Origin of the sequence: Sphingopyxis sp. Geo25, from assembly GCF_949769135.1 — a bacterium.
Taxonomy (GTDB): Bacteria; Pseudomonadota; Alphaproteobacteria; order Sphingomonadales; family Sphingomonadaceae; genus Sphingopyxis.
Window position 1 is genome coordinate 609703 of the sequence record NZ_CATKOZ010000001.1, and the last position, 453374, is coordinate 1063076.

Annotated in this window: 431 protein-coding genes, 6 tRNA genes, 2 other RNA genes and 2 pseudogenes (2 of these 441 only partly in view); 236 read left to right on the forward strand and 205 right to left on the reverse strand. The window is 65.0% G+C overall.

Annotated elements, in window-relative coordinates; genetic code table 11:
* The 3 genes from QOL68_RS03100 to QOL68_RS03110 form a co-directional block, all read right to left on the reverse strand.
* Window positions 1–103: the beginning of a glycine zipper domain-containing protein gene (locus QOL68_RS03100; protein ID WP_058454494.1), read on the reverse strand. It extends 722 nt beyond the left edge of the window; only the first 103 of its 825 coding nucleotides appear in the window; the start codon lies at window positions 101–103; the stop codon falls past the left edge of the window.
* A 161-nt stretch (window positions 104–264) separates the two neighbouring features.
* On the reverse strand, window positions 265–753 hold the full coding sequence (gene msrC, locus QOL68_RS03105) for a free L-methionine (R)-S-oxide reductase MsrC (RefSeq protein ID WP_282946847.1): 489 nt from the start codon (window positions 751–753) through the stop codon (window positions 265–267).
* Window positions 754–762: 9 nt separating this feature from the next.
* Window positions 763–2922, reverse strand: coding sequence for a prolyl oligopeptidase family serine peptidase (locus tag QOL68_RS03110; RefSeq protein ID WP_282946848.1), 2160 nt, complete (start codon window positions 2920–2922; stop codon window positions 763–765).
* A gap of 314 nt (window positions 2923–3236) precedes the next feature.
* On the opposite strand from QOL68_RS03110, the gene QOL68_RS03115 reads away from it, so the two are divergent.
* Window positions 3237–3893 carry a PEPxxWA-CTERM sorting domain-containing protein gene (locus QOL68_RS03115; RefSeq protein ID WP_282946849.1) on the forward strand — a complete coding sequence of 219 codons (657 nt, stop codon included), beginning with the start codon at window positions 3237–3239 and terminating at the stop codon, window positions 3891–3893.
* A 109-nt stretch (window positions 3894–4002) separates the two neighbouring features.
* On the opposite strand, the gene rplQ is transcribed toward QOL68_RS03115, so the two are convergent.
* The 4 genes from rplQ to rpsM all read right to left on the reverse strand — a co-directional run bounded on the left by rplQ (window position 4003) and on the right by rpsM (window position 6527).
* Window positions 4003–4422: a 50S ribosomal protein L17 gene (gene rplQ, locus QOL68_RS03120; protein ID WP_058454490.1), complete on the reverse strand. Its 420-nt coding sequence runs from the start codon at window positions 4420–4422 to the stop codon at window positions 4003–4005.
* A 108-nt stretch (window positions 4423–4530) separates the two neighbouring features.
* Window positions 4531–5589 carry a DNA-directed RNA polymerase subunit alpha gene (locus QOL68_RS03125; RefSeq protein WP_058454489.1) on the reverse strand — a complete coding sequence of 353 codons (1059 nt, stop codon included), beginning with the start codon at window positions 5587–5589 and terminating at the stop codon, window positions 4531–4533.
* Window positions 5590–5690: 101 nt separating this feature from the next.
* Window positions 5691–6080 carry a 30S ribosomal protein S11 gene (gene rpsK / locus QOL68_RS03130; RefSeq protein ID WP_003040416.1) on the reverse strand — a complete coding sequence of 130 codons (390 nt, stop codon included), beginning with the start codon at window positions 6078–6080 and terminating at the stop codon, window positions 5691–5693.
* A gap of 78 nt (window positions 6081–6158) precedes the next feature.
* Window positions 6159–6527 carry a 30S ribosomal protein S13 gene (gene rpsM / locus QOL68_RS03135; RefSeq protein ID WP_058454488.1) on the reverse strand — a complete coding sequence of 123 codons (369 nt, stop codon included), beginning with the start codon at window positions 6525–6527 and terminating at the stop codon, window positions 6159–6161.
* A gap of 212 nt (window positions 6528–6739) precedes the next feature.
* Between rpsM and QOL68_RS03140 the strand changes: the two genes are divergently transcribed.
* Entirely contained in the window at window positions 6740–7258 is a 519-nt protein-coding gene (locus QOL68_RS03140) for a TetR/AcrR family transcriptional regulator (RefSeq protein ID WP_282946872.1), read from the forward strand.
* Here the strand turns inward: QOL68_RS03140 and QOL68_RS03145 are convergent.
* The 4 genes from QOL68_RS03145 to QOL68_RS03160 all read right to left on the reverse strand — a co-directional run bounded on the left by QOL68_RS03145 (window position 7243) and on the right by QOL68_RS03160 (window position 10343).
* Window positions 7243–7656: a hypothetical protein gene (locus QOL68_RS03145; protein ID WP_282946874.1), complete on the reverse strand. Its 414-nt coding sequence runs from the start codon at window positions 7654–7656 to the stop codon at window positions 7243–7245. The two genes, QOL68_RS03140 and QOL68_RS03145, sit on opposite strands and share 16 nt — an antisense overlap.
* A 90-nt stretch (window positions 7657–7746) precedes the next feature.
* Complete coding sequence (locus tag QOL68_RS03150) at window positions 7747–8538, reverse strand: inositol monophosphatase family protein (RefSeq protein WP_058454485.1); 792 nt, start codon at window positions 8536–8538, stop codon at window positions 7747–7749.
* Between the two features lie 10 nt (window positions 8539–8548).
* On the reverse strand, window positions 8549–9892 hold the full coding sequence (locus QOL68_RS03155; protein WP_282946877.1) for a TldD/PmbA family protein: 1344 nt from the start codon (window positions 9890–9892) through the stop codon (window positions 8549–8551).
* Window positions 9893–9944: 52 nt separating this feature from the next.
* Window positions 9945–10343, reverse strand: coding sequence for a hypothetical protein (locus QOL68_RS03160; RefSeq protein ID WP_058454483.1), 399 nt, complete (start codon window positions 10341–10343; stop codon window positions 9945–9947).
* Window positions 10344–10645: 302 nt separating this feature from the next.
* On the opposite strand from QOL68_RS03160, the gene QOL68_RS03165 reads away from it, so the two are divergent.
* Together QOL68_RS03165 and QOL68_RS03170 are read left to right on the forward strand one after the other, a co-directional pair.
* On the forward strand, window positions 10646–12580 hold the full coding sequence (locus QOL68_RS03165) for a S9 family peptidase (RefSeq protein ID WP_282946879.1): 1935 nt from the start codon (window positions 10646–10648) through the stop codon (window positions 12578–12580).
* Window positions 12581–12650: 70 nt separating this feature from the next.
* Entirely contained in the window at window positions 12651–13913 is a 1263-nt protein-coding gene (locus tag QOL68_RS03170) for a SulP family inorganic anion transporter (protein ID WP_282946881.1), read from the forward strand.
* Window positions 13914–13917: 4 nt separating this feature from the next.
* On the opposite strand, the gene QOL68_RS03175 is transcribed toward QOL68_RS03170, so the two are convergent.
* The 10 genes from QOL68_RS03175 to QOL68_RS03220 form a co-directional block, all read right to left on the reverse strand.
* Entirely contained in the window at window positions 13918–14526 is a 609-nt protein-coding gene (locus QOL68_RS03175; RefSeq protein ID WP_282946883.1) for a hypothetical protein, read from the reverse strand.
* Between the two features lie 83 nt (window positions 14527–14609).
* On the reverse strand, window positions 14610–15128 hold the full coding sequence (locus QOL68_RS03180) for a demethoxyubiquinone hydroxylase family protein (RefSeq protein WP_282946885.1): 519 nt from the start codon (window positions 15126–15128) through the stop codon (window positions 14610–14612).
* Window positions 15125–15607: a disulfide bond formation protein B gene (locus tag QOL68_RS03185; protein ID WP_282946887.1), complete on the reverse strand. Its 483-nt coding sequence runs from the start codon at window positions 15605–15607 to the stop codon at window positions 15125–15127. Before QOL68_RS03185 ends, QOL68_RS03180 begins: the two co-directional genes overlap by 4 nt.
* Window positions 15608–15626: 19 nt before the next feature.
* Entirely contained in the window at window positions 15627–17027 is a 1401-nt protein-coding gene (locus tag QOL68_RS03190; protein WP_058454478.1) for a S41 family peptidase, read from the reverse strand.
* A gap of 132 nt (window positions 17028–17159) precedes the next feature.
* Window positions 17160–18374, reverse strand: a complete 1215-nt coding sequence (locus QOL68_RS03195; RefSeq protein ID WP_282946890.1) for a murein hydrolase activator EnvC family protein — start codon at window positions 18372–18374, stop codon at window positions 17160–17162.
* Complete coding sequence (locus QOL68_RS03200) at window positions 18371–18799, reverse strand: 23S rRNA (pseudouridine(1915)-N(3))-methyltransferase RlmH (protein WP_282948251.1); 429 nt, start codon at window positions 18797–18799, stop codon at window positions 18371–18373. The genes QOL68_RS03195 and QOL68_RS03200 overlap by 4 nt, the downstream gene beginning before the upstream one ends.
* Before the next feature lie 145 nt (window positions 18800–18944).
* Window positions 18945–19355: a ribosome silencing factor gene (rsfS, locus tag QOL68_RS03205; protein ID WP_082657548.1), complete on the reverse strand. Its 411-nt coding sequence runs from the start codon at window positions 19353–19355 to the stop codon at window positions 18945–18947.
* Window positions 19352–20005 (reverse strand): nicotinate-nucleotide adenylyltransferase, encoded by a 654-nt coding sequence (locus QOL68_RS03210; protein ID WP_282948252.1) that lies wholly within the window; start codon window positions 20003–20005, stop codon window positions 19352–19354. Before QOL68_RS03210 ends, rsfS begins: the two co-directional genes overlap by 4 nt.
* Window positions 20005–20610 carry a hypothetical protein gene (locus QOL68_RS03215; RefSeq protein ID WP_282946893.1) on the reverse strand — a complete coding sequence of 202 codons (606 nt, stop codon included), beginning with the start codon at window positions 20608–20610 and terminating at the stop codon, window positions 20005–20007. Before QOL68_RS03215 ends, QOL68_RS03210 begins: the two co-directional genes overlap by 1 nt.
* Window positions 20611–20631: 21 nt before the next feature.
* Window positions 20632–21915 (reverse strand): glutamate-5-semialdehyde dehydrogenase, encoded by a 1284-nt coding sequence (locus QOL68_RS03220; protein WP_282946895.1) that lies wholly within the window; start codon window positions 21913–21915, stop codon window positions 20632–20634.
* A gap of 78 nt (window positions 21916–21993) precedes the next feature.
* Between QOL68_RS03220 and QOL68_RS03225 the strand changes: the two genes are divergently transcribed.
* Window positions 21994–23124, forward strand: a complete 1131-nt coding sequence (locus QOL68_RS03225; RefSeq protein ID WP_282946897.1) for a DUF3667 domain-containing protein — start codon at window positions 21994–21996, stop codon at window positions 23122–23124.
* 68 nt (window positions 23125–23192) lie between these two features.
* A complete protein-coding gene (locus QOL68_RS03230) occupies window positions 23193–24824 on the forward strand; it encodes an alkaline phosphatase D family protein (protein WP_282946899.1) in 1632 nt (543 codons plus the stop codon).
* Here QOL68_RS03230 and QOL68_RS03235 read toward each other — a convergent pair.
* Entirely contained in the window at window positions 24821–25744 is a 924-nt protein-coding gene (locus QOL68_RS03235) for a crotonase/enoyl-CoA hydratase family protein (RefSeq protein ID WP_282946902.1), read from the reverse strand. The genes QOL68_RS03230 and QOL68_RS03235 overlap by 4 nt on opposite strands.
* A gap of 202 nt (window positions 25745–25946) precedes the next feature.
* On the opposite strand from QOL68_RS03235, the gene purC reads away from it, so the two are divergent.
* The 3 genes from purC to QOL68_RS03250 all read left to right on the forward strand — a co-directional run bounded on the left by purC (window position 25947) and on the right by QOL68_RS03250 (window position 30404).
* Window positions 25947–26723, forward strand: coding sequence for a phosphoribosylaminoimidazolesuccinocarboxamide synthase (gene purC / locus QOL68_RS03240; RefSeq protein ID WP_058454471.1), 777 nt, complete (start codon window positions 25947–25949; stop codon window positions 26721–26723).
* Window positions 26724–26842: 119 nt separating this feature from the next.
* Window positions 26843–29734, forward strand: coding sequence for a M16 family metallopeptidase (locus QOL68_RS03245; RefSeq protein ID WP_282946905.1), 2892 nt, complete (start codon window positions 26843–26845; stop codon window positions 29732–29734).
* A 139-nt stretch (window positions 29735–29873) separates the two neighbouring features.
* Window positions 29874–30404, forward strand: coding sequence for an FKBP-type peptidyl-prolyl cis-trans isomerase (locus QOL68_RS03250; protein WP_204993171.1), 531 nt, complete (start codon window positions 29874–29876; stop codon window positions 30402–30404).
* Window positions 30405–30441: 37 nt separating this feature from the next.
* Here the strand turns inward: QOL68_RS03250 and QOL68_RS03255 are convergent, their stop codons facing one another.
* From QOL68_RS03255 to pyrE, 5 genes are all read right to left on the reverse strand, one after another.
* Window positions 30442–31542 carry an AI-2E family transporter gene (locus QOL68_RS03255; protein WP_282946908.1) on the reverse strand — a complete coding sequence of 367 codons (1101 nt, stop codon included), beginning with the start codon at window positions 31540–31542 and terminating at the stop codon, window positions 30442–30444.
* Between the two features lie 18 nt (window positions 31543–31560).
* Window positions 31561–32400, reverse strand: a complete 840-nt coding sequence (gene lepB, locus QOL68_RS03260; RefSeq protein WP_282946910.1) for a signal peptidase I — start codon at window positions 32398–32400, stop codon at window positions 31561–31563.
* A gap of 2 nt (window positions 32401–32402) precedes the next feature.
* A complete protein-coding gene (gene acpS, locus QOL68_RS03265; RefSeq protein WP_058454466.1) occupies window positions 32403–32804 on the reverse strand; it encodes a holo-ACP synthase in 402 nt (133 codons plus the stop codon).
* Window positions 32805–32961: 157 nt separating this feature from the next.
* Window positions 32962–33693, reverse strand: coding sequence for a pyridoxine 5'-phosphate synthase (locus tag QOL68_RS03270; protein ID WP_282946913.1), 732 nt, complete (start codon window positions 33691–33693; stop codon window positions 32962–32964).
* A gap of 5 nt (window positions 33694–33698) precedes the next feature.
* Complete coding sequence (gene pyrE, locus QOL68_RS03275) at window positions 33699–34286, reverse strand: orotate phosphoribosyltransferase (protein WP_282946914.1); 588 nt, start codon at window positions 34284–34286, stop codon at window positions 33699–33701.
* Window positions 34287–34519: 233 nt separating this feature from the next.
* On the opposite strand from pyrE, the gene coxB reads away from it, so the two are divergent.
* From coxB to QOL68_RS03325, 10 genes are all read left to right on the forward strand, one after another.
* Entirely contained in the window at window positions 34520–35614 is a 1095-nt protein-coding gene (coxB, locus tag QOL68_RS03280; protein ID WP_282946916.1) for a cytochrome c oxidase subunit II, read from the forward strand.
* A 17-nt stretch (window positions 35615–35631) separates the two neighbouring features.
* Window positions 35632–37311: a cytochrome c oxidase subunit I gene (ctaD, locus tag QOL68_RS03285; RefSeq protein WP_058454462.1), complete on the forward strand. Its 1680-nt coding sequence runs from the start codon at window positions 35632–35634 to the stop codon at window positions 37309–37311.
* A 73-nt stretch (window positions 37312–37384) separates the two neighbouring features.
* Window positions 37385–38296 carry a heme o synthase gene (locus QOL68_RS03290; RefSeq protein ID WP_282946920.1) on the forward strand — a complete coding sequence of 304 codons (912 nt, stop codon included), beginning with the start codon at window positions 37385–37387 and terminating at the stop codon, window positions 38294–38296.
* Window positions 38293–38460 (forward strand): cytochrome c oxidase system small membrane protein, encoded by a 168-nt coding sequence (locus QOL68_RS03295; RefSeq protein ID WP_282946922.1) that lies wholly within the window; start codon window positions 38293–38295, stop codon window positions 38458–38460. The genes QOL68_RS03290 and QOL68_RS03295 overlap by 4 nt, the downstream gene beginning before the upstream one ends.
* A gap of 38 nt (window positions 38461–38498) precedes the next feature.
* Window positions 38499–38996: a cytochrome c oxidase assembly protein gene (locus QOL68_RS03300; RefSeq protein ID WP_282948253.1), complete on the forward strand. Its 498-nt coding sequence runs from the start codon at window positions 38499–38501 to the stop codon at window positions 38994–38996.
* 81 nt (window positions 38997–39077) lie between these two features.
* Window positions 39078–39953: a cytochrome c oxidase subunit 3 gene (locus QOL68_RS03305; protein WP_058454459.1), complete on the forward strand. Its 876-nt coding sequence runs from the start codon at window positions 39078–39080 to the stop codon at window positions 39951–39953.
* Window position 39954: 1 nt separating this feature from the next.
* Window positions 39955–40341 (forward strand): DUF983 domain-containing protein, encoded by a 387-nt coding sequence (locus tag QOL68_RS03310; RefSeq protein WP_231728989.1) that lies wholly within the window; start codon window positions 39955–39957, stop codon window positions 40339–40341.
* The gene (locus tag QOL68_RS03315; protein WP_282946925.1) at window positions 40334–40993 is read left to right on the forward strand and encodes an SURF1 family cytochrome oxidase biogenesis protein; all 660 of its coding nucleotides are present in this window, start codon (window positions 40334–40336) and stop codon (window positions 40991–40993) included. Before QOL68_RS03310 ends, QOL68_RS03315 begins: the two co-directional genes overlap by 8 nt.
* 28 nt (window positions 40994–41021) lie before the next feature.
* Window positions 41022–42419 carry a threonine synthase gene (gene thrC, locus QOL68_RS03320; RefSeq protein ID WP_282946927.1) on the forward strand — a complete coding sequence of 466 codons (1398 nt, stop codon included), beginning with the start codon at window positions 41022–41024 and terminating at the stop codon, window positions 42417–42419.
* Window positions 42412–43302, forward strand: coding sequence for a class I SAM-dependent methyltransferase (locus QOL68_RS03325; RefSeq protein WP_282946929.1), 891 nt, complete (start codon window positions 42412–42414; stop codon window positions 43300–43302). The genes thrC and QOL68_RS03325 overlap by 8 nt, the downstream gene beginning before the upstream one ends.
* On the opposite strand, the gene QOL68_RS03330 is transcribed toward QOL68_RS03325, so the two are convergent.
* From QOL68_RS03330 to QOL68_RS03340, 3 genes are all read right to left on the reverse strand, one after another.
* The gene (locus tag QOL68_RS03330) at window positions 43299–44435 is read right to left on the reverse strand and encodes a GGDEF domain-containing protein (RefSeq protein WP_282946931.1); all 1137 of its coding nucleotides are present in this window, start codon (window positions 44433–44435) and stop codon (window positions 43299–43301) included. The two genes, QOL68_RS03325 and QOL68_RS03330, sit on opposite strands and share 4 nt — an antisense overlap.
* A gap of 52 nt (window positions 44436–44487) precedes the next feature.
* Window positions 44488–45729, reverse strand: a complete 1242-nt coding sequence (locus tag QOL68_RS03335; protein ID WP_282946933.1) for an MFS transporter — start codon at window positions 45727–45729, stop codon at window positions 44488–44490.
* A 353-nt stretch (window positions 45730–46082) separates the two neighbouring features.
* A complete protein-coding gene (locus QOL68_RS03340; RefSeq protein ID WP_058454451.1) occupies window positions 46083–48386 on the reverse strand; it encodes an LPS-assembly protein LptD in 2304 nt (767 codons plus the stop codon).
* Window positions 48387–48519: 133 nt separating this feature from the next.
* On the opposite strand from QOL68_RS03340, the gene QOL68_RS03345 reads away from it, so the two are divergent.
* Window positions 48520–49965: a leucyl aminopeptidase gene (locus QOL68_RS03345; protein ID WP_282946936.1), complete on the forward strand. Its 1446-nt coding sequence runs from the start codon at window positions 48520–48522 to the stop codon at window positions 49963–49965.
* Window positions 49966–50098: 133 nt separating this feature from the next.
* Window positions 50099–50548 (forward strand): DNA polymerase III subunit chi, encoded by a 450-nt coding sequence (locus QOL68_RS03350; protein WP_058454449.1) that lies wholly within the window; start codon window positions 50099–50101, stop codon window positions 50546–50548.
* Here the strand turns inward: QOL68_RS03350 and QOL68_RS03355 are convergent.
* Entirely contained in the window at window positions 50545–51186 is a 642-nt protein-coding gene (locus tag QOL68_RS03355) for a dioxygenase family protein (protein WP_282946940.1), read from the reverse strand. The genes QOL68_RS03350 and QOL68_RS03355 overlap by 4 nt on opposite strands.
* 141 nt (window positions 51187–51327) lie before the next feature.
* On the opposite strand from QOL68_RS03355, the gene ndk reads away from it, so the two are divergent.
* Window positions 51328–51750: a nucleoside-diphosphate kinase gene (gene ndk / locus QOL68_RS03360; RefSeq protein ID WP_282946942.1), complete on the forward strand. Its 423-nt coding sequence runs from the start codon at window positions 51328–51330 to the stop codon at window positions 51748–51750.
* Window positions 51751–51807: 57 nt separating this feature from the next.
* Here ndk and purN read toward each other — a convergent pair whose 3' ends face one another.
* Window positions 51808–52758 carry a phosphoribosylglycinamide formyltransferase gene (gene purN, locus QOL68_RS03365; RefSeq protein ID WP_282946944.1) on the reverse strand — a complete coding sequence of 317 codons (951 nt, stop codon included), beginning with the start codon at window positions 52756–52758 and terminating at the stop codon, window positions 51808–51810.
* A complete protein-coding gene (gene purM / locus QOL68_RS03370; RefSeq protein ID WP_282946946.1) occupies window positions 52751–53857 on the reverse strand; it encodes a phosphoribosylformylglycinamidine cyclo-ligase in 1107 nt (368 codons plus the stop codon). Before purM ends, purN begins: the two co-directional genes overlap by 8 nt.
* 85 nt (window positions 53858–53942) lie before the next feature.
* On the opposite strand from purM, the gene QOL68_RS03375 reads away from it, so the two are divergent.
* The 4 genes from QOL68_RS03375 to QOL68_RS03390 are packed head-to-tail and all read left to right on the forward strand — an operon-like array spanning window position 53943 to window position 59523.
* Window positions 53943–55214, forward strand: a complete 1272-nt coding sequence (locus tag QOL68_RS03375) for a hypothetical protein (protein ID WP_058454444.1) — start codon at window positions 53943–53945, stop codon at window positions 55212–55214.
* Window positions 55214–55870: an HdaA/DnaA family protein gene (locus QOL68_RS03380; protein ID WP_282946949.1), complete on the forward strand. Its 657-nt coding sequence runs from the start codon at window positions 55214–55216 to the stop codon at window positions 55868–55870. The genes QOL68_RS03375 and QOL68_RS03380 overlap by 1 nt, the downstream gene beginning before the upstream one ends.
* A complete protein-coding gene (locus tag QOL68_RS03385; RefSeq protein WP_204993150.1) occupies window positions 55861–58029 on the forward strand; it encodes an RNA degradosome polyphosphate kinase in 2169 nt (722 codons plus the stop codon). The genes QOL68_RS03380 and QOL68_RS03385 overlap by 10 nt, the downstream gene beginning before the upstream one ends.
* A gap of 51 nt (window positions 58030–58080) precedes the next feature.
* Window positions 58081–59523: a Ppx/GppA family phosphatase gene (locus tag QOL68_RS03390; RefSeq protein ID WP_231728988.1), complete on the forward strand. Its 1443-nt coding sequence runs from the start codon at window positions 58081–58083 to the stop codon at window positions 59521–59523.
* On the opposite strand, the gene rnd is transcribed toward QOL68_RS03390, so the two are convergent.
* On the reverse strand, window positions 59520–60710 hold the full coding sequence (rnd, locus tag QOL68_RS03395) for a ribonuclease D (RefSeq protein WP_058454440.1): 1191 nt from the start codon (window positions 60708–60710) through the stop codon (window positions 59520–59522). The genes QOL68_RS03390 and rnd overlap by 4 nt on opposite strands.
* A gap of 181 nt (window positions 60711–60891) precedes the next feature.
* Here rnd and aspS point away from each other — a divergent pair, with 181 nt between their 5' ends.
* From aspS to QOL68_RS03425, 6 genes are all read left to right on the forward strand, one after another.
* Entirely contained in the window at window positions 60892–62682 is a 1791-nt protein-coding gene (aspS, locus tag QOL68_RS03400) for an aspartate--tRNA ligase (protein ID WP_282946953.1), read from the forward strand.
* A gap of 114 nt (window positions 62683–62796) precedes the next feature.
* Window positions 62797–63669: an alpha/beta fold hydrolase gene (locus tag QOL68_RS03405; protein WP_282946955.1), complete on the forward strand. Its 873-nt coding sequence runs from the start codon at window positions 62797–62799 to the stop codon at window positions 63667–63669.
* A 55-nt stretch (window positions 63670–63724) separates the two neighbouring features.
* Window positions 63725–64657: a hypothetical protein gene (locus QOL68_RS03410; RefSeq protein ID WP_282946957.1), complete on the forward strand. Its 933-nt coding sequence runs from the start codon at window positions 63725–63727 to the stop codon at window positions 64655–64657.
* Window positions 64658–64727: 70 nt separating this feature from the next.
* Window positions 64728–65513, forward strand: a complete 786-nt coding sequence (locus QOL68_RS03415; RefSeq protein WP_204993144.1) for a polyphosphate kinase 2 family protein — start codon at window positions 64728–64730, stop codon at window positions 65511–65513.
* 55 nt (window positions 65514–65568) lie between these two features.
* Window positions 65569–66105 (forward strand): J domain-containing protein, encoded by a 537-nt coding sequence (locus tag QOL68_RS03420; protein WP_204993143.1) that lies wholly within the window; start codon window positions 65569–65571, stop codon window positions 66103–66105.
* 7 nt (window positions 66106–66112) lie between these two features.
* A complete protein-coding gene (locus QOL68_RS03425; protein ID WP_204993142.1) occupies window positions 66113–66469 on the forward strand; it encodes a hypothetical protein in 357 nt (118 codons plus the stop codon).
* A 12-nt stretch (window positions 66470–66481) separates the two neighbouring features.
* Here QOL68_RS03425 and mtgA read toward each other — a convergent pair whose 3' ends face one another.
* The 3 genes from mtgA to QOL68_RS03440 all read right to left on the reverse strand — a co-directional run bounded on the left by mtgA (window position 66482) and on the right by QOL68_RS03440 (window position 69266).
* Window positions 66482–67189: a monofunctional biosynthetic peptidoglycan transglycosylase gene (mtgA, locus tag QOL68_RS03430; RefSeq protein ID WP_282946962.1), complete on the reverse strand. Its 708-nt coding sequence runs from the start codon at window positions 67187–67189 to the stop codon at window positions 66482–66484.
* Between the two features lie 142 nt (window positions 67190–67331).
* A complete protein-coding gene (gene rpoH, locus QOL68_RS03435) occupies window positions 67332–68234 on the reverse strand; it encodes an RNA polymerase sigma factor RpoH (protein WP_282946964.1) in 903 nt (300 codons plus the stop codon).
* Window positions 68235–68312: 78 nt separating this feature from the next.
* The gene (locus tag QOL68_RS03440; RefSeq protein WP_058454432.1) at window positions 68313–69266 is read right to left on the reverse strand and encodes an RluA family pseudouridine synthase; all 954 of its coding nucleotides are present in this window, start codon (window positions 69264–69266) and stop codon (window positions 68313–68315) included.
* A 124-nt stretch (window positions 69267–69390) separates the two neighbouring features.
* On the opposite strand from QOL68_RS03440, the gene QOL68_RS03445 reads away from it, so the two are divergent.
* The 9 genes from QOL68_RS03445 (at window position 69391) to QOL68_RS03485 (ending at window position 76990) form a co-directional block, all read left to right on the forward strand.
* Window positions 69391–70032 (forward strand): histidine phosphotransferase family protein, encoded by a 642-nt coding sequence (locus tag QOL68_RS03445; RefSeq protein ID WP_058454431.1) that lies wholly within the window; start codon window positions 69391–69393, stop codon window positions 70030–70032.
* Between the two features lie 112 nt (window positions 70033–70144).
* Window positions 70145–72529 (forward strand): chemotaxis protein CheA, encoded by a 2385-nt coding sequence (locus QOL68_RS03450; protein WP_282946969.1) that lies wholly within the window; start codon window positions 70145–70147, stop codon window positions 72527–72529.
* Window positions 72526–72963, forward strand: coding sequence for a chemotaxis protein CheW (locus QOL68_RS03455; RefSeq protein ID WP_282946971.1), 438 nt, complete (start codon window positions 72526–72528; stop codon window positions 72961–72963). Before QOL68_RS03450 ends, QOL68_RS03455 begins: the two co-directional genes overlap by 4 nt.
* A 61-nt stretch (window positions 72964–73024) precedes the next feature.
* Window positions 73025–73399 carry a response regulator gene (locus QOL68_RS03460; RefSeq protein WP_058454428.1) on the forward strand — a complete coding sequence of 125 codons (375 nt, stop codon included), beginning with the start codon at window positions 73025–73027 and terminating at the stop codon, window positions 73397–73399.
* Window positions 73400–73409: 10 nt separating this feature from the next.
* Window positions 73410–74522 (forward strand): chemotaxis-specific protein-glutamate methyltransferase CheB, encoded by a 1113-nt coding sequence (gene cheB / locus QOL68_RS03465; protein ID WP_282946975.1) that lies wholly within the window; start codon window positions 73410–73412, stop codon window positions 74520–74522.
* Complete coding sequence (locus QOL68_RS03470; RefSeq protein WP_058454426.1) at window positions 74519–75391, forward strand: CheR family methyltransferase; 873 nt, start codon at window positions 74519–74521, stop codon at window positions 75389–75391. The genes cheB and QOL68_RS03470 overlap by 4 nt, the downstream gene beginning before the upstream one ends.
* A 67-nt stretch (window positions 75392–75458) precedes the next feature.
* On the forward strand, window positions 75459–76148 hold the full coding sequence (locus QOL68_RS03475; protein WP_282946977.1) for an N-acetylmuramoyl-L-alanine amidase: 690 nt from the start codon (window positions 75459–75461) through the stop codon (window positions 76146–76148).
* 227 nt (window positions 76149–76375) lie between these two features.
* An RNA gene (gene rnpB / locus QOL68_RS03480) (RNase P RNA component class A) lies at window positions 76376–76760 on the forward strand.
* Window positions 76761–76834: 74 nt separating this feature from the next.
* Window positions 76835–76990, forward strand: a complete 156-nt coding sequence (locus tag QOL68_RS03485; protein WP_167541754.1) for a hypothetical protein — start codon at window positions 76835–76837, stop codon at window positions 76988–76990.
* Window positions 76991–76996: 6 nt separating this feature from the next.
* Here QOL68_RS03485 and QOL68_RS03490 read toward each other — a convergent pair whose 3' ends face one another.
* Complete coding sequence (locus tag QOL68_RS03490) at window positions 76997–77659, reverse strand: hypothetical protein (RefSeq protein WP_282946982.1); 663 nt, start codon at window positions 77657–77659, stop codon at window positions 76997–76999.
* Between the two features lie 257 nt (window positions 77660–77916).
* Between QOL68_RS03490 and QOL68_RS03495 the strand changes: the two genes are divergently transcribed.
* A complete protein-coding gene (locus tag QOL68_RS03495; RefSeq protein WP_283404273.1) occupies window positions 77917–79629 on the forward strand; it encodes a caspase family protein in 1713 nt (570 codons plus the stop codon).
* Between the two features lie 3 nt (window positions 79630–79632).
* On the opposite strand, the gene greB is transcribed toward QOL68_RS03495, so the two are convergent.
* Window positions 79633–80115 (reverse strand): transcription elongation factor GreB, encoded by a 483-nt coding sequence (gene greB, locus QOL68_RS03500; RefSeq protein WP_282946986.1) that lies wholly within the window; start codon window positions 80113–80115, stop codon window positions 79633–79635.
* Window positions 80116–80120: 5 nt separating this feature from the next.
* Window positions 80121–82148 (reverse strand): lytic transglycosylase domain-containing protein, encoded by a 2028-nt coding sequence (locus QOL68_RS03505; protein ID WP_502957369.1) that lies wholly within the window; start codon window positions 82146–82148, stop codon window positions 80121–80123.
* 99 nt (window positions 82149–82247) lie between these two features.
* On the opposite strand from QOL68_RS03505, the gene dapA reads away from it, so the two are divergent.
* The 13 genes from dapA (at window position 82248) to QOL68_RS03570 (ending at window position 96726) form a co-directional block, all read left to right on the forward strand.
* Window positions 82248–83123 carry a 4-hydroxy-tetrahydrodipicolinate synthase gene (dapA, locus tag QOL68_RS03510; protein ID WP_282946990.1) on the forward strand — a complete coding sequence of 292 codons (876 nt, stop codon included), beginning with the start codon at window positions 82248–82250 and terminating at the stop codon, window positions 83121–83123.
* A 9-nt stretch (window positions 83124–83132) separates the two neighbouring features.
* Window positions 83133–83618, forward strand: coding sequence for an SsrA-binding protein SmpB (gene smpB, locus QOL68_RS03515; RefSeq protein WP_204993129.1), 486 nt, complete (start codon window positions 83133–83135; stop codon window positions 83616–83618).
* Window positions 83619–83650: 32 nt separating this feature from the next.
* Window positions 83651–84238 carry a DUF2062 domain-containing protein gene (locus QOL68_RS03520; RefSeq protein ID WP_058457457.1) on the forward strand — a complete coding sequence of 196 codons (588 nt, stop codon included), beginning with the start codon at window positions 83651–83653 and terminating at the stop codon, window positions 84236–84238.
* Between the two features lie 96 nt (window positions 84239–84334).
* Complete coding sequence (locus tag QOL68_RS03525) at window positions 84335–86389, forward strand: M13 family metallopeptidase (RefSeq protein WP_502957370.1); 2055 nt, start codon at window positions 84335–84337, stop codon at window positions 86387–86389.
* Window positions 86390–86490: 101 nt separating this feature from the next.
* The gene (locus QOL68_RS03530; RefSeq protein ID WP_282948256.1) at window positions 86491–88857 is read left to right on the forward strand and encodes a hybrid sensor histidine kinase/response regulator; all 2367 of its coding nucleotides are present in this window, start codon (window positions 86491–86493) and stop codon (window positions 88855–88857) included.
* Window positions 88850–89206 (forward strand): response regulator, encoded by a 357-nt coding sequence (locus QOL68_RS03535; protein WP_282946996.1) that lies wholly within the window; start codon window positions 88850–88852, stop codon window positions 89204–89206. Before QOL68_RS03530 ends, QOL68_RS03535 begins: the two co-directional genes overlap by 8 nt.
* Before the next feature lie 117 nt (window positions 89207–89323).
* On the forward strand, window positions 89324–90406 hold the full coding sequence (gene recA / locus QOL68_RS03540; RefSeq protein ID WP_282946998.1) for a recombinase RecA: 1083 nt from the start codon (window positions 89324–89326) through the stop codon (window positions 90404–90406).
* 236 nt (window positions 90407–90642) lie between these two features.
* Window positions 90643–91458, forward strand: a complete 816-nt coding sequence (gene speB / locus QOL68_RS03545) for an agmatinase (RefSeq protein ID WP_282947000.1) — start codon at window positions 90643–90645, stop codon at window positions 91456–91458.
* An 18-nt stretch (window positions 91459–91476) separates the two neighbouring features.
* Window positions 91477–92103 (forward strand): glutathione S-transferase family protein, encoded by a 627-nt coding sequence (locus QOL68_RS03550; protein WP_204993125.1) that lies wholly within the window; start codon window positions 91477–91479, stop codon window positions 92101–92103.
* A gap of 28 nt (window positions 92104–92131) precedes the next feature.
* On the forward strand, window positions 92132–92692 hold the full coding sequence (locus QOL68_RS03555) for a hypothetical protein (RefSeq protein ID WP_283404274.1): 561 nt from the start codon (window positions 92132–92134) through the stop codon (window positions 92690–92692).
* 102 nt (window positions 92693–92794) lie between these two features.
* Complete coding sequence (locus tag QOL68_RS03560) at window positions 92795–93529, forward strand: hypothetical protein (protein WP_204993123.1); 735 nt, start codon at window positions 92795–92797, stop codon at window positions 93527–93529.
* 63 nt (window positions 93530–93592) lie between these two features.
* Window positions 93593–96238, forward strand: coding sequence for an alanine--tRNA ligase (gene alaS / locus QOL68_RS03565; protein WP_282947004.1), 2646 nt, complete (start codon window positions 93593–93595; stop codon window positions 96236–96238).
* 11 nt (window positions 96239–96249) lie between these two features.
* Window positions 96250–96726, forward strand: a complete 477-nt coding sequence (locus QOL68_RS03570; RefSeq protein WP_282947006.1) for an SRPBCC family protein — start codon at window positions 96250–96252, stop codon at window positions 96724–96726.
* 78 nt (window positions 96727–96804) lie between these two features.
* On the opposite strand, the gene QOL68_RS03575 is transcribed toward QOL68_RS03570, so the two are convergent.
* The gene (locus tag QOL68_RS03575) at window positions 96805–97218 is read right to left on the reverse strand and encodes a holin family protein (RefSeq protein WP_215351542.1); all 414 of its coding nucleotides are present in this window, start codon (window positions 97216–97218) and stop codon (window positions 96805–96807) included.
* A gap of 62 nt (window positions 97219–97280) precedes the next feature.
* Window positions 97281–97850 carry a glycoside hydrolase family 108 protein gene (locus QOL68_RS03580; RefSeq protein WP_058457436.1) on the reverse strand — a complete coding sequence of 190 codons (570 nt, stop codon included), beginning with the start codon at window positions 97848–97850 and terminating at the stop codon, window positions 97281–97283.
* A 72-nt stretch (window positions 97851–97922) separates the two neighbouring features.
* Here QOL68_RS03580 and QOL68_RS03585 point away from each other — a divergent pair, with 72 nt between their 5' ends.
* Window positions 97923–98900 carry an NADPH:quinone oxidoreductase family protein gene (locus tag QOL68_RS03585; protein WP_282947015.1) on the forward strand — a complete coding sequence of 326 codons (978 nt, stop codon included), beginning with the start codon at window positions 97923–97925 and terminating at the stop codon, window positions 98898–98900.
* 140 nt (window positions 98901–99040) lie between these two features.
* Complete coding sequence (locus tag QOL68_RS03590) at window positions 99041–99385, forward strand: EF-hand domain-containing protein (protein ID WP_058457434.1); 345 nt, start codon at window positions 99041–99043, stop codon at window positions 99383–99385.
* Window positions 99386–99424: 39 nt separating this feature from the next.
* Here QOL68_RS03590 and QOL68_RS03595 read toward each other — a convergent pair whose 3' ends face one another.
* Together QOL68_RS03595 and QOL68_RS03600 are read right to left on the reverse strand one after the other, a co-directional pair.
* Complete coding sequence (locus QOL68_RS03595; protein ID WP_282947018.1) at window positions 99425–100168, reverse strand: TSUP family transporter; 744 nt, start codon at window positions 100166–100168, stop codon at window positions 99425–99427.
* A 44-nt stretch (window positions 100169–100212) separates the two neighbouring features.
* Window positions 100213–100289 (reverse strand) — tRNA-Pro (locus tag QOL68_RS03600).
* Window positions 100290–100560: 271 nt separating this feature from the next.
* Here QOL68_RS03600 and yajC point away from each other — a divergent pair.
* Genes yajC through secF form a run of 3 tightly spaced genes read left to right on the forward strand, consistent with a single transcriptional unit; the run spans window position 100561 to window position 103558 of the window.
* Window positions 100561–100890 (forward strand): preprotein translocase subunit YajC, encoded by a 330-nt coding sequence (gene yajC / locus QOL68_RS03605; protein ID WP_058457429.1) that lies wholly within the window; start codon window positions 100561–100563, stop codon window positions 100888–100890.
* A gap of 49 nt (window positions 100891–100939) precedes the next feature.
* Window positions 100940–102559, forward strand: coding sequence for a protein translocase subunit SecD (secD, locus tag QOL68_RS03610; RefSeq protein WP_282947020.1), 1620 nt, complete (start codon window positions 100940–100942; stop codon window positions 102557–102559).
* Between the two features lie 15 nt (window positions 102560–102574).
* On the forward strand, window positions 102575–103558 hold the full coding sequence (gene secF / locus QOL68_RS03615) for a protein translocase subunit SecF (protein WP_282947022.1): 984 nt from the start codon (window positions 102575–102577) through the stop codon (window positions 103556–103558).
* A 3-nt stretch (window positions 103559–103561) separates the two neighbouring features.
* Here the strand turns inward: secF and QOL68_RS03620 are convergent, their stop codons facing one another.
* Window positions 103562–104731, reverse strand: a complete 1170-nt coding sequence (locus QOL68_RS03620) for a glycosyltransferase (RefSeq protein WP_282947024.1) — start codon at window positions 104729–104731, stop codon at window positions 103562–103564.
* Between the two features lie 106 nt (window positions 104732–104837).
* A complete protein-coding gene (locus QOL68_RS03625) occupies window positions 104838–105398 on the reverse strand; it encodes a helix-turn-helix domain-containing protein (protein ID WP_058457425.1) in 561 nt (186 codons plus the stop codon).
* 86 nt (window positions 105399–105484) lie between these two features.
* On the opposite strand from QOL68_RS03625, the gene QOL68_RS03630 reads away from it, so the two are divergent.
* The gene (locus tag QOL68_RS03630; RefSeq protein WP_282947028.1) at window positions 105485–105967 is read left to right on the forward strand and encodes a DUF6456 domain-containing protein; all 483 of its coding nucleotides are present in this window, start codon (window positions 105485–105487) and stop codon (window positions 105965–105967) included.
* A gap of 2 nt (window positions 105968–105969) precedes the next feature.
* Here the strand turns inward: QOL68_RS03630 and QOL68_RS03635 are convergent, their stop codons facing one another.
* The gene (locus tag QOL68_RS03635) at window positions 105970–106467 is read right to left on the reverse strand and encodes a DUF2569 family protein (protein WP_282947030.1); all 498 of its coding nucleotides are present in this window, start codon (window positions 106465–106467) and stop codon (window positions 105970–105972) included.
* Window positions 106468–106523: 56 nt separating this feature from the next.
* Window positions 106524–108305, reverse strand: coding sequence for an ABC-F family ATP-binding cassette domain-containing protein (locus tag QOL68_RS03640; protein ID WP_282947032.1), 1782 nt, complete (start codon window positions 108303–108305; stop codon window positions 106524–106526).
* Between the two features lie 134 nt (window positions 108306–108439).
* Here QOL68_RS03640 and QOL68_RS03645 point away from each other — a divergent pair, with 134 nt between their 5' ends.
* Window positions 108440–109186, forward strand: coding sequence for an SIMPL domain-containing protein (locus QOL68_RS03645; protein ID WP_282947034.1), 747 nt, complete (start codon window positions 108440–108442; stop codon window positions 109184–109186).
* Window positions 109187–109260: 74 nt separating this feature from the next.
* Here the strand turns inward: QOL68_RS03645 and QOL68_RS03650 are convergent, their stop codons facing one another.
* On the reverse strand, window positions 109261–109941 hold the full coding sequence (locus tag QOL68_RS03650; protein WP_231729109.1) for a prolyl hydroxylase family protein: 681 nt from the start codon (window positions 109939–109941) through the stop codon (window positions 109261–109263).
* Window positions 109942–110043: 102 nt separating this feature from the next.
* On the opposite strand from QOL68_RS03650, the gene QOL68_RS03655 reads away from it, so the two are divergent.
* The 13 genes from QOL68_RS03655 (at window position 110044) to QOL68_RS03715 (ending at window position 120446) form a co-directional block, all read left to right on the forward strand.
* A tRNA-His gene (locus QOL68_RS03655) sits at window positions 110044–110120 on the forward strand.
* A gap of 98 nt (window positions 110121–110218) precedes the next feature.
* Window positions 110219–111268 (forward strand): Glu/Leu/Phe/Val family dehydrogenase, encoded by a 1050-nt coding sequence (locus QOL68_RS03660; protein ID WP_058457568.1) that lies wholly within the window; start codon window positions 110219–110221, stop codon window positions 111266–111268.
* 145 nt (window positions 111269–111413) lie between these two features.
* Complete coding sequence (locus QOL68_RS03665) at window positions 111414–111767, forward strand: YbaN family protein (RefSeq protein ID WP_204993108.1); 354 nt, start codon at window positions 111414–111416, stop codon at window positions 111765–111767.
* A gap of 98 nt (window positions 111768–111865) precedes the next feature.
* Window positions 111866–112612 carry a heme ABC transporter permease CcmC gene (ccmC, locus tag QOL68_RS03670; protein ID WP_058457566.1) on the forward strand — a complete coding sequence of 249 codons (747 nt, stop codon included), beginning with the start codon at window positions 111866–111868 and terminating at the stop codon, window positions 112610–112612.
* Between the two features lie 3 nt (window positions 112613–112615).
* A complete protein-coding gene (locus tag QOL68_RS03675) occupies window positions 112616–112771 on the forward strand; it encodes a hypothetical protein (protein ID WP_167541752.1) in 156 nt (51 codons plus the stop codon).
* The gene (ccmE, locus tag QOL68_RS03680; protein WP_058457565.1) at window positions 112768–113205 is read left to right on the forward strand and encodes a cytochrome c maturation protein CcmE; all 438 of its coding nucleotides are present in this window, start codon (window positions 112768–112770) and stop codon (window positions 113203–113205) included. Before QOL68_RS03675 ends, ccmE begins: the two co-directional genes overlap by 4 nt.
* Before the next feature lie 112 nt (window positions 113206–113317).
* A complete protein-coding gene (locus QOL68_RS03685) occupies window positions 113318–115285 on the forward strand; it encodes a heme lyase CcmF/NrfE family subunit (RefSeq protein WP_282947042.1) in 1968 nt (655 codons plus the stop codon).
* Complete coding sequence (locus QOL68_RS03690) at window positions 115282–115812, forward strand: DsbE family thiol:disulfide interchange protein (protein ID WP_058457563.1); 531 nt, start codon at window positions 115282–115284, stop codon at window positions 115810–115812. Before QOL68_RS03685 ends, QOL68_RS03690 begins: the two co-directional genes overlap by 4 nt.
* A 128-nt stretch (window positions 115813–115940) precedes the next feature.
* Window positions 115941–116366 carry a cytochrome c-type biogenesis protein gene (locus tag QOL68_RS03695; RefSeq protein ID WP_197410114.1) on the forward strand — a complete coding sequence of 142 codons (426 nt, stop codon included), beginning with the start codon at window positions 115941–115943 and terminating at the stop codon, window positions 116364–116366.
* Entirely contained in the window at window positions 116363–117025 is a 663-nt protein-coding gene (locus QOL68_RS03700; RefSeq protein WP_282947046.1) for a tetratricopeptide repeat protein, read from the forward strand. The genes QOL68_RS03695 and QOL68_RS03700 overlap by 4 nt, the downstream gene beginning before the upstream one ends.
* A gap of 56 nt (window positions 117026–117081) precedes the next feature.
* A complete protein-coding gene (locus QOL68_RS03705) occupies window positions 117082–119043 on the forward strand; it encodes a potassium transporter Kup (RefSeq protein WP_282947048.1) in 1962 nt (653 codons plus the stop codon).
* A 90-nt stretch (window positions 119044–119133) separates the two neighbouring features.
* A complete protein-coding gene (locus QOL68_RS03710) occupies window positions 119134–119970 on the forward strand; it encodes a hypothetical protein (protein ID WP_282947050.1) in 837 nt (278 codons plus the stop codon).
* On the forward strand, window positions 119967–120446 hold the full coding sequence (locus tag QOL68_RS03715) for an AHH domain-containing protein (RefSeq protein WP_282947052.1): 480 nt from the start codon (window positions 119967–119969) through the stop codon (window positions 120444–120446). Before QOL68_RS03710 ends, QOL68_RS03715 begins: the two co-directional genes overlap by 4 nt.
* A 206-nt stretch (window positions 120447–120652) precedes the next feature.
* Here QOL68_RS03715 and QOL68_RS03720 read toward each other — a convergent pair whose 3' ends face one another.
* The 4 genes from QOL68_RS03720 to QOL68_RS03735 form a co-directional block, all read right to left on the reverse strand.
* Window positions 120653–121624 carry an NAD(P)H-dependent flavin oxidoreductase gene (locus QOL68_RS03720; RefSeq protein ID WP_204993101.1) on the reverse strand — a complete coding sequence of 324 codons (972 nt, stop codon included), beginning with the start codon at window positions 121622–121624 and terminating at the stop codon, window positions 120653–120655.
* Window positions 121625–121706: 82 nt separating this feature from the next.
* Entirely contained in the window at window positions 121707–122597 is an 891-nt protein-coding gene (locus QOL68_RS03725) for a nitrilase-related carbon-nitrogen hydrolase (RefSeq protein ID WP_282947057.1), read from the reverse strand.
* 126 nt (window positions 122598–122723) lie between these two features.
* Window positions 122724–123218, reverse strand: coding sequence for a hypothetical protein (locus tag QOL68_RS03730; RefSeq protein ID WP_282947059.1), 495 nt, complete (start codon window positions 123216–123218; stop codon window positions 122724–122726).
* A gap of 59 nt (window positions 123219–123277) precedes the next feature.
* Entirely contained in the window at window positions 123278–124105 is an 828-nt protein-coding gene (locus QOL68_RS03735; RefSeq protein ID WP_282947061.1) for an alpha/beta fold hydrolase, read from the reverse strand.
* A 139-nt stretch (window positions 124106–124244) separates the two neighbouring features.
* Between QOL68_RS03735 and QOL68_RS03740 the strand changes: the two genes are divergently transcribed.
* Entirely contained in the window at window positions 124245–125255 is a 1011-nt protein-coding gene (locus QOL68_RS03740) for a GlxA family transcriptional regulator (protein ID WP_282947062.1), read from the forward strand.
* Window positions 125252–125845, forward strand: a complete 594-nt coding sequence (locus QOL68_RS03745; RefSeq protein ID WP_282947063.1) for an SRPBCC family protein — start codon at window positions 125252–125254, stop codon at window positions 125843–125845. Before QOL68_RS03740 ends, QOL68_RS03745 begins: the two co-directional genes overlap by 4 nt.
* A 1-nt stretch (window position 125846) precedes the next feature.
* Here the strand turns inward: QOL68_RS03745 and QOL68_RS03750 are convergent, their stop codons facing one another.
* The 3 genes from QOL68_RS03750 to QOL68_RS03760 form a co-directional block, all read right to left on the reverse strand.
* Window positions 125847–126641, reverse strand: coding sequence for an arylamine N-acetyltransferase family protein (locus tag QOL68_RS03750; protein WP_282947064.1), 795 nt, complete (start codon window positions 126639–126641; stop codon window positions 125847–125849).
* On the reverse strand, window positions 126638–127093 hold the full coding sequence (locus QOL68_RS03755; protein ID WP_282947067.1) for a nuclear transport factor 2 family protein: 456 nt from the start codon (window positions 127091–127093) through the stop codon (window positions 126638–126640). Before QOL68_RS03755 ends, QOL68_RS03750 begins: the two co-directional genes overlap by 4 nt.
* A gap of 67 nt (window positions 127094–127160) precedes the next feature.
* Window positions 127161–127784, reverse strand: coding sequence for a TetR/AcrR family transcriptional regulator (locus QOL68_RS03760; RefSeq protein ID WP_282947069.1), 624 nt, complete (start codon window positions 127782–127784; stop codon window positions 127161–127163).
* 80 nt (window positions 127785–127864) lie between these two features.
* Here QOL68_RS03760 and QOL68_RS03765 point away from each other — a divergent pair, with 80 nt between their 5' ends.
* A complete protein-coding gene (locus tag QOL68_RS03765; protein ID WP_282947071.1) occupies window positions 127865–128542 on the forward strand; it encodes a DUF6445 family protein in 678 nt (225 codons plus the stop codon).
* A gap of 9 nt (window positions 128543–128551) precedes the next feature.
* On the opposite strand, the gene QOL68_RS03770 is transcribed toward QOL68_RS03765, so the two are convergent.
* From QOL68_RS03770 to QOL68_RS03830, 13 genes and pseudogenes are all read right to left on the reverse strand, one after another.
* On the reverse strand, window positions 128552–128746 hold the full coding sequence (locus tag QOL68_RS03770) for a hypothetical protein (RefSeq protein ID WP_058457548.1): 195 nt from the start codon (window positions 128744–128746) through the stop codon (window positions 128552–128554).
* Window positions 128747–128773: 27 nt separating this feature from the next.
* Complete coding sequence (locus tag QOL68_RS03775) at window positions 128774–128917, reverse strand: hypothetical protein (RefSeq protein WP_204993090.1); 144 nt, start codon at window positions 128915–128917, stop codon at window positions 128774–128776.
* A gap of 105 nt (window positions 128918–129022) precedes the next feature.
* Window positions 129023–129286, reverse strand: a complete 264-nt coding sequence (gene infA, locus QOL68_RS03780; RefSeq protein WP_058457547.1) for a translation initiation factor IF-1 — start codon at window positions 129284–129286, stop codon at window positions 129023–129025.
* A 2-nt stretch (window positions 129287–129288) separates the two neighbouring features.
* The gene (locus tag QOL68_RS03785; protein WP_058457546.1) at window positions 129289–129495 is read right to left on the reverse strand and encodes a cold-shock protein; all 207 of its coding nucleotides are present in this window, start codon (window positions 129493–129495) and stop codon (window positions 129289–129291) included.
* 304 nt (window positions 129496–129799) lie between these two features.
* Window positions 129800–130732, reverse strand: coding sequence for a hypothetical protein (locus QOL68_RS03790; RefSeq protein ID WP_282947077.1), 933 nt, complete (start codon window positions 130730–130732; stop codon window positions 129800–129802).
* Between the two features lie 75 nt (window positions 130733–130807).
* A complete protein-coding gene (locus tag QOL68_RS03795) occupies window positions 130808–131068 on the reverse strand; it encodes a hypothetical protein (protein ID WP_283404275.1) in 261 nt (86 codons plus the stop codon).
* Window positions 131069–131368: 300 nt separating this feature from the next.
* Window positions 131369–131641 (reverse strand): annotated as a pseudogene (locus tag QOL68_RS03800) (alpha-isopropylmalate synthase regulatory domain-containing protein); the annotation flags it as partial.
* Window positions 131642–131655: 14 nt separating this feature from the next.
* Window positions 131656–131865, reverse strand: coding sequence for a hypothetical protein (locus tag QOL68_RS03805; RefSeq protein WP_349252316.1), 210 nt, complete (start codon window positions 131863–131865; stop codon window positions 131656–131658).
* Window positions 131866–131873: 8 nt separating this feature from the next.
* Entirely contained in the window at window positions 131874–132182 is a 309-nt protein-coding gene (locus QOL68_RS03810) for an antitoxin Xre/MbcA/ParS toxin-binding domain-containing protein (RefSeq protein ID WP_282947082.1), read from the reverse strand.
* A 127-nt stretch (window positions 132183–132309) separates the two neighbouring features.
* Entirely contained in the window at window positions 132310–133974 is a 1665-nt protein-coding gene (gene leuA, locus QOL68_RS03815) for a 2-isopropylmalate synthase (RefSeq protein WP_282947083.1), read from the reverse strand.
* A 278-nt stretch (window positions 133975–134252) separates the two neighbouring features.
* Window positions 134253–134627 carry a hypothetical protein gene (locus QOL68_RS03820; protein WP_058454136.1) on the reverse strand — a complete coding sequence of 125 codons (375 nt, stop codon included), beginning with the start codon at window positions 134625–134627 and terminating at the stop codon, window positions 134253–134255.
* Between the two features lie 67 nt (window positions 134628–134694).
* Window positions 134695–135183, reverse strand: coding sequence for a rhodanese-like domain-containing protein (locus QOL68_RS03825; protein ID WP_282947087.1), 489 nt, complete (start codon window positions 135181–135183; stop codon window positions 134695–134697).
* 116 nt (window positions 135184–135299) lie between these two features.
* Complete coding sequence (locus QOL68_RS03830) at window positions 135300–135704, reverse strand: hypothetical protein (RefSeq protein ID WP_058454169.1); 405 nt, start codon at window positions 135702–135704, stop codon at window positions 135300–135302.
* A 140-nt stretch (window positions 135705–135844) separates the two neighbouring features.
* Between QOL68_RS03830 and QOL68_RS03835 the strand changes: the two genes are divergently transcribed.
* Complete coding sequence (locus QOL68_RS03835) at window positions 135845–136330, forward strand: YHS domain-containing (seleno)protein (RefSeq protein WP_282947090.1); 486 nt, start codon at window positions 135845–135847, stop codon at window positions 136328–136330.
* A 27-nt stretch (window positions 136331–136357) separates the two neighbouring features.
* Here the strand turns inward: QOL68_RS03835 and QOL68_RS03840 are convergent, their stop codons facing one another.
* Window positions 136358–136780, reverse strand: a complete 423-nt coding sequence (locus QOL68_RS03840) for a hypothetical protein (RefSeq protein ID WP_282947092.1) — start codon at window positions 136778–136780, stop codon at window positions 136358–136360.
* Window positions 136781–136874: 94 nt separating this feature from the next.
* Window positions 136875–137354, reverse strand: coding sequence for a hypothetical protein (locus QOL68_RS03845; protein WP_282947093.1), 480 nt, complete (start codon window positions 137352–137354; stop codon window positions 136875–136877).
* 896 nt (window positions 137355–138250) lie between these two features.
* Here QOL68_RS03845 and QOL68_RS03850 point away from each other — a divergent pair.
* From QOL68_RS03850 to QOL68_RS03915, 14 genes are all read left to right on the forward strand, one after another.
* Window positions 138251–138865 (forward strand): hypothetical protein, encoded by a 615-nt coding sequence (locus QOL68_RS03850; protein ID WP_282947095.1) that lies wholly within the window; start codon window positions 138251–138253, stop codon window positions 138863–138865.
* Window positions 138866–139160: 295 nt separating this feature from the next.
* Window positions 139161–140051: an OmpA family protein gene (locus tag QOL68_RS03855; RefSeq protein WP_058454131.1), complete on the forward strand. Its 891-nt coding sequence runs from the start codon at window positions 139161–139163 to the stop codon at window positions 140049–140051.
* Between the two features lie 390 nt (window positions 140052–140441).
* The gene (locus QOL68_RS03860) at window positions 140442–141716 is read left to right on the forward strand and encodes a glycosyltransferase family 4 protein (RefSeq protein WP_282947100.1); all 1275 of its coding nucleotides are present in this window, start codon (window positions 140442–140444) and stop codon (window positions 141714–141716) included.
* Between the two features lie 264 nt (window positions 141717–141980).
* Entirely contained in the window at window positions 141981–142349 is a 369-nt protein-coding gene (locus tag QOL68_RS03865; RefSeq protein ID WP_282947102.1) for a BlaI/MecI/CopY family transcriptional regulator, read from the forward strand.
* Window positions 142346–144040, forward strand: a complete 1695-nt coding sequence (locus QOL68_RS03870) for a M56 family metallopeptidase (protein WP_282947104.1) — start codon at window positions 142346–142348, stop codon at window positions 144038–144040. The genes QOL68_RS03865 and QOL68_RS03870 overlap by 4 nt, the downstream gene beginning before the upstream one ends.
* Before the next feature lie 155 nt (window positions 144041–144195).
* Window positions 144196–145113 (forward strand): MBL fold metallo-hydrolase, encoded by a 918-nt coding sequence (locus tag QOL68_RS03875; RefSeq protein ID WP_282947106.1) that lies wholly within the window; start codon window positions 144196–144198, stop codon window positions 145111–145113.
* Window positions 145098–145877, forward strand: coding sequence for a hypothetical protein (locus QOL68_RS03880; protein ID WP_282947108.1), 780 nt, complete (start codon window positions 145098–145100; stop codon window positions 145875–145877). The genes QOL68_RS03875 and QOL68_RS03880 overlap by 16 nt, the downstream gene beginning before the upstream one ends.
* Complete coding sequence (locus QOL68_RS03885) at window positions 145874–146521, forward strand: DUF4230 domain-containing protein (protein ID WP_282947110.1); 648 nt, start codon at window positions 145874–145876, stop codon at window positions 146519–146521. Before QOL68_RS03880 ends, QOL68_RS03885 begins: the two co-directional genes overlap by 4 nt.
* 63 nt (window positions 146522–146584) lie before the next feature.
* Window positions 146585–147298 (forward strand): adenylate cyclase, encoded by a 714-nt coding sequence (locus tag QOL68_RS03890; RefSeq protein WP_282947111.1) that lies wholly within the window; start codon window positions 146585–146587, stop codon window positions 147296–147298.
* 71 nt (window positions 147299–147369) lie between these two features.
* Window positions 147370–148359 carry a quinolinate synthase NadA gene (gene nadA, locus QOL68_RS03895; protein ID WP_282947113.1) on the forward strand — a complete coding sequence of 330 codons (990 nt, stop codon included), beginning with the start codon at window positions 147370–147372 and terminating at the stop codon, window positions 148357–148359.
* Between the two features lie 1079 nt (window positions 148360–149438).
* Window positions 149439–149711, forward strand: a complete 273-nt coding sequence (locus QOL68_RS03900) for a GlsB/YeaQ/YmgE family stress response membrane protein (RefSeq protein ID WP_197410113.1) — start codon at window positions 149439–149441, stop codon at window positions 149709–149711.
* A gap of 272 nt (window positions 149712–149983) precedes the next feature.
* Window positions 149984–151186 (forward strand): efflux RND transporter periplasmic adaptor subunit, encoded by a 1203-nt coding sequence (locus QOL68_RS03905; protein ID WP_502957371.1) that lies wholly within the window; start codon window positions 149984–149986, stop codon window positions 151184–151186.
* A 46-nt stretch (window positions 151187–151232) separates the two neighbouring features.
* On the forward strand, window positions 151233–154649 hold the full coding sequence (locus tag QOL68_RS03910; RefSeq protein ID WP_282947117.1) for an efflux RND transporter permease subunit: 3417 nt from the start codon (window positions 151233–151235) through the stop codon (window positions 154647–154649).
* 70 nt (window positions 154650–154719) lie between these two features.
* On the forward strand, window positions 154720–155985 hold the full coding sequence (locus QOL68_RS03915; RefSeq protein ID WP_282947119.1) for a DUF445 domain-containing protein: 1266 nt from the start codon (window positions 154720–154722) through the stop codon (window positions 155983–155985).
* A gap of 29 nt (window positions 155986–156014) precedes the next feature.
* Here the strand turns inward: QOL68_RS03915 and QOL68_RS03920 are convergent, their stop codons facing one another.
* A complete protein-coding gene (locus tag QOL68_RS03920; protein ID WP_282947121.1) occupies window positions 156015–156806 on the reverse strand; it encodes a Rossmann-fold NAD(P)-binding domain-containing protein in 792 nt (263 codons plus the stop codon).
* A gap of 47 nt (window positions 156807–156853) precedes the next feature.
* On the opposite strand from QOL68_RS03920, the gene pepN reads away from it, so the two are divergent.
* Complete coding sequence (pepN, locus tag QOL68_RS03925) at window positions 156854–159454, forward strand: aminopeptidase N (RefSeq protein ID WP_282947123.1); 2601 nt, start codon at window positions 156854–156856, stop codon at window positions 159452–159454.
* Window positions 159455–159578: 124 nt separating this feature from the next.
* A complete protein-coding gene (locus QOL68_RS03930) occupies window positions 159579–160103 on the forward strand; it encodes a hypothetical protein (protein WP_282947124.1) in 525 nt (174 codons plus the stop codon).
* An 81-nt stretch (window positions 160104–160184) separates the two neighbouring features.
* Here QOL68_RS03930 and QOL68_RS03935 read toward each other — a convergent pair whose 3' ends face one another.
* The gene (locus tag QOL68_RS03935) at window positions 160185–161051 is read right to left on the reverse strand and encodes a TetR/AcrR family transcriptional regulator (protein WP_282947126.1); all 867 of its coding nucleotides are present in this window, start codon (window positions 161049–161051) and stop codon (window positions 160185–160187) included.
* A gap of 4 nt (window positions 161052–161055) precedes the next feature.
* On the opposite strand from QOL68_RS03935, the gene QOL68_RS03940 reads away from it, so the two are divergent.
* Genes QOL68_RS03940 through QOL68_RS03950 form a run of 3 tightly spaced genes read left to right on the forward strand, consistent with a single transcriptional unit; the run spans window position 161056 to window position 166682 of the window.
* Window positions 161056–162111 (forward strand): efflux RND transporter periplasmic adaptor subunit, encoded by a 1056-nt coding sequence (locus tag QOL68_RS03940; protein WP_282947128.1) that lies wholly within the window; start codon window positions 161056–161058, stop codon window positions 162109–162111.
* 10 nt (window positions 162112–162121) lie between these two features.
* Window positions 162122–165289 carry a multidrug efflux RND transporter permease subunit gene (locus QOL68_RS03945; RefSeq protein WP_204993958.1) on the forward strand — a complete coding sequence of 1056 codons (3168 nt, stop codon included), beginning with the start codon at window positions 162122–162124 and terminating at the stop codon, window positions 165287–165289.
* Window positions 165282–166682 carry an efflux transporter outer membrane subunit gene (locus QOL68_RS03950; RefSeq protein ID WP_282947130.1) on the forward strand — a complete coding sequence of 467 codons (1401 nt, stop codon included), beginning with the start codon at window positions 165282–165284 and terminating at the stop codon, window positions 166680–166682. The genes QOL68_RS03945 and QOL68_RS03950 overlap by 8 nt, the downstream gene beginning before the upstream one ends.
* A gap of 15 nt (window positions 166683–166697) precedes the next feature.
* On the opposite strand, the gene QOL68_RS03955 is transcribed toward QOL68_RS03950, so the two are convergent.
* Entirely contained in the window at window positions 166698–167669 is a 972-nt protein-coding gene (locus tag QOL68_RS03955) for an XdhC family protein (protein WP_282947132.1), read from the reverse strand.
* 33 nt (window positions 167670–167702) lie between these two features.
* Between QOL68_RS03955 and QOL68_RS03960 the strand changes: the two genes are divergently transcribed.
* The gene (locus QOL68_RS03960; protein WP_282947134.1) at window positions 167703–168281 is read left to right on the forward strand and encodes a nucleotidyltransferase family protein; all 579 of its coding nucleotides are present in this window, start codon (window positions 167703–167705) and stop codon (window positions 168279–168281) included.
* A 16-nt stretch (window positions 168282–168297) separates the two neighbouring features.
* Here QOL68_RS03960 and paoC read toward each other — a convergent pair whose 3' ends face one another.
* From paoC to paoA, 3 genes are read right to left on the reverse strand one after another with little or no spacing between them, the layout of a single operon-like run.
* Window positions 168298–170505: an aldehyde oxidoreductase molybdenum-binding subunit PaoC gene (gene paoC / locus QOL68_RS03965; RefSeq protein ID WP_282947136.1), complete on the reverse strand. Its 2208-nt coding sequence runs from the start codon at window positions 170503–170505 to the stop codon at window positions 168298–168300.
* 4 nt (window positions 170506–170509) lie between these two features.
* A complete protein-coding gene (locus QOL68_RS03970) occupies window positions 170510–171460 on the reverse strand; it encodes an FAD binding domain-containing protein (RefSeq protein ID WP_282947138.1) in 951 nt (316 codons plus the stop codon).
* On the reverse strand, window positions 171457–172101 hold the full coding sequence (paoA, locus tag QOL68_RS03975) for an aldehyde dehydrogenase iron-sulfur subunit PaoA (protein WP_282947140.1): 645 nt from the start codon (window positions 172099–172101) through the stop codon (window positions 171457–171459). The genes QOL68_RS03970 and paoA overlap by 4 nt, the downstream gene beginning before the upstream one ends.
* 264 nt (window positions 172102–172365) lie before the next feature.
* Between paoA and kduI the strand changes: the two genes are divergently transcribed.
* The 3 genes from kduI to QOL68_RS03990 all read left to right on the forward strand — a co-directional run bounded on the left by kduI (window position 172366) and on the right by QOL68_RS03990 (window position 175135).
* Window positions 172366–173208, forward strand: a complete 843-nt coding sequence (kduI, locus tag QOL68_RS03980; RefSeq protein ID WP_282947143.1) for a 5-dehydro-4-deoxy-D-glucuronate isomerase — start codon at window positions 172366–172368, stop codon at window positions 173206–173208.
* 139 nt (window positions 173209–173347) lie between these two features.
* Window positions 173348–174115 carry a 2-dehydro-3-deoxy-D-gluconate 5-dehydrogenase KduD gene (gene kduD / locus QOL68_RS03985; RefSeq protein WP_156416548.1) on the forward strand — a complete coding sequence of 256 codons (768 nt, stop codon included), beginning with the start codon at window positions 173348–173350 and terminating at the stop codon, window positions 174113–174115.
* A 9-nt stretch (window positions 174116–174124) separates the two neighbouring features.
* Window positions 174125–175135 carry a sugar kinase gene (locus QOL68_RS03990; protein ID WP_282947146.1) on the forward strand — a complete coding sequence of 337 codons (1011 nt, stop codon included), beginning with the start codon at window positions 174125–174127 and terminating at the stop codon, window positions 175133–175135.
* 6 nt (window positions 175136–175141) lie between these two features.
* On the opposite strand, the gene QOL68_RS03995 is transcribed toward QOL68_RS03990, so the two are convergent.
* Window positions 175142–176194, reverse strand: coding sequence for a LacI family DNA-binding transcriptional regulator (locus QOL68_RS03995; protein ID WP_204993948.1), 1053 nt, complete (start codon window positions 176192–176194; stop codon window positions 175142–175144).
* A 173-nt stretch (window positions 176195–176367) separates the two neighbouring features.
* Between QOL68_RS03995 and QOL68_RS04000 the strand changes: the two genes are divergently transcribed.
* From QOL68_RS04000 to QOL68_RS04015, 4 genes are read left to right on the forward strand one after another with little or no spacing between them, the layout of a single operon-like run.
* Window positions 176368–177153 (forward strand): 2-keto-4-pentenoate hydratase, encoded by a 786-nt coding sequence (locus QOL68_RS04000; protein WP_282947148.1) that lies wholly within the window; start codon window positions 176368–176370, stop codon window positions 177151–177153.
* Window positions 177154–177177: 24 nt separating this feature from the next.
* Complete coding sequence (locus QOL68_RS04005) at window positions 177178–178485, forward strand: MFS transporter (protein WP_282947150.1); 1308 nt, start codon at window positions 177178–177180, stop codon at window positions 178483–178485.
* The gene (uxaC, locus tag QOL68_RS04010; RefSeq protein WP_282947152.1) at window positions 178482–179894 is read left to right on the forward strand and encodes a glucuronate isomerase; all 1413 of its coding nucleotides are present in this window, start codon (window positions 178482–178484) and stop codon (window positions 179892–179894) included. Before QOL68_RS04005 ends, uxaC begins: the two co-directional genes overlap by 4 nt.
* The gene (locus tag QOL68_RS04015; protein WP_282947154.1) at window positions 179891–181207 is read left to right on the forward strand and encodes a mannitol dehydrogenase family protein; all 1317 of its coding nucleotides are present in this window, start codon (window positions 179891–179893) and stop codon (window positions 181205–181207) included. The genes uxaC and QOL68_RS04015 overlap by 4 nt, the downstream gene beginning before the upstream one ends.
* Before the next feature lie 262 nt (window positions 181208–181469).
* On the opposite strand, the gene QOL68_RS04020 is transcribed toward QOL68_RS04015, so the two are convergent.
* The 6 genes from QOL68_RS04020 to QOL68_RS04045 all read right to left on the reverse strand — a co-directional run bounded on the left by QOL68_RS04020 (window position 181470) and on the right by QOL68_RS04045 (window position 188942).
* Window positions 181470–182810, reverse strand: a complete 1341-nt coding sequence (locus QOL68_RS04020) for a dicarboxylate/amino acid:cation symporter (RefSeq protein ID WP_502957372.1) — start codon at window positions 182808–182810, stop codon at window positions 181470–181472.
* Window positions 182811–182957: 147 nt separating this feature from the next.
* A complete protein-coding gene (pgmG, locus tag QOL68_RS04025; RefSeq protein ID WP_282947157.1) occupies window positions 182958–184352 on the reverse strand; it encodes a phosphoglucomutase/phosphomannomutase PgmG in 1395 nt (464 codons plus the stop codon).
* Window positions 184353–184549: 197 nt separating this feature from the next.
* On the reverse strand, window positions 184550–186661 hold the full coding sequence (locus QOL68_RS04030) for a prolyl oligopeptidase family serine peptidase (protein ID WP_282947160.1): 2112 nt from the start codon (window positions 186659–186661) through the stop codon (window positions 184550–184552).
* 90 nt (window positions 186662–186751) lie between these two features.
* Window positions 186752–187174 carry a DUF4112 domain-containing protein gene (locus QOL68_RS04035; protein ID WP_282947162.1) on the reverse strand — a complete coding sequence of 141 codons (423 nt, stop codon included), beginning with the start codon at window positions 187172–187174 and terminating at the stop codon, window positions 186752–186754.
* A gap of 42 nt (window positions 187175–187216) precedes the next feature.
* Window positions 187217–188710 carry an ABC transporter substrate-binding protein gene (locus QOL68_RS04040; RefSeq protein ID WP_282947164.1) on the reverse strand — a complete coding sequence of 498 codons (1494 nt, stop codon included), beginning with the start codon at window positions 188708–188710 and terminating at the stop codon, window positions 187217–187219.
* A 146-nt stretch (window positions 188711–188856) separates the two neighbouring features.
* Window positions 188857–188942 (reverse strand) — tRNA-Leu (locus QOL68_RS04045).
* 89 nt (window positions 188943–189031) lie between these two features.
* On the opposite strand from QOL68_RS04045, the gene QOL68_RS04050 reads away from it, so the two are divergent.
* Together QOL68_RS04050 and QOL68_RS04055 are read left to right on the forward strand one after the other, a co-directional pair.
* Window positions 189032–189976 carry an ABC transporter ATP-binding protein gene (locus QOL68_RS04050; RefSeq protein WP_282947166.1) on the forward strand — a complete coding sequence of 315 codons (945 nt, stop codon included), beginning with the start codon at window positions 189032–189034 and terminating at the stop codon, window positions 189974–189976.
* Entirely contained in the window at window positions 189973–190740 is a 768-nt protein-coding gene (locus tag QOL68_RS04055; RefSeq protein WP_058454099.1) for an ABC transporter permease, read from the forward strand. The genes QOL68_RS04050 and QOL68_RS04055 overlap by 4 nt, the downstream gene beginning before the upstream one ends.
* A 134-nt stretch (window positions 190741–190874) precedes the next feature.
* Here QOL68_RS04055 and QOL68_RS04060 read toward each other — a convergent pair whose 3' ends face one another.
* Window positions 190875–191153, reverse strand: coding sequence for an integration host factor subunit beta (locus QOL68_RS04060; protein WP_054587431.1), 279 nt, complete (start codon window positions 191151–191153; stop codon window positions 190875–190877).
* Between the two features lie 208 nt (window positions 191154–191361).
* Complete coding sequence (rpsA, locus tag QOL68_RS04065) at window positions 191362–193077, reverse strand: 30S ribosomal protein S1 (RefSeq protein WP_058454098.1); 1716 nt, start codon at window positions 193075–193077, stop codon at window positions 191362–191364.
* Between the two features lie 433 nt (window positions 193078–193510).
* Between rpsA and QOL68_RS04070 the strand changes: the two genes are divergently transcribed.
* The gene (locus tag QOL68_RS04070; RefSeq protein WP_282947174.1) at window positions 193511–194797 is read left to right on the forward strand and encodes an adenylate/guanylate cyclase domain-containing protein; all 1287 of its coding nucleotides are present in this window, start codon (window positions 193511–193513) and stop codon (window positions 194795–194797) included.
* On the opposite strand, the gene QOL68_RS04075 is transcribed toward QOL68_RS04070, so the two are convergent.
* Complete coding sequence (locus QOL68_RS04075; RefSeq protein WP_282947176.1) at window positions 194781–195410, reverse strand: (d)CMP kinase; 630 nt, start codon at window positions 195408–195410, stop codon at window positions 194781–194783. The genes QOL68_RS04070 and QOL68_RS04075 overlap by 17 nt on opposite strands.
* Window positions 195407–196735 (reverse strand): 3-phosphoshikimate 1-carboxyvinyltransferase, encoded by a 1329-nt coding sequence (gene aroA / locus QOL68_RS04080; protein WP_282947178.1) that lies wholly within the window; start codon window positions 196733–196735, stop codon window positions 195407–195409. Before aroA ends, QOL68_RS04075 begins: the two co-directional genes overlap by 4 nt.
* Before the next feature lie 125 nt (window positions 196736–196860).
* On the opposite strand from aroA, the gene QOL68_RS04085 reads away from it, so the two are divergent.
* Both QOL68_RS04085 and QOL68_RS04090 read left to right on the forward strand, forming a co-directional pair.
* Window positions 196861–197184: an FYDLN acid domain-containing protein gene (locus QOL68_RS04085; RefSeq protein ID WP_282947180.1), complete on the forward strand. Its 324-nt coding sequence runs from the start codon at window positions 196861–196863 to the stop codon at window positions 197182–197184.
* Window positions 197185–197327: 143 nt separating this feature from the next.
* Window positions 197328–197403: transfer RNA gene (locus tag QOL68_RS04090), tRNA-Ala, on the forward strand.
* A gap of 51 nt (window positions 197404–197454) precedes the next feature.
* Here the strand turns inward: QOL68_RS04090 and QOL68_RS04095 are convergent.
* Window positions 197455–197901, reverse strand: a complete 447-nt coding sequence (locus tag QOL68_RS04095; protein WP_058454093.1) for an RrF2 family transcriptional regulator — start codon at window positions 197899–197901, stop codon at window positions 197455–197457.
* 146 nt (window positions 197902–198047) lie between these two features.
* Here QOL68_RS04095 and QOL68_RS04100 point away from each other — a divergent pair, with 146 nt between their 5' ends.
* The 3 genes from QOL68_RS04100 to QOL68_RS04110 are packed head-to-tail and all read left to right on the forward strand — an operon-like array spanning window position 198048 to window position 199950.
* Entirely contained in the window at window positions 198048–198614 is a 567-nt protein-coding gene (locus tag QOL68_RS04100) for a hypothetical protein (RefSeq protein WP_058454092.1), read from the forward strand.
* The gene (locus QOL68_RS04105; protein ID WP_282947184.1) at window positions 198598–199314 is read left to right on the forward strand and encodes a COG3904 family protein; all 717 of its coding nucleotides are present in this window, start codon (window positions 198598–198600) and stop codon (window positions 199312–199314) included. The genes QOL68_RS04100 and QOL68_RS04105 overlap by 17 nt, the downstream gene beginning before the upstream one ends.
* A gap of 33 nt (window positions 199315–199347) precedes the next feature.
* Complete coding sequence (locus QOL68_RS04110; RefSeq protein ID WP_282947186.1) at window positions 199348–199950, forward strand: HD domain-containing protein; 603 nt, start codon at window positions 199348–199350, stop codon at window positions 199948–199950.
* A 59-nt stretch (window positions 199951–200009) separates the two neighbouring features.
* Here the strand turns inward: QOL68_RS04110 and QOL68_RS04115 are convergent, their stop codons facing one another.
* Complete coding sequence (locus QOL68_RS04115) at window positions 200010–200816, reverse strand: enoyl-CoA hydratase-related protein (RefSeq protein ID WP_282947188.1); 807 nt, start codon at window positions 200814–200816, stop codon at window positions 200010–200012.
* 271 nt (window positions 200817–201087) lie between these two features.
* Here QOL68_RS04115 and QOL68_RS04120 point away from each other — a divergent pair, with 271 nt between their 5' ends.
* From QOL68_RS04120 to QOL68_RS04130, 3 genes are all read left to right on the forward strand, one after another.
* Entirely contained in the window at window positions 201088–202443 is a 1356-nt protein-coding gene (locus tag QOL68_RS04120) for a phosphotransferase (RefSeq protein ID WP_282947190.1), read from the forward strand.
* Between the two features lie 19 nt (window positions 202444–202462).
* The gene (locus QOL68_RS04125) at window positions 202463–203752 is read left to right on the forward strand and encodes an acyl-CoA dehydrogenase family protein (RefSeq protein ID WP_204993930.1); all 1290 of its coding nucleotides are present in this window, start codon (window positions 202463–202465) and stop codon (window positions 203750–203752) included.
* 203 nt (window positions 203753–203955) lie between these two features.
* Window positions 203956–204216, forward strand: a complete 261-nt coding sequence (locus QOL68_RS04130) for a hypothetical protein (protein ID WP_282947192.1) — start codon at window positions 203956–203958, stop codon at window positions 204214–204216.
* A 27-nt stretch (window positions 204217–204243) separates the two neighbouring features.
* Here the strand turns inward: QOL68_RS04130 and QOL68_RS04135 are convergent, their stop codons facing one another.
* Window positions 204244–204915 (reverse strand): OmpW/AlkL family protein, encoded by a 672-nt coding sequence (locus QOL68_RS04135; RefSeq protein WP_058454086.1) that lies wholly within the window; start codon window positions 204913–204915, stop codon window positions 204244–204246.
* A 166-nt stretch (window positions 204916–205081) separates the two neighbouring features.
* Here QOL68_RS04135 and ccoN point away from each other — a divergent pair, with 166 nt between their 5' ends.
* From ccoN to hemN, 10 genes are read left to right on the forward strand one after another with little or no spacing between them, the layout of a single operon-like run.
* The gene (gene ccoN, locus QOL68_RS04140; protein WP_282947196.1) at window positions 205082–206740 is read left to right on the forward strand and encodes a cytochrome-c oxidase, cbb3-type subunit I; all 1659 of its coding nucleotides are present in this window, start codon (window positions 205082–205084) and stop codon (window positions 206738–206740) included.
* Between the two features lie 12 nt (window positions 206741–206752).
* Entirely contained in the window at window positions 206753–207514 is a 762-nt protein-coding gene (gene ccoO / locus QOL68_RS04145) for a cytochrome-c oxidase, cbb3-type subunit II (RefSeq protein WP_282947198.1), read from the forward strand.
* On the forward strand, window positions 207511–207669 hold the full coding sequence (locus tag QOL68_RS04150) for a cbb3-type cytochrome c oxidase subunit 3 (RefSeq protein ID WP_058454084.1): 159 nt from the start codon (window positions 207511–207513) through the stop codon (window positions 207667–207669). Before ccoO ends, QOL68_RS04150 begins: the two co-directional genes overlap by 4 nt.
* Window positions 207662–208585, forward strand: a complete 924-nt coding sequence (gene ccoP / locus QOL68_RS04155; RefSeq protein ID WP_204993926.1) for a cytochrome-c oxidase, cbb3-type subunit III — start codon at window positions 207662–207664, stop codon at window positions 208583–208585. Before QOL68_RS04150 ends, ccoP begins: the two co-directional genes overlap by 8 nt.
* Window positions 208572–210029, forward strand: coding sequence for a cytochrome c oxidase accessory protein CcoG (gene ccoG, locus QOL68_RS04160; protein ID WP_282947201.1), 1458 nt, complete (start codon window positions 208572–208574; stop codon window positions 210027–210029). Before ccoP ends, ccoG begins: the two co-directional genes overlap by 14 nt.
* A complete protein-coding gene (locus QOL68_RS04165; protein WP_282947203.1) occupies window positions 210026–210496 on the forward strand; it encodes a FixH family protein in 471 nt (156 codons plus the stop codon). Before ccoG ends, QOL68_RS04165 begins: the two co-directional genes overlap by 4 nt.
* Entirely contained in the window at window positions 210493–212607 is a 2115-nt protein-coding gene (locus QOL68_RS04170; RefSeq protein WP_282947205.1) for a heavy metal translocating P-type ATPase, read from the forward strand. The genes QOL68_RS04165 and QOL68_RS04170 overlap by 4 nt, the downstream gene beginning before the upstream one ends.
* Window positions 212604–212756 (forward strand): cbb3-type cytochrome oxidase assembly protein CcoS, encoded by a 153-nt coding sequence (ccoS, locus tag QOL68_RS04175; protein ID WP_058454079.1) that lies wholly within the window; start codon window positions 212604–212606, stop codon window positions 212754–212756. The genes QOL68_RS04170 and ccoS overlap by 4 nt, the downstream gene beginning before the upstream one ends.
* Window positions 212753–212983: a hypothetical protein gene (locus QOL68_RS04180; RefSeq protein WP_282947208.1), complete on the forward strand. Its 231-nt coding sequence runs from the start codon at window positions 212753–212755 to the stop codon at window positions 212981–212983. Before ccoS ends, QOL68_RS04180 begins: the two co-directional genes overlap by 4 nt.
* A 58-nt stretch (window positions 212984–213041) precedes the next feature.
* Window positions 213042–214334: an oxygen-independent coproporphyrinogen III oxidase gene (gene hemN / locus QOL68_RS04185; protein ID WP_282947210.1), complete on the forward strand. Its 1293-nt coding sequence runs from the start codon at window positions 213042–213044 to the stop codon at window positions 214332–214334.
* A 152-nt stretch (window positions 214335–214486) separates the two neighbouring features.
* Here the strand turns inward: hemN and lysA are convergent, their stop codons facing one another.
* From lysA to QOL68_RS04205, 4 genes are read right to left on the reverse strand one after another with little or no spacing between them, the layout of a single operon-like run.
* Window positions 214487–215770, reverse strand: coding sequence for a diaminopimelate decarboxylase (gene lysA / locus QOL68_RS04190; protein WP_282947212.1), 1284 nt, complete (start codon window positions 215768–215770; stop codon window positions 214487–214489).
* A 27-nt stretch (window positions 215771–215797) separates the two neighbouring features.
* Window positions 215798–216058, reverse strand: a complete 261-nt coding sequence (locus QOL68_RS04195; RefSeq protein ID WP_282947214.1) for a hypothetical protein — start codon at window positions 216056–216058, stop codon at window positions 215798–215800.
* Window positions 216055–216567, reverse strand: coding sequence for an SAM-dependent methyltransferase (locus tag QOL68_RS04200; protein WP_282947216.1), 513 nt, complete (start codon window positions 216565–216567; stop codon window positions 216055–216057). The genes QOL68_RS04195 and QOL68_RS04200 overlap by 4 nt, the downstream gene beginning before the upstream one ends.
* Before the next feature lie 11 nt (window positions 216568–216578).
* A complete protein-coding gene (locus tag QOL68_RS04205) occupies window positions 216579–216845 on the reverse strand; it encodes a hypothetical protein (RefSeq protein ID WP_282947218.1) in 267 nt (88 codons plus the stop codon).
* Window positions 216846–217405: 560 nt separating this feature from the next.
* On the opposite strand from QOL68_RS04205, the gene QOL68_RS04210 reads away from it, so the two are divergent.
* The 7 genes from QOL68_RS04210 to QOL68_RS04240 all read left to right on the forward strand — a co-directional run bounded on the left by QOL68_RS04210 (window position 217406) and on the right by QOL68_RS04240 (window position 225504).
* Complete coding sequence (locus QOL68_RS04210) at window positions 217406–217495, forward strand: potassium-transporting ATPase subunit F (RefSeq protein WP_282947219.1); 90 nt, start codon at window positions 217406–217408, stop codon at window positions 217493–217495.
* A gap of 12 nt (window positions 217496–217507) precedes the next feature.
* Window positions 217508–219211 (forward strand): potassium-transporting ATPase subunit KdpA, encoded by a 1704-nt coding sequence (kdpA, locus tag QOL68_RS04215; RefSeq protein WP_282947221.1) that lies wholly within the window; start codon window positions 217508–217510, stop codon window positions 219209–219211.
* A gap of 12 nt (window positions 219212–219223) precedes the next feature.
* Window positions 219224–221260, forward strand: a complete 2037-nt coding sequence (gene kdpB / locus QOL68_RS04220; protein ID WP_282947223.1) for a potassium-transporting ATPase subunit KdpB — start codon at window positions 219224–219226, stop codon at window positions 221258–221260.
* A 10-nt stretch (window positions 221261–221270) separates the two neighbouring features.
* Window positions 221271–221861, forward strand: a complete 591-nt coding sequence (gene kdpC, locus QOL68_RS04225) for a potassium-transporting ATPase subunit KdpC (RefSeq protein WP_282947225.1) — start codon at window positions 221271–221273, stop codon at window positions 221859–221861.
* Window positions 221858–224527: a DUF4118 domain-containing protein gene (locus QOL68_RS04230; RefSeq protein WP_282947227.1), complete on the forward strand. Its 2670-nt coding sequence runs from the start codon at window positions 221858–221860 to the stop codon at window positions 224525–224527. Before kdpC ends, QOL68_RS04230 begins: the two co-directional genes overlap by 4 nt.
* Window positions 224524–225261, forward strand: coding sequence for a response regulator (locus tag QOL68_RS04235; protein WP_058454070.1), 738 nt, complete (start codon window positions 224524–224526; stop codon window positions 225259–225261). The genes QOL68_RS04230 and QOL68_RS04235 overlap by 4 nt, the downstream gene beginning before the upstream one ends.
* 99 nt (window positions 225262–225360) lie before the next feature.
* Window positions 225361–225504, forward strand: a complete 144-nt coding sequence (locus tag QOL68_RS04240; protein WP_282947229.1) for a hypothetical protein — start codon at window positions 225361–225363, stop codon at window positions 225502–225504.
* A gap of 3 nt (window positions 225505–225507) precedes the next feature.
* On the opposite strand, the gene QOL68_RS04245 is transcribed toward QOL68_RS04240, so the two are convergent.
* Window positions 225508–227409, reverse strand: coding sequence for a potassium transporter Kup (locus QOL68_RS04245; RefSeq protein WP_282947231.1), 1902 nt, complete (start codon window positions 227407–227409; stop codon window positions 225508–225510).
* A 220-nt stretch (window positions 227410–227629) separates the two neighbouring features.
* Between QOL68_RS04245 and QOL68_RS04250 the strand changes: the two genes are divergently transcribed.
* Both QOL68_RS04250 and QOL68_RS04255 read left to right on the forward strand, forming a co-directional pair.
* A complete protein-coding gene (locus QOL68_RS04250; RefSeq protein ID WP_282947233.1) occupies window positions 227630–227932 on the forward strand; it encodes a hypothetical protein in 303 nt (100 codons plus the stop codon).
* 153 nt (window positions 227933–228085) lie between these two features.
* Window positions 228086–228904, forward strand: coding sequence for a TorF family putative porin (locus tag QOL68_RS04255; RefSeq protein ID WP_282947235.1), 819 nt, complete (start codon window positions 228086–228088; stop codon window positions 228902–228904).
* A 137-nt stretch (window positions 228905–229041) separates the two neighbouring features.
* On the opposite strand, the gene QOL68_RS04260 is transcribed toward QOL68_RS04255, so the two are convergent.
* Genes QOL68_RS04260 through QOL68_RS04275 form a run of 4 tightly spaced genes read right to left on the reverse strand, consistent with a single transcriptional unit; the run spans window position 229042 to window position 233466 of the window.
* Window positions 229042–230292: an acetyl-CoA C-acetyltransferase gene (locus tag QOL68_RS04260; protein WP_282947237.1), complete on the reverse strand. Its 1251-nt coding sequence runs from the start codon at window positions 230290–230292 to the stop codon at window positions 229042–229044.
* 17 nt (window positions 230293–230309) lie between these two features.
* Window positions 230310–231515: an acyl-CoA dehydrogenase family protein gene (locus QOL68_RS04265; protein ID WP_282947239.1), complete on the reverse strand. Its 1206-nt coding sequence runs from the start codon at window positions 231513–231515 to the stop codon at window positions 230310–230312.
* Window positions 231512–232606 (reverse strand): acyl-CoA dehydrogenase family protein, encoded by a 1095-nt coding sequence (locus QOL68_RS04270; RefSeq protein WP_282947241.1) that lies wholly within the window; start codon window positions 232604–232606, stop codon window positions 231512–231514. Before QOL68_RS04270 ends, QOL68_RS04265 begins: the two co-directional genes overlap by 4 nt.
* Before the next feature lie 59 nt (window positions 232607–232665).
* Window positions 232666–233466: an enoyl-CoA hydratase/isomerase family protein gene (locus QOL68_RS04275; RefSeq protein ID WP_282947243.1), complete on the reverse strand. Its 801-nt coding sequence runs from the start codon at window positions 233464–233466 to the stop codon at window positions 232666–232668.
* A gap of 103 nt (window positions 233467–233569) precedes the next feature.
* On the opposite strand from QOL68_RS04275, the gene QOL68_RS04280 reads away from it, so the two are divergent.
* Window positions 233570–234661 carry an acyl-CoA dehydrogenase family protein gene (locus QOL68_RS04280; RefSeq protein ID WP_282947245.1) on the forward strand — a complete coding sequence of 364 codons (1092 nt, stop codon included), beginning with the start codon at window positions 233570–233572 and terminating at the stop codon, window positions 234659–234661.
* Window position 234662: 1 nt separating this feature from the next.
* Window positions 234663–235886, forward strand: a complete 1224-nt coding sequence (locus QOL68_RS04285; protein WP_282947247.1) for an acyl-CoA dehydrogenase family protein — start codon at window positions 234663–234665, stop codon at window positions 235884–235886.
* Between the two features lie 32 nt (window positions 235887–235918).
* On the opposite strand, the gene QOL68_RS04290 is transcribed toward QOL68_RS04285, so the two are convergent.
* Complete coding sequence (locus tag QOL68_RS04290; RefSeq protein ID WP_204993909.1) at window positions 235919–237406, reverse strand: class I adenylate-forming enzyme family protein; 1488 nt, start codon at window positions 237404–237406, stop codon at window positions 235919–235921.
* Between the two features lie 75 nt (window positions 237407–237481).
* Here QOL68_RS04290 and QOL68_RS04295 point away from each other — a divergent pair, with 75 nt between their 5' ends.
* Genes QOL68_RS04295 through QOL68_RS04305 form a run of 3 tightly spaced genes read left to right on the forward strand, consistent with a single transcriptional unit; the run spans window position 237482 to window position 240399 of the window.
* Window positions 237482–238768, forward strand: a complete 1287-nt coding sequence (locus QOL68_RS04295) for an FAS1-like dehydratase domain-containing protein (protein WP_282947251.1) — start codon at window positions 237482–237484, stop codon at window positions 238766–238768.
* A gap of 46 nt (window positions 238769–238814) precedes the next feature.
* Window positions 238815–239609: an enoyl-CoA hydratase-related protein gene (locus QOL68_RS04300; RefSeq protein WP_282947253.1), complete on the forward strand. Its 795-nt coding sequence runs from the start codon at window positions 238815–238817 to the stop codon at window positions 239607–239609.
* Window positions 239602–240399, forward strand: a complete 798-nt coding sequence (locus QOL68_RS04305) for an enoyl-CoA hydratase/isomerase family protein (protein ID WP_282947255.1) — start codon at window positions 239602–239604, stop codon at window positions 240397–240399. The genes QOL68_RS04300 and QOL68_RS04305 overlap by 8 nt, the downstream gene beginning before the upstream one ends.
* Before the next feature lie 2 nt (window positions 240400–240401).
* Here the strand turns inward: QOL68_RS04305 and QOL68_RS04310 are convergent, their stop codons facing one another.
* Window positions 240402–241193 (reverse strand): acyl-CoA thioesterase domain-containing protein, encoded by a 792-nt coding sequence (locus QOL68_RS04310; protein WP_282947257.1) that lies wholly within the window; start codon window positions 241191–241193, stop codon window positions 240402–240404.
* A 97-nt stretch (window positions 241194–241290) separates the two neighbouring features.
* Between QOL68_RS04310 and QOL68_RS04315 the strand changes: the two genes are divergently transcribed.
* Genes QOL68_RS04315 through QOL68_RS04335 form a run of 5 tightly spaced genes read left to right on the forward strand, consistent with a single transcriptional unit; the run spans window position 241291 to window position 246856 of the window.
* Window positions 241291–242502 (forward strand): acyl-CoA dehydrogenase family protein, encoded by a 1212-nt coding sequence (locus QOL68_RS04315; RefSeq protein ID WP_282947259.1) that lies wholly within the window; start codon window positions 241291–241293, stop codon window positions 242500–242502.
* Between the two features lie 3 nt (window positions 242503–242505).
* A complete protein-coding gene (locus tag QOL68_RS04320) occupies window positions 242506–243492 on the forward strand; it encodes an acyl-CoA dehydrogenase family protein (RefSeq protein ID WP_282947261.1) in 987 nt (328 codons plus the stop codon).
* Between the two features lie 3 nt (window positions 243493–243495).
* Window positions 243496–244866 (forward strand): wax ester/triacylglycerol synthase domain-containing protein, encoded by a 1371-nt coding sequence (locus QOL68_RS04325; protein WP_282947263.1) that lies wholly within the window; start codon window positions 243496–243498, stop codon window positions 244864–244866.
* On the forward strand, window positions 244863–245921 hold the full coding sequence (locus QOL68_RS04330; protein WP_282947265.1) for a DUF7064 domain-containing protein: 1059 nt from the start codon (window positions 244863–244865) through the stop codon (window positions 245919–245921). Before QOL68_RS04325 ends, QOL68_RS04330 begins: the two co-directional genes overlap by 4 nt.
* 5 nt (window positions 245922–245926) lie before the next feature.
* Window positions 245927–246856: an NAD(P)H-dependent flavin oxidoreductase gene (locus QOL68_RS04335; protein ID WP_204993900.1), complete on the forward strand. Its 930-nt coding sequence runs from the start codon at window positions 245927–245929 to the stop codon at window positions 246854–246856.
* Here the strand turns inward: QOL68_RS04335 and QOL68_RS04340 are convergent.
* Window positions 246853–247851 (reverse strand): NADPH:quinone oxidoreductase family protein, encoded by a 999-nt coding sequence (locus QOL68_RS04340; RefSeq protein ID WP_282947269.1) that lies wholly within the window; start codon window positions 247849–247851, stop codon window positions 246853–246855. The two genes, QOL68_RS04335 and QOL68_RS04340, sit on opposite strands and share 4 nt — an antisense overlap.
* Window positions 247852–247920: 69 nt before the next feature.
* Between QOL68_RS04340 and QOL68_RS04345 the strand changes: the two genes are divergently transcribed.
* Window positions 247921–248901, forward strand: coding sequence for an NAD(P)H-dependent flavin oxidoreductase (locus tag QOL68_RS04345; protein WP_204993899.1), 981 nt, complete (start codon window positions 247921–247923; stop codon window positions 248899–248901).
* A 4-nt stretch (window positions 248902–248905) separates the two neighbouring features.
* Window positions 248906–249757 (forward strand): NAD-dependent epimerase/dehydratase family protein, encoded by an 852-nt coding sequence (locus tag QOL68_RS04350; protein WP_204993898.1) that lies wholly within the window; start codon window positions 248906–248908, stop codon window positions 249755–249757.
* Here QOL68_RS04350 and QOL68_RS04355 read toward each other — a convergent pair.
* Genes QOL68_RS04355 through QOL68_RS04380 form a run of 6 tightly spaced genes read right to left on the reverse strand, consistent with a single transcriptional unit; the run spans window position 249754 to window position 254634 of the window.
* A complete protein-coding gene (locus tag QOL68_RS04355; protein WP_204993897.1) occupies window positions 249754–250500 on the reverse strand; it encodes an SDR family NAD(P)-dependent oxidoreductase in 747 nt (248 codons plus the stop codon). The genes QOL68_RS04350 and QOL68_RS04355 overlap by 4 nt on opposite strands.
* Window positions 250497–251777 carry an acyl-CoA dehydrogenase family protein gene (locus tag QOL68_RS04360; protein WP_282947275.1) on the reverse strand — a complete coding sequence of 427 codons (1281 nt, stop codon included), beginning with the start codon at window positions 251775–251777 and terminating at the stop codon, window positions 250497–250499. The genes QOL68_RS04355 and QOL68_RS04360 overlap by 4 nt, the downstream gene beginning before the upstream one ends.
* 13 nt (window positions 251778–251790) lie before the next feature.
* Window positions 251791–252858 carry a phosphotransferase family protein gene (locus tag QOL68_RS04365; RefSeq protein ID WP_282947277.1) on the reverse strand — a complete coding sequence of 356 codons (1068 nt, stop codon included), beginning with the start codon at window positions 252856–252858 and terminating at the stop codon, window positions 251791–251793.
* Window positions 252855–253316, reverse strand: coding sequence for a MarR family winged helix-turn-helix transcriptional regulator (locus tag QOL68_RS04370; RefSeq protein ID WP_282947279.1), 462 nt, complete (start codon window positions 253314–253316; stop codon window positions 252855–252857). Before QOL68_RS04370 ends, QOL68_RS04365 begins: the two co-directional genes overlap by 4 nt.
* 42 nt (window positions 253317–253358) lie before the next feature.
* Complete coding sequence (locus tag QOL68_RS04375; RefSeq protein ID WP_282947281.1) at window positions 253359–253781, reverse strand: nuclear transport factor 2 family protein; 423 nt, start codon at window positions 253779–253781, stop codon at window positions 253359–253361.
* On the reverse strand, window positions 253774–254634 hold the full coding sequence (locus QOL68_RS04380; protein WP_282947283.1) for an SMP-30/gluconolactonase/LRE family protein: 861 nt from the start codon (window positions 254632–254634) through the stop codon (window positions 253774–253776). Before QOL68_RS04380 ends, QOL68_RS04375 begins: the two co-directional genes overlap by 8 nt.
* Before the next feature lie 84 nt (window positions 254635–254718).
* On the opposite strand from QOL68_RS04380, the gene QOL68_RS04385 reads away from it, so the two are divergent.
* From QOL68_RS04385 to QOL68_RS04405, 5 genes are all read left to right on the forward strand, one after another.
* Window positions 254719–255600, forward strand: coding sequence for an SDR family oxidoreductase (locus QOL68_RS04385; RefSeq protein ID WP_282947285.1), 882 nt, complete (start codon window positions 254719–254721; stop codon window positions 255598–255600).
* Complete coding sequence (locus QOL68_RS04390) at window positions 255597–256100, forward strand: Rossmann-fold NAD(P)-binding domain-containing protein (protein ID WP_282947287.1); 504 nt, start codon at window positions 255597–255599, stop codon at window positions 256098–256100. The genes QOL68_RS04385 and QOL68_RS04390 overlap by 4 nt, the downstream gene beginning before the upstream one ends.
* On the forward strand, window positions 256093–256953 hold the full coding sequence (locus tag QOL68_RS04395; protein WP_282947289.1) for an SDR family NAD(P)-dependent oxidoreductase: 861 nt from the start codon (window positions 256093–256095) through the stop codon (window positions 256951–256953). The genes QOL68_RS04390 and QOL68_RS04395 overlap by 8 nt, the downstream gene beginning before the upstream one ends.
* A gap of 123 nt (window positions 256954–257076) precedes the next feature.
* Window positions 257077–257832: a FadR/GntR family transcriptional regulator gene (locus tag QOL68_RS04400; protein WP_167541751.1), complete on the forward strand. Its 756-nt coding sequence runs from the start codon at window positions 257077–257079 to the stop codon at window positions 257830–257832.
* Entirely contained in the window at window positions 257829–259334 is a 1506-nt protein-coding gene (locus tag QOL68_RS04405; protein ID WP_282947291.1) for an AMP-binding protein, read from the forward strand. The genes QOL68_RS04400 and QOL68_RS04405 overlap by 4 nt, the downstream gene beginning before the upstream one ends.
* Here QOL68_RS04405 and QOL68_RS04410 read toward each other — a convergent pair.
* Genes QOL68_RS04410 through QOL68_RS04425 form a run of 4 tightly spaced genes read right to left on the reverse strand, consistent with a single transcriptional unit; the run spans window position 259331 to window position 263256 of the window.
* Window positions 259331–260119 (reverse strand): SDR family oxidoreductase, encoded by a 789-nt coding sequence (locus QOL68_RS04410; RefSeq protein ID WP_283404276.1) that lies wholly within the window; start codon window positions 260117–260119, stop codon window positions 259331–259333. The genes QOL68_RS04405 and QOL68_RS04410 overlap by 4 nt on opposite strands.
* Before the next feature lie 2 nt (window positions 260120–260121).
* Window positions 260122–261606: an aldehyde dehydrogenase family protein gene (locus tag QOL68_RS04415; protein WP_282947293.1), complete on the reverse strand. Its 1485-nt coding sequence runs from the start codon at window positions 261604–261606 to the stop codon at window positions 260122–260124.
* Window positions 261607–261629: 23 nt separating this feature from the next.
* A complete protein-coding gene (locus QOL68_RS04420; protein ID WP_282947295.1) occupies window positions 261630–262064 on the reverse strand; it encodes a VOC family protein in 435 nt (144 codons plus the stop codon).
* Between the two features lie 4 nt (window positions 262065–262068).
* Window positions 262069–263256 (reverse strand): cytochrome P450, encoded by a 1188-nt coding sequence (locus tag QOL68_RS04425; protein WP_282947297.1) that lies wholly within the window; start codon window positions 263254–263256, stop codon window positions 262069–262071.
* Window positions 263257–263318: 62 nt separating this feature from the next.
* Here QOL68_RS04425 and QOL68_RS04430 point away from each other — a divergent pair, with 62 nt between their 5' ends.
* Window positions 263319–263882 (forward strand): TetR/AcrR family transcriptional regulator, encoded by a 564-nt coding sequence (locus QOL68_RS04430; protein WP_058454034.1) that lies wholly within the window; start codon window positions 263319–263321, stop codon window positions 263880–263882.
* Between the two features lie 24 nt (window positions 263883–263906).
* Here the strand turns inward: QOL68_RS04430 and QOL68_RS04435 are convergent, their stop codons facing one another.
* Genes QOL68_RS04435 through QOL68_RS04460 form a run of 6 tightly spaced genes read right to left on the reverse strand, consistent with a single transcriptional unit; the run spans window position 263907 to window position 269448 of the window.
* Window positions 263907–264950: an NAD(P)-dependent alcohol dehydrogenase gene (locus tag QOL68_RS04435; RefSeq protein WP_282947300.1), complete on the reverse strand. Its 1044-nt coding sequence runs from the start codon at window positions 264948–264950 to the stop codon at window positions 263907–263909.
* Entirely contained in the window at window positions 264947–265849 is a 903-nt protein-coding gene (locus tag QOL68_RS04440) for an acyl-CoA dehydrogenase family protein (protein ID WP_282947302.1), read from the reverse strand. The genes QOL68_RS04435 and QOL68_RS04440 overlap by 4 nt, the downstream gene beginning before the upstream one ends.
* A gap of 4 nt (window positions 265850–265853) precedes the next feature.
* A complete protein-coding gene (locus QOL68_RS04445; RefSeq protein ID WP_282947304.1) occupies window positions 265854–267005 on the reverse strand; it encodes an acyl-CoA dehydrogenase family protein in 1152 nt (383 codons plus the stop codon).
* A complete protein-coding gene (locus QOL68_RS04450) occupies window positions 267005–267760 on the reverse strand; it encodes an enoyl-CoA hydratase/isomerase family protein (protein WP_282947306.1) in 756 nt (251 codons plus the stop codon). Before QOL68_RS04450 ends, QOL68_RS04445 begins: the two co-directional genes overlap by 1 nt.
* The gene (locus QOL68_RS04455) at window positions 267757–268668 is read right to left on the reverse strand and encodes an SDR family oxidoreductase (protein ID WP_282947309.1); all 912 of its coding nucleotides are present in this window, start codon (window positions 268666–268668) and stop codon (window positions 267757–267759) included. The genes QOL68_RS04450 and QOL68_RS04455 overlap by 4 nt, the downstream gene beginning before the upstream one ends.
* A complete protein-coding gene (locus tag QOL68_RS04460; RefSeq protein WP_282947310.1) occupies window positions 268669–269448 on the reverse strand; it encodes an enoyl-CoA hydratase/isomerase family protein in 780 nt (259 codons plus the stop codon).
* A gap of 95 nt (window positions 269449–269543) precedes the next feature.
* On the opposite strand from QOL68_RS04460, the gene QOL68_RS04465 reads away from it, so the two are divergent.
* The 8 genes from QOL68_RS04465 (at window position 269544) to QOL68_RS04500 (ending at window position 279181) form a co-directional block, all read left to right on the forward strand.
* A complete protein-coding gene (locus tag QOL68_RS04465; protein ID WP_282947312.1) occupies window positions 269544–270302 on the forward strand; it encodes an SDR family NAD(P)-dependent oxidoreductase in 759 nt (252 codons plus the stop codon).
* Complete coding sequence (locus QOL68_RS04470; RefSeq protein ID WP_282947314.1) at window positions 270302–271801, forward strand: class I adenylate-forming enzyme family protein; 1500 nt, start codon at window positions 270302–270304, stop codon at window positions 271799–271801. The genes QOL68_RS04465 and QOL68_RS04470 overlap by 1 nt, the downstream gene beginning before the upstream one ends.
* Window positions 271801–272619 (forward strand): SDR family NAD(P)-dependent oxidoreductase, encoded by an 819-nt coding sequence (locus QOL68_RS04475; RefSeq protein WP_282947316.1) that lies wholly within the window; start codon window positions 271801–271803, stop codon window positions 272617–272619. The genes QOL68_RS04470 and QOL68_RS04475 overlap by 1 nt, the downstream gene beginning before the upstream one ends.
* Window positions 272619–273413 (forward strand): SDR family oxidoreductase, encoded by a 795-nt coding sequence (locus QOL68_RS04480; protein ID WP_282947317.1) that lies wholly within the window; start codon window positions 272619–272621, stop codon window positions 273411–273413. Before QOL68_RS04475 ends, QOL68_RS04480 begins: the two co-directional genes overlap by 1 nt.
* 23 nt (window positions 273414–273436) lie before the next feature.
* On the forward strand, window positions 273437–274231 hold the full coding sequence (locus tag QOL68_RS04485) for an SDR family oxidoreductase (RefSeq protein WP_282947319.1): 795 nt from the start codon (window positions 273437–273439) through the stop codon (window positions 274229–274231).
* A gap of 142 nt (window positions 274232–274373) precedes the next feature.
* The gene (locus tag QOL68_RS04490) at window positions 274374–275261 is read left to right on the forward strand and encodes a DUF2889 domain-containing protein (RefSeq protein WP_282947321.1); all 888 of its coding nucleotides are present in this window, start codon (window positions 274374–274376) and stop codon (window positions 275259–275261) included.
* 119 nt (window positions 275262–275380) lie between these two features.
* Window positions 275381–277849, forward strand: a complete 2469-nt coding sequence (locus tag QOL68_RS04495) for a TonB-dependent receptor (protein WP_282947323.1) — start codon at window positions 275381–275383, stop codon at window positions 277847–277849.
* Between the two features lie 81 nt (window positions 277850–277930).
* Complete coding sequence (locus tag QOL68_RS04500) at window positions 277931–279181, forward strand: MFS transporter (RefSeq protein WP_282947325.1); 1251 nt, start codon at window positions 277931–277933, stop codon at window positions 279179–279181.
* Window positions 279182–279324: 143 nt separating this feature from the next.
* Here QOL68_RS04500 and QOL68_RS04505 read toward each other — a convergent pair whose 3' ends face one another.
* A complete protein-coding gene (locus QOL68_RS04505; RefSeq protein WP_282947327.1) occupies window positions 279325–280440 on the reverse strand; it encodes an amidohydrolase family protein in 1116 nt (371 codons plus the stop codon).
* 130 nt (window positions 280441–280570) lie between these two features.
* Between QOL68_RS04505 and QOL68_RS04510 the strand changes: the two genes are divergently transcribed.
* The 7 genes from QOL68_RS04510 (at window position 280571) to QOL68_RS04540 (ending at window position 288673) form a co-directional block, all read left to right on the forward strand.
* Window positions 280571–281281, forward strand: a complete 711-nt coding sequence (locus QOL68_RS04510; RefSeq protein ID WP_282947329.1) for a FadR/GntR family transcriptional regulator — start codon at window positions 280571–280573, stop codon at window positions 281279–281281.
* The gene (locus QOL68_RS04515; protein ID WP_282947331.1) at window positions 281278–282504 is read left to right on the forward strand and encodes an alpha/beta fold hydrolase; all 1227 of its coding nucleotides are present in this window, start codon (window positions 281278–281280) and stop codon (window positions 282502–282504) included. The genes QOL68_RS04510 and QOL68_RS04515 overlap by 4 nt, the downstream gene beginning before the upstream one ends.
* A gap of 67 nt (window positions 282505–282571) precedes the next feature.
* Complete coding sequence (locus QOL68_RS04520) at window positions 282572–283789, forward strand: thiolase C-terminal domain-containing protein (RefSeq protein WP_282947333.1); 1218 nt, start codon at window positions 282572–282574, stop codon at window positions 283787–283789.
* Window positions 283790–283794: 5 nt separating this feature from the next.
* Window positions 283795–284223, forward strand: coding sequence for a Zn-ribbon domain-containing OB-fold protein (locus QOL68_RS04525; RefSeq protein WP_282947335.1), 429 nt, complete (start codon window positions 283795–283797; stop codon window positions 284221–284223).
* 3 nt (window positions 284224–284226) lie between these two features.
* On the forward strand, window positions 284227–286434 hold the full coding sequence (locus QOL68_RS04530; protein ID WP_204993864.1) for a CoA transferase: 2208 nt from the start codon (window positions 284227–284229) through the stop codon (window positions 286432–286434).
* Window positions 286435–286436: 2 nt separating this feature from the next.
* Window positions 286437–287810: a phosphotransferase family protein gene (locus tag QOL68_RS04535; RefSeq protein WP_204993863.1), complete on the forward strand. Its 1374-nt coding sequence runs from the start codon at window positions 286437–286439 to the stop codon at window positions 287808–287810.
* A gap of 35 nt (window positions 287811–287845) precedes the next feature.
* Complete coding sequence (locus tag QOL68_RS04540) at window positions 287846–288673, forward strand: coniferyl-alcohol dehydrogenase (protein WP_282947340.1); 828 nt, start codon at window positions 287846–287848, stop codon at window positions 288671–288673.
* Between the two features lie 145 nt (window positions 288674–288818).
* Here the strand turns inward: QOL68_RS04540 and QOL68_RS04545 are convergent, their stop codons facing one another.
* Entirely contained in the window at window positions 288819–289475 is a 657-nt protein-coding gene (locus tag QOL68_RS04545; protein WP_204993861.1) for a TetR family transcriptional regulator, read from the reverse strand.
* 118 nt (window positions 289476–289593) lie between these two features.
* Between QOL68_RS04545 and QOL68_RS04550 the strand changes: the two genes are divergently transcribed.
* The 4 genes from QOL68_RS04550 to QOL68_RS04565 are packed head-to-tail and all read left to right on the forward strand — an operon-like array spanning window position 289594 to window position 293336.
* A complete protein-coding gene (locus tag QOL68_RS04550; RefSeq protein ID WP_204993860.1) occupies window positions 289594–290376 on the forward strand; it encodes an SDR family oxidoreductase in 783 nt (260 codons plus the stop codon).
* A 1-nt stretch (window position 290377) separates the two neighbouring features.
* On the forward strand, window positions 290378–291778 hold the full coding sequence (locus QOL68_RS04555) for an MFS transporter (protein WP_282947343.1): 1401 nt from the start codon (window positions 290378–290380) through the stop codon (window positions 291776–291778).
* Complete coding sequence (locus QOL68_RS04560) at window positions 291775–292170, forward strand: Zn-ribbon domain-containing OB-fold protein (protein WP_282947344.1); 396 nt, start codon at window positions 291775–291777, stop codon at window positions 292168–292170. Before QOL68_RS04555 ends, QOL68_RS04560 begins: the two co-directional genes overlap by 4 nt.
* Complete coding sequence (locus tag QOL68_RS04565; protein ID WP_282947346.1) at window positions 292167–293336, forward strand: thiolase family protein; 1170 nt, start codon at window positions 292167–292169, stop codon at window positions 293334–293336. The genes QOL68_RS04560 and QOL68_RS04565 overlap by 4 nt, the downstream gene beginning before the upstream one ends.
* Here QOL68_RS04565 and QOL68_RS04570 read toward each other — a convergent pair.
* Genes QOL68_RS04570 through QOL68_RS04590 form a run of 5 tightly spaced genes read right to left on the reverse strand, consistent with a single transcriptional unit; the run spans window position 293333 to window position 299793 of the window.
* Entirely contained in the window at window positions 293333–294451 is a 1119-nt protein-coding gene (locus QOL68_RS04570) for a Gfo/Idh/MocA family protein (protein ID WP_282947348.1), read from the reverse strand. The genes QOL68_RS04565 and QOL68_RS04570 overlap by 4 nt on opposite strands.
* 14 nt (window positions 294452–294465) lie before the next feature.
* Complete coding sequence (locus QOL68_RS04575) at window positions 294466–295698, reverse strand: CaiB/BaiF CoA transferase family protein (RefSeq protein ID WP_282947351.1); 1233 nt, start codon at window positions 295696–295698, stop codon at window positions 294466–294468.
* 11 nt (window positions 295699–295709) lie between these two features.
* Window positions 295710–297185 (reverse strand): aldehyde dehydrogenase family protein, encoded by a 1476-nt coding sequence (locus tag QOL68_RS04580; RefSeq protein ID WP_282947353.1) that lies wholly within the window; start codon window positions 297183–297185, stop codon window positions 295710–295712.
* A gap of 22 nt (window positions 297186–297207) precedes the next feature.
* Window positions 297208–298476 (reverse strand): cytochrome P450, encoded by a 1269-nt coding sequence (locus QOL68_RS04585; protein WP_282947355.1) that lies wholly within the window; start codon window positions 298474–298476, stop codon window positions 297208–297210.
* A 3-nt stretch (window positions 298477–298479) separates the two neighbouring features.
* Window positions 298480–299793 (reverse strand): amidohydrolase family protein, encoded by a 1314-nt coding sequence (locus QOL68_RS04590; RefSeq protein WP_058454004.1) that lies wholly within the window; start codon window positions 299791–299793, stop codon window positions 298480–298482.
* Window positions 299794–299900: 107 nt separating this feature from the next.
* Here QOL68_RS04590 and QOL68_RS04595 point away from each other — a divergent pair, with 107 nt between their 5' ends.
* Both QOL68_RS04595 and QOL68_RS04605 read left to right on the forward strand, forming a co-directional pair.
* On the forward strand, window positions 299901–300314 hold the full coding sequence (locus QOL68_RS04595; protein ID WP_282947359.1) for a Zn-ribbon domain-containing OB-fold protein: 414 nt from the start codon (window positions 299901–299903) through the stop codon (window positions 300312–300314).
* 827 nt (window positions 300315–301141) lie between these two features.
* Window positions 301142–301488, forward strand: a pseudogene (locus QOL68_RS04605) (thiolase C-terminal domain-containing protein).
* Here the strand turns inward: QOL68_RS04605 and QOL68_RS04610 are convergent.
* Genes QOL68_RS04610 through QOL68_RS04630 form a run of 5 tightly spaced genes read right to left on the reverse strand, consistent with a single transcriptional unit; the run spans window position 301485 to window position 306599 of the window.
* The gene (locus QOL68_RS04610; protein ID WP_282947364.1) at window positions 301485–302819 is read right to left on the reverse strand and encodes an amidohydrolase family protein; all 1335 of its coding nucleotides are present in this window, start codon (window positions 302817–302819) and stop codon (window positions 301485–301487) included. The pseudogene QOL68_RS04605 and the gene QOL68_RS04610 sit on opposite strands and share 4 nt — an antisense overlap.
* Window positions 302816–303781: a CoA transferase gene (locus tag QOL68_RS04615; protein WP_282947366.1), complete on the reverse strand. Its 966-nt coding sequence runs from the start codon at window positions 303779–303781 to the stop codon at window positions 302816–302818. Before QOL68_RS04615 ends, QOL68_RS04610 begins: the two co-directional genes overlap by 4 nt.
* A complete protein-coding gene (locus QOL68_RS04620) occupies window positions 303778–304770 on the reverse strand; it encodes an enoyl-CoA hydratase/isomerase family protein (protein WP_282947368.1) in 993 nt (330 codons plus the stop codon). Before QOL68_RS04620 ends, QOL68_RS04615 begins: the two co-directional genes overlap by 4 nt.
* 9 nt (window positions 304771–304779) lie before the next feature.
* Entirely contained in the window at window positions 304780–306285 is a 1506-nt protein-coding gene (locus tag QOL68_RS04625) for a class I adenylate-forming enzyme family protein (RefSeq protein WP_282947370.1), read from the reverse strand.
* Window positions 306286–306290: 5 nt separating this feature from the next.
* On the reverse strand, window positions 306291–306599 hold the full coding sequence (locus QOL68_RS04630) for a hypothetical protein (RefSeq protein WP_058453997.1): 309 nt from the start codon (window positions 306597–306599) through the stop codon (window positions 306291–306293).
* Between the two features lie 133 nt (window positions 306600–306732).
* On the opposite strand from QOL68_RS04630, the gene QOL68_RS04635 reads away from it, so the two are divergent.
* Window positions 306733–308283 (forward strand): acyl-CoA synthetase, encoded by a 1551-nt coding sequence (locus QOL68_RS04635; protein WP_282947373.1) that lies wholly within the window; start codon window positions 306733–306735, stop codon window positions 308281–308283.
* A gap of 66 nt (window positions 308284–308349) precedes the next feature.
* Window positions 308350–309111: a crotonase/enoyl-CoA hydratase family protein gene (locus QOL68_RS04640; protein WP_282947374.1), complete on the forward strand. Its 762-nt coding sequence runs from the start codon at window positions 308350–308352 to the stop codon at window positions 309109–309111.
* Window positions 309112–309204: 93 nt separating this feature from the next.
* Here the strand turns inward: QOL68_RS04640 and QOL68_RS04645 are convergent, their stop codons facing one another.
* Entirely contained in the window at window positions 309205–309531 is a 327-nt protein-coding gene (locus tag QOL68_RS04645; RefSeq protein ID WP_282947377.1) for a hypothetical protein, read from the reverse strand.
* 339 nt (window positions 309532–309870) lie between these two features.
* Between QOL68_RS04645 and QOL68_RS18940 the strand changes: the two genes are divergently transcribed.
* Window positions 309871–310263 carry a type IV toxin-antitoxin system AbiEi family antitoxin domain-containing protein gene (locus QOL68_RS18940; RefSeq protein ID WP_282947379.1) on the forward strand — a complete coding sequence of 131 codons (393 nt, stop codon included), beginning with the start codon at window positions 309871–309873 and terminating at the stop codon, window positions 310261–310263.
* 111 nt (window positions 310264–310374) lie between these two features.
* Window positions 310375–310638 (forward strand): hypothetical protein, encoded by a 264-nt coding sequence (locus QOL68_RS04655; RefSeq protein WP_204994454.1) that lies wholly within the window; start codon window positions 310375–310377, stop codon window positions 310636–310638.
* A gap of 408 nt (window positions 310639–311046) precedes the next feature.
* Here the strand turns inward: QOL68_RS04655 and QOL68_RS04665 are convergent, their stop codons facing one another.
* Both QOL68_RS04665 and QOL68_RS04670 read right to left on the reverse strand, forming a co-directional pair.
* Complete coding sequence (locus tag QOL68_RS04665; RefSeq protein WP_282947381.1) at window positions 311047–312084, reverse strand: alpha/beta fold hydrolase; 1038 nt, start codon at window positions 312082–312084, stop codon at window positions 311047–311049.
* 47 nt (window positions 312085–312131) lie between these two features.
* On the reverse strand, window positions 312132–312965 hold the full coding sequence (locus QOL68_RS04670) for an oxidoreductase (protein ID WP_282947383.1): 834 nt from the start codon (window positions 312963–312965) through the stop codon (window positions 312132–312134).
* 79 nt (window positions 312966–313044) lie between these two features.
* On the opposite strand from QOL68_RS04670, the gene QOL68_RS04675 reads away from it, so the two are divergent.
* On the forward strand, window positions 313045–313950 hold the full coding sequence (locus tag QOL68_RS04675) for a LysR family transcriptional regulator (RefSeq protein ID WP_282947385.1): 906 nt from the start codon (window positions 313045–313047) through the stop codon (window positions 313948–313950).
* 335 nt (window positions 313951–314285) lie between these two features.
* Here the strand turns inward: QOL68_RS04675 and QOL68_RS04680 are convergent, their stop codons facing one another.
* The 8 genes from QOL68_RS04680 to QOL68_RS04715 all read right to left on the reverse strand — a co-directional run bounded on the left by QOL68_RS04680 (window position 314286) and on the right by QOL68_RS04715 (window position 321602).
* Window positions 314286–314654, reverse strand: a complete 369-nt coding sequence (locus QOL68_RS04680; protein WP_204994361.1) for a nuclear transport factor 2 family protein — start codon at window positions 314652–314654, stop codon at window positions 314286–314288.
* Between the two features lie 83 nt (window positions 314655–314737).
* Entirely contained in the window at window positions 314738–315148 is a 411-nt protein-coding gene (locus QOL68_RS04685; RefSeq protein ID WP_204994362.1) for a hypothetical protein, read from the reverse strand.
* Window positions 315149–315238: 90 nt separating this feature from the next.
* Window positions 315239–316561, reverse strand: a complete 1323-nt coding sequence (locus QOL68_RS04690; protein WP_204994363.1) for an MFS transporter — start codon at window positions 316559–316561, stop codon at window positions 315239–315241.
* A gap of 162 nt (window positions 316562–316723) precedes the next feature.
* Window positions 316724–318802, reverse strand: coding sequence for a hypothetical protein (locus QOL68_RS04695; RefSeq protein WP_283404277.1), 2079 nt, complete (start codon window positions 318800–318802; stop codon window positions 316724–316726).
* 266 nt (window positions 318803–319068) lie between these two features.
* Window positions 319069–319650 (reverse strand): LysE family translocator, encoded by a 582-nt coding sequence (locus QOL68_RS04700; RefSeq protein ID WP_282947392.1) that lies wholly within the window; start codon window positions 319648–319650, stop codon window positions 319069–319071.
* A 45-nt stretch (window positions 319651–319695) separates the two neighbouring features.
* Window positions 319696–320388, reverse strand: coding sequence for a VIT1/CCC1 transporter family protein (locus QOL68_RS04705; protein WP_058454216.1), 693 nt, complete (start codon window positions 320386–320388; stop codon window positions 319696–319698).
* A complete protein-coding gene (locus QOL68_RS04710) occupies window positions 320385–320864 on the reverse strand; it encodes a helix-turn-helix transcriptional regulator (protein WP_197410213.1) in 480 nt (159 codons plus the stop codon). The genes QOL68_RS04705 and QOL68_RS04710 overlap by 4 nt, the downstream gene beginning before the upstream one ends.
* A gap of 63 nt (window positions 320865–320927) precedes the next feature.
* The gene (locus QOL68_RS04715) at window positions 320928–321602 is read right to left on the reverse strand and encodes a cytochrome b/b6 domain-containing protein (protein WP_283404278.1); all 675 of its coding nucleotides are present in this window, start codon (window positions 321600–321602) and stop codon (window positions 320928–320930) included.
* 220 nt (window positions 321603–321822) lie between these two features.
* Here QOL68_RS04715 and gntA point away from each other — a divergent pair, with 220 nt between their 5' ends.
* From gntA to QOL68_RS04730, 3 genes are read left to right on the forward strand one after another with little or no spacing between them, the layout of a single operon-like run.
* The gene (gntA, locus tag QOL68_RS04720; RefSeq protein WP_282948265.1) at window positions 321823–322482 is read left to right on the forward strand and encodes a guanitoxin biosynthesis heme-dependent pre-guanitoxin N-hydroxylase GntA; all 660 of its coding nucleotides are present in this window, start codon (window positions 321823–321825) and stop codon (window positions 322480–322482) included.
* Window positions 322479–323069, forward strand: a complete 591-nt coding sequence (locus tag QOL68_RS04725) for a DUF1989 domain-containing protein (protein WP_282947400.1) — start codon at window positions 322479–322481, stop codon at window positions 323067–323069. The genes gntA and QOL68_RS04725 overlap by 4 nt, the downstream gene beginning before the upstream one ends.
* Window positions 323020–323925, forward strand: coding sequence for an ATP-grasp fold amidoligase family protein (locus QOL68_RS04730; protein ID WP_282947402.1), 906 nt, complete (start codon window positions 323020–323022; stop codon window positions 323923–323925). The genes QOL68_RS04725 and QOL68_RS04730 overlap by 50 nt, the downstream gene beginning before the upstream one ends.
* Window positions 323926–324034: 109 nt before the next feature.
* Here the strand turns inward: QOL68_RS04730 and QOL68_RS04735 are convergent, their stop codons facing one another.
* The 8 genes from QOL68_RS04735 to QOL68_RS04770 all read right to left on the reverse strand — a co-directional run bounded on the left by QOL68_RS04735 (window position 324035) and on the right by QOL68_RS04770 (window position 332513).
* Window positions 324035–326248: a TonB-dependent receptor gene (locus tag QOL68_RS04735; RefSeq protein WP_282947404.1), complete on the reverse strand. Its 2214-nt coding sequence runs from the start codon at window positions 326246–326248 to the stop codon at window positions 324035–324037.
* 46 nt (window positions 326249–326294) lie between these two features.
* Entirely contained in the window at window positions 326295–327233 is a 939-nt protein-coding gene (locus QOL68_RS04740) for a FecR family protein (RefSeq protein ID WP_282947406.1), read from the reverse strand.
* An 8-nt stretch (window positions 327234–327241) separates the two neighbouring features.
* A complete protein-coding gene (locus QOL68_RS04745; RefSeq protein ID WP_282947408.1) occupies window positions 327242–327892 on the reverse strand; it encodes an RNA polymerase sigma factor in 651 nt (216 codons plus the stop codon).
* Window positions 327879–328493, reverse strand: a complete 615-nt coding sequence (locus QOL68_RS04750) for a class I SAM-dependent methyltransferase (RefSeq protein WP_058454210.1) — start codon at window positions 328491–328493, stop codon at window positions 327879–327881. The genes QOL68_RS04745 and QOL68_RS04750 overlap by 14 nt, the downstream gene beginning before the upstream one ends.
* Before the next feature lie 4 nt (window positions 328494–328497).
* Window positions 328498–329142, reverse strand: coding sequence for a tetratricopeptide repeat protein (locus QOL68_RS04755; RefSeq protein WP_282947411.1), 645 nt, complete (start codon window positions 329140–329142; stop codon window positions 328498–328500).
* A 21-nt stretch (window positions 329143–329163) separates the two neighbouring features.
* Window positions 329164–329919, reverse strand: coding sequence for an SDR family NAD(P)-dependent oxidoreductase (locus QOL68_RS04760; protein ID WP_282947413.1), 756 nt, complete (start codon window positions 329917–329919; stop codon window positions 329164–329166).
* Window positions 329906–331828 (reverse strand): AMP-binding protein, encoded by a 1923-nt coding sequence (locus tag QOL68_RS04765; protein ID WP_282947415.1) that lies wholly within the window; start codon window positions 331826–331828, stop codon window positions 329906–329908. The genes QOL68_RS04760 and QOL68_RS04765 overlap by 14 nt, the downstream gene beginning before the upstream one ends.
* Window positions 331829–331961: 133 nt before the next feature.
* Complete coding sequence (locus QOL68_RS04770) at window positions 331962–332513, reverse strand: thermostable hemolysin (protein WP_058454206.1); 552 nt, start codon at window positions 332511–332513, stop codon at window positions 331962–331964.
* A gap of 220 nt (window positions 332514–332733) precedes the next feature.
* Here QOL68_RS04770 and QOL68_RS04775 point away from each other — a divergent pair, with 220 nt between their 5' ends.
* The 8 genes from QOL68_RS04775 (at window position 332734) to QOL68_RS04810 (ending at window position 343262) form a co-directional block, all read left to right on the forward strand.
* The gene (locus tag QOL68_RS04775; RefSeq protein WP_282947418.1) at window positions 332734–333273 is read left to right on the forward strand and encodes a phosphatase PAP2 family protein; all 540 of its coding nucleotides are present in this window, start codon (window positions 332734–332736) and stop codon (window positions 333271–333273) included.
* Window positions 333274–333703: 430 nt separating this feature from the next.
* The gene (locus QOL68_RS04780) at window positions 333704–334315 is read left to right on the forward strand and encodes a hypothetical protein (RefSeq protein ID WP_282947421.1); all 612 of its coding nucleotides are present in this window, start codon (window positions 333704–333706) and stop codon (window positions 334313–334315) included.
* Window positions 334312–335058, forward strand: coding sequence for an HAD-IIB family hydrolase (locus QOL68_RS04785; protein WP_282947423.1), 747 nt, complete (start codon window positions 334312–334314; stop codon window positions 335056–335058). Before QOL68_RS04780 ends, QOL68_RS04785 begins: the two co-directional genes overlap by 4 nt.
* Before the next feature lie 377 nt (window positions 335059–335435).
* Window positions 335436–337523, forward strand: a complete 2088-nt coding sequence (locus QOL68_RS04790) for a glycosyltransferase family 4 protein (RefSeq protein WP_282947425.1) — start codon at window positions 335436–335438, stop codon at window positions 337521–337523.
* A gap of 7 nt (window positions 337524–337530) precedes the next feature.
* A complete protein-coding gene (locus tag QOL68_RS04795; RefSeq protein WP_204994379.1) occupies window positions 337531–338835 on the forward strand; it encodes a glycoside hydrolase family 130 protein in 1305 nt (434 codons plus the stop codon).
* Window positions 338832–339791, forward strand: a complete 960-nt coding sequence (locus QOL68_RS04800) for an NAD(P)/FAD-dependent oxidoreductase (RefSeq protein ID WP_282947428.1) — start codon at window positions 338832–338834, stop codon at window positions 339789–339791. The genes QOL68_RS04795 and QOL68_RS04800 overlap by 4 nt, the downstream gene beginning before the upstream one ends.
* Before the next feature lie 81 nt (window positions 339792–339872).
* A complete protein-coding gene (locus QOL68_RS04805; protein WP_282947430.1) occupies window positions 339873–342017 on the forward strand; it encodes a catalase in 2145 nt (714 codons plus the stop codon).
* 12 nt (window positions 342018–342029) lie between these two features.
* Window positions 342030–343262 carry an NAD(P)/FAD-dependent oxidoreductase gene (locus tag QOL68_RS04810; RefSeq protein WP_282947432.1) on the forward strand — a complete coding sequence of 411 codons (1233 nt, stop codon included), beginning with the start codon at window positions 342030–342032 and terminating at the stop codon, window positions 343260–343262.
* A gap of 133 nt (window positions 343263–343395) precedes the next feature.
* On the opposite strand, the gene QOL68_RS04815 is transcribed toward QOL68_RS04810, so the two are convergent.
* Window positions 343396–344565 carry an alpha-hydroxy-acid oxidizing protein gene (locus tag QOL68_RS04815; RefSeq protein ID WP_282947434.1) on the reverse strand — a complete coding sequence of 390 codons (1170 nt, stop codon included), beginning with the start codon at window positions 344563–344565 and terminating at the stop codon, window positions 343396–343398.
* A 289-nt stretch (window positions 344566–344854) separates the two neighbouring features.
* Here QOL68_RS04815 and QOL68_RS04820 point away from each other — a divergent pair, with 289 nt between their 5' ends.
* From QOL68_RS04820 to QOL68_RS04835, 4 genes are all read left to right on the forward strand, one after another.
* Entirely contained in the window at window positions 344855–345487 is a 633-nt protein-coding gene (locus QOL68_RS04820; RefSeq protein WP_282947437.1) for a TetR/AcrR family transcriptional regulator, read from the forward strand.
* Window positions 345488–345608: 121 nt separating this feature from the next.
* Window positions 345609–347891, forward strand: a complete 2283-nt coding sequence (locus QOL68_RS04825) for a TonB-dependent receptor (protein ID WP_282947439.1) — start codon at window positions 345609–345611, stop codon at window positions 347889–347891.
* A gap of 13 nt (window positions 347892–347904) precedes the next feature.
* On the forward strand, window positions 347905–348792 hold the full coding sequence (locus QOL68_RS04830; RefSeq protein WP_282947441.1) for an MBL fold metallo-hydrolase: 888 nt from the start codon (window positions 347905–347907) through the stop codon (window positions 348790–348792).
* A gap of 18 nt (window positions 348793–348810) precedes the next feature.
* On the forward strand, window positions 348811–350043 hold the full coding sequence (locus QOL68_RS04835) for a cytochrome P450 (RefSeq protein WP_058454202.1): 1233 nt from the start codon (window positions 348811–348813) through the stop codon (window positions 350041–350043).
* 4 nt (window positions 350044–350047) lie between these two features.
* Here the strand turns inward: QOL68_RS04835 and QOL68_RS04840 are convergent, their stop codons facing one another.
* The 4 genes from QOL68_RS04840 to QOL68_RS04855 all read right to left on the reverse strand — a co-directional run bounded on the left by QOL68_RS04840 (window position 350048) and on the right by QOL68_RS04855 (window position 355933).
* Window positions 350048–351022, reverse strand: a complete 975-nt coding sequence (locus QOL68_RS04840) for an NADPH:quinone oxidoreductase family protein (RefSeq protein ID WP_282947444.1) — start codon at window positions 351020–351022, stop codon at window positions 350048–350050.
* Between the two features lie 18 nt (window positions 351023–351040).
* Window positions 351041–352999, reverse strand: a complete 1959-nt coding sequence (locus QOL68_RS04845) for a flavin-containing monooxygenase (protein WP_282947446.1) — start codon at window positions 352997–352999, stop codon at window positions 351041–351043.
* 73 nt (window positions 353000–353072) lie between these two features.
* On the reverse strand, window positions 353073–354707 hold the full coding sequence (locus QOL68_RS04850) for an AMP-binding protein (protein ID WP_282947448.1): 1635 nt from the start codon (window positions 354705–354707) through the stop codon (window positions 353073–353075).
* A 47-nt stretch (window positions 354708–354754) separates the two neighbouring features.
* Complete coding sequence (locus QOL68_RS04855) at window positions 354755–355933, reverse strand: iron-containing alcohol dehydrogenase (protein WP_282947450.1); 1179 nt, start codon at window positions 355931–355933, stop codon at window positions 354755–354757.
* Window positions 355934–356076: 143 nt separating this feature from the next.
* On the opposite strand from QOL68_RS04855, the gene QOL68_RS04860 reads away from it, so the two are divergent.
* Entirely contained in the window at window positions 356077–357237 is a 1161-nt protein-coding gene (locus tag QOL68_RS04860; protein WP_282947452.1) for a CaiB/BaiF CoA transferase family protein, read from the forward strand.
* Window positions 357238–357505: 268 nt separating this feature from the next.
* Here QOL68_RS04860 and QOL68_RS04865 read toward each other — a convergent pair whose 3' ends face one another.
* The 4 genes from QOL68_RS04865 to QOL68_RS04880 form a co-directional block, all read right to left on the reverse strand.
* Entirely contained in the window at window positions 357506–358798 is a 1293-nt protein-coding gene (locus tag QOL68_RS04865; RefSeq protein ID WP_282947454.1) for a DUF3422 family protein, read from the reverse strand.
* A gap of 29 nt (window positions 358799–358827) precedes the next feature.
* Complete coding sequence (locus QOL68_RS04870) at window positions 358828–359142, reverse strand: cupin domain-containing protein (RefSeq protein ID WP_282947456.1); 315 nt, start codon at window positions 359140–359142, stop codon at window positions 358828–358830.
* 40 nt (window positions 359143–359182) lie between these two features.
* Window positions 359183–359764, reverse strand: a complete 582-nt coding sequence (locus QOL68_RS04875; RefSeq protein ID WP_204994167.1) for a helix-turn-helix domain-containing protein — start codon at window positions 359762–359764, stop codon at window positions 359183–359185.
* Between the two features lie 75 nt (window positions 359765–359839).
* The gene (locus QOL68_RS04880; protein WP_282947459.1) at window positions 359840–362179 is read right to left on the reverse strand and encodes a TonB-dependent receptor; all 2340 of its coding nucleotides are present in this window, start codon (window positions 362177–362179) and stop codon (window positions 359840–359842) included.
* Between the two features lie 212 nt (window positions 362180–362391).
* Here QOL68_RS04880 and QOL68_RS04885 point away from each other — a divergent pair, with 212 nt between their 5' ends.
* Genes QOL68_RS04885 through QOL68_RS04895 form a run of 3 tightly spaced genes read left to right on the forward strand, consistent with a single transcriptional unit; the run spans window position 362392 to window position 367219 of the window.
* Window positions 362392–364434: a hydantoinase/oxoprolinase family protein gene (locus tag QOL68_RS04885; protein WP_282947461.1), complete on the forward strand. Its 2043-nt coding sequence runs from the start codon at window positions 362392–362394 to the stop codon at window positions 364432–364434.
* A 1-nt stretch (window position 364435) separates the two neighbouring features.
* Window positions 364436–366115 (forward strand): hydantoinase B/oxoprolinase family protein, encoded by a 1680-nt coding sequence (locus tag QOL68_RS04890; protein WP_204994164.1) that lies wholly within the window; start codon window positions 364436–364438, stop codon window positions 366113–366115.
* A gap of 21 nt (window positions 366116–366136) precedes the next feature.
* A complete protein-coding gene (locus tag QOL68_RS04895) occupies window positions 366137–367219 on the forward strand; it encodes a metal-dependent hydrolase family protein (RefSeq protein WP_282947464.1) in 1083 nt (360 codons plus the stop codon).
* An 874-nt stretch (window positions 367220–368093) separates the two neighbouring features.
* Here QOL68_RS04895 and QOL68_RS04900 read toward each other — a convergent pair.
* The 3 genes from QOL68_RS04900 to moaA all read right to left on the reverse strand — a co-directional run bounded on the left by QOL68_RS04900 (window position 368094) and on the right by moaA (window position 370050).
* A tRNA-Asn gene (locus QOL68_RS04900) sits at window positions 368094–368168 on the reverse strand.
* A gap of 61 nt (window positions 368169–368229) precedes the next feature.
* Entirely contained in the window at window positions 368230–369000 is a 771-nt protein-coding gene (locus tag QOL68_RS04905; RefSeq protein ID WP_058453961.1) for an NAD kinase, read from the reverse strand.
* 42 nt (window positions 369001–369042) lie between these two features.
* Window positions 369043–370050 carry a GTP 3',8-cyclase MoaA gene (moaA, locus tag QOL68_RS04910; protein ID WP_282947467.1) on the reverse strand — a complete coding sequence of 336 codons (1008 nt, stop codon included), beginning with the start codon at window positions 370048–370050 and terminating at the stop codon, window positions 369043–369045.
* 60 nt (window positions 370051–370110) lie between these two features.
* Here moaA and QOL68_RS04915 point away from each other — a divergent pair, with 60 nt between their 5' ends.
* Window positions 370111–371310 carry a GGDEF domain-containing phosphodiesterase gene (locus QOL68_RS04915; RefSeq protein ID WP_282947469.1) on the forward strand — a complete coding sequence of 400 codons (1200 nt, stop codon included), beginning with the start codon at window positions 370111–370113 and terminating at the stop codon, window positions 371308–371310.
* Here QOL68_RS04915 and mfd read toward each other — a convergent pair.
* Together mfd and QOL68_RS04925 are read right to left on the reverse strand one after the other, a co-directional pair.
* On the reverse strand, window positions 371307–374801 hold the full coding sequence (gene mfd / locus QOL68_RS04920) for a transcription-repair coupling factor (protein WP_282947471.1): 3495 nt from the start codon (window positions 374799–374801) through the stop codon (window positions 371307–371309). The genes QOL68_RS04915 and mfd overlap by 4 nt on opposite strands.
* The gene (locus QOL68_RS04925) at window positions 374798–375058 is read right to left on the reverse strand and encodes a succinate dehydrogenase assembly factor 2 (RefSeq protein ID WP_282947473.1); all 261 of its coding nucleotides are present in this window, start codon (window positions 375056–375058) and stop codon (window positions 374798–374800) included. Before QOL68_RS04925 ends, mfd begins: the two co-directional genes overlap by 4 nt.
* 173 nt (window positions 375059–375231) lie before the next feature.
* Between QOL68_RS04925 and recG the strand changes: the two genes are divergently transcribed.
* Window positions 375232–377298 carry an ATP-dependent DNA helicase RecG gene (gene recG, locus QOL68_RS04930; RefSeq protein ID WP_282947475.1) on the forward strand — a complete coding sequence of 689 codons (2067 nt, stop codon included), beginning with the start codon at window positions 375232–375234 and terminating at the stop codon, window positions 377296–377298.
* Here the strand turns inward: recG and QOL68_RS04935 are convergent.
* Both QOL68_RS04935 and tyrS read right to left on the reverse strand, forming a co-directional pair.
* Complete coding sequence (locus QOL68_RS04935) at window positions 377295–377636, reverse strand: PilZ domain-containing protein (RefSeq protein WP_058453957.1); 342 nt, start codon at window positions 377634–377636, stop codon at window positions 377295–377297. The two genes, recG and QOL68_RS04935, sit on opposite strands and share 4 nt — an antisense overlap.
* Window positions 377637–377711: 75 nt before the next feature.
* Window positions 377712–378938: a tyrosine--tRNA ligase gene (gene tyrS / locus QOL68_RS04940; protein WP_282947477.1), complete on the reverse strand. Its 1227-nt coding sequence runs from the start codon at window positions 378936–378938 to the stop codon at window positions 377712–377714.
* 182 nt (window positions 378939–379120) lie between these two features.
* Between tyrS and QOL68_RS04945 the strand changes: the two genes are divergently transcribed.
* The 3 genes from QOL68_RS04945 to QOL68_RS04955 are packed head-to-tail and all read left to right on the forward strand — an operon-like array spanning window position 379121 to window position 382148.
* Window positions 379121–379687 (forward strand): DOMON-like domain-containing protein, encoded by a 567-nt coding sequence (locus QOL68_RS04945; RefSeq protein ID WP_282947479.1) that lies wholly within the window; start codon window positions 379121–379123, stop codon window positions 379685–379687.
* Window positions 379684–380889: an exo-beta-N-acetylmuramidase NamZ family protein gene (locus tag QOL68_RS04950; RefSeq protein ID WP_282947481.1), complete on the forward strand. Its 1206-nt coding sequence runs from the start codon at window positions 379684–379686 to the stop codon at window positions 380887–380889. Before QOL68_RS04945 ends, QOL68_RS04950 begins: the two co-directional genes overlap by 4 nt.
* Before the next feature lie 14 nt (window positions 380890–380903).
* On the forward strand, window positions 380904–382148 hold the full coding sequence (locus QOL68_RS04955) for a M24 family metallopeptidase (protein ID WP_282947483.1): 1245 nt from the start codon (window positions 380904–380906) through the stop codon (window positions 382146–382148).
* Here the strand turns inward: QOL68_RS04955 and QOL68_RS04960 are convergent.
* Together QOL68_RS04960 and QOL68_RS04965 are read right to left on the reverse strand one after the other, a co-directional pair.
* The gene (locus QOL68_RS04960; protein ID WP_082657615.1) at window positions 382145–382951 is read right to left on the reverse strand and encodes a lipid II flippase Amj family protein; all 807 of its coding nucleotides are present in this window, start codon (window positions 382949–382951) and stop codon (window positions 382145–382147) included. The genes QOL68_RS04955 and QOL68_RS04960 overlap by 4 nt on opposite strands.
* Before the next feature lie 133 nt (window positions 382952–383084).
* Complete coding sequence (locus QOL68_RS04965) at window positions 383085–384263, reverse strand: vWA domain-containing protein (protein ID WP_058454148.1); 1179 nt, start codon at window positions 384261–384263, stop codon at window positions 383085–383087.
* A 613-nt stretch (window positions 384264–384876) separates the two neighbouring features.
* On the opposite strand from QOL68_RS04965, the gene QOL68_RS04970 reads away from it, so the two are divergent.
* Window positions 384877–386274, forward strand: coding sequence for a methyl-accepting chemotaxis protein (locus tag QOL68_RS04970; protein ID WP_058453953.1), 1398 nt, complete (start codon window positions 384877–384879; stop codon window positions 386272–386274).
* Here the strand turns inward: QOL68_RS04970 and QOL68_RS04975 are convergent.
* The 5 genes from QOL68_RS04975 to QOL68_RS04995 all read right to left on the reverse strand — a co-directional run bounded on the left by QOL68_RS04975 (window position 386265) and on the right by QOL68_RS04995 (window position 390248).
* On the reverse strand, window positions 386265–386690 hold the full coding sequence (locus QOL68_RS04975) for a GFA family protein (RefSeq protein ID WP_058453952.1): 426 nt from the start codon (window positions 386688–386690) through the stop codon (window positions 386265–386267). The two genes, QOL68_RS04970 and QOL68_RS04975, sit on opposite strands and share 10 nt — an antisense overlap.
* Window positions 386690–387535 carry an AAA family ATPase gene (locus QOL68_RS04980; RefSeq protein ID WP_058453951.1) on the reverse strand — a complete coding sequence of 282 codons (846 nt, stop codon included), beginning with the start codon at window positions 387533–387535 and terminating at the stop codon, window positions 386690–386692. Before QOL68_RS04980 ends, QOL68_RS04975 begins: the two co-directional genes overlap by 1 nt.
* A 95-nt stretch (window positions 387536–387630) precedes the next feature.
* On the reverse strand, window positions 387631–388302 hold the full coding sequence (locus tag QOL68_RS04985; RefSeq protein ID WP_204994148.1) for a DUF6975 family protein: 672 nt from the start codon (window positions 388300–388302) through the stop codon (window positions 387631–387633).
* Between the two features lie 266 nt (window positions 388303–388568).
* Window positions 388569–388865: a PspC domain-containing protein gene (locus QOL68_RS04990; protein WP_204994147.1), complete on the reverse strand. Its 297-nt coding sequence runs from the start codon at window positions 388863–388865 to the stop codon at window positions 388569–388571.
* Between the two features lie 315 nt (window positions 388866–389180).
* Window positions 389181–390248 (reverse strand): winged helix-turn-helix domain-containing protein, encoded by a 1068-nt coding sequence (locus QOL68_RS04995; protein WP_282947491.1) that lies wholly within the window; start codon window positions 390246–390248, stop codon window positions 389181–389183.
* Window positions 390249–390341: 93 nt separating this feature from the next.
* Between QOL68_RS04995 and QOL68_RS05000 the strand changes: the two genes are divergently transcribed.
* Window positions 390342–390908, forward strand: coding sequence for a hypothetical protein (locus QOL68_RS05000; protein ID WP_283404279.1), 567 nt, complete (start codon window positions 390342–390344; stop codon window positions 390906–390908).
* Window positions 390909–390958: 50 nt separating this feature from the next.
* Here QOL68_RS05000 and rpoD read toward each other — a convergent pair whose 3' ends face one another.
* From rpoD to QOL68_RS05015, 3 genes are read right to left on the reverse strand one after another with little or no spacing between them, the layout of a single operon-like run.
* Complete coding sequence (rpoD, locus tag QOL68_RS05005) at window positions 390959–392986, reverse strand: RNA polymerase sigma factor RpoD (RefSeq protein ID WP_282947495.1); 2028 nt, start codon at window positions 392984–392986, stop codon at window positions 390959–390961.
* A gap of 37 nt (window positions 392987–393023) precedes the next feature.
* The gene (dnaG, locus tag QOL68_RS05010; protein ID WP_282947497.1) at window positions 393024–394901 is read right to left on the reverse strand and encodes a DNA primase; all 1878 of its coding nucleotides are present in this window, start codon (window positions 394899–394901) and stop codon (window positions 393024–393026) included.
* Between the two features lie 55 nt (window positions 394902–394956).
* Window positions 394957–395409 carry a GatB/YqeY domain-containing protein gene (locus tag QOL68_RS05015; RefSeq protein WP_282947499.1) on the reverse strand — a complete coding sequence of 151 codons (453 nt, stop codon included), beginning with the start codon at window positions 395407–395409 and terminating at the stop codon, window positions 394957–394959.
* Between the two features lie 131 nt (window positions 395410–395540).
* Between QOL68_RS05015 and carA the strand changes: the two genes are divergently transcribed.
* The 5 genes from carA (at window position 395541) to QOL68_RS05040 (ending at window position 402134) form a co-directional block, all read left to right on the forward strand.
* Complete coding sequence (gene carA, locus QOL68_RS05020; RefSeq protein ID WP_282947500.1) at window positions 395541–396746, forward strand: glutamine-hydrolyzing carbamoyl-phosphate synthase small subunit; 1206 nt, start codon at window positions 395541–395543, stop codon at window positions 396744–396746.
* A gap of 5 nt (window positions 396747–396751) precedes the next feature.
* A complete protein-coding gene (locus QOL68_RS05025; protein ID WP_204994140.1) occupies window positions 396752–397576 on the forward strand; it encodes a ribonuclease E inhibitor RraB in 825 nt (274 codons plus the stop codon).
* Between the two features lie 2 nt (window positions 397577–397578).
* Window positions 397579–400899, forward strand: coding sequence for a carbamoyl-phosphate synthase large subunit (gene carB, locus QOL68_RS05030; protein ID WP_058453941.1), 3321 nt, complete (start codon window positions 397579–397581; stop codon window positions 400897–400899).
* A 97-nt stretch (window positions 400900–400996) separates the two neighbouring features.
* Window positions 400997–401473, forward strand: a complete 477-nt coding sequence (gene greA, locus QOL68_RS05035) for a transcription elongation factor GreA (RefSeq protein WP_058453940.1) — start codon at window positions 400997–400999, stop codon at window positions 401471–401473.
* A 25-nt stretch (window positions 401474–401498) separates the two neighbouring features.
* A complete protein-coding gene (locus QOL68_RS05040; RefSeq protein ID WP_282947504.1) occupies window positions 401499–402134 on the forward strand; it encodes a rhomboid family intramembrane serine protease in 636 nt (211 codons plus the stop codon).
* Here the strand turns inward: QOL68_RS05040 and QOL68_RS05045 are convergent.
* The 4 genes from QOL68_RS05045 to QOL68_RS05060 all read right to left on the reverse strand — a co-directional run bounded on the left by QOL68_RS05045 (window position 402131) and on the right by QOL68_RS05060 (window position 404945).
* Window positions 402131–402673 (reverse strand): NUDIX hydrolase, encoded by a 543-nt coding sequence (locus QOL68_RS05045; protein ID WP_282947506.1) that lies wholly within the window; start codon window positions 402671–402673, stop codon window positions 402131–402133. The genes QOL68_RS05040 and QOL68_RS05045 overlap by 4 nt on opposite strands.
* A 122-nt stretch (window positions 402674–402795) precedes the next feature.
* Window positions 402796–403476, reverse strand: a complete 681-nt coding sequence (locus QOL68_RS05050; protein WP_282947508.1) for a TPM domain-containing protein — start codon at window positions 403474–403476, stop codon at window positions 402796–402798.
* Between the two features lie 12 nt (window positions 403477–403488).
* On the reverse strand, window positions 403489–404307 hold the full coding sequence (locus QOL68_RS05055; protein ID WP_282948266.1) for a TPM domain-containing protein: 819 nt from the start codon (window positions 404305–404307) through the stop codon (window positions 403489–403491).
* Between the two features lie 35 nt (window positions 404308–404342).
* The gene (locus QOL68_RS05060) at window positions 404343–404945 is read right to left on the reverse strand and encodes a LemA family protein (RefSeq protein WP_282947510.1); all 603 of its coding nucleotides are present in this window, start codon (window positions 404943–404945) and stop codon (window positions 404343–404345) included.
* Window positions 404946–405063: 118 nt separating this feature from the next.
* Between QOL68_RS05060 and mscL the strand changes: the two genes are divergently transcribed.
* Both mscL and ssrA read left to right on the forward strand, forming a co-directional pair.
* Window positions 405064–405480, forward strand: coding sequence for a large conductance mechanosensitive channel protein MscL (gene mscL, locus QOL68_RS05065; protein ID WP_058453933.1), 417 nt, complete (start codon window positions 405064–405066; stop codon window positions 405478–405480).
* A 37-nt stretch (window positions 405481–405517) separates the two neighbouring features.
* Window positions 405518–405874: a transfer-messenger RNA gene (gene ssrA / locus QOL68_RS05070) on the forward strand.
* Window positions 405875–405924: 50 nt separating this feature from the next.
* Here the strand turns inward: ssrA and QOL68_RS05075 are convergent.
* A complete protein-coding gene (locus QOL68_RS05075; protein ID WP_282947513.1) occupies window positions 405925–406347 on the reverse strand; it encodes a winged helix-turn-helix transcriptional regulator in 423 nt (140 codons plus the stop codon).
* A gap of 112 nt (window positions 406348–406459) precedes the next feature.
* Between QOL68_RS05075 and QOL68_RS05080 the strand changes: the two genes are divergently transcribed.
* The gene (locus QOL68_RS05080) at window positions 406460–407464 is read left to right on the forward strand and encodes an NADPH:quinone reductase (protein WP_282947516.1); all 1005 of its coding nucleotides are present in this window, start codon (window positions 406460–406462) and stop codon (window positions 407462–407464) included.
* A gap of 5 nt (window positions 407465–407469) precedes the next feature.
* Here the strand turns inward: QOL68_RS05080 and QOL68_RS05085 are convergent, their stop codons facing one another.
* The gene (locus QOL68_RS05085) at window positions 407470–407880 is read right to left on the reverse strand and encodes a MerR family transcriptional regulator (protein ID WP_282947518.1); all 411 of its coding nucleotides are present in this window, start codon (window positions 407878–407880) and stop codon (window positions 407470–407472) included.
* A gap of 66 nt (window positions 407881–407946) precedes the next feature.
* Here QOL68_RS05085 and QOL68_RS05090 point away from each other — a divergent pair, with 66 nt between their 5' ends.
* The 4 genes from QOL68_RS05090 to QOL68_RS05105 all read left to right on the forward strand — a co-directional run bounded on the left by QOL68_RS05090 (window position 407947) and on the right by QOL68_RS05105 (window position 412897).
* A complete protein-coding gene (locus QOL68_RS05090) occupies window positions 407947–408579 on the forward strand; it encodes a cation efflux transmembrane domain-containing protein (RefSeq protein ID WP_282947519.1) in 633 nt (210 codons plus the stop codon).
* A 132-nt stretch (window positions 408580–408711) separates the two neighbouring features.
* A complete protein-coding gene (locus QOL68_RS05095) occupies window positions 408712–410394 on the forward strand; it encodes an efflux MFS transporter permease (protein ID WP_282947521.1) in 1683 nt (560 codons plus the stop codon).
* A complete protein-coding gene (locus tag QOL68_RS05100; RefSeq protein WP_282947522.1) occupies window positions 410391–411539 on the forward strand; it encodes an HlyD family secretion protein in 1149 nt (382 codons plus the stop codon). Before QOL68_RS05095 ends, QOL68_RS05100 begins: the two co-directional genes overlap by 4 nt.
* The gene (locus QOL68_RS05105; protein ID WP_282947523.1) at window positions 411536–412897 is read left to right on the forward strand and encodes an efflux transporter outer membrane subunit; all 1362 of its coding nucleotides are present in this window, start codon (window positions 411536–411538) and stop codon (window positions 412895–412897) included. The genes QOL68_RS05100 and QOL68_RS05105 overlap by 4 nt, the downstream gene beginning before the upstream one ends.
* Before the next feature lie 30 nt (window positions 412898–412927).
* On the opposite strand, the gene QOL68_RS05110 is transcribed toward QOL68_RS05105, so the two are convergent.
* From QOL68_RS05110 to QOL68_RS05140, 7 genes are all read right to left on the reverse strand, one after another.
* The gene (locus QOL68_RS05110; protein WP_282947525.1) at window positions 412928–413944 is read right to left on the reverse strand and encodes a cell wall hydrolase; all 1017 of its coding nucleotides are present in this window, start codon (window positions 413942–413944) and stop codon (window positions 412928–412930) included.
* A 99-nt stretch (window positions 413945–414043) separates the two neighbouring features.
* Window positions 414044–414721, reverse strand: a complete 678-nt coding sequence (locus tag QOL68_RS05115) for a PEPxxWA-CTERM sorting domain-containing protein (protein ID WP_282947527.1) — start codon at window positions 414719–414721, stop codon at window positions 414044–414046.
* A gap of 21 nt (window positions 414722–414742) precedes the next feature.
* Complete coding sequence (locus QOL68_RS05120; RefSeq protein WP_282947529.1) at window positions 414743–415381, reverse strand: PEPxxWA-CTERM sorting domain-containing protein; 639 nt, start codon at window positions 415379–415381, stop codon at window positions 414743–414745.
* A 715-nt stretch (window positions 415382–416096) separates the two neighbouring features.
* Entirely contained in the window at window positions 416097–416834 is a 738-nt protein-coding gene (locus QOL68_RS05125) for a CpsD/CapB family tyrosine-protein kinase (RefSeq protein ID WP_282947531.1), read from the reverse strand.
* A 56-nt stretch (window positions 416835–416890) separates the two neighbouring features.
* Window positions 416891–418357: a GumC family protein gene (locus tag QOL68_RS05130; RefSeq protein ID WP_282947533.1), complete on the reverse strand. Its 1467-nt coding sequence runs from the start codon at window positions 418355–418357 to the stop codon at window positions 416891–416893.
* Window positions 418354–419496, reverse strand: a complete 1143-nt coding sequence (locus QOL68_RS05135; RefSeq protein WP_282947535.1) for a hypothetical protein — start codon at window positions 419494–419496, stop codon at window positions 418354–418356. The genes QOL68_RS05130 and QOL68_RS05135 overlap by 4 nt, the downstream gene beginning before the upstream one ends.
* Window positions 419497–419576: 80 nt before the next feature.
* The gene (locus QOL68_RS05140) at window positions 419577–420218 is read right to left on the reverse strand and encodes a polysaccharide biosynthesis/export family protein (protein WP_282947537.1); all 642 of its coding nucleotides are present in this window, start codon (window positions 420216–420218) and stop codon (window positions 419577–419579) included.
* 196 nt (window positions 420219–420414) lie between these two features.
* On the opposite strand from QOL68_RS05140, the gene QOL68_RS05145 reads away from it, so the two are divergent.
* From QOL68_RS05145 to QOL68_RS05160, 4 genes are read left to right on the forward strand one after another with little or no spacing between them, the layout of a single operon-like run.
* Window positions 420415–421995 carry a tetratricopeptide repeat protein gene (locus QOL68_RS05145; protein WP_283404280.1) on the forward strand — a complete coding sequence of 527 codons (1581 nt, stop codon included), beginning with the start codon at window positions 420415–420417 and terminating at the stop codon, window positions 421993–421995.
* Complete coding sequence (locus tag QOL68_RS05150; protein WP_058454145.1) at window positions 421980–423431, forward strand: undecaprenyl-phosphate glucose phosphotransferase; 1452 nt, start codon at window positions 421980–421982, stop codon at window positions 423429–423431. Before QOL68_RS05145 ends, QOL68_RS05150 begins: the two co-directional genes overlap by 16 nt.
* Window positions 423421–424179 carry a WecB/TagA/CpsF family glycosyltransferase gene (locus QOL68_RS05155; RefSeq protein ID WP_282947543.1) on the forward strand — a complete coding sequence of 253 codons (759 nt, stop codon included), beginning with the start codon at window positions 423421–423423 and terminating at the stop codon, window positions 424177–424179. The genes QOL68_RS05150 and QOL68_RS05155 overlap by 11 nt, the downstream gene beginning before the upstream one ends.
* Window positions 424180–424185: 6 nt before the next feature.
* Complete coding sequence (locus tag QOL68_RS05160) at window positions 424186–424743, forward strand: serine O-acetyltransferase (RefSeq protein WP_231729330.1); 558 nt, start codon at window positions 424186–424188, stop codon at window positions 424741–424743.
* Window positions 424744–424782: 39 nt separating this feature from the next.
* Here QOL68_RS05160 and QOL68_RS05165 read toward each other — a convergent pair whose 3' ends face one another.
* From QOL68_RS05165 to QOL68_RS05180, 4 genes are all read right to left on the reverse strand, one after another.
* Window positions 424783–425781 (reverse strand): glycosyltransferase family 2 protein, encoded by a 999-nt coding sequence (locus tag QOL68_RS05165; protein ID WP_282947546.1) that lies wholly within the window; start codon window positions 425779–425781, stop codon window positions 424783–424785.
* 119 nt (window positions 425782–425900) lie between these two features.
* Complete coding sequence (locus QOL68_RS05170; protein ID WP_282947548.1) at window positions 425901–426923, reverse strand: glycosyltransferase family 2 protein; 1023 nt, start codon at window positions 426921–426923, stop codon at window positions 425901–425903.
* Window positions 426920–428176: a glycosyltransferase family 2 protein gene (locus QOL68_RS05175; RefSeq protein ID WP_282947550.1), complete on the reverse strand. Its 1257-nt coding sequence runs from the start codon at window positions 428174–428176 to the stop codon at window positions 426920–426922. Before QOL68_RS05175 ends, QOL68_RS05170 begins: the two co-directional genes overlap by 4 nt.
* Window positions 428124–429341 carry a glycosyltransferase gene (locus tag QOL68_RS05180; protein WP_282947552.1) on the reverse strand — a complete coding sequence of 406 codons (1218 nt, stop codon included), beginning with the start codon at window positions 429339–429341 and terminating at the stop codon, window positions 428124–428126. Before QOL68_RS05180 ends, QOL68_RS05175 begins: the two co-directional genes overlap by 53 nt.
* A gap of 146 nt (window positions 429342–429487) precedes the next feature.
* On the opposite strand from QOL68_RS05180, the gene QOL68_RS05185 reads away from it, so the two are divergent.
* The 4 genes from QOL68_RS05185 (at window position 429488) to QOL68_RS05200 (ending at window position 434470) form a co-directional block, all read left to right on the forward strand.
* Entirely contained in the window at window positions 429488–430195 is a 708-nt protein-coding gene (locus QOL68_RS05185) for an exosortase C-terminal domain/associated protein EpsI (RefSeq protein WP_282947554.1), read from the forward strand.
* Window positions 430196–430260: 65 nt separating this feature from the next.
* Window positions 430261–431973, forward strand: a complete 1713-nt coding sequence (locus QOL68_RS05190) for a hypothetical protein (RefSeq protein WP_282947556.1) — start codon at window positions 430261–430263, stop codon at window positions 431971–431973.
* A gap of 63 nt (window positions 431974–432036) precedes the next feature.
* A complete protein-coding gene (locus QOL68_RS05195; RefSeq protein WP_282947558.1) occupies window positions 432037–433377 on the forward strand; it encodes a hypothetical protein in 1341 nt (446 codons plus the stop codon).
* Between the two features lie 4 nt (window positions 433378–433381).
* Window positions 433382–434470: a glycosyltransferase family 4 protein gene (locus QOL68_RS05200; RefSeq protein ID WP_282947560.1), complete on the forward strand. Its 1089-nt coding sequence runs from the start codon at window positions 433382–433384 to the stop codon at window positions 434468–434470.
* 39 nt (window positions 434471–434509) lie between these two features.
* Here QOL68_RS05200 and QOL68_RS05205 read toward each other — a convergent pair whose 3' ends face one another.
* Both QOL68_RS05205 and QOL68_RS05210 read right to left on the reverse strand, forming a co-directional pair.
* The gene (locus QOL68_RS05205; protein WP_282947562.1) at window positions 434510–435523 is read right to left on the reverse strand and encodes a glycosyltransferase 61 family protein; all 1014 of its coding nucleotides are present in this window, start codon (window positions 435521–435523) and stop codon (window positions 434510–434512) included.
* Window positions 435524–435606: 83 nt separating this feature from the next.
* Window positions 435607–436983, reverse strand: coding sequence for an oligosaccharide flippase family protein (locus tag QOL68_RS05210; protein WP_282947564.1), 1377 nt, complete (start codon window positions 436981–436983; stop codon window positions 435607–435609).
* Between the two features lie 265 nt (window positions 436984–437248).
* Here QOL68_RS05210 and xrtV point away from each other — a divergent pair, with 265 nt between their 5' ends.
* Complete coding sequence (gene xrtV / locus QOL68_RS05215; protein WP_282947566.1) at window positions 437249–438157, forward strand: exosortase V; 909 nt, start codon at window positions 437249–437251, stop codon at window positions 438155–438157.
* On the opposite strand, the gene QOL68_RS05220 is transcribed toward xrtV, so the two are convergent.
* Window positions 438154–438408: an XrtV sorting system accessory protein gene (locus QOL68_RS05220; protein WP_058453909.1), complete on the reverse strand. Its 255-nt coding sequence runs from the start codon at window positions 438406–438408 to the stop codon at window positions 438154–438156. The genes xrtV and QOL68_RS05220 overlap by 4 nt on opposite strands.
* A 98-nt stretch (window positions 438409–438506) precedes the next feature.
* On the opposite strand from QOL68_RS05220, the gene QOL68_RS05225 reads away from it, so the two are divergent.
* The 6 genes from QOL68_RS05225 to QOL68_RS05250 all read left to right on the forward strand — a co-directional run bounded on the left by QOL68_RS05225 (window position 438507) and on the right by QOL68_RS05250 (window position 442716).
* The gene (locus tag QOL68_RS05225) at window positions 438507–439379 is read left to right on the forward strand and encodes an EpsD family peptidyl-prolyl cis-trans isomerase (RefSeq protein WP_204994107.1); all 873 of its coding nucleotides are present in this window, start codon (window positions 438507–438509) and stop codon (window positions 439377–439379) included.
* A 126-nt stretch (window positions 439380–439505) separates the two neighbouring features.
* Window positions 439506–440228: a PEP-CTERM sorting domain-containing protein gene (locus QOL68_RS05230; protein WP_204994106.1), complete on the forward strand. Its 723-nt coding sequence runs from the start codon at window positions 439506–439508 to the stop codon at window positions 440226–440228.
* Between the two features lie 17 nt (window positions 440229–440245).
* The gene (locus tag QOL68_RS05235; protein ID WP_204994105.1) at window positions 440246–441115 is read left to right on the forward strand and encodes a hypothetical protein; all 870 of its coding nucleotides are present in this window, start codon (window positions 440246–440248) and stop codon (window positions 441113–441115) included.
* 135 nt (window positions 441116–441250) lie between these two features.
* The gene (locus QOL68_RS05240) at window positions 441251–441709 is read left to right on the forward strand and encodes a retropepsin-like aspartic protease family protein (RefSeq protein WP_058453906.1); all 459 of its coding nucleotides are present in this window, start codon (window positions 441251–441253) and stop codon (window positions 441707–441709) included.
* Window positions 441710–441803: 94 nt separating this feature from the next.
* Window positions 441804–442358, forward strand: a complete 555-nt coding sequence (locus QOL68_RS05245) for a methylated-DNA--[protein]-cysteine S-methyltransferase (protein ID WP_282947571.1) — start codon at window positions 441804–441806, stop codon at window positions 442356–442358.
* 13 nt (window positions 442359–442371) lie between these two features.
* Window positions 442372–442716 (forward strand): UBP-type zinc finger domain-containing protein, encoded by a 345-nt coding sequence (locus QOL68_RS05250; protein WP_282947573.1) that lies wholly within the window; start codon window positions 442372–442374, stop codon window positions 442714–442716.
* A 36-nt stretch (window positions 442717–442752) separates the two neighbouring features.
* On the opposite strand, the gene QOL68_RS05255 is transcribed toward QOL68_RS05250, so the two are convergent.
* Window positions 442753–443451: a pirin family protein gene (locus QOL68_RS05255; RefSeq protein WP_282947575.1), complete on the reverse strand. Its 699-nt coding sequence runs from the start codon at window positions 443449–443451 to the stop codon at window positions 442753–442755.
* 113 nt (window positions 443452–443564) lie between these two features.
* Here QOL68_RS05255 and QOL68_RS05260 point away from each other — a divergent pair, with 113 nt between their 5' ends.
* Window positions 443565–444494 carry a LysR family transcriptional regulator gene (locus tag QOL68_RS05260; protein ID WP_204994103.1) on the forward strand — a complete coding sequence of 310 codons (930 nt, stop codon included), beginning with the start codon at window positions 443565–443567 and terminating at the stop codon, window positions 444492–444494.
* On the opposite strand, the gene QOL68_RS05265 is transcribed toward QOL68_RS05260, so the two are convergent.
* The 7 genes from QOL68_RS05265 to QOL68_RS05295 all read right to left on the reverse strand — a co-directional run bounded on the left by QOL68_RS05265 (window position 444491) and on the right by QOL68_RS05295 (window position 451605).
* Window positions 444491–445849, reverse strand: a complete 1359-nt coding sequence (locus tag QOL68_RS05265; protein ID WP_282947578.1) for an alginate export family protein — start codon at window positions 445847–445849, stop codon at window positions 444491–444493. The genes QOL68_RS05260 and QOL68_RS05265 overlap by 4 nt on opposite strands.
* Window positions 445849–447429, reverse strand: a complete 1581-nt coding sequence (locus QOL68_RS05270; protein ID WP_282947580.1) for an MFS transporter — start codon at window positions 447427–447429, stop codon at window positions 445849–445851. Before QOL68_RS05270 ends, QOL68_RS05265 begins: the two co-directional genes overlap by 1 nt.
* A complete protein-coding gene (locus QOL68_RS05275; RefSeq protein ID WP_282947582.1) occupies window positions 447426–447836 on the reverse strand; it encodes a DoxX family protein in 411 nt (136 codons plus the stop codon). Before QOL68_RS05275 ends, QOL68_RS05270 begins: the two co-directional genes overlap by 4 nt.
* Window positions 447837–447839: 3 nt before the next feature.
* Window positions 447840–449771 (reverse strand): amidohydrolase, encoded by a 1932-nt coding sequence (locus QOL68_RS05280; protein WP_282947584.1) that lies wholly within the window; start codon window positions 449769–449771, stop codon window positions 447840–447842.
* Entirely contained in the window at window positions 449768–450016 is a 249-nt protein-coding gene (locus tag QOL68_RS05285; RefSeq protein WP_204994098.1) for a DUF1427 family protein, read from the reverse strand. The genes QOL68_RS05280 and QOL68_RS05285 overlap by 4 nt, the downstream gene beginning before the upstream one ends.
* A 23-nt stretch (window positions 450017–450039) precedes the next feature.
* The gene (locus tag QOL68_RS05290) at window positions 450040–450876 is read right to left on the reverse strand and encodes an alpha/beta fold hydrolase (RefSeq protein WP_215352991.1); all 837 of its coding nucleotides are present in this window, start codon (window positions 450874–450876) and stop codon (window positions 450040–450042) included.
* Between the two features lie 69 nt (window positions 450877–450945).
* Complete coding sequence (locus tag QOL68_RS05295) at window positions 450946–451605, reverse strand: hydrolase (RefSeq protein WP_058453896.1); 660 nt, start codon at window positions 451603–451605, stop codon at window positions 450946–450948.
* Window positions 451606–452023: 418 nt separating this feature from the next.
* Between QOL68_RS05295 and QOL68_RS05300 the strand changes: the two genes are divergently transcribed.
* Complete coding sequence (locus QOL68_RS05300) at window positions 452024–452713, forward strand: Crp/Fnr family transcriptional regulator (RefSeq protein WP_282947590.1); 690 nt, start codon at window positions 452024–452026, stop codon at window positions 452711–452713.
* A 277-nt stretch (window positions 452714–452990) separates the two neighbouring features.
* Here QOL68_RS05300 and QOL68_RS05305 read toward each other — a convergent pair.
* Window positions 452991–453081, reverse strand: a tRNA-Ser gene (locus tag QOL68_RS05305).
* Between the two features lie 127 nt (window positions 453082–453208).
* On the opposite strand from QOL68_RS05305, the gene QOL68_RS05310 reads away from it, so the two are divergent.
* On the forward strand, window positions 453209–453374 hold the 5' end (the start) of the coding sequence (locus tag QOL68_RS05310) for a peptidylprolyl isomerase (protein ID WP_282947592.1). Its footprint extends 860 nt past the window's final position; the window shows 166 of its 1026 coding nt (coding positions 1–166); its start codon is at window positions 453209–453211; its stop codon lies off the right edge, out of view.

Below are 453374 nucleotides of genomic sequence, written 5' to 3' on the forward strand. Positions count from 1 at the left end.
GGGTGCCATAGTCGAGCTTCGGCGCGGGATCCGCGGCACGCGCCACGCCACTCGTCAGCAACACCGTTCCGACGGCCGCCCCCAGAAGCAAGATCGTGCGCATTCTAAACTCCCTGTTACCCTGGCCGCGCCGTCCGCATCGCTGCGTCGGCGAGCGACTGGTTAACAGTTTGTTATCAAATCAGGGTGATTCTCGCGAATCTGTTAACCCTGAGTTTTGCGTCCCGATTTGGGTCAGGCCGATTTGGGTCAGGCCGATTTGGGTCAGGGCGTCAGCGCTGCGGCGATGCGCGCGACGAGAATTTCGGCGCCCGACTGATCCTCTGCGGTGAAGCGCGCCGGCGACGGACTGTCGAGGTCGAGGACGCCGATCAGTCGCCCGTCGGCGACGATCGGGACGACCAGCTCGCTACGGCTATCGGCGTCGCAGGCGATGTGGCCCGGAAAAGCGTGGACATCCTCGACGCGCTGCGTCTCGCGAAGGCGCGCCGCGGCACCGCACACGCCCTTGTCGAGCGGAATGCGGATGCACGCAGCCTTGCCCTGGAACGGGCCGAGGACGAGTTCGGTCCCGTCGAAGCGGTAGAAGCCCGCCCAGTTGAGGTCGGGAATCGCCTGCCAGACGAGCGCCGCGACATTCGCCATATTGGCGATGCCGTCGGGCTCGCCCGCGACGAGCGCCTCGGCCGCGTCGGCGGCCTCTGCCCAGAGCGTCGCGGGGTCGGTTGCCGAAAAGGAGAGAGCGTAGGACATGTGGGCTCCCTATTCGACCTTCAGTCCGGTCCATTTGGCGGCAAAGGCGTATTTGTCCGCCGCCTCGGCGATGATCTTGTCGACCGGCTTGCCCGACCCGTGACCCGCGCGCGTTTCGACGCGGATCAGGTGCGGCTTGGGGCCGATATCCTCATGCTGCAGTTCGGCGGTATATTTGAAGCTGTGCCCCGGAACGACGCGGTCGTCAGTGTCGGCCGTGGTGACGAGAATCGCCGGATAGGCCGCGCCGCCCTTGATATTGTGATAGGGCGAATAGCCAAGGAGGTTCCGGAAATCGGCTTCCTTCGACGGATAGCCATAGTCGTCGGTCCAATAGCGGCCGGCGGTGAAACGGTCGAAGCGCAGCATGTCCATCACGCCGACCGCGGGCAGCGCCGCAGCGAACAGATCGGGGCGCTGGTTCGTCACTGCGCCGACAAGCAGGCCGCCGTTCGACCCGCCCTCGATGACGAGCTGACCCTTGCCTGCGATCCCCTCTGCGATCAGATATTCGCCCGCGGCAATGAAGTCGTCGAACACATTCTGTTTCTTGTCGAGCCGGCCGGCATCGTGCCACGCCTTCCCATATTCGCCGCCGCCGCGCAGGTTAGCGACCGCGAACACGCCGCCCTTGTCCATCCACGCCAGCTTGGTGGGCGAGAAGCCCGGCACCTGCGACACGTTGAACCCGCCATAGCCGTAGAGGAGGGTGGGCGATCCCTTGCTGCGGTCGAGCCCCTTTTTCATCACGACGAACATCGGGATCTGCGTGCCGTCCTTCGACTTGTAGAAGCGCTGTTCGACCGAAAATTGCTTGGGGTCGAAGGTCAGCTTGGGCGCGGCGAACACCTCGCTCTTGCCGGTCACCGTATCGAGGCGGAAGATCGTCGTCGGCGTCGCGTAGCTCGAAAATTCGTAAAAGGTTTCCGCGTCCCTCGGATTGCCGCCAAAGCCCTTCGCCGACCCGATATCGGCCAGACGGATTGCTGAAATCGGCTTGCCGTCGAGCCCGATCATCACCGCCTGCGACTTGGCGTCGCCGAGATAGGACAGGATGATGCGGTTGCCGACGCGCGAGGCGCCGACGAGTGTCGACTGGCTCTCCGGGACCAGTTCGGTGATTTCGCCGGGCTTGCGGATGTCGAGCGACACGAGGCGCGCGCGGGGCGCCCCCTTGTTGGTCAGGAAGGTGAAGCGCGTGCCCGCGTTGGTGACATATTCCCAATTGTTTGCATAGTCGTCGACGAGCGGAATCGCCGCGCCGCCCTTCGCAGGATGCAGTGTCAGGCCATAGCGTTCGTCGGTCCCCTTGGACGAGACAACAAGGACATATTTCCCGTCGTCGGTGACGACCGCGCTGTGGTTGAGCTTCGGCTCGTCGGGGGTGGCGTGGATCAGCACGTCCTCGCTCTGCGGCGTGCCGAGCTTGTGGAAATAGACCGCGTGATTTTCGTTGAGCGACTGGAAGGCCTGGCCTTCCTTCGGCTCGGGGAAACGCGAATAGTAAAAGCCGCTGCCGTCCTTCGCCCAGTCGAGCGCCGAGAATTTGACCCAGCGGATCTCGTCGCTGGTGTCTTGTCCCGTCGCGACGTCCTTGACGCGGACGATGCGCCAGTCGGTGCCGCCGTCCTGCACCGAATAGAGCAGATATTTGCCGTCTTCCGAGGGGTTCCATTCGCCGAGCGCGGTCGCGCCGTCCTTTGCCCAAGCGTTGGGGTCGATCAACACGCGGCCCTCGCCCTTCAGTCCGTCGCGGACGTAGAGCACCGACTGTGGCTGCAGCCCGTCGTTGCGCGTGTAGAAATAGTGCGTCCCCGCCTTCGTCGGCAGGCCAAAGCGTTCGTAATTATAGAGTTCGGTCATCCGCTTGCGGAAAGCTTCGCGGCCGGGAAGGGTCGCAAGATAGGCGTCGGTGACCTTGTTTTGCTCGGCAACCCACGCCGCGACCTTCGGATTGACGCGAACATCGTCCTCCAGCCAGCGATAGGGGTCGGCGACGTCGATGCCGAATTGCCGATCGACCGTCGAGCCGCGTTCGGTCGCCGGATAGGCGAGCGCCGGGGCAGGGGCCGCGGCGGAATCGGTAGCGTTTGCAGCGGTCGGCGCAGCGGCGGGCGTCATCATCAGCGCGACCAGCGCAAGCGGCGCGCGCATGTCTTTACGGGGCATGGCAAGGCGATCCTCATCGTCGGAGCAACAATCGTGCGCCATTATGTAAGGATAGAAAGAGGCCGGGCAAGCGGATTTGGGCGTCGGCTTGGAGTGCCGGCCATATTTTGAGCGGCCAGTCGGCGGGGCCGCTGCAGGGCCCGACGACCGGGCGCGGGCGGCGATCATCTGCAAAAAGATCGCCGCAAATCAGCATGTACCACTTCGGCACATCTTCCCCGGTGCCCTACTTTCATGGTTTCCGAAATGCTAAACATCCGAGTCGCCGGGCGTGACGAACCGAATGAAGAGCGCGCCGGGCGTGGGGAAAAGACATGAAAAAACAGCTTGCTGCTATGGCCCTGCTCCTTGCATCCGCGCTTCCGGTCGCGGCGCAGGCCGCCGTGACGATCACCTTCGACGATAAGGAGACGATTTCGAGCAGCAATGATTTCAAGTCGCAGCTGAACGCGCTGGGCCTCACGAAATATTCGTCGGACGACGTTTCGCTGGTCCTCACCGAAAATTCGATCATCACCTTCTATCTGCTTGGTTCGGAAAGCGGCTTCAACGACAGTTTCGCGACGATTTCGACCCCTAATCTGATCAAGAGCGAGAACACGCCCTTCCAGAATAACTTCGGCGCGCCGGTTTCGATCGGCAGTGGCGCGTTCAATGCCGGCAGTCTCGCCGGCCGCCTGAATTTCTCGAGCGTCGGCGGGAAGCCCGCGACGGTCGGGGACGACGGCTTCGGCATCTTCCTGACCAAAATGCAGAAGAGCGGCAGTTCCGTTTCGACCTTCTATTTCGGTTATGACGACCAGATTCAGGGCGCCGACAACGATTATGACGATCTGATCATCAAGGCCGTCGTCACCTCGGCGGTGCCCGAGCCCGCGACCTGGGCGATGTTCCTGTTCGGCTTTGCCGCTGTCGGCGGCGCGATGCGCGCGCAGCGCCGCAAGGGGAAGCTTTCCGTTTCCTATGGCTGAGACTTCGGTTCGGCGACCGGCCGGGCGAGCCTCCGCATTATCGAACATGAAAAAGGGCGGCAGTCCCTGCGGACGCCGCCCTTGATCTTTTGTCGCTGGAAGCCGCGGCTTACGCGTCTTCGAATTCGTCCTCGGTCAGCACCGGACCCGAATCCTGACCCTTGGCATCGACGTCGCGGTCGACGAATTCGATGATCGCGATCGGTGCGGCGTCCGAGGCGCGGATGCCGGCCTTGATGATGCGGGTATAGCCGCCGTTGCGGTCCTTGTAGCGCTCGGCGAGGACATCGAACAGCTTCGCGAGCTGCGTGTCGTCCATCAGGCGGCTCTTGGCGAGACGGCGGTTGGCAAGGCCGCCGCGCTTCGCGAGCGTGACCAGCTTTTCGACATAGGGACGCAGTTCCTTCGCCTTGGCGACGGTCGTCGTGATCTGCTCGTGCTTGATGAGCGAGGCCGACATGTTGCGGAACATCGCGATGCGATGCGCGCCGGTGCGCTGAAGCTTCCGGCCACCCGATTTATGACGCATGATTTCTTCCTTCGTTCGTTAAGGGCCCGTGTGAGGTAGCCCAGACCAGGTCGATTATCGGGCCGACCCATTCCCGTTGTGGGACCCGGCTTTCGCCGGGCCGCAAGATCAGCCGAGAAGCTCCTGTTCGAGCTTCTTCGCCATTTCCTCGATATTCTCCGGCGGCCAGCCGGGGATGTCCATGCCGAGGCGCAGACCCATCGACGACAGCACTTCCTTGATTTCGTTCAAGGACTTCCGGCCGAAGTTCGGCGTGCGGAGCATTTCGGCTTCGGTCTTCTGAACGAGATCACCGATGTAGATGATGTTGTCGTTCTTGAGGCAGTTCGCCGAACGGACCGACAGCTCGAGCTCGTCGACCTTCTTGAGAAGGAAGCGGTTGAGCTGGTTGACGTCCGATTCCTCGGTCGCGGCCGAGGGGGCCGCCATGCCGATCAGGCCGCTGTCGTTCATCGCTTCTTCGAAGTGGACGAAGACCTGCAGCTGGTCCTGGAGGATGCGCGCCGCATAAGCGACGGCGTCTTCCGGGGTGACCGTGCCGTCGGTTTCGACGGTCAGGCTCAGCTTGTCGAAGTCCAGCTCCTGGCCGATACGCGCATTGTCGACCTTGTAGGCGACCTGGCGGACGGGCGAGTAGAGCGAGTCGACCGGGATCAGGCCGATCGGCGCGTCGGCCGGGCGGTTCGCGGTCGCCGGGACGTAACCCTTGCCGGTGTCGGCGACGAGTTCCATGTTCAGCGTCGCGCCGTCGTCGAGGTGGCAGATGACATGGTTCGGGTTCATCACCTTGATGTCACCCGACACCATGATGTCGCCCGCCTTGACGGTCGCGGGACCGGTCGCCGAAAGCTGCAGCCGCTTCGGGCCTTCGCCTTCCATCTTGAGGGCGATCTGCTTCACATTGAGGACGATGTCGGTGACATCCTCACGCACGCCGGCAAGGCTCGAGAATTCGTGCAGAACATTCTCGATCTTGATCGACGTAATGGCCGCACCCTGGAGCGACGACAGCAGCACGCGGCGCAGCGCGTTGCCCAGCGTCAGGCCGAAACCGCGCTCAAGCGGCTCGGCGACGAAGGTCGCCTTGCGCTTGCCGTCGCCGCCGGCCTTGATTTCCAGGTTGCTGGGCTTCTTCAATTCCTGCCAGTTCCGGATATTGACAGTCATGGACTTCCCTTCGCTATGGGCGGGACGGCTGGGGTCGGCAGCGGTCCCGCGGAGATATTGCGGCGGCACGGCGGCCGAAGCCGCCGTTCCGGAAAAAGGTGTCAGACGCGGCGGCGCTTGGCCGGGCGGACGCCATTGTGCGGGATCGGCGTCACGTCGCGGATCGACGTGATGTGGAACCCGACGGCCTGCAGGGCGCGGAGAGCCGATTCGCGGCCCGCGCCGGGGCCCTTGACCTCGACCTCGAGGGTACGGACGCCATGTTCGGCGGCCTTCTTGCCCGCGTCTTCGGCGCACACCTGCGCGGCGTACGGGGTCGACTTGCGGCTGCCCTTGAAGCCCATCATGCCGGCGCTCGACCAGGCAATCGCATTGCCCTGCGCGTCGGTGATGGTGATCATCGTATTGTTGAAGGTCGCGTTGACGTGGGCCACACCCGACGAGATATTCTTGCGTTCGCGCCGACGAAGGCGCTGCGGTTCACGAGCCATGATGAAATCCTAACCTAAATCCGTAAAGCGGGCCGGGGCACAAGCCGGTGAAGGCGGCCGCCGGCGCGAAAAACCGGCTTACTTCTTCTTGCCGGCGATCGGCTTCGCCTTGCCCTTGCGGGTGCGCGCATTGGTGTGCGTGCGCTGGCCGCGGACGGGAAGGCCCTTGCGATGACGCAGGCCGCGATAGCAGGCGAGGTCCATCAGGCGCTTGATGTTCATCGCCGTGTTGCGGCGAAGGTCACCCTCGACCGTGTGGTCGGCGTCGAGCGTTTCGCGGATCTGCAGGATCTCGGCGTCGCTGAGGTCCTGGACGCGGCGGCTGTGGTCGATGCCCAGCTTGTCGGCGATGTCGACGGCGGTCTTGCGACCGATGCCGTGGATGTAGGTGAGCGCGATGATGACGCGCTTGTTGGTGGGCAGGTTGACGCCCGCGATACGTGCCATTGGTAACTTTCTCCTGCTCCACAGGGTCGCTGGCAACGACCCCATCTCAAAGCGTCTGATTTCCAACGCAAAAAACGGACCACGAACACGCTTGGAGCGTTTCGCCGTCCGGTCAGGCTGTCGGAATGGTGCGCAGGTAAGGCGAGTCGGGCAGAAAGTCAAGGGAAGTGCGGCCATTTGCACCGCTCCGCCATTCGTGCCACAGCGCAGGCGTGACCGAGGCCGCAGACCGCCCTGCCATCTGGCTCGACCCGCTCGCCGATCATGTGCTGGCGCATGGCATTGCGGGGTCGAGCCTGCGCGCGCTGGCCCGCGCGGCCGGAACCAGCGATCGGATGCTCCTTTATTACTATCCCGACAAGGGCGCGCTGCTTGCTGCCGTGCTCGATCGCGCGGCGGGGCGGATGACGGCGCTGCTCGACGCGGCCGCCCCGGCCCAGCCTCTGGGAGCGGAGGACCTGCGCGCGCGGATCGTCCCGATGCTTCGCGAGCCGGTTGCGGCCCCTTTCATGCGTCTGTGGCTGGAACTTGCCGCCCGGGGCGCTGCGGGCGACGCGCTGGCGCGGTGCGTCGGCGCAGCGATCGGCGGCGGCCTTATCGCGTGGATCGAGGCCCATCTGCTTCCCGATGCTGGCCCGGCCGCCGCCGCGCGATTGCTGGCGGAAATCGAAGGCCTGGTCCTTCTCGACAGTCTGGGAATGGCGAGCGTGGTCGATCAGGCGCTCGGCTGAACGCGGTTCAGCCAGCAGCCGAGGAAGATTGCGACCGCCCCGCCCCACAGGATCGACGCGCCCGCCGACGCCAGATTGTTGCTATTCGCCGCGTAAAGCTCCGGCACCAGGACCATCGCGACACTGTCGAGCGTGATGGCCGCAGCCGTGGCGATCGCGCTTGCCAGAGCCATCTGGTCGCTGCGCAGTCCCGCTAGCGCCCTTAACAGCAGCAGCACGGGCAAGGTTCCCGGTATCAACGCCGCATAGACGATCCAGCGCGCCGTGCCGGCGTACCAGCCGGAATCGCCGATCCAGCGGCAGACCAATGCCCCGACGAACCAGACGACGACCCCCATCCCGACGATGATCGCCAGTTGGCGCGTGGTGAAGGGAAGGTGCCGCTCCTGTGCTGCCATGGTAGAGCTCCTTTGTGTAGCATGTGCTACAGAGGCGAATAGCACGATGTAGCACATGCTACAACAGGCCGCCTTATCGGCGCCGTTGCGTCAGGCGTTGTAGGCGATCATGGCGGCGCGGTCGTGTAGCCGGCTGACGACCGCCCGGTGGATCCCGGGGGAGCAGGCGATGACACCGAAGGCTTGCGCGCGCGGCGTATTGAAGACCAGCGGTTCGCCGAAGGCGTCGGTGACGACGGCCCCGGCTTCGGTCGCAATCAGCGCCGCAGCGGCGACGTCCCACTCGAACCCCCAGCGCAGCGTCGCGACCAGGTCGGCGCGGTCGTCGGCGACGAGCGCCATGCGCAGCGCGATGCTGTTCGGCTTCGTCACCATGATCAGGTCGCGGTCGATCTTCGGCAGGCTGTCGGCGGGGACGCGCGATCCATCGAAGATCATCCGGCGGCTGGCGCGCAACGTTTCGCCGTTCAAGGTCGCACCCTTGCCCTTTTGCGCGACCCACAGCTCGTCGAGCGCGGGGGCATAGAGCACGCCGAGCTCGGGTTGGCCGTCGATCACCAGCGCGACCGACACGCACCAGCCGGGGCGGCCGCGGATGAAATCGCGCGTGCCGTCGATCGGGTCGACGCACCACATGGCGCGGCACGAGAGGCGGTCCTCATTGTCGGCGGTCTCTTCGGAGAGCCAGCCAGCCTCGGGGACCATCGCGCCGAGCACGGCCTTCAGCCGCGCATCGACGGCCAGGTCGACGTCGCTGACCGGATTGTCGTGCGACTTGTTCCAGACGTTGACCGCCTTGCCCTCGCCGCGCCAGCGCGCCATCGCCATATCGCCGACCTCGCGCGTCGCGGCGATCACGGCTTCGAGGTTGCGACCCGGCATCGGCGGCGGCTCAGCTGCTGGCGACGGTCATGCCGTCGATGCGCAGCGTCGGCACATTGGTGGCATGCCGGAATTCGAGGTCGTTCGCAGGGACCAGCGCGGCGAACATGTCGACCAGATTGCCCGCGATGGTGAATTCGGCGATCGGACCGGCGATTGCGCCGTCGCGGATCACGAAGCCCGAAGCGCCGCGGCTGTAATCGCCGGTGACGGGATTGACGCCCTGGCCGATGAGTTCGGTGACGTAGATGCCTTCCTTGATGTCGGCCATCAGCGCCTCGGGGCTCGGGCTGCCCGCGGCGAGGTGGAGGTTGCTCGCGCTCACCCCCGATGCACCGCCGCCGCGGCTGGCGTGGCCGGTGGGCGAAAGGCCGAGCTGCTTCGCCGAAGCGGTATCGAGCAGCCAGCCGGTGATCCTGCCGCCGGACACGATGTCCCGCGCTGCGGTCGGCAGACCTTCGCCGTCGAACGCCCGACTGCGCAGGCCGCGTGGACGGTGCGGCTCGTCGCGGATCAGGATGTTGCTGTCGAAGAGCGCCTGCTCCTCCTTGCCGAGCAGGAAGCTGGTGCCGCGCGCGATCGACGGACCCGCGATCGCGCCGAGCAGATGGCCGACGATGCTGCCGCCGACGCGCGGATCGATGATGACGGGGAGTTTGCCGACCGGCGCCTTGCCGGGATTGAGGCGGGCGACCGCGCGCGTCCCGGCGCGCGCGCCGATCTCGGCGGTGCTTTCAAGGTCGGCAAGGTGGTGCGCGCTGTGCCAGCCATAGTCGCGCTGCATCGAAGCGCCCTCGCCGGCGATCACGCTCGCCGACACGCTATGGCCGCTTGACCCATAGCCGCCGGCAAAGCCGTGGCTCGTGGCGAGCGCGAAGCGCGTGCGGCTGTGGCTCGCACTGCCGCCCTCGCTGTTGGTCACGCCGGTGATCGCGCGCGCGGCTTCCTCGACCGCGAGCGCGGCTTCGCGCAGCGCCTGCGGGTCGGGTTCGCTGCCGTCGTCGAGATCGAGATCGGGGACGGGCCCCTTGAACAGCAAGTCCTGCGGGGCGAGACCGGCATAGGGATCTTCGGGTGCCTCGCGCGCCATCGCGACACAGCGCTCGACGAGCTTGGCGAGTTCGCCCGCGTCCATGTCGGCGGTCGAGACGCTGGCGCTCCGCTGCCCGACGAAGACCCGCAGGCTGATATCCTGTCCTTCGGAGCGTTCGACATCCTCCAATGCGCCGAGGCGCATCGAGACCGAGGTCGCGGCATTGCAATAATAGAGCGCGTCGGCGGCGTCGGCGCCGGCTTTGGTCGCGGCGTCGCACAGCATCTGCGCGCGGTCTAGGGCTTCGGCAACGGTCAGCATCCGCGCGCCCTATACGGCGCGCGGGTCAGCGTCAAAAATTAAAGTCGATGATTTAGCGCGCGATCGCAGCGATAGCGTCGGTCGCCGCCATCGCTCCGCTGACCCAGAGAAAGGGCAGGATGAGTGCAGCCGCCCAAAGCCGACGCGTATCGCGGCGAAAGCGCTGATGAAGTCCGCGGCTCGCGAGGGCCTGGCGGCTGAGATGATACCAGCGCCGTTCGGTCATCCGCGCGATCGGCAGCGCGAGCGCGACGAGCATGATCAGCGCAACGATGATGAGCGCCGAAGGGGCGCCGGCCGAAACGGCGCTGGCGACGAGCCAGACCTGAAGCGCGGCGAAGGCGATGAGGGCGGCGGCGGCGTGAACGGTCATGCGGCGGCCAAGGCTGCGTGCCGGCGGTACGCTTGCAGTCGATCGGCGCCAGAGGCGCGGTCCGAACGTCGATGCCATGTTTTTCAGCCTCCCCGGCCGGCGATTCCCAGAAACCGCACGATTTGCCCCAAAAATTCCCAAGTCAAGACACTCTGCGCGCGATTCGTTAAAAAATGCATTCGATTCGTCCCGGATTCGCAACGAAATCGCGCCGGGGCGCCCAAATCGCTGCAAAAACGGTGATAATTGGCCCGATTTTTGCCCTCGGCGGGTTGCAGACGGTCGAGCGTGGAGCGCCGTTGGTCGAAGCCCTGCATCCAGAGGCCGGGGTCGTGCCGTCTAAGTTTCATCCACTCGCACGAAGCAATTGGGGAAATAGCATGCGTCATCTCGCCATTCTGGCCGCCCTCGCTCTTCCGCTCGCACCGGCCCTCGCCGCGGAGGGCGACCGGCCGGGAATCGAACCCAAGCCCGCGGCGCTGATCGCCGACGGGATCCCGGAGGTTCCGGCCGATATCACCGCGGCGACGCAGCCCTATATGGAAAATCGCAGCGCCAGCTTCGTCGGCTGGAACGAGGTCGATCGGTCGATGCTGATCGCGACGCGTTTCGGCAACACTGCGCAGATCCACCGCGTGGCGGCGCCGATGGGCGCGCGCCAGCAACTGACGTTCGAGGCCGAGCCGGTCGGCGTCGGCGCCTGGTCGCCGAAAAGCGCCCACATCATGCTGGTCCAGAAGGATGTCGGCGGGAACGAATTTTTCCAGATTTATGCGCTGAAGGACGGTCGGCTCGAACTGCTGACCGACGGCAAGAGCCGCAACGGATATAATGCCTGGAGCAGGGATGGCACGACACTCGCCTACACGTCGACGCGTCGCAACGGTCGCGACAGCGACATCTACCTCATCGATCCGCGCGATCGCGCGTCGAACAGGATGATTGCGCAGGTCGAGGGCGGCGGCTGGGCGGTCAATGACTTTTCTCCCGACATGCGCTGGGCGATCGTGTCGCAATATGTGTCTGTCGAGCAGGCCGACCTGTTCCGTCTTGATCTTGCCAGCGGTGCGCTTACGCCGATCGGCGATCACAAGAAGGCGATAGCGCAGCGCGGTGCCGAATTTGCACCCGACGGCACGATCTGGCTGACGAGCGATGAAGGGTCGGATTTCCAGCGGCTCGGTACGCTGGACCCGGCAAGCGGCAAGTTCACCGCGAAGGGCCCCGCCGAAAAATGGGACGTCACCAGCTTCAACATCGCCGACGACGGCAGTTTCATCGCCTATGTCGTCAACGAAGCGGGCATGTCGAAGCTGCGGCTGCTCGATCCGAAGAGCGGAGCGGTGCGCACGGTGGACCTGCCGGCGGGTGTCATCGGCGGGGTGAGCATCGCGCCATGGGGCGAGGTTGGTTTCAGCTTCACCTCGGCGCGCAGCGCGACCGATGCGTATAGCGTCGACCCGAAGACGCTGAAGGTCACGCGCTGGACGCAGAGCGAGACCGGCGGGCTCGACGTCACGCGGAATGTCGAACCCGAGCTGGTCAAGGTAAAGAGCTTCGACGGGCTGGAAGTGTCGGGTTTCCTCTACCGTCCCGACCCCGCGAAATTCCCCGGCAAGCGTCCGCTGATCATGAGCGTCCACGGCGGCCCTGAAAGCCAGTCGCGTCCGGGCTTCATAGGCCGCAACAATTATCTGCTCAACGAAATGGGGGTGGCGCTCTTCTATCCCAATGTTCGCGGTTCGACCGGCTACGGCAAGACCTTCGTCGGGCTCGACAACGGTCCGTTCAAACGCGAGGACAGCGTCAAGGACATGGGCGCCTTTCTCGACAGCCTCGCGAAGGACAGGGGGCTCGATGCGAGCCGTTTCGGCCTGACCGGCGGCAGCTATGGGGGGTATATGTGCTATGCCGCCGCGACCCATTTTGCCGACAAGCTGCGCGCGAACCTGTGCGTCGTCGCGATCTCCAGTTTCGTGACCTTCCTCGAGAATACGCAGGAATATCGCCGCGACCTGCGCCGCGTCGAATATGGCGACGAGCGCGTGCCTGCGCAGCGCAAGAAACTGATGGAAATCTCGCCGCTGACCCGCGTTTCGGAGATCAGCAAGCCGATGTTCGTCGTCACGGGCGCGAACGACCCGCGCGTGCCGGCGTCGGAGGCCGATCAGATCGTCGCGGCAGTGCGCGCCAAGGGCGGCACGGCGTGGCACCTCGTCGGCACCAACGAGGGGCATGGCTTCGCGAAGAAGGAAAATGCCGATTATCAATTCTGGACGTCGCTGATCTTCTGGCAGAAATATCTGCTCGATTGACGGTGATGCCTTGACCCGGCGCGGGGCCGGCGATTAGCGCTTTCGGCGGATTTCAGCCGAAGGAGATGCGATGCGCCGGCCCAAGCTGCTGGATACGATGCGCGACTACAGCTGGCCGCTGTTTCGCGCCGACGCTCTGGCCGGGATCAGCGTCGCGCTCGTCGCCCTGCCGCTGTGCATCGCGATCGCCATCGCGTCGGGCAGCACGCCCTTCGTCGGACTCGTCACCGCGATTATCGGTGGCTTCATCATCTCCGCGACCAGCGGCAGCAGGGTCCAGATCGGCGGGCCGACCGGCGCCTTCATCGTCGTCGTCTATGGCGTGATCCAAAGTCACGGCATGGACGGGCTGATCGTCGCGACGATCATGGCCGGGATCATCCTGGTGATCGCGGGCTTCTTTCGCGCCGGCCGGCTGATCGCGCTGGTCCCCGAGCCGGTGATCGACGGCTTTACCATCGGGATTGCGGCGATCATCGCGGTCAGCCAGTTTCAGGATGCGCTTGGCCTGTCGGCGGGCAAGGTTCCGGCCGACATGATCCCGAAGCTGGAGGCGCTGTGGGCGGCGCGTGCGACCCTGAGTCCCGCGGCGCTCGGCATCACCGCCGCGACGATCGCCGCTATCCTGCTGCTGCGCCGCTGGCGCCCACGCTGGCCGGTGCTGGTGATCGCGGTCGGGTTCGCGTCGCTCGCGGTGTTATGGTTGCATCTTCCCGTCGATACCGTCGGATCGCGCTTCGGCAGTTTGCCGACCGGCCTGCCGGCGCCGCACTGGCCGCAGGTGACGACAGATCGCATCGTCGTGCTGCTGCCCTCGGCCTTCACCATCGCCTTTCTCGCCGGCGTTGAGTCCCTGCTCTCGGCGATCGTCGCCGACCGTATGTTCGGCGGCCATCACCGGCCGAGTGCCGAGCTGCTGGCGCAGGGCTATGCCAATATCGTCACGCCGCTGTTCGGCGGGCTGCCGGTGACCGGCGCGATCGCGCGCACCGCGACCAACGTCCGGGCAGGCGGGCGGACGCCGGTCGCGGGTATGGTCCATGCGCTGGTGATCCTGGCTGTGGTGCTCGTTGCCGGGAAGCTGGCGGGCGCGCTGGCGCTGCCCGCGCTTGCGGCTGTGTTGCTCGTCACCGCGCTCAACATGGCCGAGCCCGAGAAATGGCGCGAGCATCTGGCGCTCCCGAAAGAAGACCTGCTGCTGCTCGTGTTGACCCTGCTGCTGACCGTCTTCGCGGACCTCACGATCGCGATCGGCGTCGGGGTCGCGCTCGGGTTGTTGCTGCGCTGGGGGAAAGGGCGCGCGTCGGCGCCCTGGACGCCGCGCGGCCGCTGACCGGTCAATTCTTCGGCGGAACCGGCAGCTCGCCCGCGTCGACATCGGGCGTAGCCGGGGCAGGGGCCTGACCGCTCGCCTGACGCTCGAGTTCTGCCGCCGCCTTCTGCCGTTCGGCGAGCGCCTTCTCCTCGGCGGTTACCGCCGCCTCGACCTCGGCCGCCGCCGCGTCGATGCCTGCGAGGCGCTTGGCGCGCTCGTCGGCGATCATCGTCTGCCAGTCGGTCTTGTCCGCCGCCCTCTGCTCGGCCTTGGCGCCCGCGACGAGTTGCTGGGTGCAGCCGGTAAAGCCGCCGAGCCCGACGGGCGAGCAGCTGTCGGTGCCGAACCGGCCGACGCGTTCCATCGAGGTCACGCGATTGAGCCACGCCTGGTTGCGCGGGTCGAGCGGGTCGCCGCCGCGGAAGATCTGCGGCACACGATAACGGTCCTGTTCGGGCAGGCGGTTGCAGACGACGATCTCGTCGGGGCTCGATGACTCGCACTTGTCCTGACCGTACACGATGACCTGGTTGATCTTTTCGGCATTGGTCGTGTCGGCGTCCTGCGCGGCGGCAGGAAGCGCGGCGAAGCTGCTGGCAAGAAAGAGCGCGGCGAGCGGCAGGCGGGTCATCAGTTTATCCTTCATCCTGTTTTGGCGGGCTTGGCACCATAAGCCTGCATCCGTGCTGAACGGGCAGGATTGTTCGAATTCTATCAGATACGCTTCGACAGCGCGATGGCTGCGCGGCAACCGGCGCGGATTGCGAGGCTGAGCAGCGGATAGCCGGGCGCGCTTTCGGCACCGGCCGCGAGCGCCGTTTCCTTATGCTCCAGTTCCTCGGCGCGGAAATCCTCGACCGCGGCACTGAGTTCGGGGTCGCTATCGCCGAGCTCGTCCAGCTGGTGCCGATAATGGCGGTCGATCTCGGTCTCGACCGCGGCAGTACACGCCATCGCAGCGCGCGGACCCATCGCGGCAGTGACCGCGCCGAGCGCGAAGCCCGCGACGTTCCACACCGGCTGCAGGGCGGTCGGGCGCACGCCACGCCGCGCGACCATCGCGTCGAAGAATTTGCGATGCCGCTCTTCCTGTTCGGCCATATGCGCGATTTCGCGCGCCATCGGGTGACGGTCTCCCATCACCGCGAGCTGGCCGGCGTAGATGCGCGTCGCGCCATATTCGCCCGCCTGATCGACGCGGATCATCGATGCGTTTTTCGTCGGCTTGCTCATGCTGCCGATGTGCGCCCGCGGCGGAGCAAGGTCAAGACGAGCGCGGCGGCGGCAGCCGAGAATATCGCGTTGAAACCCGCGAGCGAAATGCCGGCGAGGGTCCATTGCGGGACGTCGCAGCGCGTGATCGGGGCGGCCATGATATCGTCGAGCGTGATCGGGCCGGTGACGCCGGTGCTGCACGTCGTCAGTCCCTGCCAAAGGCCATATTCGACCCCGGCATGGAAGACGCCGATCGCGCCGCTGATCGCAATCGCGATCGCGGCGAGCAGAGTCAGCGTGCGCATCGCACCGTCATTCCTGCGCAGCAGCAGCGCGAGCAGCGCGAGTATGATGGCCGCCTGGTGCGGCCAGCGCTGCCAATAGCACATCTCGCACGGATGAAGGCCGAAGCCGAACTGCGAGACGAGCGCACCGCCATACAGGAGCAACGGCGCGGCGAGCGCGACGAACGGCGCGGCGAGACGCGATTTCAACATTGCGACCCCTCGAAAACTGTCAGTTGCGCGCGGTCGGCTTGGCGGCCGGCTTTACCGGCGGCTTGCCGCCCTGCGCCATACGCGGCGCGTTCGGGCCGATCCGCCCGATTGTCTGCAGCGCATAGTAAAGCTGATAATCGTCGATACCCTTCGCCTTCAGGTCGGTGGCGCTCGCGGTGAAGCGCGGGTCGTCCTTCTCGTCCTTTTCGAGCAGGCTGTTGTCGACCTTCTTCTCGTTGATCAGGTGGCGGCGAAGGTCGCTCTCGCGGAAGCGTGGACGGTTCTTGTAATCGGGGTCCGAAAGCTGCGGCACACGGATGTCGGGCTCGATCCCGCCTTCCTGTACGCTGCGGCCCGACGGGGTGTAATAGCGTGCGGTGGTGAGACGAAGCGCGGTCGTGTCGGTCAGCGGCAGCACCGTCTGCACCGATCCCTTGCCGAAGCTGCGTTCGCCCATGATGACCGCGCGATGCTGGTCCTGGAGCGCGCCTGCCACGATTTCGGAGGCCGAGGCCGAGCCGGCGTCGATCAGCACGATCACCGGCGCGCCGCCGGTCATGTCGCCCGTTTCGGCGAAATAGCGTTCGATGTCGCCCTTCTTGCGCCCGCGCTGCGACACGATCTCGCCGCGGTCGAGGAACAGGTCGCTGACGCCGACTGCTTCGTCGAGCAGCCCGCCAGGGTTCGACCGGAGATCGAGCACCCAGCCGCGCGGTTTGCGGCCCAGCGATTTTTCGACCGAGACCATGGCCGATTTGAGGTCGCGGGTCGCGTCGGCGGAGAAGCTGGTGATCGTCAGCACGCCGACGTCATCCTTCACTTCCCACTTCACCGGCTTCACGTCGATGATTTCGCGCGTCAGCGACATTTCGATCGGCTTGTCCTGGCCTTCGCGCACGACGGTAATGTCGATCTTCGTGCCCGGACGCCCGCGCATCTGCTCGACCGCCTCGTCGAGCGTGAGCCCGAAAATCAGTTCCTTGTTGATGTGGGTGATATAATCGCCGGCCTTGATGCCCGCGCGTTCGGCGGGCGTGTCGGCGGTCGGGGCGATCACCTTGACGACGCCGTCCTCCATGGTGACCGACAGGCCGAGCCCGCCATATTCGCCGTCGGTCTGCGTGCGCAGGTTCGAATAGTCGCGCGCGTCGAGATATCCCGAATGCGGGTCGAGGCTGGCGAGCATCCCGTTGATCGCGCCCTCGATCAGCTTGTCGTCGCTGACGGGTTCGACATAGTTGGATTTGACCTCGAGAAAGACGTCCATGAAGCGCGAGATTTCTTCCTGCGTCGACGCATCCACCGTCGCCATCGCCCCGGTCGCGAGCGGGACGAGCGCGAGGGTCGAGAAGGCAGCGGCGCCCTGCCACAGCGCGAAGCGGCGCTTGGGGGAGGCTTGGGTCTTGGTCGATTCGGTCATGGTCGTCTTTCAATCCGCGAGGAAGCACCTCGCCTTATAAATCCCGGCCGTCCATCGTCCTATGGATTTATGAGGCCGTCAAGCGCTCATCCCGATACGGGGCAGGCCCCGAACGGGCGATTAACGCGCGTCTCAGCCGAGCATCGCCACGATATCGACCGGGCGGCCGGCCCGGCGCAATTCGACGGTGATCCGGCTGTCCTGCGATCCCGCGCGGCCGACCGGCGTCCCGGCGTCGAGCGTATCGCCGACCCCGACCGACAGCGCGATCATTCCGGTGACGAGCGAGGTCCAGCCCCCGCCATGGTCGATGATCACGATCTTGCCATAACCGCGATAATCGCCAGCAAAGCTCACCCGGCCGGGAGCGGGCGCGACCACCTGCCCGCCGGGGCGCGCGGCGATGGTGATACCGCGCGATCGGACGCCGCTTTCATTGACCTCGCCAAGCCCGGCGACGATGCGCCCCACGACGGGCAGGCGGTAAGCGCCGCGCGCAAGCTCGGCTTCGGCCGGAGCGGGCGGCGCGGCGATCATCGCCGCGCTCGTCGGATCGCGCGGACGGGGCAGGGGGCCGGCGAGTTCGGCAAGTTCGCCGCGCGTCGCGCTGTCGATCTCCAGCGTGTCCATCAGGTCGACGATGTCGCGCGCCTTTTCGCCGAGTCCGAGCGCGCGGTCGGCCTCGAGCTGCGCGCTGCTCATCAGCTCGCGCGAGCGGAGGCGGCCTTCATTCTCGAGCCGCGTCAGCGCGTCGCGGCGCTGCGCGAGCTGGGTCTTGCTGGCGGCGAGGGCCTTCAGGGCGATCGCCTGCTGGGTCTTCGTCGCGCGCAATTGCACGAGTTCGCGGCGGACCCCTGCGGTGCGCTGCGCGATCACGGGCATCGCGGCGTCGAGCACCGCGCGCGCATGGACCATGTCGGCGAGCGAGCCCGGCTGCGCGAGGACGCTGACGGGCGGCTGGCGCGACAGTTGCTGGAGCGCCGCGGTGAGTTCGAGCAGAGGCTGGCGCTGTTCGGCAAGACGCGCTTCCTGCGCCGCGACACGCCGGCTCACCAGCGCGACGCGCGCTTCGCCCGCGTTGATATCGGCCTCCGCGGACTGGATGCGCGCGGCGAGCGCGGCGCTGCGTTTCTTCAGCCGGTCGGCTTCGCTCCGCGCGGCAGTCGCCTGCGCTTCGAGCGCGGCGCTGCGTTCCATCGCCTCGGCGGATTGCTGCTTGGCGGTCAGGAGTTGCTGGCGCTCGTTCGCGGCGATCGCGTCGGGATCGAAAACGTCGCTTTGTGCGATGGCGAGTGCCCCGCCCGCGACCGTCACGGCCAGCGCCAGCGTCGCCAGTGCCCGCCTCATTGCCGTCCCTCGCGATGATAGGGGTGACCGGCGACGATGCTGGTCGCGCGCCACAATTGTTCGGCGAGCATCGCGCGCGCCATCAGGTGCGGCCAGGTTGCGCGGCCAAAGGCAATCACCTTGTCGGCGCCCTCGCGCTCGTCGGGCGTGAAGCCGTCCGCCGCGCCGAGGCAGAAGCGCACTTCGCGGACGCCGCCATCGCGCCACTTTTCGAGGAGTTTGGCAAATTCGAGGGAAGAGAGCTGCTCGCCGCCCTCGTCGAGCAATATGGTGCGGCTGTTCTCTGCCGCGGCGGGCGCACGACCGCCGGTGTCGGGAAGCTCCGAAATCTTCTGCGCCCAGGTCACGCGCTTCATGTAGCGCTCGACGAGCTCGGCCTCGGGCCCCCGCCCGATACGCCCGCGCGCGATGATGTGCAGCAACATGACGTCTTCGTTCACCTTCGGTGAAAGCGGCACCAGCCCGCTCCCCCACCCGGCCTCCCCAACGATAGTAGCCTATGGGAGGCCGGGTGGGGGAGCGGGCTGGTGCCGCTTCTGTTCGGGCTTTAGGCCGAACAGAACAAGGACGTCAATTTACCGCGGCAACCGGCGGCGCGTCGCCGAACGACCACATGCGCTCGAGGTTGTAGAAGCTGCGCACTTCGGGGCGGAACAGATGGACGATCACGTCGCCCGAATCGATCAGCACCCAGTCGGCGTTCGGCAGGCCCTCGACGCGGACGTGGCGGCCCGTTTCCTGCTTGATGCGCTGCGCCAGCTTGTCGGCGATCGCCGACACATGACGCGTCGACCGGCCGCTGGCGATCACCATATGATCGGCGATGCTGCTCTTGCCGGCAAGCGGGATGGAGATGGTTTCCTGGGCCTGATCCTCGTCGAGCTGGTGGAGGATCAGCGCGTGGAGTGCTTCCACGCTGTCGTCCGAAGACGTAGGGGCGGTTGCGGCGCCGGGCGCGGCATCCTTACTGGCGGCTATCAAGCTTTTTCATTCCTTTCATCCATGGCCAGCCGCGAATGCGTGACGGGGTCGCGCATTGCGCGGCCTGCATAGCTCTCGAACCAGCGGGGGTTGGCCTGCCGTATTGCAGTTGCGGATCGCACATCGGGCGAAAAACGCAGGAACACGAGGGCAGGCGGTCTCCAGTCTGTCCATCGACATCTCTGGTCCGCGGGCCGGACAAAGCGCCGCAGCCATCCCATCGCCTTCGCAGCGTGGGTCCGACCGTTATAGCCCGGACGCGCGACAACCGCAATCGGGATCAAGCGTGCGATCTCCCGCCAGTCGCGCCATTCGGGCAATTGGGCGAGGTTGTCGGCACCCATGATCCAGATGAACTGCCGGTTCGGGTAACGGCGGACGAGCTTCTTCAGGGTGTCGACGGTGTAGCGTGTGCCGAGTTCGGCCTCGATCGCGGTCGCGCGAATCGGCGATCGGCGGGCCATGCGCTGCGCCGAGCCGAGGCGGGCAGGAAGCGGGGCCATGCCTTTCGCCGGCTTCAGCGGATTGCCCGGCGAGACGAGCCACCACAGTTCGTCGAGTCCCAGCGCATCGATCGCGTTGAGGCTGATCGAGCGATGGCCCCCGTGCGCGGGGTTGAAACTGCCGCCGAGGAGGCCGGTGGTGATCATCACGGCGTCTCGCCGCCTTCAATTACGGGAATGGTCGTGCAGAGAATTTCGTTGCCATCCTCGCTCATTGCATGACGCATGAGCCCCCGCGCAACGAGATCCTTTTCGATCAAACGGAAGTCGAATTTCATGTGCGTCTCGACCTGCGCATCGCACCATTTGGCAAAGGGGGTCGCCGCCATGCATCCATTAAGCGCGGCGAGTTCGATCGGCGAAAACTTCTTCTGCAATGCCTCGACACCGCGCGCTTCGGCAAAATTGGCGTAGGCTATACCATAGGAGTTCATGTTGACGATCGACGGTAGGGAGCGTGATTGCTCGTCCACCCCATCGATCTGTTTGTTCAACAACCGGAAATTGGTCCGCACCGCATCTGGCGGGACGGAGAAGCAATTGTGCGGCAGGTCGATGGTCGACAGCGGCGGGTGCTCGCCAACATGCAGGCGGTGATGAGCGGCTTCGATCTGGATTGCAATACGAGCCTCGACTTGCGCGGCATCACTGCGGGAAGACAGAAGGGGAAGTAGGTCACGACCTATCGACCAACAAAAGGGCGCGGCGGCGATGACGACGGCAAGGAGCAGCAATTTAATCAGGCGTCGCATAGCAGCCCGGCAGTTTGTCGCTCAAGGCCGGGCCTGCCCCGTGCCGCGCACCAGCCACTTGTACGTCGTGAGCCCCTCGAGCGCGACCGGGCCGCGCGCATGGAGGCGGCCGGTTGCGATGCCGATTTCGGCGCCGAGGCCGAATTCGCCGCCATCGGCGAATTGCGTCGAGGCGTTGTGCATGACGATCGCGCTGTCCACTTCAGCGAGGAAGCGCTCGGCCGTCTCGCTGTTCTCGGTGACGATCGCGTCGGTATGGCGGCTCGAATGCGCGTCGATATGCGCGAGCGCGCCATCGAGGCCGTCGACGAGCGCAATCGAGACGATCGCATCGAGATATTCGGTGTCCCAGTCGCCCGCCGCTGCGGTCTCGACATGCGCGCTCAGCGCCGCGACACCCTTGTCGCCGCGCACTTCGCAGCCCGCCGCGATCAGCGCGTCGACGATCGCGAGCGGGGCGGGGTAGGCGCGATCGATCAGGATCGTTTCGGTCGCGCCGCAGACGCCGGTGCGACGCATCTTTGCGTTGACCGCAAGTTCGACCGCCTTCGCCGGATCGGCGGCCGCGTCGATATAGAGATGGTTGATCCCGTCGAGGTGCGCGAGCACGGGCACGCGCGCCTCGTCCTGCACCCGCGCGACAAGACCCTTGCCGCCGCGCGGAATGATGATGTCGATCAGTCCCTGCGCGCGGAGCAGTGCGCCGACCGCCGCGCGGTCCTGCACGGGCACGAGTTGCACCGCGTCGGCGGGCAGGCCGCTTGCCTCCAGACCCGCCGCCATCGCGGCATGGATTGCGCGGTTGCTGTGCACCGCCTCGCTGCCGCCGCGCAGGATCACGGCGTTGCCCGACATCAGGCCGAGCGCCGCGGCATCGGCGGTCACATTGGGGCGGCTTTCATAGATGATGCCGACGACGCCGAGCGGGACGCGCACGCGGCTGAGTTCCATGCCGTTGGGCCGGGTGGCGCGGTCAATCTCGCGCCCGACCGGGTCGGCAAGACCCGCGACATCCTCGACCGCGTCGGCGATTGCCGCGAGGCGCCCCTCGTCGAGCCGCAGCCGGTCGAGCATCGCCGACGACAGGCCGGCGGTCTTGCCCGCGTCCATATCCCGCGCATTGGCCGCGAGAATCGCCGGTGCCTGAGCGCGCAATTCGGCTGCGGCGGCGCGCAGTGCGGCCGCTTTTGCGCCGGTCGGTGCGACGGCCAGGATCTTTGCGACGACGCGCGCGCGCGCGCCCATTTCGGCGATCAGCGCATCGGCATCGATAAGGCGCGGCGTGGCAAGGGCTTCGGCGGTCATGACGCCGCCCCTACCATGTTTTGCTTGGACCCCGAAAGCCCCGTTGCACGCCGCCGCGCGCGCCACTAGTCAGGGCGCATGAGCGGGGATATCGAGAGCATCGGGGGGGCGATCACGGCCGGGCTGGCGGGCGCGGCGGTCGAGCCGAAACATGGCGGCCCGGCGGGGCATGAGGGTCTCCGGTGCCTCAACTGCGGGACCAGTCTCGTCGGCTCGCACTGTCATCGCTGCGGGCAGAGGGCCGATGTCCATCGCAGCTTCGGGGCGATCGGGCACGACCTTGTCCATGCGATCTTCCATTTCGAGGGCAAGCTCTGGAACACGCTGCCGCTGCTGACATGGCGCCCGGGCGACCTGACGCGCCGCTATATCCACGGTGAACGCGCGCGTTTCATCTCGCCGCTGGCGCTGTTCCTCTTTGCGGTGTTCCTGACCTATGCGGTGCTGGCGATGGTCGGCAGCGGCGGGGTCAGCGAAGGGCTCAGCAAGGCGGCCGCGGAACAGACCCGCACCACCGCGATCAAGGACAGTATGCAGGAGGAAGTCGACCGGATCGACGCCGAGCTTGCAAAAGCCGACCTGCCGCGGGCGGATCGCCGGAAGCTGGAGCAGGAACGCGAAATCCTTCAGAAAAGTGCCGATTATCTGGGCATCTCGCGGAGCCGCAGCGAAGCCGAACGGGACGCCGAGAGCGCCGCGGGGCCGCCGGTGCTGAACGATCCGAAGCAGCAGGTCGCGAGTGGCGCCGACTTCATCACGCGCAACAAGGTCAACACCGGTGTGCCCTTCATCGATCACGGTCTGGAGAAGGCTTTCGCCAACCCCGCCCTGATCCTCTACAAGCTTCAGGCGAACGCCTATAAATTCGCTTGGGCGCTGATCCCGCTGTCGCTGCCTTTCATGTGGCTGCTTTATCCCTTCAGCCGCCGCTTCCACACCTATGACCATTTCGTCTTTGTCACTTACTCGATCAGCTTCATGCTGCTCCTGTTCGTCGCGGTGCGGCTCCTGAACCTCACGATCTTCGGCGATGTCGCGACCTTCGTCGCGATGTTCTATGTCCCGTTCCATATGTACCGGCAGCTTCGCGGCGCCTATCGTTCGTCGCGGTTGGGGGCGCTGACGCGCGCGACCCTTCTGCTCTTTTTCAGCCTGTTTTCGGTGATCATGTTCATGCTGCTGCTGCTCGCGCTCGGGTTCAGCGGCTAGTCGGCAGTCCGGGCGCCAAGCTGTAACAAAAGCCGGGCAAAGACCCGGCGAATCCGGGAGACTATGTCATGCACCAGCTTTGGGGCGAAATGGATCGCCGCCTGCTCATCAAACTCGGCACCGCGGGGCTCGCTGCGCTTGCGCTGCCCGGCGCCGCGCGTGCCGCGATGGCGCAGGGCTTCACGCATAATGTCGCGAGCGGCGAACCCGGTCCGACGAGCGTTCTGCTCTGGACGCGCTATGCCGCGCCGTCGAGCGCGCGACTGACCGCCGAAGTCGCCGAGACGGCCGATTTTGCGCGCGTCGTCGGGGGCGGCAGCGCCGACGCCGAGGGTGGGAACGATCATACGGTCAAACTTCGCGTCCACGGGCTCGAGCCGGGACGCTGGTATTTCTATCGCTTCGTCGCCCCCGACGGCACCACGTCGCCGGTCGGCCGCACGCGCACCTTGCCGCAGGGGCCGACAAGCGCTTTCAATATAGCGCTCTTTTCCTGCTCGAACCTGCCCTTCGGCTGGTTCAACGCTTATGCCCACGCGGCGGCGCGCGGCGACATCGATCTTGTCGCGCATGTCGGCGACTATCTTTATGAGTATCGCGTCGGCGAATATCCCTCGATCGAGGAAGCGCTTCCCGGCCGATCGATCCAGCCGACGCACGAAATCGTGGCGCTCGCCGACTATCGCCTGCGCTACGCCGCCTATCGCAGCGACCCCGACCTCCAGCGGCTGCACCAGCTATTCCCGATGATCGCACAGTGGGACGACCATGAATTAACGAACGATGCGTGGCGGGACGGCGCCGAGAACCACAATGAAGGCGAGGGGCCGTGGCCCGAACGCAGGCGCGCGGCCGAGCGCGCCTATCGCGAATGGATGCCTGTCGACGACAGCCGCTGGCGCCAGTACGAAATCGGCGACCTTGCGACCATCTTCCTCCCCGAAACGCGCATCACCGGCCGCGACCGCCAGTTCGAGGTCGACGAGATCATTGCGGGCGGGGGCGATGCTGCGGCGAAACTGCGGCAGTTCGCCGAAACGACCTATCGCGATCCCCCGCGTCAGATGCTCGGGGTCGAGCAGGAGAAATGGCTGACCGGCGCCATCGCCAAATCCGCCAAATCCGGTACCCGCTGGCAGATTTGCGCGCAGCAGGTGCTGATGGGCAGCCTCTTCACACCGCCCGACGTCGTGAACTGGTTCGGGCCCGATATGTCCCCCACGGTGCGCCGCCGCGTCGAGACGGGGCAACTTGTCGCAAAGGCCGGCCTGCCGCTCAACTTCGACAGCTGGGATGGCTATCCCGCCGCGCGCTCGCGCCTGCTCGCGGCGGCGCAAGCGGCCGATGCCGACTTCGTCAGTCTTGCGGGCGATACGCACAACGCATGGGCCTTTGACCTGGCCGAAGGCGGGCGTCCCGCCGGGATCGAGATCGGTGGTCACAGCGTCACTTCGCCGGGCTATGAACATTATACGCCGGGCATTTCGGACGCGCAGCGCGTCGGCGGCCTGCTGGGGTCGTCGCCCGAACTCAAATGGGCGAATACCGAGGATCGCGGTTATGTCACCGTCCAGCTGACGCGCGACGCGGTGACCGCGAACTGGCACAGCGTCGAGACGATCCGCAGCCATACGCCCGCGCTCAAATCGACGCACAGCATGACGGCGCGGCGCGGGCGGCGGATGTTCGAGGCGGCTTAGCTGTAGGGCGGCGATTCCTCGAACTCGTCGAACCAGGGATAGTCGTTCGCCACGCTCGCGGTGAAGTTGGGCGGGCGTTTTTCGAGGAAGCTCGTCACGCCCTCGGCCGCGTCGGGGCTGCGTCCGCGCGAGAAGATTGCGCGGCTGTCCCAGCGATGGGCCTGGATCGGGTGCGGCGCGCCCATCATCCGCCAGAGCATATGGCGGGTCAGCGCGACCGAGACGGGCGCGCTGTCGGCGGTCATCTCGCGCGCCTTCGCTATTGCCGCATCAATCAGCGCGCCGGGCGCATGGACCGACTGGACGAGGCCTTTGTCCCGCGCCTCCTCTGCCGAGATGAGGCGGCCCGAATAACAGAGGTCGACGGCGTTCGCGATGCCGACGAGGCGCGGCAGGAACCAGCTCGACGCGGCTTCGGGAACGATGCCGCGCCGCGCGAAGACGAAGCCGTAACGCGCGGTCTCGCTCGCAAGGCGCGCGTCCATCGGCAGCGTCATCGTCGCGCCGATGCCGACCGCCGCGCCGTTGATTGCGCCCAGCACCGGCTTTTTCGCCTCGAAAATGCGGAGCGACAGCCGCCCGCCCGAGTCGCGTATCAGCGGGTGCGACCAATCGATGCTGCCATCCGAGCGGATCGGGCTCGCCGAAGCGCCGTCGGGCAGTATCGCTTGTTTGTCGGTGCGCTTGTCATAATCGAAGGTCGAGGCACCCGAACCGAGGTCGGCTCCGGCGCAAAAGGCACGATCGCCCGATCCGGTGAAAATGACCGCGCGCACGGCGTCGTCGGCGTCGCAGTCGTCGAGCGCGGCGACCGCTTCGATCATCATCTCGGTAGTGAAGGCGTTCATCCGGTCGGGACGGTGGAGGGTCAGCAGCGCGATGCCCTCATGCTTGTCGAGGCGAATCTGGTCGAAACTCATTTCACTCTCCTTTGATTTTCGGACATGGTTGCAAGCGGCGTGCACCAAGGCAAGCTCTAGTTTACGTAAGCGTAAAGATCGCTGGGGATGACGGGCGGTTTCTTTGCCGCTATAGCGCGCCCGACCGCCCCGGCGCCGCGCCTCTTTCCTGAGTCGCCATCGCCGGGGCCATTCATTTGGTTCCGACAGAAAGTACCCGCCCATGGCCCGCCGCCGCCAGATTTACGAAGGCAAAGCCAAAATCCTCTATGAGGGGCCCGAGCCCGGCACGCTGATCCAGTATTTCAAGGACGACGCGACGGCGTTCAACGCGCAGAAGCGCGGGACGATCAATGGCAAGGGCGTGCTGAACAACCGGATTTCGGAGCATGTCTTCACATTGCTCGGCCAGATCGGTGTGCCCACGCACTTCATCCGCCGCCTCAACATGCGCGAGCAGTTGATCCGCCAGGTCGAGATCGTGCCGATCGAGGTCGTCGTGCGCAACGTTGCTGCGGGCTCGCTGTCGAAGCGCCTCGGGATCGAGGAGGGGACGCAGCTTCCCCGCACATTGATCGAATATTGCTACAAGGACGACGCGCTCGGCGATCCGCTCGTCGCCGAAGAGCATATCGCTTGCTTCAACTGGTGCAGCCAGGAAGAATTGCACGACATTCAGGATATGGCGATCCGTATCAACGACTTCATGTCGGGCATGTTCGCAGCGGTCGGCATTCGCCTGATCGACTTCAAGCTCGAATTCGGTCGCCTGTGGGACGGCGAGTATAGCCGTATCATCTTGGCCGACGAGATCAGCCCCGATGGTTGCCGCCTGTGGGACATGGTTTCGGGCGAGAAGCTCGACAAGGACCGTTTCCGCCGTGACCTTGGCGGCGAGGTCGAAGCCTATCAGGAAGTCGCGCGTCGGCTCGGCCTGCTGCCCGAAGGCGGCGAGAACGCGGTGCTCGACCTGGAAAGCCACCGCAAAAAGAAGGGCTGAGCGGCCGGGCTTTCCCGGTCGCTTCCGTTGGTCGGCGGCAGACGTCGTTCATCGAAAAGCCGCTCGACCGGGTTTCCGACGTGGCTTGACGGGGCGGAAATCGGGGCCATCACGGGGGGATGACCCTCCGCCTTGCCCGCCGCGCCACGATCGCGCTCTTGCCGCTCGTCCTCCTCGCACTCCATCAGGCGCCGCTGTCCGCAAAGGAGGCGGCCAAACCGGCGGCTGCCGCCACGATCAATCCGCAGACCCCCGCGGCGAAAGTGTGGAACTTTGCTGCAAGCGACATTCCGTTCGATTCCAACATCATCTTCGGCGTCCTGCCCAACGGGATGAAATATGCGCTGCTGAAGAATACGACGCCAAAGGACAGCGTCGTGCTGCGGATGCGCTTCGACGTCGGCAGCTTTGCCGAGGCCGACGACCAGCGCGGACTCGCCCATTTCCTCGAGCATATGGCGTTCAACGGCTCGACCCATGTGCCCGAGGGCGAGATGGTGAAGCTGCTCGAACGCAAGGGGCTGGCCTTCGGCGCCGATACCAATGCGTCGACCGGCTTCGACCAGACGGTGTACCAGCTCGACCTGCCCAATGCGTCCGACGACCTTGTCGACACCGGGCTGATGCTGATGCGCGAAACCGCGAGCGAGCTGACCATCGATCCCGGCGCAGTCGACCGCGAACGCGGCATCATCCTGTCGGAGCGGCGCGCGCGCGACACCTATCAGCTGCGCGGCCTGATCGACCAGCTCGATTTCCAGATGCAGGGGATGACGGTCGCAAGCCGCATTCCCATCGGCACCGAAGAAGTGATCAGGACTGCCCCCGCGGCGCGCATCCGCGACCTTTACGACCGCTATTACCGCCCCGAGCGCGCGACGCTGGTCATGGTCGGCGATTTCGATCCGGCGGCGATGGAGGCGAAGATCAAGGCGCGCTTCGCCGACTGGCAGGGCCGCGGCCCGGCGGGAGCGACCCCCGACATCGGAAAGCCCGATTATGCCCGCGCCGCCGCGAGCGATGATTTTGTCGATCCCGCGATCCAGGATTCGGTGACGATCACGGCGTTCCGGCCGTGGGTTCAGGAAGCCGACACCAAGGCGAAGCGCGCGCGCAAGCTCGCCGAAGACATCGGCGAGTCGATCGTCGGCCGCCGCCTCGCCAAGATCGCGCTCGAAGAGAATTCGCCGATCCTCGCCGGCTATTTCAGCGATGCCGAGGGTTGGAAGGTTTTCGATCAGGTCACGATCGGCGCGGTCGCGAAGGAAGGCGCGTGGAAGGATGCGCTGTCGCTGGTCGAACAGGAATGGCGCCGCGCTGCCGCGTTCGGCTTCACCGACGCCGAGGTCGCCGAACAGGTCGCGAACCGCCGCACCGCGCTCAAGAATGCGGTCGCGGGGGTGACGACGCGGCGCAGCGACACGATGGCCGATGTCCTCGTCGATGCCGCCGACGGCGATTTCGTCGTCGTGCGGCCCGAAACCTCGCAGGCGATGTTCGAGGCGGTGGCGCCGTCGCTCACCGCCGATGCCATCACCGCCGCCTTCCGCAAACGGATGGAAGGGTTCAGCCCGCCCCTCGCGCGCGTGACCTCGAAAAAGCCGCTCGACGGCGGCACCGGCGCGATCCTTGCGGCACTCAAGGCGTCGGAGCAAGTTGCCGTCGCCGCTCCCGCGCAGACCGAGAGCGCGGCCTTCGCCTATGACGATTTCGGGACGCCCGGAAAGGTCGTCAGCGACAGCCGCATCGACGACCTCGGCATCCGCCGCATTCGCTTCGCCAATAATGTGATGCTCAACATCAAGAAAACCGATTTTCAGAAGGAGACGGTCTATCTGTCGCTGCGCGTCGACGGCGGCAACCTGCTCGCGACGCGCGACGACCCGACCAAGGTCGCGCTCGCTGGTTCGATGGTGCTCGGCGGGCTGGAGGCGCACAGCGTCGACGACCTGCGCTCGATCCTCGCGGGACGGACGGTCAATCCCAGCTTCGGCAGCGGCACCGACTATTTTGGCGGCACCGCGACCAGTTCGCCGGGGGATTTTGCGCTCCAGGCAAAACTGATGGCGGCGTTCCTGACCCATCCGGGCTATCGCCCCGACGGGTTGGCACTGATCCGCCGCGTCCTGCCACAGCAATATGCCGCGAACGATGCGACCCCGGCGGCGGTGCTCGGCCGCGATGCGGGCGGCATATTGGCCAATGACGATCCGCGCTCGCAAACCCCGCCGCTCGAAAAACTCATGTCGCTCGACTGGGCGCAGCTGAAACCGGTGGTCGCCGACAGCTTTGCCAATGGCGCGATCGAGATCGGCGTCGTCGGCGACATCGATGAACAGGCGGCGATCGATGCGATCGCGGCGACCTTCGGCGCGCTGCCCGCTCGCCGCGCCGCGTTCGATCCGCGCGCCGATGCGCGGGTTCGTCAATATGCGACCGACCGCAGCGAGCGGACCTTGATCCACAAGGGGCCCGCCGAGCAGGCCGAGCTTCGCGTCTATTGGCCCGCCCGCGACGACAGCGACCTCGTCGAGGCGATGCGGCTCAACCTGCTCGCGCGCGTGATGCAGTTGATGCTGACCGAGGAATTGCGCGAGAAGCTGGGTGAAAGCTACAGCCCCGGCGCGGCGGCGAGCCTGTCGGACGAATATCCGGGCTATGGCCATCTGTTCGCCGCGAGCAACGTGGATTTCAAGGATCTGGCGACGACGCGCGCGGCCATTTTCGCTATCGCAAAAGAACTGCGCGACAAGCCCGTCGATGCCGACCTGCTCGACCGCGCGCGCAAACCGCTGCTAGAGGCGATGACCAAGGCGCGGCGCGATAACAGCTATTGGCTGCCCTATGTGTCCGAGGCGACAAGCCAGGAGGCGCGGCTCGACCGTAGCCGCAAGAGCATCGCGATCGTCGAGGCGGCGACCCCCGCCGACCTCGAAACGCTCGCGCAGCGCTACCTGACGGACGACAAGGCGCTGGTAATCAAGGCGATCAGCGACAAGGCAGGGAAATAGGGGCCGGGAAATAAGGGCCGGGAAATAGGGTCGGGCGGCGGACAGGCACGGACGATTGCCTCTGGACCCTCCGGCGCTCGTCCGCCTATAGGCGTCGCCGATGGTTTCGCGCCCGAAAGGGCAGGGGAAGGACAAGATTATGAGCGTGACGACGGTTCCACTGCGCCCGGTGAGCAAGGGCGGGCTGTGGCTGATGTGGATCGGCCTGATCGCGCTGCTCGTCGCGGGTGCGGCGTTCGCGTTCACCGGCACGCCGAAGATCGGTTTCGAAACGGTGAAAGCCGGAACCGGCCCCAGTCCGACCACCGCCGACGTCGTCCTCATCAAATATGAGGGCAAGCTCGATAATGGCACCGTGTTCGACGCCAATGAACAGGCGCCGATGCAGGTGTCGCAGGTCGTTCCCGGCTTTTCGCAAGCGCTGACCCGGATGCAGAAGGGCGGCAAGTACAAGATCACGATTCCGCCGGCGCTGGGTTATGGCGACCGCGCGGTTGGGCCGATCCCGGCGGGTAGCACGCTGCATTTCGACATCGAGCTGATCGACTTCCGCACCGAAGCCGAAGTCCGTGCGATGCAGCAGATGATGCAGCAGCAACAGATGATGCAGGGTGCCCCTGGCGGCGCTCCGGGCGCACCCGGCGCCCCGGTTCCCGCGCCGCAGCCGTAAGCGGCTCGCTCGGTCAAGAAACAAAGCGGCGGCGGGGTTAGGTGCCCGCCGCCGCTTTCGTTTGCCCGGCGCCCGCGTTGCGCTCGGCTTCGCGTTCCAGTGCGACCTTGATCATCGCGACGATCGGGTCGGCGAGGAACAGCCCCATGATGCCGAGCAAGGCGCCGAAAAGAATCTGCGCGCCGAGGACGAGCGCAGGGGCCAGGTCGACCGTTTGCTTCGCGACCATCGGGACGATCAGATAGCCGTCGACCGTCTGCACGATGAAATAGATGGCGATCGCCCACAGACCGGTGTCGGTACCCGCAGAAAAGCCGACGAGGACGAGCAGCACCCCCGAAACGATCGCGCCGATGTTGGGGATGAAGGCGAGCAGGCCGGTCAGCAGCCCCATCAGCGCGGCCATCGGGATGCCGACCGCCATGCAGGCGAGCCAGGTTCCGACCCCTTCCACCGCCATGCCAAGCAATCGTCCCGCCATCAGCCGGCGCAAGGTGAAGCCCATGCGCGCGGTGGTGATGTAGAAATTCTCCCGGGCTTTGATCGGCAGCATCCACGCGACACCGCGTTCGTATAGCCGCGGCTCGATCGCGATGAAGACGCCGAGGACGAGCACCATGACGAGGCTGGTCAGCCCGCCCAGCACCGTGCCGACCGCGGCGGTGACGCGGCCGAAGGTGCCCGCCATATTGTCGGTGATCGTCTTGGTATCGAGCTGGAACTCGCCCATGCCATGCTCGCTGGCCCACGCGGCGATGCGCTCGACCTGACCCATGACCACCGTCTGCAGTGCCGCGGCCTGGTCGGCGATCTGCGAACCCGCGAACATCACCGTCCAGATCAGGAAAGCGACAAGCGACAGGCAGACGATCAGCAGCCGCCAGCCGCGCGCGATCGGCAATATCCGGCCAAGCAGGCGCGTGCCGCCGTCGAGCATCGACGCCATCACGATCCCGGCAAAGATCAGCAGGATCGGCTGGATCAGGACGATGCAGACGCCGATCAGCAGCGCGACGCCGAGCCAGACCCCCGCCTTCAACAGTTCGGTGCGGACAAGCTGGCTGCGGATTTCGGTCGGGCCGGGGGCGGCGTCCTGCGCCTTGGCTTGCGCGACGGCTTCCTCGCTGGTCGCAGCCATGGTCTTGCTCCCTCGAACCTAATCTACGTTTTTATCATGCTCGGGGCGCAGATTGGTTCCCGCGCGGCCGGGGCGCAGCGCCTCGAACCAGCTGACCGGATTGTACCATTCCGCGGTGCCGTCGGTCGAAAAGCTGATGATCTCGGCGCGGCCTGCGATCGCGTCGAAGGGAACCGGTCCGCCGAGGCCCTTCTGCTGCACCGACACGCGGCTGTCGGCGCTGCCGTCGCGGTTGTCGCCCATCAGGAACAGATGGTCGGCGGGTATCTTGATCGGGCCATAGTCGTCGGTCTGGTATCCGGGGCCCATGTCGATCGTGTCGAAGGTCGCGCCCCCGGGCAGCGTCTCGCGTACGATCGGCAGTTCGAGCCGTTCCTTGTCCGCCGCGTCCTTGACGATGAAGCGGCCGAGGCTGCTGTCGGGGCCGGGCAGGTTGGCGTCGACCGGGATCGACAGCATCGGCTGCACCTCGCGCTTCACCGGCTTGCCGTTGATGAACAGCGCGCCGCCCTTCAGCTCGATGGTGTCGCCGGGCAGGCCGATCACGCGCTTGATATAATCGACGCGCGTCACCGGATGTTCGAGCACGACGATATCGCCGCGCGCGGGCAGCTTGCCGAACCAGCGGCCGGCCGTTTTCGGCGCGAGGTGAAAGCTGACCGAGGCATAGGACCAGCCATAGGGGTATTTGCTTACCACCAGCCGGTCGCCGTTGCGCAGCCCCGGCATCATGGAATCGGAGGGGATATAGAAGGGCTTGGCCACGCAGCTATGGATGCCGAGCACCAGCAGTACGATCACCACCACGTCGCGGATCAGCTTGCCCCAGCCGCCTTCATCCTTGTCCGCTTTCGCCATGCTCAGTCCTTGATCGCCTCGATGATGACGAATGCCTGCGCCCACGGATGGTCGTCGGTCAGCGTCAGGTGGATATGCGCGCTGTGTCCCGCCGGGATCATCTCGGCGAGCCGCGCCGCCGCGCCGCCGGTCAGCGCCAGCGTCGGGGCACCCGACGGCGCGTTGACGACGCCGATGTCCTTCATGAACACGCCGCGCTTGAAACCGGTTCCGACGGCTTTCGAAAAGGCTTCCTTCGCGGCGAACCGCTTGGCGTAGGTTCCGGCACGGGTGAACGGCCGCCGCGCCGCCTTGGCGCGTTCGACGTCGGTGAAGACGCGCTGCTCGAAACGCTCGCCGAAGCGGTCGAGCGAATTCTGGATGCGCTCGATATTGCAGAGGTCGGAACCGAGACCGATGATCAAAGGATATCCTCCCTGTCGCGCAGCGATGGGGAGGGGGACCGCGCCCGCAGGGCGTGGTGGAGGGGCCGCGACGTGGCGCCATGAGCCCCTCCGTCAGCGCTCCGCGCTGCCACCTCCCCATGGCTCCGCCACAGGGAGGATATTGTGATTGGCAAGGTCATCCCCGCGCCTCGTCCATCAGGCCGCGCATCCGCTGGATCGCATGCTCGAGGCCGGTAAAGATCGCCTCGCCGATCAGATAATGGCCGATGTTGAGCTCGGCGAGTTGGGGAATTGCGGCGATCGGCACCACATTGTCATAGGTCAGGCCATGCCCTGCGTGCGGCTCGATCCCGTTCTTCCACGCGAGCGCCGCGGCGTCGGCGATGCGGCGGAGTTCGGTGGCGCGTTCCTCGCCCTCGACATGTGCGTAGCGGCCGGTGTGGAATTCGACGACGGGGGCCTTCAGGCGCATAGCGGCCTCGATCTGGCGCGGGTCGGGTTCGATGAACAGGCTGACGCGAATGCCGGCGTCGTTCAGCCGGGACACGATCGGCGCGAGATGGTTGTGCTGGCCTGCAGCGTCGAGCCCGCCCTCGGTCGTCCGCTCCTCCCGCTTTTCGGGGACGATGCAGGCGGCGTGCGGCCTATGGCGCAGCGCGATTGCGAGCATCTCGTCGGTCGCCGCCATCTCGAGATTCAGGGGCAGGGTGGTCGCGGCCTGGATGCGCGCGAGATCGTCGTCGCGGATGTGGCGCCGGTCCTCGCGCAGGTGCGCGGTGATGCCGTCGCCGCCGAACGCCGCGACGATCTCCGCCGCGCGCACCGGATCGGGATGATCGCCGCCGCGCGCATTGCGGATCGTCGCCACATGGTCGATGTTGACACCGAGCCGCAGCTTTGAGGGCATGGCGCTCAAGCTGCCGCGCTCCGGCTCCCCGGCTTCACCGCCTGCGTGCCCGCCAGTTCGGGCGGCAGTTCGTTGGGGGCATAGGTGGGGAAATTGATCGCGACCAGCGGAAAGAAAGGGACGCCGAGGTCGACGCTGCCCGCCGAGCGATCGACGAGCGCCGCTTCGGCGACGACCTCGCCGCCCGCCGCGCGGACCGCCTCCATCGCCTCGCGCGACGACAGGCCGGTGGTGACGACATCCTCGACCATCAGCACTTTCGCGCCCTTGTCGATCGCGAAGCCGCGGCGCAGCTCGAAGGTGCCGGTCGGACGCTCGACGAAAATCGCCGGCTTTCCAAGCGCGCGGCCCATTTCATGTCCGATGATCACTCCGCCCATCGCGGGCGAGACGACGACGTCGATCGCCTGCCGCAGGTCGCGCGGCAGCTTGGCGGCGAGCGCGGTCGCAAGCCGGCCGGCGCGCGCCGTGTCCATCAGCACGCGCGCGCACTGAAGATAATATTCGCTGTGGCGGCCAGAAGAGAGCAGGAAATGTCCCTGCAGCAGCGCGTCGGCAGCGCGGAACTCGGCCAGGATTTCATCATCGGTCATGGGAGAATGGGTCTTTTGTTCCTGTCATCGCCCCGATCGGGGCGACTGGGTTTCGGCAGCGAAAATTTGTCTGCCGTAAAATAGTGTTAGAGATGCTTGAGGCAAGCGGCAAGCGGGGTTATAGCGCCCGCGAGATTCAGCCTTGGGGACGGCTGCCGCGACGCGTGTCCGGCGACCCGGACAAGGGGTTGGGGCATCGAAAAGAACAACAGGCAACGGGCGGCACAATTCTTATGAAGAGCTTGAAAACCCTTGTAATCAAAGGCGCAATCGCAGCGGCTTTGTCGCTCGGCGCGGTGGGCGCCGCGCATGCGACGGCTCCTGCGGCGGTACCTGTCGCCGCGCCTGCGGCGACTCCGGCATCGGCGGCGCCCGATACGGCCGCGCCGACCGCCGCCCCGGCTGCGACCGACGCCGCGAAAGCGGCCGTGCCGGCGGGCGATGCGACCTATGTTCCGATGAAACCGACCCCCGGGATCGGCCAGCCGGTCGACGGGGGCGTCAATTTCCAGCCGCAGGTCACCCCGATTGGTGAGCAGGCCTACTGGTTCAACCATGTGATCCTGCTGCCCGTGATCACGGTGATCTCGCTCTTCGTTCTCGGCTTGTTGCTCTGGGTTGTCGCGCGCTACCGCGCCAAGGCGAACCCGGTGCCGTCGAAAACCACCCACAATACGTTCATCGAAGTGATCTGGACCGCGATCCCGGTGCTGATCCTCGCGGTGATCGCCGTCCCGTCGATCCGCCTGCTCGCGGCCCAGTACGAACCGCCGAAGAAGGACGCGCTGACGATCAAGGTCACCGGTTATCAATGGTATTGGGGCTATGCCTATCCCGACCAGGGCATCGGCGAATATGTCTCGAAGATCCTGCCCGAAGACAAGGCGAAGGCTGCAGGCGAGCCCTATCACCTCGCCGTCGACAACCGCATGGTCGTTCCCGTCGGTCGTCAGGTTAAGCTGATCATCACCGGCGCCGACGTGATCCACAGCTTCGCGGTGCCGGCTTTCTGGACCAAGATGGACGCGGTCCCCGGCCGCGCCAACGAAACGACCTTCACCCCGACCAAGGTCGGTGTCTATTACGGCCAGTGCTCGGAGCTTTGCGGCGTCGACCACGGCTACATGCCGATCGCGGTCGAAGTGCTGCCGGTCGACAAGTGGGAAGCCTGGGTCCGCTCGAAGGGCGGCAACCCCAATCCGGCGCCCGCGGCTCCGGCCGCTGCGGCGCCCGCCGCACCCGCAACGTCGGCAGCAGCTCCCGCTGCAACCGCACCCGAAGCAGCGCCGGCTGCGGCTCCCGCCGCTGCTCCGGCCGCAAAGAAATAAGTTAAGGGGTCCGACAGATGACCGATATCGCAGCGACTGCACCCGCGCACGGCGCCGAACACGCTCATGCCCACGCGCACGATCACGACCATGACACGCCGGGCTTTTTCGTCCGCTGGTTCATGTCGACGAACCATAAGGACATCGGCACCCTCTACCTGATCTTCGCGATCGTTGCGGGGATCGTCGGCGGTGTGATTTCGGGCATGATGCGCCTTGAACTGGCCGAACCCGGCATCCAGTATCTGCCCGGCTGGGCGTCGATGCTGGGCAGCGGCGCCGACGAGGTCGCGGGCAAGCATCTGTGGAACGTGCTGATCACCGCGCACGGCCTGATCATGGTCTTCTTCATGGTCATGCCCGCGATGATCGGCGGCTTCGGCAACTGGTTCGTGCCGCTGATGATCGGCGCGCCCGACATGGCGTTCCCGCGCATGAACAATGTCAGCTTCTGGCTCACCGCGGTCGCGTTCGTGATGCTGGTGGGGTCGAGCTTCGTACCCGGCGGCAGCGGCCACGGCGCCGGCACCGGCTGGACGGTCTATGCGCCGCTCTCGACCAGCGGGTCGGCAGGGCCGGCGGTCGATATGGCGATTTTCTCGCTGCACCTCGCCGGCGCGGCGTCGATCTTGGGGGCGATCAACTTCATCACCACCATCTTCAACATGCGCGCGCCCGGCATGACGCTGCACAAGATGCCGCTGTTCGTGTGGTCGGTGCTGGTCACCGCCTTCCTGCTGCTGCTCGCGCTGCCGGTTCTGGCGGCGGCGATCACCATGCTGCTGACCGACCGCAACTTCGGCACGACCTTCTATGATGCGACGGGCGGCGGCGATCCGGTGCTCTACCAGCATCTCTTCTGGTTCTTCGGCCATCCCGAAGTGTACATCATGATCCTGCCGGGATTCGGCATCGTCAGCCAGATCATCTCGACCTTCAGCAAGAAGCCCGTCTTCGGCTATCTCGGCATGGCCTACGCGATGGTCGCGATCGGCGTCGTCGGCTTCATCGTGTGGGCGCACCACATGTTCACCGTGGGCATGAGCGTGAACCTCAAGATGTATTTCACCGCGGCGACGATGGTCATCGCGGTCCCGACCGGCATCAAGATCTTCAGCTGGATCGCCACCATGTGGGGCGGCTCGCTGAGCTTCAAGACCCCGATGGTCTGGGCCCTGGGCTTCATCTTCATGTTCACCGTGGGCGGCGTGACCGGCGTCGTGCTCGCCAACGGCGGCGTCGACACCAACCTGCACGACACCTACTATGTCGTCGCGCACTTCCACTATGTGCTGTCGCTGGGCGCGGTCTTCTCGCTCTTCGCGGGCTTCTACTACTGGTTCCCGAAAATGTCGGGCCGGATGTACAACGAGTTCCTCGGCCAGCTGCACTTCTGGGTGTTCTTCATCGGCGTCAACGTCATGTTCTTCCCCCAGCACTTCCTGGGCCAGCAGGGCATGCCGCGCCGCTACCCCGACTATGCGGAAGCCTATGCCTATTGGCACCACATCTCGTCGCTCGGCTATGTGATCATGGCGGTGGGCATGCTCTTCTTCTTCGTGAACATCCTCTGGTCGCTGTTCGCGGGCAAGCAGGCGGCCGACAATCCGTGGGGCGAAGGCGCGACGACGCTCGAATGGACGCTGTCGAGCCCGCCGCCGTTCCACCAGTTCAACGAACTGCCCCGGATCGCGTGACGTTTATCGCCTGACCAGCTTCGCCCTCTGCTGACATTCGGCAGGGGGCGTCGCCCGACAGGCCGGAGTATGCATGGCGCAGAGCCTGACCCACGGCGCAACGGCGCTACCCGCCGACTGGCGCGACCTGTTCGCGCTGACCAAACCGCGCGTGATGTCGCTTGTCGTCTTCACCGCGCTGTGCGGCTTGCTCGCGGCGCCGGGCAGCGTGCACCCGGTGCTCGCCTTCTCGTCGATCCTCGCGATCGCGCTGGGGGCAGGGGCGTCGGGCGCACTCAACCAATGGTATGAGGCGGGTCTCGACGCCAAGATGAAGCGCACCGCCGGACGGCCGCTTCCCGCAGGGCGGCTCGATCCGCAGACGGCATTGCAGTTCGGGGTCGGGCTGGCGGCTTTCTCGGTCTTCCTGATGCTCTTCGCCGCCAACTGGCAGGCGGCTGTGCTGCTGACCGTCTCGATCCTCTTCTACGTCTTTGTCTATACGATGTGGCTGAAGCCGCGGACGCCGCAGAATATTGTTATCGGCGGCGCGGCGGGCGCCTTTCCGCCGCTGATCGGCTGGGTCGCCGCAACGGGCAGCGTCGCGCCGCTGCCGGTGCTGCTGTTCCTGCTCATCTTCCTCTGGACCCCGCCGCATTTCTGGGCGCTCGCGCTGTTCGTGCGCTCGGATTATGCCGCCGCGGGCATTCCGATGATGCCGGTGGTTGCAGGTGAAACGTCGACGCGGCGCCAGATCCTGTTCTACGCGGTGATCATGGCGATCGGCGCGATCGCGCCCTGGCCGCTCGGTTACACCGGAGCGCTTTACGGTTGGACCGCCGTGATCCTGTCGGCGGTCTTCGTCGCGCTCTCGGTGCAAGTCGGGACCCGCACGACTGGCGAGGGCGATTTGATGCAGCCCGAAAAGCGCCTCTTTGCTTTCTCGATCGCCTATCTCTTCATCCTGTTCGGCGCGGTCGTCGCCGACCATTGGTTCCCGCTATGACCCCCGACGTACCCGGCGAAACGCCCCCCGAACCACAGCCCTTCGACGAGGCCGAATATCGCCGCCGCCAGCGCAGCCGCGCGAACCTGATGGGCTGGCTGCTCGGCGGGCTCGCCTTCCTCTTCTTCTTCATCACCATCGCGCGCATGGTGGTGCCCAAGTGAGGAAGACGGCGTTCCTCTGCGTCGCGCTGGTAATCGCGATGACCGGCCTCGGTTTCGCCGCGGTGCCGCTCTACAATCTCTTCTGCCGGGTGACCGGCTTCGGCGGCACGACGCAGCGTTACGATCCGGTCGCCGCGGCTGCCGAGCCGAAAATCCTCAGCGATACCATCTCGGTGCGCTTCGACGCGAATGTCTCGCCGAAGCTGCCGTGGAAATTCTATCCCGAGCATCCGACCGACACGGTCAGCATCGGCGCGCGCGACATGGCGATCTTCATCGCCGAGAACCAGTCGCCGCACGAGGTGGTCGGAACAGCCAGCTTCAACGTCACCCCCGACGCGGCGGGCAAATATTTCACCAAGATCCAGTGCTTCTGCTTCACCCAGCAGACCCTGAAAGCGGGTGAACAGATCCGTATGCCGGTGCTGTTCTTTGTCGATCCCAAGATCAAGGACGATCCCGACGCGCGCGACATTCAGGAAATCACGCTCAGCTATACCTTTCACCCTGTAGACGGGGGCAAAAAGGCGAGCTAAGGCCGCGTTCAAAGAGTCTTACCAAGGACCGGCGGGCGGTTGGGGAATCGCCACGCTGGGGCAAAAAACGGGAACTGTGACATGGCCGGTGCCAAACATCATGACTATCACCTCGTAAATCCCAGCGTCTGGCCGCTCATCGGGTCGGTCGCCGCGCTGGTGATGTTCTTCGGCCTCGTGATGTTCATGCATGCCGACTATTTCGGCGGCGCGGGCAAATGGGTTCTCGGCCTCGGTATCATGGGCGTGATCGCCACCTTCTTCAGCTGGTGGTCGGACGTCATCAACGAAGCGCACGCCGGCGACCATACGCCCGTGGTTCAGCTCCACCTGCGCTATGGCATGATCCTGTTCATCGCGTCGGAAGTGATGTTCTTCGTCGGCTGGTTCTGGGCCTGGTTCGATTTCTCGCTCTTCCCGGTGCCGGTCGAGATCGTCGACGGGGCGGTCAGCAACCTGTTCGGGCAGGATGGCGCCGTGGCAGCCACGATCTGGCCGCCGAAGGGCATCCATGTCATCGACGCCTTCTCGCTGCCGCTGCTCAACACGCTGATCCTGCTCTGCTCGGGCACGACGATTACCTGGGCGCACCACGCACTGATCCACGGCGACCGCGAAGGCCTGAAGAAGGGCCTGTGGGCGACGATCATCCTCGGCCTGACCTTCAGCTGCATCCAGGCCTATGAATATGCCGAGGCGCCGTTCCCCTTCGGCACGATCAACTATACCTCGGCCTTCTTCATGGCGACCGGCTTCCACGGTTTCCACGTGCTGGTCGGGACGATCTTCCTGATCGTCTGCCTCGTCCGCGCCTACAAGGGCCACTTTACGCCGCAGCAGCATTTCGGGTTCGAAGCTGCCGCCTGGTACTGGCACTTCGTCGACGTGGTGTGGCTGTTCCTCTTCATCATTGTCTATGTCTGGGGCGGCTGGGGCGCGCCGGTCGCTGCACACTAACTTGCCGCAGAACAATCAGACACCAAAGGGGCAGCCGCCGATCGCGCGCGCTGCCCTTTTTGGCCTCTGCCCGCAGTGCGGGGCGCAGACGCTGTTCGACGGGCCGGCGAAATTCGCGCCGCATTGCCGCGTCTGTTCGCTCGACTTCCAGAGCTACAACGTCGGTGACGGCCCCGCAGCCTTCCTGACGCTGATCGTCGGCGCGTTAATCGTTGTCGCGGCGCTTGTCGTCGATTTCGCGTTCGCGCCGCCGCTCTGGCTGCACATCATCCTCTGGGTCCCGCTAACAGTCGGTGCGGTGGTCTATGGCCTTCGCGTCGGCAAAGCCGCGCTGCTCGCCAGCGAGCATCAGCGCAAGGCGGCCGAAGGAAGGCTCAGCGATGACTGAGCCTGTGCCGTCGGCCGCGCCCCGGTCGTCCGCGCGCCGCTGGCCGCTGATTCCGACGATCTTCGTCCTGTGCGCGGTCGCGGTGATGATTGCGCTCGGCGTCTGGCAACTCCAGCGCAAGGCCGAGAAGGAGACCCTGATCGCGCTCTACGAGCGCAACCGGGCGATGTCGGCGCACGTGACCTACCCTGAGCTGCCGCCGGTTCCCGATGCGATGCTGTTCCGCAAATCGAGCGTCGTGTGCCTTGAAGTGGTGCGCTGGGACCAGCGCGGCGGCACCGATCGCATGGGAAAGTCCGGCATCCGTATGGTCGCCGATTGCCGTACCGGTGCCGAGGGGCCGGGCGTGCTTGTCGATGTCGGCATCGCGGACGACTTCACTCCGCCCAAATGGACGGGTGGCACGGTGCAGGGGACGATCGTTCCGGGCCCCGAACAGCCGACGGTGGTCGAGCGGCTGATCGGCCGTGCGGTTCCGGCGCGCGCCATGCTCGTGGCCGACGCGCCGGTTGCCGGGCTCCGCGCCAGCGAGGTGCCGTCGGGTGCCGACGTACCCAACAATCATCTCGCCTATGCCGTGCAATGGTTCATTTTTGCGGCTGCGGCGCTGATAATCTACGCGCTTGCGGTGCGCCGCCGCTTGCAGCGGTGACGGTGCGCCGTTAGGGCGCATGTCCGTCATGGAATATATCAGCACTCGCGGCTCCGCGCCGACCCTCGACTTTCGCGCCGCCACGCTTGCCGGCCTCGCCAGCGACGGCGGGCTCTATGTGCCGGCGAAATGGCCCGAGATGTCGGCCGCCGATATCCGCGCGCTTGCAGGGCTCGATTATGTCGAAACCGCGGTGCGGGTGATGACGCCCTTCGTTGCGGGTGTCCTGTCGGAAGACGAGCTGCGCGAGCTCTGCAAGGCTGCCTATGGCCGCTTCAGCCACGATGCGGTGACCCCGCTCGTCCAGCTCGACCACCGCCACTGGCTGCTCGAACTCTTTCACGGTCCGACGCTCGCGTTCAAGGACGTCGCGCTGCAATTGCTTGGTCAGCTCTTCGAAAAGTTCCTCGGCGGCGGCGAGACCGACCTGACGATCGTCGGCGCGACCTCTGGCGACACCGGTTCGGCGGCGATCGAGGCGGTCGCGGGGCGCGAACATATCCGCATCTTCATGCTCCACCCCGAAGGCCGGGTCAGCGACGTCCAGCGCCGCCAGATGACCACCGTGCTGGCGCCCAACGTCTATAATATCGCGATCGACGGCAGCTTCGACGATGCGCAGGCGATGGTGAAGCGGCTGTTCGGCGATGCCGAGGCGCGCAGCGCCCTGACTATCTCGGCGGTGAACAGCATCAACTGGGCGCGGCTGATGGCGCAGGTCGTCTATTATTTCTATGCCGCCGTGCGCCTCGGCGCGCCCGAGCGACCCATCGCTTTCAGCGTTCCGACGGGCAATTTCGGCGATGTCTTTGCGGGCTATGTCGCCGCGCGCATGGGGCTTCCCGTCGCGCGGCTCGTCGTTGCGACCAACGTCAACGACATCCTCCACCGCGCGCTGTCGTCGGGCGACTATAGCGCTGGCAGCGTCACGCCGACCGCGACCCCCAGCATGGATATCCAGGTCAGCAGCAATTTCGAACGGCTGCTTTTCGATCTCGCAGGCCGCGATGGCGCGGCGATTGCCGGCATGATGGACGCGTTCGATCGGGATCGGTCGATGAGCATCCCTGCCGACATGCTCACCGAGGCCCGCAGGCTTTTTTCGAGCGCGCGGATCGACGGCGATGCGATGTCGCTGGCGCTGCGCTGGGCGCAGGAGAAGGGCGGCCAGATCATCGACCCGCACAGCGCCGTCGGCCTTGCCGCCGCACGCACGCTCGAAATCGATGCCGATATTCCGGTCGTCACGCTCGCGACTGCGCACCCTGCAAAATTCCGCGACGCGGTCGAGCGCGCGACGGGTGTCCGCCCGGCGCTCCCCGCGCGCCTCGGCAACCTGTTCGACCGCGAGGAGCGCTATGAAAAGCTTCCCGGCGATTATGACGTGGTGAAGGCCTATATCCTGTCGGAAGTGGCGCGTGGCTGAGCTTGCGCCGCTGGTCACGCTTGTCGGTGAGGCCTGGGAGGATTATGGGCTGGTCGACAGCGGCGGCGGGCGCAAGCTCGAACGCTATGGCCCTTACCGCTTCATCCGCCCCGAACCGCAAGCCATGTGGCACCCCGCGCTTCCGCAGGACGAATGGGACAAGGCCGACGGCGAGTTCATTCCCGCATCGGATGATGATGGCGGCGGGCGCTGGTATTACAACAAACCCGTTCCCGCCGAGGGCTGGCCGCTCGGCTGGCGCGAGACGCGTTTCACGGCAAGCTGCACGCCCTTCCGCCATCTCGGCTTCTTTCCGGACATGGCGCCCGTCTGGGACTGGTTGCGCGCGCAGGTGGCGGGGAAGCCGGACCCGACCTTCCTGAACATCTTCGGCTACACCGGCGTAGGCAGCCAGGCGCTCGCCGCCGCGGGTGCGTCGGTGACGCATGTCGACGCCTCGAAAAAGTCGGTCGCGCAGGCGCGCGAAAATGCCGCTCTCGCCGGTATGGCCGAAAAGCCGGTCCGCTGGATCGTCGATGATGCGGGCAAATTCACCGCCCGCGAGGTGCGGCGCGAAAGGCGCTACGATGCCATCCTGCTCGACCCGCCCAAATTCGGACGCGGGCCGGGAGGCGAGCGCTGGCAGCTGGAAGAAGGGCTCGCTCCCTTGCTCGCCGATTGCCGGCAATTGCTCGACGCCGACAGCAAGGCGCTGTTTCTCACCGTCTATGCCGTGCGCATGTCGGCGCTCGCGATCGGCGAACTGCTCGCACAGCTTTTTGCCGATCTGCCCGGCACGGTCGAATGCGGCGAGCTGGCGGTGCGCGAAGAGGCGCGGGGGCTCTTGCTCCCAACCGCGATCTTCGCGCGCTGGAGCAATTAGGCGGCTGGCGTCGCCAGCTCGATCCGGTTCCGTCCGCTTTCCTTGGCGCGATAGAGCGCCTCGTCGGCGGCTTTCAGCGCCGCGCGGGCATCGCCGAAGCCGAACACGTCGGCCACCCCGCCCGAGAAGGTGATCTTGCCGAACGGCTGGTCGGTCTTGCGGTTGATGAGCCGCCGCTCGGCCAAGCCTTCGCGCGCCTCGTCGAGCCGCGCCGCCGCCTCGCTCGGCGGCAGACCGCGGAACAGCATCACGAATTCCTCGCCGCCGTGCCGCGCAACGTGGCAATGGTCGTTCGAAATCTTCGCGAGCGTGTCGGCGATCAGCTTGATGACGCGGTCGCCGGCCTCATGGCCGTGGATGTCGTTCACCTTCTTGAACTCGTCGATGTCGCAGAAGGCGACCGACAGCGGTTCGCACGCGGCGCGCGCTTCCTCATAATGACGTTCGAGCAGCACCTCGAAGGCGCGGCGGTTGGGGAGGCCGGTCAGATAGTCGACCTCTGCGTCGCGCTTGGCGCGGGCAAGGCTTTTGCGCAGCGCCTTCGCCTCGTCCTCGCTCTTGCGCATTTCCTCTTCGGCGTGGCGCGTTCGCTCCAGCATCACCTTCGCAATGTCGGCGAGGTGCGAGACAAGCTCGCCCGTCTTTTGTACCTGTTCGAGGTCGCTGACATGCTCTTCCAGTTTCGAGCCATATTCGCTCGTCGCGCTGCGTGCGGCCTTGGTGCTGCTCTGGAAGGTCTCGAGGTTCGTTTCGAGCCGCGCGACCATCCGGTCGAGGTCGGCGCGATCGGCCAGCGTGGGGTCATTCTCCATCAGCTCGTCGAGCCATTGCTGCGTCACGCCGTCGCTCGTCATCGAGCGCGCCGCGATCTGTCGCGCGAGCCGTGGGTTGATTCCCGAAAAGGCGCTGTGCGCGATCAGCAGGTTCGCCGCCGAAATATCCAGATCATGGTCGATCAGGAATGCCCCGATGGCACCGACCAGCTGCTGCCGCGCCTCCCGCACCAGGCTGCGCGAACCGCGCGCTCCCGAGGATGCCTGTTCCTCTTCATGGGCCCCGTTCTTCGCGCGGAGCCCCAGCCAGCCCAGGAGCCGCCCGACCGGCTCGTTCGATGGAGTTGCATGTGTGGTCATGCGCAAATTAACGGGCGCCCCGAAACAAGGTTAAGGCGCCGGAGGAAAAATTTCAGGGATCGATCCGTCCCTCGTCCCGTGCGGGCATCGGGGCGAGGAATGGCAGCAACAACGCCGTCAGAACGAGCCATCCGCCCGAGAGCAATATGGCAGTCGGAAGCGACCAGATATCGGCCGCGAGACCCAGCATATAGGCGCCGAGTGCCATCGCGCCAAAGGTCACCGCTTGATAGATCGACAGGCAGCGGCCGAGGATCGCCTCGGGGGACCGGAGCTGCATCGCGACGTTGAGCGTGGTCAGCGTCGAGACCCACGCCATGCCGGCGACGAAGGTCGCCGCCATGACGACCGCGATTGACCCCGTCAGCGCCACCGGGACGGTCGCCGCCGCGAAGACGATCGCCGAACCGCTGACGATGCGGTCGCTCCCCCAGAGGCGGCGCAGATTGCCGACCCATAGCGCCGCGAAGATCGACCCGGCGCCGAACGCGGCGAGGCAAAGACCATAGACGGTCTCGGTGCCGTGCAGCCGGTCGCGAACGAGCGCGGGCATCAGCGCCTGGATACCGATCGCTGCGGCGCCGAAAGCGAAGCCGCGGACCAGGATGCGCCGAACCGGGTCCGACTGGACGCAGAAGCGGATGCCCGTCGTGATTGCAGCGAGCATCGGCGCGCGCTGCGGCTGCGACACCTCGGGATGCCAGCGCAGCAGCACGATGATCAGCGCCAGATAGCTGATCGCGTTGAGCCCGAAGCCGAGCGCGGGGCCAGTCAGCGAGATCAGCAGGCCGCCGAGCGCGGGGCCCGCGCTCCGCGCAAGGTTGAAGGCGATGCTGTTGAGCGCGATCGCCTGCGGCAGATCCTTCGGGCCGACTTGCAGCCGCACCGACGCTTGCCACGCGGGGCCGTTGAGCGCGGTTCCGCAGCCAACCGACAGGGTGAAGAACAGCAGCAACAGCGGGGTAATCGCGCCCATCCAGGTCGTGAGGGCCAGCGCCGCGGAGATCAGCAGCATTCCCGTCTGCGCTGCCAGCATCACGCGCCGCCGGTCGAAATTGTCGGCGATCGCGCCGGCGATGACGCCGAGCAGCAGGATCGGGATCGTCGCGCTCGCCTGCACCAGCGCGATCAGCTGATGCGAATTGGTGATCTCGGTCATCAGCCACGCGGCGCCGACCGACTGGATCATCGATCCCATATTCGACGCGAGATTGGCGATCCAGATGGCGCGGAAGGCGGGATAGCGGAAGGGAGCGATGGAAGAAGGCGGGGAAGAGGTCTGCGTCGCGCTCACGGATCAAGCGCGTAGCCATTGAAGGATTGAATCGCAATCGGCGCGGCAAGCTTTTTCGAAATCCCGATGGCGGCTTTGGGGTGGTGAGCGGACGTCGCCGATCCTCCCCGGCACGGGGAGGGGGACCATGCGAAGCATGGGGGAGGGGTACGTGCAGTTTGGCGCGGCCTATGATCTCCTGTGCCCCTCCACCACCCTGCGGCCTCGCGGGAAGCAACGCGCCCCGCGCGTTCCTTTGACCCGCTCGCTCCCCCTCCCCCGGTGGGGGAGGATCGTCTAGGTCCGCAATCGGTCGATTCCCGCCCTTCGACCCAGATCGGCGCGAATCATAGCCGGCGCCGGCTGCCCGACGCTCAGAACCCCAGATTCCGGAATGCGATCCGGAACGAGAAGCTGTTGCCGCGTTTCGCGTCGCCGGTGTCGATGTAATCGCGGCGCCAGGTGAGGGCGATCGACAGGCAGTCGTCGTCATAGGCGATGCCGAGGCGGTGGCGGATCGGTTCGAAGCCGTCGGCCTGCGCCAGCGGGTCGTCGCTGCGGCTGGTGAGGTCGATGATCGCCGATCCGAAGACTGACCAGTTTTTCGCAAAACCGACGCGGCCGCCGACGCGCGCCTCCTCGCGGTCCTGCAGATCCTCGCCGAGCAGCAGGATGTCGCGGTTGAGGCGCGAATAGCCGAGCACGGCGTAGGTCGACCGGCCGCCGATCGTCGCGTCGAACTCGTTGCGCCGGATCGCGAGATTGTCCTTGTCGAGGCGGAAGCGATGCGTCAGCCGCAGGAAGCTCTTGTAAGCGATCGTCGTGCGTCCGACGATGTCCGAGGTGCGGTCGGTGAGTCCGGTGCCGTCGGGGAACAGGCTGGGCTTGTCGGACAGGCGATAGCTTTGCCCGATCATGCTGTTGATCGTGAAGCTCGGCCGGCTGTAATTCCATTCCACGCCATAGGTGATGCGCGCGCCGTCCTCGAACCGGTCATAGCCGTTGAAGCGGTTGATCGCGAACAGGTTGCTGTCCTCGAGGTCGAAGGCGCGGGCATCCTCGTTCGGAATGTCCAGATTCTTGATCGGCGGCGTCGCGACGATCTGGACGCGCGGGGTCAGCGTCTGCGTCCCGCCCGCGAACTCGCCGACGAAGGGCCAGCGCATGTCGGCCGCGACCGCCGCGATGCCGCGGCCCTGCCACCCCGACTTGCCGCGATAACCGGGGATCGCGGTCAGCAGATTCTCGTCGCTGTGATAGACGTCGCCGCGCACCAGCGCCGTGACCGTGACTTCCTGCCCGAGGCCGGTGAGCCCGCGCAGATCCCAGCGCGCCCCTGCAAAGGCGCGCTGCGTGTCCTGCCCCGACGTGCGCCCGATCGCCAATGTGTTGAGCTGCAGCTCGACTTGACCGCCGAGCAGCGGGTCGGCGAAGCGCTGGCGATAGTCGATGATCGGCAGCGCGACCGGCTGCTGCCCCTGGCTGTCGTTGCGGCGCAGCGTCTGTGTCGCCCAGCCGGCGATCGAGAGATAGCTCTGCCCGCCGATCCGTTCGAGCTCGAAGGTCGAGCGCAATCGGTCGTCGCGACTGATGTCGTAGCGGCGCATGAACGTGCGGTCGGTCGTGACGCGACCCGAAAAGGACAGGCTCCACCGCGGGTCGAACTGGAATTTGCCCGCGCTTTCGAAATAGCCGCGGAACCGACGGTTGCGATCGGTCGTCGGCCCCGAGACCGGAACCGCCGCACTGTGGGTTGCAAAGCCGTTGAGGCGGAACGAGCCGACGTCGGTCAGCGCGCGGAACTCGCCCTCCAGCATCGGCGCGGCGCTCGTATAGATATGCGGCGTGATCGTGATGTCGCGATCGGGCGCGAGGCGGAGATAGTAAGGAACCGCGATCTCGAACCCGTTCGTACGGTCGAGCCGGATTTCAGGCACCAGCAGCCCGCTGCCCGCCTCCTGGTTCGCCGGATGGCTGAGGCCGGGGAGCGGGATCAGCGGCAGGCCGAAAATCTCGACCCGCGCGCCCTTGTATTTCACCTTGTTTTTTGCGCGGTCATAGGTGACGCGCACGGCGCGGATCTGCCAGCTCGGATTCTTCGGGCATCCCGAGTCATCCTCGACGGGGCAGGGGGTGTAGGCGGCGTTCTCCAGCTCGATATTGCCGTTGTCGAAACGTGTGCCCTTCATCGCCGCGAGGCGCGAGCCATTGTCGAGCACGACGAGCATATTTTCGACGACGCCATCGCGCAGCGTGTCGGTCAGGACGATGCGGTCGCCATAGGCGGTATCGCCCTCGGGATTCTTGACCGCGACATTGCCCTCGGCAACCACCTCGCCGGTCTGGCGGTTCCACGTCACCTTGTCCGCGCGCATCTCGATCGCGTCGCGGTTCATCTGGACATTGCCTTCGGCAACGACGATGTCGGCGTCATTGTCGTAGTTCAGCGCGTCAGCGGCAAAGCCGATCTGTTCCTCGCTCGTCGGCGCGGGGGCATCGGGTGCGGCCGGGACGACGTCGCGATCCTGCAGGTCGGGCTGCCCTTCGGGTACGGCGACGGGGGGCGGTTCGACCGTCTGCTGGGCGGCCACCGGGCATGCCATCAGCGCGGCAGTGCTCGCCGTGACGAACCACAGCGATTGCGCGCGCGACCCCCGATGGAACAAAGTCCAGCCCATTTAATCCCTTTGTCCCAGACCCTATATGGTCGCTGCCCGGCCTTGGACCGGCAGCTTTGTTTTTGCAACTCGCAAGCGAAACCCCTATCGGTCCGGCACGTTCCAATCAATCACCGCATAAGAAAGTTACCGCATGGACATCCAGTTTGTCGCGCAAATCGATGCGTCCGCCGACGTCGTCGCTTTCCCCGTCCGCAAGGGCGAGGCCGCAAAGCTCGGTGCGCTGCTCGGCGCCGCCGCGGCGCAGGCGCGCTTCGAGGGCGCGGCCGGCGCGATCGCCGAAACCGCCGCGATCGACGGCGACCAGGCGCGGCGCCTGCTGCTCGTCGGGATCGGCGACGGCACCACGCACGACCTCGAACGCGGCGGCGCCGCGCTGACCGCGCGGCTGCAGACCAGCGGCGTCACGGCCGTGCATGTCGATTTCGCGAGCGCGGGGCAGAGCGACGAGGATGACGTGCTTGCCTTCGCGATGGGCGCACGGCTGCGCGACTGGCGGCTCGATACCTATCGCACCCGGCTTTCGGACACCGCGAAGCCCAGCCTCAAGACGATCGTGATCGCCTCGCCCGCCGGCGACCTGTCGGCGCGCTGGGGCAGCTATTCGGCGGTTGCCGACGGTGTGGCGCTGACCCAGACGCTCGTCGCCGAGCCGCCGAACATCCTCTATCCCGAAAGCTTCGTCGAACGGTGCCAGCATCTCGCCGAACTCGGTGTCGAACTCGAAGTGCTCGACGAGCGCCAGATGAAGGCGCTGGGCATGGGCGCGCTGCTGGGCGTCGCGCAGGGCTCGACGCGCCCGCCGCGGCTGCTCGCGATGCGCTGGAACGGCGGCACGCCGGGTGAGGCTCCGGTCGTCTTTATCGGCAAGGGCGTCACCTTCGACACCGGGGGCATCAGCCTGAAGCCCGGGCCGGGCATGGATATGATGAAGTGGGACATGGGCGGCGCGGGCGCCGTCGCGGGCGCGATGAAGGCGATTGCGGGCCGCAAGGCAAAGGCGAATGTCGTCGGCGTCGTCGGCCTCGTCGAAAATATGCCCGACGGCAATGCGATGCGCCCTGGCGACGTCGTTACCACCATGTCGGGCCAGACGGTCGAAGTGCTCAACACCGACGCCGAGGGGCGCCTGGTTCTCTGCGACGCGATCACCTGGGCGCAGAAAGCCTATAATCCGAAGGTCATCGTCGATCTTGCCACGCTGACAGGCGCGATGGTGATCTCGCTCGGACACGAATATGCGGGGATGTTCGCCAACGACGACGAACTGGCGGCGAAACTGCTCGAAGCGGGCGATGCCAGCGGCAACAAGCTGTGGCGCTTCCCGCTCTCGCCCGCCTATGACAAGCTGATCGACAGCCCGATCGCCGACATGAAGAATATCGGCCCGCGCGAAGGCGGATCGATCACTGCCGCGCAGTTCCTGAAGCGCTATGTGAACGAGGGCGTCGCCTGGGCGCATCTCGACATCGCGGGCATGGCGTGGGGTGACAAGGACGGTCCGGTATGGGCCAAGGGCGCGACGGGTTATGGCGTCCGCCTGCTCGACCGTTACATCGCCGACAACCACGAGTCTTGATGCTCTTCAACCCGCCATTGCGAGCGGAGCGGGCCGAAGGCGGCCGTAGGCCAACCAATCCAGAGCGGTTACCGCACACTCTGGATTGCCGCGTCGCTTCGCTCCTCGCAATGACGGTGGAGAGATATTCCTGATGCCCCGCGTCGATTTCTACCGGCTGATCCGCGACCCCGTCGAACGGGTGCTGCCGGCAATCGCGACGCGAATCTTGGGGAATGGCGACCGCCTGCTGGTGGTCGCCGCCTCGGCGATGCAGCGGCAGGCCATCGACGAGGCGTTGTGGACGCTCCAGCCCGCGAGTTTTCTGCCGCATGGCAATGCGGGCTCGCCCGATGAGGCGATCGAGCCGATCCTGCTGGCCGGAACGCTCGAGGCGTCGCCCCCCAACCAGGCGACGCATGTCGCGCTCGCCGACGGCGAATGGCGCGAAGAAGCGCTGGCGTTCGAGCGCGCCTTCCTGCTCTTCGACAACAGCCGCATCGACGATGCGCGCGCAACCTGGCGCGCGCTCGCGGCGCGCGACGATGTCGACAATCGATTCTGGAAACAGGATGAGCGCGGGCGCTGGTCCGAAGGGCCCTAACCGTCCATGAGCACGACGTCCCAGCGATATTTCGCCGGCGTATCGAGTTTCGCCAACGCGGTGTCCGCCCCGTCGCCGAGCCCTTTGTAGAGCATGTCGGAGGCGTTGGTCGCCGCATCGTCCGAAAAATACATTTGGGTGACGAGCCGCTGGCTCTTGCCATGGACGTCGAAATGAATGTGCGGCGTCCGCCGGCCGATCGGCGAGTCATAGGCGGCGGGTTTGACCGTGACGATCCGCCATTCGCCGCTCGCGCCCGTCCTGATCTGGGCGTAGCCCTGGAAATTCGGATCGAGCGGTGCCGTCGCAATATCGTTAGGATGGGCATAGCGGCCGACCGAATTGGCCTGCCATATCTCCAGTGTCGCGCCCCGCACCGGATTGCCATGCCGGTCGAGCACGCGTCCGCTGACTTCGATGACCTCGCCGAGCGCACGCGAACGACGTCCTTTGACCCACGTCAGGTCGGCATCGTCCTCGGCGAGTCGTTCGACAGGATAGAAGGGGCCGAGGTCCCCGAACGCGGTGGGCCGCAGCGCGGCTTCCGCCGCTTTTGCTCCGCCCGTCAGTGCGATAGATGCTGCCAATGCCGAGCCCGCAAAGGTACGGCGCGTCATTCCGTCAAGCCGGTCCGTCATGCAATGGTCCCCTCTCTTGGCAATATTAGCATGAGCTCCTGCCATTTCGCAGCGCATTTGGATGCCGGCGACCTTGCGGTGCAGCAAAAGCGCGGCTAGAGGCGCGCGCATCGCAGAGAATACCAACGCAGGAGCTTTCCCATGGCGGTCACCCGCACCTTTTCGATCATCAAGCCCGACGCGACGCGCCGCAACATCACCGGCGCCGTCACCAAGATGCTGGAAGACGCCGGCCTCCGCGTCGTCGCGTCGAAGCGCATCCACATGACCCGCGAACAGGCCGAGGGCTTTTACGCGGTCCACAAGGATCGCCCCTTCTTCGGCGAACTCGTCGAATTCATGACTTCGGGCCCTGTCGTCGTGCAGGTTCTCGAAGGCGAAAACGCGATGCAGCGCAACCGCGACATCATGGGCGCGACCAACCCCGCCAACGCCGAGCCCGGCACGATCCGCAAGGAACTCGCCGAGAGCATCGAGGCGAACACCGTGCACGGTTCGGACAGCGAAGAAAATGCCGCGATCGAGATCGCCTATTTCTTCAAGCCCGAAGAAATTGTCGGCTAAGCCATTCGGTAGAGTCGAACCGAAGAAGCCGCCGGAGCGATCCGGCGGCCTTTTTCGTCAGAATTCGTCGGCCACGCCCATCAGCCCCGCGAGCTTCTTCGGCGCGATCGCCAGCCAGCTCTTGCGCAGCCATTCGCCGATCGCATCCCAGTCGGTGTCGCCGAGGTCGAGGCGGATGCCGACCCACCCGTCACCGAAATAGGCGGGGCGGTAGTAGCGGTCGGCGTCCATCTCGATGAGCTGCGCCTGTTCGTCGGCGCCGCTGATCTTGACCAGCAGCGCGGTCTTGCCGTCGCCATGATGGTCCTGCGTGAAATAGGCAAACTTCTTGCCCTTCACGATCCCGAAACAGGGCATGCCGTGCGATGTCACCTCGTCGACCTCGGGCAGCGCCATCGCAAGCTCGCGCACGCGGCCGAGGAGCCAGTCGGGCGCGCGTTCGCGCGCCACGAACGCGGCGAGAGTGGCGGGATATAGCTGATGCTCGGCAAAGCGCACGCGCTCCGCCAGCGTTTCCGCCGTGTCGCCCGCAACGATCGCGACGGGCGTTTGCGCCAGCACGGGGCCTTCGTCGACACCCGGCGTCACGATATGGACGCTGCATCCGCCGAATTTGTCGCCCGCGTCGATCGCCTGGCTGTGGGTGTTCAGCCCCCTATATTTGGGAAGCAGGCTCGGGTGGATATTGATCATCCTGCCCGCCCAGCGCGCGACGAAATCGTCGCTCAAGATCCGCATATAGCCCGCGAGCGCGACGAACTCTGAACCCGCTTCGCGTAATTGCTCGTCGACCAGCGCGTCGAACGCATCGCGATTGATGCCCTTGTGCGAAAGGCTCCACGTCGGAACACCCTCGGCCGCGGCGATCGCAAGGCCTGGCGCATCGGGATTGTTGCTCGCGACGAGCACCAGCTCATAGGGGCAGTCGGCGGCCTTCGCGGCGTAGAGCAGCGCCGCCATATTGGTGCCGGCACCGGAGATCAGGACGGCGACGCGCGCCTTAGCCATTATGCGTGGCGCTCCATGCGGCGCGCGCGCTCCATGTCTCGGGTGAGCCGCTCACGGTGCAGCCCTTCTCGCCAGCCGCGATATGACCGATGCGGAACACCGTCTCGCCCGCGGCTTCAAGTGCCGCTGACACGTCGGCGACATCGCCCTCGGCGACGACGACCGCCATGCCGATCCCGCAGTTGAAGGTGCGCGCCATTTCCTCGGGCTCGATATTCCCCTGCGCCTGCAGGAACGCCATCAGCCGCGGCTGCTCCCACGCGTCGGCATCGACATGCGCTTGCAGCGCTTTCGGCAGCACGCGCGGGATATTTTCGAGCAAACCGCCGCCGGTGATGTGCGCGAGGGCGTGGATCTGGCCGGTCTTCACGAGCGGCAACAGGCTCTTCACGTAAATGCGCGTCGGCGCCATCAGCGCGTCGATCAGACGGATATTCTGGTCGAACAGGGCGGGGCGGTCGAGCTTCCAGCCCTTGTCGGCCGCGAGGCGGCGCACCAGCGAAAAGCCGTTCGAATGGACGCCCGACGAGGCAAGGCCGAGGATGACGTCGCCCGATGCGACCTTGTCGGCGGTCAGCACCTGGTCGCGCTCGACCGCGCCGACGCAGAAACCGGCGAGGTCATAGTCGCCGTCCGAATACATGCCCGGCATTTCGGCGGTCTCGCCGCCGATGAGTGCGCAGCCCGCCTGTTTGCACCCTTCGGCGATGCTTGCGACGACGTCGGTCGCGACCGCGTTGTCGAGCTTGCCCGTCGCATAATAGTCGAGGAAAAACAGCGGCTCGGCGCCCTGCACGATCAGGTCGTTGGCGCACATGGCGACAAGGTCGATGCCGACGCCGTCGTGCTTGCCCGATTCGATCGCGAGCTTGAGCTTGGTGCCGACCCCGTCGTTCGCCGCGACGAGCAGCGGATCGTTGAACCCCGCCGCCTTCAAGTCGAAGAAACCGCCGAACCCGCCCAGATCGGCGTCGGCGCCGGGACGGCGCGTCGCCCGGGCGAGCGGGGCGATGGCACGGACCAGCGCATTGCCGGTCTCGATCGAGACGCCGGCCTCCGCATAAGTGTAGCTGGCGGGTTTGTTCTGCTTGGAATCCATGGCCAGCGCGCCTAACGCTTCCGGCCGACAATTGCCATGATTTCCTTGTCGGGCATCGCACTTCGGGGCAAAGACCAGAGAAGATATGACTGCCGCCGCTTTCCCCCGTACCGCATCCGGCTTCACGCTCCGCTCGCTCGCACCGCGTGACTGGCGCTGGCCGGCGCTTTTCGGTCTGCTCTGCGCGATTCTGCTCGCGGGCATCGTCGAGGGGCAGATCAGCCGCGGCGACCGCGGCATCACCCCTATCAACAGCAGCGGCGACTTTCTGGCGAGCGGGATCGCGGTCGACGTCATCGGCGACAATGCCGACGACGCCCGGGAAAAAGGCTGGCGCGAGGCGCAGCGCAAGGGCTGGGCGCAACTCTACAGGCGGATCAACGGTTCGGACGGACCGGCGCTCGGCGATTCGGTTCTCGACGGCATCGTGACCGCGATCGTCGTCGAGGAGGAACAGATCGGCCCGCGCCGCTATGTCGCGAAACTCGGCGTCCAGTTCGACCGCGTCCGCGCAGGGCAGATCCTGGGCGTGAGCGGCCGCACGCTTCGCTCGCCGCCGCTGCTCGTCATCCCCGTCTATTCGATCGACGGCATCCAGCAGGTGTTCGAACAGCGCAGTGCCTGGCAGCGCGCCTGGGCCGAGTATAACACCGGGCAGAGCGCGATCGACTATGTACGCACCGCGGGCACCGGCGCAGATACCCTGCTACTAAACGCGGGGCAAACCGGCCGCCGCAGCCGCGTCTGGTGGCGCGTGATCCTCGACCAATATGGCGCCGCCGACGTGCTGATCCCGATCGCGCGGGTCGAGTACAGTTATCCCGGCGGCCCGATCAAAGGCTATTTCGCGGCGCGTTTCGGCCCCGACAACAAGCTGATCGGTACGTTCACCATGACGGGCCCGAGCCCCGCGGCGCTTCCCGACATGATGCAGAAGGCGGTGGCGCGGATGGATTCGATCTACACCGCCGCGCTTGCGGAGGGTGTGCTGCGCACCGACACCTATCTCGTGCTCGAAAAACCTGTCGAAAAGGAAGACCTGCCCGAGGAGACGGCGGCCGACGAAGCCTTGCCGGTCGAAACCGACGGCAGCGCGACGACGGCGACCCCGGCGGCGGGCCTCCAGAGCTTCACGGTCCAGTACAACTCGCCCGATGTTGACTCGGTATCGGCGACCGAGCGCGCGGTTGCGGGCGTCGCGGGCGTGCAGTCGGCCTCGACCACCAGCCTCGCGCTCGGCGGCATGTCGGTGATGCGCGTGACCTTCCGCGGCGACCTCGCGGCGCTGAAGGCGGCGCTCGCGGCGCGCGGTTTCAATGTCCAGGAAGGCGGCGGCCAGCTCAGGATCAGTCGCTGATGTCGGCGCGTCCGGGACAATTCGCGCTGCCGCTCGACTGGAGCTCCGGCGGTTCGAACGACGGTCCGCTGATCGTCGGCGCGAGCAATGCCGATGCGGTGCGATACCTCCGCCATGTCGCGACCTGGCCGGTGCGCTCCGCCGTGCTCACCGGCCCGCGCGGTTCGGGGCGCAGCCTGATGGGTCGGATCTTCGCGCGCGAAACCGGCGGGCGCGTGATCGACGGGCATGATAGCGTGTCCGAGGAAGAGATTTTCCACGCATGGAATGCCGCGCAATCGTCGGGCACCCCGCTGCTCATCATCGCCGATGCGCCGCCGTCCGAATGGGGGATCGGGCTGCCCGACCTGGCGTCGCGGCTCCGCGCGGTCCCGGTGCTCGCGATCGGCGAGCCCGATGACTGCTTGGCGCGCGACCTGATCGAGGCGCTGTTCGCGCAGCGCGGGATGGCGTTGGCGCCCGGGGTCGCTTCCTATATCGTGCCGCGGATGGAACGCAGCTATGCCATGATCCATCGCGTCGTCGCTGCGCTTGATGCGGCGTCGCTCGAAAAGGGACGCGGCGTTAGCGTTCGTCTTACGCGTGAAACATTACTGTCACAGGGGCTGATCGATCCCGATCTCCTCGAAAGGCAGGACGCACCGAAATGTCGATAGGCGGCAATCCCCTTCGCGCCGACAATGACGCCGATACGGCGCAACCCTCGCTCGGCCCCGCGCGCTTCTTCAATCGCGAACTGTCGTGGCTCGCCTTCAACCGGCGGGTGATGGAGGAGGCGCGCAACCCGGCGCATCCGTTGCTCGAACGGCTTCGCTTCCTGTCGATTTCGGGCAGCAACCTCGACGAATTCTTCATGGTCCGCGTCGCAGGCCTGAAGGGCCAGCAGCTCCAGGGGATCGACGATCCCTCGGCCGACGGCCGCTCGCCGGGACAGCAGCTCGCCGAGATCGAGGCCGAGGTGAACCGCCTCGTCGACCAGCAGCAGAGCGAGTGGCAGCAGTTGCACCGGCTGCTCGCCGAACAGGGAATCGTCGTCCACGGCGCCGGCTCCGACGTCGAAAAGCTGCGCCGCGCGCTCCGCCAATATTTCCTCGACCAGATATTCCCGATCCTCACCCCGCAGGTGCTCGACCCTGCGCATCCGTTTCCCTTCATCCCGAACCGCGGCGTCGGCGTGATCTTCGATCTTCAGCGCAAGGCCACCGGCGACACGGTGCGCGAGCTGGTGATGATCCCCGCCTCATTGGCGCGCTTTGTCCCGGTACCGGGCGAGCCGGGCGGTTTCGTTCCGATCGAATATCTGATCGAGATTTTCGGCGACCTCGTCTTTCCGGGCTTCTCGATCCGCGCGATCGGCGTCTTCCGCATCATCCGCGACAGCGACATCGAAATCGAGGAGGAGGCCGAGGATCTGGTGCGCCTGTTCCGCACGGCGATCCGCCGCCGTCGCCGCGGCCGCGTGATCCTGCTCGAGCTCGAGGCCGACATGCCGGCCGATCTCGCCGCCGTTCTCAACGCCGACATCCAGGGGCATGAGGCGATCGTCGCCAAGATCGGCGGCTTCGTCGGGCTCGCCGCGCTGTCGGCACTGGTCGACGTCGATCGCCCCGACCTGAAATTCCCCGCCTATTCGGCGCGTTTCCCCGAACGCATCCGCGAACATGGCGGCGATTGCTTCGCCGCGATCCGAAGCAAGGACATTCTCGTCCACCATCCCTATGAGAGCTTCGACGTCGTGCTCTCCTTCCTGCGCCAGGCCGCTGCCGATCCCGACGTCGTCGCGATCAAGCAGACGCTCTATCGCGCTGGCAACCAGTCGCCGGTCATCCGCGCGCTGATCGAGGCGGCCGAGGCGGGCAAGTCGGTGACGGCGGTCGTCGAACTCAAGGCGCGCTTCGACGAGGAGCAGAATCTTCTCTGGGCGAACCAGCTCGAACGCGCGGGGGTGCAGGTCGTGTACGGCTTCATCGAGTGGAAGACGCACGCGAAAATCTCGATGGTCGTGCGCCGCGAAGGGCCGGGGTATCGCACCTACTGCCACTTCGGCACCGGCAATTACCACCCGGTCACCGCGCGCATCTATACCGATTTGAGCTTCTTCACCGCCGATCCGCGCGCGGGGCGCGACGCGGCGCAGCTGTTCAATTACATCACCGGCTATGTCGAACCCGAGCGGCTCGAGATGGTCACGATGTCGCCGCTCAACATGCGGGCGCACCTGAGCGACCTGATCGATGCAGAGATCGCGGCGGCGAAAGACGGGCGCCCGTCGGGCCTGTGGGCGAAGATGAACAGCCTCGTCGACCCCGATATCATCGACAAGCTCTATGAGGCGAGCGCGGCCGGAGTGCCGATCGAACTGATCGTGCGCGGCATCTGTTGCCTGCGTCCCGGTGTCCGTGGGCTATCCGAAACGATCCGGGTCAAGTCGATCGTCGGCCGCTTCCTCGAACACAGCCGCATCTGGGCTTTCGCGAACGGCGAGCGCCTGCCGCATAGCGGCGCGAAGCTCTATATCTCGAGCGCCGACTGGATGCCGAGAAACTTCGACCGCCGCGTCGAATATATGATCCCGATCGAGAATCCGACCGTTCACGACCAGATACTGGATCAGGTGCTCGTCGCGAACCTGATCGACAATGAACAGAGCTGGGTGCTGCAACCCGATGGCACGTACCGGCGCTTGGTTTCCGGAGATAAGCCCTTCAACCTGCATCATTATTTCATGAACAACCCGTCGCTCTCGGGCCGGGGCACGGCGCTTCACAAGCGTCATGACGTCCCGACGCTCGACTTTCCCATGCGCGAGGCGTGATCGGTTTTGGGGCAGGTACGCACTTCCAGACAGGCCGTCCACCGCTCCGCGGTGATCGACATCGGATCCAACTCGGTCCGTATCGTCGTTTATGAAGGCCCCGCACGCGCGCCCGCGGTGATCTTCAACGAGAAGGTCGCGGCAGGCCTTGGCCGCGGACTGTCGACCGACGGCCGCATCGCCGCCGAGGATGCCGAGCGCGGCCTTGTCGCGCTGCGCCGCTATGCGCTGCTTGCCAGGCATATGGAGGTCAAAGACCTGCAATGCGTAGCAACAGCGGCGGTCCGCGATGCCGCGAACGGTCCGGCGTTCATTGCGGCTGCCGCCGAAGCGGGACTGAATATCCGCCTGCTGTCAGGCGAAGAGGAGGCCGAGGCGGCGGGCTATGGCGTGCTTTCGGCGATCCCGGACGCGCGCGGGATCGCGGTCGACCTTGGCGGCGGCAGCCTTGAGCTCGCCGAAGTTGCCGACGGCAAGGTGGGGCGGCGTGCCTCCTTCCCGCTCGGGGTGTTGCGCTTGCCCGCGCTCCGCAAGGATGGCGAAGCGGGGTTCGAGCGCGCGATCCGCAAGATGCTGAAGGCGGCCGACTGGCCGCGCGAGGGGCTCACTGGCTTGCCGCTCTACCTCGTCGGGGGGTCGTGGCGTGCGCTTTCGCGTCTCGACCTTGAACTGACCAAGGATCCGCTTGCCGTGCTCGACCAGCACACCTTCCCGCGCACCGCGATCCGGCGACTGATTCGCGCGACCCGGCGGCTGACGTTCGAGCAATTGCGCGCGATCCCCGGCATGGCCTCGAACCGCGCCGCCGCGCTGCCTGACGCCGCGGCGTTGCTCGCGGCGCTCGTCAACATTCTCGACGTCCCCGAGATGACCGTGTCGTCGTCAGGGCTTCGCGAGGGCTTGCTCTATCAGGCTCTCGACGCGGAGACGCGCGCGCAGGATCCGTTGATCGTCGCGGCGGAATTCGAAGGACGCCGTCTCGCCCGCTTCGCGCCGCACGGCCGCGCGATCGCCGACTGGATCGCGCCGCTGTTCGCCGGGGAGGCGCCGCAGGACAGCCGCGTCCGCCTTGCCGCGAGCCTGCTCAGCGACGTTGCCTGGTCGGCGAACCCCGATTTCCGCGCGGAGCGCGGGGCCGAGATCGGGCTCCACGGCAATTGGCGCAGCATCGACATTCCGGGCCGTGTCCTGCTGGCGCGCGCGCTGTATGCGGGCTTCGGCGGCGCCGACGCCGAATTTCCCGCGATGGGGGCGCTCGTCAGCCCCGACCGGCTCGCGCGCGCGCGGCAATGGGGGCTTGCGATCCGTCTCGCGCAGCGGCTCACCGGCGGGGTCGAGGCGCCATTGAAGGCGAGCGGGATTGCGCTTGTCGACGGCAAGCTCAGGCTGTGTCTCGATGCCGGATGGCACCATCTTGCAGGTGAGTCGGTCGAGCGTCGGCTGCGCCTTCTCGCGCAGGCGCTGGACGCGAAACCGGAACTGGTTCTGCTTTAGACCTCGCTCGCGGTGGCAGTGTCGATTTCGCTCATCACCAGCTTGCCGTTCTTGACGGCGAACCCCATCCGCCCCTCGACCAGGTCGAGCGCGGCGTGGCCGAAGACGTCGTAGCGCCAGCCCTGCATCATCGGGATGTCGTCGCTGCGTCCGTTCGCGGCGAGCGCTTCCAGTTCGTCGCTGCGCGCGATCAGCCGCGCGGCGACGTTGAGTTCGCGCGCGCGAATCTTGAGGAGGAGCTTCAGCAGGTCGGCAACGAGCGCGCCTTCCTTGCCGAGCCCCGGCCCGCGCGGCGCGCGGTCGGGCATGTCCTCTTTCGCCAGCGGTTTCGCGGCGGCGATCGCGTCCATCAGCCGGCCGCCGATGTCGTTCGACTTCCACGTTGCCGACAGCCCACGCACGCCGCCAAGGCCCTCCTGCGCCTTGGGCGGATGCGCGGCAAGGTCGGCGAGCGTCTCGTCCTTGACGATGCGGCCGCGTGGCAGGTTCTTGTTGCGCGCCTCGCGCTCGCGCCACGCCGCGAGCGACTTCAGTCGCCCCAGCACCTCGGGCTTGCGCGTCGGCACCTTGATCCGCTGCCATGCCTTTTCGGGATCGAGGGTGTAGTTGGCGGGGTCGGCGAGCTTTTCCATCTCCTCGTCGAGCCAGTGGCCGCGGCCGGTCTTGACCAGCTTCTTGAGCATCATCGGAAAGATTTTCGCGAGGTGCGTGACATCGCCGATCGCATAGTCGATCTGGCGCTTGTCGAGCGGGCGGCGGCTCCAGTCGGTGAAGCGCGCGCCCTTGTCGAGTTGCAGGCCGATCCACGCCTCGACCAGGTTCGAATAACCGACCTGTTCGGCCTGGCCCAGCGCCATCTGGCCGATCTGCGTATCGAAGATCGGGTGCGGGGTCTTGCCGGTCAGGTTGAAGATGATTTCGACATCCTGCCCGCCTGCGTGGAAGACCTTCAATATGTCCTCATTGTCGACCATCAGGTCGAGTAGGGGCTGCAGGTCCATTCCCGGCGCCATCGGATCGATCGCGGCGGCATGGTCGCTGTCGGCGACCTGGATCAGGCAGAGTTCGGGCCAGAAGGTGTTTTCGCGCATGAATTCGGTGTCGACGGCGATGAAATCGCTGCCCTTGATGAGGTCGACAAATTCGGCGAGTGCTGCACTGGTTTCGATAAGCGGATGGATTTGCATGTCCGGCCTATACCGCGACTTTGACGAAGCGGGCAGGAAAATTTACTGCGGATGAACTGGAGACGCGGAGAGGGCGAATCCGCCCTCGACCCTTGACAAATCGTGCGCCGCATTGCCTTAGGCGCGGCCATATCGGGGCGTTTTCCGGCGCGCCTCTCCTGACATTTGAAAGACGATCACAATGCACGCCTATCGTACCCACACTTGCGCCGATCTTCGCGCCGCCAACGTTGGCGAGGACGTCCGCCTTTCGGGCTGGGTGCACCGGACGCGCGAGCATGCGAACGTGCTCTTCGTCGACCTTCGCGACCATTATGGCATTACCCAGATCGTGGTGGAGACCGGCTCGGACCTTTATCCCACGGTCAATGGCGTCGGCCCCGAGTCCGTCCTGACCTTTACCGGCAAGGTCGCGGCGCGCTCGCCCGAGACGCTCAACCCGAAGCTCGCGACCGGCGAGATCGAGATCTATCCGACCGCGGTGACTGTCCAGTCGGCCGCCGAGCGCCTGCCGCTGCCGGTGTTCGGCGAGGCCGAATATCCCGAGGAAATCCGTCTCACCAACCGCTTCCTCGACCTCCGCCGCGAACGGCTGCACAAGAATATCGTGCTGCGCTCGAACGTGATTTCGTCGCTGCGCCGCCGGATGATCGACCAGGGCTTCACCGAGTTCCAGACCCCGATCCTGACCGCGAGCAGCCCCGAGGGCGCGCGCGACTATCTGGTGCCCAGCCGCGTCCATCCCGGCAAATTCTATGCGCTGCCGCAGGCGCCGCAGATGTTCAAGCAACTGCTGATGGTCGCGGGCTTCGACCGCTATTTCCAGATCGCGCCCTGCTTCCGCGACGAGGACGCGCGCGCCGACCGCTCGCCCGGCGAATTCTACCAGCTCGATTTCGAAATGAGCTTCGTCACGCAGGACGACGTCTTCGCCGCGATCGAGCCCGTCCTGCACGGTGTGTTCGAGGAATTCGCCGATTTCGACGGCAAGGGCCGCACCGTGTCGCCGCTGCCGTTCAAGCGCATCCCCTACCGCGAGTCGATGCTGAAGTACGGCAGCGACAAGCCCGATCTGCGCAACCCGCTGCTCGTCCATGACGTGGGCGATTTCTTCAAGGGTTCGGGCTTCGGCCGCTTCGCATCGATGGTCGAGGAAGGGCAGGTCGTCCGCGCCGTCGCCGCCCCCGAAACGCACGAGAAGAGCCGCAAATTCTTCGACGAGATGAACAGCTGGGCGCAGTCGGAAGGCTTCCCCGGCCTCGGCTATGCGACGCAGAAGGACGGCGTGTTCGGCGGCCCGATCGCCAACAACCACGGCCAGGAGGGCATGAAGGCGATCGCCGACGCGATGGGCCTCGGCCCCAACGACGGCATCTTCTTCGCCGCGGGCGTCGAGGCGAAGGCCGCGAAGCTCGCCGGCCTCGCCCGCACGCGCGTCGCCGAACAGCTGGACCTCATCGACAAGAGCCGCTTCGAATTCTGCTGGATCGTCGATTTCCCGATGTTCGAGGCCGACGAAGAGACCGGCAAGATCGATTTCAGTCACAACCCCTTCTCGATGCCGCAGGGCGAGATGGAGGCGCTCACGACCAAGGATCCGCTCGATATCCTCGCCTATCAGTATGACATCGTCTGCAACGGCGTCGAACTGTCGTCGGGCGCGATCCGGAATCATCGCCCCGACATCATGTACAAGGCTTTTGAAATTGCCGGTTACAGCCAGCAGGACGTCGACACGAACTTTGCAGGCATGATCAACGCCTTCAAGTTCGGCGCCCCGCCGCACGGCGGTTCGGCGCCGGGTGTCGACCGCATCGTGATGCTGCTCGCCGACGAGCCGAACATCCGCGAAGTGATCGTCTTCCCGATGACGCAGAAGGCCGAGGATCTGATGATGGGTGCCCCCGCGCCGGTCAGCGAAAAGCAGCTCAAGGAACTGCATATCCGCTTGGTGGATGGTCCGAAGAACTGATCCTTGGATAACGGCCGGTCTCGCTTTTCTCATCATCCCGGCGCAGGCCGGGATCTCGCCGCTGCGGCGGAACGAGATGGCGAGATCCCGGCCCGCGCCGGGATGACAATCTGAATGGAGCAGCCACGCGAGCACCGGCAGGCGACGCCGGAAGGCGAAATCTGCTGGTTCGAATGGGGTCGGCGGGGCGAGGGCCCTTCGTTCCTCCTGCTCCACGCAACGGGCTTTCACGCGCGGCTATGGGATCAGGTGGTCGCCGCGCTTCCCGATAGCACACATGTTATCGCCCCCGATCACCGCGGCCATGGGCGCAGCTACAAACCCGCCTCGCTGTCCGACTGGGCGGCGACATCGGACGCGTTGCTGCCACTGGTCGATCGCTTCGCCGGTACGCCGCTCGTCGGCTGCGGGCACAGCATGGGCAGCTATGTGCTGAGCCGCCTCGCGGCAGAGCGCCCCGACGCGTTCCGGCACATCTTCCTGATCGACCCGGTGATAATGGATCCGGTCTTCTACGCGCACGCCGCGGGCGAGCCGGTCCCCGACCCGTCCGAACACCCCGTCGCCCGTCGCCGCAACCGCTGGGACGGCTGGGAGGCGATGCTCGCAAGCTTTGCAGAGCGGCCGCCCTATGCCTACTGGCAGCCTGAAGTCCTCGCCGACTATTGCCGATACGGCCTGCTCCCCGCCGCCGACGGAGAGGGATGGGAGCTCGCCTGCCCGCCGCGGCTCGAAGCATCGGTCTACCTCGGCGCCGCGCACACCGATCCCTATGCCTGGCTCGGCCGCATCGCCGCGCCGTCGACCGTCATCCGCGCGAAAAGCGGCGAGCGCGCGAACAATCTCGATTTCTCGGTGAGCCCGTCGTGGCCGGGGCTCGGTGCGCAGCTGGGTTCGGTGCGTGACGAGCAATGGGCTGAGCTCAGCCATTTCATCCCGATGGAAGCGCCGCGGCGCATCGCAGACCTGATTGCAACCGCGCTTTGACAGTCCCGCGGGGCTGCGATAGCCCACGCCGGGGTCGAACATCGGGGGGTGATTCATGCTGCGTGCGTTGTTGGCTGCGACTGCCCTGTCTCTCGCGATCCCGGCGGCCGCCGAGACGCTGCCCATCGCTGGCAGCGACCCTGCGACGGCAAATGTCAACGACCTGCTCCGCGTCGCCGTCGAACGCTTCGAGGGCGCGGACGGCGCAGCGGTTGCGCAGCATCTGGAAGCCGCGCTCGGCGAGGCCCGCTTCGACGGCCGCTCCTATTATCGCATCGTCGCGCCGGAATCGGGGGCGCCGATCGACGGCCTCGTCACCGGTACGACGCGCGCCAGCGTCGACGAGGTGCCCGTGACCGAGAAGCGCAAGAAATGCACCGAATATGATCCGGCCGACAAGAAGAAGTGCGTAACGGAGGTCGATGTCGACATCCGGTGCCGGCGCCGCACGATCACCGTCGCGACGACCGCGCGGCTCGTCGCGATCAAGGATGGCTCGATCCGCTATACGCGCCCGCTCAGCGCGCGTGACCAGCAGACCTGGTGCCCCGACCGTGCCGCGTCGCGTACCGCCGACGATTATATCGAATGGGCCGAGCGCGACCAGGTGCAGGCGATCCGCCGCGATCTGGCGCCGACGGGCTATGCGATCGACGTCCGCGTCGACGAAAATCGCAAGGGGCTCGGCAAGCCCGCGGCCGATGCCTTCAAGGAGGCGATCCGCCTGACCAAGAGCGATCCCGCCGCGGCCTGCGAAACATGGGCCCGCCTGACGCGCGACGCCGAGCCGACCGCCGCGCTCGCCTTCAACCTCGGCCTCTGCGCCGAGATGGGCGGCGATTTCGCCGCCGCGGTGGACTGGTACGGCGAGGCGCAGCGGCTGGGGTCGAAGAACCGCGATATCGGCGAAGGCATCGCGCGGATCGACCGGCACCGCCGCGCGCTCGCCGACTGGGATGCACGCAAGCGGCTGATGGGCGTCGACTAACCGGGGTTTGTGCCGGAAACGGACACATCGCGCGCTTGGTCGATCGCCGCCGCTTGGCTAGGATAAGGCCATGACCATCCAGCTCTCCGACTATGAAACCGGCGCCAAATATGCGGGCGACTATGCCAAGGACGTCGCGCTGCTCGAGGCGCGGCTCGAACGGGTGCAGGCAGCGCACATCACCCACGGCCAGCGCAGCGTCATCATGCTCGAGGGCTGGGATGCGGCGGGGAAGGGCGGGATCATCCAGCGCCTGACAGCGTCGCTCGACCCCCGCTATTTCGAGGTGTGGCCGATTGCGGCGCCGAACGAAGAGGAAAAGGCGCGGCATTTTCTGTGGCGTTTCTGGAAGCGCCTGCCGGGCAACCGCGAAATATCGATCTTCGACCGCAGTTGGTACGGCCGCGTCCTTGTCGAGCGCGTCGAGGGCTATGCGAGCGAGGCCGAGTGGCGCAAGGGTTATGACGAGATCAACGAGTTCGAGGCGCAACTGACCGGCAGCCATACCAATCTGGTCAAGCTGTTCGTCCACGTCACGCAGGAGGAACAGGACAAACGCTTCGCCGACCGGCTCAACGATCCGTGGAAGCGGTGGAAGACCGGCGCCGACGACTATCGCAACCGCTCGAAACGCAAGCAATATCTGGCGGCGATGGAGGATATGTTCCAGCAGACCGACACGCGCTGGGCGCCGTGGACGGTCATCGACGGGAACAACAAGAAGGCGGCGCGCATCGCAGCGATGAGGCATGTCATCGAGACGCTGGAGGCGGCGGTGCCGATGACCCCGCCCGATCTCGACCCCGCGGTGGTCAAGCTCGCGCACAAGGCGTTCGGCTATTCGCCGAAAAACTAGGTTTACCGGCCGCCGCGCCTAGCCAATCGGCGCCCCCGTTGCTACATGGGGTGGAATGAGCCGCGCCAAGAGATCCGACGACTGGGGTTTTCCCCGCTGGCGCCCCTATGGCTCGTCGCGCGAGACGCAGAAGGTCCGCCTGTGCGACCGTCACGGTTGCACCAATCCCGGCAACTGCCCCGCGCCCAAGTCGCCGAACAGCCCCGAACGCTGGTATTTCTGCGAGGCGCACGCCGCCGAATATAATCGCGGCTGGGACTATTTCGCCGGCCTTTCCGCCGAAGACGCCGCGGCGCGCGCCGCCGAAGAGGCGCAGGGCGCCCGCAGCTACGCCCGCGCACAGCATTATGCCTGGGGCGGATCGGGCGACGGTAGCCGCAGCGCCGACGAGATGCGCGCGCTCGAACTCCTCGGCCTCGACCCCGACGCCGATTTCGACGCGACGAAGAAGGCGTGGCGCGCCTATGCCAAGGAATGCCATCCTGACGTGAACCCGGGCGATGCCGAAGCCGCGAAGCGCTTCGCGGCAGGGCAGGCTGCGTTCGAGGTGCTCAAACAGGCCGAAGAGCGGAAGAGCTGGAAGCCGGCGTAACCGAGCGATGGTTTCGACGCCCGAATGGTGGCCAACGCAAGGCTTGGTGGGCGGCCTGTGCATCCAAGTCGTCGACGGCCGCTGGGATACGGCAGTGGGCGCTGGCTTGGCATTCAATGAGGCGGCATTCGATCTGATCGAACCTCATATCTCGGCATCTTGCGCCGGATGGTCGCCCGAGCGTCGATATGGCGTGTTCGAACTTTCGTCGAAATGTCGAACAGAGATGTCGGTCGCGCTCCGCCACTCGGGGCATCCGGTCTTCGACAAATTATCCGTCCAGGGCCGACTATTCTCTGAATTTGCTGACTGGCTTGAACGGAGGCCAGATGCGCGTCAAATCGTTTCGATTCTCGGCATTTGAGCCCTGTCGGCTCTAATTGTAGATACACCCATCCAGCCCATCGCGCCGTACGATTCCGATCCGCGCGCGGATCGAATTGCCATAGCGTCGCGTGAAGCCCGACGGGCTCACCGCCTCGCGCTTCTTCGGCAGCGGCAGGATCGCGGCGATCCGTGCGGCCTCCGGCGGGGTCAGCTTGCTGGCGCCATGCTTGAAATAACGCTGCGCACCGGCCTCGACCCCATAGGTGCCCAGCCCCGTCTCGGCGACGTTGAGGTACACCTCCATGATCCGCCGCTTGCCCCATATCTTCTCGATCAGGAAGGTGAACCACACCTCGGGCACCTTGCGGATATAGCGCGTCCAGCCGCTGCCCTGCCACAGGAAGACATTTTTCGCGGTCTGCTGGCTGATCGTCGACCCGCCGCGTATCCGCTTGCCCTTGGCGTTGCGCTCGATCGCCTGTTCGATCGCCGCGCGGTCGAAGCCGTCGTGGCTGCAGAACTTGCCGTCCTCGGCGGCGATCGCGGCGCGCACCATGTTGCGGTCGATGTTCGACAGGCTGGTCCAGTCCTTGGTGATGCCGTTGCCGTCGGTCAGCATCGTGATCGTCACCGGCGGCGGCACGACAGCATAGATCAGCACCCAGACGACCGAGATCGCGATGAACCAGAGCAGCCATTTGATGGGCCGCAGATACCAGGGGAGCTTGCGCGTCTTCGCGCGGGACTTCGTTGCCATGCGGGCAAATTAGCCGCTAGCGAGGTGGTGGCAAGCGGGCACGGCATATAATAATCGTCACCCCGGACTTGATCCGGGGTCCATTTTGCGGCGTCGCAGTGGACCCCGGATCAAGTCCGGGGTGACGAAGAAAATACAGCGGCTATGCGTTGACCAGTCGCCGGTCGCCCGCCAGCTTGAGCATCGCCTTCTGCAGCTTCTCGAAGGCGCGCACTTCGATCTGGCGCACGCGTTCGCGGCTGACGTCATAGACCTGGCTCAGATCCTCGAGCGTCTTCGGATCGTCGGTCAGGCGGCGTTCGGTCAGGATATGGCGTTCGCGCTCGTTGAGCGTCGCCAGCGCTTCGGTCAGCAGCTCGTGCCGCACGTCGCGTTCCTCGGCCTCGGCCACGCGTTCGTCCTGCAGCGGACCATCGTCGCCAAGCAGATCCTGCCACTGGCTGTCGCCGTCCTCGCCCATCGGGACGTTGAGCGAGGTGTCGCCGCCCATCGCCATGCGGCGGTTCATGCTGACGACCTCGTCCTCGGTGACGCCCAGATCCTTGGCGATCTTCGCCACATGCTCGGGGCTGAGGTCGCCGTCCTCGAACGCGTCGAGGCTGTTCTTCATCCGGCGCAGATTGAAGAACAGCTTCTTCTGCGCCGCGGTGGTGCCCATCTTCACGAGGCTCCACGACCGCAGGATGAATTCCTGGATCGAGGCGCGGATCCACCACATTGCATAGGTGGCGAGGCGGAAGCCGCGTTCGGGATCGAACTTCTTCACACCCTGCATCAGGCCGATATTGCCCTCGCTGATCAGCTCGCTGACCGGCAGGCCATAGCCGCGATAGCCCATCGCGATCTTCGCGACGAGGCGGAGGTGCGAAGTGACGAGCTGCGCCGCAGCTTCATTGTCGCCATGCTCCTGAAAGCGCTTCGCGAGCATATACTCCTGCTCGGGCGTCAGCAGCGGAAATTTGCGGATTTCGGCCAGATAGCGGTTCAGGCTCGCCTCACCGCCGAGCGCGGGCACCACTGCCGGAACATTGCTTTTGTTAGCCATGGAGAGTGTCTTCCCTAAAACCTGAAATCATTCTGCCCCGGTTGGGTCCAGCGGTCAAAATAGATTTTCATTCGAAACTTAAACGCGCAGTTCATCGATCAGTTCCCGCATGTCCGCTGGGAGTTCGCTGTCGAGCGCGATGCTGTTACCGGTCACCGGATGAATAAAGCCCAAATGCGCCGCGTGCAACGCCTGACGCGTAAAATTACGGGCTTTTAATGTGTCCGACAGCGGCTTTTTGGCGCGGCCATAGACCGGGTCGCCGACCAGCGGATGGCCGATATGCGCCATATGGACGCGCACCTGATGCGTGCGGCCGGTTTCCAGTCGGCATTCGACCAATGTCGCATTCTTCAGCGGTTCGATCGTCCGGTAATGGGTGATCGCATGTTTGCCGCGCCCTTCGGCCACCACCGCCATCTTCTTGCGGTTGGTGCTCGACCGCCCGAGCGCCGCGTTGACGGTGCCGTTCGGCGGGATCGGGCGGCCGGTCGCGAGAGCCAGGTAGCGGCGGTCGATGCTGTGCGCCGCGAACTGCTTCGCCAGGCCTTCGTGCGCCTTGTCGTGCTTCGCGGCGACGATCAGCCCGCTGGTATCCTTGTCGATGCGGTGGACGATGCCGGGACGCGCGACGCCGCCGACCCCCGACAATTGTCCCGCGCAATGGTGGAGCAGCGCATTGACCATCGTCCCGTCGAGATTGCCCGCGGCGGGGTGGACGACCATCCCCGCAGGCTTGTCGACGACGATCAGATGCTCGTCCTCAAATGCGATGACGAGGTCCATATCCTGCGCGACATTATGCGCCGGGGCGGGGGCGGGCAGACGGACCGCGAGCGTCGCAGCCGCGGCCTTCGCCGACGGATCCCACAGCACTGCGCCCGACGCGTCCGAAACGCGGCCACCCTTGATCAGCGTCTTCAATCGCTCGCGTGAAAGATCGGGGAGCGCCTCGGCCAGCGCCCGGTCGAGCCGCAGCCCGGCCGCGCTGTCTGCAAGCGTCACGGTCAGTATTTCGTCGTCCCCCAACATTGCTCGCGATATGGGAGCGGGGCGCCGAATTTCAAGGTGAAGGGGATGCCCCTTGCCCTTAACCATGTCCCTGCCTTAGGGAGCAGGCGCGAGCCGGAAAGGTCCGGTCTGCGGGGAGTGATCCATGTCCGACGACCGCGTCGATTTCGCGTCCATGCTGGCCTCGCGGCTATGCCATGATCTCTTGAGCCCCGTCGGCGCCTTCGCCAACGGACTCGAACTGCTGGCCGACGAAAAAGACCCGGAGATGCGGGCGCGCTGCATCGAGCTGCTCGAACAGAGCGCGCGGACCTCGGCGAACAAGCTCAAATTCTTTCGCCTCGCCTTCGGGTCGGCGGGCGGTTTCGGCGAACTGGTTCCCGCCGACGAGGCGAAGTCTGCGATCCAGGGCATCATCGGCGACCGCGCGATCGACCTCAACTGGATGATCGGGACCGATCCGCTGCCCAAGCCCGCGGTGAAGATCATCCTCAACCTGTCGCTCCTTCTCGTCGATGCGCTGGTGCGCGGCGGCCGGCTCGATATCGGCTGCGAAAATCAGGGAGAGGGCATCGAGATTGCGCTGCACGTCGAGGCCGAGCGCATCTTCCTCGACGCCGATGTCGAACGCATCCTTGCCGAAGGGGAGGGCGCCAGCGCGATGACCTCGCGCACCGCGCCCGCGGTGCTCGTGCAGGCGGTGGCGAGGCAGAATGGCGGCACGGTGATGCTGGCGCGCGAGACACCGACCACGCTGCTTGTCGGCGCGGTGCTCAAGGGTCGCTGATCGCGCTCGCGTAGCGGCGCAATTTCCTTGCACATTCTCCCCTAAACAAACCCTCCATTAACCATTGTCCGGCAATGGTGAGCCCGGGATTTTGGGGCGCACCGACACCGCAATGGACGACCTGCTGAACGATTTTCTGGCCGAAACGGCCGAAATCCTTGCCGAAGCCGGCGGGGCGCTGGTCGCGTGGGAAGCCGATCCGGCCGACCGCGCGCAGCTCGACGCGATTTTCCGTCTCGTCCACACGATCAAGGGCAGCTCGGGATTCCTCGCGCTGCCGCGCGTCACCGCGCTGGCGCACGCCGCCGAGGATGCGCTCGATCAGGTCCGGCGCGGCAACCGCCCGGCCAACGCCGCGCTCGTCACCGGCGTGCTCGGCATCGTTGACCGGCTGTCGCAGCTTTGCGCTACGCTCGGCAGCAAGGGCGCCGAACCGGCGGGCGACGACAGCGATGTGATCGGTGCGCTTGCTGCGGCGGAGGACATGTCCGAAGCGCCGGCCGAACCGGCAGAAATCCAGCTTCGCCGCGACGACGACATCGTCACCGACCTGCAGGGCTGGCGCTCGATCCGCGTCCCGCTGCCGCTGCTCGACAGCGTGATGACCGGGGTCACCGATATCGTCCTCGCGCGCAACGAATTCGCGCGGATGCTCCGCGAATCGGGCGCCGATCCCGCGCTGATCGCGGCGTTCGACCGCTTGTCCGACTCGATCGCCGGGATGCGCCAGTCGGTCAGCCAGATGCGGATGCAGCGGATCGACAAATTGTTCGCGCCGCTGCCGCGCATCGTTCGCGATCTCGCGCAGGATCTCGGCAAGAAGGTCCGCTTTGCAACCAGCGGCGGCGAGGTCGAGCTCGACCGCGAAATGATGGAGAATATCCGCGACCCGCTGATCCACATCGTGCGCAACGCGATCGACCACGGGGTCGAGGCGCTCGACGGGCGCGTCGCGGCGGGCAAGGACGTGACCGCGACCATCGCGGTCTCGGCGCGCCAGTCGGGCAACCAGATCGAAATCGAGGTGCGCGACGACGGCCGCGGCCTGTCGCCCGACGCGCTGGTGCAAAAGGCGATCTCGGCGCGCATCCTGTCGGCGGCCGACGCGCGCGCGCTGACGCCCCGCGAAAAGCTCGAGCTCATCTTTCGCCCCGGCTTTTCGACTGCCGCCAAGATCACCTCGATCTCGGGGCGCGGCGTCGGCATGGATATCGTCAAGGCGAATGTCGAAAAGATCGGCGGTCTCGTCGAACTGCGCAACGACGAGGGCAGGGGCCTTGCCGTCGTGCTGCGCGTGCCGATGACGCTGACGATCATCTCGGGGCTCATGGTCCGCGCGGCGGGGCAATATTTCGCGATCCCGCGCGGCGCGGTGCGCGAAATCCTGCTCGAAACGAGCGACACGGTCCGCATCGAACGCGTTGGCGGCGGCGAGATCGTGACCGTGCGCGGCGAGCAATTCCCGTTGCTCCGCCTCGAAACGATTCTCGGCCGCACGCGCGATCACCGCGACGATGTCGAGGACCGCGCGCTCGTGCTCGTCCGGCCGGGACAGGGGCAGAGCTATGCCCTCAGCGTCGCGGCGATCCACGATCACGAGGAACTCGTGATCAAGCCCGCCGCGCCGATGATCATGGCGACCGGCCTCTATGCCGGCACCACCTTGCCCGACAACGGGCGCCCGGTGCTGTTGCTCGACGTACAGGGAATCCTCGCCGCTGCCGCGATCGACGCGTCGGAGGCGGGCCGCAGCCTCGATCATGCCGTCGAGGCCGAAGCGGCCGCGGCGGCCGCGCGCAACGCCGCGCAGCTACTCTTGTTCCGCGATATCGGCGGCCGCACGCGCGGCATCCGCCTGTCGGTGATCGAGCGCGTCGAGGAAGTGCCGGCGCTCGCGCTGTTCGAAAGCGCGGGGCAGATCCAGGCGCAGATCGGCGACGACATCTTCCCCGTTCACGCGGCGAAACTCCCCGAGGGGCATGGCACGCTCAAGCTGCTGCGCCTCAACGACGGGCAGATGGTGCTTTGCTATCCGATCGAGGAGGTGGTCGATATCGTCCGCCTGCCCGACACGGTCCAGCCCGCTGCGGCGCCGGGGCTGGTCGCGGGCATTGCGCTCGTCGCGGGCGATCCGGTCGAGCTGGTCGATCCCTTCTGGCTGATGGAGCAATATGCGCGCGGTGCGGTCGCGCCCGCCGCGCGCCAGCCCATTTGCCGCATTGCCGACGATCACGACGGCTGGGGCGACAATTTCCTCGCCCCGATCCTGCAGAGTGCGGGTTATCGCGTCGTTGCCGAGACCTCCGGCGAAACCGCCGACGTCATGCTGTGTCTGACCGACGAAGGCGCGGCGCGGGCCGGCGATGGCGATGTGCCGGTGATCCGTCTCCGCGCCTCGGCCGCGGCGGCCGGGCCCGATGACGAGACCGTCTATCGCTATGACCGCGGTGCGCTGCTCGATGCGCTGCGTCGCCGGACCGGGGGAGCGGGCGCATGATGGACAAGCTCTACCTCGTCGCGCGGATCGCCGACACGCGCGTCGCGCTGCGCAGCCGCGCGATCAATTCGGTCGTCACCGTCGGCACCCCGGTCGAGGTGCCCGCCGCGCCGCCGCATGTCGCGGGGCTGTTCGCGCTGCGCAGCCGGGTCTTCACGCTGATCGACCCGCATGTCGTCGTCGGCCTGCCGTCGGTGCCGGTTGCACCCGGTCAGCGCGTCGTCGTCGTCGATGTCGCCGAACATGGCTATGCGCTCCTTGCCGACGAGATCGAGGATGTCTGTTTCATCGACGCGCCCGAAACGCGGATCACCGGGAAACTGATGCCCGGCTGGGCGCGCGTCGCCGATGCGATGATCGAGCATGAGGGGCATTCGCTCCTCGTCGTCGATCCGTCGCATTTCATCACCTTGCCCGCCCAGCGCGCGGCATAAGTTAACTAGCTGAATACTCCTTCAGGTTAGCATGGCGCGAAACCGGGGTGCGGAGGTCCTAATGTCGAAGTCTTGTCTGGTCGTCGATGACAGCAAAGTCATCCGTAAGGTCGCCCGGCATATTCTTGAATCGATGGAATTTTCTGTCGATGAGGCGGCCGACGGGCAGGAGGCGCTGACCTTTTGCCGCGCGAACCGTCCCGACGTGATTCTGCTCGACTGGAACATGCCGGTGATGAGCGGGATGGAATTCCTCACCGCGTTCAACGACCTCGACTATGGCTTCGACGAGCGTCCGCGCGTCGTCTTCTGCACGACCGAGAACAGCATCGACCATATCCGCGCCGCGATCGAGGCGGGCGCGGACGAATATGTGATGAAGCCGTTCGACCGCGAAACGCTCGAGGGAAAGCTGCAGCTCGTCGGCGTGGCGTGAGGCGGCGGCGATGGGACGGCCTGCCCCCCTGATGTCAAACCCGGCGGGAGACGACCTTCCCGTCGGTCGCCGCGTCCGCGTGATGCTGGTCGACGACAGCCTTGTCGTCCGGTCCATTCTCGAGCGCATCGTCGAGAGCACGCCGGGGCTTCAGGTCTGCGCATCGGTCGCCTCGGCGCATGATGCGCTGGCGTTCCTTGCGTCGGAGCCCGTAGATGTCGTTGTGCTCGACATCGAAATGCCCGGCATGAACGGCATCGACGCGCTGCCGCACATATTGGAGCGCGCCGCCAATGCGCGCGTGCTGATCCTTTCGTCGAACTGCGTCGAAGGCGGCCCCGCCGCGATCGAGGCGCTCGCGCTCGGCGCCAGCGACACGCTCGCCAAGCCTGGACGCGGCAGCTTTTCGGGGCGCTTCGCCGAGGTGCTCACCGAACGCATCCTCTCGCTCGGCCAGCGTCAGGCGATTCCCGCCGCGACGCGTGTCGGCTATCGCCCGCCCGCACCCCCCGCACCGGTCGTGGTCGATGCCGACCAGTCGCTCGAATGCATCGCGGTCGCGGCGTCGACCGGTGGAATTCCGGCGTTTGCCAATTTTATCACCCACCTCGACCCGCGCGTCACCGCGCCGATCCTGCTGACCCAGCACCTGCCCGACGCGTTCATGGAATTCTACGCCAAGCAGATCGCGACGATGACGGGACGCAAGGTGTGCGTGGCCGCGGCGGGCATGGCGGTCGAGGCGAACCGCATCTATCTCGCGCCCGGCGACGCGCATCTGATGGTTGTCGCGAACGGCGCGCGCCGTGAAATCGCGCTCGACCGCCGGCCGGTCGAGAACGGCTGCTGCCCCTCCGCCGATCCTATGCTCGCGTCGGTCGCCGACGTTTACGGCAAGGGCGGGGTGGCGGTGGTGCTCAGCGGCATGGGCCGCGACGGCGCGAACGGCGCCGAGCGTCTGAAATCGGCAGGCGGCACGATCTTCGCGCAGGCGCCCGAAAGCTGCGTGATCTGGGGGATGCCCGGCGCGGTTGCCAAGGCGGGGCTCGCGACCGCTACGCTAAACCCCGACGCGATCGCGTTGATGCTCGGCAGCTTCCTTGCCGGACGCCGCGCGTCATGATGGGCGGCTCGGCAAGCGAGTCCGCGTATCGCGTGCTGATGGGCGTGCTCGAATCGCGGACCGGGCAGACGCTGTCGCCGAACCGCATCTGGCGGATCGAAATGTCGCTGAAGCCGGTGATGCAGCGTCACGGTATCGCCGACCTCGACGCGCTCGTCGCGGCGCTCGTCACCTCGAACAGCCGCCAGTTGCTCGACGATACCGTCGATGCCATGCTCAATAACGAAACATATTTTTATCGTGAACACAGTGTGTTCGACGATATAGCTTCCAATGCGCTCGAACATCTTCGGCAGATCAATGCACGCCAGCGCCGGCTCACTATCTGGCATTGCGGCGTTTCGACCGGGCAGGAAGCCTATTCGATGGCGATGCTGCTCGCCGAGCATGACATGAAATGGGCGGGCTGGCAGATCGATATCGTCGGTACCGACGTCAGCTATCATGCGATCGGCCGCGCGCGCGTTGGCCTGTATAGCCAGTTCGAGATCCAGCGCGGGCTGCCGGTCCAGCGCATGGTGCGCTGGTTCGACCAGACCGAGGGGGGGTGGCTCGCCAAGGCCGACCTGCGTCGCCGGATCGATTTCTCGGTGCAGAATATGCTTACCGACCGTCCGCCGCTCGCGGGCACCGCCGACCTGATCTTCTGCCGCAATCTCCTGCTCTATTTTTCGGCCGACATGCGGAAAAAGGCGTTCGCGAAACTGCGCGCGATGGCGGCGCCGCAAAGCTTCCTTGTCCTCGGTGCGGGTGAGACGGTGCTCGGCCAGACCGACCAGTTCGTCGCGAGTCCCCGGCTTCGCGGCTTGTACGAGCCCGCCGACCAGCAGGTGCGCCGCCCCGGCATCTCGCCCTCGATCGCTGCCTGACCTTGCTTTTTGCGCCTTGGTGGCGCAAGCGAAGCGCTGGGCTGGGCAAGGACGGACCGCGACACGCATGAGCGATTTTATCGAACGCTGGTCTCCCAATTTCGACGAGCGTTCGCTGCCCATTTCGATGATCGTGCTTCACTATACCGGCATGAGGACCGGCGCCGAAGCCCTTGATCGGCTTGCGGATCCCGAGGCCAAGGTGTCGGCGCACTATGTCGTCAGCGAGGACGGGCAGATCACCCACATGGTGCCCGAGGAGAAGCGCGCCTGGCACGCCGGAAAATCGCACTGGCGCGGGGTCAGCGACATCAATTCGGCGAGCGTCGGGATCGAGATCGTCAATCCGGGGCATGAATTCGGCTATGTGCCCTTTCCCGACCCGCAGGTCGCGTCGGTCGTCCGCCTCGTGCATATGATCAAGGATCGCCATTCGATCACCCGCGGCAATGTCGTCGGCCATTCGGACATCGCGCCGACGCGCAAGCAGGATCCGGGCGAGCTCTTTCCGTGGGAGGAACTCGCGCGCCGCCGTCTTGCGCTGCCGCGCCCGACCAAGAAACTGACCGATCCGCTGTGGACCGACGCGGGCTTCCTGCTCGCGCTCGAACGCTTCGGTTATGACGTGACCGACGGCTTCGCGGCGACCGTCGCCTTCCAGCGCCGCTTCCGGCCCGAGCTGATCGACGGGACGATCGACGGCGAATGCCGTGCAATCCTGCTCGCGCTGCTGCTGCCGCAGCCCGAGGGCGGTTGATCGGCCGTTAGCGACCGGAAGGTGACATTTCCAGCATCGTCATCCTGAACTTGTTTCAGGATCCATGGTCCGTCGCCTCCTTCACCGCAGCGGCCGATGAAAGGTCAGCCCATGGATGCTGAAACAAGTTCAGCATGACGAGAATTGAAAGGCTGGAAACCACCCCAAAACAGCCCTTCCGTACAATCCCTCGCAATGCCCCTTCATTCGCGCTATAACGCTCCCAGCCAGAGGGTCGGGCGATCGCCGCCGCGCGAGCGGGGGAGGAAAGTCCGGGCTCCACGGAAACCACGGTGCCGGATAACGTCCGGCGGCCCCGGGCAACCGGGGTCAGGGAAAGTGCCACAGAGAGCAGACCGCCAAAGGCTTCGGCCCGGCGAAAGGTGAAAGGGTGCGGTAAGAGCGCACCGCGCGGACGGTAACGGACGCGGCATGGCAAACCCCACCGGGAGCAAGGTCGAATAGGGATGGCACGAGGTAACTCAGGGCTGGTTCCGGCCCCGCCGTCCGGGTTGACTGCTTGAGCGTCCGGGCAACCGGCCGCCTAGAGGAATGATCGCCCATCCCCGGCAACGGGGTGGACAGAACCCGGCTTACAGACCCTCTGGCCTATCTCTCCCCATTCGATGCGCGGGAACCGCGCGCAGAGGGGCCGCGTTTGATGCGGACCAGAAGGGAGACGAACCATGCAAGTCGTCGATGACCATGTCGAGGTGACCGAGACCGAAGCGAGCGGCGGCGTGAAGGAACATGGCGTGCGCTACGTCCTTGCGATTTCGCTGTTGCTTGCGGTGGTGGTGCTGTCCGCAGTCTGGATCGTGCCGGCACTGCTCCAGCAATAACGCCGCCTATTTCGCCCGGGTCGCGCGGATCAGTTCCTCCTCGGGATCGGGCGTATCTTCCATATAGACGGTCGTGACGGGCCGTTTCGACTTGCGCGTGAACTGCTTGTCGTAGCTCGCGTCCTCACCCTTTCCGACGAGCTTCAGCTGCGACGCGACGACGTCGCCGGTTAGCAGGTTCCAGCTCATCTCGCTGCCGTCATGCGCCCAGGTCCGGCTGTAGAGCGTGGTATCGAGCCCGATCAGCCGCATCCTTGGAGGAGCCTTCGCCTTGTCGGCGCGGAAGCGATAGGTCGAGGCCAGCGCTGTCGTGCCTCCCGTGAGGTCTTTCACCACGAGTACGCCCTTGCTGATCGACAGCTCGGCGGGCCCGAGCGGGTCGGTCGCCAGCTTGGCGCTGCCCGCGGGATCATGTCCGAAATCGACCTCGGTGCGGTAGCTCAGGACGACATAAAGTGTCCGCGCGTCGGGGCTTGCGACCACGAACGCGGTATCGGGGTCGCCGTCGCCGTTGAGGTCGCCATCGACACGCGCCTCGATCTCTTCGCCGAGTTCGAGCCCGTCCCGCAATGTCTCGTCGGCAACCGCTGGTCTCGGCTCGGGCGCCGGCGCCGCGTGCGCGGTTCCGCCGAGCAGCAACGCAGCGATCAGGCCCAGGCTTCGCGTCATCTTCGTCTCCCTCGCGATCAGATTAGGGTCCTGACCCTAACATCGCGTAGCGGGCCGTCCAGCGACGCGGGGTGACGCGGCGCACAGTTCGACATGATTTGGGCTTTCCTACACTATTCCGCTGACCTACCCTTGCCTCCGGGGCCGCGTCGGCCGGTTGCGGGCTGGGGCCCGGGCGGGGCGCAAGAGGTGTGAATTGCGAGTGAAGTTGCGCGGTTTTCTGCGGTTTCGCTATTTACCGGGGTGGAAAGATCGAAATGATGCGTTGGCAATATGGGGCGGCATTGGCGGCGGCGCTCGTCTTGATGGGAGGGCTCGCTTCCGCGGCGTCGGCGCAGCCGTCGGCAACCTGCGGCACCGCGCCGCTCAAGGGCGACCGCGTCGCGCTGCTGATCGGCAACAGCGCCTATAACGACTGGGAATGGCCGTCGCTCAGAAATGCCGTCAACGACATCGGCTATGTGTGCGACGCCATGGCGAAGGCCGGGATCTCGCCGCGCGTCGTCAACAACGCCGACAAGGCCGGGCTCGACGCCGCGCTGGCGAAATTCGCCGAGGAAGCGAAGGGCGCGAAGTCGGTCGTCCTCTACTACGCCGGGCACGGCTTCGAATATGGCGGCCGCAACTGGCTGGTGCCGGTCGAGGCGCCGCCCGCGACGCGCCGCGCCGATGTCGAGAAGCGCTATCTGTCGATCGAGGCGCTGGTGAAACGCGTCGTGCCGCCGGGCGCCTTCACGCTGCTGTTCGTCGACGCCTGCCGCACGCCCGACCCGGTGGTGCGAATCGAGGACACCGACATCGCGAAGGGCGAGGCGGGATCGGCGCCGCTCGGCCTGCTCGATATCGGGCAGGGCGCGGTCTTCTATTCGACCGCAAAGGGCCGTCCCGCGCTCGACTTTGCGCCGGTGGGTTCGCCGGTCAGCCCGTTCGCGGCGGCGGTGGTCGCGGAACTCGGCATTCCGGGGCTCGAAATCTCCGATTATTTCAAGGTCGTGTCGCGCGATGTTTACAAGCGCACCTATGGCATGGAGCTGGGGCCGCAGCAGCCCTTCCATTATGGGAGCTGGTTCGACGATTATTATCTCGTCGCGCCGCCCGAGGTTCCCGAAAGCGTGAAGTCCGGCCCGACGCTCGGCGCGTTTGCCGCGCCGCCGGGGCCGCCACCGGTCGCGCGCGGCGCGCTGAAGCCGGGGGCGCTTGCCGACATTTCGCTCGACCGGCTCGCGATCGAGGACGAGCCGATCATCATTGCCGACGTGCTGTCGCACCATCCCGCCGCCGAACTGATCGGGCTCGCCGATGGCGGTGATCCGCTCGCGCAGCATCTCGCGGGCTATATGTTCTCGCTCGGCGTCGGGGTGAAAAAAGACGTGCCGCGCGCGCGCGCCTACCTCGAGCAATCGGCGGCGCAGGGTTTCCCGGCGGGGCAGCAGGAGCTTGCCTATCTGCTGCTCGAGAATGACCCGACGCCCGCCGACGTGAAACGCGCCTATGACCTTTATATCGCGTCATCGAACGCCGGTTTTTCGAAGGCCAAGACGCATCTCGCCTATCGCCTGGCCTCGGGCACCTTCGGCCCGCCCGATTTCGTGCGCTCGCAGGCGCTCTATGCCGAGGCGGCCGAAAAGTGGCATCCCGCCGCGATCTTCGCGCTCACATATTTTGCGACGACGCGCGAGGCGAACCTGAAGCGCCTGCGCGCGATCGCCGATGCGGGCAATCCCGAGGGAAGTCATTGGCTCTGCGAGGCGCATTTCGCCGACAAGACGCTGAAAGACGCGATCGAGGATTGCGGCGTCGGGGCGCGCGCGGGTTTCGCGGGATCGCGCGCGATCCTCGCCTGGGCCTATGCGAAGGGCGATGGCGTCGCGGCCGACCCGAAGGAGGCGGTCTTCTGGGCGAAGCTCGCGCGCGACCTGCCCGAACTCCGGAAAGACCAGCGCGACCTGATCGCTGGTATCGGCGAGTGATCGTCAGGGGTAGGTGACCGCCATAACCTCCCATTCCTTCGGCCCGGCGGGAAGCTGTACGGTGCGAAGATCGCCCACCGCTGCGCCGCGTAGTGCGCGGGCGAGCGGACTGTTCCAGCCGATCCGGCCGTCGCCGGCCTCCGCCTCGTCGTCGCCGACCAATGTGACGATGCGCCGCGCATCATCGTCGTCGGCCAGCTCGACCGTCGCGCCGAACCAGATGCGGCTCTTGTCGGGCTGCGCCGCGGGATCGACGACGCGCGCAGCCTTCATCCGCCGCGCGAGGAAGGACAGCCGCCGGTCGATCTCGCGCAGCCGCTTGCGGCCATAGATATAGTCGCCATTTTCGCTGCGGTCGCCATTGCTCGCCGCCCAGCTGATCGTCTCGACCAGCTTCGGCCGTTCCTTAGCAAACAGCGTGTCATATTCGGCGCGCAGCGCGGCGAAGCCCGCCGGGCTGATGATGTTGGTCTTCTCCCCCGCCATCGGGATCAGCCGGGGTCGCGCTTGCCGAGGTAAAAGCTCAGCGGCGCCTTGGGCACGCTGCGCCCGTCGCGGAGCGTGTCGTAAACGACGGCATTTTCGAGCACGCGCTGGGCATAGTTGCGTGTCTCGAAGATGGGGATCGCCTCGATCCAGTCGACCATGTCGATCCCGCCGCCGCGCGGATCGCCATTGGCGCGCAGCCATTTGTTCACATTGCCGGGCCCCGCATTGTACGCCGCGACCGCGAGCGGGTAGCTGCCGCCGAAATAGCTCAGCATCTGCTGGAAATAGGTCGATCCGAGCGTCAAATTGTAGTTTGTGTCGGCCGTGAGCGATCCGGCATCATAGCTCATGCCAAGCTTGCCCGCGACCTCGCGTGCCGTCCCGGGCATCAGCTGCATCATGCCGCGCGCCCCGGCGTGACTGATCGCCTGCCGGTCGAACTGGCTTTCCTGCCGGGTGATCGCATGGATGAAGGTCCAGTTGCTCTCATGGCCGGAGGGGACGCGCACCGTCGGGAAGCCCGACACTTCGACCGCGTCGAGGCTGTTCGCCTGCGCGCTGCGGCCGATCATCACACCCAGGTCGGGGCGCCCGATCGAAGAGGCGAGCTGGCCCGCGAGCACATGGTCGGCGGGTGAGGACGCGCGCTGGGCGAGCGCGCGCAGGAACTGCGACTGCTCGCGCCACGCGCCGATCTCGCCGAGGGCGCGCGCTGCGCGTACCAGCCGGTCGTCCTCGAACGCGCGCTTCTCGTCGCTGCTGACATGGATCGTCGGTTCGGGCTTTGGCCTGGGCTGTGGCCGGTTGAGGCGTTCGAGCGAGAGCTGGCCGTAGAATTGGTCATAATGTTCGGCGGCATCGGCGAAATAGCGGTTCGCGGTGTCGCGGTCGCCCGCGGCCAGCGCGGCGCGGCCGGCCCAGTAGAAGCCCTTGGTGCGCGTCTGCGCCGAACGCGCCGCCTCGCCATAGGCGCGGTACAGGCGCACCGCCTCGGCCGGACGGCGCAGATCCTTGTAGGCGAGCTGCCCCGCGAGCCACGCAAGCGACGTAAAATCGTCGCGCACGCTGAGCGGCGCTTCGCGGATCACCACGCCGGGCGCGAAGCTGTCGTCGATCTGTTTGGCGATATTGAAGGCGGTCTGCTTGTCGCCCGCGGCATCGGCTGCCCGCGCGTTGGTGAGCAATGTTTCGAGCCATTCCTCGGTATCGGTCGGCGCCTTGGCGAGCGCGCGCGGAGCGGCGAGCAGCGCGCGCGCCTCGCCGACGCGGCCACTCTTGCGCAGCCACGTCGCCTTGTCGGTGATATAGCCCGCGTCGGTGCGGAGCAGCGAGGGGTTGGCGCTCTCGACGGCCGCCGACTGGAGCGCCGCATCGACTGCGCCGCCGCGCATCGCCAGCCGGGCGGCAAAGATCGCGCGCTTCTCGGGCGAGGTATAGGTAAGTTGGCGACCCGCCGCGATCGTCGAGCCGGTCCACAGCAGCCGGTCCATCCGCGCGTCATGGTCGGCCGGGCTGAAGGCGCCGGAGAAGAAGCCCAACGCGCGGCTGACCTCCATGTCGTCGATGATCCCGCCGGTCCACGCGCGCCGCGCGGCGGCATTGGCCTCGTCGCGGCGGCCGGTCGCGTTGAGCGCGAGTGCGAGACGAAGCTCGCCGCTCGCCGTGCGCGGCGGATAGGCCTGGAAGAAGGCGAGGGTGCGCTGCGGATCATAGCTGTCGAGCGCGATCGCCTTTTCGGCGCGCACGCGCAGCTTCTCGGCATCGGGCCAGTCGCGGTTCGCCATCAGGAACCGCGAGAGCTGGTCGAAGGAGGCGATGTTGTTCGCGGTCAGCCGCCGCCATTCGAGCACCGCGTCGCCGACCGAACTGGTCGAGGGCGGTGTGGCCGACTGCGCGGCAAGGCCCATCTGGGCACGATACCATGCCATCTGTTCGGGGGTGAGTTCGCTTGCATGCGCTGTGGCCGGGACGACCAGGGCCAGCGCGAGCGCCAGACGGGAAATACGGGGCAGCGAAATCATGCGGGGCATTTTAGTGCCAAACTCCTTGCGGGGCGCTGAATAGACGTCCAATAGCGGCGCCCCGGCCAATTCTATCGGTCGCATGGAGTCTTTGTAAAGGAGCGGAGCATGTTTTCGGGGTCGATTCCCGCCTTGGTGACGCCATTTCGCGACGGTGCGTTCGATGCGCCGGCGTTCAAACGGCTGGTCGAATGGCAGATCGACGAAGGAACCAGCGCGCTCGTCCCGTGCGGCACGACGGGCGAGAGCCCGACGCTCGGCTTTGAAGAACATTATCGGGTGATCGACGCCTGCCTCGATGCGGCGGCGGGCCGCGTCCCCGTCATCGCCGGATGCGGGTCGAACGACACTGCGACGGCGATTCGCCACATGCGCTATGCCCAGCAAGCCGGCGCCGCGGCGGCGCTAGTCGTCGCGCCCTATTACAACAAGCCGTCGCAGGAAGGTATGATCGCCCATTACCGGGCGCTCGCCGATGCGTGCGACCTGCCGATCGTCGTCTACAACGTCCCCGGCCGCACCGTCGCCGACATCAGCGCCGAGACGATGTGCCAGCTCGCCGAAATTCCCACTGTCGTGGCGATCAAGGATGCGAGCGGCGATCTGGCGCGTGTCACTGTGCATCGCGCGGGGGCTGGCGCGGACTTCTGCCAGCTCAGCGGCAACGACGATCTGTGGCTGCCGCACGCCGTGCTCGGCGGCGCCGGTTGCATCTCGGTCACCGCCAATGTCGCGCCGCGCCTCTGCGCCGATTTTGCCGCTGCTTGCGCCGCAGGCGACTGGGCAGGAGCGGTGGTGCTCCACGACCGCTTGTTCGGCCTGCACAAGGCGATGTTTTCCGACGCTTCGCCCGCCCCGGCCAAATATGCGCTGTCGCGGATCCACGACTGGTTTTCGCCCGAAGTGCGCCTACCTATCATTCCGGCGTCCGCAGCATCGCGCGCGGCCGTCGATGCCGCACTGGTCGCGGCTGGAGTTCTCTAGGTTCGTTCAATGGCCCGTCCGCAGTCCGCCGCCGAATTCGACAAGAAAAAGGTCGTCGCCGAGAACCGGCGCGCGCGGTTCGACTATGCCGTGGAACAGGTGTTCGAGGCAGGGATCGCGCTGCAGGGTACCGAGGTGAAGTCGCTGCGCTTCGGCGAGGGCACGATCGCCGAAAGCTATGCCGAGGTGAGCGGCGGCGAAGTGTGGCTGATCAACGCCAACATCCCCGAATTCAGCCACGGCAACCGCTTCAATCACGAACCGCGGCGCCCGCGCAAATTGCTGCTGAACGGGCGCGAGATCAACAAGCTGCATGCCGGGGTGATGCGGCAGGGGATGACGATCGTTCCGCTGTCGGTGTATTTCAACAGCCGCGGCCGCGCGAAGGTCGAACTCGCGCTCGCCAAGGGCAAGAAGGCGCACGACAAGCGCGAATCGATCAAGGAGCGCGACTGGAAGCGCGACAAGCAGCGCCTGCTGAAGGACCGCGGATGAGCGGCGGTGAGCCTCGCGACAAGGCCGCGGTCATGAACTGGATCCGCCGCAACTCGCCGACCCGCGAGGACCTGCTCGAAAGCCGGTTCGTGAAGCCGTTCGCACACCGCGTCGCGCATAGCCATTTGTGGCGGTTCACGCGAACGTCGGTACGGCGCGGCACCGCACTGGGGCTGTTCGTCGGTATCTTCTTTCTGATCCCCGGCGTCCAGATTGCGGGCGTGGCGCTGCTTGCCTTGCCGTTCCGTGCCAATATCCCGATCGGCGCGGCAATGACCTTTCTGTCCAACCCGCTGACGACGCCGTTCATCCTTGCCGCTTCGGTGTGGCTGGGCAATGTGCTGTTCGGGCTGCGAACCAATGTCGCCGACCTCTATGTCCTGTACGATGAAGGGGCGTCGCTGATCGAATGGTGGCACTGGTTCACCGCGAACGCCGGGCCGGCGCTACTGGGCGGCGTCGCCGGCCTGTTCGTCATTTCGGTGGTTTCGGCTGTTGTCGGCTATGTTCTGGCTTCGGTCGGTTGGGATGCCTGGATACGCCTGCGCTGGCGGCGCAAAATTCGCCGGGCGCGCGACAAACGACTTGAGGCGTCGACGAGCGACACTGTCGCCGGTTGAACCCGGCCCCCGCGAGCCTATAGCTGTTCCATCGCAAGATCGCGCTGGCGGAGGGAACCGCGGGCGCGCTATCCATTTGTTCATCTGGGGAACATCATGAACCGTCCGAACATTTCTTCGCGCCTGATGGCGACCGCGGCGCTGGGCGCCATGCTGCTGGGCGCCGTGCCCGCGCTTGCCAAGGATGAGGCCGCACCGGCGACGTCCGCGTCGGCCAAGCCGCAAATCGGCGACTTCGGCTTCGACCTCACCGGCATGGACAAGACCGTCCAGCCGGGCGACGATTTCTATGCCTATGCCAACGGCACCTGGGCGAAGAACACGGCGATTCCGGCCGACAAGTCGAACTACGGCATGTTTACCGCGCTGGCCGACCTGTCGCAGAAGCGCACGCAGGAAATCCTCGAGGCGGCGAAGGCCGATCCGAACAGCATGATCGGCCGCGCCTATGCATCGTACCTCGATTCGGCGGCGGTCGAGGCGAAGGGCCTCGCGCCGATCCAACCGTGGCTGGCGAAGATCCGGAGCGTTGACAAGGCAGGCCTTGCGGCTCTGCTCGCCGAGGCCGACCGCAGCGGTGTGGCGCACTTCTTCGGCGGTTATGTCGGGCAGGACGACAAGAATCCCGACGTCTATATCTACACGATCGGGCAGGGCGGCATCGGCATGCCCGACCGCGATTTCTATCTGAAGGACAGCGAGCGCAACACCAAGCTGCAGGCCGCTTACCTCAAGCATCTCGAAAACGTCCTGACGCTGGCAGGCGAGGCGGACGCCGGCACGCGCGCCAAGGCGATCTACGATTTCGAAAAGCAGATCGCGACGGTCCACTGGGACAAGAACGACAGCAGCGACGCGACCAAGGTCTATAACAAGATGACCGTCGGCGAACTGGCCAAGATCGCGCCGGGCTTTGACTGGACGACCTTCGTTCGCGGCGTCGGCGTCAAGGAGGACTCGCTCCTCGTGTCGCAGCCGAGCGCCTTTACCGGCGAGGCGAAGCTGATCGCCGACGCGCCGATCGGCGTGATCCGCGATATCCTGACCGTCCGCAGCCTCGACAGCTTCTCGGGCGTGCTGCCCGACGCGGTCGCGAAGGAAGCCTTCTCCTTCTATGGCACCGCGCTGTCGGGCACCCCGCAGATGCAGGAACGCTGGAAGCGCGCCGTCGACTTCACCACCAACAATATGGGTGAAGCCGTCGGGCAGGATTATGTCGCGAAATATTTCCCGCCCGAAACCAAGGCGGCGATGAACGTGCTGGTCAAGAATGTCCTCGCCGCGCTCGACACGCGCATCGGCAACCTGACCTGGATGCAGCCCGCGACCAAGGTGCGCGCGAAAAAGAAGCTCGCCAATTTCACGACCAAGATCGGCTATCCCGACCGCTGGAAGGATTACAGCAAGCTCGAGATCAAGCGCGACGACCTGTTCGGGAACGCGCTGCGCGCCAACCAGTTCGCGCACGACGACAATATCGGTCGCCTCGGCGGTCCGATCCGCCGCTGGGAGTGGGGGATGACCCCGATGGAGGTCAACGCCTATGCCAATTTCGGGATGAACGAGATCGTTTTCCCCGCCGCGATCCTGCAGCCGCCCTTCTTCGATCCGAAGGCGGATGCCGCGATCAACTACGGCGGCATCGGCGCGGTCATCGGTCACGAGATCAGCCATCATTTCGACGACCAGGGCGCAAAATATGATGAGACCGGCAAACTGGCCGACTGGTGGACGCCCGAGGACGTGAAGGCGTTCGAGGCGGCCGGCAAGGCGCTCGTTGCACAGTATGATGCCTATGAAGTGCTCCCCGGCGAGCATCTCGATGGCACCTTCACGCTCGGCGAGAATATCGGCGATCTCGCCGGCCTGACCATCGCCTATGACGCCTACAAGAAGTCGCTCGGCGGCAAGCCGGCGCCGGTGATCGACGGGCTGACCGGCGACCAGCGCTTCTTCCTCGGCTGGGCGCAGGTGTGGCGCCGCAACTATCGCGAGCAGAATCTGGCGCAGCGCATCACGACCGATCCGCATTCGCCCTCGATCCAGCGGACTTGGGTCTCGCGCAACCTTGACCCTTGGTATAAGGCCTATAACGTCAAGGAAGGCCAGAAGCTGTATCTGGCACCAAAGGATCGTGTCCGCATCTGGTGATGCGGCTATAGAAAGAGCGTCATTTGACCGCGCAAAGCCTGCCCTCCGCTGAGACCGATTTCAGCAGGGGGGCGGGCCCCGCGGGACCGCTAGGCGCGCGGATCAATCTGTCGCGCGTCGATCTGGCCGTGCTCGGCGGTCTTGCGCTCCTGTCGGTCGGCCTGCTGTTCTGGGCGACCGGAAACGTCGTACTGGCGGCGGGCTTTCTGGCCGGGCTGGCGATCGCGGCGGGCGGTACCTTGCTGGCCCGCCGTCTCTTCCCCAAGGCGGCCGCAGGCGAAGCGGCGCTCCCCGACTGGACGATGCTGCGCGTCGCGGTGAACCACGACGATGTCGCGGTGGCGGTGACCGATCGCGGCGGACGGCTGGTATGCGCCAACGATCTGTTCGCGACATGGTTCGGCGGGTTCGTCACCCCGCCGGGTCTGCCGGTCGATGCACGCGGCGCCGAGGCATTGAAGAACGCCGGCCGCACCGCATGGCGCGACGGCGAGGGGGTCGCCGACGATATCGCCGTCGGGCCGTTGCAGCTTCGCGCGCATATTTTCCGTACCGGGCAGGCCGAGGATTATCTTGTCTGGCGCTTTTCGGCAAACGAGCGGATCGATCTTGCGACCGAGATCGTCCGCCATCTCGACGGGCCGGCGGGCCTGACGCTCGCGCAGGCGGGCGTGATGGCGGCGCTCGTCAGCGCCGAGGGGCGGCTCCGCTCCGCAAACCGCGCCTTTCTGCTCCGCGCGCTCGATGAGGCTGATCAGGCGCATTATGTCGGGCGCGACGTGTCGGCGATGCTGCGGCTCGACGAAGCGGGTTCACTCTATTTCGCGCGCGAGGGCGACCGCGCGACGCCGGTGCGGATGATCCAGATCCCGCTCGCCCCCGCCGATACCCACGGACCGGTGCTGCTGACGATGCTCGACGAGGAGATCGGGCCGGCCGATCGCGGCACTGCGCAGGCTTATGTCGAAACCTTGCTTTCGCTGCTGCCGTTCGGGCTCGCGCTGGTCGATCGCGACGGCCGGTTTCTCTACATGAACCGCGCGTTCAAGCGCGCTGGCAATGTCGGCGACGGCCGCATGCCGCGCTATCCCGGCGACCTTGTCGTCGGCGAGGACAAGGGGCCGCTCGCCGACATGATCCGGCGCCACAGCAGTGGGCAACAGGTCGGCGGCGACTTGTCGATCCGGCTGGTCGGGCAGGGTGACGATCCGGTGTCGATGCGCGTCGTCGGCGTGCGCGGGCTCGGCGAGGCGGCGGTGCTGCTCAGCCTCAAGGATTCGAGCGAGGAATCGCGGCTCAAGCGGCAGGTCGCGCAGGCGTCGAAGATGCAGGCGGTCGGCCAGCTTGCGGGCGGCGTCGCGCACGACTTCAACAATATCCTGACCGCGGTGCTCGGAAGCTGCGACCTGATGCTGATGCGTCACACGCCCGGCGACAGCGACTATGACGACATCCAGCAGATTCGCAGCAACGCGAACCGCGCCGCCAGCCTGACCCGGCAATTGCTTGCTTTCTCGCGCCAGCAGACGCTGCGCCCGCAGATCCTGCAACTGCCCGACGTCATTTCGGAGGTGTCGCATCTTCTGAAACGTCTGATCGGCGATACCGTCCAGTTGTCGGTCCATCACGGCCGCGGGCTCGGCGCGGTGCGTGCCGATCCTGGGCAGCTCGAACAGGTGATCATCAACCTTGCGGTCAATGCGCGCGACGCGATGCCCGGCGGCGGGACGCTGACGATCGAGACCTATCCGGTATCGGCGGCCGACGTGCGCCAGATGGGCAGCGAGTTCATGCCGCCCGCCGACTATAGCGCGCTGAAGGTCAGCGACACCGGCACCGGCATCCCCGCCGACGTGCTGCCGAAGATCTTCGAGCCCTTCTTCACGACGAAGGACGTCGGCAAGGGCACCGGGCTCGGGCTGTCGACCGTCTATGGCATCATCAAGCAGTCGGCAGGCTTCATCTTTGCCGACAGCAAGCCCGGCAAAACCAGCTTCACCATCTACCTCCCCGTCCACCGCGCCGAGCACGGCGCACCGGCGACGCCCACGCCGGTGCCGAAGCCGAAAAAGAGCCAGTGGGGCACGGGTACCATTCTCCTCGTCGAGGATGAGGATATGGTGCGTGCTGTCGCGGAACGAGCCCTGGCCCGTGCGGGTTATACGGTCTTCACTGCATCGCAGGGAGAAGAGGGCTTGGAACGTTTCGCCGGGATGGAAAAGGTCGATCTCGTCGTCAGCGACGTCGTGATGCCGACGATGGACGGGCCCGCGATGGTGCGCGAGATGCGCAAGAAGCGGCCGGCGCTGCCGGTCCTGTTCATGTCGGGCTATGCCGAGGAGCAGCTTCGTCAGTCGATCAACATCGACGACGTCGCCTTCCTGCCCAAGCCCTTCTCGGTCGCGCAGCTTGCCGAGGCGGTGTCGGCGGCGCTCGACAATGCGGCGCATCGGGCGTCCGATGGCTGACGCGAATCGCATTCTGCTCGTCGAGGACGATGTGCTGATCGGCATGATGCTCGTCGACATGTTCGACGCGCTCGGCCTGCCTGAACCCGCGCAGGCGACGACGAATGAAGAGGCGCTGGCGATCATCGCCGCCGAAGCGATCGGCGGTGCGCTCGTCGACATCAACCTTGGCGACGAAAAGGGCTGGCCGATCGCCGATGCACTGGCCGCGCGCGGGATTCCTTTTGCCTTCACCTCGGGCGGCGGCGACATCATTCCGGCGGAACATGCGCACCGGCGGTTGGTCGCCAAGCCGTTCCGGATCAGCGATATCGAAGCGGTTCTGGACGAATTTTCGGCCGAAAACTGAGCATTTCTTCCCCTTCGATTTTTCTTTGTTCCCCACTTGTTCCATGAGAACAAATATGGCACATAGTCTGCCATTGCGATGCTTCTGCCGTCGCTCTAGAGCTGGAAAGGGACGGTCATGGCCGGACAATTGTCACTCGTCGAATCGGGGAAATCAGTGAACGGAACGGACAGGCAGAAGGCGCTCGACGCCGCGCTCGCGCAGATCGATCGCGCGTTCGGCAAGGGCTCGGTAATGAAGCTGGGCTCGAAGGAAGCGATGCAGGTGGAGGCGATCTCGACCGGCTCGCTCGGCCTCGACATCGCGCTCGGCGTCGGCGGCTTGCCGCGCGGACGCGTCATCGAAATCTACGGCCCCGAAAGCTCGGGCAAGACCACGCTGGCGCTGCACTGCATCGCCGAGGCGCAGAAGATGGGCGGCACCGCGGCCTTCGTCGACGCCGAACACGCGCTCGACCCCGTCTATGCGCGGAAGCTGGGCGTCGACATCGACGAGCTGATCGTGTCGCAGCCCGATACCGGCGAGCAGGCGCTCGAAATCGTCGACACGCTCGTGCGCTCGAATGCGATCGACGTGCTCGTCGTCGACTCGGTCGCCGCACTCGTTCCGCGGGCGGAGATCGAGGGCGAGATGGGCGACAGCCACGTCGGGCTTCAGGCGCGCCTGATGTCGCAGTCGCTGCGCAAGCTCACCGGTTCGATCAGCCGTTCGCGCTGCATGGTGATCTTCATCAACCAGCTGCGCATGAAGATCGGCGTGATGTACGGCAATCCCGAAACCACGACCGGCGGCAACGCGCTCAAATTCTATGCATCGGTGCGTCTCGACATCCGCCGTACCGGCCAGATCAAAGATCGCGACGAGATCGTCGGCAACACCACCAAGGTGAAGGTCGTGAAGAACAAGGTCGCACCGCCGTTCAAGCAGGTCGAGTTCGACATCATGTACGGACAGGGCATTTCGAAGATCGGCGAGATCCTCGACCTCGGTGTCAAGGCGGGGCTCGTCGAAAAGTCGGGCGCCTGGTTCAGCTATGATTCGATCCGCATCGGACAGGGCCGCGAGAATGCGAAGAATTTCCTGACCGAAAATCCCGAGCTGATGCAGCGCCTCGAAAGCGCGATCCGTAGCCGTACCGACGCGGTGGCCGAAGAGATGATGGCCGGCCCCGATGACGAAGGCGACGATGGCGAGCTTTGATCGCCGCTACTGACGCCATCCGGCCGGTTTCCCCGATCTCGGGAGAAACCGGCCAGCCGACGGCGGCGGGCCCCGCGGTCTCCTTGCGACCGCACCGTACCTGCGCAGCCCCTCTCCTGCAGGTCGGCCCGCCCGCCGTCCATTGCTCGCCGGTGATCAGGGAATGGCGATTTGCCTGAGCCAATTCTCAACCAGCAGCGCCTTGCGCGACCTTCGCCAGCGGCTACAAGCAGCCCATGCCCGCGATCCGTCTTTTCGGCCTGCCCACCGACGTCAACAGCAGCTTCGAGCGCGGTGCGGCGGCGGGACCGGCGGCGATCCGCGCCGCCTTGCGCAGCGAGCGCGGCAATCTGGCGAGCGAGCTTGGGCCCGAGATCGGCGTCGATATCGCCTTTGCCGACGATGGCGACCTGCCGCTCAGCGAAGACACGGCGCGCGACGACGCGGCGATCCGGCGCCACGTCACCATGCTGCAAGAAGATGGTGAGGTGCCATTGGCGCTCGGCGGCGATCATGCGGTGACCTTTCCGCTCGTCGAGGCGGCGGCAACCTGTTTTGGCCCGGTCAACATCCTTCACTTCGACGCGCATCCCGATCTCTACGACGATTTCGGCGGCAATCCGCGCAGCCACGCCTCACCCTTTGCGCGCATTTGCGAGGCCGGCCATGCCAGGCGGCTGGTGCAGGTCGGCATCCGGACGCTGAACGGACATTGCCGCGGGCAGGCCGAGCGCTTCGGGGTCGAGATCGTCCCGATGGCCGGGTTCACGCCGGGCGCGGTGCCCGTACTCGAAGGTCCGCTCTACATCTCGATCGACCTCGACGGGATCGATCCGGCCCAAGCGCCCGGCGTCGCGCATCCCGAGCCGGGAGGTCTGACCGTCCGCGAGGTGTTGGCGGTCCTCCACAAGCAAACCGCACCGATCGTAGGCGCCGACATCGTCGAGCATCACCCCGGCCGCGACGTTGGGGGCGTCACGGCGATCCTCGGCGCGAAGTTGGTGCGCGAACTCGCGGCGCTGATCGACCGCAACGGACCCTATCCATACTGACCCACGAAGGAGAGAGCGATGAGCCTGATCGTCCACCATCTCAACAACAGCCGCTCGCAGCGCATCCTCTGGCTACTCGAAGAGATTGGCGCGCCCTACGAAATCAAATTCTACGATCGCGACCCGGTCACGAATCTCGCGCCGCCCGAACTCATCGCGGTTCACCCGCTCGGCAAGTCGCCGGTGCTGGAGGATGCCGGGCGCATCATCATCGAGTCGGCGGCGATCGCCGAATATATCTGCGACTATCATGGCGGTGAGAAACTGGTGCCGCAGCGAGGCACCGACGACCATGTCCGCCACCTGCAATGGATGCATTTTGCCGAAGGCTCAGCGATGACCCCGATCCTGCTGCGCATTTATACGGCGCGTCTCGGCGAAGCGGCCGCGCCGCTCGAAGCGCGGATCACGCAGCAACTCGATTCGCATTTTGCCTATATGGAAAGCGCGGTCAGCGAGGATGGCCATTTCGTCGGCGATAATCTGACCGCCGCCGACATCATGCTGAGCTTTCCGGCCGAGATCGCAATCATGCAGGGACTGGCGCAGCGCTTCCCGAAACTCGCCAATTTTGTGAATGCTTGCCACGACCGGCCGGCGTGGCGCCGCGCGCGGGAGAAGGGCGGCGCCTATTATGGCTATTGATCGCCGGCCCGGCGGTCGGTTGTGGTTGGTGTCGGCTTTCCTCCTTTCCGGTATCCCGGCGGCTTTCGGCGCGCCGCCGCTGATCGCGCCCGAGGTCGAGCGCGACGTGGTCGTGCCCGGGGGTGTGATCTTCAAGCCGACGGCGGCGGATGAGGAGGGAGCGGTTGATCGTTTCGCGGAATATACGCTGGCGCTGGCGCGGCGCGACTATGCTGCGGCCTATGCGATGCTGCGCCTGTCCTTCCAGGCGGCGAACCCGCGGCTCGAATGGGAAATGAACCTGCGCAAGCGCGCTGCGATCTGGGCCGATGGCCGGATCCGTGTCTTGCGGTTGAGCTGGTATCCCGACCCTGCCGGACAGCCCCCGGGGCTTTACGCCGCCTTCGATTTTCGCGGCGACCGGGCGGACGGGACGATGGACTGCGGCTATGTCGTCGTTCACCGCGCGAAACCGGGCGACGGCTTCACCGTGGTGCGGATCGACACGTCCGAAGTTCCATCCCCGTTGATGGAGGATGGCGTGCCGAAGGCCGACGTGCTGCAGCAACTGCCCTGCTATCTCGGCAAGGGAATCGCCACCTCCTTTTGAGGCGGTCGCGCAACCTGAAGAAATTAGACTTGTGGCGCCTTGCCGCCCGATCCCATATGATGTCCGCCGTTGATTGCGGCGCGCCAACAGGGGGTGGGCGGGATGAGTTTTCTGGCGATGGCATTGATGCTGGCGGCGACCGAACCGGGAATCCGGATCGAGGCGGTCCCCGGCCGCGGCTATACGGCGACGGTCGACAGCTTTGAATCGGCGACCTTCGGCAAGGTCATGGAACGGGTGCAGGCCGAGGCGGTGCGTCGCTGCGGCAAGCTCGGAACCCGCTTTGGCCGGCATTATTTCGACAGCCGCATCGACGCGGCGCGCAACGTGATGATGATCGAGAATCTGCGCCAGAATTTCTTCTGCTTCGATCCGGTGACCGATCCTTACAAGCCGGTGCCCGCCGACTGGACCGCAAGCGCGGCAGAGACGGCGAATGTCACGGTTTTCGTGACGCGCTTCCTCGAGCGGCTGAACCGCGGCGATGCTGCGGGGATGGCGATGATGGATCCGATTATCGAAATCAGCAAGGCCGACTGGGACGGGCTGGTCAAGGGCGCGACGCAGGGGCGCACAGGAAACGCGGGGACGCTCACACCCAAGTTCGTGACATGGAGCAACAATCCGGCGGGGGCCGCCTATCCGGGCGCCTATGCCTTCTTTTCGGTGATCGACGATCATCCGGGGATCGAGGGGACGTGCGGCGGGATCATGGTACAGCGGGTGCGCGAGAATGAGTATCGCATCTCGCAATATGACGTGCAGTTCATTCCGACCGCGCTGGTCGAGCAGCGGGGTTTGACCGACGACGAACTCGACGGACTGTGCGCGCGCTGACGGCGCGGTACCTTCTCGTTCGTAATGCTTGAGAAACGCGGCGTGTCGCACTAGATCGCGCGCATGACCTCGACCAACGACATTCGCCGCTCTTTCCTCGACTATTTCGGGGAGGCGGGCCACCATATCGAGCCGTCGGCGCCGCTGGTGCCGTACAACGACCCGACGCTGATGTTCGTCAACGCGGGCATGGTACCGTTCAAGAATGTCTTCACGGGGCTGGAAAAGCGTCCGTACAGCACCGCGACCTCGTCGCAGAAGTGTGTGCGCGCGGGCGGCAAGCACAACGACCTCGACAATGTCGGCTATACGGCGCGGCATCACACCTTCTTTGAAATGCTGGGGAATTTCTCTTTCGGCGACTATTTCAAGGAACAGGCGATCGACCACGCATGGACCCTGATCACCAAGACCTGGGGCCTGCCGCCGGAAAAGCTGACCGCGACCGTCTATCACACCGATGACGAGGCCTATGACCTGTGGCGCAAGATCGCGGGTCTGCCCGAGGATCGCATCATCCGCATCCCGACCAGCGACAATTTCTGGTCGATGGGCGACACCGGGCCGTGCGGTCCGTGCAGCGAAATCTTCTATGACCATGGCGACCATATCTGGGGCGGCCCGCCGGGATCGCCCGAGGAGGATGGCGACCGCTTCGTCGAGATCTGGAACCTGGTGTTCATGCAATATGAACAGTTGCCCGGCGGCGAACGCGTCGACCTGCCGCGGCCGAGCATCGACACCGGCATGGGGCTCGAACGCATCGCGGCGGTGCTGCAGGGCGTTCACGACAATTATGACACCGACACGTTCAAGGCGCTGATTTCGGCGTCGGTCGACTTGACCGGCGTACCGGCCGAAGGCGCGACGCAGGCCAGCCATCGCGTAATCGCCGACCACCTCCGCGCATCGAGCTTCCTCGTCGCCGACGGCGTGCTGCCGTCGAACGAGGGCCGCGGTTATGTGCTGCGCCGGATCATGCGGCGCGCGATGCGTCATGCGCATCTGCTGGGCGCCAAAGATCCGTTGATGCATCGGCTGCTGCCGTCGCTGACCGCCGAGATGGGCGCGGCCTATCCCGAGCTGATCCGCGCGCAGCCGCTGATCGCCGAGACGCTGGAGCGCGAGGAGGTCAAGTTCCGCCAGACGCTCGAGAAGGGATTGCGGCTGCTCGACGAAGCGACAGCCCAGATGGGCAAAGGCGATACGCTGCCCGGCGAGGTCGCGTTCAAGCTCTATGATACCTATGGTTTTCCTTACGATCTGACCGAGGATGCGCTGCGGTCGCACGACATCAACGTCGACCGTGAAGGCTTCGACGCGGCGATGGCGCAGCAGAAAGCGGCGGCGCGCGCGGCCTGGAAGGGCAGCGGCGACAAGGCGTCGGACGAAATCTGGTTCGACCTCGCCGAAGCCAACGGCAGCACCGAGTTCACCGGTTATACCTCGACCGCGGGCGAGGCGACGGTCATCGGGCTGGTGAAGGACGGCAAGCCGGTCGGCGAGGCGAAGGCGGGCGACGAGGTGGTCGTGCTGACCAACCAGACCCCCTTCTATGGCGAGAGCGGCGGGCAGATGGGCGACGCGGGGACGATCGCGACGCTGGAAGGCGCGAAGGCGTCGGTGAGCGACACCGGCAAGCCGCTCGGCCGCCTGCACACGCATCAGGCCAAGCTGGAGGCGGGAACGCTGAAGGTCGGCGATACGGTCCAGCTCACCGTCGACGCCGCGCGGCGCGATCGCATCCGCGCCAACCACAGCGCGACACACCTGCTGCACGCGGCGTTGCGCAACCGGCTGGGCGACCATGTGACGCAGAAAGGCAGCCTGGTCGCCGAGGATCGCTTCCGCTTCGACTTCTCGCACCCCAAGGCGCTGTCCGCCGAGGAGATTGCGCAGATCGAAGCCGACGTGAACGCACAGATCCGCGGCAACGAGCCGGTGACGACGCGGCTGATGACCCCCGACGATGCGATCGCCGCGGGCGCGATGGCGCTGTTCGGGGAGAAATACGGCGACGAGGTTCGCGTTCTCAGCATGGGCGCGGCGGACGATCATCACTATTCGGTCGAGCTGTGCGGTGGGACGCACGTCCGCGCGCTGGGCGACATCGCGCTGTTCAAGATCGTCAGCGAAAGCGCGGTCTCTTCGGGGGTGCGGCGGATCGAGGCGCTGACGGGCGAAGCTGCGCGCCAGTGGCTGAACGGCCGCGACGAGGCGCTGAAGGCGGCGGCGGCGGCGCTCAAAACGTCGCCCGACGAGGTGCCGGCGCGAGTCGCGGCGCTTGCCGAGCAGCTCAAGAAGGCCGAGCGCGAGCTGGCCGACGCGAAGAAGGCACTTGCGATGGGCGGCGGCGGCGGTGCGGCGGCGGGCCCTGCGGTCGAGCAGGTGGGCGATGTGGCGTTCCTCGCGCAGGTCGTAGACGGGCTCGATCCCAAGGAGCTGCGCGGCACGGTGGACGGCCTGAAGAAGCAGGTCGGCAGCGGCGTCGCGATGCTGGTCGCGGTCAACGACGGGCGGGCTTCGGTCGCCGTGGGCGTGACCGACGACAGGACCGGCAGCCATAGCGCGGTCGATCTGGTCAAGGCCGCGGTCGCGGCGCTCGGCGGACAGGGCGGCGGCGGCCGACCCGACATGGCGCAGGGCGGCGGTCCGAACGGCGGCGCGGCGAACGATGCCGTCGCCGCGGTCAAAGCCGCGCTCGCCTGAAATCGAACAAGTTGAAACCGACCAAGAAGACGCGGCGCACCGATCATGCCGAACGGTTGATCGCGGCGCCGCTGGTCGATGTGTTCGCCGCCTTCACCGGCGCCGACAAGCTCGCGCGCTGGTTGCCGCCCGAGGGGGCGACGGGTGAATTTGAACATTGCGATCTGACCGAAGGCGGCGGTTTCCGCCTGCGGCTGACCTTCGACGACCCCGACGTCGACACCAAGAGCGACGACGACAGCGATATCGTTGAGGTCCATATTCCGGTGCTCGACGACGGACGGCTAATCGTCTGGGAGGTCGAGTTTGAATCCGACGATCCGCGTTTTTCAGGGACGATGGCGATGCACTGGTATCTCTCGCGCAAAGGCGGCGGCACGCTGGTGACGATCGATGCGCATCACGTGCCGCCGGGGATCTCGGCGAAGGATCATGTGGCGGGGCTGACGAGTTCGCTGGCGAATCTGGCGGCGGTGGTGGAGGGGTGAATGTTCCCCGGCGTAAGCCGGGGTCCAGCAACGCTGCGCTGCCCATGTGGACCCCGGCTTTCGCCGGGGCGCAGGAAATCAGCTCTCCACCCCCTTTGCCTTCCCCCACGCGCGTGCGGCGGTGTAGCCGAGGTAGCCGGTCCCGAAGAGCGCGTAGAGCGGCTCGGGGATGCCGGCAAGATAGGCGTTCATGCCCTCGGCAATGCCCTTAGCCATGTCAGGCCGCGCGGCGGCGATGAGGCCCATCGGGATCGCCCATAGCAGCAGCGCATACATCACATAGAGGAAGCTCGGCCGGGCGCGGCTGGTCCAGGGGTCGGCGCTATTCGCCTCGGCGACGATTGCGGTCATGCGGGTGCGGATCGCCTCCATCTCCTGACTCCCCTCAAGCTTCAAGAGCTCGAGCTTGGCGCGGTCGCGTGCTTCCGGGTCGGGGATGATCTTGTCGATCAGCTTGGCGATCGGGCCGATCAGGCCTTCGATGATGCTCATGGCAATGCTCCTCAAGGTTTCAAAGTTCAGTAAAGTTCAGCCCAATGACGCGCGATGGGGCATCAGCCGCCCGCGATGCGGTTCGCGAGCCAGCCGTAGAGAAAGGCCTCCTGGCTGGGACGGCGTTCGGCGAGCGCGATGTAGCGTTCGCCCTGCAGCGCCTCCATCGCACGCAGCAGGACGGTCTCGCCGCCCTTGCCGCGCGCCTTCAGGAAGCCGTCGAGCGCCGACAGGGTGCGCGGGCCGATGTCGCGATCCACCACGATGTCGGGATAATCGCGCGCGGAGCGGTTGAGCGCGTTGAGCGCGCGCTGAAGGAAGCCCGTCGCGACCGCGGTGCCCATGTTGACGCCGGTGTCGAAGAGTTCGGCGGCGATCCGGGGGGCGCGCAGCGCCACCTTGTCGAAGCCGGGGCGCAGCCAATAGAGGCGGCGGTAGATGATCGCGGCCTCGGCGCGCGGCAGATCGCGCATCGAGCCGTCATAGCCCTGCGCCCGCGCGACGGCTTCGGTGATTCCCCAACAGGTCGGGCCGCCGCGGTCGGCGGGGTGGTTTACATATCGGCCCTCGCGGTCGATGACGGCGTCGATCAACGCGTCGGCGTCGCAGGTCGATGGATCGGGTCGTGGCATGATTCGTTCCTTTCGGTTTGTCGTGCGCCGTAAACGAACCATATGGGTACATTGTAGGAAAGGCCTTTCTCGATGCGGGCTTTGCAGGTGCGTGAATTGCTGCCCGATCATGCCGGTGCGGGGCTGGTCGACCTTCCGGTGCCGGGGCCGGGGGCGGGCGAGGTGCGGGTTCGCGTGCGAGCCGCGGCGGTGAATTTCCCCGACCTGCTGATGACGCGCGGCGGTTATCAACTGAAGCCCGAGCTGCCCTTCGTGTCGGGTCTGGAATTTTCGGGTGAAGTCGATGCTGTCGGCGCGGGCGTCACCGATTGGAGAGTCGGCGACGCGGTGGTCGGCGGCAATCGGTTCGGGGCAATGGCCGAATATACCGTTGTTCCTGCTGGGGCGCTCCGTTCAAAGCCTGAGGCGATGAGCTGGGAAGCGGCGGCGGCCTATCCGGTCGCCTATCTCACCGCCTATGTCGCGCTGGTCCGCTGCGCGCGGGTCGAACCCGGCGAATGGGTGCTGGTGCATGGCGCCGCGGGCGGCGTCGGGCTCGCGACGGTCGACCTGGCCAAGGCGCTCGGCGCGCGCGTGATCGCGGCGGCGAGCAGCGCGGAGAAGCGCGAGGCGATCACGCGGCTCTATGCGCCCGAAGCGGTAATCGCCGCCGAGCCGGGCTTTCGCGAGGCAGTGAAGGCGCTGACCGGCGGCAAGGGCGCCGATGCGATCTTCGATCCGGTGGGCGGCGATGTGTTCGACGAATCGACGCGCTGCATCGCGTTCGGCGGGCGGCTGCTCGTGATCGGCTTTGCGTCGGGCCGCATTCCCGAGGTGTCGGTCAATATGCCGCTGATCAAGGGATTCTCGGTCGTCGGAGTGCGCGCGGGCGAATATGGGCGGCGCTTTCCCGAGCGCGGCGCGGAGAATGTCGCTGCGATCGATGCGCTGGCGACAGCGGGCAGGATCCGGCCGCATGTCCACGCCGTGCTCGATCTGGCCGACTGGCGGGAGGCTTTTGCGATGCTCGAGAAGCGCGAGGCGGTGGGGAAGGTCGTGTTGCGCCCCTGATGCGCGATCACCGGACGGGCGCGGGGAACGCCCCGCCGCATCCGGCATAGTTTTGCGACAATCGCCGCGCCATGGAGCGTCCGGGGTGCACCTGTTCAGGGTATCTGGCGGCAGCGCCGCCCATCGACAAAGGACGATTTGTGAAGAAACGGATTCTCATTGCCGCGCCGCTGGCGCTTATCGCTCCCGCGGCCCATGCCCAGCCGCCGCACGACGGCGGGCGTATTTTCGCAATGATCGACGCCAATGGCGACGGCAAGCTCGACAAGGCCGAGATCACCAAGATGGCGCAGATGCGGGCGGAAAAACAGGGCGATCCCTCGCTCGCGGCGCCCGAAAAGATCGACATTTTCTTCAAGCATCTCGACGCCAATGGCGACGGCTTCGTCGACAAGAGCGAGATCGAGGCGATGCGCAGCGCCCGTGCCTCGGCGCCGCCGCCCGAAGCGCCGCAGGGCGACGCGCCGGCGCAGGACGCCAACTGACCGGAGCCGAGGGCGGCGTCCCGAAGAGGGGCGCCGCCCTCAGGCGACCGCGATCCGGATCGCCTGAACGAGAAAGGCGAGCCCGACGAGCGTCACCAGCCAGCGGCGGATGAGGCGGAACTGCGCGTCGCTGATCCGGTCGAGGATGATGCCTCCGACACTGATCCCGGCCATCGACGCGGCGACGGCGACGAGCGTGGCGGGAAGTGCGAGCGCTTCGCGCCCTTCGGCGCTGACCAAGAGGCCGCCGTAAACGAGAATCTTCGAGGCATGGCCCATCGCCTGCATCACCGCCTTGGTCGCGACGACCTGATGCCGGTTCAGCATAGTGTTGACGAACAGCAGGTCGCTTACCGGCCCGGAGACACCCGAGATCAGCGAGATGGCGTTCGCGACGAAGCCGCCTGTGACCGCGTGCGAGCGTTTGCTGGCGTCGAGCCGGATCCAGCGTTCGGGAAGCCAGACGAGGATCGGGGTCAGGCCGAGTCCGAGGAAAACGAGGAATTTGGTCGGCGCGAACAGGATGACAGAGAAGAGCGCGAGCGACGCGGCTGATCCGAGCCCGAACCAGACCAGCACCGGCCACGCGATGTGCCGCCGGTGGAGCAGAAAGCGCCAGGTGTTCGACGCGAACTGAATGACACCGTGCAGCGCGAGCGCGAGTGCGGCAGGCAAGAGCCAGGTGAGCACGCCCATGAAGACGATGCCCCCGGCCATGCCGAAAACGCCCGAAAGGATGGAGGTAAGGAAAGCTGCGACGACGATCAGCGCGCTTGCCTGCATCGTCGTTCACGCTTTCCGTGCAAACCGCAGTCTTGCGGTGAAATTGGTCGGGACGAGAGGATTCGAACCTCCGACCCCCACACCCCCAGTGTGATGCGCTACCAGGCTGCGCTACGTCCCGACCGGCCCCATTGGGCAGGCGTGGCCCCTAGCGCGGGTTGGCAGACGATGCAAGGCTCTCCTGAGCAAAGTCGACCGGCGGCGGGTGCGGCGTGCCATGGCCGCTACCGTCTTGATCTGTCGGCGGCGGCCCCCATGTGGGACGGGTCTGGCGGGGGAGGCTGCGCAGCGAGCGGTTGCGTCCATATTCCCCGCGTGATAGGCGCCGCGCCATTATTGTGCCCGCCCGTTCCGCTGGACGGGTGCCGCTGCAAAGAGAAAGTCTTTCGTTCATGTCGACCAATTTGCTTCTGACCCAGGCGGCTGGCTCCGGGGGCGGGGCCGCCGGTTTCATCATGCTGGTGCCCTATCTGCTGATCTTCGTCGTTTTCTGGTTCTTCCTCATTCGCCCGCAGCAGGTGCGGATGAAGGAGCATCGCAACAAGATCGCGGCGGTGAAGCCGCGCGATCAGGTCGTGACCGGCGGCGGGATCGTCGGCAAGGTGACGCGCGTCGACGATGAATTCGCCGATGTCGAAATCGCGCAGGGCGTGAAGATCAAGGTCGTGAAATCGACCCTGTCCGACGTGCTGGCGCCCGGCGGCAAGCCCGCGAACGACTGACGTTCCGGCGGCGCGCCGTGCGCCGCCCAGACCAACCGGAATCCCCCCTATGCTCGATTTCCCGCGCTGGAAAACCATCGGCATCAGCATCATCCTGCTGCTCGGTATCCTTTTTTCCATTCCCAGTTTCCTGCCGTCCAAGACGTTCGAGAGCCTGCCGAGCATTGCGCAGATCAAGGTCAATCTGGGCCTCGACCTTGCCGGCGGCAGCCACTTGCTGCTCGAGGCCGACGTCGCCGACCTGCAGAAGACGCAGCTCGCGAACATGGAAAAGACGGTGCGTACCGCGATGCGCGGCGAGCGCGGACCCGACGACGATATCGCGATCGGCGAACTGTCGACCGCGGGCGGCAAGATCAGCTTCCTCGTTCGCGACCAGCGACAGCTCGACGCGGCGCGCGACCGGCTATTCAACGAGACCGGCGGGGCCGGAATCTCGACCGGGCAGCGCGACTGGCAGATCGACGTCATCGACACGACGCGGATCGTCATGACGCCGACGGCCGCCGGTCAGACGGAGGCGATCAAGAATGCGATGGATACGGCGCGCGAGATAATCGACAAGCGCGTCAACGCGCTCGGCACGCGCGAACCGACGATCATCCGGCAGGGCGACGACCGCATCGTCGTGCAGGTGCCGGGCCTGCAGGATCCGCAGCAGCTGAAAGACCTGATCGGCAAGACCGCGCGCCTCGAATTCCGGATGGTCGACGCCAACGCTGACCCTGCCGAGGTTGCCGCGGGTCGCGTTCCGGTGGGCAGCGAGATCGTTCCCTATGCCGAAGGCGCCAATGCCGGCGGAGCTCCTTACGAAGTGCTGCGCCGCCAGGTGATGATCAGCGGCGAGCAGCTGCTCGACGCCAAGCAGGGCTATGACGGGCAGTCGGGGCAGCCGGTCGTAAACATCCGTTTCGATTCGGGCGGTTCGGCGACCTTCGCCAAGGTCACCGCGCAGAATGTCGGCAAGCGCTTTGCGATGGTCCTCGACGGCCGCGTGCTGTCGGCCCCGTCGATCAACGAACCGATCCTCGGCGGCAGCGCTCAGATTTCGGGCAGCTTTACCGTCGCGACCGCGAACAACCTCGCGATCTCGCTGCGTTCGGGTGCGTTGCCGGTGAAGATGACGGTGGTCGAGGAACGGACGGTCACGCCCGAGCTCGGCGCCGATTCGATCCGCAAGGGCATCATCGCGGGGATCGTCGCGACCGTTTCGGTGCTGACGCTGATGGTGCTCGTCTATGGCCGCTTCGGCGTCTATGCCAATGTCGCGCTGTTCTTCAACATCTTCCTGATCATCGCGATCATGGCGGCGTTCAACGCGACGCTGACCCTGCCGGGTATCGCGGGCTTCGTGCTGACGATCGGCGCAGCGGTCGACGCGAACGTGCTGATCAACGAGCGTATCCGCGAGGAATTGCACCGCGGGCGGCGCGTCTTCCAGGCGGTCGAACTCGGCTATTCGGAAGCAAGCCGCGCGATCTTTGACGCCAACGTCACCAATGTCATCGCCGCGTCGCTGATGTTCTGGTTCGGCTCGGGCCCGATCAAGGGCTTTGCCGTGGTGCTGACCATCGGCATCGTCACCAGCGTCTTCACCGCGGTCACCGTCACGCGCCTGTTCGCGTCGCGCTGGCTGCACAAGACGCGTCCGGCGTCGATCAACATTTAAGGAAAGGGCGACATCATGCGTTTGCTGAAACTCGTCCCCGACGACACGAACATCGATTTCCTGAAATGGCGGAAGCTTGCTTCGGCCATGAGCTTCATCCTCGTCGCCATCTCGATCGCGCTCGTTGCGGTCAAGGGGCTGAACCTCGGCGTCGATTTCGTCGGCGGCCAGTCGGTCCGCGTCGAATTCAACGGGACGATGCCGCCGATCGACCAGATTCGCGAAAAGGTCAGCGCGATCGGCCTTGGCGAGCCGACGATCCAGCAGTTCGGGTCGGACAAGGCGGTGTCGATCCGCACCGCGCTGCCCGAGGGCGACAAGACCGTCGCCGACCGCGCGGGCCGGCAGCTGGTGGCGGGCATCCAGAAAGCGTTTCCGACCGCGCATACTGGGTCGGTCGAAACCGTGTCGGGCAAGGTGTCGGGCGAGCTGATCAGCACCGGCGCGCTCAGCCTCGCGCTCGCGATGCTCGGCATCTCGATCTATATCTGGATCCGCTTCGAATGGCAGTTCGGCGTCGGCGCATTGGGCCGCCTGTTTCACGAAGTCGCGCTGACCTTCGGCTTTTTCGCGGTCACGCAGTTGCAGTTCGACCTGAACAGCATCGCGGCGCTGCTGACCATCGTCGGCTATTCGCTGAACGATACGATCGTGGTGTATGACCGCGTACGCGAAAATCTGAAGAAATATCGCAAGATGGACATCGTGCCGCTTCTGAACCTCAGCATTAACGAGACGCTGTCGCGCACGGTGATGACGAGCGTTTCGGTTTTGCTGGCGCTCGCGATGCTGCTGATCTTCGGTCCCGACGTGATTTTCGGTTTCACCGCGGCGATGCTGTTCGGCGTTTTCGTCGGCACCTATTCGTCGATCCTGATGTCGACGCCGGTGCTGGTGTGGCTGAAGGTCGGCTCCGACAGCTTCATTCCCCGCACGACCGCCGCGAACGAGGGCGCCGAGCGTGTGACGCGCAAGGAAGACGACGGCGCGGTGGTCTGATTGCTAGCGGCCGGCGCAGCGGCGGAGATGCTCCGCCAGCTCGCGGCCGTTTCGGTCCCAGTCGAAGCGGCCGCCCAGCGTGGCGGCGACGTCCGCCGGCGATGGCGGTGCGGCGAGCAGCGCGCGGACCGCGTCGGCAATCGCTTGTGGGGTGCGGTCGACGATGCGCCCGGCGACGGGTGCGGTGACGAGTTCGGCGCCGCCGCCCGCGTTGCTGATGACGATGGGTGTGCCGCAGGCGAGCGCCTCTACCCACGCATTGGCCAGCCCTTCGCTCGCCGATGGCATGACGACGATGTCGGCGGCGCTATAGAGCATCGGCAGGTCGGCGTTGGCGACCGGACCCATCAGATGGACGCGGTCTGCGACGCCCAGCCGCTGTGCGAGTGCGCGGTAGCGGGCTTCCTCTTCGCCCGCACCCGCCAGCCAGTAATGGACGCCTGGAAGTGACTTCAGGGCTTCAATGACGAGCGCCTGCCCCTTGCGCGGAATGAGGGCACCGATAGTTGCGATCGCGGGTTCCTCACCCATCCCGAGCGCGGCGCGCGCGGCGGCGCGGTCCGCCGGATGGAACCGGGCCGTATCGATCCCTGTATAGTGAACGGCGATCTTGTCCGGATCGATGCCGATCGCGGCCATGTCGCGCCGCATCGCGTCGGAGACGGCGAGCAGGCCTGCGGCGCGATTTCCCGCTTCGAGCACCTGGGCCTTCGTCGCCGGGTCATGGCCGAAATGGCTGATGTCGGCGCCGCGCGCCTTCGCGGAGAAGGGGAGGCCCAGCGCGTCGGCGATACGCATCGCTGCTGGGCCGTCGGGGTAAAAGAATTGCGCGTCGACGACGTCGAACGACTGGCCTCGGACGGCCGACAGGACGGCGCGTGCGACCTTCGCAGGGTTGAGACGCGCGCTGTAGCGCGGGATCAGCGTAAAGCGCGGACGATGGACGGTGAGACCGTTCCATTGCTCGGCGTACGGCAATGCGCGGAGAGCACGGTAGCGCTCGTGCAGCGAAAGCGGGAAGGGCGGGAGTCCGACGGGTGCGATGACGGTCAGGTCGATGCAGGGCTGCACGGCGAGCGCGCGCAGACTCCTCTCGACGAACAGGCCGAAGTTCGGCCGCGCAGCGTCGGGGAAGAGGGTGGCGATCGACAGGACGCGAAGAGGCGAAGTCATACTCGCCCATCCACCTTTTCGTCATTGCGAGCGAAGCGAAGCAATCCAGACTGTGCGTAGACCGCTCTGGATTCCTTCGCTTCGCTCGCAATGACGGGCTTCAGGATCACAACGTCCGAATCAATCTAACCGCGATCGCCGCCCATGGCGGGTTGCTCACGACCTGTTGTCGTTGACCGGTGCCGAGCGGGAGCAGGTGGAGCTTTTCGCCGTCGACGTTGAGCAGGCGCGCGAAGAAGAAGCGGCCGGCCGGGCGGGGAACGAGGATGTCGCGGTTGAGGGCAGTCGTCCAATCTCCCTCGATCCGGCGGCACCAGATTTCATCGCCCGCCCGATAATCGCCGATCGACGAGGTCACGCGCACGGCGACCATATCCTCGCCCGGACGCGCGGTGAGCGCCTGTTCGACCCGCGTCGGCGCCTGGGCACCGTCGGCGCCGAGGTGCGCGGTAATGGTGAGCTGCGTATCCTGCGGCAATTGGACGAGCTCGGCGGCTTCGACCCCCAGCGCCTTGGCGATGCGGTTCATCCAGCCCAATGACAGCGTTCGCGTGCCGGTTTCGAGGCGGCCGATCGTCTGCGCGGTCGTCGGCGGATCACAGCGCTGCCCGACTTCTTCAAGCGTCAGCCCCTTGGCACGACGCACGGCGCGGATGCTGTTGATCATTGCCTATCCCCGAATAACCAAATCGGTTTCTTCTTTCCTACAAAATAATCCAATGTCAAGCCGGTCGTGCAAGACAGGAGAATCGCATGACTGCACGCCGCCTCGAAACGCGCATCCATCCCGACGACCGGATCGATCCGGACAAGGCGGGGCCGCAGGTGATGCGGCATGTCACGGTCAATGTGGCGGAAAGTCCGATCGCCTGGCTGGCGTCGCGCGGGATGCTGACGCCGGAGCAATTGCACGCGGGCGAGCGGCTACGCGCCGATTACGAGCGCGCGGGGCTGGCGGCGCGGGTGACGATGCGGTGGGACGCGGCGCCGCCGGCAAAGGGGCGTGGCGGAGCGCGGGCTTCGGATGCGTCGCTGGCACGGATCGACGCGCACCGGCGCTTTCATGCTGCGATCGACCATGTCGGGCCGGGGCTTGCCGATATCTGCTGGCGCGTTGTGTGTGCGGGAGAGGGGATCGGAGAGGCGGAGAAGGCGCTGGGCTGGCCCACGCGGTCGGGGAAGCTGGTACTGGGGCTGGCGCTCGACCGGGTGGCGCGGTTTTACGGGATGGGATGATTCTAGCCGAATATGCGCTGGGCCTCGCTCTCGTCATCGACATAGGTGTTGGCCACGCGCTGCGATTTGGTGAGATAGAGCGACCAGATCGTGGCGAAGATCAGCGACTGGAAAACGCCTTTTACATATTCGGCGTCGATCTGGTTGATATTCTCCGGCCACAGCACGCTGGCGACGATGAAGTCGAGTGCAAGCGCGCCGATGGAGACAACCCACAAGCCCCGGACGACGAGGCGAACCGTCGAGCGGTTCTGGACCCAGATGAGGCGATAGGCGAAATAAAGCGTTGCGGCGATCGTCGCCGCCGTCAGGCTCCAAGTGAAGCCCTCGTAAATCGTCCATTTGCTTCCCAGCTGGTCTTCGACTATCGGGTCGATCTGAAGCAGCGCGGCCGTCTGGACGACGGCGCGTATCGGCGAAATCACCGCGAGGATGATCACGAAAAGGCGCAGCCAGCCGGCGACGCCCTTCAATTCCGGTGTTTCTGTCGTATCTGCCATGCCCCGTTCCCCCTTCGTGCTTGTGACGGGAGAAGGGTCGGCGCGCAACTCCGGAATTATCCCAGCGCTTCAGCCTCTTCGGCTAGTGAAAGCCAGCGGTCTTCGGCGGCCGCCTTTTCGTTCCGGAGCGCGTCGAGTTTTGTCGTCAGCGCGTTGAAACGGGCGTTGTCGCGCGTGAACAGGCTGCCGTCGGAGAGCTCGGTTTCGATGGCCGCCATTTCCTTCTCGATCTCCTCGATCCGGGTGGGGAGCAGGTCGTAGTCGCGCTGGTCCTTGTAGCTGAGTTTCTTGCGCGCCTGCGGCGGTGGAGGCGGGGCAGCTTCGGACGGGGTGGCCCTGGTCTTCGTCACGGCGGGTTTGCTGCGCTTCGCTTCCCAGTCGGCATAGCCGCCGGCGACGATGTCGACCTTGCCCGATCCGTCGAGGCCGAGCGTCACGGTCACGGTGCGGTCGAGGAAGTCGCGGTCGTGGCTGACGAGGAGGACGGTGCCTTCGTAATCCGCGATAACCTCCTGCAACAGGTCGAGCGTTTCGAGGTCGAGGTCGTTCGTCGGCTCGTCGAGGACGAGCAGGTTCGATTCGCGGGCGAATTCGCGCGCCAGCAAGAGCCGCGAGCGTTCGCCGCCCGAAAGCGCGCCGACGCTGGCATTGGCGACCCCGGGGTCGAAGAGGAAGTCCTTGAGATAGCCCTGCACATGCTTCTTGACCCCGCGCACCTCGATCCAGTCGCCGCCGTCGGCGAGGACGTCGCGTACCGTCTTTTCCGGCGCGAGCAGGCTGCGCTGCTGGTCGATGACGATGCCGTCGAGCGTCGGCGCGAGGGTGACGCTACCCTCGTCGGGCTTGATTTCGCCGGTGAGCAGTTTGAGCAAGGTCGACTTGCCCGCACCGTTCGCGCCGACGATGCCGATGCGGTCGCCGCGCTGAACGCGGAAGGTGAAGTCCCTGATGATCGTGCGGTCGCCGAAGCGCTTGGTGATATGGTCGGCGGTGATCACCGATTTCGAGCGGACGTCGTCGTTGGCTAGGCCGAGCTTGGCGACGCCGGGGCCGCCGATCATCGCAGCGCGGGTCGCGCGCATTTCGTGCAGCTTTTCGAGGCGGCCCTGGTTGCGCTTGCGGCGCGCGGTGACGCCGCGTTCGAGCCAATGCGCCTCGAGCCGGAGCTTTGCGTCGAGCTTTTCGGCGGCGCGCGCTTCCTCGGCGAACACCGCCTCCATCCATGCGTCGAAGCCGCCGAAGCCGATTTCCTTACGGCGGATGCTGCCGCGGTCGAGCCACAAGGTCTGGCGTGTCAGGCGGGTCAGAAAGGTCCGGTCGTGGCTGATCGCGACGAAGGCACCGCTATAGCGCGCGAGCCAGCTTTCGAGCCAGTCGATCGCCGCGAGGTCGAGGTGGTTCGTCGGCTCGTCGAGCAGCAGCACGTCGGGATTTTGCGCGAGCGCGCGGGCAATCGCGGCGCGGCGGCGTTCACCGCCCGAGGCACTCGCGGCCTCGCGTCCCATGTCGATGCCGAGCTGGTCGGCAATGGCCGCGACCTCATGCTCGGGCGGGGCGTCCGGGCCGGCGATGGCATAGTCCATCAGCGTCGCGAAACCGCGGAAGTCGGGCTCTTGCTCGAGCAGCACGACATGCGTGCCGGGGACGATCGTGCGCTTGCCCTTGTCGGGTTCGATGCGCCCGGCAAGCAGTTTGAGCAAGGTCGTCTTGCCCGCGCCGTTGCGGCCGATGAGCGCGAGCCGGTCGCGTTCGCCGATATAGATGTCGAGATCCTGGAACAGCCAGCCAGAGCCCTGAACCAGACCGACGCCTTCGTAAGAGAGAATGGGGGCAGCCATGATGAACGGCTCGCTACTGGCGCGTTCAGCATCATGCAAGCGCCGACAGAGCAAAGGCCGGAACGCACCCGCTCTGTCAGCGTTGGAGGGGCGGGATCACACAAGGCCGGAACTCCGGTTCACAGGAGAATGAAATGACGAAGCAAATGCTCACCGCTATGGCTGCGGGCCTGGTGCTGGCGGCCGCGACGCCGGCCATCGCGCAGCAAGGAGGTTCGACGGTGACGACAGCTACGACGCAGGGTCCGATTCTGTCCTTCAGCGTGAGCGAGGAAGTGCGCTCGCGCCCCGATCAGGCGACCGTCGGCGCTGGGGTCACCACGACCGCGCCGACCGCGGTCGAGGCGATGCGTCTCAACGCCGCCGCTATGGACAAGCTGATCGCCGCCGCGAAGGCGAAGGGGATCAAGGCCGAGAATATCCAGACGAGCGGCATCAACCTGTCGCCGCAGTACGACTATAACAACAATGGCAACGGCCAGCCGCCGCGCTTCATCGGCTATCAGGTGTCGAACAGCGTGCGCGCGACGACGTCGAAGATCGACGACATCGGGCCGCTAGTCGATGCGCTCGTCGCGGCAGGCGGCACCAATGTCGACGGGCCGTGGTTCGGGATGAAGGATCCCGACGCGCAGCTCGTCGGTGCGCGCGGGTCTGCGATCAAGGCGGCCGAAGCGAAGGCGGCCGACTATGCCAAGCTAGCCGGCTTTCGGGGCGCTGAACTGGTCTCGATCAGCGAAGGCAGCTTCGGCGGGCCGCAGCCGCCGATGCCGATGGTGCGCCTGCAGGCGATGGACGCGGCGGGCAAGGCGACGCCGGTCGAGCCGGGGCAGGTCGCCAATACGCTGACGCTCAGCTTTCAGTATCGGTTGGTTCGGTAATCTGGTGCCCCGGCGAAAGCTGGAGCAAAGATAAAGGCCGCTGCCAATGGGCCCCGGCTTTCGCCGGGGTTCACTCAGCCCAGTTCCCCCTCCGCCCACGGCCAGGGGCGCTCGCGGAACCATTTGGTGATGATATATTTGCGGCCTTTGCGCACCTTCATCCCATGGTGGAGTGTGTCGGGGTTGGGGGTGCCGTCGGGGCGGACATTGTTCCAGGCGAGCAGCTTGCCGGTTTCGGGCTGGTGCATCTTTCCGGTCGCAAGGAAGCGCGTTGCGCCGCCTGCGGGCGGCTCGTTGAGGTAGATCATCAATGTCCAGCTCCGCTGGCCGGGTATCGCGCAATAGGTTTCCCAGTCGGCGCCGCCGGGATCGAAATAGTCGGTGTGCGCCTTGAACTCCTCGCCGACGTCGTAACGTTGTCCCTGCAGCGGCTCGCCATATTCGAGCGGGATGCCGGTGAGATCGTGGAGTCGGTTGTTCACCGCGACGACAATCGGATTGCGGTGGTCGAGATCGCAGGTCGAGCTGGTGCGGAAGGCTTCGTCGCCGTTCGGATCGGCGATCGTCGAGGGGCGCGCGTCGCCGTCGATCAGGGCCATCAGCGCGGCGCATGTGTCGGCATCGAGAAAGCGCGTCAGCATGAACTGCTGCAGTTTCGGCGAAGGCGCGCGGCGGATGCCGGGGACGGCGGAGAGCCGGTCCGCGGTGCGGTCGGCGCCCGAGGTCGCCATGTCGACATGATCGTTGCCAGCCATGGCGCGCTTTTAGTGGGGCGGGGCCATGCGAACAATGCTTGACGAACAAGGGGTGCGCGCCTATCGCCGCGCGCTGTCGCAGGCGGTTTCGCCGGGCGTGTGGCGACCATAGCTCAGTTGGTTAGAGCGCCGGTTTGTGGTACCGGAGGTCGCGGGTTCGAGCCCCGTTGGTCGCCCCATTTTCACCATCATTGCGCATATGCGGGATTTGGGGTGACACTTGCCCCATGACGGATTATTACGCCCTAACGTAATTTTCTAACGCGAGGAGTCGCGCATGTCTGCTGTCTGGGATTTCGCCGATTTCGACGATCATGAGCATGTCCACATGTTCCGCGATCGGGCGAGCGGGCTGACGGCGGTTATCGCGGTCCATTCGACGCACCTCGGCCCCGGCGCGGGCGGGGTGCGCTACTGGCATTATCCGCAGCGCGCGGCGGCGATCACCGATGCGCTGCGCCTGTCGCGCGGCATGAGCTACAAGAATGCGATGGCGGGCCTGCCGATGGGCGGCGGCAAGGGCGTGATCCTGGCCGACGAAAATGGCGCCAAGACGCCCGAACTGCTCGCCGCATTCGGCCGCGCGGTCGATTCGCTCGGCGGCGCCTATGTGACCGCCGAGGATGTCGGGATCACCGACGCCGACATGGTCGAGATCGCTAAGCAGACGAAGCATGTCAGCGGGCTGCCCGTCGCGAGCGGCGAGGCCGGCGGCGATCCGGGGCCGTTCACCGCGCTCGGCGTCTATCTGGGGATCAAGGCGGCGATTCGCGAAGGCCTCGGCACCGACAGCGCGGCGGGCGTGCGCGTCGCGATACAGGGCGTCGGCAGCGTCGGCGGCGGGGTCGCGCGGCGGCTGGCGGCCGAGGGCGCGAAGCTGACCCTCGCCGACGTCAATCTGGCGCGCGCCAAGGCGCTGGCCGAAGAGCTGGGCGCCGAGCTCGCCGATTCGGCGGCGATCATGGAGGTCGAGGCCGACGTGCTGAGCCCCAATGCGCTTGGCGCGATCCTGACCGAGCGCAGCATCGAGAAGCTGCGCGTGCCGATCATCGCGGGCGGCGCGAACAACCAGCTGGCGACTGCGGCCGACGGCCAGCGCGTTCACGATCGCGGCATCGTCTATGCCCCCGACTATGTGATCAACGCGGGCGGCATCATCAACGTCGCGCTGGAATATCTGGGGCAGGGCAGCCGCGAGGAAGTCGAGAGCCGCATCCACCTGATCCCCGGCCGGCTCGCCGAGATATGGGCCGAGAGCAAGGCGAGCGGCACGCCTGCGTCGGTGGTTGCCGACCGGATGGCGCAGAAGCTGATCGGGCGGGGGTGATAGGCATAACCTATGCAGACTGTCATCCCGGCGAAGGCCGGGATCTCGCCGGTGCTTTGGGGCGAGATGGTGAGATCCCGGCCTTCGCCGGGATGACGATATTGGTGGCTGGTCTGGGCGTCGATTTCCGCTAAGCCTCCCCGCGATGAAACGGCACTTCTATCTGGTCGCAGGCTGGGCTTCGCTGGGACTCGGCGCGATCGGTGCGTTCCTGCCGCTGCTGCCGACGGTGCCGTTCGTCATCCTTGCGGCCTTCTGCTTCGCCAATTCGTCGCCGCGGCTCGAGGCGTGGCTGCTGAACCATCCGCATTTCGGACATCATATCGTCGCCTGGCGCGAGAAGGGCGCGATCAGCCGCAAAGGCAAGGTTGCGGCGACTGTCGCGTTCGCCGCGAGTATCGTGCTGGCGGCAATCCTGTCGCCCTGGCCGTGGGTCATGCTGCCGGTGATTGCGGCGGCGGTAACGGGGAGCTGGATCTGGACGCGGCCAGAGGCTTGACGTCACGCACCGCACGGGCAACAGAAGCGCCGCCGGGTCGCGCCGGGGCAATTCACTGGACCGACAAATCGGCCTCACCTAAAGACGACGCGAGACCGATGCACGCTTACGCCAACCCCACCCGCTTCCTCGCGATCGCCAAGCCGCTGACCCCGTGGCTGCTCGGCGTCGGGCTGCTGTTCGTGCTGGGCGGAGCGTTCGCGGGCCTGACGATGGTGCCGGGCGAGGCGAAGCAGGGCGAGACCGCGCGCATTCTCTATGTTCATGTGCCCTCCGCGTGGCTCGGCATGGGCGGCTGGACGAGCCTTGCGGTGGCGGGGCTGGTGCAGCTCGTCTGGCGCCATCCGTTGTCGGGAATCGCGGCGCGCGCGATCGCGGTGCCGGGGATGCTGTTCACCGCGCTGTGCCTGGCCACCGGATCGATCTGGGGCAAGCCGACGTGGGGCACCTGGTGGGAATGGGACGGCCGGATGACCTCGATGCTCGTCCTCCTCTTTCTCTATGCGGGATTTATCGCGCTGACGAACGGCGACGCCAACGGAGCGGGGGGCCAACGGCAAGGCGGCTCGCTGTCGCGCGGCGCGGCGGTCTATGCGCTGGTCGGCGCGGTCAACATTCCGATCATCAACCGCAGCGTCGTGTGGTGGAACAGCCTGCATCAGGGGCCGAGCATCACGCTGGGTGGATCGAGCATCGACCGGACGCTGCTCTGGCCTTTAGGCTTGACCCTGGTCGGCTTTTCGCTGCTATTCGGCGCCATCGTGCTGATGCGGATGCGGCGGATCATCGCCGACAACCGCGTTGCGGCGCGGCTGCGGCGGCTCGCCGACGACGAGGGACATTGAGGCATGACGGGGGTGATCAGCGGGGGCGGGCAGTGGGCCTATGTGGCGGCCGCCTATATCCTGACCGCGCTGCTGACGGGCGGCGTGCTGTGGACGAGCTGGCGCGCGATGGCGAAAGCCGAGAAGCGCAGCGACGCGCTTCGCAAGGACCGCAAATGAAGGCGAAGCATCAGCGATTGATTCTGGCCGCGGTCGCGCTGTGCGGTGTCGCGGGTGCGGGTGTGCTCGCGGCGAGTGCGCTACGCGACGAAGCCGCCTATTTCCGGACTCCCGCCGAAGTCGTCGCCGGCAAGACGACCGTCGGCGAGCCGATGCGGCTGGGCGGCATGGTCGCCGCGGGGAGCATCAAGCGGCAGGCCGACGGGCTGACGATCGATTTCGTCGCGACCGACGGCAAGGCCTCGATCCCCGTGCAGTTCAAGGGCATCGTCCCCGACCTTTTTGCCGAAAATTCGGGGATGGTCGCCGACGGCCGGATGCGCGCCGACGGGGTCTTCGTCGCCGACCGTATCCTCGCCAAGCATGACGAGCGCTACATGCCGCCGCAGATGGGCGACATGCCGAAGAATATGAAGGTGGCGCCCAAGGTATGATTAGCTTTTTCCGTCGCCCCCGCGAAGGCGGGGGCCGCTATCAGCATTGCGCAAGGCTGCCAGCGGCCCCCGCCTTCGCGGGGGCGACGGCCTGTCATTCGGCGACAAATAGATGATCGCCGAACTCGGCCTCGCTCTGCTCTGGATCGCGGCGGCGCTTGCTTGCCTGTCGCTGGTCGCGGGGATCGCCTTCGTCCGGACGGGCAAGGACGACCTCGCCGCACTCGTGCGGCCGGCGAGCGTCGCGCAGGGGCTGCTCACCGCGGCCGCCTTTGCCTTGCTGATCGCCCTTTTTGTGCGATCGGACATGTCGGTCGAGCTCGTCGCGCGCAACAGCCACAGCCTGAAGCCGATGCTGTTCAAGGTCGCGGGGGCGTGGGGCAATCACGAAGGGTCGATGCTGTTGTGGCTGACGATCCTCGGCGTCTCGGGCGCGCTGGTTGCGATTTTCGAGAAGCGGCTGCGCAACGACACGCTGATCGCGACGCTCGCGGCGCAGGCGGCGTTGAGCCTCGGTTTCTTCGCTTTCCTCCTGTTCTCGTCGAACCCGTTCAAGCGGTTGCCGGTGGCGCCGCCCGACGGGCAGGGGCTCAATCCGCTGTTGCAGGACCCCGGTCTCGCCTTCCACCCGCCGACGCTCTACGTCGGTTATGTCGGGATTTCGGTCGCGTTCAGCTTTGCCGTCGGCGCGCTGATCACGCGCGAAATCGGACCGGCGTTCGCGCGCGCGATGCGGCCGTGGGTTCTGGGCAGCTGGATATTCCTGACGCTCGGGATCACCGCGGGCAGCTATTGGGCCTATTACGAGCTCGGCTGGGGCGGCTGGTGGTTCTGGGACCCGGTCGAGAATGTCTCGCTGATTCCGTGGCTCGCGGGTGCGGCGCTGCTCCATTCGGTGAGCGTGACCGCGACGCGCAACGCGCTGCGCGCGTGGACGGTGATGCTGGCGGTGATCGCCTTCTCGATGTCGATGGTCGGGACGTTCATCGTGCGGTCGGGCCTGCTGACGAGCGTTCACAGCTTCGCGGTCGATCCCGAGCGCGGCACCTTCCTGCTCGTCCTCATGGCGCTCTATATCGGCGGCGCGCTGACGCTGTTCGCGCTGCGCGCGGGGGCAGTCGCCGAGGGCAAGAAATTCGCGTTGATGAGCCGCGAAGGCTCGCTGGTGATCAACAATCTGCTGCTGACGACGATTCTCGCGCTCGTCCTGCTCGGCACGCTCTATCCGATCGTTGCCGAGGCGATGGGGGAAAAGATCTCGGTCGGACCCCCTTATTATAACAAGGTCGCGGGGCCGCTCGCGCTGATCCTCTGCCTCGTGATGGTCGCCGGGCCGCTGCTGAGCTGGCGCAAGGACGATGGCAGGAAATTGTGGACCCGGCTTCCGGTCGCGATCTTCGCGGGCGCGGTCGTGCTGTTCGGCCTCGTGTTGTTCGGCGGCCACGTCGGCGTGCTGCCGCTGCTCGGCATGACGGTCGCGGGTGTTGTCGCGGTGGCGAGCCTCGCGCCGCTGTGGAAGCGCAACCTGCGTCGCACCCCGCTGCCGACCTGGGGCATGGTGATTGCGCATTTCGGGGTGGCGGTCGCGCTGGCGGGCATGGCGGCCGAGAGCGCCTTCATCAAGGAACGGCTGGTCGCCGCGGCACCGGGCGAGACGGTGAAGGTCGACGATTTCAGCGTGAAGTTCGCGGGCGTATCGCCGATCGCCGGGCCGAATTATACCGCCATCCGCGGGACGCTGATCGCAACAACCCCGTCGGGCGCGTCGTTCACCCTGCATCCCGAGGCGCGCATGTTCCCGGGGCTGATGGGCACTCCGCCGACCGAAACCAACGAGGCCGCGCTGCTGACGCGGCCGGGCGGGCAGCTCTATGTCGTGCTCGGCCAGGCGGTGACGAGCGCGGACGGGACGGCCGACCGCTACCAGCTTCGCCTGTGGTGGAAGCCGCTGGTATGGTGGATCTGGCTCGGCGGCGCGCTGATCGCGGTGGGCGCCACGCTGTCGCTGCTCGGCCGCGCGCAATTGCTCGAAATCTGGCGTGCGCGGCGGGCGCGCAAAGCACAGGAGCGCTTCGCATGAGGAGCCGCTGGGTCCTGTTCGTGCCGCTGGCGATCATGGGGCTGCTGTTCGGCGCCTTCGTCTATCGCCTGACGGTGCCCGCCGAGACGCTGATCCAGTCGCAGTGGATCAACAAACCGATGCCGCTGTTCGACCTGCCGCCCGCGACCGCGGGGGTCGAGGGGCTGAAGAGCAGCCAGCTCGCCGACGGCAAGCCGCGGCTGGTCAATGTGTTCGCGAGCTGGTGCATCCCGTGCCGTGCCGAGGCGCCGCAGCTCGAGGCGCTGAAAGCGGCGGGCGTGCCGATCGACGGCATCGCGATCCGCGACCGGCCCGACGATGTCGCGGCCTTCCTGCGCGAAAACGGCAATCCGTTCGACCGGATCGGGTCGGACCAGCAGAGCAGCGTCCAGATCGCGCTCGGCTCGTCGGGCGTGCCCGAAACCTTCCTGATCGACGGCAAGGGGATCATCCGCGAGCAGATCCAGGGCGTGATCCTGCAGGAGCAGGTGCCCGAGATCATCGCCAAGCTGGAGGCGATGAAGTGAGGGGGGCGGCGCAAGACCTCCGCGCCCCTGTGCAGGCAGGGGCCCATCTCCTGCTCTCGCGGTTTGGCGCAGCCGGTGGCCTGATGACGCGCCTCCCGGTGATGGGCCCCTGCCTTCGCAGGGGCGCGATGGCTTTTTTCCTCGCGGTGCTTGCGTGTTTTGCCGGGGCGTCTGCTACCGCCCAGGACCGGCTGCCACCGGCACCCTATGCGTATCAGCAGCTCCGCGATCCGGCGCAGGAGGCGAAAGCGAAGGCGTTGATGGAGACGCTGCGCTGCCTCGTCTGTCAAGGCCAGTCGATTGCCGACAGCGATGCGCCGCTCGCGGGCGACATGCGGCACGAGGTGCGCACGAAGATCGCGGCGGGCGAGAGCCCCGATGCGATCCGCAAGTGGCTTGTCGCGCGCTATGGCAATTGGGTGACCTATGACCCGCCGCTCGATGCGGCGACTGCGCTGCTCTGGTTCGGGCCTCTATTGTTTCTTGCGCTCGGCGGCTGGCTCGCCTTCGGGCGGTTCCGGCGGAGCGATGGCGACGGGGAGAGCGAGATATGATCTGGCTCTGGATTCTGCTCGCCGCGCTGGCGACGGTCGGCGGCATCTTCTGGCTCGGCAAGCTGCCCGCCGCATCGCGGCCGCTCGCGGGGGCGGCGGTGATGCTGGGGCTCGCGGGCTATGCCTTGCAGGGGATCCCTTCGCTGCCCGGCCATCCGGTCGCGAAGGCGGCCGAGCCCGATGGTTTCGGCGAGGCGATCACCGACCGTCAGCAGGGGATGGCCGACCGCTTCGGCCCCGCGGCGCAGTGGATCGGCATGTCCGACGGCTTCATGCGGACCGGCAAGACCGCGCTCGCGGCGCAGGCGCTCGAAAAGGGGCTGCAGAAATATCCCGACAATGTCGACCTGTGGGTCGGGCTCGGCAATGCGCTCGTCGCGCACGGCGGCGGGGTGATGTCGCCCGCGGCGGCGCTGGCGTTCGACGAGGCGGCGAAGCGTGATCCGAGCCATCCGGCGCCGCCCTTCTTCGCAGGGCTTGCGATGGCGCAGAGCGGCGACCTGAAAGGCGCCGAGGCGGTGTGGAGCGGCCTCCTCGCGCGCTCGCCCGAAGGGGCGCCGTGGCGGCCGGATCTCGAGATGCGACTGGCGCAGCTGCGCGAGGCGATGGGGCCGGCGCTGCCGCCCGAAACGCCCGCTGCGGCATCGGCCGCCCGCTGAAGTGCGTTCCGATTTGGAACCTATTATCATCGGGCAAGCTCGTCTAAAGGCGCGCAATGACTGCTGAGTCGCAACAGGCAACAACCGGGGCGGTATCCGCCTCGACTGCTGCCGCCGAAACGGTCCATTACGGCCACGGACATCATAGCGATAGCAAGCTGAAGCTTGCCGTCGGCGCGGTCGGCGTGGTGTTCGGCGACATCGGGACGAGCCCGCTGTACGCGTTTCGCGAGACCTTTGCCGGCCACCATTCTATCGAGGCCGACCAGCTCCATATCTATGGCGTGCTGAGCCTCGTCTTCTGGTCGATGATGCTGGTCGTGACGTTCAAATATGTGCTGACGATCATGCGCGCCGACAACAAGGGCGAAGGGGGCAGCCTGGCGCTGCTCGCGCTGATCAGCCGCCAATCGGAAGGCAAGCGCTGGACCTGGCCGATCGTGCTGCTGGGCGTGTTCGCGACCGCGCTCTTCTATGGCGACAGCATGATCACCCCGGCGATGTCGGTGCTGTCGGCGACCGAGGGTCTGCAATATGTGAGCCGCGGGTTCGAGCCCTATATCGTGCCGATCGCGCTGGCGATCCTGATCGGGCTGTTCGCGATCCAGTCGCGCGGGACGGCGAAGGTCGGGGCGCTGTTCGGGCCGATCATGCTGCTCTATTTCACGATGCTGGCGGTGCTGGGGATCATGCATATCCTCGACCACCCGTCGATCATCATGCACACGCTCAATCCGATCAACGCGCTGCGCTTTTTCTATTACGACGGCTTCACGGCATTCATCGCGCTGGGCGCGGTGGTGCTCGCGGTGACGGGGGCGGAAGCGCTGTACGCCGACATGGGGCATTTCGGACGCGCGCCGATCGGGCTCAGCTGGCTGTGCTTCGTGCTGCCGGCGCTGATGCTCAACTATATGGGGCAGGGCGCGATGGTGCTGGCGGCCGAGGTCGCGCCGACCGCGCAGCTGATCCAGGACCCCTTCTTCCTGATGATGCCCGAGGCGTGGCGCGTGCCGGTGGTCGTCCTGGCGCTGCTCGCGACGATCATCGCGAGCCAGGCGGTGATTTCGGGCGCCTTCTCGCTGACCCAGCAGGCGATCCAGCTGGGCTTCATGCCGCGCCTCCGCGTCGACCACACCAGCGCGTCGGCGCAGGGGCAGATCTATATCCCGATCGTCAACTGGGGGCTGATGGTGATGGTCATCCTGCTCGTGCTGTTCTTCGGATCGTCGAGCAACCTCGCCGCCGCCTATGGCATCGCGGTGACCGGCGCGATGTTCATCGACACCTGCCTGATGAGCGTCGTGCTGTTCGTGCTGTGGCGCTGGCCGGCGTGGAAGGCGCTGCCGGTGCTGGCGGTCTTCTTCATCGTCGATATCGCCTATTTCGGCGCGAACCTGATCAAGGTGCCCGATGGCGGCTGGGTGCCGCTGGCGATCGGGCTGACGATCTTCACCTTGCTGACGACCTGGTCGCGCGGACGCAAGCTGATGCAGCAGGAAATGGCCGAGGGGGCGATGCCGATTCCGGTCTTCGTCAAATCCGCCGCGAACAGCGCGACGCGCGTCCCCGGGACGGCGGTGTTCATGACCTCCTCCTCGGACGGGGTGCCTCATGCGCTGCTCCACAACCTCAAGCACAACAAGGTTTTGCACGAGCGGATCATCCTGCTGACGATCAAGATCGCCGATGTGCCTTTCGTCCCCGAATCGAAGCTGTGCCAGCTCGAGGCGCTGGGGCAGGGGTTCCATAGGCTGGTGCTGAATTACGGCTTCATGCAGCCGGTCGACGTGCCCGAGGCGCTGAAGCGCACGACGGGCTGCGGCGGCGAGTTCAAGATGCTGGAGACGAGCTTTTTCCTGTCGCGCCAGACGCTGATCGCGGCGAGCAAGCCGGGAATGCCGATCTGGCGCGAAAAACTGTTCGCATGGATGCTGCGCAATTCGGAAAGCGCGATGGAATATTTCCGCCTGCCGACCAACCGGGTGGTCGAACTGGGAAGCCAGGTCGCGATCTGACCGGATCGGCGAGGTTAACTTGCTGCAATGTTCGAATAAGCATTTGAACATTTTGGCAAGCCTTGCGATGCAAGGGTGAACCCGTAGGGGGTGACCAGCATCATGCAGTCGGGGCTCAGCGATCAATCGACCCGTCCGGCCTGTCCGGAACCCTTTGCGCTGGTTGTCGGAAAGGCGCTTGCCGGCGCCGCCCCGGACGAAGTCGAAGCAGCTTTCCGGCGGATGGGGCTCCGGCCCGAGCGGGTCGAGCGGGCGGGTAACGCCGGCGCGCTGATTGACGGGCCGCTGTTACGGCTGCGCTTTGGCGAGGTCGCGCTGCTCGCCGGGCAAGCGTCTGCAGCCGCTATCGAATGCGCCGATCCCGATCATCCCGCGACGAGCCGACTCGCTGCGTCCTTGCCGCCGGATTGGAATGATGCCGGGCAGGCGTGGGTGTTTTTCGAAGAGCCGCGCGCTGCCGACGATCGCACCCAGTCGACACGGCTGCGCGAAATCTTCAAGATGCAGGTGCTGTTGATCGACCTTCTCGACGCGAGCCATTATTTCTGGTCGCCGGCGCGCCTGTGGTCGGAGGCAGAGCAATTTCGTGCAGCCGTGACCGAAATGCTGGCGAGCGGTATGCCGCCGGTGCTGCACCTGATCGCCTTTCGCCTCGCCGATAGCGGCGTGGGGGCGGCCGTGCGGACGCGCGGGCTGGCCCTGTTCGGGGGCCAGGAACTGGAAGGCCGGATGCCGGCCGGGTGGACGGTCGCCGAAATGGTCAAGCGGCTTTCGCGGCTGGCGCTCGACATCATGCTTCATGGCCCGGTCGGCGATGCGCGGCGGATGCGTGGGCTCAATCCCGGCGAATGGGTGTCGTTGTCGCCGGGGCGCGGCCGCAAAGACGGCGGCGCGACGGTTATGGTGGAATTCGGCAGCAGCTTTTGACGGCATCACGGCGCTGGCAGGGCGCTCCGCCGCCGCTTCCCGGCTTTCAGCGCCATCACCTGATCCCCCTCGCGTTGCAGGGCCGGGAGCAGATGGCGGCGATGTTCGACGCGCTCCATTCGCAGGGCTTCGCTCTCAACCGGTTCGAACGAAACGGGCTGATGCTGCCCGCTTGCGAGCGCACAGCCTTATGGTCGGGTCATGCGCTGCACCGCGGGCCGCATCATGGCTATAGCGACGTGCTGGCGGCGCGCGTCGAACAGATAAGGGTGCATTTCACGGGGCAGGCTGGGGCCGATCTCGCCCTGGCGCGGCGCACGGCGATCATGCGTCTCGGCCTGTTGCAGGACACGATAAGGCGCGCGCTGACCGACCGGCACGGCGGCGGCTTCTGGCTCAACCGCCGCGATCCGATGCGGCTGTTCGCCGATCGGCCCTATCTGGACGAGGCGATCGACAAGCTGTTTGGCGCGTAGGGTGGAATGGCGGGTTTCGACAGGAAGCTGACCTATCTTTCATCGTCACCCTGAACTTGTTTCAGGGTCCATGGTCTGTCGTTTCCTTGGGCGCGGCGCCGGATGCAAGGCCCGGCCATGGATGCTGAAACAAGTTCAGCATGACGAGAATTGAAAGGCTGGAATCCACCCCTAGGCCGTCATCGCCGACAGATCGGCGTCGGGGCTCAAAGGCGCACCTTCGCTTCGAGTTCGCGGCGGGCGGCGAGGTATTGCGCCTCGAGTTCGGCGACGAATTCAGCGACCGGGCGCACCGCGGAGACCGAACCGATACCCTGTCCCGAACCCCAGATGTCCTTCCATGCCTTCGCCTTGGTGTTGCCACCCGAACCGAAGTTCATCGTCTTGAGGTCGCCCTCGGGCAGGTTGTCGGGGTCCATGCCTGCAGCGACGATCGACTGGCGAAGATAATTGCCGTGGACGCCGGTAAAGAGGTTCGAATAGACGATGTCGGCCGCGCGGCCCTCGACGATGCCGTTTTTGTAGCCCGGATCGGCATTGGCTTCGGCGGTGGCGATGAAGGCGCTGCCGATATAGGCTAGGTCGGCACCGCACGCCTGCGCGGCAAGGATCGAGCGGCCGTGGCCGATCGCCCCCGACAGCGCAATCGGACCGTCGAACCATTCGCGGATTTCCTGCACCAGCGCGAAGGGCGACTGGCGGCCGGCGTGGCCGCCCGCGCCCGCGGCGACGGGGATCAGGCCGTCGGCACCCTTTTCGACGGCCTTGCGCGCGAAGCGGTCGTCGATGACGTCATGCAGCGTGATGCCGCCCCAGCTGTGGACTGCCTGATTGAGTTCCTCGCGCGCGCCGAGCGAGGTGATCGTGATCGGCACCTTCCACTTGGCGCAGGTCGCAATATCCTGTTCGAGCCGGTCGTTCGATTTGTGGACGATCTGGTTGACCGCATAGGGCGCCGAGAGGCGATCGGGGTTGTCGCGGTCCCATGCGCCAAGTTCCTCGGTGATCTGGTGGAGCCATTCGTCGAGCAGCGTCTGCGGTCGCGCGTTGAGCGCGGGGAAACTGCCGACGACGCCCGCCTTGCACTGGGCGATGACGAGTTCGGGTCCCGACACGATGAACAGCGGCGAGCCGATGACGGGCAGGCGCAGGCGGTCGAAGATCGGGGGAAGGCTCATGAATCACACTCTCCGGTTGCTGTTTGAAACTTACCTTAACGTAAAGGGAAAGTCGCGCAAGAGGGATGCGCTGGCGTCGTCTTCAGTTCCAGTCAACGCGATAGAGGTCGAGGCGGCGGTCGGCGAGGTTGCGGACGGCGCCGTTGGTGCGTGCTTGCCTGAGGTCGGCGAGCGAGAGGTCGGCGATCGCCATGCCTTCGGCGTTCGGCGTGACCTCGGCGGCGATGCCGTCGCGGGCGAAGGGCATGTCCGACGGGGTCAGGATCGCGCTTTCGGCGTGGTGGATGTCCATGTTGTGGACGTTGGGCAGATTGCCGGTGACGCCCGCGGTGACGACATAGCATTGGTTCTCGACCGCCCGCGCGGCACAGCAATAGCGGACGCGGAGGTGCCCGCGGCGGTCGTCGGTGCAATAGGGGACGAAGAGGATTTCGGCGCCCTGGTCGATCAGGCGGCGGGGGAGTTCGGGAAACTCGCTGTCGTAGCAGATCATGACGCCGACGGGTCCGCAGTCGGTTTCGATCACATCGGCGTCGCGCGCGGTGCCGCCTTCGATGCCCCATGCCTCGCGCTCGGACGGCGTGGGGTGGAGCTTGTCCCGGTAGTGGGTGCTGCCGTCGCGGAGGAAGATATGGCAGCGATTGCGCGTCGCGCCGGTGTCGATGCGAACGGGGTGCGAGCCGCCGACGATGTTGATGCGATATTGCTGCGCGAGCCCGGACATGAAGGCGGTGAAGCGCGGGGTGAGCGCGTCGATCGTGGCGATCGCTTCGGCGGCGGGAAGGCGCGCGCCCGACGAGAGCAATTGCATCGCGAAGAGTTCGGGGAAGGTGATGAAGTCAGAGCCGTAATCGGCGGCCGAAATGACGAAATATTCGACCTGGCGCTCGAAATCTTCGGGGCCGGAAATTCCGCGGAGGCCATATTGGACGGCGGCGACGCGAACTTTGTCGGGGTGGGTGGTTGCGGTCATGGCGGGGCTTCTAGGCTGTCTGCTCGCCGGCTGTAAATATACGTCACCCCCGCGAAGGCGGGGGCCGCCGAAGATGTGGCGCGAGGCCGATAGCGGCCCCCGCCTTCGCGGGGGCGACGATTTTGTTCAGGCCGCAGCGCGTTTGCGGCTCGCCCTGAAGGCGAAATAACCGAGGCCAATCATCAGGACCAGCAGCGCGCCCTGTGCCGCCGCGAACGGCGGTTCATTGCCGTTGGGAGCGAGCGCGTTGAGCGCGGGCACCTTCAGGAACGACTGGACGACGAGCACGAAGAGGTTGAGCCAAAGGCCGATCGTCGCGGTGACGGCATAGACCGATGCGGCGCCACCGGCGAGCTTGCGGCCGTACCAGGCCCACAGAGCGACCGCGAGGATCAGCGTCGAGAAGATGCCAACCCCTAGCGCCGGGGTGAAGGCGACGATGGGAAAGAGGAAACCCGTCAGGCTGGTGAGCAGCGTGAACCAGAGAAAGATGACGTTCGTGCGCGGCAGGATGCGGCCGCGGGCGAAGGCGGGGAGGGCGATCAGCCCGGCGATGATGCCGACGAAACTGATCAGCACGTGCAGCGTGGTGAACTGCGGGATGGTCAAACCGAGGATCATGGCACGTCTCCTTTGGAAAGAGAGGAGGCGCGGTTGGGGGAACCCGCGCCTCCGGTGTATCAGCCGTTGATGAAGTCGAGAAGGTCGGCGTTGAACCGGTCCTGATGGGTGACGGTCAGGCCGTGGTCGGCGCCTTCGTAGATTTTCAGCACCGCATGCTTGACGATCTTGACGGTCGAGCGGGCCGAGGCGTCGACGGGGACGATCTGGTCGTCGTCGCCGTGAAGGACAAGCGTCGGCTTGTCGAACTTCTTCAGATCCTCGTTGAAGTCGCTTTCCGAGAAGGCGCGGATGCTGTCGAGCAGACCTTTGAGGCCGCCGTTCATTCCCTGACGGACGAAGTCGTCGCGCACCGCTTCGCTGATCACGGCGCCTTCGCGGTTGTAGCCGTAGAAGGGGAGCGTCAGGTTCTTGAAGAACTGCGGGCGGTTGTCGAAGGTGCCCTTGCGGATGCCGTCGAAGACTTCGAGCGGCAGGCCGATCGGATTGGCTTCGGTCTTGAGCATCAGCGGGGGGACGGCGCCGATCAGCGCGATCTTGGCGACACGGGGCGTGCCATGGCGGCCGACATAGCGGGTGACTTCGCCGCCGCCGGTCGAATGGCCGACGAGGATGACGTCTTTCAGATCGAGCTGTTCGATCAGTTCGGCAAGGTCGTCGGCGTACTGGTCCATGTTATTGTTGTCCCAGACCTGGTCCGAGCGTCCATGGCTGCGGCGGTCGTGGGCGATCGTGCGGAAGCCCTGGTTGGCGAAGAAGACCATCTGGGCGTCCCAGGCGTCGGCGCTGAGCGGCCAGCCGTGCGAGAAGATGATCGGCTGTCCATCCTTCGGACCCCAGTCCTTGTAGAAGATGTGCGTGCCGTCGGTGGTGGTGATCGTGGTCATGTCGTGGTTCCTTTCGCTTCGTGAGGGGCGGGTCGTCCGCCGGTGAAAGGAGAGATAGACGCCGCTTCGCTTGCGCAGGATTGGCGGACGCGACAATATGCGGGCCGATTCCGACAAACGATCGATTGGGGGAGCCGCCATGCCCAGATTGAAGGTACCCGACGCGCCGCTGGCGCTCGTCGAGGTCGGGATCGTCCTTTATCCCGAATGCCAGACCGGCATGGTCCTCGGGATCACCGACCTGTTCCATATCGCCGGGCGTTTCGCGGTCGATCATGGCCGCGCGCCTGTCCGGGTCAGCCACTGGCGGTTGCAGGACGGCGGCGGCTTTGTGCGCCGCTTCGACAGCCACCCCGACGAACCGGGCGGCAATTCGCCCGCGGTGCTGATCACGCCGGGGAGCCTGCACAAGCTGCTCGAGGCCGAGGAGGTCGCGCCCTACGCGCGCTGGCTGCTCGACCGGCATGCGCAGGGCACGGTCCTCGCATCGAATTGCGGCGGGGCCTTTGCGTTGGCGGCGACGGGGCTGCTCGCCGGTCGGCCGGCGACGACCCACTGGTTCTTTGCCGAGGCGTTTCGCGAGCGCTTCCCCGATGTGCGGATGGAGGCGGACCGGATGGTGGTCGACGACGGGGACATCATCACCGCGGGCGGGCTGATGGCGTGGACCGACCTCGGCCTGCGCATCGTCGAGCGGTTGCTGGGACCGTCGGTGATGATGGAGACCGCGCGCTTCCTGCTGATCGACCCGTCGGGGCGCGAGCAGAAGAATTATGCCAGCTTCGCGCCGAAGCTGACCCATGGCGACGAGGCGATTTTGAAAGTGCAGCACTGGCTTCAGGCGAAAGGCGCGGGGCCGGTCGCGGTCGCCGAGATGGCCGGCGAAGCGGGGATGGAGGAGCGGACTTTCCAGCGCCGCTTCAAGGCGGCCACCGGCATGACCCCGGTCGAATATGTCCAGCATATCCGAGTCGGCAAGGCGCGCGAGCTGCTGGAGTTCACGCGGCGGACGGTCGACCAGATCGCGTGGAGCGTCGGCTATGAGGATGCCGCCGCCTTTCGCAAGCTGTTCCACCGCATCACCGGCCTGTCGCCGCAGGATTATCGCCAGCGATTCTCGGCGCCGACGCCGCTGGCGGAAGTCGCATGATGCGCCCGCTGGCTCTGGCCGGGCTGCTGCTCGCCGCCGCTCCGATTGCGGGGCAGGAGCCGCCGGTCACGGTGGCCGCCGCTCCCGAACCGGTCGAGACCGCGACGAAGACCGAGGCCGATGGCACGGCGACGATGACGCATTCGCTGGTCGTCGCCGCGCCGCCCGACGCGGCCTGGACCGCCGTTTCGACCCCCGAGGGCTGGAAGCGCTGGGCGGCGCCGCTCGCGCGCTGGGCGGAGGGCGAGAGCGACATATTGGAGACGAGCTATAACCCCGACGAGCTTCCCGGCGGGCCGGGGGCGATCTGGCAGCGGTTCGTCGCGGCGATCCCGGGGCGATTGCTGGTGTTCCGCACGATCAAGGCGCCCGACGAATTCCCGCACTGGGAGGATTACAAGCAGGTGACTTCCTTCCTGGAACTCGAGCCGGTTGGCGATGCAACGCGCGTACGGCTGACGTCGACCGGCTATCCGGACAATGAGGGCGGCCGGGCGCTGCTGTCTTTCTTTGCCAAGGGGAATGCGGCGACGCTCGACGCGCTGCGCCAGTCGTTGGCCCGGCCGGCGGCGGAAACGCCGGCACCCTGATCTATCCGAGCCGCGCCCAGATCGCGGCGGCGTCGGCCGGATCGAGCCCGAAGCGGTCGCGGAGTGCGGCGGCATAGTCGGCCTGCTCGGCGAGCTCGCGCCGTTCGGTGCCGTCGGCATTTGTGCGCATCAGCGCGGGGCCGACGAGCGAGTCGAGACCGTGGGGGCCGTAGCGCTGAATCACGACATTCTGGCGGAAGGGCGAGCCCGGGTCCGACTGGAGCCAATTGCACGCCCCCTCCAGCAGCGCCTCGTCGCGGACATCGGGGGAGAAGTCGAAGCTGGGCGGCAGCACATCGGGCTGGTTGTGGAAGCGCCACCAGCCGTCCGCCAAAGGTCGCAGCCCGAAGGTCGCATGGCGCTGGACATAATCGCCCTCGGCAAAGGGGATCGGTTCGACCAGCCCCGAACCGAGCCCGACGTCGGCGAGATAATCGCGATCGAGATGGACGATGAGCAGGAGGTGGTTGCCGATGGCATTGTCGCCGAGCTGTTCGCGCATCACCGCCGCCGCGAGGCGCGTCACCGAAAAGCCGATCGCCTCGAGCATCCAGCCGAACAGCCCGTTCATCTCGTAACACCAGCCGCCGCGGCCGCCGGCGACGATCTTGTCGAACGCGGCGCGCGGATCGCGGGTCGTCGGGCGGCCGAGGAAACAGTCGATGCACTCCCACGCGATGCTCTCGACATGCGCGCGGTGGAGCGCGGTCAGCGTTTCGAGATCGGGTCGCACGTCGCCCACGAAGCCGATGCGCGCCAGATAGGCGGCGAGGTGGTCGGGCGTCGCGCCGGTCATGCCGCGACCTTGTCGCGCGTCCCGACGCCGAGCTGCGCCTGGATCGCGGCGAGGTCGCACCAGACCTGTTCGCTGCGGATCAGGTCGCCCTCGAATTCGAAGACGTGGAGCATGCGGAAGGTCACGCGGCCGGTGCGGCCGTCGCAGAGGAAGATCGAACCGTCGATCACGCGCCCCTGCCACAGCACCTCGTCAACGACGAAATCGGGGCCATAGAGGCGGCGCACCGGCGTGACCTGCTCACCAGCGAGTGCGTCGAACAGACGGCGGTAGAAGGCGCGCGCAGCGTCGCGGCCGCGGATCGGGCCGACGGGCGAGGGAACGACGTGGTGCGCGGCGTCGGGGGTCAGGCTGGCGACGACGGCGTCGACATCGTCGGTCGCCTCATAGCGGAAATGATCGTCGATGAGCTGGTCCATACGCTCTTGGGTGAGGGCGGGGGTGGGACTCATGGCACAATTCTCCTGGGGCGATGGCACGGATATATTGAGACTATAGTCTCATGTAAAGATAAATATCTCACTCTCTCGCATTGAGCGCCGCGGCGAGCAGCGCTTCCGCCGCCCAAGCCAGCGTCGCGCGCGCCTCGTCATCGTCGGCACGGCAGACATCCTTCATCACGACGAGCGGCTCGATCCCCATCGTCAGCGCGAGCGCGGCGTGCAGCCGCTTCGCCTGCGCGGCCGGCAGCGACGCGAGTTCGGGGGCAAGTGCGGTCGCGATCCAACGCATCCGCCGGCCCTCGCGGATGTCGCGCGCCGTCTCGCCCTTTTCGCGCGCGGTGAACCAGGCGTCGAGATAGGCACGCAGCGCGGCGCGCATCGCGGCTTCCTCGGCGATCGCCATGTCGAGGAATCCCGCCTGTAGCTTCAGCAGGTGCGCGCGGGCGTCGTCGCCGGGCGCGCGGTCGAGCAGCGCCTCGACCGCGTCGGCGGGGCCGTGCGCCGCCGCCTCGACGAGCAGCGCGTCCTGCGTCGGGAAATAGCGGTAGGCGGTCGCGCGCGACACTTTCGCCGCCGCCGCCGCCTCGGGGACGGTCGGGCGGACGCCGGTGCCGAGCAGCTTGATCGCCGCCTCGACAATCGCGCTGCGGGTGCGCTGTTTCTGGTTGGCGCGCGGGTCATGTCCGGGTGAGATCGTCATTTCGCCATGATACACCAGTCTCTCGATTCGCCAAACCGCACCGACTGGCTCTTGTCCCGTCCCGTCTCTATGGTCCGCCCATGACAGCGACGACGGTCCGGATCGGGAGTATCGGCGCGGAGGCGCAGCCGATCGCGATCCTCGACGATTTCGCGCCCGATCCCGGCGCCTTGCGCGGCTTTGCCGCCGGGGCGGCGTTCGAGCCCGCACATAATCATTATCCCGGCGTCCGCGCCGCCTTGCCCGCCACCTATCTTGCCGCCGCGCTTCCGGTCATCGCCGCCGCGGTGGGTGACGCCTTCGCCCGGCGCGGCGCGGTCGAGGTGATCGACGCGAGCTTTTCGATCGTCTCGACGCCGCCCGGGGCGCTGACGGTGCCGCAGCGGCTGCCGCACGTCGACGCCTTCGGGGCCGACCGCATCGCGCTGGTCCATTATCTCGACCCGGCGGGCGGCGATGGTACCGCCTTTTTCCGCCATCGTGCCACCGGGTTCGAGACGGTGACCGAGGCGCGGCGCGAGCTGTTCTTTCGTCACCTCGACACCGAGCTGCGCTATGGCGGACCGCCGTCTGCCGCCTATGTCGCCGGCGACACGCCGCTGTTCGAATGCATCCGGACCGAGCCCGGTACCTATAATCGGGCGCTGCTCTATCCGAGCTGGAACCTGCATAGCGGGGCGATTTCGCCCGGTGCGGCGCTGTCGGCGGACCCGCGGCGCGGGCGGCTGACGGTCACCGCATTTCTGTCGATCGGCTGAGGCGCCGGGTCAGATCTTCGCGGCCGCGACGGCCGCTTCCCTTTCGGCGCGCAGTTTCTCGGAATGGAGCAGCTTGTCGGCCATCGCCTGCCACGCCGCGGCGGCGCGCAGGTTGCGGTCGCGGACCTGGGTCAGCGGCGAGGCCTTGGCCTCTTCCGAACATTTGCCCGCCTGCGTCAGGTAGAAATCGATGGTGGCCGACATGGCTGCTTCCTCAAGGTTGAAGGTCGATCAATCGACCATATCGGCGATCAGACGCCTGAGCTCGCGGCGCGACAGCGTCGGGCGGCGGCGGCGCGACGGGATGGCCGTCTGTGCCTTGCCGGCCAGCGACAGCGCGGGCAGAGCGGGGAAAATCGAATTTGCATTAAACATAGTCATCATCTTTATCTTTGATTTTACGTATTTTATTGTGGGAAGCCCGCGCCGTATGCGCCGACCCCCGGTCCGAGCCCGCGCCGCTTGCGCTGGCGCTCTGGTTCAGAGCCCGCGCCGTTTGCGCTGGCTGGGGGGAACCGGCCCGCCGCCGCGTTCGCGGTAGACGAGGCGGCCCTTGCTGAGGTCATAGGGCGTCATCTCGACGCGCACGGCGTCGCCGACGACCGACCGGATGCGGAAACGCCGCATCCGGCCCGCCGTATAGACGATCACCCGATGACCATTTTCGAGCACGACGCCGAAGCGTCCGTCGGGCAGGATCTCGTCGATCTGCCCCTCGAAAGTCATCAGTTCCTCTTTGGCCAAAATCAGGCCGACTGGAGGTTGATCGCCGAGACCTTGCCGTTGCGGCCGGTTTCGAGGTCGTAGGAGACGCGCTGCTCCTTCTGGAGCGTGTCCATGCCCGCGGCCTGGACCGCGGTGATGTGGACGAAGCTGTCGCCCGAGCCGTCTTCATTTTCGATGAAGCCGTAGCCCTTGTCGGAGTTGAAGAATTTTACGGTGCCGATGGCCATGGGGTGTTTCCTTTCACGAGAAACGGGAATCCACCGGCAAAAGCACCGGCGGAGCTGGTAGCGTGTGAAGGGAAGAGTCTGCCCCAAGGGGCCGTCAAATTCCGTCGCATGCGACGTTAGCCTTGCCGATATGGGCGGTTTTTCCTGAAAAGTCAAGGTTGGGGGATTTCGCGCCATTCCGAACCCCGGTCATCCCCGCGCAAGCGGGGGCCCGGTGGCGACATCCCGATACAGCGCTGCCGCGCCGTTCCACCCGCTTCGCTGCGTCCCCGCCTTCGCGGCGATGACGAAGTGGCGGGGACACTCAACCGCTCGCGCTGTTGCGGACCTTGCCGCCTTCGGGCGCCGGGTCGTTGGCGGGGGCGGGGAGGGCGAAGAAGGCGCGGCGCGCGGCTTCGCCGGCCTGGCGCAGCGGGGTGACCTCGGCCATGCGCCGCACCTCATAGAGTTCGAGCTCGTCGTCGTCGAGTTCGCGGGCATAGGCGGGGTCGCCGAACTGCCCATCCTCATAGCCGTAGAAGCCCTCGGGCGGCGGGAAGTCGGTGCGCCACTCGCCGGCGCGGTCGTCGAACCAGACGGTCATCGCCGCGGCGGCCTCTTCGGGCGTTTCGGGGGTTTGCCCATCCTCGCCGAAATCGCCGTAATTCTGCGCAACTTCACTCGCGATTGCATCGTCGGGGCAGAGGGCGGCGAGCGGGTTGGCGCGGTTGTCGCGGCCGGCGAGCCAGAGCGCGAGCGCGGCGTTATGCCCCTCGGCATCCTTGTTGTCGGCGTCGATATCGAAGAGCGACAGGAAGCCCGGCCAGTCGCCGGCGATGATCTGCGCGAGCATTTCCTCGCCCGCCTGCGCGCGGGTTTCGACCATGCGGTCGAGCCGCGCGAGCATCGCGAGGCCGAGGCGCGATTCGATGCGGCGCCGTTTGGTGAAGCTGCGGTCGTCCTCGCGGGTGACGATGGTGATCTCGTCATGCCCCCAGATCGCGCGGTCGAGCAGCTCGTCGGCGAGCCGCGAGCGCGCGATCAGCACCGCCGCCGCCCAGCCGAGCCGGAACGCCGCGCCCTGCGGCTTGTGCCGAAGGTCGTAGGTCGCGCGCGGCGACATGCCGACCGCGGTGCTGGCGATCTTCACCGACCCGGTGGTCGCCAGGCTCTCCAGAAACGCGCGCTGGAGTGCGGGCGTCCAGTGATAGCTGCCGGGGGCGGGGATGTCGGCGGGATTGGGGGCGGCGTCGTCCATCGATTCGTCCTTTCGGTTGGGTGAAACCGACAGAATGAACCATATGGGTGAAATGTAGGAAAGGGGTTTTACGTTCTAAATATCTTTGATCTTGATGATGTCTGATTTCGGAAGGCCATTGCTTTTTGCGATGCTTTGGCAATCACTTAAGCCCTTTTTTGCCGACACGAGCTTGCACTTTTGACTGCGAGCCAGCGCCACTGCTTCAAAGTGAGCAAACGATGGAACTCCGCCTAGAATATCCGCCACCGGAATAGCGGGCCTCGCTCGTCGGGTGGCAACATTGCGGAGTGGTGTGGCAGGCTCTCGTTTAGGAGCCATCGAGGCTGGAAACATTCGTCGGCTGAGTGGCGAGCTAAGTGGATTGGAAATAGGATTTCACAATCTAAATCGGAGCGCGCTCAAGCTTGTCATTTCTCTATTTTTCATAAGTATCTCTTATTTTTCTTATTGCGTAATTTGGCAAGATTTTGATGCTGGTGTTATCGGGGTGTGGTTCATATTTTTATTCTATATCGGTTTGCCGGTGACGATATTTCTAATTTTGTCACTTATAATTGACAGGCAATGCGCGAAAGTCGAGCAAAAGATATCCGAAGCCGAGAAACGAATTAGAAATTTGCTTCTCGGGCTCAATTAGGATTGTTCAATTTGGTTTAGTTTCTGCGCCCCATTCGCCGCCGACAAAATCGCCCGCACACTCGCCGTCGCCACATCGGTATCGAGCCCGCACCCAAACAGGCTCTTCCCGTCCGCCGTGCGGCATTCGACGTAAGCCGCGGCCTGCACATTGCTGCCCTGGCCGATCGCGTGCTCGCTGTAATCGACGATGTCCATCACCGGGCCGCCGCTTTCGCGGAGCGCGGCGATGACGCTCGACATCAGGCCGTTGCCGCGGCCGCTGACGCTGTGCGGGGCGCGGCCTATTTGCCCGGCGGACGATAGAAGCGATAGCGGGTGACCGCCCCTTCGATCAGGTGGCCGGCGAGGCGCAGGCGGATTTCGTCGGCGCCCGCGCCGGTGGTGCAGACGAGGTGCGTGCCGCCCGACGGCAGCGGTTCGATCGCGCTGACGCTGATCCCCGCGGCGGTGCAGAGCGCGTTCACCTCGCTTTCGGGCAAAGCGAGGTTCATCGCGCGGCTCATCCGGCGGCCGGGTCCGGCGACCAGGCGTGAATGGCGGCAGCGACGCGCGCATAACCCTCGGCACTGGCGGTCGCGAGCGCGAGCGGGCGGCCGCCGAGTGCGGGATTTTCGGCGTTGAGGAATGCCATTGCCGGGTCGCGGCCGCCCATCGTCAGATAGGCAAGGCTGCTGATGTCGCCCTGACGTCGCGCATCGTCGCGCGGAAGCGGGGTGCGTTTGGGGCGAAACAGGCGGCTGGAGTACGACTTTGTCGGGGCGAGAGCGGGGGCGGGGGTGGCGGAATCGGGGTCGGGTTTGCTGCTCATCGGCGCGGCTCCTCTTGCGTAAGCGGGAGCGCCAAGCGTCTCTCAGTCGCGGTGGCCTACGAAAAAACGTCTGCCGCGATAATGACATATGGGGTCGCGGGGGGCGGATTGTAAGGCCGCCCCCGAATTACGCCCCATTCGCGGCGCTGAGGATCGCCCGCACGCTCGCCGTCGCGACGTCGGTGTCGAGCCCGCAGCCGAACAGGCTCTTGCCGTCCGCCGTGCGGCATTCGACATAGGCGGCGGCCTGCACATTGCTGCCCTGGCCGATCGCGTGCTCGCTGTAATCGACGATGTCCATCACGGGGCCGCCGCTTTCGCTGAGCGCGGCGATGACGCTCGACATCAGGCCGTTGCCGCGGCCGCTGACGCTGCGCGGGGTGCCGTCGATGGTGAGCTTGCCGGCGAAGATGCGGTCGGCGCCCGAGTGGGTTTCGGACCAGTCGACGAGTTGGAAGCGTTTGGCTTCGGTGGTCAGATATTGGCGCTCGAAGGCGTGCCAGATGTCCTCGGCGCCGAGTTCGCGGCTCGTCTCGTCTGCCAGCGCCTGGACGACATGGCTGAAGCTCGCCTGCATCTTCTTGGGCAGTTTCAGGCCCTTGTCCTGTTCGAGCACCCAGGCGACGCCGCCCTTGCCCGACTGGCTGTTGACGCGGATCACCGCTTCGTAGCTGCGGCCGAGGTCGGCGGGGTCGATGGGCAGATAGGGGACTTCCCAGCGCTCGTCATTCTGGCGCTCGCGCGCGGCGAAGCCCTTCTTGATCGCGTCCTGATGGCTGCCCGAGAAGGCGGTGTAAACGAGCTCGCCGCCATAGGGGTGGCGCGGGTGGACGGGCAGGTTGTTGCAATATTCGACCGTCTGGATGACCTCGTCGATGTTCGAGAAGTCGAGCCGCGGGTCGACCCCCTGCGTGTACATGTTGAGCGCGATGGTGACGAGGCAGGTGTTGCCGGTGCGCTCGCCATTGCCGAACAGGCAGCCCTCGACGCGGTCGGCGCCCGCGAGCAGGCCGAGCTCGGCCGCCGCGACGCCGGTGCCGCGGTCGTTGTGGGTGTGCAAGGATATGATCGCGGCGTCGCGGTTCGGCAGGTTCTTGCAGAAATATTCGATCTGGTCGGCGTAGATGTTCGCCGTCGAGGCCTCGACCGTCGCGGGGAGGTTGAGGATGATCGGGTTTTCCGCCGTCGGCTGCAGGATCTGCATCACCGCCTCGCAGCATTCGATGCTGAAATCGAGCTCGGCGGTCGAGAAGGTTTCGGGGCTGTACTGGAAGCGCCAGTTCGTTTGCGGCAGGCGCGCGGCGTTGTCGCGGAGCTGTTTGGCGCCCTCGACCGCGATGCCCTTGATCTCGGGCATTTCCATGCCGAAGACGATGCGGCGCCACGCGGGGCTGACCGCGTTATAGACGTGGACGATCGCGGTTTTCGCGCCCTCGAGGCTGTCGAAGCTGGTGCGGATGAGGTCGGCGCGGCTTTGCGTCAGCACCTGCGGGGTGACGCCCTCCGGGATGCGGCCGCCGCGGACGAGGCCCTGGATATAGTCGAAGTCGGTCGCGCCGCTGGCGGGAAAGCCGACCTCGATCTCCTTGAACCCGCATTTGACGAGCAGGTCGAAGAAGCGGGTCTTTTTCTCGGCATCCATCGGGTCGATCAGCGACTGGTTGCCGTCGCGAAGGTCGGTCGAGAGCCAGATCGGGGCTTTGGTGGTGACGCGGCCGGGCCATTCGCGGTGGCTCAAGGGAACCTGCGGGAAGGCGCTGTACTTGACCGAGGGGTCGGTGAGCATGGTCATGGGGTGTAAACTTCTTCTGCCGGGTTGGTGTCGCTTGTCGATCGGACCCTTGAGCGGGTGGCCGCGACTAGCGCGCAGCCAGTGTCACGCCCAAGGGCGTGTAAGTCGCAGAAGAAGAAGGGCGTTGCCGCGCATGGCCGTCGCAATGATGCAAAATGTCGCGCTTGGCAAGAGGCAGGTGCCTAAAATTTCGCGGCAGGCCGCCGCGGGTCAGAAAATGTCGCCGGGCCGCGAAGGGGCCTTCGCGGCCCGGCGAAGTGCAGGGGGAGGGTAATTCTTCAGGCGGCTTCGCTCTCGTCCTCGCCGTCTTCGTCCCACGGTTCGAAGACCTCATCCTCGAGCATATTGTCGACCGCGTGGACGCGGACACCGATGCACCAGTCCTCGAGCGGGCCTTCCCAGGCGGCCTCGACCTCGGTCAGCGCGTCGGCCGCCGCGTCGCCCGAAGCATCATGGGGCGGGCGGTCGCCGACCAGGTCGAAATCCTGAAAGCCGTCCTCGGGCGGGGTGATATAGACATGGGGTTCGAGGCGGACGCTGGTCCAGCCCGCGGTGGGGGCGAGGCCTTCGACCTCTACGACCAGCAGCGGGCTGTCCTCGTCGCCGTCGATGCCGGCGTTGAGTTCGACGATCTCGCGTACCAATTCGCTCATGGGGAGACTCCTTGCGAACAGGGAAAGGCAAGGCCCTGTTAGCGGAGTCGTGTGACAGATTGGGGGCTTAGCCCTTTACCCAGCCGACGGCCGGATCGCCCATGTCGACGACGTCGGCGAGCTCGAAGACATTGCCATAGCCATAGCCGACGAGGTTGATGAAGGTCTGGATATTGAGCGCGAGCGGCGCGGCCTTCATGCGGACGGGGGCGGCGTCGTTGCGGAAATTATTGTTGCAATAGATCAGGATCGGGCGGTCGGGGTTGGCGCCGATCACCGCCGCGAGGCTCTCCGCGGTGAAATCGGTGAGCGGCAGGTTGACCGCGCCCGCGATATGCCCCGCGGCAAAAGCGTCCTTCGAGCGCGCGTCGAGGAGGAGGGTGCCGGGCTTTGCCGCCTCGGCCTTGAAGGCGTCGAATTTCAAAAGGCGCGTCGCGCGCTGCGGCGCGACGCTGGCGGTGAGCGTCTGGAACGCCGGATAGTCGATCTGGGGGTTGGCCTGCGCCAGCGCAGGGGTGGCGACGAGCGCCGCGGCAACCAGCAAGGCTTTGCGCATGATATCCTCCCTTGAACGGGGGCGTTATGCGCGCGCCTTGCTGGCTCTGCGATGAATAGGGATGCCCATCGGGATGCCGACGAGCGCACTGGAAACGCGGGCCTCGGGGGCGCGCATCAGGGCGTTCCGGCGCGCCGTGCCTCGAACCATTGGCGCAGCGCGGCGGCGGCGCAGCCGGTGAAGCCGTAACTGCCGACGGGCGAGCAGCTGTCGGGGCGCGTCTGGCGCGCGATAGCGTCATAGCCCTCGACCTTCGACGCCCACGAGCCTCCGCCGGCGGGCGCCTCTTCGTCCTGGTGGCGGAGATCCTTGGGGACGCGGTAGCGGTCCGATTCGGGCTGCTGCGCGCAGACGACGATCTCGTCGCCCGTCGTCTCGGGACAGGGATCGTCGCCATAGGTGTAGAGGATCGAGGTTTTCTGCGGCGGCGAGCCGGTCTGCGCGAGATCGTCGTCCTGCGCATGCGCGGGGACGGCGAGCGCCGCGAAAGCGACAAGCAGATAGAGGGCAGGTGTCTTCATCGCGCGCATTCCCTGATCCCCTTGAGATAGGGATTACCACGCAAAGATGAACCCCCGCCGAACCGGGCGGCATCAAAGCCGGTGTAACCGGGCGCGATTTCGGGGCGAACCGGGGACGAAACCAGATCGGAGTCCGTCCCATGAAAAAACATGTCCTGTTCGCGCTGCTCGCGGCGGCGGCGCTGCCGCTGTCGGTGGCGGTGTTCACCCCCTATGCCTCGGCCAAGCCCGTCTATGTCGGGGTCGAGGGCGGCCATATCGCCGTCAGCGGCTACGACGCCGTCAGCTATTTCGAAGGCGACGGCGTGCCGGTGAAGGGCGACGCCGCCTTTGCCGTCGAGCATGACGGCGCCGTCTATCATTTCGCGAGCGCGGCGCATGCCGCGACGTTCAAGGCCGATCCCGCCGCCTTCGCGCCGCAATATGGCGGCCATTGTTCGTGGGCGATGTCGCGCGGCTATCTCGCGCCGGGCGATCCGCTGGCCTATGCCGTGGTCGACGGCAAGCTGTACCTGAATTTCAACCAGGAGGTGAAGGCGAAGTGGGACGAGGACCGCGCCGGCTTCATCGCCGCGGCGGAAAAGAATTGGGCGGTGATCCCCGACGACGCGAAATTCGGGGGGTAGGGGCAGGTTCGGGGTGGGGAGCCGACATTATTCGGCGGCGGGCAGTTCCGACCCGCAAAGGCTGTCGATAGAGCTTTTTAGTGCACGCGCTGTATCGCCGCTGGAAACACGATCGGCGTGTTCGCGCAGCCGTTCAAGGTCCGATAAGCCGCAAGGTCGATCGAACGCATAGAGCACCGGCAAAGCTTGGGACAGTTCTGCGGAGCCGCCTCGTAGTGCACGTCCAACAACGTATTGCCACGCAGGATCCCCAAGCGCGGCAACATCTTCGGCCAGGATGGGGCGGCGCGGCGTTCGGGATTCAAGCACCCTTACGTAAAGGTCATACCTCTCCGGCAGTGCCAAGGATTTTGCGTTGGCGTGAAGTGCCTCATCGGAGACCGTCGCATATGGGTTCGTTTCGCACGCGGCGACCGTCAACAATATAACGAACAAGGGATTCCGACGCATGCCGAAACCCTACGCGAAGTTGGGCCCGACGGCTATCGGTCGATACCCGACGGTTCGGCAACCAGCGATGTAAATAGGGAGAAACGCTTAAGGCTCAACCCGGCGGGACGTTACTGCGCTCCTCGCAGCGGTGCACAGTGCCGTCCTTCTCGTTCACCGAAACAATCCGAAATATGACGGCCATGTGATCGGTGGGGATATGGTCGGGCGGGAAATCCAATATGCCCGCGTAACAGATTTGCCTCTTCGTTAAATCCGCAAGAGCAGATCGTACACTCTCTGAGGTGGCGTTCTTCTCGAGAGCGAACACCAAATATGGCCTCCCAATATGGTTGCCCGTGTCTTGCGCCAGAAATTTGGAGAGATCGTTGATCCGACCTCCGGCGGCAAACCACTCTGCAGAATCCGATTGATACTTTGGAACATCGTCAACTTCGTCGGCATAATGTGTCAGCAGCGTCATTTCCAAGGCATAGGTCGGACGCTCTTTGAAAACTCGCAACTGCGAGTAGGCTGCAAATGCCAATCCGATAGCGAATGCGATCGCGATTTTGCCTCTGTTAGCCTGCAACATGCATGCAGATTGACGACAAATTGGAATGTCCGCAATCGGTCGTTTTCTGCCATTCTGTCCAGATTGGCGATGAAGGGCGACTCTGGGGTGGGAAGCGGACTGAGGTGCGGCTAGTGTCGCCGGATGGTCGATGCGACATTTTGTTCAAGCGAGCCTTATAGGCGTCGGACATGGCTTCGACAGCACTTACCCTTTTGGGCGTTAGGGTTGGCGCCTAAGGGCGCAGATTGCGAACAGGCTGGCGGTATTCACGAATGGTATAACCATAATGACACGCAGTCAGCATGTTATCATTGCCGGACAAAGATTGACGGACGGCGTTGGTAGATCACGGCTGCAATCGGCCGTAGGCTGTCATTCGTCATCCAGGACTTGATCCGGGATCCACCGCAGCGCTGAAGTCGTGGACCCCGGATCAAGTCCGGGGTGACGAAGATGTAGCGATCCTCCCTGTCGGGAAGCGATGGGGGGGGCGTCGCCGTAGGCGGTGGTGGTGGGGCGGCAACGTCGCGCCATTTGCCCCTCCGTCAGCGCTTCGCGCTGCCACCTCCCCATGGCTGCGCCACAGGGAGGAGCGAACGCCGGCTTCCGGTCGTTTCAGTCCTTCGTCATGCCGGACTTGATCCGGCATCCATGACCGCGGCAGTTGCCGAATGCGCCGGGCTGTCCTGGCTGAATTCCGGCGAGTTGGTTGCTGCCCGAGAACTGGTCCGTTTGGCGTGCGGCGCCGATCTTGCCGGGTGCGCCCGCGATCGGGGGACCGGCTTTCGGCCCGTACCATTCCATCGGCCCGTCCCGCCACGACAACGGTTCGGCGGATGCGGGGGTGTTTTCGGGCTCGCCCGCGCGTTGGTTGGACGATCCCAACTCAAAGCTTCCCAAGGAGAATGCTCGAAATGCGTAAATATGCAGGCCTGATTACCTCGCTCTCCCTTGCCCTCGCCGCGACGACCGGAACGGCCGCGCTGGCACAGGCGCAGGCGCAGGCTGGCGCTTCGGCCGTGAAACTCGATGTCGGCGCCAAAGTCTATGACTCGGCAGGCGTCGAGCTTGGCCCGATCGCGAGCAACGACGGCAGCGTCGTCGTGGTGGACTTCGGCGGCCGGAAGGCCGCGTTGCCGACCAACGCCTTTGCGCAGACCGACAAGGGCCTTGCCATCACCATCACCGCCGCGCAGTTGACCGCCGCGCTCGACAAGCAGGCCGCCGATGCCGCCGCCGCGCTTGCAACCGCGCTGGTTCCCGGCGCCGAAATCCGCGGCGTGACCGGCGCCTCGGTCGTCGGCAAGGTCAAGGCGACCGATGCCGAGGGCGTGATCGTCACGACCGACAAGGGCGAGGTGCGCCTGCCGCGCAAGGCCTTCTTCCTGACCGGCAAGGGTCTGGCGATGAGCTTTACCGCGGACCAGTTTGCCGCGGCCCTCGCCGAAACGGCAACCACGCCGGCCGCGTCGGATACCACCGCCGATGCCGCCCCCGCGAGCGAACCGGCGCCGACCCCGGCCGACTGATCGCGTCGCGGCGAACAGGAAAAAGTGCGGGAGCCATCCGGTTCCCGCGCTTTTTTTTTGAGCGGACCGTTGCCGGCGCGCGTCGCGGTGCCGGGAAAGTTAGGGCATTGCTCTTATTGCAAAAAGCCGAATTCGAGGCGGAATTCCGCGCTTGGGACGGCACCGGCGGTTGTCGGCTAGCCGTGCACAGCGCCGGACGACCCGCGCAACCTTCGGCCATCCGGCGAGTATTCCTGTGCCAGAAGGGGTCATGCTGAACGCGCTTGCCCCTGCCACCCCGTTGAAGGAGTAGCTTATGGGTGCCGTTTCGAAGAGTTCAGGATTTGTTTTGACGCTGGCCATGCTGGCCGGCCCCGCCTCGGCGAGCCTCGCGGCGCAGGAGGCTCAGGACGCGCAGCCCGCGGGCAGCGGCGAAGCCGTTGCGACCGTCTATGCCCAGATCCCCCCGCTGTCGGAACTGACCGAAGGGCCGAAGCTCGAAGGCATGATCTCGGCGCGCAGCGGCAACCGGATGCAGGTGACGGCGGCCGACGGCACCAACACCGTCGTCTTCCTGAGCGAGAGCACCAAGGTCAAGGCGAATGGCGGCTTCCTGGGCCTCGGCAGCAGCAAGATGGCGGCGAACGCGCTGCTCAACGGGCTGCCCGTCACGGTGGAGACGCTGCAGTGGGACGGCGGGCTGGTCGCGAACCAGGTCGTGCTGAAGAGCAAGGATCTGCGCACCGCGAACATGATCCGTACCGGTACCGACCAGCGCTTTGCCGAGCAGACCGCGGCCACCGAAGCGCTGCGCGGCCGCATGGGCGACATCGATAAATACAACATCAAGAGCACGATGAATGTGAACTTCGACACCGGCAAGGCCGTGCTGTCGGAGCAGGCGAAGGCCGATCTGTGCGCTACCGCGAGCCAGGCCGAGGGCATGGACAATGCCCTGCTCCTCGTCGTCGGCTACACCGATTCGGTGGGCAGCGAGGAGTATAACCAGGTTCTCAGCGAAAAGCGCGCCGGCCGCGTCGTAAACTATCTGCAGCAGGCGTGCGGCTGGAAGCCGTATCGCATGCTGACCCCGACCGGGATGGCCGAGGCCGACCCGACGGCGGACAACAGCACCCCCGAGGGCAAGGCGCAGAACCGCCGCGTCGCGGTGAACGTGCTGGTCAGCAAGGGGCTCGACGGCCTGTAAGGCGCGCATCGCCGCGATACGAAAGGCGCGGGAGGCATCGCTTCCCGCGCCTTTTTCGTGCGCGGGCGCGGGGGCGTGGTTGGCGATGGCATGAAAAGCATCCGGGGGGCGGGGCCTTTCGGCCGCTCCGCCCCCCGTTTGCGTCGGGGGCAAGTGGGGATTTCCGGAGTGGGGGCAGGGGACATCAGGGACCAGACCGATGTCCCCCACCGCTCCATTGAGCGGAACACTCGGGAACGTCTGATACCATACAAGGCGCGTGCCAATTTCCCGCTGCCCCGGATTTCTGCGGGAGACGCTGGTTAGCAATTCCTTACCGGGGGGCGGGGGTGTCAAAAATCCCGACATCTGGGCGCCATCCCATATTGGCTCAATTGCCCGAGGCGGGTGTTGGCACGGCTGCGCGACGAAGATAGACACTCCGCAATGAAAATTTTCTGCGCTCTTGGACCGGGCAACATCGTTGCAGACGCCATGCGCGATGGCGGCATTGTGGCCGGCGTCACCGGCTATTCCTTTTCGCAGCAACTCCGCCGCCTGCTTGTCGCCCATGGTATCACCGGCGTACTGGTCACCAGCAACCCCGACGCGGGGCGCGTCGAACAGGGCGACCTGACCTTCCAAAACCTGCCGCGCCGGGGCGAGGGGGCGACCGGCCTCGGCTTCCATCTTTCGCGTATATGGTATGGCGTCCGGCTTGCAGTCTATGCGCGGCGCATCGGGGCCGATTTGGCGATCATCGATTCCGGATCGACGCATTATTTCATGCTTACCCTGTTCAAGTTGCTCGGCATCCCGGTCGCGGTGAATTTTCACAACGTGCGCTGGCCGAACGGCTTCGAACCGCGGGGAACGCTTAAGACGCTTATCCGGAAGCTGGATTCGTGGTTCTTTCGCCATATTGCGGCCGGGGCGATGGGCTGCTCGCCCGAATGCGGCGTACAAGCCCGCTCCGACGGCGCCGCGCACCTGCGGTATTTCGGATGGACGTCGCAGTTCGCCGGGAGCGATCCCCATCCCGTCGATCCGTTCGCGGATCCCGCCTCGCCATTCAGGCTCCTGTTTTCGGGTCGTGTGGAACGGAGCAAAGGGGTATTTGATCTTCTCGCGATGGCGCAGGCGCTTCGCAATGCGCCGGGGCGCGCCGTATCGATCGAAGTTTGCGGGGACGGCGGGGCGCTATCCGAGCTTCGCGCCGAGGTCGATCGGCTCGGTCTGGGAGACTGCGTTACGCTGCGCGGACGTCTCGAACGTCACGAACTCGATGCTGCCTACCATAATTGCCACGCGCTCATCGTGCCGACCCGCGGTGACTTTTGCGAGGGTATGCCGCTGGTCTGCGCCGAGGCTGTGCTTACCGCCAAGCCCATCATCACCAGCAGGTTGTCCAATGCGCTCCCCGTGATCGGCGAATGTATCCTGGAAGCTGTGCCCGAGAATATCGACAGTTATCTTGCTGCGATCCGAACGCTGGCCGACGATTCCGCCACCTATGCTCGCCTCCAATCGGCGTGCGCCTCCGCTTCGGTCCAATTTACCGAACGATCGCTTGGATATGCCGCGGCGGTCGACCGATTGATCGCGAGCATCTTTTCGGCGCACGTTCCGCTGCACACCTATGACGCGCTCTACGACGTGAAGTCCGTCTCGAATGTCGCCGCCTAGAGTTCAGTACCCTAGCGAGGGCATCTAATATCGTGCGAAGCGCCGGGTTTTCGCCGGGTGGTTCCGCGGGATAGCACCGACGCGGGCCATCTTCGCCACTCGAGACGCCTTCTTCCCCGGCCGGCATGGCGCTCCGCGCCGCTCCATCCCGATAGCGTTGTGGCAGCCATATCGACTGCCGTTCATTTTGTTCATGCAGCATTCAGCCGATTGACTACATTTGTAGTCGCATTGCAGATCAACGCCAAGAGGAGGGGTTCCACCATGGCGGAAAGAGCAAGCGATTCCGAAATGCAGGTGCTGTCGGCGTTGTGGGACAAGGCCCCGCAGACCGCCGCCGACCTGACAGGACGCATCGGAAAGATCAACGGCTGGACGCAGGCGACGGTGAAGACGCTGCTTTCGCGGCTGGTCCAGAAGGGCGCGGTCACGGCGGAAGCCGACGGGCGCCGCTATCTCTACAGCCCCGCGGTCGAGCGCGCCGACGCGGTCGGCGAGGAATCGCAGCGCTTCGTCGACCGGCTGTTCGGCGGGCGGGTGAGCCCGCTGATCGCGCATCTCGCCGAACGCGAGGCGCTTTCGGACACCGACATCGCCGAGATCGAAGCCTTGCTGCGGAAGCTCAAGTCGTGAGCGCCGCGATGATCATGCAGGTGTGGGGTGACACGATGATCACCACCGCCGCGCTCGTCCTTGCGGTGCTTGTCATCCGCAAGCCTTTTGCCCGTCATTTCGGCCCGCAGCTTGCCTATACGCTGTGGCTCGTCCCGGCGCTGCGGCTGGTGCTGCCGCCGCTGCCCTTCGCCGATCCGGCGCCGGTCGCGGCGAGCGGCGTGCCCGCCGACGTCGTGCTGATGGAGGTCGTCGACGCCGCCGAGGCGATCGGGACGCCCGTCGCGATTCCGGAGGCGAGCTGGACCTTTGCCGATGCGCTGCCCTTGTTGTTCGCGCTGTGGGCGCTCGGTTTCGTTGCGGTCCTCGTCAGCGCGGCGCTGTCGCACCAGCGCTTCCGCGCCGAGGTGCTGGAGGGCGCGGCCGAGCTGGAGCCGCTGGGACGCATCCGCCTGATCATGACCGACGCGGTCGACGGGCCGGTCGCATTCGGTCTGTGGCGGCGCTTCGTCGCGGTGCCGCACGATTTCTTCGCGCGCTACGCGACCGAAGAGCGCGCGCTGGCGATCGATCACGAGCTGTCGCACCATCGCCACGGCGACCTGTGGGCGAATGCCGCCGCGCTGCTGCTGCTCGCGACGCAATGGTTCAACCCCTTGGCCTGGCGCGCGATCCGCGCCTTCCGTTTCGACCAGGAAGCGGCGTGCGACGCGCGCGTCCTGACGATGACCGACACCGCCCCGCGCAATGTGCGGACCGCGCGCTATGCCACCGCCATCGCGAAGGCGGCGGTCGGATCGCGGCTGTCGCTCGCGGCGCCGATGGCGGTCCACGACAATCTGCAGGAGAGACTGACGATGCTGATGCAGGAGGATATTTCGAAGAAGCGCGGGCTGGTCGGCCGGCTGCTCGTGGGGGCTGCCGCGGTGGCGGTGCTGGCGACGACCGCGACCCTGGTGCCCGCCGCGACCGCGAGCGCGCAGGCCGAGCTCGCCGAGCCGCCGGCGCCTCCGGCACCGCCTGCCGCTCCCGACGCGCCGCTGCCGCCCGAAGCTCCGGCCGCGCCCGATGCGCCCCATGTGATGATCTTCACCGAGCAGCATGACGGCGACGCCGCCGAAAAGGACGGGAAGAAGCGCGAGGTCCACCGCATCGTGATCCGCCAGGACGGCGACGGTGAGGGCAAGCCCGCGGTGATGCTCGCGCCCGCCGACGGCAAGTACAAGCGCGTCGAGATTCGCACCCCCGGCAGCCTGTCGCGCGACGATGTGCTTGCGACGCTGAAGGAGCAGGGGATCAGCGGTGCGCAGGCCGAGGCGATCGCCGACAAGCTGGAGGCGAAGCGCAAGGAGCGTATCCGCACCGTGATGGCGCCGATGCCCCCGATGCCGCCCCTGCCGCCGATGGTCGCGCATGGCGCGTGGCAGAGCTTCGATGGCAAGGCGATCGCGATCGGCAAGTGCGGCGACGGGTCGAAGACCGCGCCGATCGTCAACCGCGAGGAAGTCGACGGCAACAAGCGCCAGCACATCTACATGATCCGCTGCGGCGACACCGCCGAGAGCAAGGCGGCCCGCCTGTCGGCGCTGAAGAAGGCGCGCGACGGCTTCAAGAAGGGCGAGGCGGCGCGCGGCCTGTCCGAGGAAATGCGCGCGAAGGTCGCCGCCGACATCGACAGGGCGAGCGCCGATCTCGAGAAATCGGACGACTGACGGCAACAACTTCCTGGCCGGCGCCCATTCCCCGGTGGCGCTGGCGATAGGGGCGGGGAAAGGGGGCGGCCATGTTCGCTCCCTTTCTCTATTGGTGCCGGCTTTTTCTCCCTCGGGCCTTTTCCTTCGCGCGGCGCGGTGCCACATGGGCGGGCATGAGCGACGAAAAGCCCTGGCCCGACACGATCCGCGCCGGCGACTGCGAGCAGCATGAGCCGCTGGTGCGCCGCGTGCTCGCGCCCAATCCCTCGCCCTATACCTTCACCGGCACCCAGACGTGGATCGTCGGGGCGGGGAGCGACGTCGCGGTGATCGATCCCGGCCCGACCGGATCGGGGCTCAGCATCGGCGACCCCGCCGACATTAACGGCGTCGGGCATGTCGACGCGATCCTGCGCGCGACCGAGGGCCAGCGCATCGCCGCGATCCTCTGCACGCACACGCACCGCGACCATAGTCCCGCGTCGCGTCCGTTGCAGGAGGCGACGGGCGCGCCGATCATCGGCTGCGCGCCGCTGGCGCTGGCCGACGACGGGCCGCGCGCGGATTCGGCCTTCGACAGCGACTATGCGCCCGACCGCGTGCTCACCGACGGCGAGCGGATTGCGGGCGACGGCTGGACGATCGAGGCGGTCGCGACGCCGGGTCATACCTCGAACCACCTCTGCTTCGCGCTCGTCGAAAGCGGGGCGCTGTTCACCGGCGACCATGTGATGGCGTGGTCGACGAGCGTGGTGAGCCCGCCCGACGGCGACATGGCGGCCTATATGGCGAGCCTGTCGAAGCTGTATGAGCGCGGTGACCGCATCTATTATCCGGCGCACGGCCCCGCGGTGACGAAGCCGAGGCAGCTCGTGCGCGGGATGCTGGGCCATCGCAAGCAGCGCGAGCGGCAGATATTGCGCGAACTCGACAAGGGGACGCGCGCGATCCCCGAGATGGTGAAGCATATGTACAAGGGTCTCGACCCGCGGCTGACCGGCGCCGCCGGGCGGTCGGTGCTCGCGCACCTGCTCGACCTCGAGATGCGCGGCGTCGTGCGGTCGCACGATGACGAATGGGTGCTGGCCTGATGCTGATGGCGCTGGTGCTGGCGGCCGCCGTGCCCGCCCCCGCCAATGGCGACGGCGCGGTGGTCGCGCTCGTCAAGGATGGCGATCGGCACTGCCTGCCCGACAGGAGCCTGTGCCTCGAAGTTCCCGCGATCGAAGACGGCAGCGGAAATGCGGCCGCGCTGATCGTGAAGTCGCCGGTTGACGGTACATCGACCAACGTCCCGCTGCCCGCCTATGACGAGACCGAGAAGCAGGAGCTTTGGCCGAACCTCATCGCGGCAAAGGGCGGCGATGGTTCGCCGCGCTACCTTGTCGGCATCCTCGGCCGCGTTAGTGCCATGTACTCGGGCGGCGGCGGATCGGGATCGCGGCTTCATCTATATGAATTCGGCGCCGCGCCGGGATCGACCGGGCTCGGCGCCGAAGTGCTCGATATCGTCTGGGACGGCTCGCTGATGATCCGCGCCTGCTTTTCGGAGCAGGACATGAAGGACCGGCTGGAGGCGTGCCACGACGAATATGATTTTGCCGCGACCTTGTCGGCGGCCCCCGACGATGGCGGCTGGTGGCCCGCGCTGACCTATCGCGCTGCCGCGACGACCTTCCCGCGCACCTCGCGCCGGTCGGAGGACAATAGCGCGGTGAGGCTGACGCGCGCCGACCTGGAGCGTGCGCCCGATCCCCGCTGCAGCTATGACCGCGTGCTGCATTACAACCCCGCGACGTCGCGCTATGAAATGGACCGGCCGGCGCCCGATTGTTCGGATTACACCACGCCATGACCACACCCGCGTCCTCGCCCGCACCGCGCCTGTTGCCGCGCCTGATCCTGCTCGCGGCTGCGGCTTTGCTCGCGCTCGCCGCCTGGTGGGCGGTCAGCGCGTGGCGCGACTGGCAGAAGGGCTTCGACCCCGAGACCGTCGTCGCGGCGAGCCTGCAGGGGTTGCAGGAGCAGAATGTCCTCGTGCCCTTCACCGCGCGCTATGTTGCGGTCGTGACCTCGACGCAGTCGCGGCTGGGGCTGGAGGCGAAGAAGACGCTAATCATGCCGGGGACGGTCCGCTACGAGCTTGACCTTGGCAAGCTCAGGCAATCCGACCTCGACTGGGATGCTGCGACGAATGCGCTGACGGTGACGCTGCCGCCGCTCCGCCTCGCCGGGCCCGAGATTGATCTGGATTCGATCAGCGAGTTTCGCGACGGGGTGATCCTGCTGACGCTGACCGACGCCGAGAAGACGCTCGACGCCGCGAACCGCAAGGCGGCGCAGGAAGAGCTGATCAGGCAGGCGAAGGGGACGGTGCCGATGCGGCTGGCGCAGGGCGCCGCACGCACCGCGGTCGAGCAGAGCTTCGCGATGCCGCTGAAGGCCGCGGGGATCGAAGCAAAGGTGACCGCGCGCTTTGCGGATGACCCTGCGAACTGACCCTTTCGCAAGGTTCGGGGATGCGATATTCTCCGCGCGGGCAGGCTGCGAGGGGAATGGGGCATGGCGACGATGGTCGAGGGCGCAGTGCGCGCCGAACGGTTCTGGCAACGGATGGCGATCGGGCTCGCCGTCTTCATCATATTCGGTTTCGTGCAATTTGCGCTGCGCGGTTTCGTCGATCCGGTGAAGGCGCCCTTCTGGGTGCATCTGCACGGGGTCGCGATGCTGGCGTGGCTCGGGTTGCTGATCGTCCAGCCGACGCTGGAGGCGCGGGGCAATCTGGCGCTGCACCGGCGGCTCGGCTGGATGGGAGCGGGGCTGGCGGCGTTGATCGTCTGCCTCGGCATTTTCGTCGGGCTGGCCTCGCTGGCGCTGAACCGCTTCCCGCCCTTTTTCACCGCGCCCTATTTCCTTGCGCTTACGACGATCGAGGCGCTCGCCTTCGGGCTGGCGGTGATGATGGCGATCCGCCGGCGCAGCGATACCGAATGGCACCGGCGGCTGATGATCGGCGCGACGATCATGATCCTCGAACCCGCGCTCGGCCGGCTGCTGCCGATGCCGCTGATGATCGGCTGGTCGGACATTCCTGTCGCGCTGATCCAGCTTGCGGTCGTCGGGATCATCGCGGCGCACGACCGGCGCACGCTGGGGCACGTCCATCCGGCGACGAAAGCGGTCGCGCTGCTTGTCATCGCGGTGCGCGTGATCGTCTATCTGTTGTCGCTGACGCCGCCGGTGGCCGCGCTGGCGGCGAAGCTAACCGGAAGCTGATACGGCGAATTGCCCTTGGGGCGGACGCGGTGTAGAGCGCCGCGCAAGGCAAAGCCATAAAAGGAAAAGCCATGACTGCTCCCGTTCGCGAAAATCTGTCGGGTCTCGACCTGCGCGCCGAAATCGAGCGCCTGCGCAAGGAGCGCAACGCCGTCATCCTCGCGCATTATTACCAGAAGCCCGAGATTCAGGATCTGGCCGATTTCGTCGGCGATTCGCTCGAGCTCTCGCGCAAGGCGGCGGACACCGACGCCGACGTGATCGCCTTTTGCGGGGTCAAGTTCATGGCCGAGACCGCGAAGATCCTGAGCCCGCAGAAGACGGTGATCCTGCCCGACATGGACGCCGGGTGCAGCCTCGAGGACAGCTGCCCGCCCGAACAGTTCAAGCGTTTCCGCGAAAAGCATCCCGACCATATCGCGCTGACCTACATCAACTGCTCGGCGGCGGTGAAGGCATTGAGCGACATCATCGTCACCTCGTCGAGCGCCGAGACGATCATCAGCCAGATCCCCGAAAGCCAGAAGATCATCTTCGGCCCCGACCGGCACCTTGGCGGCTATCTCAACCGCAAGTTCGGACGCGACATGCTGCTGTGGCCGGGCGTGTGCATTGTCCACGAGGCGTTCAGCGAGACCGAGCTGCTCAAGCTGAAGGCGCAGCATCCGGGCGCGCCGGTTGCGGCGCATCCCGAATGTCCGCCGCACATCGTCGACCATGCCGACTATGTCGGATCGACGAGCGGCATATTGCAGTTCGCGAAGAGCTTCCCCGGCGACACGCTGATCGTCGCGACCGAGCCGCACATCATCCACCAGATGGAACTCGCGCTGCCCGAAAAGACCTTCATCGGCGCGCCGGGCGCGGACGGAAACTGCAACTGCAATATCTGCCCGTACATGGCGCTCAACACTATGGAGAAGCTGTACATCGCGCTCCGCGACCTCAAGCCGCAGATCGAGATGGAGGAAGGGCTCCGCCTCGCTGCGCGCAAGAGTCTCGACCGGATGCTCGAAATGGCATCGGGGACCGTCGGCAAGGGCGACCTCGGACGCGCGTGAGTCGCGGCTGCGAGTCGCTTTCTGCGGTTTCGCGAATCGAGTCGCGGCGGCGAGTCGCGCATTTCGGTCCGGCCGATGAATTCAAAAATGCTGCATTGCTATTACAAAAATGCTGCAGCGAATCCGCTTGTTGCTAATGCCGGACTTATCCACAAGCGAACGGGTATGATTGCTGCTTTGCGTGCATTTTCTGTTGGCGACACCCGGCGTTCGTGACAGCTTCAAATCATCGGACGACGGAGACGACGGACCGCCGGGACGAGAAGGGCAGTTGCAAGACTGGCCGGACGAGAACGGAGAGGGACGACGAGGAAGGCAACCGATAGCCGGATCACGGAACGCAGCGATTCCCACGAGTTGAAGCGGACCCGATCAGGTACGGAAATGCAGTCCATCGCTTTGAAAGCGCAGCTGTTTCGGCAGAGGCACGGACGAGATGATGAAGGGCTTTCCAGGTGAGGCCGGCCCCCGAAAGGGGGCCGACCGAACCATCGCCGGATCGTTCCGGCGCACGCGGCGGCGAGGCGTTTTGCGGGTCACTGACCGAAAGGACAGGGAACCGGGATGCAGCGGCGAAGCGCGGCGAGGGGCGTAACCGGATAGTGGGGGTTGGCAGCGATGTCGGCCCCCATTTCGTATGCGCGAACGGGGGACATTCGCTCCCGTGCCGGACGCCGCGGCGACGCCGCAGCCTTTTCCCAAAAAAATTCCACCGAGTGATTGGCGTCACATCGCGGTCAAACAAGGCTGCTTATGCCGGTGTTGCGACCCGGAGCAGTTCCCCGATCGGAACTGATCCTCCTCTTCCCGGCCGTGGCCTTTGGGTCGCGGCCGGGAACCTTTTCCACCCCTCTCGCATTATTCGCGTATCGGCGGCTGCCCGATCGCCTGTTGACGGGCTCGCCGACCGGAAAGGGAAGATCATAGGGATGATCGATTTCGTACCTTGCGCCTGTCCTCGGTGAACGGCGCCCCGGCAACCGCGCGCGCTCCGCCATTTCGCTAGGCGATTGCAGTGATTTAGGGTAGCACAGGCTGTCCACAACGTCGGGCAGACCATTGATCGTAGGGGGTCAATCATGATTAGTTTCATTATCGCTATTGTGATGGGCGGCATTATCGGCTGGCTCGCCAGCATCGTGATGCGCACCGATGCCCAGCAGGGCATTTTCCTGAATATCATCGTCGGTTGCGTCGGGTCTATCCTCGGCCGGCTGCTCTTGGGCGGCGTCTTTGGCGGCGGACACCTGCGCGGCGATGCGTTCGACTGGCGGACGCTGGTCACAGCGTTCATCGGCGCGATCATCCTGCTGGCGATCGTCAACCTGATCCGGCGCGGCAGGGTACGCTGACGGCGCGAACGGCCGGGTCCTATCCGGACCTGACAGCGAAGAAACGGGGGCGGTCGGCGCATGTCGGCCGCCCCTTTTTGATGACCAACTACTGGAATTTTCTGCCCGACCTGCCTAAGACGCGGTGCCCGGAGGGTGGGGCGAGGGAGCCTGTTTCACCCCTTGCGCGTGGTGATTTAATAGGGTAATACACCGACCGGAAATTGGGCTGCGCCCGTGCGGTGCGGCTTGCACCGCCGTCGGCAGCACGCCGGCGGCCGAGGGGATGTGGCGTGAATTACGAGCGGAAAGTGGATTCGATGGACAGCCTGGCGGGGACCGAAAGCTTTTACGAAGCCGATGACAACCGCCGCAAGCGGATGCTGACGATCGCGGCGGTCGCGCTGATCGCGGTCATCCTGCTCGGCGTCTGGTATGCGTTCGCGCACAGCAAGGGCGCCGATACGGCGGCGAGCGGCGCCGGCGGCGCGGGCGCGCAGAATGTGCCGAACGTCACCGTCGTCATTCCCGGCCGCGTCTCGGTGCAGGCGGCGATCGCCGCGAACGGCACAATCGCGGCGCGCCGCGAAATGCCGGTCGGCATCGCGGGCGAGGGCGGACAGGTCGTCCGCGTGCTCGTCGAGCCCGGCCAGTGGGTCGGCGCGGGCCAGACGCTCGCGGTGATCGACCGCGCCGTCCAGTCGCAGCAGGCGGCGAGCCTCGCGGCCTCGATCAAGGTTGCGCAGGCCGATGCCGATCTGGCGCAGGCGGAGCTGGAGCGGGCGCAGGCGCTGGTCGGCCGCGGCTTCATCTCGAAGGCCGACATGGACCGCAAGCGCGCGACCCGCGATGCCGCGAACGCGCGCGTCCGCGTGTCGCAGGCGCAATATCAGGAAGCGCTGGCGCGCAACGGCCGCCTCAACATCGTCGCCCCGGCGGCGGGGCTGGTCCTGACGCGTCAGGTCGAACCCGGCCAGGTCGTCGGCGCGGGCAGCGGCGTGCTGTTCCGCATGGCGCGCGGCGGCGAGATGGAAATGCTGGCGCAGCTCGCCGAAGCCGATTTGCAGCGCGTCAAGGTCGGCACCCGCGCGACGATCACGCCGGTCGGCACCGACCTGCAGATCGCGGGGCAGGTGTGGCAGGTTTCGCCGATCGTCAACATGGACACGCGGCAGGGCACGGTGCGCATCGCGGTCCCGTACAGCGCCGCGCTGCGCCCCGGCGGCTTCGCCGACGCGCGGCTCGTCTCGGGCACCGAAGAAGCGCCGCTGCTCCCCGAAAGCGCGGTGCAGAGCGGACCCGACGGCAATTTCGTGCTGGTCGTCGGCGCGGACGACAAGATCGAGCGCAAGCTGGTGAAGGTCGGCACCGTCACCGACGGCGGCGTGTCGATCGCGTCGGGCCTGACCGGCAACGAGAAGGTCGTCGTGCTGGCGGGCGCCTTCCTGAACCCCGGCGACAAGGTGAAGCCGGTGGTCCAGAAATCGTCGCAGTAAAATTGGTCGCACACGCAGCCTGCGGGCGCACAAGGGCGTTTGAATCATGAGCTTTCGCAACATCTCCGCCTGGTGCATCCGCAACCCGGTGCCGCCGATCGTGCTGTTCATCCTGTTGCTGCTGGCGGGGGTCGTCAGTTTCAACCGGATGGACGTCAACGACAATCCGGACATCGAATTCCCGGCGGTGCAGGTCATCGTCGCCCAGCCGGGCGCCGCGCCGTCCGAACTCGAGACGCAGGTGACGCAGCGCGTCGAAGCCGCGGTGCGCAGCGTCAGCGGCGTCGACGAAATGTCCTCCTATGTCAGCGAGGGCAACAGCCGCACGATGGTCCAGTTCGCGATCGGCACCCCGATCGACCGCGCCTATAACGACGTCAACCAGGCGATCTCGCAGATCCGCAGCGACCTGCCCGACGGCATTCTCGAACCGCAGGTCGTGCGCGTCGATATCGCGGGCGGCCCGATCACCTATTTCGCGGTCGAGACGCGCGACATGACGCTGGAGCAATTGTCGTGGTTCGTCGACAATACGGTCGCGAAGGAACTGCTGTCGATCCCCGGCATGAGCCAAGTACGCCGCTCGGGCGGTGTCGACCGCGAAATCCGCGTGATCCTCGATCCCGCGCGGATGCAGAGCTATGGCCTGACCGCGAGCCAGGTGAACCAGCAGCTGCGCCAGGTGAACGTCAACGCCGCGGGCGGGCGTACCGAGATTGCGGGTAGCGAACAGGCGGTGCGCGTGCTCGGCAACGCTGCGAACGCGTTCCAACTCGGCGACACGCGCATCTCGATCGGCAACGGCCGCACGATCCGCCTGTCGGACGTCGCGAAGGTCACCGACGGCTATGCCGAACAGCGCAACCTCGCGAAGATCGGCGGCAAGCAGGTGCTGAGCTTCTCGATCGAAAAGGCGAAGGGTTCGTCGGACGTCACCGTCCACGACGAGACGATGAAGAAGCTCGCCGAGATCAAGAAGAACAACCCCAAGGTCGACTTCAAGATCCTGTTCACGCGCACCGAATATACGAAGGAACAATATCGCAGCTCGATGGCCGCGATGATCGAGGGCGCGGTGCTGGCCGTCGTCGTCGTCTTCCTGTTCCTGCGCGACTGGCGCGCGACGCTGATCAGTGCGCTTGCGATCCCGCTGTCGGCGATCCCGACCTTCTGGTTCATGGACATGATGGGCTTTTCGCTGAACGGCCTGTCGCTGCTGGCGCTCAGCCTCGTCGCCGGGGTGCTGGTCGACGACGCGATCGTCGAGATCGAGAATATCGTCCGACATATGCGAATGGGCAAGACCGCCTATCAGGCCGCGATCGACGCCGCCGACGAGATCGGCCTCGCGGTCGTCGCGACGACGATGTCGATCGTCGCGGTGTTCCTGCCCGTCGCGCTGATGCCCGGCGTGTCGGGGCAGTTCTTCATCCAGTTCGGCATGACCGTGGTGTTCGCGGTGCTCGTCAGCCTGGCGGTCGCGCGCATGATCACCCCGATGATCGCCGCCTATTTCCTGTCGGCGCAGGGCGAGCAGGATCACGCCTCGGGCCCGTGGGTCGACCGCTATGAGCGCATCCTTGCGTGGACGCTCGACAACAGCAAGCATCAGGCGAAGCGCGCGACCTACGCGCTGACCTCGACGCGGCTGATCTACCTGATCGTGCCGCTGGTGGTCGCGGGCTTTGTCGGCCTGTTGCAGGTCGCGACCTTTTTCCGGCCGGTTCCTGCCGGGCAGGATGCGCCCAACGCCGCGATCCATTTCCTGCTGCTAACGCCGCTGAGCATCGTCGGCGCGTATCTTGCCGCCGGTATGCTCCAGATCATCATCGGCGCGGCCGCCTATGCACTCGGCGTGCGCCAGTGGGCCTTTACCCATTGGGCGAAATCGATCGCGCAGCGTGCCTACGCGCGGCTATTCGACCATCGCGTCTGGATCGTCGGGATCGGCGTCGCGGCTTTCGCGACGAGCATCGTCTTGTTCGCGACGCTGCCGCAGCAGTTCCAGCCGACGATCAACAGCGATTACAGCCAGGTGCGCTGGGAGCTGCCGCCGGGGTCGACGCTGGCGCAGAGCGAGTATATCTCGAACGAGATCAACGATATTCTCGAAGCCGACAAGACGGTCGAGAATGCCTTCTATGACGTCAATGTCGGCGGCGGCACGGTGTACATCACGCTCAAGAAGAAGCGCGAACAGACCAGCGTCGACTGGGAGCGCGGGCTGCAGCCGAAAATGGCGGCGATTCCCGACGCGCGGGTGTCGTTCCAGAGCCAGTCGGGTGGGTTTTCGGGTCGTGACCTGACCTTCGTCATTGGCGGCGACGATCCGGCGCTGCTCGAGAGCCACGCGCTGAAGATCGTGGCCGAGATGAGCAAGCTCAAGGAACTGCGCTCGCCGCGGATCGAGGGCGACATTCCGCGCCCCGAAATCATCGTCAAGCCGCGCCTCGACCTTGCCGCCGAACTCGGCGTCACGACCTCGGCGCTCAGCCAGACGATCCGCATCGCGACGATCGGCGACATCGACCAGAATGCGGCGAAATTCTCGCTGTCCGATCGCCAGATTCCGATCCGCGTGCTGCTGTCCGAAGATTCGCGCCGTGCGCTCGCGACGATCGAGAACCTGCCCGTTCCGACCTCGCGGGGAACGACGGTGCCGCTGAAGTCGGTCGCCGAGATCGGTTTCGGCGCCGGTCCGACCGAGCTGCGCCGCTACAACCAGACGCGGCGCATCGTGATCGGTGCGGACCTCGCGCCCGGCCTTGTCACCGGCGACGCGCAGAAGAAGATCGACGCGCTGCCGGCGATCAAGAACATGCCGCAGGGCGTGCGCAAGATCATCCAGGGTGACGCCAAATGGCAGGCCGAACTGATCAACAACTTCCTGATCGCGGTCGTCTCGGGCCTGCTGCTCGTCTTCTCGACGCTGGTGCTGCTCTATCGCCGTTTCCTGTCGCCGCTGGTCAACATGTCGTCGCTGTTGCTCGCGCCTTTGGGCGGGCTGCTCGGGCTGCTGATTACGGGCATGGAAATCTCGATGCCGGTCTATATCGGCCTGCTGATGCTGCTCGGCATCGTGGCGAAGAATTCGATCCTGCTCGTCGATTTCGCGATCGAGGAAATGGATCATGGCGTCGGCAAGATGGAGGCGCTGCTCGATGCGGGCCGCAAGCGCGCGCAGCCGATCGTCATGACGACGGTCGCGATGGTTGCCGGCATGGTGCCGACGGCGCTGTCGCTGTCGGGCGACGGCGCGTGGCGTGCGCCGATGGGCGTCGTGGTGATCGGCGGGCTGACCCTGTCGACGCTGCTGACGCTGCTGATCGTGCCCGCAGGGTTCAGCCTGGCCGACAGCATCGAGAAGCGCCTCGGCCGCTTCTTCTCGCGCAACCTTCTGACCTATCGCAAGGGCGACGATGTGAAGCCGCACGGCGCCGCGGCGCCCGAACCGGCGGAATAATGCAGGCGAACCGGCGCGGTAAGTCGCTGCGCCGGTTGCAACCTTTGCGGCGTTTCGCCATTTGGTTCGCATGACCGACAGCCTTCTTTCCCGGCCGATAGGCGTCGCCATTCCGGCGCGGGGCTCCAATATCCGTGTGGTGGCGACCGGATTGCTGATCGTCATGGCGGCGGTGTTCCTCGCCGCGCGCTATTTCGATCACGTCCATCCCGCGGTCGGTTTCGTGCGCGCCTTTGCCGAGGCGGCGATGGTCGGCGGGCTGGCCGACTGGTTCGCGGTGACCGCGCTGTTCCGCCATCCGCTGGGCCTGCCGATCCCGCACACCGCGATCGTGCCGCGCAACAAGAACCGCATCGGCGACACGCTGGCGCGCTTCCTGCTCACCAATTTCCTGCTGCCGCGGCTGATCGCGCGCAAGATGCAGACGGTCGACGTCGCGGGCGCGGTCGGGAAATTCCTGTCGCAGCCGGCCGAGGGCGGCGGGCGGCTCAAGCTCGGCGCGTCGCGGATCATCGCCGACGGGCTCGGCGCGCTCGATCAGCAGCGGCTGGGCGGCATGGTCAAATCGGCGATCGCCGATCGCCTGCGCGACCTCGACGTCGCGCCGCTACTCGGGCAGGCGCTGCAGGCGGCGCTCGCCGAGGGGCGGCACCAGCCCTTGCTCGACGCGATGGTCAAATGGGGATCGAAGACGCTCGAACTCAACGAGCATCTGATCCACCAGATGGTCCACGACAATTCGAGCGCGATCGTGCGCTTCACCGGGCTCGACGAGAGCATATCGAACCGCATCGTCGCGGGGCTCAGCAAGCTGCTCAGCGAAATGGCGGTCGACGAGACGCACCCGCTGCGCATCCGCGTCGAGGAAGGGCTCGCCAAGATGGCGCTCGACCTGCAGCACGATCCCGAGGTGAAGGCGAAGGTCGGACAAGTCCGCGACGAGCTGCTCGAGAACAAGGCGGTCAAGCGCTGGCTCGACGGATTGTGGGAACAGGGGCGCGCGGCGCTGCTCAAGGCCGCGCGCGACCCCGACACGATGCTTGCGGGGCGAATCGGCGAGCTCGTCACGCAGTTCGGCGCGATGCTGGGCGAGGACGAGGGGCTGAAGCGCACGCTCAATCGCTATGCCCGGCGCGCGGTGGTCGGGACGGTCGACAGCTATGGCGAGACGGCGCTGAAGCTCGTGTCCGACACGATCCGCGGCTGGGACGCCAAGACGATCACCGACCGGCTGGAAAATGCGGTTGGCGACGACCTGCAATATATCCGCATCAACGGCACGCTGGTCGGCGGATTGGTCGGCGTGCTGATCCACGCGGTGGATGTGCTGCTCTAGACGAGGTTCGTTGATCTAGGGTCAGGACCCTAGACGAGGCTGGCGAGCCCGTCGCGAAACGTCGGATAACATGGCGCCCAGCCGAGGAGCCGCTTCGCCTTGCCGTTCGCGACGCGGCGGTTCTCGGCATAGAAGGCGCGCGCGGCAGGCGAGAGGCCGGCTTCGTCGAGCGGCAGGAGCGGGGGAAGGGGCGCATCGAGCATCGCGCAGCCCCATTCGACCAGCCGGTTCTGGTGGCAGGGCTCGTCGTCGGCGAGGTTGTAGATGCCCGCCGGTCCGCGGAACGACGCCATGACGCCGCCCGCGATGTCATCGACATGGACGCGGCTGAAAACCTGACCGGGCAGGTCGATCCGGTGCGCGCGGCCTTCGTTGATCCGGTCGAGGATCGAGCGGCCGGGGCCATAGATGCCGGGCAGGCGAAAGACCCGCACGTCGCCGCGCAGCGCCGACCATGCGGCGTCGGCGGCGTTGCGGTCGGGGCGGCGGCCCTTGATCGGCGCGCTTTCGTCGACCCACGCGCCGCCCGTGTCGCCATAGACGCCGGTCGAGGACAGGTAGCCCACCCAGCCGGCAGGGGCGACGGCGATCGCCTGTCCGAAACGGTCGAGGACCGGATCGCGGCCGCCTGCAGGTGGGACCGATGAGAGGATATGCGTCGCCGAGCGCAGCGCGCCGATTACCGCAGCCTCGTCGGCGAACGCGATGCTCTCACCGCGCCCGTCTTGCGTGGTGCCCTCCACGTCCCAGCCGCGCGCGCGCAGGCGCTCCGCGAGATGACCCGCGGCATAGCCCATTCCGAAAATCAGCATCTTCGCCATTGCAGCGCTTATTGCGCGGCTGCGGCGCCGCGCCTAGACCCTCGTTCATGACCGATGCCTCTTCCACGCCCGCCATTCCCGTCACCATCCACCGCGCCGATTACCGGCCGCCCGAATGGCAGCTTCCCGACATCGCGCTCGATTTCGCGCTGGGGATCGACGAGACGCGCGTCACCGCCGCGCTGTCGGTGGTGCGCAGCGCCGACGCGCCAGTGCCGTTGACGCTGCGCGGCGACGGGCTCACCGCACTCGCGGTGCGCGTCGACGGCGAGGGCTGGAACGACTGGCGCATGGAAGGCCCCGACCTGGTCGTCGATCTCGGCGACCGGACCGAGGCGGTGGTCGAGGTCGACACCGCGATCAACCCGGCCGCGAACACGCAGCTGATGGGCCTCTACGCGTCGAACGGGATGCTCTGCACCCAGTGCGAGGCCGAGGGCTTTCGCCGCATCACGTTCCACCCCGACCGGCCCGACGTCCTCAGCCGCTACAAGGTGCGGATGGAAGGCGACAAGGCGCTGTTCCCGATCCTGCTGTCGAACGGCAATTGCATCGAAAAGGGCGAAAGCGAAGGCGGGCGGCACTGGGCGCTGTGGGAAGATCCGTGGCCGAAGCCCTCCTATCTCTTCGCGCTCGTCGCGGGCGACCTGGTGGTCAATCGCGACGAGTTCGTCACCCTGTCGGGGCGAAAGGTCGAACTCGGCATCTGGGTGCGCGAGGGCGACGTCGAACGCACGAGCCACGCGATGCAGGCGCTCAAGAACAGCATGAAATGGGACGAGCAGGTCTATGGCCGCGAATATGACCTCGACCTGTTCAACATCGTCGCGGTCAGCGACTTCAACATGGGGGCGATGGAGAACAAGGGGCTGAACATCTTCAACACGCGTTACATCCTCGCCGACCCCGACACCGCGACCGACCTCGACTATGACGGGGTCGAGGGCGTCGTTGCGCACGAATATTTCCACAACTGGTCGGGCAACCGCGTCACCTGTCGCGACTGGTTCCAGCTGAGCCTGAAAGAGGGCTTCACCGTCTTTCGCGACCAGAGCTTTTCGGCCGACATGGGCTCGCCTCCGGTCAAGCGGATCGAGGATGTCCGCCTGCTCCGCGCTGCGCAATTCCCCGAGGATGCGGGGCCGCTCGCGCATCCGATCCGGCCCGACTCCTATCAGGAAATCAGCAACTTCTACACCGCGACCGTCTATAACAAGGGCGCCGAGGTCATCCGGATGATGCACACGATGGTCGGGGCGGAGCGTTTCCGCAAAGGCACCGATCTCTATTTCGAGCGCCACGACGGCGAGGCGGCGACGTGCGAGGATTTCGTCCGCGCGATCGAGGATGGCGCGGGCGTCGACCTCACGCTGTTCCGCCGCTGGTACGAGCAGGCGGGGACGCCGCGCGTCACCGCGCGCATCGAGAGCGACGAGGCCACCGGCGAGCGCGTGCTGCACCTCGCGCAGACGGTGCCCGCGACCCCCGGCCAGCCCGACAAGGCGCCGACCTTGATCCCGCTGCGGATCAAGGCGTTCGACCTCGACGGCGGGCATGGTGTCGAGGAGGAACGGCTTGTCCTGCTCGACCGCGCCGAGATGGCGGTGTCGCTCGGCCATTATCGCAGCCGCCCGATGCTGTCGGTCAACCGCGGTTTCTCGGCGCCGGTGATCGTCGATTGCGCGCGCGAGGACGGCGAACTGGCGTGGCTTGCGGCACACGACGACGATCCGTTCGCGCGCTACGAGGCGTTGCAGCAGCTGATGCTCGACACGCTGGTCGCCGCCGTGTCGGGCGAGACGGTCGATCACAGCGTCGTGATCGACGCCGTCGCGCAGACGCTTGGCGGACGCGCCGCCGATCCGGCGTTCGTTGCCGAGGCGGTGCTGCTGCCGAGCGAAGCGTTCGTCGGCGACCAGATGGTCGTCGTCGACCCCGACGCGATCCGCCGCGAGCGACTGGCGCTGCAGGCGGCGATCGGCCGAGCGCTCGAGAGCGAATGGCGTGCGATCCTTGGCGAAACGCCGCCGCCCGCCGCGATCCTGTCGCGCAAGGCGAAGGGGGGACGGCGCCTGCGCGGCGTCGCGCTCGCCTATCTGGCGGCGACGGGGCTGCCCGATGCGCCGGCGGTCGCGTTCCGGATCTTCTCCGACGCCGACGGGATGACCGAACGGCAGGCGGCGCTCGCGACGCTGGCGCATGGCGACAGCGACGAGCGCACCCACGCGCTCGACATCTTCTACCAGCGCTATCGCGACAATCCGCTCGTCCTCGACAAATGGTTCCAGGTGCAGGCCTGGTCGTTGCGCCCCGACACCGTCGATGCGGTGAGGGAACTGGCCGGGCATCCCGACTTCACGCTGGCGAACCCCAATCGCGTGCGCTCGCTCTATGGCGCGCTGACGGGCAATCAGGCGGCGTTCCATCAGGCCGATGGGGCGGGCTATCGGCTGATCGCCGACCTTGTCATCGCGCTCGACCCGAAGAACCCGCAGACCGCGGCGCGCATGATCCCGCCGCTCGGCCGCTGGAAACGCTTCGACGAGGCGCGGCAGGCGATGATGAAGGCCGAACTGCAACGCATCCTCGCGCAACCGGGCCTGTCGCGCGACGTGACCGAACAGGCGTCGAAGAGCTTGCTGGGGTAGCGTCGGCTTCGGGCGGGCCGGAACCTGCCTTTCGATTTCTGGCGCAAGACTATAGTAACCTTCTCATTTGACCCGGTTTTAAGTCCCTGCGAGGCATGGAAGCCCGCAGAACGGGAGTGGGTCGATGTCGATACGCGTGACGGGGTATGCCTTGATTTCCAGCGCGGCGCTCATCGCCGGTGCCCAAGCCGAGAAAGCGCCCGAGGCCGACCCGGCGCGCTATGTCGCCGCTTTCACGACGATGTGCCGCGACAGATTTCCCGACGTCGACGCCGTTGCCCGAAACGCAACGTTGAACGGATGGAACGAAACCACGCCGCGACTGATCAGCGGAACGGCGCCCGTGCAAATGCCGCGCGTGTTCATCAAGGATGGCCTGATGCTCACGACGACAAATGGTTCGAGCCCCGTTTACAGCGCGACCTGTCAGATCACGGGATCGGCAAACACCAGCCTGTCGGGCGCCGATGTGGCTGCAATACTCTCACCGGCGATCACCATGGGTGAACCGCAGCTCGGCCCGGGCAATCCGAAGCAGAACGACTTTGCGCGCTGGACGCAGAGCGGCGGGATCGTCGTCGAGGCCGGTATCGCAGTTTACCACAAGCGTGTGCGGACGATTTCGATCTCGATCCGGAAGGCCCGATAGGTTCGCCGACGGCCGCCGCAAATCCATCGGCCCCCGTCGGTGCCCAGCCGTATATCGGGCGCGCTGTCGGCGATCGGGCGGTCAGGCGATCCTGAAATGGCTGAAAAATGGCTGTAGCCGCCAGCGGATCTGCGCTTCGTCGAGCATGGCGTCTTCGACGCCGAACAGGCGGTTGAGCATCATGTCGCCCGAAATCGTCGATAGAAAAAGATGCGCGGCCGCTTCCGGATCGTCGATTGCCGCCTTGCCGGTCGCAGCCCATTCGGAGAATAATGCGGATACCTCCGCAATGAAAGGAAGGTGAAGGTCGCGATAGGTTTGCAACGCGAAATCGCGGTCGCGCAGGCCTTCGGAAACCAGCATCCGCAACAGCGCCACCGTACGCGGCGATTGCCAAAGCCCGATCTCGCGGCGGACGAAGCCCATCAGGATTTCGACGGCCGACGTATCGGACGCCTCCACCTGGTTGACGCGGCCATGCATCGTCTCGTCGCGCCAGCGCACGGCGATCGCATGAAGCAGGCCCTGCTTGTTGCCGAACAGCTCGTAGAGGGTCGCGAGCGAGCCGCCCGAACGCCGGACGATCTCGGCGAGACTCGTCCTGTCATATCCCTGGTCCATGAACAGCGTTTCGGCAGCGTCGAGAATCGCCTCGTACCGCCGTTCGCGCGGACTGGTAGGCCCCTCGGGTCTATCGGTTTGACATAGCGTCACTTCATTCTCGACCAACAGCCCGTCCTCTCCCTTGCTCTTTTCTGTAATCTTAATTACACCGCGCCAAAGTGCAACGGTTTCCATCCGTCGACGTTCACCGAAAACAGCGAATTTTTCAGGGGTCCCTATGAGTCGCGTCCGTCCCTTTGCAAGCGCCTCCGGCGCTGCGCTGGCCCTGTTGCTGGCTGGCTGTTCGTCGGATGCGCCGCCTGCGCCTCCGCCGCCCGAGGTCAACATCGTGACGGTCGGGACGCAGCCTGTTCCCAATATCATCGAGCTGCCCGGCCGTGTGCAGGCCTATCGCACTGCCGAAGTGCGCGCGCGCGTCGACGGGATCGTCGAGCGCCGCCTGTTCGAGGAAGGCAGCTATGTTGCCGCGGGCAAGGCGCTGTTCCGGATCGATCCGCGCCAGTTGACCGCGAACGTGAATGCGGCGCGCGCCCAGCTTGCCCGCGCGCAGGCGACCGCCGCCAATGCACGGCAGGTGGTCGGCCGCTATCAGCCGCTGCTGTCCGAACAGGCGATCGGCAAGCAGGAGTATGATGCTGCGGTTGCCGCGCAGCGCACCGCGGAGGCCGACGTCCAGTCGGCGCAGGCCAATCTCGATTCGGCGCGGCTCAGCCTGGGCTATGCGAGCGTGACGGCGCCGATTGCCGGCCGGGCGCGGCGCGCCGAGGTGACCGAGGGCGCGCTGGTCAGCGCGGCGCAGGGCACGTTGCTCACGACGATCGAACAGATCGACCGCGTCTATGTCAATTTCGGCCAGTCGAGTTCGGATCTGATGGCGATCCGCCGCGACATCGAAAGCGGGAAGCTGCAGATTCCGCCGGTGGGCCGGGTCGAGGTGCAACTGGTACTCGAGGACGGCACCCCCTATCCGGTGGTCGGGCATCTCGACTTCCTGGACCTGTCGATCGACGAGGCGACCGGCACCGCGGCGTTGCGCGCCGAATTCCCCAATCCCGCCGATACGCTCCTGCCGGGGCAATTTGTGCGCGCGCGTATCAAGGCCGGTTTCAGGCCGAACGGCATCCTGATCCCCCAGCGCGCGGTCAAGCTGTCGGCCGATGCGGCGACGGTGATGATCCTCGATGCAAAGAACATCGTCACGATCCGTCCGGTGAAGCTCGGCATGATGCAACAGGGGCAGTGGGCGATTCTCGACGGGTTGCGCGCCGGCGACCGCGTGATCGTCGACGGGCTGCAGAAGGTCCAGCCGGGGCAGACCGCCAAGGTCGGCGGAACCGCGGCGACGCGGCCGACGCCCGCCAAAACCGCGACGAAGAAACGCTGAGCCGCGCCGCATGAGCCCCCGCTTTTTCATCGACCGGCCCATTTTTTCATGGGTCATCGCCATCGGCATCCTGCTGGCCGGAATCATCGCGTTGCGCGGTTTGCCGGTCGAACAATATCCCTCGGTCGCGCCGCCATCGCTGACGATCAGCGTCACCTATCCGGGCGCCGATGCGAGCACGCTCGAGCAGAATGTCACGCAGGTGATCGAGCAGGAGCTGAACGGGGTCGAGGGTTTCCTCTACATGGCCTCGACCAGCGAATCGAACGGGACGGCCTCGATCACGCTGACGTTCGAAGCCGGCACCAATATCGATGACGCCCAGCTGGAGGTGCAGAACCGTCTCCGCCGGGTCGAGCAACGCCTGCCCGACGACGTGCGCCGCCAAGGCATCTCGGTCACCGAGGCCAATTCGGGCTTCCTGCTGATCGTCGCGATCACGTCGAAGAGCGGCAACACCGACCCGATGGAGGTCAACAATTTCGCGAACACGCGCGTGCTCGACGAGCTGCGCCGCGTGAACGGCGTCGGCAACGTCCAGGCCTTTGCGCCCGAATATGCGATGCGCATCTGGCTCGACCCGCAGAAGCTCGCTTCGCACAATCTGTCACCCGCCGAAGCGCTGGGCGCGGTGCAGGAGCAGAACAGCCAGACGCCGGGCGGCCAGCTCGGCGACCAGCCGCTTGCAAAGAATGCGCAGCTCAACGCCGTGATCACGACGCAGGGGCGTTTCACCAAGCCCGAGCAATTCGAAGGCATCATCCTGCGCGCCAACCCCGACGGTTCGGCGGTAACGCTGGGCGACGTCGGGCGCGTCGAGCTGGGCGCGGCGAATTATGTCTTTTCCTCGGAGCTCAACGGCAAGCCGATGGCGGGCCTTGCCATCCAGCTGACGCCAGGCGCCAACGCGCTGTCGACCGCCGAGGGTATCCGCAGCCGGATGGAAGAGCTTTCGAAGGGCTTTCCGCCCGACGTCACCTGGTCGATCCCTTACGACACGACCCCCTTTATCAGCCTGTCGATCGAAGAGGTGGTGAAGACGCTGGGCGAAGCGATGATCCTGGTCTTCCTGGTCATGTTCCTCTTCCTTCAGAACTGGCGCGCGACGGTAATCCCGACGATCGTCGTCCCGATCGCGCTCGCGGGCGCGTGCCTCGGCCTCTGGATCGCGGGCTTTTCGATCAACGTGCTGACCCTGTTCGGCATGGTGCTGGCGATCGGCATTCTCGTCGACGATGCGATCGTCGTGATCGAGAATGTCGAGCGCATCATGAGCGAGGAGCATCTGTCGCCCTATGAAGCGACGGTGAAGGCGATGAGCCAGATCACCTCGGCGATTATCGGCATCACGCTGGTGCTGATCGCGGTGTTCATCCCGATGGCCTTCTTCCCCGGCTCGACGGGCGGCATCTATCGGCAATTCTCGCTGACGCTCGCGATTTCCATCGCCTTTTCCGCCATGCTCGCGCTGACCTTGACCCCGGCGCTCTGCGCGACGCTGCTCAAGCCGCACGATGAGGAGAAGCGGAGCGGGCCCATTGGCGAAAGATTCGACCGCTTCTTCGCCCGCTTCAACGGCTGGTTCGGCCGCACGACCGATCGCTATCAGGGGCGCGTCGGACACATATTGTCGTCGCCGCTGCGCTGGCTCGGCGTCTTCGTAGCGATGGTCGCGGTGACTGCGCTGCTCTTCACGCGCCTGCCGGGTTCGTTCCTGCCGCAGGAGGATCAGGGCTATCTGATCACCGTCGTCCAAGCGCCGCCGGGCGCGACGACGCAGCGCACCGATCTGGCGTCGGCCCAGGTGAAAAAATTCTTCGCCGCGCAGCCGCAGGTCGCGAACACCGTGCTCGTCCGCGGTTTCAGCTTCTTCGGTCAGGGCCAGGCGAACGCGATCATGTTCACCCCGCTCAAGCCGTGGGACGAGCGCACGGGCGGCGGGGACAGCGCCGATGCGATCGCCGGCAAGGCCATGGGCGCGTTCATGGGGATCAAGGAGGCGTTCGTCTTCTCGCTGAGCCCGCCATCGATTCCCGAACTCGGCACCGCGAGCGGCTTCACGTTCAAGCTGCAGGATCGCGGCGGCAACGGCCGCGCGGCGCTGATGCAGGCGCGCAACCAGATGCTGGGCGGCGCGATGCAGAGCAAGCTGCTGGCGAACGTCCGGCCCGAAGGGCAGGAGGATGCACCGGTGCTGAAGGTCGATATCGACCGCATCAAGGCGCGCGCCCTCGGCCTGTCGATCGGCGACGTCAACGCGACGCTCGCGATCGCCTTTGGCAGCGCCTATGCCAACGACTTCACGCGCGAGGGCCGCGTGCTGCGCGTGCTGATCCAGGCCGACGCCGCGAGCCGGATGACCCCGCAGGACGTCACCGACCTCAAGGTGCGGAGCGCGGCGGGCGAGATGGTTCCCTTCGGTTCGTTCAGCACCGCCGAATGGTCGGCCGAGGCGCCGCAGCTCCAGCGCTACAACGGCTATCCCGCGATGACGATCTCGGGCGAACCCGCGCCCGGCCAGTCGACCGGCGAGGCGATGGCGGAGATGGAGCGGCTTGCGGCCTCGTTGCCCGCAGGTTTCTCCTATGAATGGACGGGCATTTCCTATGAGGAGAAGCAGTCCGCCGGGCAGATCGGGATGCTGCTCGGTCTGTCGCTCGTCGTCGTCTTTCTGCTGCTCGCGGCGCTCTATGAAAGCTGGTCGGTGCCCGTCGCGGTGCTCCTCGTCGTGCCGCTCGGCGTGCTCGGCGCGGTGCTCTTTTCGATGATGCGCGGGCTCAGCGCCGACATTTATTTCAACGTCGGGCTGATCACGATCATCGGCCTGTCGGCGAAGAATGCGATCCTGATCGTCGAATTCGCGATCGAGCAGGAGGCCGAGGGCAAGTCCACGCTCGACGCGGTGATGGAAGCGGTGAAGCTGCGGCTGCGCCCGATCATCATGACCAGCCTGGCGTTCATCCTTGGCATGGTGCCGCTGGTCATCGCGAGCGGCGCTGGCGCGGCGAGCCGCATCGCGGTCGGCTCGGGCGTGATGGGCGGAATGATTGCCGCCACTCTGCTCGGTATCTTCTTCATCCCGCTTTTCTACCTGTCGGTGCGCAAATGGCTGAGCCGCAAGCGACCGCCCGCGCCCGGCGAGAGAGGTCATCATGACCCGGAGCCCGGCCATGCGTAAGTTCGCTGTCCTCTTCGCCGCGACCGCGTTGACGGGCTGCGTCAACCTCGCGCCCGAGCATGTGCGGCCGCCGCTGGCGACCGACGCGCATTATCCGCAGGGGTTCGAGAATGACGTGACGCTGGGGCAACGCGCGACCGACGTCGCGTGGCGCGACTTTTTCGCCGACCCGCAGCTCGAGGCACTGATCGCGCGCGCGATCGAGCGCAATCGTGATCTGGCGGTGGCCGTCGCGCGCATCGAGGAGGCGCGCGGCCTCTATCGCATTCAGGACGCCGATCGCCTGCCGACCGTTGGCGCGAGCGCCGAGGCGGCGCGTAGCCGGGGCCCGTCGCTGACCGGCGCCGGAACCGACACATCGAACCGCTATTCGGTCGGCGTTGGCGTCACCTCGTTCGAACTCGATTTCTGGGGCCGGGTGAAGAATCTGTCGGAGGCGGCGCGCAGCCAGTATTTCGCGACGCAGCAGGCCGAGCGCGCGTTCCGGCTGACGCTGGTTCGCGACGTTGCATCGACCTATTTCGCCTCGCACGGCGCCGAGGAGCAGATCGAGCTCGCCGAGGCGACGGTGACGAGCCGGCGCGAAGGACTGCGGATCGCCAAGCTGCGCCTCGACGCCGGGGTGACTTCGGCGCTCGATTACCGCCAGTCGGAGACGCTGCTCACGCAGGCCGAGACGCAGCTTGCGAGCCTGAAGCTCGCGAAGGCGCAGGCGGACAATTTCCTTGCTGTGCTCGTCGGCGGTCCGCTTCCGGCCGATCTGCCCGCGCCGCTGTCGCTGGCCGCCCAGTCATCGCCGCCGGCGCTGTCGGCTGGCCTGCCGTCGGACCTGCTCGTCGCCCGGCCCGACATCGTGGCGGCGGAGGAACAGCTTCGCGCGGCGCGCGCCAACGTTGGCGCGGCGCGCGCCGCCTTCTTCCCGTCGATCTCGCTGACCGGCAATGTCGGTTTCGCGTCGAGCGCGCTCGACGGCCTGTTTACCAACAATGGGCTGACGTGGAGCTTCGGGCCGTCGATCACCCTCCCGATCTTCGATTTCGGGCGCAACCGGGGCAATCTGACGGTCGCCGAGGCGCGCGAGAATATCGCGGTCGCGACCTATGAAAAGACGGTCCAGTCGGCCTTTCGCGAAGTCGCCGATGCGCTCGCCGGGCGGCGCTATCTTGCCGAACAGGTCGAGGCGCAGGAGCGCGGTACGCTGGCGACGCGCCGCATCGCCGACCTGGCGCGCAAACGCTACCGCGAGGGTGTTTCGACCTATCTCGAAGTGCTCGACGCCGAACGCAGCCTGTTCGCCGCCGAACAGGCATTGATCGAACTGCGCCGCGCGCAGGCCGACAATCTGGTGACACTGTATGTCGCGCTGGGCGGAGGGTTGGTCGGGCCTGCCTGACCGTGGGCTCGCCGGTCAGTCGTAAAGGCTTACGGCTTCGGTCGCTCGCTTTTGCGCACCCGGCCCCTCGGCCTGATAGGCGGCGACGATTTGCGCGATAACCGACAGGGCAAGCGTTGCCGGATCGCGCGTTGCCGGGATCAGCCCGGCGGGGGTCCGGAAATGCTCGAGGGTCGATTCGCCGAATCCCTTCTCGCGTAGCATCCTCAGCCGGTCACGGCGGCTTTGCGCGCCGCCGATGGCGCCCACATGGAGATGCGGTTGCCGCAGCGCCCAGGGGAGCAGGACCTCTTCCCACTCATGGTCGTGGAACAGCAGGATAAAGGCGGTCCAGCGGTCGCCCCGAAGCGGGGGAGGGGCGCGGTGGTCGATCGGCATTGCCGCGATGCCGGCGGCAGCAAGCTCGGCCACGTCTGCCGACGCCGGAGAAACAGCGCGAACATCGGCGCCGAAGAAATGGGCGAGGCGCGCGGTCGCGACCAACGCATCGCCGTGCCCCATCGCGACGATGTGCAGGGACGGAACGAAGGGCCGGAGAAAGCTGTCGCCTGACCAGCCGCATGTTGCGGTGGACCGGGCAGCGGTTATTCCAGCGTCCGAAATAGAGATCGCGGCTGGTTCACGCGCATCGAGGCGGGCAAGCGTTGCGGCGATCACCCGCGGGTCGGGGCGGGGTGTAAACAGCAGGTCGATCCCGCCGCCGCAGGGAAGGCGGATGTCGATATAAGGCGATCCCGCGCCGAAGCGGACGATGCGGCTTTCCCCGGTTGCGAGGATCGACCGCGCCTCGCCGACGATCGCCGCCTCGATACAGCCGCCGGAGAAGGAGCCGCGATAGTCGCCGTCGGATCGGACGACCATCTGCGCCCCCAGCGCGCGTGGCGACGACCCCGCGATGCCGACCAGCGTGACGAGCACGGCGTCTCCGGCAGGCGCGTCGAGCGCAAAGCGCAGGATGTCGGCGGGAGTGATTGCCAGCGGGTTCATTTTGCCGGACAGTCGCGCAACGGAGGAAGCGACATGATCGATCCGGGCGCGGTTGCCGCCATCTTTCTGGCCGCGGGCCGGTCGAGCCGGTTCGGCGCCGCGGACAAGCTGCTCGCGCCGATCGACGGCATGCCCGTCGCGCTTCGCGCGGCGGCGGCGATCGTCGAGCTTGCGCCAGCGCGGCGTATCGCCGTCTGCCCCGATCGTGACGGCGACCTTGCGACGCTGCTCGCGGCACAAGGGTTCGAGATCGTCGCCAACCCGGATACCGATCTTGGCCTGTCGGCCTCGCTGCGGCTTGGCATCGGGGCCGTGGCGTCCGGTCCCGAGAGGGCGGCGCTGCTCTGCCTGGCCGATATGCCCTTCGTGCGCGCGGCGCACCTGCGCGAGCTACTGGCGCGGTTCGATCCCGAAACGGCGCCGGTCGTCGCATCGAGCCGCGATGGCGTGCCGATGCCTCCGGTGCTGTTCGCGCGCGCGGTGTTCGACGAACTGGGTATGGCAACGGGCGATCGGGGAGGGCGCGCGCTTCTTGCCTCGGCGGCGCTGGTTCCGGCAGCCGCCGGCGACCTCGCCGACATCGACCGCCCCTCGGACCTCTCCGTGCGGTAGCAGTCGCGCCGCCGCGTCATGCGATCGCCGGCAGGCGGTCGATCAGCTTGTCGAGTGTGACCGGATAGTTGCGCACGCGAATGCCGGTTGCGTGATAGACCGCGTTGGCGACCGCCGCCGCGACGCCGCAAATCCCCAGTTCGCCGACGCCCTTTGCCTTCATCGGCGACGTCGTCGGATCGACCTCGTCGAGGAAGATCACGTCCTGCGACGGGATATCGGCGTGGACGGGCACTTCGTAGCCGGCGAGGTCGTGATTGACGAAAAAGCCGAACCTCTTGTCGACCGCCAACTCCTCCATCAGCGCCGCGCCCGCGCCCATCGTCATCGCGCCGATGACCTGGCTGCGCGCCGCCTTCGGGTTGAGGATGCGCCCTGCCGCACACACGGCAAGCATCCGGCGCAGACGGATCTCGCCGGTCGCGGCGTCGACCGCCGCCTCGACGAAATGTGCGCCGAAGGTCGACTGCTGGAAGGTCTGCGCGAGGTCGCCATATTCCATCATGTCTTCGGCCACGACCTCCCCGTCGGCCGCCGCCCTGGCGAGCGCGATGCTCTTTCGGCCGGCGTTGACCTTGCCGTTCGCAAAGGTGGCTTTTGCCGGATCGAGACCCAGTTTTTGCGCGATAGCGGTACGCAGCTTGGCGCAAGCGGCATAGACGCCGGCGGTCGAGCTGTTCGCGCCCCACTGGCCGCCCGAGCCCGCCGACACGGGGAAGCGCGAGTCGCCGAGGCGGACCTCGACCTGATCGAGCGGTACGCCCAGCATTTCGGCGGCGGTCTGCGCGATGATCGTATAGCTGCCGGTTCCGATGTCGGTCATGTCGGTCTCGACGATCACCCGCCCCGCGCGATCGAGCCGCACGCGCGCCGCCGATTTTTCGTTGAGATTGTTGCGGAAGGCGGCGGCGACTCCGGTGCCGACGAGCCAGCGGCCGTCGCGGGTCTGGCCGGGCTTCGGATTGCGCGCCGCCCAACCGAATTTGTCGGCGCCGATCCGGAGGCATTCGTTGAGCTGGCGCTGCGAGAATTTGCGCTCGGGCTTCTCGGGATCGACCTGCGTATCGTTGAGGATACGGAAGGCGACGGGGTCCATGCCCAGCTTTTCGGCCATTTCGTCGATTGCGATCTCCAGCGCCATCAGGCCGGGTGCCTCGCCGGGCGCGCGCATCGCGTTGCCTTCGGGGAGGTCGAGGACGGCGAGACGCATCGCGGTCATGCGGTGCGGCGCGGCATAGAGCAGGCGCGTCTGCCCGACCGCGGTTTCGGGGCCGCCGCCCTTGAGGTCGCCCGACCAGCTTTCATGGCCGATCGACGTCAGCTTGCCGTCGGATGTCGCGCCGAGGCGGATGCGCTGGATCGTCGCGGGGCGATGGGTCGTGTTGTTCGCGATGAGCGGACGCGGCAGTGCGACCTTGACCGGCCGACCGGCTGCCCTGGCACCGAGTGCCGCGAGGATCGCGTCGGCGCGGACGAACAATTTGGCGCCGAACCCGCCGCCGATATAGGGCGAGACCAGCCGGACATTCTCCCTTGGAATACCGAGCGTTTTAGCGACGTCGCCGACCGACCAGGCGATCATCTGGTTCGACGTCCACAAGGTGAGCTTGTCGCCGTCCCAGCTTGCGATCGAGGCGTGCGGCTCCATCATCGCATGGCTGTGGTCGGGGGTCGTATAATGTTCGTCGAGCTTGACCGGTGCCGAGGCGAAGGCGGCGTCGAAATCGCCGAAGCTGCTGTCGGGTTCGGTGCCGAAAAAGGCCGGCGGCTTGATCGCCCCGTCGAGTGAACTCGCAAGGTCGAAATTGCCCCTGTCGCGGGTGTACTGGACGCGGACGAGCCCGGCCGCCGCGCGCGCCTGTTCGAAGCTCTCAGCGACGACGATCGCGATTGCCTGATGATAATGCTGGATTTCGGGTCCGCCGAGCAGGCGGGCGGTGTTGAAGTCGCCTTTACCGAGCGTCCCGGCGCTGGCCGCGGTGACAATGGCGAGAACGCCGGGCGCCGCCTTCGCCTCGGCAAGATCCATCGACGCGATGCGGCCCTTGGCGATCGCCGACCCGACAATGAAGCCATAGGCCTGGTTTGGCACGGCGTCGTGGCGTTCATAGGCGTAGGGCGCGGTGCCGCTGGTCTTGAGCGGCCCCTCGATCCGGCTGGTCGGCTTGCCGACGACCTTGAGCTGATCGATCGGATTTTCGGTCGCTGGCGTGTCGAACTTCATCGGTTCAGCCTTTCGCTTGCGCCAGCACCCCGGCGAGCGTGCGCTCGACGAGGGGCAGCTTGTAGGCATTTTCGTGGCTGGTCTTCGCGCCTGCGAGCAGCGCCGAGGTCACCGCCTTCGCGCCGCGCGGCAGCTCCGCATCGGCGGCCTTGACCCGCCACGGCTTGTAACCGACCCCGCCGAGCGCGACGCGGCCGCTGCCGTCGGGCTGGACGACGACGCCGACCGAGATCAGCGCGAAGGCATAGGAGGCGCGGTCGCGGACCTTGTGATAGATATGCGTGCCGCCGACGGGTTTCGGCAGGGTCACCGCAGTGATCAACTCGCCCGGCGCCAGCGCGGTTTCGAGGTGCGGCGTGCTGCCCGGCGCGCGGTAAAAGTCGGCAAGGGCGATGCGGCGCGTCTTGCCCGCCTTGTCGACCGTCTCGACCATCGCGTCCAGTGCCTGCATCGCGACCGCCATGTCGCTGGGGTGGGTGGCGATACAGGCCTCGCTCGCGCCGACCACAGCGTGCAGGCGGCTGAACCCGCCGATGGCGGCGCAGCCGCTGCCCGGCCGGCGTTTGTTGCACGGCTGGTTGGTGTCGTAGAAATAGGGGCAGCGCGTGCGCTGGAGGAGGTTGCCCGCGGTCGTGGCCTTGTTGCGAAGCTGGCCCGAGGCGCCCGCGACGAGCGCGCGCGAAACGAGGCCATAGTCGCGCCGGATGCGCGCGTCGGCGGCAAGGTCGGTGTTGCGCACCATCGCCCCGATCCGCAGCCCGCCATCGCTCGTCGGCTCGATCGTGTCGAGCTTCAACCGGCTGACGTCGATCAGATGGGCGGGGGTTTCGATCTCGAGCTTCATGAGGTCGAGGAGGTTGGTGCCGCCCGCGATGAAGCGCGCGCCCGGCATGCGGGCAAAGGCGGCGGTGGCGGCGGCGGGGGTGTCGACCCGCTCATAGGTGAAGCTTTTCATGCCTTCACTCCCGCGACGTCGATAATCGCGTCGACGATGTTGGAATAGGCGCCGCAGCGGCAGATATTGCCGCTCATCCGCTCGCGCAGTTCGTGCGGCGTGACGGCGGGCGCGGCGGTGAGGTCGGCGGTCACGTGGCTAGGGATGCCGGCCTTGATCTCGTCCAGCACCGCGATCGCCGAGCAGACCTGGCCGGGGGTGCAATAGCCGCATTGATATCCGTCGTGGACGACGAAGGCCTCCTGCATCGGATGCAGATTGCCGGGCTGGCCCAACCCCTCGATCGTCGTGATCCGGTCGCCGTCGTGCTGGACCGCGAGCGACAGGCAGCTGTTGATCCGCCGCCCGTCGACGATGACGGTGCAGGCGCCGCACTGGCCGTGGTCGCAACCCTTCTTGGTGCCGGTCAGGCGCAGATGCTCGCGCAGCGCGTCGAGCAATGTCGTGCGCGTATCGAGTTCGAGCGAGTGCGCGGTGCCGTTGACTTCGAAATCGACCTTCGCGGTCGGCGGGCTTGCCGGAGCCTTGGCGGATTCTGTCTCGGCCATCGCGGGTCTGGCGACCGCCGCGGTGGCGACCGACGCAGCGCCGCCGGCCAGCAGTCCGCGCCGCGAAATGGGAAACTCGTCTGATGGCGCCATATCATGTCCCCGATTGTCTGATGCGCCCGCGGATTGCAGTCCCCGCAGAGCTTTGAGCCATTATGTGCCGGATGGGACGATGCATCGCCGCCCCGCAATCTTTTCGGTGGTGCGCGAACGGTATCATAGGGATGTGCGGTACGGCAATCGGGAGTCTCGCGGCGTCGCCGCTTTTCAGTCCAATGGCAGCTCGGGCACGATATTGACACCGGTTACCTTGTTCTTTATTCCTGCCGCAAACCGATCTCATTCGAGGATGCCGCCATGTTCGATCGCACCTATTACGCCACCCATCCCGCGATGATGGAGGACGTATCGAACGCGGAGCTTCGCGACCGCTATCTGATCCGGAATTTGTTCCGGACCGGCGAGTGCGTTCTCAACTACACCCACGCCGACCGCTTCGTGATCGGCGGGGTTGCCGTCGGCGGCGCGCCGGTCAAGCTGCCGGCGCAGACCGAGCCGCCGTCGGCGGCCGGGCACCCGTTTCTCGAGCGACGCGAGCTTGCGATCGTCAACATTTCGTCTGTGGAAGGCACCATCACCGTCGATGGTGAGGTGTTCACGCTCGGCAACAAGGATTGCCTCTATGTGACGATGGGCGCGAAGGAGGTCGAGTTCGCGGGGCAGGGCGCGCGCTACTATCTGGCGTCGTGCCCGGCGCACAAGGCGTTCACGACGCGCAAGCTCGGCATCGCCGACGCCAATGCGCTCGACCGCGGGAGCCTCGCCGAATCGAACGAACGCACGATCTACCAGCTCGTCATTCCCGGCGTTTGCGACAGCGCGCAGCTCGTCATGGGGCTTACCGTGCTAAAGGAAGGCAGTGTCTGGAACACGATGCCGCCGCATATCCACGAGCGCCGCAGCGAGATCTATTTCTATTTCGAACTCGACAATGTCGAGACCGACCGCGTGATGCATTTCATGGGCGAGGGCGAGGCGACGCGCCACATCGTCATGCAGAATGAGGAAGCGGTGATCTCGCCGCCGTGGTCGATCCACATGGGTGCGGGTACGAAATCCTATGCCTTCATCTGGGCGATGGCGGGCGAGAATCAGGATTATACGGACATGAACGTCCTCGACATCTGTCAGCTGTCGTAAAGAACGTTCCAGTCTTCTTCGTCACCCTGAACTTGTTTCAGGGTCCAGGGCCGGACCCTTCCCAAGTTGCCGCGCCGGATGAGGGGACCGACCATGGATGCTGAAACAGGTTCAGCATGACGAGAGGATGAGACGACCGATGTCATTGTTCGACCTAAACGGAAAAGTCGCCTTGGTCACCGGCGCCAACGCTGGCATCGGACAGGGGATCGCGGTGGCGCTCGCCGAGGCGGGGGCCGACATTGCCGCTGCGGGCCGCACGCCCGCTGACGAGACCGTCGGCAAGGTGCGCGGACTCGGACGGAAGGGCGAAAATTTTGCCGCCGACCTGTCGAGCGTCGGCGCGGTGCAGCCGCTCGTCGATGCGGTGCTCGCCGAATTCGGCCGCATCGACATCCTCGTCAACAATGCCGGCATCATCCGCCGCGCCGACGCGGTCGATTTCACCGAGGACGACTGGGATGCGGTGATGGACACCAATCTCAAGACGCTCTTCTTCCTGTGTCAGAGCGTGGGTCGCCACATGATTGCGCGTATCGAGAAGGAGGGGGGCTCGGGCAAAATCATCAACATCGCCTCGATGCTCACCTTTCAGGGCGGCATCCGCGTGCCGAGCTATACCGCGTCCAAATCGGGGGTCGGCGGGCTCACCAAGCTGCTCGCCAACGAATGGGCGGCGAAGGGCGTGCAGGTCAATGCGATCGCCCCGGGCTATATCGCGACGAACAACACCGCCGCGCTGCAGGCCGACGAGACGCGCAATCGCCAGATTATGGAACGTATTCCGGCGGGGCGCTGGGGCGATCCCGCCGACATCGGCGGTGCCGCGGTGTTCCTCGCTTCCTCGGCGTCGGACTATGTGCAGGGCCATATCCTCGCCGTCGACGGCGGCTGGCTCGCGCGCTAGCATCGCGCCATGACCGCCCGCCTTGTCTTTTTCGGCGAACTGCTGATCCGCCTGACCGCGCCGGGCAACGAGCTGCTGATGCAGTCGCCCGCGCTGTCGCTTCATGTCGGCGGCGCCGAAGCGAATGTCGCGATCGGCCTCGCGCATCTCGGCCACGACTGCGCGATGGTCAGCTCCATCCCACCCAACGCGCTGGGTCGCGGAGCGGTGGCGGCGGTACGCGGCGCCGGTGTCGATTGTAGCGCCGTCACCAGTCACCCCGGGCGGATGGGCCTCTATTTCCTGAGCGTCGGCGCCGGGCTGCGCGCGTCGGAAATCGTGTACGACCGTGCGGGATCGAGCTTCGCGGCGACCGGCCCCGACGATTATGATTTCGACCGATTGCTGGCGGGGGCGGGGCTGCTGCACCTGTCGGGGATCACCCCCGCGCTCGGGCCACGCTCGGCCGAAGCTGCGCTGGCGGCGGCGCGCGCGGCGAAGCGGCTGGGCGTGCCGGTCAGCTTCGACGGCAACTATCGTGCCATGCTGTGGGACGCGTGGGACGGCGATCCGCGTGCGATCCTGTCGGAGTTGATCGGAACCGCGGATATCCTGTTCGGCAACCACCGCGACCTGTCGCTCGTGCTTGAGCGCGCGTTCAGCGGCGAGGGAGAGGATCGGCGGCGGGAAGCGGCCGAAGCGGGTTTTGCCGCCTTTCCGAACCTCAGGCTGATCGCATCGACCGCGCGGCACGCCGTCACCGCCGACCATCATCGCATCGCGGCACGCATCGACCTGCGCGACGCAAGCCACCAGACGGCCGACGTCGATGTGACGGGCATCGTCGACCGCATCGGCGCCGGCGACGCCTTCGCAGCGGGGGTGCTTCATGCGCATCTGTCGGGCGGCGATGCGCGCGCGATGGCGGAAAGCGGACTCGCGCTCGCCTGCCTCAAACATTCGCTGCCGGGCGATGCCAGCCGCTTCGGACAAAGCGACATCGACGCCTTCCATTCCGGGGCGCTCGACGTCCGGCGATAGGGCAGGTCAGCCGCGCGGCGGCGCGACCGACTGGCGTTCGATGAAGGTCGACGGCATCACCGGATTTTCATCGTCGGCCGCCTTGGCGCTGGAGCCGAGGAAATCGGCAACGAGCGTGCGCGCGGCGCGCGATCCCATCTCGCGGATCGGCCAGCGCACCGTGCTGAGCGCAGGCCAGATATGCGTCGCGGTTGGCGAATCGTCGAAACCGATGATCGACAGGTCTGCGGGAACCGACAGACCCTTGCCATGCGCAACGCTCATCACGCCTGCTGCCATTTCGTCGTTCGACACGAAAACGGCGGTCGGCGGTTCCTTGAGCGACAGCATCGCCTCGCCCGCCTCGACTCCCGCGGTGTAGCGATAGTTGCCGGGCGCGTAGAGTTCGTCGGGAAGCGACAGGCCCGCCGCGGCGAGCGCCGCGCGGAATCCCTCTTCGCGTTCGGCGGCCGAGCGGAAGCCGGCGGGGCCGCGCACGAAGCCGATGCGGCGGTGGCCAAGCGCGATCAGCTTGCCGACCGCCTCGGCGACGACCTCGCGGTCGTTCGACGACACGCAATGCCCAGCATCGTCGAGCGGCGCCGATCCGACCCGGACATAGCGCACGCCCAGATCCTCGCAGAGTTTCGCAAGATCGTCATTCTCCGAAATCGGCGGCAGCAGCATCGCGCCGATCGGGCGCTGCTTTTCGAGGAACAGGCGCACGTCGTCGAGCAGCTTGTCCGAGCCGCGATCGACCGGGCGGACGAGCAGCGCGAGATCGCTGTCCTTGATCGCGTCGAGAACGCCCTGCTGGAAATTGAGCACCGTCTGCGCGTTCGGATTGTCGTGGAGCAGCGCGATGAGGAAATTGCGGCGAAAGGCGAGCGCACGCGCCTGCGGATTGGGAACGAAGCCGAGCGTTTCGATCGCCTGCTGCACCGACTTGCGGGTTTTCTCGCTGATGAACTCGGACCGGTTGATGACGCGGCTGACCGTCTTTTTCGAAACCCCCGCGAGCGCCGCGACATCGTTGATCGTCGGTTGCTTGCCACCTTGTCCGCCCGCGCGTGCCGCCATGATAACGCTTTCTCTCCACCGCGCCGCGTACCTGAAGCGCCAAGCCCCGTTTTTGGCCGGTACCGTCCCTAGTGAAGGCTTGGCCACGCAAAATCAACCGCGGCCACGGCTATTCGCTTGCTTTTGACACCGGTGTCTTTTAGAGCATTCCGCGGAAGAGGGATATCACAAAGATGCCGGCAACGAACGAACAGCAGAATATCGCCAAGGCGTTTCTCGCGGCGCGTCAAAAAAAGACACCGCTTACCTCGTATCCCGGCACGATGCCCGCGAGCATGGCGGAGGCCTATGCGATCCAGGATGCGGCAATCGCGTCCGACGGGCGCCGTGTCGGCGGCTGGAAGGTCGGCCGCATCGCCACCGAACTGGTCGGCACCTATGGCGACAACCGCTTGACCGGCCCCATTTTCAGCGACGAGATTTTCGACGGCAGTGCGGGGCAGCGCCCCGTAATGCCGGTCTATGCCAACGGTTTTGCGGCGGCCGAGGCCGAAGTCCTGCTGCGTCTGGGCGATGTCGGCACGCGCGATTATGACATGGATTCGGTGAAGGATTGCATCATCGAGGTGCGCACCGGCATCGAGATCGCAAGCTCGCCCTTTCCCGCGATCAACCAGCATGGCCCGGCGGTCACGGCCTCCGACTATGGCAATAACAAGGGGCTGATCCTCGGCCCCGCGATCCCCGGCTGGCGCGATGCCGACCTGATCCGCATGCCCGTCGAATTTTTCGTCGATGATGCACCGGTCGGCGCCGCGACGATGGAAACGATGCTCGACGGTCCGTTCGGATCGGCGCTTTTCCTGATCCGCACCCTGCGCGCGCGCGGTATCGCGATCACCCCCGGCACCTGGGTGTCGACCGGGGCGATCACCGGAATCCATGAAATCCGGCCCGGCCAACGGGGCGATGCGCTCTTTGGCGGAGAAATCCGCGTCGGCTGTGCAATTACAGGATAAGAGACAGACCAGCGGGAGAGATATATGGCAGAGGCAATCGCGGACGCAGGCGCCGTACCGCGGACGGGTCGCTATCGCTGGCTGATCGTGGCGGTGCTCTTTGCCGCGACGACGGTCAACTATATCGACCGCACCATGCTCGGCCTGCTCGCACCGACGCTCGGCGACGAACTCGGGTGGAGCGAGAACGACTATGGCAACGTCGTCACCGCCTTTCAGGCCGCCTATGCGCTCGGCTTCCTGCTCATGGGCTGGCTGATCGACCGCTTCGGGCCGAAGATCGGCTATGGAATCGCGATCGCGATCTGGACGATCGGCCATGTCGCGCACGGCTTCGCTTCGTCGGTGGTCTCCTTCATGATGGCGCGCGTCATCCTGGGGGTCGGCGAGGCGGGCCATTTCCCCGCGGTCGTCCGCGCGTCGAGCGAATGGTTTCCGCAAAAGGAGCGGTCCTACGCGATCGGCTGGGTCAACAGCGCGACGACGATCGGCGTGATCCTGACCGCCCCGACGATCGCGCTCTTCATGCGTATCCTCGGCTTCGACTGGCGTGAAACCTTCATCGTCACCGGTGTGTTCGGCGTCGTCTTGCTGCTCCTGTGGCTCTGGCTCTACAGCAATCCGCGCGAGAGCGGGAAGGTCAGCACCGCCGAGCTCGCGTGGATCGAGCATGACCCGCCGGAGAAGATCGAGCGGCTCGGCTGGGGCGCGGTCGTCACCAAGCGCGAGGCATGGGCCTATGCTCTGGGCAAGTTCCTGACGGACCCGGTCTGGTTCCTGATGCTCTTCTGGTTGCCGAAATATTTCAGCACGACCTATGACGTCGACCTGAAGGTCGTGCTGCTGCCGATGGTCGTCATGTACCTGCTGTCGGACGCCGGCAGCATCCTGGGGGGCTGGGTGTCGTCGAAGTTGATCCATACGGGGCACAGCGTCAATTTCGCGCGCAAGGCGACGATGCTGGGTGCGGGATGCTGCGTGCTGCCGCTGCTGTTCGTCTCGGGGCTCGACAATATGTGGCTCGCGGTTCTCCTCATCGGGATCGCGCTGGCGGGGCATCAGGCCTTTTCGTCGACGATCCTGTCGATCCCGCCCGACATGTTCCCGAAACGCGCAGTCGGTTCGGTGGTCGGGCTCGGCGGTTTCGCGGGCGGTATCGGCGGAATGATCATGGCAAAGTCGACCGGGCTGGTGCTCGATGCGACGGGGGGCAATTACACCATCATCTTCGCTGCCTGCACGGTGGTCTATTTCCTCGCGGTGCTGGCAATCCACCTGCTCACCCCGCGCCTTGCGCCCGTTGCAATAGAGAGCGAAGCTGCCGCGGCATGACGCGTCCGCTGACCCTGCATCCCGACCGCCTCTTTCCGTCCGATCCGGGGCAGCGCGACATTGCGCGCCGATTGTACGCGGAGGTGGCCAGCCTTCCGATCATCAGCCCGCACGGGCACACCGACCCAAGCTGGTTCGCGGATAACGCGCCCTTCGGCAATGCGGCGGAGCTGCTGCTGCATCCCGACCATTATCTGTTCCGGATGCTCTATTCGCAGGGCATATCGCTCGATGCGCTCGGCATCGGCAATCGCGACGCCGATCCGCGCGAAAGCTGGCGGTTGTTCGCCCGCAACTATCATCTTTTCCGCGGCACCCCTTCGCGAATGTGGATGGACTGGGTGTTCGCCGAGGTTTTCGGTTTCGACGTACAATTTTCGGCCGAGACGTCGGACCTTTATTACGACCGCATCACCGAGGCGCTGGCGACCGACCCCTTTCGCCCGCGCGCGCTGTTCGACCGCTTCGGGATCGAGGTGATCGCGACGACCGAAAGCCCGCTCGATACGCTGGATCATCACGCCGCGATCCGCGCCGCCAATGCGAGCGGCGAATGGAGCGGGCGTATCATTACCGCCTATCGCCCCGATCCGGTGGTCGATCCCGAGTTCGAGCGCTTCCGCGACAATCTTGCGCGCTTCTCCGAGCTGTCGGGCGAAGATGCCTTTAGTTACGCCGGTTATCTTGCCGCGCACCGCAATCGCCGCGCCTATTTTGCGGCGATGGGTGCGACCTCGACCGACCATGGCCACCCGACTGCAGCGACCGCCGACCTGTCGGACGCCGAGGCCGAGGCGCTGTTCGCGCGCGTTACGGGCGCCGAGGTCAGCCCCGCCGATGCCGAGCTGTTCCGTGCCCATATGCTGACGGTGATGGCGGGGATGAGCCTCGATGACGGGCTCGTCATGCAGATACACCCCGGCGCGTTCCGCAATCACAACTCTTGGCTGTTCGAGCATTATGGCCGCGACAAGGGCGCCGATATCCCGACGGGCACCGATTATGTCCATGCGCTGCGTCCGCTGCTCGGCCGCTATGGCAATGAGGCGGGGCTCACGATCATTCTCTTCACCCTCGACGAGACAAGTTACGCGCGGGAGCTGGCGCCGCTCGCGGGCCATTATCCGGCGCTGAAGCTCGGCCCGGCGTGGTGGTTCCACGACAGCCCCGAGGGGATGCGCCGGTTCCGCAGCCAGACGACCGAGACGGCGGGGTTCTACAATTTGGTGGGTTTCAACGACGACACGCGGGCTTTCCTGTCGATCCCGGCGCGCCACGATGTCGCGCGGCGTATCGATTGCGGCTTCCTTGCCGGACTCGTCGCCGAGCACCGGATGGAAGAATGGGAGGCGGCCGAGCTTGCGATCGACCTGAGCTACAATCTCGCCAAGGCCGCGTACAAGCTGTGAGGCTGTCGGCGCAGACGCCGCTCCCTGTGTCGGTGCAGGTGCCGGACTATGACCGCGCGGATCAGAAGCCGGGAATCGTCCATATCGGCATCGGCGCGTTCCACCGCGCGCATCAGGCACTCTATACCGACGCTGCGATGGGGACCGGCGACCGCGACTGGGGCATTATCGGCGTATCGCTGCGCTCGGGCGACGTCGCCGCACAGCTGAACCCGCAGGACGGGCTCTATACGGTGAGCAGGCGCAGCGCCGCAGGAACCGCCCTGCGCCTGATCGGTGCGGTGCAAAAGGTGATCGTTGCGGCCGATGATCCGCAGGCGGTTGTCGATGCCATTGCCGCGCCAACGACGCACATCGTCAGCCTTACCGTCACCGAGAAAGGCTACATGCGCCGCCCCGGCGGTTCGCTCGATCTGGACGCTGCTCGGGGGTCATCGAGCCTCTACCGCTTCGCCGGCGCCGGTCTGGCGGCACGCAAGGCGGCTGGCCTGACCGGCCTGACCCTGCTCAGCTGCGACAATCTCACGGGCAATGGTGCGGCCTTGCAGACACTGATGCGCCAGTATCTCGCCGCCGAACATCCCGATCTGATCGATTGGTTCGACCGCGAATGCCGTTGCCCCGCGACAATGGTCGACCGCATCGTTCCCGCGACAACCGACGCCGATCGTGCCGCCGTCGAAGCGGCGCTCGGCGTCCGTGACGAGGGCGCGGTCATCGCGGAAGACTTCAGCCAGTGGGTGATCGAGGATGATTTTGCCGGCCCGCGCCCGCGCTGGGAAGCTGTCGGCGCCGAACTGGTCGCCGACGCCGTGCCCTATGAGACCGCAAAGCTGCGGATGCTCAACGGCGCCCATTCGGCGCTCGCCTATATCGGGCTGGGTAGGGGGCATGAATTCGTCCATCGGGCGATCGCCGACCCCGCGATTCGCCCGGTCATCGAACGGCTGATGCGCGTCGAAGCCGCACCGACGATCGACGCGGCGCGGGGGCAGGATCTTGGCGCCTATGCCGATGCGCTTCTCGATCGTTTCGCCAATCCGGCGTTGCATCACCGGCTGATCCAGATCGCGATGGACGGCAGTCAGAAGATTCCGCAGCGCTGGCTCGAAACGCTGGCGTGGCATCAGGCGCGGGGCGGGCGTTGCCCGGCGCTGGAGACGGCGGTCGCCGCGTGGATCGACCTTCTGCGGAGCGACCGCCCGATCGACGATCCGCTCGCCGCGCCGCTCAAGGCAGCGGCAGCCGGCGCCGATGCGGTACAGCGGATATTCGGGCCGTCTGGACTGATCGCCTCGCCCTGGCGGCCCTAGGGTCAGGACCCCTTCATTCCACGTTCGAGGCGTCGAAATGGCGAAGATATCGGGCCTGGGCGGGTGCAGCGGGTAGCATCGCTACCCGCAAGGTCGCGCGAGCCTGAGATCGAAGCCATTTCGGCGTCCCTGCGGGATTTGACCGATTTTGCCCATGGCTTCGTCGAAAAGTCTCGAAATATTGACATATTCCTTCGCCTTTTCTCCTCGCCCTGAGCAAAATCGCTTCAAACCTCGAACGTGGAATGAATGGGCCCTGACCCTAATCCATGTCTTGCTCGGTTGGCGCCGCCGCAAGCGTCGAAGGGGGATTGCCATCGAGCGCCCGCCGCAGCCGGTCGCGGTCGAGCGCATTGTCCCAGCGCGCGACGACGACGGTCGCGACGGCGTTGCCGATGAAATTCGTGAGGCTGCGGCATTCCGACATGAAGCGGTCGACGCCGAGGATCAGCGCCATGCCGGCGACCGGGACCGACGGCACGATCGACAGCGTCGCGGCCAGCGTGATGAAGCCCGCGCCGGTGACGCCCGCGGCGCCCTTCGACGAAATCATCGCGATCAGCAGCAGCGCGATCTGGTCGCCGAGCGACAGGTCGACGTTACACGCCTGCGCGATGAAAAGCGCGGCGAGCGTCATATAGATGTTGGTGCCGTCGAGATTGAACGAATAGCCGGTCGGCACGACCAGCCCGACGACCGACTTTGCGCAGCCCGCGCGCTCCATCTTCTCCATCAGGCTCGGCAGCGCGCTTTCGGACGACGAGGTGCCGAGCACCAGCAGCAGTTCGGCCTTGAGGTAGCGGATCAGCTTCAGGATCGAGAAACCCGCGAGCCGCGCCGCGGCGCCGAGCACGACGAGCACGAAGATCAGCGAGGTCAGGTAAAAGGTCGCGACCAGCCCGGCGAGATTGGCGAGCGATTCGATGCCATATTTGCCGATGGTGAAAGCCATGGCGCCGAACGCGCCGATCGGCGCCGCGCGCATCAATATCCCGACGAGCTTGAAGACCACCAGCCCGACGCGTTCGAACAGGTCGCGCACGGGAGCGGCCGGTTCGCCGACCATCGACAGCGCGATGCCGAACAGGATCGACACCAGCAGCACCTGCAGGAGCGATTCCCCCGTCAGCGCCGAGATCAGCGTGGTCGGGATGATCGCCATCAGGAAATCGACGATGCTGTTGTGCGCCGCCTTCTCGACATAGCCGCTGACCCCCGCGGTATCGAGCGTCGCGGGATCGACATTCATGCCGGCGCCCGGCTGGACCGTATTGGCGACCACCAGCCCGACGATCAACGCGAGTGTCGAAAAGAAGAGGAAATAGATGAAGGCCTTACCCGCGACGCGGCCGACCGAACGCAGTTCGCTCATCCCCGCGATACCGGTGACGAGAGTCAGGAAGATCACCGGCGCGATGATCATCTTCACCAGCTTGATGAAGGCGTCGCCGAGGGGCTTCAGCGCTTCGCCCGTCGCCGGCCAGAAATGACCGATCAGCGCGCCGAAAAAGATCGCGGCGAGCACCTGAACATAGAGGTGACGGTAAAAAGGCTTGGCCTCGGCCGGCGGCTGTCCGGTTTGATCGATCGTAATAGCGGCCACGCGTGATACCCTCCCGAGCGCGGCACTTTGCCGCCGCTGCACATCCCGCGCAAGACGCGCCATGACCAGGCCGCGCGCTGCCCGATCGAGCCGGAACCAGACGGTACGGAAGCGTTGGCCAGTGCGCTGCCTGTGGGCAGCGTCGGGTCAGTGCGCTGCCTGCGGGCCGCGCACGACACCCGACTGTTCGAGCTGGTCGTCGATCGCCGCGATCAGCCGTTCGAGCGCCGCTTCGTCCTTCGCCTCGGCACGCGCGACAAGCACGTCCTGCGTGTTCGACGCGCGGAGCAGCCACCAGCCGTCATTCGTCATAACGCGCGCGCCGTCGGTGCGGTCGACATTGGCACCCGCGCTGCTCAGTCGCTGGAGAACCTCGTCCACAATGGCGAACTTGCGCACCTCGTCGACCTGGAAGCGCATTTCGGGCGTATTGACCATCGCCGGCATGTCGCCGCGCAGTTCGGTCACGCTCTTGCCCAGCTTGTGCGCCGCCTCGATCAGCCGCACCGCGGCATAGGGCGCGTCGTCATAACCGTAATAGCGGTCGGCGAAGAAGATATGCCCGCTCATCTCGCCCGCCAGCGGACTGCCGGTTTCCTTCATCTTCGCCTTGATCAGGCTGTGGCCGGTCTTCCACATCAACGGCTTGCCGCCCATTTCGGCGATGCGGTCGAACAGCGCCTGACTCGCTTTCACGTCGGCGATGATCGTCGCGCCGGGAATCTCCTGAAGCGCGGCCTCGGCATAGATCTGGAGCAGCTGGTCGCCCCAGATTACGCGGCCCTGACCGTCGATCGCGCCGATGCGGTCGCCGTCTCCATCGAAAGCGACGCCGAAATCGAGGCTCTTCTCCGCGACCAGCTTGCGCAGGTCGGCCAGATTGGCCTCGACCGTGGGATCGGGATGGTGGTTGGGGAAATGGCCGTCGATGTCGGTAAACAGAAGATGATGCTCGCCCGGAAGCCGCGCCGCGAGCTTTTCGATCACCGTGCCCGCCGCGCCGTTGCCGGCGTCCCAGCCGATGCGGAAGGCGCCGCCGGCGAAGCCTGCGACGAGACGGTCGACATAGGCGTCGACGATGTCGATGCTCTCCGACGTGCCTTCGCCCCCGGCATCGACGGCTTCCCAGTCGCCCGCGGCGGCGATTTCGCCGATCCGCTGGATGTCGGCGCCGAAAAAGGGACGCCCCTGAAACACCATCTTGAAGCCGTTATAGTCGGGGGGGTTGTGGCTGCCGGTTATCTGTATGCCGCCGTCCACATCCTCGGTTGAGGCGGCGTAATAGAGCATCGGCGTGGGGCCGAGCCCGACGCGCAGCGCGTCGATGCCCGCCGCGTTGATCCCCTCGACCAGGGCAGCCTCGAGCATCGGCGACGACAGGCGCCCGTCATAGCCCACGGCGATCCGCTTGCCCCCCGCACGCTTGATTAGCGTCGCGAAGCTGCGCCCGATCGCATAGGCGTCGGCCGCCGACAGCGTGTCGCCGACCACCCCGCGGATGTCATATTCGCGGAGCATCGAGGCGTGAAATATATGGGTCATCGGGTGTTGGCTCGCTGGCTTGTTTCGGTAATCGCCGGATTGCCTGCCATCGCGACAGGTCGATGACAAGTCACTGCCAAAGTATGCGGCGGGCGAAACCCCAAATTCCTGCGGGTGGAGGCAATCTGCGATGGGACCGCGGCGGGCCGCGCGCAGCGCCACCCAGCCAATGACGGTGCCCGCCGCAGGGGCCGACCCTATTTCTTCCCGGCGAGTTCCATCGTCAGGAAGGCGTGGAGCATCGCCGCGCGCACCGCATCCTCGGCGTGATCGGCGCCGACCGAATGGCCGCCTTCCAGATATTCGTGATAATAGACCGTGTTGCCATATTCGGTCAGCCGCGCCGCAAATTTGCGCGCGTGGCCGGGATGGACACGATCGTCCTTGGTCGAGAGATAGAGGAAGATCGGCGGGTATTTCACGCCCTTGCGGATATTCTGATAGGGCGAATATCTGGACATGAAGGCCCAGTCGTCGGGATTGTCGGGATCGCCATATTCGGCGACCCACGAAGCGCCCGCGAGCAGCTTGTTGTAGCGCTTCATGTCCTTGAGCGGCGAGCCCGAGATGACCGCGCCGTAAAGGTCCGGGCGCTGCTCCATCGCCGCGCCAACGAGGACGCCGCCGTTCGAACGGCCCGAGATCGCGATCTTGCCCTTTGCGCTGACGCCGGTCGCGACGAGATCCTCGGCGACGGCATGGAGGTCGTCGAAGCTGTTCTGACGCTTCTCGCGGAGCGCCGCCTGGTGCCATGCCGGGCCATATTCGCCGCCGCCGCGGATGTTCGCGAGCACATAGGCATTGCCGTCCTCGACCCAGAACAGGCCGAGCGGGCCGGCGCGATAGGGCTGGCCGGTGAGGTAGCCGGGCGTCTGCGCAGCGCGGAAGCCGCCATAGGCGTGGACGAGCGCGGGGACCGGGCCGGCCGCGCCTGCCTTGCGGACGAGGAAATAGGGTATTTTGGTGCCGTCCTTCGAGGTCGCGAAGCGCTTTTCGACGCGCATATTCTTCGCATCGAAGGTCGCGGGGAGGCTCTGCACCACCTGCGGCGCGCCGCTCTCGCCTACGGCATAGAGCGTCGGCGGCATCAGCATCGTCTCGGCGGTGACGAAGGCGAGGTCGCGGTCGTCGATGGTTCCGGCAATGCTCATCGTTGCATTGGCGGCGACCGGCACTTCCGTCTGGCTCCAGCGGCCGTTCGGCTGGTCGCGGCGAAGCGCGAACAGCTTGCCCTCGACGTCGTCGAGTGCCTTGACCCACAGGACATTCCTGCTCGCGGCGACATTTTCGATCGCCTGCGATTTCGTCGGCGTCATCACCGGCACGAAGGGCACCTGACCGCCGCTGGCGAGGATATCGAGCGGCAGCGCGAGGAGCGAGCCCGCGGGAAAATCGGCGTAGGGCTCGTTGAGGAAGATGATCACCTGACCGTCGATGACCGCGCGGATGTCGGCGGTGTCGGGGATGACGCTGCGGTCGAAATCGCCGTCGCCTGGGTTCGGCAACAGGATGTCGCTGGTGTAGAAGGTCTTGTTACGGCTGATCATCGTCCGGCGCTTGTCGCCGTCCATGAAGGCGAAGACGTTGATGCCGACGTCCGCGGCTTCGCCCTCGGCGACCGTCGCGGCGGCCGAGATCGGCGTGCCGCGTTTCCAGCGCTTGACGATCCGCGGATAGCCCGATGCGGTCATGCTGCCCGCGCCATAGTCGGTCGCGACGAGCAAGGTGTCGGCATTCTCCCATGTCACGCTGCTCTTCGCCTGCGGCAGGGTGAAGCCGTCCGCGACGAAGCTTTTTGTCGTGCGGTCCCACTCGCGGACGATATCGGCGTCGGTGCCGCCGGGGCTGATCGAGACGAGGCAGCGCTTGTAGTCGGGGGCGAGGCAATCGGCGCCGTGCCAGACCCAGCTCTGCTTCTCGGCCTTGCCGAGCGCGTCGACGTCGATCAGCGTGGTCCAGACGGGCTTGCCCGCAAGATAGGCGTCGAGCGGGCTCTGGCGCCAGATACCGCGCGGATTGGTGGCATCGCGCCAGAAGCTGGTGATCGTGTCGCCCATCACCTCGCCCGGTTCGGCGATCTGGCGGTCGTCGTCGAGGATCGCCTTCGCGCGTTCGCGGTCCTTCTCGAAACCGGGGCGGCCGCGGATCAGCTTGTCGGTGGCGGCATTTTCCTTTTTGACCCAGTCGAGCGCTTTCGCGCCCTCGATATCCTCGAGCCAGAGATAGGGGTCTTTGGCGTCCTGCGCCGCCGCAGCGACGGCGACGAAGGACGAGCCGAGGGCAAGCGCGGCGAGGGTAGCGCGGATCATGTCTTGGAATTCTCCCCTGGGGTATGGCGGCGCGTATGGCAGCGCTGTGCTAGCACCACCAGACACCCGAGGGGAAGGGGGAGGGCGACCCTATTGATCGATGATGATCGTGCCCGGATGATGCTTGTCGAGATGCTTCTTGATGATCTTGAGGTTGCGCGTGTTCGAGCGGAACAGGAAGTCGAAAGCATCGCCGACGAGCGGCACCGCGCCGAGCGCGGTATCGACGCCCAGATTGCCGACCATCCGCCAGATCTGCCATTTCGACATGCCGAGATTGCGCGCCTCCCAGATCAGATAAGCGCCCATCGTCGCAGTGATCACATCGCCGACGACGGGAACCAGCCCGACGATCGCGTCGAGACCGACTGGGCGGTTGATGCCGGGAATGACGAAGCTGCGTTCGAGCAGCATTTCCAGCGTCTCGACCCGCTTGCGCAGCGAAGCGGGATCGCGCCGGTTCTGAATCAGCGCGTCGAAAATCGCGTCGGGATTAGGAGTCGAAGGGGCCATGCGGGTCCTTTCAAAAGCGCTCGGGGGTGAAGCGCCGCCACATTAATTGGGGGGCGTGATCAGGCGATTCAATGGGTGCGCGCCGCGCGCGTTCGGGCGCAGGCCGGTCAGCCGCTGCGAGGCGACCGACCAGCGGAGCGGCGATGCGAGGGCGATGAAGGGGGTGTAGCGCGCGAGCACCGCTTCGGCTTCGCTGACCTGTTCGGCCCGCTGGCCCGCGTCGATGTTCGCCATCGCCTGGTCGATCAGTTCCTGCGCTTCGCGATTGCACAGCGTGTCGCGCTGGCACGACAGGCGGCGCAGCGCCCACAGCGCGTCGTCGTTCGGCGCGACCTCGTCGATCAGGCGAAGGTCGGAAGTCGAGGCCATGTTGACGCGCCGCGTCTCGATCCCCAGCCGGGCGATATCCGCCGCGACATAGGCATAGAGGATGCGGCCGCCCGGCGTGTCGGGAACCGCGATGCGCAGCGGAGCGATCGCACGTCCCCCGCTGCGCCAGGCATCCACCACGCGCTGCGCCTGCACGAGGCGCGAGGGATCGTCATAATCGTTCCAGGCCGGCGGGATCGGTGCCGGGCCGCCGTCGCGGCGGTGCGCGGTGGGGCGCATCGCGACCTGCGATTGCCATTCGGCGAGCCCGAAGGCGTCGACCAGCCGCTCGCGCCGAATGACGCGCGACAGCGCGTCGCGGTTAGCATCGATTGCGAGAAATCCTTCGGCGCGGGTGAAGACCAGTCCGAACAGCCCCGGCGCGGGATCGACGACCAGCCGCGACCGGCCGATGTCCGAGGCGATGAAATAGGGGAGGGTCGAAAAGCGCCCGCCGAGGACGCCGTCGGCGTAACCGTTCTTGAACCGCGCCAGCGCGCCCTCCGGCGAGGTGCCGACAAGTTCGATCGACGCCTTTGGATCGTTCGCCGCCGCCTCCGCCGCGTCGGGATCTTCGGCGAGCGGGTCGGGAACGGGCGACAGCAGCACGGCGCGGCCGATCCGCTTCGCGCGCATGGGCCCCCAGCCCATCCCCTTGTAGACGATCGCCATCGTCGGCTGCGCGAGCAATTCCAGCATGTTCGGCTGCGGCACGGTCAGGCGGATTTCGATCACGCTGTCGGTCATCGCCTTGATCGTGTCGATCTCGGGAAAATCATCCTTGAGCAGGTTGCGGCTGGCGGGCGCGAGATAAGAGCGCAGCGTCGCCGCAACATCCTCCGCCATCACCTTGCGCCCGTTCGTCCATTTGGCCTCGCGGATGCGGAAGATATAGCTGCGCCCGTCGGCGGTGACCGTCCAACGATCGGCGAGCCCGACGTCGATCTGGCCGTCGCCGTCGAAACCGACGAGCCCTTGCGCCGACGCGTCGAGCAAGGCGGCATTGGCGGCCGAGAGTTCACCGCTCAGCGGCGTGGAAGCGGGGTTGAGCGATCCGATCGCCGCGATCTTCACGGGCCCGCGCGACCCGAACAGCCCGCAACTCGCGAGCGCGAGCGAGGTGGAGGCGGCGAGCAGAAGGACGACAGCAGAACGAATTGGGCGCATTATGGCCTTATCCTAGGACGGCACCGGAGCGAAGGCCACGGCTTTGTCGTATCCGCGGTGGCCGTTCGGCCGGCCAGCGGATCCGGATCGAGCGCGTCAGGCGAGCCGAAACGCGGCCGCGGCGATTCGACCTCCCGATATGACTTTGGTGCGGACGGCGGGACTTGAACCCGCATGTCACTAGGACGGCAGATTTTAAGTCTGCTGCGTCTACCAATTTCGCCACGTCCGCTTGGCTTGCGGGTCAAGCCGATGGCCCGGTGGAGGTCAAGCGATGTTTGCGGCTTCCCGCTGCGCGGCGGCTCGGCTAGACGCGATGGCATGACTGCCGTCCTCGACATTTCCGGCCTCGGAAAGACTTACAAGAGCGGACACCAGGCGCTGGCCGGTGTCGACCTTACCATCAACAAGGGCGAGATTTTCGCGCTGCTAGGGCCGAACGGCGCGGGCAAGACGACGCTGATCAGCATCGTCTGCGGCATCGTCACGCCGAGCGCGGGGACGGTGACCGTGGGCGGGCACGATCATGCGCGCGATTATCGCGCCGCGCGCTCGATGATCGGGCTGGTGCCACAGGAACTGCATACCGACGCGTTCGAGAAGGTGATCACGACGGTGACCTTTTCGCGCGGGCTGTTCGGCAAGCCCAGCGATCCGGCCTTCATCGAGCAGTTGCTCAAGGATCTGTCGCTCTGGGACAAGCGCAATGCGAAGATCATGGAGCTGTCGGGCGGCATGAAGCGCCGCGTGATGATCGCAAAGGCGCTGAGCCACGAGCCCGACATCCTGTTCCTCGACGAGCCCACCGCGGGTGTCGACGTCGAGCTGCGCCGCGACATGTGGAACATGGTGCGCGGTCTTCGCGAGCGCGGCGTCACGATCATCCTGACCACCCACTATATCGAAGAGGCCGAGGAGATGGCCGACCGCGTGGGGGTGATCAGCAAGGGCAGGCTGATCCTGGTCGAGGAGAAGGAGGCGCTGATCAAAAAGCTGGGGCGCAAGACGCTGACCCTCAACCTCGCCGACCCGCTGGATGCGGTGCCCGCCGAACTGGCCCAGTGGAATCTGGTGCTCGCCGGCGAGGGACATGAACTGGTCTATGAATTCGACAGCCAGGCCGAGGCGACGGGCGTGCCGTCGCTGCTGCGGCGGCTGAGTGACCTCAGCATCCAGTTCAAGGACCTCCACACCGAACAGAGTTCGCTCGAGGATATCTTCGTCGGGCTGGTACATGAGACGAAGACCGAGGAACGCGCCGCATGATCAAGAATTTACGCGGCATTCGTGCCATCTATCTGTTCGAAATGGCGCGCTTCGGGCGTACGTTCTGGACCAGCCTGATGCTGCCCGTGATCACGACGACACTCTATTTCGTTGTCTTCGGCTCGGCGATCGGCAGCCGGATGAGCGACGTCAGCACCGTGCCCTATGGCGCGTTCATCGTGCCGGGCCTGATGATGCTGACGATGTTCACCGAAAGCATCAGCAACGCGAGCTTCGGCATCTACATGCCCAAATGGACGGGGACGATCTACGAGATGCTATCCTCGCCGATGTCGCCGCTCGAACTGCTGATCGCCTATGTCGGCGCGGCGGCGACCAAATCGGTGATCATCGGTGCGATCATCTTTGCGACCGCGCATTTCTTCGTCGATGTGCAGGTGGCGCACCCGCTGCTGATGGTCGCCTTCATGATCCTGATGGCGGTGACTTTCTGCCTGTTCGGCTTCATCATCGGTATCTGGGCGCAGAGTTTCGAGCAGTTGCAGGTGATCCCGCTGCTCGTCGTCTATCCGCTGACCTTTCTGGGCGGTGCTTTCTATTCGCTCGACATGCTGCCCGCGGCGTGGCGTGCGGTCACGCTGTTCAATCCCGTCGTCTATCTGATCAGCGGATTCCGCTGGACCTTTTTCGGGCAGGGCGATGTCGGGATCGAAGTCAGCATGGGGGCGGTTGCGCTGTTCCTGGCGCTATGCCTGGCAGTGATCTTCTGGGTGTTTCGAACGGGTTACCGCCTCAAGAATTGAGGCCGCGACCCTTCCTCTTCCGCGACATTGCGAGGCGCGAAGCGATGCGTCGATCCACGCTGTGCGCTCACCGTTCGGGATTGCTTCGCCCGGCTTTCGCCGGGTTCGCAATGACGAAGGCTTGAGACGCGCGATCAGTCGTTCAGACGCTCGCGCATTTCCTTGCCCGGCTTGAAATAAGGGACTGCCTTCGCTTTCACAGCTACCGGAGCGCCGGTGCGCGGGTTGCGGCCGGTGCGCGATTCGCGGGAGCGGGTCGAGAAGGCCCCGAAGCCGCGGAGTTCGACGCGGCCGCCCGAGGCCAGTTGATCCACGATCGAATCAAAAAAGGCGTCGACGATGCGTTCGACCTCTTCAAGGCGCAAGTCGCTGTTTTCGCTCGCGATCTTCTGAACCAGTTCCGACCGGATCATTTGCTTCCCCTTGACATATCACGCGCACCCCGCGGGATGCAGGCCATCCGGTCTTTGCCGGTTCGGATTGCGTGAGGACCCCTCCCAACGCGGCCCGGAGAGTATCATGAATCACTGTTCGGTCAAAATATATCACTGAAAGAAAAAGGCCCGCGAAGGGACACTTCGCGGGCCTTTTCTGTTGCCTGACGGCAGAGGGACGAAATTATCAGTCCTTCTTGCCGGCCTTCAGCGCTTCGCCGAGGATGTCGCCGAGCGACGCACCCGAGTCCGACGAGCCGTACTGCGCGACGGCTTCCTTCTCTTCGGCGATCTGCATTGCCTTGACCGAGAAGCTGGGCTTCTTCGAACGGTCGAAGCCGGTGACCATTGCGTCGAACTTCTGCCCGACCTGATAGCGCTCGGGGCGCTGTTCGTCGCGGTCGCGGCCGAGGTCGGCGCGCTTGATGAAGCCGGTGGCGCCATCTTCGCCAGCCTGCACTTCGAGGCCGTTGTCGCGGACTTCGAGGACCGACACGGTGACGACGTCGTTCTTCTTCAGCGAGCCCGAACCGGCAGTGTTGGCGCCGCCAACGGCCGGAGCGCCCTTTTCAAGCTGCTTGATGCCGAGGCTGATGCGTTCCTTCTCGACATCGACGTCGAGCACGACGACCTGCACATTCTCGCCCTTGCGGTGGAGGTGCAGCGCTTCTTCGCCCGAGATGCCCCAAGCGATGTCCGACATGTGGACCATGCCGTCGACGTCGCCCGGAAGGCCGATGAACAGGCCGAACTCGGTGGCGTTCTTGACTTCGCCCTCGACGACCGAACCGACCGGGTGAGCCTCGGCAAAGGCGCCCCACGGGTTCGACTGAGCCTGCTTGAGGCCGAGCGAGATGCGGCGCTTGTCGCTGTCGACTTCGAGAACGATGACGTCGACTTCCTGGCTGGTCGAAACGATCTTGCCGGGGTGGACGTTCTTCTTGACCCACGACATTTCGCTGACGTGGACCAGGCCCTCGATGCCGGGTTCGAGTTCGACGAACGCACCATAGTCGGTGATATTCGTGACCGTGCCCGACAGCTTCGCACCGACCGGGTACTTGGCGGCGACGCCTTCCCACGGATCGCTTTCGAGCTGCTTCATGCCCAGGCTGATGCGCTGCGTGTCGCGGTTGATGCGGATGATCTGGACGCGGACGGTGTCACCGATGTTGATGACTTCGCTCGGGTGGTTGACGCGCTTGTAGCTCATGTCGGTGACATGGAGCAGGCCGTCGATGCCGCCGAGGTCGACGAACGCACCATAGTCGGTGATGTTCTTGACCGCGCCTTCGATGATCTGGCCCTCTTCGAGGTTCTGGATCAGGCCCGAACGCTGCTCGGCGCGCGTTTCCTCGAGGATGGCGCGGCGCGACACGACGATGTTGCCGCGACGGCGATCCATCTTGAGGATCTGGAAGGGCTGCGGAAGGTCCATGAGCGGGCCAACGTCGCGCACGGGGCGGATGTCGACCTGGCTGCCGGGCAGGAACGCGACGGCGCCGCCGAGATCGACGGTGAAGCCGCCCTTGACGCGGCCGAAGATGACGCCTTCGACGCGGGCTTCCTTGTTGAATTCTTCTTCCAGGCGGTCCCAGGCGGCTTCGCGGCGAGCGCGGTCGCGCGACAGCATGGTTTCGCCATTGGCGTTTTCGACGCGGTCGACATAGACTTCGACTTCGTCACCGACCTTGAGGTCGGCCTTCTGGCCCGGCATCGCGAATTCGCGAAGCGGCACGCGGCCTTCGCTCTTCAGGCCGATGTCGATCACTGCCAGGTCATTTTCGATCGCGGTCACGGTGCCCTTGACGACGCGGCCTTCAAAGCCGCCATCAGCACCACCCAGCGATTCGTCGAGCATCGCGGCGAAATCGTCGCGCGACGGAAAAGCCGTAGAGGCCATATGGGTTCTTCCTTACTTCATCTGTTCCGGCCAAGCGGTTGGTTCCGCTGGTCTTTTGGCCGATCTGTCCTGCCCGCCGGATGCGATGCAGGACATCCTTCCAGCCTTTGCCAATCGGGGCAGGAGCAAAGCAAAAAGGGCGCGACGAGTGCATCCCGTCACGCCCGACGCTCATGTTCGAAGAGCGGCGGTTTGTCCGTGCCTCGACCGGCCAAAGCCTGTCGGACGGCGCGCATATATGGCGGAGGGTGCGCAAAAGCAAGGCGAAACCTCGCTTTCATCGTCACCCCGGACTTGATCCAGGGTCGATGTCCCCGCCGCTCGAATCGACCCCGGATCAAGTCAAAGGCGACGAGGAGGCGCGCGCGCCGAAGGTAAACTCCATCGTAAGACCTTGCTTATAGATTATCCCACGCAATCGAGAGGGGTCTCCATGCAGGTGATGTCGCACGGCCAGTTCGCCGATCCGGCGGTCGAGGCGCGATTCCAGGAAACGGCGCGCACGCTGCGCCTGCCGTTCGTGCGCATCTATGGCGTGTTGTTCATGCTGGTGGCGCTGGCCTACACGATCGTCAATCCGCTGCTGGTCAATCCGGTCGATACGGCGAAGCTAGCGGTGCTGTTCGGGGCGATGATCGCGCTCGCGGGCGCCTATATCGCATCGACCTTCTGGTCGGGCTATGTCGCGCGGCCGGGGTTGGATTTTGCGGCCCTGCTCGGCATCGTCTTCCTGCTCGGCCATATCAACCTGATCCTGTTCGACGAACTGATCGACATGCAGGAGGAGATGCACGCGGTCGGGGTGATGAACCGGCTCGGGGTCAGCGCCTTTGCCGCCGTCGTGCTGGCGGGCCGCCCGCGACTCTTCCTGTTGTGGCTCGGGCTCGACCTGTTCGTCTTTCTCGCAACCGTGCTGCCGGTGCAGAGCCATGACGCGGGGATGTGGTACGCGCTGCTCAGCTATTCGAGCGGGGCCGTCATCATGCTGGCGATCAACGTCGCCATCGACCGGTCGAGCCGCGGCGCCTTCGCGCTCGCCGAGGCGCTCGAGGCCGAGCGCCGGAAGAATGAGGAACTCGTCTATAACATGCTGCCGCCCGCCGCGGTCGAGCGCATCCGCGATGGGCGGATGGTCGCCGACGCCTATGCCGACGCAAGCGTGATCTTCATCGACATGGTCGGCTTCACCAAACTCGCGAAGCGCGTGTCGCCGGGGCATCTGGTCGAGGTGCTCAATGCCTTCTTCAACCATGCCGACGCCTGCGCGGCAAAGCATGGGGTCGAGAAGGTCAAGACGATCGGCGATGCGTATCTCGCGATCGCGGGTGGCAATGTGACGAGCGGGAACAGCGCCGATTCCGCCATCGCCTTCGCGCGCGATGTGCTGGCGGGCGTCGCCGAGTTGCAAGCAGTGGCGGGCACCGACGTCGGCCTGCGCGTCGGCATCCACAGCGGGCCGGTCGTCGGCGGCGTCATCGGCGCGACGCGGATGGCCTATGATTATTGGGGCGAGACCGTGAACATGGCGGCGCGGCTGGAAGGCACGGCGCCGGTCAACGGTATCGCGATTTCGGAAAGCACCTGGCTGCGCGCCAAGGATCGCGCCGCTTTCGGGCCGCCGCACAACGAGATGCTGAAGGGCATGGGCGAGACTTGCGTCTATCACGCCGGGCCTGCCCCCGAGCGTCAAACGCTGCCCGAGATCAGCTGGGTCGCCTGATCCTTTCCTCGACGAAGGCGATCGCCGCCGCGATCGCTTCGTTGATATCCATATCGCTGTTGTCGAGCAGCAGCGCGTCGTCGGCGCGGAGCAGCGGTGCGTCGGCGCGGCCGGTGTCGCGCGCGTCGCGGGCGTGGACATCGGCGAGGACCGCGTCATAGGTCACATCGACCCCGCGCGCGCGCATTTCGGCATGGCGTCGGCGCGCGCGTTCTTCGGGCGAGGCGGTGACGAACAGCTTGGCGTCGGCGTGCGGCGCGATGACCGTGCCGATATCGCGCCCGTCGAGCACCGCGCCGCCGGGCTGGTTCGCGAAATCGACCTGCCGCTGGAACAGCGCCTTGCGTACCGCCGGGTGGATCGACACGCGGCTCGCGAGGCCGCCTGTGCTTTCGTAGCGGAGTGCGGGATCGTCGAGCAGCGTGTCGGGGAAGTCGCAGGCGGCGAGTGCGTCGGCGGCGTTGTCGGGATCGCCGTGGCCGAGCTGCGTCTGATAGCCGACCGCGCGATAGAGCAGCCCGGTGTCGAGTACGGGCAGGCCGAAATGGGCGGCCAGCGCGCGCGCGATCGTGCCCTTGCCCGACGCGGTGGGGCCGTCGACGGCGATGATCACGCCTGCAGCCCTTCGAGCAAAGCCTCGAAATTCGGGAAGCTGGTCGCGACGGGCGCCATGTCGTCGATTTCGACCGGCGCCTTGCTGACGAGCCCCGCGACCGCAAAGCTCATGCAGATGCGGTGGTCGAGATGGCCCGCGATGGTGGCCCCGCCAGGCAGAGGGTCGCCGCCGGTGCCGTCGATGATCAAGCCGTCCTCGCTTTCTTCAACCCGCGCGCCGATGGCCTGCAGACCCGCCGCCATGACGGCAAGGCGGTCGCTTTCCTTGACGCGCAGTTCGTCGAGGCCGGTCGTGACGGTGCGACCCTCGGCAAGCGCAGCGGCGATAAAGAGGATCGGGAATTCGTCGACCATGCTCGGCACGACGGCCGGGTCGATCTCGATACCTTTCAAGGCACTGTGGCGGACGCGAAGGTCGGCAACGGGCTCTCCGCCGACTTCGCGCGCGTCGAGCAGGGCGATATCACCGCCCATCGCCTGCAGCACCTCGACGAGGCCCGCGCGCGTCGGGTTGAGCCCAACATTCGCGATGGTGACGTCCGATCCGGGGACGAGCAGCGCGGCGACGATGAAGAAGGCGGCCGACGACGGATCGCCGGGCACCACGATCGTCTGCGGCTTGAGCTCGGCCTCGCCGCGGATGCGGATGTGGCGGGTGCCGTCGGGTTCGGTTTCGACGCTGAGGTCGGCGCCGAAGCCCCTCAGCATCCGTTCGCTATGATCGCGCGTCGGAACGGGCTCGATCACCTCGGTGATGCCGGGGGTGTTGAGGCCGGCGAGCAGGACCGCGCTCTTCACCTGCGCCGATGCCATCGGCAGGCGATAGGCGAGGGGGATCGCGGGGGCGAGGCCGCGCACCATCAGCGGCAGACGGCCACCGGGTGACGCGGAAATGTCGGCGCCCATCTGCGACAGCGGGTCGATGACGCGCCCCATCGGGCGGCCCGACAGGCTGGCGTCGCCCACGAAAGTGGCGGTGATCGGATGGCTCGCGACGAGCCCCATCAATAGCCGCGTCGAGGTGCCGCTGTTCCCCATGTCGAGCGCTTCGCGCGGCTGGAGCAGCGCGCCGACCCCGACGCCGTCGATGACCCATTCGCCATCGCCCCGCCGCTCGATGCCCGCGCCCATCGCGCGCATCGCGGCGGCGGTTGCCAGAACATCATGACCTTCGAGGAGCCCGGTGACGCGACTTGTTCCGACCGCGAGCGCCGACAGCATCAGCGAACGGTGCGAGATGCTCTTGTCACCGGGAATCGCGATCCTACCTTTGAGCGGAGCGGAGGCGGAAAAGCGGCGCGGGCGGGGGGTCTGGTCTGTCATGGCGTGCGGCTTTTGACAGCGGGCAAACAATCTGGCAAGGCGCACGCCAATTTGGCGGATGGCCCTGTCGGCGCTGTCTCTCTTCCGAAATTCCTATCCTTTCTTCAGAGGTTTACGAGGCTGTTATGGTAAAGGCTGAATGGGGCGCGAAGCGCAGCTGCCCGAAATGTGCCACCCGATTCTATGATCTGACCAAGGACGATCCGGTCACCTGCATCAACTGCGGTTATGCATGGCTGCCGGAATCGGTCCTGAAATCGAAGCAGCCGATGCCGTTCGAGGAAGTCGAAAAGCCGGGCAAGGTCGCGGCCGAACCGGCGGCGGATGACGATCTGGATCTGGACGTCGATGTCGATGAGGACACCGATTCGCCCGATAACGACGTCGATCTGGGCGGCGACGACGATCTGGGCGTCGCGACCGGCGACGACGAGGACGAAGAAGGCTGATCTTCTGGAGTTCGATACGCAGGGGATCAAAAAAGCGTCCTCGAACGCATTTGGCCCCTTGCATAACGGACGCGCGCTGGTAAAGGCGGCGTCCCGGTCGCACTAGCCAGGAATATTGGCCAGGGCGATCCTGAAAATGGCACGGGGCCTTAGCTCAGCTGGGAGAGCGCTACAATGGCATTGTAGAGGTCAGCGGTTCGATCCCGCTAGGCTCCACCATTACAAAAGGCCCGCGAAAGCGGGCCTTTTTTGTTGCGTTGACTAGGGCGGCTATTCCGCCGCTTCGTCCTTCTCGAACACAGGTTCGAGCTCGATCGGGTCGGCGAGGGTAATGCGGTCGAGGATCGAGGCGGTGTCGTCGCGAACCTTCAGCATCAGGCTGCGCAGCCGGCATTCGGCTTCCGGCAGGCAGTTCTTGCAATGCTCGTGCGCGTTGCGCGCGGCACAGGGGACGAGCGCGAGCGAGCCGCGCGTCAGGCGGACGAGGTCGCCATAGCTGATGTCGATCGGCGGCAGCGCGAGTTGGTAGCCGCCGTCGCGCCCGCGCTGCGAGATGAGCAGCCCTTCGCGCGCCATTTCCGACAGGATCACGGTCAGGAATTTGGGCGGGATATTCTGCGCTTCCGCAATATCCGCAAGCTGGACCTGCCCCTTGCCCCAATGATCGGCAAGATGCTGGAACGCGCGGATCGTATAACGGGTCTTTTGCGAAAGCATGGGGCGTTACTGTGACATATTCAGCCTTAATTCAACCTGTCTGCATGACATTTCGCCGGTTGTTGATGAAAATCACAGCAGATGGCATGAATTGATGCGACAGGGGTCGCGAGTTGCCCGATAAGGGTGCGGTGAGGGACGGTTCGATGAAGCACAGATTATGGGGTGCCCCGGCCATGATGGCGGCCTGCATACTCGCCGTGGCTCCGGCGCAGGCGCAGTTCGGCAGCATCTTGCGCAAGGTGACGACGCCGAGCCCGGCGCCGACGTCGAGCGACAGCGACAATGGTGGCTGTCCGAAGGGCAAGAAGGGAAGCGGTGCGGGCCGTGCGATCATCGGCGGCGTACTCGACAGCGCGATCGGCAGCGCGGCGAGCAAGGCCGGCGTCTACAGCTATGTTCCGATCGCCGAGGTCAGCGGCACGCTGACCAACGCCATCGCCTGCAAGCTCGACCCGAAGGAGCAGGTGCAGGCGGCGGCCGCGACCGAGCAGGTGACGCGCGGCGGCGACGTCGGAGAAACCGCAAACTGGACCAGCACGACGCGCGAGAATGTCAGCGGATCGTCGACCGTCGCGTCGAAGAACCAGCTCGCCGACGGCACCAGTTGCATGAACGTTACCGACGTGGTGATCGTCGAGGGCGAGGAAACGCGGGTTTCCAAGAAGATGTGCCGCGGTCCGGGACAGTCGCGCTATGTCCTTGCGGCCTAGGATCGCGCGCGTCGCGCTGGCGGCCGCCTGCCTCGCTAGCCTGACCGGCGCAGCGAAGGTCAAGATGGACCCTGCGAACCCGACCTGTCCGGCCGCGCCCGGCTGGTCGGCGAATCCGACGATGACCTTCACGCCGGCGACCAAGGGCGGCACGAAGGTGCTGCTCGCCGAGGGGCGGATCGATGCCGGCGCCCCCGACCGGCTCAAAAAGGCGCTCGAGGCCAATCCCGATGTCGGCGAAGTCTGGCTGAGCTCGCCCGGCGGCGATGCGCGCGCGGGCAACGCGGCGGGGCGCATCATCCGCTCGAACTTCGGGTTGATGACGCGGATTCCGACGGGATGGGCGTGTTTCAGTGCGTGCAACTTCATCTTCATGGGCGGACAGCCGCGCGTGATCGATCCCGGCGGGCTGTTCATCGTCCATATGTTCACGCGTACCGGCGACCGCCAGTCGATCGACATGAGCGTCGCGATGGGGACCGATGCAACCAAGGAGCTGATCGGCGACATCGAACAGGATGCCGCGCTGCTGGCGAGCGAGGACAATGATTTCCTGATCCGCATGGGGGTGTCGCGCAAGCTGCTGACCGAGGTGATGTACCGGCAGAAGGCGATCGCGAACGCCGAGGACAAGTCGACGCGCCGCTGCCTGACCCAGGCCGAGGTCAAGACCTATAACGTTGCAAATAACAACGAATAGGATAGGCTCTCCGCCAAATCAGGAGAGGCTGCCATGACCGACATGACGCACGAGCATGCGACGTTCCGCTCGATGATCGACGGAACGCAGGAAGACTGGGACATCATCGCGCGCGAGCAGAAGGAATTCGCGCCGAACAACGGCACCCGTATCCTCGAGCATCTGAAGCTGCTCGGCGGCGATTACGGCGGCTTTCCGGTCGACCGTCTCGAACATTGCCTGCAGACCGCGACCAGAGCGCACCGCGACGGCCGCGACGAGGAATATGTCGTCATGGCGCTGCTCCACGACATCGGCGACACGCTGGGTGCGTTCAACCATCCCGATGTCGCTGCGGCGATCCTGAAGCCTTTCCTGTCGGAAGAAAATCTCTGGATCGTCCAGCATCACGGCATCTTCCAGGGCCATTATTTCTTCCACTATATCGGCCTCGATCGCGACATGCGCGACCAGTTCGCCGACAATCCCTATGCGGCCGCCTGCGCCGAATTCTGCGAGAAATATGACGCGCCGGCGTTCGACCCCGATTACGATACGCTGCCGCTCGAGTTCTTCGAGCCGATGGTAAAGCGCCTCTGCTCTTATCCGCGGACGAGCATCTACAAGAAAGTGATGGTCGACGAAGCGGCGGAGTAAAATCTGTGCACCCCGGCGAAAGCCGGGGACCACAGGCATTTGCGCCGATGCGCCCCGGTTTACTTGCCCTTGAACTCGGTCTTGCGTTTCTGCTGGAACGCCAGGATGCCCTCGGCGGCATCGGCGGTGCCCCCCGCAATGAACTGGCCCCTGGCTTCGGCGTCGAGCGTCGTCGCGAAATCCTGCGTCAGCCCGTCGCGCAGTATCTTGCGCATCGTGCCAAGGGCGATCGTCGGGCCGTTGGCAAGGCGTGTTGCCAGCGCCTTGGCTTCCGCCAGCAGATCGGCATCCTCGACGCATTTGTAAATCATGCCCCAGTCGGCCGCCTGATCGCCCGCAATCTTCTCGCCCAGCATCATCATCTGCAGCGCGCGCGGCACGCCGACCAGGCGTGGGAGAAGCCACGACGAGCCGCCGTCGGGAACCAGACCGATGTTGACGAAGGCCTGCAGGAAATAGGCGCTTTTGCCCGCGATCGTGAAATCGCCCGACAGCGCAAAGCTGCAGCCGACACCGGCGGCGGGGCCATTGACCGCGACGACGACCGGGATGTCGAGATTCGCGAGCGCGAGCAGCATCGGGTTGTAATGGCCACGCAGCGCGTTGCGGCTCCGCGCTCCCCCGCCGACCGCGCCGCCACCCGACCGGTCATCCGCCAGATCGGCGCCCGAACAGAAGCCGCGTCCTTCGCCCGTGATCAGCAACGCGCGCGCACCGAGGCTCGGCAGATGATCGAGCGCGGCGCGAATATCGTCGGCCATCGCGGGCGGCATCGAATTCAGCCGATCGGGGCGGTTGAGCGTGATCGTCGCGACAGTGTCGGCGATTTCGAGCTTGATGCTGTCGAAGCTGGGGACGTCGGTCATGGGGAAGAAATCCTCTCGGCTGTTCGCTGGTCTTTACCTTTACGTTCACGTAAAGTTGTGGCTTAATTGGCGGACGAACGCAAGGGGTGTTGGATGGCGATGTCCGCGCGGTCTGCTGCGGCTGAAGGGATGCCTCTCGCAGGGTGCCGGTGTACGAAAAACGTCCGGATCTGCGGAATGATACCTCCGGCCCTTGCATCGGTCGGCCGGCGGGGTTTGTATGATCGTGATGCCAAGTAAAGATCGATGGGGGGATGCGACGGTGGGGGCGATGGCTGATCTGCACGAGAAGCTCGGCACATTCATGACCCGTATCGTCGGCCGGGGCGCACTGTCGGGCCTGGCCCGTTTGTCGGGCGGTGCGAATATGGAAAGCTGGTCGTTTGACTGGTCGGGCGCGGCGGGATCGGCGGGCTATGTCCTGCGCCGCGCACCGTCGGCGGACTATATGGCGGGTCGGCCCTATGGCCATGCCGACGAGGCCGCGCTGGTGATCGCGGCGCACGCGGCGGGGGTGAAGGCGCCCGAAGTTGTCGGCGTGCTGTCCGATGCCGACGGCATGGGCACCGGCTATGTGATGCGCCGCATCGTCGCCGAGGTGAGCCCGGCGAAGATATTGGCGGACCCGCCGCCGTCCCTGCTCGCCGACCTCGGCCGCGAGCTCGCGCGCATCCACGCGATCCCGCGCGCGGCGATTCCCGCCGCAATCCCGCTGATGGACACCGCCGAGGCGCTCGCGGAGCTCAAGGCGCGGTTCCTGTCCTATGGCGGCGATCGTCCGGCGATCGCGCTCGCGATCCGCTGGTGCGAGGATCATCTGCCCGCGCCTGCCGATCCCGTGCTCGTCCATGGCGACTATCGCATGGGCAATGTGATGGTCGATCTCGCGAAGGACGGGGGCGGCCTCGCCGCGGTGCTCGACTGGGAGCTCGCGCATCTGGGCGACGCGCATGAGGATCTCGCCTTCGGCTGCATGGCGGTGTGGCGCTTTGGCCGGATCGATCGGCCCGCCTTCGGCGTCGGCAGTCTCGAAGATTATTTCGCGGCCTATCGGGCGGCGGGCGGCCGCCCGGTCGATTCGGCGCGGTTCCGCTTCTGGCTCGTCTATCGCACGCTCTGGTGGGCGCTCGGCTGCCTGCAGATGGGGCAGGCATGGCGGAACGGAGCCGACCCGACGGTCGAGCGCGTCGTCATCGGGCGGCGAACGGCGGAGCAGGAACTCGACCTCGTCGAACTCATCGGGGCGGAGGCACCCGAAGCGGAGAGGGCGCGGGTGCTGCCGCCGTCGCCCCCGGCCATGTCCGTGCCGTTCGGCGAGCCGACGAACCGCGAGATGGTGCAGGCGGTGCGCGACTGGATCGAGGGTGCGGTCAAGCCGCGGTCCGAAGGCCATGACAAATTCGAAGCGGTGGTCGCAATGAACGCGCTCGGCATCGTGATGCGCGATCTCGATGCCGGCGTGCGCGCCGAGGACAAGGCGCTGTCCGACGCGCTGATGTCGGGCGAGCGGACACTGGCGGAACCGGGCCTGCTCGCGCGCCTGCGCCGCGCGGCGCTCGACAAATGCACCGTCGACAGCCCAAAATATGCCGCGCTGGCGGCGGCGCGCGCCGCGTGGAACGGATAGGATGAGCGGGAGAGAAACGATGGATTTTGCGGTTCCGGCCGATTTGCAGGCCTATCTGGACGAACTCGATGCCTTTATCGAAGCCGAGATCAGGCCGCTCGAGAATGCCGACGACAATATCCGCTTCTTCGACCACCGGCGCGAGCATAGCCGCACCGACTGGGACAATCAGGGCCTGCCACGGCACGAGTGGGAGCAGCTTTTGCGCCAGGCGACGCGGCTGGCCGATGCCGCGGGCCACTGGCGTTTTTCGGCGCCGAAGAAATATGGCGGAAAGGACGGCAGCAATCTGTGGATGGCAGTGATCCGCGAGCATTTCGCCGCGAAGGGCCTCGGCCTCCACAACGACCTGCAGAACGAGCATAGCATCGTCGGCAACTTCCCCTTCGTCGAGATGTTCGAACAGTTCGCGACGAGCGAGGAACAGAAGCAGGAATTCATCCTCGGCGGCTTCGAGGGCAAGCGGCGCACCGCCTTCGGCCTGACCGAACCCGACCATGGATCGGACGCCACGCATATGGAGACACGCGCGGTGCGCGAAACCCGCGATGGCGTCGACGGCTGGCTGATCAACGGCCGCAAGATGTGGATCACCGGCATGCATGTCGCGACCCACTGCGCGACCTTTTGCCGCACCGACGGACAGGATGGCGATGCAAAAGGCATCACATGCCTGCTCGTGCCGACGGGCACCGAAGGGATGACGGTCGACGAATATATGTGGACCTTCAACATGCCGACCGATCATCCGCGGATGACCTTCAGCGGCGTCTGGGTGCCCGACAGCGCGCGGCTGGGCCCGGTCGGCGGCGGGCTGTCGATCGCGCAGAGCTTCGTCCACCAGAACCGCATCCGGCAGGCGGCGTCATCCTTGGGCGCGGCGGTCTACTGCATCGAGGAAAGTGTGCGTTATGCCCGGTCACGCAAGCCGTTCGGCGAGCCGCTCGCGCGCAACCAGGCGATCCAGTTCCCGCTCGTCGAACTCGCGACGCAGGCCGAAATGCTGCGCCTGCTGATCCGCAAGACCGCGTGGGAGATGGACCGCACGCCGCACAAGGAGATCGAGCGAACGCTCTCCGACAAGGTCAGCATGTGCAATTACTGGGCGAACCGCCTCGTCTGCGAAGCCGCCGACCGCGCGATGCAGGTCCACGGCGGCATCGGTTATTCGCGGCACAAGCCGTTCGAACATATCTATCGCCACCACCGCCGCTACCGCATCACCGAAGGCGCGGAGGAAATCCAGATGCGGAAAGTCGCCGCCTATCTGTTCGGCTATATGGGGCCGCGCAAGGGAACGCTGGGGTAACCCACCGAAATTTGCTCTGGAGACCTCGAAGCACCCGGAACTGCAACGCCGATTATCATTTCGAGAGCGCGCAATCGATCTGGCGAAACGGAGCGAATTTTCCGGACGAAAGATTTGGAGGCCATCGGCGTTCCCGGGCAATATCCTCCCATGTTGTGCAGCGAAGGGCTTGCTATTCGAGTTGGCTACAATTGCTCCGCCGCATGCTCGATGAACGCGACCGCGCACGGCATTGGATGATGCTGCTTGGACGCAAGTCCGCGTCGGAGAAGGTGGCGTCCTTCCTGCTTGAGATGTCGGAACGATTATCGGGGCAGGGGTGTCATGCCGACACGCAGGCCGGGGTCGAACTGCCCTTCGGCCGCCAGCTCACCAAAATGCGCGCCGACGGCCTGCTCGACCTGCCATCTCGCCGCGAAATCGTGATCAACGACCGCGCGGCGATGGAAATGACGGCAGGCTGACCGGCCGCCGGCGCCAGTTCGGGGGAACTAGAAGCGGAACGCGACGCCGGCGCTGATCACCCAGGGGTCAAGCCTGTGCCGCGTCTTGATCACCTCGGTCGTGCCCGCATACCAGGTTGCGGTCGGGCGCAGGAAATAGCGCTTGGCGTCGAAGGACAGCGCGAGCCCGTGGTCGTTTACCGGAATGTCGATCCCTGCCTGCAACGCCGCGCCCACCTTGTCCCCCATCTTCTGGCGCGTCGCGCCGAGCGAGCGGGTCGTGGCGCCGGGCTTTTCGTCGATGAAGATGAAATAGCTCGGCCCCGCGCCGATATAGGGCCGGATGCCGCCATCCTTGCCGAAATGATATTTGAGGGTAAGCGTTGCCGGGACGATCTTGGCGTTGGAGACGAGCGTTGCGCCATCGAGCGCGCCGCGGCCGTCGACGTCATGTTGCGTCACGCCGGCGATCGTCTCGACCGAGACGGCGTCGGACACGAAATATTCGATCGCGACCGTCGGCGTCACATTGTCGTCGGCCTTGGCCTGGGTCCCGGCGGGCAGGCCGATCCGGTCGGTCTTGACGTCGGTGATCTTGCCGTCGGGCGCGACGTAGGTGGCGAAGATCTTGAACTGCACGTCGCCCGCCTTCGCAGCCGCCTGACCGGGAACGGCGGCCATGGTCGCCAGCGCGAGCAGGGAGAGATAGTCTTTTTTCATGGGTAGGTTCCTCCGTTGACGGGCGGTCTCTGCGCCCGTCGCGGTCGGTTCACATTGATGTGGCGCAACCTTTTCTTTGATCCCGATCAATGTTTTCGGGCGCCACCACGCCCAGAGCGGTTCCGAACCGCGCGGCTTTCGACCGCGCTCGATGGGGACTTGCGATATGGACGGTCTGGTAACGAAAGCGGGCGGCTGGCTGGCGCTTGCCCTGTTGGCGCTGGTGGCGGCGGCGGTTGCGGTCGATGCGCCCTTCGCCGTGCATATGGTGATCGTCGCGCTCGCCTGTCTGATCGCATTGTGGGCGACGGTATCGCGTGCCGATTTCGACGGCATCGCGCGCGGGATACTGAAAATGCCCGCCGATCAAGGCGTCTATGACGATGACCCGATCCGCTGGGGCGTCATCGCGACCTTGTTCTGGGGCATCGCGGGGATGGCGGCGGGGCTTTATATCGCGCTGCAACTCGCCTTTCCCGCACTTAACCTGGGGTTCGAATATACGACCTTCGGACGTCTGCGCCCGCTGCACACGTCGGCGGTGATCTTCGCGTTCGGGGGCAATGCGCTGATCGCGACGAGCTTCTATGTCGTGCAGCGTACCTGCCGCGCCCGGCTCGCCTTTCCGACGCTCGCGCGCTTCGTATTCTGGGGCTATCAGCTGTTCATCGTACTCGCCGCGACCGGCTATCTGATGGGCGTGACCGAGGCAAAGGAATATGCCGAGCCCGAATGGTATGTCGACCTCTGGCTGACCATCGTCTGGGTCGCCTATCTGGTCGTGTTCGCCGGTACGATCGTCAAGCGCCGCGAACCGCACATCTATGTCGCGAACTGGTTTTACCTGAGCTTCATCATCACCATCGCGATGCTGCACCTCGTCAACAATCTGTCGATGCCCGCCAGCATCTTCGGGTCGAAGAGCTACGCCGCTTTCGCCGGCGTCCAGGATGCGCTGACGCAGTGGTGGTACGGGCATAATGCGGTCGGTTTCTTCCTGACCGCGGGCTTCCTCGCGATGATGTATTATTTCGTGCCGAAGCAGGCCGAACGGCCCGTCTATTCCTACCGCCTGTCGATCATCCACTTCTGGTCGCTGATCTTCCTCTACATCTGGGCGGGGCCGCACCACCTTCATTACACCGCGCTGCCCGACTGGGCGCAGACGTTGGGCATGGTCTTTTCGGTCATCCTGTGGATGCCGAGCTGGGGCGGCATGATCAACGGCCTGATGACGCTCAACGGTGCGTGGGACAAGATCCGCACCGACCCCATTATCCGCATGATGGTGATGGCGCTCGCCTTCTACGGGATGAGCACCTTCGAGGGCCCGATGATGTCGATCAAATGGGTCAACTCGATGTCGCACTACACCGACTGGACGATCGGCCATGTGCATAGCGGCGCGCTCGGCTGGAACGGCATGATCACCTTTGCCTGCGTCTATTATCTGGTGCCGCGCCTGTGGGGACGTCCGCGGCTGTACAGCCTGCGCATGGTCAACTGGCACTTCTGGCTCGCGACCGTCGGCATCGTTTTCTACGCCGCGTCGATGTGGGTCGCGGGGATCATGCAGGGGCTGATGTGGCGCGAATATGGGGCGGACGGCTACCTCGTCTACAGCTTTGCCGAGAGCGTCGCCGCGATGCATCCGATGTACCTGATCCGCGCGACGGGCGGGGCGATGTATCTCGCGGGCTTCCTGATCATGATCGCAAACGTCTGGGCAACGCTCGGCGGGAAGGTCCGCGCTGAAAAGCCGATGACCGAAACCCCCTACAACGCCGCGGCGGACCGTCCGCTCGTGCCCGTTCCCGCCGAATAAGGAGTCCGGACCATGGCCACCAAACCCGCCGAAAAGGGCTTCAGTCACAAGAAAGTCGAACGAAATGTGACGCTGCTCGGCGCGCTAGCGCTGCTCACCGTCGCGATCGGCGGCATCGTCGAGATCGCGCCGCTCTTCTGGATCGACAATACGGTCGAGAAGGTGGAGGGGATGCGGCCCTATACCCCGCTCGAGCTCGCCGGGCGCAATATCTACATGCGCGAGGGCTGCTATACCTGCCACAGCCAGATGATCCGTCCGTTCCGCGACGAGGTTGAGCGTTACGGTCACTACAGCCTCGCTGCAGAGAGCATGTACGACCACCCCTTTCAATGGGGGTCGAAGCGCACCGGACCCGACCTTGCGCGCGTCGGCGGCCGCTACTCCGACGAATGGCACAAGGCGCATCTGATCGATCCGCGCAGCGTGGTGCCCGAATCGATCATGCCGCCGTACGCCTTCCTTGCCGATCGCGACCTCGATACGGGCGACATGGCGAACCACCTGACTGCGCTCTATCGCGTCGGGGTTCCCTATACGAAGGCTGACATTGCGAAGGCGAACGATGATCTTGCGGCGCAGGTCGATCCGGCCGCCGAACTGGACCTGCAAAAACGCTATCCGAAAGCGCAGGTCCGCGACTTCGACGGCGACCCCGACCGGCTCACCGAAATGGACGCGCTGATCGCCTATCTCCAGATGCTCGGCACGCTCGTCGACGTCGAAAAGGCCGCACCGCAGGAGCGGCCGTCCGAAACGGAAGTGGCGCAATGACTTATAACGACCTCCGCCATTTTGCCGACAGCTGGGGGCTGCTCGCCATGGCGCTGCTGTTCCTCACCCTCATCGCCTGGCCGTTCCGGCCAAACGCCCGCGCGCGCAGCGAAGAGGCCGCGAACATGATCTTCAAGGACGACGAGCATGGCTGAGCACAAGCGTATCGACGAAGCCACCGGGACGACCACGGTCGGTCACGAATGGGACGGGATCGAGGAGCTCAACACGCCGTTGCCGCGCTGGTGGCTCTGGACCTTTTACGCGACGATCGTCTGGGGGCTGGCCTATGTCGTCCTCTATCCGGCGTGGCCGATGGTGAATCGCGCGACCGAGGGCGTGCTCGGCTGGTCGAGCCGAGGGGACCTTGCGAAGGAAATGGCGGCCGATGCAAAACGCCGCGCGCCGACCGTCAATGCCATCGCCGCGACCGCGCTCGCCGACCTGCCGGCGCAGCCTCAATTGATGCAGGCGGCGGTGCAGGGCGGCGGCGCGGCGTTTCGCGTCCATTGCGTCCAGTGCCATGGCGCGGGCGGCGCGGGGGTGAAAAACCTTTACCCAAGCCTGACCGATGACGACTGGCTGTGGGGCGGCGACCTCGCGAGCATCGAATATACGGTGACGCACGGCATCCGGAACCCCGATCACAAGGACACGCGCACCAGCCTGATGCCCGCCTTCGGCCGCGACGGCATTCTCGACGCGGCACAGATCGGCGACGTCGTCAGCTTTGTGCGGGTGATCAGCCGGCAGGAAAAGGCGAGCGCCGCGTCGGCGCGCGGCGCGGCGCTGTTTGCGGACAATTGCGCGGTCTGCCACGGCGCGGGCGGCCAGGGCGGACGCCAGTTCGGCGCGCCGAAACTGACCGACGCGATCTGGCTTTATGGCGGCGACCGCGACAGCCTGACCGCGACGGTCAACCAGCCGCGCAACGGCGTGATGCCGCGCTGGGGCGGCCGGCTCGATCCCGTGACGATCAAGATGCTGTCGGCCTATGTCTATTCGCTGGGCGGCGGCGAAAAGGGGCTGACGCCCGTCGCCGAAGGGACGGGAGCCGATGGCCAGCCCTGAGGATCTCTCCGGCCAGTCGGCGCCGCTCTACGCGGCGCGGAAGGGCATTTACCCGAAGGCGGTGAACGGCCCCTTTCGCCGCTTCAAATGGGCGATCATGGCGGTGACCCTCGCGATCTATTATGCGACGCCGTGGATCCGCTGGGATCGCGGGCCCTATGCGCCCGACCAGGCGGTGCTCGTCGATCTGGCGAACCGGCGTTTTTACATGTTCCAGATCGAAATCTGGCCGCATGAATTCTATTATGTCGCGGGCCTGCTCATCATGGCAGGGATCGGCCTGTTCCTCGTCACCAGCGCCGTGGGGCGTGCCTGGTGCGGCTATACCTGTCCGCAAACGGTGTGGACCGACCTGTTCCAGCATGTCGACCGGCTGGTCGACGGTGATCGCAACGCGCAGGTGCGATTGGCGAACGGTCCGTGGACCTTCGAAAAGCTGTCAAAGCGGACGGTCAAATATCTGATCTATCTAACGATCGCTTTCTGGACCGGCGGCGCCTGGATCATGTATTTCGCCGACGCGCCGACGCTGACGGTGGATTTCTGGACCGGGCAGGCGGCGCCGATCGCCTATGGCACCGTCGCTGTCCTCACCGCCACGACCTTCATCCTCGGCGGTTTCATGCGCGAGCAGGTGTGCATCTATATGTGCCCCTGGCCGCGCATCCAGACCGCGATGATGGACGAAAAATCGCTGCTGGTGACCTACAAGGACTGGCGCGGCGAGCCGCGCGGCAGCGTCAAGAAAGCACAGGCGCATCCCGGCGCCTTCGGCGATTGCATCGATTGCAACCAGTGCGTCGCGGTGTGTCCGACCGGGATCGACATCCGCGAAGGGCCGCAGATCGGCTGCATCACCTGCGCGCTCTGCATCGATGCCTGCGACGGGGTGATGGCGCAGGTCGGGCGGCCGCGCGGCCTCATCGACTATTGCACGCTCGACGATGCGGCGAGCGAAAAGGCGGGCGGCGCGGGGCGGCCGATCCGCAAGACGCTGCTGCGCCCGCGCACCTTGCTCTATTTCGGCGTCTGGAGCGCGATCGGCGCGGCGATGCTCTTCTCGCTCGGCCAGCGCACGCGTCTCGACCTTGCGGTCCAGCACGATCGCAGCCCGCTCTACGTTCAGCTCTCCGACGGCCAGATCCGCAACAATTACACGTTGAAGCTGCGCAATATGGAAACGCGGCCACGCCGGGTCGCGGTCACCGTCAGCGGGCTTCCCGGCGCGGTGCTGTGGACGAATGCCGGCACGCGCGAAAATGCGGCGCAGCGGATCGAGTTGGCGCTGCCCGCCGACAGCGTCACGAGCATCAAGCTCTTCATCGCCGCGCCCGGCGCCGGTCCGGCGCGGCAGGATTTCACGATCGCAACGCGCGGGCTCGACGGCGATCGGCGCGGCGACAGCGACACCATCCAGTTCGACCGGCCGGAGGCAGGACAATGACCGACACATCGACACCCCGGCGTTTCACCGGCCGACATATGGCGGCGATCCTCGTCGCTTTCTTTGCGGTCGTGATCGCGGTCAATGTCACCATGGCGCGGTTCGCCATGTCGACTTTTGGCGGCACGGTGGTCGAGAACAGCTATGTCGCGAGCCAGAATTACAACCGGTGGCTTGAACGCGCCGACGCGCAGGCCCGGCTGGGATGGGATACGGGGGTGACGCTCGACGCGGGCCGGCATGTTCTGCTGACGATCCGCAAGGAGGGCCGGTCGCTGGAGGGGGTTCGGGCCTCCGCGACCGTCAATCACCCCGTTGGGCGCACCGCGTCCGTCGCGCTTCGTTTCGAGCCGGCGGCGGGCGGGGGGTTGCGCTCGGTCGAGCCGCTGGCGATGGGGCGCTGGCGGCTCGACCTCATTGTCCGACGCGGCGCCGATGAGGCCCGCTATCGCGAGGATCTGCAATGAGCGCCGCCGCTCTCGTCGAACGCGACTTTGCCGTGCCCGACATCCGCTGTGCCGGATGCATCGCCAAGCTGGAGCAGGGGCTGGTGCGCGACAAGCGCATCGCCGCGGCGCGCGTCAACTTTACCGAAAAGCGCGTGCATCTGTCCTATATGCCCGACACGGACATGCCCGCCCTGATCGGCGCCTTTTCCCATCTGGGCTTCGAGGCGCATCCAATCGGGACCGGTCCAGACGAAGCCGACGCCGAAGCCGAAACGAGCCGCGAACTGCTGCGCGCCGTTGCGGTGTCTGGCTTTGCGATGATGAACATCATGCTGCTGTCGGTGTCGGTCTGGTCGGGGGCGGCGGGGGCGACGCGCGACCTGTTCCACTGGCTGTCGGCGGCGATCGCACTGCCGACCGTCGCCTATGCCGGGCGGTCCTTCTTCCGCTCGGCGTGGCGAGCGCTCCGCCACGGCCGGACCAATATGGACGTGCCGATCAGCATCGGCGTCGCGCTCGTCTGCGCGATCAGCCTGTACGAGACCGCGACCCGCGGCCAGCACGCCTATTTCGACGGCGCGGTCATGCTGCTCTTCTTCCTGCTTTGCGGCCGCTGGCTCGACAGCGTGATGCGCGACCGCGCGCGCGGCGGCGTGACGGCGCTGCTGCGGAACATGGGAAGCGGCGCGACCGTGCTCGGCAAAGACGGCCGCAGCCGCTGGGTCGACACGACCGCGCTCGAGCCCGACATGGTCATGCTCGTCGCGGCAGGCGAGCGGCTGGCGGCCGACGGTGTCGTGGTCGGCGGAGCCAGCCAGCTCGATCTCTCTCTACTCACGGGCGAGAGCGCGCCGCAATCGGTCCACCCCGACGAGAGGGTTCATGCCGGCACGTTGAACCTCGACGCTCCGATCCGCGTGCGCGTGACGGCGGCGGGCGCCGACACCGCCATCGCCGACATAGCGCGGTTGATGGGCGAAGCGGCGCAGGGCAAATCGCGCTATGTCCGCATCGCCGACCGCGCGGCACGGCTTTATGCGCCGGCGGTCCATTGCCTTGCGCTGATGGCATTTGCTGGCTGGATGGTCGCGGGAGCGGGCTGGCACGACAGCCTGCTGATCGCCGCCGCCGTGCTCATCATCACCTGTCCCTGTGCGCTCGGCCTTGCGGTGCCCGCGGCGCAGATCGTCGCGGCGGGCGCGCTGATGCGCGCGGGCGTACTCGTCAAGGACGGCTCGGCGCTCGAACGGCTGGCCGAAGTCGATCTTGCGTTCGTCGACAAGACCGGCACGCTGACGCTCGGGCGCCCTGAGGCCATCGGTCTCGATCGGTTCGACATCGGCGTGAAGTCGCTGATTCTCGCGCTGGCGCAGGCGAGCCGACACCCGCTGAGCGAGGCGTTGACCCGCGGGCTGCGGCGTTTTGACGTGCGTCCCGCCGAGGTGACGTCGATAACGGAGACGCCGGGCTTCGGGATCGAGGCGCAATGGGCAGGCAGCACCGTGAAACTTGGGCGGCCGCAGTGCGGCGAGCTGGGCGACGCGCTCGCGACCGAGCTGTCGGTCGATGGCAAGGCGGTCGCGACGATCCGCTTCGCCGACCGGCTGCGGTCCGACGCCCGCGAGGCGATCGACGCGCTGGCGCGCGAAGGCGTCGAAGCGATGATCCTCTCGGGGGACCGGGCCGAGGCCGTTGCGCCGGTGGCACGCCAGCTCGGCCTGACCGCGCAGACGGGGATGAGCCCGCAGGACAAGCTGGACGCGATCGAACGCCAGGCCGCGCTCGGCCGCAAGGTGCTGATGATCGGCGACGGCCTCAACGACGGCCCCGCGCTTGCCGCAGGTCATGCGTCGATGGCGCCGGGATCGGCGAGCGACGTCGGCAAGAACGCGGCCGACTGCATCTTCCTCGGCGACCGGGTGATGCCGGTGGTGCAGGCGGTGCGAATGGCGCGGCGAACACAGGCGGTGGTGCGACAGAATTTCCTCCTCGCCATCGGCTATAATGCTGTGGCGGTGCCGCTTGCCTTCATGGGGCTCGTCACGCCGCTCGTCGCCGCTATCGCGATGTCGGGGTCGTCACTGATTGTCGTGGGCAACGCGCTGCGACTGAAGGGGGCGATCCGGTGAACGGGCTGGTCTTCCTGATCCCGATCGCGCTCGGCCTGGGGCTGCTCGGTCTCGCCGCCTTCTTCTGGTCGCTCCGCAAGGGGCAATTCGACGATCTCGACGGCGCTGCTCTGCGTATCTTCGTCGAGGAGGAAGAAGAGTCGGTATGAACATCCGCAACATCTTTGTCGCGATGGGCGCGGCCGCGCTCATGCAGCCGCCAATTGCGGTCGAGGCGCATATCCTGACTGTGCCGTCGTGCGGCGGCGCGGCGCGACGGATGATCGTCCCCAGCGATCCCGCCGACCCCGATAACCGCCGCGACTGTGCCAAGGCGTGCCACGCAGTCGCCGACCGGCGGAGTAGGGCGGCGGGTGTTAAAAAGCGCTGCTGTTGATTCGTCTGTGTTGATCCCGGTCAATGACCGGGCGCGGGCACGGGCCTAGCAGGCCCATATGTGGTCCTATCACCCCGATCTACTCGCCAAGCCGGTGCCGCGTTACACCAGCTATCCCACCGCCATGGAATTTACCGGCGATGTCGGCGCCGCCGATTATGCGCGCGCGCTCGACGCGATCGAGGCGGCGACCCCGATCTCGCTCTACGTCCATATCCCCTTTTGCGAGCAGATATGCTGGTATTGTGGCTGCAACACCGGGGCGGCAGGGCGGAAGCAGAGACTGGCCGACTATCTCGTCGCGCTCCGCGCGGAGATTGCCCTTGTCGCGAAAAGGCTGGGCGGGCGCGGACGCGTCCAGCGCATCGCGTTCGGCGGCGGCAGCCCGAACGCGATCGCGCCGGTAGAGCTGGTACGCCTGCTCGACCGCATCCTCACGGTCTTCGACGCGCACCGGCCAGACGTGTCGATCGAGCTCGACCCCCGCGGTTTCTCGGCCGAATGGGCATTGGTGCTCGCGGCCGCAGGCGTCACGCGCGTCAGCCTCGGCGTCCAGACGTTCGCGCCGCATGTCCAGCAGGCGATCGGCAGGATCCAACCCTTGTCGCATATCGAACGGGTCGTCGCAGCGCTGCGCCTGCGCGATATCGACGCGATCAATTTCGACCTGATGTACGGCCTGCCCGGTCAGTCGCTCGCCGACCTCGACGCCACGCTCGACGAGACGATCCGCCTTAAGCCGAGCCGGATCGCGCTGTTCGGCTATGCGCACCTCCCCGACATGATCCCGCGTCAGCGGCAGATCGACGCCAGCGGACTGCCCGACCAGCGGCTTCGGTTCGAACAGGCAGCGCACGGATACCGGCGCTTGACCGACGCGGGCTATATTCCCGTCGGGTTTGATCATTTCGCCCGGCCCGATGACCCCTTGGCAATTGCGGCCAAGGAACAGCGCGTGAGCCGCAATTTTCAGGGCTTCACCGACGACGACGCGCCGGTGTTGCTTGGTTTCGGCGCAAGCGCGATCAGTCGCTTTTCAGACCTGATCGTTCAGAATGAAAAGCGGGCGGGACCGTACCGCGATCTGGTCGGAGAGGGGTGCCTGACTGCGGTGCGCGGCGTCACTATCGACGATGTGCAGCAGCTGCGGGGACAGACTATTCGGGACATTCTATGCAACGGGCGGGCGCGTATCGAAACAGACAAGAATCGCGTCCAAGATGTTCTCGCCGATTACGAGCGCCGAGGCATCATCGAATGGGACGCCGACGATCTGATGATCAGCGACGAAGGCTTACCCTATGCGCGCCATGTGGCAGCCCAGTTCGATAGCGTCCGCGGTGCGATATAATTGCGGGATCAAGTCGGCTTTCGCCTGTCCAACGCCAAAAGCTGCAAGGGAGCAACCGGCCACCAGCCTCGGCCTGATCCGCGCCAAGATAAGGCGTTCGTCATGAGGAGTCGCGCGGAGGTGCGTGCCGTGGTCCCGTTCTGAACGGGGAATTAGGCCGCGGAGGCGAGTGGTTCCTTGACCGTCATCCAGGGCGCCAGTCGCTGCGGTCGCAGGTCATGCGGGGCGACGCGTTCGGCTACCACGGCGAAGCGGTTGCCATCTACGAGCACTTCCGGGACGAGGGGCCGACAATTATAGGTCGACGCCATCGAGGCGCCATAGGCGCCGGCAGTATGGAACAGCGCGAGGTCGCCTTCGTCGACCATGTCGATCATGCGCTCCGTCGCGAAAGTATCGCCGCTCTCGCAGATTGGGCCGACGATACTCGCCGTAAAACGCTTTCCCGACGGGCGCACCGCCCCGAACTCGTGCCACGCATCGTAAAGCGCGGGACGGGCGAGGTCGTTCATCGCAGCGTCGACTACGACGAACGGAAGACGGGCGCCCGGCTTGACCCAAAGGACCCGCGTCAAGAGCACACCGGCGTGGGCGGCGATGAAGCGGCCGGGCTCGAACAACAATGTGACATCCCAATCGCGGGTGACATTGGCCACCATCGCGCCATAGGTCTCGACGTCGGCATCGACCTGTCCCGGCTTGTAAGCGACACCGAGCCCTCCGCCGAGATCGACATGATAGACGCGGTGCCCCTTCTGTCTCAGCACGCGGATCAAATCGCCGATCTTGCGATAGGCGGTCTCCAGCGGTCCGATATCGGTGATCTGGCTGCCGATGTGGACAGCGAGGCCGTGGAGATCGAGCCCGGGAAGGGCGGCGAGCCGGTCGTACATCCGCGTTGCTTCGTCCAACGGAATGCCGAACTTGCTGTTGCTGCGTCCCGTCGTGATCTTGGCATGCGTGCTGGCATCGACGTCGGGATTGATCCGGAGCAGTGCGGGAGCGCGCCGCCCGCGCTGGGTAGCGAGCGCCGACAACAGTTGCCCCTCGCGTTCGAGTTCGAGGTTGAAACGGCCGATTCCGGCGTCCAGCGCCGCGATGAGTTCTGGAGCGGTCTTGCCGACGCCCGAATAGACGATGTGGTTGGCGGTAATCCCGGCGCGAAGCGCACAGGAGAGCTCGCCCCCCGATACGATATCGGCGCCGTAGTTCTGGTCGGCGAGAACGCGCAGCACGGCGAGCGACGGGTTTGCCTTGACTGCGAACATCAACTGCTTGCGCGGTATCTTGCCCAGCGCGGCGCGAAAACGCTGCGCCGAACGGCGCAAGGCGTCGGCTGAATAGACATAAGCCGGCGTGCCCACCGCGGCAGCGATCGTATCGAGCGAAACCGATTCGGCGTGCATTTCGCCGCCGCGCAAATGAAAAGAGGACATGAAGTCGATCCTTGGAAAGCGATGCAGTTAGAGTTCGTCCCGTCGGGCGCGGCGCGAGGCGCGGATCGCGCCCGGCAGTTCGCGGTGGCGGCTCCGCTCGACGCGCAGCGCGAGCGCGGCTTTCTTTCCGGCGAGGATGAGAAGGAGACCGGCGGCTGCGGCCAGGAGGCCCACGATGCCGACAATATCGCCGGCGCCGCCGGCTCCGGTTGCAGCACGGGTCAAGCCATAACCCATGCCGACGAAGACGGCCCCGGCAGCGCGCCACCAGAGGTCACGCTGGGTCATGCGTCCTCGCCTCCGTTTTTTGCGGTGCGGTCCCACAAGACTGTGTTCGCCGCGGTTCGCGCCAGTGCTGCAAGCTCGCGTGCCTCGGCATCGGTTGCCGAGCAAAGCAGGAGGTCGGCCGGATATTCGGCTTCTTCGCGCATCACGCGATCCTTCTCGGCCTGTTCAAAGACGAGGCCGATCGCGGGATCGGGCTGCCGCGCCGCCGCGCGGCGGGCGCTGGCGACCAGGCTTGCATCGGCATCGATGCCGCGGCCTTCGATCGCCAGGAAGCCCATTTCGCGCGCGCGTCGGACGGCATGCAACAGCAACTCGCCCGTGCCGCAATCGGCGTCGACGATGCGGATGCTCCGGCGCCCGCGTTTGTGCAGGCCCTTGAGCTTGCGAAGCACCGCGGGCCAACGGCGGTCCTTCTCGGCCCGGTCTTGCGCGCTTGTCGCTGGCATCCCCCAACCGCTCGCGGGTGCCATCCAGATGATGCCGGCGGGTGCTCTAAACGAATAATGCATCACGAGCCTCCTCAAGCCGCGCGGTCGATTGCAGATTCGTCGGGCCGCAGGGGTTCGAACGATACGGTCGGGATCAGCGGACGCAGTGCGTCGACGATCCGCGCGTCCGGAAGGCCGCGACACTCGGCGCGGGCAAAGGCCCAGGCGGCCGTGCGCGAAATGAACCGGCCTTCGAGCTTTCCTTTATAGCCTTGAACAAGCCAGTGGTCGGCCGCATCGCGGCCGACGAATAATATCGCCCCTTCTGGGTCGGGCTCCGCGGCAATCGCAGAAATCATGGTGAGATGCTCCTTTGCTACTCAAATCGATGCCCGAAGATCGGGACTCGATGCCGGCAATCTATGGGGTCGCGCATAGGGATTCGAGATCGAGGAAGCGCGCCGCCCATTGTATTTTCATTTGTTTTCAGCGGTGGATTTGTGCGTTGTACGTAAGACCCTCCGGCCGAGAGGGGTGACCGGAGAGTCCGGACGCGATCATGCGCGGGCGGCGCATATTTTCTCCAGATCAGCGCGGCGATTGCGGCGTTGAGATTTTCCTATGTCGCCGAAGAGCGCGGCGGTCGACGCCGCGACGAAGCGGGGCTCCGGCGCGCCGCACCGTGAAAACCGGCAAAATCATATGAGAATACTATGCTCTCATGCTTTTCGGTCTCTCGCATTCAAACGCGTGCCTGACCTATTTGGGAGTCCGCAGACGACTCGTGCCACCTCCCGTGGCCAGCGCCATGCTGGAGCAAACCCATGCAGGATCTTCTCTGGATCGGCATCATCCTCGGGCTGGTCGCCGCAAGCCTCGGCTACGCGCGGCTGTGCGACGACGCATAAGGATTGATGCAATGACACTCGACCTCTGGCTAGCGGGCGCCACCGCGATCGGCCTTCTTCTCTATCTCGTCGCCGTGCTCGCACGGCCCGAACGCTTTTAAGGGAGGCGCGCCATGACCTTTCAGGGCTGGCTTCTGATCATCGCTTTCGTCGCCATATTGCTGGCGCTCACCAAGCCGCTGGGCAAGTGGATGTACGCGCTCTACGCGGGCGAGCGGACGCCGCTCCACCGGATCCTCGGGCCGGTCGAAGCCGGCATTTACCGGTTGTCGGGCATCGACCCGAACGAAGAGCAGGGCTGGCGCCGCTACGCGGTCCACATGCTGATCTTCAACGTCGTGCTGTTGCTTTTCACTTATGCGATTCTGCGGCTGCAAGGCGTCTTGCCCGGAAATCCGCTCGGCTATGCAGGCGTTGGGAGCGACGGCGCTTTCAACACTGCGATCAGCTTTACGACGAACACCAACTGGCAATGGTATTCGGGTGAGGCAACGCTGTCGAACCTCAGCCAGATGCTCGGGCTCACGATCCACAACTTCCTGTCGGCGGCGACGGGCATCGCGCTCGCCTTCGCGTTGTTCCGCGGTTTTGCGCGGCGCGAGATGAAGACGATCGGCAATTTCTGGGCTGACGTGACGCGGATCACGCTCTACCTGCTGCTGCCGATCTGCGTCGTCTATGCGATCTTCCTGATCGCGAACGGCGTGCCGCAGACTCTCGCAGGATCGGTAGATATATCGACGCTCGAAGGCGTCAAGCAGACGCTCGCGCTCGGCCCGGTCGCGTCGCAGGAAGCGATCAAGATGCTCGGCACCAACGGTGGCGGCTTCTTCAACGCCAATTCGGCGCATCCGTTCGAAAACCCGAACGCGGTGACCAACCTCGTGCAGATGCTGTCGATCTTTGCGATCGGTTTCGGCCTGACCTGGACCTTTGGCAAGGCGGTGGGTAACCAGCGCCAGGGCTGGGCGATCCTCGCCGCGATGGTGACGATCTTCCTCGCCGGCGTTACGGTCACCTATTGGCAGGAAGCTGCGGGCAACCCGATCCTTCATCAGCTTGGCGCGGCCGGCGGCAATATGGAGGGCAAGGAAGTTCGCTTCGGCATTGCCGCCTCGTCCCTCTTCGCGGTCGTCACCACCGCGGCCTCGTGCGGCGCGGTCAACGCGATGCACGACAGCTTCACCGCGCTTGGCGGGATGATCCCGCTGCTCAACATCCAGCTCGGCGAAGTCGTCATCGGCGGCGTCGGCGCGGGCATCTATGGCTTCCTGCTCTTCGCCATCCTCGCGGTGTTCGTCGCCGGTCTGATGGTCGGGCGTACTCCCGAATATGTCGGGAAAAAGATCGAGGCGCGCGAGGTCAAGCTCGCGGTGCTCGCGATCGCAGTGTTGCCGCTCATCATCCTCGGCGGCACCGCGATTGCGTCGGTGACGGAGGCGGGGCTCGCGGGCCCCTTGAACAAGGGTCCGCATGGCTTCTCGGAAATCCTGTACGGGTTCACGAGCGCGGTCGGCAACAATGGTTCGGCCTTCGCCGGCCTGACCGCCGGTACACCATTCTACAACGGGATGCTTGGCGTCGCGATGTGGCTTGGCCGCTTCTTTATCATCATTCCGATGCTGGCGATCGCGGGCGGTCTCGCGGCGAAGAAATACACGCCGGCGACCGCGGGCAGCTTCCCGACCACCGGACTGCTCTGGACTGGCCTTCTCATCGGCATCGTGCTGATCGTCGGCGGCCTGACCTTCCTGCCCAGCCTCGCGCTTGGTCCCATTGCCGATCATCTCGCGATGATCAACGGCCAGCTCTTCTAAGGACATATGCAAATGGCTCGGTCCGAAACCAAGTCTCTCTTCACGGCTGACCTGATCGTCCCGGCGATCGGCGACGCCTTCCGCAAGCTCAACCCGAAAGAGCTGATCCGCAATCCGGTGATGTTCACCACGGCGGTCGTCGCGACGTTGCTGACGGTGCTGCTTGTCGTCGGTCACGATGGGCTCGCCACCGGCTTCAAGCTGCAACTCGTCATCTGGCTCTGGCTGACCGTGCTCTTCGGCACCTTCGCCGAAGCGCTCGCCGAAGGGCGCGGCAAGGCGCAGGCCGCCTCGCTGCGCGCGACCAAGGCCGACCTGACCGCCAAGAAGCTGAAGGGCGACGGGAATTCCTATGAAAGCGTTCCGGCCAGCGCGCTCAAGGTCGGCGACATCGTTCTGGTCGAAACCGGCGACCTGATCCCGTCGGATGGCGAAGTCGTCGCGGGCGTCGCCTCGGTCAACGAAGCGGCGATCACCGGAGAGAGCGCGCCGGTGATCCGCGAAGCGGGCGGCGACCGCAGTGCGGTCACCGCGGGCACGCGCGTTATTTCGGACGAGATCCGCGTCCAGGTGACGGTCAATCCGGGGCAGGGCTTCCTCGACCGGATGATCGCGCTTGTCGAAGGCGCCGAGCGGCAGAAGACGCCGAACGAAATCGCGCTGACCCTGCTGCTCGTGGGCCTGACGATCATCTTCCTGATCGCGGTCGGCACGATCCCGGGCTTTGCCTCCTATGCGGGCGGCAGCATTCCGGTCGCGATCCTTGCGGCGTTGCTCATCACGCTCATCCCGACGACGATCGCGGCGCTTCTTTCGGCGATCGGCATCGCGGGCATGGACCGCCTCGTCCGCTTTAACGTGCTCGCCAAATCGGGCCGCGCGGTCGAGGCGGCGGGCGACATCGACGTCCTGCTGCTCGACAAGACCGGAACGATCACCGTCGGCGACCGCCAGGCGACCGAATTCCGTCCGGTCGGGGGCCAGTCGATGTCGGTGCTTTCGGAGGCAGCGCTGCTCGCCAGCCTTGCCGACGAAACCCCCGAGGGCCGCTCGATCGTCGCACTGGCGCGCGAGAAATTCGGCCAGACGAGGACCGACCTGCCCGCAGGGGCCGAGATCATCCCTTTCACCGCGCAGACGCGCATCTCGGGCATCAAGCTTGGCGACTGCGTGATCCAGAAGGGCGCGGTCGATTCGGTGCTGCGCGCGAATCCGGGCGCGGGCGCGACCGCTGCCGCGACCGAGCTTCGCCGCATCACCGACGAAATCGCGCGCGCCGGCGGCACGCCGCTTGCTGTCGCGAAAGACGGCCAGCTGCTCGGTGCGATCTTCCTGAAAGACATCGTCAAGGCGGGCATCCGCGAACGCTTCGGTGAACTGCGCGCGATGGGCATCCGCACCGTGATGATCACCGGCGACAATCCGCTCACCGCCGCGGCGATCGCCGCCGAGGCGGGGGTCGACGATTTCCTCGCGCAGGCGACGCCCGAGGACAAGCTCGAGCTGATCCGCAGGGAGCAGCAGGGCGGGCGGCTCGTGGCGATGTGCGGCGACGGCACCAACGACGCCCCGGCGCTCGCGCAGGCCGACGTCGGCGTTGCGATGAACACCGGGACGCAGGCGGCGCGCGAGGCGGGCAATATGGTCGACCTCGACAGCGATCCGACCAAACTGATCGAGGTCGTCGGCCTCGGCAAGCAGTTGCTGATGACGCGCGGCGCGCTGACAACCTTCTCGGTCGCCAACGACGTCGCCAAATATTTCGCGATCATCCCCGCGATGTTCATCGTGCTCTATCCGGGGCTTGGCGTGCTCAACGTCATGGGACTGACCAGCCCCGAAAGCGCGATCCTGTCGGCGATCATCTTCAACGCGCTGATCATCCCGCTGCTCGTGCCGCTCGCGCTGAAGGGCGTGACCTATCGGCCGATGGGGGCAGGACCGCTGCTCGCGCGTAACCTCGCCATCTATGGTCTCGGCGGTCTCGTTGCGCCTTTCATCGGCATCAAACTCATCGACCTGGCCGTTGGCGGCCTGGGTCTGGTCTGAGGATAAAGACATGAACAAGGATATCATCAGCTCGCTGCGCCCCGCGCTCGTCATGACATTGCTCTTCGCGGCGCTGCTCGGGCTCGCCTATCCGCTGGCGCTCACCGGCCTCGGGCAAGCGCTCTTTCCGAGCCAGGCGAACGGCAGCCTCGTCGAGGAGAATGGCAAGATCGTCGGCTCGACCGTCGTCGGCCAGGCTTTCACGTCGGATCGCTATTTCAACACGCGGCCGTCGGCGGCGGGCAAGGGCTATGATGGGCTCGCCTCGTCGGGCTCTAACCTCGGCCCGACGTCGCAGGCGCTCGCAGACCGCGTGAAGGGTGACGTTGCAAAGCTTTCCGAAACGGCGCCAGGGGCCAATGTCCCGCCTGACCTGGTGACGACCTCCGCCTCGGGGCTCGATCCCGATATCAGCCCCGAGGCGGCTTTTTATCAGGTCGATCGGATCGCAAAGGCGCGCGGGCTCGATCCGGCTGCGGTCCGCGGGCTTGTCGAACGGAGCGTCGAAGGCCCGATTCTGGGCTTCCTCGGCGAGCCGCGGGTGAATGTGTTCGAGCTCAATCGACGACTCGATGCCTTTGGGGCTAAACCCGCCGCGTGACAGGAAACGACCGACCATCACCCGAGGCCTTTCTGCGTCAGGCGGCGCAGGAAGGCCGCGGCCGTCTGAAAGTCTTCCTCGGCGCCGCGCCCGGCGTCGGCAAGACGTGGGAGATGCTGACCGACGGCCGCCACCGGCGCGAGGCCGGGGTCGATGTGGTCGTCGGCGTGGTCGAAACGCACGGTCGCCGCGAGACCGAGGCGCTTGTCCACGGCCACGAAATCATCCCACGGCGACAGGTCGAGCATCAAGGCCACAGCCTCGGCGAGATGGACATCGACGCGATCCTCGAACGCCGGCCGCAGCTGGTCCTCGTCGACGAACTGGCGCACACCAATGCGCCGGGCAGCCGCCATCCCAAGCGCTATCAGGATGTCGAGGAACTGCTCGACGCCGGGATCGACGTCTATTCGACGCTCAACATCCAGCATGTCGAAAGCCTCAACGACGTCGTCGCATCCTTCACGCGCGTCCGCGTCCGCGAAACCGTCCCCGACAGCATTCTCGAAAATGCCGAGATCGAGGTCGTCGACATCCCGCCCGACGAGCTGATCGAGCGGCTGCGCGACGGCAAGGTCTATATTCCGCAGGAAGCGACGCGCGCGCTCACCCACTTCTTCTCGAAGTCGAACCTTACCGCGCTGCGCGAGCTCGCGCTCCGCCGCGCCGCGCAGGCGGTCGACGCGCAGATGCTCGACCATGTCCGCAGCCACGCGCTCGCAGGCAGTTTCGCGGTCGGCGAGCGGATCGTCGTCGCGGTCAGCGAACTGCCCGTCGCCGCCGAGCTGGTGCGCGCGGGCAAGCGGCTCGCCGACGCGCTGAAGGCGCCATGGACCGCGGTCTATATCGAGACGCGGCGCAGCCAGGCGATGACCGATGACGACCGCAGGCAGCTTGCCGATACGCTCGCGCTTGCATCGCGGCTCGGCGCCTCGACCGCGACCGTTCCGGCGGCGAGCGTCGTCGAGGGGCTGCGCGCCTTTGCCGAGGATGCACGCGCGACGCAGATCGTGGTCGGTAAATCGGCGCGGCCGTGGTGGTTCGAGCTGCGCCACGGCTCGGTCGTCGACCGGCTCGTGCGGACGATCGACGATGTCGCGGTGCACGTCCTGCCGGGCGAGCCTGATACGCGGACGGTCCAGCACCGCGCGGCCGCGGTTCCCGGCCGCTGGGGCAAGCCATCGCACTATGTCGTGTCGCTTGCGCTGGTCGCCCTGATGACCGTGCTCGGCCGCCTGCTGCTCGAAGTCATCGATCTCGGCAATATCTCGTTGCTCTATCTCATCCCCGTGATGTTCGCCGCTGCGACCTTCGGCGTGCGCGCCGGGCTGTTCGCGGGGCTCGCGTCGAGCCTCGCCTATAATTTCTTCTTCCTGCCGCCGACTGGCACGCTGACGGTCAACAATCCCGAAAATGTCATCAGCATCCTCGTGCTGCTCGGCGTCGCTGTGGTGACCAGCCAGTTCGCCGCGCGCGTCCGCGCGCAGGCCGATCTCGCGCAGTCGAGCGCGCGCCAGAACGCCGCGCTCGCAAGCTTCTCGCGCCAGCTCACCGCCGCCCCCGATCAGGACACGCTGATGCAGGCGATCTGCGCCGAGGTCGGACGCCTGCTCGACGTCCGCACCGTACTCCTCCTGCCTTCCGCCGACGGCCCGATGCTCCGCGCCGCGGTGCCGCCCGAAGACCGGCTCGAGCAGATCGAGCGCGCGGCGGCGCAATGGGCGATGGACAATGAGCAACCCGCCGGACGCGGTTCGTCGACGCTCACCGCGTCGGACTGGCTCTTCCACCCGCTTCGCACCACGCGCGGCGTGCTCGGGGTACTCGGCATGACGCGCGACGATGCGCGCGAACCGGTGCGGTCGGATCAGGTGCCGCTGCTGATGAGCCTGCTCGATCAGGCGTCGATCGCGCTCGACCGCATGGAACTCGAAGAAGCCTCGCTCCACGCCCGGCAGATCGAAGAGCGCGACCGGCTGCGTGCGGCGTTGCTCTCTTCGGTCAGCCACGACCTCCGCACCCCGCTCACCACGATCCTCTCGGCCGCGCAGGAAATGCGCCGCCATCCCTCGCCCGAAATGGCCGAGACGATCGAGACCGAGGCGCTGCGCCTCAATCGCTTCGTCTCGAACCTGCTCGACATGGTGCGCGTCGAGGCGGGGGCGCTGCCGATGAAGGTCGAGGCGACCGAACTGTTCGACGCCGCGGCAAGCGCCGCTCACGACACGCGGGCATCGCTCGCGGGGCATGAGGTGAAGATCGACATCAGCTCGAATATCCCGCTGGTGCGCGTCGATCCGGTGTTGCTCCACCATTGTCTGATCAATCTGCTCGACAATGCCGGCCGATATGCCGACCCCGGCACACCGATCATCATCCGCGCCAGCCGCACGGCCGACTCGATCGCGCTGTCGGTGATCGACCAGGGGCGCGGCATCGCGCCCGGCAACGAAAAGCGCGTCTTCGAAACCTTTACCCGGCTCGAGGGGAGCGACCGCGCCAAGCATGGCACCGGGCTCGGTCTCGCGATCGTCAAGGGCTTTGCCGAGGCGATGGGGCTGACGGTCGAGGCGGGCAACAATGCCGAGCCGCACGGCGCGCGCTTCACGATCCACATTCCCGAAGCGCTGATCATCTCGAATCTCACCGACAAGGATATCCCATGAAAGTCCGTCACAAGGTCCTCATCGTCGATGACGAACCCCATATTCGCCGGCTGATCCACGCGGCATTGGCACGGGCCGACTATGCGATCGTCGAGGCCGAAAATGCGCGCGAGGCGACCGAGCGGCTGCGCGAGGAGCGACCCGACATCACCTTGCTCGATCTCGGGCTGCCCGATCGCGACGGGCTGGAACTCGTGCCGCTGTTCAAACAGCAATCGGACACGACCCTGATCGTCGTGTCGGCGCGCGATGCGACCGACGAGAAAGTGGCGGCGCTCGATCTCGGCGCCGACGACTATCTGACCAAGCCGTTCGATACCGACGAACTGCTCGCCCGCGTGCGTGTCGCGCTGCGTAACCGGCTCACCCGCGACGGCGGGAACCTCACGCTGTCGGTGGGCGACGTGATGATGGATCTGATAGCGCGAACCGTCACGAAGGGCGGCAAGGAAGTTCATCTGACGCCCAAGGAATATGCAGTGCTCGCCCAGCTGGCGCGCTTTCCGGGCCGCGTCATCACGCACAACCAGATCATGGCCGAAGTCTGGCCGAACGAGCATGAACATCATGTCGAATATCTGCGAGTCCTCGTCCGCACATTGCGCCAGAAACTCGAAGCCGACCCGCAACGGCCGCAAATCATCTGTAACGAGCTCGGTATCGGCTATCGCCTTCGGCTCGGCAGCGAGGGAGAGAGCGACCGCGTCGCCGAGGAAGGCGCTTCGACCAACTGAGAAGGTCCGGGCGCATCGACGGCGAATATATGGAAATTCTATGCGGTCAGGGCTTTCCCGCTCTCGAATTCAAATGGCCGGATCGCCTAAATGCATCCCATGAACAGAAAAGAAATCGAGTCCCCGTCGGGCACGCGCGAGCGGGTCGTCGACTGGCTTGGCGCCCAGGGACCGCTGCTGCTGAGCGTCTATATTTGCAGTATCGTGGCGCTTGTCGCCTTTGTCGCCGAAATGGTCGGGTGACTGTCAGATCTCGACCTGCGATCCGAGCTCGACCACGCGATTGCTTGGAAGCTTGAAGAATTCCATCGGGCTTTCGGCGTTCTGGACCATCCAGGCGAAGAGCTTCTCGCGCCAGATGGCCATGCCCGGCTTGCTGGAGGCGATCAGTGTCTGGCGGCTGAGAAAATAGCTGGTCTCGAAGCCGTTGATCGGGCCGCCTGCGCCATCGAAAGCGCTTAGCGCGGCCGGGATATCGACATCCTCCATGAAGCCGTGCCGCAATCGCACGCGATAAAAGCCTTCGCCCGAAGCGATTACGCTGACGCCTTCTTCCGGCGGAAGGTGCGGCACGTCGTCGGTGACGACTGTCAGGATGATCACACGTTCGTGCAGGACCTTGTTGTGCTTCACATTGTGCAGCAGCGACGGCGGCACGCCATCCACCGAAGAGGAAAGGAATATCGCCGTTCCGGGGACGCGCTTGACCGAGGTTGCGGTGGCTTTGACGAACAGGTCGAGATCCATCGCGCCGAGCTGGAGGTAGCGCCGCATGATCTTGCGTCCGGTCGACCAGGTGGTGAGCAGGACGAACGCAGTCGCCGCGACGAGAAGGGGAAACCAGCCGCCGTCGGGAATCTTTGTCACATTCGATGCGAAATAGGCGCCATCGATCAAGAGGAAGAGGCCCGTCACGCCGCCGGCAAGCAAGGGATGCCAGCGCCAGACCTTGAACGTCAATATGCCGAGCATGCAGGCGGTGAGAACCATCGTTCCGGTAACCGCGATGCCGTAGGCCGCGGCAAGGTTGCTCGAACTGCGGAAGCCCAGCACAAGCGCGATGACGAGCACGAGCAGCGTCCAGTTGACGAACGGCACATACACTTGTCCGACGGTCGAAGCGCTCGTGTGGAGAATCCGCAGGCGGGGAAGGAAGCCGAGCTGAACGGCCTGCCGCGTGACCGAGAAGGCCCCCGAAATGACCGCCTGGCTGGCGATGATGGTGGCTAGCGTCGCGAGGACGACAAGAGGAAGTCGCGCCCATTCGGGTGCGAGCAGGAAGAAGGGATTGGCTACCGCAGCCGGATTGTCGATGAGCAGCGCGCCCTGGCCCATATAGTTGAGCATGAGGCAGGGGAGCGCTGCGTAAAGCCATGCGATGCTGATCGCCTTGCGCCCGAAATGCCCCATGTCGGCATAGAGCGCCTCGGCGCCTGTCACTGCGAGAACTACCGAGCCGAGTGCCAGAAAGGCCAGTTGCGGATCGAGCGTGAAAAAGCGCAATGCCCAGATCGGGTTGACGATTTCGAGTATCTCGGGATGACGAACGATATTGGAGACGCCGAGCACGGCCAGAACGAGGAAATAGATCGCCATTACGGGACCAAATAATGCTCCGACCCTTTCTGTGCCGCGTCGCTGGATCAGAAACAAGCCCAGAAGGATAACCATCGCGATCGGCAGGACGAACTGTCCGAGCGAATTCTCGACGACCGTCAGCCCCTCGACTGCTGAAAGCACCGAGATGGCGGGGGTGATGATCGCGTCGCCATAGAAAAGCGCGGTTGCAAGCACGCCGAGCATGGCGATCGCGGGCGTCCAGCGGTTTTCACCAAGGGTGCGGGAAATGAGTGCAAGAAGCGCCATGCTCCCGCCCTCTCCATCATTGTCGGCGCGCATGACGATGAAGACATATTTGACCGTGACGATCAGCGTCATCGTCCAGAAGATCAGCGAGAGCACGCCATAAATATGGACATGATCGACAGTCAGCGGATGGTGGCCGACGAAGCTTTCCTTCAAGGCATAGAGCGGGGAGGTGCCGATATCGCCGAAGACCACGCCGAGCGCACCGAGCGCCAATGTCGAAAGACGCGCTTTCGCATGGGTGCCGGTCCCGGTTTCGGCATCGCCGCTCTTCGTGCTCATCACGCCCCCCATAGTATCTCAACACGTCGGCAATGACATGGATCGGCATATATTCTCCATGTTGGAAGAGCGAATTTTGCATATGAATTACATATGATTCACCAACAGCTCTTGGGTTTTCCGGCCGATCATATGCAATCTCAACGCCGGACGGGGTTTCTCTATCTCGATTTCCTACGCAGCCATGCGTAATTGAACGGCCTCCTTCTGGAGGTCTGACATGAAGAAATGGCATGAAACGCTCGCTGCCAACTTCGGCCTGCGGGCCGGCGGCGTCGCACTTCTGGTACTGGGTTGGTCGGTTGCCGTCCGGCTTCATCAGATGGCGCTGGCCACATCGCCCCGCGAGCCGCCGTCGTTCATGATGCTTCTCGCTGCGATCGTCTTCCTGTGCGGCAGCGGCGGCAGCGCGCTCCTGTTCGTCGGACCCGGCTTGTGGGAGACCCTCGAGGTTTCGGAGCGCTGGAGGCGTTTGCCGATGTCTTCTTTCGACTCTCCGGACGGGTTCGACCGCGATATGTGACCATGCGCGCAGGATTGAAATCCGCCGGATCGCATAATGAAAACACTATGCAATCGGGGCTTTGCCGCTCTCGATTTTCAACGTGGCTTCAATCTAGTGGGGCGTCCTCGCGAGCTTCCGCCATTTGCGGCGAAGCGCTTTCAAGAGGACGATATGAAAAGCATCATCACGGTCATCGCCATCACGGCGGGATTCTTGCCCGTTGCCGCTGGGGCTCAGGAAGAGGAAAAACAGGCGGTCACCATCTCGGGGTCGGCAACGCTCGCTTCCGATTACCGCTTCCGCGGCGTGTCGCAATCCGACAAGGAAATGGCGATACAGGGCGGACTGACTGTGACGCATGAAAGCGGCCTCTATGCTGGCGTCTGGGGCTCCAATCTCTCCGGCTGGGGCACGTTCGGCGGCGCCAATATGGAGCTCGATCTGATCGGCGGATACAAGGCGTCGATCGCGGACAATACGACGCTCGATGTCGGACTGGTCTGGTACATGTATCCGGGCGGCGCCGACGACTCCGACTTCGCGGAGCCCTATGTGAAGCTGATGGGGACCACAGGGCCGGCGACGCTCACGGCTGGTGTTGCATATGCGCCCAAGCAATATGCGCTTGCGAATGTATCGGCGGCGCCGAACAGTCGCGGACAGAGCGAGGATAATCTCTATCTTTGGAGTGACGGCGCCGTCGCGATCGGCGGAACCCCGCTGACGGCCAAGGCGCACATCGGCTATTCGGACGGCAATCCGGGTCTCGGACCCAACGGCACGAGTGTCGCGCCGACCGGCCGCTATTGGGACTGGTCGCTCGGGGTCGACGCGACTTGGCGCAACCTGACGCTCAATCTCTCTTACGTCGATACCGACATCAGCAGATCCGACGCGGCGCGCCTGCAGCCCAATTTCAGCAAGGGGCTGGATGGCACTGGCTCCATCGCCGATGCCGCCGTCGTGGCGAGCGTTACGGCATCCTTCTGACAGCAAGGGCTTCGGATGGCTGATCGCCGTCCGAAGCCTTGATCAGATGGCGGTTCATTCTGTGGCTAAACTCCGCTTGCGCGGCCGAACGAAACAGAGCGAAATGTCGTGAAACTTCGCCTCGAAGCGAAACATCCTCAGATCCGCTCGATGATGATGGCTGGAGCCATGCCGCCCGCAGCGCACATGGTGACGAGGCCGTAGCGGCCCCCCGAACGTTCGAGTTCGTCGAGCGCGGTGCCGATCAGGATGGATCCCGTCGCGCCGATCGGGTGTCCGAGCGCCATCGCGCCGCCGTTGATGTTGACCTTTTCGCGATCGAGATCGAGGTCGCGAATGAACTTCTCGGCGACGACGGCAAAGGCCTCGTTGATTTCCCAGACGTCGATATCATCCTTCGTCAGTCCGGCCTTTTCGAGCACTTTATTTGCCGCCGGAACCGGCGCGTTGAGCATCAGCGTCGGATCGTCGCCGACATTGGCATAGGCGACGACGCGGGCGCGGGGTTTCAGCCCGTGCTTGTCGGCATAGTCTTTCGACGTCAGCAGGATCGCCGCGGCCCCGTCGACGACGCCCGAGCTGTTGCCTGCATGATGAATGCCCTCCCATTCGAGGCCCGGATAGACGCGCTGGATCTGCTTGGCGAACGTCACGCCGCCGCCAAGGTCGAAATCCTTGAGCGCGCCGAAGCTCGCCTTGAGCCCGGCGAGCCCTTCGGCGGTCGTTTCGGGGCGCGGGAATTCCTCGCGGTCGAGCGCAACGCTGCCGTCGGGATTGAGGACCGGGACCACCGACTTGTCGAAGCGGCCTTCGGCAATCGCAACGGCGGCGCGCTTCTGGCTTTCGAGCGCCAGGGCATCGACAGCCTCGCGGCTGATGCCCTCGCGAGCGGCGATCGCGTCGGCGCAGACGCCCTGGTGCGACTGGGGATGGATCGCATCGAGCGCGGCATGGCCCGATCCCATGCCGAGCGGCTTGATCCCGGCATTGGCTTCCTCGGCGGCGAGGGTTGCCGTATAGCTCATCATCTCGGTACCGCCGGCGATGACGCAGTCTTCCATGCCCGACATGACGGTCGCTGCGGCGAAGTTCACCGTGCTGATGCCGCCGCCGCAGAAGCGGTCGAGCGTGGTTCCCGATGCCTTGGTGTCATAGCCGGCCGAAAGCGCCGCCATGCGGCCGAGATCACCCCCCTGCTTGCCCTTCTGGGTCGATGTCGACCAGATGATGTCGTCGACCGTCGCGGTATCGAGATTGTTGCGGTCGCGGATCGCGGCGAGAACGGTCGCGGCGAGATGCTGGGGATGCAGATGCGACAAGGCGCCCTTGCCAGGCTTGCCGATCCCGCGCGGGGTACGGACGGCATCGATGATATAGGCTTCGGTCATGGCGTGAATCCTTGTGGTCAGGCGGGGATCTGGTTGAAGGGGACGCCCTTGTCGGGGCGATGGTCCTGCGGCAGGCCGAGGATTTTCTCGGCGATGGTGTTGAGCAGCATCTCGTCGGCGCCGCCCGCGATGCGGCCGGTGGGCGCGTTGATCCAGCTCGACGTCCAATCCTCCTTTTGCGAGGCGTGGTCGTCGAAGGCGAAGCCGTCGTTGCCCTGAAGGTCGATCGCGAGTTCGGACAGCTTCTGGCGCGACCGCACCGACACCAGCTTGTTGAGCGAGCCCTCGGGGCCCGGGACCATACCCGCCTGCATCATCGCCATCGCGCGCGCGGTGATCGAATTGAGACCGTTCCGCATCGCATAGTTACGCGCGATCTGCTGCCGGATGCGGCCGTCGGCGATCGCGGGCTTGCCATTGAGATTTATGTCCCTGGCAAGCGCGACGAACAGGTCGAGATGTGGGCCGAAGCCGCCGCTGTCGGTCGCGACATAGCGTTCGATCATCAGCGTCGCCATCGCGACCGCAAAGCCGCCACCAACGGGCGACATGCGGTGATCGTCGTCGACCTTCACATCGTCGAAGAACACCTCGTTGACGTGGCTGTCGCCACCCGCAAGCCTGATCGGACGCACGGTGACGCCGGGCGCTTTCATGTCGACCCAAAAATAGGTGAGTCCCTTGTGTTTTGGCACATTCGGGTCGGTGCGGACGACGATGACGCCATAATCGCTATATTGCGCCCAGCTCGTCCAGACCTTTTGCCCGTTGATTTTCCAGCCGTTGCCGTCGGGTTCGGCCTTGGTCCGCAGCCCGGCGAGATCGGATCCGCCTGCGGGTTCCGAAAAGAGCTGGCACCAGATTTCCTCGCCGCGCAGCGCCTTCAGCACGCGCTCCTTCACAAAGGCCTTGTCTTCGCCGAACTGCATCAGGATCGGCACCGGCATGCCGAGCGAGATGCCGAAATAGGCGTTGGGGAAGCCGTGCTTCATTTCCTCGCTGTCGAAGGTCACCTTCTCGAGATGCCCGAGCCCCTGACCGCCATATTCGACCGGCCAGTTGATGCCCGCGTAGCCAGCTTCGAACTTTTCGGCCTGATAGCGGCGGGCGAGGGCAAGGTCGTCGGCTTCGGACAGGCCTTTGCGCGCTGCTTTGCCGAACGCTGGCACCATCGATTCGAGCCAGGTGGCAGCCCTGGCGCGATAGGCTTCGAGATCGCTCATGCCGCTTCTCCCGTCAGGCGGTCGACCAGTATATCTTCCCAGAACAGCCCGTTGCCCTGTTCGATCGCGAGGCTGCGCGCGCGGCGCATGTGGAGGTGAAGTCCGATTTCCCAGGTCACGCCGATGCCGCCATGGATCTGGATGCAATCGCGGGCGGCGGTGTCATAAGCCTCGGTCGCCGACAGGCGCGCCGCAGCCGCGGCGATGATGAAATCATCTTTGCCTTCGCGCGACGCGGCATGAATGCAGTTCGCGCGCGCCAGTTCGACCAAACCGTAAAGTTCGGCGATGCGATGCTTGACCGACTGGAAGGCGCCGATGACCTGGCCGAAGGCGCGGCGTGTGAGCGCATAGTCGCGCGCGATTTCCATCATCGCCTCGGCGCCCCCCGTCTGTTCGTGCGCGGTAATGACCGCTTGGAGCGAGAGGATGTGGAGCGCGGCTTCGCGCGCTGCGCCGTCGATGGCCAGCGGCTGCGCCGGTATATCGGTGAAACCAAGGTGGGCGTAGCAGCGGCTGTTGTCGAAGCCGCCGATGGCGCTGCGCTCGACATCGGAAAGTTCGGCCACGACGAGAACCGGACCCAGGGCTCCCATGGCGTAGACCACCGCGATGTCGGCGACGAGGCCGCCGGTAACCCCGGCCGCCCGCCCGCTGATCCGGCCATCGGCAAAGCGGATTGCCGGATAGGCGGGCAGGGGATCGGAGCCCGACGCAAAGGCGACGACGCCGACGATTTCGCCGCTGGCAAGCGCGGGCAGCCAGCGCGTCTTTTGCTCGTCCGACCCGTAAAGTTCGATCGCTTTGGCGCAGCCGAAACCCGAAGTCAGGAAAGGCGCGCCGCTCAGGGTACGGCCCGCCTGATGCGCGATCAGGCCGAGCTCAACGAGGCCCAGTGCAAGCCCGCCATATTCCTCCGGCAATGCGAGGGCGGTCCAGCCCTGTTCCTTGGCAGTGTTCCAGAATCCCTCGTGATAGCGGCCGGTCATCTCGAGCAGTGGCAACAACTCGTCCTTGTTCATCCGCGCTTCGAGCACGCGGCGCGATTCGGTTGCGATCGCCTGCTGGCCTTCGTCATACAAAATCGACATGCGTGTCCAATCCCTCGCTTTTTAGTAGGTCTATTTCTCGGTCCGACGCGACGCTGCCGCTAGCGGATCGTGAATATCTTGGCCTTGTCGGCCATCAGCGCCGCGCGGTTCACCTGCGGCACGCCGACCGGGTTGCCGATCTGGCAATATTTAAGCCCCTGCTGGAGTGCGACGCTGCGCGGCAGGTCGAGCGATTCCCATATCGCCTTGACCGAACCGGCGGTCGCTGCCGGGGGTTTCGCCGCGATGGCCGTCGCCAGTTCGTGGGCGCGCGGCCACAGGTCGTCCAGCGTCGTGATTTCGCTCACCAGTCCGATGCGCAGCGCGGTCCCGGCGCCGATGCGCTCGTCATTGCCGAGCAACACCATCCGCAGCACGTCGTGCAGCGGCATGTGATACGTCATGCCGATCGGCTCGAGCGCGCTCGTCATGCCATAGGTAACGTGTGGGTCGAAGAAGGTCGCTTCCTCGGAACAGATGATGATGTCGCTCTCGTTGAGCCAGTAAAAGGCGCCGCCCGCCGCCATGCCGTGCACCGCGGCGATCACCGGCTTCCAGCAGTTCATCGACTTGGGCCCAAGGTAATTGCCGGGGTCTTCGCAGTGCCAGATGTTGGCGAGGTCGACGACGGTGCCGCCGGGCTTCTGCGATTCCTTGACGTCGACCCCGGTGCACCACGCCTTGCCCGGCGCGGCGCGTAGCACGCAGCAATGGACATCGTCCTCGCGCGCGATCCACTTCCACAGATGTTCGAATTCGTCCATCATCTGCTTGGTGAAGCTGTTCATCGCCTCGGGCCGGTTGAGGGTGATCGTAGCGATATGACCGGCGACATCGACCAGAATGGTTTCATACTGCATGGGCGGGGCTTCCTCTCCGGCCGTTCTCATTCGGTTTTCTCATGGTTGACCTAGTTATACAACTCGCTATGACACAGACCACAACAAGAGGGCAAGGCCTGCGATGAATTTCGACCTTAGCGATGAACAGAAAATGCTCGGCGAGCAAGCGCGGTCGCTTCTGGCCGATATGTCGTCGTTCGACCGTCTGCGAACGCTGATCGACTCGGGCGCCGAATGGGACGAGCCGTTGTGGCGCGCGCTCGCCGACATGGGCTTCCTCGGTGCTGCGATTCCCGAAGAGCACGGCGGGCTCGGCCTTGGCGCGCTCGACCTTGGCGTGATCATGGAAGCGCTCGGCGCTGCGAATGCTGCGGTGCCGTTCATGAGTTCGATCATCCTGGGAGCCGAGGCGATCCGCCTCGCTGGAAGCGAGGCGCAGAAGGCGGCGTGGCTTCCCAAGCTGGCGAGCGGCGATGCGCTCGCGACCTTCGCCTATGCCGAGGGGCCGGGGCCGGTCTTTGCGACGGGCGCATCGCTCGCGGGCGGGCGCCTTTCGGGAGGTAAGTCTCCGGTCGCCGACGCCGGCATCGCCGATATCGCGGTCGTTCTCGTCGCGGGAGGCAGCTTTGCGCTGGTCGAATTGGATCAGCCCGGCGTGACGCGGACGAAGCTCGACAGCTTTGACCAGCTCCGCCCGCACTACCGCCTCGATTTCGCCGACGCCGTGGCGGAGGCAATGCCGGGAGCGGGCAAACTCGACCGGCTGATCGACCATGCGGCGGTGCTTGCGGCGTTCGAAGCCGTGGGAGCGTCCGACGCCTGCCTTCGCATGGCGCGCGACTATGCAATGGAACGCCAGATGTTCGGACGCCCGCTCGCGGGGTATCAGGCTATCAAACACAAGCTCTCCGATGTCGCGGTGGCGACCGAACTCGCGCGCTCCAATGCCTATTTTGGCGGTTGGGCAGCCGAGTCTTCGCCCGACGATCTGCCGGCAGCGGCGGCGGCGGCGCGCCTGTCGGGCATCAAATGCTTCGAACTCGCGGCGCGCGAGAATCTGCAGGTGCACGGCGGCATCGGCTATACCTTCGAGGCGAACTGCCATTTCTATTACCGGCGCGAGCGCATGCTCAGCGTGCATCTCGGCAACCGCGGCTTCTGGGCCGACCGGTTGCTGAATGCGCAGCCGGGCAGCCAAGTGAAAGCGGCGTAAGATGGATTTCAACGACAGCTCCGAAGAAGCCGCCTTCCGCTCGCAAGCGCGCGATTGGCTCGCTGCGCATGCCCCTGCGCACGAGCTGACGCCGGGTGAAAAAATACCCGACACCGAAGAGGCCGATCGTGGCCGGGCGTGGATGCGCGCGCTTTACGAGGGCGGCTGGTCGGGCCTGACCTTTCCCAAGGCGCTCGGTGGGCGCGGCCTGTCGGGCGCGGAGGCGGTGATCTTCGCAGAGGAAGAGGGCAAATATCACCTGCCCAAGGGGCCTTTCACTTCGATCGGCACCGGCATGGCGCTGCCCGTGATCGCGAAACACGGCACGGACGCACAGCGCGCGCGCTTTATCGAAGCGACGCTTAAGGGCGACCTGACCTGGTGCCAGCTCTTCTCCGAGCCTGCCGCGGGCTCGGACCTCGCGGCGCTGCGCACCAAGGCGGTGCGTGCCGATGACGGCAGCGGCGACTGGATCGTCAACGGCCAGAAGGTCTGGTCAAGCTGGGCGCATTTGACGGACTGGGGCATCCTGGTCGTGCGGACCGACCCAACCTTGCCCAAGCATAAGGGGCTGACCTTCTTCGTCATCGACATGAAGACGCCGGGAATCGAGACGCGCCCGATCCGCCAGATTTCGGGTGCGAGCGAGTTCAACGAAACCTTTCTCACCGACGTCCGCATCCCCGACGCCAACCGCATCGGTGCTGAGGGCGAGGGCTGGGCCTGCTGCATGACCGTCTTGATGGGCGAACGCCTCGGCTCGGGAGCGCATCGCAGCGGGATCGGGCCTTTGCTCGATTATGCCGCGGCGACCCCCGATGGCCATGGCGGTACGATGCTCGATGACCGTGCGGTACGCCAGCAACTTGCCGAAGCGCTCGCCGAGGAACAGGGCGAACGATTCTTTCAGGCGCGGCTGCGGACCATGGTCTCCAAAGGCGAAAATCCCGGCGCACTCGCGGGGATGGTAAAGCTTGCCTATGCGGGGCGCTACCAGAAGACCAATGGCCTCGCGCTCGAGCTGCGCGGGCTCGCGGGCATTGCCCCCGAAGCGGGCGACACCGCGACCGGTGACGTTCAGTATGATTATATCTATTCGACCGTGATGCGCATCGCAGGCGGCGCCGACGAGGTGCTGCGCAACCAGATCGCCGAACGCGTTCTGGGGATGCCGGGCGAAGTGCGAATGGACAAGGATGTGCCATTCGAGACGTTGAGGGGGTAATTTGTCGCCCTCTCCTTTGGGGAGGGGACGGGCTAGGCCGCCCGTCGCCGCTCCGCCGCGGCCTTCGCCAGCGGGGCAGCCAGATCCTTCTTCAAGATCTTCCCGTTCGGATTGAGCGGCATCGTGTCCATCACCACCAGCGTCCGCGGAACCTTGTTGTCGCCCAGATGCTCCCTGCAAAAGGCGATGATCTCGTCGCCTGTCGCGGCCTGGCCGGGGCGAAGCGTCACCGCCGCCGCAATATCCTCGCCCAGCACCTCGTGCGGCACGCCGACGACCGCGGCCTGCTGGACCGCCGGGTGCAGATGCAGCACGGTCTCGATCTCGAGCGGCGTGATGTTGTAGCCGCCGCGGATGATCAACTCTTTCGACCGGCCGGCCATGATCAGGTCGCCATCTTCATCCACGTAGCCGAGGTCGCCGGTCTTGGTCCAGCCGCCCTTGAAGCTCTCGGCGGTCGCCTCTGCGTCGTTCCAGTAGCGACGCGGGTGCTTCTGCCAGCCGAAGATTTCACCGACGACATTTGGCTCGGATATGACATTGCCCGCCTCGTCACGAATCTGCATATGCGCCGGCAGCTTGCCGACGCAGCCGGGCTTCAGCACCTGCTCCTGGCTGGTCGTGCCCAGCCCGACCCCGCCTTCGGACATGCCGTAACTGTTGCGGATGCGCAGGTGCGGCCACAGTTCGGCCGCGCGTTTCACCGAATCGTGCGGAAGCGGCGCGGTGCCGGTCATCAGATATTTGACCCCCGCCATGTCGTAGTCGGCGACGTCGGGATGATCGAGCACGAGACGCAGCATCGATGGCACCAAATAGATCAGGTTCGGGCGCTTTTGCCTCGCCAGCTCGAGGAAGCCCTTGGGATCGAACTTCGGCTGGGTGATCGCGGTCGCGCCACCGCGCGCGGGGAGCATCACGATGCCGATATTGCCGCCGGAGCCGGTGAGCGGCAATGCGTTCAGGGTCGAGCGCGAGCGGTCCTGATTATAGCCGGTGACCCCGGTCATCAGGTCGGGATGCGAGACGACGACACCCTTGATCTTGCCCGTCGTGCCTGACGTGCCGAGGATTTCGGCATCGGCGTTGGGGTCGAGGCTGGCCTGATCGGGAAGCGCGGACAGGTCGCGCGGCATTGCGTCGACATGCCAGCAGCCGTCGAGTTCCAGATCCTTCACCAACTCGGGGGCGTCGGTCAGACAGAAGCGCGGTTCGCATAGAGCCGCATAGTCGGAGATCTCGCGCGGGTTGAGACGCGTGTTGATCGGGCAGGCGATCCCGCCCGCGCGGAACACCGCAAACACCGCGATCGCCATTTCGACCGCGCGTGCATTGCTGATCGGCAGGAACACGCGGTCGCCGGGAACGAGGCCCGCTGCGGCGAGGCCGCCGCCGATCTCGTCGGCCTCGCGATCCCATTCGGCGAAGCTGATCTGGCGCCGTGTATCGTCGTGCGCGATCTCGCTCGCCTGATGCTGCGCACGCACCTTCAAAGCATCGCTGATGCGGCGAACTTCCATTACGGCACTATCCCCTTGCTTCGCTATTGGGGATGTATTACCTAGTTATACAACTGGTGACAAGGGAGATATGCGATGGCCGAGGCGAAAAACGACATCAAGGAAAGCGAAGAGTGGCAGAAGGCCGTCGCCTACGAGATTACCGACGCAGACATAGAGCGGCAGCGCAAGCTGTTGGGGTTCGACCAGGCGGCGAAGACGCGCGAATATATCCAGGTCGCGACCGAGGATAATATCCGCAACTTCGCGCACGGTATCGGCGACGACAACCCGCTCTATACCGATCCGCACTATGCGAAGAAGACCCGTTGGGGCAGCGTCATCGCGCCCGGGATGATGGCGGGCGTCATCAACCGGCCGATGCTGGGCGACCCCGTTCCCGACGAGATCAAGGCGCTCCGCAAGAGTCTGTTCAAGGGCATCCACGTCTTCGTGTCGGGCTCGCAATGGGATTTCTATCGCCCGATCTATCCGGGCGATACAATCTACAGCTTCAACGGCGACGAGACCTGCGAGGTCAAGCAGTCCGAATTCGCTGGGCGTTCGGTGATCGGCGTGCGCCGCGACGTGAAGATCAACCAGCGCGGCGAGGTCGTCGCGGTCTATCGCATCCTGCGCGTACTGACCGAGCGCAAGACCGCCGCCAAGAAGGGCAAATATTCGTCGATCGAGCCCGCGACCTACACCGACGAGGAAATGCAGGCGATTGAGGATATCTATGCCGCCGAACGCGTCCAGGGCGCCGAAAAGCGCTGGTTCGAAAGCGTCGAGAAGGGTGATTCGCTGGGGCTGCAGGCCAAGGGTCCGCTGACCGTCACGGACGTGATCTGCTTCCATGCCGGCGGTTACGGCTTCGTGCCCTATGCGCCGACCGCTAACCGCCTCGCGCACAAGAACCGCCAGCGCATCCCGGCCTTCTATGTGAAGAATGAATATGGCATTCCCGACGTCGCGCAGCGGCTGCACTGGGACCCGACCTGGGCGCAGGCGATCGGCAATCCGATGGCCTATGACTATGGAGTCATGCGCGAAAATTACCTGTGGCAATATCTCAGCGACTGGGCCGGCGACGATGCCGTCATCACCCACATTCACGACGAGATCCGCAAGTTCAACTATATGGGCGACGTCCAGCGCGTGACCGGCGAAGTGCTCGCGAAACGGGAGGAGGGCGGCCAGAGTTTCGTCGACGTGGCGGTGAAATTCACCAACCAGCGCGACGAGGAAACCGTGCGCGCGACCGCGACGATCGCATTGCCGAGCAAGTCCCGCCCGCTACCGCTTTATCCCGCCGTGCCCGACGACCTCGCGGAAAAGGCAGTGCGCATGCTGGCGCGCCACCGCGAACTTGGCGGGGATTGATTCGCCCTCCATTCCCTTCGACAAGAACGGAACAGCGGAGGAATCCATGTCCGAAGTGCTGATCGACGATGATGCGGGGGTCCGCACCATCACCCTCAACCGGCCCGACCGGCTCAACGCGCTGACAAGCTCGATCATGGCGCCGCTCGCCGACGCCTGCGCCGACGCGGCGCGCGATGCGTCGGTCGGCTGCGTCGTCGTGACCGGCGCGGGCAGGGGGTTCTGCGCCGGCGGCGATCTCAAGGAAGGCGGCGCCGACAAGGCGGTCGTGCCCGCCAATTCCGACGTCGGAAGCCGCAACGAACAGAGCTTCGTCCGGCTGCGCGGGTTCATGGAAACCTCGCGCCTGCTCCACGAAATGCCCAAGCCGACGATCGCGATGGTCAACGGTCCGGTCGCGGGCGCGGGGATCGGCATCGCCGGGGCGTGCGACCTGCGCTTCGCCGGCAAGAGTGCGAGCTTCCTGACCGCCTTCGACCGCATCGGGGCGGGGGGCGATTTCGGATCGACCTGGTTCTGGACCAAGATCGTCGGCACCGGCGTGGCGCGCGAACTGTTCCTGCTCGGCGAGAAGCTCTCCGCCGAAGAGGCTTTCGCAAAAGGCATCTATACGCGCTTGTTCGACGACGAAGCGCTGCACGACGCGACGATGGCGGCGGCGCGGCGCCTCGCCGACGGTCCGCGCATGGGCTATCGCTATATGAAAACCAACCTCAACAATGCCGAAGACTGGGCGTTCGAGGCCGCGCTCGATGCCGAGGCGCTGAACATGGGCCTGTCGACAAGCGCGACCGCGATGATCTGGCGCGAGAAGAAGAAGGCCGAGAATCCGGATGGCTGATTTCACGCATATCCGCATCGATCGTCATGAGGAGGGCGTTGCGGCGGTGGTCGTTGCGCGGGCCGATATCGGCAACGCGTCGTCGCCCGAAATGCTCGGCGAGATTCGCGACGCCTTTGCCGCGCTCTCGGGTGAGCGCGACGTGCGCGCGATCATTTTTGCCGCCGAAGGAAAGCATTTTTCGGTCGGCGCCGATTTCGCGTTTCTGCAACGGCTGACGGGCATGTCGGCCAGCGAGATCAAGGACACGGTCTACGGGAACTTTCAGGGCGCGGCGCGGGCGATCTATCGCTGTCCCAAACCGACGCTCGCACTGGTGCAGGGGGCGGCGGTGACGGTCGGCTGCGAACTCGCGCTCGCGTGCGATTTTCGTGTCGCTGCCGATACCGCGATGTTCCAGGAAAGCTGGATCAAGCTCGGCATCATGCCGCCGCTCGGCGGAACCTTTCTGTTGCCTCGCATCGTGGGACTGGGCCGCGCGATGGAGATGTGCCTCCGCGGCAAGCAGGTGCGCGCCGAAGAGGCGCTTGCTATCGGACTGGTCAGCGAAGTCGTCGCGCGGGACGATCTGGAAGCGCGCGGCATGGCATTGGCCCGCGAACTCGCGGCCTCGGCGCCGCTCGGCTATGCGACGGTCAAGCAATCGATCCAGCGCGCGCTTGAAAGCAGCATGGAAGCCGAATGGCAGGCGAACCTGCCGAACCAGGCGCTGCTCCTCGGCAGCAAGGATCATCGCGAGGGGCTGGCCGCGGTCACCGAAAAACGCAAGCCGCAGTTTCGCGGCGAATAGTCTCAATCGCGCGGGCGACCCGGCCCCACAAACACCGTCTGCGTTCCCTTGGCATAGACGCCGTCCTCGTCCGCGAAGACCGTTTGCGCGACGGCATGGCCGTTGCCCGCACCTTCGGTATGCGCGTCGAGCAGAAACCAGTCGCCGCGCGGCATGCGCAGGAACTGGACCGAGATGTCGAGATTGGCATAGCTCCATTCATGCGCATGCGTCGCGCTACCGACGCCATTGCCGAAATCGGCGAAGAGGCACGCCTTCACGAACGGCGACGTCGGAACGCCCGAAACGACCTCGCCATCCATTCGCATCCACGATACACCGCGGCCGGGTTCACGGACCCGGCCCATGATCGGGCGCGTCTTGATCGCCCCTGCCATGCTGGCGCCAATGAGAAAATTATCCTCGGGCACGTCTGCGGGTGCCGGGTGCGGTTGGGGCGGCGGGAATTCGGGAGTGTCGAGGTGCCGCGCGCGAAGGACATGCGCCTGCGCGACGAGCTTGCCGCCCGCGATAAGTTCGATACGGTGAAGCTGCGCCTGCCGCCCCTGCCGCACCGGCACGATGTGGGGTACGAGCAGCGTCCGCGGGACAATTCCCAAAATGTCGATCGTCAGGCGGCAGATCTCGAAATCGGAATCCAAGCCCGCATCCTCGACGATATGCCCGATCAGCGCCGCGATCGGCCCTCCCGCGACAGCGTCGGCGAACCAGGGATTGCGCGCGAGACCCGACGGGTCGAAACCTTCGCCATCGGCGATGAAATAATGCGGAACGGTGATCGTATCGAGGCTCATCAATCCCTCCTAATCAAGCTCGCGCAAGCGCACAACATATTTGACGTAGTTATATAACTCGGGCATAGGATTGACCAGATTCGAGGGAGAGCGTGCGATGGACCTGAGCTATGGCGAGGCCGCCGAAGCCTTTCGCGCGGAGGTCCGCGCCTTTCTGTCGTCGCACTGGCCGCCCGCCGCGGACTTGCGCGGTGCCGATCTCAAGGCCTTCATCCGCGCCTTCCGAGCCGCCGCAACCGAAGCGGGCTATCTCTATCGCGCGGTTCCGAAGCGTTATGGCGGCTCGGAGCAGCCGGTCGACGTGATCAAGGCGCAGGTGATCCGTGAGGAATTCGCCCGCGCCCGCGCGCCGATGGAGGTCGGTGGCAACGGCATGAACATGACGGTGCCAACGCTGCTCGAAAAGGGAACCGACGAGCAGAAGGAGCTCTTCATCCGCGGGACTGTCGAGGGCGATTATATCTGGGGGCAGGGATATTCCGAGCCCGGATCGGGATCCGACCTGGCAAGCGTGCGGACCAAGGGCGAATTGTCTGCCGACGGCAGCAAGTGGATCGTCAACGGCCAGAAGATCTGGACGTCGCAGGGGATGCAGTCGACGCACATGTTCATGCTCGTGCGCACCGAGCCCGACGCGCCGAAGCATGACGGCATCACCTATCTGCTCATCGACCTGAACCAGCCCGGTGTCACCCGGCGGCCGATCCGCCAGATGACGGGCGAGGAGGGCGATCACACCTTCTGCGAATTCTTCTTCGACAATGCAGAAACGCCGGTGTCGTGGCAGGTCGGCGAACGCGGGCAGGGCTGGTATGTCAGCCGCACGACGCTGAAGCATGAGCGCGCGAGCATCGGCAGCGCCGACGGGCTCGGGCGCCAGTTCGCAAAGCTGGTCGAACTGGCAAAGGAAGTCGATCGTATCGGCGACCCTGTGATCCGCGACAAGCTCGCGCAGATCGAGGGTTTCGTCCTCTCGCACCGCTACACCAGCTTTCGCCTGTTCAGTTGCGCCGCGGCGGGCGAGGATCCGGGACCGGTGTCGCTGATGATGAAGCTGCTGCTCACCGAGATCGGGCATGAGATGGCACTTCTGGCGCAGGAACTGATCGGCGAACATGCCTTCATTGAACCCGCAGGGGCGGGCGGACGCGGTAATCGCGGGCCGCGCGGCCCCGAAAAATGGCTCGACCAGATTATGGGCAGCCTCGGCAATTCGATCGCCGGCGGCGCATCGAACATCCAGCGCAACATCATCGGCGAACGCGGCCTCGGCCTGCCGCGCGATCTTGCGATGAGCGGGGAACGCTGACCGATGCATTTTCACCTGACCGAAGAACAGAAGGCGATCCAGGAAGCCGTGCGCGGCACGCTCGCCGACAGCTGGCCGATCGAGCGTATCCATGCCTTCGCCGACGGCGACGCCGATTTCGACCGCGAAAGCTGGGATGCGCTGATGGCGCTGGGCCTTGGCGGCATCTTGTTACCCGACAGCGGTATGGGGTTGCTCGACGCCGCGCTGGCCTGCGAGGTGGCGGGTGAGGCGGCGGCGGCAGGGCCGCTCATCGGCCAGCTCCTCGCCGTCGCGGCGGCTGCGGCGAGCGGCAGAGCCAATCTCGATGCCCTAGCGAGTGGCGAAGCCGTCGCGACGCTGGTGCACGGCGGCAGCGCGTTCGTCCCTTGCGCGCGCGCCGCCGATATCTTCCTGGTCGTCGACCGCGCCGCGGGCGTGCGGCTGGTGCCCGCGGGTGACGGCGTGACGATCGAAGCGGTCAGGGCCTCGGATCGCACGCGGCCGGTGTCGAAGGTCGCATTCGCAGAAGGCGCGGGCGAAATGCTGTTCGCCGCCGCCGATCCGATCACCGCGCGCCTTGCCGATGCGGCACTGGTGCTCTGCGCCGCCGACGCGCTCGGCGGCGCGCAGAAGGTCACCGACATGAGCGTCGCCTATGCCAAGGAGCGCGAGCAGTTCGGGCAGCCGGTCGGGCGCTTCCAGGCGCTCAAGCACCAGCTCGCGCATATGGCACTCGACGTCGAGCCCGCGCGGGCGCTCGTCTGGTACGCCGCCTATGCGTGGGATGCGGAGCTTCCCGATGCGCCTAGGGCTGCGGCGATGGCGAAAGCGCATCTGTGCGACGTCTATGTCCGCGCGACGCGCGCTGCGGTCGCCGCGCATGGCGGTATCGGCTACACATGGGAATATGGCCTCAACTACTGGTTCCGCCGCGCCTTGTTCGACCGTGCCTGGCTCGGCAGCCCGTCGGAACATCGCGCGCGGGCGGCCGATCTGGCAAGCTGGTAAGCGGTGAACGCGCCGGACAGCCTGCAATTGGCGCCGGGGGTGCGGAGGCTGCGCCCCGACGATCATTTCATGATCCTGTCGGAGACCGACGCCTCGCCGATGCACGTCGGCGCGCTGATCATTCTCGACGTGCCGCTGGACGCGCAGGAAGGGCTGGCCGCCGTGCTCCGCCGCCAGCTTGCCGATCGGCTCCCGGCGACGCCGCTCCTCGTGCGCCTGCACGAAGCGCCCGACGGCTATGACAGCGACGTCTGGGCCGATATCGCGCGCGCCGATCTCGAAACGCTCGTCGCCGTCGAACCGCACGACGGCGCCTGGAGCGAGGCCGAGCTTTACGAGGTGGTCGCGTCGCTCAATATGCGGCGGCTCGACCTGTCGGGGCCGCCCTTCGCGGCGCATGTCTTCGAACAACTTACGGCGGGCGGCAGCGCAATCTATCTCAAGGTTCATCACAGCGTCGCCGATGGGATCGGGTTTCAGGCCATCCTCGGCCTGCTCAGCGACGCGGCGCCGCCAGCAACCGCGCGCTTCGCCGATGCGCGACTGCCCGAGCCCGAAAAATGGTGCCAGCGTGCCGAAGCACGCTTTGCGGCCGAGGCCGATTTGCGCGCCGCCCAAGCCGCGCGCCGCAAGGAGGCGCTCGCCGCGCTCGAAGCGTTCAAGGACGATCGCGAACCGACGCCGGAGCTCAGAATGTCGGGGCTAACCTCGGACCGGCGCCGCTATACGACGATCAGCCTGCCGCTCGCGCGGGTGAAAGCGGCAGGCGCCAAACTCGACGCGACCGTCAACGACATTTTCCTGACGCTCGCCAGCACCGCGCTGCGCAATTATCTGATCGAGATCGACGATCTCCCCGCAACCCCGCTGGTGGTCAATTCGGCGCGTTCGTACCGCCGCGACACGCACGGGATGTTCGGCAACCGCATTGTCGCCCTGCATCCGCACCTCGCGACGCATCTCCCCGATCCGGTCGAGCGGCTTCGCGCGATCCAGGCGTCGATGGCATCCGAGATGCAGCGCACCGGCCATGACGAGGCGCTTCTCGACGCCGCCGAGAAGCCATTTGGCGCGCGCGACCGCCGCGCCGCCTTCGCCGAGCGCATGGCGGGCGGCAAGCGGCTGCTTCCCGGCAATCTGACGCTGTCGAACGTCCCCGGCCCCGCGGAAGCACGCAGCTATGCCGGCTTTCGCCAACTTCATAATTACCCCGTCCCGATCATCGGCTCGGGCCGCTTCCTCAACATCACGTCGCGGCGCAGCGGGGACAATCTCGACATGGGTGTCATCGCCGATGCCGCGAAGATCACCGATGTCGGCCGCATCGCCGCGCTCTTCACCGCCGCTCTCGACGAACTGGAGTCTCTTGCATGACCGACGATCTCGCCTTCAAGCCCGAGGACGACCGCTACCACCAGCTGTCCGACGATCCCTACGAGACCGAAACCAACTGGTGGTCGTTCAGCATCCCCGAACGCAAGATCGCCTGCTGGATCCACGCGCCCTATTATCCCAACCGCAAGAGCGTCACCTGGCGTATCTTCGCGTGGGACGACGAGGGGTATGATCAGGCGCGCATGGCCTATTACCGCAAGGTCGAGGAAGCGCCGATGCCCGACGCGCCCGACCTCACCGACATCGTCTTTCCCGGCGACAAGAACGGCGGCGGCTACAGCCTCAAGATGCTCGAACCGGGCATGAAATATCACCTCCAGTATGAGGACCCGGCGCGCGGCTTCGCGCTCGATTTCACGCACACCGGGCTCCATCAACCGCATCGCTTCCCGCCGGGCAAGCCGCCGTTCATGGCAACGCCGCACTACGACCAGCTGGGCCATGTCGAAGGCTGGATGACCTTGCGCGGCGAACGTATCCGCATCGACGGGATCGGCGTGCGCGACCGCACCTGGGGCCCTCGCGGCGGGCCTTATGCCGCGAGCCCCAAAGTCTATGCGGACGACATGGAGCGGGTGAAGCATCCCGGCGGCGCGCGCTGGCGCGAGATCGAGCGCGAACGCGGGCGCGGGCGCATCCAATATATCTTCGGCCATCGCCGCGACGGCACCGGCTTCCTCGGCTTCGTGCGCGTACAGGATGGCGGCGCCGACGGCTGGGCGCCGATGAACGCCGGCTGGATCCGCCGCGACGGCACCTTCGGCAGCCTCGATCCCGCCCGATCACGGATGCGCACCTTCCGCAGCCCCAAGACCGGCTGGAGCACGCATATGCAGGTCGAACTCGTCGACGAGTTGGGCCGCGAAATGGTCAGCGAGGGTTTCGTGGTCAGCACGATGAGCGAAGCGGGATATGGCGTGAACCAGCTGATGCGCTGGGACATTGACGGCGGGATCGGCTGGGGCGAGGATCAGGATGTGTGGAATCCGCAGCACTATACGCGCATGCTCGACGCATTGAAGGCGACCGCTTGACCGCGATGCTGTCGAATCTTGTGCTGCCGCTTATGTGCGCCCCGATGAGCTTCGCCTCGTCGGTGCCGCTCGCGGTGGCCTGTTGCCGTGCCGGGGTGATCGGGGGTTGGCAGGGCGGTACCGTCACGTCCTTTGCCGAGTTCGAGGCCTATCTGAAGGCGCTGGCCGCCGTGGGCGGTGCGCCGCCGATCGTCAATATGCCCGCCCGCTGGGGAACCGATCCGAAGGCCGCGGACCGGCTCGATCTGCTCGAACGCTACCGCGTGCCCCTTGTGCTCTCGAGCCTCGGCGATCCCTCGGCGCTCGTCGCGCGCGTGCACGGTTGGGGCGGGCGTGTCGTCCATGACGTGACGACGATGAAGCATGCCGAAAAGGCGATCGCCGCGGGGGCCGATGGGCTGATGCTGACGTGCGCCGGGGCAGGCGGGCATACCGGCTTTCTGACGCCGATGGCGTTCGTCCCCGCGGTGCGACGGATCTTCGACGGGCTGCTGATCGTCGCGGGCGGCATCGCCGACGCGCATGGTATTGCTGCGTCGCTCGCGCTCGGCGGCGACATTGCCTGCATGGGTACCCGCTTCATCGCGACGCCCGAAAGCGGCGTCGTCGAGGGGCATCGCGCGATGATCCCCACGGTGGGCGCCGACGATATCGTCGCATCGGCAGCGATGAACGGCGTCCCGGCGCACTGGATGCGCCAGTCGATCGAAGCGGTCGGTCTCGACGCCAAGGCGCTGCCCGCCGTGCGTTCGCCGATGCCCGAGGGCGTCATGCCGTGGCGCGACATCTGGAGTGCGGGGCAAAGCGCGGGGCTGATCGACGCAGTCGAGCCGGTCGCCGGTCTGGTCGCGCGCTTGACGAGGGATTTCGACGCGCTGCCCGCGGTGCCCGACTGGCGCGGGCGTCTTTCCGACCTGACACGCGGCTGGGGCTAATCCATCGTCAGCACGATCCGTCCCGCACTTTTTCCCGCCGCCGCATCCTCCATCGCCGCCTGAAAGTCCGCGAGCGCATAGCTTCGCGCAATCGCAGGTCTCAGTATGCCTTCCGCTGCCAGCCCGAACACCGCATCGCGATTGGCGGCGCTTTTTTCGGGCTCGAAGATTCCGAACTGGCGAATGTCGACTCCGATCAGGCTCGCGCCTTTGAGCAATGGCAGGTTGGTGCGCAGCGCGGCGATCCCTCCAGGAAAGCCGACGACCAGATGCCGCCCGTTCCACGCCAGCGACCGGAACGCTGGCTCGGTCGCCTCGCCGCCGACCGGATCGAAGACGACATCGACGCCCTGGCCGCCGTTCGCCGCCTTGACCTGATCGCGCCAGTCGTCGCCACGCGCATCGACGACCGCATCGGCGCCGCCCGCGGCCGCGAGTGCGCGCTTTCCTTCGCTCGACGCCGATCCGATCACGCGCGCGCCTAGATATTTGCCGATCTGCACCGCCGCATAGCCGGTAGCGCCTCCCGCGCCGAGGACGAGGAGCGTCTCGCCCGCCTGGAGCCGCCCGCGGTCGACGAGCGCGTGCCAGGCCGTCGCGTAGCTCACCGGGAACACGGCAGCTTCCTCGAACGACAGTGCCTGTGGCATCGGGCGTATCGTGCGAGCGGGCAGGTTTACAGCGTTGGCGAACATGCCGCCCCAGCCGCTCCCGACAACCCTGTCGCCCACCGCGAAATCGCGCACCTTGTCGCCGGTCGCGTCGACAACCCCCGCGCATTCGCTGCCGGGGATATAAGGGACCGGCGGCTTCACCTGATAGCCACCGGCGGCGGTCAGCACATCGACGAAGCTGATCCCCGCCGCTCGGACGGAAATGCGGACTTGCGTCGGCGAAGGCGGCCCCGGGTCATGATCGACAAGCCGATAGGCGTCGGGCGGTCCCAGTTCGTCCGCCATGACGGCGCGGCGAATGGCTTTTGGCAGGATCGTCATAGGACACCTCTTGTCACGCGAATATAAGAAGTATAACTAGGTTAGATAAGTATAGGAAGGGGTAGGCTGATGGGTTTCAAGACGCGGATCACCGAAATGCTGGGGATCGAACATCCGATCGTTCAGGGCGGGATGCAGGCGGTCGGCACCGCCGACATGGCGAGCGCGGTATCGAACGCCGGCGGGCTCGGCATCATTACCGCGCTGACCCAACCGAGTCCCCAAGCGCTGCGTGACGAGATCGAGCGTTGCCGATCGCTTACCGACAAGCCGTTCGGCGTCAACCTGACGGTCTTTCCAACGATTAACTCGCCCGATTACAACGCTTACGCCGATGCGGTGGTCGAGAGCGGCGTCAAGATCATGGAGACCGCCGGCACCCCGGCGGTCCGCGAGATCTGGGCACGAGTAAAGCCGCACGGTGTCACCATCCTCCACAAATGCACCGCGGTGCGCCACGCACTGTCGGCCGAGAAAGCTGGCTGCGACATCATCTCGATCGACGGCTTTGAATGCGCAGGGCATCCGGGGGAAGACGATATCCCCGGCCTGATCCTGATTCCGGCGGCGGCCGACAAGGTGAAGATCCCGATGCTTGCATCGGGCGGTTTCGGCGACGGCCGCGGTTTGATCGCCGCGCTCAGTCTCGGCGCCGAGGGCATCAACATGGGCACGCGTTTCTGTGCGACCAAAGAAGCGCCCGTGCATGACAATGTGAAGCAGGCCTATGTCGACAACGACGAGCGCGGCAGCTTCCTGATCTTCCGCAATTTCAAGAACACCGCGCGCGTCGGCAAAAGCGAAGTCAGCGAAGAGGTCGTTCGCCGCCTGTCGCAGCCCGATGCGAAATTCGGCGATGTCCAGGAACTGGTCGCCGGCACGGCGGGACGCGAGTTGCTGCGGACCGGCGATCTCAGCAAGGGCGTCTTCTGGGCGGGCATGGTCCAGGGACTGATCCATGATATCCCGACCTGTCAGGAACTGATCGACCGCATAATCGGCGAAGCCGAAGCGATCCTCGATCAGCGGCTCGCGGGCTTCCGGCGCTGACGCCGTGAAGGTCGTCGTCACCGGCAGCGCCGGCAAGATCGGGCGACCCGCGCTCGCCGCATTGCGCACGGCCGGGCATCGCGCCACCGGACTCGATATCGCGGGCCCGATCGAGCCCGGGCGCCAGCTGCGCTGCGATTGCACCGATTTCGGTGCGGTGATGGGCGCGCTGTCGGGGATCGATCCCGCGGGCGGCTTGCCCGACGCTGTCGTCCACCTTGCCGGCATCCCCGCGCCGGGACTGGCAACCGACGAGGCGACGTTCGCGGTCAACACACGCTCGACCTACAATATCTTCTCGGCCTGCGCGCGGCTGGGCATCCGCAAGATCGTATGGGCATCGAGCGAGACGATCCTCGGCCTGCCATTCGACGAGCCGCCAGCCTTCGCGCCGCTCGACGAAACGCATCCCGATCGGCCCAACTGGTCCTATGCCCTCGCGAAACAGCTCGGCGAAACGATGGCCGATACATTCGTTCGCTGGCATGACGACATGGCGATCGTGTCACTGCGTTTCTCCAACGTATTCACAGCCGATGACTATGCCGGGCTGGAAAAGATGCAGGCCGACCCGGCGCGGCGGAAATGGAATCTCTGGTCCTATGTCGATGCCGAGGATGCCGCAGCGGCGTGCGTTCGCGCGGTCGAGGCACCGGTCACCGGCCACCAGCGCCTACTTATCGCCGCAGCGGACACGCTGATCGATCGGCCGAGCGCGGGGCTGATGGGCGAATATTTCCCCAATGTGCCGCTCAGCACGATCGAGGGTTTCCAATCGCTCCAGTCGTCGGCGCGCGCCGCCGAACTGATCGGCTATCGCCCGCAGCATAGCTGGCGCGACCGCGCGCAGCCCTAACGCTGCCCACCGTCGACGCGCAGCAGCGCGCCGGTGGTATAGGATGAAGCCGGACTCGCGAGCATCAGCGCGGCAGTGACGATCTCGGGCGGATTGCCCGGACGGCCCAGCGCGACAGGTTGCTTCTCGCGCTTCTTCGCGTCCCAGGCGTCGGCGATATCGGTCAGGAACGGCCCTGCCGAAATGGTGTTCACGCGTACTTTCGGGCCATATTCGCGGCTGAGCGATACAGTCATCGCGTTAAGCGCCGCCTTCGCCGCGCCATAAGGGACTACGCCGGGCAACGCCATCAGCGCGCCCGTCGAGCTGATGTTGATGATCGCCCCGCCATCGCCGTCGGCCATGCGCTTGCCGATCTGGCTGGCGAGGCGGAAGGGGCCCTTGAAATTCAGGTTCATCACGCTGTCGAACAGGCTTTCGGGCATGTCGTGGCTCGGCATCGGCGGCGACATGCCGGCGTTGTTCACCAGCACATCGACGCGGCCGAACTCGGTGTAGGCGGCGTCGATCAGGGCGTCGCACTCGGCCCATTTGCCGACGTGCGCGGCAAAGGGCAGCGCGCGGCGCCCGAGCGCGCGGCATTCGGCGGCGACCGCCTCGCAATTGTCGAGCTTGCGGCTCGCGACGATGATATCGGCGCCGCGCTCCGCAAAGGCCTTGACCATCTGATAGCCGAGCCCGCGCGAACCGCCGGTGACGAGGATGATTTTCCCGGTGAAATCGAACAGCGGGTCGGGGATCATGCCGCGCTCCTTTGCTTCAGCGCGGCGAGCCGCGTCGGGATATGCTCGGTCGGGAACAACCCCGCCGCGGGCTTGGCGTTCTTCAGATGCGCCTTCGCAACCTGCGCCTTGTGCACTTCGGTCGGACCGTCGGCGAGCGCGAGGCTGGGCAGCCCCATCCACATGTCGGCAAGCGGCGTTTCGAGCGTCACCCCCAGGCTGCCGTGCAGCTGGATCGCGCGCTGGACGATGTCGTGATAGACCTTCGCCATCTGCACCTTGCACATCGCGATATGGGTGCGCGCCGCGCCATGCGGCTCATTGTCGATGATCCATGCGGTCTTGAGCACGAGCAGGCGGAACTGTTCGAGCTCGATGATCGAATCGGCGATCGCCCCCTGGACGAACTGGTGTTCGCTCAATTGCTTGCCCTGCGTCCGCCGCGACACTGCGCGTTCGAGCATCATGTCGATCGCGCGCTGGCATTTGCCAACGGTGCGCATCGCATGGTGGACGCGCCCGCCGCCGAGCCGCGCCTGCGCGACCTTGAACCCTTCGCCGGGCCCGCCGAGCATCGCGTCGAGCGGAACGCGAACTTTGTTATAGCGGATATAGGCGTGGGTTCCGTCGTCCGCGCCCTTGCTGTCGCCCATCGTTTGCGAATGGCGAACGAATTCGATTCCCGGCGTGTCGGTCGGCACGATCAGCATCGACATCCGGCTATGCGGCGGGTTTTCGGGATTGGTCACCACCATGACGATCAGGAAGGCGGCGTAGCGCGCGTTTGAGGAGAACCATTTCTCGCCCTCGATCACCCATTCGTCGCCGTCCTGATACGCACGACAGGTGAACTCCTTGGGATCGGCGCCGGCTTGCGGCTCGGTCATCGAAAAGGTCGAGACGATCGTGCCCGCCATCAACGGCTCCAGGAAGCGGGCCTTCTGCTCGCCGGTGCCGAACATCGCGAGGATTTCGCTGTTTCCGGTGTCGGGCGCGGCGGTGCCGAATATCGTCGGCGCCCAATAGCTGCGCCCGAGGATTTCGTTCATCAACGCGAGCGTCAGCTGGCCATGGCCCGGCCCCCCCAAGTCGGCGCCAAGATGGCAAGCCCACAACCCCTGCGCTTTCACCTGCTCCTGCAGCGGCGCCATATAGGCGCGCGATTCCTTGTTCGCGACGTCATAGGGCGCCCCGTGGCCGGGAAAGAGGATATCCATCGGCTCGCATTCTTCGCGGACAAAGCGTGCCATCCAGTCGAGCTTCGCCTGCAATTCGGGTTCGATGCGGAAATCGATCATGGACTGTCCTCGGTTAGCCGATCAGGCGGATGAGTTTTTCGGCTTCGGCGAAATTGCCGCGCACCAGCCGGTCGAAGAAGCGGCCGGTTTCGACGCTCAAAATGCCCTTGGCCGCCTGTGCGACCTTATATTCGAGGATGCAGCCGCCCTTGAACATCGCGAGCACGAGATAATAATCGAAGCTCGCCATGCTGCGCCCGGTGCCCGCGGCATAATGCGCCATCAATTCCTGCCGCGTCGGCCAGTCGCCGACATTGTAGAGCGCCTTTTCGGGCACATGGCCGGGGAAACGATCGTCGCGGATCCCGTTGCAGAACCAGGCAAGGTCGAGCAGCGGGTCGGCGATCGTCGACAGCTCCCAGTCGATCAACGCGGTCAGGCGGCAGGGTGGATCGAAGGCGAACAGGGCGTTGGGCGTGCCGACGTCGCCGTGAATGATTCCCGGCCGGAAGTCGTCCGGGATATTGGCGCGCAGCCAGTCGCGCGCGAGCGCATAGCCCGGCAGCTCGCGCCATTCATGGTCATAGAGCTGCTTGTAGCTCCTGATCTGTCCGTCCCAGCGATCGACCTGCCGCTCGAGAAAATTGTCGGGGCGCCCGAAGTCCTCGAGGCCCACCGCCTTGTAGTCGACATTGGCGAGCGCGATCAGCCCGTCGACCATCGCGTAGGGCACCTCGCGCGCATGCGGCGGTTTGTCGAAGGGCGGGCGGTCGTGGATTTTCCCGCCGCTAAGGTCAGCCGGCCAGCCCTCGACGAGATCCATGACATAGAAGGGCGCGCCGATCACGCCGGCATCGGCGCAGCTCCCGTGGCAATAGGGGTGCGGGACATCGGTTCCGCGGAGCGCGGTGAGTACTCGCGCCTCGCGCATCACGCTCTTCTCGCTGCCCGGCGGCGGCACCGCGGGCGGGCGGCGGAGGATCAGCGTATCGCAGCCGCGGTTCAGTGACAGGATGACGTTCGACGTGCCGCCGTGGATTTTCTTTGCCGTCAACGGACCAGCGCCGAGCGACGGAATATGCGCGTCGAGCCACGGCGTCAGCCGTTCGGGATCGGCGAGCGCCGCGACATCGTCCTTCATTCGTCGCGCTCCCGCAAATAGGCCTCGATACCGGCGCGGATCGCGTGCAGCTGGCTCGCCGCCGCCGCGAAGGCCGCGCTGTCGATCCGCGCCAGCAATGCGTTGGTGACGGCCTGAGCACGCTGATGGTCGACCGCCTTGAGCGTGCGGCCGCCGTCGGTCGCGACGATCAGCGAGGCGCGCTTGTGATCGGGGTTTTCGGCGAAAGCGACGAGGCCCAGTTCGGCGAGCCGGTTGGCGGCGCGCTGCACGACCTGCCGCGGATGGCCGAGGCTGCGACCGATCTGCGCCACCGTCGGCGCGTCGGCGGCGTTGACCACGGCGGTGAGCACGGTGAGCTCCATTTCGGCAAGCCCGCTTTCGGCGCGGGTATCCGCGTAAAGCGCGCGCATCCGGCCGCGCAATAGCGCGACCTCGTCGGCGAATCGTTCGAAATCGGTGAAGCGCTGTGCGATCATGACACTCGGATGTCAAAATGACACCATAGTGTCAATAGTAATTCAGCGCGTCGTCATCCGCCGGAACAGCGAAGTCTCGGCCTGCCAGTCGACCCGGACCCTCCTGTAAGCGAAGCGCCAGCCGCCCTCGGTGCGAACCAGCCGGTCGTCATAGGTGCCGCTGTGGTCGGGCCCGAAATTGCTGTGCACCGCGAAATAGCTGCGCGCCGTTGCTTGATCGCCGTCGATCGCGATCAGCGGATTGGTGATATGGTGGCGAACGAACGTCAGCCGCGGATCGCGCGTTCCGGACCCGAGCGAGGCAGCGATCGCTTCGGGGCCCGTCGGGCTCGCACCCGGATAGTCCAGCACGCCGTCGTCGGCGAAGCACGCCGCCAGTTCGGCCACGCGCCCCCGGTCGCCGTTATAGGTATAGCGTGCGAGAAGGTCGCGGATCGCGTCGCGGTCGGCGGCAAGATCATCCATTGTAGTTCAACTTCAACCCGGGCTCGCCCCAACGCATCTTCGCCAGTCGTCCCGTTTTCGACAGGGTGATATAGGCATCGCGCATATCCTCGCCGCCAAAGGCGATATTGGTGACATAGGGTTCGCCCTTGATGGCGAGTTTCGACACGTCGCCGTCGGGCGTGATCGTCGAAATCCCGCCCTCATACAGCGTCGCCACGCTGACATTGCCCGCCGCGGTCACTGCCAGGCTGTCGAACCCGACCGGCCCCGGCGCGGTTGCAATCCACGTCGGGCGCTGCGCCTCGACCTTGCGATCATAACGCCATAGCCGTGCCTGATGCGTGTCGGCGACATAGACGTGCATGCCGTCGGGCGAGAGGCCGATGCCGTTGTACGACACCGCGTGCCGGTTGATCGCGGCGATCGACGATCCGTCGGGCAACGCGCTGAACAACCCGCTCGCAGTGCGGATCCCGTCGTGAGTCTTGCCGAGGTCGGTGAACCATATCCGCCCGTCGGCGTCGAAGACGATGTCGTTCGGCGCCTCCAGCGCGACGCCGGCGCAGCTGTCGTAGAGGCGTTCGAACTTGCCGGTCGACAAATCGACGCGCTCCACCCGCCCTTCGCGCCCGGGGCCGCGCGCATTCTGGAATTTGACCGGGTCGAGCCCGCCATTGTTGCAGACATAGAGCGCACCGTCGGGTCCAATCGCTGTGCCGTTCGGTCCGCCGCCGATCTCGCAGACGGCTTCGGTCCGGCCGTTCCAGCAGCGGGTTATGCGTCCGCCTGCGAGTTCGACGACGATCACCGACCCGTCGGCCATGACGACCGGGCCCTCGGGAAAGGCAAGGCCTTCCGCGACGATCTCCATCCGACCCTCTCCTGTATAACCTAGTTATGTATGTCTTGACACGTGGCGGGGGAGCGCGCAACCCTCGGCGCCGGGAGAGAGACATTGCCGGTACCGCAGCATCATATCGTGGCGACACCGCCACCCTTCGACCAGCCGCCCTATCCAGCCGACATATTTGCCGGGCAGACCCTGCTCGTCACCGGTGGCGGATCGGGGATGGGGCTCGCGATGGCGATGGCCTTTGCACAGGGCGGCGCGCAGGTCGCTGTCATGGGGCGCAGCATGGAACGTGCCGAAGAAGGCGTGGCGCAGATCGCGGCGCTGGGCGTTCGGGCCCATGCGATGAGCTGCGATGTTCGTCAGCCCGAGGCGATCGCTGCCGCTTTTGACGAGGCCGAGCGCGAATTGGGTCCGATCGGGCTGCTTGCCAATAATGCCGGCGCCAATTTCCCGATCCTTGCCGAGGATATTTCGCCGAACGCTTGGAATGCGGTCACGCGGATCGCGATCGACGGCACCTTCCTCTGCTCGGCCGAATTCGCGCGGCGCCGGATCGCTCGCGGCGAGGGCGGGGCGATCGTCAACAACAGCGCGCAATATATCTGGACCGGTTTTCCCGGCGACGCGCACAGCGCGGCAGCGAAGACCGCGCAGGCGACGATGACGAAGAAACTCGCCGCCGACTGGGCGCCCCATGGCATCCGTGTCAACGCGATCGCCGCGGGTTTTTTCCCCCACGACACGTCGACCGCAGGGCGCCGCGAGGGAGGCATCGCGCCACTCCAGAACATGATCCCCGCCGGTCGCACCGGCAATATCTGGGAATTCGGGTGGCTGTCGGCGATGACCTGCACCCCGCTGTTCGGCGACATGACCGGGCAGGTGATCGTGCAGGATGGCGGTGAAAGCCTGCGCCGCTCGCTGATGATGCCCGATTTCGTCCCGCCGCGCGAACGCGCCGACGGGCCTTGGGGGTGGCAATGAGCGGCTGGCTGAACGGTAAGCGCGCGCGCATCGAGGGCGAGAGTCCGGCTGTCGCGTCGGCATTGGCTGCGCAAGGCGCTTCGCTCGTCGATGCGGGTGACTGCGACATTTGGGTCCATATTGCACCGCCGCCTCCGATCAAGCTTGCGCACGAACTGACGCATGCCGAATGGCGCGCGAGTCTCGACGCCGGGCTCGACCGCCGCTTCCTCGGTGCGAAGGATTTTGCCGGGCAATGCCGGGCGCGCGGCACGGGCGGCGCGATACTCTTCGTCGGTGCCCCCGAACAGGCGCTCGGCGCCGATCAGGCGGCGGCCGCGGGCGCGCTCGCGAACCTCACCAAGACGCTCGGGGTCGAATGGGCGCGCGACGGCATTCGCGTGAACAGCGTCCTGACCCGCGACGCGGGCGCCACGCTCGGCAATCTCGCGGCTTATCTGGTCAGCGATTATGCCGCTTATGTCACTGGCGCGGTCATGGGGATCGACCTCGATGACTGATCGCGCGCGCCTCGACGGGCAGGCCGCGTTCGTCACCGGCGGCGGCGGGGGCATCGGGCGCGCCATCGCGCTGCGGCTTGCCGAGGCGGGCGCGGACGTGGCGATTTTCGACATTTTTCCAGAGCGCGCCGAGGAAGCCGCCGAACGAGTGCGCGAACAGGGCCGGCAGGCGCTGCCGATTGCCGGCGACGTCATGGACAGCGACGCGTTGCGCGCCGCGGTCGATGCCGCCGCTGCGGAGTTCGGGCGGCTCGATATTCTGGTCAACAATGCCGGCGGCGTTTCGGCGCGGCCGTTCCTCGAGCAGAGCGAGCGCAGCATGCGCAAACATATCGACATCAACCTGATGTCGATGTTGATCGCGACACAAGCCGCCGCGAAGCACATGGTCGACGGCGGGCGCGGCGGCGCGATCGTCAATGTCGCGAGTATCGAGGCGAGCCGCGCGGCGCCGAATTTCGCGGTCTATGCGGCGTGCAAGGCCGGGATGCTCAACTTCACCAAGTCGATGGCGGTCGAATTGTCGGGACACGGCATTCGCGTCAACTGCATCGCACCCGACCATACGATCACCCCGGGCAATCAGGGCAATCGCGCCGGGCCCGTCGATCCGGCGACGTGGAAGCAGCGCAGCGACGACGATATCGATGCGATGAACCGGTTGATTCCGTTGGGCCGCGAGGGCGTCGATACGGAATGCGGCGATGCGGCGGTTTTTCTGGCGAGCGCCATGTCGACCTATGTCACCGGCATATTGCTGCCCGTCGATGGCGGCACCTGGGCGTCGTCGGGCTGGGTGCGCGGGCGCGACCGCCGGTGGACGTTGAACGAAGGACTGGCTTTTGGCGCTTGAGCGACGGATCGGCGCCCGGCATTGCGAAATTGCGCGGGGCACCATAATGACGCAGCAAGGAAAAACCCCGATCTGACGGGTTTTGGCAAAGGGGCAGATGCATTGCAGAGCGATAGGGACAACGTGCGAATTCGGGTTCCCAAGACGTCGGAATTGGTCGCGGACCAGATCCGCGCGCAAATCATCCGCGGTGAACTGACCGAAGGCGATTCGCTCCCGCCCGAAGGCGTGCTGATGACGACGCTCGGCGTGTCGCGCCCGACGCTGCGCGAAGCCTTCCGCATCCTCGAAGCCGAAAGCCTGATCAGTGTCGTGCGCGGATCGCGCAGCGGCGCGCGCGTCCATCGCCCCTCGACCGAACTCGTCTCGCGCTACGCCGGCTATGTGCTCGAATCGCAGGGTACGACCATTGCCGACCTTTACGCTGCGCGCCTTGCGATCGAGCCGACGGTCGTCCGCTGGCTGGCGACGGCAAAGGGCGAGACGCCGGGCATGCCGAAGCTCAAGACGGTGCTCAAGGAATTGGGCGATATGCTGACGAACGAACAATATGACGAGTTCATCGACAATATCGCCTATTTCCACCAGGTGCTCGTCGAGGCGACCGGAAACAAGACGCTCAGCTTCATGAATCGCATGCTGCTCAATCTCGCGCGCACCCACCAGAACGACTATCAGCGCCGCCACCCGCGTTCGACCGAGGAACGCATGAAGAGCATCCGCGCCGGTTTCAAATCATACGACAAGCTGATCGGCCTGATCGAAAAGGGCGAGGTCGAGGAAGCCGTCGCGCATTGGCGTCTTCACCTGCGCAACGCCAACGAAACCTGGGCCGTGCGCGGCGAGGGCGAGCGGATCGTCGACTCGCTCCACGGATGAGCTTTATCGAGGCGATGACCGCTGCGGCGGCGCGGGCGCCCGATGCGCCGCTCACCGTCGCCTCCGACATGCGACCCTGCACCACGACATTGGGCGAGGTGGTCGCGGCGGGCCGACGTATGGGCACGCGATTGACGGCGGCGGGCGTCGGCCCCGGCGATATCGTCGGGTGCATGATTCCCAACTGGCGCGAGTGGCTCGTGGTGGCAGTGGCGGCGGCGCAGTCGGGAGCCGTGATGCTGCCGATCGTCACCATCTATGGCGCCAAAGAGCTTGGCTTCATCCTGCGCCAGTCGGGCGCCAGATGGCTATTTACGCCCGACCGTTTCCGCAATGTCGAATATGACCGATTGGTGGCGGATTGCGGCGACCTCCCTGCGCTCGAACGCCATGTCGCAACGGGCCCCGATTTTGACGCGCTCGAGGCCGACGGCCCCATCGGCGACCCGGTACCGGTCGACCCCGATGCGCTGGCGCTGCTCGTTTACACGTCGGGTACGACTGCCGATCCGAAGGGTGTGATGCATTCGGCGCGCGGCCTGCTCGCCGAACTGGCGACGATGCAGGCGATACGCGGCGGCGATGGAGATGACGCCGTGATCTCGCCCTGGCCGCCGGGCCATGTCGCGGGCGCGCTGTCGATGTATCGCTATCTCTGCCAGGGAGCGCCGCTGGTGCTGATGGATCAGTGGGACCCCGCGCTGGCGGCGGAGCTGGTCGATCGGCATCGCGTGACCACATCGTCGGGCACGCCGTTTCACCTGTCGGGCATGATCGCGGCGGCTGATGCCAATGGCAACGACCTGACGTCGCTGCGCCAATATCTCGTCGGCGCCGCGCCCGTGCCGCCGTCGCTGATCGAACGCTGTCAGGCGCAGGGCCTTGCGGTCTATCATTGTTATGGGTCGAGCGAGCATCCGACGGTGACCTCGGGCGTCGTCGACGACCCCCTCGACAAGCAGCTCCACACCGAAGGCCGCGCGATCGCAGGGTCGGAGATGCGCTTCGTCGATGACGATGGCACCGACGTCCCGGCGGGTCAGGATGGCGAAATCTGCACGCGCGGACCCGAATTGTTCATGGGATATCTCGACCCCGCGCTGAACGACACCGCGTTCCTTCCGGGCGGCTGGTACCGCACGGGCGACATCGGTCGCCTCGACGAGAGCGGCTATCTGCTGATCACCGACCGCAAGAAGGATATCATTATCCGTGGGGGCGAGAATATCTCGTCGAAGGAGGTCGAGTCCGTGCTTCTGTCGCACCCGGCGATTGTCGACGCTGCGGCAGTCGCGGCGCCCGATGACCGGATGGGCGAAGTCGTGCGCGCATGCGTCGTACTCGCCGAGGGCGCGGGGTTGACCCTGGACGACGTGCGCAGCCACTTTGCTGGCGCGGGGATTGCCCGGCAGAAGACCCCCGAGCGCCTCACCATCCTGCCTGCGCTTCCGCGAAATGCATCGGGCAAGGTGCTGAAGCACGAACTCCGGCGAAGCGCTTAGTTGCGCATGATAAACCCGCCGTCGACGTTCAGCGCCTGACCCGTAATCCAGTCGCCCGCCGGAGAGCAAAGCAACAACAACGCCCCGACCAGATCCTGCGGCTCGCCGCGCGGCTGCTTGACCACGCGCGCCATCGCCGCTTGCACGAATGGGCTCTCTTCCGGCGTCAGCGCCTTGCCCGCGTCGGACATCGTCATCCCCGGCGCGATCGCATTGACGTTGACGTTCATCCGGCCAAGCTCGGTCGCGAGCGTCGTCGTCAGCCCGAGCAGCGCGACCTTGCTGATCCCGTAAGTGGTCTGGGCGGGGAATCCTCCCGCCGACAGCTGATTGACGATTTTGCCGCCTCCGCGCGCCTGGAACAGCGGTACCGCGGCCTTTGAACAGATCAGCGCGCCAGTCAGGTTGACGCGCATCAGCTTTTCGAAATCGGCGATGCTCGTCTGGATAGCAGGGGTCCCGACCGCCTCGACCATCAGAGCGGCATTGTTGACGAGAATATCGAGCCCGCCGAACGCCGCCTGCGTCGCTTCCATCATCGCCGCGACCGATGTTTCGTCGGCGATGTCGGCCTGCACGGCGATCGCCTTGCCGCCCGCATCGTTGATCTCGGCGGCAACGCGCTCGGCGCCTTCCTTGTTGAGGTCGGCGACGACGACGCTGGCGCCCGCATTGGCCAAGCCGACCGCATAGGCCCGCCCGATGCTGTTGCCGCGCCCGCCCGCGCCCGTGACGATCGCAACCTTGCCGTCGAGGCGGAACTGGTCGTTGGTGAAATCGGCCACGCTCATGCCTCCTGCTTCGGGAAGATCGGCGCGCCGACGCCGATGGTGACGGTCTTGTAGTGCAGGAACTCGTCGATCCCCGCCTTACCGCCTTCCTTTCCGAACCCCGAAATGCCGACGCCGCCGAAGGGGGTGTGCGGATTGATCTGGAACCCGCCATTACTATAGACGCCACCCGCGTTCAGCCGCTCAGACAGGCGGTGGACGCGCTGCAGGTCGTTCGACTGGATATAGGCCGCCAGCCCATATTCGCTGTTGTTGGCGATCGCGACCGCCTCGTCCTCGTCGTGGAACTTGATCACGACGACGGCGGGCCCGAAGATTTCGACCTGGCTGATTTCATGGTCGGGATCGGCATCGACGATCAGCGTCGGCTCGATGAAATTGCCGCTCGCCAGATCGCCGCCGCACCGTCCGCCGCCGAGCAGGAAGGTCGCGGCATTGTCGGCCTTGGCCCGGTCGAACATGCCGGTGATGCGGTCGACCGCGGCCTTGTTGATCACGGGCCCGACCGCGACGGTCGGATCCATCGGGTCGCCGACCTTGAACTGGCCAATGATCGCCTTCAGTCGCGCGACGAAATCGTCGTAGATGTCGGCGTGGACAAGCTGGCGGGTGGGGAGGGCGCAGCCCTGACCCGACAGACACCCAACGGTCCAGAACACCGCGCGTTCGGCGGCCGCCTGAATATCGCAGTCGGGGAAGACGAGGCTCGCCGATTTGCCGCCCAGTTCCATCACCGACGGCTTGATCTCCTCGGCGCACGCGGCAAGGATCTTGCGCGCGGTGATCGGCCCGCCGGTGAAGCTGATCTTGCGGATCTTCTTGTGCCGCACGATCGCATCGCCCGCTTCGGCGGTGCCGGGCAGGATCGACAGCACGCCATCGGGTACCCCCGCCCTTGTGCACAATTGCGCGAACAGCTCGGGCGCGAAGGGGGTGATTTCGGCTGGCTTGCAGATGACGCAATTGCCCGCGGCGAGCGCCGCGCACACCTTCATGCCCAGCGAGATCAGCGGACCGTTCCAGGTGATGATGATCCCGACGATGCCGATCGGCTCGGGCACCGTGTAGGACAGCTCGCCGCGCGTATCGAAGGTGCTCAGCAGGTCGCCCGACAATTTGTCGCACCAGCCGGCATAGTAGCGCGTCCAGCCCACCGCGGTCTCGACCCCGCGTTCGCCGACCATCAAGGTCGTGCCGCCGTCGAGTGCCGCCGCGCGCGCAAGGTCCGCCTTGTTTTCCTCGAGCAGGTCGGCGAGGCGGTTGAGGATATTGCGGCGCGTCTCGGGCGGCGTTCGGCGCCATTGCTCGCGCACCGCTTCCGCCTTGGCGACCGCTTCCTCGACCTCTTTCGTCCCGGCAAGCGGGATGTCCGCCTGCACCGACTGGGTGACGGGGTGGAGATGCGGATGTGTCCCGCCGCTGCCGCTGCTGCGTTGCTCATGTCCCAGATGCAGGTGAACTGCGGGTGCTGCGCTTGCCATAATGGATCCTCTTCTCGTTTCTGTCAGTCGGTTTGGGGCAGGGCGAGCGTCAGGCCGCCGTCGGCGCCCGGTCGCATCGCCGGGCTCCAGACGATCTCCCAGCCATTGCCCTCGGGGTCGGCGAAATAGCCCGAGTACAGCCCGCCATCGCGATCACGGATCGGGCTGGTGATTTTAGCGCCGGCGGCGATAGCCCCGGCAAACTGCGCATCGACGTCGGCCTTCGTCTCGACAAAGATCGCATTGACCGCCCGCGGCGTCGCCGACAGGTCGATGCCGCTTTCGGCGGCCAGATAATCGCGCGGGACGAAGACGATCACCGCGGTCCCGGCGCGCAGCATCAAAGACCCCGGCATGTCGGGTCCCCACGTCTGCCAGCCGAGATTGTCGACGTAGAATTTGCGTAGCGCCGCGATGTCGCCCGCGGGCACCATCAGCATATGCAAGGCTTGATCCATCTCTTTAACTCCACGCTAGATGCAGATGTTCGAGCGCCATCACGCTGCCGCCGCGGCACGTCTCGTCGCCCTTTTCGATTCGCCGGAAATGGCCGATGCGGGTAAACCAGGCGCGATAGAAGACGATCAGCTCCATCCGCGCGAGGTGGAGGCCAAGGCAGGTGTGGATGCCCGATCCGAACGCGGCATGGCGATAGAATTGCCGCTCGACCGATACGGTTTTTGGATCGGGATTGAGCCCTTCATCCCAACCGACGAGTGGCAACGGGGCGAGGATGCAGTCGCCGGCGAAGAGCTTTACGCCCTCCAGCTCGGTATCCGCGACGATGTAGCGCGGCGTTGCGACGAAGGCGTATCGGCGCAGCAATTCCTCGACGAGATCGGGGATCACATCGGGATCGTCGATCGCGCGCTGGCGCAGCGTCTCGTCATGCGCGAGGTGGCGCATCCCGAAACTCATCGCATTGGTCACGGTGTCGAGCCCCGCGAGAAACATCAGGAAGCCGATCGACATCAGCTCCTCGAACGTCAGTCGGCGCCCCTCCACCTCGCTGACGATGATCTTCGAGATCATGTCGTCGCGCGGTTCGGCCATGCGCTGCTGGATCAGCTCGGCGAGATGGCCGAGGATCGTCTGTGCCAGCGCGTTGCGCTCATCGGGGGTCGCGCGGGCGTTGAAAAAGCCGACGACGAGATGACGGAATTCGTCGAACTTCTCCATCGGAAAGCCGAACAATTCCATAAACACCGCGACCGGCAAGCGCGACGCGATGCTCGATACGAACTCGCATTCGCCCGCCTCGACGATCTTGCCGAGCAGCTGGTCGGTCCATTCGACCACCCGCGCCTCGAGCGGGGCGATGGCCTTCGATTCAAAAAAGGGGCGCAGCATTTGCCGGTAAGGGCGATGCTCGGGCGGGTCGAGCATCTCGGGGATCATCGCCGGCTGGTTCGGATTGGGCGGGATCGACAGATAGCGACTCGAATAAATCTCCGGATGCCGGATTACCTGAGACACCGATGATGCGGTGTTGCACATCCAGTGCCCGCCATGCGCATTGGTCCAGAACACCGGCGGCGCGGTCTCCTTCAGTTCCCAATAGCGATCATGGACGTCGGCCAGCAAACCGGGATCGGCGATATAGTCGAACTCATAGACCGGCGAACGCGCCGGGGTCTGCGACTCGGTCATGTTCCTCTCCTCTTGCGCTCAAGTAAACGACTGTTTACATCAAGAGTCAACGGGGAGGCAGCATGGCAACGGCAATCAACGACAAGGCACGCGACGCCGACCGGACGCGGCAAGCGATCCTTTTTGCTGCGCAGCAAATTTTCGCGGAAAAAGGATTTGCCGAGGCCGGTGTGCGCGACATTACCGCGCGCGCCGGGGTGAACCCGTCGCTGGTCAGCCGCTATTTCGGCGGCAAGCTGAAACTGTTCGAGGCCGCGCTCGATGCGGCGCTCGATGCGCGGATGATGACCGACTTGCCCAAGCAAGGGTTCGGCCGCGCGATCATGGCGCGCTTCGCCGACGAGGAGAAGGGGCGGGTGCAGCCGCTGCCGATCCTGTTCGGCGCGGCGCCCGACAGCGAAGCGCGCGCCGTCGCGCTCCGCCTGTTGCACGACCATGTGCTCGCGCCATTGTCCGAATGGTTCGGGGGCGAGGCCGGCGAGGTCAAGGCGGCCGCCTTCATGGTCGTTTCGCTCGGCTTTTTCACCTATCGCGACCAGTTGCCGCTGCGGCAATTTGCGGGGCCGGTCGAGCCCGGCCTGCGCCGTTGGCTGGAAGACACGTTTCAGGCCATCGTCGACGACTAGGGTCCTGGCGCTGGGCCGGACATGTCACAGCGTCGCCATGTCGATCACGAAGCGATATTTGACGTCCGATTTCTCCATCCGTTCGTAAGCCGTGTTCACGTCGGCCATCGCGATGGTTTCTGTCTCGGGCAGGATGCCATGCTCGGCACAGAAATCGAGCATCTCCTGCGTTTCCTTTATCCCGCCAATCGCCGAGCCCGCGACCGATTTGCGGCCGCCGAGCAGCAGCCCCGAATGAAAGCCGGGCATCTGATCGACCGCGCCCACGATCACCAGATGGCCCGATGCTTTGAGCAGGCGCAGGTAGTTTTGATACTCGTGCGCGACCGGGATCGTGTCGAGGATGAAGTCGAAACGGCCCGTCGCTGCCTTCATCGCCTCCTTGTCCGTCGCGATCAGCACATGCGATGCGCCGAGTGAACGGGCATCGTCGGCCTTTGACGGCGAGGTGGTAATCATCGTCACCTCGGCGCCGAGCGCGGCGGCGAATTTAACCCCCATATGACCAAGTCCGCCGAGGCCCGCCACCGCGACCCGCTTGCCGGGACCGACACCCCAATGCCGCAGCGGCGACCAGGTGGTAATGCCGGCGCACAACAAGGGTGCCGCCTTGGAGAGATCGAGCGCGTCGGGCACGCGCAGCACGAACTTGTCGCGCACGATCACGCGTTTCGAATAGCCGCCCTGCGTCTGGTTGCCGTCGTGCCGGTCGCGGCCGTTGTAGGTGCCGACGCTGCCGGGGCAATATTGCTCCTGATGCTCGGCGCAGTTGGGGCATTCGAGGCAGGCATCGACGAGGCAGCCGACGGCGACCGCATCGCCGATCGCGAAGCCGTCGACCGCGCTGCCAATTGCGCTCACGCGTCCGACGATCTCGTGCCCCGGAACGATGGGGTAACGTGTCCGTCCCCAGTCGTTGCGCGCGGTGTGAAGGTCCGAATGGCAGACGCCGCAATAGAGGATGTCGATCGCGACATCGTCGGCGCGCAGCTCGCGGCGCTCGATCGGCATCGGGGCAAGGGCGGCATCGGGGGCGGTTGCGCCCCAGGCGGCAACAGCTTCGGTCATGCGGCATCCTCCAGTAACAAAGCGGCGTCGGCGGGGGCGATGAACTGCAGCAGGTGCGCGCGCTTCAGGCAGAGATGCGGCGCGGCCTCGTCGGTCATGCCGATGCCGCCATGGACCTGGATATTGGCGCGGCCGTTGTCGAGTGCGGCCTGGTCGCCGAGGCGCTTGGCGGCGGCGATATGAAAGGCGGCGTCGGTATCGCGCGCGTCGAGCGAACAGGCGGCATAATAGAGCTGCGAACGCGCCACCGCGGCGCGCACCGCCATATCCGAACAGATATGCTTGAGCGCCTGGAACCAGCCGATCGGGCGGTCGAACTGGTGGCGAAGCTTGGCATATTCGGCCGCCATGTCGCGCGCCGCGTCGGCGCAGCCGACCGCATAGGCTGCGGCCAGCAGTTGCAGGTGCAGCGGCGCGGCGGCATCCTTGGTCCCCACCGAGGCCGTCCATTCCTGCCGGCTCTGGTCGGTCGACGGGTCGATCGTTGGCGCGTGTGTCCGGCCATCCTGCATAGCGAACAGACGCAACCCGCCGGCTGTCCACATCAGCGCGGCATGCGAACCGCCCGGATCGAGCACGCGCATATCGCTTGGTTCTTCGGCAGGCAGCGCAAGCGCGACTTTGCCGTCGAAGCCTTCGGCGAACCATCGACGGGCCGCTGCAGTAGAGATCAGCCCGATCGGCGCGAGGACGCGGCCGAGCTCGGAGAAGACAACTGCCTCCGTCGCATGGTCCAGGTCCATTCCGGGTGCTGTCATGCCAGTCCAGCCCATCGCTTCGAGATCGCCCCAAAGACCGGCGGGACGCGACCGCGCTCCCTCCAGCGGCATATGGTCGCGGCACCAGTCGGCGGTCGCGGTCCGCAGCGCTTCCTGCTCGTCGTTCAGAGTCAAATCCATCGCGTCACCTCGATTTGGGCAGGCCGAGCAAGCGCTCGCCGATGATGTCGCGCTGGATCTGCGCCGTGCCGCCCGCGATCGTCGAGGCGAAACCGCGGAGATAATCCTGCACCGCATTGTCGTCGCCATAGGCAAAGTCGATCAAGTCCTGGCCCATCAACAGCACGGCCATCCGCTCGAGCCGCTGACCGAGCTCCGCGGTGAACAGCCGGATCACCGACGCTTCGGGCCCCGGTTGCCCGGTGCGCACGACTTCGGAAATATTGCGGTAGGTCATTGCGCGCAGCGCCGCGACCTCGGCGCGCATCTGAGCCAACTGGTCGGCGATGCGGTCGTCCTTGATCATTCCGTTCGCGCGCGCAGTCGTCACCAGCTCCGCAATCTCCTGCCCCGCCTTGACCTGCTCGGCGATAAAGCCCGTTCCGCGCTCGAAGCTCAGCGTCGACATCGCGACCTTCCACCCGTTGCCGAGCCCGCCGACGACATTGGAAAGCGGTATGCGGACATCGTCGTAAAAAACCTCGGCAAACTCGGTCTGCCCCGACATTTTCCTAATCGGCCGCACCGTGATCCCCGGCGCATGCATGTCGCAGATCGCCCAGCTCAGCCCGGCGTGCCGCTGCGACCCTTCCTCGGTCCGCAGCACCAGTTCCTGCCAGTCGGCGACATGCGCAAAGCTCGTCCAGATCTTCGACCCGTTGACGACCAGCTCGTCGCCCTCGATCCGCCCGCGCGTCTTGATGCCCGCGAGGTCGGAGCCCGCGCCCGGCTCCGAAAAACCCTGGCACCAGATCGCTTCGCCCCTCAGGATGCGGGGCAGGTGATAGGCCTTCTGCTCTTCGCTCGCGTTCAGGATCAGCGTCGGCCCGCCATGGTTGATCCCGACGAAATTGGCGCCGATCCATGGGGCGTGCGCCTTTGCATATTCCTCCAGCCAGATCACCTGCTGGACGATCGACAGTCCGCGGCCGCCATAATCGGCAGGCCAGTTGATCCCCGCCCAGCCGGCGTCGAACAGCCGCCGCTGCCACGCTTTGTCGAAACCGATCGCGTCGGCCGCGTCGAGCGGGCGTTTCTCTGCGGGCACATTGGCGTGCAACCAGTCGCGGCACTCCTCGCGAAAGCGCGTCTCTTCGACGGAAAAGCCGATGTCCATCAATCGGCCTTTTTCGCGCTGCCGATGGGCTCGCCCTTTTTGCGCATCGCGGGATCAAAGCCCGCGTTGCGCATCAATTCGTGGTTCAGCCCCGCGCCGAGCGCCATGCCGTCGGTGTCGTAAATCAGCCGCTTGTTCTCGGCATTGCTGTGGCGGCTGTTGCCGAGGATCAGCGCGGCGAGCTCGGACACCTTGGCATCCAGTTCGTCATCGGCGACGCAATAATTGGCGAGCCCCATCGCGGCGGCCTGCTCGCCAGTATAGGGCTGGCACGTCAGCATCATTTCGAGCGCCTTCGCCTGGCCGACGCGGCGCGGCAGGCGCTGCGACAGGCCCCAGCCCGGAACCAGCCCCCAATTGCCATGCGTATCGGCGAAGCGCGCGCTGGTATCGCAGACGATGAAATCGGCCGAGAGCGCGAATTCGAGCCCGCCAGTGTAGCAACTGCCGCGCACCTTCGCGATCACGGGTTGCGGCAGCGTGGTCAGCCGTTCGAGGATCAGCATCTCCTGCCGCAGCCAGCCGAGCGCATCGGCGTGCGGCGCCTGCTTCAGATCATGCCCGGCGCAGAAATGCCCGCCCGCGCCCGTCACGACGATCAGGCCGACCTCGCTGCCATCGGCTTCGATATCGCGGATATGCGCGCGGAATTCGCGAAACAGCTCGCGGTTGATCGCGTTGCGCTGGGCGGGCCGGTTCAGCGTCAATGTGCAGATGCTGCCAGCATCGTGCCGCAGGACGAGCGCTTCGCTCATGCCACGTCTCCCCGCGTTTTGGCGATTGCCGCCGCCGCCGTGCCGTTTTCGCGCGCGCGTTTGCCGAACTGCTCGCGGATCGGCACGAATTCGGGCATCACCAATGACCGCCGCAGCCAGTTCGCGGCATCGACGACCAGCGTGTGCCCGCTGATATAGGTCGCATAGGGTGAGCAGAGGAAGGTCGCCGCCCAACCGAGTTCGCGCACCTCACCAACACGCATTCCCGGGATCGTGTTGTCGCCGCGCTCGCCGACGCGGTGGCGCGTCATATGGTCGGGCAGATCTTGATGCGGGAAACGGCCAGGCGCGATGCAATTGACGCGGATGCCGTCAGGTGCCCATTCGACCGCAAGGCTCTGCGTCAGGTTGGTCACACCTGCCTTCGCCGCCGCCGAATGCGACGTGCCCGGTCCGCCCGTCCAGCTATAGGTCGCCCCGATATTCAGGATTGCGCCGGGCAGCCCCGCCGCGAGCCGCCGGATCGCAAATTCGCGGCTGCAATTATAGGTGCCGTTGAGGACGATATCGACGACGGTGCGAAAACCGTTCGGCGTCATTTCTTCCGCCGGCGCGGGGAAATTTCCTGCTGCATTGTTGATCAGCACGTCGACCGGGCCAAGCTTCGCCTCGATCGCGTCGAACGCCGTCGCGACAGCGTCGGGATCGCGCACGTCGCACGCGACGGCGATCGCCTCGGCGCCGACGTCGCGGATCGCCGCGAGCCCGGCTTCGAGGTGCTCGGGCTTGCGGCTCAGCACCGCGATCTTGGCGCCCAGCCGGGCAAATTCGACCGCCATGCCCTTGCCCAGCCCGGTGCCGCCGCCGGTCACGGCGACAACCTGTCCGGCATAGGTCCCATCGGGCAGCGCTTTCGCGCCAAGCGGGGGCGGGGCGGGGAGGGCCATTTATTTGCCTTTATACTGCGGCGCGCGCTTCTCGCGGATCGCGGTGCGGGCCTCGTGATAATCGTCGGTCTTGAACAGATAGCTTTGCGCATAAAGCTCGGCGCGCGTGCCGGTGCGGATCGTCGCACCGTGCATCAGGTTGATCATCTCCTTCGCCATCGCGAGGTTGATCGGCGGTTTAGCGGCGATATCGCGCGCGACCGCCAGCGCCCGGGCGTCGAGTTCATCGGGTTCGACAACGAAATCGACCGCGCCCCATTCCAGCGCGGTCGCAGCGTCGATCTTCTGCCCGGTCATCACCATATATTTGGTCCGCGACGGACCGATCAGCGCGGTCATCATCTGCGTCCCGCCGGTATCGGGGAGCACCCCGTACAGGATCTCGGGCAACGCCATTTTCAGCGTCGTGTCGCTCATCCGAATATCGGCGGCGAGCGCGAGTTCGCACCCGCCGCCGATAGCGCCCCCCTTCAGCGCGGCGATGATCGGCTTGGTCGATTCCTGCATCCGCAGGCGGCCTTCCTGGTGGCGGCGTACGAAATGGAAATCGCTCTCGTCGCGCGCGCGCTGGCCCAGCACGTTGGTGTCGCGCCCCGAGCAGAAGCTTTTTCCGGTCGCGCGGATCAGGATTGCATTCGACTCGGTCTCGTCGAGCGCCTCGCCAACGAGCTGCTGGAACAGTGTCGACATGTCGTCGTCCATCGCATTGTGCCGCTCGGGGCGATTCAGCGTGATGATGCGCAGCGAACCGTCGCGCTCGCTCAAGATCTGATCGGCCATGACCACGCTTCTCCCAAAAGCATTTCGATATAGGTCTTGCACGAGTTATATAACTAGGTCAATTATGTCGCGACAAGGAAATGGGGAGAAAGCGGATGTTCGAAGGCAAGACCGCACTGGTCACTGGCGGTTCGCGCGGCATCGGTGCTGCGATCGTCCAGCGACTCGGCGCCGCGGGCGCGCATGTCGCGATCAACTACGCCGGCAGCAAGGAGGCCGCCGAGACGCTCGCGGCGGGAATCGTCGCGGCGGGCGGCAAGGCGTTCGCGGTGCAGGCCGACGTTTCGACGCTCGCGGGGATCGAGTCGCTGTTCACGGCGTGCGATGCGCAGTTCGGCGGCGCCCCCAATCTCGATTTTCTGATCAACAATGCCGGCGTCGGCCGCGGCGGGCGCGACGGCACGCTCAAGGGCGCGGGCGAGGAGCTTTACGACGAATTGTTCGCGGTCAATGTGAAGGGCCCGCATTTTGTCACGCAAGCCGCGCTGCCGCGGCTGCGCGACGGCGGGCGCATCGTCAATATCGGGTCGATGTCGGGCAAGGTCGGCCAGCCTTTCGCCGCCGCCTATGCGATGACCAAGCGCGCGGTGCAGAGCCTGACCTTCTCGACCGCGCTCGCGGTCGCCAAGCGCCAGATCACCTGCAACTGCATTGCGCCTGGTGCAGTCGCCACCGACTTCATTACCGCGCTGCGCGAAACCCCCGGCTGGGACGAGGCCACTGCGAAACACACGCCGATGGGACGCCTTGGCGAGCCTGACGATATCGCGGGCGCGGTCATGATGCTGCTGGGCGACGATGCGCGCTGGGTCACCGGTCAGATCATCGAGGCGAGCGGGGGCCTTGCGCTCTGATGGCGTTGATGACCGAAAAACTGCGCGCGATCATGGCGCTCGATCCGGATCGGACCGAGATCGATTTTGAAGGGCACGACTATAGCTGGCGACAGATCGCGGAGACTGTCCGCGCGATCGAGAATGCGCTCGAAGCAATGGGACTGCCCGCGGATACGCGCGTCGGCGTGATGCTGCGCAACCGTCCCGGCCATGTCGCCGCGATCGTCGCGGTGCTTTCGACCGACCGCTGCCTCGTTACCCTCAACCCCATCCTGCCCGACGCAAAGCTGTTCGACGACATCGAAGGGCTCGGGCTTCCGGTCGTCATCGCCGACGCAACCGATCTCGCGCGGCCGGGCGTCACCGATGCGCTCGAGCGCGCGGGCTCGGCTGTCGTCGAGATCGGCGCGCGCCTCGAAGGTGCGCGCGTCGTCCCGAGCGGAAGGCGCGCCGCGGTGCAGACTTCACCCGGCGTCGCGATCGAAATGCTCACCAGCGGCACCACGGGAACGCCGAAACGCGTCCCCTTGAGCCGCGACTCCTTCGATGCGAGCTTTCGCGGTTTCACGAAATATGAGCGCGGCCGCAGCTTCGACGACCCGCCGAAGCTCAACTCGGGCTGTACGATGATCGTCAATCCGCTCACGCATATCGGCGGCATCTATGGCTGCATCGGGGCGCTCGCGGCGGGACGGAAGATTGCGCTCCTTGAAAAATTTACCGTCGAGGCGTGGGTTTCTGCCGTGAAGCGCAACCGTCCTGCGGTCGCTCCCGCAGTCCCTTCGGCGGTGCGTATGCTGCTCGACGCCGATGTCGACCCTGCCGACCTGTCGAGCCTCAAGTCGTTAATCTCGGGCACTGCGCCACTTTCACCCGATCTCGTCGATGCCTTTCTCGCCAAATATGGCATCCCGATTTGCGGCAATTATGGCGCGACCGAGTTCGCCGGTGCGATTGCCGGGTGGACGATCGACGATTTCCGTCGGCTCTGGACGGAAAAGCGCGGCGCCGTCGGCCGCGTCCACGGCGATATCGAGGCGCGCGTCGTCGATGCGGAAAGCGGCGCGGTCTTGCCACATGGGACCGAAGGCTTGCTCGAGCTCAAGGGGCGCCAGCTTGACAACGACATGCAATGGCTGCGCACGACCGATCGTGCGGTGCTCGACGCCGATCGTTTTCTTTATATCCGGGGACGCGCCGACAATGCGATCATCCGAGGGGGGTTCAAGATCCATCCCGACGATGTCGCCCGTGCGATCAACGATCATCCCGCCGTGCGCGAAGCCGCGGTGGTGGGCGTGCCCGACGCGCGGCTCGGGGCAGTGCCCGCGGCGGCAATCATCCTCAAGGACGGCGCAGCCGAACCGGAGGTCGAAGTTCTCAAGGCGTGGCTCAAGGAGCGGCTGATCGCGTATCAGGTTCCGGTACACATCCGCTACGTTCCCGACTTTCCGCGCACTCCTTCGATGAAACCATCCGCGCCGGGATTGCAGTCCCTGTTTGAAGGAGCGTCGTGATGGAAGATTTCAGCGGCAAGTCGGTCATCGTCACCGGCGGCGGGCGCGGCGTCGGGCGCGGGATCGCCAAGGCCTTCGCGGCAGCAGGCGCACAGGTCATGCTCGGCGCTCGGACCATATCCTACGCCGAGGATGTGAAGGCCGAGATCGAAAAGGCTGGCGGCGTCGCCGAATGTTTCGCCGCCGACATCGCGCGTCACGCCGATTGCCGTGCGCTCGTCGAAGCCACGGTGCAAGCCTTCGGTACCATCGACATCATCGTCCACGCCGCGGCCGACATTCCGCACGGCGGGGTTGGCCACGTCGACGACGAGCGTCTGGAAGCGGGCTTTGCGAGCATCGCGAAAGCCGCCTGGTGGCTGCTCGACGCCGCGCGGCCCCATCTCGCCGACGCGAAGGATGGCGGGCGATTCATTGCGATCGGTTCGATCAACGGCACCTTCAACGTCGTTCCCAACATGACCGCTTATGGCATGGCGAAGGCTGCGCTCGACGCTTTCATTCGCGCCGCTGCCGGCGACGTCGTGGGCGAGGGGATCACGGTCAACGGGATCAATCCGGGCCTCGTCGCCAGCGACCGCGCCAAAGCCGTGCTCGGCGACGAGGGCCTCGCCGCTTATGGTGCCACCGTTCCCGTCGGCCGCGCGGGTACGCCGGCCGATATCGCGCACGCCTGCCTGTTCCTCGCCTCGGCAAAGTCCGACTATATCACCGGTACGACGATCAAGATGGACGGCGGCTCGACCGTCGCGGCGTCGCCGGGTCGCAACGACATCTTGCAGGAACGGCTCAAGCTCCAGCAGGGAAAGGCGCCCTGATGGACCTCGGGATTGCCGGAAAGGTTGCGCTCGTCTTCGGCGGATCGAAGGGTATCGGACTCGGCTGCGCGCACGAGTTCGCGCGCGAAGGCTGCAAGACCGTGATCGCCGCGCGGACGCAGGCGACGATCGATACTGCGGTTGCCGAGGTGCGAGCGGCGGGCGGGCAGGTCGTCGGCATCTCCGCTGATTGCACGACCAAGGACGGGATAGCATCGGCGGTCAACGCAGCGACCGGCGCGTTCGGGCCGCCCGACATTTTGATCTTCAACGTCGACTCCGGCCCCAAAGGTGCCTTCCTCGACGTCGACGACGAGACTTTTGTCGCCGCGAACAACAACAATGTCATGGCGTTCCGCTGGGCCGTGCAGGCTGTGTTTCCGCATATGCGCGAGCAGGGCTGGGGCCGCATCCTGACGATCGGCACCAACTCGGTGAAGGCGCCGCACCGCAAGCTCCCGCGTGCCGCGCAGAACACCTACCGCGTCGGCGCGCTGGCGCTCTCGAAAACCCTGTCGGCCGAACTCGGTCCCTTCGGCATTACCGTCAACACGCTGGGCACCGGTGCGATCGCGACGCCGCAATTCCGCGACGTGTTTACGAAGATCGCCAAGGCCCAAGGCCAGACCTACGAAGACCATATCGCCGAGCGCGTCAGCGCGTGGCCCGTCCAGCGAATGGGAACGCCCGAGGATATGGCGGCTGCCGCGGCCTTCCTCTGTTCGGATCGTGCCGGGTTCATCACCGGTCAGGTGCTGATCGTCGATGGCGGCAATCTTGAAGTTCTGCAATAATCTGAAAGCAAGGAAACAAGGGCATGAAACTCGATAAGAATTTGGCTGCAGTCGTCACTGGCGGCGCCTCGGGCCTTGGCCGCGCCAGTGCCGAAGCGCTTGCGGGCGCGGGGCTGAAGGTCGCGATCTTCGACGTCAATGAAGAGGGCGGAAAAGCGGTCGCCGACGCGATCGGAGGGATTTTCTGCAAGGTCGATATCACCAGCGAGGACAGTGTCGTCGCGGGGTACGAGGCCGCGCGCGCCGCACACGGCCAGGAGCGGGTGCTCGTCCACTGCGCGCAAATATCGAAGGGCGGAAAGACCGTCCGTTACGACAAGGCGACGGGCGGCTATGTCCGCTACTCGACCGAAGACTACGCCTTCTCCGCACAGGGCATCCTGATCGCCAGCTACCGACTGGCATCGCTGTCGGCGCTCGGCATGGCGAATGCCGAGCCGCTGAACGACGATGGCGAGCGCGGCGCGATCATCCTCACGGCGTCGGCCGCTGCGCAGGATGCGCAGATCGGGCAGGTCGGCTATGGTTCGCTCAAGGCCGGGGTCAACGGGCTCGTCCTGCCGCTGGCGCGCGATCTGATGGACCTTGGCATCCGCGTCAATTCGATCATGCCCGGCATTTTTGCGACGCCGCCGATGCTTGCGGTCAAGGATCGCGCGCCGGCTGTTTTCGAAGGTTTGGCGGCATCGGTGCCGTTCCCCAAGCGCCTCGGCCATCCCGAAGAGTTCGGTTCGCTGGTGCTGGAGCTTGTCCGTAATGGCTATTTCAACGGCCAGAATCTGCGGCTCGATGGCGCCATCCGTATGCCGCCCAAATAGGATCAAGGTTTTGAACGCTCCCCAGCAATTTCCCTTTGCACGGCAGTCGGCGGGCCCGGCGCCCGCGCGTCGGGCAGGCTCGATCCGGCGCACGACTTCGATCGACTCCGACTGGCCCGATGGCTTCGGCCAGGCGTGGATCATGGCCGGGCGTGCTCGCGATCTACTGACCTCTTTCAAGGGCGAAGCGGTGGAACTCGCCCGCGGCGACTTTCGCATCCGGACGTCACCGATCCGCGAGATACTCGAAATATCGGCCACGCCCGATCACCCGCGGCTTCAGGAAATGGTCGGGGTGCGCGCAGGCGGCGCCAGCCGCCACGCGCTCGCGGCGACGCTGGGCGACATCCGCGGCACGCCGACCTTTCAGCTCCTCGATGATTTCGCGGGCGCCAGCCTCGTCGCGGGTTGGATATGGTCGCGCTGGATCGACGACTGGCAGGCGGCGATGCGCAGCAAGGGCACGCAATCGACCGCCGGGAACAAGGGACGAATGCTCAACATCTGCACAGGCTTCACCGAAGGCGCGAGTTCGTTGTCGGAAGGTGGCGGCGTCGACCATGAGCATCAATCATCGACCGAAGTCGGTCCGCTCGCCAACCCGAACGATCCGGCCGGCTGGCACACCATGCCTGAACAGGTCGCCCGCCCCCTGGCACGGCGCGCGCGCCGCATCGACATCTGGCGCGCCGAGGGCGTGCTAAAGGTCGACGCGGGCTTTCAGGACAGCGGGCCCAATCCGGAGGGGACGCGGACCGCGATCCATGAGTATCGGGTCTATGCGGAGATCGACGAAGCGAGCGAAACCCTGCTTTCGCTTCAGGCCTTGCCCCTGATCCTGCCGTTTCGCGAATGCCCCGGTGCCTCGATGAAGGCGGCGCGGATGGTCGGCCAGAATGTCCCGGAATTTCGGCAGGCGGTGCTGGATACGCTCGCCGGCACGCTCGGCTGCACCCATCTCAACGATGTCCTGCGCGCCCTTGCCGACGTGCCGGCCCTGGCACGATTATTACCCAAAGCGCCGGATTGAAGGGAAGAATCTTACGCTTTCCGCAACGGAAAGCGCAATTCACTTGTCTATCTTGTTAGACCTAGTTATACAACTGACGTAGCGAGGACATATGAAGCCTCGCGGGGAGGATGTTGACCATGAATTTCAAGCAGAAGCGCGATTCGTTCCGGATGCTCACCGCGGTCTCGCTGACGGCCATTGCCTTGTCATCGACACCCGCGTTCGCGCAAACCACCCCGCCGCCGCCGGCAGAGAACGAAACCGTCGGTCTCGAAGACATCATTGTCCAGGCGCGCAAGGTGAACGAAAATCTGCAGGATGTTCCCGTTGCGGTGACCGCCTTTACTGGCGAGGGCCTTGAAGCTCAGGGCGCCATCCGTGTCCAGGACATCGCGAACTTTACCCCGGGACTTTATATCCGCTCGGGGTCGAACAGCCCCGCCGGCATCACCGTTGCGCTCCGCGGCCAATTTCAGAACGACACGCTTGCGACGCTCGACCCCTCGGTCGGCACCTATGTCGACGGCGTTTACTGGGCGCGCGCCTATGGTCTCAACACGACCCTGCTCGATATCAGCTCGGTCCAGGTGCTAAAAGGTCCGCAAGGCACCTTGTTCGGGCGCAACACGACCGGCGGCGCGATGCTGATCAACTCCAACGACCCGCGGCTCGGCGAATTTAGCGGTAAACTGTCGGCGAGCTACGGGCGCTTCAACGAGTTCGAGCCGACGGCGGTCGTCAACATCCCGATCGGCGACAAGGTCGCGATCCGTCTTGCCGGCAAAAGATTCAGCCGCGACGGTTATACGACGAACAGCGTTCCGGCAAACACGGCCAGCGCGGTGACTGCGGTCACCACCGCCGTTGCGCGGCGCCCGGTCGGCGGCAATCTCGACGGCCTCAAGCTCGACAACCGCGACCGCTGGCAGGCGCGCGGCAAGCTGCTCATCCAGCCGACCGACAACCTTAGTCTCCTGTTTTCGGGCGAATATTTCAAGATGGACGAGGCTGCGCCGAGCCGCAATCTCGTTTATACGACGCGGGCGTTCAGCGGCGCCAATTCGACCTACAATACCGCCGCCACCAGCGGTACATTCGTCGGCATATTGAACGGCAATCCGCCGGCCAGCGCGACAGCGCCCGGCCTGGCGATTCTCGCGACGGAAGCGGCGCGGCTTGCGGCGGGGGGACGGATCACCGCCAACAACGAGATTCCCTATGTCTACGCCAAGACGCAGACCTATAATTTCACCGGCGCGCTCGACACCAGCTTCGGTCAGGCGAAACTGATCGCTAGCTATCGCAAGGTCAGCGCCAACGCCGGCTTCGATCTCGACGGTTCGGCCTACCCGATCCACTTCACCGAAAGTCAGCAGGAGCTGAAGCAGCAATCGGCGGAGCTCCAGCTCACCGGCAAGATGTTCGGCGATGCCGTCGACTTTGCAGCGGGCGCGTTCGTCTTCCATGAAAGCGGCTTTGACCAGTCGATTTCGATCACGGTCCCGGTCCTCAATCCGGTGACGTCGCATTTCTGGGGGTATATCGATAACGACAGCATCGGCATGTATGGCCAGGCGACCTGGCATCTCAACGACAAGCTGTCGTTCACCGGCGGCCTGCGCTATTCGGTCGACGACAAGGGTCTCGAAACGCGCAGCAACAATTTCAACCGCACCAGCGGGTTGACGACCTGCGCGGTGGTTGCCGGCGTTCCGGCATTCAGTGCCGGCGAGATCGTCGATCCGGTCCAGTGCGCCTTCAAGCGCCGCGACAGCTTCGGCGGATGGTCCTATACGGCGAGCGTCGATTACAAGCTCAACGACGATATCCTAGTCTATGCCAAGACCGCCAAGGGTTTCCGGTCGGGGGGGCAGAATCTCCGCGCGCCGAATACGGCTGCGTTCATCCCCTTCGCACCCGAAGTGGCCTACTCTTACGAAGTCGGTTTCAAGGGCGAGTTTCTCGACAATCGCGTGCGGTTGAACGTCGCGGCCTATACGAGCGACGTGAACGACATTCAGCGTTCGACGCTGGTGTCCGTCCCACCCGTGCCCCCGGCGACCGTTCCCGGCACCGCGACGCTGCTCGGCAACGCGGGCAAGGCTCGCATTCGCGGTCTAGAGGCCGAACTGACCGCCGTGCTGTTCGAAGGCTTTACCGTCCAGGCGTCCGGCGCGCTGGTCGATCCGAAATATGTCCGCTATTCGGATTTGACCGGCGACCGCTCGTTCGAACGGTTCAGCGGTGTGTTCAAGAAGCAATATTCGCTCGCCGCGGACTATACCACGCCGGTCGGCAGCCGCGCGCGGGTCAACCTTCACGTCGATTATTCGTGGCGCAGCAAGGTGCCGCTCGACATCTACAACTATGCGCCCAATCCCGACAATAACGCGATCATCGCTGCGACCACCGGGCCGGCGCTCGGCCTGCTCGGCGCGCGCGCCTCGGTCGAGTTTCTCGACCGGTTCGAGATCGGCGTGTTTGCGCGCAATATCACCAACGAGCGCGAATATGTTCAAAACCAGCTGGTTGCGCCGGTCGGGTATATTTCGGCGACCTACAACGAACCGCGCACTTATGGCGTGACCGCCAGCGTCGAATTCTAGGGACCACAGGGCGCTCCTCGGAGCAATGGGGAGGGACGGCCTGGCCGGACCCTCCCTCTTTTTTTCCGGGAAAGGAAACACATGACGTCGGAAGCTTCCAGTCGCCGTGGTCTGACGCTTGGGCTGCTCGTGATCGTTGCGATCCTGAGCTATGTCGATCGTCAGGTCTTCACGCTCTTTCAGGACGACATCAAGCTGGAGCTTGGCCTCGATGACGGCCAGCTCGGCTTGCTCACCGGCATCGCTTTTGCCGCCTTTTACGCGATCGCCGCCTTTCCGATCGCGCGCTACGCCGACCGCGGCGACCGGCGGCTCGTGATCGCGGTTTGCGTGTCGATCTGGAGCCTCGCGACTGCGTTGTCCGGCTTTGCCCATAGTTTCTGGCAAATGCTCCTCGCGCGCATCGGCCTTGCCGCGGCGGAGGCAGGCGCTGGCCCCGCCGGCATGTCGCTGCTTACCGATATCTTCCCCAAGGATCGCCGCACGACGGTCATCTCGGTCATGCTTGCCGCCAACGCCGTCGGCCTCTCGGGTGGGCTCGCGCTCGCAGGCTGGCTTTCGCAATGGTATGATTGGCGCACGGTCTTCCTGATCGTCGGTCTGCCCGGCGTCGGCGTCGGCCTGCTGGTCTATCTGCTCGCCGCCGAACCGCGCCGCCGCGGTATTGTGGGGCCTGCGCTACCGCCGCAGACGAGCCTCGGCGAGGTGCTGCGCACGATGGCGTCGAACCCTTCGCTGCGCTGGGTCGGGCTTTTGCTCTGCATGGTCCCGCTCACCGGTTTCGCCTTCATCCTGTGGGGCGCGTCCTTCTTTCAGCGCGTACACGGGCTGGACAAGACCGAGACCGGCTTCTGGCTCGGTGGCGCGATGGCCGCGGGACTGGTGATTGGCAATCTCGTCGCGGGCTGGGTCAGCGACAAATATGGCCAGGCGAACCCGCGCTTCAACGGCTGGTTCGCCGGCATCGGCTTGCTGATCTCTTGTCCCTTCGGCGTCGGTTTCGCGTTGACCAGCAACGCCTGGCTGGCGCTCGCCTGCTTCGTCGTTGTGAAGTTCATGATGACGCTGCACCTCGGGCCGATCATCGCACTCTGCTTTGTACAGGTGCCGGTTCAGATGCGCGCAATGATGTCGGCGACGATCAACATGTTCATCGGGCTTGCCGGGGTCGGCCTAGGCGGTACGGTGGCGGGTTATCTCAGCAAGGCATTTACGCCGGCTTATGGCGAATTGTCGCTTCAGCCGGCGCTGGCGATCCTGTCGGGGTGCCTGCTGGTCGGCGGTATTGCGGCGATCATGGCGGGCAGGACGGCGAGGCCGCTGGTCGAATAAAAATCCTCCCTGTCGCGAAGCGATGGGGAGGGGGACCGCTCGCGTAGCGAGAGGCGGAGGGGCCGCGACGTCGCGTTATAGCCCCTCCGTCAGCCCTACGGGCTGCCACCTCCCCATGCCTGCGGCCACAAGGAGGATTTACGTTACGCCACCACCCGCTCGCTCGTCGCCACCTTAGGCTCCAACCCGAACAGCCGCGCGGCGTTCAATCCCAATATGTTGCGGCGCACCTCTTCGCTGACGTCCAGCCCTTCGAACAGTTCGTCGACGATGCGGCGGCTGATCGGGAACGTGCCCTCGGCGTGCGGATAGTCCGAACCCCACATGATATTCTTCGCGCCGGGCAGGCCGGCGGCGGCGGACGTGATGCAGGCGCGGTCGTGCTGGAAACTCGCCCAGACCTGGTCATCGACGATCTGGCTCGGAGCGCGGCTCAGCTTCGGAAAGACGAAATTGGCATGCGCGACCGACACCTCGTCCATGCGCTCCGCGAGCGCGACGAGCCAGCTAGCGCCGCTTTCGATAAAGGCGACCCGCGCGCCGGGATTGCGGTCGAGCACCCCGCCCGACACCAGATACATCGCGGTCTGCTGCGCGTCGGTCATCTGGTTGGTATAGTTGATGATGCCCGCGCCCGGACCGCGCTCGATCACGACGGTTTCAAGCCCGGTACCGGTGTGCATGACGAACACGATCCCCAGCTTTGCCGCCCTGGCAAAAACCGGATCCCACGCCTCGCTGTTATATTTGGGCAGGTTCGGCGGCGACACCGCCGGTAACATCGCGGCGGTGAAACCCTTCGACGCCAGATAGTCGAGTTCGGCGAGCGTGTTCGAAAAGTCGAGCACGGGCAACATGCCGCAACGCACGAAACGATTGGCATGGCCGCCGAGGAAGCTGTCGTTCCAGTCGTTATAGAGGCGCGCCGACGCCGCTTCGGCATCGGCATTGTCGAGGCAATAGAGCCAGAGACCAAGCGAGGGGAAACAGATTTCGCTATCGATCCCTTCCAGCTCCATATCTTCGAGCCGGCCCGAAATCTCGCGAATGCCCCTGCGCTCGTTATCCCCCAACGCCTTTTCGCGGTGTTGGCCGACGCGCAGGCGATAGATGATCTTATCCTTGGTGCCGGTGATCAGATATTCGCCTTCCTTGCGGGCGTGGATCGCATGATCCTTCAGCGACGCGGGCAGGCCTTCCAGGAAAATATCGGCCGGTTCCATGATGTGGCTGTCGGCGCTGAACACAAAGGGTTTCATGGCAGTCATCCTCTCGACTCGGGTGGTCCAATCTCGCTTAATAACTACCTAGTTATACAAGTCGGAGCAAGTAGATTCTAGACATCGGCCGATTTATCCCATAAACAGATACCTGTTAAGGGGGATGTTGATGCAGGCCACTGGCGCTAACGAAACGCTCGCAAGCCGCACCGCGCGCGCGCTGGCAGGCTTGAGCCTTGCCGCCAATCCCGGCGATTACCTTGGCGCCGAGGACGAACTGCTCGGACGCTTCGGGGTCAGTCGGCCGACCCTCCGCCAGGCGGCCAAGATGGTCGAACGCGACCGGCTGATCAGCATCCGGCGCGGGACCAAGGGGGGGTATTTCGCCGAGCGCCCCGACGCCCGCGACGCGATCCAGTCGCTCGCGCGCTTTTTGCGCATGCGCGGCGCGAACCTTGGCGATGTCATCCAGGTGACGCGCCCCGTGTCGGAGGAGGCCGCGGTCGCAGCCGCGCGCCTGCGGACGCCCGAGGATGCCGAACGGATGCGGGATTTCCTGGACCGGATCGACGGCCATGACACCGCACGCGAACTGATCGTGGCCGAGGTCGAGCTGGCGCGGATGATCGCGCGGATGAGCGGCAATCCCGTCGTCGAGCTGGTGATGGAGATCGGCTACAGCTTTGGCCTCGATGAGCGCGGCAGCGATCTCTATGCCGACGCCGATCGGCGCGAACGCACGCGCGCGATGCAACGCAGCCTGTGTCAGGCGATCATCGACGGCGACGCCGATATCGCGCGCCTGATGATGCGGCGTCGGTCGGAGCAATTCGATATTTGGCTGAGCCTAGGCGAAGCCATGCAGGAGGCCAAGGCATGAGCGTCGTTGAATATCGCGGTTTCGCCGGCGTGCGGCTCGAGGCGGAGGTGATCGGGGTAGACGAAGATCCGTCGGTGCTGCTGATCCACGGCGCAGGACAAACCCGCCGCGTTTGGGACAGCATAGCCAACGCGCTGCAACAGGCCGGGCGCCGCGTCGTCAGCCTCGACCTGCGTGGCCACGGCGGCAGCGAGTGGCCCGAGGACGGCCGCTATGATTTCGAGGCGATGGTCGAAGATTTGCGCGCGGTGCTCGCGCAGCTCGGCACGCGCCCGGTGGTCGTCGCCTCGACGCTTGGCGGATGGATCGCAGCCGCGGCACTGGAGCGCGATGCGGCGATGCTCGCGGCCGGGTTGGTGCTTGTCGACCTCCCGCTCAACGTCGATCCCGCCGTATCGCAAAAGATCGGCGCGCGGCTCCGCGACGTCGCGGCGCTCGCGCCGGGCCAGGCCCAGTGGGACATCCGGATGCTGGGAGCCTTTGACGCAGCAGCGATGACCGAGCGGCTCGCCGGCGTCGCCGAGCATATCGCGCTCCCGACGCTCTATGTTCGCGGCGCAATGAGCGAGATCGTGTCGCGTGAGGACGCAGAGGCGTTCGTCGACAGGCTTCCCGATGGCGAGTTCGTCGAAGTGGAGGACGCGGCGCTTGTCGTGACCGATGACCGGGTCGATGCGCTCGGCGGCCATCTGATCGATTTTCTCGAGCGCCGCGCGCCCCGCGGCTCGCCCGAATATCGCGCCGGCTCCGATGCGCGGACCTTCCGCGACGCGCTCGGCTGTTTTGCGACCGGGGTCACCGTCGTCACCGCCTTCTGTCCCGACGGCCGGCCGATCGGGCTGACGGCGAACAGCTTCACGTCGGTGTCGCTCGACCCGCCGCTGCTGCTCGTCTGCATCGCCAACAATGCCGGCAGCGCGCCATTTCTGCGCGAGGCCGAACGCTTCGCGGTGAACGTGCTCCAGATCGGCCAGCAGCCGACATCGAACCGCTTCGCGGGGAAGGGAGAGGATCGCTTCGCCGCGACTCCGTGGGAGGTAGGGGAATTTGGCACGCCGGTGCTGACCGGATCGCTGAGCAGCTTCGAGTGCGTGCGCGACGCGGTGCACGACGGCGGCGACCATTTCCTGCTCGTCGGCCGTGTCGTTAAAGCGATTTTCGAACCCCGCCGCGATCCCTTGCTCTACTTCCGCGGCAAATATCGGAAACTCCATTTCGCTTGACGGCTGGACAAGCGGTGCTCGGCATCATATTAAACCTAGTTAGATAACTGGGAATCGGGAGAGAAGCATGGCCTGGGCCAATCAGGACAAGTGCGCGATCGTCGGAATCGGGGCGACCGATTATTATGTCCGCGGCAAAAGCTGGCCGCGCACGATCAACGACATGGCGGCCGAGGCGATCATGAACGCGTGCGCCGATGCGGGGATCAGCCACAAGCAGATCGATGGCTTTTCCTATTATTCGACCGCGGGCGCGGGCTATCTCGACAAGTTCGATACCGCTTCCCTCATGGAAACGCTCGGAATGCCGCACATCAGCTGGTCGGCGACGCTGACCAGCGGCGGCGGCGGCTGCCCCGGCGCGATCGGCCTCGCCACCGCGGGGCTGATGAACGAGGATTGCACCTATACGGTGACGCTGATGGCGTTGCAGCAATTACCGCAGCACCGCCTCGGCGTCGTGTTCGGTTCGGCTGCGCCCAATCCCGAAAACAGCTTCCTCCAGCCCTCGGGCCTTGTCGGCCCCGGCCATCTGATGTCTGTGCTCGCACGCCGTCACATGCACCTCTATGGCACGACGCAGGATGCATTCGGCGAGGTCGTGATGGCGACGCGAGCGAACACCCACAACCGCCCTAAGGCGGTACGTAAGGAGCCGCTGACCAAGGAACAATATGACGCCTCGGTGATGCTCGCCGATCCGCTCCGGCGGCTCGACTTCTGTCTTGAGACCGACGGCGCCGTCGCGGTGATTACGACGACGATGGATCGCGCGAAGGACTGCCGCCACAAGCCGGCGGTCGTCCACGCCGCGGCGCATGGCGGCCAGCGCGAATGGGGCCGCGCCTTTGCCTGGATGGGAATGCCCGACCCGCATTTCGCGAGCTCGGGCCACAAATTCACCGCCGATCGCGTCTGGGCGCAATCGGGTCTTTCGGCCAAGGATATGGACGTCGCGCTGATCTACGACCATTTCAGCCCGATGGTGCTGATGCAGCTCGAGGATTACGGCTTTTGCGAAAAGGGCGAGGGCAATGACTATGTCCTCTCCGGCAAGCTGCGCTACGATCCTGCCACCGGCAGGGGCGTCAACGGCGGCACCCCGGTGAACACCCACGGCGGCAACCTCAACGAGGCCTATATCATCGGCATGACGCATATCGTCGAGGGGGTCGAACAGGTGCGCGGCACCGCGATCAACCAGGTCAAGGACGCCGAATTCGCGCTCGTCTCGGGCGGCCCGGCGTCGCTTCCCGTCTCCAGCCTCATTCTGCGCAAGGACTGACATCCATGACCTACGGCCCCGCCCGTGCGCTTCCCGGCGACCAGATCCGCATCACCACCAACCCCGATACCGAACCCTTCTGGCAGGCGGCGAAGGAGGGCAAGCTCACTGCGTGCAAATGCGGCGACTGCGGCCATTTCCGCATGCCGCCGACCGCGGTCTGCCCAGAATGCGGCAGCCGCGCCAAGGAATGGCCCACGCTCCCCGGTACCGGCACCGTCTTCAGCTACGCGATCTGCAACAAGAACCCCAAGAATGGCGAGGACTATGTCTATGTCCCCGTCGTCGTCGACCTCGACGGCGCGCCGGGCACCCGCCTCAACGCCAACGTCTCGGGCTGCGATGCCGAGGATGTCCATATCGGGATGAAGGTCACCGTCGACTGGACCCCGATCCAGGACGACTGGGTGCTCCCCAACTTCAAGAAGGCCTGAGCAATGCTTGGCGACCTTCGCATCGTCGAGATCGGCGAGGGGATGGCGGTCCAGGTCGCGGGGCTGATGCTCGCCGAGCTAGGCGCCGATGTCCTGAAAGTCGAGCGCCCCGGCGGCGATCCCGCCCGCGGCACCGCGCCCTTTGCCAACTGGAACCGTGGCAAGCGCAGCCTCGTCCTCGACCTAGACACCCCCGAAGGCCTTGCCGGACTGACCGGCCGCCTCGCCGGCGCAGACGTCCTCCTCCACCAGTTCACGCCGAAACAGGCAGAGGCATTGGGTCTCGACGACGCGTCACTCGCAGCGTCTTTCCCGCGCCTCGTCACCTGCGGCATCACCGGCAGCCCGCACGACCACCCCGACGTCGAGCGCAGCGCCGACGACCTGCTCGTCGCGGCCCGCGTCGGCGCGCTCTACGAGAATGACGGCTATCGCGCTGGCCCCATCGTCTATCGCTATCGCCAGGGTAGCTGGGCCGCCGCGCACCTCGCGGCATCGGGCATCCTCGCGCGGCTCGTCATGCGGCTTCAATCGGGGCAGGGCGGCGCCGCGCATACCTCGCTGTTCCAGGGTTTCCTTTCGACGCTGCCGCTCGTCTGGGCGCGCAACAGCGAAGGGCCGATGCCCAATCCGCCGACCTATGCCCCCGATGTGCCCCGCGCGATGGCGCAGCAGCTGTTCCAATGCCAGGACGGCGACTGGCTCCAGATCATGGACCCGACGCGCCAGTTCGATTACGCCACCATGCCGACGATGTGGGAGGTGATGGCCGAGACCGACGTCGATCTCGAAACCCCCGAAGGCGTCGAGGACGCCTTCCGCCGCCGCCCGCGAGATCGCTGGATCGCCGACATGCGCGCCGCCGATATCGCGGTCGAACCCGCCTATCCGATGGGCGAAGTCCTGCGCCATCCGGAGGTCGAGGCGAACGGCTTCGTGATCGAAGTCGACGACCCCGATCTGGGCAAGACGCGCCAGCCGAACGTACCCTTCCACACCGATGCCGACCTGCCGCAGGGTCGCCCCGCCCCGCGTCTCGGCGAGGGTGGCGACGCGGACTGGACCCCGCCCCCCGCAGCGATCGGCAACGGCGCCGCGCCCGCCGAAATCCTCGAAGGCGTCCGCGTCCTCGACCTCGGCATGTTCCTTGCCGGCCCGATGGGTCCGTCGATGATGGGCGACATGGGTGCCAATGTGATCAAGGTCGAGGCGCTGACCGGCGACCGTATCCGTTTCATGCACCGCTATTATCAGGCCGCGGCCCGCTCCAAACGCAGCCTCGCGCTCGACCTGACGAAGCCCGAAGCGCAGCCGATCCTCGAACGGCTGATCCAGTGGGCCGAAGTCGTGCACCACAATATGCGCTTCAAGGGCGCCGCGAAACTTGGCCTCAGCGAAGAGGGCATCCGCAAATACAACCCCGACGTCGCATTCAACTATGTCAGCGCCTACGGCCAGCGTGGCTCGCGCGGCAACTGGCCAGGCTATGACTCGATCTTCAACGCCATCGCCGGCTGGGAATTCGAGAATGCCGGCGAGGGGAACAAGCCCGTCTTCAACCGCCCCGGCACGATGGACGTCACCTCGGCGCAAAGCTGCCTCGTCGAGATCATGGCGTCACTCTACGCAAAGCGCGCGGGGGGCAGGGGGCACACGACCCACACGTCGCTCCTCGGCGTCGCCGCGTTCACGCAAGGCGAGCGGCTGATCGGGCCCGACGGGAACCTTTCCGAAACCTATCATCTGACCAGCGACCAGACGGGCTTCTCGCCGTACCACCGCATCTATGAATGCGCCGACGGCCAGTGGATCGCCGTCGCCGCGCACAAGCCTGAACAACAAGCCGCCTTGCGCAATCTGCTCGGCGATGAAACGCAGTTCGAGGCCGCCGCAAAAGGCCGAACCGCCGCCGACCTCCTCGCCGCGCTCGAAGCGGCCGGCGTGCCCGGCGACATGGTCAATTTCGAGGATGCAATGAACCGCTTCTTCGACGATCCGCAGAACCGCGACCTGAACCTCGTTTCGGTCCTGCCGCAGCCGCTTTACGGCATCGTCGAACAGCCGGGCGCCTTCTGGCATTTCGGCGATGTGCCGATCGTCTTCAAGCGTTGCGCGCCCGCGGTCGGCCAGCATAGCGACGAAATTTTGCGCGAAATCGGCTACTCGGACGAAGAAATAGCGGCCTTTCGCGACGCAAAGATCGTCGGCTGACGGTGGAACCCGCCGCGCTGCTCCCCGAGGGTCTCGTTGCAGCGGTCGAAGCCGCCAGCGGCGCACGCGTGACCGCAGTCCGGCCGCGCGGCGGCGGCGGCGCTTCGCGCGACGGCGCCGAACTCGACCTTGCCTGGCCCGACGGGCGCACCGCGCGCGCCTATATGAATTACGACGTGCACAAGGCAGGGGCGGGCGACGATGCGGCCTTCCTGCGCGAAGCTGCGGTGTTGCGCGCGCTCTCGGGATCTCTCGCGGGCGCGGGCGTCCGCGTCGCTCCCTATTTCGCGTCGGTTGCCGACCAGCGCGCGCTCGTGTGCGGCATGGTATCGGGTAACGACCGTTTTGGCGGCATCGCCGACGCGGGCCAGCGCAGCGCACTCGCGCGCGATTTCATGGGCCAGCTCGCGGCGCTCCACCGCATCGATGTGGTCGAAACCCCGGTCGCGGGCATGGGTCCGGTCGAACCCGCCGAAGCCTTCATCAGGCGGCGCCTCGCTGCGCTGCGCGCCGCGAACAGCGGAAAGGTGTGGGACCCGCTGATCCACCTGTCGCTGAACTGGCTCGAGGCGAATATTCCCGCCGACATGCCCGCGCCGGTGATCGTCCATGGCGACGCCGGGCCGGGCAATTTCCTTTTCGAGGGCGAGCGGGTGACCGCGCTGCTCGACTGGGAACTCGTTCACTACGGCGACCCGATGGCAGACCTCGCGATGCTCTGCCTGCGCATGTTGTTCCAGGGTTTCGTCCCGCTTCCCGAAGCGTTCGCGGCCTATGAAGCGGCGGGCGGGCACAAGGTCGATCTGGCGCGAGTACGCTACTGGCGGCTTCTCTTTCAGACGGGCTTCGCGCGGCGCTCGCGCTACGACGATCCCGACGCGCCGCCGCCCCCCAATCTCGGCATGAACCTCGTCTATTCGACGATCCATCGGCGCGTGCTGTCGGAGGCGCTGGCGGAAGCGGCGGGAATTGATCGGCCGCCGGTCGCACTGCCCGAAGCGCCCGTCGGCGCGCACGACCGCAGTTTCGCTATCGCGCTTGCCGACATCCGCGACAGCATCGTGCCGCGCATTTCCGACCAGCAGGCGGCGGTAAAGGCCAAGGGCATGGCGCGCCTGATCAAATGGTGGCGCGCGATCGAGCGTTTCGAGCCGGGATTCCATGCGGCGGAAAAACGGGAGATCGAGGCGGCGCTCGGGCTCGAATTCGCCAACCATGCTGCCGCCTGGTCCGCGTTCCGCGACGAAGTGGCGGGCGACCGGATCGCCACGGAGCGCGCGATCATCCTCTGCAACGCGCATGAAACGCGCGATGCGGCGCTGTTGGCCGACGCGATGGGCGGGCTTGCCGGCACGAAATTTGCGCCGCTGGAATAATGGTTTCTCGGGAAAGATCAGGAAGGTCTGGGTCAATGGCTAGGGATATTTTGGGTTATAAGGGCAAGCGCGTCGTCGTCATGGGCTGCTTCTCAGGAACCGGCGAAGCCGCGGCCCGCTTGCTGGTCGATCTCGGTGCCGAAGTGCATGGCGCCGACATCAAACCCTCCCCCGTGAACCTTGCCAGCTTTACCGAAGTCGACCTTAAAAAGCCCGACGCCATCGCCGCCGGGATCGCCAGGATCGGCGGCAAGATCGACGCCGTGTTCAACGTCTCGGGTCTGCCGCAGACCTTCCCCGGCGAGGATGTCGTCACCGTCAACTTCCTGGGCATCCGCGCGTGGACCGAGGGCTGGATTCCGCACCTCAATCCCGGCGCCGCGATCGTCAGCGTTTCGTCGCTTGCCGGCATGGGCTATCTGGCGCGGCAGCCGTTGCTGCGTGAATTTATGGGCATCACCGACTTTGCCGAAGCGCGACAGTGGTACGCCGACCGCGCCGCCGACCTTGGCGATCCGTACACGCTGTCGAAAGAGCTCATCAACACATGGACGCAGGTCAGCGCGCCCGACCTGATCGGCCGGGACATCCGCATCAATTGCACGATGCCCAGTCCGATCGACACGCCCATGCTTGGCGAATTCCGCAAGATTGCGGGGGACGCGGTGCTCGGCGCATTCGCCAAGGCGAAGGGGCGTTATTCGACCCCCGAGGAACAGGCGTTGCCGCTGATCCTGCTCAACAGCGACGCGGCGCGCTTTGTCAGCGGGGTCTGCCTGCCGGTGGATGCTGGCCTCGCCGGGGGACTCGCCACCGGCGTGCTCAACATCCAGCAAATGATTGCGGAAGCGTCCGCGGCATGACGAATCCTCCCTGTCGCGAAGCGATGGGGAAGGGGGCGCTCGCGCAGCGAGTGGTGGAGGGGCTGCTACGCTGCGCTATCGCCCCTCGGTCAGCGCTCCGCGCTGCCACCTCCCCAAGCCTCCGGCATAGGGAGGTTCACTACAGCTATTCCCGCGCGCCCAGCATCATCGCGATACTATGCGCCGCCGCGGCTTTGAGGTCGGCATAGCCGACCCCATCATCGTCGCGGCTCATCGGTCCGATGGCCGACAGGCGTTCGAGCATCATCAGCATCGTCCCCGCGCATGACCGTGGCGAAAGGTCGGCGGGAATGCGGCCCGCCACCTGCGCGCGCTCGACCTGTTCGCTGATCGCGCCCATGATCGGCCGCGCCAGGTTCATGCGTGCCTCGTAAAAACGCGCGTCGCCCTCTTCGGCGGCCAGGTTGCGGACGACGAAGATCGTGCGGTTGCGGTTCCAGATTTCGGTGTAGTGATCGACGAACATCCGCGCGTCCGCCGCGGCCCCCGGTTTCAACCAGTCGCGTGCGATGATCGCTTCCAGTTCGGGCGAGGTCTGCGTCGCACTTTCGAGCGCCGCAAGAACGACCTCGGGCACGCCCTTGAAATAGACATAGAAAGTGGCCGGCGAGGTTTGCGCGGCGCGCGCCACGTCGACCACCGACACGTCGCGCAGCCCATGCGTTTCGAGCAGCGCGACCGTCGCGTCGATCAGCTGCTGCCGCGTGCGCTGTCCCTTGGCGCCCAGCTTGCGGCGAATCGCTTCGGGCGCGTCCTGATCCACCAGCGCCTGTTCGGTCATCGAAATCCGGTCCTGCCCCTGTTTTTCATGCTCAATCCTAACAGCAGGCTTGCGATATGGCAAAAAATTGACGTATCGTCAAAAATGATAAGAAACAGACGGAAATCGGGGATTCGGGATGGAAAGGCTGGCGGGCAAGGTCGCGGTGGTGACCGGCGCATCGAAAGGGATGGGGCGGCATTTCGTCGCCGCTTTGGTCGGAGCAGGAATGCGCGTGGCCTGCCTTGCCCGCCCATCGGACGAACTGGCGTCGCTCACCGAGGAATTTGGTGAAGCCGTGCTCGCGCTGCCCTGCGACGTCACCGCCTCGGATGCCGTCGATGCCGCAGTCGTGCAGACCGTCGAACATTTTGGTCGCATCGATGTCGTCGTCGCCAACGCCGCCGTCTATCACCCCTTCGCTTTCGAGCATGGCAGCGACGACCTCGTCCGCAGTCATGTCGACATCAACATCCTCGGCGTCGCTTGGCTGATCCGCGCCAGCATCCCGCACCTGCGCGCCGGCAAGGGGCAGATCGTCGCGATCAGCAGTGAATCGGTCCGCATGCCGTTTCCGATGCTAGCGCTCTACGCCGCCACCAAAGCTGCGGTCGAAACGCTGTGCCAGGGGCTGCGCGATGAACTGCGCGCCGACGATATCCGCGTCACCATATTGCGCTCGGGATCGGTCAAGGGCGGTTCGGGCGGCAAGGCCTGGTCGCAGGAGACGGTCGAGGCCTTCTACAAGAAGATCGTTGAAACCGGCCATGCCGCGATGACCGGCGAATCGGCCGCGCCCGAATCGATGGCCGAGGCGCTGCTCGCCGTCATCGGACTTCCCGCCGACATCGGGATCGACCTTGTCGAGGTGCGCGCGGCGCAGGTCGGGGTGCCCGACGGGGCGAAACAGGCCGCCGACTAGGGTGGAGGGGCGCCGCAACCTTCCGCTGCTGATCGGCGCGCTCTGGATTGCCGAGGTCACCGGTTCGTTCGAGACCGCGATGATCCTCGCAGCACTGAAGAGGCTGATTCAGGATTTCGGCAATCCCGCGATGGTCGGCTGGCTGATCACCGGCTACCTCATCGTCGGCGCCGCGATTGCGGCGGTGGTGGGCCGGATCGGCGACATGTTCGGGCGGCGCCGGACGCTGATCGTTGTCCTTGCGATCGGCGCGGTCGGTTCGCTGATCAGTGCGCTCTCGACCAATTTTCCGGTGCTGCTCGCCGGCCGCTTGATGCAGGGGGTTACCGGCGCCATCCTGCCGCTCTGCATCGGACTCGTGCACGAAAATATGGCCAAGGACCGCGCCCCCATGGCGATCGGGCTGATGATTTCGGGTGCGTCGATCGGCACCGCGGCGGGGCTTGTCATCGGCGGCATGGTCGTCGACCAGTTCAGCTGGCACGGCATTTTCTTCACCAGCGCGGGCCTCTGCATCACCGCTGCGCTCGCGCTGCTCGCCTTCGTTCCGGTATCGCCGCGCCGCCTTTCGGGACCACCCGTCGACTGGTTCTCGGGGCTTGCGTTCGCGCCAGGGGTTGCGCTGATCCTCGTCTATTTCAGCACCGGAAAGGATTGGGGATGGGGAGATCCTTGGTCGCTCGCCGCGCTCGTCGCCGGTATCGCGCTCGTCGCCTGGTGGGTGCAACGCAGCCTCGCCAGCCCCAATCCGTTGATCGCGATCCGCAGTTTCGGCAACCGCACGATTGCCGTCGGCGGCGCCGTCACCGCGCTCGTTTCGATGAGCACGCTGCAGATTACCGTTTTCTTCTCGTTGCTGCTTCAGGCGCCGGCATGGACCGTTGCCGGGCTTGGCTTCTCGGCGACCGTGGCCGGGCTCGCCAAATTGCCATCTAACCTCAGTTCGGCCTTTGCAGGACCGCTCGGCGGCTGGCTCGCCGGACGGGGAGGGGGACGCTTCGCGATCGTCGTGGGCGGGCTCGTCACAACCGTCGGCTGGCTCCTCTATTTCGTCCTCGACGTGAACAGCTTTGCGGTTGTCGTCGCCCAGCTCATCGTGATCAGCTTCGGCGCGACGATGCTCTTTTCGGTCGCCCCGACGATCATCGCACAGGCGTCGCCGCCCGAGCGGATCAGCGAGATTTCGGGGATGCTCACCGTCATTCGCCAGCTGTTTCTGGGCATCGGCGCGCAGATGGTGACGACCCTGCTCGCGGTCGATGTCGTCCGCCGCGGCGACGAAACCTATCCCTCGCCCTACGCCTACGACCTCACCGTCGTCGTTATCGTCGCGCTGTGCATTGCGGCGATCCTCGTCGCCTTTGCGCTGCCGCGCAACATCCAGCCCCAGGAACAACCATGAGACCGCTCCCTGAACTCACCCCCGAGAACACCGCCTTCTGGACCGGCGGTGCCGAGGGCAAGCTGATGATCGCCTTCTGCGCCGATTGCCGGCACGCGATCCACCCGCCGCAGCTGATCTGCCCCAAATGCTGGAGCGACGAGGTCGAGAGCCGCGCCGTCCCCGGCACCGGCACGGTCTACACCTATACCGTCAACCATCAGCCATGGGCGCCCGGAATGGCGGTGCCCTTCGCGCTCGCGGTGGTCGATATCGATGGCGCCCCCGGCGTGCGCGTCACCGCCGAGGTGGTGAACGCCGACCCCGAAAGCGTAGCCATCGGACAGACCATGAGAGTCGGTTTCCTCAACATCGACGACATATGGCTCCCCCGGTGGGAGCCCGCGCAATGACCCTCAACGCCGCGATCACCGGGGTCGGCATGTCCGACATCGGGCGCAAGACCGGACGCCCCGCGATGGTGCATCTCGCCGAGGCCGCGCGTCGCGCGCTCGAATGCGCGGGCCTGACGAAAGAGGATATCGACGGCATCTCGACCTATCCGGGCAAGGCGGACAATTCGCCCGGCATGTCGCCGCTTGGCACCGGCGAAGTCCGTAACGCGCTTGGCCTCAAGACCCGCTGGCATAGCGCCGTCCCCGATGGCCCGTCGCAGATGGCGCCGCTGATGGTGGCTGCAATGGCGGTTGCCACCGGGCAGGCGCGCCACGTGCTTTGCTTTCGCGCGCTTACCGAAAGCAGTTCGCAAACCGCGACCCAGCGCGCGAGCATTCCCGGTGCGGGGCGCGCGCGGCTCGGCGGCTGGTACAGCTATCTCGTTCCCGCCAATGCGATGTCGGCGTCGAACTGGGCAGGCTGGATGGCAACGCGCTATTTCCACGAGTTCGGCATGACCCGCGAGCATCTGGGCATGATCGCAACCGGCCAGCGCGCCTTTGCGCAGCATAACCCCACTGCCGTTATGCAATCGCCATTGACGATGGAGGATTATCTGGGCGCGCGGATGATCTCGTCGCCGCTCGGCCTGTTCGACTGCGACGTGCCGATCGACGGTGCGTGCGTGATCATCGTCTCGGCCGCTGACGCGGCAAAGAATTGCGCGCGCCCACCGCTGGCGATCGAGGCGATGGGCGCGGCGCTCGGCTCGCAGGAAAGCTGGGATCAACGCGCCGATCTCACCACGATGGGCGCCCATGACGCGGCCGCGGAGATGTGGAAGCGTACCGAAATGAGGCCTGCCGACGTCGATGTGCTCGCGCTTTACGACGGCTTCAGCATCTTCGTGCCCTATTGGCTCGAGGCCTTCGGTTTCTGCGGTCATGGTGAAGCGAAAGATTTCATAGCGGAGGGTAACATCGGTCCGGGAGGGCGTTTCCCGGTGAACACGGGCGGCGGCCAATTGTCGGGCGGACGGCTCCACGGATTTGGATTGCTGCACGAGGCTTGTACGCAGCTGTGGGGCCAAGCGGATGGGCGACAGGTGGACGGCGCCAAGACCGCTGTGTGCGGCATGGGCGGCGGCTTCATCGCGGGTTCGATGCTGCTGCGGAGGGACTAGACGGCAAGGTCGATCCAGCGCCGCTCGCTCGCGGCCTGATTGGCGGCTTCGACGATGGCATGCACATGGTACGCTTGGGCGAAATCCGGCGCGGCTTGACCTATACCGTTGATCGCATCGCGCATCGCCGCAAAGATCGACGCCAACGCGAGCAATCCGGTCTCGGGTCTGTCATGAATGGCGTGGCAGCCGGATATGTGCAGATATTCCGCCTCAATTTCGACTGGTTCCATCTTCGCGGTGCCCAACGCTGGATCGCGCGTCCCCGATAGAGTTGTGTCGTGCGCCATCGGGAACACCGGCGCGCGTGCTTCCAGCCGCCCCTTCGATCCCCAGACCGAAAAGCGAAATCCATCGCCGCCGATCTTCGACCAATTCGCCTCCAGCCGCGTCGGCAAACTCGACGCATGGCGCAGCAACATCGAGGCGCGGTCGGGGACTTCTGGGCGAACGATTTCCCCCGCGAGCGGCCATTCTTTTAGCGCCAGCGACATATCCGAAGCGACCGATGCGACGGGCCCGAAGAAATGGACGAGGAGGCTCAGCATATGGCTACCGAGGTTGCGTCCGGCGCTGGCGCCATTGGCGGCATCGGCGAACCAGACATAGCCCGGCACGTTGGTTTGTGCGGCGCTGAACAGCGGCACTTCGAACGCGATATCGGCGCCGAAGACTTCGCCGATCCATCCCGCGTCGACCATCGCTTTCATTTGCACCATCGCCGGCACGGCCTGCATGAAGGCATCGACCACCGCTACAGTGCCCGCCTTATGCCACGCGTCGACCATGGCTTTTGCGTCGGCGAGATCCTTCGCAAATGGAATGCCGTTATAGACATGCTTGGCCGCGCCGAGCGCCGCCATCACCATGGCAAAGCGCAGCGGCGGCCGTGTCCCGCAATCGACGATATCGATTTCGGGGTCGGTCGCCATTTTGCGAAAGTCATGAAACGCGCGCGCGACGCCGAAGTCTGATGCCGCCTTGGCGGCCGTTTCGGGGCGCGAGGTACAGATCGCGGTGACTTCGATCCCGTCGAGGCTACGCCAGGCAGGCAGATGTGCTCTGGCGCCCCAAGCCGCGCCAATGATACCGACGCGAAGCGGAGGGACGGGCATGCCGCCTTTGCCCGTCAGGCGATCGCCTTTTTGTTCTTGAGATCCTCGATGCGGTCCCATTCGAGCCCCAATTCCATCAGGAACAGCTCGGTATGCTCCGATGCCTCGGGCGCGCGGGTATTTTGGACGCCAGCATGGTTGAACTGTACCGGGTTGGCGACGAGCCGGATCGGCGCACCCCCATCGGCGCTCTCGACCTCGAAGATCAGGTCGTTCGCCAGTACCTGCTCATCGCTCGAGACGTCATGCACGGACTGGTACGCGGCCCATTGCCCCTTCATCGTCTTGAGATGCTGGATCCAGTAGGCATAGGGCTGCGCCGCGATCGCTTGCTTGACCAGCGGATAGGCTTCGGTCGCATTCGCCATGATCGCCTCGGCGGTCGAAAAACGTTCGTCCTGCGCCGCCTCGGGAATACCGAGATGGCCGAAGACATCCTCGATATAAGGGCCGGGCGACAGCACGGTCAGGTTGATGAACTTGCCGTCGGATGTCTTGAACACCCCCATGAAGGGATTGGTGCCCACGGCCTGGCTGCCACCGGGCATCTGGTTTTCGAACGGATCGGCGCCCAGTTCCATCGCGACATCGACCGAGCAGGCGGTCGCCCAAATGCCGGAGGACAGCAAAGACACATCGACTTCGGTCGCCTCGCCGGTGCGCTCGCGGTGGAACAGCGCCGCGGCGATGCCGCCCGCGATGTTCATGCCGCCAATGGTGTCGCCATAGGCCGGTCCCGGCTGGGTCAGCGGGCCGTCGAGTTCCTTCGGCGTCACCAGCACCGCCGAGCCGCCGCGCGCCCAATAGGCCGTGCTGTCGAACCCGCCCTTGTCGCGCTCGGGTCCCTTGTCGCCGAAGGCGCTGCCGCGGACATAGATGATGTCGGGGTTCACCGCGCGGATATGCTCGATGTCGATCCCCAGCTTCTGCCGCGCCGAGGGGAGATAGTTGGTCAGGAAAACGTCGGCGGTCTTCGCGATCTCGTAGAGCAGTTCGCGGCCTTCCTCGGTCGAGATATCGATCCCGACGCTGCGTTTCCCCCGGTTCGGATGCTGCATCAGCGACGAACGCTGCGGATTGACCGCGAGCCGCTGCAACATCTGGATACCGCGCTGCGCGTCGCCGCGCACCGGATGCTCGATCTTGATCACATCGGCGCCCCAGTCGGTCATCACGCCGCCCGCCGCGGGCACGAAGGTGAATTGCGCGACCTCGAGGACGCGGATGCCGGACATCACTTTGGTCATGCGCGTTCTCCCTATTCGGCGTGAAAGCCGATCACCTTTTGATAGGTGAATTCGTTGAGGCCATCCTCGCCATATTCGCGGCCATAGCCCGAGCGCTTGATCCCGCCGAACGGAGCGTCGGACTGCATCGTGCCGGCACCGCCATTGATCGATACACCGCCGGTGCGCAGCTTCAGCGCCATGCGATAGGCTTCGCCTGCATCGGCCGAAAAAATCGCGCCCGACAGGCCGAAATCGCTGTCATTCGCCATCGCAATGGCTTCGGCATCGTCGTCGAAGCCGATAACCGCGCCGATCGGCCCGAACACTTCTTCTTGCGCCAGACGGCTATCGTTCTTCACATTGTCGAACAGCGTGGGCTCGTAATAGAAACCCTCTTTGAGCCCCTCGGGTCGTTTGCCGCCCGCAACGAGCGTCGCGCCTTCATCCTGCGCGATCGCGACATAATCCTCGGTGCGCTTGCGCGCAACTTCGCGGATCAGCGGACCGTAATTGACCGTCGGATCGGCCGGGTTGCCGATCTTGAGATGGCCGAGCATCGCTTGCATCGCCGCGACGAATTGCGGGCGGATGCTGTTGTGGACCAAGTGCCGTGTGGTGAGCGCGCAGCCTTGGCCGCCATGGGTGGTAAAGCCCATGATGCCCGCTGCCGCAGCCTTCTGGATATCGGCGTCGGCGCGGACGATCAGCGCCGATTTGCCGCCCAGCTCCATCACGATGCGCTTGAGCGTCGGCGCCGCCTGCGACTGGATCATTGACCCAACCTTGTCCGAACCCGTGAAATGGACGAGGTCGACACGGGGGTCGGTTGTGAGCAGCTTGCCGGTTTCGATGTCGCCGGTCACGATGCTCAGCACGCCTTTGGGTAGCCCGACCTCGTCGGCGATCTCGCCGAGGACCAGCGCCTCCATCGGCGTGTAGGGCGAAGGTTTCAGCACCACGGTACAGCCCACCGCAAGCGCGGGGATCACCTTGCCGATATTTAAGAAAAAGGGGAAGTTATAGGGCGAAATCGCGGCGACGACGCCGACCGGTTCGCGGCTAACCACCCCGGTGCCCAGCGTCGTGCGGCCCTGCGCATTGGGGGTCAGCTCGACCGGTAGCGAGGACACCGGGGGACGTGAGGCGAGCTCGACCGTCCGCCGCGCATGCTTCATCGGAATGCCATATTGCAGGAACTCGGCGAGCATTCGCGTGGCGCCCGCCTCTGCGACGATCATATCGATAATCGCGGCCTTGCGCGCGTCGAGCGCATCGAGGAAGCGGATCAAGATCGCCTGCCGCTGGGACACAGGCATATAGGCCCAATCTCCCTGATCGAACGCCAGACGGGCCGCGCCGATCGCGGCATCGACCTGCGCCGCGCTGCCGACCGGGGCTTCGATCAACAGGCTCTCGTCGGCCGGATTGATCACCGCCTCGCGCTGGTCGGTCTTCTGCCATTCGCCGCCGACATAAATGGCGTCGTCATATTTCAAAAAGGCCATGCTTCTGTCCTTGTCAGGCGGTCTAGCTGTTCCAGACGATCGGCAGGTTGCGGATCGACAGCAGGCTGGGGACGACCGTCGTGTCGGTGCCCTCCTTGATACGGAATTCGTGCGGGATGCGGTTGAACCATTCGTCGAGCAACACGCGCAGCTCGCGCCGCGCAAGATGCGCGCCAAGGCAGATGTGGACCCCGCCCGCGAGCGTGAAATGGCGATTGTTCTTGCGGGCTGCGTCGAACTGGTGCGGGCAAGCGAACTGCGCGTCATCGAAGTTGCCCGACGTGTTGAACACGCTGACCCAGTCCCCCGCCTTGATCTGGACGCCGTGCCATTCGAAATCGCGCTTCACCTTGCGGCCCGAATTGACGAGCGGCTGGGTGCGCAGGAATTCCTCGACGGCCGAGTTGATCAGCGACTTGTCGCCCCGGATTTGTGCCTGCAACCCGGGGTGCATCGCAAGGCGCCGGAACATCTGGCTGACGGTCGAGGCGACGGTATCGAGCCCGCCGAGCCACAGGAACCAGGTCATGCCAATGATCTCGTCGTCGGTCAGCGGCTGGCCGTCGATCGATCCATTGGCGATATAGCTGCCGAGCGTATTGTCGGGAGCGGCCTGTTTTTCGGCGATGAAGCCACGCAGATAGGCGAGGATGCCGCGCACCGCCTCGGCCTTCTCCTCGATCGCCTCTTCGTGCAGGATATTCCATTCCCAATCGAGGAACTGATCGAACATAGAAAAGGGAAATCCCATCAGGTCGAGGAAGACCTTTACGGGAAAGACCCGCCCGAAATCATACGCGATGTCGACTTCGCCCTTGCCTGCGAACTCGTCGATCATCCCGCCGATGATTTCGCGGATGCGCGGTTCGCGTTCGTTCATCGCCACGGGGGTGAACCATGGGTTCAGGAATTTGCGATAGCGGCCATGGTCGGGCGGATCGATGCCGAGCGGGATCGAAGGGAAGGTTTCTCCCGCGAGCATCTGGAACTGCGCGACGCCTTCGGAGGAGAAGAGGTCATTGTCTTCATAGACACGGCGGATGTCCTCATATCGCGTCACGACCCAGGCGCCGTGGCGGTTGCCGCTGATCGGCCAAGGGTAATAATGAATGGGCGGGAAGGCCGCGTCGCGCACAATGTCCCCGGGGCGATACGGCTCCACAAGGTCGTTGGGCACGATCCCCGCGGCAAAGCGGGTGTCGAGTACCAGCTCTGGCGGGACATGCGCCGGCGCGGGCGGAGCATCGGCCCCGGCGCGCGCAACCGGGCAGCGTTCGGCGATCGTTGCCATCGATCAGGCCGAAGCAAACATGCGTTCGATGTCGCCCGACGTCACCGGACGTCGCGCCTGGCCGATCGCATCCATGCTGTCGGTCTTGAGCCCGCCCAGATTGTGCCTTGGGCTGACGTCGACGTCCTTGCCGAGTTCGCGCAAGTGCGCGACGGTGCAATTCTCGCGCCCGCCGTTGAGCGCGAAGGCGTCGAAGCTATATTCGCGCATCACATTGAGGTGCGTGATCTTGTCGATCGTTTCTTTGGGCAGCCCATTGACCGATGCCCAGAGATATTCGGGAACATTGGGCCATACAGTATCCGAGTGCGGATAGTCGCACTCGTAGCAGACCATGTCCTCGTTCATATATTCGAGGTTCTTCACCCCGAACTGGTCGTCGATGAAGCAGCAGATGATGTGGCGCTTGAACAGGTCCGACGGACGCTCGCCGCCGAAATCGGTGAAGGTCCATTCGTGATGATGCTCGTGCGTGAAATCGGCGCGCTCGAGGAAATAGGGGATCCAGCCGATGCCGCCCTCGCTCAGCGCCATGCGCAGATCGGGGTAGCGTTGCCAGAATTTGGCGAAGGTCCAGTCGGCGGCCGAGTTGGCGATCGAGATCGGCATCGCGGTGATCCACGCGTCGATCGGGCTTTCGGGCGAGGGATGCATCGCGCGCGCGCCGGTGCCGATATGGCAGTTGATCACCATCTTATAGTCCGAGCACGCCTTCCAGAACGGCTCCCAATATTCATTGTGAATGCTCGGCAAGCCGATGTTCGACGGATTGTCGGAGAAGCTCACGGCATGAACGCCCAGATCGCGCATCCGCTTCAGTTCGGCGAGGGTGTCGTCCATGCTCCACATCGGGATCAGGCACATCGGAATGAAGCGGCCGGGCGCGGCGGCGCACCATTCCTGGACATGCCAGTCGTTCCACGCGCGGCAGGCGAGCAGTGCCTCTTCGGGATCCTTCTGCGCCATGCCGACGAAGGTGCCACCGGCGAAACTGGGCATCGTCGGGAAGTTGAGCGACGCAAGCACGCCGTTCGCGTTCATGTCGTCGACGCGCAGCTTCGGATCATAGGTGCCGGGGCGCAGCTGCTCGAACGAGCTCGGCTCCATCCCATATTCGCTGCGCGGCCGGCCGACCACCGCGTTCAGCCCGATCGTCGGAAAGCGCTGGCCGTTCCACAGCCAGACGTCCTTGCCCTTGTCCTGGACGATGCGCGGCGCGCGATCTTTCTTGCCCTCGGGATAGTGGCGAATGAACGCCTCCGGCGGTTCGATCGCGTGATCGTCCACACTGATGATGACCATATCGTCCATCCGCATGGCGACTCTCCTCTTCCAGCTGATTTGTTGTTGCGCGCATCATCGCAAAAATTGACGATGTGTCAACTATTGGTTTATGACCTGGTGTTATAAGTGGGAGAGTCCGAATGACTGAAGCACCGCCGCGCATCCTGCCCGTCATTGACCGCGACAGCGAAGCCTATTGGACGTGGGGGCGAGAGGGCAGGCTTGCCATCCATCGTTGCGGGGACTGCGAATATTACGTGCACCCGCCGGTCCCGTTCTGCCCACAATGCGAAAGCCGCAAGGTCGCGCCCGAAGCGGTGTCGGGGCGCGGGCGCGTCGTCACTTTCACGGTCAATCACAAGGCGTGGGTACCGGGTCTGCCGGTTCCCTATGTGCTCGCGCTTGTCGCAATCGACGAGCAGGACGATGTTCGCATCCCCTGCAATATCGTCGACTGTGACGCCGAGGACGTGACGTTCGACATGGCTGTCGAAGTCGTTTTCGAACCGTCCGGCGATCTGTGGATCCCGCTTTTCCGGCCAGTCCAATCATGAACCGCTTCGCCGAAAAGAATACCGCGATCAGCGGTGTCGGCATGTCCGACGTGTCGCGCGGCGCGACCAGCTCGGCGCTTGCGCTGACCGTCGACGCCGCGCTCGAGGCCATCGCCGATGCGGGCCTGACACGCGCCGATATCGACGGCATTGCGACCTGGCCCGGCGAGCGCGCGGACGGCTCGGGTTTCTCGCCGGTCGGCTGCGCGGCGTTGCAGGACGCGTTGCGGCTGGAGGTGAACTGGTATGCAGGCGGCGGTGAAGCACCGGGCCAATATGGTGCGGTATTCAACGCGATCGGTGCGATCGCAGCGGGGCTGTGTCGCAATGTATTGATCTTTCGGACGATGTACGAAGCGACCGCGCGCAAAACCGCTTATGCCAACTCGCTGCTCCGCGAAGGGCAGCGGCAGGCTGGGCCTTTTTCGTGGTACGCGCCCTATTACACCTACGCCGCGGCGCTGCAGCAGGCGCTGTTTTTCAACCTTTATGTCCACAAGAGCGGGATTACTCCCGAGCAGGTCGGGCAGATCGCGGTCAACCAGCGTCGCAATGCCGCGCTCAATCCCAAGGCAATCTACAAGACGCCGATCAGCCTCGACGATTATCTCGCTTCGCCGATCATCGCGACGCCGCTGCGCTTGTACGATTGCGACGTGCCGATCGACGGCGCCGCTGCGATCATAGTGTCGCGGATGGACGTCGCGCGGTGCCTAAGGAACCCGCCGATCCGGATCGAGGCGATCGGCTCGTCGATGCGTTACCGCAACAGCTGGACACAGCTGGGCGAACTCGACACGCAAGCGCAGCCGAAGGTTGCGGAGATGATGTGGGGCCGCACCGACCTCAAACCCGCCGACGTCGACATCGCGCAGCTCTACGATGGCTTCAGCTTCCACACGATCAATTGGCTTGAAAATTTCGGCTTTTGCGAGCGCTACGGCGCCAAGGATTTCATCGAAGGCGGATAGCGCTCGATGGCGACCTCCCCGTCAATACCGGCGGCGGCGCGCTGTCGGGTGGCCGCCTTCACGCCTATGGCGCGGTGTACGAAGCCTGTACGCAATTATGGGGACGCGCGGGGGCGCGGCAGGTGAAGGGCGGCCCACAAATTTGCGCTACCTCGACGTCGGGCGGCCCGCTCGCGGGTGCGATGCTGCTGGTCCGCGACTAGGTCTGCCAGACGATCTCGCCGCCGATCAGCGTCAGCGCCACGGTGCCAAGCGCGTCGCTATCGTCGGGCCAAGCGTACAGCATCAGGTCCGCCGGCGCCCCGACCGCGAGCGGCCACTGATATAGCGCCAGCGCTTCCGCCCGGCCGACCGCTTCGCCGCCCCCGATCACATCACCGCCCCGCGTCCGCCGATCGGTCGCCGCGCGCAGGGCCACCCAGGGGCTCGCATCGCCATAAGGTGCGTCCGACCCCCCGAGCACCCGCACCCCGCCACGCGCCAGCGAGCCGAGCCGATAGAGGTCGCCCAGCATATCGCCGTCCATCTGGGCCCGATAGCGATCCCCGCGATCATGGATAAAGTTGGGCTGCGTCACCACCGTCAGACCCGCCGCTGCGATGTCGCGGATCAGGCTAGCCGCTATCACCCCGCCATGCTCGATCCGGTCGCCGGGTTTCGCGCCGCCTGCAACCTCCAGCGCCGCCAGATAGAAGACCAGTTCACCCAGCGTCACGCAATGCGCCGCGACATTCCGCGCCAGCGCCCGCGCCGCCACAATCCGCGCCGCCACCGCCTCGACCGGCGGCAGATCATTTTCGTCGAGCAGCAGCTTCACGGGCCCAAGAGCATAGCCGTCGCCCACGGGCAAAGCCTCGGTTCCCATCATCACCAGCCGCTGTGGCATCGCCCCCGACAGCAGTGCCGCCTCGGCCGCGCCGTTCGAAGCCCCGGCATCGGTCACGCCGGTCACACCCCATTTGGCGAACTTTTCTCCCAGCGCCGCCAGCGAAGGCGGCGCTGCGCCGATCCGGTCGCGCAGCCACGCATCGCCGCGCCAGATCCGCCCATTGGGCCGTTCGTCCGCCCCAAGCTCGACACATGCGGGAAAGGGGGCTTCGCCGAGCAGCGCCACCCCCGCGCTGTTGAGCAGCCAATAGCCGCCTGTGCGATCCTGCACCCGCAGCGGCCGGTCAGCCAGCCAGTGGTCGAGCGTTGCGCGGTCGGGCAACCCGGCCACCCGCTCGTCATAGCCGATCGCGCGCACCCAAGTCCCCGGCGCGCCGGCACCCGCACGCAGCCGGGCGATCACCGCATCGACGCTGCGGCAATCGGTCAAATCTACCGACTCCATCCGTGCCGCGGTCGCCAGCAAATGCAGATGGTGATCGTGCAACCCGCCGCCGAGCGTCAGCCCGCGCGCATCATATTCGGGGCCATGCCCGGCTACCGCCGGGCCCATGGCGGCGATGCGCCCATCGCGCACCCCCGCCGCGAGCGGGGCGCCGTCGGCGCCGCGTGCATTGCGGATGATCAGGTCGAAACTGTCGCTCACGCCACCGCTTTTGCGAAAGTCGCCGCCGTCCTTGCAAGCGAAACGTCGATCACCCCGCCTTGCTGCCCCGCCAGCGCCTCGAGCGCCAGCGTCGCTGCGGTCAATCCCGTCAGCGGATCGGCGAGGGCATCGCCGACGAACTGCGGTCGCTCCTCGGTCCAGCGCACCAGCCCGCCCGCCGCAGCGCAATCGTCGCCGAACCCCACCCGCATCGCCGCCTCGCCGCGCCAGCCATGCGCGGTGATTGCGATCCACAACAGGTCGGGATTGATGCGGAACAGACGCTCTTCATCGAGCCCCAGCCGCGCCAGCGCATGCGGCCGCGCCGACGTGATCAGCACCCGCGCCTCGCCGATCATCGAGCGCAGTTCGGCGCCGTCGATTTCGGCCGACACGCGACGCTTGTCCCCATTCAGGCGCGCATCGAGCTGCGGCGTATGCAGCCGTGTCGGGTCGGGCCGCCCGTCGCTCTCGACCTTGACCACCGCATGCCCCGCCGCTGCGAGCAGCGCCCCGCAATAGGGACCCGCCCAAAGTGCCGACAGGTCGAGTACGATCCCGTCCTTCGCCTCGCAGTTCCGGAGCTCGGATGGCACCAGCGGCGAGGCTTCGCCGACCCGTGCCACCGGCATATGCAGCTCCGCCGCCGCCGTCACCATCGCGTCCGCCGTACGCCCCCCGGCCGCGGCCAGGATCGCCTGCCACGGTTCGTCGTCGAGTCCCCCGCCCGTCCACGCCGGCACCAGTTCGTGGTCCTCCGCGCGGGCCAGCGACACCGCCATCCAGCCCTCGCTGCACTTCACCATCCGGCAATGGCGGTTCGGCGACCACTCGCCCGGCGCGGCGAGCGTCAGGTCATCGTGCCGTGACAGCGCGCGGCGCGGGTCGAAGGCGATGCGCCCGCCCGATGCGGCGACCAGCCGCTCGCCAGCCGCCGCCACGGCATCGAGCAGCGCAGTCATGCGCCGCCCTCGACCGCATGCACCAGTCCCCAATTATGCGCCTGCGCCGCGCCGACGCGCTTGCCCGACAGCAGCATCCACAGCGTCCGGTGCCGTCCGATCGCGCGCGTGACCGTCGCTGTGCCACCCGCACCCGGGATCAGCCCCATCGAAAGCTCAGGCAGCTGAAACCATGCATCTGATGTCGCGATCCGCCGATGCGCGGCAGCAGCGACCTCGACCCCCGAGCCGACGCAGGCGCCGTGCAGCCGGACGGTTGCGCGGGCGCCGAGCGTGTCGAGCGCGCGGGCGCAACTGTGCAGCGTCCGTACGGCATGGGCCTCTGCCAGATCGCGCGCGGTACCGAATTCGGGCAGCGCGCCGCCGGTCGAGAAGCATTTTCCGGCGCCGCGCAGGATGAGCTCAGGTCGGGTGGGGTCGTCGAGGGCATTGGCGAGCGCCTCATACAGTGCGTCGCGCATCGTCGCCGTCATCGCGTTGCAATCGGCGGGATCGTTGAGCGTCAGGGTGATACGGTTGCCGGTGCGTTCGATCAGGACCGGCGCAGGCGGGACCGGTGCGCCCGCATCGATCGTCGCCGCTGCGTGCCAACGCGCAAATTCGCCACCGCCGAGCAGCGAGGAATAGGCGAGCGATTCCACCGCTAGTGCATCGGCCATCGTCAGCTTTTCTGCCAGCCGCAGTACCTGCGCGGCGATTGTCGCCGCCAGCGGATTGGCCGAGACCGCCGCGCCCAATCGCTCGACGCCGGCATTAAAATCGCGCGCGCCGAGCGAAACCCATGGCCGGGGGGCGTCGGCAGCCGAAGTCAACAGCAGGTCGAAATCGTCGGTGCGGGTGTCCGGGAGGGCGCCCGCGCGATCGATCCCGATCACCACCGCCTGGATCGGGGGTACGGGCCGGCGCCAGGCCGCCGCATCGACCAGCCACAGAGGATGTCCGCCCGGTGCGGAGAAGCGGTCGGCATCGAGATGGTCGGGTCCGGTCATCGCGCCTTCCTATCCGGCGCAGACCTCTTCCGCCAGTTCGGCCTTGAGGACCCGGCGCAGCAGCTTGCCGGTCTCGTTATAGGGCAGTGCGTCGCGCACGAACCATTGCTCGGGCGTCTTGGTCGAGCGCAGTTTCGCGCGTATCGCCGCCGCCATCGCCACCGTATCGGGTTGACCCGACTTTGAGACGATAACCGCCACCACCTTTTCGCCCCATTGGACGCAGGGAATACCGAGTACGGCGCAATCGGCGATATCGTCGAAGCTGCGCAGCACATCCTCGATTTCGCCCGGCGAGATATTCTCGCCGCCGCGCACGATGACATCGTCGAGCCGTCCCTCGACGAACAGGTAGCCGCCCTCGTCGAGCCAGCCGGCGTCGCTGGTCGCGAACCAGCCATCGTCGGCGATCGCTTTCTTGTGCAGATATTCGCCCGACACCTGCTCGCCGCGGACATGGATCTCGCCCTGCTCGCCGGGCACGCACGGGCTGCCGTCCTCGCGCCGGATCTCGAGCTCGATGCTCGGAAGCGGCTGGCCGACCGACGCGATCCGGCGGCGAACGGCCGGGTCGTCCGAGGCGAAGGCGGCGCGATGATCCTCGGCGCCGAGCAGCGCAATCGTCGAACTGGTTTCGGTAAGGCCATAAGCATTGACGAAGGACACATGCGGCAACTTCGCCAGCGCGCGCGCGATGACCGGTTCGGGCATCTTGCCGCCGCCATAGGAAAGTGCGCGCAGCGCGGGCAGCGTCTCGCCGGTCCGTTCCATGACGTCGAGGATACGGTCGAGCATTGTCGGCACGACCATCGCATGGGTGATCGCTTCCGCGGCGCAGGTCGCGACCCAATCTTCCGCAGTGAACGCGGGCAGATAGACGATCCGCCGCCCGCCATAGGCCGCGGTCAATATCGCCGAGATTCCCGCGATATGATAGGAGGGGACGCTAATCAGCGCCGCTTCTTCTTCGCCCGCGCCCAGAAACTCGACCGTCGACATGACATAGGATGTCAGATTGGCGTGACGCAGCACCGCGGCCTTCGGGTCGCCCGTCGTACCGCTGGTAAACAGCAGGACGGCAATTTCGTTCCCGGCTTCCGGCAGGTCGATTTTTTCGGGGGGCGCCCCCGCCATGAACTCGGCCTCGAAATCGCTCCGGGCGATGAGCGTGACGCCGTCGGTTGGCGCGATGCGTGGCAGCATGTCGTCGTCGACGATCAGGGTCGACGGCGCGCTTCGGGCGACGAGCTTGTTGAGGTCGTCGTCCGCGAGGCGGTAATTGAGCGGAATAAAAGGCGTCCCGGCCATACCGCAGGCGAAGACCAGCACGGGCAGCGCTGTGCCGTTCATCCCCAGAAAGGCGGTGTTCGCCTTTCCTTGCGCTGCGAGCCATGCTGCGACGCAGCTGGCACGAGCGCGATAGGAAGCGAAATCATCACCTTCCTCGCCGCCGCCGAGCGCAGGGCGATCGGGACAGGCATCGGCGGCAATATCGAGGAGCAGCGGCGTCCGCATCGATATCAGTCCGAGGCCGGCAGCGGCTTAGCACCCTTGATCGCCATCGCGACCCCGTTGAAGGCGAGCGAGCCCGCACCGGCCTTGGCACCGAGCACTTCGAGTCCGCTTGCTTCATCGACATAGCGTTTTCCGATCGCGACGCCGTCCGCGAACCGCGGGTCGATCGCGCCGGTCGGTGCCCTCATATCGTCGATAGGGACGACCGCGACGCCGCCGCACTGCAGTTCACCGGCACTGCTCGGCGGGCGGACCACTACCAGTTGCGCGTCGCACACCGCGCTCTTCCATCGCGATCCCGGTCTCAAATCCATCCTCTTCCATCCTTTCCCGTCGCCGTTCGGATCCGGCCACCTGTCGCTTTCCCGACATCAATAAGTCAATCGACAAAGAAAGTAAACGTAGTTATATAACTCAAAAAGCGTGTGCACGGAGAGGGGGACGGAAATGCATCCGAGGCAATTTGCGCAGACAGCCCCCGATCGGCCGGCAATCGTCATGGCTGCGAGCGGTGTCTCGGTCAGCTATTGCGAACTGGAAACCATCGCCAACCGCGGTGCGCAGCTCTTCCGTTCACGCGGTATTGCCGCAAGCGACACGATCGCTATCTGGCTGAAAAATTGTCTCGAATATTTCCAGATCTACTGGGCAGCCCAGCGTGCGGGCCTCTATATCTGCCCGATATCGAGCCAGCTGACCGCCGAGGAAGCCGCCTATATCGCGAACGACAGCCAGGCACGGCTGCTCGTAACCCACGCCGATATCCCGGCAGCAGCCACCCTCGTTCGCGATCGCGCCGTGCTGGTCCCCGGGGTGGCCGACATTTTCGATCTCGGTAGCGGACTTGATGGGCTCCTGTCCTGGCAGAAGGCTCTTGCTGCCCAACCGGCGGATCGCATTGCGGATGAATCGGCCGGCTTTCACATGGTCTATTCGTCGGGCACTACGGGGCGCCCGAAGGGAATACGCCTGCCGCTGACAGGCGGTCCTGCCGACGAGCCGCACATGCTCGCCGAGCGCATATCGGGACGTTATGGTGTCGGGGAGGGCAGTGTAATCCTGTCGCCGGCTCCGCTCTACCACACCGCGCCGCTCGCTTATGGCATGGTCGCGCACCGCCTCGGCGCAACGCTCGTGGTCATGGACAAATTCGACGCCGAAGAGACGCTCCGCCTGATCGAGCGCTACCGGGTGACCTTCATGCAGATGGTTCCGACGATGTTCGTCCGCCTGCTCGCGCTGCCCGAGGCTGTCCGGTCGCACTACGACCTCTCGTCACTCGGCAAGATCGTCCACGCCGCGGCGCCTTGCCCCATCGGAATCAAGCGGCAGATGATCGAATGGCTCGGGCCGATCATCTACGAATATTACGGTGGATCGGAGGGCAATGGATCGACCTTCATCACGCCTGAGGAATGGCTCGAACGCCCGGGATCGGTCGGACGCGCCGACTGGGGAACGCTTCATATCTGCAATGAAGCGGGCGAGGAGGTGGCCCCGGGCGTCGATGGCCTCGTCTATTTTGAAGGCGGCTGGGATTTCCAGTATCTGAACGATCCCGAAAAGACGCGCGATGCGCGTCATCCCGCGCATCCGGAGTGGAGTTCGCTGGGTGATATCGGTCATGTCGATGCCGATGGTTACCTCTTCCTGACCGACCGGAAGAGCTTCATGATCATTTCGGGCGGCGTGAATATCTATCCGCAGGAAACCGAAAATCTGCTCATCACGCATCCGCGCGTCGCCGATGCCGCGGTGATCGGTGTTCCCAATTCCGATTTCGGCGAGGAGGTGAAGGCGGTGGTGCAGCCATTTGACCCCGCTGATGCGACGCCCGAATTCGCGCAGGAACTGATCGCCTTCTGCCGCTCGAACCTCAGTCCGGTCAAATGTCCGCGCTCGGTCGATTTCGATCCCGCGCTGCCGCGGCTCGATACCGGGAAATTATACAAGAGGCTGATCCGTGATCGATACTGGGCGGACGAGCGCACCGGTTGAATCTGGGACATCGGCGCGAAGGTCGCCCGGGCGGACAGCTTACCCGGTTATCAAGGAGGAACATTTATGAGCGAAGAGCTAGCGACGCGCGTTGAAGACGGGATTCTTGTCATCACGATGAACCGGCCCGAGGCACGGAACGCGATGAACAAGGCGGTGGCCGAAGGCATTGCGGAGGCGCTCGACCGTCTCGACGCCGAACCTGCGTTGCGCGTGGCCATACTGACCGGCGCCGGCGGCACTTTCTGTTCGGGCATGGATCTCAAGGGCTTCCTGCGGGGGGAGAGCCCGGTGGTCAAAGGACGCGGTTTCGGCGGACTGGTCTTGAAGCCGCCCGTGAAGCCCCTGATCGCCGCCGTCGATGGTTATGCGCTTGCCGGCGGGCTCGAACTGATGATCGCTTGCGATCTCGTCGTTGCCAGTGCCGGGGCGAAGTTCGGGATACCCGAAGCCAAGCGGGGCCTCGCAGCGGGCGCAGGCGGCTTGATGCGTCTGCCCGACCAGATTCCCTATCGTGTCGCCATGGAGTTGGCGCTTACGGGCAATTTCATCGATGTCGAGCGGGCCATGGCGCTGGGGCTAATCAACCGGATCAGCAAAGGGCCGGCGATCGAGGGGGCTATGGCACTCGCCCGCGAAATCACGGACAACGGGCCGGCTGCGGTACGCGTGTCGAAGCAGATCATCAGCGAGTCGCGCGGCTGGCCGCAGGGCGAGCGATGGGAAAGGCAGGACGCGCTTCTGCCGGAGGTGTTTCAGTCGCCCGATGCGCGCGAAGGCGCTGCGGCCTTCGCCGAGAAGCGCAAGCCGAACTGGACCGGGCAGTAAGGGAAAGCGGCCGGGCCAGCCATCCTCATTGCCGGGCATGCTGCCGGCAGGAATGCGGGCCTGCGGGCTTTCGCCCCAAGCTGGTTCGCGTGCCTAGTCGTCGATGTCGACCGGACCCCGGTCGATGCCGATCTGCGGATTGACGCCCCCGATGCTCTCGAAATATCCCGCTATCGCTGCCCCTTCGCCGGCAAGCCATTCAGCCGTCGGCGCGCGGTTCTGGACTTCGACGAGGATATGGCGCCGGCCAACGCCCCGAGCTTCCACGCCGCAGGCTTCGGCCTGGGCGAGCGCCGATGGCAGATTGCGGCTTCCGCACGAGAAAAGCAGGCGCACGCCTTCGCCGAAATCCTCGGGCCTTCTGGCTGCGCGCGCCGAGAGCTCGATCAGCTGGGATCGAAAATCCGCGATGTTGCTCATGCTCGGGTCTCCGGCCGACGGTTGCGGAGACCATAGATGGCTATGATCGAAGTGGTCAAATCTTTCGCCGAACGGCGACGCGGGTTCTTGCTCCAGGTGACGGCGGAGCATGCTCCGGACGCAGGCGAAGCGGCGGCTCGCGTTCACCGGATCGGAATATCATGACGCTGACGGGATTAATGAAATTGCACAACTATTCAGCCAGCAGAAAGCGAGAGCGCGTCAAGCGGCTTCGCGCCGCAGACACGCTTCCGGATGTCAGTCCGTCAAGTTTCTCGGCCGCCTTTGTCGATGAGGCGAAGGCGTTGTGGGAGCCACTCTATGGACGACCTCTGACCGATGACGAGGCGAGATAATTTCAGAGAAGTTGGCTCCCCGCCGACCACGGTGACGAGTACCTGTGGTCGGAAGATCTTGAAAAACGACAGAAATATAGGTTTACTCCAGCGAAAGTTGGTTTGGAGAGCTCCAAGCACCCCTGAACCGCAACCCCGATTATCATTGCGGGAGCGTGCAATCGATCTGGCCAGAAGGAGTGGAACTGTCCGGACCAAAGATTTGGAGGCCGTCGGCGTTCCCCGGCAATATCCTCCCATGATGTGCAGGGAAGGGCTCCTTATTAGAGTTGGCTACGGCGTCTACAGAGCCGCTGCCGAAGACAGCAGGTCAGAGGAATCACGCACCTCGCAAATGACACGACACGACAAACCGTCCGATTTTTACTCCGAATGAGGACTACCCGTTTTCGAAGACGTCGCTTCCCTACGCCCCCATGCTTTTCATCTCTCTCATCGGTCCGAAGCCCTCAGTCGACAATGCCGTAGCACTTTCTATCCTGATGCCATGGAGCGGAAATTTCAGATCATTGATGGACGTGCTGTGCGGACCGACATCGTCGTGACGGAATATGACCTGTTCGACTATTATAGCACGGCGCGCAGACGGCGGGATGCCAAGGAGTGGACCGTTGTTGCCGACCTTCCGGACATCATGCCGATCGACGCTCAGCTTCTTGACGTTCTCGAAACATGGTTCGGTGACATATTGGACGACCTCTTGGCCGAAGGCTCAAGCCGTGAGCATGGTGACCATGCTCACGGGGATTAGGAGATATCAGTCAGACCCATGACTGGACGAGCTGGTACGGATATCCTGATCCGTCCATTCTTGCAGGTCCTGAATGGAATACACCACGCTGCCTCCAAGCTTTCGATACCGCGGCCAGGTGCCGTAAAGGCGGTGCTTTTCCATCGTTCGCGGCGAGAGGCTAAGGAAACGCGCCGTCTCGGACGTACGCAGATATCGGAATGGTGGGGTTTTCTAAGTCATCGTAAGCATCCTTGAGACAAGCGCCGAATTGGCGCGCCTGACTCAACTCACGTGCACTCGCGACATATTCCGATGGCGGCTTTGCGCCTCTTTTTGGCCGTCCTTCCGGTCTTCTTGCGGCCCTGAAAGCCGTCATTCATTGAGCTCTGCCATGTGGCCGAGCGATCATTCCCGCGACGCCGGCTGTTAGGCCATATGCGCGATCGCAAGCACGGCGCCCGCGAAGGCCGCGGGCGCTTCTTGCGGCAGGTTGTGACCGACGCCGCCGCCGATCAAGCGATGCTCGTAGGGGCCAGTGAAGCGCGCGCGATACCCTCCTGGTTCGGGGTGCGGCGCCCCGTTGGCGTCACCTTCCATAGTGATCGTCGGCACCGCGATCGGTGGAGACGCTGCAAGCACTGCTTCGGCTGCATCGTATCGCGTCTCGCCTTCCACGAGACCCAGCCGCCAGCGATAATTGTGAATCACGATTGCGACATGGTCGGGGTTGTCGAAGCTTTTCGCCGAGCGCTCGTAGATGCGATCGTCGAAATGCCATTCGGGTGACGCCATCTGCCAGATCAGCTTGTTGAACGCGTAGCGGTTCGTCTCATAGCCAATCCGGCCGCGCTCTGTTGCAAAGTAGAACTGATACCACCAGGCGAGTTCGGCCTTGGGGGGCAATGGCGTGGCATTGGCCTGCTGGCTGCCGATCAGATAGCCGCTGACCGCGATCAGGCCCAAGCATCGGTCCGGCCAGAGTGCGGCAACGATATCGGCAGTGCGGGCACCCCAGTCGAAGCCGCCCAATATCGCGCGGCGGATTTTTAGCGCGTCCATCAACGCGATCACATCGAAGGCGAGCGCGGCCTGCTGGCCGTTCCGCACCGCGTCGGACGAACGGAAGACCGTGCTGCCATACCCTCGCAAATAGGGGACGATGACGCGGTGTCCTGCGCTGGCGAGCAGCGGCGCGACCTCGGCGAAGGCGTGGATGTCGTAGGGCCAGCCATGAAGAAGGATCACGGGTGTGCCGCCCGCTGGGCCTAATTCCGTATAGCCCACGGAGAGCGAACCGGCATCGATCTGGCGGAGTGGACCCAAGTCGCTGACACCCGTCAGGAGTGTCGCGGCACGAGCGGTGTTCGCGGACTGGCCGAACTGGCTTGCGGCAACGGCCATGGTGGCCACGCCAAGCAGGCGTCGCCGATTGAGCGTGGCTGATCGCGGGGCGGCGTTGATCATGACAAGTGCTCCTGATTGGGCAAGCGTTTCGGGGACAATTTCCCAGGTCATCCTGTCTCGAAGTCGGTCGAGCAGCTGAGCGAACGCCACTGTTGAAGTTCGTCCATCCGGGCCCGGTCCGTCAATTCGGCTCGGTCGAACGCATCACTACCCAGCACCAGTCGCAACGGCGGCGCCGGAAGCGCGGCGAGCGCGAGAATCGCCTTCGCGGCCTTTGCCGGGTCGCCTGGCTGATGTCCGTTGTAGGCGCGCTGCCTTGCCGCGATAGCGCCGACGGTTCCGGCATAATCGGGATCGCCGTCCTCGATCTTCGTCGAGGCTCCGGCGAAGTCGGTGCGGAAGCCGCCCGGCTCGACGATCGAGACATGGACGCCGAACGGCTCCAACTCCTGTGCCAGCACTTCCGAGAAACCCTCGACCCCGAACTTCGCCGCAGAGTAAGCTCCGCGTCCGATCGCGCCGGCGCGTCCCCCGATCGACGAGATCTGGATGAGGCGGCCCGATCGCTGGTGCCGGAACAGCGGGATGACCGCCTTGGACACGATGATTGTACCGAACAGATTGGTCTCGATCTGCCGACGAAAACTATCGAGACTGGTGCCCTCGATCGGCGCGACGTCGCCATAGCCCGCGTTGTTGACGAGAATATCGAGGGTGCCAAACCGATCGATGGCCAGCGCTACGGCATGCCCGGCCGAGTCCGCGTCGGCGACATCGAGCGAAGTCGCCAGCACGCTATTCGGGAAACGCGCGACAAGGTCGGCAAGCTGCTCGGGTGCGCGCGCGGTGGCGACGAGATTGTCCCCTGCTTCGAGCACGGCTTCGGCGAGCGCGCGGCCAAGGCCGCGTGCGCTGCCGGTGATGAGCCAGGTTTGGGCCATAACAACCTCCAAATGATCGGGAGGTCCAAAGATAGATTATGGCTATGATCCCGATAAGGGGTGCGATATTCAATATATCATGCCGAGAAGTGGGATAATCAGGGCCGGGCGTCTAGCGGAGCTGGAGGCAGTCGCCGCAGTTGCTCGCCAGCGGAGTTTCCGTCTGGCGGCACTCGATCTCGGCCTCTCGACGACTGCGCTCAGCAGGACTGTGGCGAACGTCGAGGAACGGCTTGGGGTGCGGCTCTTCGCGCGGACGACCCGCAGCGTCGCGCTAACCTCAGCCGGCGAACGATTTGTGGCGCGGATGGTGCCGGCGCTCCGCGAGATCGGAGCAGCGATCGAAGATGCGACCGACGAGCGCGAAACACCGGCGGGCACGCTGCGAATCAACTGTTCATCGGGAGCAGCGCACCAGATCCTCCCGTCGCTGGTTCTGCCATTTTTGGACCGCTATCCTGCTGTGTCGATTGATCTCGTCACCGAGGAGCGTTTGATCGATATCGTCGCGCAAGGTTTCGATGCGGGCATTCGACAAGCGGAATCGGTGCCGACGGGGATGACCTGCGTGCCCATTTCGGGTCCCGTCCGCTTCCGGATCGTAGCCTCGCCAGCCTATCTGGCCGGCAGAGAGATGCCGCGCGTGCCGGCCGATCTTCTTGCTCACCGTTGCATTCGCATCCAGCTTGCCAATGGCGCCAGCTATGCCTGGGAGTTCCAGGAGGGGACGAGAGGATTCACGATCGATGTATCGGGGCCCCTGACGCTAGACGAGCCAGCATTGATGCGACGCGCCGCGCTTGCTGGTGCTGGTATCGGCTATATCGCGGATGGGCGCGTCGCCGCCGATATCGCGGCCGGCCGACTTGTTTCCCTGTTGGACGAGTGGACCCCGACAGAGGAAGGCCTCTGCCTTTACCATCCGAGCCGGCGGCACCCTTCCGCTGCGCTGAGGGCTTTGATCGACATGTTGCAACATAATTGATCTTGGCACTGCCGGAGGCGCCTTACCTCAAGGCTAGTTTGTCCCATCCAGTGCATTCAAGCCAGTGGGACGCCTCTGCTTAGGACGGCTCCGTTCTCGACGATGTAGGCCGCTAGATCAGCGGTTCGTTGATTCAAGCAGAGTCCGCTATCCAATTTCGATGCCTGAAAGCGGTCTGACCGCTATGGCCATGATCGGTTGATGCACATCTGAAGGCGGCCGCCCTAGAGTTATGGCCAAGCGCACGTGCAGTTGGCCGGTGGATGGCAATGCGGCTGTCGCCGTGAGCTTATCCTTTGCGGGCGGAGTGTTTGAAAGGCGGCTCGAAAACGGCTTCAGGCATAGAAATGTCGCTCCGCGGCGATTCGGCCGCCGCGGACGGTGTAGAGCGCGATTTCGGTGAAGGGTTGGCGTGCGCTGCTGACGGGGTCGATGATCACCATGTCTAGGAACAGCGCGAACTGGTCGCCGGTGACGAACGGGCCGTCGATGCCGATTTCGTCGATTTGGGAGCTGCCAAAACGGGCACGGCACTTGATCCGCGCCGCGTCGATGCCCGACGCCGTCGCGCAAATGCCGCTCGGCAAGGCAGCTGGCTCGACGCTGGTCACGTCGGGCGCCCAATATCGCTCTCCTGCGGCTTCGAACCGACCGGCGCGCAGCATTGCCGTGAAATCGCGGGCGACCTCTTCGATCGATGGCATGACCACCTCCCCAGATACGGGTGGAGCGGAGGGCGGCAGGCGGCGCGCAAACCGATGCGCCGCCTGCCATTATCCTCAATCGGCTATTTCAGGATCAGCTCCTGATACTCGATGCTGCCGAGCTGTTCGCGCATCTTGCCGCGCTCCGCGCTGGCGGTACCGGCGGTGCGGTCGGTCTGGGCAAGCATGGCGTTGACCTTTTTGTTGAAGGCTTCCTGCTGCGCGGTCGTCAGATAGTCCTTATATTCGACGATCAGGATCAGATCGGGTTCGCCGGCACGGGCGTTGTTGGTCGCAAGGACATGATAGTCCACGACAATGCCTTCAGCCTTGCCCAGCTCCTGAATCTTTTTCCAGCTGGTGGCGAGCCAGTCCATATAGTTTTCGAACTGGCCCGGCAGAACATCGATGCGGCCTGCATTCCAAACTGTTCCGGGCTTGTAACTGGACTCCTGGGCCATCGCTGGCGCGACCTGCGCGGCGGCGATCAGCATCGCGGCCCCCGTGAAGAATATTTTCATCATCATCATCTTCCCTTCCTCTCAACCTGCCCGCCCGGGTTCGGGCGGACATTCACAAAATGGCTAGGTTGGCACGGCGCCTGGGCGCAGGGCGCCCCCGCGCAACCGATGGCGCAGCAGGAGGATCAGCGCCGACATCAGCAGCGCGATGAACGAAAAGAAGACCAGCGCGAGCTCGAAGCTGCCGGTCGCATCCCTGGCCGCTCCCCATCCATAGGGGGCGACGAAGGCCCCGATCTGCGAAATGGTGTTGATCGCCGCCGCTCCGACGGCGAGCTCGCGCACATGCAATGCTTCGGCCCAACCCGAAGACGTCAGCATCGGGATAGTGAAACATATGGTCGCGAAGGCGAGATATGCGATGCAAACCAGCAGGGGTGACGGCGACAAACCCATCACCAGCACCGCGCCGGCAAGCAGGATCCCGCACCAGAAGGCGTTGCCCCAACGGTCGCCGTGGCGGTCGGCATGGTTGCCGAGGATCAGGATAGCCGCCGCACCCATAAGGCCACCGAGCGCGACCAGATAGCCGATCGACTTGGCGTCGAGCGTCGTCGCATCTTGCAGGATCAACGGTGCATTGAGGATAACCGTCGTGATGATGCCGATCAACAAAAAGCCGATCGCGCCGAGCAACAGGACGCGCGGATTGCGGAACGCGTCCAGCACGTTGTGCCCGACGGGGGCGCCGATCCGCGCCTGTTCGCGCGCCAGCTCGGCGTGGATCCAATCCTTTTCGGCCGGCGTGAGCCACGCCACCGTCGCCGGCGCGTCGGGCAGCGTGCGCAGGACCACCAGCCCGAACAAAATGGTCGGCAGACCCTGCACGAGGAACAGCCATTGCCAGCCGTGGAGTCCGCCCATGCCATCGAGTTCCAGCAGCCACCCCGACATGCCGCCCATCGCCACCGATGCAAGCGGCGAGGCAATGAAGAAACGGCTGACCGCGCGGCTGCGGTGGCAAGGCGGGAACCAGCTCGCGAAATAGAAGATGACGCCGGGGTAAAATCCCGCCTCGGCTACGCCGAGCAGAAAGCGGAGCATATAGAATTGCATCGGCGTCGCGACGAACATCATCGCGGCGGAGAGCAGCCCCCATGTGATCATAATCCGCGCGATCCATTTGCGCGCGCCAAAGCGGACGAGCATCAGATTCGACGGGATTTCGAACAAGGCATAGCCCAGGAAGAACAGACCGCCGCCGAGCCCGTAGATCGTCGCGCTGAACTTCAGATCCTCGTTCATCTGCGCCGCTGCGAAGCTGACGTTGACGCGGTCCATATAGGCAAAAAGATAGGCGATCAGGATCAGCGGCAGGATGCGCCAGAACGCCTTGCCCATCGCGGAGCGCCCGATCGCCGATGTGTGCCCGTGGTCCGCCGTCATGACGTACTCCCTGGTGCAGACACAGCTTTCCCGTCGCCAGAACCGGGGTGTTCCCGGCCCGCGCAACTTGCTTCAAAATGTCTGCGATGCCCGCCGCGGACTATGTGTTTCCGTAACGTCAGTGGTCAATCACGCGACCGTCAATAAAGCGTCAATCGGGCGTCAATTCGATAGGTGGGACGGCGTTTCAAAACGATTGCTGGGTGCGGGCAACAGGTCGGGCCAGCCATATTTGTCCCACGCGGCGGCCATGCCGATACGCTGGGCAAAGGGGATGAATTCCGGGTGCTGCCAGATCCGGCGGATCGGATCGACATCGGCCCAGATTGACAGCAGGCACAGCGTGTTCGCAGGCGAGATCGCGTGGCTGACCGCCTCGAACAGCCGTTCGGGATAGCCCATGAAGATCGCGGGCAAGACAATCGAGGCGTCGGCGGGGTCGTGCAATTGGGACTGCATCGTGTCGAGCAAGGCGCAATAGGTGGCGCGGTCGGCGGCGCGGCCACTGCACACGCCGTTCGCCGCGACTTGCCAATAGGCGTCCATCACGGCGGGGGGCATCGGTTCGGTCCCCGCTGGCGGGAAGATGACCTTGTTGAGCAACACCCGCGTCTGCTGATATTGGGCAACGGCAAGCTCGTGCTGGCCCGATGCGGCGGTGGCCACCGCAAGCCACATCGACGGAAAGCCCAGATCGACCATCCGATGACCCGCCTCGATCGCCCCGTCGATGTCGCCTTGATTGAACCGTCCGACCGATCGCAGGTTGAATTTCCGGCCATCGACCGGATCCTGATCGATCGCCGCTTCGATATATTGCATCGCGTCGGCGGTCCGCCCGCAGTACAGCAGGAACGAACCCAGCCGCATGCACACCGCCGGATTGGTCGGTTCAAGCCGATAAGCCTTGAATGCCAGGTCGAGCGCGCCGACGATGTCGTTTTGGGTCCACTGATGAACCCCCAGCAGCGAATAGGCGTAGCCCAGCTGGGGAGCGAGAGCGATCGCTGTGCGCGCGCAGTCTGCCATGCGTTCCGATTCCGCCGCCCGATCGAGACAGGGCGTATAGACCGCGATCAGTTGATGGGCCTCGGCCAGCGCGATCCACGCCTCGGCAAATTCGGGATCGAGCGCCACGGCCTGTTCGAGCAGGTCCACCGCGGTCCCCAACACCCCCTCGCCGAACACCCGTCCACTCAGCGCGCGACCTTGCAGAAACAGGTCATAGGCCTCCTTGCTGCCGGTCATGCCGCGCGCTGGCGGCGGCGCCACCGCGATGCCCAGCGCGTCGCCGATCGCATGCGTCACGGCGTGCGCCACCGTTGCCTGCAGCGCAAAGATGCCGTCGAGCGATCCATCATAGCGCTGGCTCCAGCTCTCGAAGCCCGTGGCGCCGTCGATCAGGTGGATATGGATGCGCAGGTTTTCGCCCTGCCGCTGAACCGAGCCTTCGATGAGGTGCGAGACGCGCAAGGTTTTGGCGATTTCGGGCGGTGCCAGCGGCGAGTCCCGGAAATGGAACGACGACGTGCGCCCGGCGACGAGCAATTGCGGCACCTGACCAAGCGCCGTGATCAACTCCTCGACGATGCCATCGGCAAAATAGTCCTGCGCGCCGCCCGCGCCTACAGGATGAAAGGGCAACACTGCGATCCGCGTCCGGTCGCTGCCCACCGCGGGGGCTGCGAGCGACGGCTTCGCGGCGCTTCGCGCCGGCCAGGCATCGCGCAGCCGCGCGTACATCTCCCGGTCGCCTGTCCGTTCCAGCTCAGCCAACCCCGCCTCGATCGCTGCGTGGAGCCGTTTCTCGCAATCGCCGCTGCGCCGTGCCAGCCATTGGTTGAACGGGCCTCCGAAGTCCATCTGATCGAGGATCGGTTTCGTGCCGATCGCATGCAGTTGCGCGATCGCACTTGCAAAATCTTCACCCGCCAAAGCGCCCTCCAGCGCATCGAGATCGGTGAGGATCGAACCGGGATGGAGCGCGACACTATTTCGCGAGACATCGAGAATTTCTGTCCCGCGCGGTGCGAGCAGCTTTCCAAGGTCGAGCAGACATTGCCTCAAGCTCGCTTTGGCATGCGCCTCGAAACGGCCGGGCCACAACAGCTTGCTCAGAAAATCGCGTTCGATCGCTTCGTTTCCGGCAAGGCACAGCATAGCCAGCAGCGCGCGGGCACGGCGGTTGGTGATCGTGATTTCGCGGTTTTCGGCCGTACGGAGCTGGAACGTGCCAAACAATGAGGCATAACCCACTGGCCGGTCTGGACCTCGTGCCCCCGCTTTTTCCGTTTGTCCGATCACAACCTCCCCGCGCGCGCTTGTTTCTAGCGCAGGCTCAACCGACCCGGCAATTACAATCTATTGCGGGCGATCAACGACGTGGGGCGATGACCGTAGCAACTCTATCCCGGCCAAACGGCAGCAATTGCGGATTGCCGAACCAAATGCCGACCGACCGCATTCGGCCAGTCCACGCCATGGTGAGCGACCGCGCAAGAATTCCGTTAGCCCAGATCGGTCAGAAGAAATGACAGCGCCACAGCCAGCATGATTGCCGCGAACGCGCGTCGCACGATCTTGGTGCGCTGCGGATCGGATAGCCATTCATGCGCCGCGCTTCCGGCGATGACTATCGACAGGTGAATCGATGTCGCGATGGCGACGCTGATAACCGACAGGATAAGCGCATTGCGGATGCCGAGCGCCTCGCCGTTCAGGAACTGCGGCGCCACGACCAGGAAGAAGATATAAGCCTTCGGGTTGAGCAGATTGATCAAGGCGCCGGTCGCAAAGGCGCGGCGAGGCGAGCTGACCGGCCGTGTGGATCGTGATCCATCGCCGGTGCCGCGCCATGCTTCGATAGCAAGCCACAGCATCATTGCCGCGCCGGCGAAGCGCAGGATGTTCCAGAGCTGCGGGGCAGCCAGCAGCAATGCCGCCAGCCCCAAGGCTGCCAGAACGCCGTTCGCGAGCAGGCCCAGCGCGACGCCTGCGACGGCGGGCAGGCCGCAACGCCGGCCTTCGGTTGCGGCAAGCCCGGCGAGCCAGGCCATGTTCGGGCCCGGCGTCAACTCGATCAGCAGCACCGCCAGCGCGAACCCGATAATGTCCAAGCGCCTGTTCCTTCGCGGTTAGACGGCGGTTCCGACCAGTCGTCCGATACCTGCCGTCAGCGCCATGGCGAGCGCCCCCCAGAAGACGACGCGCGCGACAGGCTTCAACGGCCTCGATCCGCCCGCCGTTGCCCCAACCCATCCGAGCAGAGCAAGAAAGAGGAGCGATGCAACGGCCTCGCCGGGCACAAGCCAGTCGTGTGGGAGCATCGCCGCCGCCAGCACAGGGAGCAGGGCGCCCAGTGTGAAGGTCCCGGCCGAGGTGAACGCGGCGGTGATCGGCCGCGCCGCTGTCATGTCGGTGATGTGAAGCTCGTCGCGGGCGTGGGTGCTGAGCGCATCGAACGCGGTCATCTGCATGGCGACGGTTTTCGCGACATCGGCATCGACGCCCCGTGCTCGATAGATGCCGGCAAGTTCGGCAAGCTCCGCATCGGGGTCTGTCGCCAGTTCGAGCCGTTCGCGTTCGAGGTCCGATCGCTCGGTGTCCGACTGGGAGCTCACCGAAACATATTCTCCGGCGGCCATCGACATCGCGCCCGCGACAAGCCCGGCAATCCCCGAGACAAGCACCGCGGAGCGCGGGGCCCCCGATGCGGCGACGCCCATGATGAGGCTTGCGGTCGATACGATGCCGTCATTGGCACCGAGCACGGCGGCTCGCAGCCAGCCAATGCGCGACACGAGATGGCTTTCGCGGTGGCTTCTCATCCATTGTTCCCCTGCGGTTTGGCTTCAGCCGGTTTAATCGCGTCGCCGTCGACAAGGTCTTCGACCATCAGGGCTATCAGGCCGACTTGCGAATGCACTCCGGCCTTGGCGTAGATGCGCGCGAGTTGCGCCCGGATCGTCCCCGCCGCCGCGCCGCGGAGGTGCGCAATCTCGGCTGCATCGAAGCCCTTGAGCGCGAAGAGCGCGACATCGGCCTCGGCAGCAGTCAGTTGCCAGTCGAGAAACCGCTGCCGGACAAGGTCCGACATCGCGCCGCGCGCCGCCGCGACCGCCGTCTCGTCAAGTCGGGCGCGAAGGATCAGCAAGCGCAGCTGGAGAGCGCCGAAGCCGACCCCGGCGAGAAGCGCAACGGTCGCGCCGGTTTCGACAAGCAGGTGCATGTTCCAGCCATCAGCGGCGATGTCGCCAGCGACATCGGCGATGAAGAAGATCGCCGCCACGGACTGGAGGACCACCAGAAAGGTGGTCGCGACCGCCCGGCGTTCCAGCGATCTTCGTCTTTCCTGCATGGCCACGGTTTACGCGCGGCCGGGCAACATAGCCAACAGGATTTCCCGGCCGCTGCGGCGCGTCTCGAAGGCCACCCCAGCGACATGCAGTGCGATCAGAATGTAGAGCAGATTGACGGCCGTCTCGTGGACTTCTTCCCACACGCTGTCCTCGCCGCCTGCGCCTTCGGGCACATCATCGTCGTCATGATAGCCCTGTTCTACAACCAGCTGCCGGCTGACATCGCCGGACCGCTCTGCGCGATCGAGAAAAGCCGTCGAAGGCGGCCCCGCCATAGCTATGCCGCTGGCGATGATGACCCCGAGCATGCTCCAGATCGCAAAGACCATCAGCGCGCCGAGCGGATTGTGCGAGCGATGAACCTCCTTTTTGCCAACCCTGATATCGCGCAGGTGGGCAAGAGCCCGGCGGGGGCTCGGGAGAAAGGCCGAGAAGCGAGCCTCGGCGGGTCCTATCAACCCCCAAAGCAGGCGAAGCGCGAGGATGGCGGCCAGTGCATAGCCGACCCAGATATGCGCGCCCGAACCTTCCTCGGTGAACAGCGCGTTGGCGATGATCGCGGTTACGATCGACCAGTGGGTCACTTTGACGACAGGGTCCCAGCGTCGGCGCGGGCGAACGGGTTTCCCGAAACCTTCATCGGGATTTGGAGGAGGCGAAATCGACATGAGGCGTTCCTTCATTGGTTGAAGGTGTTGATCATGATGCGCACGCCTAAGCTATCGGCAAACTGCTTAGGGTCTTAGGTGTAAGCGCCTGCTTATGTCCGCGCATCGGGCCGCCAATGCGGTCAAAGACGATTTCCAGCCCCTCAAGCCGGCAGCATTTCCTTGGCCTCAAAAGTCCTCTCTGAACCATTTTCGGCGGCAAACGTTCAGCATTTGGACCACTCAGGGAGAGCCAATGTCCAAGCCCGGCGCCGCCGAATTCCTATCCTATGTTTCTGACCCGAGCTTTCCCTGCGTCGGCGCCAAATCGGCGGTGGCGCGGGGTAATCTGCGGATCATCGACGCGCGAGATATGACGAGCGCATGGAACGATCTGGAGATACACCGCGCCTTGCTCGACTGGGCGCGCGATTTCGGAAGCGCGCGAGAGGGCCTGCGCAGTCTCGTCGTTCTATTCGATGGGCCTTCTAACTTGTCCGAGCAGGATTTTGAGGCCGCCATGTGGACGCGGCTGCAGTCGTTCGCTGACAAGGATGCCTGGCTCGGTCAGCCGTACGACGAGGCCGTCAGCTCCGATCCGGAGGATCCGCATTTTTCGCTGAGTTTCGGCGGCGCTGCCTTTTTCGTCGTCGGGCTGCACCCCAACGCTTCTCGCCCAGCGCGCCGGTTCTCGCGGCCGGCGCTCGTCTTCAATCTCCACGACCAATTTGAACAGCTACGCACAAAAGGAAGCTACGACAGGATGCGCGACATCATCGTCGAACGCGATGTGGCCCTCGCGGGCTTTGCCAATCCGATGCTCGCCCGGCACGGTGAAACCAGCGAAGCGAGGCAGTATAGCGGGCGGCAGGTCGAGGCCGACTGGACCTGCCCGTTTCGGGATCCGCGCCGTTGAAACCCGGGCAGCTCGAGATCGCTCCGCGAAGCGGCGTCGCCTTTACCATGGCGGCGGGACAGGCGCTGACGGTCTGGGATCCGGAGGGCGAACAGGTGTCGGACATGGTTGCCTATGCATCCGGCGACACGGGCGAATATCTGTCGAACGGGCGCACCTTCGATTATGAAGAAACGATCCGGCTGACGGCGGGCCATCGCCTGTGGTCGAACCGTTCGCGGATCATGTTCGAAATCGAGGAAGATCGGGTGGGTACGCATGATTTCCTGCTTACACCCTGCAGCGAGGCGACCTTCCGGCACTTCTATCCCGACAAGCCGGTGCATCGCGGCTGTTTGGGGAATCTCGCTGAAGCCCTCGCTCCTTTTGGGATCAAGCCGGATGCCATTCCGGTGGCCTTCAACATCTTCATGAACGTGCCGATCGATCCCTCGACGGGCAGGGTGTCGGTCCTGGCGCCGCGCAGCCGGGCAGGCGATTTTATCCGCTTTCGCGCATCCATCGATTGCATCGTCGGGCTCACCGCCTGTTCGGCCTATGCTTCGAACGGCGGCAGTTTCAAACCGATCCACTATGCCGTCGACTGATCTGGCCGTCTTGCCGACCGAACGGGCGGCGTCCTCGGCGATCGGGGACATCGTCTCGGCGCTTTCTCGCTGGCGGGTCGCCGTCAGTTACGGCTGGCGCCATCGCCGCCTGCTCAATCTCGATGCGCCGATCCGGTTCACCGAACTGGTTCAGATGCGCAAATTATATGATCGGTCTCCCGGCCAAACGCTGCTGATGGACAAGGTCGAGTCCAAGCGTCTCGCCGGGGCCGCGCTCGGAACGGAATGGGTGGTTCCGACGCTCTGGTCGGGGAAGATGTTGTCCGACGAGATTCCCTTTGCGGTTCCTGCCATCCTCAAGGCGCGTCATGGCTGCAATCAAATTGCCGTGCTGTGCGAAGCGCCCTCCGCGGCGCAATGGCGCCGGCTGCAACGCCGGTCGCAGCGCTGGCAGCGATCGCCATATGGCCTATGGCTCGACGAATGGGCCTATCGCGGGGTACCGTGCGGTCTGATTGCCGAACCGTTGCTCGGCGGAAAATTGCCACTGCCGATCGATTACAAGATTTACGTTTTCGGGGGTCAGGCGACCCATGTGCAGGTCCATTTGGATCGCGGTGGCCGACACCGCTGGATTTTGCATGATCGCAATTGGCGGCCTTTGGTCGACAATATCGATCGCCCTCAAGCGCCCTCCTCCTTGTCGGCCATGCTCTCCGCTGCCGAAACCCTGGCGCGCGGCATGAGCTTTCTTCGCGTCGATTTCTATGAAGTCGAGGGCCATCCCTATTTTGGCGAGTTCTGTCTGTATCCCGGTTCAGGGTTCGACCCTTTCGCTGCAGACTGGATCGACCTCGAACTGGGCGCCTTATGGCTAGATGCGATGGCAAGTTGATACTCGATCATCAGCATTCGAGGCGATTGCGCGCGTAGCGGGAATATTCCCTTGCCCGCCGCGTACCGCGCGAGTTTTCTATCGGCATGCGAATAGCGGGGATCACACGCTAAAAGTGTTTTGAAAGCGCGATACTGAATTGCCGGGGCGCCATGGGCGTATATTGCCGCATCGTCGCGAAACGGAGCGAATTGCCGAACGCAAAACTGTCCTCGTCCTCGCCGAACAGGTTTTCGACGCGTGCGGTCAGATCGAGCCCCGCGACTTTCAGATGTCCCTCCAGCCCGCCCTCGATCAGGTTCCCCATCGGTCGGTCGACCAACGGGTCGAAACTGAGCCTTGAAGGTCCCACGTAACGCAGGCGCAGCGCCAGCGAGGCTTCGGCTCCACCGATTTCGAAGTCACGGCTGATCGCGGTGCGAACGACATAAGAGGGGACGACGGGCAGGCGCCGGTCATCGAGCGCGATGCCAAGGTTGTTGCGGACCAAGCGAGCCGAGACGAGATTGGCGCCGCTTTCGAGCTTCCAACCTCTGCCGAGCGGTACGGAAAGGCTCACCTCGGCGCCGACGACCCGGCCTTGCCCTGCATTGCGGGTTTCGATCAGCCCGGCGCTCTCGAGCAGGTCGGACTGGATATGGTCCCAGCGGCTATACCAGAGGCCGGCGTCGAGCTGCCCGCTGCCCAGTTGCTGTCGCCAGCCGGCTTCGAGTGTTTGCAACTCGTCGCCCTTGAGCAATTGCAACTCGCCCGCCGGATTGATGTCCGACCCGCCTTGCCGGACGGCCGAGCCATAGCGCAGGTAGATCAGCCGATCGCTCCGCGGATGCCAGGACAGCGCAACGCTCGGGGTGAAGCCGGTTCGCCCGAAGCGTTCATATTCGGTCCCCACAGGAACAAGCCGCGATTCCGAGACGCGGGTGTGGAACGCGCGGCCGCCGACGTCGAGGCTGAACCTGGGTGTAAGTGCGAAGCCGACATCGCCGAACAACGCAAGATCGCTCGTCGTGCGCCGATCGTCGTCGATAAGCAGCGCCGCATTGGCCGACGCCAGCGATGCGACGAAGTCTTGACTGGCGCGAACATACGACAGGCCGACGAGCCAGCGGATCGGTCCGCGATCGCTGTTGATGCGCAGTTCATTATCGAGCACGCGATATTGCCTGTCGTCGCTCAGGATGAGCGGATCGGCGAGCCCGAACTGGCCGGCGCCCATTGTTGCATCGAGTTGGTCGCCGACCTCGTGCCAGGTCATGCCGCTGACCAGTTCGACAGTCACATCGCCTTCGCGAGCCAAGCGTGCGGCAATGTGGCGCAGGTCGTTGTCATGCGGCTCGGGGCGTTGGGCAGCGCGCGAGCGCGCGCCGGGAGCATAGACATATTGGCTGTCGCGCGACCCAAGAAACTGGACAACTCCCGACAGGTCGAGCCGCCAGCGGTCACCCAGTTCGACGCCAAGCGCCGCGCGGGCTCCTTCGACGCGGGTGCGATTGGCGTTGCGACGCCTACCGGTCTCTATCCACCCCGGCTCGTCGGCGCGGTAGCCGACCAGCCGCAACGCGGCAGATCCTTGGGCGAGCGGCAGATTGACGATCGCCGATCCCGAGAGGCCGGTTCCGCCGCCGGACACGAGTGTGGCGCCGCCGGTCATGCTGGCCGTGAAGCTCTCGGGATCGGGGCGCCGGGTTACGATATGATAGGTGCCGCCGAGCGCCCCGGTCCCGTAGAGCGATCCCTGCGGCCCCTTGATCACCTCGGCCCGCTCGACGTCGACGAGCCTAAGATCGGGGTCCGGCGCGGAATAGGTAAGACGCGATCCGTCGAGGACGATCGCGACCGTCGACTGGCTTTCGCCGTTGAAGGCGCTGTCGGCGATACCGCGCAGGAACATGCGGTTGCGGCCCGGCCCGAGGCCCGTCATCGAGAACCCGTCCACCGCCGATGCGACGCGCGCGGTATCCGACGCCGGATCGACCCCGTCGGATGTGGATGGAATGAAGACCGACACCGCCAAAGGCAGATTGGCGAGCGGGGCCTCTCGTTTCGTCGCTGTGACGATGATCGTTGCTGGATCGTTCGAATCTTGAGGCTTGGAACCGTAGGGCGGTGGGTGCGGGGCATTGGAAACGGGCACGCGCTCGATCCGCCAAGCATTGCCGCCGACCCGTCGGGCGACATAGCCGGTGCCCGCCAGCAAGCGCGCGAGTGCCTGATCGACGGTCAATTGGCCATGAATGGCGGGTGTCCGCAAATTGGGAAGCCGTCCCTCGATGCCGATCGATACGCCCGCTTCGCGCGACAGTTGATCGATCGCCCGCGGCAAAGTGGCGGCAGGGATGTCTATTGTCTGCCGCGCTGGTTCGCGCGCGTCAGCGGGGGGGCAATTCCAGGCGATAGCCGTCATCGCGGCGGTCAAGCCGAAGGCCCATGAGCCGCGAAAGATCGCGAAGCGCCGCCTGTCCATCGCCAATGACCAACGTCCCCGAAAACTGCCGGGCGGCGACAGCGTCGGCGACCACGACCTTGACGCCCGCATAGCGGGACAGGTCGGCCGCGACCAGCGCCAATGGCGCGCGGTCGTAACTGAGCCGGCCACTGCGCCAAGCCCCGACCTGTTCGCCGGGGACGGCGCGAACCTGCGCGATATGCGTCCTGCCGTCGACCTGCAAACTGCGGCCCCCGGACAATTCGATGCTGCGCGCTAGGCGCGCTCCGGACACTTTCACCTTGCCGTCGGCCACCGCGACGCGCACGCCGGCACCGGCAGTCTGAATGTCGAAGCGCGTGCCGATGTCACTGATCGTCAGGCCATCGGCGGTGATCGCCATTTTCCGGCCGGGGTCGTGGCGAATATCGAACCACGCCCCGCCGGCCAAGGCGAGGCGATCCTGGTGGCGCCCCGCCACTTCGAGCCGGCTGTGCGGTGCAAGTTCGATGCGCGATCCGTCGTCAAGCGCGATCGCGCGTGTTGTCGCGCCGGTGACGTAGATGGCGGGGTCGGGTTGGGCGAGGCGTGGCACGAGCAGCGTTGCGACCAACGCTGCGGCAACAGCGCCGCCGCCCCAACCCAGCCATTTTGCGCGGCGAGGGACCGCCGGCGCGGCTTCTTCATCGTTGGCGGGCACAGCGATGCGCGGTGCCAGCGTCTCGCGATGGTCATCGATGATGGCGCCTGTCAGCATTATTTGATCATAGGCTGCGGCATGGCGCGGATCGGCCTCCAGCCATAGCGTAAGGCCGTCCCAATCCATGTCGTCAGTGTCGCTCGCGGCATGCCATGCGGCGGCCTCGGCGACAATCCTGTCCATTTCCCCATTCATAGCTTTTCATCCGGTCGCGGCCTGGCCGCGTCTGACCGCCCCTGCCACTGTAACGCCGCGGCGTCGAAAAATCCGCAGTCGGCCAGCGCATCGCGCAAATGTCTCATCGCAAGCGCAAGATGTTTCTCTACGCCGCTGCGGCTAATGCCCATGATGGTTGCAACTTCCGCCTGACCGTGCCCATCGAAGCGGTGCAGTCGCAAGGCGCGCTGCGCTCCCGGAGGCAGCGCTGCGATTGCCTGCGCCAGAAAGTCGGCTTCCTGCTGCCGCGCCAATATTTCATCGGGGGGAAGCGCCGGATCGGCACGTAGTTCGCTTGCCACGGCTTCGCCATCGCCTTCCAGCCAACGCCGGTCGCGCTGCATCGCGCGATACTGACCCCGGCGCCGATCGAGCAAAAGATTGTTCGCCATGCGAAACAGATAGGCGCGCCCATTGGCTACCGGACCGCTTGGACTGTTGGCGGCCCTCAGCCACAATTCCTGCAAACAGTCGTCGGCATCGTCGGCGTTGCCGCAGCGCGCGCGCAAGAACCGCAGCAATTCGCCGCGATGCCGATCGAACAGTGATGCGAGACCAGCAGTCGGCTCCATTGCGGCAACTGTCTCCCGACCGGGGGCGCCGCGCCGAAAATCATCGGGTCGCAATGGCGAAAAGCCCCTTAACAGACTTTGTTATCGGCTGCGCTTGCACTGAAATACAATCATGCGCAAATCCCGCAGCGACGAAGACATCGAAAAGCGCGCTTTCGTCATAGAGCCGGTGAAGGCCGGCGCGGGTGAACGACCAGCCGCGCATTGCGTCGCGATGGGTGACATAAGCAACCACCCGCCCACCCGGTTTGAGGGTCCGATGCAGGCGAGCGAGCGCAATCCCGTCCGCCTTGCAGAAGTAGAGCATGTTAAGGAGCAGCGCGGCGTCGAAACTTGCATCGGGAAAACACATCGTCTCCAAACTCGCGCGATGCACCGTGCCGACGCCATCGAGCCGCGCGGCGGCCATGCGCGCCATCAGGTCGGATGGATCGACCCCGGTGACGCGCGCAGCGGCGCGTCGCCGCAAAGCGACGAGCGCCGAACCGGTGCCGCACCCGACATCGAGGATATGCTCACCCGCGCGCGGCGCGAGCAGATCGAGCGCGAGCCGGGTCGGCTTGCGGTTCGCCAGGTCCATGGCAAGGCCGACGAACCGCCCGGCCGCGCCGTGCGGCCGCGCGAGCTGTCCGGCAAATGCTGTCGCCAGCGCCATGGCCCTACTGGGCCTTGGCGAGCAGCGTCTGAACCTCGCGGCGGCGACCGGCGTCCCACACCGGGCGAGTTGCATCGTGCGGCGCGCGTAACGCCTTTTGCAGGAACAGTCGCGCGCCCTTGGTATCGCCTTGGTCGAGCAGAAAGTCGCCGTAGAAATAATTGGCGTCGAGCCCGCCGGGATCGAGCGCCAGCGCTTCCTTGAGCAGCTTGCGCGCCTTGTCATCGTCGCCAAAGCCGATCGGTGATCCGGGCACCTTGTAGTAGAGGACGCCGAGACTCATCGCGGCGCCGCCATTGGCCGCGCGCGGATTGATCGCATAGGCGCGGGCGATGATATCGCGCGCCTTGGTGGCGAGCCCGAGCTTGTGCAGGAAATTCGCGCGATTGGCCTGCTCGCTGGTGACGATCCCCTGCCACAACAGCGGTTCGGCTTTGCCCGGATTGCGCGCAACGATCTGCGCGGCCTGTTTCGCGAGCGCATCAAGCGCTTTGGTCTGGGTGCTCGATCCGCGCACTTCGTAGACGATATGCGCCCAGCCGTCGTTGATCGATTTTACATCCTCGGTGACGCCGGCGAGAGCGGCGACCGGCATCGTGGCGAGAAGGATTGCGGCGACGGTGCTCGAAAGGGTGAGACGCTTGTTCATCTTATGCTCCTTTGTCTTGGGTCACGAAAATTCGGCGCGAGCGCGCTTGATCTGGGGCGCCAGGCCGGAATCGATCAGCGCTGGAGACACGGCATTGAGCGCCGCATAGACGCGCTCGATCAGGCCGACGTTGACTGTCGCGCGCTTGGCCAGGATCGCCGCGACGATACGCTCGGCCACCCAGTCGGGCGCATCGGCCTTCATCCCCGTGATTTCGAGGAAGCGGTTGACGTCGGCATTGTTGAAGGCCGTGCGTGCGGCGCGCGGATTGATGTGGGTGACGGTGACCCCGGTGCCGCCTAGTTCGCGCCGCAATCCTTGGCTCAGCGCGGCGAGGCCTGCCTTGCTGCTCGAATAGGCCGCGAACCACGGATAGGGGATCGACCCCAGCACCGATCCGATGTTGACGATCTGGCCATGACCGCGCCGTCGCATCGGTCCCGCCACCGCGCGCGCCAGCACCGCCGGGACGAGCAGGTTGACGCGGTAGCATAGAGCGAGCGCCTCGACCGGTTGGCTCTCGTGCAGGCCGAAGCGCTGGATGCCGGCGATATTGACCAGGATGTCGGGCGGGTCGTCCGCGAGCCGGTCGATGAGCGACGCGAGCGCGATGTCGTCTGCGAGGTCGGTGACGATATTGGCGTCGCAGGCCACGCTTTCGATACGGTCGATGCCGATCGTCTGCGCGCCCGCCGCAGCGAGCAAGCGCGCGACGGGCGTGCCGAGCCCGCCCGCGGCGCCGGTGATCGCGACGCGTTTGCCTTCAAGCGTGCGCATGCGCGGGCTCCAGTTCGATCGCAGCAAAGATGCCGCCGAACAGGCCGAATATCTCCTGCGCCATCGACAGGATGGCGTCGCGGTCCGCGGGATCGTCGAGCCCGTTCACCAGATTGGCGAAGAAGGTCATATGCTCCTGGTCAAGCGCACCGTGCGAGGTCAAATAGGTGAAGGCTTGCGGGGGAAGACCGAGCTTCTTGGCGACCGCCGCGGCCCCACGTGTCGCGAAGGCGACGCTGACGCTTTCGAGCACATAGACCATCCCGAAAAAGGCCATCGCATTGCCGTTCGCGATCCGGGCATAGGCGTGATCGACCATCGCCGCCGTGGCCGGTCCCGGCTTGCTGGCGCGCACAGCCTCGGCATCGCCGCCTGCTGCTGCGATATCGGACAAGATCCATTCCTCATGCCCGGTTTCCTCGGCGATATAATCGTCGAGCGCGGCGACGATATCGGCGCGATCGGTCAGCCGTGCGCGCGCGGCCTGCATCAGAGGGACAGTGTGGCGAACATGGTGATAGGCCTGCTCCAGATAATCGAGATAGGCGCCGCGACTGATCGTGCCGTTGAGGCCCGCCTGTAATTGCGGAACTGCGAGGAAGCGCAGCCGTTCGCGGACGGTGCGCGCTTCTAGCTCGGTGAAGAAAAGGGGCGGACCATTCAAATAGGCGGCGGCGATTGCAGCGCGGCGCAGGCGGCCATTGCCCGTCAGTTGTCCGTTCATCGGCGTGAAGTGCGCGGCCTCGCGCCACGCGCTTATCTGGGCATAAGCGGGCAGCTTCTCATTTGCTCGTGCGACCGCTGCCGCGAGATCGGCGTCGGGATGGCTTGGCACCAGCAATGCGGCCGGCGTCGGCAACCCGTCGCCATAAACCATCGCCTGCATGACTTCGGGCTGCTCGACCAGCGCGGCCTCGACCCATTCCGGCGAAATATTGCGGCCGAAACTGGTGATGATCAGGTTCGATTTACGACCCTCGATATGAAGTCGTCCATCGCTGTCGATGGAACCGATATCGCCGGTTTGGAGCGGCGATCCGGGCGCTTCGCCGCCCACCGCGCCAAGGCAGACCGGGCCGTCAAGGATGATTTCGCCATCGTCGGCGACCCGTACGGTCATGTGGGGCAGGCAACGGCCGACCGAAGACGGATCGTCGTCGCCTGCGTCCTGAAGCGAGACGACCGACGCGCATTCGGTCAGGCCATAGCCCTGCCGGATGGGCAGGCCTAGCCGGCGGGCGCGGTCCATCAAGGGGATCGATGTCCGCGCACCGCCGACCGCGACGAGCGTCAGGAGCGGCAGGCGAAGGCCCGTCGTCTCCATGACGCGAACCAGTCCCTCAAGATATTCGGGAACGAGGATCAGCGAGGTGATGCGCTGTTCGGCGATGATCGTCGCCGCCTTGACGAAATCGGGGCGAAAGGGATCGGCGAAGCCGATCATTGCCTGCGGCGGACAGACATAGCAGCCGCCTGCGAGCAGCGTCGGGAAGAAGCCGGCAACGGTCTCCAAAAGAATACCGGGCGGCAAGAGCGCGAGATGCCGCCCCGCATGTTCGGCGCCCACAGCTGCGACGATCGATTGCGCCACGGTAAGCATATGATCGGCGGAGAGGCAGATGCCCTTCGGCGTGCCCGTCGATCCCGAGGTGAAGGTGATCCGCGCCGTCCCGCGTGGCAGCGGGACGGACGCGGACCTGCGGGACCGGGCCGTTCCCGAGGGGCTTTGTATCGGGTCGGGATCGGCGCCGCAGAGGGCGATGGCGTGGCGCGATTGCTCGCGGGTGAAAAAGGCTGGCAACGACAGCACCGGGATCTTCGCTCGGAGCAGGGCGAGTTCGACGATTGACGTTTCCGCGCCGTGATCGCTTTGTAACGCGACTGCGCGGTCGGTCTCAAACCGAGCCATCATAGCGAGCGACCGCTCGCCCAGCTCAGCCCACAAGGCGCCGTAAGTGATCGGAGCACCATCGAGTGCATCGAGTGCAATGCGCTGAGGATCGGCTGCGGCGTGGGCGGCAATGGCTTGGAATAACGGCATGTCAGGCAACCTCACGGCGAAATCGGCGGTCGAGAAAGGCGTTGATGGCGTGCTGACCGTCCGAAATGACGCCGGTGCAAATCCGGGGATCCTGATCGAAATAGCCGCCCCAGTCGGCCGCCGCTGGTCCGAGCCGGTCGGGACACGCTTCGGCGATATCGACGATCGGTACGCCGATGCGCCGGAACATGTGCCGCAAAGGACGCGTCAGGGTGGCGACCGCAACCTCGCCGAGCGCCGACAGGTCGTTCGCCGCGGCGCCCCACAGCAGGATCATCGCCTGCGGGCTGACTGCAGCGAAATTGCCGATCTCGATGATCTCGGTCCGCGCGACGGGGCGCGAATGAGCCGCGCTCACCAGTGCTTCGACCGGCTGATCCAGATAGACTTCTAGAAAGAGCGGATCGGTCCCGGCGCGGGCATAGCCAAGCGCTGCCGTCGATTCCCGCTCGGTACGGCAACTGATATAGGCGGCAAAGTTCGGCGAAAGGTTGGCCCCGAAGGCTTCGCGATAGCGGTGGCCGATCATCTGCAATTCTGCGTGGTGCGACATGCATATCTCCTTGCACTCACACGAACGACGCCGCCGCGCCGCCACCTCCACAGTCGGAAAAATGCAATCGCGGAAAAAAGTATCAGCGCGCGCTACCCTGCGCGGCGTGGTCGCAAGTCCTTGCTTTGCATATCCGCCGGTCTAATATCGCGCTTGGCAGTCAAGGGGCTTTGCTTGCCGTGTACGGGCCCCTTTGGTCCTCGAAACGAGGGATATTGCTATGCATAAATTACTGACTTTCGTCGGCGCTGCGACTTTGTTGTCGATCGCAGCGCCAGCCCATGCCAGCGACAAGAGCTGGGACGATGCCGGTTCGATCGCGCGCGACGCGCTCGTCGTCGCGGCGTTTGGCGTGCCCGCCGTGCAGGGCGATTGGGACGGCGCATTGCAGGCTGGCGGCAGCGTCGTCGTCGCCGGCGGCCTGTCCTACGGGCTCAAGGAAGCGTTTCCGGAGCGCCGCCCCGACGGTAGCGACAACAAGAGCTTCCCGTCGGGACACACGTCGGTGTCCTTTGCCGCAGCGGCGACGTTGCAGAATCGATACGGCTGGAAGGTAGGCGTGCCCGCGCAATTGGTCGCAGCCTTTGTCGGTCTGAGCCGTGTTGAGGCGAACAAGCATCATGTCCATGATGTGCTGGTCGGTGCAGCGATCGGAGAAGCTTCCGGTTTCCTGATTACGCGCAAGGCCAATGATCGCGTCCAGGTACTTCCTTGGGGTGACACCAAGAGCGGCGGCATCGCGCTAACGATGCGGTTCTGAAGCGCCTTGGAGGCATCGATAGTACCGCAATGATCTTTTTCCTCGACAGCGAACGCTTGCCTGCAAACGTCCGCTCTCGTCATTTGTCCACCAAAAGCCGAAAGTCTCCTAACGGCCGATGTTTCGCATGACGCCCCAGCAACTCGGGCAAAAGGGCTTCGCTACCGCGAAGCCCTTCCATCCTCTGCGTTCGTGACCAAAGGAAGCCCCATCGACTTTCCGGGTCGCGTAGAAAGTCGCTGCCGGTTGAACGCTACGCCTATTCCGTAGGAAGTCGAGACATATGATTAGGCTGTCGTCGGTCGGCTACAATTATAAATGTCTGCTCATTGCAATCGGAAGCCTGTGACCCCACTTCCGTAACATCGCCCGCTTCCACCTCGTGCTGGCGACTGAGAGACCATTGCGCTCCCGCTGAAGGAGCAAAATCATGGACCTCAACCAACTTCTCCACCACCATCAGATGGCGTTGATGGCCGTGAGCCAAGCGCGACGCGATGGGCAGGCGATGCCAAACTTTGACCTGCCGCGCTATTATGCCAAACGGATCAACGAGTATCGCGAGCGGCGCGGCTTGAGCGGCGATGCCGAGGCTATCGCCGATCTCGCTGTATCGCCTGCCGGCGCCGTTGAAGCGCCGGACGATCTGGTCAGTGACGTACTGATCGCCGAATTGCTCATGGCGAAGGCCTTCGAAAAGGCGACACACCAACATCGCGCTGCCGGAAGCGACGGAGCTGACGATCCAGTCTTCGACATTCGCGCCACCCTTCTGGCCGTCGGGCGCGACTTTTATCGCTCGCTGGGCGTGGAGGACGGCCCTCTCGCCGCCGCGATCGATGAAGCTGCGTCACGTTCGGCGTGGGAAGGCGAGGGCGGAGGCCTGCGTCCACCGGACGACGAGGATGATGGCATCGTCCGGACCTATGTCGAACAATTCGCGGTGGGCGATTATTGCTATTCGAACCTTGCCGATGCCAAAGCCGCCGCGCGGCGGCAGCGGGACTCGGCGAGCGACGGGCGCGGAGCGACGCCTACATGAAACGGCTGATTGCCTTCGATCTTGATGGAACGCTTGCCGAAAGCAAGCAGCCGATGGAACCCGCGATGGGTGAGGCGCTTGCCGATCTCCTCGGCGTGGCAGATGTTGCGGTGATATCCGGTGGCGACTGGCCGCAGTTCGAAAAACAGGTGGCGACGCGCCTTCCAGAGCGCGCGGACCTTGCCCGGCTCTGGCTCATGCCGACAACCGGTACCAAGCTCTATACGTTCCGCTCGGGCGCGTGGCAGGCGCGCTATGCCGAAATCTTTGCCGATGCGGAGAAGCGACGCATATTCGAAGCCTTCGATGCGGCGCTGCTGGCGACCGGGTTCGTTCCCGAAACGGTCTGGGGCGAACGGATCGAGGATCGCGGAAGTCAGATCACCTTTTCGGCCTTGGGTCAGGAAGCGCCGATCGATGCCAAGGAAAAATGGGATCCCGACTTCGCCAAGCGCAAGGTGATCCAGGCAGAGCTCCGCCAACGTCTGCCCGGTCTGTCGATTAACATGGGCGGGGCGACGTCGATCGACATCACGCGTGAGGGCGTCGACAAGGCCTATGGCCTGACAAAGCTAAGCGGCGCCAGCGGTGTCGAACTGGGTGCGATGCTCTTTATCGGCGATGCGATCTTTCCGGACGGCAATGATTATCCGGCGAAGGCGCTGGGCCTCGATACAATCTCCGTACGCAATCCCGAAGAAGCGATCGGAATCATTAGAATTATCGTCGCATGCCTGAAATGAGAGCGGGGCGTTGCCGTCTGGCTAGCATGACCGGGATTGGCCTGCGAAGCCCCTCGCGAGGCGTGGGTCAATAGGAACAAATGCGCCGCTGAGCTGTTCTGTTTTCTGATGTTCGCGACCGGCTGCGCGTATCGAAGCAAAGGACAAGATACTGGGTGAGGCCTTCTGTCGCATCATTTTTGGAAGGTATGCCTGTGTACGAAACGCTTGATCGTAGATCGTTCGATGAAGGTTTTGAGGCGTGCCAAACGCTTCGGCCAAAAACTTCGGATACTGCCCGGATCGCACTAGTCGGCGGCTTTCTTCCGCGACGCTGTGGCATCGCCACCTTCACCACCGACATCCATTCATCGCTTGCCGAGGCTGCTCCCGACCTTGTGGTCGACGTATATGCGATGGCGCCGGCCGCGGTTCCCACGATATTCGACCCCGTTGTTCGCGGCGTCATAACAGAGGGTGACGCCGGTAGCTTTGTCGAGGCGGCCCGGCAAATCGAGGCGAGCTGTGCCGAGATTGTGTGGCTGCAGCACGAGTTCGGCCTCTTTGGAGGCTTGGCGGGCGATATGATCCTGGAACTGGTGGATCGTGTTTCCGCACCGCTGATCGTCACGCTTCACACGGTGCTCGCCGAACCTGACGCCTATCAGCGCCGCGTGATGGAGCGGTTGGTCGCGCGCGCGACCAAGCTGATCGTCATGTCCGAGCGCTCGCACGATCTGCTGCGAAGCGTCTATCATGCCGACGACGACCAGATCGCCATGATCGCACATGGCGTCCCTGACCGCCCGTTCGGCCGCGCGTCGCAGTTCAAGCCGCAGTTCAGCTTTGCGGGCAAACAGGTCGCGCTGACCTTCGGTCTTTTGTCGCCGGGCAAGGGGATCGAGGCGGTCATCGAGGCATTGCCCGCGATCATCGAAGATCACCCCGACTTCGTTTACTGCATTGCTGGAGCGACGCATCCCAATATGCTGGCGCTTGAAGGCGAGGCCTATCGCGGCCGGCTCCAGGCGCTCGCTGTCTCGCTCGGGGTCGATGCGCATATCCGCTGGATCAATGCGTTCATGGACACCGACGACCTCCTCGATCTTATCGAGGCGGCGGACATCTATGTGACGCCTTACATCGGGGCGCAGCAATCGACGTCGGGTACACTCGCCTATGCGATGGCGCTGGGCAAGGCCGTGATCTCCACACCCTATGTCCATGCGGTCGAGCTCCTCGCCGACGATCATGGCGTGCTCGTCCCCTTCAACGACAGCGAAGCGATCGCGAACGAAATCCGCTATCTGCTCGGCGATGCCGACCGGCTGCTCACGCTGCAGCGTCGCGCCTATGACCGCAGTCGCGACATGATCTGGCCGGTGTTCGCGGAGCGGACCTGTTCGCTGATCGCGGAAAGCCGCGTCGTGCCGAAAGCTGCGCCTATTCCCGAGCATATCGGTATCGATGGGTTCCTGCGCATTTGCGACGACACCGGCATCCTCCAGCACAGCGTTCATATGGTCCCCGATCGCGCGCACGGCTATTGCGTCGATGACAATGCGCGGGCGCTGATGCTGATGCATCGGCTCGACGACGATGCGCTCGGCAAGTGCGGACAACTGACCCCGGTCTTTGCGGCGTTCGTACAGCATGCCTGGAACCCCGACCGCGGCGAGTTTCGCAACTTCATGGGATTCTCACGCAACTGGCTCGAGGATGTGGGGTCCGAAGACAGCTGCGGCCGAACCCTCTGGGCGCTCGGCGCGACGGGGCGTGACGCGCGCGACCCCGGTCTGCGGCAATGGGCGCATGAACTGTTCGAGCGCACCGCGGCATCAGCGCTGGAGTTCCAGTCGCCGCGCGCGATCGCTTTCGCGATGCTCGGCGCCGACTTCGTGCTCGCCGCGCGACCCGCGCATGATCTCGCGAACCGGATATTGCGGAGCGGCGCCGACCGGCTGATCGCGCTATATCAAGCCGCGGCGCGACCGGACTGGCGATGGTTCGAACCGGTCCTTGCCTATGACAATGGCCGCCTGCCCGAAGCGATGCTGCGTGCAGGCGTGCGACTTGAGCGCGCGGATGTTACCGCGTGCGGGGTCGAAGCACTGCGGTGGATCAACGATGCGCAGATTTCGCCTTATGGTCACCATCGCCCCGTCGGGTCCAACAGCTTCGGCCATGCCTATGCGCTGCCGCGGCCATTCGATCAGCAGCCGCTCGAGATTTGGGCCGCGATCGATGCCGCTTCGGCCGCCTATGGTGTGACCGGCGACGATATCTGGCTGGCGCACGCGCGGCGCGCTTACGACTGGTTTTCCGGGCGTAACGACCGCGGTGTGATCGTTGGCGATCCGCTGACCGGGAGCAGCAAGGATGGCATTAACCCGCGCGGCCTGAACCTCAACGAAGGGGCGGAGTCGATACTTGCCTATCAGCATGCGACATACGCGATCCGGGATTTTATCCGCAACGCCGACTGAGGGGATTATGGTGCATCTGGTTCAGGATGAATTGCGGCTCCATGCCGACCCGACGCGCGTCGTCGTGCGGCCCTTTCACCTCGCATGGCAAGCATCGGGTCCCGATCTCGAGCGCGTGCAGCGTCTGGCGCGCGAAATCGTTGCGCTCGACACGCGTACCGTGCGCGCCGAGCTCGCCGTGGTCCTGCGCGATTTCGCCGATCGGCACTGGCAGATCGAGAAGGTGTTCGAGGATCGTTTCGAGCAGATCGAACCGAAGCTCGGTCTCGAGGGCCTGACACTGAAGCGCGAGATGCGGCTCTTGATCGGCGCTTATTTCTGCCATGAATATAGCTATGCCGCCGCGGCTTTGATGAACCCCAGCGTCGTGCGTCATCCCGATCAAAGCGGGTTGCAGGAAGGGAGCATCCGCATCCTCCTGTCGCTGCGCGCGGTCGGCGAGGGGCATATTTCGACGATCGCCTTTCGCGAGGGCATCATTACCCATGATCGCGAACTGACACTGCTGCCGCAACCGGGCTTTGCGACCGCGGCGATGCTGGGTCAGCATCGCGAGGACAAGCCCGACGATGTCGTCTCGCTTTATCGTCAAAAGGACAGCTCCCTGTCGGGAACCGTGATCTTTCCGATCACCGAGGCGCAGCGCAACGGTCTCGAGGATCTGCGGCTGCTCGAGTTCGAGCGCGACAGCGGCAAGAGCGAGTGGATCGGCACCTACACGGCGTACAGCGGCCGGGACATCCAGTCGGAACTGCTCCGGACCCGCGATTTCAGGGATTTTACGCTAACACCGATCAAGGGCAAGGCGGGGCGCAACAAGGGCATGGCGTTGTTCCCGCGCAAGATCGACGGGCAATTCTGCATGATCGGCCGGCAGGACGGCAAGAATCTCTATCTGCTGCGCTCGGACGCGGTCGACCAGTGGGAGGACGGCGAGTTGCTGCTCGAGCCACGCTTTCCATGGGAACTGATCCAGATCGGCAATTGTGGCGCACCGATCGAGCTGGACGAGGGCTGGCTGGTGCTGACCCATGGCGTCGGCGCGATGCGCAAATATGCGATCGGTGCGGTGCTGCTCGACAAGGCCGATCCGTCGAAGGTGATCGGACGTACCCCCAACCCCATCCTTTCTGCCGCCGACGAGGATCGCGAGGGCTATGTCCCCAATGTCGTCTACACCTGCGGCGCGATCCGCGTCGGTGGCGACATTTTTTTGCCTTATGGCGTGGCCGACAGCTCGGTGTGCTTTGCGTTCGTCGCGATAACAGAAATCCTTGCCGCCATGGATTATTCGGCGCGGGCCACAGGATGACGTCACTTTCGGCCGGCGAAGGGTCGGCGACCGAGATCTTGATCGTCGGCGCGGGGCCTGCGGGCCTGACGGCCGCCCTGTATCTCGCGCGCTACCGGAGAAAAGTACGCGTCGTGCATGACGGAGGTTCGCGCGCCCTTTGGGTGCCGCGGTCGCGCAATATCCCCGGGTTTCCGGACGGCATCGTCGGGGCCGACCTCATCGCGCGCATGAGCGACAATGCCACGCGTTACGGGGCGGAGATTTTCGAGGCCCGAGTCGACGCCATCGCACCACGACAAAATGAGGAGGGCTTTCGCGCCCGCCTCACGGACGGCGCGACCATCGATGCGCGCGGCCTTATCCTCGCGACCGGCGTAGAAACCGATCTCGCCAAGCTCGACAGCGGCGATCACAACGCGGCGGTTCGGAACGGGGTGCTTCGCTATTGCCCTATCTGCGACGGTTTCGAACATAGCGACGAGCCGATCGCGGTCCTCGGTTCCGACCTCCATGGCGCGGCCGAGGCAATGTTCCTGCGGCAATATTCGAGCAATGTCACGCTCATCCCGAAATGGCAGGTGGCGCTGACCGATAAGCAGCGGGCCGAACTCGAAGCGAGCGGCGTCGACGTTCTCGAAGGCCGGGTTCTTCGCCTAGACGCTACCGAGGAGGCGATGTTCGTCGCGATCGAGGGCGAAGCCAGGCCGCGCCGGTTCGACACGCTCTATCCGGCATTCGGATCGACTCCGCGCAGCGAGCTTGCCGTCATGCTGGGGCCGCTGACCGATCCGAAGGGCTGCATCCCGTTCGGTGCTTTTTCGGATAGACTGCTTCCCGGCGTTTATGCCGCGGGCGACGTCATCGAAGGTCTCGGTCAGATCAGCGTCGCGATCGGGCAGGCCGCGATGGCGGCGACGCGTCTCCACAACTGGCTCCGCGAACAGGACGGGGATGTGATGGTCGACCAGAAATAGGAAAGAATGCGGGCGCGGGGCGAAACCTAAGGGCGAGCGGGGGGTTGAAGATGCAAATCCCTCAAATCCAAGGAACCGATCATGGCCAAGAAGCAAGCGCCGTCCCCTGCGACCGACCACGCCCTTCGCGACCATCAACCGGGAGAGCGTCAGATCGCGCCGGATGACAGCCGGGGCAACGGCGATGAACTCCATCAGGACGTCGGTGGTCTCGCCGACCCGGCAGCCTATTTGACCGACAATTTCGGCCATCGCATTTCAGACAACCAGAATTCGCTTCGCGCGGGCGAGCGCGGGCCGACGCTGCTCGAGGACTTCGTCCTCCGCGAGAAAATCTTCCACTTCGACCACGAGCGCATCCCCGAGCGGATCGTCCACGCCCGCGGTTCGGGCGCGCACGGCGTGTTCGAATGCACCAAGGCGATTCCCGGGCTGACCAAGGCGTCGATCCTGCAAAAGGAGGGCGCAACTTGCCCCGTCTTCGTCCGCTTCTCGACCGTCGCGGGCGGTGCCGGGTCGGTCGATACGCCGCGCGATGTGCGCGGCTTCGCGGTCAAGTTCTATACCGACAGTGGCAACTGGGATCTCGTCGGCAACAATATCCCCGTCTTCTTCATCCAGGACGCGATGAAATTCCCCGACCTCGTCCATAGCGTCAAGATGGAGGCCGACCGCGGCTATCCGCAGGCCGCAAGCGCGCACGACACTTTCTGGGACTTCATCGGGCTGATGCCCGAGGCGATGCACATGATCATGTGGGCGATGTCCGACCGCACGATCCCGCGCAGCCTGCGCATGATCGAGGGCTTCGGTGTCCACACCTTCCGCTTCGTCAATGAAAAGGGCGAAGGAAAGTTCGTCAAATTCCATTGGAAGCCGGTGCTAGGCATCCAGTCGACGACGTGGGACGAAGCGGTCAAGATCGCCGGGGCCGACCCCGATTTCCACCGCCGCGACCTGTTCGAGGCGATCGACGCGGGCGACTTCCCGGCGTGGGATCTGGGCGTGCAGGTCTTCGACGAGGCTTTTGCGGCGAAGCAGCCCTATGACGTGCTCGACGCGACCAAGCTGATCCCCGAGGAGGATATCCACGTCGAGATCGTCGGCCGGATGACGCTCAACCGCAACGTCGACAATTTCTTCGCCGAGACCGAACAGGTTGCCTTCCTGCCGTCGAACATCATTCCGGGAATCGATTTCAGCAACGATCCGCTGTTGCAGGGCCGGCTCTTCTCCTATCTCGACACGCAGAAGTCGCGGCTGGGGACGACCAATTTCCACCAGATCCCGATCAACGCGCCCAAATGCCCGTTCCACAATTTCCAGCGTGACGGGATGATGCAGACGCTCGTGCCGACCGGGCGGGCCAATTACGAACCCAACAGCCTGGCTGAGGCGGGAGAGAATGGCGGTCCTCGGGCGAGCGCCGAGACGGGCTTCAAGACCTTCGAGACCAACGACGAACGGAACGATCCGGCGCAGAAGCTGCGCATTCGCGCCGAACTCTTCGCCGATCATTTCAGCCAGGCGCGGCTGTTCTACATGTCGCAGACCGAAAATGAGCAGGCGCATATTGCCTCGGCGCTGGTGTTCGAACTGTCGAAGGTGACGCTAGATCATGTCCGTGCTCGCGTTGTTGGACAGCTTCGCAATATCGACGAGGATCTGGCGAAGCGAGTCGCCGCGGGTCTGGCGATCGACCTGCCCGCAAAGGAAAAGGCCGCGCGCGCGCCAGTCGATCTCAAACCGTCCGACGCGCTGTCGATCCAGAAAAATGCCGACGACACGATGGAAGGCCGCAAGGTCGCGATCCTGTTCGCCGAAGGGTCGGACAAGGCGGCGATCGACAAGCTGAAGGGCGCCATCGAAAGCGCCGGCGGCGCCGTGTTCCTCGTTGCGCCGAAAGTCGGCGGGATAAAGGTCAAGGGCGGTACGCTCAAGGCTGACGGCCAACTCGCGGGCTCGCCTTCGGTGCTGTTCGATGCGGTCGCGTCGATCCTGACCGACGAGCAGGCCAAGCTTCTCTCGAAGCAGGGTGCCGCTGTGCAGTGGTTCATGGACGCCTATGGCCATTGCAAGACGATCGTGCATGACGAGGCGACGCAGTTGCTGCTCGACAAGGCGGGAGTCGAAAAGGACGGTGGCATCGTTGCGATCGACAAATTCGCCGACATTGGAACGCGGCGCCACTGGGCGCGCGAAGCCAAGGTGCGCGATCTTGCCTGATCGCCGGTTTTCGTGAGCCGCGCATCGGCGACCCATCATCGTGACCTCCGGACCGGCCACTCGATCTGGTCGGCGCGGCGTCGTCCGGCCATTGAGGAAAAGCGGCTGACCCGCGATGTCGCTTGCGACATCGTGGTGGTCGGTGCGGGCATATCGGGCGCGCTGATCGCCGAGCAGCTGTCCGACGCGGGGTTGGATGTCGTGATCGTCGATCGCCGCGGCCCCACCGACGGCTCGACCGCGGCGTCGACCGCGATGCTGCAATATGAGATCGATACGCCGCTGCATCAAATGGCCGCGCGGATCGGCCGCGAGAAAGCCGAACGCATCTGGCGCCGCTCGCGCCAGTCGGTCGACGCGCTGCGCGAACGCACTGAGCGGCTTGGCCTCGACGTCGACGGCGCAACGCGCGGTTCGATCTATCTCGACGGCAATATTCTCGATGCGGCGGGGCTGGCGCGCGAAGCCGAGGCGCGGCGCCGGGCCGGATTTGAAATCGAATTGCTCAAACCCGCACAGGTCGAGGATCGCTATGGCATCAAGGGTCGGCATGCGATCATCGGCTACGGCAATTATTCGGCCGATCCGCGCCGTCTGGCCGCCGGCTATTTGAACGTCGCGATTTCGCGCGGCGCGCGGCTCTACGCCCCCGTCGATATCTGCGACGTCGCACCCACCGACGCGGGAGTGACGCTCCGTTCCAAAGACGGTCCTGCCATCCGCGCGAGACATCTGGTCGTCGCAACAGGCTATGAAATGATGAAAGGCGTCCCGCGCAAGGGGAACAAGATCATCTCGAGCTGGTCGATCGCGACCCGTCCGCAGCCTCGCGCGATCTGGCCGACCGCCGCGATGATCTGGGAAGCCGCCGATCCCTACCTCTACATCCGGACCACCCCGCGGGGCGAAATCATCTGCGGCGGCGAGGACGAGGAAATCGCCGATGCAGCGCTCCGCGACGCCAAGCTGCCCGACAAGACCGCGACGCTGTCGCGAAAGCTCGCCGCTCTGTTGCCGGGCGTGGATGCGACCCCCGCGCACAGCTGGGCCGGCAGCTTCGGCGACAGTCCGGTCGGCACGCCGACCATCGGACGGATCCCGGGCATGCCGAACTGCTATGCGGCGATGGGATATGGCGGGAACGGCATAACCTTCTCGATGATGGCGGCCCAGATGCTACGCGGCCTCATCTGCGGCTATGGTGACCCGGACGCCGATCTTGTCAGCTTTCATCGCAAATTTTGACTGCGGAGACATCGTCCTTCGCAAGACGTCCGCTTTCCGAATTTATCGGCCAAAAGCAGCATGTCCGCAAACGGCCACAAGCGCCATACACTCCGAAATTAATGGCCGTGGATGCAGAGCGGCCGCGAAGTTATCATTCCGCGGTTCGCTGCACTCCCGTCTCTCTCACCGCCCTGATGGTGGGATAGCCATTGACCGCCATGAGCAAGTCGGCTTCCGCGAGGATCGACCGGAGCACATGCGCGGCGCCATTCGCGCCGCCAATCGCAAGGCCATAGGCATAGGGGCGACCGATCCCGACGGCCTTCGTTCCGAGCGCGAGCGCCTTCACGACGTCGCTCCCCGACCGGACGCCGCTGTCGAACAAGACCGGCGTATCGCCGGCGGCCTCTACCACGTCGGGCAGCATGTCGATCGCCGCGATGCCGCCATTGGCCTGCCTGCCGCCGTGGTTGGAGCAATAGATGGCGTCGACGCCATGGTCGACGGCCTTTCTGGCGTCGTCGGGGTGGCAGATGCCCTTCAAAACGATCGGCAAGCGGGTGATAGACTTGAACCAGCCGATGTCGCTCCAGGTCAGCACCTTGCCGAAATGTGTCGCCCAGGCTTGAACGGCAGCGGCGATGTCCTCTTCGGGCGGGCGCGCCAGCAACGATCGGAAGACCGGGTCCGAAAAATAATTCTCGAGCACCTTGCCGCGAAGCTGCGGAAAATTGGCTGAGTTGAGATCGCGCGGCCGCCATCCCGTGACCCACGTATCCAGCGTGATGACCAAAGCCTTGTAACCCGCGGCTTCGGCGCGGCGGATCAGACTCTCGGCCAGATCCGCATTCTTCGGGGTATAGAGCTGGAAGAATCCGGGCGTCTCGCCCGCCGCCTTTGCTACCTCTTCGAGCGGACTGTTCGACAGCGTCGACGCGCAAAATGGCACCCCGGTCAAGGCCGATGCCTTTGCCGCCGCGATGTCGCCGCGGCGATCCTGTGTCATTTCGCCGTTCACGCCGATCGGCGCCATGAAAATCGGGGAGGGTAACTTCATCCCGAACAGATCGACTGACAGGTCTCGCGTCGTACAATCGACAAGCATCCGCGGCACCATGCCCCAGTGATGGAAGGCGTCGACGTTCGAGCGCTGCGTATGTTCGTCGCCGCATCCGCCTTGCACATAGTTCAGTATCGAGGGCGAAAGGGCATGTTCCGCGCGCTGTTCCAGTGTCGCGAAATCGACCGGATAATCGGGAAGGATCCCGCGCAGCCCGTCTTGATAGATCTGCGTTTGAAGATCGCCATAATGGCCCATCATTCCGTCTCCGTGTTTCGTCGGCGCAGCTTCGCGCGCGCCGACCCTCCGCTCGTCTCTTTGACCGATGCGGCCTCTTTTTGCACCGATTCACTGGGGCGCTCGATGCCGATTGCCGCACATTTCCGCTGACGGTCCAGGAAAGTTACCAGCATCATGTAAAAACTACTAGCAGGTAGATATTTTTTGCGGCATATGTCTTCCGACGGTCCGCCATCGACAGAATGGCGCCGCGGAGGGAGATATTGGTGTCACTATCCGGCTGCCTTGGGTCGATGCTATGACGGTGGCCGTGCCTGGTGATTCCCTGATCCGTCCGCGCCCCTCCGGTGCTTCGCTCAAGTCCGAGTTCGTTGCCTTCAAGGTCAACCGTATCGTCGAGGCGGCAAGCCATCTTTTCTACGAGCGCGGCTACAGCAGTTGCACCCTCGACAATGTCGCGAGCCAGTTGAGCGTCACCAAACCCTTCCTCTATTCCTATTTCCGGAACAAGGAGGCGATCCTCGCGGCGATCTGCGAGGTCGGAATCAGCGAGGCGCTGGGGGTGCTGGAAGACGTCCTGGCGCATGAGCATGACAGCCATCGGGCGCGGCTTGCCGAGGTGGTCCGGAAGGTCGGACGGATTGTCATCGACCGGCAGGAATATGTGGTCGTCTATCAGCGCGAGATGAAGCATCTGAGCGCTGACGACTACAAGCGGATCCTGCGCCTTCGTCACAGTTTCGACCACCAGATCGGCGAAATGATCCGCGAAGGCGTCGCCAGCGGCGAGTTTCGCGAGGATATCGACCCATTCATCGCGGTCTGGATCGGCGGCCTCATCAGCTGGATTCCAACCTGGTACTCGTCCAGCGGCCAGCGGTCGGCCGAAGAAGTGATCGAATATCTCGTCCAGGCCGCGCTGCGGCTTGCGGGCGCGGAATAGCGTAAGAAGGATCCGGAAAAAGGCAGGAAGTGAGCGGGCAAACACTGCCCGACTGGTAAATCAGCCATTGAAGTACTGACGGGTAGAAAATTATAAGCCCGGTAGATCAGGGAGAGAAATGATGAATTTGACGTTCAAGCATCTGCTGTCGGCGACCGCCATGGCATCGCTCGCTGTCGCATCGCCGGTTTATGCCCAAGCGGCGAACCCGGATGACGCGGCGGACGGCAATGACGAAAATGCCATCATCGTGACCGCGACCAAGTCGGGAAAGTCGCTCGAAGATACGGGGGCGGCGATTTCGGTGCTGGGCGCGGACGATGTCGGGGCGGGCGGCATCGAGGACGCCGGCGATCTTGCCGCCGCGGTACCGAACGTGTCCGTCGGCGACCAGTTCGGCGTCAACCGCACCTTCATTCGCGGGATCGGCCTTACCAGCATCGATCTGGGCGCCGACGGCGCGGTCGCCTTCCTGCAGAACGGGGCGATCATCAGCCGCCCGGCTGCGCAGCTCAGCGGCTTTTACGACGTCCAGCAGATCGAAGTGCTGCGCGGGCCGCAGGGGACGACCTACGGACGCGGCGCGACCGGCGGCGTGATCAATATCGTCACCGCGCGGCCGACCCCCGAGTTCAAGGGGTTTGGCCGTGCGACCTATGGCAATTACGATGCGCGCACGCTGGAAGCGGCACTTGGCGGGCCGATCGCCGGCGAAAGCCTGATGTTCCGCGTCGCGGGCAAATATGAAAGGCGCGACGGCTATGGCACCAATTTGTTTACCGGAAACCCGGTGGACGACCGCGACGCCTATGCTGTTCGCGGCTCGCTGCTCGCCAAATTGTCGCCCGACCTCGAACTGCTGGTCGTCGCCGATCACTTCAAGGAAGACGACAACAATTACGCGTTTCACTTTTTCGGTACGACCGTCGTTCCGGAGGCCGCACTGGCGTCGTCGCTGCTCGGCGGGAAGACGATCTATGATTATTATGCAGCGCGCGGCGAGAAGCCCGATCTGCGGAACATCTATTCCGACGAAGACGCCGTCAACAAGCGCAACGGTTCGAGCGTCCAGGGCATCGTGACTTGGGACTCGGGCGATTTCTCGCTGGTTTCGACGACCGCCTATCGCAAGTTCAAGCGCTTCAACCGCGACGACCTCGACGTCAGCGATATCAACGCTTTCGGCCAGAACAACTATACCGAAGACAGCAAGTCGTTCAGCCAGGAAGTCAACTTCACCTATAAGGTCGGCGGCCTTTCCCTGCTCGGCGGCGCGACCTATTTCGACGAAAAGCTGTTTGGCGAAGTCCGTGTACCGACAGTCAATCTGGCATCCTATTTCAACATCGTGCTCGGCACCAATCTGCCCGCCGACCTTTTCGACAATGGCAATTACCTGCAACGCGGCACGGTGAAGACCAAGGCTGCGGGCGCCTATCTGGAGGCCGCGTACGAAATCCTGCCCGACCTCACGCTCACGGCGGGCGCGCGTTACAATTGGGAAAAGCGCAGCGGCGTCGGGCGCTTCACCTTCGAGGCGCAGGGGCTCGACATTCCGACCGACAAGAGCGGCAGCTGGGACGCGATCACGCCGAAGTTCGCGATCGAGTATCGCACACCGGGCGGAACCCTTTTCTATGGCAAGGTGACGCGCGGCTTCAAATCGGGCGTCGTCAACATCGGCAGCGTCAACTCGGTCATCGATCCCGAATATGTGTGGAGTTATGAAGCCGGTTTCCGCGGCGAAACCGCCGACCGCAAATTCGGCTTCGCCGGCGCGGTCTTCTATTACGACTATACCAATCTACAGGTCGGCTTCGTCAACGCGAACAGCATTGTCGAGACGATCAACGCAGCGTCGGCGCGCAACTACGGCGTCGAGCTCGAGACGACGTTCCGCCCCGGAGACAACACCACGATCCGCGTCTACGGCACCTACCTCAACGCCAAGTACAAGGACTTCTGCAACGGCTATTATGCCGCGGGCAATCCGAGCCGGCCGCAGTATCCCGCCTGCGCGACCGACCCGGCGCTCGTCGATCTGTCGGGCAACCGCCTGGCGAACGCGCCCAAATATACGGTCGCGGCCTTCGTCGATCAGCGTTTCGACTTGGGCAGCACAGGATTCCTCGACTTGTCGGCCGATATCAATCTGCAGGACGAAGTCTTCTTTACCGAGTTCAATAACAATGACGCGCGGCAAGAGGCCTTTGCGATGGTCAATGCCAGCATCACCTATCGCTCGCCCGACGAGCGATGGTCGGTGGCGCTGTGGGGCAAGAATCTCACCGACAAATATGCGCTGGCGAACACGATCATTACCGCGCCGCTCTACAGCTTCGTGTCGGTCGGATCGCTGCGGCCACCGCGGACCTATGGCGTAACCCTCGGCGTCGACTTCTGACGGGAGGGGCAGCATGAACGCAGCTTTTAGCATCGGCAGGCACAAGGTCTATCGACTCGAGGAGTGGCAGGGCGGGTTCAGCCCGCCCGAAGCGCTCTTTGCCGAATATGAAGAGGCTGCCTTCAACGAACATGCCGAGGATTTCGAGCCCGAATTCTTTCGCGACGGGTTGATCTACGGCTACCTCCAAAGCTGGCTTATCGACACAGGAACCGAGCGGATCATCGTCGATACCGGGGCGGGCAATGACAAGGACCGCCCCGGTATCCCGATCTTCGGCCAGCTGGCGACCCCGTTTCTGGCGGGTATCGAGGCCGCGGGGTTCGCGCCGGGCGACATCGACAAGGTCTTCTGCACCCACCTGCACGTCGACCATGTCGGTTGGAACACCGAATGGCGTGACGGGAGCTGGCGGCCGACCTTTCCCAAGGCCCGCTATTATTTCCCGCGCGCCGACGAGGAGGCGTGGAACCCGGCAAAGGCGTGCTATGCAACGCTCGCCGGAGCCGGGGTGAACGCCAATGTCTTTGAGGACAGCGTGCAGCCGATCCTCGACGCAGGCCTTGCCGAACTGATCGACGATGGCGCCACCATCGCACCGGGTATGCGCGCCTTGACCTTCCCGGGGCACACACCGGGGCATATGGTGCTGGAGGTCGAGAACGACGGCGATGTGGCGCTGTTTACGGGCGACATATTGCACCACCCGATGCAGGTCGTCCGGCCCGACTGGAACAGCGTCTATTGCGAGGATCGGGCTGTGGCGGCCGACACGCGGCGTCGCATACTCGAACGCGCCAGCGCGAAGCGGGCCCGCATCGTGCCGGCGCATTTCGGCGCGCCACATTCGGTTTTCGTCGCACGCGGCGACGACGGAGCTTTCGTGCCGCGCTTCGGCTAGCTTCTGGGAGACGCCCCCGTGACCGATGTCCTCGTACCTTCCTTCTCTCCAGACGACGTGGCGCTGAAAGCCGATCCGTACATCGCCTTTGCGCGCCTGCGCGAACACGACCCGATCCACCGCTCCGACCTAGGCTATTGGGTTGTCAGCCGTCACGAGGATGTGCGGTCGGTGCTGATGAACCGCGAGGATTTCGGTCAGGGCGATTTTGTCGAGAATATCCGCCTCTTCTATGGCCCCGAATTCGATGTGCTGGGGCAGCGCGGCTATAAATGGTTGTCCGAGGTGTTCCTGATGCAGGACCCGCCGCATCACACGCGGGTGCGCGGGCTGGTAACCGGAGCGCTGACGGCGAAGCGGGTTCGCGCGATGGAGCCGCGCATCCGCGAGATCACCGACCGGCTGATCGACGGGTTCCTAGCCGATGGTCGTGGCGATCTGATCGCGCGTTTTGCCTATGAACTTCCGGTGCGGGTGATGTGCGACATGCTCGGCATCGATCCCGAAGACGACCGTCTGAACGCCGTCATCAACGCCATCGCACAGAGCTTCATCGTGTTCGAAGCGCGCGCGCTGACCGCCGAAGAGCTGGCGACCGCAAACAGCCATATTGCGGTGTTGCAGCAGTTTTTCGAGACGTTGTTCGACGAGCGGAAGGCGGCGCCGCAGGACGATCTGGCGACCGCGCTTGTCCAGGCTGGCGGCGCCGAAGATGCGCTGTCGCACGATGAACTGGTGACGGTCGCGATCGGACTGTTCGGCGCCGGGTTCGAGACGACGGCGCATATGATCGGCAATGGGCTGCTCTGCTTCAGCCGTTTTCCCGATCAATGGCAGCGTCTGGTGGCCGATCCGCAGGGGTTCGCCGCGGGCACGGTCGACGAGGTGCTGCGTTACGAAAGCTCGCTCGTCGCCACCTATCGCACAGCGCTGCAATCAACCGAGGTTCGTGGTCGGTCGGTGGCGAAGGGCGAGAAGGTGCTGACCCTGATCGGGGCGGGAAACCGCGATCCGCGGGTGTTCGACAACCCCGACCGCTTCGATATCGGACGCGAGAATGCGGCCCGGCACCTGAGCTTCGGCGGCGGGATTCATTTCTGCGTGGGCGCGGAGCTCGCCCGGCTCGAGGGACGGGTCGCATTCGAGCGGCTGGCAACGCGGCTGCCGGGGCTCCGCGTCGACATCGAGGCGCCGGCATGGCGCGACGGGTTCCTGTTCCGCGGCATGAGCGCGCTGCCCGCGCGCTGGTGACGCGTCAGGGCGTGACGACGATCTTGCCGATACGCGTCGCCGACGCCAGGCTTTCGAACGCGGCTGGCGCATCGGCAAGAACAAATCTCCGCTCGATCACCGCCTTGATCCGCTTGCGCTGGGCGAGCCCCAAGATGGTCTCCAATATCGTGCGCACCCGCGCCGGATCGCTTTCGCCAAGATAGCGGGCGTCGACACCCGCCAGTTCGCCCGACTTCAGCAGCGGCAGGTTGGCGGGAAGCCGCGGGATGCCGTCGGCCGAAGCAAATCCGACCACCAAGTGGCGCCCGTGTTTGGCAAGCGACCGGAAACAGGCCTCGAACAGCGGGCCACCGACGGGATCGAACACGCGGTCGACCCCGGCAGGATGGCGGGCCTTTAGCTGTGCGCGCCAGTCTGGATCGCGATAATCGAGCACCAGATCCGCCCCGAGCGTCGCCACATGGCGCATCTTGGCCTCGCCCGAGGCGAGACCGACGACGATGCCGCCGCTGGCGTGGGCGAGCTGGACCGCCGCAGATCCGACGCCGCCCGATGCGCCGGTAACGAGCAGCGACTGGCCGGGCTGGTAGCCGCCGCGATCGAAAAGACCATAATAGGCGGTGAGAAAATCGAGGAGCAGCGCGGACGCGTTCGCGGCTTCGAGGGCGCCCGGCACAGCCACGCTGCTCGCCGCGCTGACGATCGCCTGTTCGGCGAGGCCGCCGCCGAACTGCCAGCTGGCGATACGCTGGCCCGGCGCAAAGCCTGTTACGCCGTCGCCGACCGCTTCGACGCGCCCGACGATCTCTCCGCCGGGGACGAAGGGAAGCGGCGGCTGCACTTGATAGAGTCCGCGCATCAGCAGTGCGTCGACGAACCCCAGCGAAGTCGCTTCGACGCGCAGCAGGATTTCGCCCGCTTGCGGCGCGCCGATCGGCCGGTCCTCGAGCGCGAAATCCTCGACCGCGCCGAGGCGATGACCCTGAAAGGCTTTCATCGGCAGCGACCCTGCCGCCTATCCGGCTTTGGCGAGGGCAGGGCGGTCGCCATCCTTGGTGCCGAACTCGAGATCGTCGGCTTTGGGCGATCGCGTCATCCGCCAGAAGGCGTCGTTGCGCCACGGCGTGATCGCGATCACGCGGCCCTTGGCGTTGCGATACCAGTTCTCGGTGCCGGGGTGGGTCCACACCAGCTTCTCATGCGCCTCGTCGATCCGGCGGCGATAGTCCTGATAGACGCTGTCCTTTACCTCGACCGTATTAGCACCCCGCGCGGCGCTGGCCAGCACGACTTCGCCGGCAAAATGCATCTGGTTTTCGATATTGCGGATCATGCTGCCGCCGTGACCCGACCCGACGTTGGGGCCGAGCAGAATAAACAGATTGGGAAATCCCGGCACTAGCGTGCCAAGATAGGCCGCCGCGTCGTCGTCGCCCCACAGGTCGCGCAAGACGGCGCCGCCGCGTCCGATCACCTCATAGGAGCCAAGCACGCGCGTCGTCTGAAACCCGGTCGCCAGAATGATGACGTCGGCCTCGACCTCGATCCCCGATGACGAGATCAGCCGGTTGCCTTCGACGCGCGCCAGATGTTCGGGAATCAGCCGGACATTCGGCTTGCGCAGCGTCCGATACCAGCCATTGTCGAGCAGCATCCGCTTGGCGAAGGGCGGATAGTCGGGCAGCACGTCACCGATCAGTTCGGGGCGGTCAGCCAGCTGCTCATGGACATAGCGGGTGAAATGGCGGCGGTGGCCGTCGTTGATCGCGTTCACCGCGCGCTCGGGGTGCGGCCATTCGGGATCGCGGTGCAGGGTGCCGTGCACGCGGTCGTTGAAGGTCCACGACAGGCGCTGTTCCAGCCACGCCCGGTACAGCGGCACAGCCTGCATCAAATAGCGCACGCCATCGGGAACCGCCTTGCGGAATTGCGGGAACGGCGCCGCCCATTGTTTCGACCGCGCGAACAGGGTGAGCGTTGCCGCGGTGTCGGCGACCGCCGGGGCGACCTGCATCCCCGACGCGCCATTGCCCACCACCGCGACGCGCTTGCCGGAAAGATCGGCGTTCTCGGGCCAGCGGCTCGTATGGATGACCTCGCCTGCAAAGGAATCGAGGCCGTCGATCTGCGGATACTTCGGGATGTTGAGAATGCCGACAGCGCTGAACAGATAGTCGGCGCGGTGCGTCGTCGTGGTGCCGTCCGGCTTTGCCACCGACACTTCCCACTGACCGGCGTCGTCGATCCAGCGTGCCGATTCGACCTTCGAATTGAACTGGGCGCGCGCGGGCAAGCCATATTCGCGCGCGGTATCGAGCAGATAGGCTTCGATCTCGTCGCGCAGCGGGAAATATTGCGACCAGTCGTTCGGGCGGCACGAGAAGGTGTAGGTCAGCGACGGGGTGTCGACCCCGCATCCCGGATAGCGATTTTCGAACCAGGTGCCGCCGAAATCCTCGTTCTTTTCGAACAGGACATAATTGATGCCCAGCCGCTGCAGCTCCATTCCGGCGCAAATGCCCGAAATGCCGCCCCCGATTACGATCGCCGATTTCGTCTTGAGCGAAGGGGGTATCTCGCGCGGTGCAGGTGCAACCATCATCCCGGCCGCGACAATATCGCCATATTCCGCCGGCACCTGTTCGGCCATCGCGACGCTCAGCATCGTTGCGAGATGGGCATTGTCAGGGCGAGGCAGGGCCAGCGGCTTGCCTTTCAGCCAGTCCTCGATCGCCTGGCGCGCCTGGTTGCGGATCTCGCGCTGGATGTCGTCGGGCAACTGGCCACTGTCATTGTCGTCCAGGCCGGGCGCGCGGCGCGGGCGATAGGGTTCCTCCAGCCATTTGGCGTCACCCGTCATCTGGTGGAGGAGCATGAGCAGCGACGGGATATTTCCCTGGTCGACCCCCGCCGCCAGAAGCGGCCAGTCGATCTGGTCCGCGGCGATCGGCCGGTCGGGTATCGGATCAGTCATGTCTTCAATATCCTGGAACGAGCGATGAAAAGGGGAGCGTATGGAATTTTTCCGGCCGGCGGGTTTTCGCTCATCATAGCGCAAAGCTCTCGCGGCGAACCCTGAGCCCCGCGGCTTCGCGGTCCCAGGTATCGCCGGTAATGCCTTCGCGGCGCAGATCGGTCTTGAGCACTTTGGCCGACGGCGTCTTGGGTAATTCGTCCAGCACGCGAAAATAGCGCGGGACCATGAAATAGGGCATGGTTTCGATCAGATATTCGGCGAGCGCGCGGCAGTTGACCGACCGGCCGGGGACGGGCGCGACGACGACCATGACCTCGTCCTCCGAATATTCGCTCGGCACCGCGATCGCGGCGGCTTCGCGCACGTCAGGGTGACGGCAGACCTCGGCCTCGACCTCGAAGGACGAGATATTTTCGCCGCGGCGGCGGATCGCATCCTTCACCCGGTCGACGAAATAATAATAGCCGTCCTCGTCGCGGCGAAAGGCGTCGCCGGTGTGGAACCAGCCGTTGCGCCAAGCGGCGGCGGTGGCCTCGGGGTTGGCGTTGTAGCCGCTGTTCATCGCCCAGGGGCGGTCGGTGCGCACGAGCATCTCGCCGATTTCGCCGACCGCGACCTCGCAATCATTGCCATCGACCAGCCGCACTTCGACGCCGGGACGGACACGGCCGCAGGTGCCGATCTTTGCGGGATTGGCCTCCGATACGACCGGCGACGAAATCTCGGTCATGTTGAAGATCGTGTAGATGTCGATGCCGAACCGCTCGGTAAAGGCGGGCGCGTCGCCGGTCAGCGGCACCATGAAGGCCTTTTTGACGCCATGATCGCGGTCCTGCGCGGATGCAGGCGCCTTCAGCAGGAAGGTGGCCATGACGCCGAGCAGAAACACGACCGTCGCGCCAGTGCGTTTGGCGACCGCCCAGAACTCGTCGGTCGAAAAATTGTCGATCATCGCCACCGACGCGCCGCGGGCCAGCATCACGAACGGCGGACCCATCCCGCCGATGTGAAAGATCGGTGCGACGCACATATAGCGGTCGTCCTCGCCGACCATCGGCCAGCTTTCGGGCCCGGCGTTCGAAAACATGTGAAGATAGGACGACAGGACGCCCTTCGACGGGCCGGTCGTGCCGGACGTATAGATGATCGACTGAATGTCCCAGGGCTCGATCGGCCGTTCGAGCGGTATGTCCTCCGACGGATCGCCGATCACGTCGTCGAACCGCACAGTTGGCAGAGGCACCTCTGCCACCGCATTCGCGGTGGTGACGACCAGAAGCTCGACTCCGGCAAGGTCGACCTCGGCCAGGCGCGGGATCAGGTCGGGATGGATCAGCAACATGCGCGCCGACGAGTTCGCGAGCACATGCTCGAGCAGTCCGCCGCGGTACGCGGTGTTGAACGGCACGAACACCGCGCCGAGATAGTTGATCGCATAAAAGGCGACGAGCGCATCGGGTCCGTTCGGCAGCCACACCGCCACATGCTCGCCCTGCCGGACGCCGAGCTTGCGGAGGCCCGCCGCCTTGGCGCGAACGCGGGCCCGGATTTCGGAGAAACTCCATTCGGACCCGTCGGCAAATACGATGTGCGCCTTGTCCGGCCGCTCGGCTGCCCAGCGGTCGAGAAGATAGCGCAGGACGCATTCGTCGCGATTGGGAATGCGCGGATCCTGAAAATCTCTTGCTCGCTCGGTGTTCGGCATGGCGGATCCTGTTGCTTCGGTCGCTGTGGGCGGGGTTGCCGGCATAATCATGCAGCGCGGCGAAGGATTTCGAGGATATCGGCGGCCGAGGTGACGGGCCGCGGATTCGTGCGGCCCCAGATGTCGAGCAGCGTGTAGTCGGCCACCTGCTGAAAGCGCGATTCGTCGACGCCGACATCGCTCAGCCGCCGCGGCATCCCCAGCCCCGAGATGAAGGCGTCGAGCGCCGCCGAAGCGCTCGTATGGTCGCCGCCGAGTACCGCAAGAGTGCGCTCTTGGCGGCTGGCGTCATGTTCGGCGTTCCACGCCAGAACATAGGGCGACATGACGCAGGAGGTGTAGCCGTGCGGGACGTCGCAGGTGCCGCCCAGAATATGGCCGATCGCGTGGCTGGCGCCCATTGGAACGCCGCCGATGATGCTGATCATCGACTGCCAGGCGCCGATCTGGCATTTCAGGCGGCCTTCCAGATCGCCCGGGTCGGCCTTCACGCGAGGCAGGCCCTCGACGAGCAGTCGCAGCGCACTTTCGGCGAGTCCGTCGGCAAAATCGTTCGACTGGTACGACGACAGGGTCTCGACCGCATGGTCGACCGAGCGAACCCCCGTCGAAAGCCAGAGCCATTCGGGCGTGTGCCGGCTGATGGCGGGATCGAGCACGACCATGACCGGCGCCATGTTGCGATGCTCATAACCCTGCTTGTGCTGTGTCACTTCGTCGGTTGAACCCGACAGTGCGTTGAACTCGCCGCCGGATAGGGTCGTGGGCACGCAGATGACCGGAATGTCGGGGCCGACCCTGATCGGATTGATCACCTCGCCTGCGTCGGTGACATAGGTGCGAAGCGGTTCGAACGCCTCGACGCTTCGTACATCATGCTTGATGAGCAGCGCGACGATCTTGGCGCTGTCGGTGGCCGAACCGCCGCCGACCGACACAATCAGATCCGCGCCCGCAGCCCGCGCCGCTTCTGCCGCCTTCAGGACATCGGCGCGCGGTGCATGCGGGGCAATCCCGCTAAAGGTCGCCGCATGCCGCGCGCCCAGTGCCACCTCGATCTTTCCGATTTCATCGGTGTGTTCGCGCAGCGTCGTCGATGCCAGCAGGAAGACCTTGCTGCATCCCATCTTTTCGGCCTGGTCGGCAATCGCCTCCGCCGTCGGGACGCCCATCGTAACCCGCTCGGTCCGGGTGAAACGCAATTCGCTCGGGGTGATGTCGGACATGGACTCGCTCTCCTCTGATCGTCCGGTCTGTGCCGCCTCGTGAATCAGATAGTGACAGGACTAGGAGATACTGGCTAGTATATTTTTCAACCGATGAGAATATTCTGTGCCGTGCGCCGGACGCGATGGGGAGACAATTCCATATGAGTGAACAGGAAAACAGCGCATTGCCGCCGGCCGCGAATATCCGCATTCTCGAATTTTCGGGGCTCGGTCCCACCCCTTTTGGCGCGATGCTGCTCGCCGACCTTGGCGCGGACATCTTGCGGATCGAACGTTTCGGCGCCGGGCGTCCGCTGGGGGGCGATCCGCAATATGATTTCCTCTATCGAAATCGCCCCTCGGTTGCGATCGATCTAAAGTCTCCGGATGGCCTCGCGCTCGTGCGGGATCTGGCGACACGTGCCGACGTTGTTATCGAAGGCTATCGGCCAGGGGCGATGGAGCGGCTGGGCTTGGGACCGGACATGCTCTGCGCAGCGAATGAACGGCTGATCTACGCGCGCATGAGCGGGTGGGGTCAGACGGGGCCGCTCGCGTCACGCGCCGGACACGACATCAACTATCTTGCTTTGACCGGTGCGCTTTATCCGATCGGACCAACCGATGCTCCCCCCGTGCCGCCGATAAACCTCGTAGGAAATTTTGGTGGCGGCGGAACATTTCTAGCGATGGGGGTGCTCGCCGCGCTTCTCGAACGCCAGCGCTCGGGCAAGGGTCAGGTTCTCGACGTCGCGATGGTCGATGGCATTTCGATCCTGCTGACCCAGATGGCGGGATGGATGCAGATGGGCCTTTGGAGCCAGGGGCGCAGCGACAACCTCCTCGACGGCAGCGCCTATTTCTATCGCTGCTATGAAACCGCTGATGGCCGTCACATGGCGGTCGGGGCACTGGAGCGCGAATTCCACGATGCGTTTGTCGCTGGCCTGGGACAGGATCCGCTCAGATTTACCGACTATCTCGATCCGGCCGTATGGCCTGACCGCAGTCGCCAAATCGAGCCGATATTCCGTGCGCGATCGCTGGGCGAGTGGTGCGAAGTTTTCGACCAGCTGGACGCTTGTGTGTCTCCGGTACTGACCTACCGGGAAGCGGCAGCACATCCCGCGCATCGAGCACGCGGCGTTCACGCCCATTGCGGTCCGTCGTTGCAGCCAGCGCCCGCCCCAAGATTTGCTAGGTCGCCAAGCCGGGCACCCGATCCGCTGGTTTCGAAGCCTGATATTTCCAAGAGCTTGATGGACTGGGCTGTGACCGAAAAGGAGATCTTGCTACTGCGAAAAAATGCGGTTCTCCGATAGCGCTTTGGTCTTTCGCAACAGAAGAGATCAGACCGGTCCGGACTGGCCACTGCAATCAAAATCCGGTTTCGCTGGAGGCTGTCCCTTGGAGCGCCCTTTTGCTTCCCCTCCGAAAACGTCGGCTATTGTAGAAAACGCTTCTAAAAGCTGCCTGTCCGCTATCGACCAGATCAAGCGGTTGCATCGCCCTGCCGCCCTCAGGTTGCCGTCCCGGCCGGAATGGGGTGGACGCGGAGTTTCGCTTCGCGTCCCCTAAATCGCGCGGATCTCAGTCTGGCGTCGATCGCGGGTACGGCGCGCGATGCACCGACGAGTTTGAACGAAGGCGACGACGTCTGGACATGATCCAAGCTCCCGAAAGCACCAATGGCACGATCACGGCCAGCGCCGATGATTTCAATTGTTCAGCGTCGCCCAGTTGGAGCAGCGGGTCGAGAAGATGGTCGAGGAGGCCAATAATATAATAGGAGACGGCGAAAATGCTCAAGCCTTCGACAAGCGACTGAAGACGCAGTTGAAGCATGGCGCGGCGGTTCATGCTAGCAAGTGATGCCTGGCTTCGCCTGTTTAAGGCAACGGTCTGTTCAAGCGAGAGCAGGCTGGCGGTGCGATTGATACGCTCACTCAGCCGGTCGAGCCGATACTGCGAGACTTCACATGTTCGCATGGCGGGGAGAAGGCGGCGCTCGATGAACTCGGACCAGGTCGAAAAGCCGGCTATTCGGACTTCCCGGAGCGATGCCAGCCTGTCGCGGGTCAACAGGTGATAGCTGCTTGTCGCGCCAAGGCGGAAGCGCGCGCGTCCGGCACGGCATTCAATCTCGGCCGAGAGATCGAGCAGGTCGCGCAGGATATCGCCCCGACTGCCGGAGCATGCGTTCATCCGCTCCGTGATCCCGGCATGGCGGGCCTCTGCGGCTGTAATCCAGGGCATCAATTCTCGGGCGATCGGGAATCCGAGCAGCGCCAGTTTCCGGTAGTTGCCGATTTCGAGGAGAGTTTGAACGAGCCGCGATATTTCGTCATTCTGCAAGCCCATATCCTCGACGAGTATCTTTCCGGCTTGCGAGCCCTTGATCGTGAAATCACTCCAGATGCGGGCAGCGCCGCCGAAGGCAAGGCTGCTTACGACACGGGCCGGGTCGAAGCGCGCCTCGCCGTCCCAGTCGAAATCCGCCTTTGAGCCGATCAGTATCTCGACGGAACGGAATATTTGGCCCGGCATCCCATGGAGCCAATTGCAGTTCTTAATTGGCGCGCGGCTGGCCGCGCCCGATCTGACGAGGGTGACGGTCGAGAATTCGCTATGCGCTTCCCAGATGCAGAGCTCGCCGTCGACGTGGGTGGCAAAGCGTCCGTCAGCGGCTGATGCGGCTCCCCCCGAGAGGGCAGAAATCCAGCCATGAAGTGCGCCTTGGTCGGACATTTCGTGCAGGATCAGCCACTGCCTCACGCGCGCGGGGGTTTTCGCAACCTCCAGACTTCGGCCGTGCATGATCTCGCTGAGGGCGACGCGGAGCCGGTGATCCGCCGGTTCGCGAGCAAGAAATTGGTCGGCCATGGCAGTCATCGCTCGCCCAGCGTTCCCGGTCAGCTGTCCTCATCCTCGCGGATGCTGCGGTGACCGAAGAAGATGTAGATCAGCTTGGTGTCTGCGATGAAGCGGGAGTGCTGAACCTGGTGAGCCGGGATGGTCACGATGTCGCCGGCTTTGAGCCGCTCGGTCTTGCCACCGCTTTTCGTCTCGATCTCGCCTTCGAGGATGATCGAAATCTCTCGCATCGCATGCTGCGAATGGCCGACTTCGGGCATGAGCTGGCCGGCAGAAAAGCGCCCGGTGCCGATTTCGATCGAGTTCGCGGCGGGATCGACGAAGCGCCAGATGTCGAAGAGGGGATCCGACACGTCGTCGGTCCATTCCAATCCTGTCTTTTCCATGTTCGCCTCAGTTGCTGGGGCGGAAGATCGAGGGTGTGCCGACATAGAGAAGTTTCACGTCGGCTTTGGTCTCGTTCCATGCGCTGTGCGGCGCCTGCGACCGGAAATGCATGCTGTCGCCCGCACGCAGAACGGTCCGAAGCTCGCCAACCTGCGACATCAATTCGCCGTCGATGACATAGAGGAAATCCTCACCATCACGCTGATCGATCGGGAACCGGTGCCCGGGCGGGATGATCATAAGGATCGCGTCCATCTTCTGCTCGGGAAGCATGGAGCTCAGCTGGTGGTAGACGACCGGCGAGTCGATCTCGATGATCTCGGGATCGCTGGCGCGACTGACGATATTCTCGTCCTTCGGCATTTCCATGAAATAGCCGATATCGACATCGAGCGCGCGGGCGAGCGAGGCGAGCGAGACCAGAGACGGCACCGTCTGGTTTCGCTCGGCCTGCGACAGGAAGGGGGCAGAGAGCCCGCTGGCCTCGGCAACGGCCTGCAGCGTCATGCCGAGTTCGCGGCGGCGCTTCTTGATCCGCCCGCCGATCGCCAGCTTCGGCGCCTTTTGACTCTGGTTTAGAAATGCCATCGGACCATCTTCCCAATTTCCGCCTGTATGGAATGCGGAGAGCTGCCGGACGGGCCGCGGCTCTCCGCCTTCATGCTAGAATTTTGCCGAGAATTCGACGCCATAGGTACGCGGCCGACCCTGATAGTTATAGTCAGGAGCGACGACCTCCTCGTAATATTTCTCGTTGAGAAGATTCTTTGCCCAGACGCCGAGCGACCAACCCTTCTCATGCTCGATCGCGATACGGCCGTTCACAAAATTGATCGGATCGCGGACCGGCACACCCACGAAGGTGCCGCCTTCGTGGAAATAGGTCTTGCCGCGGCGCTGCCAGTCGGCTCGAAACACCGCGCTCAGGCTGTTGGTCAGCGGTGCAACATATTCGGCGCCCGAGCTGATCGTCAGCTTCGTCGTATAGGGCACCTGGTTGCCGATGGCGGCGGGGTTCGCGGCATAGGCCTTGATCTCGGCGTCGGTGTACCCGAGGCTGCCGAACAGTTTGAACCCGGTTGCAGGACGCAGCGTCCACTCGACCTCGATACCCTTCACATCGACGCGGTCGATATTGGTGACGATCTGCGCATTGACCGAGCCGTTAAAGTTGAAGGCCTGCAGATTCTTTGCCCGGGTGAAGAACAACGCGCCGTTGAGGGTCAGGAGATTGTCGAACAGCTCGGTCTTCGCGCCGAGTTCGTAGCTGGTCGCGACCTCCTTCTTGTAGATGGGAGAGGAGATGGGCGCCCCGGTAAACGGGTCGGTCTCGGTGCCCGGAGCGTTGAACCCGCCCGAACGGAATCCCTGCGCGACCGTGGCATAAACTTGCGTGTCGTCCGACGGCTTCCAGCGCAAAGTACCCTTGGGCTGAAACTGCGTGAAGGTCGCCTGGCGTGTCGCCGGCCCGGTAATCGGCAGCCCAAAGCCATCGACGCGATAAGGCGCGACGCGCGGGTCGGTCTGGCGGCGGCGGTCGCTGTCGAAGCGTCCAGAAAGCGTCAGCTCCAGCTTGTCGGTCAGATCATAGTTAAACTGTGCGAACAGGGCATAGGCAAAGTCCTTGTTATCCTCGGCGAAATAGCGGCGCGTCTGGTTGGGCGTCGCCGGGTCGAAGTCGAGTTCGGGGATGATACCGAAGCCGAGGTCCTCGTTCGTGCCGGTCAAGAGCGAGCGGTCGCGCCAGAGGAAATAGGCACCGAAGATGTAGCGAAAGCGCTGCGCCGACGGTGAGGTGATCCGGATTTCCTGGCTCCAGTTCTTGATGTCATTATCCTGGAAGGTTGTATTGTACGGCGCTGGAAACTGCGCGTCGGCACCGTCCGGGTCGCCGCTCGGGCCCAGCGCGAGAGTGCGCGGATTAGCGCAATCGACGAGCCCGTCCGACACGAGGCCGAAGCCGAAGAGGTAGCACTGCCGGTTATTCGAATAGTCATAGCCGTCGAAGGCGACGACATGCTGAACATTACTGTAGGCCGTGGTCGAGGTCAGGACGCCGATCGGGGTGTCGATGTCGATCTTCAGCGAGAAGTCGATGAGGTCGCGGTCGTCGAACCCGAGATTGTTCGACTCGGGCGCGACGACGTCGTTCGCGACATCGACATCGGGAACGGGATCGATGAACGGCCGGCCCGAAGCCTGGAGCAGCGGCCGCGCAAAATAGGCGGCGCCGCCCTGGCGGGTCGAATAGAAGCCGCGCAGGTCGACCGAGACCGCGTCCGACGGGGTGAAGTCGACGCGCAGGCGCGCCGTGGTGTCCTTGAAATAGTCGACTTTCTTATTGAGAAAGCCGTTGGTGATATAACCGTCGCTCTGCGTGTGCGAGACGCCCGCGCGCACGAGCAGGACGTCGTCGATCAGCGCACCGCTGATCGCGACGCTCGCGTTGAAGGCATCGCCATTGCCGTAGCCGACGCGGAAATTGCCCGAGAACTCGTTCGACGGCTTCTTGGTCGTGATGTTGATCGCGCCGGCGATAGCGTTGCGCCCGTAAAGCGCGCCCTGCGGTCCGCGAAGCACCTCGATCTGCTGGATGTCGAAGAATTCCTGCTTGAACTGGAGCGGGCTCGAGAGCAGCACCCCGTCGATCGAGATCGCGACCGGAGTCTCGCCGTTGCGGATCTGGCCGACGCCGCGGATGTTGATCGCGACATTGCCCGAGTCCTGCGCGTCGGCGACCGTGACGTTCGGTACGAGCTGCATGAAATCGGTGGCGCGCGTCAGGTTTGCGCGTTCGATCGAAGTCTCGCCGATCGCGGTCACGGCGACGGGCGAATCCTGCAAGCGTTCCTCGCGCGATCGAGCCGTGACGACGATATCTTCTGAATCGTCCGATGCGCTCGATTGCGGATTGGTATCTTGCGCGAATGCCGTTGTCGGAATTGCTGCGATACTGCCGAGCAGCGCCAAAAATGAAGCGCTCGTCCGAAGCTGCTTCTGCATGTGCGGTCCTCCCTGATGTCTGTCCCCTTGGCGCGATGCAATTCCGCAGCATTGCATCGCGAGCGCAGAATTAGGATCAAAAAATTTGATGTCAATTAAAATTTGACATATCAAAATTTGTGATGCAGCCATGGCGGACGGTCAGCGAGAGCAAGCAATCCGTTGGTTCGATCAAGGCAAATTCATATAACTATCGGGAGGAAGGTCGCGGCATGCGGGTAGCAACGGACGTTGGAGGCACATTCACCGATCTCGTCGGGATCGGGCCTGACGGTATTGTGACGGCCAAGGCCGACACTACGCCGCCGGACTTCGACCGCGGCGTTCTCGCAGCGGTGGCCAAGGCGGGTGTTTCGCCCGCGGACTTCGATTTCTTTGCGCATGGCACGACGGTCGTAATCAACGCCCTGTTATCGCGCACCGGCGGCCGCACCGCGCTCATCACCACCGAGGGCTTTCGCGACGTGCTCGAAATCGCGCGCGGCAATCGTCCCGACCTTTTCAACTTCGCGTTCGAGAAGCCATCGCCGTTCGTGCCGCGGTTTCTACGCTTCGAGATGTCCGAGCGTGTCGGGCCCGATGGCGACGTACTGCTTCCCATCGATATGTCGTCGCTTGATGCGATTGGGGACGCGCTCGAAGCGCAGCGCGTAGACGCGGTCGCGGTCTGCTTCCTACACGCCTATGCCAATCCCGAGCACGAAGCAGCAGTTTGCGCGAGCCTTCGTGCCAAGTGGCCGGGTCTTTCGGTGGTCGGATCGAACGAGGTTTGCCGCGAGTGGCGGGAATATGAGCGAACGAGCACGACCGTGCTGTCGGCCTATGTCCACCCGATCGCGAAACGGTACCTCGGCTCGCTCGAGGAGGGGCTTCGCGAGCGTGGACTTGCCTCGGTTCCCTATATCATGCAGTCGAACGGGGGCGTCACCACAGTCGAGGGCGCGCGAAATAACCCGATCGCACTCGTCGAATCGGGTCCAGCGAGCGGCGTGCTTGGTGCGGCGGCGCTCGGCCGCCGCATCGGCGAGCCCAATCTCATCGCGCTCGATATCGGCGGGACCACCGCGAAAACCGCTCTGATCCGTGACGGGCAGGCGCGGATCACTACCGATTACAAGATTGAGTGGGATCGGACGAACCCCGGCTATCCAATCCGCACGCCGGTCGTAGATCTCGTCGAGATCGGCAACGGTGGCGGCTCGATCGCCTGGATCGACCAAGGCGGACGCCTCCATGTCGGGCCGAAGAGCGCCGGATCGACTCCGGGGCCCGCGGCGTATGGTCGCGGCGGGACCGAGCCGACGACGACCGACGCCAATCTCGTGCTCGGTCGTATCAACCCGGACCTCTTCCTTGGCGGCGAGCACAAGCCCGACTTCGACAATGTGACCAAGGCCTTCGGGAAGTTCACCCGGCCGCTGGGCGGCACCGTCGAGGACGTCGCCCGCGGCGTGATCCGGATCGCCAATGCGAATATGGTCAACGCACTAAAGCTTGTGTCGCTCAACCGCGGCTTCGATCCGCGGGAATTTGCACTCATTGCCTTTGGCGGCGGCGGGGCGATGCATGCGGTATCGCTCGCTAAGGATCTGCAGGCGCGCAAGGTGATCATCCCGGTGAATTCCTCGGTCTTCTCGGCTTGGGGTATGCTCATGTCCGACATCCGCCGCGATTTCCTAATGACGCGTGTCGAGGATATGTCGACCTTCCCGCTGGATCGCCTCCAGACGGTATACGGCGAGATGGAATTGGAGGCCGAGACAGTTTGCGTCCGCGAGGGCATGGACGCCGCAAGGCTTCGCTTCGAGCGCTTCGCCGACATGCGCTATTGCGGACAGGAGCACACGGTGAAGGTGCCGGTCGCGGGCGGTGTGATCGACCGCGCTGCCGTCGAGGCCGCGATCGAGGCCTTCCACGCTGAGCATCAGCGCGAATATACCTTCCGGCTCGATAGCGAGGTCGAACTCGTCAACTATCATGTCGTTGCGCTCAACGAGACCGACAAGATCGACCTGCCCGAGCGCGCGAGGACGGGTGCCGTCGCGGCGTCGGTGATCACCGGTCGGCGGATGGTCGATTTCGATACCGACGGGAAGCATGAGAGCGCGGCCTATGACCTTGCCCGGTTCGAGCCCGGCATGGAGATCAGCGGACCGGCGATCATCGAGGATCGGACGACAACGATCGTCGTCAATCCCGGGTGCACGGCGCGCATGGATGCCATCGGCAACATTCACATCGAATTGGGGAACTGAGATGACCCGCCACGATCCCTTCACGCAGGAAATCATCAAGAATGCGCTCGTTGCGATCGGCGACGAAATGTTCCTCGCCATGGCGAAGACGAGCATGAGCCCGATCATCTACGAGGCGCTCGACTATTCGGTCGGCATCACCAACGCCCGCGGCGACCTGATCGCGCAGGGCAACGGGACCACCGTGTTTCTCGGCATGATCGACTCGCTCGTTCGCGACATCCTGGAAAAGTTCGCAGGCGACATCCACCAGGACGACGTCTTCATTTCGAACGATCCCTACAAGGGCGGCGGGACGCATCTTTGCGACGTCGCGATCGTCAAGCCGGTTTTCTTCCGGGACGAACTCGTCGCCTTCGCGATGAACAAGGCGCATTGGGTCGATGTCGGCGGCATGGCGGCGGGTAGCTTTACCACCGATGCGACCGAGATCTTCCAGGAAGGTCTGCAGATCCCGACGGTCAAAATCATGGAGCGCGGCAAGCCGGTCGGCGGCATCCTCGAAATCCTGCAAAGCAATATCCGGCTGCCCAAGGATTCGATGGGTGATTTCTGGGCGGGCATGGCGGCGAACAAGGTCGCCGAGGTTCGTATCGTCGAACTGTTTGATCGTTATGGCGCGGCGTCGATGCACCGGGCGATAGCCGATCTACTCGATTATGGCGAAGCGATGATCGCCGCCGAGTTGAAGCGGTTGCCGCAGGGCACCTTCTATGCCGAGGATTGGATCGACGATGACGGGATCACCGACCAGCCTTTAAAAGTCTGCGTGCGGATCGATATCACGGAAGACAAGTTCAAGGTCGATTTCACCGGCAGCGCCCCGCAGACTGCGGGACCGATCAACAACTCGCGCACCGGTCTCGTCTCGGCGGTCCGCACGATCTTCAAGGCGCTCACCAACCCGGGAATCCCGGCGAACGGCGGCTGCTTTCGCGCGATCGAGGTCATCTGCCCCGATCGCACCTTGTTCACCGCCGAGCGGCCCGCACCAGTATCGACCTACTGGGAAACTATGCTCTATGCGCAGGACCTGATCTGGAAGGCGCTTGCTGAGCATCTGCCAGATCGCCTGACCGCGGGCCATGTCCTGTCGGTCTGCGCGATCGTCTTTTCGGGGCCGCATCCCAAGACGAAGGCGCCGACGATCCTCGTTGGGCCGCTCGTCGGCGGCTGGGGCGCCATGCAGGGACGTGATGGGCTGAACGGGCAGTTCTCGGTTGCCGACGGCGAGACCTATAATTTCCCCGTCGAGGTCACCGAGGCCAAATATGGTGTCCGCGTTCGCAGCTATGCGTTCCACGACGACGACGGCGGTGCCGGCCGGTTCCGCGGCGGCAAAGGTGTTGCGCTCGAATATGAGATTCCGAACGACGGGTGGGTGTTCACCGGCAGCTTTGGCCGCTTCAAATTTCCGCCTTGGGGCGTAGCCGGCGGGCAGCAGGGCTCACCCAACTATGCCGAGATTTTGCGGCAGGGACAGCGCTCGGACCCGCCCGAGCGGTTGGGGAAGCCGGCGCGCGTTCCGCTGGCGAAAGGAGATGTCGTGCGCATGGTGACCGCGACCGGCGGCGGCTGGGGCGACCCCAAACTGCGCGCGCGCGACGCGATCGAAGCCGACCTGCGCGATGGTTTCATCACGCCGGATCAGGCGCGGCGCGACTATGGCCATAGCGCCTGAGGCGAAACCGGAGCCAGCGTCATGTCCGACGACGAGCAATTCGTCCTGTTCTCGAACGCGCGTATTTTTGACGGACATTCGCCCTTTCTTTCCGACCCTTCCTTCGTGCTGGTTCGGGGGGACAGGATCGAGAGCGTCTCGGCCCGCAGGCCGGACGCTCTCGATTTCCGCGAGATCGATCTCGCGGGGAGGTCGTTGTTGCCCGGCCTCATCGATGCGCATTTTCATGCCTTCGCGACCGAAACCGATACGGCCAAATGCGAAACCTATCCACGGACCTACGAGGCGCAGCGCGCGCGAGTGATCCTCGAAGGCGCCCTTCAGCGCGGCTTCACAACGGTGCGCGACGTCGGCGGCGGCGATCACGGGACCTGGCTCGCGGCCGAGCAAGGGCTGTTCCCATCGCCGCGCCTCTTCTTTTGCGGCCGGGCATTCAGCCAGACCGGCGGGCATGGCGATGCTCGGGCTCCGCACGAACCTCCTGACCTTTGCGGATGCGCACCTCGGGGCGCGCTTGCCGATCTCGTCGATGGGGCCGATGCGCTGCGCAAGGCAGCACGCGAGGCCTTGCGCCAGGGCGCACATCATCTGAAGATATTCCTCTCGGGCGGGATCTCCACGCCGAGCGATCCTATCGACTATCTGCAATTCTCGGACGAGGAGATCGGAGCGGTCGTGGATGAGGCGTTGCGCCGCGGGCGCTATGTCGCTGCCCATGCCTACACCGCCGACAGCATCACGCGGGCGATCCGGCTCGGCGTCCGGTCGATCGAGCATGGGAACCTGATTGATGCGGCCGCCGCGCGTTTGGTGGCCGAGGCGGGAGCCTTCGTCGTTCCGACGCTGGCCACCTACGATGCCCTCCATCGCTTCGGCCCGGAATCAGGCGCCGCGGCGCACACGCTGGAGAAACTTGCCGGCGTCCGTGAAAAGGGTCTTGAGGCCATTCGTATCTGCCGGGCCGAGGGTGTCGCACTCGGATTCGGTACCGATCTACTTGGGCCGCATCATCGCCTGCAGCGCGAGGAGTTTCGTCTCCGCAGCGCAGTCGAGAGCCCTTCGAGACCCTCCAGTCAGCCACCTCGATCAACGCTGCACTGCTGAATATGGAAGGGCAACTGGGCGTCATCGCGCCTAGAGCTTTTGCTGACTGCTTGGTCGTCGAGGGAAATCCTCTTGAGGACATTGCGCTACTCGCGACTGACAGCAATGCAATCGTGCAAATATGGTCGCGTGGCAGGCGGGTGGACACCCAATTGCAATTCGCCGCTTAGCTCGGCTGGCAAGGAAGGTAGTGTGATGACAGAAAGCGGAAGCGAGTGCCGGAAGGGTTGCGTGCCGGAGGCGGGGTCCGCGCATCCAAAGGAAGCGAGGTTGAGCAACGACGCACATTCCCTTCCGACGACCTCAAAAAAATCAGGTGTCGGATCGGACGCTATCGCTGCGGCTTTGTTGTTCAGCGGATCCCGCAAGGTAAATGGTCGCCCCTAGCGCCTTGAGCGGGCGCACCCGAGGGGTATTGAAGCGACGCGATAAACGCGGGGGGCTCGGTCTCGCCCGATCCCAGTTTCCTAACGCAATGCAGTCGGTTAGCATTTACTCCGCTATGGAAAAGCAAGGCGAATGTCCGCTTCTTTCCACTTGGCACCGAAGACCAGACAGTCTCCTACCGGCCAGAAACAGATGGTCGCTCATCGGTTTTGTTGGTTCACAAGGGTAAGCCAGCGTGGTGGGGAGGGCTCAGGACTACGCTGCTAAGCTCACAAATGCGCCTGAAAGCGCTGTGGCTTGCATTTCTACGCCATGGTACGCGAAGGCGATTTTCCCATTGCGGTGTCGAGATCACCTACGGTATTTCACTCTGCGATAGGATTTTTGGCTCTTTTCATCGCCGCTCCGGAGTAGGGGCGCGAAGGCTGGCGAATACCGTACAAAGCTAGGGTGCTTTGGCGTAGGCTTTCGCGCGTCTGGAAAAGAATGGCTCCCCGGGTAGGATTCGAACCTACGACCGATCGATTAACAGTCGATTGCTCTACCGCTGAGCTACCGAGGAACACCCCGCCGTGGCGGGCAAGGCGGCCCCTTTGCCGCCGCGCGAATGATTTTGCAAGACCTCAAACGATAAATTGTTCCATCGCGATGCGTTCGTCCAATCCTTGGTCGGGATCGAAAAGCAAAGTCAGCGGCCGGCTGCGGTCGGTGGTGACCAATACCGTCTTCACGTCACGGATTTCGCGCTGGTCGGCGACCGCGCTGACCGGGCGTTTTGCCGCCTCGCGGACGTTGAAGCGGATGCTCGTCGATTCGGGGACAAGCGCGCCGCGCCAGCGCCGCGGGCGGAAAGGGCTGATCGGCGTCAGTGCGAGCATCGCCGAATCGAGCGGCAGGATCGGGCCGTTCGCGCTGAGGTTGTAGGCGGTCGATCCGGCGGGGGTCGAGACGAGGACGCCGTCGCAGGCGAGTTCCTCGAGCATCGTCCTTTCGTTGATCATGACCTCGAGCTTGGCGGCCTGGCGCGTTTCGCGGAGCAGCGAGATTTCGTTGATCGCGGGGAGGATGTGCCGTTCGCCGCTGATCGTCGTGATGTCGCCCGACAGCGGGTGGATCAGATAGGGGCGCGCGGCGGCAAGGCGGTCGAGCAGCCCCTCGACACGAAACTCGTTCATCAGGAAGCCGATCGTGCCGCGGTTCATGCCGAACACGGGCAGGCTGCGCCGCTGGTCGAGCAACTGGTGCAGCATGTGCAGCAGAAAGCCGTCGCCGCCGAGCGCGATCAGCAGGTCGGCCTCGTTGAGGTCGACGAAATCGTAGAGCGGCCGAAGCTCGGCCTCGGCCTCCTCGGCCGCCGGCGCGTTCGACGCGACGAGCGCGATCTTGCGTTGCATTATGGTCCCGAGCCCCCTGAAAAATCCCTGGGCGAGGCTATCCTAGCCGCCCGTTGCACTCATATGACGCGCGACCGCCGGTGTGGACTTTCGTTCGATATGAAAGTCATGCGCGCGGGGTTTGCCAGCCAATGCGGCGTCAATCAAGCCGTCGACATCGCCGCCGTCGCGCAGCGCCGCGCGCAGGTCGACATGGTCGTCCTGACCAAGGCACATATAGATGCGCCCCTCTACGGTCAGGCGGATGCGGTTGCACGTCGCGCAGAAATTGTCGCTGAGCGGGGTGATGAGGCCGAGCGTCACCGGGCTGTCCTCGATCGCGAAATAGCGTGCCGGGCCGCCGGTCGCCTTGCCGACGGGCCAGATCGGCCGTTCGGCGCGCAGCGGCGCGATGAACTGGTGCAGCGGGATGTAATGATCGCTGCGGTCGCCCTCGACCTCGCCCAGCGGCATCGTCTCGATCAACGTAAGGTCGCATCCGTTCGCGGCGCACCACTGCAGCATCGGCAGGAGCTGATCCTCGTTGAGGTTGGCGAGAGCGACCATGTTGATCTTGACCGCGATGCCTTCGCGCTGCGCCGCCGCGATCCCGCGGAGCGCGACGTCGAGGTCGCCGAAGCGCGTGATGTGCCGAAAAGCCTCGCGGTCGAGCGTGTCGAGGCTGACGTTGATCCGCCGCACGCCGGCAGCCGCCAGCATCGGGGCATGCTCGGCCAGCCGCATCGCATTGGTGGTCAGCGTCAGCTCGTCGAGGCCGTGCCCGATCAGCGCGCCGAGCCGCGCCGCGAGCATTTCGATGCCGCGTCGTACCAGCGGCTCGCCGCCCGTGAGGCGGATACGGCGGATGCCGCGCGCGACAAAGCGTTCGGCGAGTTCGCCCATTTCCTCGATGCTGAGCACCGCCGCCTTGGGCAGGAACTGCATGTCCTCGGCCATGCAATAACGGCAGCGCAGGTCGCAGCGGTCGGTGACCGAAAGGCGCAGATATTCGATCCGGCGGCCATGGGCGTCGGTCAAGGTTGCGGCGGGCCGGGGCGAAAGCGCGGACATCGGCACGATCATGATGCAAAATGGAAGGGCTTGGCAAGGAAAGCCTGATAAGGCGGCGCGATGAATCGCATATCCGAGTCGCTGTCCGGCTGCGTCCGAACGCTGGAAAATCTTCATTTACGGTACGACGCCGACGTGGGCGTCATGCTGGTTCAGGTCGACCAGATGGCGCGCATCAACAATAGCGCCGGGACCGCAGCGGGGGACGCCGTGCTCGACGAGATCGGCCGTCGACTCGAAAGTTTCGCGACCGACGAATTCGGGCAGGGGAGCTGCGTCGACCGGATCGACGGGCCGCGCTTCCTGATCGTTCCGGCGGTGCCTTTGTCGCTTGGCGCGCTGAGGGCGCAAGAACGCGCGCTGCATGTTGCGCTGGCCGAGCCGATGGTGGGCGATCCCAAGGGCCGCCTCGCGATTCGCATCGCCGCGGCGTTGATCGCGCGCGACGAACCTGTCGTCGAGCAGCTCCGGACCGCGAGCGACCAGCTGGCGCGCCCGGCGTCGGCGCGCGACGGCGCGATGGTGATGGCTGCGCTGTCGCGCGGCGAGGTGGTGATCCACTATCAGCCGCAATATGATGTCGCGACCGGCGCGATGAGCGGGGTCGAGGCGCTGCTGCGCTGGCAACACCCCGAGCTGGGCCTGCTGGGCGCCGGGCCGCTGGTCACCGCGGCACGCGCGGCGCGCCTCGAACGCGAGCTGACCGAGCACGCGCACCATGTCGCGCTCGCCGAGATCGCGGCATGGCCCGAGGCGCTGGCGAACATTCGCGTCTCGCTCAACATCACCGCCGCCGACCTTGGCGATCCCGAATTCGCCGAACGGTTCGCCGGTATGGCACGGCAGGCAAATGTCGACCCCGCGCGCCTGACGCTCGAACTCACCGAGCAGGCGATGCTGAGCGACCCCGCGAGCGCCGCCGAGCAACTGGCACAGATCCGTGCGTTCGGCTGCGCGATTGCGATCGACGATTTCGGCACAGGCTATTCGAGCTTGTCGCTGCTCGCGCGGCTGCCGATCGACTATCTGAAGATCGACAGCGGCTTTACGCGGACGATCGACGACAGCGATCGCGACCGCATCGTCGTGCGCGCGATCGTCGACCTGGCGCGCGCGCTCGGTCTGCTGGTCGTTGCCGAAGGCATCGAGAAGCCGCAACAGCTCGAACGGCTGAAGGAGCTGGGTGTCGCGACGTGGCAGGGTTTCCTGAAGTCGGGGCCAGTGCCAGGCGACCAGCTTCCCGGGCTTCTCGCCGCCTAGGCGGCCTGTTTCGCGAGCTTGCCCAATCCCTTCGACAGCTGAAGCGCGCCGTTGAGCCGCGCTGCGGTGCTCACCCAATCGCCGCTGATCGACAATTTGTTGTCGGGGCGGATGCGGGCGCGGCCCTTCAGCCGCTCGACATAGGCGATCAGGCCGGGGACGTTGGCGAAAGCGTCGCCGTGGAAGCTGACGAGCGCGCCTTTGGTGCCCACGTCGAGCTTGGCGATGCCCGCCGCCTTGGCGTTCGCCTTGATCTCCATCAGCTGAATGAGGTTCGCGGTTTCGGGCGGCAGCGGGCCGAAGCGGTCGATCATCTCGGCGGCGAAGGCGTCGAGCGCCGGGCGGTCGTCGGCTTCGTTCAGGCGGCGATAGAGCGCCATGCGCAGCGGAAGGTCGGGGACATAGTCTTCGGGGATGAGGATCGGCGCGTCGACGGTGATGACCGGCGACAAGGCTTCGCGCGGCGGCGCGGCGCCCATGCCTTCGGCCTTGGCCACCAATATGGCCTCTTCGAGCATCGACTGGTAAAGTTCGAAGCCGACCTCGCGGATATGCCCCGACTGTTCGTCGCCGACGAGATTCCCGGCGCCGCGAATGTCGAGGTCGTGGCTCGCCAGCTGGAAACCCGCGCCGAGCGTATCGAGGTCGCCGAGCAGTTTCAGGCGCTTTTCGGCGGTGTCGGTGATCACGCCGCCCTCGGGCGTGGTCAGATAGGCATAGGCGCGCGTCTTCGCCCGCCCGACGCGGCCGCGGAGCTGGTAGAGCTGCGCCAGGCCGAAGCGGTCGGCGCGGTGGATGATCAACGTGTTCGCGCTCGGAATATCGAGCCCGCTTTCGACGATCGTCGTCGATAGCAGCACATCATATTTGCGGTCGTAGAAGGCGCTCATGCGGTCCTCGACCTCGGTCGGCGTCATCTGGCCGTGCGCGACGACATATTTGATTTCGGGTACCCGGCTGCGCAGGAATTCCTCGATATCAGGCAGGTCCTTGATTCGCGGCACGACAAAGAAGCTCTGGCCGCCGCGATCATGCTCGCGCAGCAGCGCCTCGCGCATGACCACCGGATCCCATGGGGCGACGTAGGTTCGTACCGCGAGGCGGTCGACCGGCGGGGTCTGGATGACGCTGAGTTCGCGGAGGCCCGACATCGCCATCTGCAAGGTGCGCGGAATCGGGGTCGCAGTCAGCGTCAGCACATGGACGTCGGCCTTGAGCTGCTTCAGCCGTTCCTTGTGGACGACGCCGAAACGCTGCTCCTCGTCGACGATGACGAGGCCGAGATTTCTGAATTCGACTGACTTGGCGATCACCGCGTGGGTGCCGACGACGATGTCGATCTGGCCGCTGGCAAGGCCGTCGCGCGTTTTCTGCGCCTCGCCCGCGGGCACGAGCCGCGACAGGCGGCCGATGTTCACCGGGAAGCCTTTGAAGCGCTCGACGAAATTGGTGTAATGCTGGCGCGCGAGCAAGGTCGTCGGGACGACCACCGCGACCTGCACGCCCGCCATCGCCGCGACGAACGCGGCACGGAGCGCAACCTCGGTCTTGCCGAAGCCGACGTCGCCGCAGACGAGGCGGTCCATCGGACGGCCCGAGGCAAGGTCTTCGAGGACGTCGCCGATCGCGCGGTCCTGATCGTCGGTTTCCTGATAGGGGAAGCGGTCGGCGAAGGCGGGGTAGGCGGCGTCTTGTGCGAGGACTTCGCCGGGTCGGAGCGCGCGCTGCGCGGCGGTCGCGAGCAGTTCGCCCGCGATCTCGCGGATGCGCTCCTTCATCCGCGCCTTGCGGCGCTGCCAGGCCTCGCCGCCGAGCTTGTCGAGCGCAACGCCGTCGCTCTCGCCGCCGTAGCGCGAGAGGACGTCGAGGTTTTCGACGGGGACGTAGAGCTTGTCGCCACCCGAGTAAGTGAGCGCGACGCAATCGTGTGGACTCTTCCCGACCGGGATCGAGGTCAGCCCCTCGTAGCGGCCGATGCCATGGTCGAGGTGGACGACGAGATCGCCGACGCTGAGCGTCGCGAGTTCGGCGAGGAAGGCGTCGGCGCTCTTGCGGCGCTTCTGGCGGCGGACGAGGCGTTCGCCGAGAATGTCCTGCTCGGTGAGCAGGCTGATCGCATCGCTCGCGAATCCATGGTCGAGCGGCAAGACGACCATCGCGGTCGCGCCGCCGCTTTCGGCCGAAGCGGTGCCGAGCGCGTCCTGCCAGCTGTCGGCGGGAGCAAGCGACGTCACCCCATGGTCGCGCAGCAGCCCCGACAGGCGCTCGCGCGCACCGCCCGAATAGCTGGCGATGATCGTTTTGCGCCCCTTACGCCGCTCGTCCGACAGATGGTCGGCGACCTTGTCATAGACATTGAGGTCGGCGGTGCGCTCGGGGGTGAAATCGCGCGCCGCAAAGGTTTCGAGGTCGATCACCGACGCCGACGGCGGGACATCGAACGGCGAGACGACATGGATCGGACGGGCGCGCTCGGCGGATGCCCACTCGTTTGCGGTCAGATAGAGTGTTTCGGGCGCGAGCGGGCGATAGCTGCCGGCCTGCTCGCGCTCGGCGGCGACGCGGTTCGCATGATAATCGGTGATCGCGTCGAAGCGCGTCTCGGCGGTCGCGTCGGTGCGGTGGCCGCGCAGCACCGGGGTCGCAGGATCGATATGGTCGAACAGGGTTGCAAGCCGCTCTTCGAACAGTGGCAGCCAGTGATCCATGCCCGCCTGCCGCCGGCCCTCGCTGACCGCCTGATAGAGCGGATCGCCGGTCGCCTGCGCGCCGAAGATTTCGCGGTAGCTCGAGCGGAAGCGCTTGATCGTCGCCTCGTCGAGCAGGGTTTCGGCCGCGGGGAGCAGTTGCAACGCCTTGGCAGGGCCAAGGCTGCGCTGGTCGGCCGGGTCGAAGCGGCGGATGCTTTCGATCTCGTCGCCGAAGAAATCGACGCGAAGGCCGGTCTCCTCGCCCGCCGGGAACAGGTCGAGCAGGCTGCCGCGCACGGCAAATTCGCCCTGATCGGCGACGGTATCGACGCGGTTGAAACCGTTCGAGACGAGCAATTCCGCGAGCGCATCGCGGTCGATCCGCTGCCCGGCCGCGAGCGTTGTCGCAAGTTGGCGGATGCGGAAGGGGGTGAGCGTGCGCTGGGTGATCGCGGCGACGGTGGTCAGGATCAACTCGCCGCGCTTCGGCGCCGCCTGCAGGGCGGAAAGCGTCGCGAGCCGGTCGGCGCTGACCCGCATCGACGGTCCGGCGCGGTCGTAGGGCAGGCAGTCCCACGCGGGGAAGCGATGGACGATCAGGTCGGGCGCGAAGAAGGGTGCGGCGTCGGCGACCGCCTGCATCGCGGCATCATCGGTCGCGACATAGACGAGCCGCTTGTCGCTGGCGCGCGCGAGGTCGGCGAGCAGCAGCGGCAGAAACCCGTCGGCCGCGCGCGCGAGCGTCAGCGGCGCCGAAGCCGACGCAATGGCGGCAAAAATATCGGCGGCGCTTCGGGTCATGGCACCGGAATATAGTCCAGCCGGCGCATCGCCGCGATCAGCGGCGGGTTGTCGAGATGCGCGGGCGGCTCGCCGGTGCCGAGCGCCCAGCTCATGATGTCGACATCGTCCTCCTCGACAACGGTCTCGTACCAGCGAAGTTCCTCTTCGCTCCACTCAGCCGCATAGCGATCGAAGAAGCCGCCGATCATATAGTCGGCCTCGCGCGTGCCGCGGTGCCAGGCGCGGAATTTCAGGCGTTTGAGGCGGTCTTGCATGGCGGGTTTCCAGAATGCGATCGACAAACATCGTCCCGATCCGTTCGTGTCGAGCGAAGTCGAGACACCCACCGGTCTTGCGCAGCGCCGACGGGCATCTCGACTTCGCTCGATGCGAACGGAGATGAAGGGCTGGGCAAAACGAAGGGTTCAGGTCTAGACACGCCCTAGCGATGCGACCCGAGATACTCAATCCGCTCTTTGCCGCGCTGACCGACCTGAAAGGCGTCGGGCCGCAGCTTGCCAAGCCGCTGACGCGGCTTGGGCTCGAGCGCGTCGTCGATGTGTTGTTCCACCTGCCGACCGGGCTGATCTCACGCGTCCCGGTCGACCGGCTCGACGAAGCGCTTCCCGGTCAGACGATCATCGTCGAGCTGACGGCACAGGATTACCGCCCCGGTCGCAGCCCGCGCGCCCCTTTCGGGGTCGAAGCGTTCGACAGTGCGGGCGATCATGTGCGGCTCGTCTATTTCGGGCGGACCTCGGGGCTGGCGCGCAAGCTGTTTCCCTTGGGCGAAAAGCGCCGCGTGTCGGGGCGCCTCGACCTTTATGGCGACATGCGCCAGATCGTGCACCCCGACCATGTCGCCGAGCCGGACGACGAGGCGGGGATCGCGGTGCACGAGCCCGTCTATCCGCTGACCGAGGGGCTGACCAACGCGCGGCTGTCGCAGCTCGCCTCGGTGGCGCTCGAACGGCGACCCGAGCTTGCCGAATGGATCGACGCGCCGCTGCTGGCGAACCGAAGCTGGCCGACCTGGCGCGAAGCGATCGAGCGCGCGCACGCCAGCCCGCGCGACGAGGCGGCGCGCGATCGGCTGGCCTATGATGAGATTTTCGCAAGCCAGGTCGCGCTGATGCTGATCCGCCAGGGGCTCAGGAACCGGCGAGGCAGGGCGGTGCGCGGCGACGGCCGGCTGGTCGATGCGCTGCAGCTGCCGTTCGGGCTGACCGGTGCGCAGGAACGCGTCGGGCGCGAGATCGCCAGCGACATGGCGCAGGACACGCCGATGCTGCGGATGCTGCAGGGCGACGTCGGATCGGGCAAGACGCTCGTCGCGCTCCGCGCGATGCTCGCCGCGGTCGAGGCGGGGACGCAGGCGGCGCTGCTCGCGCCAACCGAAATCCTCGCGCGCCAGCATTATGCGACCTTGCAGCGGATGCTCGGCGGGCTGCCGGTGAACCTCGCGATCCTGACCGGGCGCGACAAGGGGAAGGTGCGCGAGTCGACGCTGATGGGGCTGGCTGATGGGAGCATCGACATTCTCGTCGGCACGCACGCGATCTTCCAGCAGGCGGTGACGTACAAGGACCTGTCGCTCGTCGTCGTCGATGAACAGCATCGCTTCGGCGTCGCGCAGCGGTTGATGCTGACCGCGAAGGGCCAGCGGCCGCCGCACTTGCTGGTGATGACCGCCACCCCGATCCCGCGGACGCTGCAACTCGCCAACCATGGCGAGATGGACGTGTCGCAGCTCGACGAGATGCCGCCGGGGCGCACGCCGGTCGATACGCGCGTCATTTCGCTCGACCGGCTCGATGATGTGATCGACGGGCTGGACCGTCACCTGTCGACCGGCGCTCAGGCCTATTGGGTGTGCCCGCTCGTCGCCGAGAGCGAGGGGAGCGAGCTGGCGGCCGCCGAGGATCGCGCAGCGTTGCTCCGCGCCCGGCTCGGCGATGCGCGGGTGGGGCTGGTCCATGGGCGGATGAAGGGCCCCGAGAAAGATGACGTCATGGCGCGCTTTCAGACGGGCGAGATCGGCGTGCTCGTCGCGACGACGGTGATTGAGGTCGGGGTCGATGTGCCCGCGGCCAGCCTGATGATCGTCGAACATGCGGAGAATTTCGGGCTCGCGCAACTGCACCAGCTGCGCGGCCGCGTCGGGCGCGGCGCTGCCAAGTCGGTGTGCCTGCTGCTGCGCTCGCAAAACCTGTCCGAAACCGCGCGCGAGCGGCTGGCGCTGATGCGCGATACGAACGACGGCTTCGTCATCGCCGAAAAGGATTTGGAACTGCGCGGCGGCGGCGAACTGCTGGGGCTCAAGCAGTCGGGCGAAGCCGACTATCGCGTCGCGACGCCCGAGCAGTTGGTGCGGCTCTTGCCGGTGGCCCACGACGATGCGCGCCTGTTCGTCGAGCGCGACCGTGGCATGGAGGGAGCAAGAGGCGAGGCGGTGCGCCTCTGTCTCTATCTGTTCGAGCGCGACGCCGCGGTGCCGCTGCTCAGGAGCGGCTAGTTGACGTCGCCGCGCGCCCCCATCGCGCGGATCATCGGCAGATAATCTTCGGCGGCGATCGATTTTTCGAACTGCACACCGGCCTTGCCGCCGAGCGACCAGATGACCTTCGCCGCGACGCGGCCGATGATCGGCATCCGGTACACGACGAGGTCGCCCGGTTCGAGCCCGCGTTCGTAGCGCATCAGCAAACCGTCGGCACTGATGTTGACGCACGTGCACATTTCCTGCCGCCCGTCGGGCAGCACGAAGGGAAGGCGGCAATAGACGTCGCTACGCGGCGCAATCCGCTGGTCGAGCCCGACATAATGGGCTTTGCTGGTATCGATCTTACGCATACGTCCCGGACCTTTGTGGTTTGCCATGGACGTTCTACGCGAATGCTGAAGAATCGGTAAACGACATCGGCGCGGTCATCGCGTCACCAGCCCGTGTTTTTTTGCGCCAAGGCTCAGTGGAACCGGGTCGTTCGCGGGCTCGATCCGGTGATGCGGATCGCGGACCACGACCCCGTCAACCTTGACCGCGCCCTCGTCGAGTTTGCGCCGCGCTTCCTTGTTCGAAACCGCGAAGCCGAGCTCGCGCAGCGCGTCGACGATCGTGATGCCGTCGGCGGGGGCCACGACCTGCGGCAGATCGCCACCAATATGGCCCTTTTCAAAGGTTTGCGTCGCCGTTTCGGCGGCAACTCGCGCCGCCTCGGCGCCACGGCACATCGCCGTCGCTTCGTTCGCGAGGATCTTTTTCGCCTCGTTGATTTCGACACCCTCGAGCGCTTCCAGCCGCGCGATTTCGTCGAGCGGCAGGTCGGTGAACAGCTTCAGGAATCGACCCACGTCGCGGTCGTCGCAATTGCGCCAATATTGCCAGTAATCGAAATGGGGCAGCTGTCCCATATTGAGCCACACGGCACCCGAAGCAGTTTTGCCCATTTTGGTCCCCGCGGCGGTCGTGAGCAGCGGAGTCGTCAAACCATAGAGGTCGGCACCGTCCATGCGGCGGCCGAGCTCCATGCCGTTGACGATATTCCCCCACTGGTCCGACCCGCCCATCTGGAGGCGCACGCCGCGCTCTTTCGACAGGTGCCGGAAATCGTAGCCCTGCAGGATCATGTAGTTGAATTCGAGGAAGGTCATCGGCTGTTCGCGGTCGAGCCGCAGCTTCACCGAATCAAAGGTCAGCATACGGTTGATCGTGAAATGCGTGCCCACTTCCCGCAGCAATTCGATATAGCCAAGCTTGCCCAGCCAGTCCTGGTTGTCGACCATCACCGCGTCGGTCGGTCCTTCGCCGAAGGTCAGGAACTGCTGGAAGATGCTGAAGATCGACGCGATGTTCGCCGCGATCGTCTCGTCCGACAGCATCTTGCGGCTCTCGTCGCGGCCCGTGGGGTCGCCGATGCGCGTCGTACCGCCGCCCATCAGGACGACGGGCTTGTGTCCGGTCTGCTGCAGGCGGCGCAGCATCATGATCTGGACCAGGCTGCCGACGTGCAGGCTGGGCGCGGTCGCGTCGAAGCCGATATATCCGGGGACGATCTGCTTCGCGGCAAGGGCGTCGAGCCCTTCCGCGTCGGTCATCTGGTGGATATAGCCTCGCTCGTCCAGCAGGCGCAGAAGGTCGGATTTGAAGTTCGTCATGGTGGGCGGGCGCTTAGCATGGCGGTGAGGCAAACCCAACTGGTTCATGTTTCCATTATCGTCACCCCGGACTTGATCCGGGATCCCGCTTCCTCAAGAAGGGTGAATGAACCCCGGATCAAGTCCAGGGTGACGAAGAGGGATTGCTTTCGGCAAGCTCGGGATGAACGGAGAAGGGTTGAATGTCGGGCTATTCTAGCGAACGGCGCGAACTGATTTGCCACCCCGACACGCCGGCCCGGGGGGTGCGTTCGATCGCGGTCGAGATCGACCTGTCGTTCGAGGAGGGCTTTGCGCTGCGCTTCATCGTCGAGGGAGAGATCGGAGCGATCGTGTTGCCGCAGGGCGAGGGTGAACTGGTGATCGCCGACAGCGGCACCGACGGCCTGTGGCAGGGCACCTGCTTCGAGGCTTTCCTGACCGAGGAGGGGCAGCCCGACTATACGGAGTTCAACTATGCCCCCGACGGCCGCTGGGCCTGTTACCAGTTCGACGATTATCGCTCGCTGCTGCGCGCCGACGATCTTGCGCCGTGGATGATGGAGGTCGAGCGCGAGGTCGGCCGCTATGCCCTGCGCGTCGAGCCCGGTATCTTTCCCGACACCGGATCGAAGCTCGCGCTCGCCGCGGTGATCGAGGAAGTCGACGGCACCAAAAGCTACTGGGCGCTCCGGCATCCGCCGGGCAAGCCCGACTTCCATCATCCCGATTGCTTTGCGCTGACGCTTGAGGCACGCGGGCGGGCATGACGACCCTCTTCGGTATCGACCGCCTGCTCGCCGATCCCGCGCTTCGCGCGCCGCTCCAGGGCAAGCGCGTTGCGCTGCTCGCGCATCCCGCCTCGGTCACCGCCGACCTCATCCACAGCGTTGACGCCCTCGTCGCGGCGGGGATCGAGGTCACAGCGGTGTTCGGTCCCCAGCATGGCGTGCGCGGCGACCTTCAGGACAATATGATGGAGTCGCCCGACTTCACCGATCCCACTTACGGCATGCCGGTGTTCAGCCTCTATGGCGAGGTGCGGCGGCCGTCGGGGCAGTCGATGCACACCTTCGACGTTATGCTCGTCGATCTGCAGGATCTCGGCTGCCGTATCTACACCTATGTGACGACCCTGCTCTACGTGCTCGAAGCCGCAGCGCAGCATGGCAAGGCGGTATGGGTGCTCGACCGCCCGAACCCCGCGGGCCGCCCCGCCGAGGGCACGCGGCTGCGCGAAGGCTGGGAAAGCTTTGTCGGCGCCGGGCCGATGGTGATGCGCCATGGGCTGACGATGGGCGAAATGGGGCGCTGGTTCCTCCGCCACTTCAACCTCGACGTCGATTATCGCGTGATCGAAATGGAGGGCTGGGAGCCGGAGGGGCCGGGCTTCGGCTGGCCCGCCGAGCGTGTGTGGATCAACCCCAGCCCCAATGCCGCGAACCTCAACATGGCGCGCGCCTATGCCGGGACGGTGATGGTCGAAGGGGCGACGCTGAGCGAGGGCAGGGGGACGACCCGCCCGCTCGAACTGTTCGGCGCGCCCGATATCGATGCCAAGGCGGTGATCGCCGAAATGCGCCGCCTCGCGCCCGAATGGCTCGCTGGCTGCAAGCTGCGCGATATCTGGTTCGAGCCGACCTTTCACAAGCATATGAAGCAGCTCAACAACGGCATTCACATCCATGCCGAGGGTGCGTGGTACGATCATGCGGCGTTCCGGCCGTGGCGCGTGCAGGCGCTGGGGTTCAAGGCGATCCGGTCGCTCTACCCCGACTATCCGATCTGGCGCGGCAAGGATTTCAAATATGAATATACCGACGATGTGCTCGCGATCGACGTGATCAATGGCGGCCCGAGCCTGCGCTTATGGGTCGACGACGCGAGTGCGACGCCGGGCGACCTCGACGCGCTCGCGCTGCCGGATGAGGCGGGGTGGCGCGAAGAAATTTCGGATCTTCTGATCTATTGAAGAAGGGGACGGCGATGCAGAGGCGTCAATTTCTCGGGAAGGCGGCGCTGACCGGGCTGGCAGCGACAATGCCGGTATCGGGGTTCGCCGCCGATACCGCAGGCCTTCCCAACCTTGCCGCAAAGGCCGTCCCGATCGGCAAGGCCGAGCGCATGGCGCGGATCGCCAGGGCGACCGAGTTGATGCGCGCGAACGACATCGGCGCGTTGCTGGTCGAGCCGGGGTCGAGCCTTATCTATTTCACCGGGGTCGAATGGTGGCGGAGCGAGCGGCTGACCGCCGCGGTGCTGACGCGCGAGGGCGAGGTGGCGATCGTCACGCCCTTCTTCGAGGAACCGTCGGTACGCGAGAGCCTCGGCATCGAGGCCGAGGTGCTGACGTGGAACGAGGACGAGAATCCGCTGGCGGCGGTCGCGGCATGGCTGGGCAAGCGCGGGCTCGCCAAGGGCCGGATCGGAGTAGAGGAGACGGTGCGCTATTTCGCCGTGGACGGCCTGCAAAGGGCGATGCCGGGCGCGACCGTCGTCAATGGCGCGCCGGTCGTGCGCGGATGCCGGATGCACAAATCGGCGGCCGAGATTGCGCTGATGCAGATCGCCGCCGACATCACCATCGCTGCCTATCGCCATACGGCGCCGCGGATCGAGGCGGGGATGACGCCCGCCGACATCGGCGCGATCATGAAGGCCGCGACGCAGGCGCTCGGCGGGCAGAGCGAATTCGAGTTGATCCTGCTCGGCGAGGCGAGCGCCTATCCGCACGGGTCGGGCAAGCCGCAGGCGGTGAAGGACGGCGAGGTCGTGCTGATGGACTGCGGCGCGACGGTGCACGGCTATCAGTCCGATATTTCGCGGACGTTCGTGTACGGCAAGGCGAACGCGCGCCAGCGGCAGGTGTGGGAGCAGATGCGCAAGGGACAGGACGTCGCCTTCGCCGCGGCGAAGCTCGGCACGCCCGCGGGGGCGGTCGACGACGCGGTGCGCGCCTATTACCAGAATCTCGGCTGGGGACCGGGCTACAAGCTGCCAGGCACGTCGCACCGCACCGGTCATGGCATTGGCCTCGACGGGCACGAACCGGTCAACCTGGTCCATGGCGAGATGACGAAGCTGGCGCCGGGGATGTGCTTCTCGAACGAGCCGGGTATCTACATCCCGGGCGAATTCGGCATCCGCCTCGAAGACTGTTTCTACATGACCGACAACGGCCCGAAATGGTTCAGCGAACCGCCGCCTTCGATCGATCGGCCCTTCGGTTAGACGTGGACCGAGACCCACGCGATCAAGGTCGCGGCCGGGATAAGCAGCGCCTGCGCCAGGATCGTGCCCGCGAGGCGGCTCAGCGAGATGAAGGTGATCGCGCGGCGGAAATCGGCCTCGTCGACCTTCCCCTCGACCGCGTCGTCGGTCATTACCGATAGCTGCGGGTCGATGAACGCGAACAGAAGGATGGTCGCGAAGCCGTTGATCAGCGCCGACAGCTGCGAGGCGGTGACGCGGAATTCGGGGGCGAGATAGCCCGCGTAGAGCGAGGCCACGACGCCGACCGCGATCAGCGATTGCGCGAGGCAGTTGGCGATCAGCACGCCCCAGCCGATCCCCTTCGGCATCTTCCACGCTTTCAGGTGCGACAAGCTGGGAATGGTCAGCGATGCGCGGAGGGTACGAAGGCCGCTCGGGCTCATCGCCTTCATCGCGAGCTTAGTCGTCGATCGGTTGTTCTGATACCAGCCGATCGCGGCGGCGAACATGCGCTGGCCCGTGGGGACCAGCAGGATGCCGATAAAGGTCGCGACGCTGGCGGCCGCCAGAACCAGTTGCATGTCGACGAACAGCGAGGCGCCGCTGCCCGCGTGGATGCGCGTTTCGATCCGCTTTGCGAGGAACGGACCCAAAAAGCTGTTCGAGGTGCGCGAGAAGAGCACGAGGATGTTGAACAGCGCGAACGACATCGCGATGCGGCGCGTCCGGACGCCGGCGATGCGCGCGGCATAGGCGAGCGCGCCGATCAGGTTGATGAAGCCGGTCAGCAGCAGGATGGTGACGAGGGGGAGGTCGATCATGGCGGGCCTAATAGGGAGGAAGCGGATGTCTCGTCATCGCGAGCGAAGCGAAGCAATCCAGGGCGGTTTACGCGGGCGCTGGATTGCCACGGCGCTTCGCCGCTCGCAATGACGGAAATGGAGTGGTTGGCGCCTAGTGCTTGCGCGTCAGCTCGCGCATCGCATCGTCGAGCCCGGCGAGGGTCAGCGGGTACATGCGGTCGTTCATCAGCTGTTTGATCAACTTCACCGACTGGGTGTAACCCCAATGCGCCTCGGGTACGGGATTGAGCCACACCGCGGCCGGATAGACATGCGTCATGCGCTGGATCCAGACCGCGCCCGACTCCTCGTTGAAATGTTCGACGCTGCCGCCCGGGTGGGTGATCTCATAAGCGCTCATCGACGCATCGCCGACGAAGATCAGCTTATAGTCGTGGCCATATTTGTGGAGGATGTCCCACATCTGGTGGCGCTCGGACCAGCGGCGCTTGTTGTCCTTCCACACGCCCTCGTACGGGCAGTTGTGGAAGTAGAAGAATTCGAGATTCTTGAACTCGGTCGTCGCGGCGCTGAACAATTCTTCGCAGAGCTTGACGAACGGGTCCATCGACCCCCCGACGTCGAGAAACAGCAGCAGCTTCACCGCGTTGCGCCGTTCGGGCCGCATCCGGATGTCGAGCCAGCCCTGCCGCGCGGTCCCGTCGATCGTGCCCGGAATGTCGAGCTCGTCGGCGGCGCCCTCGCGCGCGAATTTGCGCAGGCGGCGGAGCGCGATCTTGATGTTGCGGGTGCCGAGTTCCTTGGTGTTGTCCAGATTCTGGAACTCGCGCTTCTCCCAGACCTTCAGCGCGCGCTTGTGCTTGCTCTCGCCGCCGATCCGCACACCCTCGGGGTTATAGCCCGAATTGCCATAGGGGCTGGTGCCGCCAGTGCCGATCCACTTGTTGCCGCCCTGATGGCGCTTCTGCTGTTCCTCGAGCCGCTTCTTCAGCGTCTCCATGATCTCGTCCCAGTCGCCCAGGGACTTGATCGCCTCCATCTCCTCGGGGGTGAGGTATTTCTCGGCGACCGCCTTCAGCCATTCCTCGGGCACATCGACGGGGTTCTGGCCGTAATCGGTGAGCAGACCCTTGAAGACCTTGTTGAAGACCTGATCGAAGCGGTCGAGCTGCCCCTCGTCCTTCACATAGATCGAGCGGCTGAGATAATAGAATTGCTCGGGCGTCCGGTCGATCACCTCGCGGTCGAGCGCCTCCAGCAGCAGCAGATGCTCTTTCAGGCTGGCGGGAATGCCCGCGGCCCGAAGTTCGTCGAGAAAGCCCAGAAGCATGAGCGCAGGCGTATCGCGTTCGCGCGGCGCGCGCAATCACTTTACGTGAACGTAAAGCAGATTGCCAAGAGGTGCGGGACGGTTTTGCCAATGACGAGTTTCGACCGATTGGGGACATTGATCCTCCCTGTGCCGCAGGCATGGGGAGGTGGCAGCGCGAAGCGCTGACGGAGGGGCAAGTGGCGCGGCCGCGGCCGCCTGCGGCGACGGTCCCCCTCCCCATGGCTGCGCCACAGGGAGGATAATTCCTTCATCGTCACCCCGGACTTGATCCGGGGTCCATGACTTCGCCGTCGCCGTGGATCCCGGATCAAGTCCGGGATGACGAATGAGGATCAGCGAACGTCCCCTCACCACCCCAAAGCCGACGCAAATAAAGGCCTTTCCTACATTGTCCGGCCGTGCCAGCCTTCATCCGGCTCTTTCATGTGGTGGATCAACGCGGCAAGGCGGGCGAGAGGCGTTCGGCAATCCCCCGGTCCGAAACGGGCGGCGCACAAGGCTGAACTTTCCTGAACTTTGCCATATCGCGCCGCCGTCGGGAAAGCGTCTTGACCCCGTGTTAACCAATGTTCGGCATAGCTTTGCGATCATTCAGGGACGTGGGTGCGCAATGAAATTCGATCCGATCAATCCGGCCGCGCAGCTGCTCGACCAGTCGGTCGCCAGCGACTGCGGCGAGCTTGCCGTCGGGTGCAGCGACGCGGCGGGGCGCATCAAGCGCGCGACCGACCAGATGGACCGGCAGATCTCCGAGCTCGGCCGGCTCGAGGAATTCGTCGTCAGTCTGGAAAACGACCAGCGCCAGATCGCCGATTCGACCGACGAGGCGAAATTGCTCTCGGCGCGTGCGTGCGAACAGCTCGACACCGGCGCCGAACGCGTCAACGCGGCGGTCAGCGAATTTCGCTCGGTCATCGACCTTGTCGCGCGGCTCGGCACCCACGTCACCAATTTTGCGGCGGTGATGGAGCAGGTGCAGCAGGTCAGCCAGTCGATCGAACAGATTGCCAAGACCACCAATATGCTGGCGCTCAACGCCGCGATCGAGGCCGAGCGCGCGGGCGATGCGGGGCGCACCTTTGCGGTCGTCGCCGCCGAGGTGAAGAAGCTGGCGCAGAATACGCGCGGCGCGACCGACGAGATTCGCCGCAGCATCGGCAGCCTTGCCGCCGAGGCGAGCGGGCTCGTCACCGAGATCCAGTCGGGGGTCGAGCAGTCGAGCCGCGCCGAGGCGCAGTTCGAGACGATCACCGAGGCGCTGCACGATGCGACCCACCTTGTCGCATTGCTCGACGATCAGAGCGACCGCATCGCGCAAAGCTCGGCCATGGTCCATGCAAATGGCGCCAAGGTTCGCGAGGCGTTGGACCGCGTCGTCACCTCGGTGCGCGACAACAGCGCAACCCTCGACGGCACGCGCGATTCGATCCTGTCGATGGAGCATGTCTCCAACCGCATGTTCAACGCGGTGATTTCCGCCGGGGTCAGCCCACAGGATTCGGCGATCGTCGCGCTCGCGGCGCAGGTTCGCGACGAATTCGTCGGCCTTGCCGAACGAGCGATCGAACGCGGCGAGCTCTCGATGGAGCAGTTGTTCGATACCAATTATGTGCGCGTGCCGAATTCGAACCCCGAACGCTTTCGCACCACGCTGTGCGACTGGGCGGATGCCAATTGGCGCCCGCTGTTCGACCGCATCGTCGCCGAGCATCCCGAGATCAAGATGTCGTCGGCGGGCGACATGAACGGCTTCCTGCCGACGCACATCACCGAATGCTCGCGCGCGCCGACGGGCGATCTGGAGCATGATACGGCGCACTGCCGCAACGGCCGCATCCTGTATGACGAAACCGACGCGGCGGCGAAGCGCAGCACGGCGCCCTTCTTCATGACGGTCTATCGCCAGGAAGGCGACGGCATCAATTATCTGACCGTGCGCAACGTCTATATGCCCGCGGTGATCAACGGCCGCCGCTGGGGCGACGTCGAGGTCGCCTATCAGCTCTGAGGGCTGGGCGGCGCAGGTGGCTGCGCTGGGAACTGCTCTAACGCCGGATCGAGGATCGCCCAGTCGGGCGCTTCGCCTGTCCAGATCGCCGCGGTCGGCTTGAGACCGTGCGGCTGGTCGAGCACGCCCAAGCGCACGACGCGCATCTGTGGCCGCGCCGATGACGCGCTGAACATCGGCGTTCCGCACGCGGCGCAATGCGAGCGGGTGAGGGTGTTGCCGCTGTCGGCGACATAGCTGTCGGACGCCGTGATGCCGTCGGTCATAATGGCATCGGTCGGGAAGATCGCATTGTGCGTGGGCCCGCCCGCCGCGATCTTCTGGCAGTGCTGGCACCAGCATTGGCGTACAGCGAGCGGTTCGCCGTCGATGCGGACTTCGACCGCGCCGCACGCGCAGCGGCCGGTATAGACCATCAAGCGCCCTGACGGCGCGCCATGAAGGCGAGCTTTTCGAACAGCATCACATCCTGCTCGTTCTTGAGCAGCGCGCCGTGGAGCGGCGGGATCGCCTTGCCGACGTCGCGGTTCTGCAGCACCTCGAGCGGCATGTCCTCGGCGAGGAGCAGCTTCAGCCAGTCGATGAGTTCGCTGGTCGAAGGTTTCTTCTTGAGCCCCGGCACGTCGCGGACGTCGTAGAAGATGTCCATCGCGCGGCTGACCAGTGTCTTCTGGATCCCGGGGAAGTGGACCTCGACGATGTCGGCCATCGTGTCGCGGTCGGGGAATTTGATATAGTGGAAGAAACAGCGGCGCAGGAAGGCGTCGGGCAGTTCCTTCTCGTTGTTCGAGGTGATGACGACGATCGGGCGTTCCTTGGCGCTGATCGTCTCGTCGGTCTCGTAGACATGGAAGGCCATGCGATCGAGTTCCTGCAGCAGATCGTTCGGGAATTCGATATCGGCCTTGTCGATCTCGTCGATCAAGAGGACGGGGAGTTTGGGCGAGGTGAACGCCTCCCACAGCTTGCCCTTCTTGATATAGTTTCGGATGTCGTGAACGCGCTCTTCGCCGAGCTGGCCGTCGCGCAGGCGCGCAACCGCGTCATATTCATAAAGGCCCTGCTGGGCCTTCGTGGTCGACTTGATGTTCCAGGTGATCAGCGGCGCGTCGAAGGCCTTGGCGATTTCCTCCGCCAGCACGGTCTTGCCGGTGCCGGGTTCGCCCTTCACGAGCAAGGGACGGCGCAGCATCGTCGCGGCGTTGACCGCGACCTTCAGATCGTCGGTGGCGATATAGGCGCTGGTACCTTCGAAACGCATCGGCTCTTTCCCTTAACGTGAACGTCAAGCGAAATGGCACAGCGGCGCAGGGGGCGCAAGCGAATCTGCCCTCCCTCGGCAGAGGGAGGTGTTGGTCAGCTATGGGCGCGGCTGGCGGCGCGCGCGGCGAGCAGATCCCATAGGCCGCTATGCTGGGCGATCAGCTGCTGCGCGCCGAACGCTATCGCGCGCTCGACCGCGGGGGTTTCGGCAACCTGTGCCGCGACCCGCGCCGTGTCGCGAAGGTCGGGGAGCGTGCAGCGCGGCACCGTCATCTCGAGCCGCTGCGCGCTGATGTCGAGGAGGACGCGGATCGTGCGCCAGTCGAGCGTCAGCGCGATCGCGGCGCCGATGGCGCAGCCCTGGCGGTCCGATTCGGCGAGCATGTCGAGCGCGCGGCGCTGCGCCGCGACGGCGGCTTCGCATTGCGCCTGGCCTTGCGTGCTGGGCACCGGGCCGGCGGCGGCAGCGATCTTCGACAGGAAGGCGCGTTCCTGGGCAAAGGCCTGCGCGGCTTCCTCCATCCATTTGCGCGACGCGGGATCGATCGCCTTGCGCGCGGCGCTGTCGACCACGCCGGGGTAGCGGCCGTGGAGCAGACCGATGAAATGGACGGCATCGGCAAGATTGCGCATCGCTTGCGGACCGCTCGACAGCGCCCCGGACCTGATGTGCGGATGCGCGCCGGTGCCCTCGCCGGCGACCAGATTGTCGAGCAGTTCGGCGACGCCGCGCGTTTGCAGCTTGGGCTGGGTCGACTGGCTCAACGCTTGATCCTTGCCTGTGGCGCCGGATCGCTGCCCGACGCGCGTGATTGCAAGACAAGAGCCTTACGCGAACGTCGTAAACGTCCCGTTTATAAGCCAGCTTTCAATTGCATGACGGCTGTGCCGGATGGGGACAGGATGCACGCAAAGGGACCGGCAAGCACGGGGGAAACTCGCCGGTCCCGGTTGCCATGGCGCACATGGACGCCATGCGTTGCGGGTGCGGACGGGGCGGGGAGAGGGGGGGATGCCCGGTCCGTGTCCCGTCAAGCCGCGAGCGCGAACTCCTCGGTCTTTTCTTCCTCGGCGGCCGCGGGTTCAGCCGCGGTCTGCACCGGCGTTTCGACCGCCGCCGCCTTGTTTGGGAAGAGCAGGCGCGAGGCGAGGACGATGAAACCGAGCGCGAAATAGGCGGCGAAAGTCTGCACCGGGAAGAAGAAGAGCGGCGCGATGAACGCCAGACGCAGATACAGCGGGTTGAACCCGAAATCCTGGCCCACGGCCTCGCAGATGCCGAAGAAGGTATCGCGGCGGCGGAAGAGGTTTGCGGTTTCGGTCTGCATCGTCTTGTCTTTCCCTTTGGCCGCGGCGGAGGGGGAGCCGCGTTCGTACCCACTGCTAAGCAATGCCCGTGCCAATTCGTGCATTCTCTCTGTTTTCCGGGATTTCGATGGTCGGCCGGATCGGGCCGCCTTCCCAGTGATATGGTCGGTTTCCCATTGAATGGGATTATTTGCCATTAAGCGGTCCCGGATGAACGCTCCCTGACAGGGCGTGGAATCGGGCGACGACCGCCATCTGGCGCCGAAATATGAACAATTAAAGTAGGCAGCCGCAAATTTTTGTGCGCCGCACCAATTTTTCGACGAACGCCGCTCTCAGGAAGACGTGGGGCGGTCCGCGTCGCGGCCCGAAAGGAAAAAGCCGAGGGCGCCGACGATGCAGGCGCCGAAAAGCAGCCCCTCGATTCCCGCCGTCGCCGCCTGGCTGACCGGGCCGAAGCCCGTTTCGCCGAACAGTCGGCCGATCGGCGCGAGACTGAAGCGCGAGTCGGGAAATTGCCGGACGAGCTGGTCGAGACTGCCGCCGAGCAACGTCCCGCCAAGGACGGGAATCAAGAAACCCGCCACGCCCGTCGCGCCCGCACCGATTGCGATCGCCTGCGCCGGCGCGGGCGACCGGCGTCGGGCGATCCATGCCGCGAGGCCGACCGCCGCGCCAAGGACCGCGCCTTCGGGCGCACCCGTCATCCGGCCGGGCGCCTCGCCGAGCAGCAATCGGAAGGCGTCCAGCCCGACGAGCTTCGCCGCGCCGCCGGTAACGAAGCCGCCCGCGGCGCCGCCGAACACGCCGCCCTGCCAGCCAACCGGCCAACGCCGGGTCGCGAGCGCGATGCCGAGGCCGACGCCCGCCCCGGCGACGAGGCCAACGAGCATATTGATCGCAAGCAGGACGAACAGCGCCGAGGTTGCGCCGAGGCCCGGCTGCAAACCCTGCAGATTGACGCCGAGCCCGTAGAGTGTGCCGCCCAATATGCCCGCCGCGCCGCCGCCGATCGTTGCTGCCGCGACGGGTAGCAGAACCGAACCGGGAGCGTCTGGTGCCGGCCCCGCCGCCGCGTCTGTCGAAACGACCTGCACCGCGCCGACGAAGCGATAGCCATGCTTTGGCACCGTCTCGATAAATCGCGGGCACGCGGCGTCGTCGCCGAGCAGGCGACGCAGCGAGCGGATGCACTGGGTCAGTGCTTCGTCCGTGACCGGGACGCCGCGCCATACCTCGGCCATGAAGCGATCTTTGGTGACGAGCTGGCCGCGTTCGGCGAGCAGCAGCGCCAGCGCATCGAAATAACGGCTGTTCAGAACCAGCGCAGCGCCGCCGCGGCGCAAGCTGCGATCCGCCGTGTCGACGGCGAAGTCATCGAACCGAAAGCGGGTTTCAGCCATTTTTCAGCGAAATCTCAGATCTTGCTCATGCCGTTCATCGGCCGCGCGGCCACAGCTAAAGCCCCAAATGGCCAAGGAGGCAAGCGAATGGTTGTGGAGACGAAAACCGGATGGAACGGCTGGCGCATCGCGCGATGGACGGCCGGCGCCCTGTTGCTGCTGACCCCGCTGGCGATGATGCAGGTGAGCAGCGAGTGGAACTGGGGCGCGGGCTCCTTTGTCTTTGCCGGCGTGCTGATCGGCGGGGTCTTGCTGCTTTACGATCGCGCGGCGCTGGCGTCGCCAAGCGTCGCCTATCGCGGCGGCGTAACCGTCGCGCTGGCGGTGTCCTTCCTGCTGCTGTGGGTCAATGTTGCGGTCGGTATCGTCGGTAGCGAGGACAATCCCGTGAATTTGAGCTTTTTCATGCTCGTGCTGATCGCCGCGATCGGCGCCTTCTCGGCCGACTTTCGTCCGGCTGGGATGGCGCGCGCGATGCTCGGCACCGCGGGCGTACAAATGCTGCTCGCGCTGATCATAGGGACGGCGCCTTCGACGCAGCGTGATCCCGCCGGGATCGTCGGCCTCGCGATATTGAGCGCATTCTTTGCCGCGCTGTGGCTGACCTCGGCGGCGCTGTTCCGTCACGCCGCGAAAACCGGCGAAGTGCGCGCCGACTAAAAAATAGCCCCGCCGGAGCGGGGCTATTTCAACATCGCCTTTTCCCGACCTTACTGGTCGAGGAAGCTGCGCATCTTGCGGCTGCGGCTCGGGTGCTTCAGCTTGCGAAGCGCCTTCGCCTCGATCTGACGGATGCGTTCGCGGGTCACGCTGAACTGCTGCCCGACCTCTTCCAGCGTATGGTCGGTGTTCATGCCGATGCCGAAGCGCATGCGCAGAACACGCTCCTCACGCGGGGTGAGCGACGCAAGGACGCGGGTGACGGTTTCCTTGAGGTTCGACTGCACGGCGGCATCGACCGGGATCACGGCATTCTTGTCCTCGATGAAATCGCCGAGGTGACTGTCTTCCTCGTCGCCGATCGGCGTTTCGAGGCTGATCGGCTCCTTGGCGATCTTCATCACCTTGCGGACCTTTTCGAGCGGCATCGACAGGCGCTCGGCCATTTCCTCGGGCGTCGGCTCGCGGCCGCTTTCGTGAAGGAACTGGCGGCTGCAGCGCACGAGCTTGTTGATCGTCTCGATCATGTGGACCGGGATGCGGATCGTGCGCGCCTGGTCGGCGATCGAGCGGGTGATCGCCTGCCGGATCCACCAGGTCGCATAGGTCGAGAATTTGTAACCGCGGCGATATTCGAACTTGTCGACCGCCTTCATCAGGCCGATATTGCCTTCCTGAATGAGGTCGAGGAACTGCAGGCCGCGGTTCGTGTACTTCTTCGCGATCGAGATCACGAGACGCAGGTTCGCCTCGACCATCTCCTTCTTGGCGATGCGCGCTTCGCGCTCGCCCTTCTGGACCATGTTCACGACGCGGCGGAATTCGACCAGGCTCATGCCCGCGGCTTGCGCGATTTCGCTGATCTCGACGCGGATGCGGTCGACCGCGCCGGCTTCGTTTTCGGCGAAAGCCGCCCATTTCTTGTCGAGGCCGCCGACCTGGTCGAGCCAATTTTCTTCGAGCTCGCGCCCGACATAATTGTCGAGGAACGCCTTGCGCGGCACTTTGTGGCGCTCGGCGAGGCGCAGCATCTGGCCGCCGAGCGCGGTCAGGCGCCGGTTGTAGCTGTAGAGCTGGTCGACGAGATATTCGATCTTGGTGCCGTGGAACTGCACGCTCTCGACCTGCGCGGTGAGTTCCTCGCGCAGCTTGTGGTACTTCTTTTCCGACGCCGACGGAAATTCCTCGCCGCCCGACAGCGATTCGAGGCGCGCTTCCTGCAGCTTCTGGAACGCCTTGAAGCTCTTGGTGATGTTCGCGAACTTCTCGAGCGCGTCGGGCTTGAGCAATTCTTCCATCGCCGCGAGGCTCAGCGTATTGTCCTCGTCGTCTTCCTCGAAGGTCTCGCGCTTGCCCGACGAGCCTTCGCCATCTTCGTCGTCTTCGTCGGCCGAAGGCTCTTCCTCGACCTCGTCCTCGTCCTTGAACGAGACGCCGGCGGTCTTTTCGCTGATCTCGCCGTCGTCCTCGGCGCCTTCCTCGTCGAGATTCTCGGGCGCCGGATCCTTCGACAACATCGCCTCGAGGTCGACGATCTCGCGGAGCTGCATGTCGCCGTTGTTGAGCGCGTTCGACCATTCGATGATCGCGTTGAAGGTGAGGGGGCTTTCGCACAGCCCGAGGATCATCGTGTCGCGGCCGGCCTCGATGCGCTTCGCGATCGCGATTTCACCCTCGCGGCTGAGCAGCTCGACCGCGCCCATTTCGCGCAGGTACATGCGAACGGGATCGTCGGTGCGATCGACCGTTTCCTTCTTCTTCTCGATGGCGGGTGCGGTCAGCGAACCCGAGTTCGAGGTGACGTCGATATCGTCGTCGGCCTCCTGCTCGGCCTCTTCCTGCACATCTTCGTCGCTCTCGACGATGTTGATGCCCATGTCGCTGATCGCCGACATGATGTCCTCGATCTGCTCGGACGACATCTCGTCCTGCGGCAGCGCCGCATTGAGCTCGTCATAGGTCAGGTAACCGCGCTTCTTGCCGCGCGCGATCAGCTTTTTGACGTCGGCCTCGTTGAGGTCGATCAGCGGGCCGTCGGTGTCGGTATCGGTGTCGGCTGCGGTGTTCTTGGTGGCCATCAATTCTTCCTGCCTTGGGGCATCTGCAAAATGGTCGTCACTGGTTCGTGCTGTCGGACAGCGCGGCCAGGCGGCGGGTCAGTTCCTCATCCATGGCGCGCAGTTTTTGCTGACGCGCCAGGCCTTCGTCGTCCATCGTGCGCTGGAAATCCGCGGTCGCCTCGGCAAGCCGGGCGCGGATTTCGGGCTGGGTGACCAGCACGCCGATATATTCGTCAAGATCACGCAGCGCGATTTCGCGTGCTGCGTCAATCTCTTCGCCTTCGAGCCTGCGATTGAATGAGAAGTGCATTCCGTCGGCTCTGAGCAATGTCATCGCCCTATTATACACTTTCATTGGCTCCAATATGGCAAGCAACCCCTCGCAATCAAGCCCTTCTTGGCCATTTGCGATGTCAAGCATTGCGCGGAGCAGTTCGGCGTCGCCGGAATCGGGGATGGGGAGGCGAAACAGCTCGTCCTCGTGCCGGCGAAGCGCCTCCGGATAGCGGAGCAATCCGCCGAGCAACGCCGCGGCGAGCGGCCCGGCGATGCCGCTCTGGCTGAGCGTGCGCGTCTCCTCGCCAGGCGGCTGAAGGCGAGGGTCGGGCTGGAAGCGGCGGCCGCCGCGCTGGGGTTGCGGAGCCCAGGGGACACGCGGGCCGCGCTCGGGCTGTTTGCGGGCGAACAACGCATCGAGTTTTTCGCGGAACGCCTCGCGATAATGGTGGCGGACGTCGGCGTCCTGAATCGTGTCGGCATGGGCGAGCAGCCGGGTCTTGAGCGCCGCGCGCTCCTCGGGCGTCGCGAGCGGCCCTGCCGCGACTTCGTGCGCCCAGAGCCGTTCAACGAGCGGTTGGGCTTCCTCCAGAATATCGACAAAACCGGCCGATCCGCGCGCCCGGACGAGATCGTCCGGATCCTGCCCCGCGGGCAAGGTCGCGAAGGCGAGGCTGAAGCCCGGACGCAGCAGGGGCAGGGCGCGCATCGCCGCGCGCATCGCCGCTTTCTGCCCCGCGCTGTCGCCGTCGAAGCAGAGTATGGGCACAGGCACCATGCGCCAGATCATCCCGAGCTGGTTCTCGGTGAGCGCGGTGCCGAGCGGCGCGACCGCATCGGCGATCCCCGCCTCGGCGAGCGCGATGACGTCCATATAGCCTTCGACGACGATGATCCGGTTCGTCTGGCGCGACGCGGGGCTTGCCTTGTCGAGATTGTAGAGCGTGCGCCCCTTGTCGAAGAGCGGGGTGTCGGGCGAGTTCAGATATTTGGGCTCGCCGTCGCCGAGGATGCGCCCGCCGAATGCGATGACGCGCCCGCGCGCATCGCGGATCGGGATCATCAGGCGGCCGCGGAAGCGGTCGTAGGGCTCCTTGTCGTCGACCGCGATCAGCATCCCCGATTCGACGAGCATCGCGGTCGGAAATTTCTTGAGCGCTTCCTTCAGCGCCGAGCGGCTGTCGGGGGCAAGGCCGAAGCCGAAAGCCTTGCGCGTTGCCTCCGAAATGCCGCGCTTCGCCAGATAGTCGCGCGCCGGGGCGCCGTTGCTGCTCGCGAGCTGCGCGGTGAACCAGTCGGCCGCGGCCTGTACGACGTCGCGGAGGCTAGCCTGCTCCTCGGCCTTCTTAGCGGCGCGCGGGTCGGCGGCGGGGACTTCCATGCCGGCCTCGGCGGCGAGTTCCTTGACCGCGTCCATGAACGACAGCCCACGCTGGTCGGTCATCCAGCGGATCGCATCGCCGTGCGCGCTGCAGCCGAAGCAGTGGTAGAAGCCCTTTTCGTCGTTGATCGTGAAGCTGGGGGTCTTTTCGTTATGGAAGGGGCAGCAGGCCTTATACTCGCGCCCGGCACGCGTGACCTTCACCGTGCGGCCGATCAGGGTCGACAGCGTGATGCGCGAGCGGAGTTCGTCCAGCCATTGCGGGGTGAGGGTCATATCTTCGATATGCCTCTGCCTGCATCCGCCCGCAAGCAGGCGGCGAGCGTGTGTCTCAGGAGAGCGCCGCCTTCACCCACCCGCTCGCCTTGCTCATGTCGAGCTGCGAGCCCAGCCGGTCCTTCACCGCGGCCATCACCTTGCCCATATCCTTCAGGCTCTCGGCGCCCAGTTCGGTCACGATCGCCTTGATCGCCGCCGTCGCCTCGTCATCGCTGAGCTGCGCGGGCAGGAAGTCCTCGATCACGACGACCTCGGCCGCCTCGACGTCGGCGAGTTCCTGGCGGCCGCCCTGTTCGTACATGGCGATCGACTCGCGGCGCTGCTTGACCATTTTCTGGAGGACGTCGGTCACCAGAACATCGTCGTCGGCCGGCGCGGTGCCGGTCCTGAGTTCGATGTCCTTGTCCTTGATCTTGGCCAGCATCAGCCGGATGGTGCCGAGGCGCGCCTTGTCGCCGGCTTTCATCGCGGCGACCTGCGCAGCCTTGATGTCGTCACGAATCATGCGTGTCCCCATGGCTCACAAATTTCGGAAAGGCCCTCTCTAGCGGCAAGATTCCGAATCCGATAGCTTGTGAATCACTTTTTTGCCTCCTACTTGGTCGGCCGTTTAGCCCCCCGTCCGGAGCATGTTGAATGGCACCAGCCAACCCCTCTGCCGCGCCCAAAACCCCGCCCGCGGGCGCGACTGGCGTTCTTGTCCTTGCCGATGGCACGATCCTGTGGGGCGTGGGCTATGGCGCCAGCGGTGCGGGCGTCGGCGAGATCTGTTTCAACACGGCGATGACCGGCTATCAGGAAATCCTGACCGACCCGAGCTATGCCGGGCAGATCATCACCTTCACCTTTCCGCACATCGGCAATGTCGGCGCGAACCCCGAGGATATGGAGCGCGAAAAGCGCGCCGCGATCGGCTGCATCACGCGCGAGCTGCCGACGCTGCCCAGCAACTTCCGCAGCGTCCAGACGCTGCCCGACTGGATGGCGGCGCAGGGCCTGATCGGCCTCGCCGGCATCGACACGCGCGCGCTGACCCGCCGCATCCGCGACGGCGGCGCGCCGACCGGCGTGGTCGCGCACAGCCCCGAGGGCAAGTTCGACCTCGATAAGCTGCTGATGCTCGCGCAGGGATGGCCGGGGCTGGAGGGCATGGACCTGGCGAAGACCGTCACCCGCGAGCGGCAGGGCAGCTGGGACGCGGGCGTGTGGCATCTTGGGTCGGGATATGAGGCGTCGGATCACAAGCGCGAGGGCGATCCCGCGCCGCATGTCGTCGCGGTCGATTATGGCGCGAAGGACAATATCTTCCGCAACCTCGTGAAGGCCGGCGCGCGCGTGACCGTGGTGCCCGCGAAGACCAGTCTCGACGAGATCATGGCGCTGCGTCCCGCAGGCGTATTCCTGTCGAACGGCCCCGGCGACCCCGCGGCGACGGGCGAATATGCGGTGCCGGTGATCAAGGGTCTGCTCGAGCGCAACGTCCCGATCTTCGGCATCTGCCTCGGCCACCAGATGCTGGGCATCGCGGCGGGCGCGAAGACGGTGAAGATGCATCAGGGCCACCGCGGCGCGAACCATCCGGTGCAGCGCGTCGGCGGCGATTTCGCCGACGGCGTGGTCGAGATCACCAGCATGAACCATGGCTTTGCGGTCGATGCATCGACGCTGCCCGCCGGTGTGGTCGAAACGCACAAGAGCCTGTTCGACGGATCGAACTGTGGCATCGCGATCACCGGCAAGAACGCCTTCAGCGTGCAGTACCACCCCGAGGCGAGCCCGGGGCCACAGGACAGCTTCTATCTGTTCGAGAAGTTTGTGGGTGGATTGGCCAAATCGTCGTGACGGATATGACGATCGCGGGCGATACGGATCGCTGGATGCTGATGGGGCGTCAATCTGCGGACGGATATCCGCTGGTCGTGCGGGCGCGTGTCAAAAATGACTTCATCGTCGATTTTGAGAAGTCAAACGCTGTTTCGGCGGTGATTTGCGATTTGAAGCCGACTCTCATACAGGAAAATCGGCTTCCAACCCCGACAGGCCTTAGCAATTTGCATGATTTGGAAGACAAAGCGATCGTGGCGCTGTCGTCTTTGCAATCTCACTGCTTTCATACTGCGAGCGTCACTGGCGATGGGCGGCGCGTGCTTTATTTTGCTCACGCCAAGGGCGATGAGGTAGCCGCACTTATTTCGGGCATCGGCTCGGAAATCGCGGACGTCGAAGTCGCGTCCGATTTTGAACTTACGACTTACCGGGAATTTATCACGCCTACGCCGCTCGATATCCAACTCGATGGGGACCAACAGGTGATCGGCGCGCTCGAAGAGAATGGCAATCAAGCCGACGTTCCGAGGAAGGTCGATTTCTGGTTTTATGGCGAACCGCTCAAACTCCAGCTTTTGGCAGCCAAGCTTGAGAAGCTCGGGTTCGAGGTCGATCATTGGCTGAATAACCCAGGCGGGGTCGTTCTGAGCCGCACGATGGGGACTGAAATCAGTACCTTCCACGAACTCACACCGCAGCTGCTCGAATTGGCCGAGGAGAGTGGCGTCGAATATGACGGCTGGGAAACTTTCGCGGCGACACCCGGCAACGCTTCCCCTCATCGCGAACCGCCTGCAAAACCTCGCTCTTTTCTCAATAAACTATTCGGCGCGAAGAAAAACTGATCATGCCCAAAAGAACCGACATCCAATCCATCCTCGTCATCGGCGCCGGCCCGATCGTTATCGGCCAGGCGTGCGAGTTCGATTATTCGGGGACGCAGGCGATCAAGGCGTTGAAGGAGGAGGGCTATCGCATCGTCCTCGTCAACTCCAACCCCGCGACGATCATGACCGATCCCGATCTCGCCGATGCAACCTATGTCGAGCCGATCACGCCCGAGATCGTCGCGAAGATCATCGCGAAGGAACGCCCCGACGCGGTGCTGCCGACGATGGGCGGGCAGACGGCGCTCAACACCGCGCTGGCGCTGTTCAACGACGGGACGCTGGCGAAATATGGCGTCGAGATGATCGGCGCCGATGCCGAAGCGATCGACAAGGCCGAGGACCGGCAGAAGTTCCGCGACGCGATGGACAAGATCGGTCTGGAAAGCGCGCGCAGCGGCGTCGCACATACGGTCGACGAGGCGTTCGCGGTGCTCGAACGCACCGGGCTGCCGTCGATTATTCGCCCGTCGTTCACGCTGGGCGGGACCGGCGGCGGCATCGCGTATAACCGCGAGGAGTTCGAGCATATCGTCCGCGGCGGCCTGATCGCCTCGCCGACCACCGAAGTCCTGATCGAGGAGTCGCTTCTCGGTTGGAAGGAATATGAGATGGAGGTGGTGCGCGACCGCAAGGACAATTGCATCATCATCTGTTCGATCGAGAATGTCGATCCGATGGGCGTCCATACCGGCGATTCCATCACCGTCGCGCCGGCGCTCACGCTGACCGACAAGGAATATCAGATCATGCGCAACGCGAGCATCGCGGTGCTGCGTGAAATCGGTGTCGAAACAGGCGGTTCGAACGTGCAGTTCGCGGTCAATCCGAAGGACGGCCGCCTGATCGTGATCGAGATGAACCCGCGCGTATCGCGTTCGTCGGCGCTGGCGTCGAAGGCGACGGGCTTCCCGATCGCCAAGGTCGCGGCGAAGCTCGCGGTCGGCTACACGCTCGACGAGATCATGAACGACATCACCGGCGTGACCCCGGCGTCGTTCGAGCCGACGATCGACTATGTCGTCACCAAGATCCCGCGCTTTGCCTTCGAGAAGTTCAAGGGCGCCGAGGCGACGCTCTCGACCGCGATGAAGTCGGTCGGCGAGGTGATGGCGATCGGGCGCACGATCCATGAATCGATGCAGAAGGCGCTGCGCGGGCTCGAAACCGGCCTCAGCGGCTTCAACTTCGTCGACCGGCTGGTTGGTGCGAGCCACGAGCAACTCAAGAGCGAGCTCGCGAAGCGCACGCCCGACCGCCTGCTCAACACCGCGCAGGCGATCCGCGAAGGCCTGCCGCTCGCGGACATCAACCGCATCGCGGGCTACGACATGTGGTTCCTCGAACGCATCGCGGAGATCGTCGAGGCCGAGAACGAGGTGATGGCGAACGGCCTGCCGCGCGACACCGAAGGGATGCGCAGGCTCAAGGCCATGGGCTTCTCCGACAAGCGGCTCGCCTATCTGGCGCTGCAATCGGCGAACCTGCGCCCCGGTACGCGCCGCGCGACCGCGCATGGCAGCGGGCTGATCCACGAGGCCGTCAAGGCGATGACCGGCGGCGTGACCGAGGCCGAGGTGCGCGCGCTGCGCCACAAGCTCGGCGTGCGGCCGGTGTTCAAGACGATCGACACCTGCGCCGCCGAATTCCAGGCCCAGACGCCCTATCTCTATTCGACCTATGAGGCGCCAACCTTTGGCAAGCCCGAGAATGAGGCGAACCCGAGCGATCGCAGGAAGGTCGTCATCCTCGGTGGCGGTCCGAACCGCATCGGGCAGGGGATCGAGTTCGATTATTGCTGTTGCCACGCGTGCTTCGCATTGGAAGAGGCGGGCTATGAGACGATCATGGTCAACTGCAACCCGGAGACGGTGAGCACCGACTATGACACGTCGGATCGCCTCTATTTCGAGCCGCTGACCGCAGAGGATGTGCTCGAAATCCTCAACGTCGAAATGTCGAAGGGCGAGCTTGTCGGGGTGATCGTGCAGTTCGGCGGCCAGACGCCGCTGAAGCTCGCGCAGGCGCTGGCCGAAGCGGGAATCCCGATCCTCGGCACTTCGCCCGACGCGATCGACCTCGCCGAAGACCGCGAGCGCTTCGCGGCGCTGGTCAACAAGCTGAAGCTCAAGCAGCCCGAGAATGGTATCGCGCGCAGCCGCGAGGAAGCCGTCGCGGTCGCGGCGCGCATCGGCTATCCGGTGCTGACGCGGCCTTCCTATGTGCTCGGCGGCCGCGCGATGGAGATCGTCGACGATCAGGCGCAGCTCGAAAATTATATCGAGACCGCGGTCCAGGTGTCGGGCGATTCGCCGGTGCTGATCGACCGCTATTTGCGCGACGCGATCGAGGTCGACGTCGATGCGCTGTGCGACGGGACCGATGTGGTGGTCGCGGGCGTGCTCCAGCACATCGAGGAAGCCGGGGTCCATTCGGGCGACAGCGCCTGCTCGATCCCGCCCTACAGCCTTCCGCCGCATATCGTCGCCGAAATCGAGCGCCAGGCCGATGCGCTGGCGCGCGCGCTGGGCGTTCGCGGCCTGATGAACATCCAGTTCGCGGTTAAGGACGAGGATGTGTACCTCATCGAGGTCAATCCGCGTGCCAGCCGCACCGTGCCCTTCGTTGCTAAGGCCGTTGGTTCGCCGATCGCCAAGATCGCGGCGCGCGTGATGGCGGGCGAGAAGCTCGCCGACCTGCCGAAGATCAATCGCGACATCGCGCATGTCGCGGTCAAGGAAGCGGTCTTCCCCTTCGCGCGCTTCCCCGGCACCGACCCCGTCCTGTCACCGGAAATGAAGTCCACCGGCGAAGTCATGGGAATCGATCGTAATTTCAACCTTGCATTCGCCAAGGCGCAGCTCGGCGCGGGCGACCGCCTCCCCACGGAGGGGCGCCTGTTCGTGTCGGTGAAGAACAGCGACAAGCCGCGCATCGTCGGTGCGGTGAAGCAGCTCCGCGCCTGGGGCTGGAAGGTGATCGCGACCGGCGGCACCGCCGACTATCTCGCGCAGCAGGGTATCGAGGTCGAACGCGTCAACAAGGTCGCCGAGGGGCGGCCGCATATCGTCGACCGGATCAAGGACGGCGACGTGCAGCTGATTTTCAACACGACCGAAGGCTGGCAGTCGCTGCAGGATTCGCAATCGATCCGCGCCTCGGCGCTGGCTGCCGACATCGCCTATTATACCACCGCTGCGGCGAGCGATGCCGCGACGCAGGCGATCGGGGCGCTGCGCGCGCATAGTCTTGAAGTAAAGCCGCTTCAGGACTATTATTGAGGGTACCGCTCCACCTCCCCGACATTACGGAAACAGCGGCTCAGCCGCTCGGCGCTCAACCGCCGAGGCAGGATTATTGACGAAGGACAACAGGATAATGGCAAGCGTTGAAAAGGTTCCGATGCTGCAGGAAGGCTATGAGAAGCTGAGCACCCAGCTCGCGGCTCTGAAGGCCGAGCGACCCCTGATCGTCGATGCGATCGAGGAAGCGCGCGCGCATGGCGACCTTTCGGAAAATGCCGAATATCACGCCGCGAAGGAACGTCAGGGTCAGGTCGAAGCCTCGATCGGCGACCTTGAGGATCGTCTGTCGCGCGCCCAGATCATCGACCCCACGACGCTGTCGGGCGACCGCATCGTCTTCGGCGCGACCGTCACGCTCGCCGACGAGGATGACAAGCCGGTGCGCTACCAGATCGTCGGCCAGGCCGAGGCGGACGCGAAGGACGGCAAGATCAGCTACAACTCGCCGCTTGGCCGCGCGCTGATCGGCCGCAAGGTCGACGACGAGGTCGAAGTGACCGTGCCGTCGGGCGACAAATATTATCTGGTGACGAAGATCGAGTTCGTCTGAGCCGGGGGCGAACGGAGCCAAGGCGATGAAGCCGCAAGATGCGCCGCTGGTCACGGGCTACGCGCTCGCGTGCGTCGTCGTCTTTCTCCTGACCTGGGTCAGCGGATATCAGCTCGACGCATTCATCCGTGCGGGCTTCATTCCCGCGCGGTTCGGCAGCGAGCTGATCGCGTCGCCGGGCACGATGGTGCCCTTTATCCTGACGCCGCTGACCTCGGCCTTCCTGCATGCGGGTTGGCTCCACCTGATCTTCAACTTGATCATCCTGCTGTTCATCGGCCGCCAGCTGGAGGCGCCGCTGGGCGCGAAGGCGATGGGGGTGCTGCTCGTCGTCGGGGCTTATGCCGGCGCGTTTGCGCAATATCTGGCCGATCCCGCATCGGCCATGCCGATGATCGGGGCCAGCGGTGCGATTTCGGCGCTGATTGCGGTGTTCGCGCTGATCTTCAGTCGGTCGCAGACGAAGGCGATCGGACCGATCCCCGCGCATTGGGTGCGGGCGCTGTGGCTCGCGCTGGCGTGGATCGGGTTGCAATTGCTCCTTGGATTCAGCGGCGGCGGCGATTTCGGCGCGGTTGCGATCTGGGCGCATGTCGGCGGCTTCCTCGCTGGTCTGCTCCTTGCGCGTCCGCTGCTGCGCTGGCGCTTCGGGGGGCGTTAGGCGAGCAGCCCGCCCGCCAGCAGCATCGCGACGCGCACGTCGATCCCGCACCCTTCGGCGCGTTTCGCTGCGACGAAATCCTCGATCCCGTCCAGCGGCACCCGGTGGACGATGATATCCTCGCCATCGACGCCGCCGCCTTCGCCGACCTTCGTCAGGCCGGTCGCGACGAGCAGCGTGAAGCTTTCGCTGACCATCCCCGGCGAGCTGAAGAATTCGCCAACCGTGCGCCAGTTTGCGGCGCGATAGCCCGTTTCCTCCTCAAGCTCGCGCTCGGCCGCAATTTCCGCCGCCTCGCCGCTGGCGTCGTCGCCGACAAGCCCCGCGGGCAGTTCGAGGCACTGGACCTTCAACGGTACGCGATATTGTTCGACCAATATGATGTGGCGCCCGTCCGCGGCCTCGTCGATGGCAAGGATCACCGCCGCGTGGATGCCGCGCGAGCGCGAGACATATTCCCACGTTCCTTGCTGCTTGACGGTGATGAAGCGGCCTTCCCACCGCGTCTCGATGGGGGTGTCGGGGGAGGGGCGGGTCATATCTTATCCTGTCGTCATTGCGAGCGAAGCGGTGCCGGAGGCGGCCGTTGGCCAACCAATCCAGAGCGGTGCGCGCCGCTCTGGATTGCCACGCGGCTTTGCCGCTCGCAATGGCGAAGAAATTAAAGCTCGATCAGCCGGTCGGGCAGTTCGTTCGGATTCTCGCTGCCGCGCGGAAAATGTGCGGCGAGCACGACGCCCATCTGGCGCACCGCCTCGGCCAAGCCCTCGCCGGGCTTGCCCGCGCGCACGCGGTCGATGAGCGCCACCATCGCATCGCCCCAGACCTCGGGAGCGACCTTCGCCGCGATCGCCTCGTCGGCGACGATGTCGGCGCGATGCTCGCGCAGGCTGACGTACAGGAGGACCCCGGTGCGCCCGAGCGTCTTTGCCTCGGTCCCGACCTTGAACAGGTCGATCGCGCGCGCACGGACGCGGGCCGCAAGGATCGCGCGCGGGGTCAGCCAGATGCGCAAGGGGCGCCACAGCAGGATCAGCCACATCCCGATCCACTTCAGGACGCCCACAGCGATCACTGTCCCGAGCCATTGATTGGCGGTCAGTTCATGCCCCCAACCGCCGGTCAGGCGATCGTAAAGCCCCCGGTAGAATTCCGGAAACAGCGCGATCACCGACATGGCAAGGAAAGCGATGACGCTCGCCCAGACCAGTGCGACATCGTCGTAATCGTTCGACTGTGCCGCGATGACGGTGACGATCTCGCCGCTCGTCTGATCCTCGGCCGCGGCAACCGCGGCTGTGACGAGGTCGTGATCGGCGGCGCTGACGTGACTGACTTTCATGGCTCCGTTCCCCTACCAGCCGCCCGAGGCACCGCCGCCGCCGAAGCTGCCGCCGCCGCCCGAAAAGCCGCCGCCACCGCCCCAGCTCGATCCGCCGCTGCCCCATGAGGAGCCTCCCGAAGAGCCGCCGCCCCAGTCGTCGCCACCCCAGATGATGATCGGACCGCCGCCCCATGGACGGTTGCGGCGATGCTTCCTGCCGCGCCGCCCGAAGGCGGAGAGCATCGGCAGGATGAAGAAGAAAAAGACGATGAAGCCGATGAAGATCAGCCCGCCGATGTCGCCGTCGTCGGCGCGGTCGCGCTCTTCCGCTTCAATCTGTGCGGCGCGCGCGGCCGCCTCTTCAGGGGTGAGCTGAATCTGCTCCGAAATCGCTTTGACCCCGGCATCGATGCCGCCGGCAAAATCCCCTTCCTTGAAGCGTGGAGTGATGTCATTGCGGATGATACGCCCCGCGTGAATATCGGTCATCACGGCATTGAGACCATAGCCGACGCCGATATGGACACGCCGATCGTTCGGCGCGACCAAGAGAATGACGCCGTCGTCGAGTCCCTTGCGACCGATGCCCCATTCGCGTCCCAAGCCGATGCCATAGTCTGCAATGTCGTAGCCATCGAGCGACTTGACGGTCGCGACGACCACCTGATGCCCGGTCTTTTGGTCGATTGCCTGCAATTCGCTGTCGAGTGCAGTCTCCTGCTCCGGGGACAGCAGTTCGGCTTGATCGACGACCCGGCCGGTCAGCTTGGGGAAGGTCTGCGCCGATGCCGGGAGCGCGAGCGCCAACAACAGCAGCGCAAAAGGCCAACGAAACGTACCGCGCGACATCGAGCGCCGGCTGTCGGCGAGGATCAGTGGCACCGCTACTGTCCGAAATTCACCTTTGGCGCGACATCGGCGTTCGGACTCACTGCTTCATACGGCGTCATGGGTTTTGCGCCATGAACAATCTTGGCGCCGATAATGTCGGGGAAGGTGCGGATCGTCGTGTTATAGTCCTGTACCGATATGTTATAATCCCTGATAGCTTGATTGATCTTGGTTTCCGTCGAGTCGAGCGAAGTCATCAGGTCTTCATAACGGCCCTGGCTTTGCAGCTGCGGATATTGTTCGGAGACCACGAGAAGGCGGCCAAGCGCGCTCGTGATGTTGCCCTGCGCCTGCCGAAATGCCTCCACTTTCGCTGGGTCGTTCAGATCGTCGGTCTTCAGCTGAACTTGCGTGGCCGATGCGCGGGCCTGAATGACGCTGTCCAGCGTCGCCTTTTCCATATTGGCGGCACCCTTGACCGTTTCGACAAGATTCGGAATCAGATCGGAACGACGCTGATAGGCGGCTTGAACGTCGGCCCATTTAGCCTTCGCGGCCTCTTCCTTGGTGGGAACGCTGTTGATGCCGCAGGCGGACAGCAACAGCGCGGCAACCGGGACAATCAGCCAGCGGGCGGAACGATAGGTCATGGTCATCAATGCTCCCTCGCGCGGCGTTTTGCCGCAACAACACACATAATAGGATCGCGCTTGCCTTTGTGCAATCACCGCGGCACGTTCGGGACGCAAGATCGACGATCCGGGGAGCCGCAACATGTTGAGCGAATTCAGGGAATTTATCGCCAAGGGCAATGTCATGGACCTCGCGGTCGGCGTCATCATCGGCGGCGCCTTTGCGACGATCACGACCTCGCTGACCGCCGACCTGATCATGCCGCTGGTCGGCTGGATTTTCGGCGGGGTCGATTTCTCGAGCAAGTTCATCCTGCTCGGCAGCATCCCCGAAGGCATCGCAGCGACCGACTATGCGGCGCTCAAGAAGGCCGGCGTCGCGATGATCGGCTATGGCGCCTTCCTAACCGCGGTCATCAACTTCCTCATTCTCGCTTTCGTCATTTTCCTGCTGGTCAAGTGGGTGAACAAGGTGATGCGCCGCGGACCCGATGCGCCGGCCGGCCCGAGCGAGGTCGACCTACTCACCGAAATCCGGGACGAACTGCGGAAAAAATAGGGGTTTGAGCCCGATTCAGGACGAATGACCCGCCTGCGCTCTTCCAAAGCGCGGGCGGGTTTCCTATATGGGTTGTGCCGGTTTCGACCGGCTATGAGGATAAATGGTGTCGTGGAATAGACACAGCGGACCCGGGGGCAGTACCCGGCGGCTCCACCACAATCCCGCGCCCTTTCGAAGGGGTGCGCGGGCTTCTGACGGGGCCGAACCAGGATCGACGTGTGTTCAAAGGCGATGTTTTCTTCCGGGCTGAGTAACCCGTTCAAGGCTCAAACCTATAAGTGCTAACGATAACGAAGCACTCGCTCTGGCTGCGTAACCGATAAGCCTCACGGCCTAAGGTTATTCAAATAGAACGCGGTTCGGACCGAACCGGGCAACAGAATCGGATACCAGCGGCTGGGGACGAGCCGGGCAACAGAATCGTCCCACCTTTCCCCTCAATTACGCCGGCTCTGCGCCCTTGCATGGCTGCGCCGCGACGCCGCTTTCGTCGAGGCTCGCCTGGAAATCGGCACCCCACGATCGCATGCTCAGCAGGATGGGCTTCAGCGAATGGCCGAGCGGCGTCAGCTCATATTCGACCCGTGGCGGAACCTCGGGATAGACGATCCGTGCGACGATGCCGTCCGCCTCCAGTTCGCGAAGCTGCAGCGTGATCATCCGCTGCGTCGCATTCGGCGTCAGGCGGCAGAGCGCGTTGAAGCGCAGGCGGCCGCCGAGCAGGTGGAACAGCAGCACAGGCTTCCACACACCGCCGATCACCGACAGCGTCGCTTCGACGCTGCAACCCGTGCGCCCGGCGCGGCGGCGGATGGAGCGTGTTTTCGAATTTTCTTCAATATTTTCAGTAATACTTACATTCATGATCGTACATGTCCAAAATGTGCGTACTTATGAATCTAGAGATACTGGCCTATATTGATTCGGGCAAGCGGCGCGTCCGGTGCGCCTGTCGAAACCGAACGAGGATAATGCCGTGGAACAATCCGTCATGAAGGCCGCCTGGTACGAGCGGAAGGGAAGCGCCGAAGATGTGCTGATCGTCGGCGAGCAGCCCGTCCCCGTCGCTGCGCCGGGCGAATTGCTCATTCGCGTGCGCGCCTCGGGCGTGAACCCATCGGACACCAAGGCGCGGCAGGGCGCACGCGGACGCACCGAGATGCCCTATCCGCTGGTCATCCCGCATCAGGATGGCGCGGGCGAAGTCGTCGCGGCCGGATCGGCCGAAGACGGCGACTGGATCGGCAAGCGCGTCTGGTTCTACGAAGCGCAGCTGGGCCGGGCGCTCGGCGCCGCCGCCGAATATGTCGCGCTGCCGGTGCGGCAGGTCTCGATCCTGCCCGACAATGCCTCGTTCGAAGAAGGCGCCAGCCTCGGCGTTCCCGCAATGACCGCGCACCGCAGCGTCTTCGCCGACGGTCCGGTCGCGGGGAAAACCGTTTTCGTATCGGGCGGCGCGGGCGCGGTCGGCCGTTATGCGATCCAGTTCGCAAAGCTCGGCGGTGCGACGGTGATCGCGAGCGTGAGCCGCGACGAGCAGGCGGATTCGGCAAGGGCGGCGGGCGCCGACTTCATCGTCAACCGCAAGACCGATGACATCGTCGCGCGCGTTCGCGAGATCACGGGGCGGGAGCGCGGCGTCGACCGTTTCGTCGAAGTCGCTTTCGGTGCAAACCTCGATGTCATCATGAGCCTGCTCGCGCCGCGCGGCGTCGTCGCGACCTATGCGTCGGACGCGGTTCCGGAACCCGCACTGCCGTTCTGGCCGCTCGTCATGCTCGACGCGACGGTTCGTTTCGTGCTCGTCTATGTCATGGATGCCGCGGCCCACGCCGAAGCTGCGCAGGCGATCGGCGACGCGCTGGCCGCGGGCAAGCTCACGCACAATATTGCGGCGCGCTATCCGCTCGAGCGGATCGTCGATGCGCATCGAGCGCAAGAAGCGGGAACGACCATCGGCAAGATCATCGTGACCCCCTGACCGGGCTAATGCGCGCTGCCGCACTGTCCATGGTCGCCGAGCGCCTCGATCACCCGGCAATCGCCGGCGAGGCCGCCGCGGCACCGGCCGACGATGCGGGTCAGTTCGTCGCGTAACGCCGAGAGTTGGTCGATCTTCGCCTCGACGTGTTCGAGATGCGCAGACGCGATGCGGTCCGCCTCGCCGCAATCGCGGTCGGGGTGGTCGGAAAGGTCGAGCAATGACCGGATTTCCTCGATCGTGAAGCCGAGGTCGCGCGAGTGACGCACGAAACTGAGCCGCGTTCGGTGCGCGTCACCATAGCTGCGATAATTCGCATTGGTTCGAAGCGGGGCAGGGAGGAGTCCGATCCGCTCGTAGTAGCGGATGGTCTCGATGTTGGTGCCGGTGGCCTTCGACAGTTCGCCGATTTTCATTGCTTGACCCTGTAGTTGCTACAGGGTGCATATGGGATGTCGAATCGAAGAACCAAGAGGTTTCGCATGGCCGACCAATGTTGCGCGGGAAAAAGCGGCAAGACTGCGCTGAACGATCCCAGGTGGCGCCGCATCCTGTGGATTGCGCTGATCATCAACGCTGCGATGTTCGGGGTCGAGATCGTCGCGGGCGTCGCCGCCGATTCGCGGGCGCTCCAGGCGGACGCGCTCGATTTCCTGGGCGATGCGGCCAATTATGCGATCAGTCTGGGCGTCGCGGGCATGGCGCTGGCGTGGCGTGCCCGCGCAGCGCTGCTGAAGGCCGCGACGATGCTCGCTTTCGGACTTTGGGTGCTTGGCTCGGCGGTGTGGGGCTTTGTCGCCGGCACCGCGCCGCAGGCCGAGACGATGGGCATCATCGGTGCGCTGGCGCTGGCATCGAACGTTGCGGTCGCGCTGATGCTCTATCGCTATCGGACGGGCGACGCGAATATGCGCTCGGTCTGGATATGCTCGCGCAACGATGCGATCGGGAACCTTGCCGTGCTCGCGGCGGCGCTCGGGGTGTTCGGGACGGGGCAGGGCTGGCCTGACCTTGCGGTCGCGGCGATCATGGCAGCGCTGGCGATATGGGGCAGTGTCGATGTGTTCCGCCACGCGCGCGGCGATCTCGGCGGCGCCGCGACCGAAGCGGCCTAACGCCGATATCGGGATGTGATTTTCTGCCCTTTGCCAATGCGGTCTTCGCGCATATTGTGCGGCGCAGAATGGCAACGGGGCTTGAACTGACCTATAGAAATGCAGCGCCCCGTCCTTCGCGGGTCGACCGGCGTGGCTGATCCAGCCGTACCCGTCGCTCCGCCGGCGGAATATGTGCTGAAGCCGCACGAGCGGCCGCTGATACCAGGATCGCCAGCCAATCCCGACCACCCCAAAGGACGCCGGATCGCCTATTTCGCGATCGGCATCTATTTGGGACTGGTGGCGGGGCTGACCAACGGCCTGCTTCTCGCCAATCTGCTTGTCTTGCAGGGGAATATGGCGCTGACGCCGGTCGATACCGGCTGGGTGACGGTGGCCTACAACCTGACCAACGCCTGCATGAGCATATTGCTTTTCAAGGTTCGCCAGCATTTCGGAATACAGCGCTTCGTGCGCGCAACGATGCTGGCCTTGGTCGTCGCCAATTTCGTGCAGCTCTTCGATGCGGGCTATCAGGTCGAGCTTGTCTCGCGCGCGATCTCCGGGATCGCCGCGAGCGGGCTGGTGACGCTTGCGATCTTCTACATGATGCAAAGCCTGCCGGGTCCGCAAAAGTTGATCGCACTCGTCCTTGGCATTGGCGTCGTTCAGATTGGACTGCCGTTCGCCCGGGCGATCTCTCCGATCCTTGTGTACGATGGCGATATCGGAAACCTGTTCGCGTTGCAGTTCGGCCTTTCGCTCGTCACCGTCGGCCTCGTCAACATCCTGCCGCTTCCGCAAGGGGTGAAAGTGCGCGCCTTCGGGCTGCTCGATATGATCAGCTTTCCCTTGCTTGCCGTCGGGGTCGGCCTGCTTTGCAGTTTCTTCGTGCAGGGGCGCATCGTCTGGTGGCCTACGCCGTGGTTGGGCACCTTGCTGGCGCCCGCGGTGTTGCTGATCGGTGCCGCCTTCCTGATCGAGCATAATCGCGAGAAGCCGATGCTCGAGACGCGCTGGATGGCGAGCAGCGACCTGCTGAAGCTGGCGTTGGCCGGTGCGTTCATTCGTGTCGTTCTGTCGGAGCAGAATTTCGGCGCGACCGGGCTGTTGACGTCGCTCGGCTATGTCAACGACCAGCTCGTGACCTTCTATGCCATAACTGCCCTGGCGGCTTTGGCCGGGGTATTCGTGCCGCTGGTCGGGCTCAATCCCACCGATCTTCGCATCTCCACCCTGATATCGCTGGCGATCATCGCGGTGGCGGCTTTCGCCGACACACGGACGGGACTGATGTCGCGACCGTCCGATTTCTACCTGACACAGGCAGCGATCGCCTTCGCGTCGGTCTATTTCATCGGACCCATGCTGATGGAGGGTTTTCTGCGCGCCCTGACGCGTGGGCCGTCCTATATTGTCAGCTTTCTGGCGCTGTTCAATCTTTCGCAGACGATCGGCGGGCTCGCGGGGACGGCGGCGCTGTCGGCCTTTTTCACCGTCCGCGCGAAGGCACATCTGACCACGCTGGGGCAGGGGCTCGCAACGGACGACCCCGCGCTGGTGCAGGCGCTCGCCTATCTGTCGAGCGGCCTGAACGGCTCGATCGGCGATCCGGCGCTGCGTTCGGCGGTCGCCGGACGCAATGCGGTTCAGGAAGCCGTGCGTCAGGCGGGTGTCCTCGCCTATAATGACGTATTCTTCCTGATCGGCTGTGGCGCCGCGCTCGGCTTCGTGATCATGCTGGTTCGCTGGCTGCGCGATCGACGGCGCGGCTACAGCCCGCTCGCAGCGGACCTGTCCATCCTCCAGCAGATGTTGGCGCAAAGAAAATGACCGACGACAAGAAACCGGCACCCGCAACCGAACAGACGCCGCCTCCCGCGCCGGCTGAAGCGGCGCCGGCCGAGCCCGCACAGCCGCAAGGCGGTGGCGGCTGGCGACCCGACCGTTCGCGATCGCAGATCATCCTGTTCAGCGGGCTGATCCTGCTCGGCGCGCTGGCGGTCCTCTATGCCTGGGGATTGCCGCCGTTCCGGCCCGACAGCCAGACCACGGACAATGCCTATGTTCGCGGCCAGACGACGATCATCTCGCCGCAGGTCGGCGGCTATGTGACGCAGGTGCTGGTGCAGGATTTCGAGCGCGTCGCGGCGGGGCAGATCCTCGTTCGGATCGACGACAGGATCTATCGCGAGCGCGTCGCGCAGGGCGCGGCGAACATCGCGGCGCAGAATGCGAGCCTCAGCAACAGCGAGCAGAGCGAACGTTCGGCCGAGGCGCAGGTGCGCCTGCAGGATGCGGCGGTGGCCAATGCCGGCGCGCAGCTCCAGCGCGCGCAGGCCGACATGCGCCGCGTCAACGAACTCGTCGACGCCGGATCGGTGTCGCTGCGCGAGCGCGACCAGACGCTCGCGGCGCTCCGGCAGGCCGAAGCCGCGGTACGGCAGGCGCAGGCGCAGCGGCAGATCGCGCTCGAGCAGGTGCGCTCGGTCACCGTCGGGCGCGGCGGGCTGAAAGCCGGCGTCCAGAATGCCGAGGCGACGCGGGGACTTGCCGACATCGATCTGGAGCGCACGGTGATCCGGGCGCCGCGCACCGGCCGTCTGAGCGAGGTCGCGGTCCGCGTCGGACAACTCGTGAACCCCGGTACCCAGCTCATGTATCTGGTGCCGGAAACGCATTGGGTCGTCGCCAATTTCAAGGAGGCGCAGACCGCGAGCATCCGGGTCGGGCAAAAGGCGCATTTCCGGGTCGATGCGCTCGGCGGGGTCGAGCTCAAGGGGACGGTCGAAAGTGTCGCGCCGGCGGCGGGGAGCGAGTTCAGCATCATCAAACCCGACACCGGATCGGGCAATTTCGTGAAGGTGCCGCAGCGGATCGCGGTGCGCATCCGCATTGATCCCGGACAGCCGCTCGCCAAGCGGCTAGGGCCCGGCATGTCGGTGATCGCGACGGTCGAAACGGACGGCGGGCGGTGAGACGCGCGGCGCTGTTGCTGCCGCTGCTGATCGCGGGGTGCGCCCCGGCCATCAGTCCGCGGCCCGAGGCGAGCGTCGTTGCGCCGCCCGCCGACTGGCGTACGTCGCTGCATGCCGAGGGCGCGATTGAGCGCGAATGGTGGGCAAGGTTCGGCGACCCGCAGCTTTCGGAGCTGGTCGAGCAGGCGCGCGCGAACAATACGGACCTCGCCATCGCCGCGGCGCGCGTGGCCGAGGCGCGCGCGCAGGAACGCCTCGCACGCTCGCTGCTGCTGCCCAGCCTGTCGGCAAGCGTGCCGGGGTCGGAGGCGCGCACGGTCAATGCGTTCGGCCAGCCGAGCGAAAGCACCTCGGCGCAGCCGACATTCCAGGCGGCTTATGAGGTCGATCTGTTCGGCGTCAACGCGGCGCGGCGCGATGCCGCGCGCGCCAGCGCGGCCGCCTTGGCCGCCGCGCAAGAAGCGGCGACGCTGTCGGTCAGCGCGACGGCGGCGAGCGGCTACATCACCTTGCTCGCGCTCGACGACCGCCTCAAGGTGCTTAGGGAAACGCTCGTCCAGCGCGGCGAGGCGCTGCGCATTGCGCGCGACCGCGCCGAGGCGGGCTATACGTCCGAGCTCGAACTCCGTCAGTCCGAAGCCGAATACCGCGCCGCCGAACAGCAAATCCCGACAATCGAAGCGGCGATTGCGCGGCAGGAAAATGCGCTGTCGTTGCTCGTCGGCGATACCCCGCACGCGATAACGCGCGGGACCGATTTCGATGCGCTGGCGACCCCCGTCGTGCCGGCGGTCGTGCCGTCGGACCTTGTGCGCCGCCGTCCCGACATCGCGCAGGCCGAATATTCGCTCGCCGCGACCGACGCCAATCTGCGCGCCGCGCGCGGGCAATTCCTGCCGCAGATCCGCCTGTCGGCATCGGGCGGCGCGGCGATCTCGTCTCTGCTCGGCGATCCGATCACCATCTGGTCGATCGGCGGCAGCATCCTCGCCCCTATCTTCTCGGGCGGGCGGCTGGAGGGGCAGTTCGATGCTGCGACCGCACAGCGCGACCAGGCCGCATTCGCCTATCGCAAGGCGGTCCTGACCGCGTTTCGCGAGGTCGAGGACCAGCTTGCGCTGATCGACCGGCTGGGCGCGCAGGAACAAGCCTTGCTTGCACAGCGCGCCGCGGTCGCCGAAGTGCTCCGCCACGCGACGAACCGCTACCGCGCCGGTTATTCGCCCTATCTGGAGCAAATCGATGCGCAGCGAGCGCTGCTATCGGTCGATCTCGCGCTGATCCAGCTGCGCGCCGATCGGCTGACCTCCTATGTCGCGCTCTATCAAGCCCTGGGCGGGGGCCCGGCCCAGCCGTGAGGCAGCGCTGCGCGCGGAAGGCGGCGGCGCTCAGCGATCGAGGCGCGGCGCCTGATCCTCGAGAAGCCGGTGCTCGGACGCGTCGCTCTTGAGCCTGGAGTCGGTCGGCGCCAGCTCGCTGCCTCTCTTGCCGAGGACCGGTTGGGCCGCGGAACTGAGTTCGCCTCTCGGCGGTGCGATCAGTCCCGTCTGGACGGCGGGCACCGAGGCTGCGGCATCGCCGTCCGCGACCGCAGGGTCGAGCGGGAGCGCGCCGGAGGTTTCGAGCAGATAGCCCGACAGGCTCGTGACCGCCGACGCCGGAAGCAGCTCGGCATTGGCATAGGGGTTGACGAACGCGCTGCGCGTGCCGCTGCGGCCGCTCCATCGGTAGAAGATATGCGATCCGACGGTGCGCAGCTTGGTGAGATTGGCGCTCCAGTAGGGAACCACCCAAAGCGTATGATAGTGCGTCGCGAGGCCGACGCTGGGTTCGACATAGCCGGATAGCGCCGCCGCCGCGACGGCGCGCGCGCGCGCCCAGCCGCTCGCCGAGGGGCGCCGATTCAGCGAACCGTCACAGGTGAAGGTGAACTGGCAACCGGTCTTGCGCTGCGAGCCCTGAAAGACGACCCCGCAGACCGAATTGGGGTAGGCGGGGTGGCGCATCCGGTTGAGGACGACCTGCGCGACCGCGCGCTGACCGGTCAGCGTTTCGGACGCCGCCTCGTAGTAAACCGCCGCGGTCAGGCAATCGACCGCCGACAATTTGGTGTTCATCTGGGTCGACGGCAGGTTCAGTGCGAACGGCCGCGCAGCGACCAGCGGCTCGTCGGATTGCGGCACCGCCGCGTTGATCTGTTCGGCGGTTTGCGCGTCGATGCCCGGGCGGAAGCGGAAAGCTTCGGGCTCGGGGGCGGGACGTGCAGCCGTTTCGCGCCGGGACGGGGAATCGACCGACGACCGGTGCGGCAGCGAGAGCGACAGATAGATGGCATAAAGCGCCGCAAGCATCAGCAACCCGCTTGCGCCGAGCAGGGCAGGAAGTCGCAGGGATCGCTGCTTCATCTGCACGTCAACCACTCTCTTTCGACCCAAGCCTGAAGCAAAAAGGGCCGGCCATCAAGGCCGACCCTTCTTTGCCCAAGAAGCTGGCCGCGGTCGAGTTCAGGCGAACTGGAACCGGACCTGCGTTTTCTGGCGGCGGCGCATCGAGAAACCGACCGCGCCGAAACCGAGGAGCATCAGCATCCACGTGCCCGGTTCCGGGACCGCCGAGAAGACCGCCGAAACGCGGAGGCCCGCCGGGTTCGAGCCCGGACCGCTGGTGCCCGAGTCGTTCTGGACGAGGAACGAAAGCGTGTTCGCGCCAGCGAGGAGGTTCGTGCTGATGTTCAGCGGAACACCCGTGCCGCCACCGAACTGCGAAGCGCTGCTGCCGTTGTTGTAGATCGCAATGCCGTTGAGCAGGATCTGGGTGACGCGATTGTCAGACCAGAAATTGCCCGTCAGCGTCGCTGCGGTCGCGATCTGGCTGAGGGTGAAAACGGTCGAATAGGTCGCCGTCCCGACGGGCTGATTGAGCGTGCCGTCACCATTGGGGGTGATCCAGCGCGCGCCATCGACATTGCCATTCTGGCCGGCAGCGGCACCGCCGCTGTACCAGTTCAGGTGAATGTTCGAAGGCGTTACGGCGGCAGAGCCATTGATAAGCCAGTTGAGGCCCGTTTCCGCCGGCGTGCCGGTCTTGACGTCGACCGTGGTCGCGGCGTTGGCCGTGGTTGCCGACAGCGTCACCGCGGTAAGCGTCAACGCCAAAGCAAGGCTGTTCTTGATCATGGTCATCCCCAATCTTCCAAACTGATTTCAGGCAAAATTTACGCGCAGGTTCCGGCGGCGGCGCATCGAGAAGCCGACCGCGCCGATGCCGAGAAGCATGAGCATCCACGTCCCGGGTTCGGGCACGCCGGGCGCGTCGAGCAGCAGGTAGCTCGGATTTCGGCTGTTCCCGACGTTCTGGACGGTGGCGTTGATCGAGTAGAAACCGCTGGTGGGCGCGGTGAAGCTGACCTTCGTCCACGGACCCGCGGTGCCGGCACCGACCGAACTGACCGACTGGCTAAACAATGTCGTTCCGGACAGGTTCGAGAAATCGAAGATGCCGAGACCGCCGAAGTCGTTGAAGTTTGATTCGGTGGTCGCGAAGGCGACCATGAAGCTGATCGTTTCGCCCTGCGTCATCGAGAAGAGCTGCGTCAGCAGGGTCGGAATGCCCTGAATGCCTGCGACGATGACCGCGAACTGCGAACCTTCCTGCGCCGTATATCCGCCGAACGACGATACGGTCGCGACGCGCAGCGGGTTGAGGGTGAACCATCCGGTCGGCGCGCCAAGGCCGACCGGGCCAGCTTCGAAGCCTGCGTTGACGATCGTCGATGCGGATGCGGCCTGCGGGGCCGACAAGGATGCAAGGGCAGCCGCGGCCGCCAGCAGAAATTTCTTCACTTTACCCCCACTTTGGTTTCCGAGACCCCAAGCATCGGGGGTGATCCCCGAAGGCGAGCACCGTCCCTCGACAGCACCCGATCCCGATTGAACGCGAAGCCGCGCCCGTCGGGCCAAAAGGACTCGTCGCCGGAAGCCCCATTGGGTGTGCTTCCAGCGCAAATTCCGACCCGAACTGCGCGATATTCATAGCAAGTCTGCTGCTTGCTTCCGCAGTCGGGTTACTGTGATTTGCTAAAGTTTGTCAATGTGTTGTTATGATTTGTAATGACCGTGGAGAGATTCCCGCCGTTGGCGCTTTCGAGCGTCAAGGCGGCGGTTCGTCCTAGAATCCTGATTCTAAAGGGGAAAAAATTTGGCCAGCGCGGGGCACCTGCGTGATCGGAGCCGAACGGTCGCAAGTGTGTTCCATAGTGAAACATCATCGCCGCGAATGGTAATGCCGCGGAAATCAGGTGTAACCCGCTGTTGCTGCTTTATTTTGTAAAGTACGGAATCCCGTCCGTTTGACGGAATTCCGCGCTAGAGCGATGGCCGACCGGCGCGGGCTCAGATACATTGGCGAGGCGTGCGAGGGTGGCGGGCTCGTCGTCCCGAATTTGGCCGGGCGAAAGAGCGGTGGCCCGTTTTGGCGCAGTTTGGACGAGAATCGGGACCAATAGGCAACGCAGCGACTGCGTCAGTCGCCGGGCTCGTAGGCTGCGCCTGCCTTTACTCAGCTATTGTAATAGCTGTCGTACTTGCCGCCATATCCATAAGGATCGCCATTGCCGCCGGTAAAGCGATTGAACACTGTCCCCAGCAGCGGCGTCGGATGGATCAGTTGCATCGCGCCCTGGAGCTGCTTCTTCGTCGTCACGCCCTGTTCGATGACGAGCAGCACCCCATCGAGCTTCTCTGCGACCAGAATGGCATCGTCGTTTGCGAACACGGGCGGAAGGTCGAAGATGACGATGGCGTCGTCGCCGAGCGCGCGCGCGCGCGCCACCAGATCATCGAGCCGTTCGCTGACCATCAGTTCGGCCGAATTCACCGGAGCCGCGAGGGTCGGATAGACGACAAGATTGCTCTCGCCGATGCGCCGTCCGATCTGCCGCAGTTCGATCTCGTCGCCGATAAGGAATTCGGTGATACCTTCGGGCACATCGAGGCCGAAGATCCGGGCGATCGTTGCGCGCCGCAGATCGAGGTCGATGAGAAAGGTTCGCTTGTTCGGCAGCTGCCCGATCGACGCAGCAAGGTTGGAGGCGACGAACGACTTGCCGGCATGGGGCGCCGGCGATGTGATGCCGACGAGCCGGCCACCGCTTTCCGCCAGTTTCTTGATCAATTGGGTCCGGAGCAGGTTGAACGAGCGCGAGCGGGGATCCTTCGATTCGAAGCCGACCAGCTTTTCGCTGAGCTCCAGGTCGCCCGCATCGGGCACTTCGCCGATTCCCGGAAGGCCGGCCATGAGCGGTGTGCCCCCGAGAGGTTGTGGAATGTTGGGAAAGCTGTTCATCGGCCGCTCTAGTCACCCGAACTTTGCAAGGCGTGCTTGCGGCGTGGAATAAGGGATCGAAGCCGCTGCCACCAGCTCGTGGAAGGCTGGTTTGCCGGATCGATCGTCGGAATGGAGACCATGGGCATCGTTCCCGTCACCGCACGGATGTCAAGGACGTCGCGAATGGGGCGGAGGTACAGCTCGACCGCCAGGATCAGAAACAGCCCGAAGCCGAGGCCAAAGACCAGCCCGCCAGCGATCAGGAGCGGCCGGTTGGGAGAGTTCGGATCTTCGGGGACGACCGGCGGATCGATGACCGAAAGGCGTTCGCCCTTCTGTTCGGTTTCGGCCTTGGCGCTCGCCTGCGCGGACAGCAGCCGCGTCGATACGCTCTCATATTGCTTGTTGAGGCCGTCGAGCTTCTGCTGTTGCTGCGCGATCTGTTCCTGGACGAGCGGGCCGCGCGCCTGTGCGCTTTGCGCGGCCGACAGCCGTCCGACCTCCTGAGCCTTCGCCGCCTGAAGCGCTGCGATTTGCGCGCTGTTCGACGCAATCTGCTGGTCGATCATGTCGGGAGGCAACTTGGCCGCATTGCTCGCGGCAAGGATTTTGGCTTGCGCAAGGCGGCGGCGTGCGATCGCGACGTCCGGATGGTCGTCGGAATAGCGCGCCTGCGCCGCGGCGAGTTCGGCTTCGGCGGCCGCAACGATTGGATCGCGGTCGGCGGAACTTTTGCGCGCTTCCTTTTGCGCCGCCAGCTGTGCGTTGTCGCGCTGCAACGCGATGATCTGGGCATCATAGCCGCCGGTGGATCCGCCAAAAATGAGCGCCCCGCTGTTCGACAGCGCCAGGCCGTTCTGCGCCTTGACCGTCTCGATTGCGTTTTCGAGCTCGCTGATCTGGCTTTGCAGCGCCGCGGCCTGATCGGTCAGAAATTGTACAGTGTTCGCCGCCTGCTCGGACGTCTTCGTGGCGTCGAGCAGTAGCACCTGCTCGGTCATATCCTGCGCAACGGCCTGTGCCTGCGCAGCCGTCTTGTAATCGAAGCTGAGCGTGAAGGCGATCGTCGACGACTTTCCTCCCGACCGCTGAAGTTCGGCGGAGACTGCCTCAATGGTCGTGGCCTTGCGCATCTGCTCGATCGTTTCGGAAAGCGACTTGCGCGCTCTCTCGTCGGGATAGAGGCGATATTTCTGGATCAGCTCGATGAGACGCGGGCGGCTCAAAACCTGCTGCCGGATCTTGGCGATCCGCTGGTCGACAACGTCGCCGTCCTGCGTCCCGACCACATCCTCGGGAAGCTGCGGCGATTCGACGAGCAGGGTCGCGGTCGAGCGATAGACGGTGGGTAGCAGGAAGGCCGCGGCAACCCCGGCAATCAAGCTGAGGACAGCCGGAATCAGCAGCCAGCGATAGCGCTCGCGGATGATCGTGGGCAGGTGGGCGAGGATATTTCCGCCTTCCTCCTCCCGTTCCAAACGATCGTCGCTCATCGCACGCCCCCGAACCGATAGGAAATGCCGATGACCCCCTGAACGTTCGACCGTTTGCCGCCTAAATCGTCGGAAGAATCCGAATAACCCGCGCTCGCGAAGAGCGTCAGCTTCTCTGTGAGCTGGCGGTCGTAACGTGCATAGCCGCGGACGCTCTCGAAATCGCCGCCGATACCGGTCAACGGGCTGGAGGCGGTTGCATAGCTGCCACCGAGCTGGATCGTGTCACGCTCCGACAGCCGGCGCGAATAGGACGCGCCGATCGAGCTTTGCTCGCGGACGCCGCCGATCGCGGAGGGCAGGACTTGCCGCGAGCCGGTCAAACAGAAATTGTCGAGCGTCACCTTGTAGCAAAGGCTGAGATTGCCCGCGAAGGTTGTGGAACTGCTCGTCCCCTGCGCCAATTTGGTGCGTGTGAAGGACAGGCCGGCGCTGCCCGACACTTCGAACCGCGGCGCCAGGCGGATGCCGAACGACAGTTGCGGTGAAATCATCTTGGCGTCGCCGGCGCGGCCGTTCCGGAAATTGCTGATGCTTCCCGCAAGTACCCCGCCGAGCGTGATATCCTCGTTCAGCCGCCGCGTATAGGCGATCTGCTGTGACGCATAGTCGGAATCTTCGAGGTTGTTCGACGAGGGATAGCGTTGCGTCTGCACGAGCGCGGTCCAGCGGATATCGTCGAACTCGCTCGCGATATAATGCAACGAGGCCTGCGCTGACGCGGTGTTCCGCCGCTGCCGGTCGCCCAGCAAGGTGATGTCGTCGTCAATCGGCGGCGGAAGGCCGTCACCATCTCCGCCGACGTCGACCGGGCGAGTGAAGTCGGTCGTCGATATCGTGCTGGCGATCTGGACGCGCGCGGCAACGTCGAGGCGTTCGTTGATCCGATAGGTTGCATCGACGTTCGCCGACAGATTTTGCGCCGAATCATAAAGACGGGCATATTCGACATGCTCGACCCGGCCTGAAACACGGATGCTGCTGATCTCGTCGGACCGCGAAATCGTCGGTACCAACTCAAGCCTGAACGAGGCCACATCACGATCGCCGCCGAACGCGAGGAACGGATTGCTGTCATAACCGGCGGACGCCGAAACCACGACCTCGCTGTCAATCTGGGCATAGGCGGGCGTCGTCATCAGGACGGCGACCGCGCCGGTGCAAGCGCCACGTCGCAGCGAAGAGCCAAGAGCGCGATGTCGGAACAGGTGCCGTTCGCTCATGGCACGATGACCGTGTCGCCGCTTTCGATGATCGGGATATTCTTCACCGCTTCGCTGCTAACCGACTTGCTGCGCAGGATTCCGCCGAGCCGCGCCGGGATCGACACCAGCCCCGCGCCCGACTTGCGGACGATGACGATGTTGTCGAGGCTTGCGAATTCGTCCGCACCGCCGGCGAAGCTCAACGCCTCGAGCAGCGTGACATAGCGTCCGGGCGTGAAGATGCCCGGACCTTTGACTTTACCGATGACCGAAAATTGGAGTCCCGAAGGGCTGCGCACTGCAACGGTGACGTCCGGCACCTTGCCGTCGACATATTTGTTGGTGAGCGCGGCGGATATGATGCGTTCGATCTCCACGGGGGTCCGGCCCGCGCCCTGGATCGATCCGACGAGCGGAAAGCTCAGCGAGCCGTCGGGCAAAACCTTGACGACGCGCTGGAGCTGATCCTCGCGCCAGACGTTGATCTCCAGCTCGTCACCCGGGTTGATACGGTAAACCGGAAGCGGGGAGGCTGCGGGCGAGGCGCCGGCCGCCGGGGTCGACTGGTTCGCGACGGGCAGCGATGGCTGCGCCGCAGCCGTTGTGGCAAAACCGGCCGCCAGGCCTATAAGCAGCACCGCGGTCGCTCTGTTCACGGATCACCTCTAATGGAAATACACCGCTCTTAAGCGGTTGGATCGATTGGACCTACTTGCCGGGAAAAGTCAACCGCATTAACCCAACAGCGATATCAACGGCCTATCCAGAAGCGTTCGTAACAACGACCGGCTTCATATGTTAACATAAGGCAGCGGCTTGGCACTTCTCCCGACTTTTCGGCTCGCAATGCGGATGCTGCCGCTCGCCCTTTGGCTGGCGGTCGCATCGGGGTGTGCCGATTCGGCGCAACGTGCCGCCGAAAACGCCGCTATCGCCGAAAGCCAGCTGGCGGCGGGCGACGTCGAGGCGGCGCGCAAATCGATCCGCGAGGCGATTGCCGAGCGGGACGACGTCGCGGACTATTATATCCTGCTGGGGCGGATCGAATTGCGGGCGCAACAGCTGACGAGCGCCTTCAATGCCTATTCGATGGCGCTCGATCTGCAGGCCGACAATCCGGAAATTCTTCAGGCGATCGCCGAACTTGGCCTGCAGACGGGACGCGTTCGCGAGGCCGATGACGCGGCCGACCGGCTGTTGCTGCTCATGCCGGGTGCGACCCAGGCCATGTTGGTCAAGGGCTTTATCGCGATCGACGATGGGCGCCCGGCCGACGCGCGGAAGATGGCGTCGGATATTCTCGCGCTCAATGCCAGGGATGAAGGAGGTATCATCCTGCTCGCGCGCCTCGATGCTCTGGATGGGAAAACGGATGTCGCGCTGAAAGCCGTAGATGAGGCGATCGCCAGCGGCAGTACGACGCCCGCGCTCAACGTCACGCGGCTCGAGATCTACCGGTTGCAGGGCGACGGGAAGCGGATGAAGGCGATCCTCCCCGACATATTGAAGACGATGGATTATAATGAAGATTTTGTGCTCGACTATGCCAATCTGCTTTACAAGACAGGCGAAATCGCGGCCGCGCGGAGCGAGATTGTCAAGGCGATGGGCAGGTCGCCCAATGATCGGGAGCTTCTCGCAAGGCTCGTTCAGCTGTGGCGGGAATATGATCGCCGCCCGCTTTCCGATACGCAACTCCAATATATTTCGGGGAGCGGAACGCGGGCCCAGCAGATAATATTGGCGCGCTTCTATCTTGACGCGGGGGAATCCGATAAAGCGAAGCGCCTGATTTCGAGACTCTTCGACGAGCATGTCCTTGAGGGCCAGGCGCTAATGGCCAGGATCTTGCTGGCGCAGGGGGACAAGAAAAATGCCTATGAGCTGGCGAGCAGGGTGCTCGCGGCCGACGCGCGAAACGAGGACGCCCTCCTGGTGAGGGCAGCCCGAAGCCTTTCGGAACGGAACCTCGATCGGGCGATCGAGGACGCGAACGTCGTTGTTTCGGACTCTCCGGAAAACTACCTTGGCTATGTCGAACTGGCCCGCGCTTATATCGCCAAGGGGCAGGACATCCGGGCGCGGCAGACCTTCGAGCGCGGCATGGATTTTCTGCCGCAAAGCTTGGAACTCGCCGACGCTTATCGCGCCTTCCTGCTCCGCGTCGGCGACCGGCAGCGGGCGGTGACGCTCGACCAGGATGTTGCGATCGCGAAACCCTCTTCGGTTCGCGCCTGGGCCGTCTACTCGCGGACCTGTTCGCAATATGGCGACGCGCTATGTGCGGCGAAGGCCGAGGCCGGCCTTGCCCGCGCGCGCGTATCCTTCCTCGTCGACGACCCGCCGGGCACGCCGCGGCGGCGCGGCCTGTTCGCGCGCATCAGCCCCGAAAAAATATGTGCGACCTCGGGGGGCGTATGCACGGGAAGCTGAAGCCCGTCCCGCGGCGTAGCAGCGGTCATATCCGCTTCACGTCGAATGTGTTGCGGTCGCTCGGCGTCGCGAACGATGTGGCCTGCTTCTTCTGCGCCTATCTCCTGACGGTCGTGGTCTATGATCTGACGATCGGCTATTATTACGACGCGCGCCTGCACAGCACCGGCGCGATCATCATGTGCATCAACTATTTCCTCATCCGCATCTCGCGCGATGGCTATACGGTCTTCCGAGGGCAGGGCGAGGATGTAGGGGGGAGTGCCATAGCGGACTTCCTGCTCGCGTCGGCGCTTACCAGCCTGGTGATTTTCCAGCTCGAGATGATGCGTGAATTCTCGCGGGGGTTCGCGCTTTACTTCATCGGTTTCAGCATGATTGCGCTCTTCGTGAGCCGCATCGTTTTTCGGAAGCTGATCTGGAACCTGATGGAAAAGGGCGTCGTCGGGCAGCGGGTCGCGCTTTACGCGTCGGGCAAGGCGACTATCGACAAGGTGCTGGAACTTCTCGAAATCCAGCGCCTGCCGCATTTGCGGATCATCGGCTACGCCGACGATCGCAGCCGTACGAAGAACGATGTCGAGGAACTGCCCTATCTCGGCGGTTTCGAAGCGCTTCTTGACCTTGCGCGCGACGGTGACCTCGATCAGGTCATCCTCGCGTTGCCCGAGATCAAGCAGGACCGGCTCGCCTATATCGCCGAGACGCTGAGCGCCGCGTCGATCGACATCTGTGTTCTGCCGACCGAAGCGCTCGAACTCAAGGCGGGATACCGGATCAACTTCCTCGGCTCGATCCCCGTCTTCACGATCTGGCAACAGCCCGTCCGCGACGTCGACGGCATTCTCAAGGAGGTCATGGACCGCGGCATCGCGCTGATCGCCGTGCTCCTGCTATCGCCGCTCCTGCTGCTCACGGCGCTGGCGATCCGCCTCGAAAGCAAGGGACCGATCCTGTTCCGGCAGAAGCGCTTTGGTTTCAACAACAACGAGATTTCGGTGCTGAAATTCCGCTCGATGTATGTCGACCGGCAGGACGTCAGCGGCGCGGCGCGGACGCAGAAGGACGACCCCCGCGTCACCCGGGTCGGGCGGATCATCCGCCGCACCAGCATCGACGAATTGCCGCAGCTCTTCAACGTCCTGCGCGGCGATATGTCGCTGGTCGGGCCGCGCCCGCACGCGACGATGATGCGCGTCGGCGACAAATATTATTTCGACGCCGTCCGAGGCTATACGGCGCGGCATCGCGTCAAGCCGGGGATCACCGGCCTTGCGCAGATCCGCGGATTGCGCGGCGAGATCGCGACCACCGATCGGGCGCGGAAGCGGGTCGAATATGACATCTATTATATCGAGAACTGGTCGCCGCTGCTCGACCTCAGGATCATGATCGAAACCCTGTTCAAGCTGGTCTGGGACAAGAATGCCTACTGACGCAGACGGTGTTCGGTTTCTCGGCATCGAATTTACCGGATCGTCTTATGAACAGGTCGCGCGCGAGCTTGTCGAGCTCGTGGGCCGCGATTGCTTTTCCTATGTCGTCACGCCCAACGTCGACCACGTCCTGCTGCTCAATCCCAGGCAGCGAAACGCGACGATAGGACGGTTGGAGGCGGCTTATGACAACGCCGCGATGCGCCTGTGCGATAGCCGTATTCTCCAGCTTCTGGCGCGCTTCCGCGGGATCCGGCTCGATGTCGTGACGGGCAGCGACCTCACGGCCTACCTGTTTCGCAACCGATGGCTCGCCGGTCGAAAGATCGCTCTCGTCGGCGGTGACGAGGCGATGATGGCCGAACTTGGCGAGCGCTTCGCGGACCTTGAAATCGTCCAGCATCTTCCGCCGATGGGCGTGCTCCGCAACGAAGGGGCCATCGATGCGATCGTCGATTTCGTAGCGCGCGAACGCGCCGATTTCACCCTTTTCGCGATCGGCGCGCCGCAAAGCGAGATTGTCGCTGCGAAATGCAAGGCCGACCGGCGCTGCCGGGGTGTCGGACTGTGCATCGGGGCCTCGATCGAATTCCTCGTCGACCGCAAACGGCGAGCGCCCATCTGGGTGCAGCACCTCCATCTTGAATGGGCGTTCCGCCTGCTCAGCGAACCGAGGCGCCTGTGGAAGCGTTACCTGGTCACCGGCCCGCGTATTTTCGCCTTGGCGTGGCGCGAGCGCAGGCATTAGACCCTGATGGCGCCGACGGACAGCATTTCGAAGGAACAGCGATATCCCATGGCGATCCTCGATCCCGAAGGCCAGCCGGCAATATCGGCGTCCGACCCCGACTGGTCCCGCGAGCGCAAGGCGGCGGGCGCATGGGATCCGCCCCGGGCGCTGCTGGCCAGCATCCGGCGCTATCAGGACGCACGGGGTATCCTGGCGCCCTTCGCGCGCAAGCTGGCGGTCCTGCGGCATCGCTTCTGGTCGGCCGTGACCGGCGCGGACATCCCGATCAACAGCCGGATCGGTGGTGGTCTGTTGATCCCCCATCCCAACGGCATCGTCCTCCACCCCGGCGCCGAGATCGGGTGCAATTGCCTGATCTTTCAGCAAGTGACCATAGGGGCGAACGACCGGGGTATTCCCACGATCGGCGGCCATGTCGACATCGGCGCGGGCGCGAAGATCATCGGGCCGGTCACGATCGGCGACCATGCGCGCGTCGGGGCGAATGCGGTGGTGCTGAAGGATGTCCCCGCCTATGGCGTCGTGGTCGGAAATCCGGGTCGGCTCGTGCCCGAAAACTGAGCAAGCTTGCGCGCGGCGACGGATCGCGGCGGCGCGGCTCTACTTATATTCGATGATCTTCGATCGCTTGCCGGCGATCGGTTTCGTCAAGAATTGAAAAGCGCCCGCCAACTCGGCAAATTTCTCGTACACCGTCAGCAGCGCGATCCGGATCGCATATCGGCTCTTCCCCCTCTCGCGCCTCCATATCCTGAAGAATTGAAGGAGGTACAGCGAAAGGGGTGCCGCCAACCACAACAACGACCTGTTGGCGAAGAACAGGGAGAAGGCGGCGAACACGATGAACAGGGGGAGGGCCAAGCCCCAGAAAGAAAATCTGAGCACCTCTCTCTTCCAGCTCGGCAGGCTTTCTTTGCCGTTTCGCGCGACATGTTCGGCGTAGGCATAGCCCGTCCTCCGCATCCGGCGTCGCCATTGCCAGAATTCGAATATCGCGGCATCGTGAAGGCCCATTTCTGCGTCGACGCTCAGCACAGACCAGCCGGCCTTCCTGATCTTCAGGCAAAGGTCGGATTCTTCTCCGGCGATCAGCGTTTCGTCAAAGCCGCCCGCCGGTCGGATCGCGGCAACCCGGTGCATCGCGATGCCGCCGCAGCTTTCGGCCTCGCCGACGGGTGCGTTCCACGATCTGTCGCACAGGTAATTGTACAGGCTGCCTTCGGGGTTCACTTCGCGGAGGCTTCCGAAGACGACCCCTGCCGTGGGATGCGCCTCCAGCGCGGCGACGCCCTTTTCAAGCCAGTGATCATCGATCAGGCAGTCGCCGTCGACGGTCTGGATGAACTCAAGATCGGGGTGCCGTTCCAACAGGTGACAGATACCGGCGTTGCGTCCGCGTGCAGCCGTGAACGGCTTGTCTGACGTCAGCGAAAACGCGTCGATTCCCCGTCCCCGCGCGAACTCCACGCTGCCGTCTTGCGATCCGGAATCGACATATACGGTGGTGGGCCCGTTAGGCAGCTTCGCCAGACAGGCCTTGAGGCGTTCGCCCTCGTTGCGTCCGATCACCACGATTCCGAGTTTGTGTCGCGACGTCATTCAGCTAGTATCCACAGAGAGGGGCTCAGAAATCTTCTTGTCATGCGCTCACTCGATTGGCGATGATTGCTTTGGACTTTCTGCGTTTCGATACGTCCGCGGGCGATATTCCGGATCGGTCAACTATCCTCCGCCCAGCGGGGCAATTGACCAAAGGCCGAGCCAATTCTGGCGATCGAGGCCCTGCGATGCCGTGCCGCGGGCCAGATGCCCTCCTGGATGATGCCCCGCGTCTCCCCCGCAGTTGCGTTGGCACGCGCCGTTCGTGACAGCAACATGCGCGGGCCCCCGATCAGCGCGAAGCCGGACAGCCAGGCAAGGTTCGCGAGACAGGCGTAGGCGGCTCCACCGCTGCGCGTGAAGTATCGGTTGCGCGATGCGAACCAATAGGCCGGTTTCGGCTTTCGCACCTGTTTCCCGTCGACGCCGGTCGATGCGCCGCCGATATGGCGGACGCGGCTTTGTGGTTCGCACCATATCTGCCAGCCGCCGCGGGTCAGGCGTCGCATCAGTTCGACTTCCTCGAAATAGAGAAAGAAGCCGTCGTCGAACAGGCCGGTTGCGGCGAGCGCATCGCGGCGCAGCATTACGCTGGCGCCGGTTACCCAGCCCACCGGACCTGCCACGTCCGGGGCAAGAACGATCGGCGGAATGCCCAGCAGCCGATGTAGAGCAAAGGTTTGCGATCCGCGCACGAACTCGCGGCCCGGGGAGGGGAAGCGAAAGGCCGAGGCGGCGGGGGCGCCGTCGGACTCGATAAGCTGACTGCCCACGGCCGCGACCCGGCGATGCGTGTCCAGCACCTCCGTGAGCGATGCGACGGCGCCAGGCGTGACCTCGGCGTCGGGATTGAGGAGGTAGATATAGTCGGGAAGGTCGGTGCCGCGGCTGAGGATCGCCTGATTGTTCGCCCAACCGAACCCGCCGTTGAAATCGAGCGGAAGCAGGTCGGTCCATCCGTCGAACCCGGTACGCGCCAGAAAGCCGGCCAGCCGCTCCGCCGATCCGTCGCCAGAATTGCCATCGACCAAGATGGCCGAGAGACCGGCGTCACCCGAACGTTCGCTGGCGAGCGCTGCAAGGCATTTTTCGGCCAGTTCGGGGGTGCGGTAATTGACGATGATGGTCAGGATCTTGGTCAAGGCCGCTGTTCCGTTCCCGCGTCGGTTCGTTCGGTCCTGACCCAACCGACGCTCTTGCCGCGCACGAAACCGAGATAGACCGGCAGCTTCCATACCATGTACAGCGGCAACTGGAGCATCGCGCGGGCGCTGAGCCAACGCCGCCCCTCGACCGCCCAATTGAGCAGGATAGCGGCGGCTGCCAGCAGGATCGCGACAGCCAGCGCGACGAAGGTCGACCAATCTCCGCCGAGCCACGCCAGAACGCCGGTTGCCGCGAGCGCTGTGAGCGATACGAGTAGGAGCAACGTCAGGGGTGGGACGAGAAGGTGAAGGCCGAGGTGGAGCAGCTTTCGATTCCGCGACAGGATGCCGTCGTGGATCGCGCTGAAAGCGAATGTCCGGGCGGTTTGGAGGAAGCCGTGCTCCCAGCGCGTGCGCTGGCTCAGCGTCGCCCTCTCATCGGCGGCCGCGCTCCGGACCGAGGCACCGTCCAGATAGATTGGCGCCTGCCGGTTCCGCGTCAGATGGATACCAATCGCCAAATCCTCGACGATGTCCGAGGTTGCCAGCGGAAGCGTCTTGAGCAGGGCCCAAGGATAGGCCGTTCCGGTCCCGGTCACCAGGGCCGCGCCACCCAAACGCATCCCGCCGCGCTGGCGGACGACGCTTTTGATCCAGAATGCGAAACTGGACATCTGGACCTTTGCGGGGGCGTCGCTCGCTTCCCGAAGGATATTGCGGCTTTGGACGGTCACGCGCCGCGCGACACAGGTCCGCGTGAGCGTCGACAGCGATGCCGCATCGGTTTCGCAATCGGCGTCGAGGACGACGACGCATTCGAGCGTGCGCTCGTCGCGAGAGGCGAGCAGATGGTCGCGTCCGAACGCCAGTGCGAAGCCCTTGCCCCGGTTCTCCGGGTCATGGCGCTCGACCACCGCATGACCCCGCGACTGAATGATTTTCGCCGTGTCGTCGGTGCAATTGTCAGCGACGACTAGCAGGCGAATATGTTGCCTGAGGGCTGGTTGCAGCCGGTCGAGAGTCGATCCGATCGTCGCGGCTTCATTGTGCGCGGGCATCAATATGACGGTTTCCGGCTGCCCCGGTGGTGGCGGTGCTTCGCGAAGCCGCCCGAGGCCGAGCAGCGTTTCAAGAACAAAAATCGAAAGGGCGATCAGAGGGGGGAGGGCGAGGAGCCAGGCCAGCAGCGCGATCATGTCATCGGCCGATGTCGTGATAGCGCTGGAACAGGCGATGGAGTTCGCGGCCATTCCGGCTCGCATCGTGCCGGTCGCGCACTCTTTCCCTTCCGACACTGCCCAGCGCGGCGAGCTCGGCAGGCGAGGCGTCTAGCGCCGCGCGCATCGCATCGGTCAGCGCGTCGACGGATCCCGCGGGAATAAGCCAGCCGCACCCATGGTCGACGAGTTCGGGGGTGCCGGCAATTGCGGTGACAACGACAGGGCGTTCGAGTGCCAGCGCCTCCATGATCACGACCGGAAGCCCTTCGGCAAAGCTGGGCAAGACCATAGCGCGCGCCTCGGACAGATGCGCGACCACCTCGTCGGCGCTCGCCCATCCAGTGATCCGAACTATCGCTTTGAGGCCGTGGCGATCGACGATCCGTTCGATCTCGTGCCGCATTTCGCCATCGCCGATCAGGACGAGTTCGAAATGCCTGCCTTCGTCCCTGAGGCGTTGCGCGGCCTCGATCAGCAGCGGTATCCCTTTTTGCGCGCTCAATCGCGCGACGGCGCACAGGCGCGGCGTGCCAGGCACAGGCGAGGGGGCGTCGTCATCGAGGAACATTTCGTCTACGCCGCACCGGACCACCTCGATCTTGCTCCAGTCGTCGAACGCGCTCCAGCGCATCAACTGGCTGCGCCCGAAGCTGCTGATCGCCACGCAAAATCGGGCGTCGGCGATCTTCCCGGCGAGGTCGAGCGGGCCGGCGAGGTCGAATTCGTCGGGGCCGTGGACCGTGAAACTGTAGGGGATGCTACTCCATTTGCTGGCGATCCGGGCCACCATCGCGGGATTTGTCCCGAAATGGGCGTGCAGGTGATCGACCTTCAACGCCCGCATCCGCGCGGCCAGTTCGGCGGCTTCGGCCAAATAGGCGACGCGCCTTATAATCGGCGCGACCTTCCATTCCACGCGCGCAAAGGCTGTCCGCGTCGCCACGATGCCGCGGCCCGGATATCGGAGGAATCGCCCCGCCAACCGCAGCAGGAGTCGCAGGCCGCCGGGGTCCAGGAGCGTCTCGGTTCGCATGACTTCCGCCTGGTCGCGCGGGTCGGGCAAGGCGGCGAGGTCCGCGGGGCGGACCGAGAAGCGAAACACCTCTGCGCCTGCGGCCTCGACTGCTGCGATCTCGCGGCGAATGAAGCTGTGGCTTGTCGCCGGATAGCGATTTACCAGATACGCAATTCTCAAGCTTGGCCCCCCGAACGCTTGCGTTGTTTCCCGCCTAGGCTGTTCGAACAGCTTTGCAAGCCGCGCCCTTGTATAGTGACGATCTTTTTCGTTGGCGAGTTGGTATGGCGGAGACTAAGCATGAGCGGCCGATCCAAAGGGCTAATATGACCAGACGCAATATTTTTTCGCCGGGCGAACGTGCCGATATCAGGATGATCGACCGGCGAGGCGCCCTGATTGGCCTAGGGCTGGCTACGGCCGCTGCCATCTCCTCCCTCAACATGCCGAGAGCCTTGGCCGCGCCCATCCCCAAAGAGCGGTTCCGCAAGATGATCCCTGGGGCGGCGGGCAGGTGGCGGTCGCGGACGAGCAGCGAACTGGTAACCGCTGCCCCCGACCCGTTTTCCGACAAGCTCTATCAGAATCTCGAAACCCGTATCTACGAAGGCGACGGGTTGCCCACAATCATGGTGCTGCTGGCGTACAACCATATCCAGCAGAATGACGTTCAGGTCCATCGGCCCGAGGTTTGCTATCCGGCGGCGGGTTTCCCGATCGTTTCTTCCAAGGCTGTGTCGCTCGATTTCGACGGTCGCCGCATCGCCGCGCGAAAGCTGATCGCCGATCGCGGCGGCCCGAAGGAGGAGATTCTGTACTGGGTCCGCGTAGGTAGGGATTTTCCCGTCGGGTGGGCCGAACAGAGAATCTCGATGGCGCTGGCGAATGTTGGGGGCGTTTCTCCCGACGGGCTGCTTTTCCGCGTCTCGACGATAGAGGGGGCATCCGGCTATTCGCCCGACGCGCTCGAGGAATTCCTGCAGGCTTTTGCTCGAGCCTGTTCCAGCGAGTTCCGGGACAATGTCTTGTTTTGAACGCCGCGTCGGCGGCTCAATAACCGGCGCGGTGTGGGCCGATGAAGATTGATCGTCGGTCGTTGATGCTCGCTTCCGCGGCCGGCGCGGGCGTCTTCACGGCCGGTCTCGGCGGACTGTGGGCCGCGACGCGTGAGGAACCGATTCCCATCCCGCGCGGCGACAGCTTTCCCAAATTGCCCATCGGCATGAATCTGGCCGGAATCGCGGACTGGGAGCCGGGCTTTCCCTTCCGGAACCTGTTTTTGGGGGCGAGGCCCTGGTACACGAAAAATCTGAGCCCCGCCGGGCCCGATAACACCGATGTTGCCGCGTCATTCCAATATGATGAGGATGGGTATCCCTTAGAGGTGCCGATCCGGGTGGCCGGGCTCGACGATCTGCAGACGATTGCAACCCTAGTTCCTAACTGCCGACCACCTGGCATTTATGTCCTGCTCTATGACGGCGAAGGTGAAATCGAGGGAACGGCTTATACGCAGATCATCTCAAGCAAGCCGGGCCGCGTGAAATTCCGTATGCGGAACGAGCCTGGAAAATATGAAGGGGTCCGTATCAACCGTTCGAAGCTCGGCAATCACATCCGAAATATCCGGCTGGTTGCGGAAGCAGACGAGAATGCGGACCTGAAGCGCGATCCGTTCCTGCCCGAATTCCTCGATTTCTGCCGTCCGTTCCATTGCCTGCGGTTCATGGATTGGGCGGGCACGAACAACTCGATCGAAGAACATTGGCGCAACCGGAAACGGCCGACATTCTATACGATGGTGGCCATGCCGGGCGATCCCGACGCGCGTTTCGGTCCTGCGCCGACACCGTTCCAGATGAAGTTTTCGGGCGGCGTCGCGATAGAATTGATGGTCCAGCTATGCAACACGCTTCAAATCGATCCGTGGTTTTGCATCCCGCACCGTGCGACCGACGACTATATCGCACAGTTTGCGAAGCTGGTGCATGATACGCTTGACCCCAAGCTGAAAGTCTATCTCGAATATTCGAACGAGGTCTGGAACTGGAGCTTTCTGCAGGCCGGCTGGATGCTGAATTCGCCGCTGGCGGGCGCCTTGGTCGAAGCGAAGGGCGGGAATCCCTGGAAGGATGAAGCGAAGACCGAGGGGAAGGATCACCCGGAGCGGATCGGGGCGCTGTTCAGGCGGACTTTCGCCATATGGGAGCGCGAATGGGCGGGAGCCGATGCGAAGCGTCTGGTGCGGGTCGGCGCGGTCCAGGCGGCCTGGTTCGACGCGTCGCAACGCACGATCCGGTGGTGCCTCGAAAACGGCGGCGTCGATACGGTGTCGCCGGCTGCCTATGTCGGGCCTCGCGACGCGGCCTATGAGAAATGGGCGAGCTTTGGCGCGGCGCTGACAGCCGATATTGTGATCGACGATGTCGCGGCGACGCTGGCGGAGCTGCGCGCCGGCGACAGCCTGTCCCGGACGATCGATTTCGCGAAGCGCAATGGACTTGCCTACATCGCTTATGAGGGAGGGCAGCATATCCAGCCCAAGGGGCAGGCGGAGTTGCCCTATGGTCCGGCGCTGGCGGCGGCGCAGTCGCATCCGCGCATGTATGATCTCTATGTCGAACTCATGCGGGTGCACCGCGACCTTGGTTGCAGCCTGCTCGCCCATTTCAGCAGTGTGGGGCGGCAAGGGACCCGGTGGGGAAGCTGGGGCGCCAAGGCGAGCTATGACACGCCGAACGAAAACAGCCCCAAAATGCGCGCGCTGCTGGACTGCAACGTCGCGCGGCCGCATATGCCGGCCGCTGAATAACCGCGCGGGGGGCGTTCGATTCCGAATCTGTTTGCCTATTTGGTCCTCGGCTTCTGGCCGTGCGTGGCGATCCTGCTGTTTGCGACGCTCCCCGCACACCGGGCGCTCATCTGGTCGGTTCTCGGCGCTTATCTGCTGCTCCCCGTCAAGACCTCGTTCGAGTTTTCGGGTGTGCCGCCGCTCGACAAGACCAGCATTTCCAACCTCTCGATCCTGATCGGCTGCGCCCTGTTCGCACGCGAAAGATGGCTCGGTGCCTTCAGGCATCCTGCGATCGTCGGGCTTGCCGTGCTGTTCATCTTCTCGCCGTTCGCGACGTCGGTCTTCAATCCCGAATCCTTCCTCTACGGCGAACGCTTCATTCCGCCGATGACCCTTTACGACGCTGCGTCGCAGGCGGCTTTGAACATCATCACGCTTATCCCGTTTGTGGCTGCCTATGGCTTGTTGAACACTGACGAGCGCCGCCGCCAGTTCCTCCTTGCGCTGGTGCTCGCGGCGCTGGCCTATTCGGTGCTGATGCTGATCGAAGTCCGGCTCAGTCCGCAGTTGCACCGGCTGATCTACGGCTTTTTTCCGCACAGCTTCGGGCAACAGATGCGCGGAGGCGGCTTTCGCCCCGTGGTGTTCCTGGGCCACGGCCTGCTAGTCGCAATCTTCTGTGCCATGGCGGTGGCGGCGGCGGCCGCGCGGTGGAAGGATATGACCGGAACGCGCCGTACCCAGTCGGGACTGTTCGCAGCCTATCTGGCTCTGGTGCTGGTGCTGTGCAAATCGCTGGGGGCGTTCGTGCTCGCCGCGGTGATGGTCCCGGCGATCGCGTTCCTGCGCGCCCGGCGGCTTGCCCTGCTGAGCGCAGCGCTATGCGGCATGGTGTTGCTCTACCCAGCGGTGCGCGCCGCCGGCCTGATCCCCACGGCGACGATATCCGAAATGACCAACGCCTTCAGCACTGATCGCGGAGATTCGCTCGGCGTGCGGCTGATAAACGAGGATGAACTGCTTCAGAAAGCCGCGCAAAAGCCGATGTTCGGCTGGGGAAGCTGGGGCCGGAATCGCATCTACGACCCCGAAACGGGGAAGGACAACAGCATCACCGACGGAAGCTGGATTATTGCGTTCGGCACGTGGGGATGGGCGGGGTATTTGTCGATGTTCGGCCTGCTGTCGATCGGAGCCGTCAGCCTCTTGTGGCGGCGCAAGGCGCTCAAGGTCATTTCGGTTCCATCGGCGGCCCTCTGCGCGTTGCTCGCCATCAATCTGCTGGACAGCGTTCCCAATTCCTCGATCGTGCCACTGACGTGGTTGATCGCCGGCGCCGTGTTCGCCATCGGCGGCCCGCCCAGCAGCAGGAGACCTCGCCGGGCTCTCGACCCCCATCCCGCTACAGTAGAGGGAAACTGATCCGATGCGCGTGACATTCGTGGTGGCGGCGCTCGACATGGGGGGCGGGATTCGCGTGATCGCCCAATATGCCGAGGGGCTGAGGCTGCGGGGGCATGATGTCACGATCGTGGTTCCGGCGCCGCGGCCCTATGGCCGGTTGCAAAGGGTTCGGAGCAGCCTTCCGTTCCTTAAGCCGCGCCATGTGACGAGCCATTTTGACGGAACGGGCGTCACGGTGAAAGTGCTGGATCGATGTCGTCCGGTTCGGGCGTCGGATGTTCCCCCCGCCGACGTCATCATCGCGACGTGGTGGGAAACTGCCGAGTGGATTGCCGATTTTCCCGAGGATCGGGGTAGGAAATTCCATTTCGTTCAGGGTTATGAGATTTGGAACGGCGACAAGGATAGGGTCGATGCTGCGTTGAAATTGCCTACGCAGAAAATCACCATATCCAGGTGGCTTGAAGCGATATTGGTAGATCAACTCGGCCTCGATGCGCCAGCGTTCGTGCCTAACGGAGTCGATCGGACGCTGTTTTTCGCGGGTGAGCGCGAAATGCCCGATGGTCCCACTGTCGGTTTTGTTTACGCTCCCAACCCCATGAAAGGCAGCGACATTGCGATTGAGGCGATTTCGCTGGCGCGAGAAAAGAGACCGGCGCTGCGTTGCATAGCGTTTGGTCACGCCGAAGCTCAGGAAGCGATGCCTCTTCCCTCATTTGTCGAATATCATGTTTCGCCACGGCAGGATCAGCTGGGCGCATTATATGGCCTCTGCTCGGCTTGGCTCTTCCCCAGCCGCGAAGAGGGGTTCGGTCTTCCCATATTGGAGGCGATGGCGAGTGGGACGCCGGTTATCGCCGTGCCCTCGGGGGCAGCCCCGGAACTGCTCGCCCAAGGGGGGGGCACATTGTTGCGTTCGGCAGATTCACGAGAGATGTCCGAAATAATTCTGGAATATTGCGACATGCCCAAGGCTAAGTGGGATGTGCTGTCGAGGGAAGCTATTGCTGCTTCGGTTCGATATTCCCCAGCGAGTTCGATTGATCGGTTCGCCCAAATCATTGAAGGTCCGCATTTGCAGACCGGAACCCCGCCTGATGGCGTTTAGCCTGAAAGATAAAAAGAGTTTCGGCCCGCTGGTGGCGGTTCATTTGAACAGGTCGAGGGTCATGAATATGTCTTCATATGGAACCTCAAATCCCGTGCCTCTTTTGTTTCCGACCACCATTCCGAAATCGAAACCCATGACTCTGGACCAATCGAGATGCGCGGTGAATACACGTTCGGGAGGTTGTATAACCAAGATCCCGCTGTGACTTTCCTTAAGCGCATACAGCGCGTGGGAAAATTGACTTCCTTCGACCCCAATAATGATCCGGGCGTCCATTATTTCTTCCAGAAATTGATACGTAGACTTTTGTTCCGGGAAAACAATTTTTACGCCCCTCTTGCTCAATTCTTTGATGACCTCCTCTTCATTTAGAAATGGCCGTGCGGATGCCGAGGAACCTCTCGCGATATAAACGATACGTCCGCTATCGCTCGCTTTGACTTTGGTTCTGATTCTTTTTCGGAGAATATCAAAACGGCGGGCTTTGTGACTGTTCTGGCCAATGTCATGGCAGTAGTACATTTCGTCGATGAAGGCGCTGGTCGTGGTGGTCGAGTGCGGTAGCCTAAAAGCGTCGGCGTATGCTCGCGCATCTGCCCAATCCGGCTGGGGTGAATTAATTCTTCTATCGAATAATTCTTCCAAAATCAGCGCGGTGGCGCAGTCGTCTCTTAACCAATGGCCAAAATATCTGGATCCCTGGAAGGAGTTAGTCAGAGCCGCTGATGAAATATGGTCCTTTACCGAAAGCTGCCATTCGCTTTTAGGCCATCCGAATATTTCAAAACTCTCCCGATTTATTATCCAGCTATTGGCTATAACGACGTCGGAAAATTTATATATAGTCGACGGCTTTGTTAGCCTCGGCGCGCCTTTCAGGCACGATATCTCTTCTTCGACAGGTACATCGAAGGCGGCCCCTATTATCCTTTCATACTGCCCATCAATGACTTTTGCCGGCGGTCCGCTGATCCATTCAGGTTCACAAAGATCCTCTCGGTCAACGGCCCACCTAAAAAAATCATTTTTAAATCCGATTTTTGATTTCAATCTAACATATGCTTGGCGCAATATCGATTTTGATGAATGGAGCATTTTACAAATATATTTCCAACTTTTAATGTAAACATCGTTTACTTGAATAGTATGTATGGGAATGCCGAAAATATAAAAAATATGCCCATGGAAAGGATATCAGTTTTAATATCTAAGATTTTTAAACGGAATGAGGCGATCCATGTAATCGCCACGTACAGCAGGTTTCCACAAGCGATCCCATATAGCATCCCTATAATTCCGTGGACGTGGAACCCCGCTGCGACCGCCGTTACGCGGATAATTGCCAGCGAGGCGATGATCAGAAAATAGGTCGACGCCTGCCCCATCGCCAAAATGGCGCCATTGTAGCCGGACGCGATCGCCGCGATCGCATTGCCCACGCACAGCGCGACGAGATAATCCGCCGCCGAATGATAGCGTGGGTCATACAATAGACTGATAGCCGGCTGTGCGGCCAATATTGCCCCGACGAAAAGCGTCAGGGATATCCCGAGGGTGCGCATTCGTAAGGCGTGCAGGACGGCGTAGGCACGATCGGGAGCCGTTCGATAGGTTTCGGCGAGGGCTGGAAGTCCAATCGATGCGGACAGCCTCATCGCTAGGTCGTTTGGAATTCCTGCAATCGTGTAGGCAATCGTCAGAACGCCGAATTCCGCCGGAGAAATCAGACCCCCTTGAACGGCCCTGAGTCCTTCCCCGCCCAAATAGGTGGCGAGGGTCGACAGAAATACCCAGCGGCCGAAATGGAAGAGGGATTTCGTCGACGAGGGCTGTAACAGGAGACGATGGGAGTGTTCACGAAAAACGAGATGGCTCATCGCGACAGTCGCGATAGTGCTTATCACATTCGCGAAAGCGAGAGACCAAACCGACCTGTAGACATATGATAGAAGCACCAGCAGAAAGATGGACAGAACCTGAGATACTATTTGAATAATCGTGACGCTGCGAAAATTTAGTCTTCGTTCGGCCGTGGCCAAAGAAATGGAACTGAACCCGGATATCGCCGCCGTGGTGCTTAGCAGGGCAAGAAGTGGAAACAGAATGGGCTGCCCGTAAATCAGCGATATGGGATAGGCGATGAGGGCGCCCACGACGCACAGGATCAGGCCCCGGATAACTTGGATAGTCCAAGCCGTATTCAGGAAATCGGGATCATCGCCGCGAGGGTCTCGAATAATTGCTGGCTTTATGCCGACATCGGAGAACATGGCAAGCCCGACCAGGAACACGGTCGCCAGCGCCATCAGGCCAAAGGCTTCGGGAAACAGCAGGCGCGTCAGGATCAGGTTGGACCCGAACTGCAGAGCCTTCTGCACCGCAAATCCGGCACCGATCCACGCGCCCGAATTCATCGCCCGGCCGCGGAGTGAGGTGGTGTCGCCTTGACCAAGGAAGATCGACTTCAGCGAAGTCAGCTGGTGCTTTAGGTCCACAATCGGCTGGCCCAATCCGGTTTGACTGCATGAAATGTCGTCACCCGCGACGCGGTAGCATTCGCGCGCATCTTGTCGAGCAAAAAGCTCCGTTTACGCGAAGGCAAATCGCACAGCTTTCGCCCCATTCTGAACCGCTTCGGTGCGGTTCGCGCTGAATCGGCGTCTCGCCCCGCATGCCCATCATCATCCGGCTTGCGAAAGGATCGGATGTTTTGCTAGTCGCGTGCATCAGGGAGAGATCGGTGACCGCCATCGTGGCGGAGGGCCTGCTTGCCCGATGCAAAGGCGAAAGTCGACATTGCACGCTTCGGGTAACCCTGTGGTAAAACAATCCGCGCTCGCATGGGCGGAGCGTTACTGGCCGGCCCTTCTGGGACTGGCCCTGGTGTCGTTTCCGACATGGCGGTTCATCGCCACGCAAAGCTGGTCGACCGAGCAGGGCTCGCACGGCCCGCTGGTTCTGGCATCGGGGATATGGCTGTTTGTCAGGATGCTGCCGGAAACGCGTCCGGTGCAGCACAAACCCGCCGCGTGGAAGGCGTTCGGCGCCATATTCGTGACCGCGCTCTCGCTCGTGCTGTTCCGTATCGCGGCGGTGATCGAGTTGGAGGTCTATGCGCTCTATGCGCTCATCGGGGCGTTGCTCTATGCATTTGTCGGCGCCGCGGCGTTGCAGCGGCTGTGGTTTCCGCTGCTGTACCTGTTGTTCGCGGTGCCGCTTCCCGACAGCCTCGTTGCCGCGCTGACCAATCCGCTGAAGATATGGATCAGCCAGAGCGCGGTCTCGCTGCTGTATTTCCTCGGCTATCCGATTGCCAGTGCCGGCGTCACGATCCAGATCGGGCAATATCAGTTGCTGGTCGCGGCCGCCTGTGCGGGATTGAATTCGCTCATCACGCTGTCGGCCCTGACGCTCTTCTACGTCTATATGAGCCACCGGGCGAACTGGCGCTACATGGCGGTGCTGGTCGCAGCGGCGATCCCGGTCGCGGTCTTTTCGAACCTGATGCGCGTGTTGCTGCTCATCCTCATCACCTATTATTGGGGGGAGGCCGCGGCGCAGGGGTTCCTGCACAATTTTGCGGGGCTCACGACCTTCGCGATCTCGCTGGTGACGATCTATGTGCTCGACAAGCTGCTGCAGCGGGTCTGGCGCTTCGCGGCCGGGAAACCCGCCGGCGATTAGTTCGCGTTGCTGTCGGACGGCGCGAAGGGTTTGAGGATGTAATGGATATAGGCGAGGATGCCGACGATCAGCACGACCGACCCGACCATATATCCCTCATTGCCCAGATAGTTGGCGATCGCGCATCCGATGGCCGGCGGGGCGTAATGATAGATTTTGTCGCGCGGCTCCTCTTCGGAGGAGCGCTGGAGAAAGAGTACCGCCAGGCCGACGAATATGGCAACCGTGATCCAATCGTAGACAGTTTCCAATTCGGTTTCCCCATTGTATTGCGGTCGCGTAAATCGCTATGCAGCCAGCAGCTTAGGCATCTTGCCTGTTGCACTGCTCGAAACTTTTGGGGGCGTAAGTGAAAACCGCTATAACTGCAAGGCTCGCCTATATTTGCGCCGCCGCCATCGTCCTCCACGGATGCGACAAGGAACCGACGGGGCAGGTGGTCGCCGTCGTCAATGGCGAGGAGATCACGCAGCAGGAGCTCAACGCCGAAATCGCGGAACTTCCGAACCCCCCGGCGGGCGACAAGAAGGCGGTGCAGCGGCAGATGCTGCAGCAGATCATCAACCGCCGGCTGATGGCGCAGGTCGCCAAGGAAGACGGGCTCGACCGCGATCCCCTGTACATCATTCGCGAACGCCGCCTGAAGGAAGAGCTGCTCGTCAGCATGTACGGCAAGAAGACCGCCGACACCGTCCGGGTGCCGGAAGCGGCCGCGGTAAAGAAATTCATCGCCGACAATCCCGGCCGGTTCGGCCAGCGCACCGCCTATATGGTCGACCAGATCAGCTTCGATATGCCGAGCGACCAGAAGATCCTGAAGGACCTGCAGGCAGCGCGGTCGCTCGCGGACGTCGAGGCGACGCTGAAGCAAAAGGCGATCACCTACCAAAAGGGCAAGAACAGCATCGATTCGGGCGTCGTTCCGGCGGCAGTGATGAAGCAGATCCTGGCGCTTCCGGACGGGGAGCCTTTCATTATCCCGACACAGGGCAAGGTCATCGTGAGCGTCATCGTCGGCCAGCAACCCGTTCCGGTCAGCGAGCAGGATGCGGGGCCGATGGCGGCGCAGGTCATGCGCGCCGAGAATCTGGGGGCGGTCCTCAAGAAGCGCGTCGACGAGGCGCGGGCCAAGGCGAACATCACCTATCAGGCGGGGCTCGAGCCGCCCGCGGCCAAGGCGCCTGCCAAGGCGCCGGCAAAGGCGGCCACTCCAGGATCGTAGCATTCGCGGGTGCCGTCCCGGCGCGGCGCAGTGGAACTGTGCCATGTCGAGACAGCTAATTTGTTGAAAAGCATCCGCTATGCTACCAATAGGTGACACGAATCGTATTGTGGGGGTTGCCGAAGCATGGAAGCAAGTGAGGGTAGCAAGCCGTCACGGTACAGGACGACGCGCATCGCGCTGATCCTGGGTGTCCTGCTGATCGGTTTTACGCGTCTTGAAGACCGTGCGATCCTTGGAATTCCGGGGCAGGGTGCCAGCGCGATGGCGGCGATGGCCATTCCACCCTCGGAAGAGGTGGATGACGGCAGCTACGCCGATGAACCCGATGCGGCGGTGCCGATCGCGAAGGCCACGCGCCTGCCGCGCAACAGGGTGCGCCGTGCCCTGCGCGATCGCGACTTCGCCACCATTGCGCGCCGCGACGGTCCGGTCATCGCGGCGCCGTCCGACGGCGCGGCGGCGGTCCCGGACCCGACCGGTACGGCTGCCACCGAGGCGTTTGCCGCTGCCCCCGCTGCCGGGCCTCCGGTGCTTGCACTGGCGGCGCCGGCGCTCGGTCCCATCGCGAACAATGTGTTTTCGGCGAGCACACCGCCCCCGGGTACGACGAGCAGTTCGTCGGGGGGCAGCAGCGGCGGGGGAACGAGCAGCGGCGGGACGACGACCAGCAGCGGCGGGACGACCAGCAGTAGTGGTGGTACGACCAGCAGCGGCGGCGATCCGAACCAGCCGCCGGCGGTTCCCGAACCGGCGACCTGGCTATCGCTCATCCTCGGCCTGTTCGGGGTCGGAATGACGATGCGCCTTCGTCGCCGCGCTGGTTTCCAGCCAGCCGCAAACGCCTGAGGCTTCGCGCTCCGTTCATGTCGACGCGCTCCACGCCCCTTCGCAAACTGGCTATTCGCGTATGGATCGCGCTGTGCGGTCTCTATTTCCTGTGGGAAGGAGCCACATATCGCGGCTGCTTTGCGCGGCTTGCCGAATGGCAGATCGGTCATTTCGGCGCTTATGCGCCGTTGCTTACCTTCTTGTTCCTGTTCCTTCTGGCCGTCTTCCCGGCGTGGCTCATCCTGCGCATTCTCCGCAAACGCGACCCGGAGCCGGAGGTGGAGCCGCCGCTCGAGGTCCAGATCAAGCGGGCCAAGACGCTCCGCGTGATATTCTACAGCTTTGCGGTTGTCGCCCTCGGCGTCATTCTCGGCTTTATCGCCTATATCCTGTTCGCCCTGCCGGGCACCGACGGCCGGCGGCAGACGATTGCCGCGAGCGACGCGGGTTCGGTGGCGATCATCGAAGGTCCGGCGAGGCTGGTCGGCGGTGAGCTCGGCACCATCGTCTTCTTCGGACAGGATTGGTATATCGCCGACGACCGGATGGCCTTTTCGCCGTACCGGCCCGCCGGAAAAGGCGCCGCGACCTTCTTCGTGCAGCTTGAAGCAAAGAGCAGGAAGCGGCTTGCCGAGACGACCCAACGCCCGTCCTGGTCGGGAATCCTGGTCGAAGGTGGATTGCCCGGCCCGATCCGCGTCCTGTTCAACGCACTCGGCGTGGGTATCAGCGATCCCTATTACACCCTCTATCGCGACGAATATTCGCTCAAGGTGCGATATTGGCTGCAGGTGATCCAGTGGACGATCCTGTCGGTATTCCTCCTGCTGTTCGGCGTACTGCAGTCGCGGCGCGTGAAACGCCTCGAAGAGGAAGCCAAAGAGGCCAAAGAAACGGTCGGCTGACCGGGCCGGTCGCACCGGAGGCAAATTCCGGTTAATGCACCGTTAGCCACACGGGGAAACCGAAGGTCAAATTGCCGCGCCTAAAGCGGCCGAATGCGGGCCTCTGCCATCTTTCTTGCCGGAGCATTGACGTCGATGGTTACGTCGCCGCTGGTCGTGTCCGAACCGGGACAGGGGCCTGCGACCGCATTTTCGGCTGGAGGCGCGGCGGGCGGTCCGGCCGAAGGCGGAACGCGGTCGGGCGCAATGCGGTCGGACAACGGCCTATTCTATATCGATGGAAAGCTGGCGGCGGGGTCAATCCGGTTTCTTGTCGATACCGGCGCAAGCCATGTCGTCCTGAGCCACGCCGATGCCCGCAAGCTCGGCGGCTATGTCGTCACGGGCGATACGCAGGCGGTGCTGACTGCGGCGGGGCCCGTGGCGGTCGACTGGATCGTCATCCGCGAGATCGAATTCGACGGCCACCCGATCCGCAATCTGAAGGCGGCCGTCCCGCGGCGCGATGTCGGCGTATCGCTGCTGGGGCAAAATGCCCTCGCGCAGTTCGACAGCATCCACATCGACGGTGACAGACTGACGCTGGCGCGCTGAACCCCCGCCCATCAAAAGGGTGACGAAAGCGGCCGGAAACTGTGGCGCGAAACCCGGGCTCCCTATATTCAGGCTTCCTAAATGGGAGCCGCACATGTCGGGGCAGAGCCACTTTCAGCTTTTGGAGACTGCGGCAGGTGTCGCTGCGATCGGGTGGAACGCCTCCGGCATCAACAGCCTGCGCCTGCCCGCGCCGAGCGCGCAAGACAGCGAACGAGCGATTGCGCGGCACCTGCCTGACGCCGTGCGTGCCGACCCACCGCCGGAGGTGGCCGTGGTTATCGACGCGATCCGTCGCTATTTCGCGGGTCAGCGCGTCGATTTTTCGGATGTTCCCATCGATCTTGGCCCGCAGGAGCTTTTCTTTACAAGGGTTTATGACATCGTGCGTCAGCTCGGCTGGGGTGAGACGACAACCTATGGCGCGGTTGCGCGGATGCTGGGCGTCGGTCCCGAATATGCGCGGAGCGTCGGCCAGGCAATGGCGCGCAATCCGGTACCGCTGATCGTTCCCTGCCACCGGGTCATGGCAGCGGGCGGAAAGATCGGGGGCTTTTCGGCCCCGGGCGGTGCGATCTCGAAGGCCCGAATGCTCGCGCTGGAGGGTGTGGCGCAGCCCGAACCGGCGCAGCAAGGCTTCGATTTCTGATGGAGAATGCGGCATGAGCAGCGACATCGATCCATCGGTTCCGCCGTCGGGAACCGGCTGCGCCGAATGTCTGGAGCATGGCGGCTGGTGGTTCCACCTGCGCCGCTGCGCCACCTGCGGCCATATCGGCTGCTGCGATTCCTCGCCTGCGCAGCACGCGTCCGCGCACTTCGAAGCGACCGGTCACCCCTTCATCCAGTCGTTCGAACCGGGCGAGGACTGGTTCTGGGATTACCGGCAGGGCGTGCCACTAACCGGGCCGCAGCTTGCCCCGCCGACGAGTCACCCGGCCGCGCAGCCGGTACCCGGTCCGCTAGGCGCGGTGCCGGCGGACTGGATCAGTCGGCTCCGGCAATAGACGGCGCGACGACGAGGTGCCGCGCCGCCCCGGGGATCAGGCCGCGTCGACGAGGACGATTTCACTGTCCTCGATCGCGGTGACGCGCAGCACGTCGATGTCGCTGATCGCGGCGCCATCGCGGGCGTTGACGCGGACGTCGTCGATCTGCACCGCGCCCTTGGCGGGGACGAGATAGGCCTTGCGGTTCTTGCCTAGCGGATATTCCGCCGTCTCGCCCGCGCGGAGCGTCGCGCCGACGACGCGCGCGTCGGTGCGGATCGGCAGCGCGTCATTGTCGTTTTCATAGCCCGAGGCGAGCGTCACGAACTTGCCCGAGCGTTCGCCCTTGGGAAAGGGCTTGGCACCCCATTGCGGCGGTTCGCCGTCGCGGGTCGGGATAATCCAGATCTGAAAAATCTTCGTGGTCACGTCCTCGAGATTATATTCCGAATGGCGAATGCCGGTGCCGGCGCTCATTACCTGGACGTCGCCCGCTTCGGTGCGGCCCTTGTTGCCAAGGCTGTCCTGGTGCGTGATCGCGCCCTCGCGGACATAGGTGATGATTTCCATATCGCGGTGCGGATGCGGCGGGAAGCCGGTCTGCGGCGCGATGGTGTCGTCGTTCCAGACGCGCAGATTGCCCCAGCTCGTCCGCGCGGGATCGTGATAGCCGGCGAAGGAAAAATGATGATGCGCGTCGAGCCAGCCGTGGTTGGCGGCACCGAGGCTGTCGAAAGGCCGAAGTTCGATCATGACGTGTCTCCGAGAGGCAGGCCGGAAAGGCCGCCGTTGCAGGCGATTTAGGGATTGCGATCCTGCGGTTTGAGTGGGATAAATTTCATCGAAACGTTCGAGGAAATAGAAAAGTGAGCAACCCCGGCACGCCGACGCTCGACCAGCTTCGCATCTTCCTCGCGATCGTCGACACCGGTAGTTTCGCCGCGGCGGGGCGGCGGCTCAATCGTGCGGTTTCGGTGATCAGCTATGGCATCGCCAACCTCGAGGCGCAGCTCGGCCTGATCCTCTTCGAGCGCGAGGGGACGCGCAAGCCGCAGCTCACGGTCGCCGGGCGCGCTCTGCTCGCCGAGGCACGCGCGATCTCGCTCGGGATCGACGGGCTGCGCGCCAAGGTGAAGGGGATGCTCGACGGGTTGGAGGCCGAGGTCGATCTGGCGGTCGACGTGATGCTGCCCGCCGAGCGGCTCGGCAAGGTGCTGCGCGCTTTCGCGGTCGAGTTTCCGACCGTCCAGCTTCGCCTGCACGTCGAGGCGCTGGGGGCGATCACCGCAATGATCCTCGACCGCCGTGCGATCGTCGGCATTTCGGGACCGCTCGCGGCGGGGGTCGACGGTGTCGAATGCATCGCGGCGGGCTCGATCCCGATGGTCCCGGTCGCCGCGCCCGACCATCCGCTCGGCCGGATGGAGCGTATCCCGCCCGGTGCGGGGCGCGATTACACGCAGCTCGTGCTCACCGACCGGTCGCGCTCTACCGAAGGACGCGACTATTCGGTGATGAGTCCCAAGACGTGGCGGCTTGCCGATCTGGGCGCCAAGCACGCGCTGCTGCGCGAGGGCGTCGGCTGGGGCAATATGCCGCTGCCGATGATCGAGGCCGATCTGGTCGCGGGCACGCTGATCCGGCTTGCGATGCCCGATCACCCGGGCGGCACCTATCGCTTCGCGGGGGTGTGGCGGCGCGATACGCCGCCGGGACCCGCCGCGTCGTGGCTGCTCGAGCAGTTCGTCGAGCTTGGCCGCGACGATGCCGAACTCGCCGGGATGATCGACCTTTAAAGCTTGAGCATCGCTTCGGCGCCGACCATGCGGATCGTGCGCGCAGGGCCGGTGTCGCGGAGGAAGGCGCCAGCGCGGAAGGCCGAGAGGGAGGCCGAAAAGGACAGGATTTCGCTCGCCTGCCAGCCGACCGAAATCTCGGCCTGATCGCCGATATGGCGCGCCCGGCTGCCCCCGGCGGGTCGGAGGAGGCCGCCGGGAATGTCGTAAATGCCGTCACCGCGGCTTTCGCGCCAGAACCGTACCGCGACGAGTTCGAGTGTAACGCCCTTGCCCAGATCGAAATCGACGCTGGGATGGAGGTTCACGATGTTGCGCGGCCCGATCGGCGAGAGTTCGCCGAAATATTTGCCCTTGGGAAAGAGTGCGTTGAAGGTGCCGAGCTTGCCGTCGGCGGGATGGCGGTCGCCGCTCGCGATATTGGCGCGCAGGCGAAGCCGCGGCCCCAGCGGTGCCTGCGGGAAGCTCAATGCGGTTTCGGTCGCGAGCGACCAGGCGCGGATGCGGTCACCGTCGAAATGGCCGCGTTGAAGCATCGCCTCCCAGTTCCAGCCGAGGGCGCCGCGCTTGCCGAAGAAGCGGAGGCCGAACGTATCGCGCGTTTCGCGTCCGCTGCGGCTGGTGAAGCGCGCGCCGTCATCCGCATAGCCGAGCCAATAGGCGTCGACGCCGATGCCTTTCGCGGGCGCAAGCGTCGTATAGATGCCGTCGAGGCGGCGCGTCTTGGATGTCTTGTCGTCGAAATCGCCGCCGCCAATCGCGACGGGGCGCAGGTGGAAGGCGTCGACGCGAAAAGCGCCATGCTCCGCGATCGCTCGGACCCCGTCGAAGGCCTGTGGGATGTTGGGGCCATAGCGGATGCCGACAAGCCGCTCCGACCCCAGCGCCATCAGTTCGCGCCCGCCGCGCAGCGTGAGGCTGCTATCCGTCCCGAGCGTCAACCGAAGGTCGCCGAACCCTTGCAGCAGGTCGATCCCCGTTTCGTCGGCGGGGCCTTTGCCCGCGCCGACGCCGCGCGCATGGCCCGCGATGCCCTGCACGAAGACGCGTGCCGGACCGGCGTGCAAATCGGCGTGCGGCATGACGCGGAGCCAGAGATACCCGTCGTCGGGGGCAGGCGGGCTGCCCCACAGATTATTGTCGAAGCCCTCGAACCGCGCCCGCGCTTCGCCGCCGAGGGTCAGATAGGCATCGCCCGTCTCGCCCAGCGGTACATATTTGGCCTGCCGCCAGCCCTCGCGCGGCGCATCGCGCAACACCGACCAATCCTCGTCATAGCGCAAATTGGTCTGCTCGACCGATTGGGCAAAGGCGGTCGCGGGCGCGAGCGCGGTGAGGAGCAGAAGAAGGCGCATCAACGGGTGACGAAATGGCGCACCACGGGCGGGCCATCGCCGATCAGATAAGCGGAGAGCGCCTCCTGCTGCACGCGGTCGGCGTTGGTGACGCGGTCGTGCTGGCGCAGATGCTCGAGCCAACTTTCGACGGTAAAGGTTTCGATGACCATGCCGGGTGCCGCCGTATCCTCATAGACGCCCCAGTGGATCGCGCCGTCGCGGCGACGGATGCGGCGCATGTCCTGAATCGCGGCGAAGAAGTCGGGCAGCTTCGCCGGATCGACGCGATATTCGATCGTCACGAGCACCGGGCCGCTGTCATGTTCGACCGTGCCGTCGACGAGCGGTGCGGGCCAATGCGACGACGGGGCAAGGTCGAGCGTGCTCGCGCGGTCGAGCGGGAAGCGCCAGGCGAGGATGAGGCTGGCGGCGATGAGCAGACCGGCCGCGACGAGCAGCGTTGACGGCACGCCGATTGCCGAGGCGACCGAGCCCCATAAGGTCGAGCCCGCCGCCATCGATCCCTGGAAAACGAGGAGATAGATCGCGAGCGCGCGCGCCTTGACCCATCCGGGCGAGCTTGCCTGCGCGCCGCCGTTCAGCGACGCCATCATCGCGATCCACGCGAGACCCGCAACGAAGAGTGCCGCCGCCGCTGCCGCGAACGCGACGGCTTGCGAAAGGCCGGCCATGGCGATTGCGAGCAGGATCGAAGCGGCGAGCGTGATCGCATTCGCGCCCATCCTGCTGCGCAGCTTCGGCATCACCAGTGCGCCCGTGATCGCGCCAAGCCCCATGAAGGTAAGCAGGCCGCCATAGCCGAGCGGGCCCAGCTCGAGGTCGCGCCGCGCGATGATCGGGAGCAGCGCCCAGAGCCCGCTTGCAAAGAGGAAGAAGCCGACCGACCGGATCAGCACCACCTGCAGTTCCGGCGCGCGCAGCGCATAGCGGAGCCCGGCGCGCATGGCGCCGACCATATGCTCGGCGGGGAGGTGGCGATCGGGCGCGACGCGCCGCCAGCGGGCGAGGACCGTCAATATGCCGAGGATCGAGAGCGCGTTGGCGGCGAACACTGCGCCGGGTCCCGAGGCAGCGATGATCAGCCCGCCGAGCGCGGGGCCGATCGCGCGCGCGATATTGACCCCGAGCGAATTGAGCGCGACTGCCTGTTGCAGCGCGGGCCTCGGGACGAGTTCGGGGACGATCGCCTGGAAGGCGGGCGCCGAAAAGGCGGCACCCATCGCGATCGCTGCCGTGAAAACGAGCAGGATCCACGCGGTCGTGAAGCCTGCGAGCGTGATCGCCGCGAGCGTCATCGCGGCGACAAGGCCGAAGAGCTGGGCGCCGATCAGCAGCTTTCGCCGATCGACGATGTCGGCGAGCGCTCCGGCGGGGAGCGCGAGGACGAACATCGGAAAGGTCGTCGCGGCCTGCACCAGCGCGACCATCAACGGGTCGGGCGACAACGAGGTCATCAGCCAGCCCGCGCCGACGTCGTGCATCCAGGTGCCGATGTTCGAGACGACGGTTGCGATCCACAGCGCGCGGAAAACGGGGTTCGCCAGCGGGCGCTGGTCGGGCTGGGCGGGCTCGGTCATGCCTTTCGGTCGCGCAGGATCGCGGCCAGCATCAGTCCGCCGATCAGCCCGATATGCTCAAGGAAGGTGTTGCGCTCGTGAAAGCGCGTCATCGGATCGGCGACCTGCCAGAAGGGATGCGCGATCAGCGTCGCGATCGCGGTGAACACCCCGAGCGCGCCCGCGCCGAGCCAGGCCTGGCGACCGAGGATGATCAGCAGCGAACCGCCGATCTGGACGAGGATCGTCGCGGCGACGGTCAGCATCGCGGGCTCGAGCGCGAAATGCCGGGCCTCGCCGAGCGCGCCGGGCAGGTCGGTGAGCTTGGCGATGCCGCTCGTCCAATAGGGGAGGGTGAGGAGCGTTGCAGCGAGGATCGCGAAGCGATTGTCTTCAAGCAGGCGGGCGATCGGGGCTGGAGTATTCATGGGTCAGACCGCCCAGCAGCCGCAGCCGAACGCGCCCCAGAAGCTCTGCACATCGGCAGCTGGCACATTGGCGCCGAGCGCCGCGGCATGGTCGTGGCCGTGAACCGCGCAGGCACTGGCGCAGCCGCATGCCGCCGCCATTTTCTGCTTAGCTTCGGGTCGACGATAATAGCCGCCGAAGGTCGCAACTGGCGACCAGTCGGGCATTGGTTTCGGCAGCGCGGGGGCGATCGGGCCATAGTCGCCCTCACCATGCACCACCTTGCCGCCGAGCAAGGTCAGCACCGACCGGAGGTGGACAATCTCGCTTTCGGCGACACCGAAATAATCGTCCGACAGCAGCGCAAGGTCGGCGAGCTGGCCGGCCTTGATCTGGCCCTTCTTGCCGACCTCGTTCGAGAACCATGTGTTCGCCTCGGTCCAGAGGCGCAGCGCTGTCTCGCGGTCGAGCCGGTTGCGGACGGGATAGAGCGTCGCGCCGCCGAGCGTCTTGCCGGTGACCAGCCACGACAACGAGACCCACGGATTATAGCTCGCGACGCGCGTCGCGTCGGTGCCCGCGCCGACCGGTAGGCCGGCTTCCATCATCCGCTTGATCGGCGGCGTCGCCTCTGCGGCTTTCGCACCATAGCGTTCGATGAAATATTCGCCCTGGAACATCATCCGGTGCTGTACCGCGATCCCGCCGCCGAGCGCGGCAATGCGATCGATATTGCGCTCGCTGATCGTCTCGGCATGGTCGAAGAACCAGTTGAGCCCCTTGAGCGGAATGTCCCGGTTCACCTTCTCGAACACGTCGAGCGCGCGGCCAATGGTCTGGTCGTAGGTGGCATGGAGGCGCCACGGCCACCGGCGTTCGGCGAGCAGGCGGATGACGGGTTCGAGGTCGGCCTCCATGTTCGGCGGCATGTCGGGGCGTTCGACCCGGAAATCCTCGAAATCGGCGGCCGAGTAGACGAGCATCTCGCCCGCGCCATTGTGCCGATAGGTGTCGTCGCCGTCGCCGGGTTTCACCTTGGTCGACCAGGTCGCGAAATCCTTGAGTTCCTCTTTCGGCTTCTGCGTGAAGAGGTTGTACGCGATGCGCAGCGTCATCTCGCCGTCCTGGTGGAGCTTCTCGATGATCGCATAGTCGTCGGGATAATTCTGGTAGCCGCCGCCCGCGTCGATGACGCTGGTGACCCCGAGCGAATTCAATTCGCGCATGAAATGCTTCGTCGAATTGACCTGATAGTCTTCCGGAAGCTTCGGCCCCTTGGCGAGGGTCGAATAGAGGATCGTCGCGTTGGGCTGGGCGAGCAGAAGACCGGTCGGGTTGCCCGCGGCGTCGCGAACGATCTCGCCGCCCGGCGGGTTCGGCGTGTCCTTCGTATAGCCAACGGCGCTCAGCGCCGCGGCATTGAGCAGCGCGCGGTCGTAGAGGTGGAGGATGAACACCGGCGTATCGGGCGCGGCGGCGTTGATCTCGTCCAGCGTCGGCAGGCGCTTTTCGGCGAACTGATGCTCGGTAAAGCCGCCGACGACGCGGACCCATTGCGGCGGGGGGGTGTTCGCGGCCTGGCGTTTCAGCATCGCCATCGCATCGGCAAGGCTGGGCACACCGTCCCAGCGCAGCTCCATATTATAATTGAGCCCGCCGCGGATGACATGGATGTGGCTGTCGATCAGCCCAGGAATCAGGCGGCGGCCCTTGGCGTCGATGATATCGGCGTCGGAACCGGCTGCCGCGCGGGCTTCGGCCTCGCTGCCGACACTCAGGAACTTGCCGTCGCGGATCGCGACCGCCTCGGCGACCGGGTTTGCGCGGTCGAGGGTGGTGACCTTGGCGTTGACGATGATCAGGTCTTTCGGGCGCATGGCGAAACTTTCCGTTGCAGTGAGAAGCGCGGTGGTGGCGGCGCCGGCGAGCGTCTGGCGACGGGTCAGCGGGCTCATGACCCGCAATCCTTGTTGTCGGGCAGCGGCCCCAGAACATGCTCGGCACAATCTTCGCGGACGAAGCGGGCGAGTTCGGGGCGGTCGGCGATGCGCTTGGCTATGGGCACGAGTTGCTCGCCGAGCAGAATACCCCCGAGACCGATCAGCGCAACGATCGGCGGGGCGGGAGAACGGACACCGAGCAGGCTGTAGATGACGCCAACCAGCAATCCCGCTCCCAGCGAGACGAGATAGATTTTCACGATGTCCGTCCTCCCTCTTTGCGTCAGGCCTTCACGAAGGCCAGCAAGTCGGCGTTGAGGATGTCGGCGTGAGTCGTCAGCATCCCGTGCGGAAAACCCTCATAGATTTTCAGCGTGGCATTGGGCAGGATTTCGGCCTGCAGCACACCGGCATTCTTGTAGGGCACGATCTGGTCGTCGTCGCCATGCAGCACGAGCGTCGGCACGGTGATCGCCTTCAAGTCGTCGGTCTGGTCGGTCTCGGAGAAGGCCTTGATGCCTTCGTAATGTGCCTTCGCGCTACCCATCATGCCCTGGCGCCACCAATTGTCGATCACGCCCTCGTCGACCTTCGCGCCGGGCCGGTTGAAGCCGTAGAAGGGACCGGCCGCGACGTCGCGAAAGAATTGCGCGCGATTGGCAGCGAGCCCGGCGCGCAGCCCGTCGAACACCTCGATCGGCAGGCCGCCCGGATAGCGCTCGGTCTTGAGCATGATCGGCGGCACCGCGCTGACCAGAACCGCCTTGGCGACGCGGCCCGCGGGCAGGCCGTGGCGCGCGACATAGGCGGCAACCTGCCCGCCGCCGGTCGAGTGACCGATGTGGACGGCGTCGCGCAGGTCGAGATGATCGACGACCGCCGCGGCGTCCGCGGCATAATGCGCCATGTCATGGCCGTCCGAGACCTGCGCCGATCGGCCGTGCCCGCGCCGGTCGTGCGCGACGACCCGATAGCCGTTGGCCAGGAAGAACAGCATCTGCGTGTCCCAGTCGTCCGCTGACAGCGGCCAGCCGTGGTGGAATACGATCGGCTGGGCGTCCTTCGGTCCCCAATCCTTGTAGAAGATTTGGGTGCCGTCCTTGGTGGTGACGTAGCTCATGACATTGTCCTTTCAGGGTCGCTTCAAAAGAAACGGCCGGACCCGAGAGTCCGGCCGCAGGGGAGGGGTTCAGTGACCGCCTTCGGAGGCGCCGAACATCGTCTTGGCATAGGTGATGCCGATGCCGTAGGCGCCGCCCCATTTGCGGGCGATGCCGGTGGTGAGGTCATAGGTTTCGGCGCGCGCCCAGTCGCGCTGCAGTTCGAGGAGATATTGAAGGGCGGTCATCGGACGCGCACCCGCCTGGATCATACGCTCGACCGCACGTTCGTGCGCTTCGGTCGAAATGTCGCCGCTCGCGTCGGTAATCACATAGACCTCATAGCCCTGTTCGAGCGCCGACAGCGTCGGGCCGACGATGCAGACCGACGTCCACAGGCCCGCGAAAACCAGCCGGTCCTTGCCGATGCGGTTGACCTCTTCAATCACACCGGCATCTTCCCAGGTGTTCATCGACGTGCGGTCGAGCAGCTTCTGGCCGGGGAAGGGATCGGTGACCTCGTTGAACATCGGGCCGGAGAAGCTCTTTTCGGCGACGGTGGTCAGGATCGTCGGAACCTTGAAGCCCGCGGCGCCATTGGCGATCAGCGCGGCATTGTTGCGGAGCAGTTCGGGGGCGATCGACTTGGTGGCAAAGGCCATCTGCGACTGATAGTCGATCAGGATGAGCGCATGGTTACTCGGGTCGAGCAGAGCTTTGGCGGGGGTCGGGGTGGCTTTGATGGACATGGCTGAAACTCCTTGTTTGAAAGCGCGGGCCCCGAACCGTCCGGGGATGGCCATGGTTTAGGCAGTCTCATTTATGCGAAATAGACATATAAAATTGTTCCATCTATTCTATAAAATAGAAAAGATGGCGAAGTGCTGCGGTCCTGCTCCTTTCGTTCGAGCTCCGAATCCGGTCGCGGGAGATGCATCCCGGCGCGAGCAGGATAATTGTATGACAACATCGCCGCAACGATCAAATCGCCGCCGCCGGACCCGAGGATCTGTCATGGGGCTATCGGTCGGCCTCGCCTGCGCGACGTACCGTTCGGCGGCGGGAGACCCTGTCCGGTCGAGACAGGGCCGCCATTCCCGTCGCCCGAGCGCCAAGGCGCGACCCGCTACGCTTTGCAAAGCGGCTTGCGTCCTGTAAGGCGGGCCCGTGACCGATTGTGCGACCTGCGTTGTCCGAAACCGTGCGATTTGTGCGAGCCTCAGCCCGGCGGAGCTTGCTGCACTGGGCAAGATGGGACGCCGACAAAAGGTACGGGCCGGACAGACCCTGCTTTGGGAAGGCGACGGTGCGCCCGTCGTCGCGAATGTCCTCGAGGGCGTGCTGAAGCTCGTCGTGTCGACCGCGGACGGGCGCGAGCAGATCGTTGGGGTGGTCTTTCCGTCCGACTTCATCGGACGCCCGTTCGGCAAGGAAAGCCCCTACAGCGTCACCGCGATGACCGATGCGGAAGTGTGCATCTTCAATCGCAGCAACTTCGACGAGTTTGCGGGCAATCACCCCGACCTCCAGCAGAAATTGCTCCGCCGCACGCTCGATGAACTCGACCGCGCACGGCATTGGATGATGCTGCTTGGACGCAAGTCCGCATCGGAAAAGGTGGCGTCATTCCTGCTTGAGATGTCGGAACGATTATCGGGGCAGGGGTGTCATGCCGACACGCAGGCCGGGTTCGAACTGCCCTTCGGCCGCCAGCAGATCGCCGACATATTGGGCCTGACGATCGAGACGACGAGCCGCCAGCTCACCAAAATGCGCGCCGACGGCCTGCTCGACCTGCCATCTCGCCGCGAAATCGTGATCAACGACCGCGCGGCGATGGAAATGATGGCAGGCTGACCGGCCGCCGGCGTCAGTCGGGGGACTAGCGTCAAAGTGACTGGGTTCCTCCACCTCATCGGCGCTTTCACGTCAAGTGACTGAGAATGTGCCCGACGGGAAAAATGGGGTCCTTCCTGAACGGCCATGACTGCCAGGCTTTGCTCCCGCGTTTCAAAGGTATCTCCCCGGCGCCGGAAATTGGCGGCGCAGCCTCCTTGTTGATCCTCGCCAACCGAGCCCTCAGCAACACAGTCTTTGGAACCATGTCGGAAAAAATAACAAACTCGATATTGAATGGCGGAGCGGGAGGGATTCGAACCCTCGATACGCTTTTGACGTATACTCACTTTCCAGGCGAGCGCCTTCGACCACTCGGCCACCGCTCCGCTGCACCCGGTCGTTTCGTGCGAAGCACGGAGCGTGAATCGGGTGCTATCCAATTCGCACTGGAACGCGCGCCCTAATCGCTTGGCGGGTCTTTCGCAAGCCGATTGGGCGTGGCAGACACGTCGCATGAGACACCTGCTTCTGGCGGCCGCCGCCGCTTCGCTCGTCCTTCCCGCTTATGCCGAGGAACCCGCGCCGACCCCGTCGCCGGGCGAAATTGCGGCCGCCGCGCCTGCGACGGATTGGATCGCCATCGCACCTTCCGATCTGCTCGTGATGGATCTTGCTCCGG

Excerpts from the sequence above, each read along its gene's own strand:
- msrC (WP_282946847.1), bottom strand. The coding sequence starts at position 753 with ATGTCCTACGCTCTCTCCTTTTCGGCAACCGACCCCGCGACGCTCTGG.
- QOL68_RS03110 (WP_282946848.1), bottom strand. The coding sequence starts at position 2,922 with ATGCCCCGTAAAGACATGCGCGCGCCGCTTGCGCTGGTCGCGCTGATG.
- QOL68_RS03115 (WP_282946849.1), top strand. The coding sequence starts at position 3,237 with ATGAAAAAACAGCTTGCTGCTATGGCCCTGCTCCTTGCATCCGCGCTT.
- rplQ (WP_058454490.1), bottom strand. The coding sequence starts at position 4,422 with ATGCGTCATAAATCGGGTGGCCGGAAGCTTCAGCGCACCGGCGCGCAT.
- QOL68_RS03125 (WP_058454489.1), bottom strand. The coding sequence starts at position 5,589 with ATGACTGTCAATATCCGGAACTGGCAGGAATTGAAGAAGCCCAGCAAC.
- rpsK (WP_003040416.1), bottom strand. The coding sequence starts at position 6,080 with ATGGCTCGTGAACCGCAGCGCCTTCGTCGGCGCGAACGCAAGAATATC.
- rpsM (WP_058454488.1), bottom strand. The coding sequence starts at position 6,527 with ATGGCACGTATCGCGGGCGTCAACCTGCCCACCAACAAGCGCGTCATC.
- QOL68_RS03145 (WP_282946874.1), bottom strand. The coding sequence starts at position 7,656 with ATGGCAGCACAGGAGCGGCACCTTCCCTTCACCACGCGCCAACTGGCG.
- QOL68_RS03150 (WP_058454485.1), bottom strand. The coding sequence starts at position 8,538 with ATGCCGGGTCGCAACCTCGAAGCCGTGATCGCCGCGACGCGCGAGGTC.
- QOL68_RS03155 (WP_282946877.1), bottom strand. The coding sequence starts at position 9,892 with ATGCTGACCGTTGCCGAAGCCCTAGACCGCGCGCAGATGCTGTGCGAC.
- QOL68_RS03160 (WP_058454483.1), bottom strand. The coding sequence starts at position 10,343 with ATGGCATCGACGTTCGGACCGCGCCTCTGGCGCCGATCGACTGCAAGC.
- QOL68_RS03165 (WP_282946879.1), top strand. The coding sequence starts at position 10,646 with ATGCGTCATCTCGCCATTCTGGCCGCCCTCGCTCTTCCGCTCGCACCG.
- QOL68_RS03170 (WP_282946881.1), top strand. The coding sequence starts at position 12,651 with ATGCGCCGGCCCAAGCTGCTGGATACGATGCGCGACTACAGCTGGCCG.
- QOL68_RS03175 (WP_282946883.1), bottom strand. The coding sequence starts at position 14,526 with ATGACCCGCCTGCCGCTCGCCGCGCTCTTTCTTGCCAGCAGCTTCGCC.
- QOL68_RS03180 (WP_282946885.1), bottom strand. The coding sequence starts at position 15,128 with ATGAGCAAGCCGACGAAAAACGCATCGATGATCCGCGTCGATCAGGCG.
- QOL68_RS03185 (WP_282946887.1), bottom strand. The coding sequence starts at position 15,607 with ATGTTGAAATCGCGTCTCGCCGCGCCGTTCGTCGCGCTCGCCGCGCCG.
- QOL68_RS03190 (WP_058454478.1), bottom strand. The coding sequence starts at position 17,027 with ATGACCGAATCGACCAAGACCCAAGCCTCCCCCAAGCGCCGCTTCGCG.
- QOL68_RS03195 (WP_282946890.1), bottom strand. The coding sequence starts at position 18,374 with ATGAGGCGGGCACTGGCGACGCTGGCGCTGGCCGTGACGGTCGCGGGC.
- QOL68_RS03200 (WP_282948251.1), bottom strand. The coding sequence starts at position 18,799 with ATGTTGCTGCACATCATCGCGCGCGGGCGTATCGGGCGGGGGCCCGAG.
- QOL68_RS03210 (WP_282948252.1), bottom strand. The coding sequence starts at position 20,005 with ATGATCACCACCGGCCTCCTCGGCGGCAGTTTCAACCCCGCGCACGGG.
- QOL68_RS03215 (WP_282946893.1), bottom strand. The coding sequence starts at position 20,610 with ATGCGACGCCTGATTAAATTGCTGCTCCTTGCCGTCGTCATCGCCGCC.
- QOL68_RS03220 (WP_282946895.1), bottom strand. The coding sequence starts at position 21,915 with ATGACCGCCGAAGCCCTTGCCACGCCGCGCCTTATCGATGCCGATGCG.
- QOL68_RS03225 (WP_282946897.1), top strand. The coding sequence starts at position 21,994 with ATGAGCGGGGATATCGAGAGCATCGGGGGGGCGATCACGGCCGGGCTG.
- QOL68_RS03230 (WP_282946899.1), top strand. The coding sequence starts at position 23,193 with ATGCACCAGCTTTGGGGCGAAATGGATCGCCGCCTGCTCATCAAACTC.
- QOL68_RS03235 (WP_282946902.1), bottom strand. The coding sequence starts at position 25,744 with ATGAGTTTCGACCAGATTCGCCTCGACAAGCATGAGGGCATCGCGCTG.
- purC (WP_058454471.1), top strand. The coding sequence starts at position 25,947 with ATGGCCCGCCGCCGCCAGATTTACGAAGGCAAAGCCAAAATCCTCTAT.
- QOL68_RS03245 (WP_282946905.1), top strand. The coding sequence starts at position 26,843 with ATGACCCTCCGCCTTGCCCGCCGCGCCACGATCGCGCTCTTGCCGCTC.
- QOL68_RS03250 (WP_204993171.1), top strand. The coding sequence starts at position 29,874 with ATGAGCGTGACGACGGTTCCACTGCGCCCGGTGAGCAAGGGCGGGCTG.
- QOL68_RS03255 (WP_282946908.1), bottom strand. The coding sequence starts at position 31,542 with ATGGCTGCGACCAGCGAGGAAGCCGTCGCGCAAGCCAAGGCGCAGGAC.
- lepB (WP_282946910.1), bottom strand. The coding sequence starts at position 32,400 with ATGGCGAAAGCGGACAAGGATGAAGGCGGCTGGGGCAAGCTGATCCGC.
- QOL68_RS03270 (WP_282946913.1), bottom strand. The coding sequence starts at position 33,693 with ATGCCCTCAAAGCTGCGGCTCGGTGTCAACATCGACCATGTGGCGACG.
- pyrE (WP_282946914.1), bottom strand. The coding sequence starts at position 34,286 with ATGACCGATGATGAAATCCTGGCCGAGTTCCGCGCTGCCGACGCGCTG.
- coxB (WP_282946916.1), top strand. The coding sequence starts at position 34,520 with ATGAAGAGCTTGAAAACCCTTGTAATCAAAGGCGCAATCGCAGCGGCT.
- ctaD (WP_058454462.1), top strand. The coding sequence starts at position 35,632 with ATGACCGATATCGCAGCGACTGCACCCGCGCACGGCGCCGAACACGCT.
- QOL68_RS03290 (WP_282946920.1), top strand. The coding sequence starts at position 37,385 with ATGGCGCAGAGCCTGACCCACGGCGCAACGGCGCTACCCGCCGACTGG.
- QOL68_RS03295 (WP_282946922.1), top strand. The coding sequence starts at position 38,293 with ATGACCCCCGACGTACCCGGCGAAACGCCCCCCGAACCACAGCCCTTC.
- QOL68_RS03300 (WP_282948253.1), top strand. The coding sequence starts at position 38,499 with ATGACCGGCCTCGGTTTCGCCGCGGTGCCGCTCTACAATCTCTTCTGC.
- QOL68_RS03305 (WP_058454459.1), top strand. The coding sequence starts at position 39,078 with ATGGCCGGTGCCAAACATCATGACTATCACCTCGTAAATCCCAGCGTC.
- QOL68_RS03315 (WP_282946925.1), top strand. The coding sequence starts at position 40,334 with ATGACTGAGCCTGTGCCGTCGGCCGCGCCCCGGTCGTCCGCGCGCCGC.
- thrC (WP_282946927.1), top strand. The coding sequence starts at position 41,022 with ATGGAATATATCAGCACTCGCGGCTCCGCGCCGACCCTCGACTTTCGC.
- QOL68_RS03330 (WP_282946931.1), bottom strand. The coding sequence starts at position 44,435 with ATGACCACACATGCAACTCCATCGAACGAGCCGGTCGGGCGGCTCCTG.
- QOL68_RS03340 (WP_058454451.1), bottom strand. The coding sequence starts at position 48,386 with ATGGGCTGGACTTTGTTCCATCGGGGGTCGCGCGCGCAATCGCTGTGG.
- QOL68_RS03345 (WP_282946936.1), top strand. The coding sequence starts at position 48,520 with ATGGACATCCAGTTTGTCGCGCAAATCGATGCGTCCGCCGACGTCGTC.
- QOL68_RS03350 (WP_058454449.1), top strand. The coding sequence starts at position 50,099 with ATGCCCCGCGTCGATTTCTACCGGCTGATCCGCGACCCCGTCGAACGG.
- QOL68_RS03355 (WP_282946940.1), bottom strand. The coding sequence starts at position 51,186 with ATGACGGACCGGCTTGACGGAATGACGCGCCGTACCTTTGCGGGCTCG.
- ndk (WP_282946942.1), top strand. The coding sequence starts at position 51,328 with ATGGCGGTCACCCGCACCTTTTCGATCATCAAGCCCGACGCGACGCGC.
- purN (WP_282946944.1), bottom strand. The coding sequence starts at position 52,758 with ATGGCTAAGGCGCGCGTCGCCGTCCTGATCTCCGGTGCCGGCACCAAT.
- purM (WP_282946946.1), bottom strand. The coding sequence starts at position 53,857 with ATGGATTCCAAGCAGAACAAACCCGCCAGCTACACTTATGCGGAGGCC.
- QOL68_RS03375 (WP_058454444.1), top strand. The coding sequence starts at position 53,943 with ATGACTGCCGCCGCTTTCCCCCGTACCGCATCCGGCTTCACGCTCCGC.
- QOL68_RS03380 (WP_282946949.1), top strand. The coding sequence starts at position 55,214 with ATGTCGGCGCGTCCGGGACAATTCGCGCTGCCGCTCGACTGGAGCTCC.
- QOL68_RS03385 (WP_204993150.1), top strand. The coding sequence starts at position 55,861 with ATGTCGATAGGCGGCAATCCCCTTCGCGCCGACAATGACGCCGATACG.
- rnd (WP_058454440.1), bottom strand. The coding sequence starts at position 60,710 with ATGCAAATCCATCCGCTTATCGAAACCAGTGCAGCACTCGCCGAATTT.
- aspS (WP_282946953.1), top strand. The coding sequence starts at position 60,892 with ATGCACGCCTATCGTACCCACACTTGCGCCGATCTTCGCGCCGCCAAC.
- QOL68_RS03405 (WP_282946955.1), top strand. The coding sequence starts at position 62,797 with ATGGAGCAGCCACGCGAGCACCGGCAGGCGACGCCGGAAGGCGAAATC.
- QOL68_RS03410 (WP_282946957.1), top strand. The coding sequence starts at position 63,725 with ATGCTGCGTGCGTTGTTGGCTGCGACTGCCCTGTCTCTCGCGATCCCG.
- QOL68_RS03415 (WP_204993144.1), top strand. The coding sequence starts at position 64,728 with ATGACCATCCAGCTCTCCGACTATGAAACCGGCGCCAAATATGCGGGC.
- QOL68_RS03420 (WP_204993143.1), top strand. The coding sequence starts at position 65,569 with ATGAGCCGCGCCAAGAGATCCGACGACTGGGGTTTTCCCCGCTGGCGC.
- QOL68_RS03425 (WP_204993142.1), top strand. The coding sequence starts at position 66,113 with ATGGTTTCGACGCCCGAATGGTGGCCAACGCAAGGCTTGGTGGGCGGC.
- mtgA (WP_282946962.1), bottom strand. The coding sequence starts at position 67,189 with ATGGCAACGAAGTCCCGCGCGAAGACGCGCAAGCTCCCCTGGTATCTG.
- rpoH (WP_282946964.1), bottom strand. The coding sequence starts at position 68,234 with ATGGCTAACAAAAGCAATGTTCCGGCAGTGGTGCCCGCGCTCGGCGGT.
- QOL68_RS03440 (WP_058454432.1), bottom strand. The coding sequence starts at position 69,266 with ATGTTGGGGGACGACGAAATACTGACCGTGACGCTTGCAGACAGCGCG.
- QOL68_RS03445 (WP_058454431.1), top strand. The coding sequence starts at position 69,391 with ATGTCCGACGACCGCGTCGATTTCGCGTCCATGCTGGCCTCGCGGCTA.
- QOL68_RS03450 (WP_282946969.1), top strand. The coding sequence starts at position 70,145 with ATGGACGACCTGCTGAACGATTTTCTGGCCGAAACGGCCGAAATCCTT.
- QOL68_RS03455 (WP_282946971.1), top strand. The coding sequence starts at position 72,526 with ATGATGGACAAGCTCTACCTCGTCGCGCGGATCGCCGACACGCGCGTC.
- QOL68_RS03460 (WP_058454428.1), top strand. The coding sequence starts at position 73,025 with ATGTCGAAGTCTTGTCTGGTCGTCGATGACAGCAAAGTCATCCGTAAG.
- cheB (WP_282946975.1), top strand. The coding sequence starts at position 73,410 with ATGGGACGGCCTGCCCCCCTGATGTCAAACCCGGCGGGAGACGACCTT.
- QOL68_RS03470 (WP_058454426.1), top strand. The coding sequence starts at position 74,519 with ATGATGGGCGGCTCGGCAAGCGAGTCCGCGTATCGCGTGCTGATGGGC.
- QOL68_RS03475 (WP_282946977.1), top strand. The coding sequence starts at position 75,459 with ATGAGCGATTTTATCGAACGCTGGTCTCCCAATTTCGACGAGCGTTCG.
- QOL68_RS03485 (WP_167541754.1), top strand. The coding sequence starts at position 76,835 with ATGCAAGTCGTCGATGACCATGTCGAGGTGACCGAGACCGAAGCGAGC.
- QOL68_RS03490 (WP_282946982.1), bottom strand. The coding sequence starts at position 77,659 with ATGACGCGAAGCCTGGGCCTGATCGCTGCGTTGCTGCTCGGCGGAACC.
- QOL68_RS03495 (WP_283404273.1), top strand. The coding sequence starts at position 77,917 with ATGATGCGTTGGCAATATGGGGCGGCATTGGCGGCGGCGCTCGTCTTG.
- greB (WP_282946986.1), bottom strand. The coding sequence starts at position 80,115 with ATGGCGGGGGAGAAGACCAACATCATCAGCCCGGCGGGCTTCGCCGCG.
- QOL68_RS03505 (WP_502957369.1), bottom strand. The coding sequence starts at position 82,148 with ATGCCCCGCATGATTTCGCTGCCCCGTATTTCCCGTCTGGCGCTCGCG.
- dapA (WP_282946990.1), top strand. The coding sequence starts at position 82,248 with ATGTTTTCGGGGTCGATTCCCGCCTTGGTGACGCCATTTCGCGACGGT.
- smpB (WP_204993129.1), top strand. The coding sequence starts at position 83,133 with ATGGCCCGTCCGCAGTCCGCCGCCGAATTCGACAAGAAAAAGGTCGTC.
- QOL68_RS03520 (WP_058457457.1), top strand. The coding sequence starts at position 83,651 with ATGAACTGGATCCGCCGCAACTCGCCGACCCGCGAGGACCTGCTCGAA.
- QOL68_RS03525 (WP_502957370.1), top strand. The coding sequence starts at position 84,335 with ATGAACCGTCCGAACATTTCTTCGCGCCTGATGGCGACCGCGGCGCTG.
- QOL68_RS03535 (WP_282946996.1), top strand. The coding sequence starts at position 88,850 with ATGGCTGACGCGAATCGCATTCTGCTCGTCGAGGACGATGTGCTGATC.
- recA (WP_282946998.1), top strand. The coding sequence starts at position 89,324 with ATGGCCGGACAATTGTCACTCGTCGAATCGGGGAAATCAGTGAACGGA.
- speB (WP_282947000.1), top strand. The coding sequence starts at position 90,643 with ATGCCCGCGATCCGTCTTTTCGGCCTGCCCACCGACGTCAACAGCAGC.
- QOL68_RS03550 (WP_204993125.1), top strand. The coding sequence starts at position 91,477 with ATGAGCCTGATCGTCCACCATCTCAACAACAGCCGCTCGCAGCGCATC.
- QOL68_RS03560 (WP_204993123.1), top strand. The coding sequence starts at position 92,795 with ATGAGTTTTCTGGCGATGGCATTGATGCTGGCGGCGACCGAACCGGGA.
- alaS (WP_282947004.1), top strand. The coding sequence starts at position 93,593 with ATGACCTCGACCAACGACATTCGCCGCTCTTTCCTCGACTATTTCGGG.
- QOL68_RS03575 (WP_215351542.1), bottom strand. The coding sequence starts at position 97,218 with ATGAGCATCATCGAAGGCCTGATCGGCCCGATCGCCAAGCTGATCGAC.
- QOL68_RS03580 (WP_058457436.1), bottom strand. The coding sequence starts at position 97,850 with ATGCCACGACCCGATCCATCGACCTGCGACGCCGACGCGTTGATCGAC.
- QOL68_RS03585 (WP_282947015.1), top strand. The coding sequence starts at position 97,923 with ATGCGGGCTTTGCAGGTGCGTGAATTGCTGCCCGATCATGCCGGTGCG.
- QOL68_RS03595 (WP_282947018.1), bottom strand. The coding sequence starts at position 100,168 with ATGCAGGCAAGCGCGCTGATCGTCGTCGCAGCTTTCCTTACCTCCATC.
- yajC (WP_058457429.1), top strand. The coding sequence starts at position 100,561 with ATGTCGACCAATTTGCTTCTGACCCAGGCGGCTGGCTCCGGGGGCGGG.
- secD (WP_282947020.1), top strand. The coding sequence starts at position 100,940 with ATGCTCGATTTCCCGCGCTGGAAAACCATCGGCATCAGCATCATCCTG.
- secF (WP_282947022.1), top strand. The coding sequence starts at position 102,575 with ATGCGTTTGCTGAAACTCGTCCCCGACGACACGAACATCGATTTCCTG.
- QOL68_RS03620 (WP_282947024.1), bottom strand. The coding sequence starts at position 104,731 with ATGACTTCGCCTCTTCGCGTCCTGTCGATCGCCACCCTCTTCCCCGAC.
- QOL68_RS03625 (WP_058457425.1), bottom strand. The coding sequence starts at position 105,398 with ATGATCAACAGCATCCGCGCCGTGCGTCGTGCCAAGGGGCTGACGCTT.
- QOL68_RS03630 (WP_282947028.1), top strand. The coding sequence starts at position 105,485 with ATGACTGCACGCCGCCTCGAAACGCGCATCCATCCCGACGACCGGATC.
- QOL68_RS03635 (WP_282947030.1), bottom strand. The coding sequence starts at position 106,467 with ATGGCAGATACGACAGAAACACCGGAATTGAAGGGCGTCGCCGGCTGG.
- QOL68_RS03640 (WP_282947032.1), bottom strand. The coding sequence starts at position 108,305 with ATGGCTGCCCCCATTCTCTCTTACGAAGGCGTCGGTCTGGTTCAGGGC.
- QOL68_RS03645 (WP_282947034.1), top strand. The coding sequence starts at position 108,440 with ATGACGAAGCAAATGCTCACCGCTATGGCTGCGGGCCTGGTGCTGGCG.
- QOL68_RS03650 (WP_231729109.1), bottom strand. The coding sequence starts at position 109,941 with ATGGCTGGCAACGATCATGTCGACATGGCGACCTCGGGCGCCGACCGC.
- QOL68_RS03660 (WP_058457568.1), top strand. The coding sequence starts at position 110,219 with ATGTCTGCTGTCTGGGATTTCGCCGATTTCGACGATCATGAGCATGTC.
- QOL68_RS03665 (WP_204993108.1), top strand. The coding sequence starts at position 111,414 with ATGAAACGGCACTTCTATCTGGTCGCAGGCTGGGCTTCGCTGGGACTC.
- ccmC (WP_058457566.1), top strand. The coding sequence starts at position 111,866 with ATGCACGCTTACGCCAACCCCACCCGCTTCCTCGCGATCGCCAAGCCG.
- QOL68_RS03675 (WP_167541752.1), top strand. The coding sequence starts at position 112,616 with ATGACGGGGGTGATCAGCGGGGGCGGGCAGTGGGCCTATGTGGCGGCC.
- ccmE (WP_058457565.1), top strand. The coding sequence starts at position 112,768 with ATGAAGGCGAAGCATCAGCGATTGATTCTGGCCGCGGTCGCGCTGTGC.
- QOL68_RS03685 (WP_282947042.1), top strand. The coding sequence starts at position 113,318 with ATGATCGCCGAACTCGGCCTCGCTCTGCTCTGGATCGCGGCGGCGCTT.
- QOL68_RS03690 (WP_058457563.1), top strand. The coding sequence starts at position 115,282 with ATGAGGAGCCGCTGGGTCCTGTTCGTGCCGCTGGCGATCATGGGGCTG.
- QOL68_RS03695 (WP_197410114.1), top strand. The coding sequence starts at position 115,941 with ATGGCTTTTTTCCTCGCGGTGCTTGCGTGTTTTGCCGGGGCGTCTGCT.
- QOL68_RS03700 (WP_282947046.1), top strand. The coding sequence starts at position 116,363 with ATGATCTGGCTCTGGATTCTGCTCGCCGCGCTGGCGACGGTCGGCGGC.
- QOL68_RS03705 (WP_282947048.1), top strand. The coding sequence starts at position 117,082 with ATGACTGCTGAGTCGCAACAGGCAACAACCGGGGCGGTATCCGCCTCG.
- QOL68_RS03720 (WP_204993101.1), bottom strand. The coding sequence starts at position 121,624 with ATGAGCCTTCCCCCGATCTTCGACCGCCTGCGCCTGCCCGTCATCGGC.
- QOL68_RS03725 (WP_282947057.1), bottom strand. The coding sequence starts at position 122,597 with ATGACCGCAACCACCCACCCCGACAAAGTTCGCGTCGCCGCCGTCCAA.
- QOL68_RS03730 (WP_282947059.1), bottom strand. The coding sequence starts at position 123,218 with ATGATCCTCGGTTTGACCATCCCGCAGTTCACCACGCTGCACGTGCTG.
- QOL68_RS03735 (WP_282947061.1), bottom strand. The coding sequence starts at position 124,105 with ATGACCACGATCACCACCACCGACGGCACGCACATCTTCTACAAGGAC.
- QOL68_RS03740 (WP_282947062.1), top strand. The coding sequence starts at position 124,245 with ATGCCCAGATTGAAGGTACCCGACGCGCCGCTGGCGCTCGTCGAGGTC.
- QOL68_RS03745 (WP_282947063.1), top strand. The coding sequence starts at position 125,252 with ATGATGCGCCCGCTGGCTCTGGCCGGGCTGCTGCTCGCCGCCGCTCCG.
- QOL68_RS03750 (WP_282947064.1), bottom strand. The coding sequence starts at position 126,641 with ATGACCGGCGCGACGCCCGACCACCTCGCCGCCTATCTGGCGCGCATC.
- QOL68_RS03755 (WP_282947067.1), bottom strand. The coding sequence starts at position 127,093 with ATGAGTCCCACCCCCGCCCTCACCCAAGAGCGTATGGACCAGCTCATC.
- QOL68_RS03760 (WP_282947069.1), bottom strand. The coding sequence starts at position 127,784 with ATGACGATCTCACCCGGACATGACCCGCGCGCCAACCAGAAACAGCGC.
- QOL68_RS03765 (WP_282947071.1), top strand. The coding sequence starts at position 127,865 with ATGACAGCGACGACGGTCCGGATCGGGAGTATCGGCGCGGAGGCGCAG.
- QOL68_RS03770 (WP_058457548.1), bottom strand. The coding sequence starts at position 128,746 with ATGTCGGCCACCATCGATTTCTACCTGACGCAGGCGGGCAAATGTTCG.
- QOL68_RS03775 (WP_204993090.1), bottom strand. The coding sequence starts at position 128,917 with ATGTTTAATGCAAATTCGATTTTCCCCGCTCTGCCCGCGCTGTCGCTG.
- QOL68_RS03785 (WP_058457546.1), bottom strand. The coding sequence starts at position 129,495 with ATGGCCATCGGCACCGTAAAATTCTTCAACTCCGACAAGGGCTACGGC.
- QOL68_RS03790 (WP_282947077.1), bottom strand. The coding sequence starts at position 130,732 with ATGGACGACGCCGCCCCCAATCCCGCCGACATCCCCGCCCCCGGCAGC.
- QOL68_RS03795 (WP_283404275.1), bottom strand. The coding sequence starts at position 131,068 with ATGTTTCCAGCCTCGATGGCTCCTAAACGAGAGCCTGCCACACCACTC.
- QOL68_RS03805 (WP_349252316.1), bottom strand. The coding sequence starts at position 131,865 with ATGAACCTCGCTTTGCCCGAAAGCGAGGTGAACGCGCTCTGCACCGCC.
- QOL68_RS03810 (WP_282947082.1), bottom strand. The coding sequence starts at position 132,182 with ATGAGCAGCAAACCCGACCCCGATTCCGCCACCCCCGCCCCCGCTCTC.
- leuA (WP_282947083.1), bottom strand. The coding sequence starts at position 133,974 with ATGACCATGCTCACCGACCCCTCGGTCAAGTACAGCGCCTTCCCGCAG.
- QOL68_RS03820 (WP_058454136.1), bottom strand. The coding sequence starts at position 134,627 with ATGAGCGAATTGGTACGCGAGATCGTCGAACTCAACGCCGGCATCGAC.
- QOL68_RS03825 (WP_282947087.1), bottom strand. The coding sequence starts at position 135,183 with ATGCGCAAAGCCTTGCTGGTTGCCGCGGCGCTCGTCGCCACCCCTGCG.
- QOL68_RS03830 (WP_058454169.1), bottom strand. The coding sequence starts at position 135,704 with ATGAAGACACCTGCCCTCTATCTGCTTGTCGCTTTCGCGGCGCTCGCC.
- QOL68_RS03835 (WP_282947090.1), top strand. The coding sequence starts at position 135,845 with ATGAAAAAACATGTCCTGTTCGCGCTGCTCGCGGCGGCGGCGCTGCCG.
- QOL68_RS03840 (WP_282947092.1), bottom strand. The coding sequence starts at position 136,780 with ATGCGTCGGAATCCCTTGTTCGTTATATTGTTGACGGTCGCCGCGTGC.
- QOL68_RS03845 (WP_282947093.1), bottom strand. The coding sequence starts at position 137,354 with ATGTTGCAGGCTAACAGAGGCAAAATCGCGATCGCATTCGCTATCGGA.
- QOL68_RS03850 (WP_282947095.1), top strand. The coding sequence starts at position 138,251 with ATGCGTAAATATGCAGGCCTGATTACCTCGCTCTCCCTTGCCCTCGCC.
- QOL68_RS03855 (WP_058454131.1), top strand. The coding sequence starts at position 139,161 with ATGGGTGCCGTTTCGAAGAGTTCAGGATTTGTTTTGACGCTGGCCATG.
- QOL68_RS03865 (WP_282947102.1), top strand. The coding sequence starts at position 141,981 with ATGGCGGAAAGAGCAAGCGATTCCGAAATGCAGGTGCTGTCGGCGTTG.
- QOL68_RS03875 (WP_282947106.1), top strand. The coding sequence starts at position 144,196 with ATGAGCGACGAAAAGCCCTGGCCCGACACGATCCGCGCCGGCGACTGC.
- QOL68_RS03880 (WP_282947108.1), top strand. The coding sequence starts at position 145,098 with ATGGGTGCTGGCCTGATGCTGATGGCGCTGGTGCTGGCGGCCGCCGTG.
- QOL68_RS03885 (WP_282947110.1), top strand. The coding sequence starts at position 145,874 with ATGACCACACCCGCGTCCTCGCCCGCACCGCGCCTGTTGCCGCGCCTG.
- QOL68_RS03890 (WP_282947111.1), top strand. The coding sequence starts at position 146,585 with ATGGCGACGATGGTCGAGGGCGCAGTGCGCGCCGAACGGTTCTGGCAA.
- nadA (WP_282947113.1), top strand. The coding sequence starts at position 147,370 with ATGACTGCTCCCGTTCGCGAAAATCTGTCGGGTCTCGACCTGCGCGCC.
- QOL68_RS03900 (WP_197410113.1), top strand. The coding sequence starts at position 149,439 with ATGATTAGTTTCATTATCGCTATTGTGATGGGCGGCATTATCGGCTGG.
- QOL68_RS03910 (WP_282947117.1), top strand. The coding sequence starts at position 151,233 with ATGAGCTTTCGCAACATCTCCGCCTGGTGCATCCGCAACCCGGTGCCG.
- QOL68_RS03915 (WP_282947119.1), top strand. The coding sequence starts at position 154,720 with ATGACCGACAGCCTTCTTTCCCGGCCGATAGGCGTCGCCATTCCGGCG.
- QOL68_RS03920 (WP_282947121.1), bottom strand. The coding sequence starts at position 156,806 with ATGGCGAAGATGCTGATTTTCGGAATGGGCTATGCCGCGGGTCATCTC.
- pepN (WP_282947123.1), top strand. The coding sequence starts at position 156,854 with ATGACCGATGCCTCTTCCACGCCCGCCATTCCCGTCACCATCCACCGC.
- QOL68_RS03930 (WP_282947124.1), top strand. The coding sequence starts at position 159,579 with ATGTCGATACGCGTGACGGGGTATGCCTTGATTTCCAGCGCGGCGCTC.
- QOL68_RS03945 (WP_204993958.1), top strand. The coding sequence starts at position 162,122 with ATGAGCCCCCGCTTTTTCATCGACCGGCCCATTTTTTCATGGGTCATC.
- QOL68_RS03950 (WP_282947130.1), top strand. The coding sequence starts at position 165,282 with ATGCGTAAGTTCGCTGTCCTCTTCGCCGCGACCGCGTTGACGGGCTGC.
- QOL68_RS03955 (WP_282947132.1), bottom strand. The coding sequence starts at position 167,669 with ATGAACCCGCTGGCAATCACTCCCGCCGACATCCTGCGCTTTGCGCTC.
- QOL68_RS03960 (WP_282947134.1), top strand. The coding sequence starts at position 167,703 with ATGATCGATCCGGGCGCGGTTGCCGCCATCTTTCTGGCCGCGGGCCGG.
- paoC (WP_282947136.1), bottom strand. The coding sequence starts at position 170,505 with ATGAAGTTCGACACGCCAGCGACCGAAAATCCGATCGATCAGCTCAAG.
- QOL68_RS03970 (WP_282947138.1), bottom strand. The coding sequence starts at position 171,460 with ATGAAAAGCTTCACCTATGAGCGGGTCGACACCCCCGCCGCCGCCACC.
- paoA (WP_282947140.1), bottom strand. The coding sequence starts at position 172,101 with ATGGCGCCATCAGACGAGTTTCCCATTTCGCGGCGCGGACTGCTGGCC.
- kduI (WP_282947143.1), top strand. The coding sequence starts at position 172,366 with ATGTTCGATCGCACCTATTACGCCACCCATCCCGCGATGATGGAGGAC.
- kduD (WP_156416548.1), top strand. The coding sequence starts at position 173,348 with ATGTCATTGTTCGACCTAAACGGAAAAGTCGCCTTGGTCACCGGCGCC.
- QOL68_RS03990 (WP_282947146.1), top strand. The coding sequence starts at position 174,125 with ATGACCGCCCGCCTTGTCTTTTTCGGCGAACTGCTGATCCGCCTGACC.
- QOL68_RS03995 (WP_204993948.1), bottom strand. The coding sequence starts at position 176,194 with ATGGCGGCACGCGCGGGCGGACAAGGTGGCAAGCAACCGACGATCAAC.
- QOL68_RS04000 (WP_282947148.1), top strand. The coding sequence starts at position 176,368 with ATGCCGGCAACGAACGAACAGCAGAATATCGCCAAGGCGTTTCTCGCG.
- QOL68_RS04005 (WP_282947150.1), top strand. The coding sequence starts at position 177,178 with ATGGCAGAGGCAATCGCGGACGCAGGCGCCGTACCGCGGACGGGTCGC.
- uxaC (WP_282947152.1), top strand. The coding sequence starts at position 178,482 with ATGACGCGTCCGCTGACCCTGCATCCCGACCGCCTCTTTCCGTCCGAT.
- pgmG (WP_282947157.1), bottom strand. The coding sequence starts at position 184,352 with ATGACCCATATATTTCACGCCTCGATGCTCCGCGAATATGACATCCGC.
- QOL68_RS04030 (WP_282947160.1), bottom strand. The coding sequence starts at position 186,661 with ATGATCCGCGCTACCCTCGCCGCGCTTGCCCTCGGCTCGTCCTTCGTC.
- QOL68_RS04035 (WP_282947162.1), bottom strand. The coding sequence starts at position 187,174 with ATGGCCCCTTCGACTCCTAATCCCGACGCGATTTTCGACGCGCTGATT.
- QOL68_RS04040 (WP_282947164.1), bottom strand. The coding sequence starts at position 188,710 with ATGCGCCCAATTCGTTCTGCTGTCGTCCTTCTGCTCGCCGCCTCCACC.
- QOL68_RS04050 (WP_282947166.1), top strand. The coding sequence starts at position 189,032 with ATGACTGCCGTCCTCGACATTTCCGGCCTCGGAAAGACTTACAAGAGC.
- QOL68_RS04055 (WP_058454099.1), top strand. The coding sequence starts at position 189,973 with ATGATCAAGAATTTACGCGGCATTCGTGCCATCTATCTGTTCGAAATG.
- QOL68_RS04060 (WP_054587431.1), bottom strand. The coding sequence starts at position 191,153 with ATGATCCGGTCGGAACTGGTTCAGAAGATCGCGAGCGAAAACAGCGAC.
- rpsA (WP_058454098.1), bottom strand. The coding sequence starts at position 193,077 with ATGGCCTCTACGGCTTTTCCGTCGCGCGACGATTTCGCCGCGATGCTC.
- QOL68_RS04070 (WP_282947174.1), top strand. The coding sequence starts at position 193,511 with ATGCAGGTGATGTCGCACGGCCAGTTCGCCGATCCGGCGGTCGAGGCG.
- aroA (WP_282947178.1), bottom strand. The coding sequence starts at position 196,735 with ATGACAGACCAGACCCCCCGCCCGCGCCGCTTTTCCGCCTCCGCTCCG.
- QOL68_RS04085 (WP_282947180.1), top strand. The coding sequence starts at position 196,861 with ATGGTAAAGGCTGAATGGGGCGCGAAGCGCAGCTGCCCGAAATGTGCC.
- QOL68_RS04095 (WP_058454093.1), bottom strand. The coding sequence starts at position 197,901 with ATGCTTTCGCAAAAGACCCGTTATACGATCCGCGCGTTCCAGCATCTT.
- QOL68_RS04100 (WP_058454092.1), top strand. The coding sequence starts at position 198,048 with ATGAAGCACAGATTATGGGGTGCCCCGGCCATGATGGCGGCCTGCATA.
- QOL68_RS04105 (WP_282947184.1), top strand. The coding sequence starts at position 198,598 with ATGTCCTTGCGGCCTAGGATCGCGCGCGTCGCGCTGGCGGCCGCCTGC.
- QOL68_RS04110 (WP_282947186.1), top strand. The coding sequence starts at position 199,348 with ATGACCGACATGACGCACGAGCATGCGACGTTCCGCTCGATGATCGAC.
- QOL68_RS04115 (WP_282947188.1), bottom strand. The coding sequence starts at position 200,816 with ATGACCGACGTCCCCAGCTTCGACAGCATCAAGCTCGAAATCGCCGAC.
- QOL68_RS04120 (WP_282947190.1), top strand. The coding sequence starts at position 201,088 with ATGGCTGATCTGCACGAGAAGCTCGGCACATTCATGACCCGTATCGTC.
- QOL68_RS04125 (WP_204993930.1), top strand. The coding sequence starts at position 202,463 with ATGGATTTTGCGGTTCCGGCCGATTTGCAGGCCTATCTGGACGAACTC.
- QOL68_RS04130 (WP_282947192.1), top strand. The coding sequence starts at position 203,956 with ATGCTCGATGAACGCGACCGCGCACGGCATTGGATGATGCTGCTTGGA.
- QOL68_RS04135 (WP_058454086.1), bottom strand. The coding sequence starts at position 204,915 with ATGAAAAAAGACTATCTCTCCCTGCTCGCGCTGGCGACCATGGCCGCC.
- ccoN (WP_282947196.1), top strand. The coding sequence starts at position 205,082 with ATGGACGGTCTGGTAACGAAAGCGGGCGGCTGGCTGGCGCTTGCCCTG.
- ccoO (WP_282947198.1), top strand. The coding sequence starts at position 206,753 with ATGGCCACCAAACCCGCCGAAAAGGGCTTCAGTCACAAGAAAGTCGAA.
- QOL68_RS04150 (WP_058454084.1), top strand. The coding sequence starts at position 207,511 with ATGACTTATAACGACCTCCGCCATTTTGCCGACAGCTGGGGGCTGCTC.
- ccoP (WP_204993926.1), top strand. The coding sequence starts at position 207,662 with ATGGCTGAGCACAAGCGTATCGACGAAGCCACCGGGACGACCACGGTC.
- ccoG (WP_282947201.1), top strand. The coding sequence starts at position 208,572 with ATGGCCAGCCCTGAGGATCTCTCCGGCCAGTCGGCGCCGCTCTACGCG.
- QOL68_RS04165 (WP_282947203.1), top strand. The coding sequence starts at position 210,026 with ATGACCGACACATCGACACCCCGGCGTTTCACCGGCCGACATATGGCG.
- QOL68_RS04170 (WP_282947205.1), top strand. The coding sequence starts at position 210,493 with ATGAGCGCCGCCGCTCTCGTCGAACGCGACTTTGCCGTGCCCGACATC.
- QOL68_RS04180 (WP_282947208.1), top strand. The coding sequence starts at position 212,753 with ATGAACATCCGCAACATCTTTGTCGCGATGGGCGCGGCCGCGCTCATG.
- hemN (WP_282947210.1), top strand. The coding sequence starts at position 213,042 with ATGTGGTCCTATCACCCCGATCTACTCGCCAAGCCGGTGCCGCGTTAC.
- lysA (WP_282947212.1), bottom strand. The coding sequence starts at position 215,770 with ATGTCCTCTTTTCATTTGCGCGGCGGCGAAATGCACGCCGAATCGGTT.
- QOL68_RS04195 (WP_282947214.1), bottom strand. The coding sequence starts at position 216,058 with ATGACCCAGCGTGACCTCTGGTGGCGCGCTGCCGGGGCCGTCTTCGTC.
- QOL68_RS04200 (WP_282947216.1), bottom strand. The coding sequence starts at position 216,567 with ATGCATTATTCGTTTAGAGCACCCGCCGGCATCATCTGGATGGCACCC.
- QOL68_RS04205 (WP_282947218.1), bottom strand. The coding sequence starts at position 216,845 with ATGATTTCTGCGATTGCCGCGGAGCCCGACCCAGAAGGGGCGATATTA.
- QOL68_RS04210 (WP_282947219.1), top strand. The coding sequence starts at position 217,406 with ATGACACTCGACCTCTGGCTAGCGGGCGCCACCGCGATCGGCCTTCTT.
- kdpA (WP_282947221.1), top strand. The coding sequence starts at position 217,508 with ATGACCTTTCAGGGCTGGCTTCTGATCATCGCTTTCGTCGCCATATTG.
- kdpB (WP_282947223.1), top strand. The coding sequence starts at position 219,224 with ATGGCTCGGTCCGAAACCAAGTCTCTCTTCACGGCTGACCTGATCGTC.
- kdpC (WP_282947225.1), top strand. The coding sequence starts at position 221,271 with ATGAACAAGGATATCATCAGCTCGCTGCGCCCCGCGCTCGTCATGACA.
- QOL68_RS04235 (WP_058454070.1), top strand. The coding sequence starts at position 224,524 with ATGAAAGTCCGTCACAAGGTCCTCATCGTCGATGACGAACCCCATATT.
- QOL68_RS04240 (WP_282947229.1), top strand. The coding sequence starts at position 225,361 with ATGAACAGAAAAGAAATCGAGTCCCCGTCGGGCACGCGCGAGCGGGTC.
- QOL68_RS04245 (WP_282947231.1), bottom strand. The coding sequence starts at position 227,409 with ATGAGCACGAAGAGCGGCGATGCCGAAACCGGGACCGGCACCCATGCG.
- QOL68_RS04250 (WP_282947233.1), top strand. The coding sequence starts at position 227,630 with ATGAAGAAATGGCATGAAACGCTCGCTGCCAACTTCGGCCTGCGGGCC.
- QOL68_RS04255 (WP_282947235.1), top strand. The coding sequence starts at position 228,086 with ATGAAAAGCATCATCACGGTCATCGCCATCACGGCGGGATTCTTGCCC.
- QOL68_RS04260 (WP_282947237.1), bottom strand. The coding sequence starts at position 230,292 with ATGACCGAAGCCTATATCATCGATGCCGTCCGTACCCCGCGCGGGATC.
- QOL68_RS04265 (WP_282947239.1), bottom strand. The coding sequence starts at position 231,515 with ATGAGCGATCTCGAAGCCTATCGCGCCAGGGCTGCCACCTGGCTCGAA.
- QOL68_RS04270 (WP_282947241.1), bottom strand. The coding sequence starts at position 232,606 with ATGTCGATTTTGTATGACGAAGGCCAGCAGGCGATCGCAACCGAATCG.
- QOL68_RS04275 (WP_282947243.1), bottom strand. The coding sequence starts at position 233,466 with ATGCAGTATGAAACCATTCTGGTCGATGTCGCCGGTCATATCGCTACG.
- QOL68_RS04280 (WP_282947245.1), top strand. The coding sequence starts at position 233,570 with ATGAATTTCGACCTTAGCGATGAACAGAAAATGCTCGGCGAGCAAGCG.
- QOL68_RS04285 (WP_282947247.1), top strand. The coding sequence starts at position 234,663 with ATGGATTTCAACGACAGCTCCGAAGAAGCCGCCTTCCGCTCGCAAGCG.
- QOL68_RS04290 (WP_204993909.1), bottom strand. The coding sequence starts at position 237,406 with ATGGAAGTTCGCCGCATCAGCGATGCTTTGAAGGTGCGTGCGCAGCAT.
- QOL68_RS04295 (WP_282947251.1), top strand. The coding sequence starts at position 237,482 with ATGGCCGAGGCGAAAAACGACATCAAGGAAAGCGAAGAGTGGCAGAAG.
- QOL68_RS04300 (WP_282947253.1), top strand. The coding sequence starts at position 238,815 with ATGTCCGAAGTGCTGATCGACGATGATGCGGGGGTCCGCACCATCACC.
- QOL68_RS04305 (WP_282947255.1), top strand. The coding sequence starts at position 239,602 with ATGGCTGATTTCACGCATATCCGCATCGATCGTCATGAGGAGGGCGTT.
- QOL68_RS04310 (WP_282947257.1), bottom strand. The coding sequence starts at position 241,193 with ATGAGCCTCGATACGATCACCGTTCCGCATTATTTCATCGCCGATGGC.
- QOL68_RS04315 (WP_282947259.1), top strand. The coding sequence starts at position 241,291 with ATGGACCTGAGCTATGGCGAGGCCGCCGAAGCCTTTCGCGCGGAGGTC.
- QOL68_RS04320 (WP_282947261.1), top strand. The coding sequence starts at position 242,506 with ATGCATTTTCACCTGACCGAAGAACAGAAGGCGATCCAGGAAGCCGTG.
- QOL68_RS04330 (WP_282947265.1), top strand. The coding sequence starts at position 244,863 with ATGACCGACGATCTCGCCTTCAAGCCCGAGGACGACCGCTACCACCAG.
- QOL68_RS04335 (WP_204993900.1), top strand. The coding sequence starts at position 245,927 with ATGCTGTCGAATCTTGTGCTGCCGCTTATGTGCGCCCCGATGAGCTTC.
- QOL68_RS04340 (WP_282947269.1), bottom strand. The coding sequence starts at position 247,851 with ATGACGATCCTGCCAAAAGCCATTCGCCGCGCCGTCATGGCGGACGAA.
- QOL68_RS04345 (WP_204993899.1), top strand. The coding sequence starts at position 247,921 with ATGGGTTTCAAGACGCGGATCACCGAAATGCTGGGGATCGAACATCCG.
- QOL68_RS04355 (WP_204993897.1), bottom strand. The coding sequence starts at position 250,500 with ATGATCCCCGACCCGCTGTTCGATTTCACCGGGAAAATCATCCTCGTC.
- QOL68_RS04360 (WP_282947275.1), bottom strand. The coding sequence starts at position 251,777 with ATGATCGATTTCCGCATCGAACCCGAATTGCAGGCGAAGCTCGACTGG.
- QOL68_RS04365 (WP_282947277.1), bottom strand. The coding sequence starts at position 252,858 with ATGAAGGACGATGTCGCGGCGCTCGCCGATCCCGAACGGCTGACGCCG.
- QOL68_RS04370 (WP_282947279.1), bottom strand. The coding sequence starts at position 253,316 with ATGATCGCACAGCGCTTCACCGATTTCGAACGATTCGCCGACGAGGTC.
- QOL68_RS04375 (WP_282947281.1), bottom strand. The coding sequence starts at position 253,781 with ATGGATGATCTTGCCGCCGACCGCGACGCGATCCGCGACCTTCTCGCA.
- QOL68_RS04380 (WP_282947283.1), bottom strand. The coding sequence starts at position 254,634 with ATGGAGATCGTCGCGGAAGGCCTTGCCTTTCCCGAGGGCCCGGTCGTC.
- QOL68_RS04390 (WP_282947287.1), top strand. The coding sequence starts at position 255,597 with ATGAGCGGCTGGCTGAACGGTAAGCGCGCGCGCATCGAGGGCGAGAGT.
- QOL68_RS04395 (WP_282947289.1), top strand. The coding sequence starts at position 256,093 with ATGACTGATCGCGCGCGCCTCGACGGGCAGGCCGCGTTCGTCACCGGC.
- QOL68_RS04405 (WP_282947291.1), top strand. The coding sequence starts at position 257,829 with ATGAGCTTTATCGAGGCGATGACCGCTGCGGCGGCGCGGGCGCCCGAT.
- QOL68_RS04415 (WP_282947293.1), bottom strand. The coding sequence starts at position 261,606 with ATGGCAAGCGCAGCACCCGCAGTTCACCTGCATCTGGGACATGAGCAA.
- QOL68_RS04420 (WP_282947295.1), bottom strand. The coding sequence starts at position 262,064 with ATGGATCAAGCCTTGCATATGCTGATGGTGCCCGCGGGCGACATCGCG.
- QOL68_RS04425 (WP_282947297.1), bottom strand. The coding sequence starts at position 263,256 with ATGACCGAGTCGCAGACCCCGGCGCGTTCGCCGGTCTATGAGTTCGAC.
- QOL68_RS04430 (WP_058454034.1), top strand. The coding sequence starts at position 263,319 with ATGGCAACGGCAATCAACGACAAGGCACGCGACGCCGACCGGACGCGG.
- QOL68_RS04435 (WP_282947300.1), bottom strand. The coding sequence starts at position 264,950 with ATGACCGAAGCTGTTGCCGCCTGGGGCGCAACCGCCCCCGATGCCGCC.
- QOL68_RS04440 (WP_282947302.1), bottom strand. The coding sequence starts at position 265,849 with ATGGATTTGACTCTGAACGACGAGCAGGAAGCGCTGCGGACCGCGACC.
- QOL68_RS04445 (WP_282947304.1), bottom strand. The coding sequence starts at position 267,005 with ATGGACATCGGCTTTTCCGTCGAAGAGACGCGCTTTCGCGAGGAGTGC.
- QOL68_RS04450 (WP_282947306.1), bottom strand. The coding sequence starts at position 267,760 with ATGAGCGAAGCGCTCGTCCTGCGGCACGATGCTGGCAGCATCTGCACA.
- QOL68_RS04455 (WP_282947309.1), bottom strand. The coding sequence starts at position 268,668 with ATGGCCCTCCCCGCCCCGCCCCCGCTTGGCGCGAAAGCGCTGCCCGAT.
- QOL68_RS04460 (WP_282947310.1), bottom strand. The coding sequence starts at position 269,448 with ATGGCCGATCAGATCTTGAGCGAGCGCGACGGTTCGCTGCGCATCATC.
- QOL68_RS04465 (WP_282947312.1), top strand. The coding sequence starts at position 269,544 with ATGTTCGAAGGCAAGACCGCACTGGTCACTGGCGGTTCGCGCGGCATC.
- QOL68_RS04470 (WP_282947314.1), top strand. The coding sequence starts at position 270,302 with ATGGCGTTGATGACCGAAAAACTGCGCGCGATCATGGCGCTCGATCCG.
- QOL68_RS04475 (WP_282947316.1), top strand. The coding sequence starts at position 271,801 with ATGGAAGATTTCAGCGGCAAGTCGGTCATCGTCACCGGCGGCGGGCGC.
- QOL68_RS04480 (WP_282947317.1), top strand. The coding sequence starts at position 272,619 with ATGGACCTCGGGATTGCCGGAAAGGTTGCGCTCGTCTTCGGCGGATCG.
- QOL68_RS04485 (WP_282947319.1), top strand. The coding sequence starts at position 273,437 with ATGAAACTCGATAAGAATTTGGCTGCAGTCGTCACTGGCGGCGCCTCG.
- QOL68_RS04490 (WP_282947321.1), top strand. The coding sequence starts at position 274,374 with ATGGCCGGGCGTGCTCGCGATCTACTGACCTCTTTCAAGGGCGAAGCG.
- QOL68_RS04495 (WP_282947323.1), top strand. The coding sequence starts at position 275,381 with ATGAATTTCAAGCAGAAGCGCGATTCGTTCCGGATGCTCACCGCGGTC.
- QOL68_RS04500 (WP_282947325.1), top strand. The coding sequence starts at position 277,931 with ATGACGTCGGAAGCTTCCAGTCGCCGTGGTCTGACGCTTGGGCTGCTC.
- QOL68_RS04505 (WP_282947327.1), bottom strand. The coding sequence starts at position 280,440 with ATGAAACCCTTTGTGTTCAGCGCCGACAGCCACATCATGGAACCGGCC.
- QOL68_RS04510 (WP_282947329.1), top strand. The coding sequence starts at position 280,571 with ATGCAGGCCACTGGCGCTAACGAAACGCTCGCAAGCCGCACCGCGCGC.
- QOL68_RS04515 (WP_282947331.1), top strand. The coding sequence starts at position 281,278 with ATGAGCGTCGTTGAATATCGCGGTTTCGCCGGCGTGCGGCTCGAGGCG.
- QOL68_RS04520 (WP_282947333.1), top strand. The coding sequence starts at position 282,572 with ATGGCCTGGGCCAATCAGGACAAGTGCGCGATCGTCGGAATCGGGGCG.
- QOL68_RS04525 (WP_282947335.1), top strand. The coding sequence starts at position 283,795 with ATGACCTACGGCCCCGCCCGTGCGCTTCCCGGCGACCAGATCCGCATC.
- QOL68_RS04530 (WP_204993864.1), top strand. The coding sequence starts at position 284,227 with ATGCTTGGCGACCTTCGCATCGTCGAGATCGGCGAGGGGATGGCGGTC.
- QOL68_RS04540 (WP_282947340.1), top strand. The coding sequence starts at position 287,846 with ATGGCTAGGGATATTTTGGGTTATAAGGGCAAGCGCGTCGTCGTCATG.
- QOL68_RS04545 (WP_204993861.1), bottom strand. The coding sequence starts at position 289,475 with ATGACCGAACAGGCGCTGGTGGATCAGGACGCGCCCGAAGCGATTCGC.
- QOL68_RS04550 (WP_204993860.1), top strand. The coding sequence starts at position 289,594 with ATGGAAAGGCTGGCGGGCAAGGTCGCGGTGGTGACCGGCGCATCGAAA.
- QOL68_RS04560 (WP_282947344.1), top strand. The coding sequence starts at position 291,775 with ATGAGACCGCTCCCTGAACTCACCCCCGAGAACACCGCCTTCTGGACC.
- QOL68_RS04565 (WP_282947346.1), top strand. The coding sequence starts at position 292,167 with ATGACCCTCAACGCCGCGATCACCGGGGTCGGCATGTCCGACATCGGG.
- QOL68_RS04570 (WP_282947348.1), bottom strand. The coding sequence starts at position 294,451 with ATGCCCGTCCCTCCGCTTCGCGTCGGTATCATTGGCGCGGCTTGGGGC.
- QOL68_RS04575 (WP_282947351.1), bottom strand. The coding sequence starts at position 295,698 with ATGACCAAAGTGATGTCCGGCATCCGCGTCCTCGAGGTCGCGCAATTC.
- QOL68_RS04580 (WP_282947353.1), bottom strand. The coding sequence starts at position 297,185 with ATGGCCTTTTTGAAATATGACGACGCCATTTATGTCGGCGGCGAATGG.
- QOL68_RS04585 (WP_282947355.1), bottom strand. The coding sequence starts at position 298,476 with ATGGCAACGATCGCCGAACGCTGCCCGGTTGCGCGCGCCGGGGCCGAT.
- QOL68_RS04590 (WP_058454004.1), bottom strand. The coding sequence starts at position 299,793 with ATGCGGATGGACGATATGGTCATCATCAGTGTGGACGATCACGCGATC.
- QOL68_RS04595 (WP_282947359.1), top strand. The coding sequence starts at position 299,901 with ATGACTGAAGCACCGCCGCGCATCCTGCCCGTCATTGACCGCGACAGC.
- QOL68_RS04615 (WP_282947366.1), bottom strand. The coding sequence starts at position 303,781 with ATGACTGCGCTGCTCGATGCCGTGGCGGCGGCTGGCGAGCGGCTGGTC.
- QOL68_RS04620 (WP_282947368.1), bottom strand. The coding sequence starts at position 304,770 with ATGACCGGACCCGACCATCTCGATGCCGACCGCTTCTCCGCACCGGGC.
- QOL68_RS04625 (WP_282947370.1), bottom strand. The coding sequence starts at position 306,285 with ATGCGGACGCCGCTGCTCCTCGATATTGCCGCCGATGCCTGTCCCGAT.
- QOL68_RS04630 (WP_058453997.1), bottom strand. The coding sequence starts at position 306,599 with ATGGATTTGAGACCGGGATCGCGATGGAAGAGCGCGGTGTGCGACGCG.
- QOL68_RS04635 (WP_282947373.1), top strand. The coding sequence starts at position 306,733 with ATGCATCCGAGGCAATTTGCGCAGACAGCCCCCGATCGGCCGGCAATC.
- QOL68_RS04640 (WP_282947374.1), top strand. The coding sequence starts at position 308,350 with ATGAGCGAAGAGCTAGCGACGCGCGTTGAAGACGGGATTCTTGTCATC.
- QOL68_RS04645 (WP_282947377.1), bottom strand. The coding sequence starts at position 309,531 with ATGAGCAACATCGCGGATTTTCGATCCCAGCTGATCGAGCTCTCGGCG.
- QOL68_RS18940 (WP_282947379.1), top strand. The coding sequence starts at position 309,871 with ATGACGAGGCGAGATAATTTCAGAGAAGTTGGCTCCCCGCCGACCACG.
- QOL68_RS04655 (WP_204994454.1), top strand. The coding sequence starts at position 310,375 with ATGGAGCGGAAATTTCAGATCATTGATGGACGTGCTGTGCGGACCGAC.
- QOL68_RS04665 (WP_282947381.1), bottom strand. The coding sequence starts at position 312,084 with ATGATCAACGCCGCCCCGCGATCAGCCACGCTCAATCGGCGACGCCTG.
- QOL68_RS04670 (WP_282947383.1), bottom strand. The coding sequence starts at position 312,965 with ATGGCCCAAACCTGGCTCATCACCGGCAGCGCACGCGGCCTTGGCCGC.
- QOL68_RS04675 (WP_282947385.1), top strand. The coding sequence starts at position 313,045 with ATGCCGAGAAGTGGGATAATCAGGGCCGGGCGTCTAGCGGAGCTGGAG.
- QOL68_RS04680 (WP_204994361.1), bottom strand. The coding sequence starts at position 314,654 with ATGCCATCGATCGAAGAGGTCGCCCGCGATTTCACGGCAATGCTGCGC.
- QOL68_RS04685 (WP_204994362.1), bottom strand. The coding sequence starts at position 315,148 with ATGCTGATCGCCGCCGCGCAGGTCGCGCCAGCGATGGCCCAGGAGTCC.
- QOL68_RS04690 (WP_204994363.1), bottom strand. The coding sequence starts at position 316,561 with ATGACGGCGGACCACGGGCACACATCGGCGATCGGGCGCTCCGCGATG.
- QOL68_RS04705 (WP_058454216.1), bottom strand. The coding sequence starts at position 320,388 with ATGAGAAGCCACCGCGAAAGCCATCTCGTGTCGCGCATTGGCTGGCTG.
- QOL68_RS04715 (WP_283404278.1), bottom strand. The coding sequence starts at position 321,602 with ATGAAGGAACGCCTCATGTCGATTTCGCCTCCTCCAAATCCCGATGAA.
- gntA (WP_282948265.1), top strand. The coding sequence starts at position 321,823 with ATGTCCAAGCCCGGCGCCGCCGAATTCCTATCCTATGTTTCTGACCCG.
- QOL68_RS04730 (WP_282947402.1), top strand. The coding sequence starts at position 323,020 with ATGCTTCGAACGGCGGCAGTTTCAAACCGATCCACTATGCCGTCGACT.
- QOL68_RS04740 (WP_282947406.1), bottom strand. The coding sequence starts at position 327,233 with ATGGACAGGATTGTCGCCGAGGCCGCCGCATGGCATGCCGCGAGCGAC.
- QOL68_RS04750 (WP_058454210.1), bottom strand. The coding sequence starts at position 328,493 with ATGGCGCTGGCGACAGCATTTGCCGGACAGCTCGCGCGGCCGCACGGC.
- QOL68_RS04755 (WP_282947411.1), bottom strand. The coding sequence starts at position 329,142 with ATGAACAAGCGTCTCACCCTTTCGAGCACCGTCGCCGCAATCCTTCTC.
- QOL68_RS04760 (WP_282947413.1), bottom strand. The coding sequence starts at position 329,919 with ATGCGCACGCTTGAAGGCAAACGCGTCGCGATCACCGGCGCCGCGGGC.
- QOL68_RS04765 (WP_282947415.1), bottom strand. The coding sequence starts at position 331,828 with ATGGCTCGGTTTGAGACCGACCGCGCAGTCGCGTTACAAAGCGATCAC.
- QOL68_RS04770 (WP_058454206.1), bottom strand. The coding sequence starts at position 332,513 with ATGTCGCACCACGCAGAATTGCAGATGATCGGCCACCGCTATCGCGAA.
- QOL68_RS04775 (WP_282947418.1), top strand. The coding sequence starts at position 332,734 with ATGCATAAATTACTGACTTTCGTCGGCGCTGCGACTTTGTTGTCGATC.
- QOL68_RS04780 (WP_282947421.1), top strand. The coding sequence starts at position 333,704 with ATGGACCTCAACCAACTTCTCCACCACCATCAGATGGCGTTGATGGCC.
- QOL68_RS04785 (WP_282947423.1), top strand. The coding sequence starts at position 334,312 with ATGAAACGGCTGATTGCCTTCGATCTTGATGGAACGCTTGCCGAAAGC.
- QOL68_RS04795 (WP_204994379.1), top strand. The coding sequence starts at position 337,531 with ATGGTGCATCTGGTTCAGGATGAATTGCGGCTCCATGCCGACCCGACG.
- QOL68_RS04800 (WP_282947428.1), top strand. The coding sequence starts at position 338,832 with ATGACGTCACTTTCGGCCGGCGAAGGGTCGGCGACCGAGATCTTGATC.
- QOL68_RS04805 (WP_282947430.1), top strand. The coding sequence starts at position 339,873 with ATGGCCAAGAAGCAAGCGCCGTCCCCTGCGACCGACCACGCCCTTCGC.
- QOL68_RS04815 (WP_282947434.1), bottom strand. The coding sequence starts at position 344,565 with ATGATGGGCCATTATGGCGATCTTCAAACGCAGATCTATCAAGACGGG.
- QOL68_RS04825 (WP_282947439.1), top strand. The coding sequence starts at position 345,609 with ATGAATTTGACGTTCAAGCATCTGCTGTCGGCGACCGCCATGGCATCG.
- QOL68_RS04830 (WP_282947441.1), top strand. The coding sequence starts at position 347,905 with ATGAACGCAGCTTTTAGCATCGGCAGGCACAAGGTCTATCGACTCGAG.
- QOL68_RS04840 (WP_282947444.1), bottom strand. The coding sequence starts at position 351,022 with ATGAAAGCCTTTCAGGGTCATCGCCTCGGCGCGGTCGAGGATTTCGCG.
- QOL68_RS04845 (WP_282947446.1), bottom strand. The coding sequence starts at position 352,999 with ATGACTGATCCGATACCCGACCGGCCGATCGCCGCGGACCAGATCGAC.
- QOL68_RS04850 (WP_282947448.1), bottom strand. The coding sequence starts at position 354,707 with ATGCCGAACACCGAGCGAGCAAGAGATTTTCAGGATCCGCGCATTCCC.
- QOL68_RS04855 (WP_282947450.1), bottom strand. The coding sequence starts at position 355,933 with ATGTCCGACATCACCCCGAGCGAATTGCGTTTCACCCGGACCGAGCGG.
- QOL68_RS04860 (WP_282947452.1), top strand. The coding sequence starts at position 356,077 with ATGAGTGAACAGGAAAACAGCGCATTGCCGCCGGCCGCGAATATCCGC.
- QOL68_RS04865 (WP_282947454.1), bottom strand. The coding sequence starts at position 358,798 with ATGGCCGACCAATTTCTTGCTCGCGAACCGGCGGATCACCGGCTCCGC.
- QOL68_RS04875 (WP_204994167.1), bottom strand. The coding sequence starts at position 359,764 with ATGGCATTTCTAAACCAGAGTCAAAAGGCGCCGAAGCTGGCGATCGGC.
- QOL68_RS04880 (WP_282947459.1), bottom strand. The coding sequence starts at position 362,179 with ATGCAGAAGCAGCTTCGGACGAGCGCTTCATTTTTGGCGCTGCTCGGC.
- QOL68_RS04885 (WP_282947461.1), top strand. The coding sequence starts at position 362,392 with ATGCGGGTAGCAACGGACGTTGGAGGCACATTCACCGATCTCGTCGGG.
- QOL68_RS04890 (WP_204994164.1), top strand. The coding sequence starts at position 364,436 with ATGACCCGCCACGATCCCTTCACGCAGGAAATCATCAAGAATGCGCTC.
- QOL68_RS04895 (WP_282947464.1), top strand. The coding sequence starts at position 366,137 with ATGTCCGACGACGAGCAATTCGTCCTGTTCTCGAACGCGCGTATTTTT.
- QOL68_RS04905 (WP_058453961.1), bottom strand. The coding sequence starts at position 369,000 with ATGCAACGCAAGATCGCGCTCGTCGCGTCGAACGCGCCGGCGGCCGAG.
- moaA (WP_282947467.1), bottom strand. The coding sequence starts at position 370,050 with ATGTCCGCGCTTTCGCCCCGGCCCGCCGCAACCTTGACCGACGCCCAT.
- QOL68_RS04915 (WP_282947469.1), top strand. The coding sequence starts at position 370,111 with ATGAATCGCATATCCGAGTCGCTGTCCGGCTGCGTCCGAACGCTGGAA.
- mfd (WP_282947471.1), bottom strand. The coding sequence starts at position 374,801 with ATGACCCGAAGCGCCGCCGATATTTTTGCCGCCATTGCGTCGGCTTCG.
- QOL68_RS04925 (WP_282947473.1), bottom strand. The coding sequence starts at position 375,058 with ATGCAAGACCGCCTCAAACGCCTGAAATTCCGCGCCTGGCACCGCGGC.
- recG (WP_282947475.1), top strand. The coding sequence starts at position 375,232 with ATGCGACCCGAGATACTCAATCCGCTCTTTGCCGCGCTGACCGACCTG.
- QOL68_RS04935 (WP_058453957.1), bottom strand. The coding sequence starts at position 377,636 with ATGCGTAAGATCGATACCAGCAAAGCCCATTATGTCGGGCTCGACCAG.
- tyrS (WP_282947477.1), bottom strand. The coding sequence starts at position 378,938 with ATGACGAACTTCAAATCCGACCTTCTGCGCCTGCTGGACGAGCGAGGC.
- QOL68_RS04945 (WP_282947479.1), top strand. The coding sequence starts at position 379,121 with ATGTCGGGCTATTCTAGCGAACGGCGCGAACTGATTTGCCACCCCGAC.
- QOL68_RS04950 (WP_282947481.1), top strand. The coding sequence starts at position 379,684 with ATGACGACCCTCTTCGGTATCGACCGCCTGCTCGCCGATCCCGCGCTT.
- QOL68_RS04955 (WP_282947483.1), top strand. The coding sequence starts at position 380,904 with ATGCAGAGGCGTCAATTTCTCGGGAAGGCGGCGCTGACCGGGCTGGCA.
- QOL68_RS04960 (WP_082657615.1), bottom strand. The coding sequence starts at position 382,951 with ATGATCGACCTCCCCCTCGTCACCATCCTGCTGCTGACCGGCTTCATC.
- QOL68_RS04965 (WP_058454148.1), bottom strand. The coding sequence starts at position 384,263 with ATGCTTCTGGGCTTTCTCGACGAACTTCGGGCCGCGGGCATTCCCGCC.
- QOL68_RS04970 (WP_058453953.1), top strand. The coding sequence starts at position 384,877 with ATGAAATTCGATCCGATCAATCCGGCCGCGCAGCTGCTCGACCAGTCG.
- QOL68_RS04975 (WP_058453952.1), bottom strand. The coding sequence starts at position 386,690 with ATGGTCTATACCGGCCGCTGCGCGTGCGGCGCGGTCGAAGTCCGCATC.
- QOL68_RS04980 (WP_058453951.1), bottom strand. The coding sequence starts at position 387,535 with ATGCGTTTCGAAGGTACCAGCGCCTATATCGCCACCGACGATCTGAAG.
- QOL68_RS04990 (WP_204994147.1), bottom strand. The coding sequence starts at position 388,865 with ATGCAGACCGAAACCGCAAACCTCTTCCGCCGCCGCGATACCTTCTTC.
- QOL68_RS04995 (WP_282947491.1), bottom strand. The coding sequence starts at position 390,248 with ATGGCTGAAACCCGCTTTCGGTTCGATGACTTCGCCGTCGACACGGCG.
- rpoD (WP_282947495.1), bottom strand. The coding sequence starts at position 392,986 with ATGGCCACCAAGAACACCGCAGCCGACACCGATACCGACACCGACGGC.
- dnaG (WP_282947497.1), bottom strand. The coding sequence starts at position 394,901 with ATGACCCTCACCCCGCAATGGCTGGACGAACTCCGCTCGCGCATCACG.
- QOL68_RS05015 (WP_282947499.1), bottom strand. The coding sequence starts at position 395,409 with ATGATTCGTGACGACATCAAGGCTGCGCAGGTCGCCGCGATGAAAGCC.
- carA (WP_282947500.1), top strand. The coding sequence starts at position 395,541 with ATGGCACCAGCCAACCCCTCTGCCGCGCCCAAAACCCCGCCCGCGGGC.
- QOL68_RS05025 (WP_204994140.1), top strand. The coding sequence starts at position 396,752 with ATGACGATCGCGGGCGATACGGATCGCTGGATGCTGATGGGGCGTCAA.
- carB (WP_058453941.1), top strand. The coding sequence starts at position 397,579 with ATGCCCAAAAGAACCGACATCCAATCCATCCTCGTCATCGGCGCCGGC.
- greA (WP_058453940.1), top strand. The coding sequence starts at position 400,997 with ATGGCAAGCGTTGAAAAGGTTCCGATGCTGCAGGAAGGCTATGAGAAG.
- QOL68_RS05040 (WP_282947504.1), top strand. The coding sequence starts at position 401,499 with ATGAAGCCGCAAGATGCGCCGCTGGTCACGGGCTACGCGCTCGCGTGC.
- QOL68_RS05045 (WP_282947506.1), bottom strand. The coding sequence starts at position 402,673 with ATGACCCGCCCCTCCCCCGACACCCCCATCGAGACGCGGTGGGAAGGC.
- QOL68_RS05050 (WP_282947508.1), bottom strand. The coding sequence starts at position 403,476 with ATGAAAGTCAGTCACGTCAGCGCCGCCGATCACGACCTCGTCACAGCC.
- QOL68_RS05055 (WP_282948266.1), bottom strand. The coding sequence starts at position 404,307 with ATGTCGCGCGGTACGTTTCGTTGGCCTTTTGCGCTGCTGTTGTTGGCG.
- QOL68_RS05060 (WP_282947510.1), bottom strand. The coding sequence starts at position 404,945 with ATGACCATGACCTATCGTTCCGCCCGCTGGCTGATTGTCCCGGTTGCC.
- mscL (WP_058453933.1), top strand. The coding sequence starts at position 405,064 with ATGTTGAGCGAATTCAGGGAATTTATCGCCAAGGGCAATGTCATGGAC.
- QOL68_RS05075 (WP_282947513.1), bottom strand. The coding sequence starts at position 406,347 with ATGAATGTAAGTATTACTGAAAATATTGAAGAAAATTCGAAAACACGC.
- QOL68_RS05085 (WP_282947518.1), bottom strand. The coding sequence starts at position 407,880 with ATGAAAATCGGCGAACTGTCGAAGGCCACCGGCACCAACATCGAGACC.
- QOL68_RS05090 (WP_282947519.1), top strand. The coding sequence starts at position 407,947 with ATGGCCGACCAATGTTGCGCGGGAAAAAGCGGCAAGACTGCGCTGAAC.
- QOL68_RS05100 (WP_282947522.1), top strand. The coding sequence starts at position 410,391 with ATGACCGACGACAAGAAACCGGCACCCGCAACCGAACAGACGCCGCCT.
- QOL68_RS05110 (WP_282947525.1), bottom strand. The coding sequence starts at position 413,944 with ATGAAGCAGCGATCCCTGCGACTTCCTGCCCTGCTCGGCGCAAGCGGG.
- QOL68_RS05115 (WP_282947527.1), bottom strand. The coding sequence starts at position 414,721 with ATGACCATGATCAAGAACAGCCTTGCTTTGGCGTTGACGCTTACCGCG.
- QOL68_RS05125 (WP_282947531.1), bottom strand. The coding sequence starts at position 416,834 with ATGGCCGGCCTTCCGGGAATCGGCGAAGTGCCCGATGCGGGCGACCTG.
- QOL68_RS05130 (WP_282947533.1), bottom strand. The coding sequence starts at position 418,357 with ATGAGCGACGATCGTTTGGAACGGGAGGAGGAAGGCGGAAATATCCTC.
- QOL68_RS05135 (WP_282947535.1), bottom strand. The coding sequence starts at position 419,496 with ATGACGACGCCCGCCTATGCCCAGATTGACAGCGAGGTCGTGGTTTCG.
- QOL68_RS05145 (WP_283404280.1), top strand. The coding sequence starts at position 420,415 with ATGCTGCCGCTCGCCCTTTGGCTGGCGGTCGCATCGGGGTGTGCCGAT.
- QOL68_RS05150 (WP_058454145.1), top strand. The coding sequence starts at position 421,980 with ATGCACGGGAAGCTGAAGCCCGTCCCGCGGCGTAGCAGCGGTCATATC.
- QOL68_RS05155 (WP_282947543.1), top strand. The coding sequence starts at position 423,421 with ATGCCTACTGACGCAGACGGTGTTCGGTTTCTCGGCATCGAATTTACC.
- QOL68_RS05160 (WP_231729330.1), top strand. The coding sequence starts at position 424,186 with ATGGCGCCGACGGACAGCATTTCGAAGGAACAGCGATATCCCATGGCG.
- QOL68_RS05165 (WP_282947546.1), bottom strand. The coding sequence starts at position 425,781 with ATGACGTCGCGACACAAACTCGGAATCGTGGTGATCGGACGCAACGAG.
- QOL68_RS05175 (WP_282947550.1), bottom strand. The coding sequence starts at position 428,176 with ATGGCCGCGAACTCCATCGCCTGTTCCAGCGCTATCACGACATCGGCC.
- QOL68_RS05185 (WP_282947554.1), top strand. The coding sequence starts at position 429,488 with ATGACCAGACGCAATATTTTTTCGCCGGGCGAACGTGCCGATATCAGG.
- QOL68_RS05190 (WP_282947556.1), top strand. The coding sequence starts at position 430,261 with ATGCTCGCTTCCGCGGCCGGCGCGGGCGTCTTCACGGCCGGTCTCGGC.
- QOL68_RS05200 (WP_282947560.1), top strand. The coding sequence starts at position 433,382 with ATGCGCGTGACATTCGTGGTGGCGGCGCTCGACATGGGGGGCGGGATT.
- xrtV (WP_282947566.1), top strand. The coding sequence starts at position 437,249 with ATGCAAAGGCGAAAGTCGACATTGCACGCTTCGGGTAACCCTGTGGTA.
- QOL68_RS05230 (WP_204994106.1), top strand. The coding sequence starts at position 439,506 with ATGGAAGCAAGTGAGGGTAGCAAGCCGTCACGGTACAGGACGACGCGC.
- QOL68_RS05235 (WP_204994105.1), top strand. The coding sequence starts at position 440,246 with ATGTCGACGCGCTCCACGCCCCTTCGCAAACTGGCTATTCGCGTATGG.
- QOL68_RS05240 (WP_058453906.1), top strand. The coding sequence starts at position 441,251 with ATGGTTACGTCGCCGCTGGTCGTGTCCGAACCGGGACAGGGGCCTGCG.
- QOL68_RS05245 (WP_282947571.1), top strand. The coding sequence starts at position 441,804 with ATGTCGGGGCAGAGCCACTTTCAGCTTTTGGAGACTGCGGCAGGTGTC.
- QOL68_RS05250 (WP_282947573.1), top strand. The coding sequence starts at position 442,372 with ATGAGCAGCGACATCGATCCATCGGTTCCGCCGTCGGGAACCGGCTGC.
- QOL68_RS05255 (WP_282947575.1), bottom strand. The coding sequence starts at position 443,451 with ATGATCGAACTTCGGCCTTTCGACAGCCTCGGTGCCGCCAACCACGGC.
- QOL68_RS05265 (WP_282947578.1), bottom strand. The coding sequence starts at position 445,849 with ATGCGCCTTCTTCTGCTCCTCACCGCGCTCGCGCCCGCGACCGCCTTT.
- QOL68_RS05270 (WP_282947580.1), bottom strand. The coding sequence starts at position 447,429 with ATGACCGAGCCCGCCCAGCCCGACCAGCGCCCGCTGGCGAACCCCGTT.
- QOL68_RS05275 (WP_282947582.1), bottom strand. The coding sequence starts at position 447,836 with ATGAATACTCCAGCCCCGATCGCCCGCCTGCTTGAAGACAATCGCTTC.
- QOL68_RS05280 (WP_282947584.1), bottom strand. The coding sequence starts at position 449,771 with ATGAGCCCGCTGACCCGTCGCCAGACGCTCGCCGGCGCCGCCACCACC.
- QOL68_RS05290 (WP_215352991.1), bottom strand. The coding sequence starts at position 450,876 with ATGAGCTACGTCACCACCAAGGACGGCACCCAAATCTTCTACAAGGAT.
- QOL68_RS05295 (WP_058453896.1), bottom strand. The coding sequence starts at position 451,605 with ATGTCCATCAAAGCCACCCCGACCCCCGCCAAAGCTCTGCTCGACCCG.